The organism is Tropicimonas sediminicola (assembly GCF_900188335.1).
GTDB classification, from domain to species: Bacteria; Pseudomonadota; Alphaproteobacteria; order Rhodobacterales; family Rhodobacteraceae; genus Tropicimonas; species Tropicimonas sediminicola.
Window position 1 is genome coordinate 228,399 of sequence record NZ_FZOY01000001.1, and the last position, 445,430, is coordinate 673,828.

The 445,430-nt window shown below is 67.9% G+C and carries 442 protein-coding genes, 1 tRNA gene, 2 other RNA genes, 1 pseudogene and 1 riboswitch (2 of these 447 cut by a window edge); of the genes and pseudogenes, 242 read left to right on the forward strand and 204 right to left on the reverse strand.

Going from position 1 to position 445,430, the window contains the following annotated elements; genetic code table 11:
- The 3 genes in view from CHB86_RS01015 to CHB86_RS01025 are tightly spaced (at most 5 nt apart) and all read left to right on the forward strand, a layout consistent with a single transcriptional unit that may run on beyond the window.
- Positions 1-712, forward strand: partial view of a glycosyltransferase family 2 protein gene (locus CHB86_RS01015; RefSeq protein WP_217898249.1) — the 3' portion only. 446 nt of this gene lie to the left of the window's left edge; the window shows 712 of its 1,158 coding nt (coding positions 447-1,158); its start codon lies off the left edge, out of view; it ends in the stop codon at positions 710-712.
- A 5-nt stretch (positions 713-717) separates the two neighbouring features.
- Entirely contained in the window at positions 718-1,626 is a 909-nt protein-coding gene (locus CHB86_RS01020; RefSeq protein WP_089230692.1) for a glycosyltransferase family 2 protein, read from the forward strand.
- On the forward strand, positions 1,623-2,732 hold the full coding sequence (locus tag CHB86_RS01025; RefSeq protein WP_089230693.1) for an acyltransferase family protein: 1,110 nt from the start codon (positions 1,623-1,625) through the stop codon (positions 2,730-2,732). The genes CHB86_RS01020 and CHB86_RS01025 overlap by 4 nt, the downstream gene beginning before the upstream one ends.
- A gap of 153 nt (positions 2,733-2,885) precedes the next feature.
- Here the strand turns inward: CHB86_RS01025 and CHB86_RS01030 are convergent.
- From CHB86_RS01030 to CHB86_RS01045, 4 genes are all read right to left on the reverse strand, one after another.
- Positions 2,886-2,962, reverse strand: a tRNA-Pro gene (locus tag CHB86_RS01030).
- A gap of 52 nt (positions 2,963-3,014) precedes the next feature.
- Positions 3,015-3,995 carry a DMT family transporter gene (locus tag CHB86_RS01035; protein WP_089230694.1) on the reverse strand — a complete coding sequence of 327 codons (981 nt, stop codon included), beginning with the start codon at positions 3,993-3,995 and terminating at the stop codon, positions 3,015-3,017.
- Positions 3,996-4,125: 130 nt separating this feature from the next.
- Entirely contained in the window at positions 4,126-5,235 is a 1,110-nt protein-coding gene (gene leuB / locus CHB86_RS01040; protein WP_089230695.1) for a 3-isopropylmalate dehydrogenase, read from the reverse strand.
- A gap of 105 nt (positions 5,236-5,340) precedes the next feature.
- Positions 5,341-6,246, reverse strand: a complete 906-nt coding sequence (locus CHB86_RS01045) for a LysR family transcriptional regulator (protein ID WP_089230696.1) — start codon at positions 6,244-6,246, stop codon at positions 5,341-5,343.
- Between the two features lie 106 nt (positions 6,247-6,352).
- Between CHB86_RS01045 and CHB86_RS01050 the strand changes: the two genes are divergently transcribed.
- On the forward strand, positions 6,353-7,273 hold the full coding sequence (locus tag CHB86_RS01050) for a Rossmann-fold NAD(P)-binding domain-containing protein (protein ID WP_089230697.1): 921 nt from the start codon (positions 6,353-6,355) through the stop codon (positions 7,271-7,273).
- Here CHB86_RS01050 and CHB86_RS01055 read toward each other — a convergent pair.
- From CHB86_RS01055 to CHB86_RS01070, 4 genes are all read right to left on the reverse strand, one after another.
- Positions 7,193-8,266, reverse strand: a complete 1,074-nt coding sequence (locus CHB86_RS01055; RefSeq protein ID WP_425445399.1) for an endonuclease/exonuclease/phosphatase family protein — start codon at positions 8,264-8,266, stop codon at positions 7,193-7,195. The two genes, CHB86_RS01050 and CHB86_RS01055, sit on opposite strands and share 81 nt — an antisense overlap.
- 20 nt (positions 8,267-8,286) lie before the next feature.
- Entirely contained in the window at positions 8,287-9,126 is an 840-nt protein-coding gene (locus tag CHB86_RS01060; protein WP_245837688.1) for a hypothetical protein, read from the reverse strand.
- 259 nt (positions 9,127-9,385) lie between these two features.
- Positions 9,386-9,991 (reverse strand): 3-isopropylmalate dehydratase small subunit, encoded by a 606-nt coding sequence (gene leuD / locus CHB86_RS01065; RefSeq protein WP_089230699.1) that lies wholly within the window; start codon positions 9,989-9,991, stop codon positions 9,386-9,388.
- A gap of 70 nt (positions 9,992-10,061) precedes the next feature.
- Complete coding sequence (locus CHB86_RS01070) at positions 10,062-10,880, reverse strand: DUF4198 domain-containing protein (protein ID WP_089230700.1); 819 nt, start codon at positions 10,878-10,880, stop codon at positions 10,062-10,064.
- On the opposite strand from CHB86_RS01070, the gene CHB86_RS01075 reads away from it, so the two are divergent.
- Positions 10,879-12,024 carry a HupE/UreJ family protein gene (locus CHB86_RS01075; RefSeq protein ID WP_245837689.1) on the forward strand — a complete coding sequence of 382 codons (1,146 nt, stop codon included), beginning with the start codon at positions 10,879-10,881 and terminating at the stop codon, positions 12,022-12,024. The two genes, CHB86_RS01070 and CHB86_RS01075, sit on opposite strands and share 2 nt — an antisense overlap.
- Before the next feature lie 19 nt (positions 12,025-12,043).
- On the opposite strand, the gene CHB86_RS01080 is transcribed toward CHB86_RS01075, so the two are convergent.
- Complete coding sequence (locus CHB86_RS01080) at positions 12,044-12,568, reverse strand: DUF308 domain-containing protein (protein ID WP_089230701.1); 525 nt, start codon at positions 12,566-12,568, stop codon at positions 12,044-12,046.
- Between the two features lie 51 nt (positions 12,569-12,619).
- Entirely contained in the window at positions 12,620-14,026 is a 1,407-nt protein-coding gene (leuC, locus tag CHB86_RS01085; protein ID WP_089230702.1) for a 3-isopropylmalate dehydratase large subunit, read from the reverse strand.
- A 226-nt stretch (positions 14,027-14,252) separates the two neighbouring features.
- Here leuC and CHB86_RS01090 point away from each other — a divergent pair, with 226 nt between their 5' ends.
- The 11 genes from CHB86_RS01090 to CHB86_RS01135 all read left to right on the forward strand — a co-directional run bounded on the left by CHB86_RS01090 (position 14,253) and on the right by CHB86_RS01135 (position 25,933).
- Positions 14,253-15,599: a mechanosensitive ion channel family protein gene (locus CHB86_RS01090; RefSeq protein ID WP_245837690.1), complete on the forward strand. Its 1,347-nt coding sequence runs from the start codon at positions 14,253-14,255 to the stop codon at positions 15,597-15,599.
- A gap of 112 nt (positions 15,600-15,711) precedes the next feature.
- A complete protein-coding gene (locus CHB86_RS24490; protein ID WP_176442732.1) occupies positions 15,712-15,858 on the forward strand; it encodes a hypothetical protein in 147 nt (48 codons plus the stop codon).
- 200 nt (positions 15,859-16,058) lie between these two features.
- Positions 16,059-16,445 (forward strand): ribosome silencing factor, encoded by a 387-nt coding sequence (rsfS, locus tag CHB86_RS01095; RefSeq protein WP_245837691.1) that lies wholly within the window; start codon positions 16,059-16,061, stop codon positions 16,443-16,445.
- Complete coding sequence (rlmH, locus tag CHB86_RS01100; protein ID WP_089231558.1) at positions 16,445-16,915, forward strand: 23S rRNA (pseudouridine(1915)-N(3))-methyltransferase RlmH; 471 nt, start codon at positions 16,445-16,447, stop codon at positions 16,913-16,915. Before rsfS ends, rlmH begins: the two co-directional genes overlap by 1 nt.
- Before the next feature lie 106 nt (positions 16,916-17,021).
- Positions 17,022-17,792 (forward strand): YdcF family protein, encoded by a 771-nt coding sequence (locus CHB86_RS01105; protein WP_176442733.1) that lies wholly within the window; start codon positions 17,022-17,024, stop codon positions 17,790-17,792.
- A gap of 104 nt (positions 17,793-17,896) precedes the next feature.
- Complete coding sequence (gpmI, locus tag CHB86_RS01110) at positions 17,897-19,426, forward strand: 2,3-bisphosphoglycerate-independent phosphoglycerate mutase (RefSeq protein WP_089230706.1); 1,530 nt, start codon at positions 17,897-17,899, stop codon at positions 19,424-19,426.
- The gene (locus tag CHB86_RS01115; RefSeq protein ID WP_089230707.1) at positions 19,423-20,562 is read left to right on the forward strand and encodes a murein hydrolase activator EnvC family protein; all 1,140 of its coding nucleotides are present in this window, start codon (positions 19,423-19,425) and stop codon (positions 20,560-20,562) included. Before gpmI ends, CHB86_RS01115 begins: the two co-directional genes overlap by 4 nt.
- A 7-nt stretch (positions 20,563-20,569) precedes the next feature.
- Positions 20,570-21,913 carry a S41 family peptidase gene (locus tag CHB86_RS01120; protein ID WP_089230708.1) on the forward strand — a complete coding sequence of 448 codons (1,344 nt, stop codon included), beginning with the start codon at positions 20,570-20,572 and terminating at the stop codon, positions 21,911-21,913.
- Positions 21,914-22,014: 101 nt separating this feature from the next.
- The gene (locus CHB86_RS01125) at positions 22,015-22,494 is read left to right on the forward strand and encodes an RNA pyrophosphohydrolase (protein WP_089230709.1); all 480 of its coding nucleotides are present in this window, start codon (positions 22,015-22,017) and stop codon (positions 22,492-22,494) included.
- A 66-nt stretch (positions 22,495-22,560) separates the two neighbouring features.
- Positions 22,561-25,572 carry an error-prone DNA polymerase gene (locus tag CHB86_RS01130; RefSeq protein WP_089230710.1) on the forward strand — a complete coding sequence of 1,004 codons (3,012 nt, stop codon included), beginning with the start codon at positions 22,561-22,563 and terminating at the stop codon, positions 25,570-25,572.
- A 166-nt stretch (positions 25,573-25,738) separates the two neighbouring features.
- On the forward strand, positions 25,739-25,933 hold the full coding sequence (locus tag CHB86_RS01135) for a hypothetical protein (RefSeq protein WP_089230711.1): 195 nt from the start codon (positions 25,739-25,741) through the stop codon (positions 25,931-25,933).
- A 43-nt stretch (positions 25,934-25,976) separates the two neighbouring features.
- Here the strand turns inward: CHB86_RS01135 and CHB86_RS01140 are convergent, their stop codons facing one another.
- A complete protein-coding gene (locus tag CHB86_RS01140) occupies positions 25,977-27,035 on the reverse strand; it encodes an alcohol dehydrogenase family protein (protein WP_089230712.1) in 1,059 nt (352 codons plus the stop codon).
- A gap of 163 nt (positions 27,036-27,198) precedes the next feature.
- Positions 27,199-28,410, reverse strand: a complete 1,212-nt coding sequence (locus tag CHB86_RS01145) for a TsoY family (seleno)protein (protein ID WP_089230713.1) — start codon at positions 28,408-28,410, stop codon at positions 27,199-27,201.
- 311 nt (positions 28,411-28,721) lie between these two features.
- On the opposite strand from CHB86_RS01145, the gene smc reads away from it, so the two are divergent.
- Positions 28,722-32,177, forward strand: a complete 3,456-nt coding sequence (smc, locus tag CHB86_RS01150) for a chromosome segregation protein SMC (RefSeq protein WP_089230714.1) — start codon at positions 28,722-28,724, stop codon at positions 32,175-32,177.
- A 133-nt stretch (positions 32,178-32,310) separates the two neighbouring features.
- Here the strand turns inward: smc and CHB86_RS01155 are convergent, their stop codons facing one another.
- From CHB86_RS01155 to CHB86_RS01170, 4 genes are all read right to left on the reverse strand, one after another.
- Entirely contained in the window at positions 32,311-33,486 is a 1,176-nt protein-coding gene (locus CHB86_RS01155; RefSeq protein WP_089230715.1) for a lytic murein transglycosylase, read from the reverse strand.
- An 87-nt stretch (positions 33,487-33,573) separates the two neighbouring features.
- Positions 33,574-34,173 carry a recombination mediator RecR gene (gene recR / locus CHB86_RS01160; protein WP_089230716.1) on the reverse strand — a complete coding sequence of 200 codons (600 nt, stop codon included), beginning with the start codon at positions 34,171-34,173 and terminating at the stop codon, positions 33,574-33,576.
- Position 34,174: 1 nt separating this feature from the next.
- Positions 34,175-34,522, reverse strand: coding sequence for a YbaB/EbfC family nucleoid-associated protein (locus CHB86_RS01165; protein WP_089230717.1), 348 nt, complete (start codon positions 34,520-34,522; stop codon positions 34,175-34,177).
- Between the two features lie 99 nt (positions 34,523-34,621).
- Positions 34,622-36,388: a DNA polymerase III subunit gamma/tau gene (locus CHB86_RS01170; protein ID WP_089230718.1), complete on the reverse strand. Its 1,767-nt coding sequence runs from the start codon at positions 36,386-36,388 to the stop codon at positions 34,622-34,624.
- Positions 36,389-36,607: 219 nt separating this feature from the next.
- Here CHB86_RS01170 and CHB86_RS01175 point away from each other — a divergent pair, with 219 nt between their 5' ends.
- Positions 36,608-38,122 (forward strand): ankyrin repeat domain-containing protein, encoded by a 1,515-nt coding sequence (locus CHB86_RS01175; protein ID WP_089230719.1) that lies wholly within the window; start codon positions 36,608-36,610, stop codon positions 38,120-38,122.
- Positions 38,123-38,193: 71 nt separating this feature from the next.
- Here CHB86_RS01175 and rsgA read toward each other — a convergent pair whose 3' ends face one another.
- From rsgA to CHB86_RS01190, 3 genes are all read right to left on the reverse strand, one after another.
- Entirely contained in the window at positions 38,194-39,228 is a 1,035-nt protein-coding gene (gene rsgA / locus CHB86_RS01180; protein WP_245837692.1) for a ribosome small subunit-dependent GTPase A, read from the reverse strand.
- A 138-nt stretch (positions 39,229-39,366) separates the two neighbouring features.
- Positions 39,367-39,463, reverse strand: an RNA gene (gene ffs, locus CHB86_RS01185) — signal recognition particle sRNA small type.
- Between the two features lie 245 nt (positions 39,464-39,708).
- Positions 39,709-40,464, reverse strand: a complete 756-nt coding sequence (locus CHB86_RS01190) for a sugar phosphate isomerase/epimerase family protein (protein WP_089230721.1) — start codon at positions 40,462-40,464, stop codon at positions 39,709-39,711.
- A 396-nt stretch (positions 40,465-40,860) separates the two neighbouring features.
- Here CHB86_RS01190 and CHB86_RS01195 point away from each other — a divergent pair, with 396 nt between their 5' ends.
- A complete protein-coding gene (locus CHB86_RS01195; protein WP_089230722.1) occupies positions 40,861-41,526 on the forward strand; it encodes a hypothetical protein in 666 nt (221 codons plus the stop codon).
- A gap of 87 nt (positions 41,527-41,613) precedes the next feature.
- Here CHB86_RS01195 and CHB86_RS01200 read toward each other — a convergent pair whose 3' ends face one another.
- Together CHB86_RS01200 and CHB86_RS24495 are read right to left on the reverse strand one after the other, a co-directional pair.
- Entirely contained in the window at positions 41,614-42,423 is an 810-nt protein-coding gene (locus CHB86_RS01200; RefSeq protein ID WP_089230723.1) for a division plane positioning ATPase MipZ, read from the reverse strand.
- 194 nt (positions 42,424-42,617) lie between these two features.
- Positions 42,618-42,767, reverse strand: coding sequence for a hypothetical protein (locus tag CHB86_RS24495; RefSeq protein WP_176442734.1), 150 nt, complete (start codon positions 42,765-42,767; stop codon positions 42,618-42,620).
- 62 nt (positions 42,768-42,829) lie between these two features.
- On the opposite strand from CHB86_RS24495, the gene CHB86_RS25175 reads away from it, so the two are divergent.
- From CHB86_RS25175 to CHB86_RS01220, 4 genes are all read left to right on the forward strand, one after another.
- Positions 42,830-43,780: a GNAT family N-acetyltransferase gene (locus CHB86_RS25175; protein WP_089230724.1), complete on the forward strand. Its 951-nt coding sequence runs from the start codon at positions 42,830-42,832 to the stop codon at positions 43,778-43,780.
- Positions 43,781-44,026: 246 nt separating this feature from the next.
- The gene (locus CHB86_RS01210) at positions 44,027-45,109 is read left to right on the forward strand and encodes a Hint domain-containing protein (RefSeq protein ID WP_089230725.1); all 1,083 of its coding nucleotides are present in this window, start codon (positions 44,027-44,029) and stop codon (positions 45,107-45,109) included.
- A 173-nt stretch (positions 45,110-45,282) separates the two neighbouring features.
- On the forward strand, positions 45,283-45,903 hold the full coding sequence (gene rpsD, locus CHB86_RS01215; protein ID WP_089230726.1) for a 30S ribosomal protein S4: 621 nt from the start codon (positions 45,283-45,285) through the stop codon (positions 45,901-45,903).
- 151 nt (positions 45,904-46,054) lie between these two features.
- A complete protein-coding gene (locus tag CHB86_RS01220) occupies positions 46,055-47,473 on the forward strand; it encodes a homospermidine synthase (protein WP_245837693.1) in 1,419 nt (472 codons plus the stop codon).
- A gap of 58 nt (positions 47,474-47,531) precedes the next feature.
- On the opposite strand, the gene CHB86_RS01225 is transcribed toward CHB86_RS01220, so the two are convergent.
- Together CHB86_RS01225 and CHB86_RS24095 are read right to left on the reverse strand one after the other, a co-directional pair.
- The gene (locus CHB86_RS01225) at positions 47,532-48,422 is read right to left on the reverse strand and encodes a calcium-binding protein (protein ID WP_089230728.1); all 891 of its coding nucleotides are present in this window, start codon (positions 48,420-48,422) and stop codon (positions 47,532-47,534) included.
- A 154-nt stretch (positions 48,423-48,576) separates the two neighbouring features.
- On the reverse strand, positions 48,577-49,623 hold the full coding sequence (locus tag CHB86_RS24095) for a hypothetical protein (RefSeq protein ID WP_176442735.1): 1,047 nt from the start codon (positions 49,621-49,623) through the stop codon (positions 48,577-48,579).
- A gap of 502 nt (positions 49,624-50,125) precedes the next feature.
- Between CHB86_RS24095 and hisC the strand changes: the two genes are divergently transcribed.
- The 3 genes from hisC to CHB86_RS24980 are packed head-to-tail and all read left to right on the forward strand — an operon-like array spanning position 50,126 to position 53,165.
- Entirely contained in the window at positions 50,126-51,211 is a 1,086-nt protein-coding gene (gene hisC, locus CHB86_RS01235; protein ID WP_089230729.1) for a histidinol-phosphate transaminase, read from the forward strand.
- Entirely contained in the window at positions 51,208-52,140 is a 933-nt protein-coding gene (locus CHB86_RS01240) for a prephenate/arogenate dehydrogenase family protein (protein ID WP_089230730.1), read from the forward strand. The genes hisC and CHB86_RS01240 overlap by 4 nt, the downstream gene beginning before the upstream one ends.
- Positions 52,137-53,165, forward strand: coding sequence for an extensin-like domain-containing protein (locus CHB86_RS24980; RefSeq protein WP_245837694.1), 1,029 nt, complete (start codon positions 52,137-52,139; stop codon positions 53,163-53,165). Before CHB86_RS01240 ends, CHB86_RS24980 begins: the two co-directional genes overlap by 4 nt.
- A gap of 46 nt (positions 53,166-53,211) precedes the next feature.
- Here CHB86_RS24980 and CHB86_RS01250 read toward each other — a convergent pair whose 3' ends face one another.
- Positions 53,212-54,219 carry a DUF2125 domain-containing protein gene (locus tag CHB86_RS01250; protein ID WP_089230731.1) on the reverse strand — a complete coding sequence of 336 codons (1,008 nt, stop codon included), beginning with the start codon at positions 54,217-54,219 and terminating at the stop codon, positions 53,212-53,214.
- Between the two features lie 71 nt (positions 54,220-54,290).
- Here CHB86_RS01250 and CHB86_RS01255 point away from each other — a divergent pair, with 71 nt between their 5' ends.
- From CHB86_RS01255 to CHB86_RS01265, 3 genes are all read left to right on the forward strand, one after another.
- Positions 54,291-54,857 (forward strand): gamma-glutamylcyclotransferase, encoded by a 567-nt coding sequence (locus CHB86_RS01255; RefSeq protein ID WP_089230732.1) that lies wholly within the window; start codon positions 54,291-54,293, stop codon positions 54,855-54,857.
- Between the two features lie 135 nt (positions 54,858-54,992).
- Positions 54,993-56,195, forward strand: coding sequence for a biopolymer transporter ExbB (locus CHB86_RS01260; RefSeq protein WP_245837728.1), 1,203 nt, complete (start codon positions 54,993-54,995; stop codon positions 56,193-56,195).
- 3 nt (positions 56,196-56,198) lie between these two features.
- Entirely contained in the window at positions 56,199-58,424 is a 2,226-nt protein-coding gene (locus tag CHB86_RS01265) for a peptidoglycan -binding protein (protein ID WP_089230734.1), read from the forward strand.
- Here the strand turns inward: CHB86_RS01265 and CHB86_RS01270 are convergent.
- The 3 genes from CHB86_RS01270 to gloB all read right to left on the reverse strand — a co-directional run bounded on the left by CHB86_RS01270 (position 58,421) and on the right by gloB (position 62,814).
- Entirely contained in the window at positions 58,421-59,428 is a 1,008-nt protein-coding gene (locus CHB86_RS01270; protein WP_089230735.1) for a M23 family metallopeptidase, read from the reverse strand. The genes CHB86_RS01265 and CHB86_RS01270 overlap by 4 nt on opposite strands.
- A gap of 5 nt (positions 59,429-59,433) precedes the next feature.
- Positions 59,434-61,770 (reverse strand): ATP-dependent Clp protease ATP-binding subunit ClpA, encoded by a 2,337-nt coding sequence (gene clpA / locus CHB86_RS01275; RefSeq protein ID WP_089230736.1) that lies wholly within the window; start codon positions 61,768-61,770, stop codon positions 59,434-59,436.
- Between the two features lie 282 nt (positions 61,771-62,052).
- Positions 62,053-62,814, reverse strand: a complete 762-nt coding sequence (gloB, locus tag CHB86_RS01280) for a hydroxyacylglutathione hydrolase (RefSeq protein WP_089230737.1) — start codon at positions 62,812-62,814, stop codon at positions 62,053-62,055.
- A gap of 68 nt (positions 62,815-62,882) precedes the next feature.
- On the opposite strand from gloB, the gene CHB86_RS01285 reads away from it, so the two are divergent.
- The 7 genes from CHB86_RS01285 to CHB86_RS01315 all read left to right on the forward strand — a co-directional run bounded on the left by CHB86_RS01285 (position 62,883) and on the right by CHB86_RS01315 (position 69,386).
- Positions 62,883-63,638: a class I SAM-dependent methyltransferase gene (locus CHB86_RS01285; RefSeq protein ID WP_089230738.1), complete on the forward strand. Its 756-nt coding sequence runs from the start codon at positions 62,883-62,885 to the stop codon at positions 63,636-63,638.
- Between the two features lie 430 nt (positions 63,639-64,068).
- Positions 64,069-64,629, forward strand: coding sequence for a F0F1 ATP synthase subunit delta (locus CHB86_RS01290; protein ID WP_089231562.1), 561 nt, complete (start codon positions 64,069-64,071; stop codon positions 64,627-64,629).
- Positions 64,629-66,167, forward strand: coding sequence for a F0F1 ATP synthase subunit alpha (atpA, locus tag CHB86_RS01295; protein ID WP_089230739.1), 1,539 nt, complete (start codon positions 64,629-64,631; stop codon positions 66,165-66,167). The genes CHB86_RS01290 and atpA overlap by 1 nt, the downstream gene beginning before the upstream one ends.
- 17 nt (positions 66,168-66,184) lie before the next feature.
- A complete protein-coding gene (locus CHB86_RS01300; RefSeq protein ID WP_089230740.1) occupies positions 66,185-67,063 on the forward strand; it encodes a F0F1 ATP synthase subunit gamma in 879 nt (292 codons plus the stop codon).
- A 21-nt stretch (positions 67,064-67,084) separates the two neighbouring features.
- Positions 67,085-68,506, forward strand: a complete 1,422-nt coding sequence (gene atpD / locus CHB86_RS01305) for a F0F1 ATP synthase subunit beta (protein ID WP_089230741.1) — start codon at positions 67,085-67,087, stop codon at positions 68,504-68,506.
- Positions 68,507-68,515: 9 nt separating this feature from the next.
- On the forward strand, positions 68,516-68,914 hold the full coding sequence (locus CHB86_RS01310) for a F0F1 ATP synthase subunit epsilon (RefSeq protein ID WP_089230742.1): 399 nt from the start codon (positions 68,516-68,518) through the stop codon (positions 68,912-68,914).
- A 124-nt stretch (positions 68,915-69,038) separates the two neighbouring features.
- Positions 69,039-69,386 (forward strand): H-type lectin domain-containing protein, encoded by a 348-nt coding sequence (locus CHB86_RS01315; protein ID WP_089230743.1) that lies wholly within the window; start codon positions 69,039-69,041, stop codon positions 69,384-69,386.
- 99 nt (positions 69,387-69,485) lie between these two features.
- Here CHB86_RS01315 and CHB86_RS01320 read toward each other — a convergent pair whose 3' ends face one another.
- Positions 69,486-70,496 (reverse strand): ribose-phosphate pyrophosphokinase, encoded by a 1,011-nt coding sequence (locus tag CHB86_RS01320; RefSeq protein WP_089230744.1) that lies wholly within the window; start codon positions 70,494-70,496, stop codon positions 69,486-69,488.
- Between the two features lie 186 nt (positions 70,497-70,682).
- On the opposite strand from CHB86_RS01320, the gene CHB86_RS01325 reads away from it, so the two are divergent.
- Positions 70,683-71,279, forward strand: coding sequence for a 2-hydroxychromene-2-carboxylate isomerase (locus CHB86_RS01325; RefSeq protein WP_089230745.1), 597 nt, complete (start codon positions 70,683-70,685; stop codon positions 71,277-71,279).
- 8 nt (positions 71,280-71,287) lie between these two features.
- Here CHB86_RS01325 and CHB86_RS01330 read toward each other — a convergent pair whose 3' ends face one another.
- The 9 genes from CHB86_RS01330 to CHB86_RS01370 form a co-directional block, all read right to left on the reverse strand.
- Complete coding sequence (locus CHB86_RS01330) at positions 71,288-71,923, reverse strand: class I SAM-dependent methyltransferase (protein WP_089230746.1); 636 nt, start codon at positions 71,921-71,923, stop codon at positions 71,288-71,290.
- A gap of 88 nt (positions 71,924-72,011) precedes the next feature.
- Positions 72,012-73,055 (reverse strand): threonine aldolase family protein, encoded by a 1,044-nt coding sequence (locus CHB86_RS01335; RefSeq protein WP_089230747.1) that lies wholly within the window; start codon positions 73,053-73,055, stop codon positions 72,012-72,014.
- 78 nt (positions 73,056-73,133) lie between these two features.
- Complete coding sequence (locus tag CHB86_RS01340; protein WP_089230748.1) at positions 73,134-75,065, reverse strand: methyl-accepting chemotaxis protein; 1,932 nt, start codon at positions 75,063-75,065, stop codon at positions 73,134-73,136.
- 85 nt (positions 75,066-75,150) lie between these two features.
- Complete coding sequence (locus tag CHB86_RS01345) at positions 75,151-75,555, reverse strand: YcgN family cysteine cluster protein (RefSeq protein ID WP_245837729.1); 405 nt, start codon at positions 75,553-75,555, stop codon at positions 75,151-75,153.
- A 101-nt stretch (positions 75,556-75,656) separates the two neighbouring features.
- Positions 75,657-76,637, reverse strand: coding sequence for a bifunctional riboflavin kinase/FAD synthetase (locus CHB86_RS01350; protein ID WP_089230750.1), 981 nt, complete (start codon positions 76,635-76,637; stop codon positions 75,657-75,659).
- Positions 76,638-76,684: 47 nt separating this feature from the next.
- Positions 76,685-77,128, reverse strand: coding sequence for a MaoC family dehydratase (locus CHB86_RS01355; RefSeq protein ID WP_089231563.1), 444 nt, complete (start codon positions 77,126-77,128; stop codon positions 76,685-76,687).
- 225 nt (positions 77,129-77,353) lie between these two features.
- Positions 77,354-78,223, reverse strand: coding sequence for a TIGR01459 family HAD-type hydrolase (locus CHB86_RS01360; protein ID WP_089230751.1), 870 nt, complete (start codon positions 78,221-78,223; stop codon positions 77,354-77,356).
- 84 nt (positions 78,224-78,307) lie between these two features.
- Positions 78,308-79,735: a coniferyl aldehyde dehydrogenase gene (locus tag CHB86_RS01365; protein WP_089230752.1), complete on the reverse strand. Its 1,428-nt coding sequence runs from the start codon at positions 79,733-79,735 to the stop codon at positions 78,308-78,310.
- A 147-nt stretch (positions 79,736-79,882) separates the two neighbouring features.
- Positions 79,883-80,803, reverse strand: coding sequence for a manganese-dependent inorganic pyrophosphatase (locus tag CHB86_RS01370; protein WP_089230753.1), 921 nt, complete (start codon positions 80,801-80,803; stop codon positions 79,883-79,885).
- Positions 80,804-80,996: 193 nt separating this feature from the next.
- Between CHB86_RS01370 and CHB86_RS01375 the strand changes: the two genes are divergently transcribed.
- A complete protein-coding gene (locus CHB86_RS01375; protein ID WP_089230754.1) occupies positions 80,997-82,259 on the forward strand; it encodes a calcium-binding protein in 1,263 nt (420 codons plus the stop codon).
- A 73-nt stretch (positions 82,260-82,332) separates the two neighbouring features.
- On the opposite strand, the gene CHB86_RS01380 is transcribed toward CHB86_RS01375, so the two are convergent.
- The gene (locus tag CHB86_RS01380) at positions 82,333-82,587 is read right to left on the reverse strand and encodes a hypothetical protein (RefSeq protein ID WP_089230755.1); all 255 of its coding nucleotides are present in this window, start codon (positions 82,585-82,587) and stop codon (positions 82,333-82,335) included.
- 590 nt (positions 82,588-83,177) lie between these two features.
- Here CHB86_RS01380 and groES point away from each other — a divergent pair.
- The 3 genes from groES to CHB86_RS01395 all read left to right on the forward strand — a co-directional run bounded on the left by groES (position 83,178) and on the right by CHB86_RS01395 (position 86,327).
- Complete coding sequence (gene groES / locus CHB86_RS01385) at positions 83,178-83,465, forward strand: co-chaperone GroES (protein WP_089230756.1); 288 nt, start codon at positions 83,178-83,180, stop codon at positions 83,463-83,465.
- A gap of 51 nt (positions 83,466-83,516) precedes the next feature.
- Positions 83,517-85,166, forward strand: a complete 1,650-nt coding sequence (gene groL / locus CHB86_RS01390; RefSeq protein ID WP_089230757.1) for a chaperonin GroEL — start codon at positions 83,517-83,519, stop codon at positions 85,164-85,166.
- Positions 85,167-85,433: 267 nt separating this feature from the next.
- Positions 85,434-86,327: a DMT family transporter gene (locus CHB86_RS01395; RefSeq protein WP_089230758.1), complete on the forward strand. Its 894-nt coding sequence runs from the start codon at positions 85,434-85,436 to the stop codon at positions 86,325-86,327.
- Here CHB86_RS01395 and CHB86_RS01400 read toward each other — a convergent pair.
- Complete coding sequence (locus tag CHB86_RS01400; RefSeq protein ID WP_089230759.1) at positions 86,297-86,752, reverse strand: NUDIX domain-containing protein; 456 nt, start codon at positions 86,750-86,752, stop codon at positions 86,297-86,299. The genes CHB86_RS01395 and CHB86_RS01400 overlap by 31 nt on opposite strands.
- A gap of 84 nt (positions 86,753-86,836) precedes the next feature.
- Here CHB86_RS01400 and CHB86_RS01405 point away from each other — a divergent pair, with 84 nt between their 5' ends.
- Positions 86,837-87,592, forward strand: coding sequence for a lipase family protein (locus CHB86_RS01405; RefSeq protein WP_089231565.1), 756 nt, complete (start codon positions 86,837-86,839; stop codon positions 87,590-87,592).
- On the opposite strand, the gene CHB86_RS01410 is transcribed toward CHB86_RS01405, so the two are convergent.
- Entirely contained in the window at positions 87,573-87,812 is a 240-nt protein-coding gene (locus tag CHB86_RS01410; protein ID WP_089230760.1) for a hypothetical protein, read from the reverse strand. The genes CHB86_RS01405 and CHB86_RS01410 overlap by 20 nt on opposite strands.
- Before the next feature lie 242 nt (positions 87,813-88,054).
- On the opposite strand from CHB86_RS01410, the gene CHB86_RS01420 reads away from it, so the two are divergent.
- The 4 genes from CHB86_RS01420 to CHB86_RS01435 all read left to right on the forward strand — a co-directional run bounded on the left by CHB86_RS01420 (position 88,055) and on the right by CHB86_RS01435 (position 89,400).
- Entirely contained in the window at positions 88,055-88,342 is a 288-nt protein-coding gene (locus tag CHB86_RS01420) for a DUF6455 family protein (protein ID WP_089230762.1), read from the forward strand.
- A 21-nt stretch (positions 88,343-88,363) separates the two neighbouring features.
- Complete coding sequence (locus CHB86_RS01425) at positions 88,364-88,627, forward strand: DUF6455 family protein (RefSeq protein ID WP_089230763.1); 264 nt, start codon at positions 88,364-88,366, stop codon at positions 88,625-88,627.
- Between the two features lie 73 nt (positions 88,628-88,700).
- Positions 88,701-89,051 carry a YigZ family protein gene (locus tag CHB86_RS01430; RefSeq protein ID WP_089230764.1) on the forward strand — a complete coding sequence of 117 codons (351 nt, stop codon included), beginning with the start codon at positions 88,701-88,703 and terminating at the stop codon, positions 89,049-89,051.
- Between the two features lie 58 nt (positions 89,052-89,109).
- Complete coding sequence (locus tag CHB86_RS01435; protein ID WP_089230765.1) at positions 89,110-89,400, forward strand: hypothetical protein; 291 nt, start codon at positions 89,110-89,112, stop codon at positions 89,398-89,400.
- Positions 89,401-89,486: 86 nt separating this feature from the next.
- Here the strand turns inward: CHB86_RS01435 and CHB86_RS01440 are convergent, their stop codons facing one another.
- Genes CHB86_RS01440 through CHB86_RS01455 form a run of 4 tightly spaced genes read right to left on the reverse strand, consistent with a single transcriptional unit; the run spans position 89,487 to position 92,939 of the window.
- Entirely contained in the window at positions 89,487-90,353 is an 867-nt protein-coding gene (locus CHB86_RS01440) for a sulfotransferase family 2 domain-containing protein (RefSeq protein WP_089230766.1), read from the reverse strand.
- Positions 90,350-91,732 (reverse strand): 30S ribosomal protein S12 methylthiotransferase RimO, encoded by a 1,383-nt coding sequence (gene rimO / locus CHB86_RS01445; RefSeq protein WP_089230767.1) that lies wholly within the window; start codon positions 91,730-91,732, stop codon positions 90,350-90,352. The genes CHB86_RS01440 and rimO overlap by 4 nt, the downstream gene beginning before the upstream one ends.
- Positions 91,733-91,780: 48 nt before the next feature.
- A complete protein-coding gene (locus CHB86_RS01450; RefSeq protein ID WP_089231567.1) occupies positions 91,781-92,155 on the reverse strand; it encodes a hypothetical protein in 375 nt (124 codons plus the stop codon).
- A 46-nt stretch (positions 92,156-92,201) separates the two neighbouring features.
- Positions 92,202-92,939 carry a DUF599 domain-containing protein gene (locus CHB86_RS01455; protein ID WP_089230768.1) on the reverse strand — a complete coding sequence of 246 codons (738 nt, stop codon included), beginning with the start codon at positions 92,937-92,939 and terminating at the stop codon, positions 92,202-92,204.
- 86 nt (positions 92,940-93,025) lie between these two features.
- On the opposite strand from CHB86_RS01455, the gene CHB86_RS01460 reads away from it, so the two are divergent.
- The 6 genes from CHB86_RS01460 (at position 93,026) to CHB86_RS01485 (ending at position 99,358) form a co-directional block, all read left to right on the forward strand.
- Positions 93,026-94,459: an FAD-linked oxidase C-terminal domain-containing protein gene (locus tag CHB86_RS01460; RefSeq protein ID WP_089230769.1), complete on the forward strand. Its 1,434-nt coding sequence runs from the start codon at positions 93,026-93,028 to the stop codon at positions 94,457-94,459.
- Positions 94,460-94,547: 88 nt separating this feature from the next.
- Positions 94,548-95,675: an FAD-binding protein gene (locus CHB86_RS01465; RefSeq protein WP_089231568.1), complete on the forward strand. Its 1,128-nt coding sequence runs from the start codon at positions 94,548-94,550 to the stop codon at positions 95,673-95,675.
- Between the two features lie 34 nt (positions 95,676-95,709).
- Positions 95,710-97,005: a glycolate oxidase subunit GlcF gene (glcF, locus tag CHB86_RS01470; protein ID WP_089230770.1), complete on the forward strand. Its 1,296-nt coding sequence runs from the start codon at positions 95,710-95,712 to the stop codon at positions 97,003-97,005.
- Positions 97,006-97,075: 70 nt separating this feature from the next.
- On the forward strand, positions 97,076-97,906 hold the full coding sequence (locus CHB86_RS01475) for a trypsin-like serine peptidase (protein ID WP_089230771.1): 831 nt from the start codon (positions 97,076-97,078) through the stop codon (positions 97,904-97,906).
- A complete protein-coding gene (locus CHB86_RS01480) occupies positions 97,906-98,742 on the forward strand; it encodes a trypsin-like serine peptidase (RefSeq protein WP_089230772.1) in 837 nt (278 codons plus the stop codon). Before CHB86_RS01475 ends, CHB86_RS01480 begins: the two co-directional genes overlap by 1 nt.
- Before the next feature lie 157 nt (positions 98,743-98,899).
- Complete coding sequence (locus tag CHB86_RS01485) at positions 98,900-99,358, forward strand: Hsp20 family protein (RefSeq protein ID WP_089230773.1); 459 nt, start codon at positions 98,900-98,902, stop codon at positions 99,356-99,358.
- Between the two features lie 73 nt (positions 99,359-99,431).
- On the opposite strand, the gene CHB86_RS01490 is transcribed toward CHB86_RS01485, so the two are convergent.
- The 6 genes from CHB86_RS01490 to CHB86_RS01515 all read right to left on the reverse strand — a co-directional run bounded on the left by CHB86_RS01490 (position 99,432) and on the right by CHB86_RS01515 (position 104,280).
- A complete protein-coding gene (locus CHB86_RS01490; RefSeq protein WP_089230774.1) occupies positions 99,432-100,427 on the reverse strand; it encodes an FkbM family methyltransferase in 996 nt (331 codons plus the stop codon).
- Between the two features lie 73 nt (positions 100,428-100,500).
- On the reverse strand, positions 100,501-102,477 hold the full coding sequence (locus tag CHB86_RS01495) for a vWA domain-containing protein (protein WP_089230775.1): 1,977 nt from the start codon (positions 102,475-102,477) through the stop codon (positions 100,501-100,503).
- Complete coding sequence (locus CHB86_RS01500) at positions 102,474-103,010, reverse strand: RNA polymerase sigma factor (protein ID WP_089230776.1); 537 nt, start codon at positions 103,008-103,010, stop codon at positions 102,474-102,476. Before CHB86_RS01500 ends, CHB86_RS01495 begins: the two co-directional genes overlap by 4 nt.
- A gap of 81 nt (positions 103,011-103,091) precedes the next feature.
- Positions 103,092-103,655, reverse strand: coding sequence for a DUF1523 family protein (locus tag CHB86_RS01505; RefSeq protein WP_089230777.1), 564 nt, complete (start codon positions 103,653-103,655; stop codon positions 103,092-103,094).
- Positions 103,656-103,664: 9 nt separating this feature from the next.
- Entirely contained in the window at positions 103,665-103,931 is a 267-nt protein-coding gene (locus CHB86_RS01510) for a hypothetical protein (RefSeq protein WP_089230778.1), read from the reverse strand.
- A 121-nt stretch (positions 103,932-104,052) separates the two neighbouring features.
- A complete protein-coding gene (locus CHB86_RS01515; RefSeq protein ID WP_089230779.1) occupies positions 104,053-104,280 on the reverse strand; it encodes a hypothetical protein in 228 nt (75 codons plus the stop codon).
- Positions 104,281-104,436: 156 nt separating this feature from the next.
- Here CHB86_RS01515 and CHB86_RS01520 point away from each other — a divergent pair, with 156 nt between their 5' ends.
- The 4 genes from CHB86_RS01520 (at position 104,437) to CHB86_RS01535 (ending at position 109,239) form a co-directional block, all read left to right on the forward strand.
- Positions 104,437-105,735 (forward strand): acetylornithine deacetylase/succinyl-diaminopimelate desuccinylase family protein, encoded by a 1,299-nt coding sequence (locus tag CHB86_RS01520; RefSeq protein WP_089230780.1) that lies wholly within the window; start codon positions 104,437-104,439, stop codon positions 105,733-105,735.
- Positions 105,736-105,914: 179 nt separating this feature from the next.
- A complete protein-coding gene (locus CHB86_RS01525; RefSeq protein ID WP_089230781.1) occupies positions 105,915-106,862 on the forward strand; it encodes an ABC transporter permease in 948 nt (315 codons plus the stop codon).
- Positions 106,859-107,680: an ABC transporter permease gene (locus CHB86_RS01530; protein ID WP_425445400.1), complete on the forward strand. Its 822-nt coding sequence runs from the start codon at positions 106,859-106,861 to the stop codon at positions 107,678-107,680. The genes CHB86_RS01525 and CHB86_RS01530 overlap by 4 nt, the downstream gene beginning before the upstream one ends.
- On the forward strand, positions 107,677-109,239 hold the full coding sequence (locus CHB86_RS01535; protein ID WP_089230782.1) for an ABC transporter ATP-binding protein: 1,563 nt from the start codon (positions 107,677-107,679) through the stop codon (positions 109,237-109,239). Before CHB86_RS01530 ends, CHB86_RS01535 begins: the two co-directional genes overlap by 4 nt.
- Before the next feature lie 78 nt (positions 109,240-109,317).
- Here CHB86_RS01535 and hemP read toward each other — a convergent pair whose 3' ends face one another.
- The 7 genes from hemP to CHB86_RS01570 all read right to left on the reverse strand — a co-directional run bounded on the left by hemP (position 109,318) and on the right by CHB86_RS01570 (position 115,250).
- Positions 109,318-109,479 carry a hemin uptake protein HemP gene (gene hemP / locus CHB86_RS01540; RefSeq protein WP_176442764.1) on the reverse strand — a complete coding sequence of 54 codons (162 nt, stop codon included), beginning with the start codon at positions 109,477-109,479 and terminating at the stop codon, positions 109,318-109,320.
- A gap of 305 nt (positions 109,480-109,784) precedes the next feature.
- The gene (locus CHB86_RS01545) at positions 109,785-110,519 is read right to left on the reverse strand and encodes a proteasome-type protease (protein ID WP_089230783.1); all 735 of its coding nucleotides are present in this window, start codon (positions 110,517-110,519) and stop codon (positions 109,785-109,787) included.
- A 33-nt stretch (positions 110,520-110,552) separates the two neighbouring features.
- Entirely contained in the window at positions 110,553-111,356 is an 804-nt protein-coding gene (locus CHB86_RS01550; protein ID WP_089230784.1) for a transglutaminase family protein, read from the reverse strand.
- Positions 111,357-111,359: 3 nt separating this feature from the next.
- Positions 111,360-112,301 carry an alpha-E domain-containing protein gene (locus tag CHB86_RS01555; protein ID WP_089230785.1) on the reverse strand — a complete coding sequence of 314 codons (942 nt, stop codon included), beginning with the start codon at positions 112,299-112,301 and terminating at the stop codon, positions 111,360-111,362.
- A 4-nt stretch (positions 112,302-112,305) separates the two neighbouring features.
- Complete coding sequence (locus CHB86_RS01560; RefSeq protein ID WP_089230786.1) at positions 112,306-113,733, reverse strand: circularly permuted type 2 ATP-grasp protein; 1,428 nt, start codon at positions 113,731-113,733, stop codon at positions 112,306-112,308.
- A 135-nt stretch (positions 113,734-113,868) separates the two neighbouring features.
- The gene (dtd, locus tag CHB86_RS01565; RefSeq protein WP_089230787.1) at positions 113,869-114,321 is read right to left on the reverse strand and encodes a D-aminoacyl-tRNA deacylase; all 453 of its coding nucleotides are present in this window, start codon (positions 114,319-114,321) and stop codon (positions 113,869-113,871) included.
- Positions 114,318-115,250, reverse strand: a complete 933-nt coding sequence (locus tag CHB86_RS01570) for a carbohydrate kinase family protein (RefSeq protein WP_089230788.1) — start codon at positions 115,248-115,250, stop codon at positions 114,318-114,320. The genes dtd and CHB86_RS01570 overlap by 4 nt, the downstream gene beginning before the upstream one ends.
- Positions 115,251-115,405: 155 nt before the next feature.
- Between CHB86_RS01570 and CHB86_RS01575 the strand changes: the two genes are divergently transcribed.
- A complete protein-coding gene (locus tag CHB86_RS01575) occupies positions 115,406-115,822 on the forward strand; it encodes an Hsp20/alpha crystallin family protein (protein WP_089230789.1) in 417 nt (138 codons plus the stop codon).
- A gap of 6 nt (positions 115,823-115,828) precedes the next feature.
- Here the strand turns inward: CHB86_RS01575 and CHB86_RS01580 are convergent, their stop codons facing one another.
- The 9 genes from CHB86_RS01580 to rplS all read right to left on the reverse strand — a co-directional run bounded on the left by CHB86_RS01580 (position 115,829) and on the right by rplS (position 123,564).
- On the reverse strand, positions 115,829-117,004 hold the full coding sequence (locus CHB86_RS01580) for a TFIIB-type zinc finger domain-containing protein (protein ID WP_245837696.1): 1,176 nt from the start codon (positions 117,002-117,004) through the stop codon (positions 115,829-115,831).
- A gap of 13 nt (positions 117,005-117,017) precedes the next feature.
- Positions 117,018-118,166 carry an SPFH domain-containing protein gene (locus CHB86_RS01585; protein WP_089230790.1) on the reverse strand — a complete coding sequence of 383 codons (1,149 nt, stop codon included), beginning with the start codon at positions 118,164-118,166 and terminating at the stop codon, positions 117,018-117,020.
- Positions 118,167-118,193: 27 nt separating this feature from the next.
- Positions 118,194-119,159 carry a DUF2927 domain-containing protein gene (locus CHB86_RS01590; RefSeq protein WP_425445401.1) on the reverse strand — a complete coding sequence of 322 codons (966 nt, stop codon included), beginning with the start codon at positions 119,157-119,159 and terminating at the stop codon, positions 118,194-118,196.
- A 2-nt stretch (positions 119,160-119,161) separates the two neighbouring features.
- Positions 119,162-120,361, reverse strand: a complete 1,200-nt coding sequence (locus tag CHB86_RS01595; RefSeq protein WP_089231577.1) for a toxic anion resistance protein — start codon at positions 120,359-120,361, stop codon at positions 119,162-119,164.
- 25 nt (positions 120,362-120,386) lie between these two features.
- Entirely contained in the window at positions 120,387-121,280 is an 894-nt protein-coding gene (locus CHB86_RS01600) for a 5-bromo-4-chloroindolyl phosphate hydrolysis family protein (RefSeq protein WP_089230791.1), read from the reverse strand.
- A complete protein-coding gene (locus CHB86_RS01605) occupies positions 121,280-121,489 on the reverse strand; it encodes a hypothetical protein (RefSeq protein ID WP_089230792.1) in 210 nt (69 codons plus the stop codon). Before CHB86_RS01605 ends, CHB86_RS01600 begins: the two co-directional genes overlap by 1 nt.
- 199 nt (positions 121,490-121,688) lie before the next feature.
- The gene (locus tag CHB86_RS01610; RefSeq protein ID WP_089230793.1) at positions 121,689-122,732 is read right to left on the reverse strand and encodes a M42 family metallopeptidase; all 1,044 of its coding nucleotides are present in this window, start codon (positions 122,730-122,732) and stop codon (positions 121,689-121,691) included.
- A gap of 227 nt (positions 122,733-122,959) precedes the next feature.
- Positions 122,960-123,181 carry a 50S ribosomal protein L31 gene (gene rpmE, locus CHB86_RS01615; RefSeq protein ID WP_089230794.1) on the reverse strand — a complete coding sequence of 74 codons (222 nt, stop codon included), beginning with the start codon at positions 123,179-123,181 and terminating at the stop codon, positions 122,960-122,962.
- Between the two features lie 11 nt (positions 123,182-123,192).
- Positions 123,193-123,564: a 50S ribosomal protein L19 gene (gene rplS, locus CHB86_RS01620; RefSeq protein ID WP_089230795.1), complete on the reverse strand. Its 372-nt coding sequence runs from the start codon at positions 123,562-123,564 to the stop codon at positions 123,193-123,195.
- Between the two features lie 477 nt (positions 123,565-124,041).
- Between rplS and CHB86_RS01625 the strand changes: the two genes are divergently transcribed.
- Together CHB86_RS01625 and CHB86_RS01630 are read left to right on the forward strand one after the other, a co-directional pair.
- Positions 124,042-124,452 carry a TadE/TadG family type IV pilus assembly protein gene (locus tag CHB86_RS01625; protein ID WP_089230796.1) on the forward strand — a complete coding sequence of 137 codons (411 nt, stop codon included), beginning with the start codon at positions 124,042-124,044 and terminating at the stop codon, positions 124,450-124,452.
- A 36-nt stretch (positions 124,453-124,488) separates the two neighbouring features.
- Positions 124,489-125,979, forward strand: a complete 1,491-nt coding sequence (locus CHB86_RS01630) for a Tad domain-containing protein (protein WP_089230797.1) — start codon at positions 124,489-124,491, stop codon at positions 125,977-125,979.
- A gap of 30 nt (positions 125,980-126,009) precedes the next feature.
- Here CHB86_RS01630 and trmD read toward each other — a convergent pair whose 3' ends face one another.
- The 11 genes from trmD to ffh all read right to left on the reverse strand — a co-directional run bounded on the left by trmD (position 126,010) and on the right by ffh (position 133,530).
- Entirely contained in the window at positions 126,010-126,819 is an 810-nt protein-coding gene (trmD, locus tag CHB86_RS01635; protein WP_089230798.1) for a tRNA (guanosine(37)-N1)-methyltransferase TrmD, read from the reverse strand.
- Positions 126,812-127,744: a hypothetical protein gene (locus tag CHB86_RS01640; protein WP_089230799.1), complete on the reverse strand. Its 933-nt coding sequence runs from the start codon at positions 127,742-127,744 to the stop codon at positions 126,812-126,814. Before CHB86_RS01640 ends, trmD begins: the two co-directional genes overlap by 8 nt.
- On the reverse strand, positions 127,744-128,247 hold the full coding sequence (rimM, locus tag CHB86_RS01645) for a ribosome maturation factor RimM (RefSeq protein ID WP_089230800.1): 504 nt from the start codon (positions 128,245-128,247) through the stop codon (positions 127,744-127,746). The genes CHB86_RS01640 and rimM overlap by 1 nt, the downstream gene beginning before the upstream one ends.
- On the reverse strand, positions 128,240-128,392 hold the full coding sequence (locus tag CHB86_RS24500) for a hypothetical protein (RefSeq protein ID WP_176442737.1): 153 nt from the start codon (positions 128,390-128,392) through the stop codon (positions 128,240-128,242). Before CHB86_RS24500 ends, rimM begins: the two co-directional genes overlap by 8 nt.
- 24 nt (positions 128,393-128,416) lie before the next feature.
- The gene (gene rpsP / locus CHB86_RS01650) at positions 128,417-128,815 is read right to left on the reverse strand and encodes a 30S ribosomal protein S16 (RefSeq protein WP_089230801.1); all 399 of its coding nucleotides are present in this window, start codon (positions 128,813-128,815) and stop codon (positions 128,417-128,419) included.
- A 46-nt stretch (positions 128,816-128,861) separates the two neighbouring features.
- Positions 128,862-129,164, reverse strand: coding sequence for a chorismate mutase (locus CHB86_RS01655; RefSeq protein ID WP_089230802.1), 303 nt, complete (start codon positions 129,162-129,164; stop codon positions 128,862-128,864).
- Positions 129,151-129,756 carry a GNAT family N-acetyltransferase gene (locus CHB86_RS01660; protein WP_089230803.1) on the reverse strand — a complete coding sequence of 202 codons (606 nt, stop codon included), beginning with the start codon at positions 129,754-129,756 and terminating at the stop codon, positions 129,151-129,153. The genes CHB86_RS01655 and CHB86_RS01660 overlap by 14 nt, the downstream gene beginning before the upstream one ends.
- Positions 129,756-130,304, reverse strand: a complete 549-nt coding sequence (locus CHB86_RS01665) for a GNAT family N-acetyltransferase (RefSeq protein ID WP_089230804.1) — start codon at positions 130,302-130,304, stop codon at positions 129,756-129,758. Before CHB86_RS01665 ends, CHB86_RS01660 begins: the two co-directional genes overlap by 1 nt.
- Positions 130,301-131,383: a GNAT family N-acetyltransferase gene (locus CHB86_RS01670; RefSeq protein ID WP_089230805.1), complete on the reverse strand. Its 1,083-nt coding sequence runs from the start codon at positions 131,381-131,383 to the stop codon at positions 130,301-130,303. Before CHB86_RS01670 ends, CHB86_RS01665 begins: the two co-directional genes overlap by 4 nt.
- Positions 131,384-131,483: 100 nt before the next feature.
- Positions 131,484-132,020 (reverse strand): GNAT family N-acetyltransferase, encoded by a 537-nt coding sequence (locus CHB86_RS01675; RefSeq protein ID WP_089230806.1) that lies wholly within the window; start codon positions 132,018-132,020, stop codon positions 131,484-131,486.
- 4 nt (positions 132,021-132,024) lie between these two features.
- The gene (gene ffh / locus CHB86_RS01680) at positions 132,025-133,530 is read right to left on the reverse strand and encodes a signal recognition particle protein (RefSeq protein ID WP_089230807.1); all 1,506 of its coding nucleotides are present in this window, start codon (positions 133,528-133,530) and stop codon (positions 132,025-132,027) included.
- Between the two features lie 285 nt (positions 133,531-133,815).
- Between ffh and CHB86_RS01685 the strand changes: the two genes are divergently transcribed.
- Positions 133,816-134,502 (forward strand): lysozyme inhibitor LprI family protein, encoded by a 687-nt coding sequence (locus CHB86_RS01685; RefSeq protein ID WP_089230808.1) that lies wholly within the window; start codon positions 133,816-133,818, stop codon positions 134,500-134,502.
- A 9-nt stretch (positions 134,503-134,511) separates the two neighbouring features.
- Here CHB86_RS01685 and CHB86_RS01690 read toward each other — a convergent pair whose 3' ends face one another.
- Both CHB86_RS01690 and CHB86_RS01695 read right to left on the reverse strand, forming a co-directional pair.
- Positions 134,512-135,102 (reverse strand): FMN-dependent NADH-azoreductase, encoded by a 591-nt coding sequence (locus CHB86_RS01690; protein ID WP_089230809.1) that lies wholly within the window; start codon positions 135,100-135,102, stop codon positions 134,512-134,514.
- Between the two features lie 185 nt (positions 135,103-135,287).
- On the reverse strand, positions 135,288-136,148 hold the full coding sequence (locus tag CHB86_RS01695) for an EF-hand domain-containing protein (RefSeq protein ID WP_089230810.1): 861 nt from the start codon (positions 136,146-136,148) through the stop codon (positions 135,288-135,290).
- 215 nt (positions 136,149-136,363) lie between these two features.
- On the opposite strand from CHB86_RS01695, the gene CHB86_RS01700 reads away from it, so the two are divergent.
- Complete coding sequence (locus tag CHB86_RS01700) at positions 136,364-137,248, forward strand: LysR family transcriptional regulator (RefSeq protein WP_089230811.1); 885 nt, start codon at positions 136,364-136,366, stop codon at positions 137,246-137,248.
- The gene (locus CHB86_RS01705) at positions 137,233-138,141 is read left to right on the forward strand and encodes a DMT family transporter (protein ID WP_425445402.1); all 909 of its coding nucleotides are present in this window, start codon (positions 137,233-137,235) and stop codon (positions 138,139-138,141) included. Before CHB86_RS01700 ends, CHB86_RS01705 begins: the two co-directional genes overlap by 16 nt.
- A gap of 9 nt (positions 138,142-138,150) precedes the next feature.
- Here the strand turns inward: CHB86_RS01705 and CHB86_RS01710 are convergent, their stop codons facing one another.
- The 3 genes from CHB86_RS01710 to CHB86_RS24505 all read right to left on the reverse strand — a co-directional run bounded on the left by CHB86_RS01710 (position 138,151) and on the right by CHB86_RS24505 (position 139,284).
- The gene (locus tag CHB86_RS01710) at positions 138,151-138,516 is read right to left on the reverse strand and encodes an ArsR/SmtB family transcription factor (RefSeq protein WP_089230813.1); all 366 of its coding nucleotides are present in this window, start codon (positions 138,514-138,516) and stop codon (positions 138,151-138,153) included.
- 81 nt (positions 138,517-138,597) lie between these two features.
- A complete protein-coding gene (locus CHB86_RS01715) occupies positions 138,598-138,795 on the reverse strand; it encodes a hypothetical protein (protein ID WP_089230814.1) in 198 nt (65 codons plus the stop codon).
- A gap of 297 nt (positions 138,796-139,092) precedes the next feature.
- The gene (locus CHB86_RS24505) at positions 139,093-139,284 is read right to left on the reverse strand and encodes an RSP_7527 family protein (RefSeq protein ID WP_176442718.1); all 192 of its coding nucleotides are present in this window, start codon (positions 139,282-139,284) and stop codon (positions 139,093-139,095) included.
- Between the two features lie 247 nt (positions 139,285-139,531).
- Here CHB86_RS24505 and CHB86_RS01720 point away from each other — a divergent pair, with 247 nt between their 5' ends.
- The 7 genes from CHB86_RS01720 (at position 139,532) to CHB86_RS01750 (ending at position 145,319) form a co-directional block, all read left to right on the forward strand.
- Positions 139,532-140,422: a DMT family transporter gene (locus CHB86_RS01720; protein WP_089230815.1), complete on the forward strand. Its 891-nt coding sequence runs from the start codon at positions 139,532-139,534 to the stop codon at positions 140,420-140,422.
- 236 nt (positions 140,423-140,658) lie between these two features.
- On the forward strand, positions 140,659-140,988 hold the full coding sequence (locus CHB86_RS01725; protein ID WP_245837698.1) for an AtpZ/AtpI family protein: 330 nt from the start codon (positions 140,659-140,661) through the stop codon (positions 140,986-140,988).
- Positions 140,989-140,992: 4 nt separating this feature from the next.
- A complete protein-coding gene (locus CHB86_RS01730; protein WP_245837699.1) occupies positions 140,993-141,742 on the forward strand; it encodes a F0F1 ATP synthase subunit A in 750 nt (249 codons plus the stop codon).
- 70 nt (positions 141,743-141,812) lie between these two features.
- Complete coding sequence (locus tag CHB86_RS01735) at positions 141,813-142,049, forward strand: F0F1 ATP synthase subunit C (protein WP_089230816.1); 237 nt, start codon at positions 141,813-141,815, stop codon at positions 142,047-142,049.
- Positions 142,050-142,133: 84 nt separating this feature from the next.
- Positions 142,134-142,718 carry a F0F1 ATP synthase subunit B' gene (locus CHB86_RS01740; protein WP_281251202.1) on the forward strand — a complete coding sequence of 195 codons (585 nt, stop codon included), beginning with the start codon at positions 142,134-142,136 and terminating at the stop codon, positions 142,716-142,718.
- Positions 142,718-143,278 (forward strand): F0F1 ATP synthase subunit B, encoded by a 561-nt coding sequence (locus CHB86_RS01745; protein WP_089230818.1) that lies wholly within the window; start codon positions 142,718-142,720, stop codon positions 143,276-143,278. Before CHB86_RS01740 ends, CHB86_RS01745 begins: the two co-directional genes overlap by 1 nt.
- Positions 143,279-143,624: 346 nt before the next feature.
- Positions 143,625-145,319 carry a GMC oxidoreductase gene (locus tag CHB86_RS01750; protein WP_141134804.1) on the forward strand — a complete coding sequence of 565 codons (1,695 nt, stop codon included), beginning with the start codon at positions 143,625-143,627 and terminating at the stop codon, positions 145,317-145,319.
- A gap of 27 nt (positions 145,320-145,346) precedes the next feature.
- On the opposite strand, the gene CHB86_RS01755 is transcribed toward CHB86_RS01750, so the two are convergent.
- The 4 genes from CHB86_RS01755 to CHB86_RS01770 form a co-directional block, all read right to left on the reverse strand.
- Positions 145,347-145,634 (reverse strand): hypothetical protein, encoded by a 288-nt coding sequence (locus CHB86_RS01755; protein WP_089230820.1) that lies wholly within the window; start codon positions 145,632-145,634, stop codon positions 145,347-145,349.
- A gap of 97 nt (positions 145,635-145,731) precedes the next feature.
- A complete protein-coding gene (locus tag CHB86_RS01760) occupies positions 145,732-146,499 on the reverse strand; it encodes a FadR/GntR family transcriptional regulator (protein WP_089230821.1) in 768 nt (255 codons plus the stop codon).
- A 101-nt stretch (positions 146,500-146,600) separates the two neighbouring features.
- A complete protein-coding gene (locus CHB86_RS01765) occupies positions 146,601-147,254 on the reverse strand; it encodes a YiaD family glycine zipper/OmpA-like lipoprotein (RefSeq protein ID WP_089230822.1) in 654 nt (217 codons plus the stop codon).
- A gap of 126 nt (positions 147,255-147,380) precedes the next feature.
- On the reverse strand, positions 147,381-148,229 hold the full coding sequence (locus CHB86_RS01770; protein ID WP_089230823.1) for a bifunctional helix-turn-helix domain-containing protein/methylated-DNA--[protein]-cysteine S-methyltransferase: 849 nt from the start codon (positions 148,227-148,229) through the stop codon (positions 147,381-147,383).
- 125 nt (positions 148,230-148,354) lie between these two features.
- Between CHB86_RS01770 and nth the strand changes: the two genes are divergently transcribed.
- The 3 genes from nth to CHB86_RS01785 all read left to right on the forward strand — a co-directional run bounded on the left by nth (position 148,355) and on the right by CHB86_RS01785 (position 150,335).
- Positions 148,355-148,996 (forward strand): endonuclease III, encoded by a 642-nt coding sequence (nth, locus tag CHB86_RS01775; RefSeq protein ID WP_089230824.1) that lies wholly within the window; start codon positions 148,355-148,357, stop codon positions 148,994-148,996.
- Positions 148,993-149,985 (forward strand): adenosine kinase, encoded by a 993-nt coding sequence (locus CHB86_RS01780; protein ID WP_089230825.1) that lies wholly within the window; start codon positions 148,993-148,995, stop codon positions 149,983-149,985. Before nth ends, CHB86_RS01780 begins: the two co-directional genes overlap by 4 nt.
- A gap of 110 nt (positions 149,986-150,095) precedes the next feature.
- Positions 150,096-150,335 carry a helix-turn-helix domain-containing protein gene (locus CHB86_RS01785; RefSeq protein WP_089230826.1) on the forward strand — a complete coding sequence of 80 codons (240 nt, stop codon included), beginning with the start codon at positions 150,096-150,098 and terminating at the stop codon, positions 150,333-150,335.
- A 236-nt stretch (positions 150,336-150,571) separates the two neighbouring features.
- Here CHB86_RS01785 and CHB86_RS01790 read toward each other — a convergent pair whose 3' ends face one another.
- Entirely contained in the window at positions 150,572-151,390 is an 819-nt protein-coding gene (locus tag CHB86_RS01790; RefSeq protein ID WP_089230827.1) for a sulfotransferase family protein, read from the reverse strand.
- A gap of 138 nt (positions 151,391-151,528) precedes the next feature.
- On the opposite strand from CHB86_RS01790, the gene CHB86_RS01795 reads away from it, so the two are divergent.
- The gene (locus CHB86_RS01795; protein WP_089230828.1) at positions 151,529-153,106 is read left to right on the forward strand and encodes a DUF5928 domain-containing protein; all 1,578 of its coding nucleotides are present in this window, start codon (positions 151,529-151,531) and stop codon (positions 153,104-153,106) included.
- A gap of 20 nt (positions 153,107-153,126) precedes the next feature.
- Positions 153,127-153,510 (forward strand): HIT domain-containing protein, encoded by a 384-nt coding sequence (locus tag CHB86_RS01800; RefSeq protein ID WP_089230829.1) that lies wholly within the window; start codon positions 153,127-153,129, stop codon positions 153,508-153,510.
- A gap of 91 nt (positions 153,511-153,601) precedes the next feature.
- Here the strand turns inward: CHB86_RS01800 and CHB86_RS01805 are convergent, their stop codons facing one another.
- Positions 153,602-154,642: an ATP-binding protein gene (locus tag CHB86_RS01805; RefSeq protein ID WP_089230830.1), complete on the reverse strand. Its 1,041-nt coding sequence runs from the start codon at positions 154,640-154,642 to the stop codon at positions 153,602-153,604.
- The gene (locus CHB86_RS01810) at positions 154,643-155,587 is read right to left on the reverse strand and encodes an ABC transporter ATP-binding protein (protein ID WP_089230831.1); all 945 of its coding nucleotides are present in this window, start codon (positions 155,585-155,587) and stop codon (positions 154,643-154,645) included.
- Positions 155,588-155,708: 121 nt separating this feature from the next.
- Here CHB86_RS01810 and CHB86_RS01815 point away from each other — a divergent pair, with 121 nt between their 5' ends.
- The gene (locus CHB86_RS01815) at positions 155,709-155,885 is read left to right on the forward strand and encodes a zinc-finger domain-containing protein (RefSeq protein ID WP_176442765.1); all 177 of its coding nucleotides are present in this window, start codon (positions 155,709-155,711) and stop codon (positions 155,883-155,885) included.
- Between the two features lie 9 nt (positions 155,886-155,894).
- Here CHB86_RS01815 and CHB86_RS01820 read toward each other — a convergent pair whose 3' ends face one another.
- The gene (locus tag CHB86_RS01820) at positions 155,895-156,833 is read right to left on the reverse strand and encodes a calcium/sodium antiporter (RefSeq protein WP_089230833.1); all 939 of its coding nucleotides are present in this window, start codon (positions 156,831-156,833) and stop codon (positions 155,895-155,897) included.
- 161 nt (positions 156,834-156,994) lie between these two features.
- Here CHB86_RS01820 and polA point away from each other — a divergent pair, with 161 nt between their 5' ends.
- Positions 156,995-159,790 (forward strand): DNA polymerase I, encoded by a 2,796-nt coding sequence (gene polA / locus CHB86_RS01825; protein WP_089230834.1) that lies wholly within the window; start codon positions 156,995-156,997, stop codon positions 159,788-159,790.
- On the opposite strand, the gene CHB86_RS24845 is transcribed toward polA, so the two are convergent.
- The gene (locus CHB86_RS24845) at positions 159,678-160,163 is read right to left on the reverse strand and encodes a CBU_0592 family membrane protein (protein WP_141134805.1); all 486 of its coding nucleotides are present in this window, start codon (positions 160,161-160,163) and stop codon (positions 159,678-159,680) included. The genes polA and CHB86_RS24845 overlap by 113 nt on opposite strands.
- Before the next feature lie 430 nt (positions 160,164-160,593).
- On the opposite strand from CHB86_RS24845, the gene CHB86_RS01835 reads away from it, so the two are divergent.
- The gene (locus tag CHB86_RS01835) at positions 160,594-161,397 is read left to right on the forward strand and encodes a crotonase/enoyl-CoA hydratase family protein (protein ID WP_089230836.1); all 804 of its coding nucleotides are present in this window, start codon (positions 160,594-160,596) and stop codon (positions 161,395-161,397) included.
- Between the two features lie 111 nt (positions 161,398-161,508).
- On the opposite strand, the gene CHB86_RS01840 is transcribed toward CHB86_RS01835, so the two are convergent.
- Both CHB86_RS01840 and CHB86_RS01845 read right to left on the reverse strand, forming a co-directional pair.
- Positions 161,509-161,748, reverse strand: coding sequence for a DUF2798 domain-containing protein (locus CHB86_RS01840; protein ID WP_089230837.1), 240 nt, complete (start codon positions 161,746-161,748; stop codon positions 161,509-161,511).
- A gap of 112 nt (positions 161,749-161,860) precedes the next feature.
- Entirely contained in the window at positions 161,861-162,463 is a 603-nt protein-coding gene (locus CHB86_RS01845; protein WP_089230838.1) for a DUF1285 domain-containing protein, read from the reverse strand.
- Between the two features lie 59 nt (positions 162,464-162,522).
- Here CHB86_RS01845 and CHB86_RS01850 point away from each other — a divergent pair, with 59 nt between their 5' ends.
- From CHB86_RS01850 to CHB86_RS01875, 6 genes are all read left to right on the forward strand, one after another.
- Entirely contained in the window at positions 162,523-163,530 is a 1,008-nt protein-coding gene (locus tag CHB86_RS01850) for an AAA family ATPase (RefSeq protein WP_089230839.1), read from the forward strand.
- A complete protein-coding gene (locus tag CHB86_RS01855) occupies positions 163,527-164,432 on the forward strand; it encodes a DUF58 domain-containing protein (protein WP_089230840.1) in 906 nt (301 codons plus the stop codon). Before CHB86_RS01850 ends, CHB86_RS01855 begins: the two co-directional genes overlap by 4 nt.
- Positions 164,432-167,200 carry a DUF4159 domain-containing protein gene (locus CHB86_RS01860; protein ID WP_089230841.1) on the forward strand — a complete coding sequence of 923 codons (2,769 nt, stop codon included), beginning with the start codon at positions 164,432-164,434 and terminating at the stop codon, positions 167,198-167,200. The genes CHB86_RS01855 and CHB86_RS01860 overlap by 1 nt, the downstream gene beginning before the upstream one ends.
- Positions 167,197-169,284 (forward strand): hypothetical protein, encoded by a 2,088-nt coding sequence (locus CHB86_RS01865; protein WP_089230842.1) that lies wholly within the window; start codon positions 167,197-167,199, stop codon positions 169,282-169,284. The genes CHB86_RS01860 and CHB86_RS01865 overlap by 4 nt, the downstream gene beginning before the upstream one ends.
- Positions 169,285-169,431: 147 nt before the next feature.
- The gene (locus CHB86_RS01870; protein WP_089230843.1) at positions 169,432-170,373 is read left to right on the forward strand and encodes an ABC transporter ATP-binding protein; all 942 of its coding nucleotides are present in this window, start codon (positions 169,432-169,434) and stop codon (positions 170,371-170,373) included.
- Positions 170,370-171,131, forward strand: coding sequence for an ABC transporter permease (locus CHB86_RS01875; RefSeq protein ID WP_089230844.1), 762 nt, complete (start codon positions 170,370-170,372; stop codon positions 171,129-171,131). Before CHB86_RS01870 ends, CHB86_RS01875 begins: the two co-directional genes overlap by 4 nt.
- Positions 171,132-171,239: 108 nt before the next feature.
- Here CHB86_RS01875 and CHB86_RS01880 read toward each other — a convergent pair whose 3' ends face one another.
- Positions 171,240-171,863, reverse strand: coding sequence for a GcrA family cell cycle regulator (locus CHB86_RS01880; RefSeq protein ID WP_089230845.1), 624 nt, complete (start codon positions 171,861-171,863; stop codon positions 171,240-171,242).
- A 149-nt stretch (positions 171,864-172,012) separates the two neighbouring features.
- On the opposite strand from CHB86_RS01880, the gene CHB86_RS01885 reads away from it, so the two are divergent.
- The 3 genes from CHB86_RS01885 to argF all read left to right on the forward strand — a co-directional run bounded on the left by CHB86_RS01885 (position 172,013) and on the right by argF (position 175,264).
- Positions 172,013-172,816 (forward strand): ABC transporter permease, encoded by an 804-nt coding sequence (locus CHB86_RS01885; protein WP_245837700.1) that lies wholly within the window; start codon positions 172,013-172,015, stop codon positions 172,814-172,816.
- Between the two features lie 230 nt (positions 172,817-173,046).
- A complete protein-coding gene (locus CHB86_RS01890; RefSeq protein ID WP_089230847.1) occupies positions 173,047-174,228 on the forward strand; it encodes an aspartate aminotransferase family protein in 1,182 nt (393 codons plus the stop codon).
- A gap of 109 nt (positions 174,229-174,337) precedes the next feature.
- Positions 174,338-175,264, forward strand: a complete 927-nt coding sequence (gene argF, locus CHB86_RS01895; RefSeq protein WP_089230848.1) for an ornithine carbamoyltransferase — start codon at positions 174,338-174,340, stop codon at positions 175,262-175,264.
- Positions 175,265-175,375: 111 nt separating this feature from the next.
- Here the strand turns inward: argF and hrpB are convergent, their stop codons facing one another.
- Positions 175,376-177,820, reverse strand: coding sequence for an ATP-dependent helicase HrpB (gene hrpB / locus CHB86_RS01900; RefSeq protein WP_089230849.1), 2,445 nt, complete (start codon positions 177,818-177,820; stop codon positions 175,376-175,378).
- Between the two features lie 8 nt (positions 177,821-177,828).
- A complete protein-coding gene (locus CHB86_RS01905) occupies positions 177,829-178,557 on the reverse strand; it encodes a DUF3108 domain-containing protein (protein WP_089230850.1) in 729 nt (242 codons plus the stop codon).
- A gap of 398 nt (positions 178,558-178,955) precedes the next feature.
- Here CHB86_RS01905 and meaB point away from each other — a divergent pair, with 398 nt between their 5' ends.
- From meaB to CHB86_RS01930, 5 genes are all read left to right on the forward strand, one after another.
- Entirely contained in the window at positions 178,956-179,939 is a 984-nt protein-coding gene (meaB, locus tag CHB86_RS01910; RefSeq protein ID WP_089230851.1) for a methylmalonyl Co-A mutase-associated GTPase MeaB, read from the forward strand.
- A 1-nt stretch (position 179,940) separates the two neighbouring features.
- Positions 179,941-180,816 carry a DMT family transporter gene (locus CHB86_RS01915; RefSeq protein ID WP_281251203.1) on the forward strand — a complete coding sequence of 292 codons (876 nt, stop codon included), beginning with the start codon at positions 179,941-179,943 and terminating at the stop codon, positions 180,814-180,816.
- A gap of 168 nt (positions 180,817-180,984) precedes the next feature.
- Positions 180,985-181,272, forward strand: coding sequence for a 50S ribosomal protein L28 (gene rpmB, locus CHB86_RS01920; protein ID WP_089230852.1), 288 nt, complete (start codon positions 180,985-180,987; stop codon positions 181,270-181,272).
- A 97-nt stretch (positions 181,273-181,369) separates the two neighbouring features.
- Positions 181,370-181,708, forward strand: a complete 339-nt coding sequence (locus tag CHB86_RS01925; protein ID WP_089230853.1) for a hypothetical protein — start codon at positions 181,370-181,372, stop codon at positions 181,706-181,708.
- A 71-nt stretch (positions 181,709-181,779) separates the two neighbouring features.
- The gene (locus CHB86_RS01930) at positions 181,780-182,247 is read left to right on the forward strand and encodes a copper chaperone PCu(A)C (protein ID WP_089230854.1); all 468 of its coding nucleotides are present in this window, start codon (positions 181,780-181,782) and stop codon (positions 182,245-182,247) included.
- Between the two features lie 177 nt (positions 182,248-182,424).
- Here CHB86_RS01930 and CHB86_RS01935 read toward each other — a convergent pair whose 3' ends face one another.
- Positions 182,425-183,135, reverse strand: coding sequence for an NAD-dependent deacylase (locus CHB86_RS01935; RefSeq protein ID WP_089230855.1), 711 nt, complete (start codon positions 183,133-183,135; stop codon positions 182,425-182,427).
- A gap of 315 nt (positions 183,136-183,450) precedes the next feature.
- Between CHB86_RS01935 and CHB86_RS01940 the strand changes: the two genes are divergently transcribed.
- A complete protein-coding gene (locus tag CHB86_RS01940) occupies positions 183,451-183,930 on the forward strand; it encodes a low molecular weight protein-tyrosine-phosphatase (protein ID WP_089230856.1) in 480 nt (159 codons plus the stop codon).
- A gap of 67 nt (positions 183,931-183,997) precedes the next feature.
- Here CHB86_RS01940 and CHB86_RS01945 read toward each other — a convergent pair whose 3' ends face one another.
- The 3 genes from CHB86_RS01945 to CHB86_RS01955 all read right to left on the reverse strand — a co-directional run bounded on the left by CHB86_RS01945 (position 183,998) and on the right by CHB86_RS01955 (position 185,340).
- Positions 183,998-184,321 carry a hypothetical protein gene (locus CHB86_RS01945; protein ID WP_089230857.1) on the reverse strand — a complete coding sequence of 108 codons (324 nt, stop codon included), beginning with the start codon at positions 184,319-184,321 and terminating at the stop codon, positions 183,998-184,000.
- 151 nt (positions 184,322-184,472) lie between these two features.
- Positions 184,473-184,745 (reverse strand): acylphosphatase, encoded by a 273-nt coding sequence (locus tag CHB86_RS01950; RefSeq protein ID WP_089230858.1) that lies wholly within the window; start codon positions 184,743-184,745, stop codon positions 184,473-184,475.
- A gap of 4 nt (positions 184,746-184,749) precedes the next feature.
- The gene (locus CHB86_RS01955; protein ID WP_089230859.1) at positions 184,750-185,340 is read right to left on the reverse strand and encodes a VOC family protein; all 591 of its coding nucleotides are present in this window, start codon (positions 185,338-185,340) and stop codon (positions 184,750-184,752) included.
- 189 nt (positions 185,341-185,529) lie between these two features.
- On the opposite strand from CHB86_RS01955, the gene CHB86_RS01960 reads away from it, so the two are divergent.
- The gene (locus CHB86_RS01960) at positions 185,530-186,585 is read left to right on the forward strand and encodes a Hint domain-containing protein (protein WP_089230860.1); all 1,056 of its coding nucleotides are present in this window, start codon (positions 185,530-185,532) and stop codon (positions 186,583-186,585) included.
- Positions 186,586-186,612: 27 nt separating this feature from the next.
- On the opposite strand, the gene CHB86_RS01965 is transcribed toward CHB86_RS01960, so the two are convergent.
- The gene (locus tag CHB86_RS01965) at positions 186,613-187,452 is read right to left on the reverse strand and encodes a calcium-binding protein (RefSeq protein ID WP_089230861.1); all 840 of its coding nucleotides are present in this window, start codon (positions 187,450-187,452) and stop codon (positions 186,613-186,615) included.
- Between the two features lie 199 nt (positions 187,453-187,651).
- Here CHB86_RS01965 and CHB86_RS01970 point away from each other — a divergent pair, with 199 nt between their 5' ends.
- Positions 187,652-189,046, forward strand: a complete 1,395-nt coding sequence (locus CHB86_RS01970) for a calcium-binding protein (RefSeq protein WP_089230862.1) — start codon at positions 187,652-187,654, stop codon at positions 189,044-189,046.
- Positions 189,047-189,112: 66 nt separating this feature from the next.
- Here CHB86_RS01970 and CHB86_RS01975 read toward each other — a convergent pair whose 3' ends face one another.
- Complete coding sequence (locus CHB86_RS01975) at positions 189,113-190,015, reverse strand: calcium-binding protein (RefSeq protein WP_089230863.1); 903 nt, start codon at positions 190,013-190,015, stop codon at positions 189,113-189,115.
- A 209-nt stretch (positions 190,016-190,224) separates the two neighbouring features.
- Between CHB86_RS01975 and lepA the strand changes: the two genes are divergently transcribed.
- Positions 190,225-192,027 carry a translation elongation factor 4 gene (gene lepA / locus CHB86_RS01980; RefSeq protein ID WP_425445406.1) on the forward strand — a complete coding sequence of 601 codons (1,803 nt, stop codon included), beginning with the start codon at positions 190,225-190,227 and terminating at the stop codon, positions 192,025-192,027.
- A gap of 9 nt (positions 192,028-192,036) precedes the next feature.
- Here lepA and CHB86_RS01985 read toward each other — a convergent pair whose 3' ends face one another.
- A complete protein-coding gene (locus tag CHB86_RS01985; protein ID WP_089230865.1) occupies positions 192,037-192,369 on the reverse strand; it encodes a nuclear transport factor 2 family protein in 333 nt (110 codons plus the stop codon).
- Between the two features lie 388 nt (positions 192,370-192,757).
- Here CHB86_RS01985 and CHB86_RS01990 point away from each other — a divergent pair, with 388 nt between their 5' ends.
- On the forward strand, positions 192,758-193,759 hold the full coding sequence (locus CHB86_RS01990) for a hypothetical protein (protein ID WP_089230866.1): 1,002 nt from the start codon (positions 192,758-192,760) through the stop codon (positions 193,757-193,759).
- 181 nt (positions 193,760-193,940) lie between these two features.
- Here the strand turns inward: CHB86_RS01990 and CHB86_RS01995 are convergent, their stop codons facing one another.
- Positions 193,941-194,369 (reverse strand): CBS domain-containing protein, encoded by a 429-nt coding sequence (locus tag CHB86_RS01995; protein ID WP_089230867.1) that lies wholly within the window; start codon positions 194,367-194,369, stop codon positions 193,941-193,943.
- Positions 194,370-194,608: 239 nt separating this feature from the next.
- Here CHB86_RS01995 and CHB86_RS02000 point away from each other — a divergent pair, with 239 nt between their 5' ends.
- The 4 genes from CHB86_RS02000 to CHB86_RS02015 all read left to right on the forward strand — a co-directional run bounded on the left by CHB86_RS02000 (position 194,609) and on the right by CHB86_RS02015 (position 196,530).
- Complete coding sequence (locus tag CHB86_RS02000; RefSeq protein ID WP_089230868.1) at positions 194,609-194,938, forward strand: GYD domain-containing protein; 330 nt, start codon at positions 194,609-194,611, stop codon at positions 194,936-194,938.
- 108 nt (positions 194,939-195,046) lie between these two features.
- The gene (locus tag CHB86_RS02005) at positions 195,047-195,592 is read left to right on the forward strand and encodes a tetratricopeptide repeat protein (protein WP_089230869.1); all 546 of its coding nucleotides are present in this window, start codon (positions 195,047-195,049) and stop codon (positions 195,590-195,592) included.
- A 98-nt stretch (positions 195,593-195,690) separates the two neighbouring features.
- A complete protein-coding gene (locus CHB86_RS02010) occupies positions 195,691-195,948 on the forward strand; it encodes a hypothetical protein (RefSeq protein ID WP_089230870.1) in 258 nt (85 codons plus the stop codon).
- A gap of 177 nt (positions 195,949-196,125) precedes the next feature.
- Entirely contained in the window at positions 196,126-196,530 is a 405-nt protein-coding gene (locus CHB86_RS02015; RefSeq protein ID WP_245837701.1) for a glycine zipper family protein, read from the forward strand.
- Positions 196,531-196,626: 96 nt separating this feature from the next.
- On the opposite strand, the gene CHB86_RS02020 is transcribed toward CHB86_RS02015, so the two are convergent.
- A complete protein-coding gene (locus CHB86_RS02020) occupies positions 196,627-196,830 on the reverse strand; it encodes a hypothetical protein (protein WP_089230872.1) in 204 nt (67 codons plus the stop codon).
- A 196-nt stretch (positions 196,831-197,026) separates the two neighbouring features.
- Between CHB86_RS02020 and CHB86_RS02025 the strand changes: the two genes are divergently transcribed.
- A complete protein-coding gene (locus CHB86_RS02025) occupies positions 197,027-197,203 on the forward strand; it encodes a CTP synthetase (RefSeq protein WP_089230873.1) in 177 nt (58 codons plus the stop codon).
- A gap of 4 nt (positions 197,204-197,207) precedes the next feature.
- Here CHB86_RS02025 and CHB86_RS02030 read toward each other — a convergent pair whose 3' ends face one another.
- From CHB86_RS02030 to CHB86_RS02040, 3 genes are all read right to left on the reverse strand, one after another.
- Positions 197,208-197,342 carry an entericidin A/B family lipoprotein gene (locus CHB86_RS02030; RefSeq protein WP_089230874.1) on the reverse strand — a complete coding sequence of 45 codons (135 nt, stop codon included), beginning with the start codon at positions 197,340-197,342 and terminating at the stop codon, positions 197,208-197,210.
- A gap of 66 nt (positions 197,343-197,408) precedes the next feature.
- Entirely contained in the window at positions 197,409-197,708 is a 300-nt protein-coding gene (locus CHB86_RS02035; RefSeq protein ID WP_089230875.1) for a type II toxin-antitoxin system Phd/YefM family antitoxin, read from the reverse strand.
- A 220-nt stretch (positions 197,709-197,928) separates the two neighbouring features.
- Entirely contained in the window at positions 197,929-198,303 is a 375-nt protein-coding gene (locus tag CHB86_RS02040) for a hypothetical protein (RefSeq protein WP_089230876.1), read from the reverse strand.
- Between the two features lie 82 nt (positions 198,304-198,385).
- On the opposite strand from CHB86_RS02040, the gene CHB86_RS02045 reads away from it, so the two are divergent.
- Together CHB86_RS02045 and CHB86_RS02050 are read left to right on the forward strand one after the other, a co-directional pair.
- The gene (locus CHB86_RS02045) at positions 198,386-199,147 is read left to right on the forward strand and encodes an alpha/beta fold hydrolase (protein ID WP_089230877.1); all 762 of its coding nucleotides are present in this window, start codon (positions 198,386-198,388) and stop codon (positions 199,145-199,147) included.
- A gap of 81 nt (positions 199,148-199,228) precedes the next feature.
- The gene (locus CHB86_RS02050) at positions 199,229-199,504 is read left to right on the forward strand and encodes a hypothetical protein (RefSeq protein WP_089230878.1); all 276 of its coding nucleotides are present in this window, start codon (positions 199,229-199,231) and stop codon (positions 199,502-199,504) included.
- Between the two features lie 44 nt (positions 199,505-199,548).
- Here the strand turns inward: CHB86_RS02050 and CHB86_RS02055 are convergent, their stop codons facing one another.
- The gene (locus CHB86_RS02055) at positions 199,549-199,731 is read right to left on the reverse strand and encodes a hypothetical protein (RefSeq protein WP_089230879.1); all 183 of its coding nucleotides are present in this window, start codon (positions 199,729-199,731) and stop codon (positions 199,549-199,551) included.
- Positions 199,732-199,942: 211 nt separating this feature from the next.
- On the opposite strand from CHB86_RS02055, the gene CHB86_RS02060 reads away from it, so the two are divergent.
- Positions 199,943-200,203, forward strand: a complete 261-nt coding sequence (locus CHB86_RS02060; RefSeq protein WP_089230880.1) for a hypothetical protein — start codon at positions 199,943-199,945, stop codon at positions 200,201-200,203.
- 36 nt (positions 200,204-200,239) lie between these two features.
- Here the strand turns inward: CHB86_RS02060 and CHB86_RS02065 are convergent, their stop codons facing one another.
- Genes CHB86_RS02065 through CHB86_RS02090 form a run of 6 tightly spaced genes read right to left on the reverse strand, consistent with a single transcriptional unit; the run spans position 200,240 to position 205,962 of the window.
- The gene (locus tag CHB86_RS02065) at positions 200,240-201,328 is read right to left on the reverse strand and encodes a Zn-dependent alcohol dehydrogenase (RefSeq protein ID WP_089230881.1); all 1,089 of its coding nucleotides are present in this window, start codon (positions 201,326-201,328) and stop codon (positions 200,240-200,242) included.
- Between the two features lie 31 nt (positions 201,329-201,359).
- A complete protein-coding gene (locus tag CHB86_RS02070; RefSeq protein WP_089230882.1) occupies positions 201,360-202,610 on the reverse strand; it encodes a TCR/Tet family MFS transporter in 1,251 nt (416 codons plus the stop codon).
- A gap of 53 nt (positions 202,611-202,663) precedes the next feature.
- Entirely contained in the window at positions 202,664-203,449 is a 786-nt protein-coding gene (gene pcaD / locus CHB86_RS02075; protein ID WP_089230883.1) for a 3-oxoadipate enol-lactonase, read from the reverse strand.
- 22 nt (positions 203,450-203,471) lie between these two features.
- Positions 203,472-204,443: a threonine ammonia-lyase gene (locus tag CHB86_RS02080; RefSeq protein WP_089230884.1), complete on the reverse strand. Its 972-nt coding sequence runs from the start codon at positions 204,441-204,443 to the stop codon at positions 203,472-203,474.
- Positions 204,440-205,276 (reverse strand): alpha/beta fold hydrolase, encoded by an 837-nt coding sequence (locus CHB86_RS02085; protein WP_089230885.1) that lies wholly within the window; start codon positions 205,274-205,276, stop codon positions 204,440-204,442. Before CHB86_RS02085 ends, CHB86_RS02080 begins: the two co-directional genes overlap by 4 nt.
- Positions 205,273-205,962 (reverse strand): haloacid dehalogenase type II, encoded by a 690-nt coding sequence (locus CHB86_RS02090; RefSeq protein WP_089230886.1) that lies wholly within the window; start codon positions 205,960-205,962, stop codon positions 205,273-205,275. Before CHB86_RS02090 ends, CHB86_RS02085 begins: the two co-directional genes overlap by 4 nt.
- Positions 205,963-206,129: 167 nt before the next feature.
- On the opposite strand from CHB86_RS02090, the gene CHB86_RS02095 reads away from it, so the two are divergent.
- Positions 206,130-206,585: a VOC family protein gene (locus CHB86_RS02095; protein WP_089230887.1), complete on the forward strand. Its 456-nt coding sequence runs from the start codon at positions 206,130-206,132 to the stop codon at positions 206,583-206,585.
- Between the two features lie 39 nt (positions 206,586-206,624).
- On the opposite strand, the gene CHB86_RS02100 is transcribed toward CHB86_RS02095, so the two are convergent.
- Genes CHB86_RS02100 through fabA form a run of 3 tightly spaced genes read right to left on the reverse strand, consistent with a single transcriptional unit; the run spans position 206,625 to position 209,194 of the window.
- Positions 206,625-207,413, reverse strand: coding sequence for an enoyl-ACP reductase FabI (locus tag CHB86_RS02100; protein WP_089230888.1), 789 nt, complete (start codon positions 207,411-207,413; stop codon positions 206,625-206,627).
- A 6-nt stretch (positions 207,414-207,419) separates the two neighbouring features.
- Positions 207,420-208,649, reverse strand: a complete 1,230-nt coding sequence (fabB, locus tag CHB86_RS02105; protein WP_089230889.1) for a beta-ketoacyl-ACP synthase I — start codon at positions 208,647-208,649, stop codon at positions 207,420-207,422.
- A 32-nt stretch (positions 208,650-208,681) separates the two neighbouring features.
- A complete protein-coding gene (gene fabA / locus CHB86_RS02110; protein ID WP_089230890.1) occupies positions 208,682-209,194 on the reverse strand; it encodes a bifunctional 3-hydroxydecanoyl-ACP dehydratase/trans-2-decenoyl-ACP isomerase in 513 nt (170 codons plus the stop codon).
- A 179-nt stretch (positions 209,195-209,373) separates the two neighbouring features.
- Here fabA and irrA point away from each other — a divergent pair, with 179 nt between their 5' ends.
- The gene (gene irrA / locus CHB86_RS02115) at positions 209,374-209,790 is read left to right on the forward strand and encodes an iron response transcriptional regulator IrrA (protein ID WP_089230891.1); all 417 of its coding nucleotides are present in this window, start codon (positions 209,374-209,376) and stop codon (positions 209,788-209,790) included.
- A 179-nt stretch (positions 209,791-209,969) separates the two neighbouring features.
- Positions 209,970-211,388, forward strand: coding sequence for a uracil-xanthine permease family protein (locus tag CHB86_RS02120; protein ID WP_089230892.1), 1,419 nt, complete (start codon positions 209,970-209,972; stop codon positions 211,386-211,388).
- 88 nt (positions 211,389-211,476) lie between these two features.
- On the opposite strand, the gene CHB86_RS02125 is transcribed toward CHB86_RS02120, so the two are convergent.
- Entirely contained in the window at positions 211,477-212,331 is an 855-nt protein-coding gene (locus CHB86_RS02125) for a glycosyltransferase family protein (protein WP_089230893.1), read from the reverse strand.
- 147 nt (positions 212,332-212,478) lie between these two features.
- On the opposite strand from CHB86_RS02125, the gene miaB reads away from it, so the two are divergent.
- Positions 212,479-213,798 (forward strand): tRNA (N6-isopentenyl adenosine(37)-C2)-methylthiotransferase MiaB, encoded by a 1,320-nt coding sequence (gene miaB / locus CHB86_RS02130; RefSeq protein WP_089230894.1) that lies wholly within the window; start codon positions 212,479-212,481, stop codon positions 213,796-213,798.
- A gap of 54 nt (positions 213,799-213,852) precedes the next feature.
- Here the strand turns inward: miaB and CHB86_RS02135 are convergent, their stop codons facing one another.
- Positions 213,853-214,182, reverse strand: a complete 330-nt coding sequence (locus CHB86_RS02135) for a hypothetical protein (protein WP_089230895.1) — start codon at positions 214,180-214,182, stop codon at positions 213,853-213,855.
- Between the two features lie 376 nt (positions 214,183-214,558).
- On the opposite strand from CHB86_RS02135, the gene CHB86_RS02140 reads away from it, so the two are divergent.
- The 6 genes from CHB86_RS02140 (at position 214,559) to trmB (ending at position 220,837) form a co-directional block, all read left to right on the forward strand.
- Complete coding sequence (locus CHB86_RS02140) at positions 214,559-215,575, forward strand: PhoH family protein (RefSeq protein ID WP_425445403.1); 1,017 nt, start codon at positions 214,559-214,561, stop codon at positions 215,573-215,575.
- 13 nt (positions 215,576-215,588) lie between these two features.
- Entirely contained in the window at positions 215,589-216,089 is a 501-nt protein-coding gene (gene ybeY / locus CHB86_RS02145; protein ID WP_089230897.1) for an rRNA maturation RNase YbeY, read from the forward strand.
- Between the two features lie 38 nt (positions 216,090-216,127).
- Positions 216,128-217,057, forward strand: coding sequence for a transporter associated domain-containing protein (locus CHB86_RS02150; protein WP_089230898.1), 930 nt, complete (start codon positions 216,128-216,130; stop codon positions 217,055-217,057).
- Positions 217,058-217,063: 6 nt separating this feature from the next.
- Positions 217,064-218,596, forward strand: coding sequence for an apolipoprotein N-acyltransferase (lnt, locus tag CHB86_RS02155; protein ID WP_089230899.1), 1,533 nt, complete (start codon positions 217,064-217,066; stop codon positions 218,594-218,596).
- Between the two features lie 32 nt (positions 218,597-218,628).
- Positions 218,629-218,677: riboswitch (SAM-SAH riboswitch) on the forward strand.
- A 3-nt stretch (positions 218,678-218,680) separates the two neighbouring features.
- Positions 218,681-219,850: a methionine adenosyltransferase gene (metK, locus tag CHB86_RS02160; protein WP_089230900.1), complete on the forward strand. Its 1,170-nt coding sequence runs from the start codon at positions 218,681-218,683 to the stop codon at positions 219,848-219,850.
- Between the two features lie 273 nt (positions 219,851-220,123).
- The gene (gene trmB, locus CHB86_RS02165; protein WP_089230901.1) at positions 220,124-220,837 is read left to right on the forward strand and encodes a tRNA (guanine(46)-N(7))-methyltransferase TrmB; all 714 of its coding nucleotides are present in this window, start codon (positions 220,124-220,126) and stop codon (positions 220,835-220,837) included.
- A 16-nt stretch (positions 220,838-220,853) separates the two neighbouring features.
- On the opposite strand, the gene CHB86_RS02170 is transcribed toward trmB, so the two are convergent.
- Positions 220,854-221,684 (reverse strand): aldo/keto reductase, encoded by an 831-nt coding sequence (locus tag CHB86_RS02170; protein ID WP_089230902.1) that lies wholly within the window; start codon positions 221,682-221,684, stop codon positions 220,854-220,856.
- Between the two features lie 148 nt (positions 221,685-221,832).
- Between CHB86_RS02170 and aroA the strand changes: the two genes are divergently transcribed.
- From aroA to trpB, 9 genes are all read left to right on the forward strand, one after another.
- Positions 221,833-223,185 (forward strand): 3-phosphoshikimate 1-carboxyvinyltransferase, encoded by a 1,353-nt coding sequence (gene aroA / locus CHB86_RS02175; RefSeq protein ID WP_089230903.1) that lies wholly within the window; start codon positions 221,833-221,835, stop codon positions 223,183-223,185.
- 84 nt (positions 223,186-223,269) lie between these two features.
- The gene (locus tag CHB86_RS02180; RefSeq protein ID WP_089230904.1) at positions 223,270-223,905 is read left to right on the forward strand and encodes a (d)CMP kinase; all 636 of its coding nucleotides are present in this window, start codon (positions 223,270-223,272) and stop codon (positions 223,903-223,905) included.
- A gap of 35 nt (positions 223,906-223,940) precedes the next feature.
- Entirely contained in the window at positions 223,941-224,951 is a 1,011-nt protein-coding gene (locus CHB86_RS02185; RefSeq protein ID WP_089230905.1) for an aldo/keto reductase, read from the forward strand.
- A gap of 269 nt (positions 224,952-225,220) precedes the next feature.
- On the forward strand, positions 225,221-226,900 hold the full coding sequence (gene rpsA / locus CHB86_RS02190) for a 30S ribosomal protein S1 (RefSeq protein WP_176442739.1): 1,680 nt from the start codon (positions 225,221-225,223) through the stop codon (positions 226,898-226,900).
- Positions 226,901-227,242: 342 nt separating this feature from the next.
- Entirely contained in the window at positions 227,243-227,530 is a 288-nt protein-coding gene (ihfB, locus tag CHB86_RS02195) for an integration host factor subunit beta (RefSeq protein ID WP_089230907.1), read from the forward strand.
- Positions 227,531-227,545: 15 nt separating this feature from the next.
- Positions 227,546-227,911 carry a lipopolysaccharide assembly protein LapA domain-containing protein gene (locus CHB86_RS02200; protein ID WP_089230908.1) on the forward strand — a complete coding sequence of 122 codons (366 nt, stop codon included), beginning with the start codon at positions 227,546-227,548 and terminating at the stop codon, positions 227,909-227,911.
- Between the two features lie 7 nt (positions 227,912-227,918).
- Entirely contained in the window at positions 227,919-228,563 is a 645-nt protein-coding gene (locus CHB86_RS02205) for a phosphoribosylanthranilate isomerase (protein ID WP_089230909.1), read from the forward strand.
- Positions 228,560-229,009, forward strand: coding sequence for a GNAT family N-acetyltransferase (locus CHB86_RS02210; protein ID WP_089230910.1), 450 nt, complete (start codon positions 228,560-228,562; stop codon positions 229,007-229,009). The genes CHB86_RS02205 and CHB86_RS02210 overlap by 4 nt, the downstream gene beginning before the upstream one ends.
- Before the next feature lie 165 nt (positions 229,010-229,174).
- On the forward strand, positions 229,175-230,407 hold the full coding sequence (trpB, locus tag CHB86_RS02215) for a tryptophan synthase subunit beta (RefSeq protein WP_089230911.1): 1,233 nt from the start codon (positions 229,175-229,177) through the stop codon (positions 230,405-230,407).
- Between the two features lie 48 nt (positions 230,408-230,455).
- Here the strand turns inward: trpB and CHB86_RS02220 are convergent, their stop codons facing one another.
- Complete coding sequence (locus CHB86_RS02220) at positions 230,456-230,839, reverse strand: DUF2237 family protein (protein WP_089230912.1); 384 nt, start codon at positions 230,837-230,839, stop codon at positions 230,456-230,458.
- Between the two features lie 93 nt (positions 230,840-230,932).
- A complete protein-coding gene (gene pth / locus CHB86_RS02225) occupies positions 230,933-231,616 on the reverse strand; it encodes an aminoacyl-tRNA hydrolase (RefSeq protein WP_089230913.1) in 684 nt (227 codons plus the stop codon).
- 102 nt (positions 231,617-231,718) lie between these two features.
- Here pth and hmuQ point away from each other — a divergent pair, with 102 nt between their 5' ends.
- Entirely contained in the window at positions 231,719-232,039 is a 321-nt protein-coding gene (hmuQ, locus tag CHB86_RS02230; RefSeq protein ID WP_089230914.1) for a heme-degrading protein HmuQ, read from the forward strand.
- Here hmuQ and CHB86_RS02235 read toward each other — a convergent pair.
- The 4 genes from CHB86_RS02235 to CHB86_RS02250 all read right to left on the reverse strand — a co-directional run bounded on the left by CHB86_RS02235 (position 232,036) and on the right by CHB86_RS02250 (position 236,718).
- Positions 232,036-232,752, reverse strand: coding sequence for an LrgB family protein (locus CHB86_RS02235; RefSeq protein WP_089230915.1), 717 nt, complete (start codon positions 232,750-232,752; stop codon positions 232,036-232,038). The genes hmuQ and CHB86_RS02235 overlap by 4 nt on opposite strands.
- The gene (locus CHB86_RS02240) at positions 232,745-233,104 is read right to left on the reverse strand and encodes a CidA/LrgA family protein (RefSeq protein WP_089230916.1); all 360 of its coding nucleotides are present in this window, start codon (positions 233,102-233,104) and stop codon (positions 232,745-232,747) included. Before CHB86_RS02240 ends, CHB86_RS02235 begins: the two co-directional genes overlap by 8 nt.
- Positions 233,105-233,248: 144 nt before the next feature.
- Positions 233,249-233,878, reverse strand: a complete 630-nt coding sequence (locus tag CHB86_RS02245) for a 50S ribosomal protein L25/general stress protein Ctc (protein WP_089230917.1) — start codon at positions 233,876-233,878, stop codon at positions 233,249-233,251.
- Positions 233,879-234,111: 233 nt separating this feature from the next.
- Positions 234,112-236,718 carry a cation-translocating P-type ATPase gene (locus tag CHB86_RS02250; protein WP_217898250.1) on the reverse strand — a complete coding sequence of 869 codons (2,607 nt, stop codon included), beginning with the start codon at positions 236,716-236,718 and terminating at the stop codon, positions 234,112-234,114.
- Positions 236,719-236,908: 190 nt separating this feature from the next.
- Here CHB86_RS02250 and CHB86_RS02255 point away from each other — a divergent pair, with 190 nt between their 5' ends.
- The 8 genes from CHB86_RS02255 to CHB86_RS02290 all read left to right on the forward strand — a co-directional run bounded on the left by CHB86_RS02255 (position 236,909) and on the right by CHB86_RS02290 (position 243,657).
- Entirely contained in the window at positions 236,909-237,214 is a 306-nt protein-coding gene (locus CHB86_RS02255) for a phasin family protein (protein WP_176442740.1), read from the forward strand.
- 941 nt (positions 237,215-238,155) lie between these two features.
- Positions 238,156-239,157: a type I glyceraldehyde-3-phosphate dehydrogenase gene (gene gap / locus CHB86_RS02260; RefSeq protein WP_089230920.1), complete on the forward strand. Its 1,002-nt coding sequence runs from the start codon at positions 238,156-238,158 to the stop codon at positions 239,155-239,157.
- 355 nt (positions 239,158-239,512) lie between these two features.
- Positions 239,513-240,211: a ribulose-phosphate 3-epimerase gene (rpe, locus tag CHB86_RS02265; protein ID WP_089230921.1), complete on the forward strand. Its 699-nt coding sequence runs from the start codon at positions 239,513-239,515 to the stop codon at positions 240,209-240,211.
- Between the two features lie 104 nt (positions 240,212-240,315).
- Positions 240,316-240,651: a hypothetical protein gene (locus CHB86_RS02270; RefSeq protein ID WP_089230922.1), complete on the forward strand. Its 336-nt coding sequence runs from the start codon at positions 240,316-240,318 to the stop codon at positions 240,649-240,651.
- 108 nt (positions 240,652-240,759) lie between these two features.
- A complete protein-coding gene (locus tag CHB86_RS02275; protein WP_089230923.1) occupies positions 240,760-241,683 on the forward strand; it encodes an MBL fold metallo-hydrolase in 924 nt (307 codons plus the stop codon).
- 65 nt (positions 241,684-241,748) lie between these two features.
- A complete protein-coding gene (locus CHB86_RS02280) occupies positions 241,749-242,303 on the forward strand; it encodes a thioredoxin family protein (protein ID WP_089230924.1) in 555 nt (184 codons plus the stop codon).
- Positions 242,300-242,968: a phosphoglycolate phosphatase gene (gene gph / locus CHB86_RS02285; protein WP_089230925.1), complete on the forward strand. Its 669-nt coding sequence runs from the start codon at positions 242,300-242,302 to the stop codon at positions 242,966-242,968. Before CHB86_RS02280 ends, gph begins: the two co-directional genes overlap by 4 nt.
- A complete protein-coding gene (locus tag CHB86_RS02290; protein WP_089230926.1) occupies positions 242,965-243,657 on the forward strand; it encodes an HAD-IA family hydrolase in 693 nt (230 codons plus the stop codon). Before gph ends, CHB86_RS02290 begins: the two co-directional genes overlap by 4 nt.
- A 125-nt stretch (positions 243,658-243,782) precedes the next feature.
- Here the strand turns inward: CHB86_RS02290 and CHB86_RS02295 are convergent, their stop codons facing one another.
- Both CHB86_RS02295 and CHB86_RS02300 read right to left on the reverse strand, forming a co-directional pair.
- On the reverse strand, positions 243,783-244,535 hold the full coding sequence (locus tag CHB86_RS02295) for a YbaY family lipoprotein (protein ID WP_089230927.1): 753 nt from the start codon (positions 244,533-244,535) through the stop codon (positions 243,783-243,785).
- Positions 244,536-244,665: 130 nt separating this feature from the next.
- Positions 244,666-245,106, reverse strand: a complete 441-nt coding sequence (locus CHB86_RS02300) for an Rrf2 family transcriptional regulator (protein ID WP_089231584.1) — start codon at positions 245,104-245,106, stop codon at positions 244,666-244,668.
- A 155-nt stretch (positions 245,107-245,261) separates the two neighbouring features.
- On the opposite strand from CHB86_RS02300, the gene cydD reads away from it, so the two are divergent.
- The 12 genes from cydD to CHB86_RS02360 all read left to right on the forward strand — a co-directional run bounded on the left by cydD (position 245,262) and on the right by CHB86_RS02360 (position 259,634).
- A complete protein-coding gene (cydD, locus tag CHB86_RS02305; RefSeq protein ID WP_245837702.1) occupies positions 245,262-246,917 on the forward strand; it encodes a thiol reductant ABC exporter subunit CydD in 1,656 nt (551 codons plus the stop codon).
- A complete protein-coding gene (gene cydC, locus CHB86_RS02310) occupies positions 246,914-248,575 on the forward strand; it encodes a thiol reductant ABC exporter subunit CydC (RefSeq protein WP_089230929.1) in 1,662 nt (553 codons plus the stop codon). The genes cydD and cydC overlap by 4 nt, the downstream gene beginning before the upstream one ends.
- Positions 248,576-248,688: 113 nt before the next feature.
- Positions 248,689-250,302: a cytochrome ubiquinol oxidase subunit I gene (locus CHB86_RS02315; protein ID WP_089230930.1), complete on the forward strand. Its 1,614-nt coding sequence runs from the start codon at positions 248,689-248,691 to the stop codon at positions 250,300-250,302.
- A gap of 6 nt (positions 250,303-250,308) precedes the next feature.
- Complete coding sequence (gene cydB / locus CHB86_RS02320; RefSeq protein WP_089230931.1) at positions 250,309-251,472, forward strand: cytochrome d ubiquinol oxidase subunit II; 1,164 nt, start codon at positions 250,309-250,311, stop codon at positions 251,470-251,472.
- A 12-nt stretch (positions 251,473-251,484) separates the two neighbouring features.
- Positions 251,485-251,595: a cytochrome bd-I oxidase subunit CydX gene (cydX, locus tag CHB86_RS02325; RefSeq protein ID WP_089230933.1), complete on the forward strand. Its 111-nt coding sequence runs from the start codon at positions 251,485-251,487 to the stop codon at positions 251,593-251,595.
- Between the two features lie 115 nt (positions 251,596-251,710).
- Entirely contained in the window at positions 251,711-252,685 is a 975-nt protein-coding gene (locus CHB86_RS02330) for an SLAC1 anion channel family protein (RefSeq protein WP_089230934.1), read from the forward strand.
- A gap of 64 nt (positions 252,686-252,749) precedes the next feature.
- Positions 252,750-253,643 carry a LysR family transcriptional regulator gene (locus CHB86_RS02335; protein ID WP_089230936.1) on the forward strand — a complete coding sequence of 298 codons (894 nt, stop codon included), beginning with the start codon at positions 252,750-252,752 and terminating at the stop codon, positions 253,641-253,643.
- An 83-nt stretch (positions 253,644-253,726) separates the two neighbouring features.
- Complete coding sequence (locus CHB86_RS02340; protein WP_089230937.1) at positions 253,727-254,206, forward strand: formate dehydrogenase subunit gamma; 480 nt, start codon at positions 253,727-253,729, stop codon at positions 254,204-254,206.
- Entirely contained in the window at positions 254,203-255,735 is a 1,533-nt protein-coding gene (locus CHB86_RS02345; protein WP_089230938.1) for an NADH-ubiquinone oxidoreductase-F iron-sulfur binding region domain-containing protein, read from the forward strand. Before CHB86_RS02340 ends, CHB86_RS02345 begins: the two co-directional genes overlap by 4 nt.
- Positions 255,732-258,620: a formate dehydrogenase subunit alpha gene (fdhF, locus tag CHB86_RS02350; RefSeq protein ID WP_089230940.1), complete on the forward strand. Its 2,889-nt coding sequence runs from the start codon at positions 255,732-255,734 to the stop codon at positions 258,618-258,620. The genes CHB86_RS02345 and fdhF overlap by 4 nt, the downstream gene beginning before the upstream one ends.
- 13 nt (positions 258,621-258,633) lie before the next feature.
- Positions 258,634-259,410, forward strand: a complete 777-nt coding sequence (fdhD, locus tag CHB86_RS02355; protein ID WP_245837703.1) for a formate dehydrogenase accessory sulfurtransferase FdhD — start codon at positions 258,634-258,636, stop codon at positions 259,408-259,410.
- Positions 259,407-259,634 carry a formate dehydrogenase subunit delta gene (locus CHB86_RS02360; RefSeq protein WP_089230943.1) on the forward strand — a complete coding sequence of 76 codons (228 nt, stop codon included), beginning with the start codon at positions 259,407-259,409 and terminating at the stop codon, positions 259,632-259,634. The genes fdhD and CHB86_RS02360 overlap by 4 nt, the downstream gene beginning before the upstream one ends.
- A 65-nt stretch (positions 259,635-259,699) precedes the next feature.
- On the opposite strand, the gene phaZ is transcribed toward CHB86_RS02360, so the two are convergent.
- Complete coding sequence (gene phaZ / locus CHB86_RS02365) at positions 259,700-260,983, reverse strand: polyhydroxyalkanoate depolymerase (protein WP_089230944.1); 1,284 nt, start codon at positions 260,981-260,983, stop codon at positions 259,700-259,702.
- Between the two features lie 105 nt (positions 260,984-261,088).
- Between phaZ and phaC the strand changes: the two genes are divergently transcribed.
- From phaC to CHB86_RS02385, 4 genes are all read left to right on the forward strand, one after another.
- Positions 261,089-262,882, forward strand: a complete 1,794-nt coding sequence (gene phaC, locus CHB86_RS02370; RefSeq protein ID WP_089230945.1) for a class I poly(R)-hydroxyalkanoic acid synthase — start codon at positions 261,089-261,091, stop codon at positions 262,880-262,882.
- Positions 262,883-263,012: 130 nt separating this feature from the next.
- The gene (locus CHB86_RS02375; protein ID WP_089230947.1) at positions 263,013-263,462 is read left to right on the forward strand and encodes a Phasin; all 450 of its coding nucleotides are present in this window, start codon (positions 263,013-263,015) and stop codon (positions 263,460-263,462) included.
- A 144-nt stretch (positions 263,463-263,606) separates the two neighbouring features.
- Positions 263,607-264,158: a polyhydroxyalkanoate synthesis repressor PhaR gene (phaR, locus tag CHB86_RS02380; RefSeq protein WP_089230949.1), complete on the forward strand. Its 552-nt coding sequence runs from the start codon at positions 263,607-263,609 to the stop codon at positions 264,156-264,158.
- Between the two features lie 76 nt (positions 264,159-264,234).
- The gene (locus CHB86_RS02385; RefSeq protein WP_245837704.1) at positions 264,235-265,212 is read left to right on the forward strand and encodes a LysR family transcriptional regulator; all 978 of its coding nucleotides are present in this window, start codon (positions 264,235-264,237) and stop codon (positions 265,210-265,212) included.
- Positions 265,213-265,221: 9 nt separating this feature from the next.
- On the opposite strand, the gene CHB86_RS02390 is transcribed toward CHB86_RS02385, so the two are convergent.
- The 16 genes from CHB86_RS02390 to secG all read right to left on the reverse strand — a co-directional run bounded on the left by CHB86_RS02390 (position 265,222) and on the right by secG (position 279,606).
- On the reverse strand, positions 265,222-266,424 hold the full coding sequence (locus tag CHB86_RS02390) for a DegT/DnrJ/EryC1/StrS family aminotransferase (protein ID WP_089230951.1): 1,203 nt from the start codon (positions 266,422-266,424) through the stop codon (positions 265,222-265,224).
- Between the two features lie 109 nt (positions 266,425-266,533).
- Positions 266,534-267,892, reverse strand: coding sequence for a glutamine synthetase family protein (locus CHB86_RS02395; RefSeq protein WP_089230952.1), 1,359 nt, complete (start codon positions 267,890-267,892; stop codon positions 266,534-266,536).
- 3 nt (positions 267,893-267,895) lie between these two features.
- Entirely contained in the window at positions 267,896-268,576 is a 681-nt protein-coding gene (locus CHB86_RS02400; RefSeq protein WP_089230954.1) for a type 1 glutamine amidotransferase, read from the reverse strand.
- Between the two features lie 45 nt (positions 268,577-268,621).
- Entirely contained in the window at positions 268,622-269,956 is a 1,335-nt protein-coding gene (locus tag CHB86_RS02405) for a glutamine synthetase family protein (RefSeq protein WP_089231587.1), read from the reverse strand.
- Between the two features lie 51 nt (positions 269,957-270,007).
- Positions 270,008-270,847, reverse strand: coding sequence for an ABC transporter permease (locus tag CHB86_RS02410; RefSeq protein WP_089230955.1), 840 nt, complete (start codon positions 270,845-270,847; stop codon positions 270,008-270,010).
- Complete coding sequence (locus CHB86_RS02415; protein WP_089230957.1) at positions 270,844-271,722, reverse strand: ABC transporter permease; 879 nt, start codon at positions 271,720-271,722, stop codon at positions 270,844-270,846. Before CHB86_RS02415 ends, CHB86_RS02410 begins: the two co-directional genes overlap by 4 nt.
- Before the next feature lie 89 nt (positions 271,723-271,811).
- The gene (locus CHB86_RS02420) at positions 271,812-272,528 is read right to left on the reverse strand and encodes a transporter substrate-binding domain-containing protein (RefSeq protein WP_089230959.1); all 717 of its coding nucleotides are present in this window, start codon (positions 272,526-272,528) and stop codon (positions 271,812-271,814) included.
- Between the two features lie 48 nt (positions 272,529-272,576).
- On the reverse strand, positions 272,577-273,356 hold the full coding sequence (locus CHB86_RS02425; RefSeq protein WP_281251204.1) for an ABC transporter ATP-binding protein: 780 nt from the start codon (positions 273,354-273,356) through the stop codon (positions 272,577-272,579).
- A gap of 99 nt (positions 273,357-273,455) precedes the next feature.
- Entirely contained in the window at positions 273,456-274,214 is a 759-nt protein-coding gene (locus CHB86_RS02430) for a phosphate/phosphite/phosphonate ABC transporter substrate-binding protein (RefSeq protein WP_089230962.1), read from the reverse strand.
- Position 274,215: 1 nt separating this feature from the next.
- Positions 274,216-274,656, reverse strand: coding sequence for a tellurite resistance TerB family protein (locus tag CHB86_RS02435; protein WP_089230964.1), 441 nt, complete (start codon positions 274,654-274,656; stop codon positions 274,216-274,218).
- Between the two features lie 54 nt (positions 274,657-274,710).
- Positions 274,711-275,172 (reverse strand): tellurite resistance TerB family protein, encoded by a 462-nt coding sequence (locus tag CHB86_RS02440; RefSeq protein ID WP_089230965.1) that lies wholly within the window; start codon positions 275,170-275,172, stop codon positions 274,711-274,713.
- A gap of 54 nt (positions 275,173-275,226) precedes the next feature.
- The gene (locus tag CHB86_RS02445) at positions 275,227-275,520 is read right to left on the reverse strand and encodes a DUF1330 domain-containing protein (RefSeq protein ID WP_089230967.1); all 294 of its coding nucleotides are present in this window, start codon (positions 275,518-275,520) and stop codon (positions 275,227-275,229) included.
- A 27-nt stretch (positions 275,521-275,547) separates the two neighbouring features.
- Positions 275,548-276,246 (reverse strand): hypothetical protein, encoded by a 699-nt coding sequence (locus CHB86_RS02450; RefSeq protein WP_089230969.1) that lies wholly within the window; start codon positions 276,244-276,246, stop codon positions 275,548-275,550.
- Positions 276,246-277,178, reverse strand: a complete 933-nt coding sequence (locus CHB86_RS02455) for a PhzF family phenazine biosynthesis protein (protein ID WP_089230971.1) — start codon at positions 277,176-277,178, stop codon at positions 276,246-276,248. Before CHB86_RS02455 ends, CHB86_RS02450 begins: the two co-directional genes overlap by 1 nt.
- A 217-nt stretch (positions 277,179-277,395) precedes the next feature.
- Positions 277,396-279,039: a CTP synthase gene (locus CHB86_RS02460; protein WP_089230972.1), complete on the reverse strand. Its 1,644-nt coding sequence runs from the start codon at positions 279,037-279,039 to the stop codon at positions 277,396-277,398.
- A 198-nt stretch (positions 279,040-279,237) separates the two neighbouring features.
- Complete coding sequence (secG, locus tag CHB86_RS02465; protein WP_089230974.1) at positions 279,238-279,606, reverse strand: preprotein translocase subunit SecG; 369 nt, start codon at positions 279,604-279,606, stop codon at positions 279,238-279,240.
- Positions 279,607-279,777: 171 nt separating this feature from the next.
- Between secG and CHB86_RS02470 the strand changes: the two genes are divergently transcribed.
- Positions 279,778-281,070, forward strand: a complete 1,293-nt coding sequence (locus CHB86_RS02470) for an adenylosuccinate synthase (protein WP_089230975.1) — start codon at positions 279,778-279,780, stop codon at positions 281,068-281,070.
- Between the two features lies 1 nt (position 281,071).
- A complete protein-coding gene (locus tag CHB86_RS02475) occupies positions 281,072-281,344 on the forward strand; it encodes a DUF2842 domain-containing protein (protein WP_089230977.1) in 273 nt (90 codons plus the stop codon).
- A gap of 95 nt (positions 281,345-281,439) precedes the next feature.
- Here the strand turns inward: CHB86_RS02475 and CHB86_RS24105 are convergent, their stop codons facing one another.
- The gene (locus tag CHB86_RS24105) at positions 281,440-285,669 is read right to left on the reverse strand and encodes a hypothetical protein (RefSeq protein ID WP_176442741.1); all 4,230 of its coding nucleotides are present in this window, start codon (positions 285,667-285,669) and stop codon (positions 281,440-281,442) included.
- Between the two features lie 142 nt (positions 285,670-285,811).
- Here CHB86_RS24105 and CHB86_RS02485 point away from each other — a divergent pair, with 142 nt between their 5' ends.
- Positions 285,812-286,489 (forward strand): thiamine diphosphokinase, encoded by a 678-nt coding sequence (locus CHB86_RS02485; RefSeq protein ID WP_089230978.1) that lies wholly within the window; start codon positions 285,812-285,814, stop codon positions 286,487-286,489.
- 148 nt (positions 286,490-286,637) lie between these two features.
- Here CHB86_RS02485 and CHB86_RS02490 read toward each other — a convergent pair whose 3' ends face one another.
- Complete coding sequence (locus CHB86_RS02490; protein ID WP_089230980.1) at positions 286,638-288,011, reverse strand: L-serine ammonia-lyase; 1,374 nt, start codon at positions 288,009-288,011, stop codon at positions 286,638-286,640.
- A 209-nt stretch (positions 288,012-288,220) separates the two neighbouring features.
- Between CHB86_RS02490 and rpiA the strand changes: the two genes are divergently transcribed.
- From rpiA to CHB86_RS02520, 6 genes are all read left to right on the forward strand, one after another.
- Positions 288,221-289,009: a ribose-5-phosphate isomerase RpiA gene (gene rpiA, locus CHB86_RS02495; RefSeq protein WP_089230981.1), complete on the forward strand. Its 789-nt coding sequence runs from the start codon at positions 288,221-288,223 to the stop codon at positions 289,007-289,009.
- Positions 289,010-289,041: 32 nt separating this feature from the next.
- On the forward strand, positions 289,042-290,400 hold the full coding sequence (gene gor / locus CHB86_RS02500; RefSeq protein ID WP_089230983.1) for a glutathione-disulfide reductase: 1,359 nt from the start codon (positions 289,042-289,044) through the stop codon (positions 290,398-290,400).
- A gap of 87 nt (positions 290,401-290,487) precedes the next feature.
- Complete coding sequence (gene hflK, locus CHB86_RS02505) at positions 290,488-291,651, forward strand: FtsH protease activity modulator HflK (protein ID WP_089230985.1); 1,164 nt, start codon at positions 290,488-290,490, stop codon at positions 291,649-291,651.
- A gap of 1 nt (position 291,652) precedes the next feature.
- Positions 291,653-292,537 (forward strand): protease modulator HflC, encoded by an 885-nt coding sequence (hflC, locus tag CHB86_RS02510; RefSeq protein ID WP_089230986.1) that lies wholly within the window; start codon positions 291,653-291,655, stop codon positions 292,535-292,537.
- On the forward strand, positions 292,534-292,731 hold the full coding sequence (locus tag CHB86_RS02515) for a DUF2065 family protein (protein ID WP_342747441.1): 198 nt from the start codon (positions 292,534-292,536) through the stop codon (positions 292,729-292,731). Before hflC ends, CHB86_RS02515 begins: the two co-directional genes overlap by 4 nt.
- A gap of 283 nt (positions 292,732-293,014) precedes the next feature.
- Positions 293,015-294,505 carry a Do family serine endopeptidase gene (locus tag CHB86_RS02520; RefSeq protein WP_425445404.1) on the forward strand — a complete coding sequence of 497 codons (1,491 nt, stop codon included), beginning with the start codon at positions 293,015-293,017 and terminating at the stop codon, positions 294,503-294,505.
- A gap of 460 nt (positions 294,506-294,965) precedes the next feature.
- Here CHB86_RS02520 and CHB86_RS02525 read toward each other — a convergent pair whose 3' ends face one another.
- The 3 genes from CHB86_RS02525 to CHB86_RS02535 all read right to left on the reverse strand — a co-directional run bounded on the left by CHB86_RS02525 (position 294,966) and on the right by CHB86_RS02535 (position 296,981).
- Entirely contained in the window at positions 294,966-295,508 is a 543-nt protein-coding gene (locus CHB86_RS02525) for a hypothetical protein (protein WP_089230988.1), read from the reverse strand.
- Positions 295,509-295,887: 379 nt separating this feature from the next.
- Complete coding sequence (locus CHB86_RS02530) at positions 295,888-296,442, reverse strand: peptidoglycan-binding domain-containing protein (protein ID WP_245837705.1); 555 nt, start codon at positions 296,440-296,442, stop codon at positions 295,888-295,890.
- Between the two features lie 137 nt (positions 296,443-296,579).
- Positions 296,580-296,981, reverse strand: coding sequence for an OB-fold nucleic acid binding domain-containing protein (locus tag CHB86_RS02535; RefSeq protein WP_089230990.1), 402 nt, complete (start codon positions 296,979-296,981; stop codon positions 296,580-296,582).
- 121 nt (positions 296,982-297,102) lie between these two features.
- On the opposite strand from CHB86_RS02535, the gene CHB86_RS02540 reads away from it, so the two are divergent.
- Entirely contained in the window at positions 297,103-297,426 is a 324-nt protein-coding gene (locus CHB86_RS02540) for a 2Fe-2S iron-sulfur cluster-binding protein (RefSeq protein WP_089230991.1), read from the forward strand.
- The gene (locus tag CHB86_RS02545; protein ID WP_245837706.1) at positions 297,426-298,205 is read left to right on the forward strand and encodes a VCBS repeat-containing protein; all 780 of its coding nucleotides are present in this window, start codon (positions 297,426-297,428) and stop codon (positions 298,203-298,205) included. The genes CHB86_RS02540 and CHB86_RS02545 overlap by 1 nt, the downstream gene beginning before the upstream one ends.
- Positions 298,206-298,350: 145 nt before the next feature.
- Here the strand turns inward: CHB86_RS02545 and CHB86_RS02550 are convergent, their stop codons facing one another.
- Positions 298,351-299,145 (reverse strand): pseudouridine synthase, encoded by a 795-nt coding sequence (locus CHB86_RS02550; RefSeq protein WP_089230992.1) that lies wholly within the window; start codon positions 299,143-299,145, stop codon positions 298,351-298,353.
- 62 nt (positions 299,146-299,207) lie between these two features.
- Here CHB86_RS02550 and CHB86_RS02555 point away from each other — a divergent pair, with 62 nt between their 5' ends.
- On the forward strand, positions 299,208-299,657 hold the full coding sequence (locus CHB86_RS02555; RefSeq protein ID WP_089230994.1) for a nucleoside deaminase: 450 nt from the start codon (positions 299,208-299,210) through the stop codon (positions 299,655-299,657).
- 11 nt (positions 299,658-299,668) lie between these two features.
- Here the strand turns inward: CHB86_RS02555 and CHB86_RS02560 are convergent, their stop codons facing one another.
- Entirely contained in the window at positions 299,669-300,361 is a 693-nt protein-coding gene (locus tag CHB86_RS02560; protein WP_089230996.1) for a metal-dependent hydrolase, read from the reverse strand.
- 60 nt (positions 300,362-300,421) lie between these two features.
- On the opposite strand from CHB86_RS02560, the gene CHB86_RS02565 reads away from it, so the two are divergent.
- Positions 300,422-301,072 carry a ceramidase domain-containing protein gene (locus CHB86_RS02565; protein WP_089230998.1) on the forward strand — a complete coding sequence of 217 codons (651 nt, stop codon included), beginning with the start codon at positions 300,422-300,424 and terminating at the stop codon, positions 301,070-301,072.
- A gap of 98 nt (positions 301,073-301,170) precedes the next feature.
- Here CHB86_RS02565 and CHB86_RS02570 read toward each other — a convergent pair whose 3' ends face one another.
- Positions 301,171-302,490: an MFS transporter gene (locus CHB86_RS02570; protein WP_089231000.1), complete on the reverse strand. Its 1,320-nt coding sequence runs from the start codon at positions 302,488-302,490 to the stop codon at positions 301,171-301,173.
- Positions 302,491-302,651: 161 nt separating this feature from the next.
- On the opposite strand from CHB86_RS02570, the gene gatC reads away from it, so the two are divergent.
- From gatC to CHB86_RS02610, 8 genes are all read left to right on the forward strand, one after another.
- Positions 302,652-302,939: an Asp-tRNA(Asn)/Glu-tRNA(Gln) amidotransferase subunit GatC gene (gatC, locus tag CHB86_RS02575; protein WP_089231002.1), complete on the forward strand. Its 288-nt coding sequence runs from the start codon at positions 302,652-302,654 to the stop codon at positions 302,937-302,939.
- Entirely contained in the window at positions 302,939-304,426 is a 1,488-nt protein-coding gene (gatA, locus tag CHB86_RS02580; protein ID WP_089231595.1) for an Asp-tRNA(Asn)/Glu-tRNA(Gln) amidotransferase subunit GatA, read from the forward strand. The genes gatC and gatA overlap by 1 nt, the downstream gene beginning before the upstream one ends.
- A gap of 45 nt (positions 304,427-304,471) precedes the next feature.
- Positions 304,472-305,242 (forward strand): hypothetical protein, encoded by a 771-nt coding sequence (locus CHB86_RS02585; protein WP_141134811.1) that lies wholly within the window; start codon positions 304,472-304,474, stop codon positions 305,240-305,242.
- A gap of 74 nt (positions 305,243-305,316) precedes the next feature.
- Positions 305,317-306,000: an N-acetylmuramoyl-L-alanine amidase gene (locus tag CHB86_RS02590; RefSeq protein ID WP_089231596.1), complete on the forward strand. Its 684-nt coding sequence runs from the start codon at positions 305,317-305,319 to the stop codon at positions 305,998-306,000.
- A gap of 11 nt (positions 306,001-306,011) precedes the next feature.
- Positions 306,012-306,392: RNase P RNA component class A (gene rnpB / locus CHB86_RS02595), an RNA gene on the forward strand.
- Between the two features lie 74 nt (positions 306,393-306,466).
- Positions 306,467-307,183, forward strand: a complete 717-nt coding sequence (locus tag CHB86_RS02600) for a DUF533 domain-containing protein (RefSeq protein WP_089231006.1) — start codon at positions 306,467-306,469, stop codon at positions 307,181-307,183.
- A 144-nt stretch (positions 307,184-307,327) separates the two neighbouring features.
- Positions 307,328-307,495, forward strand: a complete 168-nt coding sequence (gene rpmG, locus CHB86_RS02605) for a 50S ribosomal protein L33 (RefSeq protein WP_068113852.1) — start codon at positions 307,328-307,330, stop codon at positions 307,493-307,495.
- Positions 307,496-307,604: 109 nt separating this feature from the next.
- A complete protein-coding gene (locus CHB86_RS02610; protein ID WP_089231008.1) occupies positions 307,605-308,309 on the forward strand; it encodes an NYN domain-containing protein in 705 nt (234 codons plus the stop codon).
- A 74-nt stretch (positions 308,310-308,383) separates the two neighbouring features.
- Here the strand turns inward: CHB86_RS02610 and CHB86_RS02615 are convergent, their stop codons facing one another.
- Positions 308,384-309,145 carry a Bax inhibitor-1/YccA family protein gene (locus tag CHB86_RS02615; protein ID WP_089231009.1) on the reverse strand — a complete coding sequence of 254 codons (762 nt, stop codon included), beginning with the start codon at positions 309,143-309,145 and terminating at the stop codon, positions 308,384-308,386.
- Positions 309,146-309,281: 136 nt separating this feature from the next.
- Complete coding sequence (locus CHB86_RS02620) at positions 309,282-309,497, reverse strand: DUF1127 domain-containing protein (protein WP_089231011.1); 216 nt, start codon at positions 309,495-309,497, stop codon at positions 309,282-309,284.
- 125 nt (positions 309,498-309,622) lie between these two features.
- Between CHB86_RS02620 and CHB86_RS02625 the strand changes: the two genes are divergently transcribed.
- Positions 309,623-310,525, forward strand: a complete 903-nt coding sequence (locus tag CHB86_RS02625) for a LysR family transcriptional regulator (protein WP_089231012.1) — start codon at positions 309,623-309,625, stop codon at positions 310,523-310,525.
- On the opposite strand, the gene CHB86_RS02630 is transcribed toward CHB86_RS02625, so the two are convergent.
- Positions 310,482-311,441: an NADPH:quinone oxidoreductase family protein gene (locus tag CHB86_RS02630; protein WP_089231014.1), complete on the reverse strand. Its 960-nt coding sequence runs from the start codon at positions 311,439-311,441 to the stop codon at positions 310,482-310,484. The genes CHB86_RS02625 and CHB86_RS02630 overlap by 44 nt on opposite strands.
- 374 nt (positions 311,442-311,815) lie before the next feature.
- Between CHB86_RS02630 and CHB86_RS02635 the strand changes: the two genes are divergently transcribed.
- The 3 genes from CHB86_RS02635 to CHB86_RS02645 are packed head-to-tail and all read left to right on the forward strand — an operon-like array spanning position 311,816 to position 314,433.
- Positions 311,816-312,229 (forward strand): helix-turn-helix domain-containing protein, encoded by a 414-nt coding sequence (locus CHB86_RS02635; protein ID WP_089231016.1) that lies wholly within the window; start codon positions 311,816-311,818, stop codon positions 312,227-312,229.
- 19 nt (positions 312,230-312,248) lie between these two features.
- Entirely contained in the window at positions 312,249-313,088 is an 840-nt protein-coding gene (gene hisN, locus CHB86_RS02640; protein WP_089231018.1) for a histidinol-phosphatase, read from the forward strand.
- Position 313,089: 1 nt separating this feature from the next.
- The gene (locus CHB86_RS02645) at positions 313,090-314,433 is read left to right on the forward strand and encodes an 8-oxoguanine deaminase (protein WP_089231020.1); all 1,344 of its coding nucleotides are present in this window, start codon (positions 313,090-313,092) and stop codon (positions 314,431-314,433) included.
- A 4-nt stretch (positions 314,434-314,437) separates the two neighbouring features.
- Here CHB86_RS02645 and CHB86_RS02650 read toward each other — a convergent pair whose 3' ends face one another.
- Together CHB86_RS02650 and CHB86_RS02655 are read right to left on the reverse strand one after the other, a co-directional pair.
- Positions 314,438-315,697: a glycosyltransferase family 4 protein gene (locus CHB86_RS02650; RefSeq protein ID WP_176442742.1), complete on the reverse strand. Its 1,260-nt coding sequence runs from the start codon at positions 315,695-315,697 to the stop codon at positions 314,438-314,440.
- Between the two features lie 141 nt (positions 315,698-315,838).
- A complete protein-coding gene (locus CHB86_RS02655) occupies positions 315,839-316,888 on the reverse strand; it encodes a LacI family DNA-binding transcriptional regulator (protein ID WP_089231023.1) in 1,050 nt (349 codons plus the stop codon).
- Between the two features lie 220 nt (positions 316,889-317,108).
- Here CHB86_RS02655 and CHB86_RS02660 point away from each other — a divergent pair, with 220 nt between their 5' ends.
- The 7 genes from CHB86_RS02660 (at position 317,109) to CHB86_RS02690 (ending at position 325,042) form a co-directional block, all read left to right on the forward strand.
- Positions 317,109-318,902, forward strand: a complete 1,794-nt coding sequence (locus CHB86_RS02660) for an IlvD/Edd family dehydratase (RefSeq protein WP_089231025.1) — start codon at positions 317,109-317,111, stop codon at positions 318,900-318,902.
- A 185-nt stretch (positions 318,903-319,087) separates the two neighbouring features.
- Positions 319,088-319,585, forward strand: coding sequence for a TRAP transporter small permease subunit (locus CHB86_RS02665; protein ID WP_089231027.1), 498 nt, complete (start codon positions 319,088-319,090; stop codon positions 319,583-319,585).
- Positions 319,578-321,197: a TRAP transporter large permease gene (locus CHB86_RS02670; protein ID WP_089231029.1), complete on the forward strand. Its 1,620-nt coding sequence runs from the start codon at positions 319,578-319,580 to the stop codon at positions 321,195-321,197. The genes CHB86_RS02665 and CHB86_RS02670 overlap by 8 nt, the downstream gene beginning before the upstream one ends.
- A 51-nt stretch (positions 321,198-321,248) precedes the next feature.
- Positions 321,249-322,310: a TRAP transporter substrate-binding protein gene (locus CHB86_RS02675; protein ID WP_089231031.1), complete on the forward strand. Its 1,062-nt coding sequence runs from the start codon at positions 321,249-321,251 to the stop codon at positions 322,308-322,310.
- A 125-nt stretch (positions 322,311-322,435) separates the two neighbouring features.
- Positions 322,436-323,776, forward strand: coding sequence for an ABC1 kinase family protein (locus tag CHB86_RS02680; RefSeq protein WP_089231033.1), 1,341 nt, complete (start codon positions 322,436-322,438; stop codon positions 323,774-323,776).
- Between the two features lie 51 nt (positions 323,777-323,827).
- Positions 323,828-324,349, forward strand: coding sequence for a glutathione peroxidase (locus CHB86_RS02685; protein WP_089231035.1), 522 nt, complete (start codon positions 323,828-323,830; stop codon positions 324,347-324,349).
- Between the two features lie 30 nt (positions 324,350-324,379).
- Positions 324,380-325,042, forward strand: a complete 663-nt coding sequence (locus CHB86_RS02690) for an SDR family NAD(P)-dependent oxidoreductase (RefSeq protein WP_089231037.1) — start codon at positions 324,380-324,382, stop codon at positions 325,040-325,042.
- Positions 325,043-325,091: 49 nt separating this feature from the next.
- On the opposite strand, the gene CHB86_RS02695 is transcribed toward CHB86_RS02690, so the two are convergent.
- On the reverse strand, positions 325,092-325,976 hold the full coding sequence (locus CHB86_RS02695) for a DUF533 domain-containing protein (protein WP_245837707.1): 885 nt from the start codon (positions 325,974-325,976) through the stop codon (positions 325,092-325,094).
- Positions 325,977-326,337: 361 nt separating this feature from the next.
- Here CHB86_RS02695 and CHB86_RS02700 point away from each other — a divergent pair, with 361 nt between their 5' ends.
- Positions 326,338-327,597 carry an aminotransferase class V-fold PLP-dependent enzyme gene (locus CHB86_RS02700; protein ID WP_089231038.1) on the forward strand — a complete coding sequence of 420 codons (1,260 nt, stop codon included), beginning with the start codon at positions 326,338-326,340 and terminating at the stop codon, positions 327,595-327,597.
- A gap of 9 nt (positions 327,598-327,606) precedes the next feature.
- Here the strand turns inward: CHB86_RS02700 and CHB86_RS02705 are convergent, their stop codons facing one another.
- From CHB86_RS02705 to CHB86_RS02750, 9 genes and pseudogenes are all read right to left on the reverse strand, one after another.
- Positions 327,607-329,352, reverse strand: a complete 1,746-nt coding sequence (locus tag CHB86_RS02705) for an SLC13 family permease (RefSeq protein WP_089231039.1) — start codon at positions 329,350-329,352, stop codon at positions 327,607-327,609.
- Positions 329,353-329,459: 107 nt separating this feature from the next.
- The gene (locus CHB86_RS02710; protein ID WP_089231040.1) at positions 329,460-330,239 is read right to left on the reverse strand and encodes an SDR family oxidoreductase; all 780 of its coding nucleotides are present in this window, start codon (positions 330,237-330,239) and stop codon (positions 329,460-329,462) included.
- Positions 330,240-330,254: 15 nt separating this feature from the next.
- Positions 330,255-331,835, reverse strand: coding sequence for a dipeptide ABC transporter ATP-binding protein (locus tag CHB86_RS02715; protein ID WP_089231042.1), 1,581 nt, complete (start codon positions 331,833-331,835; stop codon positions 330,255-330,257).
- Positions 331,832-332,710 (reverse strand): ABC transporter permease, encoded by an 879-nt coding sequence (locus CHB86_RS02720; protein WP_089231044.1) that lies wholly within the window; start codon positions 332,708-332,710, stop codon positions 331,832-331,834. Before CHB86_RS02720 ends, CHB86_RS02715 begins: the two co-directional genes overlap by 4 nt.
- Positions 332,707-333,627 carry an ABC transporter permease gene (locus CHB86_RS02725; protein WP_089231045.1) on the reverse strand — a complete coding sequence of 307 codons (921 nt, stop codon included), beginning with the start codon at positions 333,625-333,627 and terminating at the stop codon, positions 332,707-332,709. Before CHB86_RS02725 ends, CHB86_RS02720 begins: the two co-directional genes overlap by 4 nt.
- A 64-nt stretch (positions 333,628-333,691) precedes the next feature.
- The gene (locus tag CHB86_RS02730; protein WP_089231047.1) at positions 333,692-335,206 is read right to left on the reverse strand and encodes an ABC transporter substrate-binding protein; all 1,515 of its coding nucleotides are present in this window, start codon (positions 335,204-335,206) and stop codon (positions 333,692-333,694) included.
- A gap of 47 nt (positions 335,207-335,253) precedes the next feature.
- Positions 335,254-336,753, reverse strand: a complete 1,500-nt coding sequence (locus CHB86_RS02735; RefSeq protein WP_089231048.1) for a M81 family metallopeptidase — start codon at positions 336,751-336,753, stop codon at positions 335,254-335,256.
- Positions 336,750-338,211, reverse strand: a pseudogene (locus CHB86_RS25335) (amidase family protein). The gene CHB86_RS02735 and the pseudogene CHB86_RS25335 overlap by 4 nt, the downstream one beginning before the upstream one ends.
- Positions 338,208-338,978: an alpha/beta fold hydrolase gene (locus CHB86_RS02750; protein ID WP_176442745.1), complete on the reverse strand. Its 771-nt coding sequence runs from the start codon at positions 338,976-338,978 to the stop codon at positions 338,208-338,210. Before CHB86_RS02750 ends, CHB86_RS25335 begins: the two are co-directional and overlap by 4 nt.
- 220 nt (positions 338,979-339,198) lie before the next feature.
- On the opposite strand from CHB86_RS02750, the gene CHB86_RS02755 reads away from it, so the two are divergent.
- The 8 genes from CHB86_RS02755 to CHB86_RS02790 all read left to right on the forward strand — a co-directional run bounded on the left by CHB86_RS02755 (position 339,199) and on the right by CHB86_RS02790 (position 348,258).
- Entirely contained in the window at positions 339,199-340,116 is a 918-nt protein-coding gene (locus CHB86_RS02755; RefSeq protein ID WP_176442746.1) for a LysR substrate-binding domain-containing protein, read from the forward strand.
- Positions 340,117-340,204: 88 nt separating this feature from the next.
- Positions 340,205-341,200 carry a TRAP transporter substrate-binding protein gene (locus tag CHB86_RS02760; protein ID WP_089231056.1) on the forward strand — a complete coding sequence of 332 codons (996 nt, stop codon included), beginning with the start codon at positions 340,205-340,207 and terminating at the stop codon, positions 341,198-341,200.
- A 66-nt stretch (positions 341,201-341,266) separates the two neighbouring features.
- Entirely contained in the window at positions 341,267-341,746 is a 480-nt protein-coding gene (locus tag CHB86_RS02765; protein ID WP_089231058.1) for a TRAP transporter small permease, read from the forward strand.
- A complete protein-coding gene (locus CHB86_RS02770; protein ID WP_089231059.1) occupies positions 341,743-343,032 on the forward strand; it encodes a TRAP transporter large permease in 1,290 nt (429 codons plus the stop codon). Before CHB86_RS02765 ends, CHB86_RS02770 begins: the two co-directional genes overlap by 4 nt.
- Before the next feature lie 15 nt (positions 343,033-343,047).
- Complete coding sequence (locus tag CHB86_RS02775) at positions 343,048-343,986, forward strand: dihydrodipicolinate synthase family protein (protein ID WP_089231061.1); 939 nt, start codon at positions 343,048-343,050, stop codon at positions 343,984-343,986.
- 10 nt (positions 343,987-343,996) lie between these two features.
- Entirely contained in the window at positions 343,997-346,237 is a 2,241-nt protein-coding gene (locus CHB86_RS02780) for a molybdopterin-dependent oxidoreductase (protein ID WP_089231063.1), read from the forward strand.
- On the forward strand, positions 346,237-347,016 hold the full coding sequence (locus CHB86_RS02785; protein WP_089231065.1) for an SDR family oxidoreductase: 780 nt from the start codon (positions 346,237-346,239) through the stop codon (positions 347,014-347,016). The genes CHB86_RS02780 and CHB86_RS02785 overlap by 1 nt, the downstream gene beginning before the upstream one ends.
- A gap of 12 nt (positions 347,017-347,028) precedes the next feature.
- Positions 347,029-348,258 carry a D-amino acid dehydrogenase gene (locus CHB86_RS02790; protein ID WP_089231066.1) on the forward strand — a complete coding sequence of 410 codons (1,230 nt, stop codon included), beginning with the start codon at positions 347,029-347,031 and terminating at the stop codon, positions 348,256-348,258.
- Between the two features lie 9 nt (positions 348,259-348,267).
- Here CHB86_RS02790 and CHB86_RS02795 read toward each other — a convergent pair whose 3' ends face one another.
- The 9 genes from CHB86_RS02795 to CHB86_RS02835 all read right to left on the reverse strand — a co-directional run bounded on the left by CHB86_RS02795 (position 348,268) and on the right by CHB86_RS02835 (position 359,415).
- Complete coding sequence (locus tag CHB86_RS02795; protein ID WP_089231068.1) at positions 348,268-349,779, reverse strand: sulfatase-like hydrolase/transferase; 1,512 nt, start codon at positions 349,777-349,779, stop codon at positions 348,268-348,270.
- A 51-nt stretch (positions 349,780-349,830) separates the two neighbouring features.
- On the reverse strand, positions 349,831-350,616 hold the full coding sequence (gene phnX / locus CHB86_RS02800) for a phosphonoacetaldehyde hydrolase (protein ID WP_089231070.1): 786 nt from the start codon (positions 350,614-350,616) through the stop codon (positions 349,831-349,833).
- Positions 350,617-350,643: 27 nt separating this feature from the next.
- Entirely contained in the window at positions 350,644-351,825 is a 1,182-nt protein-coding gene (locus CHB86_RS02805) for a 2-aminoethylphosphonate--pyruvate transaminase (RefSeq protein ID WP_089231071.1), read from the reverse strand.
- Between the two features lie 17 nt (positions 351,826-351,842).
- Complete coding sequence (locus CHB86_RS02810) at positions 351,843-352,985, reverse strand: ABC transporter ATP-binding protein (RefSeq protein ID WP_089231073.1); 1,143 nt, start codon at positions 352,983-352,985, stop codon at positions 351,843-351,845.
- Positions 352,982-354,145: an ABC transporter ATP-binding protein gene (locus tag CHB86_RS02815; RefSeq protein ID WP_245837708.1), complete on the reverse strand. Its 1,164-nt coding sequence runs from the start codon at positions 354,143-354,145 to the stop codon at positions 352,982-352,984. The genes CHB86_RS02810 and CHB86_RS02815 overlap by 4 nt, the downstream gene beginning before the upstream one ends.
- Positions 354,145-355,296 carry an ABC transporter permease gene (locus tag CHB86_RS02820; RefSeq protein ID WP_089231075.1) on the reverse strand — a complete coding sequence of 384 codons (1,152 nt, stop codon included), beginning with the start codon at positions 355,294-355,296 and terminating at the stop codon, positions 354,145-354,147. The genes CHB86_RS02815 and CHB86_RS02820 overlap by 1 nt, the downstream gene beginning before the upstream one ends.
- Positions 355,297-355,298: 2 nt before the next feature.
- Positions 355,299-356,291: an ABC transporter permease gene (locus CHB86_RS02825; RefSeq protein ID WP_217898251.1), complete on the reverse strand. Its 993-nt coding sequence runs from the start codon at positions 356,289-356,291 to the stop codon at positions 355,299-355,301.
- Between the two features lie 89 nt (positions 356,292-356,380).
- The gene (locus tag CHB86_RS02830) at positions 356,381-358,429 is read right to left on the reverse strand and encodes an ABC transporter substrate-binding protein (protein WP_089231077.1); all 2,049 of its coding nucleotides are present in this window, start codon (positions 358,427-358,429) and stop codon (positions 356,381-356,383) included.
- Between the two features lie 119 nt (positions 358,430-358,548).
- Positions 358,549-359,415 (reverse strand): LysR substrate-binding domain-containing protein, encoded by an 867-nt coding sequence (locus CHB86_RS02835; protein ID WP_089231078.1) that lies wholly within the window; start codon positions 359,413-359,415, stop codon positions 358,549-358,551.
- A 118-nt stretch (positions 359,416-359,533) separates the two neighbouring features.
- On the opposite strand from CHB86_RS02835, the gene pbfA reads away from it, so the two are divergent.
- Positions 359,534-360,892: a (R)-1-hydroxy-2-aminoethylphosphonate ammonia-lyase gene (gene pbfA / locus CHB86_RS02840; RefSeq protein ID WP_089231080.1), complete on the forward strand. Its 1,359-nt coding sequence runs from the start codon at positions 359,534-359,536 to the stop codon at positions 360,890-360,892.
- Positions 360,893-360,953: 61 nt separating this feature from the next.
- Here the strand turns inward: pbfA and CHB86_RS02845 are convergent, their stop codons facing one another.
- From CHB86_RS02845 to CHB86_RS02855, 3 genes are all read right to left on the reverse strand, one after another.
- A complete protein-coding gene (locus tag CHB86_RS02845) occupies positions 360,954-362,498 on the reverse strand; it encodes a tripartite tricarboxylate transporter permease (RefSeq protein WP_089231081.1) in 1,545 nt (514 codons plus the stop codon).
- A gap of 15 nt (positions 362,499-362,513) precedes the next feature.
- Entirely contained in the window at positions 362,514-362,945 is a 432-nt protein-coding gene (locus CHB86_RS02850) for a tripartite tricarboxylate transporter TctB family protein (protein WP_089231082.1), read from the reverse strand.
- 150 nt (positions 362,946-363,095) lie between these two features.
- Positions 363,096-364,025, reverse strand: a complete 930-nt coding sequence (locus CHB86_RS02855) for a Bug family tripartite tricarboxylate transporter substrate binding protein (RefSeq protein ID WP_245837735.1) — start codon at positions 364,023-364,025, stop codon at positions 363,096-363,098.
- A gap of 269 nt (positions 364,026-364,294) precedes the next feature.
- Between CHB86_RS02855 and CHB86_RS02860 the strand changes: the two genes are divergently transcribed.
- From CHB86_RS02860 to CHB86_RS02985, 26 genes are all read left to right on the forward strand, one after another.
- On the forward strand, positions 364,295-364,966 hold the full coding sequence (locus CHB86_RS02860) for a response regulator transcription factor (protein ID WP_089231085.1): 672 nt from the start codon (positions 364,295-364,297) through the stop codon (positions 364,964-364,966).
- A gap of 6 nt (positions 364,967-364,972) precedes the next feature.
- Positions 364,973-366,331, forward strand: a complete 1,359-nt coding sequence (locus CHB86_RS02865) for a sensor histidine kinase (protein ID WP_089231087.1) — start codon at positions 364,973-364,975, stop codon at positions 366,329-366,331.
- Positions 366,328-367,401: an ABC transporter substrate-binding protein gene (locus CHB86_RS02870; protein WP_089231088.1), complete on the forward strand. Its 1,074-nt coding sequence runs from the start codon at positions 366,328-366,330 to the stop codon at positions 367,399-367,401. The genes CHB86_RS02865 and CHB86_RS02870 overlap by 4 nt, the downstream gene beginning before the upstream one ends.
- Before the next feature lie 124 nt (positions 367,402-367,525).
- Positions 367,526-368,872, forward strand: coding sequence for an NAD(P)/FAD-dependent oxidoreductase (locus CHB86_RS02875; protein WP_089231090.1), 1,347 nt, complete (start codon positions 367,526-367,528; stop codon positions 368,870-368,872).
- Complete coding sequence (locus tag CHB86_RS02880; RefSeq protein ID WP_089231092.1) at positions 368,811-369,968, forward strand: SAM-dependent methyltransferase; 1,158 nt, start codon at positions 368,811-368,813, stop codon at positions 369,966-369,968. The genes CHB86_RS02875 and CHB86_RS02880 overlap by 62 nt, the downstream gene beginning before the upstream one ends.
- Positions 369,961-370,455 (forward strand): hypothetical protein, encoded by a 495-nt coding sequence (locus tag CHB86_RS02885; RefSeq protein WP_089231093.1) that lies wholly within the window; start codon positions 369,961-369,963, stop codon positions 370,453-370,455. The genes CHB86_RS02880 and CHB86_RS02885 overlap by 8 nt, the downstream gene beginning before the upstream one ends.
- 8 nt (positions 370,456-370,463) lie before the next feature.
- Positions 370,464-371,717, forward strand: a complete 1,254-nt coding sequence (locus CHB86_RS02890) for an MFS transporter (protein WP_089231095.1) — start codon at positions 370,464-370,466, stop codon at positions 371,715-371,717.
- Complete coding sequence (locus CHB86_RS02895) at positions 371,714-372,298, forward strand: DUF3833 family protein (protein WP_089231097.1); 585 nt, start codon at positions 371,714-371,716, stop codon at positions 372,296-372,298. The genes CHB86_RS02890 and CHB86_RS02895 overlap by 4 nt, the downstream gene beginning before the upstream one ends.
- 15 nt (positions 372,299-372,313) lie before the next feature.
- The gene (locus CHB86_RS02900; protein ID WP_089231098.1) at positions 372,314-372,847 is read left to right on the forward strand and encodes a DUF3833 domain-containing protein; all 534 of its coding nucleotides are present in this window, start codon (positions 372,314-372,316) and stop codon (positions 372,845-372,847) included.
- A 339-nt stretch (positions 372,848-373,186) separates the two neighbouring features.
- Positions 373,187-375,628: a GcvT family protein gene (locus CHB86_RS02905; protein WP_089231100.1), complete on the forward strand. Its 2,442-nt coding sequence runs from the start codon at positions 373,187-373,189 to the stop codon at positions 375,626-375,628.
- 127 nt (positions 375,629-375,755) lie between these two features.
- Entirely contained in the window at positions 375,756-376,529 is a 774-nt protein-coding gene (locus CHB86_RS02910) for a DeoR/GlpR family DNA-binding transcription regulator (RefSeq protein ID WP_089231102.1), read from the forward strand.
- A 141-nt stretch (positions 376,530-376,670) separates the two neighbouring features.
- Positions 376,671-377,255, forward strand: coding sequence for a TRAP transporter small permease (locus CHB86_RS02915; RefSeq protein ID WP_089231104.1), 585 nt, complete (start codon positions 376,671-376,673; stop codon positions 377,253-377,255).
- Positions 377,255-378,751 (forward strand): TRAP transporter large permease, encoded by a 1,497-nt coding sequence (locus tag CHB86_RS02920; protein WP_089231106.1) that lies wholly within the window; start codon positions 377,255-377,257, stop codon positions 378,749-378,751. The genes CHB86_RS02915 and CHB86_RS02920 overlap by 1 nt, the downstream gene beginning before the upstream one ends.
- 29 nt (positions 378,752-378,780) lie before the next feature.
- The gene (locus CHB86_RS02925; RefSeq protein WP_089231603.1) at positions 378,781-379,839 is read left to right on the forward strand and encodes a TRAP transporter substrate-binding protein; all 1,059 of its coding nucleotides are present in this window, start codon (positions 378,781-378,783) and stop codon (positions 379,837-379,839) included.
- 202 nt (positions 379,840-380,041) lie between these two features.
- Positions 380,042-380,926, forward strand: a complete 885-nt coding sequence (locus tag CHB86_RS02930; RefSeq protein ID WP_089231108.1) for a PfkB family carbohydrate kinase — start codon at positions 380,042-380,044, stop codon at positions 380,924-380,926.
- On the forward strand, positions 380,926-381,951 hold the full coding sequence (locus tag CHB86_RS02935) for a tagatose 1,6-diphosphate aldolase (protein ID WP_089231110.1): 1,026 nt from the start codon (positions 380,926-380,928) through the stop codon (positions 381,949-381,951). Before CHB86_RS02930 ends, CHB86_RS02935 begins: the two co-directional genes overlap by 1 nt.
- 10 nt (positions 381,952-381,961) lie before the next feature.
- Positions 381,962-383,344 (forward strand): hypothetical protein, encoded by a 1,383-nt coding sequence (locus CHB86_RS02940; protein WP_089231112.1) that lies wholly within the window; start codon positions 381,962-381,964, stop codon positions 383,342-383,344.
- A gap of 4 nt (positions 383,345-383,348) precedes the next feature.
- Positions 383,349-384,440, forward strand: a complete 1,092-nt coding sequence (locus CHB86_RS02945) for a Gfo/Idh/MocA family protein (protein ID WP_176442747.1) — start codon at positions 383,349-383,351, stop codon at positions 384,438-384,440.
- Positions 384,437-385,447 carry an aldose epimerase family protein gene (locus CHB86_RS02950; RefSeq protein WP_245837710.1) on the forward strand — a complete coding sequence of 337 codons (1,011 nt, stop codon included), beginning with the start codon at positions 384,437-384,439 and terminating at the stop codon, positions 385,445-385,447. The genes CHB86_RS02945 and CHB86_RS02950 overlap by 4 nt, the downstream gene beginning before the upstream one ends.
- The gene (locus tag CHB86_RS02955) at positions 385,444-386,895 is read left to right on the forward strand and encodes an NAD-dependent succinate-semialdehyde dehydrogenase (protein ID WP_089231116.1); all 1,452 of its coding nucleotides are present in this window, start codon (positions 385,444-385,446) and stop codon (positions 386,893-386,895) included. The genes CHB86_RS02950 and CHB86_RS02955 overlap by 4 nt, the downstream gene beginning before the upstream one ends.
- Positions 386,896-386,897: 2 nt before the next feature.
- The gene (locus CHB86_RS02960; RefSeq protein WP_217898252.1) at positions 386,898-387,821 is read left to right on the forward strand and encodes a hydroxyacid dehydrogenase; all 924 of its coding nucleotides are present in this window, start codon (positions 386,898-386,900) and stop codon (positions 387,819-387,821) included.
- A 12-nt stretch (positions 387,822-387,833) separates the two neighbouring features.
- Positions 387,834-388,340 carry a sulfopyruvate decarboxylase subunit alpha gene (gene comD / locus CHB86_RS02965; RefSeq protein ID WP_089231120.1) on the forward strand — a complete coding sequence of 169 codons (507 nt, stop codon included), beginning with the start codon at positions 387,834-387,836 and terminating at the stop codon, positions 388,338-388,340.
- A complete protein-coding gene (comE, locus tag CHB86_RS02970; RefSeq protein WP_089231122.1) occupies positions 388,337-388,891 on the forward strand; it encodes a sulfopyruvate decarboxylase subunit beta in 555 nt (184 codons plus the stop codon). Before comD ends, comE begins: the two co-directional genes overlap by 4 nt.
- Positions 388,892-388,978: 87 nt before the next feature.
- Positions 388,979-391,834, forward strand: a complete 2,856-nt coding sequence (locus CHB86_RS02975) for a molybdopterin oxidoreductase family protein (protein WP_089231124.1) — start codon at positions 388,979-388,981, stop codon at positions 391,832-391,834.
- A complete protein-coding gene (locus tag CHB86_RS02980; protein WP_089231126.1) occupies positions 391,831-392,574 on the forward strand; it encodes a 4Fe-4S dicluster domain-containing protein in 744 nt (247 codons plus the stop codon). The genes CHB86_RS02975 and CHB86_RS02980 overlap by 4 nt, the downstream gene beginning before the upstream one ends.
- A gap of 8 nt (positions 392,575-392,582) precedes the next feature.
- Positions 392,583-393,521, forward strand: coding sequence for a dimethyl sulfoxide reductase anchor subunit family protein (locus tag CHB86_RS02985; protein WP_089231128.1), 939 nt, complete (start codon positions 392,583-392,585; stop codon positions 393,519-393,521).
- Positions 393,522-393,617: 96 nt separating this feature from the next.
- Here the strand turns inward: CHB86_RS02985 and xsc are convergent, their stop codons facing one another.
- From xsc to CHB86_RS03000, 3 genes are all read right to left on the reverse strand, one after another.
- Entirely contained in the window at positions 393,618-395,393 is a 1,776-nt protein-coding gene (gene xsc / locus CHB86_RS02990; protein WP_089231130.1) for a sulfoacetaldehyde acetyltransferase, read from the reverse strand.
- 191 nt (positions 395,394-395,584) lie between these two features.
- Positions 395,585-397,048 carry a MocR-like pyridoxine biosynthesis transcription factor PdxR gene (gene pdxR / locus CHB86_RS02995; RefSeq protein WP_089231132.1) on the reverse strand — a complete coding sequence of 488 codons (1,464 nt, stop codon included), beginning with the start codon at positions 397,046-397,048 and terminating at the stop codon, positions 395,585-395,587.
- A 176-nt stretch (positions 397,049-397,224) separates the two neighbouring features.
- Positions 397,225-398,604: an aminotransferase family protein gene (locus tag CHB86_RS03000; protein WP_089231134.1), complete on the reverse strand. Its 1,380-nt coding sequence runs from the start codon at positions 398,602-398,604 to the stop codon at positions 397,225-397,227.
- A gap of 576 nt (positions 398,605-399,180) precedes the next feature.
- On the opposite strand from CHB86_RS03000, the gene CHB86_RS03005 reads away from it, so the two are divergent.
- From CHB86_RS03005 to CHB86_RS03020, 4 genes are all read left to right on the forward strand, one after another.
- Entirely contained in the window at positions 399,181-400,176 is a 996-nt protein-coding gene (locus CHB86_RS03005) for a taurine ABC transporter substrate-binding protein (RefSeq protein ID WP_089231136.1), read from the forward strand.
- Positions 400,177-400,248: 72 nt separating this feature from the next.
- Positions 400,249-401,055: a taurine ABC transporter ATP-binding protein gene (locus CHB86_RS03010; RefSeq protein ID WP_089231137.1), complete on the forward strand. Its 807-nt coding sequence runs from the start codon at positions 400,249-400,251 to the stop codon at positions 401,053-401,055.
- Complete coding sequence (locus CHB86_RS03015; RefSeq protein WP_089231139.1) at positions 401,052-402,314, forward strand: ABC transporter permease subunit; 1,263 nt, start codon at positions 401,052-401,054, stop codon at positions 402,312-402,314. The genes CHB86_RS03010 and CHB86_RS03015 overlap by 4 nt, the downstream gene beginning before the upstream one ends.
- A gap of 289 nt (positions 402,315-402,603) precedes the next feature.
- Positions 402,604-403,701 carry a Hint domain-containing protein gene (locus CHB86_RS03020; RefSeq protein WP_245837711.1) on the forward strand — a complete coding sequence of 366 codons (1,098 nt, stop codon included), beginning with the start codon at positions 402,604-402,606 and terminating at the stop codon, positions 403,699-403,701.
- Positions 403,702-403,731: 30 nt separating this feature from the next.
- On the opposite strand, the gene CHB86_RS03025 is transcribed toward CHB86_RS03020, so the two are convergent.
- The 3 genes from CHB86_RS03025 to CHB86_RS03035 all read right to left on the reverse strand — a co-directional run bounded on the left by CHB86_RS03025 (position 403,732) and on the right by CHB86_RS03035 (position 406,724).
- On the reverse strand, positions 403,732-404,700 hold the full coding sequence (locus CHB86_RS03025) for a C-terminal binding protein (RefSeq protein WP_089231143.1): 969 nt from the start codon (positions 404,698-404,700) through the stop codon (positions 403,732-403,734).
- A 100-nt stretch (positions 404,701-404,800) separates the two neighbouring features.
- Complete coding sequence (locus CHB86_RS03030) at positions 404,801-405,823, reverse strand: zinc-dependent alcohol dehydrogenase (RefSeq protein WP_089231145.1); 1,023 nt, start codon at positions 405,821-405,823, stop codon at positions 404,801-404,803.
- An 88-nt stretch (positions 405,824-405,911) separates the two neighbouring features.
- Positions 405,912-406,724, reverse strand: a complete 813-nt coding sequence (locus tag CHB86_RS03035) for an IclR family transcriptional regulator (protein ID WP_176442748.1) — start codon at positions 406,722-406,724, stop codon at positions 405,912-405,914.
- Between the two features lie 421 nt (positions 406,725-407,145).
- Between CHB86_RS03035 and CHB86_RS03040 the strand changes: the two genes are divergently transcribed.
- From CHB86_RS03040 to CHB86_RS03070, 7 genes are all read left to right on the forward strand, one after another.
- Positions 407,146-407,562, forward strand: coding sequence for a cupin domain-containing protein (locus CHB86_RS03040; RefSeq protein ID WP_089231149.1), 417 nt, complete (start codon positions 407,146-407,148; stop codon positions 407,560-407,562).
- A 57-nt stretch (positions 407,563-407,619) separates the two neighbouring features.
- Positions 407,620-408,603 (forward strand): TRAP transporter substrate-binding protein, encoded by a 984-nt coding sequence (locus CHB86_RS03045; protein WP_217898253.1) that lies wholly within the window; start codon positions 407,620-407,622, stop codon positions 408,601-408,603.
- Between the two features lie 58 nt (positions 408,604-408,661).
- The gene (locus CHB86_RS03050) at positions 408,662-409,936 is read left to right on the forward strand and encodes a TRAP transporter large permease (protein ID WP_089231151.1); all 1,275 of its coding nucleotides are present in this window, start codon (positions 408,662-408,664) and stop codon (positions 409,934-409,936) included.
- A gap of 3 nt (positions 409,937-409,939) precedes the next feature.
- Positions 409,940-410,458, forward strand: a complete 519-nt coding sequence (locus CHB86_RS03055) for a TRAP transporter small permease (RefSeq protein WP_089231153.1) — start codon at positions 409,940-409,942, stop codon at positions 410,456-410,458.
- 19 nt (positions 410,459-410,477) lie between these two features.
- Positions 410,478-411,203, forward strand: a complete 726-nt coding sequence (locus tag CHB86_RS03060; RefSeq protein WP_089231155.1) for an SDR family NAD(P)-dependent oxidoreductase — start codon at positions 410,478-410,480, stop codon at positions 411,201-411,203.
- Positions 411,204-411,251: 48 nt separating this feature from the next.
- Positions 411,252-411,602 (forward strand): hypothetical protein, encoded by a 351-nt coding sequence (locus CHB86_RS03065; protein ID WP_089231157.1) that lies wholly within the window; start codon positions 411,252-411,254, stop codon positions 411,600-411,602.
- A 105-nt stretch (positions 411,603-411,707) separates the two neighbouring features.
- The gene (locus CHB86_RS03070; RefSeq protein ID WP_089231159.1) at positions 411,708-413,072 is read left to right on the forward strand and encodes an FAD-dependent oxidoreductase; all 1,365 of its coding nucleotides are present in this window, start codon (positions 411,708-411,710) and stop codon (positions 413,070-413,072) included.
- A gap of 7 nt (positions 413,073-413,079) precedes the next feature.
- Here the strand turns inward: CHB86_RS03070 and CHB86_RS03075 are convergent, their stop codons facing one another.
- From CHB86_RS03075 to CHB86_RS03095, 5 genes are all read right to left on the reverse strand, one after another.
- Positions 413,080-414,381: an NAD(P)/FAD-dependent oxidoreductase gene (locus CHB86_RS03075; protein WP_089231160.1), complete on the reverse strand. Its 1,302-nt coding sequence runs from the start codon at positions 414,379-414,381 to the stop codon at positions 413,080-413,082.
- Positions 414,382-414,385: 4 nt separating this feature from the next.
- Positions 414,386-415,246, reverse strand: a complete 861-nt coding sequence (locus CHB86_RS03080) for an ABC transporter permease (protein ID WP_089231161.1) — start codon at positions 415,244-415,246, stop codon at positions 414,386-414,388.
- 10 nt (positions 415,247-415,256) lie between these two features.
- The gene (locus CHB86_RS03085; protein WP_089231163.1) at positions 415,257-416,123 is read right to left on the reverse strand and encodes an ABC transporter permease; all 867 of its coding nucleotides are present in this window, start codon (positions 416,121-416,123) and stop codon (positions 415,257-415,259) included.
- 10 nt (positions 416,124-416,133) lie between these two features.
- Positions 416,134-417,243 (reverse strand): ABC transporter ATP-binding protein, encoded by a 1,110-nt coding sequence (locus CHB86_RS03090; RefSeq protein WP_089231164.1) that lies wholly within the window; start codon positions 417,241-417,243, stop codon positions 416,134-416,136.
- Between the two features lie 77 nt (positions 417,244-417,320).
- A complete protein-coding gene (locus CHB86_RS03095; RefSeq protein ID WP_089231166.1) occupies positions 417,321-418,394 on the reverse strand; it encodes an extracellular solute-binding protein in 1,074 nt (357 codons plus the stop codon).
- A 223-nt stretch (positions 418,395-418,617) separates the two neighbouring features.
- Between CHB86_RS03095 and CHB86_RS03100 the strand changes: the two genes are divergently transcribed.
- Positions 418,618-420,585, forward strand: coding sequence for a sensor histidine kinase (locus tag CHB86_RS03100; RefSeq protein ID WP_089231168.1), 1,968 nt, complete (start codon positions 418,618-418,620; stop codon positions 420,583-420,585).
- A 92-nt stretch (positions 420,586-420,677) separates the two neighbouring features.
- Here the strand turns inward: CHB86_RS03100 and CHB86_RS03105 are convergent, their stop codons facing one another.
- The 4 genes from CHB86_RS03105 to CHB86_RS03120 are packed head-to-tail and all read right to left on the reverse strand — an operon-like array spanning position 420,678 to position 424,363.
- A complete protein-coding gene (locus tag CHB86_RS03105) occupies positions 420,678-422,396 on the reverse strand; it encodes a molybdopterin-binding protein (protein ID WP_245837712.1) in 1,719 nt (572 codons plus the stop codon).
- Positions 422,393-422,887 (reverse strand): molybdopterin-guanine dinucleotide biosynthesis protein B, encoded by a 495-nt coding sequence (gene mobB, locus CHB86_RS03110; protein ID WP_089231169.1) that lies wholly within the window; start codon positions 422,885-422,887, stop codon positions 422,393-422,395. Before mobB ends, CHB86_RS03105 begins: the two co-directional genes overlap by 4 nt.
- A complete protein-coding gene (gene mobA / locus CHB86_RS03115) occupies positions 422,884-423,495 on the reverse strand; it encodes a molybdenum cofactor guanylyltransferase MobA (protein WP_089231171.1) in 612 nt (203 codons plus the stop codon). The genes mobB and mobA overlap by 4 nt, the downstream gene beginning before the upstream one ends.
- Complete coding sequence (locus CHB86_RS03120; RefSeq protein WP_245837713.1) at positions 423,488-424,363, reverse strand: formate dehydrogenase accessory sulfurtransferase FdhD; 876 nt, start codon at positions 424,361-424,363, stop codon at positions 423,488-423,490. Before CHB86_RS03120 ends, mobA begins: the two co-directional genes overlap by 8 nt.
- Positions 424,364-424,613: 250 nt before the next feature.
- Here CHB86_RS03120 and CHB86_RS03125 point away from each other — a divergent pair, with 250 nt between their 5' ends.
- From CHB86_RS03125 to CHB86_RS03135, 3 genes are read left to right on the forward strand one after another with little or no spacing between them, the layout of a single operon-like run.
- A complete protein-coding gene (locus tag CHB86_RS03125) occupies positions 424,614-425,318 on the forward strand; it encodes an ABC transporter permease (RefSeq protein WP_089231173.1) in 705 nt (234 codons plus the stop codon).
- Positions 425,315-426,028, forward strand: coding sequence for an ATP-binding cassette domain-containing protein (locus CHB86_RS03130; protein WP_089231174.1), 714 nt, complete (start codon positions 425,315-425,317; stop codon positions 426,026-426,028). The genes CHB86_RS03125 and CHB86_RS03130 overlap by 4 nt, the downstream gene beginning before the upstream one ends.
- Complete coding sequence (locus CHB86_RS03135; RefSeq protein WP_089231176.1) at positions 426,025-426,834, forward strand: ABC transporter substrate-binding protein; 810 nt, start codon at positions 426,025-426,027, stop codon at positions 426,832-426,834. The genes CHB86_RS03130 and CHB86_RS03135 overlap by 4 nt, the downstream gene beginning before the upstream one ends.
- 33 nt (positions 426,835-426,867) lie before the next feature.
- Here the strand turns inward: CHB86_RS03135 and CHB86_RS03140 are convergent, their stop codons facing one another.
- From CHB86_RS03140 to CHB86_RS03155, 4 genes are read right to left on the reverse strand one after another with little or no spacing between them, the layout of a single operon-like run.
- Complete coding sequence (locus tag CHB86_RS03140; RefSeq protein ID WP_089231177.1) at positions 426,868-427,347, reverse strand: DUF6505 family protein; 480 nt, start codon at positions 427,345-427,347, stop codon at positions 426,868-426,870.
- Positions 427,344-428,054 carry a biotin/lipoate--protein ligase family protein gene (locus CHB86_RS03145; protein WP_089231179.1) on the reverse strand — a complete coding sequence of 237 codons (711 nt, stop codon included), beginning with the start codon at positions 428,052-428,054 and terminating at the stop codon, positions 427,344-427,346. The genes CHB86_RS03140 and CHB86_RS03145 overlap by 4 nt, the downstream gene beginning before the upstream one ends.
- Positions 428,055-428,056: 2 nt before the next feature.
- Positions 428,057-429,124, reverse strand: coding sequence for an Mrp/NBP35 family ATP-binding protein (locus CHB86_RS03150; RefSeq protein ID WP_089231181.1), 1,068 nt, complete (start codon positions 429,122-429,124; stop codon positions 428,057-428,059).
- Between the two features lie 4 nt (positions 429,125-429,128).
- Complete coding sequence (locus CHB86_RS03155; protein WP_089231182.1) at positions 429,129-429,320, reverse strand: DUF6494 family protein; 192 nt, start codon at positions 429,318-429,320, stop codon at positions 429,129-429,131.
- Between the two features lie 56 nt (positions 429,321-429,376).
- Here CHB86_RS03155 and CHB86_RS03160 point away from each other — a divergent pair, with 56 nt between their 5' ends.
- On the forward strand, positions 429,377-430,123 hold the full coding sequence (locus CHB86_RS03160) for a hypothetical protein (RefSeq protein WP_089231184.1): 747 nt from the start codon (positions 429,377-429,379) through the stop codon (positions 430,121-430,123).
- On the opposite strand, the gene CHB86_RS03165 is transcribed toward CHB86_RS03160, so the two are convergent.
- Positions 430,117-432,066 carry a 4Fe-4S binding protein gene (locus CHB86_RS03165; RefSeq protein WP_089231185.1) on the reverse strand — a complete coding sequence of 650 codons (1,950 nt, stop codon included), beginning with the start codon at positions 432,064-432,066 and terminating at the stop codon, positions 430,117-430,119. The genes CHB86_RS03160 and CHB86_RS03165 overlap by 7 nt on opposite strands.
- Before the next feature lie 373 nt (positions 432,067-432,439).
- Here CHB86_RS03165 and CHB86_RS03170 point away from each other — a divergent pair, with 373 nt between their 5' ends.
- From CHB86_RS03170 to CHB86_RS03210, 10 genes are all read left to right on the forward strand, one after another.
- Positions 432,440-432,973 (forward strand): DUF3305 domain-containing protein, encoded by a 534-nt coding sequence (locus CHB86_RS03170; RefSeq protein WP_089231612.1) that lies wholly within the window; start codon positions 432,440-432,442, stop codon positions 432,971-432,973.
- Positions 432,970-433,545 (forward strand): DUF3306 domain-containing protein, encoded by a 576-nt coding sequence (locus CHB86_RS03175; RefSeq protein ID WP_089231187.1) that lies wholly within the window; start codon positions 432,970-432,972, stop codon positions 433,543-433,545. Before CHB86_RS03170 ends, CHB86_RS03175 begins: the two co-directional genes overlap by 4 nt.
- Positions 433,546-433,562: 17 nt before the next feature.
- Complete coding sequence (locus CHB86_RS03180; RefSeq protein ID WP_425445405.1) at positions 433,563-434,177, forward strand: TorD/DmsD family molecular chaperone; 615 nt, start codon at positions 433,563-433,565, stop codon at positions 434,175-434,177.
- A 57-nt stretch (positions 434,178-434,234) separates the two neighbouring features.
- Positions 434,235-434,426 carry a twin-arginine translocation signal domain-containing protein gene (locus CHB86_RS03185; RefSeq protein WP_089231191.1) on the forward strand — a complete coding sequence of 64 codons (192 nt, stop codon included), beginning with the start codon at positions 434,235-434,237 and terminating at the stop codon, positions 434,424-434,426.
- Between the two features lie 146 nt (positions 434,427-434,572).
- Positions 434,573-437,554, forward strand: a complete 2,982-nt coding sequence (locus CHB86_RS03190) for a formate dehydrogenase subunit alpha (RefSeq protein WP_089231193.1) — start codon at positions 434,573-434,575, stop codon at positions 437,552-437,554.
- 11 nt (positions 437,555-437,565) lie between these two features.
- A complete protein-coding gene (fdh3B, locus tag CHB86_RS03195) occupies positions 437,566-438,159 on the forward strand; it encodes a formate dehydrogenase FDH3 subunit beta (RefSeq protein WP_089231194.1) in 594 nt (197 codons plus the stop codon).
- Between the two features lie 135 nt (positions 438,160-438,294).
- Positions 438,295-439,530, forward strand: a complete 1,236-nt coding sequence (locus CHB86_RS03200) for a formate dehydrogenase subunit gamma (RefSeq protein WP_089231196.1) — start codon at positions 438,295-438,297, stop codon at positions 439,528-439,530.
- Positions 439,502-440,809: a c-type cytochrome gene (locus CHB86_RS03205; RefSeq protein ID WP_089231198.1), complete on the forward strand. Its 1,308-nt coding sequence runs from the start codon at positions 439,502-439,504 to the stop codon at positions 440,807-440,809. The genes CHB86_RS03200 and CHB86_RS03205 overlap by 29 nt, the downstream gene beginning before the upstream one ends.
- Before the next feature lie 7 nt (positions 440,810-440,816).
- Positions 440,817-440,942: a hypothetical protein gene (locus tag CHB86_RS25180; RefSeq protein ID WP_281251206.1), complete on the forward strand. Its 126-nt coding sequence runs from the start codon at positions 440,817-440,819 to the stop codon at positions 440,940-440,942.
- Between the two features lie 14 nt (positions 440,943-440,956).
- On the forward strand, positions 440,957-442,318 hold the full coding sequence (locus CHB86_RS03210; protein WP_089231200.1) for a sigma-54-dependent transcriptional regulator: 1,362 nt from the start codon (positions 440,957-440,959) through the stop codon (positions 442,316-442,318).
- Between the two features lie 9 nt (positions 442,319-442,327).
- Here the strand turns inward: CHB86_RS03210 and CHB86_RS03215 are convergent, their stop codons facing one another.
- From CHB86_RS03215 to CHB86_RS03225, 3 genes are all read right to left on the reverse strand, one after another.
- Positions 442,328-443,692, reverse strand: a complete 1,365-nt coding sequence (locus CHB86_RS03215; protein ID WP_176442749.1) for an MATE family efflux transporter — start codon at positions 443,690-443,692, stop codon at positions 442,328-442,330.
- A gap of 267 nt (positions 443,693-443,959) precedes the next feature.
- Entirely contained in the window at positions 443,960-445,243 is a 1,284-nt protein-coding gene (locus tag CHB86_RS03220) for a TRAP transporter large permease (protein WP_089231204.1), read from the reverse strand.
- A gap of 3 nt (positions 445,244-445,246) precedes the next feature.
- Positions 445,247-445,430, reverse strand: the end of a protein-coding gene (locus CHB86_RS03225; RefSeq protein ID WP_089231206.1) for a TRAP transporter small permease. 356 nt of this gene lie beyond the right edge of the window; only the last 184 of its 540 coding nucleotides appear in the window; its start codon lies off the right edge, out of view; it ends in the stop codon at positions 445,247-445,249.

Consider the following 445,430-nt stretch of genomic DNA (forward strand, 5'->3'; position numbering starts at 1 on the left):
CATCCTGCGACATCCCACGGTGATGTTCCGCCGCAGCGCGATCCCGGAAGGCGTGCTGCGCTACGACCCGGCCTATCCCTGCGCCGAGGATTTCGACCTGTTCCGCCGCATCGCCGAGCTTTGCCCGGTCCGCCAGCTCGACACGCCGCTGCTGGCCTACCGGCTGCATGCCGAAAGCGTCAGCGTCACCCGCGCCGCCACCCTGCGCGCAACCCATGTCCGGATTCTCGAGGAGAACTTCCTCCGGCACTACCCGGAGGCTGCCGGCACCGGCTTCACGTCGCTGGTCTCTGAGGTCACCCCGGAGGCGATCGCCGCGGCGGCCGAGCTGGTGCATCGCCTGGACGCGCTCCTGCCGCAGCAGCCGCCGGAAGAGCGCCGCGCTTTTTCCCTCGGGCAGCGCGTAACGCTCTACTTTCTCTATGCGTGGCTGGTGGATCTGCAGGAGTTCGCTGCCGCGCGAGATTTCGTGGAGGCCTCGGGCAAGCAGGCCCTGTTCCGCCGGACGGAACGGGCCGTGCTCGGGCTTGCCGGCAGCCAGCCGACGCTGGCACGTGGACTCTGGGCCGCACTCGTCGCCCGCGGCGAGATCCTTGGCGCGTTTCACAACCGGAAGTTGGCCTCGGTCGTGCCAGACCTCGACGCGATCCAGCGACAGGCCGAAACCCTGACGACAGGCGTGCCACCGGCTGTCACGTCCGAAGGGGCATAGCGGCGATGGACAATCCCGACGTCAGCTTCATCGTCTGCACCCGGTCGCGGCCGCGCCAGTTGCTGCGGGCGATCGGTTCGATCTCGCGGACGATCGAGGCCTGCCCCGAGCTGCGTTCCGAGATCGTGATCGTGGAGAACGGCAGCCAGCCCGACCTTCGGCTCGATGCGGAGGAAGTCCAGTCGGTAAGCCGGCCCGCGGAGTGCCGCCTGCTCTGGCTTGACGGCGGCGGGCTCTCGGTCGCGCGCAACGCGGCCATGGCCGCAGCACGGGGGCAACTCCTTGTCTTCACGGACGACGACTGCACCGTCTCCGTGCCCTACCTGTCCGAACTCTGGAAGCACGTCCAGAGCGAAGGCCGGGACGCGATCTTTGGCGGCAGCGTGATCGTGCCGGACCCCGATGACCAGCATTTCACCATGAAGGACGCTGTGGAGCCGCAGGTGTTCGACCGCTCCTCGCATCCGGGTGGATTCGTGCAGGGCTGCAACTTCGCGATGACCCGCGACGTGAGCCTCAGGATCGGTCCTTTCGACCGGCGGTTCGGGGCCGGCACGTCCATGCGCGCGGGCGAGGACACGGACTACCTGATCAGGGCGCATGGTCTCGGCATCCCGATCCTCTACTTCCCCGACATGCGCGTGAACCACCATCACGGGCGCAAGACCCGGGAGGAGGTTCAGCGCCTCCACCGCGACTATTCCTTTGCCAACGGCGCGCTCTACGCCAAGCACCTGGCCGGCCACCCGTGGCTCATGTGGCACTTCTACTACGCGGCCCGAAACGCGGCGAAGGAACAGCTCGGCGGTGCCTTCTTCGACGGCAACCACGAGCTGTCCTGGGCGTCCGTCCTGAAGCAGAACCTGGCCGGCGCGATGGCCTTCGCCGTCAATCGCGGAAGGAAGCGTCAATGAGCGGTGACGGTCCGGCGGCAAGGTCGCTGCCCTGGTATCCCAGGCTCGACGGGCTGCGCGGCATCGCGGTGCTGCTCGTCTTCGTCGAGCACTTCACCTACAACGAGTTCATCCGGAACTTCAGCCCGGGGATGATCGGGGTCAAGACCTTCTTCGTCCTCTCCGGATTCCTGATCACGTCGATCCTGCTGTCGGAACGCGGCACCGCGCCGGCGGCGTCGCTCGCCCGGCGCTTCTACTGGCGGCGCGCGCTGCGGCTGTTGCCGGCATTCTGGCTGGCCGTCGCGCTCGCGGCGGCAATCGGCATCGCCAACATGCGCTCCGACGCCTGGCTGCATCTGCTGTACCTCTCCAACGTCCAGATCGCGATCGGGGAGTTCTGGTCCGGGGCCGGACATTTCTGGACGCTCTCCGTGGAGGAGCACTTCTACCTGTTCTGGTTCCCGATCGTCATCCTCGCGCCCCGGCGCTGGCTCCTGCCGGCGGTGCTGGCCGCGTTGGTCTCCGCGCCGCTGTTCCGCGCCGCCATCCCCCTGGGCGCCAGCCCATTCATCGACGTGCTCCTGCCCGGCCAGCTCGACAGCCTCGCCGCGGGCGCGCTCCTCGCCTTCACGGTGCGAGAGCCGGCCCTCGCCTGGCTGGATCGGCTGCTGCTTCGGCCGGCGGTGGTGTGGGGATCGCTGCTTCTCATGCTGTCCGTGACCTGGGCGCCCGTCGTCGGCTTGCTGCACAACGAGTTCATCCGATGGGTGCTCGTCCCGATGCTCATCAGCGCCGCCGGCGCTTGCCTCGTGCGCAGCTGCGTTGCAGGCAAGGACCCGGCCCTGGCCTGGTTGGCCAACCCGCGCCTCGTCCATATCGGCCGGATCTCTTATGGCCTCTACGTCTTTCATTACCTCGTGCCGCAGGCCCTGTACCTTGTCCTGCCGCCGGTCCCGGAAGGCGCCCTTGGAATGGTTTTCAAGATCGCCCGGCTCCTGCTCTGGATCGCGGTCACCTTTGCCCTGGCCGAGCTGTCCTGGCGTCTGATCGAACGCCCCGCGCTCAGGCTCAAGAACCGCGCCACGCCACGTCCGGCAAGCCCCGGAACCGGTGTCGCGGGCTGACCGCGGACGCCATCCAACTCAACGGAATTTCAGAATCGCAAGCGTCAGGCGCGGGCGTGGATCGGATCCACGCCATCGAGCGTTCGGCGGCCAGCGCAAAGCGCGACGCCCGGGGAGGCGCTGTGGTGCCGTTTGGCGATGTTCTTGAAATATTGGTCGGAGTGAGAGGATTCGAACCTCCGACCCCTGCCTCCCGAAGACAGTGCTCTACCAGGCTGAGCTACACTCCGACCGTGACGCAGGCGATTACAGAAGCCCGTCGGGAATGGCAAGGGCCTGCGGTCACGATGTGGCCTTTTTCGACGCCGCCGCTTCGGAATCCGCCTGCCGGCGCAGGAGCGCCCCGACCCGCAGGTAGGTGCCGGCGTCGAAACGGCTGCGGGTGCGCAGCACCGGGCGATTTTCCGAAGCGTTCGACCGGCCTTCGCGGAGCACGATGTAGACGCCGCTGGCAATGATCACGGCGGCGCCGAGGGCGGTGTTCAGCGACGGGCGCTCGTCGAAAAAGATCAGCCCGTAGGCCGTTGCCCAGAGGATCTGCGAATATTGCATCGGCGCGACGATCACCGCCTCGCCGGTCTTGTAGGCCGCGATGATCGTGAGCGTGGCGACGAATGCCATGGCGGCGATCATCACCACGGCGCCGAAATCGATCAGCGGCATGGGTTCATAGACAAAGGCCAGGATGATTCCCATCAGCACCACGTTGGCCATCATCGGATAGAGCAGCAGCACCACGCTGCGTTCCTCGTGACCGATCTTGCGCACGATGATGGAGGCAAAGGCGCTGCCGAAGGCGGCCACCAGTGCCGCGGCATGGCCGAGCTCGAGTTGCGTCGATCCGGGCTGCAGGACGATCATCACCCCGCTGAGGCCCACGATGACCGCCAACCAGCGGCGGATACCGACCTGTTCGCCCAGAACCGGGATGGCGAGAATCGTGATCAGCAGGGGCGCGGTGAAGAGGATCGCATAGACCTGCGCCATCGGCAGCACCGAGAAGGCATAGAAGGCGCAGGCTGCCACGATGACGGAGGCGATGGTCCGCAGCGCCGTCCACCAGGGGTGGCGCGGGCGCAGGTTGCCGTCGATCTTGTCGTTCATCAGCATCAGCGTCGCCATCGGGAAGCCGAGCAGGACGCTGAAAAACACGATCTGGAAGGTTGAATAGGAGGCGCCGAGGTATTTCACCAGCACGTCATGGGTGGAGAAGATGCCAAAGGCGACGAGCGCCAGCAGGGCGCCTTTCGAGTTGTTCGTCATGTGGGCAAACCCGGCTTGCTGTCTGCAGGGACAATGCAGGGATACTGCCAATGTTCCGGCGGGGGAAGAAAAAACCGGCCCGGCAGTCGTGGGAGGGCGCCCGCGCTGGAGCGGGCGCCCGCCGTCTGGTTCAGAGCGAGGCGTCGAGCGCCGCGACGATGGCGTCGCCCATCGCCGAAGTGGAGACCGGGCTGCCCCCCTCGGGGCCCATCAGGTCGGCGGTGCGCAGACCGTCGGCCAGGACCTTCTCGACGGCCTTCTCCAGCCGGTCGGCTTCCGCGCCCTGGTCGAAGGAATAGCGCAGCGCCATCGCGAAGCTCAGGATGCAGGCGATCGGGTTGGCCTTGCCCTGGCCGGCAATGTCCGGGGCCGAGCCGTGAACCGGCTCGTAGAGCGCCTTGGGCCGGCCGTTCTCCATCGGTGCGCCGAGGCTGGCGGAGGGCAGCATCCCGAGCGAGCCGGTGAGCATCGCGGCGACATCGGAGAGCAGGTCGCCGAAGAGGTTGTCGGTAACGATCACGTCGAACTGCTTGGGCCAGCGGCAGAGCTGCATGCCGCCCGCGTCGGCGTACATGTGGCTGAGCTCGACATCGGGGTATTCCTCGTCATGCACCTTCTGGACGATCTCGCGCCACAGGATGCCGGATTCCATGACGTTGGCCTTCTCCATCGAGCAGACCTTGTTGCCACGCCGCTTTGCCAGTTCGAAGGCGGAGCGGGCAACGCGGGCGATCTCGCTCTCGGTGTAGCGCTGCGTGTTGACGCCCTCGCGCTCGCCACTGGCATTGACCGAGATGCCGCGCGGCTCGCCGAAGTAGATGCCCGAGGTCAGCTCGCGCACGATCATGATGTCGAGGCCGGCGACCACGTCCTTCTTGAGCGAGGAGAAATCCGCCAGCGCGTCGAAGCACTGGGCCGGGCGCAGGTTGGAATAGAGGTCCATCTCCTTGCGCAGGCGCAGCAGCCCGCGCTCCGGCTTCACAGAGAAATCGAGGTCGTCGTACTTCGGCCCGCCAACGGCGCCGAGCAGCACCGCGTCGACCTCCTGCGCCTTGGCCATGGTCTCGTCGGCGAGCGGCACGCCGTGCACGTCATAGGCCGCCCCGCCCACCAGGTCCTCGCTCACGTCGAAGGCCAGGTCGCGCTTGGCGCCGAACCAGTCGATGATCTTGCGAACCTCGGTCATCACCTCGGGGCCGATGCCGTCACCGGCCAGGATGAGAAGGGAAGGGGTGCTCATGGTCTGTGGATCCTCGCAACATGTGTCCCGGCGGGGTTACCCCTGCGCCGGGGAACGGTCAAGAACCGCCTACCGTGGCGCCACTCCCGGGCCGTGTCGCGCGGACTAATTGCCGTCCGCGAGGTAGCGCCCCAGTCCATCGGCAAGCAGGTCCCAGACCCGGCGGATCCGTGGCGTCCGCCGCATCGCCTCGTGGGCGGTCAGCCAGATCGGCAGGGTGGGGAGCGGCAACTCCGGCAGCAGGCGCTGCACCGTCGCGTCGGCCTCGGCCAGCGGTACCTGGGCAAAGCACAGCCCGCAGCCAGCCCGGACCAGCTGCCACAGCACGTTGTGGTCGTCGCAGCGCAGCGCGAACCAGTGCCGGTCCACCGGCAGGCCAAGCGCCCGCATGCCGCGGATCAGCGTCTCGTCGCTGTCATAGCCGATCAGATCGTGGGAGCGGATGTCATCGAGGCGCTCCGGCCGTCCGCGCCGGTCGAGATAGCTGCGCGCGCCGTAGAGCCCGAGGGGGACGTCGCCCAGATGCCGGGTGACCATGTCGAGCTGGTCCGGCCGGTACATGCGCAGGGCGATATCGGCCTCCCGGAACAGGAGGTTGGCGCTGCGGTCGGAAGGCAGGATCTCGATCTCGATCTCCGGCTCCGCCCGCCGGATTCCGGCAAGGATCTCGGGCAGGACATGGAGCGCCACCACGTCGCTCGCGGCGACCCTCACCGTGCCGGCGATCACGTCCACCCGCCCCGCGGCGGTCAGCGCGAATCCCTGCGCCGCCTCCCGCATCGCGCGCGCCGGCGGTACCAGCGCCTGCCCGGCCTCGGTCAGCGCGAGCCCGCGCGGCTGGCGGGTAAAGAGCGTGACGCCGAGTGCTTCCTCCAGCGTCCGGATCTGGCGCCCGAGCGTCGGCTGGCTCAGGCCCAGCTCGCGCGCGGCACCCGACAGCGACCCGGTATCGGCCACGGCGAGGAAGGACTGGACGCGCGACCAGTCGAGGGAGGAGAGATCCTGAGGCATTCAATTTTGAATATCAGATGTCGGAATTTTCGCAATATTCATAAGCAAACGCATGGCGCAGTCTCGTGGCAGATCCAAGCAAGGTTTCAGCCCGAAAGGAAACGCCATGACGCGCACTGCCCTGATCCTCGGCCCCAGCGGACGCTTCGGGGGCCATACCGCAACCGCCTTTGCTGCCGCCGGATGGGACGTCCGCCGCTTCGACCGCCGCCGAGACCGGCTGGAAGACGCCGCCCGCGGGGTGGAGGTGATCGTCCACGGCTGGCATCCGCCCTACCATCGCTGGGAGGCCGAGGTGCCGGGGCTCACGCGCAAGGTGATCGCGGCCGGGCGGGCCAGCGGCGCACTCGTCATCGTTCCCGGCAACGTCTACCCCTATGGCGACACCGCGCCGGAGCGTCTGACCGCCGACGTGCCCCACGCGGCCCGTAACCGACTCGGCCAGATCCGGGCGGAGATGAACGCGGCCTTCCGGGAGTCCGGTGTGCGCACGCTGATCTTGCGGGCGGGAGACTTCATCGATCCCGCGCCCAGCGGTCTCTGGTTTGACAGGGTGCTCGCCTCCCGGCTGTCGCGCGGGGTGTTCGAGTACCCCGGCCCGATGGAGTGCCGCCATGCCTGGGCCTACCTGCCGGACATGGCGCGGGCGGCGGTCGCGCTGGCGGAGCGCGCCGACAGCCTGGACCGTTTCACCGACCTTCCGTTCCCGGGCTTCGGCGTCACCGGGGCGGAGATGCACGCAGCCTTCGAGCGGGTGCTGGGCCGGCCGCTGCGCGCCCGCAGGATGAACTGGCTGCCCTTCCAGCTTGCTGCGCCGCTCTGGCCGATGGGGCGTGGGCTGCTCGAGATGAGCTATCTTTGGCGCAAGCCGCATTACCTGGACGGGACCGCCTTCCGCGCCGCTCTGCCCGGATTTACAGGCACCCCGTTGGACGCCGCGATCGCCTCAGCCCTCCGGCTCGAGGTCGGCCCAGACGAGGCGGTGGCGCGAGGCGGCAGCGGCCTCCTCCCCGGCCAGGCCGCCTGAGGGCCAGTGAACGCCCGCCGCCAGTACGCGCATGCCGGCGGCGGGGAGTACGTAGTCGACCCGCAGGTTGCCGGGCCCGCCCTCTGCCGGCTCCGGCCAATCCGCGGTGTCGAGTTCTGGCGCGCCGTGGTGCCCGGCCGTGGGGTTCAGCGCGCCGCCCTCGCCGGTGGGCGCGGGGTCCTGCAGCCTTGGGTCGGAGAGCAGCGCGCGCACCGCCGCGTGCCGCCCGTCACCGTCCAGCGGGTCGAGATTGACCTTCCCCAGAATGACGAAGTCGCGCTCGGGCGGCGCGGGCCCGAGCGCCCCATCGAGATAGCGTTGCCAGAGCGCGGTCTCGTCCGCGCTGCGCAGCCCGTTACGGTCTTCGGGGCCGTCGAACACGGGCGGCGTGGCGGCATAGGCGAGAAGGTGCAACCTGCCTCCGCCGGGCAGGGCGACTGGCACGACCCAATGCCCGGTGGACGACAGCCGCTGCAGCGCGAGCGCGGCTTCGGACGGGAAGGGGACGCCCTCCGCCTCGGGCAGGTGTGCGCCGGGCAGATCCTTCCAGAGCAGGGCGGAGAAATCCGTGACCTCGTCCGCGAGGACCGGGAAACGGCTCAGAATGGCCATGCCCCCCTGGCCGGCGAAACGGCCATAGCCCTGAGCATCGCGCGGCTCGCCGGCGCGGCCGTTGCCGTCAAGGTCGAGCCCGGTGGCCATTCCGGCATTGGATCGGAGGCTGAAGCGGTGCGGGTAGGGCGCGCCGGCCTCGGCCATGCGGTCCGCGAGGGCCGAGAGCGCGGCGTTGCCGTGGTCCACGTCGAACCCGGTGAGCAGCAGGATGTCCGGATGGACACGGGCGATCACGCCAACGACGGCGGCGACCTGTTCGTCCTCGCCGCGCAGGATGTCACGCAGCAGCAGCCCGGGCCCCTTGCGCGAGAGCTCCACCGTGTAGGTCGCCACCCGCACTGTCTCCGCCGCCGTGGCAAACGGCAGCGTGACCAGCATCCAGACGAGACAAAGTGTGATCAGGTGACGAGCAGGCCGCCCGGCGTTTCCGCCGCGGAGGTGCGCTTGCGCATCTCCAGGATCATGTCGGCCACGCGCGCCATGGCGATGCCGCGCATGAACAGGCTCAGCGGCAGGAAGGCCCATAGGGATACCATCCAGATCATCGTCTGCGGTTCGTTGACCATGGCGTTGCCGAACAGCTCCGCCGCCGCCTTGCCGATGGCCGGGATCAGGAATGGCAGGAGAAAGCCTAAGGCGAGGTTAACGCGCGCGTCCCGGTTCAGCCGGTCCACCACGTCGCCGCCGGCCGTCGGGTCGAAGGTCGGCAGGTTGATCCAGACGTTGAAGGCGCCGGACCGGTTGGGCCAGTTGTGCAGCTTCAGGATCAGGTAGAAGAAGGTGATCGCCAGCAACCCGATCAGGTAGGCCATGCCGGCCGCCGCGCGCACCTGGGCGACCTCCTGGACGGTTGCGGTGTCGGGCAGGCTCAGGATCACCAGCCGCACGGGCGAATAGGGGAAGTCCAGCGCATGGCCGATCAGCGCGCCGACCGCCTGGATGAACATGGTCAGACCGTTCGGCATCACCTGCCCGCGCGCCAGCACCGACAGGAAGAACACCGTCATGAACAGCGACAGGTAGCGGGTGCGATTGAACGGCGGGGCGTCGCGGAACTCGACGAGGCTGGGGTAGACGGAGGCGTATTCGACAAAAGTGAGCACCGCGCAGGCCAACCCGATCAGCACGACGATCTGGGAGGTATCCCCACTGACGGAGGGCAGCAGAAGCGACGGCGTGGCAACGACGATCGCCACGAGAACGGCACGGACTCCGGCACTTGTCAGCTTCGTCAGCACTACCCGTTTCCTTCGTCTCGACCGGTCACGATTCTTTGCCGCGAGCCTCGCCGGACGTTGTTGTTTCGCCTTTGACAGCGATTTGCCTCAACTTTGCCCAATTTTTGCCTCACTTCGACTCTTCCCGGCAAGTCTCGGTTAAGGTTAACAAATTTAATTGGGCCGTTTTGCGAGGGAACTGGTGCGGCTTTGCATCAAAGATGTGGTAAAAAAAAGGCCGCCTGAAAAGGCGGCCCAATATCTAGTGGTATGAGGGGGATCAGACCCAAGGACGGGAAGTCTGCGCCTGTGCCTCGAAGGCCTCGATCGAGGCCGATTTCTCGAGCGTCAGGCTGATGTCATCCAGGCCGTTCAGCAGGCAGTGCTTCTTGAACGCGTCGACCTCGAAGGAGATCGTGCCGCCGTCCGGGCCGGTGATCGTCTGGCTTTCCAGGTCGACGGTGATGATCGCGTTGGAGCCGCGCTCGGCGTCGTCCATCAGCTTGTCGACCTCTTCCTGCGGCAGGGCGATCGGCAGGATGCCGTTCTTGAAGCAGTTGCTGTAGAAGATGTCGGCGAAGCTGGGTGCGATCACGCAGCGGATGCCGAAATCCTTGATCGCCCAGGGGGCGTGCTCGCGCGAGGAACCGCAGCCGAAGTTGTCGCCCGCGACGAGGATCTCGGCGTTGCGGTAGGCCGGCTTGTTGAGCACGAAATCGGGGTTCTCGTTGCCCTCGGAATCGTAGCGCATCTCGTCGAACAGGTTCACGCCGAGGCCCGACCGCTTGATGGTCTTCAGGAACTGCTTGGGGATGATCATGTCGGTGTCGACGTTGATCAGCGGCAGCGGGGCGGCGATTCCGGTCAGCGTGGTGAACTTGTCCATGGCAAAAGGCTCCTGGGATGGGTTGCCGGGGCTTACCGCAGGCGGGCCTTGGGGGCAAGCGAGGCGTGTGTCAGCGGGGCGCGTCGGGAACGGCGAAGGTCAGCGAGGCCCAGTCGGTATGCCAGACCGGTCCGGCGTCTGCCGCGTCGTTGTCGAGCGTGCGGAGCACGACGCTGTTGGCGAGATACGCGGCGCCCGGCGTGACCGGCACAGTGACCCGCCCCTCCGCATCGGTCCGATGCAGGCTCAACGTGACCGCGCCCTCCGCGTCGCGCTCGAACAGCTCGAGCTGCGCATTGCCGCGGGGCGCGCCGTCGAGGAAGACCCGCATCGGCATGCCGCCTTCCAGCCGGTCGGTGTAGGGGTTCGCTTCCGCCACGATCTCCATGTTCAGCCCGACCCGTCGGTCGGCCCCCGCGCCATCGCCGACTGCCACCAGGGATTTGGCGAAGCGCCGGTAGCTCTCGCCGAAGCCGGCGTCCGGCAATCCGCGCTGCCGGTGGCTCTCCAGCGCCGGCCCGAGATCCTTTTCCTCGACGAAATGGCGAAACTGCTCCCAATCCTTGTAGGTGACCACGCGGTCTTGCGTTTCGTGCACCACGACGACGAGCCCGGGGGCGCCGGCGGCGTGCGTCAGAGCGGGCAGGTCTCCAAGCCGCCCGGACACCGGCGTTGCCGCGCCGTCCCGGATCAGGTCGAACCGCGCGAACTCGTCGGGATTGAAGATCATGGTAGAGCCCGTGAATTCCTGTCCCACGCGGAGGTCGGCGCGGATCACCGCGCGTGCATCGACTTGATATTGCTCGGGCGCGATCCAGAATTCATGGCTGAGCGATGGCGCTGCGGCGAGGCCGAGGCAGCAGGTGAAGAGGAAGGTCAGGGTGCGCATGTCTATTCGATCCTTCGCCGTTATGACACGGAACCTGTTGCTGATCTGCGCCCTGTCAATGGGACTGCTGCATCCGGCACAGGCACACGAGGTGCGGCCTGCGGTGGCGGATGTGGAGGTGGGGGCGGACCGGGTGAACATCGTCATCCGCCTGACCCTTGAGCCGCTGGTCGCGGGCATGAGCCTGGCGGGGCTCGAGGACACCAACGACTCCCCGCTCTCGGGATACCATGACAGGCTGCGCGAAATGCCGCCCGAGGCGCTGGACGCAGCCTTCCGGGAGGCCTGGCCGGCCTTGTCGGAGAGCTTCCTGCTGTCGGCGGGAGAAACGCCGCTGACCCCTGGGCTGATCTCGGTCCGGATCCCGGAGATTGGCGACACCGCCCTGCCGCGCGACTCCACGCTCGAGATCGAGGCGGCTCTGCCCGATGACGGCACGCCTGTCACCGTGGGCTGGGCCGCGGGCAACGGGCCGCTGGTGATCCGGCAGGTCGGCGGCGGCGAGACTGCCTATTCGGCGATCCTGCAAGGCGGCGACGTCAGCGCCCCGTTGCCGCGCGAGGACCTCGTGAACGAGGGTGTCTGGCCGGTGTTCTCCCGCTACGTCGTCTCGGGCTTCGAGCACATCGTGCCGAAGGGGCTCGACCATATCCTCTTCGTGCTCGGGCTGTTCTTCTTCTCGCTGCACCTCCGGCCGCTCCTGTTCCAGGTTTCGGCCTTCACCCTGGCCCATACCACGACGCTGGCGCTCGCCAGCCTCGGGATCGTCTCGGTCCCCGCCTCGGTGGTCGAACCGCTCATTGCGGCGTCCATCGTCTACATCGCTTTGGAAAACATCGTCGGCGGGCGGATCGGCTGGGCCCGGATCGCGGTGGTGTTCGGCTTCGGCCTGCTGCACGGGCTCGGGTTTGCCTCGGTGCTTGGCGACGTGGGCATGGAGGCGGGACGCTTCGTGACCGGGCTGATCGGGTTCAACGTCGGCGTGGAATTCGGCCAGCTGGCGGTGATCCTCGTGGCCTTCCTGCTGGTCGGCCTGCCGTTCGGACAGCAAAGCTGGTACCGCGGCGTGATCGCGATCCCGGCTTCCGCCGCCATCGCCCTCGTGGGCGCCTGGTGGACGTTGCAGCGCGTGCTGGGGCTCTAGGGAGCGGGGCGGCCGGGCGTCAGAGGTTGTCGAGCCGGGTCCGCAGGAACAGCGCCAGCACCACCAGCGCCAGCCCGTTGAACAGCAGTTCGATGCCTAGAAGGATGCCGAGCAGGCGCGCCGAGGCCTGTTCGAAATTGGCGAAGATGAACCCCGCCAGCAGGATCGACAGCGATCCCGACAGCAGCATCATCCAGAAGAACCGCGTCTGGCGCATCTGAAACGCCCAGAACAGCCGCAACACGCCGGCCGCGCCGATGAACAGCGTGATGACCAGCGTGAGGGACATCATGCCCTCGAACGGGTTGCGCACGAAGGACAGGCCCAGAACGGCAACAAGCAGGCCGAGCATAATGGAGATGGCCTTGTTCAGGCCGCCATCGTCCTTGAAGCCGATGCCGACCTGGATGAGCCCGGCGAGGATCAGCAGCGAGCCCGTGACGATGGTGATCCCGAAGGAGACCGCCACCGCATTGGCCAGCGCCAGGGCGCCGAACAGGATCGACAGGCACCCAAGGAGAAGCCACCTCGCCCATTCACTCATGCCGCTTCCCCTTGATATGCCCGGATCAATTCATGCTCGAATGACCCCTTCTTACATCAGGTCACGGACGTCTGTCAGCCTCCCAGTGACCGCGGCTGCCGCGGCCATCGCCGGGCTCATCAGGTGGGTGCGGCCCTTGAAGCCCTGGCGCCCCTCGAAGTTGCGGTTCGAGGTCGAGGCGCAGCGCTCTTCCGGCGCGAGCTGGTCGGGGTTCATGGCCAGGCACATCGAGCAGCCCGCCATGCGCCATTCGAAGCCGGCCTCCTGGAAAATCTCGGCGAGGCCTTCCTCTTCAGCCTGGGCGCGCACGAGGCCGGAGCCCGGCACGACCATGCCACGGACGCCCTCGGCGATCTTCTTGCCCTTCACGATGGCGGCGGCGGCGCGAAGGTCCTCGATCCGGCCGTTGGTGCAGGAACCGATGAACACGGCGTCGATGGCGATCTCCGACAGAGGGGTGCCGGGCTTCAGACCCATGTACTCCAGCGAGCGGCGCGCGGCCTCGACCTTGCCGCCGGCGAAATCCTCGGGGGCGGGGACCTTGTCGGTGATCGGCAGCACGTCCTCGGGGGAGGTGCCCCAGGTCACGACGGGGGCGATGTCCTCGCCGCGGATCGTCACAACCTTGTCGAAATGCGCGCCCTCGTCGGTGAAGAGCGTCTTCCACCATTCGAGCGCCAGTTCCCATTGCCCGCCCTTGGGCGCGTGCGGACGACCCTTGATGTATTCGAAGGTGGTCTCGTCCGGCGCGATCAGGCCGGCGCGGGCACCGCCCTCGATCGCCATGTTGCAGACGGTCATCCGGCCTTCCATCGACAGCGAGCGGATCGCCTCGCCGCAATACTCGATCACGTGGCCGGTGCCGCCGGCGGTGCCGGTCTTGCCGATCACGGCGAGGGTGATGTCCTTGGCGGTGACGCCCGGCCGCAGCTGGCCGGTGATCTCCACCTTCATGTTCTTGGACTTCTTCTGGATCAGCGTCTGGGTGGCCAGCACGTGCTCCACCTCCGAGGTGCCGATCCCGTGCGCCAGCGCGCCAAAGGCGCCGTGGGTCGCGGTGTGGCTGTCGCCGCAGACGACGGTCATGCCAGGCAGCGTCCAGCCCTGCTCGGGGCCGACGATGTGCACGATGCCCTGGCGGATGTCGTTGACCGGGTAATAGTTGATCCCGAAGTCCCGCGCGTTCTTGTCGAGCGCATCGACCTGAATGCGGCTCTCCTCGTTCTTGATGCCCTGCTCGCGGTCCGGCGTGGTCGGCACGTTGTGGTCCGGCACGGCGATGGTCTTGTCCGGCGCGTGCACCTTGCGGCCCGCCATGCGCAGCCCCTCGAAGGCCTGCGGGCTCGTCACCTCGTGCACGAGGTGGCGGTCGATGTAGAGCAGGCAGGTGCCGTCGTCGGCCTCGTGGGCAACGTGGGCGTCCCAGATCTTGTCATAGAGGGTCTTGGGGGCGGTCATTTGGGAATCTCCCGTTCGGGGTATGTGATGAAGACATGGGGATTGCGGCGCCGCAGTCGATGCGGGCGGCAATCATAGGTGCGCGGTGGCGCGGCCTTCGAGGCCGTGGAAACGCCAGGGCAGGCGCGCGTGGTCATCCATGTCGACAGTCTTTGCCATGCGCCTTCCGGTACAATCACTCGCCCTTCGCCGCAAGGGCTTGGGCATTGCGCGGTGCCGATTTCGCATGCAATCCTGCCTCATGGAGCAGGATATCCAGGCATTTCTCCTCGAGGTGCAGGCGCTGGCGCGTCAGTTGGGGCTTTCGGCCCGCCTTATGCTGCTGCCCTCGCGACTCTTCCAGATCGGCCTGATCGTCGTGCTGATCCTGCTCTCGCTGCTGGCCCGATGGCTGTTTGCGGAACGGGTTCGCGAGCGGATTCGCGAGATGGAAGGGCTCAGCAAGGGCCAGTTGCGTTTCCTCGTCATCCTGCAGCGGCGGATCGCGCTCATCACCTTCGTGGCGCTCTGCTGGGCGGCGATCTTCGTGATGCGCGAGATCATGGGCCTCTTCCCCTCCCGAAGCTACATCCTCGTGGTGGTCGGGACCATCTCGCTGGCCTGGCTGCTGATCGGGATCGCGACCCCGTTCATCGGCAATCCGCTGACCCGGCGGATCGTTTCCTGGGCCGCGTGGATCTATGCCACCCTCTATTTCACCGGCCTGCTCGACGACACCTTCTCGCTGCTCGACTCGATCGGGCTCGAGATCCAGTCGTTCCGGCTGTCGCTTCTGAGCATTCTCAAGGCGCTGGTGATCGTGGGCACGCTGGTCTTCCTGGCGCGGCTGCTCTCCAACGCCCTGAGCCGCCGGATCCGCGAAAGCCAGGACATCTCGCCCACGCTCGGCGTGCTGCTGACCAAGATCCTGCAGGCGCTGCTCTATGTCTCGGCGATCTTCCTCGGGCTGCGGGCGGTGGGCTTCGATCCGACGGGGCTTACGGTGCTCTCCGGTGCGATCGGCGTCGGCATCGGCTTCGGGCTCCAGAAGATCGTGTCCAACATCGTGTCGGGCATCATCATCCTGATGGACAAGTCGGTGAAGCCCGGCGACGTGATCTCTCTGGGCGAGACCTTCGGATGGATCCAGTCGCTCGGCGCGCGCTACGTCTCGGTGGTGACCCGGGACGGGCGGGAATACCTGATCCCGAACGAGGATCTGATCACCGGGCAGGTGGTCAACTGGACCCATTCCGACGAGTTCGTCCGGCTCGACATCACTTTCGGCGCCGCCTACGGCAGCAATCCCCGCAAGGTCCGTGCCGCCGCGATCGAGGCGGCGCTCTCGGTCGGGCGCGTCGTCCAGACCCGCAACCCGGTCTGCCACATCACCAATTTCGGCGAGAGCTCCATCGACTACGTGCTGCGATTCTGGATCACCGACCCGACGAAGGGGCTGACCAACGTACGGGGCGACGTCTACCTCGCGCTCTGGGACGCGTTCGAGGCCGAGGGCATCGAAATTCCCTTCCCGCAGCGCGAGGTCCGCCTGCTTGGCCACGCCCCTGTTGCGGATGCGCCACCCTCCGCCTGAGCCGCAGGAACAATTCCGCCGACAGATTGTCGCAGGGCTTGATTCTTTTTGTCGGAGAGCTTTCTTAACGGTTTCGCCGAACAGAACCGCCGTCACATCGAGAGTTACGCCCATGTCCCGGGTCTATATGAACGTTCATATCGCGTTGATCGCAGCGCTTTTCCTGCTCGCCGTCGCCTTCGAGGCCACGGCCGAGGATCGCATGCAGCCTGTATGGATCGACTTCCCGCCCGATATCCAAAGCGGTCTCGCCAACTGATTTCGCCGGTGCGGCAGGCCTGAAGACGGCTGCGGATGCCGGATTTCGGTGTCGGGCGCGCCGTCGTTGAGCCATCGCCGATTGGATGCTATCGTGGCATCACGTCCAGCGCCGGGACGCAGTCGGCGCCATTTACGGAGGGCAATGTCCTGTCTCACCAAGCGGAGGTCGCCACGCAAACGGCGGCAGAAGTGGCACCCATGAGCGTGCCGAACGAGTTCAACCGGACCCTCGCCACGAGCGACGCACTGCTTGAACGCATCCTTTTCTCTCTCGACGAAGACAAGGCCGAGGACGTGGTCGTGATCCACCTGCGCGGCAAGACGGAGATGGCCGATCACATGGTCGTGTGCTCCGGCCGTTCCTCGCGTCAGGTCGCGTCGATCTCGGACAAGCTCGTGGAGCGGCTCAAGGCCGACTTCGGGATCTCGTCGAAGGTCGAGGGCAAGGATGCCGGAGACTGGGTGCTGATCGACGCCGGCGACGTGATCGTCCACGTCTTCCGGCCCGAGGTGCGCGAGTTCTACCAGCTCGAGAAGATGTGGATGCCCGCGGGCACCTCCGGAACGGCGACGCCCACGTCCTGATGCGTCTGTCGATCGTTGCGGTCGGACGCCTCCGACCGGGGCCCGAGCTGTCGCTCGTGTCCGATTACCTCCAGCGTGCCGAACGTAGCGGTCGGCCGCTGGGGATAAGCTCCGCCTCGGTGATCGAGGTCGACGACCGCAAGGGCGGCGGCAAGGCCGGGGAGGCCGCGCTGATCCGCAAGGCGCTGCCCCGGGGCGCGCGTCTGGTCTGCCTCGACGAGCGCGGCAAGGTGATCGGCTCACCCGATTTCGCGCAGCGCATCGCCGACTGGCGCGACACCGGCACGCAGGACATCGCCTTTGTCATTGGCGGCGCTGACGGGATCGACCCGGAGCTGGTCGCCGAGGCCGATTTCACCCTTTCCTTCGGCAAGATGGTCTGGCCGCACATGCTGGTGCGGGTGATGCTCTCGGAGCAGATCTACCGCGCCGTCTCGATCCTGGCCGGCGCCCCCTATCACCGCGCCTAGGGCTGCGTAACGTCACCCGAGGGCGGCGTGGCGCCTGGCGTCGCGACAGTGTTACACGGGGCGGACATTTCTTTGCGCCATCGCGCAGCGTCAGGACGGTTTGCCAGTGGATACGATTTTCTTTATTTTCTCCAAGCTCGTATGGGCGCTTCTCAAGCCGGAGACCTGGATCCTGATCGGTGCCGGGCTGAGCTGCCTCGCGGTCTGGCGGGAGCGGCTTCGCGCCGCCCGGTTCTGGACCGCGGCGACGCTCGGGCTGGTGCTCGCCATCGGCGCCCTGCCGCTCGGTGGCCGGGTGGTCACGTCGCTGGAGAAACGCTACCCGGCGAACCCGTCGCTGGGGCGCGTGGACGGGATCATTGTCCTTGGTGGCGGCGAATGGGCGCCGCGTTTCGGCCAGCCGCAGGTCGGCGATGGCGGCGAGCGCTATATCGAGGCGCTTGCGCTCGCCCTGCGCCATCCAGAGGCGCGGGTGATCTATGTCGGCGGCAGCGGTGCGCTGAAGGACGCGCTCGACGCGCCCGGGGTCCATGCCCGGTCCGCCCGGCTCTTCTTCGAGCGCACCGGGCTCGACATGGAGCGCCTCAGCTTCGAGACCGCCTCGCGCAACACCGCGGAGAACGCCGCCCTGAGCTACGAGATGATCCAGCCTGAGCCGGCGCAGAGCTGGGTGCTGGTCACCTCGGGCTTTCACATGCCGCGGGCGCTGCGCAGTTTCGAGCGCGCCGGCTGGACCGGCGTGGTGCCCTGGCCGGTCGATTTCAGGGGGCGCAAGGATCCGCTTCTGGGATGGAACTTCACCCAGAACCTGGACCTGCTCGGGATCGGCCTGCGCGAATACATCGGCCTTGTCGCCTATGGCGTGACCGGCCGCTGAGCCATGCGCCGCGCGGGTGCGCGGATTGCCCTGCCTGCGGCGCTCTATCGGTTCCATTCCGGCGCTAACAGCACTACCAAAGGCGCAACCAAGGAGACCTCCGCATGAGCATTCCCAAACCTGTCGTTCTGTGCATTCTCGATGGCTGGGGCATCGGTACGCGCCCGCCCGAGGAAGAGGGCAACGCCCCGGTGCTGGGCAAGACGCCCACCTTCGACCGGCTGATGGCGACCTGCCCGAACGCAACGCTGGTGACCTTCGGCAATGCGGTCGGCCTGCCGGAAGGGCAGATGGGCAATTCCGAGGTCGGGCATACCAACATCGGTGCGGGCCGGGTGGTCGCGATGGACCTCGGCCAGATCGACCTGGCGATCGAGGACGGAAGCTTCGCCGCCCGCGAAGCGCTGCAGGGCTTCATCGCCAGGCTCAAGGAAACCGGCGGCACCGCGCATCTGTCGGGGCTGGTCTCGCCCGGCGGCGTACATTCGCACCAGGATCACATACTGGAGGCCGCGCGGGTCATCACCGGCGCCGGCGTTCCGGTGCAGATCCACGCCCTGACCGACGGCCGCGACGTGGCGCCGAAATCGGGCGCGGGGCAGGTCGGCAGCTTCGAGGAGGCGCTGCCCGAGGGCGCGCATGTGGGCTCGCTGATCGGGCGCTACTTTGCCATGGACCGCGACAACCGCTGGGAGCGCGTGCAGCAGGGCTTCGACCTGATCGCCTCCGGCAAGGCCGAGAACGAGGCCGAAAGCGGCCGCGCCGCCTGTGAAGCCGCCTATGCCCGCGGCGAGACCGATGAATTCGTCAAGGCCACCCGGATCAAGGGCTACACCCAGCCCAAGGACGGCGACGGCCTGCTGTTCCTGAATTTCCGCGCCGACCGCGCCCGCGAGATCCTCTCCGCGCTGGCCGATCCCGAGTTCGACGACTTCGACGCCTCCGCCCGGCCCCAGTGGGGCGCGATCTGCGGCATGGTCGAGTATTCCGACCGCCACAACGAGTTCATGGAGGTGATCTTCCCCGCCCAGGACATCGTGAACACCCTTGGCGAGTGGGTCTCCAAGCAGGGCAAGACGCAGTTCCGCCTGGCCGAGACCGAGAAATACCCGCATGTCACATTCTTCCTGAACGGCGGGGTGGAAACGCCCTATCCCGGCGAGGACCGCTTCATGCCCAAGTCGCCCAAGGTGGCGACCTACGACCTGCAGCCGGAGATGTCGGCCCCGGAGGTGACGGAGAAATTCGTCGAGGCCATCGAGAAGGGCTACGACCTGATCGTCACCAACTACGCCAACCCCGACATGGTCGGCCATACCGGCATCCTCGAAGCCGCGGAGAAGGCCGTCGAGGCGGTGGACGAGGGGCTGGGCAAGGTTGTCGCGGCACTGGAGAAGGTGGGCGGCGCGATGATCGTGATCGCCGACCACGGCAATTGCGAGACCATGATCGCCGAGGATGGCGGGCCGCACACCGCCCACACCACCAACCTCGTGCCGGTGATCCTGTTCAACGGTCCCGAGGGTGCCAAGCTGCACGACGGCAAGCTGGCCGACGTTGCGCCCTCGATCCTCGCGCTGATGGGCCTGCCGCAGCCCGAGGAAATGACCGGCGAAAGCCTGATCGACGCATGATCCGGCGCCTGCTGCTGGCCGCATCGCTTGCCTGCCTTGCCGGTGCGGCCACGGCCGAGACCGATCCCGCCGTCATTGCCCGCCAGGCGGCGGAGCAGCTCGAGGCGGCGGCGCGGTCGCTGGAGGCCGCGGGCGGCGCCCGCGACCGGGTGCGCGCCCTGACCCAGACCGTTCAGGCCTACGAGGAGGGGCTGGCCGCCCTGCGCGCGGGTATGCGCCAGGCGGCGCGCCAGGAGCGTCTGCTGACCGAGCAGCTCGATGCCCGCGACGCGGAGATTTCCCAGCTGCTCGGTGCGCTGACCTCCATCGAGCGCTCGCCCGCCCCCTTGCTGCTGCTCCACCCCACCGGTCCGGTCGGCATGGCCCGCTCGGGCATGATGCTGCGCGACCTCACCCCGGAGATCCAGGGCCAGGTCGAGAGCCTGCGCGCCTCGCTGACCGAGATCGCGGTCCTGCAGGCGCTTCGGGAGGAGGCGGAGGAGGCCGTGACGGCCGGGCTGAAGGGCGCGCAGGAGGCCCGCACCGCCCTGTCGCAGGCAATGGCCGACCGCACCGACCTGCCGCGGCGCTTCACCGCCGATCCCGAGCGGATGCGCCGCCTGCTCGCCACGGCCGAGACCATCGACGCCTTCGCCGCCGGGCTCGGCACGCTGGCGCTCGGCCCGTCCGAGAATCCCGACTTCGCCGCGCTCAGGGGCCAGCTTCCCTATCCGGTGCAGGGCGTGGTGCTGCATGGCTTCGGCGCGACCGATGCCGCCGGGGTCACCCGCCCCGGCCTGGTGCTCGCCACCCGCCCCGGCGCGCTGGTCACCGCCCCGGCCGAGGCCACCATCCGTTATGTCGGGCCGCTGCTGGACTACGGAAACGTGATGATCCTTGAGCCGGCCAATGACACTCTTGTGGTGCTTGCCGGCATGGGAACGGTCTATGGTGAGGCAGGCGAGCTCGTGGTCGCCGGTGCCCCCCTGGGCCTGATGGGCGAAGCGCCGCCGAATGTTCCGGCGGTTGCGGAAGAACCGCAGGAGATGCAAGAGAGTGGTGGCGTCGGGCGCAGCGAGACGCTTTATATGGAGCTGAGACTGGGCGAGGCCCCGGTGGACCCGGCTGAGTGGTTCACCCCGACACAAGGACAATGAGGACCGCATGAAGAAGTTCGTGATGGCCGCAGTGGGCGGCATAGTGGCAGGCACGGTCGTGACCACCCAGGTAGCCGGTCCGCTGATCGCCCAGGAAGCCGACAGGAACAGTTCCATCTACGAACAGCTCGACCTGTTCGGCGACATCTTCGAACGGATCCGCGCGCAATATGTCGAGGAGGTCGACGAGCGCGACCTGATCGAGGCGGCGATCAACGGCATGCTGGTCTCGCTCGACCCGCATTCCAGCTACCTCTCCCCCGACGACGCAGACGACATGCGCGTGCAGACCCGCGGCGAATTCGGCGGTCTCGGCATCGAGGTGACCCAGGAAGAGGGCTTCGTGAAGGTCGTCTCCCCGATCGACGACACGCCCGCCGACGAGGCCGGCATCGAGGCCGGCGACTTCATCACCCATGTCGACGGCGAGAGCGTACTCGGCCTGACCCTCGACGAGGCCGTGGACATGATGCGCGGCCCGGTCGGCTCCGAGATCCTCATCACCGTGGTCCGCGAGGGCGTGGACGAGCCCTTCGACGTGACCATCATCCGCGACACGATCAAGCTCACCGCCGTTCGCACCCGCACCCAGGGCGACACCGTGGTCCTTCGGATCACCACCTTCAACGACCAGACCTACCCCAACCTCGAGGAAGGGTTGAAGGAAGCGGTCGAAGAGCTGGGCGGCATGGACAACGTCAACGGTTTCGTGCTCGACCTGCGCAACAACCCGGGCGGCCTGCTCACCCAGGCGATCAAGGTGTCCGACGGCTTCCTCGACAAGGGCGAGATCGTCTCCACCCGCGGCCGCGACCCGCAGGACGGCGACCGCTACAACGCCACCGAGGGCGACCTCGCAGAGGGCAAGCCGGTGGTGGTGCTGATCAACGGCGGCTCCGCCTCCGCCTCCGAGATCGTCGCCGGCGCGCTGCAGGATCACCGCCGCGCCATCGTCGTCGGCACCAAGAGCTTCGGCAAGGGCTCGGTGCAGACGGTCATGCCGCTGAAGGGCGACGGCGCGATGCGGCTCACCACCGCCCGCTACTACACGCCCTCCGGCCGCTCGATCCAGGCGCTCGGCGTCTCGCCGGACATCGTCGTGCAGCAGCCGCCGAACCGCCCGGCCTCCGAAGAGGAGGAGGAGAACGAGGCCGTGAACCGCTTCTCCCGCTCCGAGGCGGACCTGCGCGGCCGTCTGGAAAACGACAGCCTGACCGAGGACGAGCGCCGCCAGATCGAGGAAGAGCGCCAGAAGGTCGAGGACGCCGCCGCCCTGCGCGAGGAGGATTACCAGCTGGCCTACGCCATCGACATCCTCAAGGGCCTCTCGGCCTTCGATCCGTCGGAGTGACGGGGAGACAACCCGGACGAGGGGCGGCTTCGGCCGCCCTTTGCTTTTCCGGCACCTCCGCAGCCCCTTGCGCTCGGCCGCACCGCCCCGGATAAGACGGCATGACCAAGGATCCCGCAAAGCTCCCCTATCGCCCCTGCGTCGGCGTGATGCTCGTCAACGCCGAGGGCCATGTCTTCGTCGGCCAGCGCAAGGACAGCGACGTGCCCGCCTGGCAGATGCCCCAGGGCGGCATCGACAAGGGCGAGAGCCCGCGCGAGGCGGCCCTGCGCGAGCTCTGGGAAGAAACCGGGGTGACCGCCGACCTCGTCGAATGCGTGGCGGAAACCGAGGACTGGGTCCGCTACGACCTGCCCGCCGAACTGGTCGGCAAGGTCTGGAAGGGCAAGTACCGCGGCCAGGAGCAGAAATGGATCCTCTGCCGCTTCCTTGGCAGCGACGACCAGATCCGGATCGAGACAGATCATCCCGAGTTCTCCGAATGGTGCTGGCTCCCCGCCAGCGAGCTGGTCGAGAACATCGTCCCCTTCAAGCGCGCGGTCTACGAGGCCGTGGTCGAGGCCTTCTCCGAGCATATCTGATCCCGCCTGCGTGGCGCGCCGAGATTCCCGCTTCGAAAGAGAACAAAACGGGAATAAAATGATGGGATGCCTGACTCGCCGCCCCATATCTCTGGTTCTGATCCATCTCCGCCCGAGGGCGATCTCGGTGCGGGCTTCGCGGAACTCTCGGCCACCTCCAACTTCACCTTTCTGACCGGCGCCTCGCACCCGGAGGAATACATGGAACGCGCGGCCCTGACCGGGCTGGCGGCGCTGGTGATCGCGGACGAGAACTCGGTGGCCGGGATCGTGCGGGCCCATGCGCAGGCGCGGGAGATCGCGCGCATCGTGGCGGAGCGGCGGGCGGCGGAGGCGGCGGATGGCCCGATCGGGCCGCCACGGCCCGCGCATCTGCCGGCCCCGCCCTCGCTCGCCATCCGCAATGTTCCGCGGCTGATCCCCGGCGCGCGGATCGTGCTGGAGGACGGGGTTTCAGTCACCGCGCTGCCGCGCGACCGGGCGGCCTGGGGGCGGCTTTGCCGGCTGATCTCGCTGGGCCGGCTCCGGGCCGAGAAGGGGGGATGCCTGCTGCGGCTGGAGGACCTGCTGGAATGGGGGGAGGGGATGGAGCTGCTTCTCCACCCCGGGACCTCTCCAGGCGCGCCGCCGGATTCGGGCGGCGCGGGCGCGTGGCTGTCACGGGCGGAGCGTTTGACGCGCCGCTTCGGCGGGTCCGTGCACCTGGTGATGGCGCCGCGCTACGACGGCCAGGATGCCGCGCGGTTCGACTGGCTGGCGCGGCTGGCCGAGCGGCTCGGGGTCGACACAATCGCCTCTGCCGAGCCGCGCATGCACCACGGCCGCCGCCGCCAGATGGCCGATGTGCTCACCGCGATCCGCACCGGCTGCCGGATCGAGCAGCTGGGCCGTGCGGCGCTGGCCAATGGCGAGTGCCGCCTGCGCACGGAGGCCGAGATGCGGCAGATGCTCGGGCCCCACGCGGCGGCGGTGGACCGGACCGGTCAGGTCGCCGCGCGCTGCCGTTTCAGCCTCGACGCGCTGCGCTACGAGTACCCGTCCGAGGTCACGGGCGGCGAGAGCGCGGATGGCCGGCTGGAGCGGCTGTCCCGCGAAGGGCTGCGCTGGCGCTACCCCTCCGGTGCGCCGCCCAAGGTCAAGGCGCAGCTCGAGCACGAACTCGCGCTGATCGCAAAGCTCGGCTTCGCGCCCTATTTCCTGACCGTGCACGACATCGTGGCCTTTGCCCGTTCGCGCAATATCCTCTGCCAGGGGCGGGGGTCGGCCGCCAATTCGGTGGTCTGCTACGCGCTCGGCGTCACCTCCGTCAGCCCGGAGATCGGTACCATGGTCTTCGAGCGCTTCGTCTCCGAGGCCCGCGGCGAGCCGCCCGACATCGACGTCGACTTCGAGCACGAGCGCCGCGAGGAGGTGATCCAGCACATTTACGAGCGCTACGGCCGCCACCGGGCCGGGCTCTGCGCCACCGTGATCCATTACCGGGGCAAGCGGGCCGTGCGGGAGGTGGGGGCGGCGATGGGGCTCAGCCAGGACACCGTCGCCGCGCTCTCCAGCCAGATCTGGGGCTGGGGCAACATGAAGGGGATGGAGGATGCGCGGATGCGCGAGATCGGGCTCGACCCGACCGACCGCCGCCTGCGCCAGACCATGCGCCTGATCGCCGAGATCCAGGGCTTCCCGCGCCACCTCAGCCAGCATGTCGGCGGCTTCATCGTCACCGAGGGCCGGCTGGACGAGCTCTGCCCGGTGGAGAACGCCACGATGGAGGATCGCACGGTCATCCCCTGGGACAAGGACGACATCGACACCCTCGGCATCCTCAAGGTCGATATCCTCGCGCTCGGCATGCTGACCTGCATCCGCAAGGCCTTCGACCTGCTGGAGCAGCATCATGGGCTCGATTACACGCTCGCCACCCTGCCGCCCGAGGACCCGGCGACCTACGACATGCTTTGCAAGGCCGACAGTCTTGGCGTCTTCCAGGTCGAGAGCCGGGCGCAGATGAACTTCCTGCCACGGATGCGGCCGCGCTGCTTCTACGACCTGGTGATCGAGGTGGCGATCATCCGCCCCGGCCCGATCCAGGGCGACATGGTCCATCCCTACATCCGGCGCCGCAACGGCGAGGAGGAGGTGCGCTTCCCCTCCGACGCCCTCGGCGCGGTGCTGGCCAAGACCCTCGGCGTGCCGCTCTTCCAGGAGCAGGCCATGCAGATCGCCATCGTCGGCGCGGGCTTCACGCCGGAAGAGGCGGACCGGCTGCGCCGCTCGCTCGCGACCTTCAAGAAGCACGGCAACGTCAGCGAGTTCCACGACCGCTTCATGGCCGGAATGCGCGCCAACGGCTACGATGAGGACTTCTCCGCCCGCTGTTTCAGCCAGATCGAAGGCTTCGGCTCCTACGGCTTCCCCGAAAGCCACGCCGCGAGCTTTGCCCTGCTGGTCTATGCCTCGGCCTGGCTCAAGCGGCACCATCCCGGCGTCTTTGCCTGCGCCCTGCTGAATTCGCAGCCCATGGGATTCTACGCCCCGGCGCAGATCGTCCGCGATGCGCGCGAGCACGGGGTGACGGTGCTGCCGGTCTCGATCAACGCCTCCTACTGGGACAACGTGTTGGAACCCGACGGGCGCGGCGGGCTGGCGCTCAGGCTCGGGTTCCGGCAGATCAAGGCGATGCGGGAGGAGGAGGCGGGCTGGATCGCCGCCGCCCGCGGCAACGGCTACCTCGCGCTGGAGGAGGTCTGGCGCCGCGCCGGCACCCCGCCCAACCTGCTGGAAGTGCTGGCCGAGGCCGATGCCTTTGCCGATATCGGCCTGAGCCGGCGCGAGGCGCTGTGGGAGGCGCGGGCGCTTCGGGCGGCGCGACCGCTGCCGCTCTTCGCCGGCGGGCTGGAGGGCGAGGGGATCGTGGAGCCCGCGGCCCACCTGCCGGAGATGACGCTCGGCGAGCAGGTGGTGGAGGATTACGTCTCCATGCGGCTCACCCTGCGGGCCCACCCGCTGGCGCTGCTGCGGTCGCGGCTGACCCCCGGCCGCAGGGCGCCGCTGCCGCCTCCGAAATCCGTTCCCGAGCGCTGATCCGCTTGCTATCATTGCCCCGGTCGGTGCGCTGCGCGGCCCGTCCGGGCAAAGCCTTGATCCAGATCATTGGGATGGCCTTCGCGACGCGGCAGCCTGTGAGGCATCGGATCCCGTGCGACACGCAAGACCCGACTCGGATTGTCATGCTGGTGGAGAGGAGGCCATGACGAGCAAGCCAAACAAGGGTGCGAAAAAGGCGAAGAAGGACGCGGACAAGGCTGTGAAGGCCGCCGCGAAGGCGGGAGAGGACCGGCACGAGAAGGTCCCCGAAGCCGCCGAGAACATGGAGCACACGCTGCGCCGCCTCAACGCCGAGAAGGAAAAGAAGCGGGCACAGAACCCCGGCCTGTATCTCTGAGAGCCTTCGCTCGGAACAACGACGTGCGCCGGACGCCTCCGGCTCACGTCTCCTCGTTCACGGCCAGAACGATCTTGCCGATATGCGCCTTGGCCTCGAAGGCCTCCTGCGCCGCACCGATCTCCTCCAGCGGAAAGACCCGCGCCACGAGGGGGGCGATCCGGCCGGCCTCGATGTGGTCCATCAGGTTGGGAAACACATCCGGGTCGAGCACCGTGCAGCCGAACAGGCTGAGATCCTTCAGGTACAGCGTGCGCACGTCCAGCGTCACCATCGGGCCCGCGATCGCGCCCGACACCGCATAGCGCCCGCCCGGGCGCAGCACGTCCAGCATAAGCGCCCAGTCCGGGCCGGCGACGAGGTCGATCACCACGTCCACGCAGTTCTCGCCGAGCGCCTTCAGGCTGTCGGCATCGCGGGCCACCGTCTCGTCGGCGCCGATCTGGCTCAGCGCGGCCGCCTTGCTGGAGCTGGTCGCCGCGATCACATGCGCGCCCCGCGCCTTGGCGAGTTGCACGGCCGCCGACCCCACGCCGCCCGAGGCGCCGGTCACCAGAACCCGGTCGCCTTCGCAGACGCTTGCGCGGGTGAGCATGTTCTCGGCGGTGGAATAGGAGCAGGGAAAGGAGCCGAGCTCGACGCTGCTCAGCGGGCTGCGCACGGCATGGGCATGGCGGGAGGCGACCACGGTGAACTCCGCAAAGCCCCCGTCGACCTCGGAGCCGAAGTACCACGGCTGCTCCAGCATCCGCCCGCCGGCCTCGCGGAGGCTCGGTTCGACGAGAACGCGCTCGCCGATGCGGCTGTGCGGCACGCCGGTGCCGACGGCGACGATCTCGCCGCAGACATCCGCGCCCTGGATGCGCGGGAACTGGAGCGCCTTGCCGGTCCAGCCCGCATCCGCCGCGTCGTTGTCTCGCTTGGAGTACCAGCCGACGCGGGTGTTGATATCGGTGTTGTTGACGCCGGCGGCGTGCACCCGGACCAGGACCTCGCCCCGGACCGGCTTCGGCACCGGAACGTCGGTTCGAAAGGAGAGCGCCTCGGGGCCCCCGTGGCCCGTCAGGCACACGGCTCTCATACGGTCGGGGATCGGTTCCATCGCACGCTCCTCTCGCTGCCGGTCCGACCGAGGCTAGCGGAGGCCGCTGCGGGATGCGACCCCCCAAGGCCCGGAAAATGCAGGATAGAACATCGTAAGGGAGCGGGCAGCAAAACGGGCGACCCGCGGGCCGCCCGTCCTGTCCGTGCCGCGCGTGAGCGGGTTATTCGGCCGGCACCGCCGCGCCCGGGTGGCTCTTGCCGAAATGCTGCCGGTTGAGCCGGACCACTAGGGCGATCATCGCGACCTGCAGGGCCACCGCGATGGCCGAGATGGCGAGATAGGCCAGCGAGTACTTGTCAACGATCCCCGAGGCCACGAGCCCCTTGTTCAGCCAGAAGTGCAGCATGACCGAGAGCGCGACGCCGGGGCAGACCAGCGCGTATGAACCCGGCGAGGTCTTGGAGCCGAAGACGAAGTCGTTCCAGTAGTGCTGGCGGCGCAGCACGAGCAGTCCGAGCGAGAGGAAGATGATCTGGACCGTCATCAGCCGGGTCAGGAAGACCAGCGTCTCGACCGGCGCCGAATGGGCGTCGAAGGTCACATGCATGCCGTGCGATTGGCGCAGGAACATGATCCCCAGCACCGTCATGATCGGCACGACGATCATCAGCGTCGGCCCGGCTTCGCGCGCGGTGCCGTGATGCAGCATCGAGTTGAAGGCGGTGATCGCGGCGACGACGGTATAGATGACCGAGGCGAAGCCGAAGAAGGTCGACCCGATCAGCGCGATCCCGGCGATCACCGTGTTGTGGCTCATCGCGGCCGGCGCGGCAAAGCCCACCGCCACCATCGCCAGCGCGAATGCCGGCAGGAGCTGGGCGAAGGAGTTGTGCGCGGTGACGTCGAAGAGCCCGCCCTTGGCCAACACCCGGCCGAGGAAATCGCCGATATAGCCAAGCGCCTGCAGGCCGATCAGCAGGAACGCGATCATGGCGAAGGGAAAGAGATACTCCACGATGCTCCAGAGCTGGGGCACGAAGGCGAGCCCGGCCACGAACATGCCGTTCACCGCCATCGCCAGCGCCAGGGGCATTGCGAGGATCGAGGTCTCGCCGTTGGAGTTGCGAAGGCGCTCGAAGGCCTCGGTCCGGCGGAAGGCCGAGAAGGCGCGCAGGTTCCAGACCAGGTATTTCAGGTTAAGGAAGACGAAAACCGCGATCCCGATCCAGGCCACGAGGATCGCCGCCTGCTGGATTGCGCCGCCGGTGGTGAGCGCGGCCCAGATGTGCTCGAAGGTCGGCACCGGCACGCCCGGGTGCGGCACCCAGAAGAACAGGTACATGAAGAACGACACGGACAAGCCGCCAGCGCCGAGCGAGGCGAGGAAGTAGAGCGGTGAGTAGTTGTCGGCAGGGCGTGTGGACGAGGACATCGATTCTCTCCATCAAATTCGAGTATGTGAATATGAAATCACGGGAGGGCGTGCATTTCAAGCAAAAATGAACTGATCGGTTCAGTTTGCCCCGGCGCCCGCAAGCGGCACCCCAAGGCGTTGAACTCAGGCGGATTCCGGCGGCCATCGCGGAAACCGACATCGACGGGGCAGGGTAGCAGGCGCCCCGAAATCGGCATATGTTGTGGAAAACTGCCGGCGGTGACCCAGATGCTGGGGCTTCGTCTTGACTTTGTGGTCGCGGATGCAAGACTGTGCTCCACCCCGCGACTCGAACAGGATCCGGCCCCGTGCGCTTCACAAGGCTCCGCCTCAACGGCTTCAAGAGCTTCGTCGACCCGACCGATCTGCTGATCGCGGACGGGCTGACCGGCGTCGTCGGTCCGAACGGCTGCGGCAAGTCCAACCTGCTCGAAGCGCTCCGCTGGGTGATGGGCGAGAACCGCCCCACGGCGATGCGCGGCGGCGGCATGGAAGATGTGATCTTTGCCGGCGCCTCGACCCGGCCGGCGCGCAACTTCGCCGAGGTCTGCCTGACCATCGACAACAGCGAGCGGCTCGCGCCCTCGGGCTTCAACGACCAGGACATGGTGGAGATCGTCCGGCGCATCACCCGCGACGCCGGCTCCGCCTACAAGGTCAACACCAAGGACGTGCGGGCGCGCGACGTCCAGATGCTCTTTGCCGACGCCTCCACCGGCAGCCAGTCGCCGGCGCTGGTCCGTCAGGGCCAGATCAGCGAGCTGATCAATGCCAAGCCCAAGGCGCGGCGGCGCATCCTCGAAGAGGCCGCGGGCATCTCCGGCCTCTACCAGCGCCGCCACGAGGCCGAGCTCAAGCTGAACGCCGCCGAGCAGAACCTGTCGCGCGTCGACGACGTGGTCGAACAGCTCGCCGGCCAACTGGCGCAGCTCGCCCGGCAAGCCAAGCAGGCCGCCCGCTACCGCACCATCGGCTCCGAGCTTCGGCACGCCGAGGGGCTGCTGCTCTACCGGCGCTGGCGCGAGGCGATGGACGCCCTGGAGGCCGCGCGGACCGAATTGCGGGAGCGCACCACCGCCGCCGCCCAGGCCGAGCGCCTGGCGCTGGAAACCGGCCGGATGCGCGAGGCCGCCGACGAGGCGCTGCCGCCGCTGCGCGAGGAGGAGGCCATCGCCGCCGCGGTCCTGCAGCGCCTGCAGGTGGAGCTGGGCGCGATCGGCGAGGAAGAGGCCCGCGCCACCGCCGCTATCGAGACCCTCGAACGCCAGATCGCCCAGATGTCCAAGGACATGGAGCGTGAGAGCGGCCTGAACCGTGACGCCGGAGAGACGATCTCCCGCCTCGAGGCCGAGCAGGCCGAGCTCGAAGGTGCGAACCGGGGCCACGAGGAGAAGCTTGCCGCGGCCGTCGAGGCTGCCCGGATCGCCGCCTCCAACCTGCAGGGACGCGAGAGCGAACTGGCTCAGCAGACCGAGGACGTCGCCCGCCTCGCCGCGCGCCACCAATCCGCCGAGCGGATGGAGAGCGACGCCGACAAGGCCGTGCTGCGGCACGAGGAGGAAGCCCGCAAGGCCGCCGCGACTGCCGATCACGCCCGCGGTGTGCTCGCCGCCTCCGCCGAGGCCGCCGAGACCGCCGAGGCCGAACAGGACGCTGCCGCCGAGGCCGCCGAAGCCGCCGAGGTCGCGCTGGCCGAAGCCGACGCTGCCCGCGCCGATTGCGCCGCCCGCGAGGCCGAGGCCCGCGCCGCGAGTTCCGCTGCCGAAGGCGAGACCCAGGCGCTGCGCGCCGAAGTCGGGGCCCTTGCCCGCCTTGTCGAACGCGATGCCGGGGCCGGCGACCAGGTGCTCGATCACCTGCGTGTCGATACCGGCTACGAAAAGGCGCTCGGCGCCGCGCTCGCCGATGACCTGCGCGCGCCCGAGGTCGGTGCCGACGCCGCGTCCGGCTGGGCGCTGCTGCCGCCCTACGAAACGCCGCAGCCGCTGCCCGAGGGCGTGGAGTCGCTTGCCGGCCGGATGGAGGTTCCCGGCGTGCTGGGCCGCCGCATGGCGCAGGTTGGCGTGGTTGCGGCCGAGGACGGAGCGCGCCTCCAGGCCGCGTTGAAGCCCGGCCAGCGGCTGGTCAGCCTTGAAGGCGATCTCTGGCGGTGGGACGGCTTCCGCGCCGGCGCCGAGGATGCGCCCTCCGCCGCCGCGCTGCGCCTGCAGCAGCTGAACCGGCTGGTGGAACTCAAGCGCGACCTCGAAGAGGCCTCCGCCAAGGCCGAAGGGGCGGCGCAGGCCCACGAGGTGCTGCACCAGCGCCTGAAGGACCTGACCGACGCCGACCGCCGCGCCCGCGAAGCGCGCAAGCAGGCCGACATCGCGGTCGCCAACGCCTCGCGCAACCTGTCGCGCGCCGAGAACGACCGCGCCATGGCCGAGACCCGGCTGGAAGCCGCCGAACTCGCCGTCGCCCGCCACGAGGAAGAGGCCGCCGACGCCCGCATTCGCCTGGAAGAGGCGCGCGCCGCCCGCGAGGAGCTGCCCGACCTTTCGGAGGCCCGGCTCGGCATCGAGCGCGCCAAGACCGAGGTCGAAGGATCGCGGCGCGACATGATGGCCGCCCGCGCCGCGCAGGACGAGTTGCGCCGGGTCGGCGAAGCCCGCGAGCGCCGCATCAAGGAGATCCTGAAGGACATCGGCGGCTGGCGCCAGCGGTTGGAGAACGCCGAGTCCCGCACCCGCGATCTCGAAGCCCGCCGCGATGCCGCCGAGGCCGAGCTGGACGTGGCTCGCGCTGCTCCGGACGACATCATCGCCCGCCGCGAGAAGCTCGCCGAGGGGCTGGAAGCCGCCGAAGCCCGCCGCCGCGCCGCCGCCGACGCGCTGGCGCTGGCCGAGACCGCCTTCCGCGACGCCGAACGCGCCGAGCGCGAGGCCGAGAAGGCCGCCGGCGCCGCCCGCGAGCACCGCGCCGCCGCCCAGGCCCGCGCCGAGGCCGCGCAGGAAACCCGCGACGCCGCCGCGAGCTGGATCCGCGAGGAGCTGGAGACCACGCCCGAGGCGCTGCTGGAAAAGCTGGACACCGACCCCGAGCAGATGCCCTCGACCGAGCAGATCGAGGCCGACATCGCCCGCCTGCGCCGCGCCCGGGACTCGCTCGGCGCGGTCAACCTGCGCGCCGAGGAAGACGCCAAGGAAGTCGCCGGCGAACACGCCACGCTGGTCGAGGAGAAACAGGACCTCGAGGAAGCAATCCGCACCCTGCGCACCGGCATTGCCAACCTCAACCGCGAGGGCCGCGAGCGCCTGCTGACCGCCTTCGAAGAGGTCAATTCCAACTTCGCCATGCTCTTCAAGCACCTCTTCGGCGGTGGCGAGGCCAAGCTGGAACTGGTGGAGAGCGAGGACCCGCTCGACGCCGGCCTGGAGATCATGTGCATGCCCCCGGGCAAGAAGCTCTCGACCCTTTCGCTGCTGTCGGGGGGGGAGCAGACCCTGACCGCGATGGCGCTGATCTTCGCCGTCTTCCTCGCCAACCCGGCGCCGATCTGCGTGCTGGACGAGGTCGACGCGCCGCTCGACGACGCGAACGTCACCCGCTTCTGCGATCTGCTCGACGAGATGGTGCAGCGCGCCGACACCCGGTTCCTCATCATCACCCACCACGCGGTGACCATGAGCCGGATGGACCGCCTGTTTGGCGTGACGATGCAGGAGCAAGGCGTCAGCCAGCTGGTGTCGGTCGACCTCAAGAAGGCAGAAGCGCTGGTCGCCTGACCCGCCTTTGGAGCGGGCGGCGAATTCGGGATTCGGGTATTTTGGCCAAGAAGAAGACAAGGGCGCGCGCCGTCCTTCTTCTTGGTGCAAGTACCCCCGCCGGAGGCAGCGCCCGGAACGGGCGCTTCCGGACTCAGAGCGCGTTCAGAAGCTCGACGGTCGGCCAGGCGTCCGCCGGCAGCCCGAGCCGCAGCTGTTCGGACCGGACGGCCGCACGGGTCTGCGCGCCGAGGATTCCATCGATCCCGCCCACGTCATGGCCGCGGGCCTGAAGCCGGGTCTGCAACGTCTGGATCTGTTCGCCGGAGAGCGCAGGCGCCGGGTTGCCAGCGTCGAACACCGGACCCCCTTCCAGCTGGGTGGCGAAATAGGCGGCGGTCAGGACGTAGGTGAAGCTCTGGTTCCACTCGAAATAGACGTCGAAATTCGGGTAGGCGAGGAAGGCCGGGCCGCCGATTCCCTGCGGCAGCAGCAGAGCCGCCGGCAGATCGCCCCGGGCAAGGTTTCCCGACTTGGCCCGCACCCCGAGCGCCTCCCATTCGGCGACGGTCTTGCGGTGCTCGAGCCCGGTCTCGGCCCAGTTCAGGCCGCCCGGCGCGGTGACTTCCTGCAGCCAGGGCTCGTTCGGCCGCCAGCCAAGTGCCTGCAGCATCGCGCCGCCCGACATCAGCGCGTCTGGCACCGAGGTCTTGAGCGAGACATGCCCGTCGCCGTCTCCGTCCACGCCGTTTTCCAGGATGTCCCTGGGCAGCATCTGCACCATGCCGATCTCGCCGGCCCAGGCGCCCGTGGTCGTCGCCGGGTCGAAATCGCCCTGCTCGAAGAGCGTCAGCGCGGCCATCACCTGTGGTTGGAACAGCTCCGGCCGGCGGCAGTCGTGGCTGAGCGTCATCAGCGCGTTCAGGGTGTTGAAGTCGCCCTGGAAGGCGCCGTAATCCGTCTCCAGCGCCCAGAAGGCGAGGAGGACGCCGGGGCTGACGCCATAGGTCCGCTGCACGCGGTCGAAAGTGTCGCGGTGGCGGGCGAGATTGGTCTGGCCGTTCTCGATGCGATTGTTGCTGATCAGCTTGCGGGCGAACTCGGTGAAGGGGAGTTGGAAGATCCCCTGGCGCTGGTCGGCCCTGAGCACCGCCGGGTCCTGGCGGGCGGCGGCGAAGAAGCGCGCCGCCTGGGCCGGATCGTGACCGGCCGCGACGGCGGCTTCCGTCATCGCCTGGCGGAACGCATCGAAACTGCCCCCGCAGGGCACCTCGGCGCTGGCGGACGTGGCGGCGGTGATCAGTGCGGCGATGGAAAGGGGCAGTCGCATGGGGCCTCCGGGCTGGTTTCCGGGACCCTAGCGGAGCGCGCCGCACGGGCAAGCACCCGGCGATGACGTTCCGGTGAGACGGCCGGGCTAAAGCGCCTTGCGCGCCCGGAGCGCGGCCGAGATCGTTCCGTCGTCGAGATAATCCAGCTCGCCGCCGATCGGCACGCCCTGGGCCAGCGAGGTGACGGCGATGCCCATCGGCTCCAGCTGTTCGGCGATGTAATGGGCGGTGGTCTGGCCGTCGACGGTGGCGTTGAGCGCCAGGATCACCTCGGCGATGCCCTCGTCGCGCACCCGGGTGAGCAGACGCGGGATGCGCAGCTCGTCCGGCCCCACCGCATCGAGCGCCGAGAGCGTGCCGCCGAGCACGTGGTAGCGCCCCTTGAAGACGCCCCCCCGCTCCATCGCCCAGAGGTCGGCCACGTCTTCCACCACGCAGATCTCGCCGGTGGCGCGCTTCTCCGAGGTGCAGATCTCGCAGACCTCCGTGGTGCCCACGTTGCCGCAGACCACGCATTCGCGCGCGGTGGCGGCGACCTGCTGCATGGCGTCGGCCAGCGGCACCAGCAGCAGCGCGCGCTTCTTGATGAGCTGCAGCACCGCGCGACGGGCCGACCGCGGGCCGAGGCCGGGAAGCCGGGCCATCAGCTCGATCAGGTCCTCGATGTCGCGCGGGCCCTGGCTCACCTCACATGCCCGGGATGTTCATGCCGGCGGGCAGGCCGAGCTCGGAGGTGAGCTTCTCCATCTCCTCGCGGGATTTCTCCTGCGCCTTGCTCTGCGCGTCCTTGATCGCGGCGAGGATCAGGTCCTCCACCACTTCCTTCTCGTCGGGGTTGAAGATCGAGGGATCGATGTCCAGCCCGGTCAGCTCGCCCTTGGCGGTGCAGCGGGCCTTGACCAGCCCGGCGCCGCTCTCGCCGATCACCACGGTGTTCTCCAGTTCCGACTGGAGCGCGGCCATCTTGGTCTGCATCTCCTGCGCGGCCTTCATCATCTTGGCCATATCGCCAAGCCCGCCGAGTCCCTTCAGCATGTGAATTCCTTTCCGTCCTGTGTTCCGGTGTCCGACCCGCTGTCGTTCTGGCGGATCATATGGCGTGTCTCGGTCCCGGCGGCAACGCTGCCCGCGGGGCTATTCGTCCTCGAACGGGTCCCATTCGTCCTCGACCTCTGGCAGGGCCTCCATCGCGGCCTCGGCCGCGATCTGGTCCGGGGTGCGGATTTCGGCGATCCGGGCCTTGGGGAAGGCGGCGAGCGCGGCCTGCACCATCGGATGGGCCAGGGCGGCCTCCTCCAGCGCGCGGCGCTCGCTGTCGCGGGCCTCCTCGATGGTCGGACCGCCGCCCTCGCGCACCACCGATACCGCCCAGCGGTTGCCGGTCCAGGACTGCAGCCGCTGCCCGAGCCGCTGGGCCAGGTCCGGCGCCGCGTCCTCGGTGGGCTGGAACTCGATCCTGCCGGGGCTGTAGCGGGCGAGCTTCAGCGTCCGCTCGATCTCGATCAGCAGCGTCACCTCGCGGTTGGCCCGGATCAGCTCGATGACATGGTCGAAGCTGGCGTAGCGCGCCAGCGCCTCCTCGGGGGCCACCTGCAGCGCGGCCACCGGCCCGGCGCCCGGCGGCGTGCCGCGCGGGGCGGAGGGCGGCGGGGCGACATGGCCCACCGGCGCGCCGCCGGGAGCGGGCGCCGGCGCCCGTCCGCCACCGCCGCCCGGCCCGGCAGGCGGCGGCGTTGCATCCTTCAGCTTGCGCACCAGGTCGCCCGGCGTCGGCAGGTCGGCCAAATGGGTCAGCCGGATGATCGCCATCTCGGCCGCCATCATCGCGTTCGGCGCCGCGGAGACCTCTTCCAGCGCCTTCAGCAGCATCTGCCACATCCGTGCAAGGATCGGCATCGACAGCGCCTCGGCCATCGCCCGGCCGCGGTCGCGCTCGTCCGGGGGCACGGTCGGGTCGTCGGCTGCTTCCGGCGTGATCTTGGTGACCGAGACCCAGTGGCAGACCTCCGCCAGGTCGCGCAGGATCGCCACCGGGTCGGCCCCGTCGGCATATTGCGTCGCCAGCTCGGTCAGCGCGCCCGCGGCGTCGCCCTTCAGGATCATGTCGAACAGGTCGAGAATGCGGCCCCGGTCGGCGAGGCCCAGCATCGCGCGGACCGTCTCGGCGTCGGTTTCGCCCACGCCTTGGCTCAGCGCCTGGTCGAGCAGCGAAGTCGCGTCCCGCGCCGAACCTTCGGAGGCCCGCACCAGCAGCGCCAGCGCGTCGTCGGTGATCTGCCCGCCCTCGGCATCCGCGATCCGGCGCAGCATTGCCACCATGTCCTCCGGCTCGATCCGGCGCAGGTCGAACCGCTGGCAGCGGCTCAGCACCGTCACCGGCACCTTGCGGATCTCGGTGGTGGCGAAGATGAACTTCACATGCGCCGGCGGCTCCTCCAGCGTCTTGAGCAGCGCGTTGAAGGCGCTGGTCGAGAGCATGTGGACCTCGTCGATGATATAGACCTTGTAGCGCGCCGAGGTCGGCGCATAGGCCACCGAGTCCAGCACCTGGCTGCGGATGTCGCCGACCCCGGTGTTGGAGGCCGCGTCCATTTCCAGCACGTCCACGTGCCGCCCTTCGGCGATCGCCACGCAATGCTCGCAGGTCCCGCAGGGCTCCGTCGTCGGTCCGCCGCTGCCGTCAGGGCCGACGCAGTTCATCCCCTTGGCGATGATCCGCGCGGTCGAGGTCTTGCCGGTGCCGCGGATGCCCGTCATCACGAAGGCCTGCGCGATCCTGTCCGCGGCGAAGGCGTTTTTCAGCGTCCGCACCATGGCCTGCTGGCCCACCAGGTCGGCAAAGGTGGCGGGGCGGTATTTCCGCGCCAGGACCTGGTAGCCGCTCTCGCCCGTCTCGCTCATCTTGCCTCGCTTCGCTGACCGGCCCAACCTAGTGGCGCTGGCGGCGGAGGTCCACCGTTGCGATGGCCCGGCGCTCTGCTATCCTGTCAGGGCCGTTCGCGAGGCGGCGTCTAGGTCCGCGGAAAGCCGTCATCGGCACCTCGTCCGACGAAGAACCCACACCGGTTTTTCACGTTGCCCGAACCGGCGGACCAACGGGCGTGAACGGGAGAAACCGACATGAAATCCCTGGAACAGCTGCGCCGCGACGCCAAGGCGCTGAAAAAAGCCCACCTCGCCGGCGCGCCCGAGGCGGCGCTGCGGCTTGCCGCCCACCCGTCGCGAAGCGCCGGCGCCCTGCAACACGCCGACTACCTGCACGTGATCGCGCAGGAACAGGGCTTTGCCTCCTGGCCGCGGCTGAAGCTTGCCGCCGAGACGGAGGGGCTCGACCGCGCCGCCCGGATCCAGCGTCTCAAGATCGCGCTGCACAATGGCCAGACCTGGGTCGCCGAACGACTGCTGGAGGAGACGCCGGACCTTGCCGACGGGCTCTTTGCCCTCCAGGTCGTGCTGCTGAACCGCGCCGAGGTCGCGCGGATGCTGGCCGAGGACCCGGCCCGCGCCACGCGGGAGTTCGGCCCGCGCCGCCCGATGCTGCACCTCGCCTTCTCGCGCTGGATCCACGCCCGCCCCGAACGGGCCGACGACATGCTGGCGATCGCGCGGATGCTGGTCGACCACGGCGCCAGCGTGAACGACACGTGCCCGGTCGGCCCGGGCAACCCGCACCGGCTCTCCGCCCTCTACGGGGCCATCGGCCACGCCGACAACATGGTGCTCGCGGCCTGGCTGCTGGAGCAGGGCGCCGACCCGAACGATGGCGAATCTCTCTACCACGCGACCGAGCTCGGCCATCATCAGGGGCTGAAGCTGCTTCTCGCCCACGGGGCGGACCCGAAGGGCACCAATGCCCTTCTGCGGGCGATGGATTTCAACGACCACGCGGCGGTTCGCGTGCTGCTGGACCACGGCGCCCGCGCCGATGATTTCGACGGCACCCATGTCGGTGGCGAGCGCCCCTGGGTGGTGCCCGCCCTGCACCAGGCCGCCCGTCGGATGTGCGATGCCGAGATGGTGGAGCTGCTGCTGCGTGCCGGCGCCGACCCGGCCCGCCGGTTCCTCGGCGCCACGCCCTATGCCTTCGCCCGGGTCTTCGGCAACCGGGCCCTCGCGGGCGCGCTGGAGGCGCTCGGCCCGCAGCCACCCCTCACCCCGGTCGAGACGGCGCTCGCCGCAGCCGCCGATGACCAGCCGGCCAAAGGCCCGGCCGGCGAGATGCCCGAGGCCTATGCCGACATTCTCCGCATGATCCTCCACCTGCCCGGCAAGCTGGAGCATGTCCGCCGCCTCGTTGCCCTCGGGCTGCACCCCGACCGGCCCGATGCCGAGGGCCTCACCCCGGTGCAGGTCGCGGGCTGGGAGGGGCTGCCGGAGGTCATGGCCTTCTTCCTCGCGCAATCGCCCGACCTGACCCATGTGAACGGCTACGGCGGCGGCCTGCTCGACACGATCGTCCACGGTTCCGAGAATTGCCCGGCCCGCGCCGACCGCGACCATGTCCGATGCGCCGAACTGGCGCTCGAGGCCGGCGCGCCCCTGCGCGGCGACACGATCCGCGGTGCCGGCGACGAGGCCATGTCCGCCTCCCTGCAGGACTGGGCCGAGGCGCACGCCGACAGGGTCGCCGGCTGACCCAGGGTCTTCTTGGTGAAAATTCCCTCGGGGGGCGCGGGGGGCAGACGGCCCCCCGCTCCCGGTCGGGCTCAGTCGCCCCGCCAGCGGCGCTTCTCCTCCATTACCGAGCGCACCATCTTCCCGAATCCCCTGGACCGGGCGCGGGCTTCGGCGATGGTCTCGGAGTTGCGGGCGTCTTCCCGCTGCAGCTTGCGCCAGCGCGCCAGCCGCGCCGGATCGAGCCGCCCGGCGTCGATCTCCGCGCGGATCGCGCAGCCAGGCTCGCTGTCATGGCCGCAATCCGAGAACCGGCAGCGCGCGGCGAGCTCGGAGAGGTCGGCGAAGACGCTGTCGATTCCCTCGGCGGCGTCGGTCAGCTGCAGCTCCCGCATCCCCGGCGTATCGATCAACCAGCCCCCCGCCGCCGTGCGCCAGAGCGCCCGGGCGGTGGTGGTGTGCCGGCCCTTCGAATCGTCGGTGCGAATGTCCTGCGTGCCGTCGTGCCGGCCGGTCAAGCCGTTGGAAATTGTGGTCTTTCCGACGCCGGAGGAGCCGAGCAAGGCCAGCGTCTGTCCCCGGTCGCACCAGGGGTGCAGCCGGGCGATCTGCTCCGGGTCGCGGGCATCCAGCGTCACGGCGGCGACCAGCGGCGAGAGCGCCTCGGCGCGGTGGCGGTAGGCGTCGGGATCCTCCGCCTCGTCGGCCTTGGTGATGACGACGAGCGGCAGGCAGCCGGCGGCGGAGGCCAGCGCGAGGTAGCGCTCCAGCCGGGCCACGTTGAAATCGTGGTTGCAGGAGGTCACGATGCCCAGCGTGTCGACGTTGGCGGCGATCAGCTGGTCGCGGGAGGCGGTGCCGGCGGCGCGGCGATGGAGCAGGGTCTTGCGTTCCAACAGGTTGAGAACGCGGTGATTTTCCGGCTCAAAGAGCAGCCAGTCGCCGACGGCGAATTCGCCGGTGCTCTGCTTGCCCGGCAGGGTGAGCGTCACCGGCCCGATCTCGGCGAGCGCCTCGAGCCGGTCACGGGCGACAAGGGAGACACGCGCGGGCAGGCCCGGTTCGCCCGCGGCGCGGGCTGCGTGGAAAGCCGACCATCCGAGGTCGGAAAGCGTAAGAGATGTCAATGGTTTGATCCCTGAACACGTCTGGAGAACGGCCATCAGGCCGCGGGTTCGACGGTCGGGTGTCAGGCCTTGGTCAGGCGGCCCGCACCCGGAGGATGGTCACAAGCTCTGTCATGTGTCCTCCGTTCAGGTTGGTTGGGTGAGAGGCTGGACAACGACCCAAGCGGGGCTCGTTACGGCTGCTTCCTTCCGGACCTGACCGGGTTGGCGAGGCGCCTGCCCGCGCCAACCTCTCGGGGATGCAGGTAGTCGATCCGTGCGGAGGATTCAAGCGGGCGGAGGCGGGAGTTTCGGTCGGAATGCAGGTTTCGGGGCCGAAAACGACCGGAACGGCGACCGAAACCGCGGGACTTGCGGTCGTTTGCCGGGAACCGCCCGCCCGCTGTTGGCGCTGTGAGCGGGATTCCGGTCAAACCGACCGAAACGACCGCCGTGAATGACCGGAACGACCGGTGCGGCCGGAGCGGCGCCGCGCGCCCCTCAGAATCCGGAGGCGGCGGCGATGGAGCGGCGGGCGAAGCGGGCGTCGTCGGCGGGGTTGTCGTGCTCCATGACGAGAAAGCGCGCACCGGCCGCCTCGACCTCGGGCAGGATCCGCCGCCAGTCGAGAATGCCGTCGCCGACATCGGCCCAGCCGTCCTCCCCGGCGTTCTCGCCCTCGGGCGCGATGTCCTTGACGTGGACGGCGACGATCCGGTCGGCGTATTTGCGGAGCCAGTGCACCGGGTCCTGCCCGGCGCGCGCGACCCAGGCGATATCGAGTTCGAGCGCGAGATCGTCGGAGCCGGCGAGGATCAGGTCCAGCGGCGTCTCGGCGCTGTCGGTCTCGGCGAATTCGAAGGCGTGGTTGTGCCAGCCGAAGGCGACGCCCGCCTCCCGCAGCCGCGCGCCGGAGAGCGCCAGCACCCGGCCCAGTTCGGCCCAGCCTTCGGCGGTCTTCTCCTGCTCGTCCTCGGGGAGCGCGGGGACGAACACCGCTTCCATGTCGAGCGCGCGGGCGATCTCGATCACGCGGTCGGGCCGGGCGGAGACCATCTCGAGCGAGACATGAGCGGTGGGCATGGTGAGGCCGGCCGCGGCCAGCGCGTCGCGAAGCTGGCCCGGGTCTTCGAGGCCGGCAAACAGGGCGGGGTCGCCCTCCACCTGTCTGTAGCCGAGCCCCGCGAGCATCCTGAGAGTGTCCGGCAGCGGGCCGAACTTGCGCGAGGAATGAAGCTGATAGGAGAAGTCACGCATCTGCTGGATCCTTTGCTTGAGGGATTGGCCCCGCGGTGGACGATGTGGTCTTGCCGCGCCGCATCGGTGCCGGGGCAGGAGGCCCGATGCGGCGAGCAGCAGCAAGGGCCTGATCCCGGAGGCCCTTGCTGCGCGTCGCGTCGTGTCAGGCCCCGCGCGGCACGGGGGGAGGAGGTTGCCGCGCGAGGCAAAGTGTTAACGCCCCGGTTGCAAAGTTGTTCCCGCGGTTCGGCGACAGTTTCGAGGGAATGCCGGGAGTTGTTTCCAGCCCAATGCTTTATGGCCGAATCCGGCACCGTTGCGGCTTGAACAAGGCTCGAAAGCTCCCGACCTCCGCCACAAACCGGCCCCAGTCCTTCACTAGCGTCAAAGTTGTGTAAAGTATGGAGTAGCGCCGTGACGATCGAGCAGACCAAGGAGAACCAGCCGGATCAGGCTGCACAGCAGTTCACCGCCCCCAGCCGGGCGACGCGTAGCACGAGCCGGATGCTGGCCATCCCGATGCTCGGCCTCGGCGCCGCGAGCTGCGTCGCCGTCGAATTCGTCGAGGCGCTCGCGCCAGACCTCGCCGCCCTGCCGCTGATTGCCGGTCCGGCGCTGGCGCTTGCCGGCCTGCTGCTTCTGCTGCGCAGCCAGGTGAGCGAGGCCCGCGCCGCGAAGGCCCGCCGGATGTCCTGCCAGCGCATTGCCCCCTACCGCCCGGTCATGGCCGATGGCTCGAACGGCGTCGCCGCGCTGAACGCGGTGCTCTCGCCGGCCGGCGAACGGCACAGCGCGCCGCCGCGCCGCGCCAACGTCGCCCGCGCCCGCGCCGTCGCCCGTGCCTCCAACGCCCCGCTCGAAACCCATTATGGCAGCAATGTCCGCCTGTTCCCGCCGGCGCCGCATCGCGCCGAGGCGCAGCCGGAGCCGGCCGCGACCCGCAGCCGGACGCCCTCCGCCTCGCTGGCCAACGCGGTCCACTTCGGCAACAACTGGGCGCAGGACGTGGACCTGTCGCCGCGCGCCAAGGCCCGTCTGGAGGCCGACCCCTTCGTCAAGCGGCTGGCCCGGATCAGCTGATCCGCCGCGCCTTCCCTGCTTTCCGCCATACCTCGGAGCGAATGGCCAGCCCTTGCGGCTGGCCTTTCCTTTTGCCGGGCGGCGGGATCAGAAGCGGACGGTGACGCCGGGCAGGGCGAGGGTCTTGATCAGGTCGCGGACCTCCTGCCGGGCGGCGATGTTCGACAGGTTCAGGCGGTCGCCGCCGATGTCGCGCAGGTCGAGCAGCGTGAGGCCGCGGGGGAACAGCTCGCGGAAGATCACCCGCTCGCTGAAGCCGGGCGCCACGCGGAAGCCGATGCGGCGCGAGAGCTTGCCCAGCGCCTCGCCGACCTTGCGCTTGTTGTGCATCTGCTGTGAGCCGAGGCGGTTGCGGGTGACGATCCAGTCGATCGGCTTCAGCCCGGCCTCGGCCCGGGTCTGCCGCGCCGCCCAGACCATCTCCGAATAGACCGACGGGCCGAGGATCGCGCCGTCCTTGGGGCGGGTGCGGGCGAGCAGGTCGAAATCGACGAAGCTGTCGTTGAGCGGCGTGATCAGCGTGTCGGCCAGCGAATGGGCGAGCTGGCTCAGCCGGGTGTGCGAGCCGGGGCAGTCGATCAGGACGAAGTCGTTGTCCTGGCGCAGCTCCTGAACGGCGAGCGACAGGCGGTGGTCGTTGATGTTGACGCCCTGCGGCACCTGCTCGGGCGGGATGTCCGGCAGGTTCATGTAGGCGGGGATGGCGAGGTCGTGCCCCTCGTTCTCGCAGAAGGCGCGGCGGTTCTCGATGTAGCGCCCAAGGCTCTGCTGGCGCAGGTCGAGGTCCAGCGTGCCGACCCGGTGGCCCATGCGCACCAGCGCGGTTGCCACATGCATCGAGGTGGTCGACTTGCCCGATCCGCCCTTCTCGTTACCGACGACGATGATATGCGCCAAGGTGCGCTCTCCGACTGCAGACTTCTCTGGTGGCCGCGGCTCCCCCAGGAACCGTGCCGCTGGCTCTGCCACGGCGATGTGACAGGGGTGCGGCGGGTGCGACCGGAGCCTGTGCCACTAATGCCGGACGGGCGGGAGGAAAAGGGCAAAACCGCCCCCGGTGCGATTGCGGCCCGCGCCCCGTCGCGGCGCGATCACAGCAGCCAGCGCAAGGCCGCCTCGGCAAGGGCGAGAAGGGCGAACACCGGCAGCGAGAGCGTGCAGGCGAGCCAGAGCGCGCTGCGGAAGGTGGGGCGGGGCGGCGGGGCCTTGATGCCCATCACGGGCGGCGGGGAGCGTTTCATGGCCCCTGTTAACCACGCCTTAGGTTGCGGGGGCGTTAATGGCGGCGCGAAAGGAAGGCCGCTTGGACGCAGATTGGGAAGAGATGGCGGCGATGCGCCTGCCCGGGGGGCTGGCGGCGTTGCCGATGCAGCAGCACGGGCTCTACGGCGCGGCCTGCCGGAGCCTGGGAGCCGGCGTGCGGCGCTTCGTGATGCGGCGCGACGGGCAGGTGGAAGGCGCGGCGCAGGTGCTGGTGCGGCGCTGGCCGTTGCTGGGGACGGCGGCGCTGCTGTCGCGCGGGCCGGTCTGGGCGGGGTCGGTGCCGGAGGCGCGGCGCGTGGCGGGGCTGCGCGGGTTGCTGGAACGGCTGCGGCGGGAGCATCGCTGCGTGGTGGTGACCCCGGAACCCGGCGCGGGCGGGGTGGATCCGATGGCGGGCAGCGGCTGGCTGCCGGCGGTCAGCGCCTGTTCGCTCGCCCGGCTGTCGCTCGAGGGCGGGCCGGAGGCGTTGCGCGGGCGGATGCATGGCAAGTGGCGCAACCGGCTGGTGCGGGCGGAGGCGGCGGGGCTGGTGGTCGCGGCGGGGCCGATGCCGGCGGACCCGGACCACTGGCTGCTGCGCCGGGAGGCCGCGCAGGCGCGGACACGGGGCTACCGTGCGCTGCCGGCGTCCTTCACGGCGGCCTGGGTGGCCGCGGGCGGGCCCGGGTCGGCGCGGCTCTTCACGGCGTCAATGGAGGGCACGCCGGTGGCGGCGATGCTGTTCCTGCTGCACCCGCCGGGGGCGAGTTATCATGTAGGCTGGTCGGGGCCGGAGGGGCGGGCGGTCGGGGCGCACAACCTGTTGCTCTGGGAGGGGATGCTGTGGCTCGCGGGGCAGGGGGTGCGGGGGCTCGACCTGGACCTGCTGGACAGCCACGCGGCGCCGGGGCTGGTGCGGTTCAAGCTCGGCAGCGTGGCCGTTTGCGAGCCGCTGGCACCGACCCGGCTGCACGCGCCGGGGAGCCGGCTGTTCGCCGGGCGCGCGGCCTGAAACGGTCGGGCTCCCGCCCGTCGTCGATGCATCGGGGATGCATCTCCTCCCGTTGGGCCGGGCCGCGCGCAAGCGCGCGGCAGGGGGTGCCGGGGCCGGTCCGTGCGTTCTGCCGGGCTGGAACGGGGAGGGCGACAGGCAGGGCGGAAGGTCGTCACGCCGTCGCGAATCACGGGCTTTGCCAGATGAAGAACCTGTGGTAAACCATCGGGCAAAATAGAGAAAACATCGAGCAGGCAATCAAGGATGACAGACGGGACCGATGCGGCCTTCGTCATCTCCTGGGCACAGACGGTCATCGAGGGGAACGCCTCGCCGTCGCCGGGAGAATTGCGCGTGGGCGCGAGCTGGCGCTGGGCCGGGCAAGCGATGCGGGTGGACGGGCCTTCGGGCGCGGCGCTGCTGGGACAGGCGTTGGGCAGCGCGGAGCTGCACGAGCGGGCGGCGCGGACGGCGCGGCGGATGTGCGCGACGGTGGTGCCGATGGGCGCGCCGGGGCGGATCGACGTGAGCCGCGAGCACCTGCTGGACCAGGGCTTCGTGGTGACCGACGGGCGGCATGGCTATGCCGCGAGCCGGATCGAGCCCGGCGACGGGCGACCGGCGCTGGTCCTCTTCGTGGGCGCGCCGCCGCCGCAGGATCGCGACCTGTGGATCGCGCGGATCGTCACCAACCGGCGCGCCGAGGCGCGGGCGCGGCTGGCGCCGCCGCCGCCGGTCACCGGGCTGGTGGCGGGCAGCCGGGTGGAGACGCCGCAGGGGCCGCGGCCGGTGGACCGGCTGGTGCCGGGCGACCGGGTGCTCACGCGGGGCGGCCACACCAGCGTGGTGCGCTTCGCCGGCAAGCTGCGGCTGACCTCGGCGGACCTGCGCCATGTGCCGGCGCACCGGCCGATCCGGTTCTCGCAGGCGGCCCTCGGCCCGCGCTGGACCGGGCGCGACCTGCATCTCGCGCCGGACCAGACGCTGGAGCTGGGCGGGCCCGCGGGGCGGGCGCTGTTCGGCCGGAGCGCGGTGCTGGTCCGGGCGGGCGACCTGCTGGACCATCCGGGCGTCTGCGTCGATCCGGTGATGCAGGAGGTGACCTATGTCCAGCTCCTGCTCGATCGCCACGGTGTGGTGGTGGCCGACGGCATGGGCTGCGAGAGCTTCCACCCCGATGCCGCGGTCATGCCGCGCAAGGGGCTGGTCGATCCGGACCTGCTCAAGCATCTCGATCCGAAGGTGCTGGCGCAGCCGTCGCGCTACGGGCCGGTGGCGGGGCGCCGGCTGAGCCGGGGCGAGGCGGCGCTGCTGCTGGCCCGCGGCACGCTCCGGGCGGTTGCTTGACAGCCTGCGCCTGACCTTCTAAGGAGCGCCATCCCGGCACCGCGCCCCGCGCGGCGGCCGGGCTATTCATTGGTGTTGGTGGCCCCCGCAAGGGGATGCCTGTCTCCCGGCAGGGAAAGGACAACGCCCTTCATAGGTGCCCCCGGGCGCCGGTTCAAAGAAGGAGATCAGCCGTGACCAAACGCACGTCTGCCAAGTACAAACTCGATCGCCGCATGGGCGAAAACATCTGGGGCCGCCCGAAGTCCCCGGTCAACCGCCGCGAATACGGCCCGGGCCAGCACGGCCAGCGCCGCAAGGGCAAGATGTCCGACTTCGGCCTGCAGCTCCGCGCCAAGCAGAAGCTGAAGGGCTACTACGGCGACCTGACCGAGAAGCAGTTCCGCCGCATCTTCGCCGAGGCCGAGCGGGTCAAGGGCGACACCGGTGAGAACCTGATCGGCCTGCTGGAGAGCCGCCTGGACGCCGTTGTCTACCGCGCCAAGTTCGTGCCGACCATCTTCGCCGCGCGTCAGTTCGTGAACCACGGCCACGTGCTGGTGAACGGCAAGCGGGTGAACATCCCCTCCTACCGCGTCAAGGAAGGCGACGTGGTCGAGGTGCGCGATCGTTCCAAGCAGCTCGCCGTCGTGCTCGAGGCCGTTGGCCTGGCCGAGCGTGACGTGCCCGACTACATCGATGCCGACCATTCCAAGATGACCGCGACCTTCGTGCGCGCGCCCGGCCTCGCCGACGTGCCCTATGCGGTTCAGATGGAACCGAACCTCGTCATCGAATTCTACGCCCAGAACTAAGGTTCGGGCGCCGGGATTTCGGAAGGGCCGCGCCGTTCACGCGCGGCCCTTCTTGCGTTCAGAAGACCGATGCGGCCGGTGGCGGTTTGCGGCGCCGGCCGTCATGGTACCGTCATCCCCCGCTGTCTCTATGCCCGCAAGGAGGCCCAACGTGACCCACTATCCTGTCTATGGCCGCATCGACGGTCCCATCGTCCTGATCGGCTTTGGCTCCATCGGTCGCGGCACGCTGCCGCTCATCGAGCGGCATTTCGATTTCGACCGCGCCCGCCTGACGGTGATCGAGCCCGCACAGGGCCAGGCCGAGGCGATTGCCGCGCGCGGCTATGCCCACGAGGGCACGGCGCTGACGCCGGAGAACTACCGCGAGGTGCTGGGCCGGCTGCTGGAGCCGGGCAAGGGCTTCTGCGTCAACCTGAGCGTCGACACCTCGTCGCTCGACATCATGAAATTCTGCCGCGAGATCGGGGTTCCCTATATCGACACCGTGGTCGAGCCCTGGGCCGGCTATTACTTCGGCACCGAGGACAACGCGGCGCGCACCAATTATGCCCTGCGCCAGGCCGTGCGCGACGAGAAGGCCGCGAACCCGGGCGGGACGACGGCGGTGAGCTGCTGCGGCGCCAACCCGGGCATGGTGAGCTGGTTCGTCAAGGAGGCGTTGCTGACGCTGGCGCGCGACACCGGCCGCGACGCCACCACGCCGGCCGACCGCGCCGGCTGGGCCGCGCTGATGCGGGACCTGGGCGTGAAGGGCGTGCATATCGCCGAGCGCGACACCCAGGTGCGGCTGGAGCCGCGTCCGCTGGGCGCTTTCGTCAACACCTGGTCGGTCGAGGGCTTCATCGCCGAGGGGTTCCAGCCGGCCGAGCTGGGCTGGGGCACCTTCGAGCCGTGGTTCCCCGAGAACGGCCATCGCCACGAGACCGGCTGCCGCGCCGGGATCTGGCTGGAGCAGCCGGGCGCCAATACGCGGGTCAACACCTGGTGCCCGACGCCGGGGCCGCAGTTCGGCTTCCTGGTCACCCATAACGAGGCGATCTCGATCGCCGATTACTACACCGTCGGCGCCCCGGACGCGCCGGACTTCCGGCCGACCTGCCATTACGCCTATCACCCCTGCGACGACGCGGTGCTGAGCCTGCACGAGATGTTCGGCTCCAACGCGATCCAGGAGACCCACCACATTCTCGAGGTGGACGAGATCACCAGCGGGATCGACGAGCTGGGCGTGCTGCTCTACGGCCACGAGAAGAACGCGCTGTGGTTCGGCTCGCGGCTGTCGAACGAGGAGACGAGGGAGCTGGCGCCGGATCAGAACGCGACGGCGCTGCAGGTGTCCTCGGCGGTGCTGGCGGGCATGGTCTGGGCGCTGGAAAACCCCGGCGCGGGGATCGTGGAGACCGACGAGATGGATCACGCCCGGTGTCTCGAGGTGCAGCAGCCCTATCTCGGCCCGGTCGAGGCGCATTACACCGACTGGACGCCGCTGACCGACCGCCAGAGCCAGTTCCCCGAGCAGGTGATCGAGGACGAACCCTGGGCCTTCCGCAACGTGCTGGTCGGCTGACGGGACAGGGGCCGCGCCGGGATGCACCGGCGCGGCCCCTTGCCTGTTTCGGCGGCTGTCAGGCGATTTCGATGTCGTTGCGCAGGGCGTCGAGATCGTCGAAGCCGGCGAGCGTGATCTGCTCCTCGCCGAAGTCGAGCAGGGTCGCGCCGTCGACCACCTCGGCGTAGCGGTTGATCACCTGGATCCGGTAGAGGTCGCCCTCCCAGAGATCGCTGTCGAGCACCAGGGTATCGACGTCGTCGGTGAAGTCCCGGACCACGTCCCGGCCGTCGCCGTCGTTGAAGATGAAGCGGTCGGCATGGCTGCCGCCGATCATCACGTCGTTGCCGCGCCCGCCTTGCAGCACGTCGCGCCCGGCGCGGCCGTAGAGGCTGTCGGCGCCCCTGTTGCCGCTCAGCGTGTCCTTGTGTTCGCCGCCATAGAGCCTGTCGGCCCCGGCGTTGCCGATCAGCAGGTCCGAGCCGGACCCGCCGCGCAGCACGTCGTTCCCGTCGAAGCCGCGCAGCTCGTCGCTGCCGGTGTAGCCGAGCCCGACGTCGTCGCCGTTGCTGAAGAGCATGAGGTCGTCCCCGGCGAGGACTTCACGCATCAGGGCGAGGTCGTCCTCGGTCGAGGAGGTGCCGGCCGCTTCGTAGAGCGCCTGGGCGGGGAATTCCGCGCCCCAGATCTCCCAGAGCGGCACGTAGCGGTCGCCCCAGTACATGAACTCGCAATAGGCGGTGGCGGTCCCGGTGGGGACCGTGTCGTTGATGAGCGTCAGGGACGGCCCGGCGATCACGCTCCAGTAGTAGTCGCCGTCGAGTTCCGAGAAGACCGAGAACCAGTCGCGGATCTCCGGAATGTCAGATACGTCCTGCACGAGCTCGGTGCGATAGGCCTCCCCCCAGATCCTGTTGAGGTTGAGGAGCGTCATGTTTACGGGGATGTAAGCGTTGAGCCTTGTCATTGCCGGCCTCCTTTCCGGAAATGCCGCATCTTCCCAATATGTTACCACTCAGGGCGGTCTCCGGCGATGACCTCGATCAAGCCTGTACGCGGCCCCGGAACGGCGAAACCGGCGGTTGCCCGCCGGTTCCCTTGGTACGAGCCGTGGCATCGCGTCATGCGATGGCCTCCGGCACCTCTGGCGGTGCGATCTCGACGGCCATGAACTCGTGCATGAATTCGATGACCGCGCGGGAATCGTCGGCCGCCTGTGCGAAGTCGTTGACCCCGTCGTTGGCCGCGGATTCGTAGACGAACAGGAAGTCGTCGTACGGATCGAGCGGGTCTTCGTCCGGGTTCGGCGCCAGCGCGAGGTAGACGTCCTCGTTGGCTTCGAGCACGCCGTCGTCATCCTCGACGCCCCATTCCTCGTTGCCGAACACGGCCTCCATCACCGTGGCCTCCTTGTAGACCGGTGCGCCGTCCTCGACCTCGATCCAGCGGATCCAGGTATCGGCATAGCGTTCGGAGCGCACGTAGTCATAGGCTTCCGTGCCGTTCTCGTTGAACGAGAAGTAGTCGATCACCAGCGCGTCTCCGCCCGTCACCACGTTCACACCAAGCGTGGTGTTCTCGTAGAGCATCGCATCGAGCGTGATCTCGCCCTCCTTGCTCCAGGCCGCGCCGAGCAGGGCCGAGGGATCCCAGTTCTCCAGCTCCTGGAAGAACTCGGGCCAGGCCTCTGTCACGGAGGTCCAGGTGTTGTCGGCCCCGGCCGTCATGAGCGCCTGGTAGAGTGCCAGGTTCTCGAGCGGCGCGTCGATGGTCAGGAAGCTCGCGCCGTCGTCGGTGCTGTAAATCAGCCGTCCGGCGGCGTCGGTGTCGACGACGTCAGCGGTCAGCAGCTTTTCGACCGCGGCATCCAGCGCCTTTTCCATGACACTGGACGGAGCCCGCGCGACGTTGGCCCGCTCGAGCTCGACTTCCTGCACATAGGGCTGCAGCACGGACGGGATCTCGTAATCGTCCTCTTCCCCTTCGACCAGTTCGAAAAAGATCGGGAACAGGGTGTCGACCTCGGTCGGATGCAGGTTGGCAGGGTCGAAGCCCACGGCGATCAGCTGCTCGTTCACATCGAGCAACGGCTCACCATCGCCACCGCCGTCCGTCGGATCGAGATCCCGCAGCACGACGATCTGGTCGCCGTAGAGCTCGCCCTTCATGGGCCCGCCCCCCGGCGACCCGCCGCCTCCGCCGCCGCCGCCCGGCGGCCCTCCACCACCGCCACGGCCGCCACCGCCGCCGCTACCTCCGGGGATTCCGCCTCCCGGCCCCTTGACCACTTCGGGTATGACGTCAGTGATCAGTTCAGTGAATTTGTCAGCGTTTTTCATGACCGATCTCCCCCTTGTTTATTCGAGGGCCGCTCATGCCGGCGAAGGCCTCCGGATCGCTCCGGCGACGTGTCGCCTCGGACCTTGCGGCCCGCGAATAGAAATATCCTATATCCGACTTTTCCGGATTTCATTGATTTGTGGCAAATTCAGAGGACTTTCCGGAAATTAATTATGTATATATCAAAAATTGAATAAGTAAGGTATTCGGGGTGCGCGGCGGCGATCCCGGCCTTGCCGGACCTGCTTCCTGCGGCATCTGCGGAGCGTCAACGGGTCTGTTCCACCGGGCGCGATTGTGGTCTAGAAGCGCTCGGAAACGGAGAAGACCATGGCACCCATCACACCCCAGCCCGGCATCATGGAGATCGCGCTCTACCAGGGCGGGCAGAGCCATGTCGAGGGCGTCTCGGACGTTCTGAAACTGTCGTCCAACGAGAACCCGTTCGGCCCGAGCCCGAAGGCGAAGCAGGCCATCGCGGAGGCCGTGGCGGAGGTGCATCGCTACCCGAACACCGACCACGCGCCGCTGCGCGCGGCGATCGGCGAGGTGCACGGGCTGGACCCGGAGCGCATCATCTGCGGCGTCGGCTCCGACGAGGTGCTGCAGTTCCTCTGCCAGGCCTATGCCGGGCCGGGCGACGAGGTGGTGCACACCGAGCACGGCTTCGCCATGTACCCGATCCTGGCCCACGCGGTCGGCGCGACGCCGGTGGTGGCGAGGGAGCGCGAGCGGGTGACCGACGTGGACGCGCTGCTGGCGGCCTGCACGGAACGCACGAAGCTCGTGTTCATCGCCAACCCCAACAACCCGACCGGCACGATGATCGGCGGCAACGAGATCGCCCGGCTGGCCGACGGCCTGCCGGAGGGGGCGATCCTGGTGCTGGACGGCGCCTATGCCGAGTTCGTCGAGGGCTATGACGGCGGCGTGTCGCTGGTCGATGCGCGCGACAACGTCTTCATGACTCGCACCTTCTCCAAGCTCTACGGGCTTGGCGGGCTGCGGATCGGCTGGGGCTATGGCCCGAAGGAGATCATCGACGTGCTGAGCCGGATCCGGCAGCCGTTCAACCTCTCCGAGATCCAGATGGCCGCCGCGATCGCCGCGGTGCGGGACCGCGACTACGCCGAGTTCTGTCGGGCCGAGAACACCCGGATGCGGGCGTGGCTGGCGCGGGAGCTGGCGGCGCTCGGCGTGCCCTCCGACACCAGCCTCGCAAATTTCGTGCTCGCCCGGTTTGCCGACGTGGCCGAGGCCGAGGCGGTGGACATGCATCTGAAGTCGCGCGGCGTGATCGTGCGGCGGGTGGCGAGCTACGGCCTGCCGAACTGCCTGCGCATCACCGTGGGCGACGAGGCCGGCTGCCAGCGCGTGGTCGACGGCATCCGCAGCTTCCAGGAGGCCCGGCGATGAGCCGCGTCTACGACCGCGTCGCCTATATCGGGCTTGGCCTGATCGCCTCGTCGATGATCCACGCCGGGCGCCGCGCCGGGCTGCAGGGCGAGATCGTGGGCACCGCGCGCTCGGCCGAGACCCGCGCCATCGCGGCCGAGGACGGGCTCTGCGACGTGGTCACCGAGACGGCGGCGGAGGCGGTGAAGGACGCCGACCTCGTGGTGCTCTGCGTGCCGGTGGGCGCGATGGGGGCGGTGGCCGAGGAAATCGGCCCGCACCTGAAGCCCGGCTGCACGGTGAGCGACGTGGGCTCGGTCAAGCGCGCGGTGATCGAGGCGGTGAAGCCGCACCTGCCCGAGGGCGTGCATTTCATCCCCGCGCACCCGCTGGCGGGCACCGAGCATTCCGGGCCGCGCTCCGGCTTCGCCGAGCTGTTCGAGAACCGCTACACGCTGATCGTGCCCGAGGGCGACACCGACCCGCAGGCGCTGGCGCGGCTGGAGCGTTTCTGGGCCGGGATGGGCGCGCATGTGGAGCTGATGGAGCCCGAGCACCATGACCTGGTGCTGATGGTGACCTCGCACGCGCCGCACCTGATCGCCTATACGATGGTGGGGGTGGCCGACGACCTGCGCCGGGTGACCGACAGCGAGGTCATCAAGTACTCCGCCGCCGGTTTCCGGGACTTCACCCGGATCGCCGCCTCCGACCCCACGATGTGGCGCGACGTCTTCCTCAACAACCGCGAGGCGACGATGGAAATCCTCGGCCGGTTCATCGAGGAGCTGATGCGGCTGCAGCGGGCGATCCGCAAGGGCGACGGCGACCTGCTCCACGAGTATTTCACTCGAACCCGCGCGATCCGCCGTGGTATTATCCAGGCTGGTCAGGATACATCCGCGCCGGATTTCGGACGCGGTCACGGGCAGGGACAGAGCAAGGGATGAGAACGAAGCTGGGCGCGACTCTGGGGATTTTTCTTTGCGCGACGGCCACATGGGCCAACGCACCCACCGACAGCCAGCGCCCGCATCTGCGGCAGGCAACCGCGGCGATCCAGCCCGTGCAGCGCCCGGCGCCCGCCACGGAAACCGCCGCGCCAGAGGCCGCGATCCTTGCCTCGGCAGCGGTTCCGGCGCCCCGCAAGGCGGCGTCTCGGCAGGAACCCGCCGAGGCCGCCGGCCCCGACATCCGCCCGCAGCCGCGCGACGGGCTGTTTGCCCGCTGGGAGATCCCGGCCGACAGCCTCGTCGAGGTGAGCCGGCAGACGACGCGGATCCATTTCGGCGCCGAGGGCCGTCCGACGCCGCGCCCGGAGCATCCGCTGGCCGGCATCGAGCTGGCCTCGGCGATGCTGCTGGTGCCGCTAACCCCCGACAGCCCCCATCCGGAGGCGCGGCCGGCGGGCTTCGCCAAGCTCTTCAAGCGCAAGGACCGCTATTCCGCCGCCGGCGCCGTCTGCGAGGTCAACGCGATCAAGGGCGTGGCCATTCCCACCGTCGGCCGGCCCTCGAGCGGCTGCGGCATCGAGAACCCGGTGCGCATCACCGAGATGTCCGGGGTCCGGCTCTCCACCCCGATCACCGTGGATTGCACCACGGCGCGGGCGCTCAACACCTGGGTGGCGGATGCGCTCAAGCCCGCCGTCGGGCGCAAGGGCGGCGGCGTCGAGAAGGTGACGGTTGCGGCTTCCTACGCCTGCCGCACCCGAAACAACATCCCCGGCGGCAAGCTCTCAGAACATGCGCGCGGCCATGCCGTGGACGTGTCGGGCTTCGAGCTGGAGAATGGCAGCAAGGTCCCGCTGCTCGGCAACTGGAACAGCCGGGAATGGGGCAAGACCATGAAAAAGCTGCACAAGGCGGCCTGCGGCCCGTTCGGCACGGTGCTCGGCCCCAATGCCGACCGCTACCACCAGGACCATTTCCACTTCGACACCGCCCGCTACCGCAGCGGCAGCTACTGCAAGTAGCCACGCGTCTCCCGCAAGGCCGTTTCGCCGGGCGTTCGCCCGCCGGTCAGGGAATCCGGAGCCGCGGGGCCGCGCCCAGCGGCACCGGCCCCATCCGCATCCGCCCGTCCGACAGGGTGACGGGAATGTCGAGCGTGCTGGAGCTGCCGGCGAGGCCGCTCACCAGCCTCAGCGCCGATTCCACGGTATCGGCGATCCCGTCGGGCAGGGCGCCGCTCTCGCGGGCGACTTCGAGGATCTCTTCCCAGTTGGTCGCCTTTACCAGCAGGTCGCCGCTGGCCAGCCCGTCCGGGCCGACCGTGAGATCGCCCGCCACCCGCAGTTCCAGCTGGCCCCAGCTGGCCGCGACGTTGCGAACCTCGATCTCGCGCGGCTGCGGGCGCGCCTGTTCCAGTGCGCTGCGATCCCAGGGGCGGTCGAAGGTCACCACCAGATCGGCCGAGAGCGTCTCGATGGTGCCCGGCACCAGCCCGCGCTCGGCCATCCGCTGCATCATCGGCGCACGCGGACGCAGGCCGGTGATCTCGAGGCCGATCTGCTGCGCGACGCTCTCGCTCTCCACCGGCCGGGTCGCCAGCCGCGCCTCGGCGACGGCGGAGGTCCAGCCGGCATCGGAGGCGAGCGTGAGGTCGCGGAACACCAGCACCGCCTCGTCGAGCTCCCGCGCCGGGCCGGGCCGGAAGGTCAGGCTGCCGCGCAGTTCCTCGCCGCCGATGGCGATGCGCTCCCGGGGTGTCTGCAGCGTCATGCTGTCGGGCCAGACCAGGATCACGTGGTCCTTTTCGTAGTTCAGCCCGAGGATCTGCACGAAGGGCGCGTTCCAGACCCAGCCGGCCTCGGTGTTGGCCAGCGTGATGTCGGTGATCGTGCGGTCGATCCGGGTCGGGTAGCCGGCGACCGAGACGTCGCCCCATTCCGCCTGCCAGCCATCGGCCCGCCGCGCCTCCATCCAGCCCACCAGGTCGGATTTCGCCCGCCACGCGCCCCAGCCCCACCAGGCGCTCCAGGCCAGGGCCACCAGCAGCGTCAGCCACAGAAGTCGGATCGGTTTCATCGTGCTGCCTCGGCCCCTTTCGCTTCGCTCCGAATTGCGGTTTACACCCTCCGACGTGCGAGGGAACAGCCATGCTTCAGGAAATCGATCTCAGCAAACCGCTCTGGGTCTTCGGCTACGGCAGCCTGATCTGGCACCCGGGCTTCGCTGTGGAGGAGCAGGCGGTGGCGCGGCTCACCGGCTATCACCGGGCGTTCTGCATGTCCTCGATCCACCATCGCGGCACCGAGGCCTCGCCGGGGCTGGTGCTGGCGCTCGACGCCGCCGAGGGCGCGCAATGCGACGGGCTGGCGTTCCGCGTGGTGCCGGGGCAGGAGGCCGAGACGCTGGCCGCGCTGCGCGAGCGGGAGCTGATCTCCTCGGCCTATCTGGAGGAGCTGGTCACCCTGCGGCTGCGCGACGGGCGGGTGGTGACGGCGCTGGCCTATGTGGTCGACCGCGACCACGTCCAGTATTGCGGCGCGCTGGAGCTGGAGGAGCAGGCCCGGATCATCGCCCGCGCCTGCGGTGACCGCGGGCCCAATTGCGACTATCTCTACAACACCGCCGAGCACCTGACCGAGCTGGGCCTTGCCGATCCGGACCTCGACTGGCTGGCCGCGCGGGTGCGTGCCCTCACCGCATCGCCCCGCCGCTGATCGCGTTCGGGTCATTGGCATTCTGCGACTGCACTCCTATCGTGCGGGCGAAGTTGCCACAGTCCCGGAAGACCGACGTTGAGTGATTCCTCCGCGTATACGCATTTCTCGCAGCCCGTCCGCCAGATCGTCCAGATGCTGGTGGTCTGCGGCCTCGTCGGCGCGGGGGGCTGGATCATCTTTCCGAGCGTCAAGCCGGTGTTCCTGGCCAACCCCTGGCTGAACGGCACGATCGGGCTTGTTTTCCTGTTCGGCATCCTCGCCTGCTTCCTGCAGGTGGCCCAGCTCAGCTCCTCTGTCCGCTGGATCGAGGCCTTCGCCCGCGACCACCAGTCCGCAGCGGACAGCCCGGCGCCGCGGCTGCTGGCGCCGCTGGCGGCGCTGCTGCGTTCGCGCGGGGTCAACCGGCAGATCTCCTCGACCTCCGCTTCCTCGATCCTCGAATCGGTGGCGACCCGGATCGACGAGGGGCGGGACATCACCCGCTATATCGTCAACCTGCTGATCTTTCTCGGTCTTCTCGGAACCTTCTACGGCCTTGCCACGACCGTTCCGGCGGTGGTGGAGACCATCCGCTCGCTCGCCCCGCAGGAGGGCGAGACCGGGGTGGAGGTGTTCTCCAAGCTTATGAACGGGCTCGAGGCGCAGCTCGGCGGCATGGGCACGGCCTTCGGCTCCTCGCTGCTGGGCCTGGCCGGCTCGCTGGTCGTGGGGCTGCTGGAGCTCTTTGCCTCGCGCGGCCAGAACCGGTTCTACCGCGAGCTGGAGGAATGGCTCAGCTCGATCACCCGGCTCGGCTTTGCCGGCGCCGAGGGCGACGTGACCGGTGAGGCCGGCGCGCTGATCGCCGTGCTCGACCACATGGCCGAGCAGATGGAGGCGATGCGCGAGATGTTCACCCAGTCTGACGTCAGCCGGGCGATGGTGGACGACAGGCTGTCCGAGGTGGCCGTCGCGGTGACCTCGCTGACCCGCGCCATGCAGCACGGCGACCGCAGCACCGACCTGCTGGAACGCATCGCCGAGGGGCAGGAACGCATGGTCGAGACCCAGCAGCAGGTGCTGCACCGGACCGCCAGCGGCCGCACCCAGGAAGGCGAGATGATCGACAGCGGCTCCGATGCCGAGAGCCGGATGCGGCTGCGCTCGATCGACGTGCAGCTGCTGCGCATCCTCGAGGAGATCGCGGCCGGCCGGCAGGAGACCGTGGCCGACCTGCGCGCCGATATCTCGACGCTGACCCGCGAGGTGCGCAAGCTGCGCAACCTCGTCTATCCGCAGCCGGAACAGGGCTCGTCCCGGGTCATCCAGCGCGAGCCGCGCGAGCCTCGGGAGTAGCGCATGGCCCTCCGAAGCCGCAGGACGGACCGCTTCTCGGCCTCGATCTGGCCCGGGTTCGTCGATGCCATGACGGCGTTGCTGCTGGTGCTGATGTTCGTGCTGTCGATCTTCATGATCGTGCAGTTCATGCTGCGCGAGACGATCACCGGGCAGGAGAGCGAGCTCGATATCCTGACACAGGAGGTGGCGCAGCTCGCCGATGCGCTTGGCTTCGAGCAGGACCGCAGCGCCGACCTGGAGCGGCAGGTGGGGCTGCTGGACGATACGCTGGCGCAGGCGCAGCAGGATGCGGATGCGCAATCGGCGCTGATCGCCTCGCTGACCGCGCAGGTGGGCGAGCAGCAGGACGCGCTGGCCGAGGCGGCGACGCGGATCACCGATTTCGAGGCGCAGGTGGCGCAGCTTCTGATCGAGCGCGACGACGCCCGCGGCGAGGTGGCCGACCTGGAACAGACCCGCAGCTCGCTGGAGACGGCGCTGGCCAGCGCCCGCAGCGAGATCGACGCGAGCGCCGAGGCGGCCCGGCTGGCGGCGGCGCGGCGCGAGGCGCTGGAGGCGATGGTGGCCGACCTGGAGGCCGAGCGCGACAGCCTGAGCGCCGAGCTCGGCGACGAGGAAGCCGCGCGGCTGGCCGAGGCCGCCGCGGCCCAGGCGCTGCGCGAGAAGCTGGCCGGCGCGGAGGACGAGCTGACCGCGATGACACTGGCGCTCGAGGAGCAGCGCCGGCGCGCCGAGGAGACGCTGACCTTGCTGGCGGCGGCGGAATCGGCGGAGGCCGAGCTGAACGAGAAACTGGCGGCGGCGCTTCTGTCGGGGACCGATCTGGAGAGCCAGCTCCTGGCCCGTACCGAGGAGGGCGAGGCCCGGGCCGCCGCGCTGGCCGAGGCGCAGGCGGAAGCCGCGCGTATGCGCGACGCGCTGGCCGCGGCCGAGGCAGAACGCGCCCGGCTGACCGCGGCGCTGGAAGAGGCGCGGGGCGGCCAGGTGTCGAACGCGGAGGCGTTGGCCGCGGCCGAGGCACAGATAGCCGAGCTGGGAACCGAGCTCACCAACCTGCGCTCGCGGGGCGCGGCGCTGGAGGCGCGGCTCTCGACCGCCGAGGCGGACACCGCGGCGCTGGCCGAGGCCGAGGCGGCGCTGGCCGCCCGCACGCAGGAACTGGCAGCCGAGCGCGCGGCGGTGGCGCGGCTGACCGAGGAGCGTGACACGGCGGTGGCCGACGGCGCCGGCAGCGCGCAGGCGCTGGCCGAGGCGCAGCGGACGATCGAGACGCTGTCGGACGACCTTGCCGGGCTGCGCAGCGAACTGGCCCGGCTCGCCGCCGAGAACGAGAGCCTGCGCGACGCCAACGGCAATGCCGAGGACATCCGCAACCGCCTTGCCGCCGCGCTGGCCGCAAAGCTCGCCGCCGAGACCGAGGCGCAGGACGCGCAGAGCTTGGCCGAGCGCCGCGCCGCGCTGCTCGCCGCCGCCCGCACCCAGCTCAGCCAGGAGGAGGCGCAGTCGGAGGAGAGCCAGCGCAAGGTCACGCTGCTCAACCAGCAGGTCGCCGCGCTGCGCCGCGATCTCGGGCAGCTGCAGGGGCTGCTGGACGCCGCCGAGGCCCGCGATGTGGAATCGCAGGCGCAGGTGCAGGATTTCGGCGCCCGGCTGAACCGCGCCATGGCGCAGCTTGCGCTGGAGCAGGATGCGCGGGTGCGGCTGGAAGAGGCGGAACGCAAGCGGCTGGAGGAGGAGAAGCTCCGGCTGGAAGAGGAGAAGAAGGACCTCGCCAATTACCGCTCCGAGTTCTTCGGCGAGCTGCGCCGGATCCTTGGCGGGCGCGAGGGCGTGCGGATCGAGGGCGACCGGTTCGTCTTTTCCTCCGAGGTGCTGTTCGAGCCGGGGTCGGCCGAGATCAGCGCCGCGGGCCGCGAGCAGATCGCCGGCGTCGCCGGCATCCTTTCCGACGTCTCCGGCGACATTCCGCAAGGCATCGACTGGGTGATCCGGGTCGACGGCCACACCGACGACACGCCGGTGCTGGGCGGGCAATACCGCGACAACTGGGAGCTGAGCCAGGCGCGGGCGCTCTCGGTGGTGCGCTACATGACACAGGCGCTCGGCTTCCCGCCGGAACGGCTGGCGGCCAACGGGTTCGGGGAGTTCCAGCCGATCAACCCGGCCGACACGCCGGAGGCGCGGGCGCAGAACCGGCGGATCGAGCTGAAGCTGACCGAACGCTAAGGGGCGGGAAGCTCGAAGCGGATCTCGCGGCGGTCGAGCACCGTCTCGCCGCGCCGGTGCACCACCTCACCGCGATAGGCGCCGGGCGCGAAGCCGCCCTCGGGCGCGCGGATGCCCCAGGCGCGATAGAAGAACGGCTGCCAGCGCGGCAGCGCCTCGCTGTGGCTGCGGGGCGGGGCGTCGCCGGGAGCGTCGAGCGCGATCTCCACCACGTCGCCCTCGAGGCCCGCATAGGCATAGCCCCAGACCACGAGCGCCGCGGGCGCGCCTTCGGGCAGGGCCTGGAGCGGCAGGCCGGCCTTGACCTCCTCGTAGCTCGGCACCCGGTCGAGAATGCCCGCCGCGAGCAGGCCGCCGTCGCGGTAGGGCGGGGCGGCGAGCCAGAGCCCGTCGCCGGCGGCGCCGCAGTCGCGGGTCATGTCCGGGTTGAACGGGTCGATGACGGCGTTGCCCTCGCGGACCGAGAAATGGACATGCGGGAAGGTCGCCTCGCCGCTCATCCCGACGAGGCCGAGCACCTCGCCGCGCGCCACCTGCTGGCCCTGTTTCACGGCCAGGCTGCCATTGCGCAGGTGGCAATACTGGGTCTCCCAGCCGTCGCCGTGGTCGATCGCGACGCCGTTGCCGCATTCGCGGCCCGAGACGTTGGGCGCGGCGGGATCGGTGGTGTCGATGTCGGGCATGCCGTCGCGCACGCCGCGCACCACGCCGGGGGCGGCGGCGATCACCGGCACGCCGGCGGCCATGTCCGCCAGCGTCGGGATGCCGAAATCGGTGCCCTTGTGGCCGTCGTTGGCCAGACCGTTGCACCCGACATCCCGCTGGCCGGGGCCGGGGTCGCGGTCGACATATTGCTGGATGTAGCAGGTCTCGCCGAAGGTGCAGTCGATCGGCAGGCCGAGCGCCGGCGGCTCGGCGCTGGCGGGCAGGGCGGTGGCGGCGCAGGCGAGGGCCGCACGCAGAAAGGGCGCCCGGAGGCGCCCTGTCCGTGTTTGTGCGGTCAAGCCGGTCAATCCGCGGTAAGGAGCGGGGGCTTGCGCGCCGAGAGGCGCAGCTTGCCCGGTTCCTCGACGGTGAGTTCCAGCTCGCCGTCCTTGACGCCGACCTTGACGATGCCGCCCTTGGTCAGCTTGCCGAAGAGCAGTTCCTCGGCCAGCGGCTTCTTGATGTGCTCCTGGATCACCCGGCCGAGCGGGCGGGCGCCCATCTTGTCGTCGTAGCCCTTGTCGGCCAGCCACTCGGCCGCCGGCTTGGTCAGTTCGATGGTGACGTTGCGGTCCATCAGCTGGGCTTCAAGCTGCAGCACGAACTTCTCGACCACCTGCAGGATCACCTCCTTGCCGAGCGGCGCGAAGCTGACCACCGCGTCGAGGCGGTTGCGGAATTCCGGCGTGAAGGTCCGCTCGATGGCGGCGGTGTCCTCGCCCTCGCGCTTGTCGCGGCCGAAGCCGATGGCGGCCTTGGCCATGTCCGAGGCGCCGGCGTTCGAGGTCATGATCAGGATCACGTTGCGGAAGTCCACCGACCGGCCGTTGTGGTCGGTCAGGGTGCCGTGGTCCATGACCTGCAGCAGGATGTTGAACACGTCCGGATGCGCCTTCTCGATCTCGTCGAGCAGGAGCACGCAATGCGGGTGCTGGTCGACGCCGTCGGTCAGCAGGCCGCCCTGGTCGAAGCCGACGTAGCCCGGAGGCGCGCCGATGAGGCGGGAGACCGCGTGCTTCTCCATGTATTCCGACATGTCGAAGCGCAGCAGTTCCACGCCGAGCGTGTCGGCGAGCTGCTTGGCGACCTCGGTCTTGCCGACGCCGGTGGGGCCGGCAAAGAGGTAGTTGCCGATCGGCTTCTCGGGCTCGCGCAGGCCGGCGCGGGCCAGCTTGATCGAGGCCGAGAGCGCCTCGATGGCGTTGTCCTGGCCGAACACCACGCGCTTGAGCGTGCTTTCGAGATCCTTGAGCACCTCGGCATCGTCCTTGGAGACGTTCTTGGGCGGGATGCGGGCGATCCGGGCGACCACGGCCTCGATCTCCTTGGTGCCGATGGTCTTGCGCCGCTTGCTTTCGGGCACGAGGTGCTGCGCCGCGCCGGCCTCGTCGATCACGTCGATCGCCTTGTCGGGCAGCTTGCGGTCGTTCATGTAGCGCGCCGACAGCTCCACCGCCGTCTTGATGGCGTCGGCGGTGTACTTGATGTCGTGGTGCTTCTCGAAATAGGGCTTGAGGCCCTTGAGGATCTTGACGCTGTCCTCGACCGAGGGCTCGTTGACGTCGATCTTCTGGAACCGGCGGGAGAGCGCGCGGTCCTTCTCGAAATGCTGGCGGAACTCCTTGTAGGTGGTCGAGCCCATGCAGCGCAGCTTGCCGCCCTGAAGCGCGGGCTTCAGCAGGTTGGAGGCATCCATCGCACCGCCGGAGGTGGCGCCGGCGCCGATCACGGTGTGGATCTCGTCGATGAAGAGCACGGCGTCGGGGTGGTCCTCCAACTCCGTCACAACGGCCTTGAGCCGCTCCTCGAAATCGCCGCGGTAGCGGGTGCCGGCCAGCAGCGCGCCCATGTCGAGCGAGAAGATGGTGGCGCCGGCGAGCACTTCCGGTGTCTCGCCCGAGACGATCTTGCGGGCGAGGCCCTCGGCGATGGCGGTCTTGCCGACGCCCGGGTCGCCGACCAGCAGCGGGTTGTTCTTGCGGCGGCGGCAGAGCACCTGGATGCAGCGCTCGACCTCGTGGTCGCGGCCGATCAGCGGGTCGACATCGCCCTTCTCGGCCTTGGCGTTGAGGTTCACGCAATACTTGGCGAGCGCCGATTCCTTCTGCTCCGTCTCCCCGGAGCCGCTGTCCTCGGAGCGCGAGCTGTCCTCGTCCATCTCGTTGGCGCCGGTGATCGGGCGGCTTTCGCCGAAGCTCGGGTTCTTGGCGACGCCGTGGGCGATGAAGTTCACCGCGTCGTAGCGCGTCATGTCCTGTTCCTGCAGGAAATAGGCGGCGTTCGACTCGCGTTCGGCGAAGATCGCGACCAGCACGTTGGCGCCGGTCACCTCGGTACGGCCGGAGGACTGGACGTGGATCGCGGCGCGCTGGATCACCCGCTGGAAGGCGGCGGTGGGCACGGCTTCGGAGCCTTCCACCTCGGTGACGAGCGTTGCCAGATCCTCTTCGATATACTCGACCAGTTTCCGGCGCAGCTCCTCCAGGTCGACGTCGCAGGCCTGCATGACCTTGGCGGCGTCGGGCTCGTCGATCAGCGCGAGGAGCAGGTGCTCCAGCGTTGCCAGCTCATGGCGACGGGCATTCGCAAATCCAAGCGCGGCATGGATGGCTTGCTCGAGTGTGTTCGAAAATGACGGCACGGGGCGCGCTCCTTTTCCTGTAGGCCATGCGCGGAGGGAGGACCGCAGTCAGCCTGTGCTCTTGGTATTAAAGTTTGGTTGGTGTTGGCGCGGCTTCAAGTCTTTTTTCTCGGCGAACGCCGCTTCGTGCTGCATATGCACAAAATGTGATCGGTTCTCCGCAGAGTCCGGCGCAGCACTGGAAGGCCGCTGACGCTGAGGCAGGGCGGCGCGGGATGCCAGCATGCCCCGCGCTGCCCGATGAGTCGAGGTCCCGCCGCGGGCCACTCGCCCGGAAGGCGATCAGAACGCGTCCTTGCGGCGTCGGATCTCGGCAAAGACCTCCGCGTCCGGCGCGCCGGCCATCCCCATGCGCGCCTTCATTTGCGGGTCGGTGGCGCGCAGGAACGGGTTGGTGGCCAGCTCCAGCGACAGCTCCGACGGCACGGTCGGGCGGCCGGCGGCGCGGGCGGCGGCGACGTCGGCCACGCGCTTTTTCAACGCCGGGTTGTCCGGGTCGACGGTCACCGCGAAGGCGCCGTTGGCGGCGGTGTACTCGTGGCCGGAATAGACCAGCGTCTCCGGGGGCAGGGCGGCGAGCCTGGAGAGCGAGGCCCACATGGTCCGCGCGTCGCCCTCGAAGAGCCGGCCGCAGCCGAGCGCCATCAGGCTGTCGGCGGTGAAGACCGCGCCGGGGAAGGAAAAGGCGATATGGCCGAGGGTGTGCCCTGAGACGTCGAGCACCTGCGCCTGCTCCGCTCCCACAGCGACGCTGTCGCCTTCCCGCAGGGCGAGGTCGAGCGGCGGCAGGCGGTGGGCATCGGCGGCGGCGCCGACCACGCGGGCGCCGGTCTCGGCCTTCAACTCGGCCACGCCGTCGATGTGGTCGTTGTGGTGGTGGGTGATCAGGATGTCGGTGAGCGACCAGCCGCGCTCCGCGAGGGCGGCGCGGATCGGCGCGGCGTCGGGCACGTCCACCACGGCGGTCGCCCCGGTTCCGGCGTCGTGCAGCAGGTAGGCATAGTTGTCGGCCCGGCAGGGAACGGTGACGATTTCGAGCGGCATGGCGTTTCCTTTTCTTCGGGAGCCGTTATGGTTGCCTCTCAAGATGGAGATGGAGCAGGCCGGGCGCAATGCATCTGGATGTGCTGGACCTGAGGGAATTCTACTACAGGACTCGGCTGGGCCGTGTCGCGCAGCGCGCCGTGCGCGATCAGCTGGAAACCTTCTGGCCGGCCTCCGAGGTGCGCGGGCAGACGGTGGTGGGGTTCGGCTTTGCCGTGCCGCTGCTGCGTCCCTACCTCGCCGTCGCCCGGCGGGTGATCGCGCTGATGCCGGCGCCGCAGGGGGTGATGCCCTGGCCCTCGGGAATGCCCAATGTCTCGGTCCTGAGCGAAGAGACGCTCTGGCCGCTCGAGACCGGCAGCGTCGACCGGCTGGTGCTGATGCACGGGCTGGAGACCTCCGACCGCCCCTCCGACCTGCTGGAGGAGATCCACCGGGTGCTGGGGCCGGGCGGGCGCGTGGTTTTCGTGGTGCCGAACCGCTCCGGGCTCTGGGCGCGCCGCGACGCGACGCCCTTCGGCTACGGGCGGCCCTATTCGCTAGGCCAGCTCGAGACGCAGCTCCTGCGCCACGCCTTCCGCACCGAGCGCCACGCCGCGGCGCTCTATGGCCCGCCCTCGGAGCGGCGTTTCTGGCTGCGCTCCTCGGGGCTTCTGGAGCAATACGGGCGGCGGCTGTCCTCGTCGCTCGCGGGCGGGGTGTTCCTGTTCGAGGCCTCCAAGCAGATGCAGACGCCGGGTGGGGCGGCGGTCAAGGACATGGTGCGCGATCCGCTGCGCGTGCTGGACGCGGTGAACGCGCCGTCCGGGCCGAAACCGGCCTGAGAGCGCCACACCTGCGGTGATTCTCCTTGCCGGCCGCCGATGCGGCCCTAATTGCGCGCCTGACGCCGGTGTTGCGCGGTTCGCGGGCGCCAGCGGCCATGTTAGCGCCGATACGAGGGCAATCTGCCGCAGAGGCACAGAATGGGGTGGTTTTGCCGCGCTGCGGCATTTTCTGTATGCAATCGCACACAATTGATGCGGGATTCTCGGCGCTTCGCAAGTTTCAGCGCCTGAGAGGGCCGATTTGATGCCGGAAATTGCCGGGCGGCGGCTGAAGAAGAGCGGTAAATTGCTTTGGTCAAGAGAGTTGCGAGGCCGAAACGGGTCTGTTACATCGCTCTTCGATTTATGGGGGGAACGATGGTTGCCGCCCGAAACAGGATGCGCCCGGACAGCCGTGTACCGGTGCGCGACAACAAGAGGGGTGGACGTGTCAGAAACGGCTTCGATTTCCTCCAGCATTGCCGCGCGATACGCGCAGGCGCTGTTCGAACTGGCCAAGGACGAGGGCAAGCTTGCCACTCTTGAAGCCGATACCGACTCCCTGTCGGAAGCGCTCGAGACCTCGGACGACCTGAAGGCGATGATCGGTTCCCCGGTCTACAGCCGCGCAGAACAGGCCGCCGCGATCACCGCGGTCGCCGACAAGATGGGCCTCGATGGCGTGACCCGCAACGGCCTCGGCCTGATGGCGTCCAACCGCCGCCTGTTCGCGCTGCCGCTGGTGCTCAAGGCGCTGCGCGCAAAGATCGCCGACGAGAAGGGCGAAGTGACCGCAGAGGTGACCTCCGCCGTCCCGCTCTCCGCCGAACAATCCGGCGCCGTCGCCGAGATGCTGAAGTCCCGCTTCGGCAAGGACATCAAACTGAACACGGCCGTGGATGAAAGCCTCATCGGCGGTCTCATCGTCAAGGTGGGCTCGAAGATGGTCGACACGTCCGTCCGCGCGAAGCTCGCCAATCTCCAGAACGCTATGAAAGAGGTCGGGTAATGGCACTGCAAGCTGCGGAAATTTCCGCAATCCTCAAGGACCAGATCAAGAACTTCGGTCAGGAAGCCGAAGTCGCCGAAGTCGGCCGCGTGCTGTCCGTCGGTGACGGTATTGCCCGCGTTCACGGTCTGGACAACATCCAGGCCGGCGAGATGGTCGAGTTCCCGGGCGGCATCCGGGGCATGGCGCTGAACCTCGAGATCGACAACGTCGGTGTCGTGATCTTCGGCTCCGACCGCGACATCAAGGAAGGCGACGTGGTCAAGCGGACCAACGCCATCGTGGACGTGCCGGTGGGCGACGCCATGCTCGGCCGCGTGGTCGACGGCCTCGGCAACCCGATTGACGGCAAGGGCGCCATCGAGACCTCCGAGCGCCGCGTGGCGGACGTGAAGGCTCCCGGCATCATCCCGCGTAAATCCGTGCACGAGCCGATGGCCACCGGCCTGAAGTCGGTCGACGCCATGATCCCGATCGGCCGCGGCCAGCGCGAGCTGATCATCGGCGACCGTCAGACCGGCAAGACCGCCGTGGCGCTCGACACGATCCTGAACCAGAAGTCCTACAACGACGCCGCCGGCGATGACGAGAGCAAGAAGCTCTACTGCATCTACGTGGCCGTCGGCCAGAAGCGCTCCACCGTTGCCCAGCTCGTGAAGAAGCTCGAGGAAACCGGCGCGATCGAGTACACCACCATCGTTGCCGCCACCGCTTCGGACCCGGCGCCGATGCAGTACCTGGCTCCGTATTCCGCCACCGCGATGGCCGAGTACTACCGCGACAACGGCCGCCACGCCCTGATCATCTACGATGACCTTTCCAAGCAGGCCGTCTCCTACCGTCAGATGTCGCTGCTGCTGCGCCGTCCGCCGGGGCGTGAAGCCTACCCGGGTGACGTTTTCTACCTGCACTCCCGCCTCCTGGAGCGGTCCGCGAAGCTGAACGAGGACCACGGTGCCGGCTCGCTGACCGCGCTGCCGATCATCGAAACCCAGGGCGGCGACGTGTCGGCGTTCATTCCGACCAACGTGATCTCGATCACCGACGGCCAGATATTCCTCGAGACCGAACTGTTCTACCAGGGCATCCGCCCGGCCGTGAACACCGGTCTGTCGGTGTCGCGCGTGGGCTCCTCGGCCCAGACCAACGCGATGAAATCGGTCGCCGGCCCGGTGAAGCTGGAACTCGCGCAGTACCGCGAGATGGCCGCCTTCGCCCAGTTCGGTTCCGACCTCGACGCCGCCACCCAGCAGTTGCTGAACCGCGGCGCGCGCCTGACCGAGCTGATGAAGCAGCCGCAGTACTCGCCGCTGACCAACGCCGAGATCGTCTGCGTGATCTTCGCCGGCGTGAACGGCTACCTCGACAAGATCCCGGTCGGCGACGTCGGCCGCTTCGAGTCGGGCCTGCTGACCTTCATCCGGACCAAGCATGCCGATCTTCTCGACTGGATCACCAAGGAAGATCCGAAGGTGAAGGGCGATGCCGCCGACCGTATCAAGGCCGTGGTGGAAGAGTACGCCAAAGGCTTCGCGTGAGGCTGAGGAACGCATAGATGCCCAGCCTCAAGGATCTCAAGAATCGGATCGATAGCGTCAAGTCGACGCGAAAGATCACGAAGGCCATGCAGATGGTGGCCGCCGCAAAACTGCGGCGGGCCCAGGATGCGGCCGAAAGCGCACGGCCTTATGCCGAGCGGATGCAGGCCGTGATGAGCGGCCTGGCCGCGGCGGTCGGCGCCAGCGAAGGCGCGCCCCGGCTTCTCGCCGGGACGGGCTCCAACCAGGTTCACATGCTGGTCGTGATGACCTCCGAACGCGGCCTCTGCGGCGGCTTCAACTCGACGATCGTGCGGGCCGCGCGCCTCAAGATCGACGCGCTGCTTGCCGAGGGGAAGACGGTCAAGATCATCACCGTCGGCAAGAAGGGCCGCGAACAGCTCAAGCGGGACTACAAGCAGTATTTCGTGGACCACGTCGACATGAGCGGCGTGAAGAAGCTCGGCTACGACGACGCGGCCGGGATCGCGGATGACCTGCTGGCCCGCTACGAGGCCGGAGAGTTCGACGTCTGCACCATCTTCTTCAACAAGTTCCTCTCGGTGATCAGCCAGGAGCCGCAGGTCAAGCAGATCATCCCTGCGACCTTCGAGGCCCCTGAAGAAGGCGCCGAGAGCGGCGCGCTCTACGATTACGAGCCGAGCGAAGAAGGTGTGCTGGCGGACCTGCTGCCGCGGGGGATCTCGACGCAGATCTTCACCGCGCTGCTGGAGAACGGCGCCTCGGAAGAGGGCGCGCGGATGACCGCGATGGACAACGCGACCCGCAACGCCGGCGAGATGATCGAGAAGCTGACGATCGAGTTCAACCGCTCCCGTCAGGCCGTCATCACCAACGAGCTCATCGAAATCATTTCGGGCGCCGAGGCGCTCTGAGAAACCGGAGACACATAACAAATGGCTAGCAACGGCAAAGTGACCCAGGTCATCGGCGCCGTCGTCGACGTTCAGTTCGACGGCGACCTGCCCGAAATCCTCAACGCGCTCGAAACCGAGAACAACGGCAAGCGCCTGGTTCTCGAGGTCGCCCAGCACCTCGGCGAAAGCACCGTGCGGGCGATCGCGATGGACGCGACCGAAGGCCTCGTGCGCGGCGCCCCGGTGAAGGACACCGGCGGCCCGATCACCGTTCCCGTGGGCAACGCGACCCTGGGCCGGATCCTCAACGTCGTCGGTGAGCCGGTGGACGAAGGTGCGCCGGTCACGGCCGACGAGCACCGCGCCATCCACCAGCCGGCGCCGGAGTTCAAGGAGCAGTCCACCGAATCCGAGATCCTCGTCACAGGCATCAAGGTCGTCGACCTGCTCGCTCCCTACGCCAAGGGCGGCAAGATCGGCCTGTTCGGCGGCGCCGGCGTGGGCAAGACGGTTCTCATCATGGAACTGATCAACAACATCGCGAAGGTGCACTCGGGCTTCTCCGTGTTCGCCGGTGTTGGCGAGCGGACCCGTGAGGGCAACGACCTTTACCACGAGATGATCGAATCGGGCGTTATCAACCCCGAGGACCTGTCGAAGTCGCAGGTGGCCCTGGTCTACGGCCAGATGAACGAGCCTCCGGGGGCCCGTGCCCGCGTCGCGCTGACCGGCCTGACGCTCGCCGAGCAGTTCCGCGACCAGTCCGGGACCGACGTTCTGTTCTTCGTCGACAACATCTTCCGGTTCACCCAGGCGGGCTCCGAGGTGTCGGCGCTTCTCGGCCGTATTCCTTCGGCCGTGGGTTACCAGCCGACGCTGGCCACCGACATGGGCGCCCTGCAGGAGCGCATCACCTCGACCAAGGCCGGTTCGATCACCTCGGTGCAGGCGATCTACGTGCCTGCGGACGACCTGACCGACCCCGCGCCGGCCACGTCGTTTGCCCACCTCGACGCCACCACCGTGCTGTCGCGCGCGATCTCCGAGCTGGGCATCTACCCGGCCGTGGACCCGCTCGACTCCACCTCGCGCCTGATGGACCCGGCGGTCCTCGGCGAGGAGCACTACAAGGTGGCCCGTGACGTGCAGGGTATCCTCCAGCGCTACAAGTCGCTGCAGGACATCATCGCCATTCTCGGCATGGACGAGCTCTCGGAAGAGGACAAGCTGGTCGTGGCCCGCGCCCGGAAGATCCAGCGCTTCCTGTCGCAGCCCTTCGACGTGGCCCAGGTCTTCACCGGTTTCCCCGGTGTGCAGGTGCCGCTCGAGAAGACCATCGCGTCCTTCAAGGCCGTGGTCGCCGGCGAGTACGACCACCTGCCCGAAGCCGCCTTCTACATGGTCGGCGATATCGAGGAAGCGGTTGCCAAGGCCGAGAAGATGGCTGCGGACGCCGCATAAGGAGGGCCCATGGCCAACACGATGCAGTTCGATCTGGTAAGCCCGGAAAAGCGGCTGGCGTCGCTTGAGGCCACCCAGGTCCAGATCCCGGGCTCCGAGGGCGACATGACGGTGATGGCGGAGCATGCTCCTGTCATCACCACCCTGCGCCCCGGCCTGGTGAAGGTCACCGGCGCCGACGGCTCCGAGACCAGCTTCGCGGTGACCGGCGGCTTCGCCGAGATCAACGCCGAATCCATGTCGGTCCTGGCCGAGCGAGCCTATGTCGGCGCGGCGGAATCCCGTGCGGCGCTGGAAGGCTTTCTCGAGGACGCGCGCAAGCGCGCCGCCGAGGCCACCGGCGACACGCGGGACGTGGCGGAGAAATTCGTCGCCGACCTCGTGCACCTGATGGAAGCGATGGAGTAATCCCGCGCCATTCGGACATTCCAGGGCCCCGCGTCTCCGGACGCGGGGCCCTTTTCGTCTCCGGGCGCCCACGGCCTCGCAAGGCGTTCCAATTTATGCCGGAATATGCTGCTATCGCGACCTGATGGAACGGATGCGCAATTATCTCATCGGGGTCGATCAGGGACAGAGCGTCCTGTTTTCCGATTTCCAGGATGGCGGCCCGATGTGGGCCGGAACCGGACCGCGCCAGGTGCGCGAGGCGGTGCGGTTTTCCGAGCCCTTCCGCCAGCCGCCGGTGGTGCACGCCGGTCTCGCCATGTGGGACATCGACCGCGATTCCAACCAGCGGGCCGACATCTCGGCCGAGAATGTCACCGAAACCGGCTTCGATCTGGTGTTCCGCACCTGGGGCGACACCCAGGTCGCCCGCGTCCGCGCCACGTGGCTCGCCATAGGCGAGCTGCCGCACGAGGACGACTGGAAGCTCTAGGGCAGGGGCGCGGCCCTGCTTCTTCTGTCCTGAAATACCCCCGCCGGAGGCACCCGCGCGTCAGCGCGGGCCCTCGGGCCCGGGTCCGCTGCGTGGCGGTCAGTAGGTGCCTTCGTAGATCGCCGCCAGCGCCTCGTGGTCGAACAGCGACGACACCGAGGTGCCGTTCCAGATGTTGAGGATCGCCTGGGCGAACATCGGCGCGGTGGGCACGATGCGGATGTTCTCCGCCTTCTGCACCGCTTCTGTGGGCTCGATGGAATCGGTGATGACGAGGGATTTCATCGACGATTTGGTGATCCGGTCCACCGCCGGGCCGCTCAGCACGCCGTGGGTGATGTAGGAATGGACTTCCTTGGCGCCGGCATCCATCAGCACGTCCGCCGCCTTGCAGAGCGTTCCGGCGGTGTCGCAGATGTCGTCGACGATGATGCAGGTCTGGCCCTTCACGTCGCCGATCACGGTCATCTCGGCGACCTCGCCGGCCTTTTCGCGGCGCTTGTCCACGATGGCCAGCGCGCTGCCGGTGCGTTTCGCCAGTTCCCGGGCGCGGGCCACGCCGCCGACGTCGGGGCTGATCACGGTGAGCTTGTCGAGCTTCTTCTTGAACTTGTGGCGGATATCGAGCGCGAAGACCGGCGCGGCGTAGAGGTTGTCCACCGGGATGTCGAAGAAGCCTTGGATCTGGGTTGCGTGCAGGTCCATCGTGAGGACCCGGTCGATCCCGCTCACGTCGATCATGTTGGCCACGAGCTTGGCCGAGATCGGGGTGCGTGCCTTGGTGCGCCGGTCCTGGCGGGCATAGCCGAAATACGGGATCACTGCGGTGATGCGGGCCGCCGAGGAGCGCCGCAGCGCGTCCGACATGATCAGCAGCTCCATCAGGTTGTCGTTGGCCGGGTTCGAGGTCGGCTGGATGATGAACATGTCCTCGCCGCGGACGTTCTCGTAGACCTCGACGAAGATCTCCTGGTCGTTGAACCGCTCGACGCGGGCGTCGACGAGCCCGACGGACATGCCGCGGCTCATCGAGACGCGGCGCGAGATCGCCTGCGCCAATGGCAGGTTGGCATTGCCGGAGATCAGCTTCGGCTGGGTGTGGTTTGGCATGGCAGCAGGCTCCGGAGTGAACGGAATCGTGACAGGGATGTGACGTGATCGCCGTAACGCATGGGGCGCGGCTTGGAAACACCGTGTCGGCCCGACAGGCCCCCGAGTGCGGTTTTCGACACCCGATTAGGGCTTGCCCGCCACATTCCGGAGGCTAGGCTCCGCCACGCACCCCAGGAGGCCCACATGACCCAGATCGACTATTTCTTCTCGACCATCTCGCCCTTCACCTATCTCGCCGGAAACCGGCTCGAGGAAATCGCCGCCAGGCACGGCGCGACCATCGCCTACAAGCCCCTGGACATCATCGCGCTGTTTCCCCGCACCGGCGGCATTCCGGTGAAGGACCGGCATCCCGCGCGGCTCGAATACCGGATGCAGGAGCTGCAACGCGGCGCGAAGAAGGCCGGGATGCCGATGAACTTCAAGCCGGCGCATTTCCCGACCAACGCCGCGCCCTCGTCCTATGCGATCATCGCGGCCCAGAAGTCCGGCGGCGACGTGGGGCCGCTGGCCCAGGCCTTTCTGCGGGCCGTCTGGGCCGAGGAAAAGGACATCGCCGACGACGCGGTGGTGCGCGAGTGCCTCGGGAATTGCGGCTTCGATCCGAGCCTCGCCGATTCCGGTCTCCTGACCGGGGCCGAGACCTATGCCGCCAACCTCGAGGAAGCGGTGAACCGGGGCGTTTTCGGCGCGCCTTTCTACATTACCGGCGAGGATCAGCGGTTCTGGGGCCATGACCGGCTCGAGGATCTCGACGCCCATCTGGCCGGGCGTCTGTAGCGCGCGCCTCAGGGCGCCGGCTTGCGGGCGACGATAAAGACGGCCTTGGCCGGATCGTCGTCCGGTTGCCAGTCTCGCAGGACCTCGAAACCCGCGGCCTCGATACTCCGGTGGAGCTCCGCGCGGCCGAGCTGCGTCATCCGCGGCACCAGCCGGAGCGCCGCGGCGGCAGGCAGCAGGTAGCGGGAGACGGCATTGTCGATATCGGCGATGCAGGTCGTGCTGCTGAAGAACATGCCGCCGGGGCGCAGCATGGCGTGGATCCAGGCCAGGGCCGTGTCCGGGTCGTCGAGCAGGTGCAGGATGCTCATGGCAAGCACCGCGTCGAGGCTGGCGTCGGGCTGGTCGATCTCGTCGAAATCGGCGCAGTCGAAGGCGATGTTTTCGGTCGGGGCCGCGGCGGCCTTCTCGCGGCAGATCTCGATCATCTTCGGCGAGGAATCGACGGCGCGGAAGCGGCGCACATGGGGCGCGTGCTCCAGCGCGGTGGTGCCGGTGCCGCAGCCGATCTCCAGCACGTCCCAGTCCGGCTGCAGGTAGGAGCGCGTGATCGCCAGCTTCTCCCGGTAGCTCTCCTCGTCGCGCACCGGCATCCGGGCGTAGCGCCGCGCGATCAGGTCCCAGAAACGGCTCCGTTTGCCCATGGCGTCCTCGTCGCTTGGCGCGGCGGCCCGCCGGGTTGGGTGGCGCCCCGGCTCCGGTGGGCCTGGCGCCCTGCGGCGCCGGTCGGCCTCAGAGCAAGGACAGGAAGCGGTCGGTCTCCGCGGGGTCGGCCGACCAGTCGGTGACAAAGCGCGCCGCGAGCGGGGCGTCCTCCGGGCCGCCGTCCAGCGTGTCGTCCCAAAGGTGATACTGTGCCCCCGCCTCGAACAGCCGGCGATGGGTGGCGCGGGGCAGGCGGGCAAAGACGATGTTGGCCTCGGGGCGGAACATCAGGTTGGCGCCGGGTGCGTCGCGCAGCCCGTCGGCGAGGCGCTGACAGGCGGTATTCGCGGCCCCGGCCATCTCGAGCCAGAGCCCGCCTTCCAGGTAGCCTTGCATCTGCGCGGCGAGGTAGCGGTGCTTGGAGAACAGATGCGCCCCGCGCTTGCGGCGCAGTTCGAATTCCATCGAGCGGGCCGGGTCGAAGAGGATCGCGGCCTCGACGCCCATCAGGCCGTTCTTGGTGCCGCCGAAGCTCAGCATGTCGATGCCGGCCTTCCAGGTCATTTCGGCGGGGCTGCATCCGAGACCGGCCAGCGCATTGGCGAAACGCGCACCGTCCATGTGGACGGGCAGGCCGTAGCGGTGGGCGACGTCGGACAGCGTCCGGAGTTCTTCCAGGGTGTAGAGCGTGCCCTTCTCGGTGGCCTGGGTGAGCGAGACCGGCCCACGCTGCGGTCCGTGGACGCCGCGGGTCTCCTCGGCCTCGATTGCCGCCGCGAGGCCCTCCGGGGTCATCTTGCCGTCGACCGTCTCCACCAGGGTCAGCTTGGCGCCGCCGGAGAAGAACTCGGGCGCGTTGCACTCGTCCTCGTGGATATGGGCGACGCGGGAGCAGAAGATCGTCTGCCAGGGGGCGGTGCCGGTGGAGAGCAGGAGCGCGTTCGCCGCGGTTCCGGTCGCCATCAGATGCACCGCGGCTTCGGGCGCTTCAAAGATCTCGCGGAGCGTCTGAACGACCTCGGCGGTCAGCGGGTCCGCGCCGTAGGCCGGCGCGTAGCCGGTGTTCGCCCGGGCGAGCGCGTCGAGGATCCTGGGGTGAATCGGGCCGGTGTTGTCGGAGGCGAAATACATGGCCCCGGTCTAGTCCCGCAGCCCGGGCAAGGGAAGGGGCCGCGCACCGGCAGGAGCGGTGCGCGGCGGCTCATGCGGTCAGGAGGCGATCCGGAGGGTGTCGGTCTCCTGCCGGGCGAGGGTGAAGCTGGCGCTGTCCCGTTCGAGGGCGGTGGCCTGGGCCTGCAGGGCGGAGACGGCGGCGTTCGTTTCCTCGAACATGGCGGCGTTCTGCTGCGTCACCTGGTCGAGCTGGTTCATCGCCGAGGAGATCTCGTTCAGCCCGGTGGCCTGCTGGGCGGAGGATTCCGCGATGTCGCTGACCAACTCGTCGAGCTGGGCCACCAGCTTCTCGATTTCCTCGAGCGAGGTGCCGGATTCGTTGACGAGCTGCACGCCGGTCTCCACCTGATGGCCCGAGGTCGCGATCAGCTGGGCGATCTCCCGCGCGGCTTCCGAGGAGCGCTGTGCCAGCGCCCGCACCTCCGAGGCGACGACGGCGAAGCCGCGGCCGGCATCGCCCGCCCGGGCGGCCTCGACGCCCGCGTTGAGCGCGAGAAGGTTGGTCTGGAAGGCGATGTCGTCGATCACGCCGGTGATCTTGGAGATCCGCCCCGAGCTCTCGGAGATCTCGGTCATGGCGTCGATGGTGCGGTGCACGACCTCCTTGCCGGCGCGCGAGCGGTCGCGGGTGCGCGAGACGGTGCCGGCGGCTTCGCGGGCGCCGTGGGTGGAGCTTTCCAGCGAAGAGGTCAATTCGGTCACCGCGGCGGCGGTCTGCTCCAGCGAGGCGGCCTGCGATTCGGTGCGCCGGCCAAGTTCCACCGCGGCGGCATTGAGGCTGCTTGTTTCGGAGTTGATGTGGCCCGCGCCCTCGACGATCGAGCCGACAAGCTCGGAGACCCGTTCCACCGCGTTGTTGAAATCCTTCCGCAGCGCCTCGTAGGCGGGCGGGAAGGTCTGGGTAAGGCGGGTGGACAGGTCGCCCTGGGACATCGCGTTGAGCGATTGTGCGAGGCTGCTGACGACTAGCTCCTGTTCGGCGCGCACGCGCTCCCGCTCCGCCTCTGCCTCGGCACGCTGGGCCTCGCGTTCGGCGGCCTGCCGGGCCTCCTCCTGCTGGCGATGCGTGGCGGCCTCGGCCTCGCGTTTCTGCATCAGGCTCTCCTGCTCCAGCGCGGCTTCGCGCTGCCGGGCGAGTTCCTTGTCCTTGGCGACCTGCTCGGCCTCGAGCCGGGTCCGTTCGACCAGGGCGGTGCGGAACACGTCGATCGAGCGGGCCATGTCGCCGACCTCGCTCTGCGCGTCGATCAGCGGAACCGGCGTTTCGACATCGCCTTCCTTGAGCCCGCGCATCCGGCCGATCAGGGCGGCGAGCGGGCGGGTCACGCTGCGCACGAGCAGGGTCGAGACACCGACCATGGCGACGATGCTGACCGCCATCGCGATCAGGCTGAAGGTCCGCAGGTGGGACAGGGCGCCGTGGATGTCGGAAACGTAGGAGCCGGTGCCGACGATCCAGTTCCAGGCCTCGTAATGGACGACGAAGCCGATCTTTTCCTCCGGCACGGTCGTGTCCGGCTTGATGAAGTGATAGGTCACCGAACCGGCGCCGTCCTTGATCGCCACGTCGCGCAACGCCTCGTAGAGCTTCAGGCCCTTGGCGTCCTCGTAATCGGCCTGGTTGGTGCCGACCCATTCGGGCTTGGCGGGCAGGACGAGGATGTCGACGTCCGGCGTGAAGGCGAAGAAGTACCCGTCCGTGCCATAGGTCGCCTTGCCCAGCGCGTCCCGGGCTTCCGCCTGCGCTTCTTCCAACGTCAGTTCGCCGCGTTCGACGTGATCTGCGTAGTTGTCGAGCAGGCTGGTGGCGGTTTCGACCACGTCGTTCAGGTGCTGCTGCCGCATCTCGAAGGCGCTGTCGACCGCCATCGACAACAGCACTTCGGCGAGAACGAAGATCAGCAGGGCCGCAAGCGCGACGATTCCGTAGATACGGGTGGAAAGGCGGGAGAGTAGGGAGCGTAGCATCGGGAAGTCCAATTCACCTGAAGTCCCGCTCTTCCTAGACGACAGGGAATAACGTCGGCTTAATGGCCGATTTCGCGCCCGCGCGTCAGAGATCGCCGTCGAGCAGGTGGTCTTCCCAGTCTTCCTCGGGCACGTCGAATTCCGACAGGGTCATGCCCTGCATCGAGACGCCGGCGCGGTGCACGCTCTCGCGGTCGCCGGAAATCAGGTAGTGCCAGGAATGGAGCGGCTTGCCCTCGGCCAGCAGCCGGTAGGCGCAGGTGCGGGGCATCCAGTAGGCGTGGCTGCCGATGTTCTGCGGGCTCAGGGTCACGCAATCGGGCACGAACTGGTGGCGGATCTCGTAATGGGTGCAGCGGCAGGTGTCGTCGTCGAGCAGGCGGCAGGCGATGCGGGTGAAGGCGACCTCGCCGGTATCCTCGTCCTCGAGCTTGTTGAGGCAGCACTTGCCGCAGCCGTCGCAGAGCGCCTCCCATTCCGCCGTGTTCATCTTTTCGAGCGGCACACGCTCCCAGAACCGCGGGCGCAGCTGCTCCGTCGAGGTCTTGGCCGTGGCGCCGGGCCGGCGCGGTTTCCTGGGGGCGCGGGCGGTCATTCGGCCTGGATGGCGGCGGTCGGGAAGCCGGTGAGCGGCACCTCGGAGAGGATCTCGCGGGCGCGGGCGCTGTCGGCGTCCATCTGGGCGACGAGGGCATCGACGCCGGGGAACTTCATCTCCGGGCGCAGGTAGGCGACGAGGCCGACCGAGAGGTGGGCGTCGTAGAGGTCGCCCGAGAAGTCGAACAGGTGGGTCTCGATGTTGGGGACGGTTTCGTCGAACATCGGGCGCATGCCGATGGAGGCCACGCCCCGGTAATTGCCCGCGTGCGGCCCCGTCACCACCTCGACCAGCACGGCATAGACACCGTACCGCGGCTGGTGCAGGCCCGAGAGGCTCATGTTGGCGGTATGATAGCCGAGGGTGCGGCCGCGCTTGGCGCCGTGTTCCACGGGGCCTTCGAGACGGTGCCAGTGGCCCAGCATGCTCGCTGCCTTGCGCGGCTCCCCGGCGGAGAGCGCCTCGCGGATGGCGGTGGAGGAGACGCGCTCGCCGGAGCCGTTGCCGAGCAGCTCGGCCACCACCACGTCGAACCCCATGTCGCGTCCGGCGTCGCGCAGCGTGGTTACATTGCCGGCCCGTCCCTTGCCGTAGCAGAAGTCGGCCCCGACGGTGACGCCGGCAAGGCCCAGCCCGTCGGACAGCACCTCCCGGCAGAATGCGTCATGGGTCAGGCCGTGGAGTTGGGCGTCGAAGGGCAGCTCGAAGAGCAGGTCGACCCCGAGCTTGGACAGCCTGTGCGCCCGTGCCTCGGCGTTCATCAGCCGAAAGGGCGGCGCGTCCGGCATGAAGACCTCGCGCGGGTGCGGCTCGAAAGTGAGAACGCCGAGCGGGGCGCCGCTGCGGGCGGCGGCGTCGCGGGTCAGGTCCAGAACGGTCAGATGCCCCCGGTGCACGCCATCGAAATTGCCGATCGCGGCAAACGCGCCGCGGTCGGAGTCCGTGATGTCGGCCAGGGAGGTGATCCGCTTCATGCGCTTCCCCTAGCCGCGAGGACAGGAGAGCGCAAGCGGGGCGACGATCAGTCCAGTTTCTTGGACGGCGCCAGCACGTTCGCCTCGCCGCGCAGCACCACGGTCTTGCCGATGCTGGCCTGCGTCAGCAGCCGGACCCGGCGCTTCTTGTGATCGATCTCGGCCACCTCGACCTCGACATGGACGATGTCGCCGGGGCGCACCGGGGCCATGAACTTGAGTGTCTGGCCGAGGTAGATCGTGCCGTGGCCGGGCAGCTGCTCTCCGATCACGGCGGAGATCAGGCCGGCGGTCAGCATGCCGTGGGCGATGCGGCCCTCGAACACGGTTTCCCTGGCGTATTCCTCGTCGAGGTGGACCGGGTTGTGGTCGGTCGAGACCTCGGCGAACTTCTCGATGTCCGCGTCCGTGATCAGTTTCGTCAGATCACGCTTCATGCCGATTTCCAGATCCTCGAGGAAGATCGTGTGACCGGTATCGTTGTCGAGCATCATGACAATCCTTTGGTTTCTTGCCGGCCTATCTAGCGGAAATCACGTCCTGCTGCAATGCAGAAAGAAACAAAGTGCAAAGCTGCCATGCGATTCTGGCAACTTTGTTTCGTGCCGGATCGGCGGTTCTCGCGCGGTCGCGCAATGCCGCATGGCAGCGTCCTGCGTGCTGCGTTGCGGCGCTAACATCCGGCAAAACGGGCTGAAACGCGCCCTGCGCGGGGATCAGCGGAAGAAGCCCATGGCGTAGGGCGCGGACATGCCGTGCGCCTCGAGGTAGGTGGTGAGCGCGACCTGCTCCGGGTGACGTTTGGTCATCGTCTCCTGCGCGGCGAGGCCGCCGGTGATGAAAACCGAATCGAGCCCCTCGCCGACCGCACCCTTGATGTCGGTGCCGATCCCGTCGCCGATGCAGACGATTCGGTCGTCCTGGACGAAGCCGACCTCCGCGAGGCGCCGCCGGGCGAGGTCGTAGATCGCCGGGTAGGGCTTGCCGAAGTAGAGGCTCTCGCCGCCCATCTCGGTGTAGAGCTGGGCAAGCGCGCCGGCGCACCATTGCCGGGTCTCGCCGAGGTCGACCACGATGTCGGGGTTGGCGCAGAGCAGCTTCATCCCCTTGGTCTTGGCGTAGAGAAAGGCCGGGCGGTTGACCTCCGGGTCGGCATGGGGATCGAACGGGCCGGTGCAGACGATGCCCTCGGCCTCTTCCAGCGGCACCCGGGTGATCTCGACCGGGTCGTCGAGCATCTTGAGCGGCTCGAAGAACGGGTCGTCCTTGGGCTCGCCGATGTGGTAGACCTTGCTGCCCACCGCGCCGGTGAACATCGCCAGCCGGGCGCTGTCGCCGGAGGTGGCGATGGTGTCCCAGGCGTCGTCGGGGATGCCGAGCCGGGCCATCTGCTCGGCCACGGTCGCTCGCGGGCGCGGCGCATTGGTCAGCATGACGATCTTGCCGCCCCTGGCGCGGAACGCCCGGCAGGCCTCGACCGCGTCGGGAAAGGCCGCGATCCCGTTGTGCATGCAGCCCCAGAGATCGACGAAGGCTGCGTCGTACATGTCGGAAATCTCGGCGAAATGCTCGATGATGCGGGTCATGGGGTCTCCGGAGCCTGGGGATGCGCGTCCTCTACGCGGTCCCCCGCGCTATAGCGCAGCGGGGGCGGGCCGAACAGGGGGCGCTCAGCGCAGCAACAGCCGGACGGCGAGGCGGGCGACCCGGTCGTAAGGCGCGCGGATCAGGCGCGATCCGTGCCAGCGGCCAGCGCGGTAGATGCCTTTTGCGTGGCTGAGGCGGCGAAAGCCCTCGACCCCGTGATAGGCGCCGATCCCGCTGTCGCCGACACCGCCGAAGGGCAGCCCCTCGATCGCATAGTGCAGCATCATGCCGTTCACGGTGACATTGCCGCTGGTGGTGCGGTCCAGCACCTCGGCGATGCCGTCGCGGTCCCGCCCATAGACATAGAGCGCCAGCGGCCGCGGGCGGGCGTTGACGAAGCGGATGGCCTCGGCCCGGGTCTCGGCGGCAACGACCGGCAGGTAGGGCCCGAAGATCTCTTCCTGCATGATCGCCATCTCGGGCGTGGCGTTCAGCACCAGCGTCGGAGAGACCGCGCGCGGATGGGCGCTGTTGCCGCCCTCGGTGAGCGCCGGGACGATCTCGGCGCCGCGGGCGCGGGCGTCCTCCAGCAGGCCGAGCAGGCGGGCATGGTGGCGGTCGCTGACGATGGTGGTCAGGTTCGGATCGGCCAGCCCGCCGGGATAGGAGGCGCGGACGGCGGCGGTGAAGCCCTCCCTGAAGGCCGGGATGAGCTTCGCGGGGGCGAGCAGGTAATCCGGCGCAATGCAGGTCTGGCCGGCGTTCGCGGCCTTTCCGAAGGCGATGTCGCCGGCGGCGAGGTCGATATCCGCGTCGTCCTGCAGGATCACCGGGGACTTGCCGCCGAGCTCCAGCGTCACCGGGGTGAGGGTGTCGGCGGCGGCGCGCATCACGTGGCGGCCGACGGCGGTGGAGCCGGTGAAGAACAGGTGGTCGAAGGGCAGGGCGGTGAAGGCGGCAGCAAGCTCCGCGTCCCCGATCACCACGGCGACCTCGGTCGGTTCGAAGATCCCGCCCAGCATCGCCTTGAGCACCTCGGCCGTGGCGGGGGCAAGTTCGGAGGCCTTGACGATTGCCCGGTTGCCCGCGGCGAGCGCGGTGGCCAGCGGCACCAGCGCGAGGCCCGCGGGGTAGTTCCAGGCCGACAGGATCCCCACCACGCCGAGCGGCTGGTAACGCAGCTCCGCCCGGCCGGGCTGCATCAGAAGGCCGACGCGCCGCCGTTCGGGCCGCATCCAGCCGCGCAGGTGGCGCCGCATGTGGTCGATCGCCTGAACGGTGGGGCCGAGATCGATCAGCGCGGTCTCGGTGGCAGGGCGGTTGCCGAAATCGGCCATCGCGGCCTGTTCGAAGGTCTCCCGGCTGGCCACGATCGCGTCGCGCAGGCGCTTGAGCGCATCGCGGCGGTGGGCGAGGTCGGGCGTGCCGTGGGCGAGAAAGGCGTCGCGCTGGCGGGCCAGCAACTCGGCCGCGCCGCCGGTCGGATCGGTGTTGGGAGCGCCGTCGGGCATGGTCCGTTCCTCCGTCTGAACCTGCCCGAGAAGGTGGAGAGCCGCATGGGACCGGTCAACGCCGGTCGCGGTGTGACGTGGGGGCAGAACGCAAAATGCCCGGCGCGGATGGCCGGGCATTTCGACGGTCGGGGTCTTGCGGCCGGATCAGACCTTGAGGTTCGGGATGATCTGCTTCTTGCGGCTCATGATGCCGGGCAGGACGACCGCGTCGCCCGAGACCGAGGCGCCGAAGCTCTTCTCCGCCACGCCCTTGACCACGTCGTTCGGCACCAGCAGCGTCGCCTCTTCCTTGAGGATGTCGACGACGAAGAGCAGCACGTGGTCGACGCCGTCCTCGGCGCAGACGGTCTTCATGGTCTCCATCAGGCTCGCCTTGCGGTCGAGCGGGATCTGCGGCGCGGTGGTCTCGAGCACGGAGACGCGGAATTTCACGCCGTCGACCTCGTTGATCTTGCTGTCCATCCGGATCAGGTCGGCATCCGAGAAGGCCGAGACGTCGGACTTGGCGGCGAAGAGCTCGGCGGCATAGTCGGTGACGTTCAGGCCCAGCTCGGCGGCCAGCTTCTCCGCCAGCGCCTTGTCGGTCTCGGTCGTGGTCGGCGAGCGGTATTCCAGCGTGTCGGACAGGATGCACGACAGCATCGCGCCCTTGATCGCCTCGGGCATCCTCGCCGCGTCGTCTCCCATCAGGTCGTACATGATGGTGGCGGTGCAGGCGAGCGGGCGCATGGTGATGTCGATCGGCGACTTGGTCTCGATGCCACCGGTGAGCTTGTGGTGGTCGATGATCTGGAGCAGGTCGGCCTCGTTGATGTCGGCGGGCAGCTCTTCGGGGTTGTTGGTGTCGACCACGACGCAGGGCGCACCGGCGCCGGCCTCGGTGATGATCTCGGGCTTGTCGAGGTTCCAGCGCTCCAGCACGAAGGCGGCCTCGGTGTTGGGCTCGCCCAGCAGCTTGGCCTCGGCCGGGGTGCCTTTGATCTCCGAGAGGTACCAGGCCCAGATGATCGGCGAGCCGGTGGAATCGGTGTCGGGGGCCTTGTGGCCGAAAACCTTGATGGTCATGGAAGCGGTCCGTCCTTGAGAGTCAGAAAATCGCGGCCCTTATAGGGGGCCTCGGCGGGGCTGTCATGAGGCGATTACGCACGCCTGCAGCTCTGCAACAGAATCCTTGACCTTACGTGAGGCTGGCCGACAAGCTTCCGGAACGGGCGCGCATGGGGGGCGCCCGGGTTTGATTTTCCAGGGAGCGATTTCAATGCCCAAGACAATGACGGTAACAGCGCACAAGGGATACTTTGCGGTCCACAGTTTCTTTGAAACCTGGATCGACGTGGTGAACGACATCCTGCGCGGCGCGGTGAAGGCCACCAGGGACGGGTCGAACTGGACCTACGAGGACATGTGGTCGGAAGCCAAGGTCGAGATCACGGCCGGCGGCGGCAAGGTCTCGAAGCTGACCGTGTCCTCCTGGACCAACATCGACGGCGCGCACAAGTACGCCGACGTTCTGACGGTGGAGTTCAACAGCACGAAGCCGGGGCTGAAGGCGCTCAAGAACGGGTTCGACGCGCATTACCGGACGAGCGGCGAATCCGGCGACGCGACGCGCTCGCTCGACGCCTTCGTGCCGACCTTTGTCGGAAAGGACATGGCCGACTACCCGTGGCCCGACGATGTCGGCTCCTACTTCGCCGGCACCCGCCACGACGACACCTTTGTGCTCAACAAGGGCGGCAGCTGGGTCAAGGGCTCTGCCGGCGATGACGATATCCGCGGCAAGAGCGGGGTCGACTGGGTCCAGTACCAGGAGATCAATGTCGGCCTGACCCTTACCAAGGGCAAGAAGGGCGCGGTGCTGGTCGAGAAAGGCGATCTCGGCACCGACACGCTGAAGAACGTCGATGGTCTCTACGGCACCCAGAAGGCGGACAAGCTGAAGCCGGGCCTGAGCAACGGCGACAGCTTCATCTATGCCGGCGGCGGCAACGACATCGTCGGAGGGCGTGGCGGCAATGACATGCTCGACGGAGGGGACGGCAATGACACAGTCCTTGGCGGCGATGGGCACGACATCCTCATCGGCGGGACCGGCAAGGACAAGGTCGTCGGCGGCGCGGGCAACGACATCCTGTTCGCCGGCACGGCCTACGGATACTCCGGCCAGGTGGCGGATGTGCTGACCGGAGGGGCTGGCAAGGACCTGTTCGCCATCGAGATTCCGCCGGCCTTCGCCTTTCCGACCGGCATGGAGGCGCCCGTGATCATCACCGACTTCAAGAACGGCACCGATTTCATCGGGCTGGTCTCGCCGCTCGATTCGTCCTTCGGGGTGGATGACCTGATCTTCACCAAGCAGGGGAAGAACACGCTGATCTCGACGGCGACGCAGGAAATCGCGGTGGTGCGGAATATCGCGCCGAAGAACCTGAACCGGGACGATTTCGTGGAGGATCTCGACGCCAACGACCTCGGCCCGCTCACCGGCCTGAACTTCGACGATTTCGGCTTCTTCTTCTAGGAAGCAGGCGCTGTCGCAACACGGCCCGGGCAGGGGACTGCCCGGGCCTTGTCTTGCCTGTCACCTGCGCCCGTCACGGCAGCGGCATGGCGCGCAGCCAGCCGAACCAGCGCGGGACCCAGCTCTGCAGCCGCGCGATCAGCGGCCGGGCCGGGGGGCGCGGGGGCGGAGGGTCCGCCGCTATCTCGCGCAGCATCGCCGCGATCTCGGCCCGGACGGCCGGGTTGTCGGGCAGGTTGACGCTGCCGTGCAGCAGGAAGGCGTCCTGCCGGAAACGATCAGCGTGGATGTCGCGCAGGTGGGCGCTGTCGATGAAGGGATGGGGCATTGTGGGCCTCGCATGGAATGGAAATGGGTCTGGGGCCGGCGGTGGCGCCGGTGGAAATGGGAAGAAGCGATGCGCTTCGGAGCGAGAGGCAATTGGCCGTCATGAAAGACTCCTTTCGAAGGGTTTGGTCGGCAGGAAAGGGGCGTTGCCGCGAAGGGAACGCCGGTTGAAATGGATGGGTCTCCGGTGAGCCGGACTCGCGACGGATTTTCAGAAGCAGATGGTCAGGCCGCGCCGAATGGCGGAGGCGGATCACCTATGTTGCGAATGAAAAGGGCGGAGGTCAGCCTGCGACGGGCGCATGGCCGGAGAGCTGGGGCCTGCTCAGCAGGCGCGGGTAAGTTGGCTCATCATACAAGGTCCTCCTCACGTGGGGCACGCGATGGCCGCTCGGTAGCACGGGTCTCACCGAAAAGCCACCCGTTAAATGGCGATCCCGCATCCTTATATGCCAGACGAAGCCCGGTGTGATTTTCCTGCCGCCTGGGCGGTTGACACGACTCGGGCTCTTGCCTATCTCACCTGCCGTTAGCACTCGCCGAGTGTGAGTGATAAAAGTCGAAACACCAAGAACGTAGGAGCGTTCCGAGATGGCATTTACCCCGCTGCATGACCGGGTCCTGGTCGAGCGAGTCGAGAGCGAAGAGAAAACCGCTGGCGGCCTGATCATCCCTGACAGCGCCAAGGAAAAGCCTGCCGAAGGTCTCGTTGTTGCTGTCGGCGCCGGCGCCAAGGACGAAGATGGCGATCGCATCGCGATGGACGTCAAGGAAGGCGACAAGATCCTCTTTGGCAAGTGGTCGGGCACCGAGATCAAGCTCGACGGCAAGGAACTGCTGATCATGAAGGAAAGCGACATCCTGGGCATCATTTCCTGATCGCCCATCGCTTCCCGTTCACGACACACACAAATTCAGGAGTAGCAAGACATGGCTGCTAAGGACGTCAAGTTCAATTCCGATGCCCGCAACAAGATGCTCAAGGGCGTCAACATCCTGGCCGACGCGGTCAAGGTGACCCTCGGCCCGAAAGGCCGCAACGTGGTCATCGAGAAGTCCTTCGGTGCCCCGCGCATCACCAAGGACGGTGTCTCGGTCGCCAAGGAAATCGAACTGGAAGACAAGTTCGAGAACATGGGCGCCCAGATGGTGAAGGAAGTCGCTTCCCGCACCAACGACGAGGCCGGCGACGGCACCACCACCGCCACCGTTCTCGCCCAGGCGATCATCCGCGAAGGCCTCAAGTCGGTTGCCGCCGGCATGAACCCGATGGACCTCAAGCGCGGCATCGACCTCGCCGTTTCCAAGGTCATCGAGTCGATCAAGACCTCCGCCCGTGACGTGACCGACAGCGACGAAGTCGCCCAGGTCGGCACCATCTCCGCCAACGGCGAGGCCGAGATCGGCCGTCAGATCGCCGACGCGATGCAGAAGGTCGGCAACGAGGGTGTCATCACCGTCGAGGAGAACAAGGGCCTGGAGACCGAGACCGAGGTCGTCGAAGGCATGCAGTTCGACCGCGGCTACCTGAGCCCCTACTTCGTCACCAACCCCGACAAGATGATCGCAGATCTCGAAGACTGCATGATCCTGCTGCACGAGAAGAAGCTCTCCTCGCTGCAGCCGATGGTTCCGCTGCTCGAGTCGGTCATCCAGTCGTCCAAGCCGCTCCTCATCATCGCCGAGGACGTGGAAGGCGAAGCGCTGGCCACGCTGGTGGTCAACAAGCTGCGCGGCGGCCTGAAGATCGCCGCCGTCAAGGCTCCGGGCTTCGGCGACCGCCGCAAGGCCATGCTGCAGGACATCGCGATCCTGACCGGCGGCCAGGTGATCTCGGAAGACCTCGGCATGAAGCTCGAGAACGTCACCATCGACATGCTCGGCTCCGCCAAGAAGGTCACCATCACCAAGGACGAGACCACGATCGTCGACGGTCATGGCGAGAAGGCCGAGATCGAGGCCCGCGTCGCCCAGATCCGTCAGCAGATCGAGGAAACCACCTCGGACTACGACCGAGAGAAGCTCCAGGAGCGTGTTGCCAAGCTGGCCGGCGGCGTTGCCGTCATCCGCGTCGGTGGCATGACCGAAGTGGAAGTGAAGGAGCGCAAGGACCGTGTCGACGACGCGCTGAACGCGACCCGCGCTGCGGTTCAGGAAGGTGTCGTCGTCGGTGGCGGTGTCGCCCTGCTGCACGGCGCCAAGTCGCTGGCTGGCCTCGAAGGTGCGAACTCCGATCAGAACGCCGGTATCGCCATCGTCCGCAAGGCGCTGGAAGCCCCGCTCCGTCAGATCGCCGAGAACGCCGGCGTCGACGGTTCGGTCGTGGCTGGCAAGATCCGCGAGAGCGACGACGCCAAGTTCGGCTTCAACGCCCAGACCGAAGAGTATGGCGACATGTTCAAGTTCGGCGTGATCGACCCGGCCAAGGTCGTCCGCACCGCGCTGGAAGACGCTGCTTCGGTTGCCTCGCTGCTGATCACCACCGAGGCCATGGTTGCCGACAAGCCGGAGCCGAAAGGCGCGGCCGGCGGCGGCATGCCCGACATGGGCGGCATGGGCGGCATGGGCGGCATGATGTAATCAGCCGTCTGCCTGCAGACATCGGGAAGGGGTCGCCTCGCGCGGCCCCTTTCTTTTTGCGCGGGTCCGGGGCGCGGGGGGGGGGGGGGGCTCCCGCGCGTGGCGCCGGCATCGAAGATGCCGCCTCCCCGCTTGGGCCGGGCAGCGCGCAGGCGCGCTGCGGGGGCGCCTGTAGCGACGGCGGTGCGCGCCCTCGGGCCTGTCACGCGTGGTTGATGCCTCGCAATTTCCGCTGACGGCCGGCTCGGATCGGGGTAGGCAGGCCCGATGCAGCTGTTTCTTCTCGTCGTCCTGACCATGGTGGCCTTCGCGGCCAATTCGATCCTGAACCGCCTGGCGCTGGCCGACGGGCTGATCGGAGCCTTGCCATTCGCGGCGCTGCGGCTGGCCTCCGGGGCGGCGGTGCTCTGCGCGCTGGTGATGCTCCAGCGCAAGACGGTGCCGTTGCGCTCCCCGGGGCGCTGGATCGGGGTGGCGTCGCTCACGCTCTACATGACCGGCTTCTCGGTGGCCTATGTCGGGATCGAGGCCGGCGTCGGCGCGCTGATCCTGTTCGGCGGCGTGCAGGTGACGATGTTCGGCGGCGCCATACTGGCGGGCAAGACGATCCCCCCGGCGCAGTGGCTGGGCGCGGCGCTCGCCTTTGGCGGACTGTGCTGGCTGCTCTGGCCCTCGGGCGGTGCGGCTCCGTCCACGGTGCACGCGGCGCTGATGCTGGCGGCGGCGCTCGGCTGGGGGATCTATTCGCTGGCGGGGGCAAAGGCCGGCGCGCCGCTGCCCGCGACGGCGGCGAACTTTGCGCTGGCCACACCGATTGCGCTGGCGTTGATGCTGGCGGCCCCTCTCTTCGAAGCGGGGGGCGATCCGGCGGCGGAGCTGACCGCGGCCGGCGTCGGGCTGGCCGTGGTTTCGGGCGTGGTCACCTCGGGGCTGGGCTACGCGCTGTGGTACATGCTGTTGCCGCGCCTCGCCCCCACGGTGGCGGCGCTGGCGCAGCTCTCGGTGCCGGTGATCGCGATGGCGGGCGGCATGCTCTTTCTCGGCGAGACGCTGACGCTGCGCTTCGTTCTGGCGGCAACGCTGGTGCTGGGCGGGATCGCCGTCGGCGTGCTGGTGCCGCGGCGCGCGGCTCAGCGCACCAGCCGTTCGAGCGGATCGTAGGCCGGCCCGCCGCCCCAGGCGATCTCGGCCAGCTTGCCCGGCTTGAGGCGCAAGCCACCGATCTCGTCGCGGGCGACCCAGCGGCGGCGGGTGACGACGCCCTCCGGATCCTGCCAGCCGTCGTCGAGCGCGCCACCGGTGAGCTGACAGCGGAAGAAGATCTCCACCTGGTGAAAGCTGCGGGATGGCTCGTGGAACTCGTTGACGAGGCAGGGCGCGCCGACCTCGATCGCGAGGCCGGTTTCCTCGTGGACCTCGCGGGCCAGGTTGTCGGGCAGCGATTGCCCGATCTCGACCCCTCCGCCCGGTGCGCACCACAGGTCGCTGACCCCGCCGGGCCAGGCGTTGACCAGCAGCAGGCGGTCCTGGTGCAGCAGGACGGCGCGGACGGCGAGGCGCGGGGAGTTGCCGGAACGGAGTGTCATGGGACATTCCTGACCCGCGATGCGGCGCGGCGCAACAGGCGCCTCGCAAGTCGCGCCGGAAATGCCTATCTGTCGGCCATGCGCATGGCATTGCTGACACTTCTGGCCCTGGTCGCGGGCACGGGCGCCGCCGAGGCGCGCTGCGCGGTGCTGTTGCACGGGCTGGCGCGGGGCGAGGCCTCGATGATGCTGATGGGACTGGCGCTGGAACAGGCCGGATACCGGGTGATCAACCGGGGCTACCCTTCGACCGAGGCCCGGATCGAGGCGCTGCTGCCCGAGGTGGACGCCGCGCTGGCGCTCTGCCCCGAGGAGGGGCCGGTCGATTTCGTGACCCATTCGATGGGCGGCATCCTGCTGCGGGCCTGGAGCGAGACCGGCGATCCCGGGCGGATCGGGCGCGCGGTGATGCTCGGGCCGCCGAACGCGGGCAGCGAACTGGTCGACGCGCTGGCGGGGCTCGCTCCGTTCGACTGGGTGAACGGCCCCGCCGGGGCGCAGCTCGGCACCGGGACGGAGAGCGTGCCGCGCGCGCTCGGGCCCGTGGGATTCGAGGCGGGCGTGATCGCCGGCACCGCCTCGCTCAACCCGATCTATTCCTCGATCATCCCGGGCACCGACGACGGCAAGGTCTCGGTCGAGGCGACGGCGCTGCCGGGAATGGCGGACCACCTCGTGGTGACGGCCTCGCACACCTTCATGATGAACAACCCAATGGTCATCGCGCAGACGCTGACGTTCCTGGAGACCGGTGGCTTCGATCACGAGATGCGCTGGTCGGATGCGCTCGCGCAGGCGATCGCGGGCGGCTGGAGCGGCGCTAGCCCTTCCGGGGACTGATCCGGTAGATCCCCTCCGGCAGGTCGAGCGCGGCCGTCAGGTCCATCAGCTGCTGGATCGACAGGGTGATCTTCTGGACCTGGTCGGTGCGGGCGTCGAGCTGCTCGACGGTCACGCAATCCTCGAAGGCATTGATGGTGATGTCCTCGCTGTGCGGGGTCGGGCCCTCGTCAACGAGGGTGATCACGGTCGCGTCGAAGTCATGCTCGATGGTAAACATGGGCCGACCCTAGCTCCTGCCGAAGACGCTGTCAGCCGAAACCCTCGCGGTGGGATCTCGGAATTGCAAGGGCCCTCGACGGGTGCTCGTTCGCCAACTGCACAAAAATGCAGCGCAAGTGCTGCACTTGGGGAAAGGCTGCCCTGCAGCCAAGGCGCCAGCGCTGCGGATTGACCTGAGTCAAGGTCCGGGCGTCGGTGGCGTGCAACCTGACGGCAGGACAACAGAACAGGATCACTGCCATGAAACCTCTCGGCCCGGAACGCGATCACTACTGGATGGCGCTTGGCATGGCCAAGGCCGCGGGCGTGGACCTGCAGGCGGCCATCGAGGCCGGGCACTTCAGCCAGGAGAAATGGGCGAGCACGGTTCAGAAGTGCCGTGGCTGCGACTGGGGCGAGGATTGCCCGAGCTGGTTGCGCGAACATGCGACCGTCGACGAGGCGCCGCAGGCCTGCGTGAACGCGCGCCTGTTCGCCACGCTCAAGGCGGCGCAGGACGAGGATGCACGCCGCGACGGCGCCGAGTGACACCAGCCAGAGGAGGCCGAGATGAGCATTCCAGGCGACACCGACCTTCACTTCTGGCTCACCCGCAGCGTCGGGCGGTGCATCGGGCTCAACTTCAGCGCCGCGATGGACGAGGGGCGCCTCAGCGTCGATGACTACATGGAGCTCGTGCACGCCTGCCGCGGCTGCGACAAGGTGGAGAACTGCCAGATCTGGCTGGGCTGCCAGCGCGGCGCCCCGGCCATGGCCAAGCCGCCGGCCTTCTGCCGCAACGCCCGGAACCTCGAGGCGCTGCGCCCGCATTGATCCGGTCCGGCGAGGGGTGGTGCCTGCTGCCCGGATGTGTTGGGGTGCCGGCCTGTCAGTCGGGAGTGCCGGTTTGGAGGTCTTCGAGGGTATTCTGAGCGACCGCGGGTCGAAATACGCGGTGTCCGGCGGGCCGGTGGCGAGCCGGGAGGAGGCGCAGGCATTTGTCTTGGAGCTCTGCCGCAACCGCAAGTTCGCGAAGGCCACCCACAACAGCTGGGGCGTGCTGCTCGACAGCGGGCCGCTCAAGAACGACGACGGCGAGAGCGGCGCGGGGATGGTGATCCTGCGGATGCTCGAACGCGAGGGGCTGCACGGTCATATCGTGGTGGTGACGCGCTGGTATGGCGGCGTGAAGCTGGGCGGGGACAGGTTCCGGCGGGTGCAGGACGCGGTGCGCTACTACCTGGAACATCGGGGCTGAGCGCAGACAGCGGCGCTTTCCGTGCTAGGCTGGCATCATCAGCCACCCGGAGGACCCCATGCGACCGATTCTGCTGATCGCCCTGAGCCCGCTTCTTCTTGCCTGCACATCCGAAACCGAGCCGGCCACGGTCGAGCTGCCGCTCTTCGGCGATGGATATCGCGCTGACGGCGATCAATGCCGCCGTGTCGGCGAGAGCGCCTACACCAACCAGTTCCTCGATGACGCTGCCGACCTGGTTGCCTGTCCGGAAGACATGGAGAACCTGGGCGTCTTCGCCATCGATACCGGCGGCGTCGAGGTCGACCGGGTGGGGGGCTACGTCCTCTATTCGGTGCCGGTCCGCTAGGGAACCGGTCCTCGTCGCGCAGTTGCTCCAGCGGCACGCGCCGGCGGGGGTGTCCCTGACGTCAGTAGAACACGGCCGCCGCGGGCTTATTCGTAGGGCAGGCGCTCGAAGTCGCGCGCGTAGACGCGTTGCAGGCTGTCCCGGAGCTCGGGCGCGAGAAAATCCTCCGGGCGCGGCGTGGGCTCGCGCCTGGCGCGTAGCTCCAGCAGCGTCACGTTGTCGATGTCCGCGGCCGCCGTTCCGCTCTCGACCCAAGGCGCGCCAGCCGCATAGGGGCTGACGTTCCGCGCCGGCGGCTCCTGCAGGGCGGCGGGAAGTGGGGGATCGAGCGCCGCGATGTCCTCAGCCAGGTGCTCCAGCCGGACCATTTCCACCTCGCCGAAGAAGTCGATGACATAGGTCTGCCGGCGCCAGTGACGATTGACCGTGCTGTTGTCCGTGGTTGCGAGGTAGTGGACGAACTGGCGATACGTGATCGTGCCGTCGTGTCCGGCGGCCGCGGTCACCTCCGCCACCCAGGGGCGGTTGCGGTTGTCGGTGCAGAACTTCTCCAGGAAGGCCGAGACCGACCGGGCGAAGGGATCGCGGACCACCGCGATCTTGCGCCAGTCCGGTCCTCGCGCGGCGTCGAGCAAGGGGCGGGAGATCCGGCGCACGTAGAAGCCGGTGAACTCGCCGACGGCCTGGCCGGCTGCGAGCGATCGGTAGCGCCGCGCGCCTGTCCCGATGTGGAAATCCCATGCGAACCCCGGCGAGAGCCGCCGCGCGAGGGAGAGCGCCTTGAGCGGCGAGACCGGCAGGTCGAGCATCTTGAAGAACCCGTCCTTCAGGCTGGTGCCGCCGCATTTCGCGTTGGTGATCAGGACAAGCTTCCGTTCCGGGTCGATCAGCGGGAGCGGATCGATCTCCGCGGCCGTCACCTGTTTCGGTCCCCGGTCCGGCGTGTCGATCATCGGACCAGACGCCCCCAGAGGTCGTATTCGCTGGCCTCGTCGACCTCGACGGTGACGATGTCGCCCGGAGACAGCGCTGCATGGTCTTCGTCGATGAAGAGGTTGCCGTCGATCTCGGGCGCATCGGCCCTGGTGCGGCAGGTGGCGGCGTCGTCCTCCACGAGGTCGACGATCACCTCCATGCGCTGGCCGACCTTGGCGGCGAGCTTGGCCTCCGAGATCGCCTGCGACTTCTCCATGAAGCGCTCCCACCGCTCCTGCTTGACCTCGTCCGGAACGTGGTCGGGCAGGTCGTTGGAGCGCGCGCCGTCGACATTCTCGTACTGGAAACAGCCGACGCGATCGAGCTGCGCCTCGTCGAGCCAGTCGAGTAGGGTCTCGAATTCGGCCTCCGTCTCGCCCGGGTAGCCCACGATGAAGGTGGAGCGCAGCGTCAGCTCCGGGCAGATCGCGCGCCAGGCGGCGATCTCGTCCAGCGTCCTGGCCGCAGCGGCGGGCCGGGCCATGCGCTTCAGCGTGTCGGGGTGGGCGTGCTGGAACGGGATGTCCAGGTAGGGCAGCACGAGGCCGTCGGCCATCAGCGGGATCAGGTCACGGACATGGGGGTAGGGGTAGACGTAGTGCAGACGCACCCAGGCGCCGAACTGCCCCAGCTCGCGGGCGAGGTCGGTGATGTGGCTGCGCACTTCGCGGCCCTTCCAGGGATGGCTGTCGTGCTTGCGGTCGACGCCGTAGGCGGAGGTGTCCTGGCTGATGACCAGCAGCTCCTTGACCCCGTTCTCCACCAGCTTCTCGGCTTCGCGCAGCACCGCGTGGGCGGGGCGGCTGGCAAGGCGGCCGCGCATGTCGGGGATGATGCAGAACTTGCACTTGTGGTTACAGCCCTCGGAGATCTTGAGGTAGCTGTAATGGCGTGGCGTGAGCTTCACCCCGCTCGCGGGCATCAGGTTCATGAAGGGGTGCGGGTCGGGCGGCACGGCGGCATGCACCGCGTCCAGCACCTGTTCGTACTGATGCGGGCCGGTCACCGCGAGCACCTTGGGATGCACGCCGGTGATGTATTCGGGCTCCGCGCCGAGGCAGCCGGTCACCAGCACCTTGCCGTTTTCCTTCAGCGCCTCGCCGATCGCCTCGAGGCTCTCGGCCTTGGCGCTGTCGAGGAAGCCGCAGGTGTTCACGATCACCGCGTCGGCGCCCGCGTAGTCGGGCGAGATGCCGTAGCCCTCGGCGCGCAGGCGCGTCAGGATGCGCTCGCTGTCGACCAGCGCCTTCGGGCAGCCGAGCGAGACCATGCCGATGGTCGGCTGGCCGGGACGGGCGGTTTGGGTCACCTGGGCGCGTGCCAGGTCGGGGCGGAGGTTGGGCGGGTTGCTGGACATGCTGGCGCATATAGCCGTGGCGTGCCGTCCGGGGAAGGGGCCAGTCGCTCAGTCGGCGAGACTCACCGGAAACAGCGTGCCTTCCCAGCCTCCGGTGAGGGTGCTGGCCTCGATCGCGACCTCGGTGATGCCGTCGGGGATCATGACGTTGGACAGGCTGCGGGTGAAGGGCTGCTCCTCCACATGCGGGTGGACCAGGACGCGGGTGCCGAGGATGCGCCCGTCCGGGGCACGAACCCGCCAGCCGTCGGCATAGTCCTCCCAGCCGGTATCGGCGTGGCTGAGGGTGACCGAAAAGGTCCAGGCGGGGCCGGAGCGGCGGGCCTCGACGGCTTCGATCACGGCCGGGTCGGCCAGGGCGGGGCCGGCGGCAAGGCCGAGGCAGAGCACGGCGGCGCGGGAGAGGGAGATGATGGAAATCATGGGGTCATCCTGCCATGTCGAGAGCGTGCGGCGGGTCACGATCACGTCACTCCGTGAGCTTTGCCCGCGGCTCGGGCGATGCGGGGTCGAGATCATCGCGGCGGATCACGTCCCGGCTGTGCGAGGCGAACTCGCGCCGCCAGATTACGAACAGCACGGCGAGCGTGCCGATGATCAGGCCAAGCGGGCCGGCCAGCCAGCCGACCGCGCTCAGCGAGAAGTAGATGGAGCGCATGCCGCGATTGAAGCTGCGGGAGGCGAGGATGTTGATCTCGGCCGCCTTCTGGGCGCGCGGGTAGGTGCGCGGGTCTTCGGGGTCGTTGGGAACCGAGGCCATCAGCACCGCGCAATAGCCGAACTGCCGGTGCGACCAGACGAATTTGAGGAAGGCGCTGGTGAGGAAGAACAGGATCAGGAGGATCTTGATCTCCCAGACCAGTTCCGGCGCCTGGCCGAGGGTCAGGTCGGTGGCGACGTCGCGCAACGGCTCGGGATTGCCGATCAGTGCCAGCCCGCCGCCGATGGCGATCATCGAGGAGGAGGCAAAGAAGATCGTGCCCTGCCGCAGCGAGTCGAGGATCGCGCTGTCGAAGATCCGCGGCTGGCGCGTCACCATCTCGCGCATCCAGTCCTGGCGGTAGGTGCCCATCATGTTGGAGATCGATTCCCGATCATGCATCGGATGCTCGATCCGCCAACCGATGCCGAACCAGGCGACGAAGAGCAGCGCCAGCGCCGCAGCATCGAGCCAGGAAAAGAGGCTGAGGGTTTCTTGGAGCACCATAGGCGGACCCTAGCGTTCTGATGGGTGCTTGCAATACGGCAAAATTGGTTATAAAAACTGACCAATTGCGCAAGGGAGGACGCGCCATGGAAATGCCTGCGCCGGATCAGAAGATCCTTTCCAGAAAGGATGCCGTGGTGCGCCGCCTGCAGGCGGTCCTGCCGCAGGATGCCGTCATTCACGACCCCGCCGAGACCCGCGCCTACGAGTGCGACGCGCTGACAGCCTATCGCTGCCCGCCGCTGGCCGCGGTACTCCCCGCCTCGACCGAGGAAGTCGCGGCGGTGCTGCGGATCTGTCACGAGGAGGGCGTGCCCGTTGTGCCGCGCGGCGCGGGCACCTCGCTCGCCGGCGGGGCGCTGCCCACCGCCGATTGCGTGATTCTCGGCGTGGCGCGGATGACCGAGGTGCTCGAGACCGACTATGCCAACCGGTTCATCCGGGTGCAGACCGGCCGCACCAACCTGAGCGTGTCGGGCGCGGTCGAGGAGGAGGGCTTCTTCTATGCGCCCGATCCGTCGAGCCAGCTTGCCTGCGCCATCGCCGGCAACGTCGCGATGAACTCGGGCGGGGCGCATTGCCTGAAATACGGAGTCACCACCAACAACCTGCTCGGCGTGACGATGGTGCTGATGGACGGCACGGTGGTCGAACTGGGCGGGGCGCATCTCGACGCGGCGGGCTACGACCTGCTCGGGCTGGTCTGCGGCTCGGAGGGGCAGCTTGGCGTCGTGACCGAGGCCACGCTGCGGATCCTGCGCAAGCCGGAGGGCGCAAGGCCGGTGCTGATCGGGTTCGACAGCAACGAGGTGGCCGGCCATTGCGTCTCGGACATCATCAAGGCCGGGGTGCTGCCGGTGGCGATCGAGTTCATGGACCGGCCCTGCATCCGCGCCACCGAGGCCTTCGCCCATGCGGGCTACCCGGATTGCGAGGCGCTGCTCATCGTCGAGGTCGAGGGATCGGAGGCCGAGATCGACGCGCAGCTCGGGATGATCTCGCAGATCGCGCGCAAGCACGACCCGGTGGAACTGCGCGAGAGCGGCTCGGAGGAGGAATCCGCGCGGATCTGGCTGGGGCGGAAATCGGCCTTTGGCGCGATGGGGCAGATCAACGACTACATGTGCCTCGATGGCACGATCCCGGTCAGCGCGCTGCCGATGGTGCTGCGCCGGATCGGGGAGATGAGCCGCGAATTCGGGCTGGACGTGGGCAACGTGTTCCATGCCGGCGACGGCAACATGCACCCGCTGATCCTCTACGATGCCAACAAGCCCGGCGACCTCGAGCTGTGCGAGCGTTTCGGGGCGGAGATCCTGAAGCTCTGTGTCGAGGTGGGCGGCTGCCTGACCGGCGAGCACGGCGTGGGGATCGAGAAGCGGGACCTGATGGTGCACCAGTACGGGGCGGAGGATCTGGAGATCCAGATGGCGGTGAAGGACGTGTTCGACCCGCACTGGCTGCTGAACCCGGCCAAGGTCTTTCCGCTGCAGGCGTCGCAGGGGCGGCGCGCGGCGTGAGGGCGCCGTTTGCCCCCTCTTTGCCTGACGGCAAATTCACCCCCAAGGATACTTCTGGACAGAAGACGCACGAGGTGCTGCGCGGATGATGACCCCGAAAAGCGAACAGGAACTGGCAGAGGCAATTGCCGGGACCGACGCACCGCTGACGGTGCGTGGCGGCGGCACGCGGCCGATCGGGCGGGCCCTGCCGGGGCAGACCCTGTCGGTGGCGGAGATGTCCGGGATCACGCTTCACGAGCCGGGCGCGCTGACGCTGGTGGCGCAGGCCGGAACGCCGGTGGCCGAGATCGAGGCCGCTCTGGCGGCGGAAGGGCAGCGGCTGGCCTTCGAGCCGATGGATCATCGGGGCCTGCTGGGGACGACGGGAACGCCGACCATCGGCGGTGTCGTGGCGGCGAATGTCTCGGGACCGCGCCGCATTCAGGTCGGCGCTTGCCGGGACAGCCTGCTGGGAGTGCGGTTCGTCGACGGCGCCGGGCGGGTGCTGCGCAACGGCGGACGGGTGATGAAGAACGTGACCGGCTATGACCTCGTGAAGCTGATTGCCGGAAGCTACGGCACGCTCGGCGTGCTGACCGAGGTCAGCTTCAAGGTGCTGCCGGCGGCGGAGGCTGTCGGGACCCTGCGGCTTCACGGTCTGGACGACCGGCGCGCGGTAGCGGCGATGTCGGCGGCACTGGGCTCGCCCTGCGAGGTATCGGGAGCCGCACATCTGCCCAGGGGCGCGGACGGGCGGCCGGTGACGATGCTGCGGCTGGAGGGGTTCGCCGACTCGGTGGCCTACCGGATGGGCCGGATGCAGACCCTGCTGGGGTCGTTCGGGGACGGCGAAATCGACAGGGACGCGGAAAGCGTGGCGGCCGCGTGGCGCGCCATCCGGGATGTGGAAGCCTTTGCCGGGCAGCCCGGCGACGTCTGGCGCGTCTCGGTGAAGCCCTCGGATGGGCCGGCCGTGGCCGAGGCGCTGGACGGGGCCGAGGTGATCTATGACTGGGGCGGCGGGCTGGTCTGGGCGCTGACCCCGGAAGGAACGGACGCGCGGGCGGCACTGGCCGGGATCGGCGGCCATGCCACGCTGGTACGGGCGTCGGAGGACACCCGCGCGCGGTTGGCGGTGTTTCATCCGGAGCCCGCGCCGGTGGCGGCGCTCGCGGCGGGGCTGCGCGCGAAGTTCGATCCGCGCGGGGTGCTCAACCCCGGCTTGATGGGATGACAGCGCGCGGGCGCGACGGGACAGGACAGGCGGAATGCAGACGAATTTCACGGCCGAGCAACTGAGCGATCCCGGCATTGCCCGGGCCAACGAGATCCTGCGCACCTGCGTGCATTGCGGGTTCTGCACGGCGACCTGCCCAAGCTACCAGGTGCTGGGCGACGAGCTCGACTCGCCGCGGGGGCGGATCTACCTGATCAAGGACATGCTGGAGAACGACCGGCCCGCGGATGCGCATACGGTCAAGCATCTCGACCGCTGCCTGAGCTGCCTTGCCTGCATGACCACCTGCCCCTCGGGCGTGCATTACATGCACCTGATCGACCACGCGCGGGAGCATGTCGAAAAGACCTATCGCCGTCCCTTCATGGACCGGATGCTGCGCGCGGTGCTGGCGCGGGTGATCCCCTATCCGGGGCGGTTCCGGCTGGCGCTGCTGGGGGCCAAGATCGGGCGGCCGTTCTCCTTCCTGATGCCGGATGCGCGGCTCAAGGCGATGCTGGCGATGGCGCCGAAGCGCATCCCGCCGGTGAGCCGCAACGACGATCCGCAGGTCTTCCCGGCGAAGGGCGAGCGGCGCAAGCGGGTGGCGCTGATGACGGGCTGTGCGCAGCGGGCGCTCAACACCGACATCAACGACGCCACGATCCGGCTGCTGACGCGGCTGGGCTGCGAGGTCGTGGTGGCGCGCGGGCAGGGCTGCTGCGGGGCGGTGACCCATCACATGGGCAAGGCCGACGCGGCGATGGACGCCGCCGCCAGGAACATCGACGCCTGGATGGCGGAGATCCAGCAGGAGGGGCTCGATGCGATCGTCATCAACACCTCGGGTTGCGGCACGACGGTCAAGGACTACGGCCACATGTTCCGCAACGATCCGATGGCGGAGCCGGCCGCAAGGGTGAGCGCGCTGGCGCGCGACGTATCGGAGCTGCTGGTGGAGCTTGGGGTCGAGGCCGAACCGCCGGCGCCGCTGCGGGTTGCCTATCACGCCGCCTGTTCGCTGCAGCATGGCCAGCAGATCAAGACCCACCCCAAGACGCTGCTGAAGGCGGCGGGCTTCGAGGTGGTGGAGCCCGCGGATTCGCATCTCTGCTGCGGTTCGGCTGGCACCTACAACCTGCTGCAACCGGAGATCTCGGCGGAACTCAAGGCGCGGAAGGTCCGCACGCTGGAGGCAAAGGCGCCGGACGTGATCGCGGCCGGGAACATCGGTTGCATGATGCAGATCGGGTCGGGCACCGGGATTCCGGTGGTGCATACGGTCGAGCTGCTCGACTGGGCAACCGGCGGGCCGCGGCCTCCGGCATTGGCACAGATCGGGGGCTGAAACGCGGACGCGAACCGTGCCATATTCTCGCCAGACCCGATGGGTAGCGTCGCCGCAGGTTACTGGAGAGATGGTTTTGCGTTCGCTGTTTTGCCTCATTGCCCTGACATTCCTGACCCTTGCCGCGCCATTGCAGGCGCAGGACGCCTTTCAGCGCGCGAGTCGGCTGACCGAGCTTTCCACCGCGGATGCGACTCGCGGATGGGAGGCCGTGGGGCGGCTCGACATGGGGCCGGGAACCTTCTGCACCGGGGCGCTGATTTCGCCCGACCTCGTGCTCACCGCCGCGCATTGCCTGTTCGACGCCGACACCGGACGGCGCATTCCCGAGGAGCGCATCGAGTTCCTTGCCGGCTGGCGCAACGGCCGGGCGGAGGCCTATCGCGGGGTGCGGCGGACGGCGGTGCATCCGGACTACGATTTCGGCGAGCCGCGCAACGTGGCGCGGGTGGCGCGGGATCTGGCGCTGGTGCAGCTCGACCGGCCGATCCGCAGCGCGCGCATCAAGCCTTTTGCCACCAGTTTCGAACTGGAGAAGGGCGCGGAGGTCGGCATCGTCTCCTACGCGGAGCATCGCTCCGAGGCGCCGTCGCTGCAGCAGGTCTGCCATGTGCTGGAGCGGTTCGGCGGGGTGGTGATGCTGTCCTGCTCGGTCGATTTCGGCTCCTCCGGCGCGCCGATCTTTGCCGATGTCGACGGCGAGCCGCAGATCGTCTCGGTGGTCTCGTCCAAGGCCGAGGCCAAGGGCGAACCGGTGGCGCTGGCCGGCGAGCTGCGCCCCTCCATCGAGGAATTGCGCGAGGCGCTGCAGGAGTCGCCCGACAACGTGATGAACCGCGGAAATGCGCTGGCTACGGGGCGCGATGACGGGCGGCTCGGCGCGAAGTTCGTCAAACCGTGATGCGGGGCGGGCTCCGCACCCTGCTGGTGGCGGCCGCGCTGGCCGCCGCGGGCGGAGTCGCGGTGGCCGATACCGGGCTGAAGCGCCTCACCCTGCGGCAGGACAGCCTCGGCTGGGAGGCGGTCGGCCGGCTCGACCTCGGCGGCAGCGGCTTCTGCACCGGGGTTCTGATCGAAACCGATCTGGTGCTGACGGCGGCCCATTGCCTTGTCGATGGGGCCACCGGCGCGCGGCGCGATCCGCGGCAGCTGACCTTTCGGGCCGGGTTGCGCGACGGCGAGGCCATTGCCGTGCGGGCCGGGGCCCGCGCGGTGCTGCATCCCGGATACGATCCGCAGGATCGCGACGGGCTGCGGCAGCTCCTTGCCGACGTGGCGCTGCTGGAGCTTGAACGCCCGATCCCGGCCGCCACCGCGGCGCCCTTCGTGACGGGCTCCACGGTCGGCGCGGGCGGTACCGTGAGCCTCGTCTCCTTTGCCACAGGGCGGGAGGAGGCGCTGAGCTGGCAGCGCGCCTGCGCGGTTCTGGGGCGCGGGCAGGGCGCGCTGCTCTTCACCTGCGACGCGAATTTCGGCTCGTCGGGAGCCCCGGTCTTCGAGACCTCCTCGGGACGCGCGCGGATCGTGTCGCTGGTCTCGCGCGGCTCCCGGGAGAACGGAGAGATCCGGGTCTTCGGTCCGGAGATCGCGGCGCCGCTGGCCGAAGTGCGCCGGGCCCTGCGCGAGGGGCGCGGGGTCTGGCCGGAGACGGGTTTCGTGGCGCGCCGGCTCACGGCACCGACCGGCGGGACCCTCCAGCGCAACCACGACACCGGCGCCAGGTTCCTGAAACCGTGAGATAATTCCCGGCGGACCGAGGTCTTGAAATGCTGCGGGAGGGTGCACACATCTGTCTCGTCCGGATGCCGAAGTCGGGTCCGGGCACTCCAATCGGCGTCCGTCCGACAGACCGGAGGGCGCACCACACAGACATCGCTCAAGAGAGGATGACCAGATGCGTACACTTGATTTTGCACCGCTTTACCGTGCCACCGTCGGCTTCGACCGTATCGCCGACATGATGGACCGGGTCATGGAAACCGAGGTTTCCGCTCCCACCTATCCGCCCTACAACATCGAGAAGATCGACGAGAATGCCTATCGCATCTCGGTTGCCGTGGCGGGTTTCGCTGAATCCGAACTCAACGTCGAGGTCAAGGAAGGCGCCCTGATCGTCTCTGCCCGCAAGGCCGAGGACGACAAGGAGCGGACGTTCCTGCATCGCGGCATCGCCACCCGCGCCTTCGAGCGCCGCTTCCAGCTGGCCGACCACGTCCGCGTCTCCGGCGCCAGCCATGTGGACGGCATGCTGCACATCGACCTGGTGCGCGAAGTGCCCGAGGCGCTGAAACCGCGCCGGATCGAGATCACCAACGGCAAGAAGGCCATCGAGGCCGAGACCGTCGAGGTCTGATCCCTCCGCGTCAGACAGACCGACCTTCGGGGCGCGTCGCCAACAGGCGGCGCGCCCTTTCCGTTCGGGCCTGTCAGGCGCTGCGATCGAAGAGCAGCACCTGGCCCATGCCGCAATCGGTGTCGATCACGAAACCTTCGGAGATCAGCCGCCCGAGGATCGCGGTATGGGTGGCCTTGTCGACGAGCGACGGGTGGAACTCGACCAGCAGCCGCTCGATCCCCGCGAGGTCGAGCCGGGCGAGGATGTCGTACTCCGCGCCTTCGATATCCATGATCAGGAAACTCGGCGCATAGGCGGCGATGGCCCGCGCGCCATCGACCCCCGGCACCTCGACGCTGCCGGCGTCGCCCTCGTCGAGCAGTGAGGCGGCCCAGAACCCGTGATGGCTGAGCGCGAGCTGCACCGGCCCGTCTGTCACGCCATAGGCGGCATGTTCGAGATCGAAGGAGACGCCGTTGAGTGCGCGGTTCTGCTCGATCACCGGGATCAGGCGCGGGTTTGCCTCTGCCGAGCGCCACTGGATGCCCTGCTGCCCCGAGAGCGTCGCGCAGGCGACGTAGCCCAGCCCGGCACCGAGCTCCAGCACACGGTCGCCCGGGCGCAGCGCGTGGCGGGCCATGGCGACCTCGTGGGATTCGTAGCTGCCGCCGGCCAGTCCGCGCAGCACCCGCGGTTCGACGGCCGTACGCGGCACGGCGAGGGTCACGCCGTCCATGGCGATCCTGCCGCCTTTCCAGGCTTCCAGGAAACGCCCGATCCAGATCGGCCCGTTCGAGGCGACACCGGCCGCTTCGAGTTGGTCGCAGATGGCGTCGATCCCGGCGGCATCGCCCCGCTCGACCTGCAGGCGCAGCAGCGCCTGGAGGATGCCGGGCTTCGCGGGGCTGTCCTCGAGCTCCTGCTCGAGCCCCGCTATCGCGGCCTCGGCGTCGGTCTCGGCCAGCAGTTCCAAACGCGCGAGCCGCTGCCAGGGCTTGGGGTTCGCCGCCTTGCCGGCCGCCTCGATGCGCTGGCGCCGCAGGCGCGTCGGAAGAGAGTTCTGCTGGAGCAGGGCGGGAATGACCATGGCGGCGAATCCTGTGTCGGCGTCGCTCCTTTAAACGAGCGGGCCGCTCGGGATGCAAGCGGCCCGCTGGGGGCTACCGCGCTGCGTCCAGCGTCTCGGCCAGCCGCATCAGCCGGAGCGCCTCGCTGCGGTAGCCGAACCGGTCCTCGCCGCGGGCGCCCTCGGCCAGGGCGATGGCGTGGCCCCAGGACCACTCGCCGGTATAGAGGCCGTTGCGCAGGAGCTGGCCGAAGCCGGCGATGGCGATTGCGAAACGGGCCTCGGCATCGGCCTCCTGTGCCTCTGCCGCAATCGGGGCCTCGATGAGCTGGCTCGCGGCCTCGCCCGGGGCCTTGTAGCGCAGCCGCAGGAAGCCCAGCTCGCCGTCGGCTGCCTCTACGGGCGTCTCCGGGCCATAGCGCAGCGGCTCGTTGAGCACGGCAGGCGACCCCACGGGTGTGACCTCGTAGAGCGCGGTTACCTGGTGGCCTGCACCGATCTCGCCGGCATCGACGCGGTCGTTGTTGAAATCCTCGCGCCGCAGCGCGCGGGTCTCGTAGCCGATCAGCCGGTATTCGGCGACCTCGGCGGGGTTGAACTCGAGCTGGATCTTGACGTCCTCGGCGATCGGGAAGAGCTGGCCCGTCAGCTGGTCCACCAGCACCTTCTGGGCCTCGGCGATGGTGTCGATATAGGCGGCCTGCCCGTTGCCGTTCTGCGCCAGCGCCTGCATCAGCGCGTCGTTCAGGTTGCCGCGCCCGAACCCGAGGACGGAGAGGTAGATACCGTCCTCGCGCTTGCGCGCCACGTCGGCCTTGAGCGCCTCCGGGTCCGAGGGACCAACGTTGAAATCGCCGTCCGTCGCCAGGATCACCCGCGTCACCTCGCCCGCGCCCGCCATGCCGCGCGCGACCTCGTAGGCCTGGTCGAGCCCAGCCTGCCCGGCGGTCGAGCCGCCGGCCTCGAGCCGGTCCAGCGCGCCTAGGATGGCGGCGCGGTCGCTGGCTGGCGTGGGCGCCAGCACCTCGCCCGCGCTGCCGGCATAGGTCACGATCGCCACCTGGTCCTCGGGGCGGAGCTGGCCCAGCATCAGCCGGAAGGATTGCGCGAGCAGCCCCAGCCGGTCCGGGCCCTGCATCGAGCCGGAGGTGTCGATCAGGAACACCAGGTTCAGCGGCGGCCGGGCCTCGGTCTCGGGCATCACGCCCTGCAGGCCGATCTGCAGGATCCGCGTGTCCGGGTTCCAGGGCGTCGGGCTGAGCGACGTCGAGACCGAGAACGGAGCGTCGCCGGGCGACGGGGCGGGGTAGGCATAGGGGAAGTAGTTCACCATCTCCTCGATCCGCACGGCGTCGGGCGAAGGCAACTGTCCGTTCATCAGCGAGGAGCGGACGATCGACCATGAGGCGGTGTCCACGTCGACGGAGAAGGTCGAGACGGGCTCTTCCGCCGTGACCTTGACCGGGTTCGCCTCGGCATTCGTGAAGGCTTCCGTGTCCGTCGCCGGGGCGAGCCGCACGGCCGCGTCCATATCCGCCGCCATCTTGGCCGCGGCGGGGGCTTCCGCCCGCAAGGCGGTGGTCGCGGCCATCGGCGCGGCGACCTCGGCCATCGGCGCGGGCATGGCCTCGTCCGCGAGCGGGGCGAGCTCCGTCGTGTCCGCGCGCGGTGCGGGAGCAAGGCTGCGACCCGCAGGGGCGTCGCTCTCCGCAAGGGCTTCGCTCTCCTGTTCGGGCTGGCCGAGCTGCACCGGCTGCCTGAGCGTTTCCGGCGGCAGCACGAGGAACAGCGCGAGCCCGGCCGTTACCAGTCCGGTCGTCGCGGCCAGCCCGGCGCGCGTGGTCATTGCATGGAACATCGTCTCACCTCCGTCGATCAGTCGCGCGATCCATCCGCGCTCGGAGGTGGGACGGACGGGGGCGGCGTTTTCTTGGCGGCCGGATTCGGATGCCGTGTCGAATTCCGCGTCGAAACGGGCCATCGCCGCACCGAGATCGGCGGCCTTGCGGGTCGTGTCGGGGGCGGGCGTGGATTTGAGGGCCTTGCGCAGGCGGTCGAGATCGTCAGTCATTCCATATCCTCCGCGGCGCGGGCGCGCAGAGCCTTCTTCACCTCCGACATGCGCCAGGCGACAGTGCCCTCGGAGAGGCCGAGCACGCTGGCGGCCTCGGCCTGGGTCAACTCCTCGGCAAGGATCAGAACGGCGGTGTCGCGCAGGTCGGGTTTCAACGTGGCCATGGCCTCGGCCAGCCAGTCGGTGGCGGCGCGGCTCTCGCTGTCGGCAGCGCGGCGGGCGACTTCCCAGTCGCCCCAGCCGTCGGCGGCGCGGGCGTGGCTTGCGGAGCGTCGGCGGCGGTCGTGGGCGGCGTTCACCGCGACCCGGTAGAGCCAGGTGGTGAACCGAGCCTCGCCCCGAAAGCCCCGCAACTTGGCAGGCAGGGCGAGGCAGATATCCTGGGTCAGGTCCTCGGCCTCGGCCCGCTGTCCGGTGAGGCGCATCGCAAAGGCGAACAGCCGATCGTAGTGCCGCCCGAGCAGGGCGGCAAAGGCATCGCGGTCGCCGCCTGCGGCGGCCCGGGCCAGGGCTTCGTCATCGGTCATCATGCGCATTTCACCGGGTATGACGCGGCCCGGACGCCGATCCTTGGGAGGCCGGCCACGATCTTTCGCCGCCGGCCGGAAGGATCACTCGCCGTCGAGCAGCGGGTCGATCCGGTTGGCCCTGAACTTGCGCCAGCGCGACCAGATCGCGAGCCACAGGCAACCCAGCACGAAGAGGATGGAGATCGACACCCAGGGAATGATCCGGACATCGGGCCCTTCGACCGGCTTCACGCTGATCGCGTTCGGGTAGATCGAGAAATACTGGTTCCGCCAGCCGTATCGCTTGATCGCCACCCACTTCGGGTTCTCCTGCGTCGAACGCATGTCGGTCGCCCTTGTGTGCAGGTTCGACGTGTTGAACTTGAAATAGGGCGGCCAGCCCCAGCCAGTGTCCTCGTTGCGATAGACCATGTCCTTGCCGCTCGACTTCTTGGCATTGATGAAGTGGACATCGCGGCTCGGGATTCCGGTGGCCTCGCCGGTGTTGGAATCCGCCCAGAAGATCGAGTTCTCGCCATAGTCGATCCGGCGTACCTCGGTATCGACGATCCGCACGACGTCATTGCGCGGCAGGGTGTAATGCAGGAACGAGCCGACAATGACGACGATCACCAGCCAGAAGGTCCATTTGATGTAGTACCACATGGGGTAGCCTCATCTGTAATTCGTGAAGTAGATGATGGTGCCGATGAGCAGGATCGGCACGATGTAGACGCCGAGGATGAGCTTGCGGCGCAGCGACGAGTCGTAGGCCTCCAGCCCGTCCCGCACGAAGGCCTCCCGGTCGCCCTCTCCGATCTCCTCGTCCCATTCCCGCTCCAGCTTCTCGCGCCGGACGGACCGCGAGTAGAGCGAGAGGCTGACGTAGACAACGCTCAGCGCCACGAAGAGGATCAGCAGGAGTTTTGCCAGCGCAGCCATACGGTTCTTGTCCCACCTTCCCGTCGTGGTCGATCCGGGGGGCGCATCGGGCCCCGTTTCTTCCCTGATACCGCGCTTGCAGCCGTTGCGCGATACCGGATTTCTCAAAAGGCAGGCTATCTTAGCCTTCGGAGCGCCGTCCGCGGGCGAGCCACCGTCGCAGCGTGAGCAAGAGCCAGCGCAACGCGAGCACCACGGCCACGGCCAGCATCCAGCCCAGGGCCACGTCGACGGCATGGAGCGCCGCGGCGAGGGCCGGGTCGTCCGCGTCGACATGGTGCCCGGCGAGCCAGCGCAGGCCGAATCCCCCGGCCATGAGCCCGCTCAGGGCCTTCTGCTTCCAGTTCATCCGTCCTCGCAGGGGCCAGTTCCGGCCGGAACCATAGCCTCCGTCCCGGGGGACGTCATCGGCGATCTGGGCTGCCGCAGCGGCAGGGGCGTCGAAGGGGCCGCTCTCGGCACATGCCCCATTGTCGACGGCGCGGGCCGGGACTAGCCTCCGCCCATGGCTCAAGACATCGAAACCAGACTGGTCGCTGCAATCGCCGCGCGCAGGGACTCCCTGATCGGCCTCACGCAGGACCTGATCCGCATCCCGACGCTCAACCCGCCGGGGCGCAACTACCGGGAAATCTGCGATTATCTCGACGGGCGGCTGTCAGGCTCGGGGTTCACGGTCGAGCTGATACGGGCCGAGGGCGCGCTGGCCGACAGCGACGCGCATCCGCGCTGGAACATCATCGCGCGTCGCGAGGGCCGGCGGGCGGGCGAGACGGTCCATTTCAACTCCCACCACGACGTGGTGGAGGTGGGCAACGGCTGGTCGGTCGATCCGTTCGGCGGCGACCTGATCGACGGGCGCGTCTATGGCCGCGGGGCCTGCGACATGAAGGGGGGGCTCGCGGCTTCCATCATCGCTGCGGAGGCCTTCATCGCGACCTGCCCGGATTTCGCCGGGGCGGTGGAGATCTCAGCCACCGCCGACGAGGAATCCGGCGGCTACGGCGGCGTCGCCTACCTGGCGGAGAAAGGCTGGTTCCACCCGTCGCGCGTACAGCACGTCATCATCCCCGAGCCGCTCAACAAGGACCGGATCTGCCTCGGCCATCGCGGTGTCTGGTGGGCGGAGATCGAGACCAAGGGGCGGATCGCTCACGGCTCGATGCCGTTCCTCGGCGATTGCGCCGTGCGCCACATGGGGGCAGTCCTCGCCGAGATGGAGGCGACGCTCTTCCCGCTGCTCGCCAGCAAGCGGACGGCGATGCCGGTCGTGCCCGATGGGGCCAAACAATCCACGCTGAACATCAACGCCATCCATGGCGGCGAACCGGAGCAGGACCCGGATTACACGGGCCTGCCGGCGCCCTGTGTTCCCGACCGCTGCCGGATCACCATCGACCGGCGCTTCCTGATCGAGGAGGACATTGCCGAGGTGAAGGCCGAGGTGGCGGCGATGCTGGAACGGGTCAAGGCGGAGCGGCCGAGCTTCGACTACGAGATCCGGGACCTCTTCGAGGTGCAGCCCAGCATGACCGAAGAGGACGCCCCCGTGGTGCGGACGGTGGCGCGCGCGATCGAGAAGGTGCTCGCGACGCGCCCCGATTACGTCGTCAGCCCCGGCACCTACGACCAGAAACACATCGACCGCATCGGCCGGCTCAAGAACTGCATCGCCTATGGCCCGGGAATTCTCGACCTTGCGCACCAGCCTGACGAGTGGGTCGGCGTGCAGGACATGGTGGACAGCGCCACGGTGATGGCGCTGACCCTGGCCGAACTGCTGCTGCCGGACGCGGGCGCATGAGGCGCCAGCGCGGCGCTCGCGCCTGTCCGGGGTGGCTTGCGCGGGCTTGCGGCGCGGGATCCGGGTATCTGATCCAGGAAGAGGCTGCGGCACTATCTTCTTGGCAAAAATACCCAAATCCGACCGTGCCGGCTCACGCGGCGTTTGAATGATGCTCCGAAATCCTTAGGCTCCGCCGCATGGTTCATTATGCCGCCACGCGTCTTGTCTCGCTCGCCCTGTCGCTGATCGCGGCGAGCCTGGTGATCTTTGCGGTGGTGGAAGTCATTCCCGGCGATCCCGCCGCCTACATGCTGGGGCTCAATGCCTCGCCCGAGGCGGTTGAGGCGCTTCGGCGGGATCTTGGGCTGACCGGGGGGCTGGTCGAGCGCTATCTCTCCTGGGCGGGCGGGATGCTGCGCGGCGATTTCGGCACCTCCTACACCTATCGCGTGCCGGTGGCCGAACTGGTGGTGCAGCGGCTCGGCGTCTCGCTGCCGCTGGCGCTCTACGCCCTCGCGCTCTCGACCCTGATCGCCCTGCCGATCGGAATGCTCGCGGCGGCCCGGCGGGGGCGGGCGGTCGATTACGGCATCATGGGGGTGACGCAGCTTGGCATCGCAGTGCCGAACTTCTGGTTCGCGATGCTGCTGGTCGTGCTGCTGGCGATCACGTGGCAGGTCTTTCCCGCCGGTGGCTTTCCCGGCTGGGACGCCGGGGTCGGGCCGGCGCTTCGGGCGCTCACGCTGCCGGCGGTGGCGCTGGCGCTGCCGCAGGCCTCGATCCTCGCCCGCGTGATGCGCTCGGCGCTGATCGACACGCTTGGGCAGGATTATATCCGGACGGCGCGGGCCAAGGGGCTGTCGGAAGGGCAGGCGATCCGCAATCACGGGGTGCGCAACGCGCTGATCCCCGTGCTCACGATCATCGGGCTGCAGTTTTCCTTCCTGCTGGCCGGGGCGATCATCATCGAGAAGGTCTTCTTCCTGCCCGGGCTCGGGCTGCTGATCTTCCAGGGGATCACGCAGCGCGACCTGGTGGTGGTGGAATCGGTGGTGATGCTGCTGGTCTTCGCGGTGATCGTGGTGACCTTCCTCGTCGACCTCGCCTACGCGGCGGTCGACCCGCGGCTGAGGCACGGGCGATGAGGGTGCCGGTGCAACTCGTTCTCGGGGCGGCGCTCTTTGCGCTGTTCCTCGGCGCGGCGCTCCTGTCTCTGGTCTGGACGCCCTTCCCGGTGACCGATCTCGACATCGCGGCCAAGCTGGCGCCTCCGGGGGGCGGGCACCTGCTCGGCACCGATCACCTCGGGCGCGACATGCTCTCGATGCTGATGGCCGGCGCGCGCACCTCGATCGCCGTGGCGCTGGTGGCCGTCGGCATCGGCATCCTGCTCGGCGTGCCGCTTGGGCTGGCGGCGGCGGCGCGGCGCGGTTCGCTGCTCGACGAGGTGATCATGCGCGGCAACGACCTGATCTTCGCTTTTCCCTCGCTGGTGATCGCGATCCTGATCACCGCGGTCTTCGGCCCCTCGGCGCTCAACGCGATCCTGGCGATCGGGATCTTCAACATCCCCGTCTTCGCCCGCGTGGCGCGGGGAGCGGCGCTGACCGTCTGGCCGCGGGAGTTCATCCTGGCGGCAAGGGTGGCGGGCAAGGGCGCGGCGCTGATCTCGGCCGAGCATATCCTGCCCAACATCGCCAATCTGCTGGTGGTGCAGGGAACGATCCAGTTCTCTATGGGTGTTCTGGCCGAGGCCGGGCTCTCCTATGTCGGGCTTGGCGCGCAGCCCCCGACTCCCTCCTGGGGGCGGATGCTGGCTGATGCGCAGACCTTCTTCTACGGCTACCCGCGGCTCGCGATCCTGCCGGGGCTCTGTATCGTGCTGACAGTGCTGGGGCTCAACCTGATGGGGGACGGGCTGCGCGACCTGCTCGACCCGCGGCTTCGGAGGAATGTCCGGTGATCGCGCTGGAGGGGGTCTCTGTCGGGATCGGCGGCGCACCGATCCTGCGCGACGTCTCGCTCGCTCTGGAGGCCGGGCGGATCCTCGGGCTGGTCGGCGAGAGCGGTTCGGGCAAGTCGATGACGGCACTCTCGGTGATCCGGTTGCTGCCGCAGGGAGCCGCGCTCGGGGGCAGGGTGCTGCTCGAAGGGCGCGAGCTGACGGCGCTTTCGGAGCGGCAGATGTGCGCGGTGCGCGGCGCGGAGGTCGGGATGATCTTCCAGGAACCGATGACGGCGCTGAACCCGGTGCAATGCATCGGCGACCAGGTGGCCGAGACTCTGCTGGTGCATGGCGCCGCCGGCCGGTCGGAAGCGGCGTCGATCGCCCGGGAGCGGCTGGGTCGCGTAGGGCTCTCGCCGGACCGGTTCCCGCTCGGGCGCTATCCGCACGAATTGTCCGGCGGGCAGCGTCAGCGGGTCTGCATCGCGCTCGCGGTCGCGCTCCGGCCGAAACTGCTGATCGCCGACGAGCCGACAACCGCGCTCGACGTGACCACGCAGGCGCAGATCCTGTCGCTGATCCGGGAGCTGGTGCGCGAGGAGGGGATGGCCTGCCTGTTCATCACCCATGACCTCGCCGTGGTGGCGGAGATGGCCGACGAGGTGGCGGTGATGAAGGCGGGAGAAGTGGTGGAGCACGGCGCCACCGCAGGCTTGCTGCGCGAGATGCGGCACCCCTACACCCGCGCGCTGTTCGAGGCCTCGCGGCATCGGCCGGAACGCGCGGTGCGCGAGACCGGAACGCCGCTGCTGGAGGTGCGCGAGGCGGTTCGGGATTACCCGCTCAGGCGGAGCCGGCTCTTCGGGCCGAGGCCGTCCTTTCGCGCCGTGGACGGGGTGAGCCTCACCCTGGCGCGGGGCGAGAGCCTTGGGCTGGTGGGCGAATCCGGTTGCGGGAAGTCGACTCTGACCCGCGCAATCCTCGGGCTCGAAGCCCTGCAGGGGGGCGAGATCCGGCTCGACGGGGCCGAGGTCGCTCCGGGGATGCCGGCAGAGCTGCGGCGGCGGATGCAGGTGGTGTTCCAGGACCCCTATGGCAGCTTCAACCCGCGGCACCGGGTCGGGCGGATCCTGTCGGAGCCGTTTCACCTGACCGGGCGGCCGGAGGATGCGGAGGCGCGGATCGCAGAGGTGCTGCGCGACGTCGGGCTGCGTGCGGAAGACGCGGAGAAGTTCCCGCACGAGTTCTCCGGCGGGCAGCGGCAGCGGATCGCGATAGCGCGGGCGCTGATCACCCGGCCGGAGCTGATCGTGCTGGACGAGGCTGTCTCGGCGCTCGACGTCTCGATCCGGGCGCAGATCCTCGATCTTCTGGCCGACCTGCAGGCGCGCTTCGGGCTGAGCTACCTGTTCATCTCGCACGACCTGACGGTTGTGCGGGCGATCACCGACCGGGTTCTGGTGATGCGGGCGGGCAAGATCGTGGAGGCCGGGCCCACCGAGGCGGTGTTTTCCGCGCCGGAGCATGCCTACACGCGGGAATTGCTGGCGGCGGCGCCGGTTCTGCCGGCGGCCTGAAAACCGTGGTCGGCGCCGGGGGGCAGCCCCCCGGAGCCCCCCGGGATATTTTCGGACAGAAGAAGCTGAAGCGGGCGCTTACTTGGTCAGGATGAGCTTGCCGGCCTTGGTGATGCGGAGCGTGTAGACCTTCTCGTCGAGGACGATCTGGGCGAGGCCGTTTTCGCCGGTCATGGCGCGGGCGTCGAAGGTCGGGCGGCCGGGAAGGGCGGCGGAATCGGTGAGGCTGATCGTGTTCATCATGGTCATCGGTGCGACTCGCTCTTGGTCTGGAGGGGGGAGGCATGGAGCTCGAGCCCGTGGCAAAGGCCCGGGGCGTTCGGCGGCAGAACGACCGTCGGGGACCTGTGGGGCATGGAATCTGGCATCGGGCTCTCCTTGAATGCGGATAGCCTACTAAAACACTTTGGATTGTCAATTCCGATTAATTTTATCGGGAATGTATTGCGGGCGGGCTTTCAGGCGCGAACCGCATGGTTTGACAGGCCGGGAGGCTCCGCGCCGGGCACCGGGCGGGAAGCGGCTGTTGCTGTGGAGGGCACGGGTCAGCCCATGTCGTAGGGGGGAAGCTGGCCGAGCGCCTCGCGCAGGGCGCGGCCCCAGCCTTCGGAGATCTCGTTGTAATAGGGGTTGTCCCGGGTGATCCGGTCCTCGTGGCCGATCTCGAAACTGTCGGCGACATAGGTCTGGAGATCGAAGGGCATACCGACCGATAGGTTCGCCTTGAGCGTGGAATCGAAGCTCACCAGCAGCAGCTTGATCGCGTCCGGAAAGGTGAGATCCTCGGAGAAGCCGCGCAGCAGCATCGGCCGGCCGTATTTCGTCTCGCCGATCTGGAAGAAGGGCGTGTCCTCCGAGGCCTCGATGAAATTGCCCTCGGGATAGATCAGGAACAGGCGCGGCGGGCCCGGGTCGATCTGGCCGCCGACGATGATGGTCGCGCCAAAGGCGGAATCGGCCGCCTGGCCCTGGGTCGAACGCTCGGAGATCACCTCGCGCAGGGTCTCGCCGACCAGACGGGCGACCTGGAACATCGAAGGCTGTTCGAGGATCGAGGGGTTGCGCTCGCCCTGCGCCTTGCTGCGCTCCTCCAGCACGCTGATCACCGCCTGGGTGGTCGCGAGATTGCCGGCGGTCATCAGGGTGACGAGACGCTCGCCGGGCACGCACCAGGTGTGCATCTTGCGGAAGGTCGAAATGTTGTCGACGCCCGCGTTGGTACGCGTGTCGGACATGAAGACAAGGCCGCGCTTCATGCGCAGGCCGACGCAATAGGTCATGGGCGTGCTCCGGTTTGCCGCAATGGCAAGAGCCTATTGTTGGACCTGTATGTCAACGCCCAAGGTCTCGCTTCCGGCCTGGCCGGTGTGCAGGCCGGAGATCGGGGCGGCCTCGGAGTAATCCAGCCCGGTGGCGACGCGCACGTAGCGCTCGTCTGGGCAGACCTCGTTCGGCACGTCGAAACCGACCCAGCCGAGGGCGTCGATATGGACTTCGGCCCAGGCGTGGCTCGCTTCCTGCGACACCTGATCGTTCAGGAGCAGGTAGCCGGAGACGTAACGCGCCGGGAATCCGAGTTGCCGGGCGGCGGCGATGAAGACATGGGCGTGATCCTGGCAGACGCCGGAACCGGCATGCAGCACCTCTTCGGCGGTGGTCGTGGTGGTCGTGGTGCCGGTCTCGTACTTGACCGCCTCCAGCACGCGGGCCGACAGCGCATGGCAGCGCGCGATGTCGTCGTCGTAGTCCCCGGACAGACCCTTGACCAGCGAGCGGATCGCCATGCCCTGCTTGGTCAGCGGCGTCTGGCGCTGGAAGTACCACAGCGGAGCGTAGCCGCTGTGCCGGCCAACCACGCCGTTGGTGTCGGAGGTCTCCACCTCGCCCTGGCTGGTGACCACGATCTCGTGCCCCTCGCCACCGAAGGACATGAGCATCACGTCGTTGGCGTTGTGGTCGACGAACTCCAGCTCCTTCTTGCCGCCGGAAACCTGGGTCTGCCAGGTCACGACGTTCTGTCCGATGCCCTGTTTCGGCGTCAGCCGGAGTTGCTGCAGCGCGAAGGGGACGGGCTCGGAATAGGTGTAGGTGGTCCGGTGCTGGATCGTCAGGCGCATGGCTTATCCATAGAAGCGGTAGTCGGATTCGATGGTGGAGCCCAGCCGCGCAAGGTCGGACAGGAATTCCTGGATGAACTCGTGCAGGCCGGCGTCGAAGATCTGCTCGGTCGTGGTCGAGGCGAGACGTCCGACGAGCGCTTCCACCTGTTCGTGGCAGGCGTGGCGCGTGCCGTATTCCTTCTCGAGGTAGGACATGTTGGCCCGCGCCTTGGCGGCGCAGAAGGCCAGCGACCGCGGCATCCGGCTGTCGAGGATCAGGAAGTCCGCGATGCCCATGGCGCTGATGTCCGGCCCGTTCAGCCAGCGATAGGAACTCTGCCCGCCGACGGCGCGCAGGATGTTCTCCCATTGGACGTTGTCGAGCGCGGAGCCGATATGGCTGACCGATGGCAGCAGCACGTAATATTTCACGTCGAGGATGCGCGCGGTGCTGTCGGCGCGCTCCAGGAAGGTGCCGGCGCGGGCGAAGTTGAACACGTCGTTGCGCAGCATTGTGCCGTGGGTGGCGCCGCGGACCTGGGCGTTCTGCTGCCGGATCAGGCTGAGAACGGCCGGCAGATCGCGGTCGCTGACCTGGCGGGACAGGGCGGTCCGGACGTTCATCCAGAACTCGTTGGTCGATTCCCAGACCTCGCGGGAGAGCGCCGTGCGGACCATGCGGGCATTGTTGCGCGCCGCCTCGATCATCGACAGCACGCTCGAGCTGTTCGCGGTGTCGCGCAGCAGGAAGTTGACGACCTTCTGCTGATCGAAGGAGTCGTTGCTCTCTAGGAAGGTCTGGCGGACGCCGGTGGCGTCGAGAATGCTCGACCATTCGTCGGTCGAGCTCGCCGGTCGTGTGAGCGCGTTGCGCAGGCCGGCCTCGATGAGGCGCGACGTGTTTTCGCTGCGTTCGAGATAGCGGTACATCCAGTAGAGACCGCCTGCTGTCTTGCCGAGCATCCCGCTATTCCTCCAGCACCCAGGTGTCCTTGGTGCCGCCGCCCTGGCTCGAGTTCACCACCAGCGATCCCTTCTTCAATGCAACCCGTGTCAGCCCTCCTGGCGTCAGGTCGATTCCCTGCGGCGAGACCAGCGCAAAGGGGCGCAGGTCGACGTGGCGCGGCGCGAGGCCGGCCTTGGTGAGGATCGGGACGGTGGAGAGCGCCAGCGTGGGCTGGGCGATGTAGTTTGCGGGCCGGGCCTCCAGCTTGTCGCGGAAGGCGGCCAGTTCCTTCTTGCTGGCGGCTGGGCCCACCAGCATCCCGTAGCCGCCCGAGCCGTGCACTTCCTTGACCACCAGTTCCTTCAGGTTGTCGAGCACGTAGGCAAGGCTGTCGGGGTCCGAGCAGCGCCAGGTCGGCACGTTCTCAAGAAGCGCCTTCTCGCCGGTGTAGAACTCGACGATGTCCGGCATGTAGGAATAGATCGCCTTGTCGTCGGCGATGCCGGTGCCGGGAGCGTTGGCGATGGTGATGCCGCCCGCCCGGTAGACGTCGAGGATCCCGGGCACCCCCAGCATCGAATCCGGGCGGAAGTTCAGCGGATCGAGGAAATCGTCGTCGACGCGGCGGTAGAGAACATCGATCGCCTTGTAGCCCTCGGTCGTGCGCATGGCGATCCGGCCATCCACGACCCGCAGGTCGGTGCCGTCGACCAGTTCGGCGCCCATGTTGTCGGCCAGGAAGGAATGTTCGAAATAGGCCGAGTTGTGGATGCCGGGCGTGAGCACGGCGAGCACCGGCCGTCCGCTCGTCGCCGGCGGCGCGCAGGCCGAGAGCGAGCGTGACAGGCGCGTCGGGTAATCCTGCACCGGTCGCACGCGGATCTTGCTGAACAGCTCCGGGAACATCTGCAGCATCGTCTCGCGGTTCTCCAGCATGTAGGAGACCCCCGAGGGCGTGCGCGCATTGTCCTCCAGGACGTAGAACTGGTCCTCGCCGGTACGCACCAGGTCGGTGCCGACGATGTGGGTATAGACGTTCCCCGGCGGCGAAACGCCGATCATCTGCGGCAGGAAGGCGTCGTTGTTGGCGATCAACTCGACCGGAATCCGACCCGCGCGGAGGATCTCCTGCCGGTGATAGATGTCATGCAGGAAGGCGTTGATCGCCCGCACCCGCTGGTCGATGCCGCGGGTCAGCTTGTCCCATTCGCGGGCCGACAGGACGCGCGGCACGATGTCGAACGGAATCAGCCGCTCGTCGGCCTCGTCCTGCCCGTAGACGTTGAAAGTGATGCCCGTGCGGCGGAAGAACTGCTCCGCCTCCTGGGACTTCTTGCGAAGCCGAGAGAGATCCTCGCCTTCGAACCATTTGCTGTATTCCTTGTACGGCCGCCGGGGATCTCCCGATGGGCCGTGCAATTCGTTGAAAAACGTACCCGTCTCGCTCATGCGATCACCTTGACTGCGCCCGCTGGCGGCCGCAACTGGCTGTTTTCTTTTGCGGCTTCATGTCCGCACTCTTCTCTCGAAGTGTTCACGAACCGGTGGTGTATTGCGACAGTTTTTTGGACCGTTGCACAATATTCAGGCGGTCGGTGGGGCGACTTCGAGCCAGATGGTGATCGGGCCGTCGTTGACCAGTTCCACGGCCATGTCCGCGGCGAAGCGGCCGCGTTCGACGGGGGTGCCGAGGCTGGCCAGGTGGTCGGCGAAATGCTCGTAGAGACGGCGCCCGGTCTCGGGGTCGGCGGCCTCGGAAAACCCGGGGCGATTGCCGCGGCTGGTATCGGCGGCGAGGGTGAACTGGCTGACCACCAGGGCCGCGCCGCCGATGTCGGGCAGGGAGCGGTTCATCTTGCCGGCGTCGTCCTCGAAAATCCGCAGCTTGGAGAGCTTGGCCGCGAGTTTCTCGGCCTCGGTCTCGCTGTCGCCGCGCATCGCGCAGACCAGCGCCAGGACCCCGGGGCCGATGGAGCCGATCACCTCGCCATCGACCGTCACGGAGGCGCGGGTGACCCGCTGGATCAGCGCCCTCACAGGCCCAGTTCGGCGGCTGTGGGCGGGTTGGCCCCGGCGCGGCTCACGGTGACGGCGGCGGCATCGCCTCCGAGCTTGAGCGCGGCGGCGAGATCGGCCTCGGGGATGTCCTCCAGCCCGGCCTTGCTCAGCCGGCCGGCCCGCTTGAGACCGGCGAGGAAGCCTGCGTTGAACGTATCGCCCGCACCCACCGTGTCGACGACCTCGACCCGGTTGGCAGGCACGCTGTGCTGGCGGCCCTCCATGAAGGCGGTCACGCCCTTGGCCCCCTCGGTGACGCAGATCACCTTGGGCCCCTTGGCGAGCAACTGCCCGGCCAGGTCGGCCAGCGTGCCGTCGCCCGCGAGCCAGTGCAGATCCTCGTCGGAGACCTTCACCACGTCGGCGGCGGCGATCATCCGGTCGATCCGGGCGCGGTAGGCGGCCTCGTCCTTGATGAAGCCGGGGCGGATGTTGGGGTCGAGCATCACCAGGCGCTTGCCGCTCTCGCGCAGCGCAAGCGCCTCGTAGGTTGAGGCGCAGGGCTCCACCACGAGGGAGATGCCGCCAAAGAACAGCGCCTCGACCCCGTCGAGCGCTTCTGGCGCCGGCAGGTCCGCGGGGGTGATCATCCTCCCCGCAGTGTTCTCGTCGTAGAAGGCATATTTCGCGTGGCCCTCGGTCAGTTCGACAAAGGCCAGCGTCGTTGGCCGGTCGGAGCGGGCGCAGAGCGCGTAATCCACATCGCTTGCCTGCAGCGCCGCCTCGAGACGGACGCCGAACAGGTCGGTCGAGAGCCCGGTGAAGAAGCGCGACGGCGCACCGAGGCGACCGAGCGCGATCGCAGTGTTGAAGACCGCCCCGCCCGCAACGGGCGAGAAACAGGGTTCGGATGCGGTGGACACGCGCGGCAGCATGTCGATCAGGGCTTCGCCAGCGCACAGGATCATCGTGTCCCTCCCATCCCGGTTTGCGGTTTTCATCTCCTAGCGCCGTCCTCGGAAAAGGTCCACAGCCGCCGCCGATCCTGCTGCAGGTCAAGGTGGACCGGGGCCGCCGGTGGTATGATCGCGGCGTTGGGGAATCGCAGTCGAAGGAGGAGGAAATGGTCGAGAAATCACACACCAGCGGCTTCTGGCCGAGCCTCTACGAGCCGTTCCGCGGCCTCGGCGAACGGGTGTCCGAATGGGTCGCCCCGGCTGCCGAAGCATCCGGCGCCGAAAACGCCTACCGGATCGCCGTGGAGCTGCCCGGCGTGGAGGAAAAGGACATAGACCTGAGCGTGGAGGAGGGCGTGGTGACGCTGTCCGGCGAGAAACGCACCTCGCGCGAGGAAAAGGGCGAGACCTGGTTCTTCAGCGAGCGCCAGTACGGTTCGTTCAGCCGTTCGTTCCGCCTGCCGCCGGATGCCGACGGCGCAGCGGTGGACGCGCATCTGAAAGACGGCGTGCTGACGATCACGGTGCCCAAGCGGACGCCCTCGGTCGATCCGTCCAAGCGGGTGAAGATCAAGGCCGGGTAGCCTGACCTAGAAACCCTGGGGCAGGGTGGTGCTGAAACCGCCCTGCTCCTGCCCGAGGTAGAGCAGCAGCCCCGCCGCGATGAGCGCGACGAGAACGGCAAGCGCGATTTTCCAGGCGGAGTAGGGCCGTTCGCCCTTCACCTCGCCGGTGCGCGCATTCACCACGAAGCGATAGGACTTGCCGCGGAAGCGATAGGCCGCGAGCCAGACCGGCAGCAGGATGTGCTTGAAGGTCACGTTGCCGTGCCGGGTGCGGGCGTCGGTGATCTGCTGGTGGTCGCCGCCGATGTCGCGCCGGATGTCGGCGGCGATCACCGCGTCCATCTTGCGCTGCGCATAGCCGAAGCCGGGTTCCAGGTCGACGGTGTAGGCCTCGGCGATGTAGCCGGCGAGGTATTCGGGCCGGAAGGGCACCAGCTTGGCCAGGTCCCACGGGTCGAGCGCGTCGACGTATTGCCGGGGCAGGCTGTCGGCGGCCAGCACCAGGACATCGTCGAAATCCCGCGCCACCCGGCCCTGCACCGCGCGCCAGCGGGTCTTGCGCACCCGCACGTTCTGACGCTTGCCGTTCACGACGCGGGTTTCTGTGACGTAGTAATCGTCGCCCCGCCGCCCCCGGTACTCGGTGCGCGTGCGCGAATCGTAGGTCCAGAAGGGGACGTAGATCCCCTTCATCCGCCGTCCCTTGCGCGCGTATTCCTTGAGCCCGCCAGGCGCGAACCAGAGCCGGCCGAGCCAGTCCGACATCGCCTTGCGGGCGGTTTCCTCGGTCAGGGCAAAGGGCAGCACGGCGGTGGGCTTGAGGTGGCGCTGGATGCCGGTATCGGTGACCACGGGAGAGGCGCAGAACGGGCATTCCGTGGCCTGCTCCGCCTCGCCCATCTCGAAACTCGCGCCGCAGCTCTCGCAATGGGCGGTGCGGGCGGAGACGATCTCGCCGGGGGGCAGGTCGCGGCGCAGGCCGCGCTCGTAATCGAGTTCCTGCAGCGCCTCGGCCCATTCGCCGCGTCCGCCCGCGCTCACATGTTCAACATGCCCGCAATGGTCGCAGACCAGGCTGCCACGGTCGGCCGAGAATCGCAGGTCCGCCCCGCAGGCGGGGCAGGGAAAGCGGTGCTGCTCGGCCACGGCTTCGGTGGCCGGGCCGGCCGCGTCGTCGTCTGTCCAGGGCGTGTCGGACACCTTTGCCTCCGGTTCAGGCGCCCGGCGGCGGGGGCGGCGGCAGGATGGTGAAGAGCTGCGCCAGCTCCTGCACGTCTTCGGCCGGTTTCCAGCCGTCCTGGCCGGGCGTCCAGACCAGGCTCTCCCGGGTCAGCTCGCCGGCGCCCGCCATGCGGCCCATGTCGGCCTTGGAGAACGGGCCGGAAGTCTGGCCGGCCTTGGCGATGTGCCAGACATGCTCGACCGGCGGAGGGGGCGGCGGCGGGGCCGGTTGCACCGCGGCCGGAGCGGCATGCGTCTGCGGTGCGGCGCCCCAGGGGCCGGCCGCATAGCCCGGGTTCGCCATCTGCGCGCCCATCGCCATGCCCATCCCGGCGCCGAGCCCGGCGGCCATGCCACCGCCAGCCGGATTGCGCGCCGCGGAGGTCATCGCCTCGGCGGCGGAATACTGGGTGAACTTGCCCAGATCGCCCGCCAGCCCCATCGAGGTGCGCTTGTCGAGCGCCTCTTCCACCGCCGGGGGCAGCGAGATGTTCTCGATGTAGAATTCGGGCATCACCATGCCGTAATCGGCCAGCACTTCCGAGACCTTGGCGGCGATCAGCTTGCCCATGTCGGCGGTGTTGGCGGCCATGTCGAGCACCGGGATGCCGGAACCCGCCATCACCCGGCTGCTTTCCTGCACGATGATGTTGCGGATCTGGAAGGTGATTTCGTCGGTGGTGAACTCGCCGTCGGTGCCGACGATCTCGGTCATGAACTTCGCCGGGTCGGTGACGCGGATGGAATAGGTGCCGAAGGCGCGGATGCGGGTCGGGCCGAATTCCGGGTCGCGCAGCATCACCGGGTTCTTGGTGCCCCACTTCAGGTCCGTGAAGCGGGTGGTGTTGACGAAGTAGATCTCGGACTTGAAGGGCGACTTGAAGCCGTGATCCCAATGCTGAAGCGTCGTCAAGATCGGCATGTTGTTGGTCTCGAGCAGGTAGAGACCGGGGGTGAACACGTCGGCGAGCTGCCCCTCGTGCACGAACACGGCCGCCTGGCCCTCGCGCACCGTCAGCTTGGCGCCATACTTGATCTCGTGCCCCTCGCGCTCGAACCGCCAGACCAGCGTGTCGCGGGTGTCGTCGGTCCAGTGAATGACGTCGATGAACTGGCCGGAAAGGAAATCGAAGATGCCCATCGTGGCGCTCCTCCTAGATGAATTCTGTCAACTCTCGCCGCCAAGAAGCTCGTTCGCGATCTCTGTCACGATCGGGCGGGCGGTGGCGGCGTCCATGCCGGTGCTGAGACGGCGGTCGTACAATATGCGCAGCAGCAGCTCGTCATGCCGGGTCAGCAGGGCGAACTCCTCGTCGTCGTTGAAGATAGAGGGCCTGGCGGCGGGGCTGTCGTTGGCCAGCCCCATGCCCTGCGCCAACTCCTCGTGGATGCAGGAAAGCCGCAGCAGATCGGGATGTTCGGCCCGGATCACGGCGACGGCGCGGGTATAGGCCGGGTTGCTGCCCTGCGAGAAGGCGAAGACGAGGCAGAAGGTGTCCCGCTGCATGTCCTCCACCGTGCGCACCGCGGTCTCGCCAATCCCCGGGACCATAGCCCGCAGTTGCGGGCCGTAATTGCGCCGCTCATCCTCGTGCAGCATCAGCACGTGGAAATTGGCGTTGTTGCCGGAGGTGACGGAAACGGGATGCCCGGACGCGATGGCGAGCCGCCGCGCATAGGATTGCAGCGACGCGCTGTCCTTGCGGCGCTGCTCGGGGGAAACCGTGTCCCCGAACACCATCTGCATCCGCACCGGGGCCTGCCAGCGGCGCAGCTGGCTTTCCGTCTGCTCCGCAACAAGGGTGCCGGCGCGGGAGACGTATTCGTCGTAAAGCGCGATGCGGATGAAGTTCTTGGCCAGCGTATGAGCCGCGAAGGGCGTGTCCGGCCCGCCGCCGTCGGTGCGCAGAAGGCCCTGCGCCAGCAAGTCCGCCTGCACCCGCGCGTAATGCTGTTCGAGCTCGTAGGACGCGCTCGACCGGGTGGGCGCCTGCACGTCGCCAGCGGTCGCCGTCGCCTCGGGACGGGGCGGCGGAGCGGGAACGGGCCCACTCGGCGCTGTCGCCTCGCAAGCTGCAAGCAATGCCAGCGACACCGCCAGCAGGCCGTTCCGTGCTGCCGCTCCGCTCCGCAAGATCAACCTGCCGGGACGGCGGTCGAGGCGGTGTCGCCCAGACCGGTCTTGCGGGCCTTTGCGGAGGCCAGCGTGTCGCGCAGTTCGTGCTCCATCTTGATCAGCTCTTCCTCCGCGGCTGCGCGGCGCGCCTTGCCCTCGTCGGCGATGGCGAGGCTTTCGTTGATGGTGGCGATCAGGTCCGCATTGGCCTGTTTCACCGCCTCGATGTCGAAGACGCCGCGCTCCATCTCCTCGCGCACGACCTTGTTGGTCTCGCGCAGGTTCTTGGCGTTGGCGGTCAGCAGCTCGTTGGTCAGGTCGTTGGCCTCGCGCACCGCGGTCGCGGCTTCGGCAGACCGCTGGATGGTCACGGCCTGCGCCAGTTGCGTCTCCCACAGCGGCACGGTGTTGACCAGCGTGGAATTGATCTTTGTCACCAGCGACTTGTCGTTTTCCTGCACCAGCCGGATCGACGGCAGCGACTGCATCGTCACCTGGCGGGTCAGCTTCAGGTCATGCACCCGGCGCTCGAGATCGTCGCGGGCGGCGCGCAGGTCGCGCAGCTCCTGCGCCTTCATCACCTGATCGGCTTCCGGGGCCGCCGTCACCTCGGCCTCCTTGGCCGGGATCACGGACGTGTCCATCTCCTGCAGCTTGGCCTCGCCCGCGGCGATGTAGAGCGCCAGCTCGTCGTAGAAATTGAGCGTCTTGTCGTAGAGCAGGTCGAGCGACTTGATGTCCTTCAGCAGCTTGTGCTCATGGCCAAGCAGGTTGTCGGTGATCCGGTCGATCTGGCCCTGCACGTCTTCGTAGCGGGCGACGAAATTGGCAAAGGGCGCGGTGCGGCCGAGGAGTTTCTCCCACCAGGTGCGCTCCCGGCGCACGTCCAGCTCCGACACCGAGAAGCCCCGGATCGTGGTGACGATGTCGCGCAGGCTGTCGCCGGCGGGACCGACGTCCTTGTTCTTCACGTCGGCCAGCATCGCCTGCGAGATTTCCTGCAGTTCGGCCTGCGCGGCCGAGCCGAAGGACACGATCGAATTCGTGTCGCTCATGTTGATCTCGTCCATCCGCTTGCGGATCTCGGCCGAGACCGGCGCATCGGCGGCCTCGAGCGGCACGATGTCGGCGGCAGGCGCCGGCTCGGGCAGGATCACGGCTGTCACCTCTTCGACCTGCGTCAGCACTTCGGCGGCTTTCTTCTGCACTTCCTGTGACATGATCATCCTTCCCTGAAGATCCGTTTCAATCCATTCTCACGCCTTCACGCTGCAACCGGTCGCGCAGAACCTCTATCTCGACATCGAGCGCCGTGCGGTCGGACACCATCAGCGTTTCGGTCTTGGCGCTGAAGTTGCGCTCGAGGTCGTCCAGCAGGGCGACGTAGTTGGCCTTGGCCTGCTGGTCGCGGTTGCGGGCGTAGATATCCGCGAACTTGATCGTCGCCTCGGCCGCGCCCTGCAGGTAGACGACCAGGAACTTGCGCGCCGCGGTCAGGTCGCGCGGGTCTTCCTCGACGGTGCGGCACATGTGGCGGGCGGTGGCCTGGAAGCCCTCGACACGGCGCTCCAGCCCACGGTCGCCGGCGCGCTGGATCGCGGCGCCCATGCGGGCGAGCTGTTCCTCGGCCTCGTCGACGACGCGGGCGACGCGGTCCTGCTGGAAGCTGTCCACGCCGTCGACGTTCTTGTTCGCCAGCGGATCGATGCCGAAGGCGGTCAGGTGCAGCACGACGGCGATCGCCCCGTAGAGCAGCGCCTGCCCGAGGTTGCCGCCATCGCCGGCCATCAGCGCCAGCACGAGACCGAAGCCGGTCAGCACGGCGGCGATGATCTTGCGGGGCAGGGCCGGGCGGCGCGCGACCTTGCGGGCGTCATAGGCGGCCTCGGCCTTGAGGCCCTCCGACAGGGTGAAGACGGAGAACACGAGCACCGCCGCGGCCGCGAGGTCCAGCGCCATCCCGGCGGGGCCGTGGCCGAATGCGGAAAAAAGCAGCGGGATCGGCGCGAGATAGAGCAGGTTGACGCGCGCGGCGCCCCGGGCTCTTTGCGCGGTGGTGGGGCGGGACGGCGCGGGCGATGCGCCGTTGCCGGAGGTCCCTGCGTCCGGTGAATACTTGCCGCCGTACCGCTGGGCCATCACATGCCTCCGATCATGCCGAGGGAGACGCCGAAGATCAGCACCCATAGCAGGATGAAGGCGATCCGCGGCACCAGCCCGCTTGCCATGGGGCCCTGGTCAAACGCCTTTCCCGCCGATCCGGCGAGCGCGGCCCCGGCCAGCGCGATCCCGACCACCAATGCGACCATGACGACCAACGCCAGAGCGAGAGACATGAGGATTCGCATGTGGTTGCCCCCTTCGACCCACCTGTTCATGTTTATACGACATGGATGTGAACCGGGCCAGCGTCAAGGAAAGGCACGGCAATTCCGGCCGGGGGGCTCCCGCCCGTCGTCGGCGCATCAAGGATGCGCCTCCTCCCGTTGGGCCGGGCCGCGCGCGTTCCGCGCGCGGCACCCACGACCTGCGCGCCATCCCGCCCGGTCAGGCCTTCGCCTTGGAGAGATAGGCCACGAGGATGTCGCGCGCAGCAGCGAGGTCCCTGCGGTCGATCATCTCGGTCACGGTGTGGATGTAGCGGGTGCCGACCACGATACCGACCGCCCGCGCCCCGGCCGCGGCCTGCTGGGCGGCTGCGCCGTCCTGGCCGCCGGCCCGCAGCATGGTGCGCTGGAAGGGGATGCCTTCGGCTGTCGCGAGGGCGTCGATCTCTGCCACCAGCGCCTTGTCGGCGATGAAGGAACTGTCGCGCACGTGCAGGCCGAACCCCTTGCCCTGCTCGGTCGTCCGGTCCTGCTCCGGCACACCTGGCGTGTCGCAGGCCAGGGTGGTGTCGATCCCGAGGCCGATGTCGGGCTGGACCCGGAAGGCGGCGGTGCGCGCCCCGCGCAGCCCGACCTCCTCCTGGGTGGTGAAAGCCACGTGGATCTCGGCCGCATGCGCCGCATCGCCGAGCCCGCGGATCGCCTCGATGCCCAGCCAGCAAGCGACCCGGTTGTCGAGCGCCTTGGAGACGAACTTCTCTCCCATCTCGAGGAACGGCTCGTCCATCACCACCATGTCGCCGATCTTCACCCGCTCGCGCGCCGCTTCGCCGAGGCCGGTGTCGACGATGAACTCGTGCACCTCCGGCACCTTCTTGCGATCTTCCTGCTTGGTGATGTGCACGCCAGGCCCGGCCGGGTTCATCACCCCCTTGAGGTCGCCATCTTCGGTGCACACCAGCACCCGGCGTGCGAACAGCGTGCGCGGATCGAAGCCGCCAACCGGTTGAAGATGCAGGAAACCCTTCTCGGTCACATGGCTGACCATGAAGCCGATCTCGTCCATGTGGCAGAGCAGCATGACCTTCTGCGGCGTCTCCGCCCCGCCGCGCGCGTCGCGGCGGCACAGCAGCGAGCCCATCGGGTCCACCTCGACGTGGTCGAACAGCCCCTCGATTTCGGACAGGATCAGGTCCCGCACCCGTTCCTCGTGGCCGGGCACGCCCGGGGTCTCGCACAGCCGTTTCAGCAATTCGGTGTTCATGATGATATCCCGCCTCGACAATCCTGTTTGCCCGCGACCCTAGTGCCGGCCGCGCCGGACATTCAACCGCGAAGCGGCGCCGTCTTCACCTGTCCGAAGGTATCCTCGGGGAGGGGCGGACGGCGTCCGGCCGGCGCGGGGGCAGGCAGCCCCCGTCCACCGAGTCCCGCAACGAAAAACGCCGCCCCCGTGGGAGCGGCGTTCTGCACTGTCCGGAAGCCTTTGGCTCAGAAGCCCAGGCCTTCGTATTTCTTCTTGAACTTCGACACGCGCCCGCCGGTGTCCATCAGCTTCTGGGAGCCGCCGGTCCAGGCAGGGTGCGAGGAGGGGTCGATGTCCAGCGAGAGCTGATCGCCTTCCTTGCCCCAGGTCGATTTCATGCTCACCACGGTGCCATCGGTCATCTTGACGTCGATGACGTGGTAGTCGGGATGCAGATCCTTTTTCATCGCGGCGCTCCTCAATCCTTGGGTTTGTAGGTGCTGTCTTCCGCGATCCGGGCAGACTTGCCGCGGCGGGAGCGCAGGTAATACAGCTTCGCCCGGCGGACGCGGCCGCGGCGGACGACGGTGATGCTTTCGATATTGGTCGAGTGCAGCGGGAACACCCGCTCGACGCCCTCGCCGAAGGAGATCTTGCGCACCGTGAACGAGCCGGCGATGCCGGTGCCGTTCTTGCGGGAGATGCAGACGCCTTCGTAGTTCTGCACGCGCGAGCGCGAGCCTTCGGTCACCTTGTAGCCGACGCGAACGGTGTCGCCGGCCTTGAAATCGGGAATCTCGTTCCCGAGGGAGGCGATCTGTTCGGCCTCCAGTTCTGCGATCAGGTCCATCTGAACGCTCCTCTGACTGCTTGCGGTGGACCCGCAAAGTGTTTCTCGCGCCCCGGAGCTCCTGGTCTTCATCGGGTCCGTCCGTGCTTGCAGCACGGCGCCCGCCGGAGGTCAGGTCGTCATTCCTTGAATGGTCGCATTCCGGTCAGCGGCAGGTTGGGGCCGAAGAAGGCCCGCCCGGTGTTCCGATGCCCTATAACGAAACCACCCGAGTCGGTTTCCCGCTCAGGATGGACGGTGTCTAGGGCAAGCGCGACTGCATTGCAACCCGCAGGGCATGCCGCGCGGCGCAAGGCCCGTGCCTGGGAGAAAAAGGTCATTGGGCCGAGACCCTTAGCCTCAATCGCGGCAACTTTGGCGGAATGGTGTCCTTCCCGTGCCCAACTCGGCGTAAATTCCATGCCTGCGCCACGAAACCGCTCTCAAGCGCTGGCATCCATTACGGATATTAAATGGTGAATCTTCGGGAGCAAGAAGATGAAAATTCGCGCGATCTCCACTGCACTCCGCCAATTCCGCCGCCGCGAGGATGGCATGATGGCCATCGAGTTCGTGGTCATGGTCCCGCTTTTCGTGGCAATGGTCTCCGGTGTGGTGGACCTGAGCCGGGTCTACGTGGACCAGGCCAACTATTACAGCGTCGCCCGCGACACCGCCCGGATCGTTTCCCGTCACGGAATGACCGAGGATTCGGCCGAGAGCTACGCCGTCGCCCGCATCGCCGAGCTGAGCAATGCCGAGGCCGAGGTCCAGGTCGAGAAGGGCAATTCCGACGTGTCCGTCACCATCAACGCGCCGATCAGCGCGATGGCGAAGTTCGGCTTCCTGTCCTTCCTGCAGAATTCCCAACTGACCGCGACCGTCGTTTACGAACTCGAGCCGGTCTGATCCGAAAGCCTTTTTGATCCAAAAGGATACCCTGTCGTGAGTGCACGCCAATTGTTTTGGGACGAGGACGGTGCCGCCGGCATCTGGAGCCTGTTCATCTTCGTGACCTGTACCATCGTGGCCGGCCTTGCCGTCGACGGCACCAACGCCATGCGCGCCCGCGAGCACCTTCAGGCGACCGCCGACATCGCCTCCCACGCCGGGCTGATCGAACTGATCCGCGGCGGCAGCGACGACGAGATCCGCTCGGCCGTCGCCGCCAGCGTCGAGACCAACATGCCGCAGACCGTCTTCGGCAACACGATCGGAACGGCGTCGAACACCATCACCATCGGCCATTACCAGAATGGCTCGATCGGCCCGAGCAACTCCGCCGCGGACAATGCCGTCGCGGTGACGCTGCAACAGAACACCACGCTCGGAAACGCGGTGCCGACCTTCCTGCTCAAGCTGATCGGCCTCAGTTCCTGGAACATCGCCACCACCAGCGCCGCCGTCATGGACGAGGCCGGTGAATGCGCCTCGAACGACGGGATCTTTGCCTTCGGCGAGATCAAGATGACTTCGACATCGGAGATCGGTGCGGGCTTCTGCATCTACTCGAAGGACGTCGTCGAGATGTCCAACCACAACAATTTCCTGCCGGGGTCGAATATCGGGATGCCGGATACGGCGAACTGCAGCCATTGCACCGACAGCCACAACCCGGGAGTCCAGGCCGCTCTCTTCGAGGCCAACATGCAGCTCGAGGACGTCGAGACGCATGTCGACACCGTTGTCTACTCGCTGCTCGGCACCGGCTACGACACCAGCCCGACGGACGATTTCCTCGCCAATGTCGGCGCCCTCTCGGACCTCAGCGCGCTGGCGGCGCTCGACTACAACACGGCCAAGATCAAGAAGGGCTCGATCATTTCGATCTCCGGCGGCGATTTCGAATCCATGCCCACGGTTCCGAGCGGCCTGATCTACGCCGTCTACTGCTCTTCCCCGCTCAGCACCTATGGCGCGATCTCGCCGAGCCCGTCGAGCGGCAACGGAAACGGCAAGAATAGCGGCTCTTCCAACGCCAACGTGAAGACCCTCGATTTCGAGACCACCGCCGGGACGAGCATCACCGACGTCGCTATCGTGACCGATTGCAAGATCAAGTTCGGCGACGCGGCCTACATCCAGAACTCGATCATCGCCACAACGTCGACGTCCAACCAGTCGATCAGCGCCAGTTCGAAGGCCCGGATCGGCTCCGGCGAAATGACCTGCCCCTCGACGGAGAAGGTCGTCGTGATGACCAAGGGCGACCTGTCCGTTCCGGCCGCGATGGAGACGAACAACGTCGACTTCTACATCGTGGGCGATGCGCACCTGGCGTCGGGCACCTCGAGCCAGGCCACTAAGCTGGGCACGAGCTTCTATGTCGGCGGCGATATCCATATCTCCGCACAGGGCAACTGGTATGCCTGCGGCGACGACACGGATTCCCTCGCCGCGGAGATCGGCGTCATCCGCCACGTGATCACCAACTGATCCGTCGCGCGCCGCCGCGGGGAGGAGGCTCTACTCCTCGCCGTGGCGCGCGGCCCAGGCTTGCCAGAGGTCGGGCCGGCGCTCCCGCGTCAGCGCCTTGGCCTGCTCCCGCCGCCATTCCGCGATCTTCGCGTGATGCCCGGAGAGCAGCACCTCCGGCACCGCGCGCCCCTGCCAGTCGTTGGGCCGGGTGAACTGCGGATGTTCCAGCAAGCCGTCGGAGAAGCTTTCCTCCTCGGTCGAGGCCTGGTTGCCCAGCACGCCGGGCAGCAGCCGCACGGTGGCGTCGATCATCGCTTGCGCGGCGATCTCGCCGCCGGTCAGGACGAAATCCCCCAGCGAGACCTCCTCGATCCCGTAAGCGTCGATCACCCGCTGGTCGACCCCCTCGAACCGGCCGCAGAGCATCGTCAGCCCCTCCGCCCCGGCCCATTGCCGCGCCTTGGCCTGGCTGAACCGGCGCCCGCGCGGGCTCAGATAGACCAGCGGCCAGCGGGCGCGGTCCGGGTTGGTGCCCTTTGCGGCCTCGTCGAGCGCGCGGGCCACCACATCGGGGCGCAGGACCATGCCAGCGCCGCCGCCGGTTGGCGTGTCGTCCACGTTGCGGTGCCGTCCCTCGCCGAAGAGCCGAAGGTCCAGCGTCTCGAGCGCCCAGAGCCCGTCCTGCAACGCCTTGCCGGTGAGCGACTCGCCCAGCACGCCCGGGAAGGCGTCGGGAAAGAGCGTGACGATCTTCGCGGTCCAGGCGCCCTTGAGCCGCGGCGTGGGCGTCATCAGGTCGCGCGGGATCAGGCTCGCCGAGATCGACAGGCGGCCATGGGATTTCGGTGTGTCAGTCATTGGTGTTCAGATCCCGGTCGATGTCTTCGATCCTGTTGGCGAGATGCACCAGCGCGTCCGACAGCTCGGGATGCCCCGGCTCGATCTGCGCCGCGATGTCGAGCAGGCGGGAAACCTCCGGCAGGTCGTTGCGGGTGGTCGGGAATCCGTCCAGCAACGTGTTGGCCAGGCGCAGGAAATGCGCCAGCGTGACGGTATCGGCCGAGGCGACGATCTGGTCGAAGGCCTGCGCCATGCGGCCCTCGCCCAGCTGCCGCCAGGCCAGCCCGCCGTCGGCCGCCAGCAGCAGCGCCGCGTGGCGGTCCCGCCGCGTGCCGGTGCGCTCGGCGCGGTTGAGAAAGGCCTCCAGCAGGATCGGCGCGCGCACCTCCGCTTCCAGCGGCATGACGACCGCCGACAGCGCCGCCTCTTCCGGGGCGTCGGCGGGCATCGCGTCGATCGCGCCATAGGCCACGGCCAGCGCCGCCGCCTCCGCGCCGGTCGGGTGGCTGAGCGGCAGGTCCGGCTCCCGGTCGAGAATCTCCTCGGCCTCGTCGGCGAATTCGTTGAGTTTCTTGAGGGCGGCCTCGGCGAAGGCTTCCGCCTCCGCTTCCTTCCGCGGTTGCCAGATCACCCGGCCGAGCGCCAGCGCCCCCAGCCCCATCACCAGCCAGGGCAGCAGCCCGGTGGTGGCCTCGATGCCCAGCAAGGCCCGGAGCATGTGGCCGAAGCCGATGCAGAGCGAGGCGAGCGCGAGGTGGACCATAAGCGTCGGCACCAGCATCACGAGACCTTCGCGGAACGGCTCCACCCGCATGATCAGCACCCAGAGCAGGAACAGACCGGCAAAGGGCAGCACGGCGAAATAGGACGCGCCCGTCGCGCCGGCCCCGATCGGTGCCGCATAGAACAGGGCCCCGGAGAGCCCGAGGCCCCAGCGGTTCATCAGAAAAGCCCCTCGGGCGGGTCGGCGACGATACGTCCCGACGCGATATCGACCGTCGGGACGGCCTCCCGCGTGAAGGGCAGCAGGACCGTCGACTTGAGGCCGGGGCCGTGGATCTCGAGCATGTCGCCGGCGCCGTATTCCTGCACCGCGCGCACCGTGCCGAGCAAGGTGCCGCCGGTGTCGCGCACTTCCAGGCCGATCAGGTCGGCATGGTAGAACTCGTCCTCCGGCAGCGCCGGCATCCGGCTGCGGTCGGCAAACAGGCGGATGCCTTTCAGCGCGTCCGCCTGTTCCTTGCTGGCGATTCCCGAAAGGTGCACCGCCAGCCCGTTCTTGACCGGCCGGGTGATCTCGACCGTGAAGGAGCGCGCGCCGTCCTCGGTGAACAGGGCGCCATAGGCGGCGATATCCTCGGGGACGGCGCAGAAGCTCTTGAGCCGCACCTCCCCCTTGACGCCGAAGGCGCCGGCGATGGCGCCGACGCAAACGCGATCAGCCATCGGCTGCCACTCCCTCGCAGAGGCCGAGGGCACCGATCCGGCCGCCGGCATCAAGGCAGCGGTCGTCCATGACGTTCCCGTGCACCTTGATGCCGAACCAGAAGCCAGCCCCGAAGAGCGTGGCCCAGAATATCAGCCGGATCATGCCCGCCGCGCCTCAGGCTGCCGATCACTCGGCAGCGGCTTCCTCGGCGGGCGCCTCGGCTTCGGCGTTCGCAGCTTCCTCGGCGGCAGCGGCCTTGGCGGCTTTCTCTTCGGCGCGCTCGGTCGCCTTCTTGCCCGGCTTGGCCTTGTTCGGGTTGTTGCGCTCGGCCTTCTCCTTGACGCCGGCAGCTTCGAGCATGCGGGCGATCCGGTCGGTCGGCTGTGCGCCCTGGCCGAGCCAGTACTGAACGCGCTCCATGTCCATCTTCACGCGCTCTTCCGAGTCCTTCGGCAGGAGCGGGTTGTAAGTGCCCAGCTTCTCGATGAAGCGGCCGTCGCGCGGCATGCGCGAGTCGGCGGCGACGATGGCGTAGAAGGGACGCTTCTTGGAACCGCCGCGGGCGAGACGAATTTTCATGGCCATTGTGTTTTCTCCTTTAATGGCGTGGTTTCAGCCGGTTGGCCGGCTGTCATTCCTGGTGTTTCTTGTGATGTCGGATGACTTCCTGAATGATGAAATTCAGGAAAGCCTTGGCGAAGTCGGGGTCCAGGCCGGCCCGGTCCGCCAGGTTCTCGAGCCGTTCGATCTGCTGCGCCTCGCGCGCGGGATCGGACGGGGGCAGGTCGTGCGCGGCCTTGAGCCGGCCCACGGCCTGCGTATGGGCAAAACGCTCGGCGAGCGTGTAGACGAGGATCGCGTCCAGCCGGTCGATGCTCTCGCGGTGCTCCTTGAGCACCTCGGCGGCGCGTTCGGTTGCGTCAGTCAATGGCATATCCCTTCGGCTTGAACAGCGGGTCGCAATAGGAGCGGATCTCCATCTCGATGCCGTCGCGCAGCTGCCCGTCCCGCAGGCGGGCGGGCGAGGGGTGGCGATAGACGACGTCGTTGCCGTCGACCGACGGCGCGTCCTTGTCCTTGGTCGCGCCCAGCCGCTCGGCAAGACGGATCGAGTCGAGATCCTTCGGGTCGAGATAGGAGACGGCGGTCTCCCAGCCGGCCTTCTGGTAGAAATAGCGGCGCGCGGCATGCGTGGCCTCCAGCGCGTAGCCGCGGCCGGTGACCTCGGGCCAGATGAACCAGGCGATCTCGCGCTCCGGCCACTTGGGCGGGAACCAGCCGCCGGCCATGCCGAGCGTCGCGTCGGTCTCCCTGGAGTGGATCATCCACATGCCGAAGCCGCGGATCTCCCAATGGCCGATCTCGGCGGCATAGAGCATCCAGGTCTCGTAGGCATTGAGCGGCCCGCCCATGAACCGCGAGCGGTAGGAGGCGAAGGTGGCCTTGAAGTTCGGGTAATCCCCCGGCTCCGGCCCGCGCAGGATCAGCCGTTCCGTCTCCAGCACGGGGATGTCGCGATGTCCCATCAGGCGGCCCCCCTGCGGTGGCGCCAGATCTGCAGCGGCGCGTCGTCGAGCGGTTCGGCCGGGCGCGGCGCGTCCGGGTCGAGCACGGCGCCGAGGCGCTGCGCGACCGCCGCCGAGCGGTGGTTCTCCGGATCGACATAGGAGACGCAGGTGTCCCAGCCCAGCCCGTCGAAGACCCAGGCATGCACAGCGCGCATCGCCTCGGTGACATAGCCGCGGCCCTCGTCCGCCGCCGACCAGATCGACCAGGAAAGCTCCCGTTCCGGCCAGGTGATCGGCTCCCAGGGGCCCACGCTGCCGATGACGTCGCCGGTGTCGCGCCGTTCCATCGCGAAGATCCCGTAGCCGCGCAGCAGCCACATCGAGGTCAGATGCGCGAAGGCGCGCCAGCTCTGCCAGCGGTCCGTCTGCGGGCCGCCGACGAAGCGCGAGCGGTCGGAATGCATGAAGGCCTCGAACACCGGATAATCGGCGACCTTCGGCAGGCGCAGGACCAACCGCTCGGTTTCGAGCGTCGGGATGGTGAGGGTCAGGCCGGCCTGCGTCATGCGTAGGCCTCCGGGCTGCCGTCGCCGTCCGCGGAGGGGTGGCGATAGACCAGGCAGTCGATGCCTTCGGGGCGAATGACGTCGGCATCGGGCGTGCAGCCGAGCCGTTCGGCCACGCCGATCGAGGCCGCGTTATTGGCCTGAAGGAAGCTCACCAGGCTCGCCACGCTGGCGTGGGAGAACACGTGCTCGCGCAGCGCCAGTGCCGCCTCTGCGGCATAGCCCTTGCCCTCGTAGCCGTCGAACAGCGCCCAGCCGAGATCAGGCTCCGCCTGATCGGGGCCGAGCGTCACCGCGACCCGGCCCGCCAGCCGGCCGTCGACCTCGATCATCAGCCCGCCGAAGCCGTGCAGATGCCATTGCGCGATCTCGTTGGTAAACCAGGTCCAGGCCGCGGCGCGGGAATAGGGGCCGTGCAGGCTTGCGGCGCGGGGCGAGGCGAGAAACGCGGCGTAGGCGTCGAAATCCTCGACCTGGTAGGGGCGCAGCACGGTGCGGGGCGTGTGCAGGGTCGGCGCCTGCTGGCTCCGGCGCCGACGGCGGGCGGGCGTGCGCACGAGGCGGGCCGCGCCGGCCGGGGCCGGGTGGCGATAGACGTCGTGCGGGCCGATCGAGGCCGGGCAGACTGCCTCCGGATCGAGCGTCGCGCCCATGCGCAGCGCCAGCCGGATCGCGCTGCGATTCTCCGGGTGGATATATGTGACCGCCGTGGCCCAGCCGAGCGTCTCGAAGGCGTGGCGGCGCGTGGCGATCCCGGCTTCGTAGGCATAGCCGTAGCCGGCCACGTCCGCGCGCCAGAGCTGCCAGGTGATTTCCTGCTCGATGAAGCTGTCGGGGAAATGCGGCCCCACCAGCCCGATGCCGCCGGGCTGGCCCTTGAGCTCGACCACGAAGCGGCCGAAGCCCTTTTGCTGCCAATGGGCGAGGATCGCCTCGAAGCGGCCGCGCGACTGCCGGTCCCGGGCCACCGGGCCATGCGTGGTCCGCCAGTCGGAAGCGTAATAGTCCTGGTAGGCCGCCATGTCGGCCGGCGTCGGCCGGCGCAGGACCAGCCGTTCGGTTTCCAGCCGCTCGATCATGCCGCATCCCCCGGCGCCACGGCACGGCGGAACGGCGCGTCGGTCGTCGACGCGCTGGCCCGGCCATGGGGGCTGGCAAGGAGGATATGCGGTTGCTGTCTCACGCGGCGCGGCGTCCCGTCGCCGGGCGGGCGGGCATGATGCGGACCGGATGCCGGAAGGTAAGCGCCTCGGAGGGGCCGTCGCTGAACGGATCGGCAATGGCGCCAACGCCGCGCAGCAGGGCTGCGGAGCGGCGATCCTCGGGGGCGACGAGGCTCACGACCTCGCGCCAGCCGACCCCGCGCACAGCGAAATCCCGCGCCGCGCGCAGCGCCTCGGGGGCCAGCGTGTCGGCATCGGGCGTGTCCCAGAACAGCCAGCCCAGCTCGGGCTCCGGCCAGCCGGTCGGATGCCACGGCCCGGCGAGCCCGATCGGCTCGTCGCAGCCCTTGGCGACCACGGCAAACAGCCCCAGCCCGCAGAGATCCCAGTGGCAGACGATCGGCACGGTCTGCGCCAGCGCCCGTTCGCCGCTGAGCGGCGCGGTCGCGAGGCGCGGGGCATCCGTGCGCAGGCGCGCCAGCAGGCTGCCGATGTCGGAAGCGCTCGGGCGGCGGAGGAACAGGCGGTCGGTCTCGAGAACGGGGCTGCGCATGGGCTTACTTCTTCTTTCCGAAGCCGGCGAGGCCGGGCGGCAGTTGCATTCCGCCGCCGAGGCCGGGCAGGCCGCCGCCCGCACCGGGCATGCGGCCGAGCGCCTTGGCGGCCTTCTCGACATCGGCGGGGTTCATGTCGGCAAGATCCTTGGGCATGCCGCCGCCCTTGCCGAACATCGAACCCATGGCCTGCTTGAGCAGACCCTTCTTGCCCATCTTCTTCATCATGTCCGACATCTGCCGGTGCATCTTGAGAAGCTTGTTCAGCTCGCTCACCTCGAGGCCAGCGCCCTTGGCGATACGTTTCTTGCGCGAGGCCTGCAGGATCTGCGGCGCGGCGCGCTCCTTCTTGGTCATCGACTGGATCAGCGCGATCTGGCGCTTGAGGATGCTGTCGTCGAACCCGGCCTCGGCGACCTGGTTCTTCATCTTGGCCATCCCGGGCATCATGCCCATGACGCCTTCCATGCCGCCCATCTTGAGCATCTGCTCGAGCTGGGCCTTCAGGTCGTTCATGTTGAACTGACCCTTCTGGAAGCGCTTCATCATGCGCTCGGCCTGCTCGATCTCGAGCGTCTCCTGCGCCTTCTCGACGAGCGAGACGATGTCGCCCATGCCGAGGATCCGGCCGGCGATCCGCTCGGGGTGGAATTCCTCGAGCGCGTCCATCTTCTCGCCGAGACCCACGAACTTGATCGGCTGGCCGGTGACGAAGCGCATCGAAAGCGCCGCGCCGCCGCGGCCGTCGCCGTCCATCCGGGTCAGCACGACGCCGGAGATGCCGATGCGCTGGTCGAAATTCTCCGCCGTGTGCACGGCGTCCTGGCCGGTCAGGCCGTCGACCACCAGCAGCGTCTCCCGCGGGCTGGTCACGTCGCGGACCGCCTCGACCTCGGCCATCAGCTCGTCGTCGATGGAGAGGCGGCCGGCGGTGTCGAGCATGTAGACGTCGTAGCCGCCCAGCGTCGCCTGCTGCTTGGCGCGCTTGGCGATGTCGACCGGCTTCTGACCCTTGATGATCGGCAGCGTGTCCACGCCGACCTGGGTGCCGAGGATCGCCAGCTGCTCCATGGCGGCCGGGCGGTTGACGTCGAGCGAGGCCATCAGCACCCGCTTGCCGTTCTTCTCGGTCAGCCGCTTGGCGAGCTTGGCGGTCGTGGTCGTCTTGCCCGAGCCCTGCAGGCCGACCATCAGGATCGGCGCGGGCGGGTTGTCGACCTTCAGGTCGCCCGGGGTCTCGTTGTCGCCGGCGAGGAAATGGACCAGCTCGTCATGGACGATCTTGACCACCTGCTGACCGGGGGTGACCGACTTGGTCACCGCCTGGCCGGTGGCCTTGCCCTCGACGGCCTTGATGAAGGAGCGCGCCACGGGCAGCGAGACGTCGGCCTCCAGCAGCGCCACGCGGACCTCTCGCAGGGCGGTGCGGACGTCGTCCTCGGAAAGCGCGCCCTGCTTGGTCAGCCGGTCGAAGACTCCGCCGAGGCGTTCTGACAGATTTTCAAACATGCCCCGGCCCTCCTGCGGCCTCTGTTGCTGCACGTGGCTCCGATGTAGGGAGCCGGTTTCCAAACGACAAACGCACCAGTGGGCGCAACGCGCTGACTGGTGGCGATCCCCCGATATGACGGAGGACCGGAAGTTCGCACTTCCGGGTATTGGCCGGGTCTCTAGGCCCGTGACTCCCGTGAGTCAAGCCCGGAAGGGCCTTCGCCGGGTTTGCCCGGCTGCCGGGGGCGTGGTATTTTCGACGGCGAGATCATTTCCAGGAAACCCATTTCACAAGGTGCCGCCATGCGATGGACACGCCTCAGCGCAACACTTGCCGCCCTTTTCCTCGCGGGGCCCGCGTCGGCCCAGCCGAGCTTCGACTGCGCCAGAGCGTCGACGGCGCCGGAAAAGGCGATCTGCGCCTCGCCGGTGCTGTCGCAACTGGATCGGCAATTGGCCGACAGCTACGGGGCCGCACGCAGCGGTGTGTCCTCGGCGCAGGCGGATGCGATACGGCGCGACCAGATCGCCTGGATCGGGGTGCGTGACAGCTGCGGGGCCGACGCGGCCTGCCTCGAGGCGCAGATGCGCAACCGGCTTCTGGTGCTGCAGGCGTCGGGGGTTGCCGTCGCGCCCGCGTCGACGGGCCTGAGCGGCACCTATTGCGCCGGGGACGACATGATGCTGGTGGAGGATCACGGCAACGTCGTGGATTTCGACATGCTCAGTTTCCAGGGCGGGGGGCACAGCTGCGGAACCGGAAAGGTCCGGGCGGCCCGGACCGGAGACGGCTATGCCGCCATCTCCGGCGGGTGTACCTTCCGGCTGGTCCAGCGGGGCGGGACGCTCGTCTTCACCGCCGGGGACGAGGCCGGGTGCCGCAATTTCTGCGGCATGCGCGCCATGTTCGGCACGCATGTCTTTCAGATCTCCGACCGCCGGCCGCTCACGCCCGGATGGACGACGGCCGCGGAGACGGGGGGCTGCTGACAACCCCGGTCAGGCGGCGATGCCGGCGACCTGCTCGCGCGCGCCCGCGATCGTGGCTTCGGCGTCGAAGGCCAGCTTGTCGGCGTGGATCAGCTCCACCTCGGTGATCCCGACAAAGCCCAACACATGGCGCAGGTAGGGTGTGGCGAAGTCGATGGGCGAGCCGGCCTCGGTGCCGCCGGAGGCCATGACGATGATCGCGCGCTTGCCCGTCAGCAGGCCCTCGGGGCCGGCCTCGGTGTAGCGGAAGGTCACCCCGGCACGGGCGATCAGGTCGATCCAGGCCTTGAGGCCGGAAGGCACGCCGAAGTTGTACACCGGAAGCCCGATGACGATCGTGTCGGCGGCTTGCAGTTCGTCGATCAGCGTGTCGGAAAGCGCCAGCATCGCGCGCTGCTTGTCGCTCAGCGTGTCCTGAGCCGAGCCCTTGGTGACGGTGACGAAGCCTTCGTCGATGTGGGGCAGCGGATCGGCGGCGAGGTCGCGGGTCACGACTTCCGCTTCCGGGAAGCGGGCGATCACCGCGTCGGCGAGGTCGCGGCTCACGGAGCCCTGGCGGCGGGCGGAGGTGTCGATGCGGAGGATGGATTTCGTGGCCATGTCGGGTCTTCCTTCGAGCAGGATCAGAGTGATGTTCGTTTCGTCTCGAGGAAGATGTGTCTGTTCGATTGTGCGATCAATCTTCGCCAATAACCGAATTGATGTGCGAAAATGCGCATAAAGCTGAAAGGGCCGCCGCGGTCTCCCGGACGGCCCTCCCGTAGTATCTCCTTGTACGCGGTGTCTTATTCCGGCTGGATCTTCGCCTCGACGCAAACCGGCGTAAATCCGGCCGGTGCGCCGCTGTCGACCGAAGAACGGCAGAACAGGATGTCGCCGGTCCGGGAATCCACGATCCAGAGCCCGCCGTCAGCGGTCGGGAAGGCGCCGTAGGCGGCCGGCCGGTCGGCCTGACGCTGGCCCTTGCCGTCGCGGCCGCCGCGGCCCATGTCGTCGCGCCACTTGCCGTCGCGCTGCATGTCGCCCCGGGCCATCCGCTGCCCGCCTTGGCCCTGCATCATCTCGCGGCCCTGTCCGCTGCCCGGACCGGCGAACTGGCCCATGCCCTGACCCTGACCGCGCCCCTGGCCCATGCCCTGACCGTTGCCGCGCCCCTGGCCTTGACCCTGACCCATGCCCTGACCCATGCCGACCCGCGCCGCGCCACGGCCGAAATCGTCGATGGTCAGCACGCCGTCTCCGTTGCCGTCCATCACCCGGAGCCAGGCCTCGGCGCCCGCGGCGTATTCCTCGGCGGTGATGCTGCCGTCCTGATCCGCGTCGAGCGCCTCGCGACGCAAGGGTTGCTCCCCGCGCCCAAGCAGTTGCCCGCGCTTCTCGGGCCGCTGCATCCCGTCCATCCGGGCGGCGTCCAGGACGTCGAACTCCTCGACGCTCAGCGCGCCGTCCTCGTCCCCGTCGAAACCGGCAAAGATCTCGGCGCGTCGTTCCTGGATCTCCTCCAGCGTGACCTGGCCATCCTCGTCCAGATCCCAGGTGTTCAGAAAGTTCTCGCCCGGGGCCGGCATCTGCTGCGGTGCCTGCTGGGCGAACGCCGGGGCCGTGATCAGGGCGGCGGCGACTGCGGTAAAGGCGGTGCGTTTCATGGCTGTTCCATCCTGGTTATCGAAACCTATGCCTTAGATACGTGGATTGGCGGAGGTTCCGTCGCAGGGGGCACAATTATTTTGCAGCCATGCCGCCAAGCCCCGGTTTCCCCGACGAGAAACCGGCGCTCATGGAAAAATGACTTCCCTGCTCTGGCACAATCTGTTCGGATATGCACATTGGAGCGTCAAATTTACGATACAGGTTCGAGTTCATGACAGTAGAGACCTGGGACGAGATCAGGACATCCTTTCACGTGGCAAAGCTCGGCACCGTCTCGGGGGCGGCCGAGGCGCTTGGCGTGCACCATGCGACCGTGATCCGGCATGTCGACGCGCTGGAGGCGCGGCTCGGGACCAAGCTGTTCCAGCGCCATGCCCGCGGCTACACGCCGACCGAGGCGGGGCTGGATCTCCTTCAGGTCGCCAGCGCGACGGACGACCAGTTCACACAGCTTGTCGGCCGTATTCGCGGGCGCGGCTCGGAGGTGGCGGGCGAGGTGATCGTGACCTCGCTGCCTGTCCTGTCCTCGCGGCTGGCGCCGATGCTGGTGGAGTTCATGGATCTCCACCCCGAGATCCGGGTGCGGTTCCTGACCGATCACCGCCTGTTCAAGCTGGAATACGGGGAGGCGCACCTCGCGATCCGCGCCGGAGCCAAGCCGGACCAGCCCGACAACATCGTCCAGGCCTTCGCCGAGGAACACCACGCGCTCTATGCGTCGCGCGGCTACGTGGAACGGTTCGGCATGCTGACCGACGGGGAATGGGACGGGCATCGTTTCGTCGGACCCGACGAGCCGATGACCCGCGCACCGTTCTTCCGCTGGATGTTCGAGACGATTCCGCCCGACAGGATCCAGTTCCGCACCTCGCAGCACCGGGTGATGCTCGACGGGATCCGCGCTGGCGCCGGCATCGGCTTCATGCCGGTGCTGGAGGCGCGCGACGACGACAGCCTCGTCGAGATGATGCCGCTGCGCGAGGAGTGGGTCAGCCGCATCTGGCTGGTAACCCATGTGGACCTGCACCGGACGGCCAAGGTCCAGACGCTGGTGGACTTCCTCAAGAAGAAGGCCGGGGATTGGGACGTTCGATAAGCGGTGTCCGGGTTCCGGGCGAGGGCCGTCGCGGCCACCTAGCGATGCTCCTGTTCTCGGCGCTGGTTGCCGGGTCCTTCAGCCTGGGAGCGCTTGCGGCCGATGAGATATCGCCGACCGCGCTGAACGCGGCGCGCTTCGCCATCGCCGCGGCGCTGATCGCGGTTGCCGCGCTGGCCACGACCGGCCTGCCGCGCTCCGCCTTCCGGGCGCCATGGCGCTACCTCGTGCTCGGTGGGCTGTTCTCGATCTACTTCGTGACCATGTTCGAGGGGCTCAAGACGGCCCCGCCGGTGTCCTCGGCCGCCGTCTTCACCCTGACCCCACTGATCGCCGCCGGGTTCGGCTGGATGCTGGAGCGCCAGCGGATGACCGGGCGGATAGCCCTGGCGCTGGCAATCGGCGCGGCAGGGGCGCTCTGGGTCATCTTCCGCGCCGATATCGGCGCATTGCTGGCGTTCGAGATCGGCCGCGGCGAGGAGATCTTTTTCTGGGGCTGCGTCGCCCACGCGGCCTACACCCCGATGGTGCCGCGCCTCAACCGGGGCGAGCCGCCGGTGGTCTTTACCTTCGGCACGCTGCTCGCCTCCTGCCTGCTGCTGTTCGTCTATGGCTGGACCGACATCATGGCGACCGACTGGGCGGCGCTCCCCGCGATCGTCTGGATCACCCTGATCTATGTCGCGACCATCGGTGCGGCGGTGACCTTCGTGCTGGTCCAGTATGCCGCGATGCGGCTGCCGGCGTCCAAGGTGATGGCCTACACCTACCTGGTGCCGACATGGGTGATCGGATGGGAGGTCGCGCTCGGGCAGCCGATGCCCCCGCTGCTGGTCATGGCGGGCGTGGGGCTCACCGTGCTGGCGCTGGTGCTGCTCGTCGAAGGGGATTGAGGCCCGGTCTCAGGCGATCCGGTCGGCCGGGGAGCTTTCTTGAAGCTCCCGCTCTTCGCCCAGCTCGATCTCGAGGAAACGCTCGAAGGCGTCGAGGTTCACCGGCTCGAACTGCCCGAACCCCTGCATCCAGACAGAGGCGTCGCGCAGCGCGTCGGGCTCCAGCTTGCACCATTTCACACGGCCGCGCTTTTCCTGGCTGATCAGCCCGGCGCGGGTAAGGATCGTGAGGTGCTTGGAAATCGCCGCCAGCGACATCTCGAACGGATGCGCCACGTCGGTCACGGCCATGTCGTCCTCGAGCAGCATCGACAGGATCTGCCGACGGGTCGGGTCCGACAGCGCGGCGAAGATGGCGTCGAGCGAGGGCTGCATGGGCGCGAGTCTACGCTCTTGCCAGGGGGCAGGGAAGGGGACGCAGGCGCCCGTCGCGCGGTGCCTGCGTCCGTCCTGTCGTCAGGCGACGGAATTGGGGAGCGGGAAATAGCCGCCGGGGTTCAGGACGGCGGCGATGCGGTTGCACAGCTCCCGGCCCAGTTCCCCGAGCACCTTTGCCCGGTATTGAGATGCATGGAGATGCAGCTCGGTGTGGTCCATCTCCCGTGTCGGAGCGGAGAAAGCAGCCCGGGGGCTGCGCTGGTCGAAGCGGTTCATTGCCTGTGCGTCCTGTTGTTCGCGTATGCTCTGTTGCGGGCAGGGAGCTATGTCTCCGGCGGTCGTTGCACCACCCGCAACCTTGGCAAGGCCGTCTTGCCTTGCGTGCATGGCAGATCGGCCGACTCGCACCGGGGCCGCGCGCCGGGTTTCGGTCTCGACAATATCTGGAGAGGGGGGGAGCCGGCCGATGTCGCTGACCAGATGCGTGGCCCGGAGGCCAGGGGGGCGCCGCGCTTCAGGGCGCGGGGCGGAACCGCGGCAGGGCGTCAGGCGCCCCGCCGCCGGTGTCGTAAATCAGAGCGAAGCTTCGCTGGCGCCGGCGCTGCGGCTGAACAGGCGCGCAAAGGAGCGGCCAAAGGAAGAAGCGATTTCGGCAACGGCCTCGGCGCGCAGCTTGTGGGCGCGGCGTTCGATTTCGAGGAAATCCACCGGGTCGGCCGGATCGAGTTGCAGAAGATCAAAGCTGGTCATTTCAGAGCGTTTCATGTTTCAAACCTTTCACTGTTCGCGTCTTTTCCACCTCCGCATTCAAGGTAAGTCGTTATCGCTAACGGCGAAACCGCCTGCGCCATCATTGCCGCATTGCAGCAAACGCATGGCGACAACATGCCGCGCTGCGGGATCGGGCGTTGGCCGCCGGAAACCGCCCGACAATTGCGCAGGAAACGGATAGCGCCCTGCGGCGCGGGATGTCATGGAGGCGGGGCACACGGAAATTCGAAGGAGGTCCGGCATGTCGATCAGGGATTGGCTCATCGTCGTCGTGCTCGGAATCGGGTGGGGCGCGGCGTTCATCTTCAACGCCGTGCTGCTGCGCGAGGTCGGGCCGCTGTCGGTCTCGTTCCTGCGCATCGCGCTCGGCGCGGCGACCTGCTGGGCCTGGGTGCTCGCCACCGGCAAGCGCGTGCCCTGGGGCGCTGTTTTCGCCGGGCAGGCGCTGGTGCTCGGGGTGGTGAACTACGCCATTCCCTTCGCGGTCTACCCGATCGCGCAGAAATACATCACCAGCGGCGTCGCGGGCATCGTCAATGCGATGATGCCGATCATGGTGGTGATCGTCTCGCATTTCTGGCCGGGCGGCGAGCGGGCGACGCCGGCCAAGTCGCTCGGCATCCTCTTCGGCTTTGCCGGGATCGTCGTGCTGACCCTGCCCGCGCTTCGCGGCGGCGCGGAGAACGAGGTCTGGGCGATCCTGTTCACCCTGCTGGCGCCGGTCTGCTACGCGGTCGCGATGAACTACCTGCGCCGTCTCAAGGGGATCGACCCCGCGGTGATCGCGGCGATGGCGCTGACCGGCGGCGCGCTTGCCATTGCCCCGGTGATGCTGGCGGCCGAAGGTGTGCCGCGCATCGCGACGGCCACAGGCTGGCTCTCGGTCATGGGGCTGGGCGTGGTGCTCACCGGGCTGGCTTTCATCGTGCTCTACGCGATCGTGCCGCGGATCGGCGCGACCAACGCGTCCACCGTCACCTTCATCGCGCCGGTCTCCGCCGTCCTGCTCGGCCACCTCGTACTTGGCGACACCATCGCACCCTCGCACCTGCTCGGCATGGCGATGATCTTCCTCGGTCTGCTGGCGATCGATGGCCGCGTCCTGAGGCGTTTCCGGCGGGCTGCCGCGTAGCCGGGCTGGCCCTCCTGGTGCCCGCCCGCGCGGCGGTCCCTGAAGATCGTCAACCGAAAGGTTGAATTTGCCGATCCGGAGAAATCCGGTGCGCGGGGCGGGGCGCGGATTCGCGCTTCCGAAAAATTTATAATACAATCAGTTAGTTGCCCGCCTTTGCAGCCGCAGAATCGCGGATTGACTCAGGGCGCCCGGATTGCCTAGTGTCCGCCGCAACTGTTGGAGGACTGCCCGCATTGGCGAACCACGGCGACAACGAGCGGCTCAGGCAGCTCGACGAGAAGATCGCACGCGCCAAGGGCGGAGACGACAAGAGCGGCTCGATGGCCTCCGACAAGTATTCCCAGGCGAACACCGCCTGGCGGATGGTGACAGAGCTTGTGGCCGGCATCGTGCTCGGCCTTGGCATCGGACTGGGGCTGGACGCGCTGCTTGGCACGAAGCCCATCATGCTGGTGCTGTTCATATTGCTGGGTTTCGTGGCCGGTGTGCGCGTGATGATGCGGACCGCCGCCGATATCCAAAAGAAGCAGGTGGCAGAGGCCGCCAAGGACGAGAGGGACTGAAGACGTGGCAGACGAAGCGCACGGCGGCGGCATCCAGATCCACCCGATGGATCAGTTCGTGGTCAAACCCCTGTTCGGGGGCGACACGGTGCATTGGTACACGCCCACCAACGTCACCCTCTGGATGGCGCTGACCGTTCTGGTCGTGGTGCTGCTGCTCGTCGTGGGGTCCCGCGGCCGGGCGATCATCCCCTCGCGTGGCCAGTCGATCGCCGAGCTCGCCTACGGCTTCGTCTACAAGATGGTCGAGGACGTGGCCGGCAAGGACGCGCTGAAGTTCTTCCCCTATATCATGACGCTGTTCATGTTCATCGTGACGGCCAACATGCTTGGCCTGCTGCCGATGTCCTTCACCACCACGAGCCACGTCGCCGTGACCGCGGTGCTGGCGCTGGCGGTGTTCATCACCGTGACCGTCGTCGGCTTCGTCAAGAACGGCACCAAGTTCCTCGAGCTGTTCTGGGTCAAGTCCGCGCCGCTGCCGCTGCGTCCGGTGCTGGCGATCATCGAGCTGATCTCGTACTTCGTGCGCCCGGTCAGCCACTCCATTCGTCTCGCCGGCAACCTGATGGCCGGTCACGCCGTGATCAAGGTCTTCGCCGGCTTCGCCGCGATCCTCGCCGTGGCGCCCTTCTCGATCCTGGCGATCACCGCCATGTACGGGCTGGAGCTGCTGGTGGCCTTCGTTCAGGCCTACGTCTTCACTATTCTGACCTGCGTCTACCTCAAGGACGCGCTGCACCCGTCTCACTGACGGGTCCGGCGCCGCGCAGGACACACGACACACCCCAAACGTTCACTTCCAATCGCAAGGAGATACGAAAATGGAAGGCGATATCGCAAGCATGGGTCAATTCATCGGTGCCGGCCTCGCAGGCATCGGTTCGGGCGCGGCCGCCATCGGCGTGGGCCACGTTGCCGGCAACTTCCTGGCGGGCGCCCTGCGCAACCCGACCGCCGCTGCCGGTCAGACCGCCACTCTCTTCATCGGTATCGCGTTTGCGGAAGCCCTGGGCATCTTCTCGTTCCTGGTCGCGCTTCTGCTGATGTTCGCCGTCTAAGACCTCTTCCGAGATCCTTGCCGCCAGGGGGGCGGGCCGACCCGCTCGGCCCCCTTGGTGAACTATCAGATCCAGGAGGAACGCATGGCAGGCGAGAGCGAAGCTACCACAGCTATGGAACACGCGACGGACGCCGCGCACGGGGCCGCCGACGCTGCGCACGCAGCGGAAGGCGCCGGCATGCCGCAGCTGGACTTCTCGACGTTCCCGAACCAGATTTTCTGGCTGATCGTGACCATTCTCGCGATCTACTATGTCCTGTCCAAGGTCGCTCTGCCGCGTATCGCGAGCGTGCTGGCCGAACGCCGGGGCACCATCACGAATGACATCGCCGCCGCCGAAGAGCTGAAGCTCAAGGCCGTGGAGGCGGAAAAGGCGTACCAGAAGGCGCTGGCCGAGGCCCGCACCGAGGCGCAGAAGATCGCTGCCGATGCGCGTGCCGCGATCAAGGAAGAACTCGACGTCGCCACCGACAAGGCCGATGCCGAGATCGCCGCCAAGACCGCCGAATCCCAGGCCCGGATCGCCGAGATCCGCGACAGCGCGATGAGCGCCGTCGAGGCCGTCGCCAAGGAAACCGCGGGCGAAATCGTCTCGGCGCTCGGTCGCCCGGTCGATGCCGCGGCCGTCGCCGCCTCGGTGGACGCCCGTCTGAAGGGAGGCGCATGATGCGCAAGATCGCCCTGACCGTCGCTCTCGCCGGCGCTGCCGCGCCGGCCTTCGCGGCCTCCGGCCCCTTCTTCTCGCTGGCCAATACCAACTTCGTGGTGTTGATCGCCTTCCTCGTGTTCATCGGGATCCTTGTCTACTTCAAGGTCCCCGGGATGCTCGGCAAGATGCTCGACAACCGCGCCGAGAGCATCCGCTCGGAGCTGGACGAGGCCCGCGCCCTGCGTGAAGAGGCCCAGACCATCCTGGCCGAGTTCGAGCGCAAGCAGAAGGACGTGGCCGAGCAGGCGGAACTGATCGTCACCCAGGCCAAGGCCGACGCCAACGACGCCGCCAAGCAGGCCAAGATCGATCTCGAGAAGTCGATCGCCCGCCGGCTTCAGGCAGCCGAGGACCAGATCGCCTCGGCCGAGGCAAACGCCGTCAAGGAAGTCCGCGACACCGCGATCAGCGTGGCCGTCGCCGCGGCTGCCGACGTGGTCGCCAAGGGCATGTCCGATGCCGACGCTGCCGCCATGATCGACGAGAGCATCAAGGTCGTCGAGGCCAAGCTGCACTGAGTCGTTTTGCGACGCACCACGAGGTGAGCTTTTCACTTTGTGTTCGGAAAAGAAGCAAAAGGCTCCGGATTTGATCCGGAGCCTTTTTTGTCGTTTTGCGGACCGGAGCGATCCGCAGGTTAGGCTCGTTCCGGATTTTTACGCTATTTTTTAGCGCCTTGAGCGTCGCTGACGCTCCGCTGTCCGCGGTGACAGAGGTGAGTAAATCCGCGGATCGTTGCCCATATCGAAACGCAACTTTGGAAAAATGAAGAAAAATCCCGTAAAATAGACCCGTTGGCAGCGCGGGGATTCATAGCGCTGGCACGTGAAGATTGATTTTGTTTCCAATTGATAGGCTTTGATCATGCTCAAACGGATCGAAGATTTTGCCAAGGACCACGTTTTTGAAACCGACGTCGTGATCGTGGGGGCCGGGGCGTCGGGGTTGACCGTTGCGCAGGAACTGGTCGGCACCGGACGCGACATTCTTGTGCTCGAAAGTGGCCTGTTGGACCAGGACGCCACGCATTCCACGTTGAACACCGTCCGGGCGTCGGGCGTTTCGTGGTCGGATGCCGAGATAGAACGTCGCAACCGCTTCCATGGCATGAGCGGCACGATGTGGAGCCACGACGATCAGCCCTACGGCCTGCGGTGCCGCGGTCTTGGCGGGTCGACGCTGACCTGGGCCGGTAAATGCGGCACCTTTGACGAGGTGGATTTCCGACCGCGATCCTGGGTTCGGAACTCCGGCTGGCCGATCGGGCGCCAAGACCTTCTGCCGCATATCGAACGGGCCACAAGCATCCTCAACCTCGGCGACGACCTGAACGCTGCCGGTACGCGGCAGGTGAACGGCTATGACTTCTCCCGGTCGCCGCTGGCGCCATTCCACTGGCAGTTCGCCATGTCGTCGGTCAATCCCATCGACAGGATCCGGTTTGGCAGCGAACTTGCGTGCGTCGCGGCGTCGAACCTGACCGTGCTTCTGGATGCCACGGTGACCGAGATCCTGACCAACGAGGACGGCCGGGCGGTGCGGGGCGTGCGTTTCTCCGACAGCGCCGGACACCACCGCGAGGTCAAGGCAGGTTGCGTCGTGCTGGCGAGCAGCGCGATCGAGAACCCTCGGCTTCTGCTGGCCTCGCGGTCGGTCAAGCCCGCCGGGCTTGGCAACGATCACGACGCCGTCGGGCGCTATCTGGTCGACCATGTCTCTGCCGTGGCCGGATCCTTCGCACCGGAGGCCGTGCCGGAGGTGCAGCGCCATTTCGGCTATTTCGGGCATCGCAGCCGGGGCCGGTACACGCTCTATCAGCGCGGCTTCGTTCTGACGCCGGAGGTTCAGGAAGAGCACGGGCTGCTTCAGACGGCGGCGCATTTCATGCCCTCGCTTGCGCCGGCAGCCCCCCCGAGTGCGGAGGCAGAGCCCGCGGCCGGCGGGCGCTCGCTGACCGGGACGGCCATCGGGATGGCCAAGCAGGTCGTCACCTCGGACGCCATGCCGGTGGGCGTGAAGAGCCTGGCGGTGCAGTCGATGATCGCGCTGGCTCCCAATTTCGCCGTGCGCCACTCCCGCCGCCGCGATGCCGCGCAATTCGGCACCACGCTCGACGTCGAGCTGATCGGCGAGCAGACGCCCGATCCGACGAACCGGGTGAAACTCTCCGACGAGGTCGACCGCTTCGGCCTGCCGCTGGCCGATGTCTCCTGGCGGGTCGATTCCGCCACCCGCAGGTCGCTCGGCTTTCTCGCCCGGTCGCTGTCGGAAACGCTCGGGAGCGTCGGTCATCCGCAGCCGGACCTCGCCGACTGGGTGGTGGACAACGCGCCGGACGACGCGGCGCTCATCGACATGGGGCATCCGATGGGAACCACCCGCATCTCGGAAACCTCGCGGGACGGGGCGGTCGACCGGAATTGCCAGGTCCATGGCACCGACGGGCTGTTCGTGGCCGGGGCCTCGGTCTTTCCGACCGGGGGGCACTGCAACCCGACCCTGATGATCGTGTCGATGGCGGCGCGGCTCGCCGAGCACCTGCGCGGCAGGCTCGCCTGAGGCCCGCGCCGCCGGGTCAGGGCCGTCTCAGGTCGACCAATCGACGATGACCTCGCAAGAGGTTGCGGCGGGTATCGCTTCCAGGTGCTCGCCGAGCGCGCCCCAGAGCGCCTTCACCTTTTCCTGCACCTCCGGTGTCATTTCCGGCTCGGTGGTCAGCGCCACGACATAGCCGCTGCCGTCTGCCGCCAATACGTTGGTGAACCTCTGCATCCCCGGCAGGGCCATGATCCGCGGCTTCAACTCGTGGACGATCCTGGTCGCGGCTTCGCGCGAGCCGGGCTTCAGCTTGTAGGGCGTGATGCGTGCATACATGTCGGTGTCCTCCCGTTTCGATTGTCGCTCCGATCTGCGCCGGCTTCACTGCCCTTGCGTCAGCCTAGCACAATCGGTCGGGAATTTCCCGCGCGCCTCAGGAGTTGCTGGCGTGCTGCAATCGCTGCCGCGCGACCATCTCGTGGTGGTCGGCCCGCCGCTGGTCCAGCATCGCCTGCTGGACATAGTCCAGATGGGCCTCGACCGCGGTGCGCGCTGCGGCCGGATCACGCTGGCGGATGGCATCGTGAACGGCGCGGTGCTGGTCCAGCAGGGCGACGCGGGTCGTGCGCTGCCGGAACATCGCCTTGCGGTTGAAGAACACGCCCTCCTGCAGCAGCTGGTACATCGCCCGCATCATGTGCAGCGTCACCAGGTTGTGGCCGGCCTCGATGATCGCCATGTGGAACTCGGCGTCGAGCCGCGCCTCCTCGCTGCCGGAGCGGCCCTCGTGGGCGGTCTCCATCTGGCGGAAGATCTCGGCGATCACCGCGAGGTCGGTGTCGGAGCCGAGCCGGGCGGCGCGTTCGGCGGCCAGCCCCTCGATGTCCCGGCGAAAGGCGATGAAGTCGAAGACCGCCTCGTCATGGGCCGAGAACAGCCGGATCAGCGGCTCCGAGAAGGCCGGCCCCAGCACGTCGGCCACGAAGATCCCCGCACTGGCGCGGCGCAGGATCAGGCCGCGCTCCTCGAGCTCCGACAGCGCCTCGCGCAGGGACGGGCGCGAGACTGCGAGCCGTTCGGCGAGGTCGCGCTCCGCCGGCAGACGCTCCCCCGGCCGCAGCACGCCGCGCAGGATCAGCAGCTCGATCTGCCGGACCACCGCCTGGCTGAGTTTCTCGGAATCGACGGGTGTGAAGGGCATGGGGCGGCCTGCGGAAATTGGTCAAGTAAGTTGACCACCTTTCACCGGCAACGGCAAGCGGCCCCGCGCGAAGGCGCGGGGCACGTTCGTCAGGCCGGGTCTCAGGCGCCGGTGGGCCGGATCAGGATGTCCACGCGGCGGTTCTGCGCGCGGCCCTCTTCGGTCAGGTTGGAGGCAACGGGTGCATCCTCGCCGCGGCCGATCGCGCTCACCCGGTAGGCGGGAACGCCATTGGCCATGACGATCCCGGCCACGGCCTGCGCACGGCGCACCGAGAGGTCCTGGTTGTACTGCGCCTCGCCGGTGTTGTCGGTGTGCCCGACGATCTCGGCGGTGGTGTCGGGATACTGGTTGAGGTTCGCGGCCAGCGCGGCCAGGTCGCCGGCCAGCGCCGGACGGACCTCGGTGCTGTCGATGTCGAACAGGATGTCCTGCGGCATGGTCACGACCAGCACGTCGCCCTGGCGGTTGATGATGATGTTCGGGTTCCCGATCGACTGGCGCAGCGCCTCGGCCTGCTTGTCGAGCTGGTTGCCGGCGATCGCACCGGCGCCGGCGCCGATCGCCGCGCCGATCGCCGCGTTCTTCACGCTTGGGCCGCCAACGGCGAGCCCGGTCGCCGCGCCGAGGATGCCCCCGGTGAGCGCGCCCTGCTGGGTGTAGTTGGCATCGGGATTGAGTTGTGCGGGATCGGTACAGGCGGTCAGGGCCAGCGTGCCGCACAGGGCCACGGCAGTCAGACGGAGGGGGATCATGCTCTTTGCCTCGCGTTGGTTTTTTTGTCTGGCCTGATTCTATGCCACGCGACCTGCAATTGCAGCCACTTATCGCCGAAAGAGCGGGGATTCGCGCAACGGCCCGTAGCACGGCGCGCGGTCCGGTCAGCGGGCGTCGGCCCGCGCCGATTCCCAGGCCAGCAGCGCGCGCTTGACCGGCAGGCCCCAGTGATAGCCGCCGAGCGCGCCGGACTTGCGGATCGCCCGGTGGCAGGGGATCAGCCATGAGATCGGGTTGCGCCCCACCGCCGTGCCGACCGCGCGCACCGCCCGCGGGTTTCCGATGGCGCCCGCGATCTCGGAATAGGTGGTCACATGGCCCGTGGGGATCGCCAGCAGCGCCTCCCAGACCTTGATCTGGAACGGCGCGCCGATCAGGAACAGCCGCGCCTCGCCGGTCGTCTCGCCAAAGGCCGCCTGCACCCAGGGGCGGATCGCCATCGGATCCTCGGTGAAGCTGGCCTCGGGCCAGCGCGAGAGCATGTCCTCCATCGCCGCCTCCGCGCCGGTCTCGGCGGCAAAGCCGATGCCGCAGATCCCCTTTTCGGTCGCCATCACCAGCGCCGGGCCGAAGGGGCTCTCGAACCAGCCCCAGAAGATCTCCAGCCCCGCGCCGCCCTTGGCATATTCCCCGGGGGTCATCGCCTCCCACCGCAGGAACATGTCGTGCAGCCGGCTGCTGCCCGACAGCCCCACCGCGTCCGCCGCCTCCAGCGTGGTGAACCGCTCGCGCAGCATCGCCTTGGCCTGGCCGAGCGCGAGGTATTGCTGATACCGCTTCGGAGACACGCCGACCCAGCTGCTGAACAGCCGCTGGAAATGCGCGGGACTCATCTGCATCCGTGCCGCCAGCGCGTCGAGCGACAGCGCCTCGCCGGCCTCCGCCGCCGCGTCGATCTCGTCGAGCGCCCGGCGCATGACCTGGAAATGGTAGTTGTTGCTAGGGACGTTCATCTCGGCTCCTTCCCGCTGGACCGAAACCTAGGCCGCCGCGGCGTCCCGCGCGACCCGTTTCCTGCGCCTTGCGTTGCATCTGCCGCCGATCGGGCTAAACCGGTGCGGTGGCAGCGGAGGCTCAGATGGTCCGGCAACTTCCCTATTCCGCGATGCGGCAGGTCTTCGAACGGTTTCGCGAGAGCGAGCCCGAACCGAAGGGCGAGCTGGAGCACACCAATGCCTACACGCTTCTGGTGGCCGTCGCCCTCTCGGCGCAGGCGACCGACAAGGGCGTGAACCGCGCCACCCGGCCGCTCTTCGAGAAGGTCTCGACCCCGCAGCAGATGCTGGAGCTGGGCGAGGAGGCCCTGATCGAGCACATCAAGACCATCGGGCTGTTCCGCAACAAGGCGAAGAACGTGATGAAGCTCTCCCGCATCCTCGTGGAGGAATTCGGCGGCGAGGTGCCCAATTCCCGCGCCGCGCTGGAAAGCCTGCCCGGGGTGGGCCGCAAGACGGCCAACGTGGTGCTGAACATGTGGTGGGGGATGCCGACCCAGGCGGTCGATACCCACATCTTCCGCGTCGCCAACCGGACCGGGATCGCGCCCGGCAAGGACGTGATCGCCGTGGAGCGCGCCATCGAGGACAACGTCCCGGCCGATTTCGCCCGCCACGCGCATCACTGGTTGATCCTGCACGGCCGCTATGTTTGCAAGGCGCGAAAGCCCAATTGCGCAATCTGCGTGATCGCCGATCTCTGCCCGAAGGAAGGTGTCGAATGAGCCCGAGTTACAAGGTCGCCGGTATCGGCAACGCCATCGTCGACGTGCTGGCGCATTCCGACGACAGCTTCCTCGACATCATGGGTATCGGGAAGGGGATCATGCAGCTCGTGGAGCGCGAGCGGGCCGAGATCCTCTATGCCGCGATGAACGACCGCAAGCAGGCGCCGGGCGGCTCGGTGGCCAACACCCTCGCCGGCCTCGGGCATCTCGGGTTGAAGACCGCCTTCATGGGGCGCGTGCACGACGACGCGCTTGGCCGCTACTACGCGGATGCGCTCGCCGCCGGCGGCACCGATTTCGTCAACGCGCCGGTGCCGGACGGCGAACTGCCGACCTCGCGCTCTATGATCTTCGTCTCGCCCGACGGCGAGCGGTCGATGAACACCTACCTCGGAATCTCCGCCGAGCTGGGTCCCGACGACGTGCCCGACACGGTCGCCTCCGGCGCCGAGATCCTGTTCCTCGAGGGCTACCTCTTCGACAAGGACAAGGGCAAGGACGCCTTCCTCAAGGCGGCGCAGCTCTGCAAGGCCGCGGGCGGGCAGGCGGGCATCGCGCTCTCCGACCCGTTCTGCGTCGACCGCCATCGCGACGACTTCCGCAAGCTGGTGGCCGAGCAGATGGATTACGTCATCGGCAACGTCCACGAATGGGCCTCGCTCTACCAGACCGAGGACCTCGAGACTGCCCTGGCCCACGCCGCGGCCGATTGCGGGCTCGTGGTCTGCACCCGGTCGGGGGACGACGTGATCCTGATCCGCGACGAGGAACGGGTCGAAGTGCCGGTCCACAGGGTGACCCCGGTCGATGCCACGGGCGCGGGCGACCAGTTCGCAGCGGGCTTCCTCTACGGCCTCAGCACCGGGCGCGACCTTGAAACCTGCGGGCGCATGGGCGTGATCTGCGCTGGCGAGGTGATCGGCCACATGGGCCCGCGCCCGGAGACCGATACCTACGACCTGTTCCGCCAGGCTGGCCTCGTCTGACGCGGGCACCCGCCACGACGGGTGGGCGCGAGGAAACATATCCTGTACCTTGCGTAGCGTTATCGGACTTTGCGATTGATTTTCGCACCTTGAGGTGCCATTCGGCCGCAATGAAGATCGGCGAGGTGATATCCCGCGCACGTCGTGCCGCTGGATTGAAGCAGAAGGAACTGGCCGCCGCGGCCGGTGTCCATGTCCAGACCCTCAAGCGCCTCGAAGGGGGCGCCGGGGCAGGGTATTCCACTGTCCGTGCGCTGGAACGCGCCCTTGCCAGGCACGGGGCGACCTGGCGCGAGACCGACGGTGGCTACGAGCTCACTGTCCGCCTCGGCTCCAAGGCCAAGGACTGACCCGCCGGACTCAAGTGGTCCCGCGTCTTCACCCGTCCGGAAAAATCTCCGCCGGAGGCACGATCTTTCGTCCGAAAGATCGCACCGCGCGGAACGCGCGGCTCGGCCCAACGGGAGGAGCGGCATCCCCGATGCCGCGACGAGCGGCGGGAGCCTCCCGCCCCCCGGTCTGCGCGCTGACGCGCTTGCCGGGCGTTGGGGGTGGCGCCGGCCGCTGGCCGGCGCTGGCGCATCGCTCAGTCGCCGAGCTTGGCGTGGACCTCGTCGAGGTCGATCTCGCTGGTCGGCATCTTGTTGTCGGGATTGTCGAAATCGTACCGGAACAGCTCGAAATCCTGCTTGTAGATCTCGTAGACCAGATGCATCGACAGGTCGTCGAAATAGGCGCTCACCGGGTGGGCGCGCTTCGGTCCGTGCCCCTCGCTCTCGTTGAACCTCGGGATTTCGGACAGCACCACCGGGTGCGGTGTTTCCACCGAGTCGAGCACCGACTGCATTCCGTCGTTGAACCGCTCGGTCCAGAAGATCCGGTCGTAGCGGCCGCCGTTGCAGATGAAGGTGGAGATGTGGCCGGACATGGCCGACCAGTGGATGTCGGGATCCATAGGGCGGCGGAAACGGATGGTGTCGCGGGCGAACAGCAGGAACCGGCGGAAGCTGCGCACCTGGTCGAACTCGAAGCCGCTCTCCGGGTCGCCCACCTCGATCCCGTATTTCTGGATCAGCAGCGGCACCAGGTTGCCGCGATACCGGCGGCCGTTGCGCTGGATGCCGCAGATCTTGTCGAAGAACGACGACAGGATCCGCGCATAGGGGTTGCGCACGCAGGTGAAGGCGAGCGAGCGGTGCGCTTGCACGTTGGCCTCGATCGGACCCTGGCTCTCCTCGCGCATCCACTTGTGCAGCCCATCCTGCGCGTCGTGGATGTCGCCCTCGTAAAAGCGCCCGTGGTCGGAGAAATACATGATCTGCCCGATGGTGGAGCAGGCGCATTTCGGCACCACGCGATAGACCATGCTCTCGCTCTCGGTCATCCAGATCCCGGGAAATCCCATTGCGCCCGTCCTTCCCCTCGCGCCGGTCCGCGCTCGACGCGGAAATGCGCACAAAAAAGCAAACAAACCCTGTCAATTCAATCGCCGATCAAGATATCCCCTTGAACCAGCGACAGAACTACAACGAACTAGAGCCCCATGGTCCAGATCGCCTATATCCTGCTCTGTCACAAGGACCCAGACGCGGTCGTCGCGCAGGCGCGGCGGCTCACGGCGGCGGGCGATTGCGTCTCGATCCATTTCGACGCACGGGCGCCGCGCGCGCTGGATGCGGCGATCCGAACGGAGCTCGACGACAATCCGAATGTCACCTTCGCCGCACGGCGCTACAAGTGCGGATGGGGGGAATGGTCTCTGGTGGCCGCGACGCTCGAGGCCGTCCGCGCGGCCGTCGCGGCCTTTCCGCAGGCCAGCCATTTCTACATGCTCTCGGGGGATTGCCTGCCGGTCAAGTCGGCGGAATACACCCATGCCTTCCTGGCCGCCGAGGACGTGGACTACATCGAATCCGTCGACTTTCATGACGGCGGCTGGATCAAGACCGGCTTCCGGGAAGAGCGGCTGATCTATCGCCACCTGTTCAACGAGCGCAAGCGCAAGCGGCTGTTCTATGCCTCTCTGGAAGTGCAGAAGCGGCTGGGGCTGACCCGGGAGGTGCCGCCGGATCTGCAGGTGATGATCGGCTCGCAATGGTGGTGCCTGCGCCGGTCGACCATCGAGGCGGTTCTGGCCTTCTGTACCGAGCGGCCCGACGTGCTGCGCTTCTTCTCCACCACCTGGATCCCGGACGAGACCTTTTTCCAGACCCTCGTGCGCCACCTCGTGCGCCGCGAGGAGATCCGCTCGCGCACCCTGACCTTCCTGATGTTCACCGACTACGGAATGCCGGTGACCTTCTACAACGACCATTACGACCTGCTGCTCCGGCAGGACGCGCTCTTTGCCCGCAAGATCAGCCCGGAGGCCACGGAGCTGCGGCTGCGGCTGGGGCGGCTCTATGCCGAGACCGGCCGGAGCTTCGAGATCTCCGACGAGGGGCGGAACCTCTTCGCTTTCCTCACCGGACGGGGGCGTGAGGGGCGGCGCTTCGCCCCGCGGTTCTGGGAGAGCGAGGGCAGCCTCGGGCGCGACAAGGAACTGCTGCTCGTGGTCTGCAAGAAGTGGCATGTTGCCAAGCGGTTGCTCGGGCTGATCCGGCACCGAACCGGCTTGCCGGGCATCGAGTACCTGTTCAACGAGGAGAGCACGCCGCTGCCGGATCTCGGCGGCATCGAGCGCGGTCTGGAAAAGCGGATGCGGCACCGGCGGGTGCTGGTGAACATGCTGTTCGGCGCGCTCGACACCCGGCGGCTGGTGCTCTGCCTCGATCCGGCGATGCTCGACATGATGCAGGATTTCGACGCCGACCCCTCGACCACCCGGATCCTCGAGATCGACTGCGATTTCGACGACGATTACCTGCTCGGGCACGCCCGCCGGGTCGGGCTGCTGGGCCAGTCGGCGCCGCGGGAGGCGCTGGAGCAGGTGCTGCCGGCGGTGCGCAACTCGATCCGCCACGAGGCCGAGAGGATGCAGGCGGCCGGCTTCTCGCGCCACCTGCGGATACGGCAAAGCGCCTCGGTGGACGAGAACGCGATGCGGCTGGCGCAATTCCTGTCTATACCGATGGAAACGGCACGCGAGATCGCCTCTGCCGAGGACCTTTATGCGGATTGACCAGATCGAAGGGGGCTCCCATGGCCTATGTCTATGACGACCAGAATGTTTTCGCGAAGATCCTGCGCGGGGAGATCCCCAACAGGACGGTGCTGGAGACCGAGCATTCGCTGGCCTTCCACGACATCGCGCCCCAGGCGCCTGTGCATGTGCTGGTGGTCCCGAAGGGGCATTACGTCTGCTACGACCATTTCGCGCTCGAGGCTTCCGACGCGGAGATCCTCGATTTCACCCGCGCGGTCGGCAAGATCTGCAAGATGCTCGGCGTGCAGGCCGACGCGGCGGGCGACGGTTGCCGGCTGATCGCCAATGCCGGCGTCCACGGCGTGCAGGAGGTGCCGCATCTGCATGTGCACATTCTGGGCGGCCGGATGCTCGGCCGGATGCTGGCGCCGGCAGAGTAAGACCCTCCGGGCCGCGGGGGGGAGAGCCGCTCGCCAGATTGCGCGCCTGCGGCGCATTCCTCCTGAGCCCTTCGGGCGGTCGGCGCCCGGCTCAGCCGAGGCGCGACAGGGCGGCGTGGAGCACGTCGCGGGTGCGGGCGAAATGCTCGGGGCCCTCGGCGGCGTAGAAGTCGAGCCCGGGGGAGGCGTTGACCTCGAGGATCACAGCGCCCTCGGTGCCGGTTGCGAGATCCGGGGCGAGGATGTCGACCCCGGCAAAGGTCAGTCCGAGGCTCCGAACGGCAGCGACGGCGAGGGCTTCGGCCGCTTTGGGAAGCTGTCCGCTCAGGTCGCGGAGACGGCCACCCGTGGAGAGGTTGGCGCTGGACAGGAGCGGCAGGCACCGCCCCTCGGCAAGCACGCTCGACCCGTCCAGCCCTTCGGCGGCGAGGCGGCGCAGCAGGCGGGAATCGTCGGCGGCGACCTTGGCGCCGCGGTGGCTCGCGGCGATCCGGGCGAGCGTGTCGGCGATCAGCGCGGAGACGCTGCGCCGCCCATCGCCGGTGATCGACAGCGGCAGCCGTTCGTAGGCGATCGGCACGCGGTCCTCCAGCACCAGCAGGCGGTAATCGCGCCCGCGCACATGCGCCTCGAGGCGCAGCCTGTCGTCCTCGGCCCAGCCGGCGGCGATGTCCTGCTCCAGGTCCGCGGCATCGGCGGCGACCCGGACCCCGCGCCCCTGCGCGCCGTCATTCGGCTTGAGCACCACCGGGAAGCCATGTGCCGCCGCGAAGGTCCGCGCGGCCTCCAGGCCGGGCAGGCGTTCGGCCACCGCGGCGTTCTTGAGCGCCATCCGGTCGCGGAAGGCGGGCGAGAAGACCAGCAGCCCCTCGGGTGCGGGCAGCCCTGCGGCGGCCAGCCAGCGCGCGGTGTAATCCTTGTCGCCGGCCAGCGCGGCGGCGGCATCGGCATTGAGACCGAGGGACCGGCCAAGAATCGGGCGCGGCGGCCGGCCGGGCGGGGTGTAGCGGCCGATGAAGGCGTGCTCCGTCTCCAGCTCGAGCCGCCCGCCAAGCGCCTCGGCGGCTTCGGACAGGGCGCGCAGGTAGGGGACGGCGCCGGCCCGGGCGGCGTCGAGCGGGGCGAGCCGCATTCAGGCCGCCTCGGTCTCGCTGCGGGTCAGCGCGAGGAACACGTCCTCGAGGTTCGGCTCCTCGGTGGCGACGTCCTGGATGCGGATGCCGGCGGCGCGCACCGCGTCGAGCACATCCTCGGCCGAGGTCCGGCCCCGGCGATAGGAGAGCGCGAGCGCGCCGTCGCCGCGGCGCTCCATCTCGACGCCCTCGGGCAGGGCCAGGCCTTCCGGCGCGGCCTCGGCTGGGTGGATCACCAGCGTCTTCGCGTCAAGCCGGCCGATCAGGCGGGAGGTCTGGTCATGGGCGATCTTGCGGCCCTGGTGGATGATGGCGATCTCGTCGCACATCTCCTCCGCCTCTTCGAGGTAATGGGTGGTCAGGATGATCGTCATGCCCTCGGCGTTCAGCCGTCGCACGTTCTGCCACAGCATCTGGCGCAGCTCGATGTCGACGCCCGCCGTCGGCTCGTCAAGCACCAGCACATGCGGCGCGTGCACCAGCGCCTTGCCCAGCAGCAGCCGCCGCCGCATACCGCCCGAGAGCGTGCGCGAATAGGCGTCAGCCTTGTCCGACAGCCCGATCATCGCGAGGATCTCGTCGGTTCGCCGCTGCGCCTTCGGCACGCCGTAAAGCCCGGCCTGCACGTCGAGCGAGGCGCGCGGCGTGAAGAACGGGTCCATGTTCAGCTCCTGCGGCATCACCCCGATGGCGGCGCGGCTCTGGCGCGGGTTCACGTCCTGGTCGAATCCCCAGATCCGCACCGTGCCGGCGGATTTGCGGACCAGCCCGGCGAGGATGTTGATCAGCGTCGACTTGCCCGCGCCGTTCGGCCCCAGCAGGCCGAAGATGCTGCCCTGCGGCACCTTGAGGTCCACCCCGTCGAGCGCCGTCTTGGGGGCCACGCCACGCTGGCCGGCGTAGGTCTTGGTGAGACCCTCGATCTCGATGGCGAACTGGCTCATATGTGGCGCTCCGGCACTTGCCCGCAACCGGGCGTTCCCTATGATGCCGGGAACCTAAGACGCGCCGGCCGGCGCGACAAGCCGGCCGCCCGAAAGTTCCGCAGGAGCCTTGTTCATGAGCGTGATTCCCGAGCCGCCCGAAACCGAAGTGGTCACCACGAACCGCGTCGCCTGCGACGGCGGCGAAGGCGCGCTGGGCCATCCGCGGGTCTGGCTCAGCCTCGGTGAGGACGGCGAGGTCGAGTGCCCCTATTGCGACAAGAAATTCGTGCTGGCCAAGGACGCGAAGGCGCACTGACCCGGCGGGTCAGTGCGTCTGCATCGCCAGCCAGCCGAGATAGGCCGCGTAGAGACCGCAGAGCACCGCGCCCTCGGTGCGCGTGACCTTGCGCCCGGTGAAGGCGACCAGCAGCAGAAGCGCGGTGGCGCCGATCATCACGCCGAGGTCGATCGTGGATTCGGGGCGCAGCCCGCCGATCGGCCGCACCAGCGCCGTCGTGCCGAGAATGCCCAGAAGGTTGAAGATGTTGCTGCCGATCACGTTGCCGAGGGCGACGTCGGCATGGCCGCGCCGCGCTGCGGTGACCGAGGTCACCAGCTCGGGCAGCGAGGTGCCGATGGCGACGATGCTGAGCCCGATGACCGCGTCCGGCACGCCGAGCCCGGCGGCCAGCGACACCGCGCCACGCACCAGCAGGTGCGCGCCGGCCAGCGTCAGCAGCAGGCCGAAGCCGAACTCCAGCGCCGCGCGCGACATCGTCTGCGGCGCAATCTCCATTTCGACCGGATAGGCGGGCTCCGGTTCGGCTCTCGCGCCGCGGAGCGCCAGCAGCAGGTAGGCGCCGAGCCCCGCGAGGAGCAGGGCGCCACCGGCGCGCCCGAGGCTGCCGGGCAGGAGCAGCGCCGCGGCCAGCAGGGTGACGACGGCGAGCGCCGTGCCGTCGCGGCGCAGCGCGTCGGGCGCCACGGCAATCGGCGCCACCAGCGCCGCCGCGCCGAGGATCAGCAGGATGTTGGCGATGTTGGAGCCCACGACGTTGCCGACCGCGATGCCGGGCGAATCCTGCAGGGCGGCCTGCACGCTGGTCACCAGCTCCGGCATCGAGGTGCCGAAGCCGACGATGGTCAGCCCGATCACCAGCGGCGGAAGGCCCGCTCGTCCGGCAAGGGCCACGGCGCCGGCAACCAGCCGGTCGCCGCCGAAGAAGAGCGCGGCGAGGCCGGCCGCGACGAGAAGTAGATCCATCTGTCTGTCCGAGGGCCCGGTTGCTGCGTGCCGCCCGTCGGGCCCCCGGGTGCGGCACCGCTCAGATGGGCGCGCCATCGCCGCTCCGCAAGTGCCTTCCGCTGGACCGTCGCGGAAAGCCGGGGTAGGTCTGTCGGGCATTCACGAAGGAGCGCGCGGCAATGGCATTCGGCAAGGGACACCACCTGCACCTGATCGACGGCTCGGCCTTCATTTTCCGCGCCTATCACGCCCTGCCGCCGCTGACGCGCAAGTCCGACGGTCTGCCGATCGGCGCCGTGGCGGGCTTCTGCAACATGCTGCACCGCTATATCGAGGGCAACACCGGCCCCGACGCGCCGACCCATGCGGCGGTGATCTTCGACTATTCGGGCAAGTCCTTCCGCAACGAGATCTACGACCTCTACAAGGCCAACCGTCCGCCGGCGCCGGAAGACCTGGTGCCGCAGTTCCCGCTGACCCGAGAGGCGACCCGCGCCTTCAACGTGGCCTGCGAGGAGATCGAGGGATTCGAGGCCGACGACATCATCGCCACGCTCGCCTGCCAGGCCCGCGACGCCGGCGGCCGGGTCACCATCATCAGTTCGGACAAGGACCTGATGCAGCTCGTCGGCGACGGGGTGGAGATGCTCGACGCGATGAAGAACCGGCGCATCGGCATCGAGCAGGTCGAGGAAAAGTTCGGCGTCGGCCCCGACCGGGTGGTCGACGTGCAGGCGCTGGCCGGCGATTCGGTCGACAACGTGCCCGGCGCCCCCGGAATCGGCATCAAGACCGCCGCGCAACTCATTCAGGAATATGGAGATCTCGAATCTCTGCTCGACCGCGCCGAGGAGATCAAGCAGCCCAAGCGCCGCCAGACCCTGATCGAGAAACGCGACCAGATCGAGCTGTCGAAGCGGCTGGTTCAGCTCGACTGCAACACGCCGCTCGGCTTCACGCTCGACGATCTCGAGGTCAGGGAACCCGACCCGGAGACGCTGCTGGGCTTCCTCGCCGAGATGGAATTCCGCACTCTCTCCAAGCGCATCGCCGACCAGCTCGGCGTCGAGGCCCCGGCGATCACCGAGACCGCGCCCGCCGCCGAGACCTCCGAGGCGCCGGTGGCCAGGCCCTTCGACCACGACGCCTACGAGATCGTTCGCGATGCCGCCGCGCTGCAGGTCTGGGTCGACCGGATCAACGCCCGCGGCCATGTCGCCGTCGACACCGAGACCACCGGGCTCGACGAGATGACCGCCGGACTGGTGGGGATCTGCCTGAGCGTCGAGGCCGGGCAGGCGGCCTACATCCCGCTGGCCCACAAGGCCGGCGGCGGCGACGGGCTCTTTGCCGACGAGGCGCTGGCCGAAGGGCAGATGCCGATGGACGAGGCGCTGGCGCTGCTCAAGCCGGTGCTCGAGGACCCGGCGGTCCTCAAGATCGGCCAGAACATGAAATACGACGCCAAGATCCTTGCCCGCCACGGCATCGACGTGGCGCCCTTCGACGACACCATGCTGATGTCCTACGCCATGCACGCGGGCCTGCACGGTCACGGCATGGACGCGCTGTCGGAGCGCTACCTCGGCCACGTGCCGATCCCGATCAAGGAACTCATCGGCTCCGGCAAGAGCCAGATCACCTTCGACAAGGTGGAGATCGCCACGGCCGCGAAATACGCCGCCGAGGATGCCGATATCACCCTGCGCCTGTGGGAAACTTTCCGGCCGCAGCTCCACCGGGCCCGGGTCACCACCGTCTACGAGACGCTGGAGCGGCCGCTGGTGCCGGTGCTGGCGCGGATGGAGATGGCCGGCGTCAAGGTCGACCGCGACACGCTGAGCCGCATGTCCAACGCCTTCGCCCAGAAGATGGCGGCGCTGGAATCGGAGATCCACGAGCTTGCCGGCGAGAGCTTCAACGTCGGCTCCCCGAGCCAGGTCGGCGAGATCCTGTTCGAGAAGATGGGCCTCGAAGGCGGCAAGAAGGGCAAGACCGGCAAGTATTCCACCCCCGCCGACGTGCTGGAGGATCTGGCCACCGAGCACGAACTGCCCGCCCGCGTGCTCGACTGGCGGCAGCTCTCGAAGCTCAAGTCGACCTATACCGACGCGCTTCAGGATCATATCAATCCCGATACCGGGCGGGTCCACACCTCCTACATCCAGTCCGGCGCCAACACCGGCCGCCTCGCCTCGACCGATCCGAACCTGCAGAACATCCCCGTCCGCTCCGAGGAGGGCCGGCGCATCCGCGAGGCTTTCGTCGCCGAGCCGGGCCGGGTGCTGGTCAGCCTCGACTACAGCCAGATCGAACTGCGCATCCTCGCCCATGTCGCCGGGATCGACGCGCTGAAACAGGCCTTCCGCGAGGGGCAGGACATCCACGCCATGACCGCGTCGGAGATGTTCGACGTGCCGATGGCGGAGATGACGCCGGACATCCGCCGGCAGGCCAAGGCGATCAACTTCGGGGTGATCTACGGCATCTCCGGCTTCGGCCTCGCGCGCAACCTGCGCATTCCGCGAGCCGAGGCGCAGGGCTTCATCGACCGATACTTCGAGCGTTTCCCGGGCATCCGCGCCTACATGGACGACACCGTCGCCTTCGCCAAGGAACACGGCTACGTCCAGACCCTGTTCGGCCGCAAGATCCACACGCCGGAGATCAACGCCAAGGGCCCCGGTGCGGGCTTCGCCAAGCGCGCCGCGATCAACGCGCCGATCCAGGGAACCGCCGCCGACGTGATCCGTCGGGCGATGATCCGCATGGAAGACGCGATCGCCGGCCTGCCCGCGACGATGCTGCTGCAGGTCCACGACGAACTGATCTTCGAAGTGGACGCGGGCGCGGTGGATCAGGTCATCGAACGGGTTCGGACGGTGATGGAAAGCGCATCCGAGCCGGCGGTGAAGCTCGACGTGCCGCTGGTCGTCGATGCGGGGCAGGGGGCAAACTGGGCCGAAGCCCACTGACGCCAGGCGTGCCCGCCCGGCGCGGCGTCGCGGCCGGCAAGGGCGCGCGCCCCGTTTCGGCCGCCGGCGCGACCGCGTCGCTCTCTGCGGCTGCGATCTCGGCCGTGCCGGGCCGTCGCCGGGTCAGCCCCCAGTACCCGAAGGTGATGAACCCGATCTGGATCAGGAATGAGCCGAGGTTGAACGCGTCGATCAGGCTCAGAAGGACGAGCATCGCGGCAATGATCTTGGAAACGGCATAGCCCGTTCCATTGCCGCAGACATGCTCGCATTGCACCAGGGCGAAGCCGCCAACGTAAATGACGGAACCGATGACGCCGCAGATCTGCAACAGGAGCGGCACATGGGCGGGCAGGGAAAAATGGTCAATCATAATGGTCGTCCGATAATCGATGTCTGGCCTCGCCCGAAACGATGGGTCTGGGCCCGGGAATGAACGCGTGGTCGCAATACCTTTCCGGCGGTCTCGACCGGTGGGTCGGGGCCGTCTCGTCTGTCGGGCCTCCGGAGAGGCCCGGGCTGTGGGCTTCCGATCCTGCCCGCATGAATTTCGGGCGTTGGCCGGTCAGGAGAGTGTCATCTTCGTCAATTCAGATGCTCTAACCTAACGTAAACCTGGCATCGCGGCAGGTATGGAATTCCAGACCTGCGGGGCATTTCTTCCACGTTCCGCGGGCCGGCTCGCAGCCGGTACTGCCGCGCCGCAACGCCAAACCCGGCGCCTCCAGGTCCGCGACCCTCGGTCATGCTTGACGTGCGGGGCAAGCGTGGCGTTTCCTCGGCGGAACCCGGAGGAGAGATCGATGTCCCAACACCATGTTCGTGTTGTCGGCCCGTCAGGGCCGGTGGCCGAGGTCTGGCTGGCCAGACCCGACAAGAAGAACGCCCTGACGCTGGAAATGCTCGACCGGCTGGTCGAGGTCGGCCGCGAGCTGGCCGCGGCGCCCGGGGTGCGGGCGGTGATCCTCGCGGGCGAGGGCGGGGATTTCTCCGCCGGTCTCGACACCGGGGTCCTCGCTGCGATGGCGGGCAAGCTCGATGCCGTGAAGGCCGAGATGCTGGCGCCGCCCGACGGCTCCGCCGCCAACCGGTTCCAGCTTCCGGCGACCATCTGGTCGGAGGTGCCGGCGCCGGTCATCGCAGCGCTGGACGGCGTCTGTTTCGGTGCCGGTCTGCAGATCGCGCTGGGCACCGATTTCCGCATCGCGCGGCCCGACAGCCGGCTGTCGATCATGGAGGGCAAATGGGGCCTGATCCCGGACATGGGCATCTCGCAGAGCCTGCCCCGCCTGGTGCGCGCGGACCGCGCCAAGGAACTGGTGATGACGGCGCGGGTGCTCAAGGGCGCCGAGGCGCAGGGCATGGGGCTGGTGACGCGTCTGTCGGACGATCCGCTGACCGAGGCGCGCGCCTTTGCCGAGGCGCTGGCGGCCCGCTCGCCCGACGCGCTGCGCGCCGCCAAGCGGCTGGTCGACCGGATGTACCAGGGCGACGCCGAGCAGGAGTTGCGGCTGGAGGCCGAGTTGCAGGCCGGCCTGATGGGCTCGCCCAACCAGCTCGAGGCGGTGATGGCCAACCTGCAGAACCGCAGCCCGTCCTACCAGTGAAGATCGCCGGCCTGCCGCGCGCCTGCGCGCGGCCCGGCCCAAGGGGAGGAGCGGCATCTTCGATGCCGTGACGACGCGCGGGAGCCCTCCGCCCCTGCGCGACCTTCGGAGCTATTCCGGGCGCGGCGCCGGTTTCACCATCCGGTGCACGATCCGCCGCGCCAGCGGGGCCACGAAGATCACCACCGGAAAGGCGATCGCCCAAGCGGCGATCCAGCTCGACAGCCAGATCGGCAGGAAGCCCTCGACAAGGCCGATGGCGCGCAGCGTCGACACGCCGGAGACGATCAGCGACATCATCCCCGAAAGGACGAGCGAGAACAGGTAATGTTCGTAACGTGCGGGAATCATTCGGGCCTCGTTTGCTCCGCCCGACCGTTACGCCGAAACCGCGCGTCCGGGAAGCCGCATCCGCGCAGGCCCGCTGTGCACCCTTGCCGGGACCATGCGGGCCCGTGCCGGCTCAGGGCAGTTCGGCCGCGGGAATCATCGGGAAGAACACGCCGCCCGACCACAGGCCGAACCATTCCTCGCCCCTGTGCGGATGGTGCGCGCCGCGCTCGACCAGCCGGTAGAATGTCTTGCGGTCGATCAGCGCCTCGAGATTGACCCGCACCAGCACGTAGGGCGCGGGCTCGCCGGTCTCGGGATCGCGCACGACCCGGATCGGGTGCTCCGGCCCCGCGGTCACACTGTCGCCCACGTTGGTGGTGAAGCTGATCACCTGGCTGTCGCCCTCGCCTGCGACATTGGCGTCGACCGCCACGAAGGGCGCGTCCTCGACACGGATCCCGACCTTCTCGACCGGCGTGACCAGGAAATAGGCGTCGCCGTCCCTGCGCAGGATCGTCGAGAAGAGCCGCACCAGCGGCGCCCTGCCGATCGGGGTGCCGTTGTAGAACCAGGTGCCGTCGCGGCGGATTTCCATATCCAGATCGCCGCAGAACGGCGGATCCCAGAGGTGCACCGGCGGCAGACCGCCGCTTTTCGCGGCCTTTCCCGAAGCGGCTGCAAGGCTTTCCGCCGTGGCTGTGGCCCGACCTGTCCCCGATCCCGTTTTTGTCATTTGTTCCGTCCGGAATATCTGCCTTACTGGTCCCGAGAGAAAAGCCCGAGGTTCCCGTCATGTCCGATCCTAACGAACTCGTCGCCGAAATCGAAGCCCTCGGGCAGAAGCTGGCCGAGGCCCGCGCCTCGATCACCCGGCGGTTCATCGGGCAGGAACGGGTGGTGGACCTGGTGCTGTCGGCGCTGCTCTGCGGCGGGCACGGCCTGCTGATCGGTCTGCCCGGCCTCGGCAAGACCCGGCTGGTCGACACGCTCGGCACGGTTATGGGACTCGGCACCAACCGGATCCAGTTCACGCCCGACCTCATGCCCGCCGACATCCTCGGCTCCGAGGTGCTCGAGACCGGCGAGAGCGGCCGGCGCGACTTCCGCTTCATCGAGGGGCCGATCTTCTGCCAGCTCCTGATGGCCGACGAGATCAACCGCGCCAGCCCCCGGACGCAGTCGGCGCTGCTGCAGGCGATGCAGGAAAAGGAAGTCACCATCGCCGGCGAACATCGTCCGCTCGGCAGCCCGTTCCACGTTCTGGCGACCCAGAACCCGATCGAGCAGGAAGGCACCTATCCGCTGCCCGAGGCCCAGCTCGACCGCTTCCTGGTGCAGATCGACGTGCCTTACCCGGACCGCAAGACCGAGCATGACATCCTGCTCGCCACCACCGGCATCGAGGAGGACAAGGCCCACGCCGTCTTTACCCCCGAGGAGCTTCTGGCCGCGCAGGTCGTGCTGCGGCGGATGCCGGTCGGCGAGAAGGTGGTGGAGCTGATCCTCGACCTCGTGCGCGCCTTCCGCCCCGGCGAGCCGGGCGTGCCCGAGGCCGTCGCGCGGAACGTGAGCTGGGGTCCGGGGCCGCGCGCCGCGCAGGCGCTGATGCTCACGGTGCGCGCCCGCGCCCTGCTCGACGGTCGCCTGGCGCCCTCGACCGAGGACGTGGTGCAGATGGCCGAGCCGGTGCTGCTGCACCGCATGGCGCTGACCTTCGCCGCCCGCGCCCGCGGCGAGAACCTCGGCGACCTGATCCATGAAGTGGCGGCACAGGTGGGCCGGAGCGAGGCCGCGGCGTGAGCCAGCCTCCCGCCGCAACCCAGTCCGCGCAGGCCGGCCCGCAGCTTCGGACCCGGGCCGAGGGGCTCGCCTCCGCGCTGCCGCCGCTGCTGGCGCAGGCCGAACACCTCGCCTCCACGGTGCTGCTCGGCTCGCATGGCCGGCGGCGCTCGGGCATGGGAGACGAGTTCTGGCAATACCGCCCGATCGCCCAAGGCGACGAGGCCCGCGAGATCGACTGGCGCCGCTCGGCCCGGTCGGACGTGCATTTCATCCGCCAGAAGGAATGGCAGGCCGCGCAGAGCGTGGTGATCTGGGTCGACGGCTCGCGCTCCATGGGCTTCTCCGGCGACCGCAACCGCGCCGCCAAGTCCGACCGCGCCCGGCTGCTGGCGCTGGCGCTCTCGGTGCTGCTGGTGCGCGCGGGCGAGCGGGTCGGGCTGGCCAACACCGGCGCGCCGCCGCGCGGCGGACAGCTTCAGCTCGTGCGGCTCGCCGAGGCGCTGACCGGCGAGCTGTCGGAAGAGGATTACGGCACGCCCGAGACGCCGGGCCTTCCGGCCCATGCCCGCGCGGTCTTTCTCTCCGATTTCATGGGTGATATCGCCGGCGTCGAGGCCGCGCTCGCCAAGGCCGCCGACCGCGGCGTGCGCGGCGCGCTCTTCCAGATCCTCGATCCGGTCGAGGAGACGTTCCCGTTTGACGGCCGCACCATCTTCGAGAGCATGGGCGGCACCCTCAGCCACGAAACCCTGAAGGCCGGCGAGCTGAAGGAGCGCTACCTGCAGCGCCTCGCCGAGCGCAAGGACCGGCTGGAACATCTGGCCCGCGTCTCCGGCTGGCTCTACGATTGCCATCACACCGGAGACAGCGCGCAATCGGCGCTGCTCTGGCTCTACGCTGCCCTGGAGCGCTCCCGCTGATGTGGATGCTCGGCCCCATAGGTTTCACCGCGCCCCTGCTGCTGCTGGGGCTGATCGCGCTGCCGATCCTCTGGATCATCCTGCGGGCGGTGCCGCCGGCGCCGATCCGCCGCCGCTTTCCCGGCGTGGCGCTGTTGCTCGGCCTGACCGACGACGAGACCCAGACCGACCGCACGCCCTGGTGGCTGCTGCTGCTCCGGATGCTGGCCGCCGCCGCGGTGATCGTCGGCTTCGCCGGCCCGGTTCTGAACCCGCAGGTCGAGGAGACGGGCAGCGGCCCGCTGCTCGCGGTGGTCGACGCCACCTGGGCCGACGCACCGGACTGGTCGCGCCGGCAGGACCGGCTCGCCGCGCTCATCGAGGAGGCCGGGCGCTCCGGCCGTCCGGTGGCGCTGGTGCAGCTGACCGACCTGCCGCCCGGCCCGCCCGAGTTCCTCTCCGCCGACCGCTGGGTCAGCCGCATCGCCGGCCTCGCGCCGCAGCCCTGGGAGCCCGACCCCGAGGCGCAGGAAGCCTGGCTCGCGGGGCTCGGCGACGCGCGGTTCGACACCGTCTGGCTCTCCGACGGGCTGGCCCGCGCCAGCCGCGCTCCGCTGCTGGAGGCGCTGGAGGCGCGCGGCGACGTCCGGGTGATCGAGGGCGGCCGCCCGGCGCTCGGCCTCGCCCCGGTGCTCTACGAGGACGGCGAGGTGAAGCTCTCGGGCCTGCGCGCGATCACCGCCAGCGAGGCGGAAGTCGCCGTCTCCGCCATCGGCCTCGACCCCGCCGGCACCGAGCGCGCGCTTGCCGCCGCCACGCTGACCTTCGAGGCCGGCGCGGCCGGTGCCGAGACCGCGCTGGCGCTGCCGCACGAACTGCGCAACCGGGTGACCCGGTTCGAAATCGCCGGCCATCGCTCCGCCGCCGCCGTCAGCCTCACCGACGACAGCCTGCGCCGCCGCGAGGTTGCGCTGATCGCCGGACGTGACGACCGCGAGGGGCTGGAGCTGCTCTCGCCGTTGCACTACCTCGAACAGGCGCTGGCCCCCACCGCCGAGCTGCTGCACGGCGGGCTGACCGACATTCTGCCGGCCAATCCCGACGCCATCATTCTCGCCGATGTCGCCCAGCTCGCTCCGGCCGAGCAGGCGGCGCTGACCGAATGGGTCGAGGAGGGCGGCCTGCTGGTGCGCTTCGCCGGCCCGCGGCTCGCATCCTCCGAGGTCAGCCGTACCGAGCTCGACCCGCTGATGCCGGTGCGCCTGCGCGAAGGCGGACGCAGCGTCGGCGGCGCGATGAGCTGGGGCGAGCCACGCGCCCTGCGCCCCTTCGCCGAGGGCTCGCCCTTCTACGGGCTGGAGGTGCCGCAGGAGGTCACCGTGCAATCGCAGGTCATGGCCCAGCCGGACCCGGAACTCGGCGAGCGGGTGATCGCCGCGCTGGCCGACGGCACGCCGCTGGTCACCCGCCGCGGGATCGGAGCGGGGCAGGTGGTGCTGTTCCACGTCACCGCCAATGCCGAGTGGTCGACCCTGCCGCTCTCCGGCCTCTTCGTGCAGATGCTCGAACGTCTCGCCGTCTCCACCCGCCCGGCCAGCCCCTCGGCCGAGGATCTCGCCGGCACTACCTGGACCGCCGACGCGGTGCTCGACGGCTTCGGCGAGCTGCAACCGGCCGAGACGCTGCCCGGCGTGCCCGGCGAACGCCTCGCCTCCCGCGCCTTCGGCCCCGACATGCCGCCCGGCCTCTACACCGGCGGCGACCGCCGCATCGCGCTCAACGTGCTCGCCGCCGACGATGTGCTCGAACCCGCCGCATGGCCGGCCCGCATCCCGGTCGAGGGGCTCGCCATCGCCCGCGAGACCCGCCTTGCCGGCCCGGTCCTGGCGCTGGCGCTGCTCCTGCTCGCGGCCGACCTCGTCGCCTCGCTCTGGCTGTCCGGACGGTTGCGCGGCGGGCAGGGCGGAGCGGTCGCGCTGCTGGCGCTGGCGCTCATGGCCCCCGCGCCCCCGGCCAGCGCGCAGGAGGCCGACGAGGCCCGCGCCCTGCTGGCCACCACCGAGGTCGTGCTCGCCCACGTGGTGACCGGCGACCAAAGTATCGACCGCCTCGCGCAGGCCGGGCTCACCGGGCTCGGAGAGGCGCTCTACACCCGCACCTCGGTCGAGCCCGCGCAGCCGATGGCGGTCAATCTCGAGACCGACGAGCTCGCCTTCTACCCGTTCCTCTACTGGCCGGTGACCGAGGGCCAGCCGATCCCCTCCGCCGAGGCCTATTCCCGGCTCAACCGCTACCTGCGCTCGGGCGGCATGATCCTGTTCGACACCCGCGACGGCGACATCGGCGGCTTCGGCTCGGCCACGCCCACCGGGCGCAAGCTGCAGCAGCTCGCCGGCCCGCTCGACATTCCGCCGCTGGAGCCGCTGCCGCAGGACCACGTGCTCACCCGCACCTTCTACCTGCTGCAGGACTTCCCAGGCCGCTACACCTCCCGCGATGTCTGGGTCGAGGCGGCGCCGGCCGACGCCGAGAAGGTCGAGGGCATGCCCTTCCGCAACCTCAACGACGGCGTGACCCCGGTGGTGATCGGCGGCAACGACTGGGCCTCTGCCTGGGCTGTGGACGCCTCGGGCATGCCGCTCTACCCGGTGGGCCGCGGCTTCGCCGGTGAGCGGCAGCGCGAGCTTGCCCTGCGCTTCGGCGTCAACCTCGTGATGCATGTGCTGACCGGCAACTACAAATCCGACCAGGTCCACGTGCCCGCACTGCTCGACAGGCTCGGCCAATGAACGGCGCATCCGACATCCTCTTCGACCCGCTCCTGCCCTGGCCCGCCGTCTGGGCCGCCTGCGCGTTGTCGCTCGCCTTCGTGGCGCTCGGCCTCTGGCGCGGCCTGCGCGGCTGGTGGCTCCGGGCGCTCGCCGCCGCGGCGCTGCTTGTCGCCATCGCCAACCCGTCCTTCCAGGTCGAGGACCGCGCGCCGCTCACCGACATCGTGCTGCTGGTGGTCGACCGCACCGCCAGCCAGCAGATCGCCGACCGTGCCGAGCAGACCGACGCCGCCGTGGAGCGCATCACCGCCGCCGTCGCGGCCCTGCCCGACACCGAGCTGCGCACCGTCACCCTGCGCGACGGCGCCGACAACGCCGGTTCGCTGGCGATGACCGCGCTCTCCGAGCTGCTGGCCGAGGAGCCACGCGGCCGCATCGCCGGCGCGATCCTGGTGAGCGACGGCCAGGTCCACGACGTCGAGCGCGCACCCGACCTGCCGGCGCCGCTGCACCTGCTGCTGACCGGCCACGACACCGACTGGGACCGCCGGCTGATGGTCCGCAACGCGCCCTCCTTCGCCATCGTCGGCGAACAGCTCACGCTCACCCTGCGGATCGAGGACAGCGGCGCGGTGCCCGAAGAGGTCGCCCAGTCCGGTCTTGCCCAGCTCGCCATCGCCATCGACGGCGGCGAGCCGATGCCCTTCACCGTGCCGGTGGGCCAGGATCTCGAACTGCCGCTGACACTGCCCCACGGCGGCATGAACGTGGTGCAGATCGAGGTCGCCGCCACCGAGGGCGAGCTGACCGAGCGCAACAACGCTGCCGTGGTGCAGATCAACGGCGTGCGCGACCGCCTGCGGGTGCTGCTGGTCTCCGGCGAGCCCCATGCCGGCGAGCGCACCTGGCGCAACCTGCTGAAATCCGACAGCTCGGTCGATCTCGTCCACTTTACCATCCTGCGCCCGCCCGAGAAGCAGGATGGCGTGCCGGTGACCGAGCTCTCGCTCATCGCCTTCCCGACCCGCGAGCTGTTTCTCGAAAAGGTCGACGAGTTCGACCTGATCATCTTCGACCGCTACAAGCGCCGCGGCATCCTGCCGATGATCTACCTCGAGAACGTCGTCTCCTATGTCGAGCGCGGCGGCGCCGTGCTGGTCGCCGCGGGTCCCGATTTCGCCGGGGCGGAGAGCATCTACCGCTCGCCGCTCGCCGAGGCGCTGCCCGCCGCGCCCTCCGCCCGCGTGCTCGAACAGGGCTACCGCCCGCAGATCACCGACACCGGCCACAAGCACCCCGTCACCGAAGGGCTCGAGGCGCTCGCCCCGCCGCCCGAGGACGGCGCCGAAGGCCCCGGCTGGGGCCGCTGGTTCCGGCTTGTCGACCTGCTGCCCGAGAGCGGCCAGACCGTGATGAGCGGCCCCGACGACCGCCCGCTGCTGATCCTCGACCGGGTCGGCGAGGGCCGGGTGGCCCTGCTCGCCTCCGATCACGCCTGGCTCTGGTCGCGCGGCTTCGAGGGGGGCGGCCCGCAGCTCGAACTGCTGCGCCGGCTGGCCCACTGGATGATGAAGGAGCCCGAGCTGGAAGAAGAGGCGCTGACCGCCAGCGCCGAGGGGCTCGACGTCACGCTGACCCGCCGCACGCTGGGCGAGGCGCCCGGCCCGGTCGAGGTCACCGCCCCCGACGGCTCCTCCCGCCTCGTGGAGCTTCGGGAAGCCAGCCCCGGCCTCTTCATGGGCCAGTTCACCGGGCCCGAGACCGGCCTCTACCGGCTGGCGCAGGACGAGCTGAGCGGCGTCGTCGCTCTCGGCCCGGCGGCCCCGCGCGAATTCGAGGAGACCATCGCCTCCGGCGCGCCGCTGGCCGATGCGGTCGACGCCCATCGCGGCGGCACCCTGCGGATCGAGGAGGGCCTGCCCGCCATCCGCCAGGTCCGCGAGGGCCGCAGCGCCGCCGGCCGCGGCTGGATCGGCATCACCCCGCGCGAGGCCTACCGCACCGCCGATGTCACCGTGATCCCGCTGGTCGCACCGCTTCTGTTCCTGCTGATGGCCATCGGCCTGACCCTCGGCGCCTGGCTCCGCGAGGGCCGCCGCTGACGCGGTCGGGCGGCGCGCCGCCCGGAACAACTCGCGCCCGGGGCACATGACCTGTGCGCCGCCGCCCGGCTTCCCGCGCGTCGGGCGGCTTGGCGCGGCCGCCGGACAGGACTACATAGGGGGCTGCGCGACAAGGAGGCAGGGCCCTTGGCTCCCATCATTTCCATCACCGACCTGTCCAAGACCTACGAGGGCGGGTTCGAGGCGCTGAAGGGCGTCAGCCTCGACATCGAGGAGGGCGAGATCCTCGCCCTGCTCGGCCCGAACGGGGCCGGCAAGACCACGCTGATCTCCACGATCTGCGGCCTCGTGAGCCCCACGCGCGGCAGCGTCACCGTCGGCGGCCACGACATCCTGCACGAGTACCGCGCCGCCCGCAGCCTCATCGGCCTGGTGCCGCAGGAGATCGCCCTCGAACCCTTCGAGAAGGTTATCAACACCGTGCGATTCTCGCGTGGCCTCTTCGGCAAGTCCCGCGACGAGGCGCATATCGAGAAGGTGCTGCGCGCGCTGACCCTCTGGGACAAGCGCAACAACCGCAACCAGCAGCTCTCGGGCGGCATGAAGCGCCGGGTGATGATCGCCAAGGCGCTCAGCCACGAACCCCGCGTGCTGTTCCTCGACGAGCCGACCGCCGGCGTCGACGTCACCCTGCGCCGCGAGATGTGGGACCTGGTGCGCGAGCTGCGCGCCAGCGGCGTCACCATCATCCTGACCACCCATTACATCGAGGAGGCCGAGGAAATGGCCGACCGGATCGGGGTGATCGACCGCGGCCGCCTGCTGCTGGTGGAGGAAAAGGCGCGCCTGCTGCACCAGCTCGGCCGCAAGGAACTTCGGCTGGAACTCGGCGAGCCGCTCGACGCCATCCCGGCCGCGCTGGCCGACCACAACCTCACCCTCTCCGAGGACCGGATGCACCTGAGCTACGCCTTCGATTCCCATGCCGAGCGCACCGGCATGACCCGGCTGCTGGGCGACATCGCCTCCGCCGGTCTCAGCCTGCGCGACCTCTCCACCCGGCAGAGCTCGCTGGAGGAGGTCTTCCTGCAACTGGTCCGCGAAGGGCGGGAGGAGGAACGGGCATGAACTGGAACGCCGTCGCTGCCATCTACCGCTACGAGATGAACCGCACCTTCCGGACGATCGCGCAGTCCATCGTCTCGCCGGTTCTGTCCACCGTGCTCTACTTCGTCGTCTTCGGCGCCGCCATCGGCGCGCGGATCGACACCGTTGAAGGGGTCGACTACGGCGCCTTCATCGTGCCGGGGCTGGTGATGCTGACCCTGCTGCAGCAATCGGTCACCAACGCCTCCTTCGGGATCTATTTCCCCAAGTTCATCGGCACCATCTTCGAGCTGCTCTCGGCGCCGCTCTCCTTCATCGAGATCGTCATCGGCTATGTCGGCGCGGCGGCGTCCAAGGCGCTGATGATCGCGGTCATCATCCTGATCACCTCGACCTTCTTCGTCGACCTGCACATCGCGCACCCGGTCTGGATGGTGATCTTCCTTCTGCTCACCGCCGTCAGCTTCGCGCTCATGGGATTCATCATTGGCATCTGGGCCAAGAACTTCGAACAGCTGCAGCTGATCCCGCTCCTGGTGATCACGCCTCTGGTGTTCCTCGGCGGCGCCTTCTACTCGGTCTCGATGCTGCCGCCGGGCTGGCAGACGGTCACCTATTTCAACCCGGTGCTCTACCTGATCTCGGGCTTCCGCTGGACCTTCTTCGGCGTCGCCGACGTGCCGGTGGGCCTCTCGATTGCCGCGATCACCGTGTTCCTCGCCGCCTGCCTGGCGGTGATCTGGACCATCTTCCGCACCGGCTGGCGGATCAAACCCTGATCCCGGCACGCGGGCCGCGCCAGCGGAAGCCCGAAAAAGGCGCCCGGCGCAGAACGAAAAAGGGGCGCCCCAATGGGCGCCCCTCGAATGTCCAGATTCAGGATCGTGTCAGCGGCGCCGGTCGCGGCGCGAGGACATCGGCTGGAACGCCACGCCCACATGCGCCTCGCAATAGGGCTTGCCCGCCTGCACCGGCAGGCCGCAGAACCAGAAATCCTCGGTCGCCGGGTCGCCGATCGGCCATTTGCAGGTCCGCTCGGTCAGCTCCATCAGCGTCAGCCGGCGCGCCTTTTTCTCGACCTCGCGCACCGAGGCCAGCGCCTCGGGGCTGATCTCGTTGGCCGAGGGCTGCGGCGGCAGCGGCTGGCCGGCGGGAATGATCTGGCGGCGGGCCGGGGAAACCGGCGCCTCGACCGGCTCGGGCTCTGCCTCGGCCACCGGCTCGGCCTTCACCTCCTCGACGGGCTCGGCCGCCACCGGCGCCTCGCGCACCGGCTTCGGACGCGGCGCCTCGGCCTTCACGGCGGGTTTCTCGGGCACTTCCACCTCGGCGGGCTTCGCCTTTTCGGCCGTGCCGCCACCGCCGTTGCGGTTCGACAGGCCGAGCCGGTGCACCTTGCCGATCACGGCGTTGCGGGTCACACCGCCAAGCTCCTTGGCGATCTGGCTGGCGCTCTGGCCTTCGCTCCACATCTTCTTGAGGGTCTCGACGCGCTCTTCGGTCCAGGACATCTGCCAGCCATCTCCAATGGAAAAAAGCGCCCCCGCGGAAACTCCACGGCGCCGCCCTTACGTTCATCTCGTCCCTATATTAAGACGCGGGCCGTGGGGTTACAAGCGACCCCCGGCAAGAGGCGGCCAAAGGCAGGAGGACCAGGTCCATGAACGAACCATCGGCAATGGGCATGCGCCGCTTCGGGCGCATCAACTGGCTGGGCATGAAAACGCTCGCGCGGCGCGAGATGCAGCGATTCCTCAGCATCTGGATGCAGACGATCATGGCGCCGCTGGTCACCGCCGGCCTGTTCCTCGCGATCTTCTCGATCGCCATCGGGCCCGGCCGGGGCGAGGTGATGGGCTTCAGCTACCTGCATTTCATCGCGCCGGGCATCCTGACCATGACGGTGATCCAGAACGCCTTCGCCAATACCTCCTCTTCGCTGCTGGTCTCCAAGGTGCAGGGCAACATCGTCGACACGCTGATGCCGCCGCTCTCGGCCGGCGAGATCGTCGCCGGCTACATCGCCGGCGGGGTCGGGCGGGGGCTCTTCGTGGCGCTGCCGATCGGGCTGGTGATGATGCCGGTGCTCGGCATCACCGTGCAATCGCCGCTGCTGGCGCTGCTCTTCATCACGCTCGGCGCGGCGCTGATGGCCGGGCTCGGCCTGCTGGCGGCGATCTTCGCCAACAAGTTCGACCAGGTCGCGGCGATCTCCAATTTCGTCATCACGCCGCTCTCCTTCCTCTCCGGCACCTTCTACTCGGTCGAGGCCGTGCCGCCGGTGATGGCGCACCTGCTGCACTGGAACCCGATCTTCTACCTGATCGACGGCGTGCGCTACGGCGTGCTCGGCATCTCCGACCGCTCGCCGCTGCTCGGCCTCGCGATCCTTTCCACGGTCACGGCGATCATCATCGTCTGGTGCTGGCACTGGGTGCGCCGCGGCTACCGCCTCAAGCCCTGACCGGAAACCTCTGGTGCGGCGGCGCGTTCTGCGCTAGACGCCGCGCATGACACAGACCCGGCCCCTGCTCCGACGCATCCGACGTCGCCGCTGACCCCGCCTCCCGCGGGCCGCCCGCCTGCGCCCGTTCTGCCGTCATTTCCCCGAGAAAAGCCCGCAAGCGCCCTGTCGCATTGACACATCTCGCGCCCGCTGGCACTCCTTCGCACTCCTGACCAAAGGTTCCGTCGATGATCCCGTCCGTCCTGCCGACCTACAACCGTGCACCGCTCAACTTCACCAGGGGTGAAGGCAGCTGGCTGATCGAGCGCGACGGGCGACGCTTTCTCGACCTCGGCGCGGGCATCGCGGTCAACGCGCTCGGCCATGCCCACCCGAGCCTGGTGCAGGCACTGACGGACCAGGCCGGCGCGCTCTGGCACACCTCCAACCTCTACCAGGTGGACCGGCAGCAGGCGCTCGCCGACCGGCTGGTGGAGCTGACCTTCGCCGACACGTGCTTCTTCACCAATTCCGGCACCGAGGCCTGCGAACTGGCGGTCAAGATGGCGCGCAAGTACTGGCACGCCAAGGGCCAGCCGGAACGGGTCAAGATCCTGACCTTCGACGGCGCCTTCCACGGCCGCTCCTCCGCCGCCATCGCCGCCGCGGGGACCGAGAAGATGATCGGCGGCTTCGGCCCGGTCCTGCCTGGCTTCGTCCACCTGCCGTTCGGCGACCTCCCGGCCCTGCGCAAGGCGCTCGAGGACCCGGAAGTCGGCGCGGTGCTGATCGAGCCGATCCAGGGCGAGGGCGGCATCCGCAGCCTTGGCGACAGCGCCCTGCGCGAGGTCCGCGCTGCCTGCGACGCCGCCGGCGCGCTGCTGATCCTCGACGAGGTGCAATGCGGCGTGGCCCGCACCGGCCGCCTCTTCGCCCATGAATGGGCGGGCGTCACGCCCGACATCATGATGGTCGCCAAGGGGATCGGCGGCGGCTTCCCGATCGGCGCGGTGCTGGCCACCGAGGCCGCCGCGGCCGGCATGACCGCCGGCACCCACGGCTCCACCTACGGCGGCAACCCGCTGGGCTGCGCCGTGGCCCTGGCCGTGCTCGCCACCGTGGCAGACCCGTCGTTCCTGGCCGAGGTCAACCGCAAGGCCGCGCTGCTGCGCCAGGGGCTCGAGGGCCTCGTCGCCGCCCATCCCGACGTCTTCGACGAGGTGCGCGGCGAAGGGCTGATGCTCGGCCTCCGCTGCCGCCCCGCCGCCGCCGAGATCGTGCAGGCCGGCTATGCCGAGGAGCTCCTCGTCGTGCCCGCCGCCGAGAACACGATCCGGCTGCTGCCGGCCCTCAACATCTCCGACGAGGAGATCGCCGAGGCGCTGGCACGTCTCGACCGCATGGCGCAGCGCGCTGCCAAGGCAGCCTGAGCCGCTTGCTTCTCCTGTTTCCAAATATCCTCGGGGGGCGCCCCGGGTAAGCCCGGGGCGATCGGGGGGCAGACAGCCCCCCGGCCTCCCGGCCCAGAAAGACCGACCGATGACCCACTTCCTCGACATCCACAAGACCGCCCCCGCCGACCTCCGGGCCATGATCGACAGCGCCCGCGCCATGAAGGAGGCCCGCAACGGCCAGCCCAAGGGCACCCCGGATGCCGACCTGCCGCTTGCCAACCACATGGTGGCGCTGATCTTCGAAAAGCCCTCGACGCGGACGCGCGTGTCCTTCGACGTCGGCGTGCGCCAGCTCGGCGGCCAGACGATGGTGCTCTCGGGCAGCGACATGCAGCTCGGCCATGGCGAGACCATCGAGGACACCGCCCGCGTGCTCTCGCGCTACGTCGACATGATCATGATCCGCACCTTCGAGGAGGCCACCCTGCTGGAGCTGGCCGAGGCCGCGACGGTGCCGGTGATCAACGGGCTCACCAACCGCTCGCATCCCTGCCAGATCATGGCCGACATCCTGACCTTCGAGGAGCACCGCGGCCCGATCGCCGGCCGCAAGGTGGTCTGGTCGGGCGACGGCAACAACGTCTGCGCCTCGTTTCTGCACGCCGCCGGCCAGTTCGGCTTCGACTTCACCTTCACCGGCCCGCCGACGCTGGATCCCGAGCCCGAGTTCGTCGGCTTCGCCCGCGAGCAGGGCGTCTCGGTGCAGATCGAGCGCGACCCGCACAAGGCCGTCGAGGGGGCGGACCTGGTGGTCACCGACACCTGGCTGTCGATGCACGATTCCAAGTCGGCGCAGGAACGCCGCCACAACCAGCTGCGCCCCTACCAGGTGAACGAACGCCTGATGGCCGCCGCCGGCCCGCAGGCGCTCTTCATGCACTGCCTGCCCGCGCACCGCGAGGAAGAGGCGACCTCGGCGGTGATGGACGGGCCGCAATCGGTGATCTTCGACGAGGCCGAGAACCGCCTGCACGCCCAGAAGGCGATCATGCGCTGGTGCCTCGGGGTCTGACCCCGGCGCAGGCGCGGACCGGTTCGGTGGCGGGGGGCTGTCTGCCCCCCGCGCTTCCCGGACAGGTCCGGGAAGCTCCCCCCGAGGGTATTTTCACCAGGAGAGACCGGGTCAGGCGCCCGGTTTGCGGCGTTTTGCGCGGAGGGTCGGGTCGGCCTCCGTCGGGTCCTCCGGCCAGGGGTGCCGAGGGTAGCGCGCGCGCATGTCCTTGCGCACGTCGGCGTAGGAGCTGGCCCAGAAACCCGGCAGGTCCATCGTGGTCTGCACCGGGCGTCCGGCGGGGGAGAGCAGGGTGACCCGCAGCGGCAGGCGGCGGGGTCCGACCGTCGGGTGGATGGTCTGGCCGAACATCTCCTGCACCCGGAGCGCGATCTCCGGCGCCTCGCCCGCGTAGTCGATCGGCACCTTGCGCCCGAGCGGCGTGGTGAAGGCGCCGGGCATCTCCCGGTCCAGCCGCTGCATTGCGTCCCAGCCGATGCGGGCGCGGAGCGGCTCGGTCAGGTCGAGGCCGCGGATCTGGTCGGCACTGCGCGCGGTGCCGAGAAAGGGCAGCAGCCAGTCCTCGGCCTCGTCCAGCAGCGCCTCCTCGGACAGGTCCGCGATCTCGCCGCCCTCGGCGCGGTAGAGCAGGGCGCGCGCCTGCAGCCGCCGCGCGGCATCGCTCCACGGCAGGCCGAGCTGGCGGACCCCCTCCAGTGCCGCCTGCGCCAGCGCCTCGGCGGGGGCATCGCGCCAGATCCGGTCGGCCAGCACCAGCGCGCCGAAGCGCTCCTGCTGCCGCGCCACCACGCGGCGCTCGCGCTTCGACCATTCGGCGACGTCGACCCAGCCGATCTGGTCGCCATATAGCCCGCGCAGCTCGCTCTCGGTGATCGGCAGGGCGAGGCGGACCCGCGCCTCGCGCGCGTCGCCGTCCAGGTCGGTGGCCACGATCAGCCGCTGGCCGGCCAGCGGATCGGCCTCGTTCATCACCGCGCCCTTGCCGCCCGACAGCAGCCAGCGCGGCGCGTCGCCGGGGCGGCGCAGGCCGATCCGGTCGGGATAGGCGAGGGCGGCGGCCTCGGCCGGCGAGACCCCGGCGTCGGTGTCCGGCGCCAGCCGGGAGAGGCGCGCGGCTTCGGTGCGGATGCGCTCCAGCGCGCCGCGGTCCGGCGGCACCGGGGCGCTCCTGGGCTCGCGCAGCGCGGCCAGCCGCAGCGACAGGTCGCAGGGCGCGCCCCGCAGCGGATCGCGCTCCGCCAGCACCGCGGCCAGCGGCGCGGCCGTGCGGCCGGCGCGCAGCAGCATATGCGCGAGCCGCGGGTGCAGCGGCAGGGCGGCCATGGCGCGGCCGTGTTCGGTGATGCGCCCCGCGGCATCCAGCGCGCCGAGGCCCGCGAGCAGCGCTTGCGCCTCGGCCAGCGCGCCCTCCGGCGGCGGGGTCAGGAACGGCAGGGACGTACTGCCCCAGAGCGCCAGTTCGAGCGCCAGCCCCGTCAGGTCGGCAGCCTCGATCTCGGCGGGGGGGAAGGCCGCGAGCCCGCCCTCCTCGCCCTTTGTCCAGAGCCGGTAGCAGGTGCCCGGCGCAAGCCGCCCGGCGCGGCCGGCCCGCTGGGTCGCCTCGGCGCGGGTCACCCGTTCCGTCACCAGGCGCGACATGCCGGAGCCGGGGTCGAACCGCGCCCGCCGGGCCCGGCCGGCGTCCACCACGCAGGTGATCCCCTCGATGGTCAGCGAGGTCTCGGCGATCGAGGTCGCCAGCACCACCTTGCGGCCGTCGCGGGCCGGCGCGACCGCCGCACGCTGGGCCTTGAACGGCATCGCCCCGAAGAGCGGATGCAGCGCCACGCCCTCCGGCAGGCGCGGGGCGAGCTGCGCCTCCGTGCGCCGGATCTCGCCTTCGCCGGGCAGGAAGACCAGCAGGCTGCCCCCGGTCTGGCCGAGCGCCTCCAGCACCTGCTCGGCCACCGCCTGTTCCAGCCGCGCGCGCTTGTCGAGCGGCCGCTCGAGGTGCCGGATCTCGACCGGAAAGGCGCGGCCCTCGGCGGTGACGACGGGCGCGCCGCCCATCAGCTCGGCCACCGGGGCGGCATCGAGCGTGGCCGACATCGGCAGCAGGATCAGATCGTCGCGCAGCGCCTCTCGGATCTCGAGGCAGAGCGCCAGCCCGAGATCGGCGTTCAGCGAGCGTTCGTGGAACTCGTCGAAGAGCACCGCGCCGACCCCGGAGAGCTCAGGATCGGCCTGCAGCATCCGGGTCAGGATGCCCTCGGTCACAACCTCGATACGCGTGCGCGGCCCGACCCGCGTCTCGCCGCGCATGCGGAACCCGACCGTCGCCCCGGGGGCCTCGCCCAGCTGTTCGGCCAGCCGCTCGGCCGCCGCCCGCGCCGCCAGCCGCCGCGGCTCGAGCATCAGGATCCGGCCCTCCGTCAGCCCCGCTTCCAGCAGCGCAAGCGGCACACGCGTCGTCTTGCCGGCCCCCGGCGGCGCCTGCAGAACGGCATGTCCGGCGCGTTTCAGCGCTTCCACCAGCTCTGGCAGGACGGCGTCGATCGGAAGTGGGGCAGGGGGCATGGGCGGGCCTAGCGGCGGGAGAACACCATGCTGCCATAGCTGGTGCGGGCCCGAACCTCCACCACCGGCCAGAGATCGCCGCGCGAGGTGTCGTAGGTGACCTCGAAATTGCGGAAGCTGGTGTCGGCGAGGTCCTTGGGCTTGTAGCCGTCCACCCGGATGTACTGCGCCGGACAGACGAAACGGTCGCCCTCCTGCCGGCCGCCCGAGAGCTTGATCCGGTGCACCTCGCGCCCGTCATAGGTCGAGATGTCGAGGTCGCAGGCCAGCCCGGCGGGCCGGCTCCGCAGCAGCGCGAAGAGCCCGGTCATCGGGTCCACGACACCGGGGTGGTCCTTGCCCTCGGCATGCCAGTCCTTGCGCTTCGTGTCGGGCGGGTCCTGGGTCACGGTGGCGATGCCGCCCGGAAAGCGGATCTGCTTGGTCTTGCTCTCGCCGCGCTCCCGGGTCGCCTCGTCATAGGCGGCGGGGGTGTAGCGGTTGCCCGACACCCGGCCCGACGACCGCGCCTCCGCCCGCAGACGGTAGATGCCGCCGACCAGCCCGCTGCTCTCGGCGACGGCGGCGGCGGTGTACTGCCCGTCGCGCTCGGCGCCGCCGATCGACAGCGTGCCGCCTCGAATGCCGGCGAAACTCACGTCGAACACCGCCTGCTCCTCCTGTGCGGCAAGCGGGCGTAGGGGCAGGATCGCAAGGGCGAGGGCAAGCGCGGGAAGAACGGCAGTCAGGCGGCGCATCGGCGTCTCCGGCTGGGGGCTGAAACGCCGCCAAAGGGCCGCAAAACCCGCGTCAGGTCAACCGGCGGCCCAACACGAGCCGGTGAAGCAGCGCGCTCCCGCCCATGGCCTTCGCCTGTCGGGAGATATCCTCGGGGGGAGCCTCGGCACGGGGCGCGCGGGGGGGCAGACAGCCCCCCGTCCCACCCCTCCGGCAGCGCAACGGCCCGGATCGGCGCACCGCACCCAACCCGGGCGGCTCCCGCCGACGCCCTCCGCCCGCAGGGCGTCGGACGCCCGTTGGGCCGGGCGCGCCTTCGGCGCGCAGGCCCGTGGCGGCGTCTGGACATTTCCGGCCGGGAGGAGGAAGACAGGCGCCGAGGAACCCGCCCCGAGGCAACGCGGAGGATCGCAGGCGCATGGATATCGAAGACCTGGCACGCCGGGTGACAGCCGGCGAACGGCGCGCGCTCGCCCGGGCCATCACCCTGATCGAGAGCAACCGGGCCGACCACCGCGCCCTGGCGCTCCAGCTGGCCGACCGGCTCTCCGGCACCGGCAACCAGGCGCTGCGCCTCGGCCTGTCCGGCACGCCGGGCGTCGGCAAGTCGACCTTCATCGAGAGCTTCGGCAACATGCTGACCGAGCAGGGGCTGCGCGTCGCCGTGCTGGCGGTCGACCCGTCCTCGGCCCGATCGGGCGGCTCGATCCTCGGGGACAAGACCCGCATGGAGACGCTCTCGCGCAACCCCAACGCCTTCATCCGCCCCTCGCCGAGCCAGTCCGAGCTCGGCGGCGTCGCCCGGCGCACCCGCGAGGTGGTCGCGCTCTGCGAGGCGGCAGGCTTCGACGTGGTGCTGATCGAGACCGTGGGCGTCGGCCAGTCCGAAACCATGGTCGCCCAGATGTCCGACATCTTCCTGCTGCTGCTCGCCCCGGCGGGCGGCGACGAGCTGCAGGGGGTCAAGCGCGGCATCATGGAGATCGCCGACATGATCCTCGTCAACAAGGCCGACGGCGCGCTGAAGCCGGTGGCGACCCGCACCTGCGCCGATTACGCCGGCGCCCTGCACCTGCTGCGCAAGCGCCCCGAGGACCCGGAGGGCTTCCCCAAGGCGATGACCGTCTCCGCCGTCGAAGGCGAGGGCCTGAGAACCGCCTGGGAGGAGATGCAGACCCTCGCCGCCTGGCGCCGCGAGACCGGCCACTGGCAGGCCCGCCGCGCCCGCCAGTCCCGCCACTGGTTCGAGGAGGAGGTCCGCCTCGGCCTGCTCGCCCGGCTCTCCGGCTCGCCCGAGATGCGCGCCCGCATGGAGGCGCTCGGCACCCGCGTCGCCGAGGGCGACCTCGCCCCGGCCGCCGCCGCCCACGAGATGCTCGCCCTGCTCGACGCGGCGCCCTGAGGTGACGGCGCTGTCCGACAACCTCCGCGGCGCGCTCTTCATGACCGCCGCCATGGCCGCCTTCGCGCTCGAGGACACCTTCCTCAAGTCCGCCACCGTCACCATGGCGGTGGGGCAGGCGCTGATGCTGCTGGGCCTTTTCGGAACCGCGGGTTTCGTCCTGCTCGGCCTGGTCCGCGGCGAGCCGGTCGCCGACCGCCGCATGATCCATCCGCGGATGTGGCTCCGCGCGGCCTTCGAGGCCTGCGGCCGCATCTTCTATACTCTCGCCATCGCCGTGGCCCCGCTCTCCAACGCCACCGCGATCCTGCAGGCGACCCCCATCGTCGTCGTCGCCGGCGCCGCGATGTTCATGGGCGAACAGGTCGGCTGGCGCCGCTGGCTGGCGATTCTCGCGGGCTTCGCCGGGGTGCTGATGATCCTGCGCCCGGGGCTCTCGGGCTTCGACAGCAGCGCGCTGCTGGCCTTTCTGGGCATGCTGGGCTTCGCGGGCCGCGACCTCGCCACCCGCGCCGCGCCGAAAGGGCTCACCAACGCCCAGATCGGGATCTGCGGCTACTCGATCCTGGTACCCACCGGCGCGCTGCTGCTGGTCCTGACCGGCAACCCGCTCACCTTCGTGGCCTCCGGCATCGGCCATGCGGCCCTCGCCAGCCTGTGCAGCGTCGCGGCCTACACCGGGCTCACCGCCGCGATGCGCATGGGCGAGGTCTCGGCGGTCACGCCGTTCCGCTACACCCGGCTGCTGTTTGGCGTCGGCCTCGGCATGGTGGTCTTCTCCGAACGCCCCGACGCGATGACCCTTGCGGGCAGCGCTGTCATCCTCGCCGCCGGCCTCTATATCATGCTGCGCGAAAGCGGGCTGCGCCGCCGCTGATGGGCGCGCACGAGGCCGGGGCGGCGGACCGGGCAGGCAAAGGGGGGAATCGGCTTGACACCGGCTCCGGCATGCTCTTAAACGCGCGAACGGAATTCGGGGCGCCCCGGCCGGACACCCTGGCCCGGGTTGTGCCCCATTTGTCATACGAACGTCGAGGATCATCCAATGTCGCGTGTCTGCGAACTGACCGGTAAAGGTCCGATGGTTGGCAACAACGTCAGCCACGCCAACAACAAGACCAAGCGCCGCTTTCTGCCGAACCTGCAGGACGTGACGCTCATCTCCGACGCCCTCGGGCGCTCCTTCAAGCTGCGGATCTCGTCCTCCGCCCTGCGGTCGGTCGACCACCGCGGCGGCCTCGACGCGTTCCTCGCCAAGGCCAGCGACGAAGAGCTCTCCGCCAAGGCGCTGAAGATCAAGAAGGATATCGCCAAGGCCCAGGCAGCCGCCTGATCCGGCCTCCGGCTCTTTCTGACGCGGCCCTGCCATCCGGCGGGGCCGCTTTCTTTTGTGCGTTGCGTTTCCCGGATGCCTGTCTAGTGTGCATCCGATGACTGGCCGCCTGCTATCCCTCGTGCTGATCCTGAGCCTCGGACTCTCGTCCCTGGGCTTCGGCATGGCGCTCGGCAGGGCGCCGGCCGTGGGCGAAATGGTCATCTGCACCGGCTACGGCGCGGTCACGATCTCCTTCGACGCGGACGGCAACCCGGTCGAATCGCACGGCCTTTGCCCCGACGCCGCGCTGGCCTTCTGGGCCGAACCGCCGGCGCCGCCGGCGACCAATGCGCCGGCAGATCTCGCCCCGGCCTGGCGCGACCGGCTGCAGGACGTCGCGATCGCCCCCGCCAGGGTGCCGCACGGCCGCGGCGCCCGCGCCCCTCCCGCCTGATCCCGTCCGACCGGCCCCGGCAGCCTGCCGAGGCCCCACCCAGACCAGACACAGATCAGACGGAGACCCAGATGTCCCTGAAACCCCTCTTCGCGGCGGCAGCCGCGCTCGTTCTCGCCACCCCGGCCCTTGCCGATATCGAGATCGTCGACGCCTACGCCCGCGCCGCCATGGCCAATGCCAAGTCCGGTGCGGCCTTCATGGAAATCCACAACACCGGCAGCGAGGACGACCGCCTCGTCGGCGCCGCCTCCGACATCGCCGCCAGGGTCGAGCTGCACACCCACATCGGCGACGCCAACGGCGTGATGCAGATGGTGCAGGTCGAGGAAGGCTTCCCGATCCCCGCCGGCAGCACCCACATGCTCCAGCGCGGCGGCGACCATGTCATGTTCATGGGGCTCACCGGCCCGATGAACGACGGCGAGACGGTCACGGTGACGCTGAGCTTCGAGAAGGCCGGCGACATCACCGTCGAGATCCCGGTCGACCTGCAGCGCCAGCCCGGCCAGCCGATGCAGCACGGCATGAGCAACTGACCGGACCATTCCGGTGGCGCCGACCCGCTCGGGCCGGCGCTGCCGGCCGTCGCGCGCCGGCCGGGGGCCATGCCCCCGAAGCGCCCGGCCTCTTCTGTCGGAAAATATCCTCGTGGGGCGCGCGGCCATGCCGCGCGGGGGGCAGACAGCCCCCCTCCGCCCGCACCGCCGAGGCGCTCAGATCTGCTGACGGAGCCCGCCGGCCAGAAGCCCCTCGACCCAACCCGGCACGACCTCGGTCGCCGGCCCCTCGAAGCGCCGGTCGAACATCCCGCTCAGCTCCGACGGCTCGAGGTTCAGCTCCACCGTCTCCGCCCCGGCCGCGTTCGCGTGCATCACGAAACCGGCCGCGGGAAAGACCTGGCCGGAGGTGCCGATGGCGGCAAACAGGTCGGCGCTGATCACGTGGCGCTCGATCAGGTCCATGTCGTAGGGCATCTCGCCGAACCAGACGATGTCCGGCCGGGTCGCCGCCTCGCCGCATTCGGGGCAGGGATCCTCGGCCCGCATCACCAGCGGCGCGGTCCAGTGGGCGCCGCATTGCGCGCAGAGCGCCCCGGTCAGCTCGCCATGCATGTGGATCACCCGCTGGTGGCCGGCGCGCTCGTGCAGGTCGTCGATGTTCTGGGTCACCAGCACGACCTCGCCCTGCCAGTCCCGCTCCAGCCGCGCCAGCGCCGCATGGGCCGCGTTCGGCTCGGCGGCCAGGGCATTGGCCCGCCGCGCGTTGTAGAAATCGTGGACGAGCGCCGGGTTGCGGGCGAAGCCCTCGGGCGTGGCGACCTCCTCCAGGTCGTATTGCGACCAGATCCCGCCGACATCCCGGAACGTTCCCAGCCCGCTTTCGGCCGAGATCCCCGCGCCGGTCAGAATCACGATCTTGCGCATCTTTCGCTCCTTCAGACCCGGCGCCCCGGTTCGCTGTAAGGCGGGACGGGGGGCATCACTCACCCCCCGTTTCTGGAACAGGCAGCGGCCGGAGGCAACGGTCGAAGGGCCGGGACCGGAAAGCCGCCGGCGACGTCTCGCGATCCGGGATCGCTGGCGCCCGTCCGCGCCGAAATTCCGCGCGGTCCTGCCAACGGCGAGGGCAGAGGCGGCAGCCGCGGGCGCAGGCCGAAGCGGCGAATCGCCGACGCGGCGCGTCCGACCTGTCCGAATGGCAGCCTTGACCCGGCCCCGCCCCGGGCGCACCCATGGACCATGACCGAGCCGACCCACGCCGCCCCGCCCCGTATCCTTTTCGTCTGCCTTGGCAATATCTGTCGCTCTCCCGCCGCCGAAGGCGTGGCGCGGGAGCTGGCCACGCGCGCCGGGCAGGCGGTGGAATTCGACAGCGCCGGCACCGGCAGCTGGCACGTGGGAGAGCCCCCCGACCGGCGGATGCAGGCCACCGCGCGCGGCTCTGGCTACGACCTCTCCGGCCTCCGGGCGCGGCAGTTCGTGCCGGCGGATTTCTCCCGCTTCGACCTGATCGTCGCGATGGACCGCCAGAACCTGGAAGATATCGAGGCGCAACGCCCGCCGGGCAACGAAACGCCCGTCCGGCTGTTCCTGGCCTATGGACCGTCGGAACGCGTCGACGTTCCCGACCCCTATTACGAGGGCGGATTCGATCTCGTTCTGCGGCTCATCGAACATGCCGCGATGGGGCTTCTGGGGGAGTTGCGCCGGCCGCGGTGACGCGGGCCGGCGGGCAGGGGGCGTGGCCCCCGTGCGGACCGGCCGGAGCGCCCGGCCGGCACTGCGATCAGCTGCAGACGTTGCCCGCGGTGGTGCCGAACGCCTTGTAGCGCTTCCAGAATGCCTCGTCCGAGGCCCTGTCCGACTGACGGACTTCCTGCGCACGGTGCGGGTCCTTGAAGAACTTCGCGGCCATCCGCTGGTCCCGGCGGGTCAGCATCTGGTCGGCGACGCGCTGGATGCAATCGCACAGCGGCCGGGAGGCCGCGCGGCGGTTGGAACTCATGCAGGCGCGCTCGATGGTCGAGCCGGCCTCTGCCGAGGGTGCCGAGATCATGCCAAGCGGAAGCGCAAGCGCCGCCGCCAACAGGAGTGTGGTGAGGGTTTTCATGTGCTCTGCCTCGATATTGCCTGGACCGGCCGTCTTGCCGCGGTCGATGGTCCGATCCGCTCTTCGTGCCAGAATTGTCGGGAAATATCAACGTTTGCTGAACGCCGGGCGGAAAATCCGTGCCCGTCTGTCGGGTGCCGGCCACAGGCGTTCATCCGCGCAGCACCCGGAAGCCGTCCGCTCCCGTCGCTCCGCGCGCTTCCCAGTCAATGCTGTCCACCCGGCCCGCCGGAGGGACGCTCCGCATCGCCTCGATCATCGCATCGACCGCCTCTCCGGGGCCCTCGAGCCACGCCGAGACCGAGCCGTCGGCCTCGTTTTGGACCCATCCGGCGAGTCCCCGCGCCGCCGCCTCGCCACGGCACCAGGCGCGGTAGCCCACGCCCTGCACCCGTCCGCGCACCCGCACCGCGACCGCCAGCATCGCCTCAGCGCCCGCGATAGGGGTCGGCCGGCGCCCGGCTCTCCGAGAGCGTCTGCTGGCGCCGCTCCACCAACAGCTCGATCGCATCCGCCAGGTGCACTTCCTGGATGTTGTAATCCCCGCGCGCGACCCGGATCCGGTGCGCCTCGATCATCACGTCGGCATGGGTGCACCCCGCCGGCGGCTCGAACCGGTAGCAGGCCAGCTCGATCAGCAACCCGAGCGGGTCGGTGAAATAGATCGAATCCATGAACCCGCGGTCCTTCGGCCCCGAATGCCGGATGCCGCGCTCGTCCAGCCGCCGCACGGTCTGGCTGAATGTCGCCCGGCTGACGTTGAACGCCAGGTGATGCACGCAGCCCGCGTCGGTCGGCGTGCGCGCCGGGTTGGGGCGCCGGTTCTCGTTGGTGAAAACGGTGATCAGCCGGCCGTCGCCGGGGTCGAAATACAGATGCCCCTCGCTGGGCCGGTCGAGGTTGGGCTGGTCGAAGACAAAGGGCATGCCGAGCACGCCCTCCCAGAAATCGATGGATGTCTTGCGATCGGCACCGGTCAGCGTGATGTGGTGCACGCCCTGTGTCTGCAATTTGCGCATGCCTGTCTCCCCCGGATGACACCCAAACGTTGCAACAGCGTATAGCATTGCGGGCTTCGGTCAAATTCCGCCTTCCGTAGGGAAAGCTGGGCTTCAGGGGTTACTCCGACGCGCGGAATGTCCCATTCTTGCCGCGATTGGTTTCTAAATTGACTCCAATTTGCGAGATACCGAGAGGGTGAGGGCATCGTGAGCACGACATACTGGGCGAGGTTCGACAGCAATTCCGCCAACAACCCGGCGTTGAACCTGACTGGAGACCCGTCCGTCGAGATCACCTTCGTGCCCAGCGGGCCGGACGGGGACATCATTCTCGAAGGCAGCGAGGGCGTGCCCGATCCCGACACCCAGGTCGTGATCGACGGGGTCAGCTACGACTTCAGCTTCGCGGTCCAGGGCACCCTGCCCACAACGAACAACAACGGAGCCAACCAGGTCCCGGTGGAGTTCCGTGGCGCGGACGTGATCGTCATCACGGTCTACGACTACCCCACGCCCGGCGACACCGCGCGCCTGAGCTTCATGCCCGGCGAGGAAGCGACCGAGGCCGACATGGAGAATTTCGGCAACGGCGCGATCGACATCCAGAACGTCGACGAGACCGGGCCGGGAGAGATCTGCTTCGCCGCCGGCACCCTGCTGATGACCCCCAAGGGCCCCGTGCCGGTCGAGGACCTCGCCCCCGGTGACCTGCTGGTCACCCGCGACGGCGGGGCGCTGCCGATCCGCTGGGTCTCGTTCAGCACCCTGCGCTGGCCCGGCGCGCGGGATCTCGACCGCCCCATGCAGATCCGCGCCGACACCTTCGGTCCCGGCGCGCCCGCACGCGACCTCGTGGTCTCGCCCCAGCACCGCGTGCTGCTGGGCGGCACGGCCTGGGACGGGCGCGAGGTGCTGGCCCCGGCCCGCGGCCTGGCCGGCCTGCGCGGCGTCCGCGAGATGAAGGGCTGCCGCCGGGTGACCTATTACCACGTGCTGCTGCCGCGCCACGCCGTGATCCTGTCCGAGGGGCTCGAGACCGAGAGCTTCCTGCCCGGCCCGATGGCCCTGCGGATGCTGACCCCGACGCAGCGCGCCGAGGTGCTGCGGCTCTTCCCGGCGCTTCTGAAGGACCCGAAACGCGGCTACGGCGCGATGGTGCGGCCCTGCGTGACGGTCGGAGAGGCGCGCGACGCGGTCCGCGCCCATCCCGAAGCCTCGGACCATCGGCCCCAGGCTCCGGGCGCGGCGCGCGACGTGGCCTGACGGCCGGCGTCGCCCGCCGTTCGGCGGTCAGAGGATGGTGATGTCGTCGATCAGGTCGCTCTTGTCCTCGACCCCGCGCAGCACAATCACCTCGTCGCCGAAGTCGAAGACCACCTTGCCGGATTTCTCCTCGGCGAACTTGTTGACCACCTTGCGGCGCGTCAGATCGTTGTTCCAGAGGTCGGAATCCAGCACCAGCCGGTCCGTGTCGTCCGCGAAATCCGTGATGATGTCGCGCCCGTCGCCCTCGGCGAACAGGAAGGCGTCGGCGCCCTTGCCCCCGGTCAGCAGGTCCTTGCCCTTGCCGCCCTCGATCGTGTCGGCGCCCTTGCCGCCATTGATCGTGTCGTTGCCACCGGCGCCGAGCAGCGTGTCATTGCCCGCGCGCCCCAGCATCTTGTCGGCCCCGGCATAGCCGATGGCGGCGTCGTCGTAGCGGCTGAGGTCGAAGGTGTCGTTGCCGGCGAACATCGCCTTGAAGATCCGGACATCGTCGCCGGTCCGCTTGGTCTCCATCGCGTCGTTGACGGCCTTGGCCGAGACCTCGAAATCCTGGATCGTCCACAGGTCGATCCAGTCGCTGCCCGACCAGATGCTCAGGTGCAGGCCCTCGACCTTGCCACCGGTCATCGCGTTGTCCGAACTCGCCTCGTCGGAGCTTTCCGCCACGATCCGCTGGCCGGTGAACTGCAGCAGCAGGAAGGAGCCGTTGTCCTCGAAGTCGATCTCGAACGCGTCGCGATAGGTCGTGTCCCAGTAGTCGAAGGGCTTGTTGTTGTAATAATAGAAGAATTCCGCGCCCTTCCACGCGTCGTTCAGGTTGTAGACGAACTGGTTGAAGGAATCGACTGCGTTCACGCTCGCCATTGGGCTCTCCGGTCATCTGCTCTTTCCGCCCACCTTCCATGCCCCCGCGATCCTGTCAAACCGGGCTGGCGGTTCGTTGCCGTTTCCCGCCGGTCCGGGTGACCCCACGTCCCGGATGCGCGCCGTGCCCGCCGCTTGCTAGCCTCCCGCTGGGCCCGGCCCGCTCCAACGTCCCCGCCCCCGCATCATGGAGATCATCTTGCTGCGCTTCTTCCTCTTTTCGGCCTTCGATTCCCTCGACGGTGCCGACGCCGCCGCCCTGTTCGACACCGCGCCGGTCGGCACGACGCTCAATGCAAAGACCGAGCTGAGCCGGGCCTTCCCTGCCGCCACCCTCGTCGTGGTGCCGTTCTCCGAACTGGTCGACACCCTGCGGTCAGGTGAGGTGGACTATGCGGTCCGCGGCTATCTGAGCAGCTTTCAGGAGGATGCCTCCGCGCTGGAGGCGAGCGGTGCGCTCAATTCGACGGTCTTCGCCTACGAGATCACCCCAGAGGGCGAGGTGCGCTCGGTCGATCCCGCCGCGCTTCTGCCGGATGCCCCCTCGCTGGGCCCCGACGTTCTGGTCGGAACCGACGGCGACGACATCCTGCATGCCAGCCACGGGTGGGACACGCTCTACGGCATGGCGGGCGACGATATCCTTTTCGGCGAACAGAACTCGGATGTGCTCTGGGGCGGCGATGGCAACGACAAGCTGCGCGGCGGCGCTCTCGACGACAGGCTGATCGGCGGTCCAGGCAACGATGTCCTCGACGGCGGCATCAAGATCGACGTCGCCGATTACTCCTCGCACGGGTCGGTCACGGTCGACCTCGCCATCACCTCCTACCAGCAGACCGGGGTCGGCTGGGACAAGCTGGTCCGCATCGAGAACGTGATCGGCGGCAGCGAGGCCTCGCGGCTCTTCGGGGACGAGGGCCGCAATGTCCTGACCGGCGGTGCCGGCAACGATGCCCTGTACGGGCGCGGCTGGAGCGACGAGCTCATCGGCGGCGAGGGCGACGACCTGCTCTCCGGCGGGCGCGGTGGCGACTACCTCATCGGCGGCGAGGGCAACGACACCCTCCGCGGCGGCGTCGACAACGACACGCTGATCGACCGCGAGCATCCCTGGATACCTATTACCAGTGACGACCGCCTTTTCGGCAACCGAGGCGACGACTTTCTGGACGCCGGTTACGGCAATGACTGGCTGTCCGGCGGCAAGGGTGACGACGATCTCCGTGGTGACAGGGGCGACGACGTCCTGCGCGGCAACGGCGGCAACGACCGCCTCTATGCCGGTATGGGCGACGACATCCTGATGGGCGGCCGCGGCAACGACAGGCTCTACGGGAACTTTGGCAAGCAGACCATGACCGGGGGCAAAGGCGTCGACGAGTTCCTTTTCTACAGTTCCATCGGCCACAACGTGATCACCGATTTCCGGCCCGGGATCGAGACCATCTGGATCAGCGAGAAGTACCGGGACCTGATCATCGAGGGCGATGTGGATACAATCATCCGCGTCGACAACGACACCGAGTTCTCGATCACCCTTCTGGGGGTCTCGCCGGATGACCTGAGCCGCAGCGACTTCTTCTTTATGTGAACGCGCGCCAGTGGCGGGTGGCCGCGAGGGCAGGGCGCTCCCGCCCCCGGCCGAGACCCGCCGCGTTTACAGCAGGGTCAGATCGTCAGCCAGGTCGAACTTGTCCGCTACGCCCTTCACCAGCAGCATATCGTCGCCGAACGCCAGCACCACGTCGTCGCCCGTGTCGGTGGCAAACCGCTTGAGCACCTGCCGGGCGGTCAGGTCGTTGTTCCACAGCCCGCTGTCGAGCTCGATCCCGTCGATGTCATTCTCGAAATCGGCGATCACGTCGCGGCCGTTTCCGGCGGAGAACACGAAGCTGTCCGCCCCCGCGCCGCCCGTCATCTGATCCGCCCCGCGCCCGCCGTTCAGCCGGTCGTCGCCCGCGCCGCCGTCGAGCCGATCCCGTCCGGCCTCGCCGAACAGCCGGTCGGCCCCGTTGTCGCCATAGAGCCGGTCGGCCCCCCGGCCGCCCTTGATCACGTCCCGGCCGCCGCCGCCGCCCAGCGTGTCGTCGCCGGCCCTGCCGAGCATCCGGTCGCCGCCGTCGAACCCGTTCATCCGGTCGTCGCCCGCTCCGAGCCGGATCACGTCCCGCCCGCTCAGCGCGGCCTCGATCAGCGCCAGGTCGTCGGAGGTGTCTTCGGTCAGGATCGCGGCCAGGAGCTCCGCCGCTTCGAGCGGGGCGTCGACCATGTCGATCCCCCATGAAGAGCCGTCCGACTGCTCATCGACCTCAAGGACCATCTCCACCGTGCCGGCAACGAGCTGCCCCTTGCGGTTGACCTCGAAACCGCTGCCGAGAAACACCGTCAGGTATTCCCGTCCGCCCAGCAGCCAGTTGGTGAAATAGAGATCCTCCAGCGTCCGCGTCCCGGCTTCGATGAAAACGTCGTCCTCCAGGCCGGACTCGCGCAACCCATCGGACAGCCGGTGGAAATCCAGGTTCCGGATGCTGAAATCGCCCGTGGTCTCGAAACGCGCCATGCACTCGTCCTCGCGGCCCGCACCAGGTTCGTCCCAGGACCGCCAGCCGCGCGCCGCCCCGCCGTGTGGGCCCGTGCCGGGCCGCATGCCCACCGCTATGCCATTCCCGCACCTCCGGCAATCCCGATCCGTGCCGATCCCTGTTTCCCTTTTCCCCGCGGCGTTCTATCGTGCTTGACCGCTGCACGGATTCTCCTCATATGCCGCCCATGACCACCGATCTCAGCCACATCCGCAACTTCTCCATCGTCGCCCATATTGACCACGGGAAATCCACCCTGGCCGACCGGCTGATCCAGCTCACCGGCACCGTCGCCGAACGCGACATGAAGGAGCAGCTGCTCGACGCGATGGACATCGAGCGCGAGCGCGGCATCACCATCAAGGCCAACTCCGTGCGGATCGAATACCCCGCCAAGGACGGCCGCACCTACACGCTCAACCTGATCGACACCCCCGGTCACGTCGACTTCGCCTACGAGGTCTCACGCTCCATGCGCGCGGTCGAGGGCTCGCTGCTGGTGGTCGACGCCACGCAGGGGGTCGAGGCGCAGACGCTCGCCAACGTCTACACCGCCATCGACGCCGACCACGAGATCGTCCCGGTCCTCAACAAGATCGACCTGCCCGCCGCCGAGCCCGAGCGCATCGCCGAGCAGATCGAGGACGTCATCGGCATCGACGCCTCGGACGCCTGCCTGATCTCCGCCAAGACCGGCATCGGCATCCCCGACGTGCTTGAAGCCATCGTCAAGCGCCTGCCGGCCCCCACCGGCGACCGCGACGCGCCGCTCAAGGCGATGCTGGTCGACAGCTGGTACGACGCCTACCTCGGCGTCGTCGTCATGATCCGCGTCATGGACGGCGTGATCCGCAAGGGCGACAACATCCTGATGATGCAGACCGGCGCCAGGTACGGCGTCGACAAGCTCGCCGTCCTGCGCCCCAAGATGACCGACATCGCCGAGCTCGGCCCGGGCGAGATCGGCGTGCTCACCGCCTCGATCAAGCAGGTCCGCGACACCCGCGTCGGCGACACCATCACCCACCAGAAGAAGCCCTGCGACAAGCCGCTGCCCGGCTTCAAACCCTCGCAGCCCGTGGTCTTCTGCGGCCTCTTCCCGGTCGACAACGCCGAGTTCGAGGACCTGCGCACCGCCATCGAGAAGCTGGCGCTCAACGACGCCTCCTTCACCTACGAGATGGAAACCTCCGCCGCGCTGGGCTTCGGCTTCCGCTGCGGCTTCCTCGGCCTGCTGCACCTCGAGGTGATCCGCGACCGGATCGAGCGCGAGTACGACATCGAGCTCATCACCACCGCGCCCTCCGTGGTCTACAAGGTCCACATGCGCGACGGCACCGAGATCGAGCTGCACAACCCCGCCGACATGCCGGACCCGGCCACCGTCGATCACATCGACGAACCGCGCATCAAGGCCACCATCATGGTGCCCGACGAATACCTCGGCGACGTGCTCAAGCTCTGCCAGGACCGCCGCGGCATCCAGCTCGACCTCACCTATGCCGGCGCCCGCGCCATGGCCGTCTACGACCTGCCGCTCAACGAGGTCGTGTTCGACTTCTACGACCGGCTGAAATCGGTGACCAAGGGCTACGCCTCCTTTGACTACCAGCTCTACGGCTACCGCACCGACAACCTCGTCAAGATGTCGGTGCTGGTGAACGAGGAGCCCGTCGACGCGCTCTCCATGATGGTCCACCGCGACCGCGCCGAGATGCGCGGCCGGGCGATGTGCGAGAAGCTCAAGGAGCTGATCCCGCGCCACATGTTCAAGATCCCGATCCAGGCCGCCATCGGAGGCCGCGTCATCGCCCGCGAGACCCTCTCCGCCATGCGCAAGGACGTGACCGCCAAATGCTACGGCGGCGACGCCACCCGGAAGAAGAAGCTTCTGGAAAAGCAGAAGGCGGGCAAGAAGAAGATGCGCCAGTTCGGCAAGGTGGACATTCCGCAGGAAGCATTCATCAACGCCCTCAAGATGGACAGCTGACCCCCGGTCTCACGTTTTCAGCGGTGTTGCCCCTGTCTCGACGCGGCTGATCTTGCCGCCGTCGAGCGAGCAGGCCATCAGCACCGCCTCGCGCGTGCCGTCCGGATAGTCGTTGACCGAGTGGATGACGAGAATGTCGTCGTTCTCGTAGATCTTGCGGCGTGGCCCCATGACCATGGCGTCCGAGGCCATCATCTTGCGGATCAGCGCGTCGAACTCCGCCTTGTTCATGGTGGTCCCGCTCTGGTGGCGCACGAAGACCGCATCATCGGCGTATAGCCCGAGGTAGGCGTCGGCGTCATTGTTCTGAACGGCCGCATTCATCACGTCGAAAATCGCCATGTCTCTCTCCCTTTTCTGAAATGATCCTGAACGGATGGGAAAGAATGCGCCCGTCATTGACGTTGCGGCAAGGATTCTTTGCTCGGGCCTCAGTCCCGGCGCTCCCCGGTCATCCGACGCACAAAGGGCCGCGTCCGACCCTGGGTGGGCGCGCCCCAACGCCTGTGGTCTCCCCTTTATCCCAAAGCCCCGACCGCGCTCCGAGCGGCCACCGGTACCGCCAAAGCGCCCTCCCGGGGGGAGGGTCGGGCGCAGCAAGACCGTTTCACATTGCGGCCGCAAAGGCCCGTAGACAAGCTGAAGGATATGGCTATCAATAGGAATTGACGTTTAATCGAGGGATAGAGTTTTTAGTTGTCATATTGGCTTAATGAAGTTGGATTGATTCATGGAAATTAGGAAAGAGGTTCAGCAGAACGCAGTGGCTGGCGAGGTTCCGGCGATCACTGCGGTGGTGCGGCCGATCTTAGGGGCGCTGCTGTATTCATTGAAAAGTGAAGTCGTTAATGACTACGGCGGTTATCAGAACGTCCTTTTGCGGCAGCTGTCTCGGAACAGGGCCAAGCATGATGGCGAATCTGGCGTTTGCTTCGAGTACGCCGTTCACGATGCGATCATTAACAACGACCCGATGGTCCTTGATCGGATAGACACAGCTTTGAAACGCCACTGCAAGATTGCTGGGGGTGACGTGAACTCACTGCTGTTTGGCGTTGAAAAGACCGGGAAGATCAATCTCATCGAAAGCGTTAGGGATAATTTAACTAATGATTCCAGACTTTTGGCGGGAAGCCGTGGCCAGCCGATCAAGCTAAAAAAACGCGTGGACCAGTTGGCTGCAGCCTTCCGTAAGGCATCAGAGCGGAAGAACCTTCCGACATCCATTTCAGGCCTTTGGAAGGCCGATCTCTTTGTTGGGCGGCCAAGCACTGATCAATGGGTAGGCACAACTGTGAAGATCAACCAGCGCCATCTGGAAGCTGCACGTGGATTGCGGCTTGCTATTGTTCCTGCTGACCAAGGAAAATCTGATACCGTTCGTCTAGAAGAAACAAAGAACCTCATTGTCGTCCCCGTACCGTATGACGGGGCATTCATGGAAGTATTTTGGTGTGCTTGGGAGACAGTTTTGCAGGTTTTAGCTGCAGACTGCCGGGTCCCTAAACCTGCTAACCTTCCGCGTCCCGCGCAACGAGAGGTCGCTCGACTACTGGCTGATCGGAGAGAGTTCTCGGTTCTGGAGGTGATCGAAGCATTGGATCCATTGTCGCAACCCTACTTGCTTCAAACTCGACCGGAACAACTAGAACTGGACTTGTTTCGATCTGGTCTGGATACGCAAGTTAATTCGTTGGTGTCGCCTTTCGCACGACGAACAGATGGCGAATAGAGTGCCTTTGCTTTCTCGGACGTGCAATTCTCTAGTTGTTTGATCATCGGGAAAAAGGACACGCTGGATATTGCTTGGATGAAAATCTCACAGGCCCAGCGTACAACGGTCCTATTGTACCGCGCTTCCTCCACTCCCACCCCACCAAAACGACTGACTGGGCCCGGGGCCCGGTCACCCTTCAGCGGCTCACGTATTTGACGAGTTCGTCCAGGTGGAACTTGTGCTCGTCGATCACCGTCTTCATCAGGTCGCCGATGGAGACCATGCCCACGAGCCGCTCGCCCTCCATAACCGGCAGGTGACGGATGTGCTTCTCGCTCATCAGCGCCATGCATTCGTCCACCGTGTCCTGTGGCGTGACGAAGATCACGTCCGGCTCCATCACCTCGCGCACCGGCGTGCTCGGCGCGGCGCGTCCCATCAGGAACACCCGCCGGGCGTATTGCCGCTCGGTGAAGATCCCGGCGACCGTCTCGCCGTCCATCACCATCACCGAGCCGACGTTCGCCTCCGCCATCAGCTTCAGCGCGTCCAGCACCATCGCGTCCGTGCCCACCTGGTGAACCGTGCGCCCCTTTGATTCAAGGATCTGTCCTACCGTCGTCATCGCGTCTCCTCCAAGGTCCTGAAGTGCCGATGACCCGGCCGCCCCTTCGCGCCCGGGCCGGCTCCTGTCTCCAGCAGACCCCATTCCCGCCCGCCCGGTCCATGACATGGGTCAAGCCGCGCCCGGTTTCTTTCCCTAAGGTCAAGTAATTGTGATACCATCCCCCGATGGGGCCGCGGGCGGGAAACGATCCGCGCAACGCGGACGGGTGCCGGCGCCCCGTTCAGGGAGGACAGACGATGCCACGTTTCATCGTAACCGGATGCTACACCCAGGCCGCCATGAAGGGCATGATCGCCAGCCCCAGTGACCGCGAGGCCGCCTCGGGCGCGCTCGTCAAGGCCGCGGGCGGCACGCAGGAGGCGTTCTACGTCACCACCGGCGACACCGACTTCATGCTCATCGTCACCATCGACGACGTCGCCAAGCTGCTCGCCGGGCTGATGGTCGCCGGGGCCTCCGGCGCCGCGTCCAACCTGCGGACCCAGCGGGCCTTCTCCTCCGCCGAGCTGACCGAGATGCAGAAGGAGGCGGGCAAGATCGCCTCCGCCTACGCGCCGCCCGGCTGACCGGCCCCGGCGCCTTTCCGCCCCGCTCACGCGGCCGTGAAGGCGCCGGATGCAGACGGGGCGCATTTCCGGGCTATCCTCCGTCTCGAACCGCGACAGGAGATTCCCATGCGCCCCAGCCTGCCCATCCTCGCCGCCGCCTTCACCCTCGCCCTGCCTTTCGCCGCCTTCGCGGCCGGCAGCGACGACACCTCCGCCCCCAAGCCCACCGAAACCACCCAGAGCTGCGACAAGGGCATGGTCTGGGACGCCAAGTCCGGCAAATGCGTCAACCCGCAGAGCGGCAGCCTCGACGACGAGACGCTGCACGGCGCGGTGCGCGAGTTCGCCTATGCCGGGCAGTACCGCCACGCCCTCGACGCGCTCGACGCCATCGAAGACCAGCAGGACGACCGCGTCGCCACCTACCGCGGCTTCGTCGCCCGTACGATGGGCGACGTGGAGGGCGGCATGGCCTTCTACCGCGCCGCGCTGGACGCCAACCCCGACAACCTGCTTGCCCGGTCCTACATGGGCCAGGCCTTCGTGGAGCAGGGCGACACGGCCGCCGCCCGCGCGCAACTGACCGAGATCCGCGCCCGTGGCGGCGAAGGCAGCTGGGCCGAGGCCTCGCTCTTCTCCGCCATCGTGCGCGGCACCACCTACAGCTACTGACCGGCGGCGCCACGGGGCAGCCCCCCCGTGGCGTATTGCGCCTTTACCGGCCGATCCGGCTGGCGGATACTCCCGCCTGAGCAACAGGGGAGGATGCCATGCTCGATCTTCTCGGAACCATCGCCGCAAACATTCTCAGCCTGCCGGGGATCCTCGGCTTCGCGGCAGGGATGATGACGCGCAACCTCGCCATCGCGGCGGTGGCCGGTGTCCTGATCGGCGCGATCGAGACCCTGGTCTTCGCGGGCTTCTCCATGGCCGCGGTCGAACCCCTGGAACTGGTGATCGGCATCTGCGTCGGCGCGGCCTTCGCCGTGCTGGGCAGCCTCGTCCGGATCCGCGGCGCCACCGTCTGACCGGTCGCCGCGACAGATCTCTTACGTCCAGACACGATCGGCAAAACACCGCCGGTCGCGGCCTGAAAAGGCCGTCCCCAGGGCCGGCGGATGCCGCGATAAGCAGCAAACCGGTTCCGTTCGCCGGATAATTCGCTAGAAATTGAAAGGGGTCTGTCCACGGACGAAACCCGACCAATGCGAACCAAAGTGCCGAAAGGGCTACCCATGCGTCGTCTCAAGAATCTTTCCGCCATTCCGCTCATCTGCATCGTTGCTGCCTGCGCGAATACCGGGTCCAGCTACCAGCCGGTGATTGATGGTCCGATCGGGCCCAACTACGCCAATGATCTGGCGGCCTGCCAGTCGATCGCCGCCCAGCAGGGCGCCTTCGACAACAACACCGCCGCCGCCGCCGCGACCGGCGCCGCGCTGGCCGGTGGCACCACGGCCGTCTTCAACAACCGTGGCACCAACGCCCGCGACGCCGCGCTGATCGGTGCTGCGGCCGGTGTGGCCGGTGGCGCGCTGCAGCAGCAGCAGAACAAGGAAGCGATCATCCGCAACTGCATGCGCGGCCGCGGCTACAACGTCGTCGGCTGACGCCAGCTTCGCGCGGCCGCCTGTCCCCCCGGGGACGGTGGCCGCGCCTCCTTGCCCGCGTTGTGCCGGCAAGGCGCGCGCCCCGCGCGAACGGGCCTAGCGGCCGCCCCGGCGCTTGCCGCCACGTGGCATCCAGGGGAACCAGAACGCCATCCACATCTCCACCGCCTGTTCGGTCCAGGCGTCGGTCATCGCCTTCTGCTGGCGGCTCATCTCGGCTGCGAACAGGCCGCGGCTCGCGCTTGCCGCCTTGTTCGCTTCGCTCAGCCACCAGCTCATGTAGGGGTTCTTGCCGGCCATCGGTGCTCTCCGTCCGTCCGAAACTGGCGCCAGCCTACGCTGCAGCGCGGCGCGGGCAAAGCGCCGAGTGCCGGCAGGGGAGGCATCGGCGTTCCGCCGCCGCACCGCTTGACCTGAATCAAGGACGATAAGGCGTATCACAAATATCGCTTTTACGCAGCACGTCCCCGTTCACAGGCACAGGCCCGGAGGTCCCATGTTTCGTCTTGCCATGCTTCTCTTCGTCGTGATCGGCGCCTCGATGGCCGGCATCTTCATCGTTGCGGCCCTCGTCGCCGGGCTCGACACCCAAACACCGATCCTCGTGGCCGCCGCCGCGGGCTTTTTCGCCGCGGTGCCGGTCAGCTACCTCGTTGCGCGGCAGCTGGTCTGAGGGCCTAGAGCTTCTGCTGGACCGAGCGGGCACTGTCGGAGACGAAATCGCCGGCTTTGGACAGGTCTTGTCCCGCCCCGTCGACGGTGGCGCAGGCCCCGAGCGTCAGAAGCAGCAGCGGCAGGATCAGGCGTTTCATGCGAGGTCTCCGGTCTTGGTCTCGGCGGCGCAATTTATGGCCGCTTGCGAACCAGCGCAACCGTTCTCAAAGGCTCCGCAGCCCCGGCCCGGGCGGACGTTCGCCGGCCTCCTGCGCGGCGGCGAAACGGCAGGCGATGTCGTCCTGTTCCCGCCGAAGGCTGGCCAGCGAATGCCCGTCGAACCGTTCGACCATCTCCAGGTCGCGGATCGAGACGACGGCGCAATAGGGCCGGCCATGCCGGGTCAGCAGCAGCCGCGACGGGATGTTCACCACCTGCGGCAGCAGCATCGCGATGTTGGTCCGGAAGTTGGTGACCGAGATCATCTCGGTCCGGATGTAGGGGGCGGGGATCATGCGGGTCATGGCGCCATTCCACCAGCATCCGGTTAACGCGCCGAAAGCGCGGCGTGCGGTGGGTGTTGCGCCGATTTCCGGTCGTTCGCGGCGGTCGTTTCGGTCGTTTCCCGCGATTTCGTGCCGGGAGGGCAGGGGCCGCAGCGGAAATGACCGGAAGGCGCTGGCAAACGACCGCGGGTTTGGTCGTTTCGCGGCCCGGATTGTGCGTTTCGACCGGTTCCCGGGCTCAGACGCGGCCGGTCCAGACCAGCCAGGTGATGAAGGCCGCGGCGATCAGCAACAGGTTGAAGGCAAGCGGCGCCACCACCCCCAGGATCCACCCGATCCGCCGGTCGCGCGGGTCGATCGCCTCGAGGTGCCGCCGCAGGTTGGCGCTCGCCTCGCTCACCCGCGCGCTGTCGATCTGCCGCCGAAGCTTCGGGTTGTCGTAGAGTTTCTCCATGTCCACCAAGTACTTGGCGTCCTTCCGGAGCGCCCTTGGCAACAGCCCGCCGGCCCGCCGGAGTTTCACCTCCAGCCGGTCCGCGCCCCGCACGCCCAGCTTCTCCCGCATCAGCAGGGCAAGAGCGGCATTGGTTTCCGGCAGCGAGTTCTCCATCATGGCGCTTTCTACCCCGTTGCCCACCCGCCGGAAACAGGGAATCAACAACAGGCCCAACCATCAGGATTCGTTCGGAAAAACCATGCTGACCACCTACCGCCACGGCCCCGAGGAGGGCCTGCCGCTGCTCATCGTCCACGGCCTGTTCGGCTCCGCCCGCAACTGGGGCGTCGTCGCCAAACGGCTCAGCGTCGACCGGCCCGTGCTGACGGTGGACATGCGCAACCACGGCGACAGCTTCCGTGCCGAGGCCAACGGCTATCGCGATATGGCGGATGATCTCGCGCAGGTCATTGAAAAGAATGGAGGAATGGTCGACATCGTCGGGCATTCCATGGGCGGCAAATCGGCGATGATGCTGGCGCTCACCCGCCCGGACCTGCTCCGCCGCCTGGTCGTCGCCGACATCGCCCCCGTTGCCTACAGCCACACCCAGCTCCACCTTGTCGAAGCCATGCAGGAACTCGACCTCGATGGCCTGACCCGCCGCAGCGAGGCCGACCGCGACCTCCAGCGCATCGTCCCCGACAGCCAGACCCGCGCCTTCCTGCTGCAGTCGCTCGACCTCAAGTCCACCCCGCCGCGCTGGAAGCTCAACCTCGACGTGCTTGCCCAGGAGATGGACAAGATCCTCGGCTGGCCCGCTCCCGACGGCCGCTTCGACGGACCCACCCTGTTCCTCTCGGGCGGCGCCTCCGACTACGTTCTTCCGGAATACAGATCTGATATCAAAAGGCTTTTCCCACAGGCACGCTTCGCCAAGATCCCCGGTGCCGGCCACTGGCTACACGCCGAAAAGCCCCGCGAGTTCGAAGCCACGATCGCCGCCTTCCTCGCCGGGTGACCGCTTGATCGGAATCAATGACGCAGCGGAAACTGCGTGCTAGAAAGGTCTCAGGTGGGTCAGCCGAAAGGGGAGGATAGGATGATCACACTCGACGACATCGAGGATATGAACTGCCTGACGCGGGCGGAGATCGCCGCGCTAGCCGAGCATGAGCACATCGGGGAATTCGATGCCGCCATGCTGGCGGAGTACCTCATGCATCTGCCCAAGGGGCCGCAGAAGGTACACCAGATGATCTGCGATGACATGCGTGTCGCCATGCATCGCGACGACGTGAGTCATGCCAAGGAACTTTTCCGCACGCTGCAGCATTTCATCAAGGTTCATCCCGAGGCCGCGCGCGGATCCGCATGACCCACCAGATCAGGTTGTTTTCCAATACCCCGCTCGCGGGCGAGTCATCCCTCGCCCAGTTTCTTCGCAATCAGCCACGCCAAAGGGAAGCCGAGCACAATCCCGGCCAGCACGCAGGCCAGGATCGCCACGCCCGACACAAAGCCCATCACCAGCACCGCCACGATCCCGGTGCCCATGATGACGGTGGAGGTGATCGCGTGAAGCAACAGCGTCAGGCGGAGCATGAGAGGTCCTTTCGCACAGGGGGCGCACGCGGTTCCGGATAGTCGTGGAACCGCTGGCATTCCTTGATACCGATCAAGGCCGGGCAGGTCCTTGGACGTGCCCGGCCTTTTCCATGCGTTTTGCCTCTACGTCAGCCCGGTGTCGCGCTGTCGCACGCTCTTGAGGCGGGCGCGCGGCCATGCCTAGATATCGGGCAAGGAGGAGCGAGCAATGACACTCAACGCGATCGCGCATCAGGCGCTGGAAGAGATCAAGGCGATCGAGGGCACGGGCGTTACCGAAGGCCACGAAGCCGAGATCCTGGCCGCCATCGACAAGGCCATGCACGCGGCCATGGAGGTCTGCTGCAAGGAGAACGCCGCCGTGGTCGAACAGCACCTGACCCATGCCACGGGCGTCGCCGAACAGATCAACGAGGAGACGGATCGGCGCCGGACCCTGCTGGTCGCAAACCTGTCCGCCCTGCGCTGATCTCCCTTTTCGAAGCCTGATCCCGGTCTGCGCCGGTCAGGCCGGGAACAGGATCACGTTGCGGCGGGCGCCGCCGGTGCGGGTGTCGGCGATGGCCTCGTTGATCTGCGCCAGGGACCAGCGGCCGGAGACCAGCTCGTCGAGCTTCAGCCGGCCCTGCTGGTAGAGGTCGATCATCCAGGGGATGTCGCGCGCGAGCACCGTGTCGCCCATCTTGGAGCCGATGATGCCCTGTCCGAGCGCGGCGAGGATCACCGGCTCGTAGGAACTCATCTGCCCCGAATGCGGCATCCCCACGAGCACGGCACGGCCGCGCCGCCCGAGGTGGCGCAGGGCGCTCTCGTAGGCGGCGATGGCCCCGGTGCAGACCAGCACGGCATCGGCGCCGCGATGGGCGATCCGGCGGAGTGCGGCGGCCGCATCGGGATCGCTGGCGAGAATGCCGTCGGTCGCGCCGAAGTCCCGGGCGGCGGCGAGTTTCTCCTCCGACATGTCGATGGCGATGACCCGCGCGGCACCGGCGATCCGCGCACCCTGGATCGCGTTGAGCCCGACCCCGCCGGCCCCGATCACCACGGCCGTCTGGCCCGGACGAAGCCCCGCGGTGTTGATCGCCGCGCCGACGCCGGTGATCACCCCGCAGGCGAGCAGGCAGGCGCTCTCGGCGGGGATCTCGTCGGGGATCGGCACGAGCTGGCTGTGGTGGACAGTGACCGCCTCGGCAAAGGCGCCGCAGTTCATCGCGTTCAACACGTGGCCGTCATCGGCGTCGCGGAGCGGGCCGGCAGCCGGGTCTGTTGCGGTCTCGCAATGGGCCGGGTGGCCGGTGGCGCAGCTCGGGCAATGGTGGCAGGCGCGGATCAGCGTCACCAGCACCCGGTCGCCCACATGCAGCCCGTGCACCTCCGCCCCGATCGCGGTAACGCGCCCGACGCCCTCGTGGCCATAGACCGCCGGCAACTGCCCCTGCCAGCCACCGTCGATGAAGGAGATATCGGAATGGCAGACCGCGACCGCCTCCATGCGCACCTGCGCCTCGGCGGGGCCGGGGGCGGCGAGGGTGAGCGTCTCGATCTCGAGTGGGGTGCCGAAGGCGCGGCAGACGGCAGCTTGGATCCGGGTCATGGGTGGCTCCGCAAGGTGTTTCGCGGCAGCTTCAGCGAGGAACCCGCGCCCGTTCTTGTGCTCCGGCGACATAGATCAGCACACAGACGACCATCAACGCTGCGGCAAGCAGGAAGGCGGCGCCGGGATGGTGGAAGCCGGCGTTCTCACGGGTGGTGAAGTAGAACACCTGCGTCATGAGCAGCGGCGCGAGAAGGGTGGCGAGCGAGATGGTCGAGGTGATCACGCCCTGCAGCTCTCCCTGCGCGTCCTCGCCGACTTCGCGCGACATTCGCCCCTGCAGCGCCGGTACCGCAACCGAGCCGATGGCCGAAACCGGCGTCAGGATCATCGCCACCGTGCCGGAGGTGATGAAGCCGAGCGTGGTCAGCAGCACGACCTCGAAGCTCAGGCCGAACAGGATCGTCCCGTGCTCGCCGAGGGTCTTCAGGATCGGTCGGATCAACCCGGCCTGCACGATGGTGTATCCGATGCCGAAGGCGCCGAGCGAGACGCCGACCAGCGCCGTGTCCCAGCCGAAGCGGACCGGGGTGAAATAGGCCCAGATCGCCGGGTAGACGTAGAGCGCGAACTCGTAGATGGCGAGCACCGCCAGCAGGCGACCGACGCCGGGCAGGCGGCTGATGTGGCCGATCGCGCCGAACGGATTGGCGCGCCTCCAGGTGAAGCGGCGGCGCATGCGGTCGGTCACGGTTTCCGGCAGCACGAAGATCCCGAGCACGAGGTTGAGCAGCGCCAGAGCCGCCGCGGCGAAGAACGGCGCCCTCGGCCCAAAGGTGCCAAGCATCCCGCCGATCAGCGGCCCGAGCACGAAGCCCACGCCATAGGCGGCATGGGTCAGGGCGAAGCGGGCGGATTTCTCGTCCGGGCGGGAGATGTCGGCGACGAAGGCCATGGCGGTGGCATGGGTGGCCGCGAGGATGCCGCCAACGACGCGCGCGGCGAGCAGCACCCAGATCGAATGGGTGAAGGCCATCAGAAGGTAGTCGAGCACCATGACGGCCAGGGAGATCAGCAGCACCGGACGGCGTCCCCAGGCATCGGAAAGCGAGCCGAGCACGGGGCCGAAGAGGAACTGCATGGCGGCAAAGGCGGTGGCGAGGATCCCGCCCCAGACCGCCGCCTGCGCGAGCGAGCCGCCGTTCACCTCGCGGATCAGCTCCGGCATGACCGGCAGGATCAGCCCGATCCCCATGGCGTCGATCACCAGCGTCATCAGGACGAAGGTGAGCGGAAGCCGGTGGCGTCCGGACGCTGGGAGGGGCTCGGCTGTCTCGGTCATCTGGACCTGCTGTTGGCGGCCAGCCTGGCGCGCTGGCCCCGGGAGGGCGCCGGTCAGTGGCCGATGGCGGTGAGGAACTCCGTCAGGCGGCCGGCATATTCGTCCGGCGCCTCGACGCAGGGGATGTGCCCGGCGTTGCGGATCAGCTGGAACTCCGAGCCTTTCACCAGCTCGGCGGTCTCGCGCACCAGATCCGGCGGCGTGGAGCCGTCATGGGAGCAGGCGATGGCGAGCGTCGGCAGGCCGAGCCCGGAGGTCGGGGTGTAGAAATCGGTGCCCGCGATGGCGTGGCAGGTGCCGATATAGCCCTCGAGCGGCGAGCGGGTGACCATGTTACGCCAGCCGGCCAATTCGGCGGTGGCGCGGAAGGCGGGGGTGAACCACTTTTCCATGATGCCGTCGGCGAGGCTCTCGATGCCGCCCGAGCGGACCGCGGCAATGCGGTCGTCCCAGGTCTGCTTGGTGCCGATCTTGGCGGCGGTGTTCGAGAGCACCATCGCCCGCACCTGGTCCAGCCGCTTCACGGCGAGCCCTTGCGCCACCATGCCGCCGACCGAGAGGCCGACGAAGACCGCGTCGCGAACCTCGAGCAGGTCCAGCAGCCGCTCGGCGTCGCGCACAAGCGCGCCCATCGCATAGGGCGCGGGCGGGCAGTCGGACAGGCCATGGCCGCGCATGTCGTAGCGGATGATCCGGTAGGTCTGCGGCAGGCGGGCGACCACCTTGTCCCAGACCCTCAGGTCGGTGCCGAGCGAATTGGCAAAGACGATCGCCGGGCCGTCCGCCGTGCCGTCCTCGCGCCAGTGAAGCTTGATGTCGCCGAGATCTGCGATCTGCATCTGGTGGTCTCCGTTGGGCTGGTCAGGCGTCGCCGTAGCGTTCGAGGGCGGTGCGGAACAGCTCCGCGTCGACATTGCCGCCCGAAGCGGTGCAGATCACCGGGCCGTCGTCGAGGTCGTCGCTCCGGAACAGCGCCGCCGCAAGCGCCACCGCGCCGCCCGGCTCGATCACGATCTTGAGCCGCAGGAAGGCGAGCACCATGGCCCGCAGGCATTCCTCGTCGCTCACCACGAGGCCGGGACCGCAGAGCCGCTTCATGATCGGGAAGGTGAGCCTCCCCGGCGAGGGCGTGACGATCGCGTCGCAGATCGAGCCGGTCATCGCCGGGTTGGTCTCGATCTGGCCCGAGGCGAGCGAGCGGGCGGTGTCGTCGAAGCCCTCGGGCTCGACCGTGCGCACCTTCATCCGCGGCGCCCGGGCTTCCAGCGCCAGCGCGATCCCCGAGGTCAGCCCGCCGCCGCCGCAGCAGGTCAGCACGGTCGCCTTGTCGATCCCCAGGTCAGCCGCCTGGCCGGCGATCTCCAGCCCGCAGGTGCCTTGCCCCGCGATCACGCGCGGGTCGTCGAAGGGGCGGATCAGGGCCAGCCCGCGTTCGGCGGCCAGCGCCTCGCCGAGCGCGTCGCGGTCTTCCGTGGCGCGGTCGTAGGTGACGACCTCGGCGCCGAGCGCGGCGGTGTTCTCGCGTTTCAGGCGGGGCGCGTCGGCAGGCATCACGATCACCGCCGGCAGCCCGCGCAGCCGCGCCGCCATCGCCACGCCCTGGGCATGGTTGCCGGAGGAGAAGGCGAGCACGCCGCTGGTGTCTTCGGGCAGCGTCGAGACCGCCGACCAGGCGCCGCGAAACTTGAAGCTGCCGGTGTGCTGCAGGCATTCCGCCTTCACCAGAACCTGTCTGCCCGCGATCTCGTCGAGGAAGGGCGACCCGAGCAGCGGCGTGCGCCGCGCCCGACCTTCCAGGCGCTGCGCGGCAGCTTCGATTTCACCGATGTTCATGTGGCACGCTCCAGGTAGGTTTCGATCGCCGATACCGCTTCGGGCTCGTCGAGGAAGGGCACGTGGCCGCGGTCCGGGACATCGGCAAAGATCATGTCGGGCTGTCGGCGGACCATCTCGTCCGCGGTCTCGCGCGACAGCAGGTTCGAGTTGGCGCCGCGGATCAACGCGGTGGGCAGGGGTTGCAACGCGTCGAAGAGGGGCCAGAGGTCGGGCATGTCGCCGGTGGCGGAGTGCTCGAGCACCGCCTGGCGCAGCGCCGCATCGTAGCGCAGGTCGAGCCCGTCGGGGGCCTCGGTCCAGACGCGACGGGCAAAGTCCCGCCACTGCGAGCGGGAGGCGTTCCGGAACTGGGTTGCCATGATCTCGGGCAGCTTGTCCGCCGCCTCATCGTAGTCGCGAAAGCCGGGCCGGAAGCCGAGATAGCCCATGATCTGGGACATGCCGTCCGGCTCGATCACCGGGCCGATGTCATTGAGCACCACGCCGGTCAGCCGGTCAGGGTGACCGACCGCCAGCCCCATCGCGATCAGCCCGCCGCGGGAGGTGCCAAGGATGCTCGCCTTGTCGAGGCCGAGGTGATCGAGCAGCGCAACCGCGTCCTGCGCCTCGCGGACGAGGTTGTAATTGGTGAAATCCGGATCGTGGTCCGAGAGGCCGCGGCCGCGGCTGTCGAGCCGGATGATGCGGGCGCGGTCTGCGAAACGCTCCACCACCGGCTCGAAATCCGCCATGTTCCGCGTGAGCCCGGCGAGGCACAGGAGCGGATGGCCGCTGCCTTGGTCGTCATAGGCGAGCCGCAGGCCGTCGTCGGTCTGGAAGTACTCCGTCATGTGCCGGTCGCCAGGTCGGGGATCGGGGTGAGGTCCGCGAGCACGTGCTGCGGCGTCCAGGGCAGGCGCTCCATCGGCAGCCCCATGCGGTTCACCCAGGCCGTGGTGAAGCCGTATCCCGACGCGCCGGCGGCGTCCCAGCCGTTCGAGGAGACGAAGAGCACCTCTGCCCGGTCGCCGGGGAAATGCTTGCCCACGAGGTCATAGACCCGCGCGTCGGGTTTGAAGACCCCGACCTCCTCGACCGAAAGCACCGCGTCCAGGCTGTCACCGATGCCGGCCGAGTTCACCGCGTCGGCCAGCATCCCGGGCGCGCCGTTCGACAGGATCGCCGTCTGCATCCCGGCCTCGCGCAGCCGCGCCAGCATCTCCGGCACCTCGGGATAGGCGTCGAGTTCGCGGTAGAGCGCCAGCAGCCGGTCGCGCAGCGCCGCGTTGCCGAGCAGGCCGGTCGCCTCGAGCGCGTAGTCGAGCGAATCGCAGGTCACCTGCCAGAAATCCGTGTGCGCCCCCGTGATCGCTCGGTGCCAGGTGTATTGCACCTGCTTGTCGCGCCAGATCGCGGCCAGCGACTGCCAGTGCTCCGCGAGTGCGGCGCCCCCGGGCTCGGCCGCGGCGCGGCGGGCGGCGGCTGCAACGTCGAAAAGCGTGCCGTAGGCGTCGAATACAGCGATGCGAATGGTCATGGAGGGCCTCCTACGGCGGCGACACTGGCATAACGACCGGCGGATGGAAATGGCCGATCCGGATGCCGCCCTGCGCCCCGGCGTCCAATGTCCCGACGCGGGCCGACGCGGTATCATGGGGCGCGCGAAGAGGGAGGTTGGAGCGACATTCAGGGAGGAATATCGGCATGAGCCTGAATCATGGAGCGATCTGGTGGAGCGAGTTGATGACCCGCGACCTGCCGGGCTCGGTGAAATACTACGCGGACGTCTGCGGCTGGAGTTTCGAGGAACTGCCGGCGGGCGAGGAGGACTACCGTGTCGCGGTCGCGCATGGGCGTCCGGTGGCCGGGATCCGGGACGTGACCGGGCTCGAGGAGTTCGAAGGCGCCGACCCGCACTGGTTCACCTATATCGCGGTGGATGACGTCGACGCGGCGCTTGAGCGCACGCGCTTTGCCGGCGGGCGTGTGGTTCAAGCGCCGATGGACGTGGCGGGCGTCGGGCGCATCGCGCTGGTGAGCGACGCGGGCGGGGCGCCGCTGGGGCTTCTGACGCCGGTCTTCCCGACCGACGATCTCGTCGCGGAGGACAGGCGCCACGTGACCGAGGCGGAGCTGGACGAGGACAATTTCCCGGTCTGATTTCGGATTGGTGCGACGCGCCGCTCGTGGCGCGTCGGCTCAGATGTTTTCCGGCTGCGGCATGCCGAGGACGTGGTAGCCGCCGTCGACGTGGATGATCTCGCCGGTGGTGCAGGCGCCGGCCTCGGAGGCGAGGTATACGGCAGTGCCGCCGACGGCGTCGAGCGTCGCGTTGGCCCGCAGCGGCGCGTTGGCCTCGGTCAGGCGGAAGGTCTTGCGCGCCCCGCTGATCGCGGCGCCGGCGAGCGTCTTCATCGGGCCCGGCGAGATCGCGTTGACGCGAATGCCGTCGGGGCCGAGATCGTTGGCGAGGTAGCGCACGGTGGATTCCAGCGCCGCCTTGGCCACGCCCATGACGTTGTAATACGGCGTCACGCGGTTGGAGCCCTGGTAGGTCAGCGTCAGGATCGTGCCGCCGCCCTGCATCAGCGGCGCCGCGCGGCGCGCGACGTCGATCAGCGAATAGCAGGAGATGGTCAGCGAGGTGCGGAAGTTCTCCCGCGTGGTGTTGATGAACCGGCCGCCGAGTTCGTTCTTGTCGGAATAGGCGATGGCATGGACCACGAAGTCCAGCTTGCCCCATTGCTCCTTGAGCAGGTTGAAGCCGGCGTCGAGCGACTCGTCGTCGGTCACGTCGATGTCGACAAGGATGTCTGAGCCGAGGCTCTCGGCCAGCGGCTCCACCCGCTTGCCGAAGGCCTCGCCCTGGTAGGAGAAGGCCAGCTCGGCGCCCGCGCCTGCCATTGCCTTGGCGATGCCCCAGGCGATGGAGCGATCGTTCGCCACGCCCATGATCAGGCCGCGCTTGCCGGTCATCAGTTCAGCCATCTGGTGTTACCCGCCGAATTTGGAGAGGAGCATGGAGCCGTTGGTGCCGCCAAAGCCGAAGCTGTTGGTCATCACCGTGTCGAGTCCTGCGTTCTCGACGAGCTTGGTGGCGATCTCATCCGGCTTCAGGGCCGGGTCGAGTTCGGTCACGTTGATGGAGGGCGCGATGAAATCGTCCTTCAGCATCAGCAGGCAGAACACCGATTCCAGAACGCCGGCGGCGCCTTGGGCATGGCCGGTCATCGACTTGGTCGAGGAGACGGGGGGCGTGTTGCCCTCGCCGAAGACGCGGCGCACCGCCTCGATCTCGCCGACGTCGCCGACCGGCGTGGAGGTGCCGTGGGCGTTGATGTAGCTGACCTTGCGACCCTCGGGGATGGTGTCGAGCGCCAGCCGCATGGCCCGCTCGCCGCCCTCGCCGGAAGGCGCCACCATGTCGTGGCCGTCGGAGGTGGCCGCGAAGCCCGTGACCTCGGCATAGATCGTCGCGCCGCGGGCCCTGGCGTGCTCCAGCTCCTCCAGAACCACCATGCCGCCGCCGCCGCCGATGACGAAACCGTCGCGGGTGGCGTCGAAGGCGCGCGAGGCGGTCTCCGGGGTGTCGTTGTACTTGGACGACATCGCGCCCATCGCGTCGAACAGGCAGGAGAGCGTCCAGTCGAGCTCTTCGCCGCCGCCGGCGAACATCACGTCCTGCTTGCCCATGATGATCTGCTCCGCGGCGTTGCCGATGCAGTGCAGCGAGGTCGAGCAGGCCGAGGTGATCGAGTAGTTGATGCCCTTGATCTTGAAGGCCGTCGCGAGGTTGGCCGAGATCGTCGAGGACATGCACTTGGGCACCGCGAAGGGGCCGATGCGCTTGGTGCCGCCGGACTTCAACACCGTCTGGTGCGCAGCGAACATGGCCGAGGTCGACGGCCCGCCGGAGCCGGCGATCAGGCCGGTGCGGGTGTTGACCACGTCGCTCTCCTCGAGCCCGGCATCGGCGATCGCCTGGCTCATGGCGATATGTGCGTACGCCGCGCCGGGGCCCATGAAGCGCAGGGCGCGCTTGTCGATGTGCTCGGCCGGGTCGATCTTCAACTGGCCGGAAATCTGGCTGCGGAAGCCGTGCTCGACCATCGCCTCGTCGCGGGCAATGCCGGAGCGGCCGGCCTTGAGGCTGGCGGTCACTTCCTCAGCGGTGTTGCCGATCGGCGAGACGATGCCAAGACCGGTGACGACGACGCGACGCATGGTGGATCTCCCTTCCTCGATTCCGGGACGGTTCAGGACTTCGCTTCGGCGAGGCCGACCTTGAGGCCGGTGACGTTATAGATCTCCTCGCCATCGGCAAAGACCTTGCCATTGGCCACCCCGAGCTTGAGCTTGCGGTCGATGATGCGGGTGAAGTCGATCCGGTAGCTCACGAGCTTGGTCTCGGGGCGCACCATGCCGGAGAACTTGACCTCGCCGGCGCCGAGCGCGAAGCCCTGGCCCTTCATCCCGCGCCAGCCGAGGTTGAACCCGGTGAGCTGCCACAGGCCGTCGAGACCGAGGCAGCCGGGCATCACCGGGTTGCCGGGGAAGTGGCATTCGAAGAACCAGAGGTCCGGCGTGATGTCGAACTCGGCCTCGAGATGGCCCTTGCCGAACTCGCCGCCGTCTTCCGAGATATCGGTGATCCGGTCCGCCATCAGCATCGGCGGAAGCGGAAGCTGGGCATTGCCGGGGCCGAACATCTCTCCGCGGGCGCACCGCAGAAGATCTTCTTTCTCGAAACGTGTCTGTCTCTCGGCCATAAAGCCTGCCCTCCCGGCGCCTTTTACTCTGTTTGGCGCTCTCTAGCACCGCGTGTCCGACCGGCGCAAGGGCGCGGGGAGACGCGGCCCCGATGCGCGGTTGCGACCTGTTTTAATTTGAAATCCTACAGGAAATGGGCATATAGAGCGAGATCGAACAGGTTACCGGAAACCACCACATGACCAACCAGCATCGTGCACGCGGATCGGACTGGCTCGCCCGGGGCGGGTTGAGGCCCACGCGTCAGCGCGTCGCGCTGGCCGCGCTGCTGGTCGGGGACGGACGCAATCGCCATGTCACGGCCGAGAGCCTGTTCGAGGCGACGCGCGAGGCCGGCGAGCAGGTGTCGCTCGCCACGGTCTACAACACGCTGCGCGCCTTCTGCGATGCCGGGCTGATGCGCGAGATCACGGTGGACGGAACAAAGAGCTACTTCGACACCTGCACCGAGGATCACCCCCATTTCTACTGGGAAGACAGCCAGCGCCTGACCGACGCCCCTTCCGAGGAACTGGAAATCGCGCGCCTGCCGCAAGCCCCCGAGGGCGCGGAGGTGGCGAGCGTCGACGTGGTGATCCGGCTGCGCAAGCGCTGAGGGCGCCGCGGCCATGCGCCAGCGAAAGGCTTCTGCCTAAAATCTGTGCAAGTGCGGCCCGCGTGCCCTGAATCGGTTCACCGATCCGCTGCCGTTCGGCCGCGATCCCTCAAATCGCGGGACTCCGGGCCGGCCATTCTGTCCCCTGACGGAAACAAAGAACCACGGGGACGGACACCATGAACACAGATTCCATCGGAACGCCGGAACAGCTCCGCGATCCGGACTACACGCCGCCGCTGCACAAGGCCGTGCCGCTGGGCATCCAGCACGTGCTGGCGATGTTCGTCTCCAACGTCACGCCCGCGATCATCGTCGCCGGCGCGGCGGGCTTCGGTTTCGGCTCGAACTCGCCCGACTTCCCGGAGCTGCTCTACCTGATCCAGATGTCGATGCTGTTTGCCGGCATCGCGACCTTGTTCCAGACCCTGGGGGTCGGGCCGGTGGGGGCGCGGCTGCCGATCGTGCAGGGCACCAGTTTTGCCTTCATCCCGATCATGATCCCGCTGGTTGCGGGAAAGGGCGTGGATGGGCTCGGCGCGCTGTTCGGCGGCATCCTGATCGGCGGACTCTTTCACGCCGCTCTCGGCACGGTGATCGGCAAGATCCGCTTTGCCCTGCCGCCGCTGGTGACCGGCCTCGTGGTGACGATGATCGGCCTGGCGCTGGTCAAGGTTGGCATCCAGTACGCCGCCGGCGGCGTGCCCAAGATAGGCACCCCGGAATACGGCAGCCTGCACAGCTGGTCCGCGGCGCTGGTGGTGGTGTTTGTCACCCTCGGCTTCAAGTTCTTCGCCAAGGGCATGCTCTCGGTCTCCGCGGTGCTGATCGGCATCCTCGCCGGCTACCTCTTTGCGTTGCTGACCGGCATGCTGAGTTTCGCCTCGATCTCCGGGAGCTGGAACAACGCGGCCGCCTTCGCCCTGCCGCAGCCATTCAAGTACGGCTTTGAGTTCAGCCTCGCCGCGGTGGTCGGATTCTGCCTGATGGCCTTCGTCTCGGCGGTCGAGACGGTGGGAGACGTCTCCGGTATCACCAAGGGCGGCGCGGGGCGCGAGGCCACCGACAAGGAAATCGCAGGCGCCACGTTCGCCGACGGCTTCGGCTCCGCCGTGGCCGGCATCTTCGGCGGCCTGCCCAATACGTCGTTCAGCCAGAACGTCGGCCTGATCGCCATGACCGGCATCATGAGCCGTCACGTGGTGACCATCGGCGCGCTGTTCCTGATCCTCTGCGGGCTGGTGCCCAAGGTCGGCGGGGTGATCCGCACGGTGCCGATCGAAGTGCTGGGCGGCGGCGTGATCGTGATGTTCGGCATGGTCGTCGCGGCCGGTATCTCGATGCTGTCGGATGTCGACTGGAACAAGCGCAACATGGTGATCTTCGCCATTGCACTCTCGGTCGGCCTGGGCTTGCAGCTGGAACCCGGCGCCGTGCAGCACCTGCCTGATACCCTGCGCATCCTGATGACCTCCGGCCTGCTGCCCGCGGCGCTGATCGCCATCGTGCTGAACCTCGTGCTGCCCGAGCCGCTGAGCGATGAAGCCACCGAGGAGATCTCGGGCGGCCTCGCGCATACGGACATGCCGGCCAAGTGACAGGGCCGCGCCCCCGGCGTCTCGTTGGCTGAAATACCCGTGTCGGAACCTCAGCCTGCAGCGCCGCAAAAGGACATGGAGAGCCGGGTCAGAACCACTGGCCCGGCTCCATCAATCCCAGATCCATCAACTGCCGCGACGACCAGTCGAAACGAACCGAGTTGGTCCACCAGAAGCTCGGGATGTCAAAGGTCGAACCCGGGTTCAGCTTCAGCGCCTTGGCGGCGCGGAACGAGCAGACCGCCGCCGTCAGGTTGTGGTGCCAGGGGCAGGCGTAGGTGTTGTATTCCTCGTCGTCGAACGTGTGGTCGGGCCGCAGGTGCAGGCCGCGCCTGGTGCGGAAAAGGGAGATCCGGTCGATCCGGCGCCGTGCCTTCGGCACGTGTTCCTCGAAGCGCCAGCGCAGCCCGCCGTAGAAGTCCAGCTGGCGCTCCTTCGCGCCCTCCCGCGCCAGCGCGAAATAGCCCGTCCGGTCGATATGGGCCCGCGCGCGGCTGACCGCGTTGGGATGGGCGCCGAGATCGTCGGCATAGAGGTCGACCACGAAGGTCAGCATTGCGTCCCGCCGCTCCTCGGCGTGGAAGCTGAGCATTTCGCCCACCGTTCGGTGTTCGCAGAACGGGAAGAACAGGTACTCGCCGTTGTAACAGTAATACATCCAGGTTCCCGGCGGCGCCGCGGCGATCAGGCGGTTCATGTTCGCGGTCAGCGCGTCTTCGGCATGGGGATCGAACCGCGCCGCGCGCACGCTGTCGGGCAGGTCTGCGGGCAGCGTCACGCCCTCGCCGGTCAGCACGACGAGGCTGCGGAAGCCCGCGCCGAGGTGATGTTCGATGGTCGAGTCCAGCTCGACGGCGTCCTCGGCCAGGATCACCGCCACCGGCCCGCGGGAGAGGGCGTCGCTGTCGCCGGCCAGAAGGCTGTCGAGATCGGGATGTACCATGCCGTTCCTGCTCCTGCCGGGCGGGGCGTTTGCCCGTGTCGTCGCGCAAGATAGGAGCAAGGCAGGGGCCCGCGCAACCGCCCCTGCGGCGTTGCGCCGCCGGGCTCGCTGCGCTATGCCGCCCGCCAGCGATCAGGAGGCAAGGCCATGACCGAGGCGCCGAAGAAGCTCTACATCAAGACCTACGGCTGTCAGATGAACGTCTACGACAGCGAGCGCATGGCCGAGGCCATGGGCGGGCAGGGTTATGAGCAGGTCGACAGCCCCGAGGGCGCCGACATGATCCTGCTCAACACCTGCCACATCCGCGAGAAGGCGGCGGAGAAGGTCTATTCCGAACTCGGTCGCTACAAGCCGCTGAAGGTGGCGAACCCGGACCTCAAGATCGGCGTCGCCGGCTGCGTGGCTCAGGCCGAGGGCGAGGAGATCCTGCGCCGCCAGCCGATGGTCGACCTGGTGGTGGGACCGCAGAGCTATCACCGGCTGCCGGAGCTGGAAAGGCAGGCGCGGGCCGGCGGCAAGGCGCTCGACACCGACTTCCCCGAGGAGATGAAGTTCGACCACCTGCCTCAGCGGCCGAAGCCGAAGCGCGGACCGACGGCCTTCCTGACGGTGCAGGAAGGCTGCGACAAGTTCTGCGCCTTCTGCGTGGTGCCCTATACCCGTGGCGCCGAAGTTTCTCGCCCGGTCTCCCGCATCCTGCGCGAGGCCGAGGGGCTGGTGGAGCAGGGGGTGCGCGAGATCACCTTGCTGGGCCAGAACGTCAACGCCTACCACGGTGAGGAGGGCAGCGAGACCTGGGGGCTGGCCCGGCTGATCCGGCGGCTGGCCGAGATCGACGGGCTCGACCGCATCCGCTTCACGACCTCGCACCCCAGGGACATGGACGACGACCTGATCGCGGCCCACGGCGATTGCGACAAGCTGATGCCCTACCTGCACCTGCCCGTGCAATCGGGCTCCGACCGGATCCTGAAGCGCATGAACCGGGGCCACACCGCCGAGGACTACATCCGGCTGGTCGAGCGCATCCGCGCGGCGCGGCCGGACATCCTGATGTCGGGCGATTTCATCGTCGGCTTCCCGGAGGAGACCGAGGAAGACTTCCTGGCGACGATGGCGCTGGTCGAGGAGGTGGGCTACGGCCAGTGCTTCTCGTTCAAGTATTCCTCGCGTCCCGGCACGCCCGCGGCCGAGCGCCCGCTGGTGGACCCGGCCGAAGCCGACGACCGGCTGCAGCGGCTTCAGGCCCTGCTGACCCGTCAGCAACGCGCGGCGCAGGACGCGATGGTCGGCCGCGAGGTCGGTGTGCTGGTGGAAAAGGCAGGGAGGCTGCCCGGCCAGGTGGTGGGCAAGTCCGACCACCTGCACGCGGTACACATGGTCGCCAACCTGGCGCCCGGTTCGCTGGTCCGGGCCAGGATCACCGAAAGCGCGCCCAACTCGCTGGCGGGCACGCTCGTCTGACACGCGCTGGTGCCGGCGGGCGGGCAGGGGACCTGCCCGGCGCCGACCATCCGGTCAGCGCGGCGGGTTTTCCTTGAGGAGCTTCATCAGCGTGGCGATCTTGTGGTCGCCATTGCCGACGCCGTATTCGTCCCGGCAGACGCGCTCGCCGATCGCATGGGCTTCCTGGAAGGAATAGCCAAGCTGCACGAGGTCCTCGATGAACACGGCGTTCGGACGATCCCAGGCCACCGTCTTCAGCGGGCCGCGATAGCAGCTCACGTTGATCTGGTTGGGATTGTCGTCGGCCGGCGACGGAATCGATTTCATCTGGGCCATCGCGGAGGAGGCAAGTCCGAGGGTCAGGCCGGCAGCAAGCGCCACCCTGCAGATAGTCGCGGTCATGGTTTCAGTTCCCTTTCGGCAAGATTACACAACAACACGCCGGTCGGGGTCCCCACCCAGTACCAGCTCGATGCGAAAGACAGGTCGTAAAAGTATATCAGCGCAGGGCGTGGTGTGAAGTCGTGCTCTTGGAAACGATCCATTTCATGCGGCCGGAGGAACCGCGCGGCGGCCTGACGCCTCGCGTATCGCGGGTATGTATGCCGTCGCAGGCTGCGCCATCTGCGGTAGGGAACCTCTATATCTGGCGCAATGGCCGCCCGGGTGTGGCGCTTTTTGTGTCACTCGCGTGAAATTTCCACCCTTTCACTTGCCAAGTGACCGGGTGGGAGGGCAGCATTCACTCAACGCAAACACGAGCAGCGGAGCCGCATTTTTGGGAATCAGTGCCCTGACCACCCCGCCAACTCCCGATGACATTCTCGAAACTCCGATGGAGTTCCCGGACAACCGGCTGCTCGTCGAACTCTGCGGTGAGTTCGACAGGAACCTGTCCCAGATCGAACACCAGCTTGGCCTGCAGATTATTCGGCGGGGCAACCACCTGGCATTGATCGGCGATGGCGAGGCGCGGGCACGCGGTGCGGTGGTGCTGCAGGAGCTTTACGAGCGTCTGGAGGCCGGCCGGCCGCTGGAGCCGGGCGACATCGACGGCGCGATCAGGCTTGGAACGCTCGAGGACGAGGCCGCGCCGCGAGCCGGCGACCAGCTCGAGATGTTCCAGGGCGGCAAGGTCGAGATCAAGACCCGCAAGAAGATCGTCGAGCCCCGCACCGAGGCGCAGAAGGCCTATGTGCGCTCGCTGATGGCCCACGAGCTCGCCTTCGGCATCGGGCCGGCGGGCACGGGCAAGACCTACCTCGCCGTCGCCGTCGCGGTGAACCTCTTCATCGGCGGACACGTGGACCGGATCATCCTTTGCCGCCCGGCCGTGGAGGCCGGCGAGCGGCTGGGCTTCCTGCCCGGCACGCAGGAGGAGAAGGTCGATCCCTACATGCAGCCGCTCTACGACGCGCTGAACGACTTCCTTCCGGCCAAGCAGGTGACCAAGCTCAAGGAAGAGAAGAAGATCGAGGTCGCTCCGCTGGCCTTCATGCGCGGCCGCACGCTCGCGAACGCCGCCGTGGTGCTGGACGAGGCGCAGAACGCCACGACGATGCAGATGAAGATGTTCCTCACCCGTCTGGGCGAAGGCTCCCGGATGGTCGTCACCGGCGACCGCACGCAGGTCGACCTGCCGCGCGGCGTCACGTCCGGGCTGGTGGAGGCCGAGCGACTGCTGAGTGGGGTCGAGGGGATCTCCTTCAACTACTTCTCGGCCAAGGACGTCGTCCGGCATCCGCTCGTCGCGCGGATCATCGAGGCCTACGACACCGAGGCCGCCGTCGGATGAGCCGCGTCCCCGCATGAGCGACACCGTCGACGTGGTCATCGAGGCGCCGGCCTGGGAGGGTATCGGACTCGAAGCGATCGCCGAACGCGCCATGGCCGCCACCTTGCGCCATCTCGGCCTGCCCGAGGATTGCCAATGTGCCATGCTGGCGGCCGACGACGCGCGAATCGCCGTTCTCAACGCCGAGTTCCGGGCCAAGGAAGCGGCGACAAACGTGCTGTCGTGGCCGGCGGAGGACCTGTCCCCCGACACACCGGGCGGGCAGCCGGAGGCTCCGGAGGCGGATTTTCCCGGCGAACCGGCCTTTCTCGGCGATATTGCGCTGGCCTGGGAAACCTGCTGCCGCGAAGCGGAATCGGCGGAAAAGCCACTACAAGCCCACGTGACGCACCTGATTGTTCACGGGATCTTGCATTTGCTGGGGTACGATCACATCTGCGACGAAGATGCCGTCTTGATGGAACGGCTCGAGGTTGAGATACTTGCTGACCTTGGTTTTCCGGACCCGTATTAGGGTCCCGCCGGCGGGACCGGCATGTTTGGAAAGGGACGATGGGCGATACACCCGACGGGGCTTCTAGCGCAGCGCAAAGCGCGCAGGAGACAGACATATCCTCGCAACGTGGCTTTTTTGGCCGGATTGCGGATCTTTTCACCGAAGGCGGGTCGGAGGACGACCCCGCTGACGAACAGGACGGCACGACCCCGAGCACGGGCGTGGCCACGGCCTCCGGCGGACATCGTCGCGGCATGGCGAACCTGCGCCAGATGCGGGTCGAGGATGTTGCGATCCCGCGAGTCGAGATCACCTCCGTCCCGGTCGACATCGCACTCGGCGAGCTGATCGAGGTGTTCCGCGAGAGCGGCAACACGCGCCTGCCGGTCTATGACGGCACGCTCGACAAGCCGCTCGGCCTCGTCCACCTCAAGGACATCGCGCTGCGCTACGGGTTCAACGGCAATGGCGAAGAGGGGTTCGACCTGCGCCAGATGCTGCGCCCCCTGATCTTCGCACCGCCCTCCATGCCGATCGGCGTCCTGCTCCAGAAGATGCAGACGGACCGGCGTCACATGGCGCTGGTCATCGACGAATACGGCGGGGTCGACGGGCTGGTGACGATCGAGGACCTGATCGAGCAGGTCATCGGCGAGATCGAGGACGAGCACGACGTCGAGGAAGAGGATTACTGGGTCGAGGAAAAGCCCGGCTGCTACCTCGCCTCCGCCCGTGCACCGCTCGAGGAGTTCGAATCCGAGATCGGCATGAAGCTGGTCGAGGAGGAGGACGAGGAAGAGGTCGACACCCTGGGCGGGCTGGTCTTCATGGAGACCGGCCGGGTTCCTGCGCGCGGCGAGGTGATCCCGCACGCGTCCGGCGCCCAGTTCGAGGTCGTCGATGCCGACCCGAGGCGCATCAAGCGCCTGCGTGTCCGGCTTCCCGGCGTGGCATTGAGCACCACATCCACCGCCGCAGCCGAGTAGGCTCCGATGGCGGCCGCAATCACACGGGCGGTGGAGAACCGCCGCTCGGGGATCGCGCTGTGCCTTGGCCTTGGGGCGTTGGCGGCCGTGGGGCAGGCCCCTCTCGGATGGGCCTGGGTCTCGCTCGCCGCCTTCGCCGTGTCGCTCTGGCTCCTGTCCGTCCCGTCCCGGTGGCGGGTGGCTGCGTGGCGTGGCTGGGCGCTCGGCACCGGGTATTTCGCGGCCTCCCTGTTCTGGATCGTCGAACCATTCCTCGTGGATGTCGCGCGCCACGGCTGGATGGCGCCCTTCGCGCTGTTCTTCATGGCAGGGGGGCTGGCGCTGTTCTGGGCGCTGGCCTTCGGTCTCGCGGCGCGGCTGGGCGCGGGGCAGCGCGGGCGGGCGGCCTGGGCCGTTCTCGCTTTGACCGCGGCGGAGTTCCTTCGCTCGGTGATCTTCACCGGCTTTCCCTGGGCGCTCGTCGGGCACATCTGGATCGGCTGGCCGCAGATGCAGTTCGCCGCGATCGCAGGCGCCCACGGTCTGACCCTTCTGACGCTCGTCGCGGCTGCGATGCCGGTGCTGTTCGGCGCACGGCGGGCGCTGGTCGGAGCGCTGGCCGGTCTCGCGCTCGTCGCGCTGCCTGGCGTCTATGGCAAGCTGCGGGTGCCGACCGGGCCGGCCGAACTGCGCGAGCCGGCGGCAACGGTTCGGCTGGTGCAGCCGAACGCCGCACAGCACCTGAAATGGTCTCCGGAGATGGTGCCCGTCTTCTTCGAGCGCCTGATCGCCCTGACCGAGGCGGAGCCGCTTGACGGCGCGCCGCGGCCCGACGTCGTGATCTGGCCGGAAACCGCGCTCCCCTACCTGCTGCACAACGCGCAATCCGCCTTCGACCGCACGGCGACCGCCGCAGCGGGCGCCATGACGATCATGGGCGTTCAACGGCAGGACCAGCTGGGCCGCTGGTTCAACTCGCTCGCCGTGGTGGGGGCGGATGGTCAGATGCAGGCGCTCTACGACAAGCACCACCTGGTGCCTTTCGGCGAATACGTGCCCTTCTCCGACCTGCTCGGGCGGCTGGGGATCTACGGGCTCGCGGCCAACATCGGCGGTTATGCCAGCGGCCCCGGACCCCAGATCCTCGACCTTGGCCCGATGGGGCAGGTTCTGCCGCTGATCTGCTACGAGGCGATCTTTCCAAACGACATCGCCCGCGCGCCGGGCCGGGCGGACTGGATCGTCCAGATCACCAACGACGCCTGGTTCGGCCGTGTCTCCGGCCCCTACCAGCACCTCGCGCTGGCGCGGCTGCGGGCGGTGGAGCAGGGGGTGCTGCTGGTCCGGTCCGCCAACACCGGGGTCTCGGCCGCCTTCGATCCCTACGGCCGCACGATCGCGCGGCTCCCGCTGGAGACCTCCGGATTCGTCGATCTGCCGCTGCCGGCGCCGCTCGCGCCGACGCCCTATGCGCGCTTCGGGGATCTGCCGGTATTCGCGGTGTTGCTGGTTCTGGCCATCGTCACGGCTGCCGTCGGGCGGCGTCGCGGCATGAGTTGACCGCGACTCGCGGCGGGCATAAGGAATACGTCAGTCCGTCACAACGGCTTCCTGGCGTGGCGGCGTAACCTCAATGGAGCACCCATGTCCCGACAGAATTATACCTTTACCTCGGAATCGGTTTCCGAGGGGCACCCCGACAAGGTCTGCGACCGGATCTCGGATGCCGTTCTCGATGCATTCCTGACCGAGGAACCCAACGCCCGCGTCGCCTGCGAGACCTTTGCCACCAGCGGCATGGTCGTGATCGGCGGCGAGGTCGGCCTGTCGGACGAGGAACGTCTCAAGACGTTCATGGGCAGCATCGGCCAGATCGCCCGCGACTGCATCAAGGACATCGGCTACGAGCAGGACCAGTTCCACTGGAACACCTGCCGGGTGCTCAACTTCCTGCACGAGCAATCGGCCCATATCGCCCAGGGCGTGGACCGCGACGGCGCCGGCGACCAGGGGATCATGTTCGGCTATGCCGTCAACGAGACGCCCGAGCTGATGCCAGCGCCGATCCAGTACGCCCACGCGATCCTTCGCCGCCTCGCCGAGGCCCGCAAGAGCGGCGCCGAGCCGCTGCTGCGCCCGGATGCGAAATCGCAGCTCTCGATCCGCTATGAAGGCGGCAAGCCGGTCGAGGTCACGTCGATCGTGCTGTCGACCCAGCACGCGGACGAAAGCCAGTCCTCGGCCGACATCCGGGCCATCGTGGAGCCCTACATCCGCGAGATTCTCCCGCCCGAATGGATCTCCGACAAGACCGAGTGGTGGGTGAACCCGACCGGCACCTTCGTCATCGGCGGCCCGGACGGCGATGCCGGCCTGACCGGACGCAAGATCATCGTCGACACCTACGGCGGCGCGGCCCCGCACGGCGGCGGTGCCTTTTCTGGCAAGGACCCGACCAAGGTCGACCGCTCGGCCGCCTACGCGGCGCGCTACCTCGCCAAGAACGTCGTGGCCGCGGGACTTGCCCGGCGTTGCTGCATCCAGCTGAGCTATGCCATCGGCGTCGCCAAGCCGCTGTCGATCTATGTCGATACCTACGACACCGGCCTCGTCGACGAGACCGCGATCGAGCGTGCGGTCGCGCAGGTGATGGACCTGACGCCGCTGGGCATTCGAACCCACCTCGACCTCAACAAGCCGATCTACCAGCGCACCTCGGCCTACGGCCATTTTGGTCGCGCCCCCGATGCCGACGGCGGTTTCAGCTGGGAACGCACCGATCTCGTGGATGCCCTGAAGAAAGCGATTGCCTGAAGTTGAAGGCGGCGCCGGCTTCGCCTGTCCTGAAATATCCTCGGGGGAGCCTTCCGGACCTGTCCGGGAGGCGCGGGGGCAGACAGCCCCCGGCCGCCCCCTCCAGGATGCGCTACGGCCGACACCGGGGTTCTCCCGCCCGTCTTCGCCCCCTGCCGGGGGCTCATCCGGTTGGGCCGGGCCGCGCGCTTTCGCGCGCGGCGGTCGCGCTCCGCTCCGCTACGTCGCCTCGCCGCTTGACCGCGGCCACCGCCTTTGACAAAGGCAGCGCCCATGACCCCGAAGAACAGCCCCACCGCCGCCCCCTGGCGCAATTTCTATGGCCGGCGCCATGGCAAGACCCTGCGCCCGAGCCAGCAGACCTATCTCGAGGAAGACCTGGCGGAGTTGTCGCCCGGCCCCGTCGACTGGGAGTCCAACCCCGAGCGCCGGCCGCTTGACCTCGCCGGCCTGTTCGGTGAGCGCGAGGTCTGGCTGGAGATCGGCTTCGGCGGCGGCGAGCACATGGTCCACCAGGCCGTGACCCATCCCGAGGCGGGTATCATTGGCTGCGAGCCCTTTATCAACGGTGTTGCGATGCTGCTCGGCAAGATCCGGGCCGCGGGGGCGGAGAACATCGCCGTCCACCCCGGCGACGCCCGCGATATGTTCGACGTGCTGCCCGAGGCGTCGATCTCGCGCGCCTTCCTGCTCTATCCCGACCCCTGGCCGAAGAAGCGGCACCACCGGCGCCGTTTCGTCACGCCCGAGCACCTGTCGCCGCTGGCCCGGGTGCTGAAGCCCGGCGCCCAGCTGCGGGTGGCCACCGACATCCCCGACTACGTGCGCCAGACGCTGGAGCAGGTGCCGCGCCACGGGTTCCGGTGGACGGCGGAGGGCCCGGCCGACTGGCGCGAGCCCTGGGATGATTGGATCTCCACCCGTTACGAGCAGAAGGCGCTGCGCGAGGGCCGGGTGCCGCATTACCTGACCTTCCTGCGGGACTGACCCGCAGGCGGGCCGCTCAGAGCAGGCGGAAGACCGACGGGTCCGGCCCGCAGCGCAGGCCGATGTCGAGCCCGGCGATCGCCTCCATCTCGGCCGGGGTCAGCTCGAAATCGAAGACGTCGAGGTTCTCGGCCTGGCGCGCGGGCTTTTCGGAGCGCGGGATCACGGCGTTGCCGAGCTGGATGTGCCAGCGCAGGACGACCTGGGCCGGGCTCTTCCCGGTGCGTGCGGCGGCCTCGGCAATGGGCGCGTCCTCGAAGGAGCGGGCGTTGCCGAGCGGTGTCCAGGCCTGGGTCACGATGCCGTGCTTTGCGTTCACCGCCCGCAGCTCGGGCTGCTGCAGTTTCGGGTTCACCTCGATCTGGTTCAGCGCGGGCACGACGCCGGTTTCGGCGATGATGCGCTCCAGATGTTCGGCATTGAAGTTCGACACGCCGATGGACCGCATAAGCCCCTCGTCGCGCATCTCGATCAGCGCCTGCCACGTCTCGACATAGAGATCGCGGCTCGGCACCGGCCAGTGGATCAGCACGAGATCGAGCTGCTCCACCCCGATCGAGGCGAGGCTGCGTTCCACCGAGGCGCGGGCCGCCGCCCGGCCCTGGTCGCGGTTCCAGACCTTGGTGGTGATGAAGACCTCGTCGCGCGGGACGCCGGAGCTGCGCAGCCCCTCGCCGAGTTCGGCCTCGTTTCCATAGATATAGGCGCCGTCGATCAGCCGGTATCCGACCTCCAGCGCGCTGCGGATGGTGCCGGTGGCGGTGCCGGCCGGCACCTGCCAGATGCCGAAGCCGAGCTGCGGGATCGAATGGCCGTCGTTGAGGGGGAGGGTGGGAACATCGGTCATGGGGGGCTCCTCGATGCATGACGCGGATCTTGGCACTGGCTAGCGCGATCCCGGCCGGGATGCAAAACCCCCGGCGGTCGCTGGACGCTGGCGGCGCGCTGCGGTAACCGGCTTCCGGACAAAGGCCCGACAGAGGAGGAAGCCGCGCATGTCGTCACACGGACCCGCCCAGAAGATGACAGCCCGCGCCGGCGGCCCGCTGAAGGGCATCGCGCATGTGCCGGGCGACAAGTCCATCTCGCACCGCTCGCTCATTCTCGGCGCGCTCGCGGTGGGCGAGACGCGGGTGAGCGGGCTGCTCGAAGGGCAGGACGTACTCGACACCGCCAAGGCGATGGCCGCCTTCGGCGCCGAGGTGACCCGGCATGGCGAGGGAGACTGGTCGATACACGGTGTCGGCGTCGGCGGCTTTGCCGAGCCGGAGGACGTGATCGATTGCGGCAATTCCGGCACCGGCGTGCGGCTGGTCATGGGGGCCATGGCCACCATGCCGATCACCGCGACCTTCACCGGCGATGCCAGCCTGCGTTCCCGCCCGATGGGGCGTGTCACCGATCCGCTGGCGCTGTTCGGGGCGCGTGCAGTTGGGCGCGACGGCGGCAAGCTTCCGATGACGATCGTCGGCGCGGCGGACCCGGTCCCGGTCGATTACGTGACGCCGATGGCCTCCGCGCAGGTCAAGTCGGCGGTGCTGCTGGCCGGGCTTAACGCGCCGGGAAAGACGGTGGTGACCGAGCGCTCCGCCACCCGCGACCACACCGAGCGGATGCTGCGCGGCTTCGGCGCCGAGGTGGTGACCGAGCAGACCGGCGAGGGCTACCGGATCACCCTGACCGGCCGGCCGGAGCTGAAGCCCCAGACCATCGCGGTGCCGCGCGACCCGTCCTCGGCGGCCTTCCCCGTCTGCGCCGCGCTGATCGTGCCCGGCTCGGACGTGCTGGTGCCCAACATCGGGCTCAACCCGACCCGCGCGGGGCTGTTCACCACGCTGCGCGAGATGGGGGCCGACCTGAGCTACGAGAACGAGCGCGAGGAGGGCGGCGAGCCGGTGGCCGATCTGCGGGCCCGCTTCTCGCCCGACATGAAGGGCATCGAGGTTCCGGCCGAGCGCGCGCCCTCGATGATCGACGAATACCCGATCCTGTCGGTCGTCGCCTCTTTCGCCGAGGGCAGCACCTACATGCCCGGCGTCCACGAGTTGCGGGTGAAGGAGAGCGACCGGATCGACGCGATGGCCGTGGGGCTGCGCGCCTGCGGTGTCGAGGTCGACGAGACCGAGGACAGTTTCACCGTCCACGGCCTTGGTGCGGGGGGCGTGCCCGGCGGGGCAACGGCGGCGGCGCGGCTCGACCACCGGATCGCGATGTCTTTCCTGATCTGCGGGATGGCCGCGAAACAGCCCGTGAGCGTGGACGACGCAGGGCCCATCGCCACCTCCTTTCCGATCTTCGAGGCCCTGATGCGGGAGCTCGGCGCAACGCTTTTGCGCCCGAACGCCTGAGCCACCGGCGGCACAGCCGCCTTCACCCGCAGCGGTTCCTGCGTTAAGACCGCTGGACGGAATCCGGACAGGAGGGAGGGCGCAATGAGTCTGACCATTGCCATCGACGGGCCCGCGGCATCCGGCAAGGGCACCATCGCCCGGGCGCTCGCGGAGCGGCTGGGCTACCGGTATCTCGACACCGGGCTGCTCTATCGCGCGGTCGGTCGGCGGACGCTTCAGGGCATGGCGCCGCTCGACGCCGCCGAGGCGCTGACCGCGGCCGAAGTCGCCGATGCCGACGCCCTGCGTGCGCCCGATGTGGCGCAGGCCGCGAGCCGTGTCGCCGCGATGCCCGAGGTGCGCGCGGCGCTGGTGGATTTCCAGCGCGCCTTCGCCCGCCGCATGGGCGGCGCGGTGCTCGACGGGCGCGACATCGGCACCGTGATCTGCCCCGACGCCGACGTGAAACTCTTCGTGACGGCCTCTGACGCGGTGCGGGCAGAGCGGCGTTTCAAGGAGCTGTCCGGCAAGGGGCATAGCGTGACGCTCGCCGAGGTCGCCGCCGACCTGGCCGAGCGAGACCGCCGCGACGCGGCCCGCGCCACCGCCCCGCTCACCGCGGCGCCGGATGCCGTGCGGATGGATACCAGCACCATGAGCATCGAAACCGCCGTCGAAACGGCGCTTGCCGTGGTCGGCGACGCGCTTCGAAGGACCGGCCAGAGCGCGGTGTCCTGACCCGGCGCGGGCGACATACCAGACAGGAGACGAGAATGCAGCTTCGCAGGATGGGCCCGGACGGGCCGCAGGTGTCCGCGCTCGGGGTCGGCGCCATGTCCTTCTCGGATTTCTACGGGCCGACCGACGAGGCCGCCTCCCACGCCATTCTCGACGCCGCGATGGCGCAGGGTGTCACCCATATCGATACGGCGAATGTCTATGGCGGCGGCGCGTCGGAAGCCGCCATCGGCAGTTTCCTGAAGGCTCGGGGCGCCGCCGCGCGCGAGTATTTCCACATCGCGACCAAGGCCGGCATCCTGCGCAGCGGCCCGCTCGGCGCCGGTGCGAACCGCTTCGACAATTCGGCCGGCTACCTCGCCGCGGAGCTGGACGCCAGCCTGGCCCGGCTCGGCACCGATCACGTCGATCTGTTCTACGTCCACCGTCGGGACCCCGAGACTCCGATCGAGGAGGTGACCGAGACGCTCGCCGGGCTGGTCAAGGCCGGCAAGACCCGCGCCTTCGGCTTCTCCGAGATTGCCCCCAGCTCGCTCCGGCGGGCGGCAGCGGTGCATCCGGTGGCCGCGGTGCAATCGGAATACTCGCTCTCCACGCGGGCGCCGGACCTTGGTCTCGTCCAGGCCTGCGCCGAGCTGGGCACCGCGCTGGTGGCCTTCTGCCCGGTCGGTCGCGGCCTGCTGACCGATACCCCGCCCACCGCGGAGCGCGTGTCGGCATTGCCGTTCCTCTCTGGAAACCCGCGGTTCATGGCGCCCAACCTGGCCGCGAACCTGACAGCGACCGAGCCCTTCCGTGCGCTTGCAGCAGAGATGGGCCAGCCAGCGGCATCGGTCGCCATCGCCTGGGTGCTGTCCCGCGGAGAGCATGTGATCGCCATCCCCGGCACGCGCTCGGTGGCGCATTTCGAGGAATTGCTGCGCGGCGCCCGCCTGACGCTCTCGCCCGAGGACCTCGCCCGGATCGAGGCGGTGCTGCCGGTCGGCTGGTGCCACGGCGATCGCTACAACGCCGCCCAGTGGCAGGGCCCGGAACGCTACTGCTAGGTTCCGGTCGGCTTACCCATGGTAACACGCCCGCCGGTGGCATCGTCCGAGATATGCGCGACGCTCTTGTTTCGCGGGCCGGATGCGCGTATAGAGCCCGCTGTCACACAAAAGGCGGTCAACGTCGGGATACGGGCAGGGTCGGGGATACCTCCGGCCCTGATTGTCTTTCCCGGCCCTTTCAGGAGGGGCGCCTTTCCGACCAATCCAAAGACCGGCGGAGACAACCGCTCGGCCAGTAAAAGCGAAACGTAAGGAAAACCGACTGAATGTCCGCTAATGCATCCATGGAGGAATTCGAAGCCCTCCTTCAAGAAAGCTTCGAGATCGACACGCCGTCCGAGGGCAGCGTTGTCAAGGGCCGCGTGATCGCGGTCGAGGCCGGTCAGGCCATCATCGACGTCGGCTACAAGATGGAAGGCCGCGTCGATCTCAAGGAATTCGCCAACCCCGGCGAGGCCCCGGAAATCGCCGTCGGCGACGAGGTCGAGGTGTTCCTCGATCGCGTGGAGAACGCCCGTGGCGAAGCCGTCATCTCCCGTGACAAGGCACGCCGCGAGGAAGCCTGGGACCGCCTGGAGAAGGCCTATGCCGACGAAGCCCGCGTCGAAGGCGCGATCTTCGGCCGCGTCAAGGGTGGCTTCACCGTCGATCTCGGCGGCGCCGTGGCCTTCCTGCCCGGCTCTCAGGTCGATGTGCGCCCCGTGCGCGACGCCGGCCCGCTGATGGGCCTCAAGCAGCCGTTTCAGATCCTCAAGATGGACCGTCGCCGTGGCAACATCGTTGTCTCGCGCCGCGCGATCCTCGAGGAATCCCGCGCCGAGCAGCGCGCCGAGGTCATCGGCAAGCTGACCGAAGGCGATGCGGTCGACGGCGTGGTCAAGAACATCACCGAATACGGTGCGTTCGTCGACCTCGGCGGCGTTGACGGCCTGCTGCACGTCACCGACATGGCCTGGCGCCGTGTGAACCACCCCTCCGAGATCCTGTCGATCGGCGAGACCATCAAGGTCCAGGTCATCAAGATCAACAAGGAAACCCACCGCATCAGCCTCGGCATGAAGCAGCTGCAGGCCGACCCGTGGGATTCCGTCGAAGCCAAGTTCCCGCTCGAGTCGGTGCACACCGGCCGCGTCACGAACATCACCGACTACGGTGCGTTCGTCGAGCTGGAGCCGGGCGTCGAGGGCCTGGTGCACGTCTCCGAGATGTCCTGGACCAAGAAGAACGTCCACCCTGGCAAGATCGTCTCCACCTCCCAGGAAGTGGAAGTCATGGTGCTCGAGATCGACACCGCGAAGCGTCGCGTATCGCTCGGCCTCAAGCAGACGATGCGCAACCCGTGGGATGTTTTCGCCGAGACCCACCCGGAAGGGACCGTGGTCGAGGGCGAGGTCAAGAACATCACCGAATTCGGTCTGTTCATCGGCCTTCCGGGCGACATCGACGGCATGGTGCACCTCTCCGACCTCAGCTGGGATCAGCGCGGCGAAGAGGCCATCCAGCAGTACCGCAAGGGTGACGTGGTTCAGGCCGTGGTCACCGAGGTCGACGTCGAGAAGGAGCGCATCTCGCTCTCCATCAAGGCCCTGGGCGGCGACAAGTTCGCGGAAGCCGTTGGCGGCGTGAAGCGCGGCTCGGTCATCACCGTGACCGTCACCGCGATCGAGGACGGCGGCATCGAGGTGGAATACGAGGGCATGAAGTCCTTCATCCGCCGCTCCGACCTCAGCCGCGACCGTGGCGAGCAGCGCCCCGAGCGCTTCCAGGTCGGTGATCACGTCGACGTGCGCGTCACCAACATCGACAGCAAGACCCGTCGTCTGGGCCTGTCGATCAAGGCACGCGAGATCGCCGAAGAGCGCGAAGCGGTCGAGCAGTTCGGCTCCTCCGATTCGGGTGCATCGCTGGGCGACATCCTCGGCGCCGCGCTGAAGGGCGACGACTGACGTCCTGCGCGAGACCTTCGCAGAAACCACAGAGCCCCCCGCGCCCGGCGCGGGGGGCTTTCCTTTTCCGGGGCCGGGCGGCCAGGCGCGAGGGCGCGAGAACAGTGTTCAACCTTGCGAATCGAGCCTCCTGCGGATGATCGGTGGCGCGCCCGGAAACGCGCGAAGTGCCAGAGCGCCGTTCGGTCACGAGATTTCTCGCCTGATTTCCAAGCTTTAGTCGGCAGATTCTGGCACTTCACCCTGCCTTTTCCGTTCCGCGCTCCGGAAAATGCCCGTATAGTCCGAGGAGCGGGACGGCTGGCGGGGCCGCCGCTTGTTCGTCGAGAGAGGGGGAGGAACATGATCCGATCGGAACTCATACAGATCCTCGCAGAGGAGAACCCCCACCTCTATCAACGGGATGTCGAGCGGATCGTGAACACGGTCTTCGAGGAGATCATCGGCGCGATGGCCCGGGGCGACCGGGTCGAGCTGCGCGGTTTCGGCGCCTTTTCCGTGAAGAAAAGGGATGCGAGGACGGGACGAAACCCGCGCACCGGCGAAGCGGTCGATGTGGACGAGAAGCACGTCCCCTTCTTCAAGACCGGGAAGCTGCTGCGCGACCGGTTGAATGGACTGGAGACCTGAGAGGTTCGACCCGCGATGCGTTATATCCGTTACCTGTTCGTTGCCCTGATTCTCGTCGCGCTCGTGATCGGCGCGATGGCCAATCGCCAGCTTGTCACGCTGACCGTGCTGCCGACCGGCCTTGCCGATCTGGCCGCCTGGAACTACTCGATCGATCTGCCGCTCTTCGTGGTGGTACTCGGCGGCGTGGCCGTGGGGCTGCTGCTCGGCTACGTGCTGGAGTGGATCCGCGAGAGCAAGCACCGGGCCGAGGTCGCCAAGCGTCAGAAGCAGGTCAAGTCGCTCAACCGGGAGGTTTCGCGCCTGAAGGTCGAGACCAACCAGGGCAAGGACGAGGTCCTCGCCATCCTGGACGACGCCGCAACCCGCAAGGCCAGCTGATCGCGCCATGCCGTCCGACATCAGGGTCAAGATCTGCGGCCTGACACGGCCGCAGGACGTGCATGCCGTCGCCAAGGCCGGGGCGGCCTATGCCGGCTTCGTCTTCTTTGCGAAATCCCCCCGCCATCTGGACATCGAGACGGCCCGCGCCTTGGCGCTCGAGGCGCCGGTGGGGCTGGCCAAGGTCGCGTTGACCGTCAATGCCAGCGACGCGGAACTGGACGCGATCGTCGAGACGGTGCCGCTCGACATGCTGCAGCTTCACGGAGCGGAAAGCCCCGAGCGGGTGGCCGACCTGCGCGCCCGCTACGGCTTGCCGGTGATGAAGGCGATCGGCGTCGCAACCGAGGCGGACCTGCCGGCGCTGGTGGAATACGGCCGGGTGGCCGATCAGCTTCTGGTCGATGCCAAGCCGCCCAAGGGCGCGGAATTGCCCGGCGGCAACGGGCTGGCCTTCGACTGGCGCCTGATCGCCGGCCGCCGCTGGCCGGTGCCCTGGATGCTCGCCGGCGGGCTGACGCCGGAGACCGTGGCCGAGGCGATCCGCCTGACCGGTGCGCGGCAGGTCGATGTGTCCTCCGGCGTCGAAAGCGCACCCGGGATCAAGGACGCGGCCAGGATCGGGGCCTTCATCGACGCGGCGCAGGCATGAGCCTCGTGTGGCGCGAGGCGCGGCGCGAGGACGTGCCGGCGATCGTCGCCATGCTGGCGGATGACGCGCTTGGACAGGGGCGGGAGAGCGGCGATCTGGCGCCCTATGTCGCGGCGTTCGAGGCGATGCAGGCCGAGGGCGGCAACCGGCTCATCGTCGGCGAACGCGCGGGGGAAGTGGTTGCCACCTACCAGCTGACCTTCATCACCGGCCTGTCTCTCAAGGCGACGCGGCGCGCCCAGATCGAGAGCGTCCGGGTGGCGTCGCAGGCACGGGGCCAGGGGATCGGCGCGGAGATGTTCGCCGATGCGGAGCGCCGGGCGCGGGACGCAAGATGCGGATTGATGCAGCTCACCACGAACAGTGCCCGAACGCGGGCGCATGCGTTCTACGAGGGGCTCGGCTACGTCGCTTCGCATGTCGGTTTCAAGAAGAGCCTGGACTGAGGCGAAACGGAATGTGTCGGGGCCGGCGATTTTTCGTACGAAAAATCGTGCCTCCGGCGGGGATATTTTCGGACAGAAGAAGCGGGGGTGGTTTTCGCCGCTTCGGTGCCGGTATAGGATCGCCGGGCTGTCCGGCTGGGCGGCGCGCAAGCAATGAGGATGGCGATGCCCGAGGATCTGATCAATTCGTTCATGAACGTGCCTGACGAGAAGGGGCGCTTCGGCATGTTTGGCGGCCGTTTCGTGTCGGAGACGCTGATGCCGCTGATCCTCGACCTGGAAGCGCAGTACGAGCACGCCAAGACCGACGAGAGCTTCTGGGCGGAGATGGACGACCTGTGGAAGCACTACGTCGGCCGGCCGTCGCCGCTCTACTTTGCCGATCGCCTGACCGAGCATCTGGGCGGCGCAAAGATCTACATGAAGCGGGACGAGCTCAACCACACCGGGGCGCACAAGATCAACAACGTGCTCGGCCAGCTGCTGCTGGCGCGGCGCATGGGCAAGACGCGGATCATCGCCGAGACCGGGGCCGGCCAGCACGGCGTGGCCACCGCCACCGTCTGCGCCAAGTTCGGCCTGAAATGTGTGGTCTACATGGGCGCGACCGACGTGAAGCGGCAGGCGCCGAACGTCTTCCGCATGCGGCTGCTGGGCGCCGAGGTCGTTCCGGTGACGAGCGGCCGGGGCACGCTGAAGGACGCGATGAACGACGCGCTGCGTGATTGGGTGACCAATGTGCGCGACACCTTCTACTGCATCGGCACCGTGGCCGGGCCGCACCCCTATCCGGCGATGGTGCGCGACTTCCAGTCGATCATCGGCAAGGAAGCCAAGGCGCAGATGCTGGAGCGCGAAGGGCGCCTGCCCGACACGATCATCGCCTGCATCGGCGGCGGCTCCAACGCGATGGGGCTGTTCCACCCGTTCCTCGACGACAAGGACGTGAAGATCATCGGCGTCGAGGCGGGCGGCAAGGGCGTGAACGAGAAGATGGAGCATTGCGCCTCGCTCACCGGCGGGCGGCCCGGCGTGCTGCATGGCAACCGGACCTACCTGCTGCAGGACGAGGACGGGCAGATCCTCGAGGGTCACTCGATCTCGGCCGGGCTCGACTATCCCGGGATCGGACCGGAGCATTCCTGGCTGCATGACACGGGCCGGGCGGAATATGTCTCGATCACCGATGACGAGGCGCTGGCCGCCTTCCAGCTCTGCTGCCAGCAGGAGGGGATCATCCCCGCGCTGGAGCCGTCCCACGCGCTGGCCCATGTAATGAAGATCGCGCCAAAGCTGCCGAAGGATCACGTAATCTGCATGAACATGTGCGGGCGGGGCGACAAGGACATCTTTACCGTCGCGCGCGCGCTCGGGTTCGACATGAGTGATTCCGACTAGGCGGCATCCCTTCCACCGGGCCTGACGCGACCGCGCCGGGCCCGGGGCTTACTCTTCCGTTTCCGGCACCGCGTGTTCGTAAAGGATCTCCAGCGGAACGGTTTCAAGCGCGCGACGGTGGGTGGCGGCGAGGTTCACCCTCGGGGCGCAGCCCTCGTCGTGCGCCTGCAGGAAACGCCCCGCGCAGAGGCACCAGCGATCCCCGGGCTTCAGGCCGGGGAAGCGGAACTCGGGCCGCGGTGTGGAGAGGTCATTTCCGACGTATTTCGAATAGGCCAGGAACTCAGCCGTCATGATCGCGCAGACCGTGTGGCTGCCGCGATCCTCGGCGCAGCTGTTGCATGCCCCATCACGAAAGAAACCGGTCAGCGGATCGGTCGAGCAGGGCTGCAGGGCGCTGCCAAGGACGTTGATGGACGGATCTTTCTTCATGCGGGCCTCGCGACTGGCTCCCCTTGAAGGATAGACGGGTGTCGCGCCCTGTCGAGGGGATTGCGGCGAATGGTCCGCCAGCGGCGGCGTGTTTCAGCGAAACTTGTCCACGAGGCGTTGCAGGGGGCTGCGAGGTGCCTCTTCCTGCGTCGCTTCGGGTGCGGACGCCAGCGCGTCGGCCGCCTTGGGCTTGGTGGTGGAGGAGCGGGGCGGGTTTACGCGCAGGGCGATGGCGTTGAGGAACTTCGCTGAATCGTCGTCGGCCAGCGCGGGCGCGCCGTCTCCGATGCCGCGCAGCAGGTCGTCGAGCCAGCCCGCTTCGGCCTTGGCGAAGTCGCGCAGCACGTAGCCGGCCACCGCGTCCTTGTGGCCCGGATGGCCGATGCCGAGCCGCACACGGCGATACTCCGGCCCGATCGTGCCATGGATCGAGCGCAGCCCGTTGTGCCCGGCATGGCCGCCCCCCTGCTTGACCCGCACCTTGCCGGGGGCAAGATCGAGCTCGTCGTGAAAGACGGTCACGTCGCCCGGCTCGAGCTTGAAGAAGCGCATCGCCTCGCCGACGGACTGGCCGGAACGGTTCATGAAGGTTTCGGGCTTGAGCAGCAGGACCCTGTCGGACCCCAGCCTGCCCTCCGACAGCTGGCCCTGGAACTTGCTGCGCCAGGGGCCGAAGCCGTGATCTTCGGCGATCCGGTCCACCGCCATGAATCCGATGTTGTGGCGGTTCTGGGCGTATTTCGCGCCCGGGTTGCCGAGTCCGACGAAGAGTTGCAAGGCGAGCGTCCTGTTGCGATCCGGTTGACGTTGCCCTTGTCATGCCGTGAACTGCCGCGGATTGCCAGCCCGTGGTCCCGGCGGCGACAGCAGGAGAGTGCCATGTACCTGACGATGAACCGGTTCAAGGTGAAGCCGGGCTGCGAGGAGGAGTTCGAGCAGGTCTGGAAGGGCCGCGAGAGCCAGTTGCCGGAGGTGCCCGGGTTCGTGGCCTTCCACCTGATGAAGGGGCCGGAACGGGAGGGCTACCGGCTCTATGCCTCGCACACGATGTGGGAGAGCGAGCGGGCCTTTGCCGACTGGACGAAGTCCGAAGCCTTCCGCAAGGCCCATGCCGGGGCAGGGGGCACGCGCGACATCTACTTCGGGCCGCCGGAGCTGGAGATCTTCGAATCCGTTCAGGCGATCGGCGAGGGGCTCTAGGAAAAGAGCCCCCAGAGGATCGGCAGCAGCAGCGCGGTGGCCAGGGCGTTGAGCCCCATCGCGAGGCCGGAGAAGGCGCCGGCCGTCTCGTTGACCTGCAGCGCCCGGGCGGTGCCGATGCCATGGCTCGCCGTGCCCATCGCCAGCCCGCGAGCACCCCAGTTGCGCACCCGCAGGAGCGTCAGCAACAACGGGCCAAACATGGCACCGAAGATGCCGGTGACGATCACAAGCACGGCGGTCAGGGAGGGCAGGCCGCCGAGTTCCTCGGCGATGGCCATGGCGACCGGCGCGGTGACGGATTTCGGGGCGAGCGAGGCCAGAACCTCCGGCGTGCCGCCGAGCGCCCAGGCGATCCCGATGGCCGAGGCGATGGCGGTCAGCGAGCCGCAGAGCAGGCTTGCCGTGATCGCCAGCGCAGAGGCCCGGACCCGGTGCCACTGCCGGTAGAGCGGGACGGCGAGCGAGACCGTCGCCGGGCCAAGCAGGAAGTGCACGAACTGCGCGCCCTCGAAATAGGTCGCGTAGTCGGTCCCGGTGGCCTTGAGAACGACGACCACGAGGATCACCGCGCCGAGCACCGGGTTGAGCAGCGGATTGCGCCCCCCCTTGTGGAAGAGCCATGACGCGGCCTGGAAGGCGACCAGGGTGAGCGTCAGGTGAAAGAGGGGAGAGGCGCTGAGATAGACCCAGGTTTCCTGAAGGTTAGTCATCGCTTGCCTCCGTCTCGTCGTTCCGCCCGAGCCACTGCATCAGCAGGCCGGTGACCGCGATCGTTAGCAGCGTGCTGACCACCAGCGCGGCGCCCAGCGGGGCGAGGGCCGCGCCGAGCAGTTCGACATGCAGGATCACTCCGGCACCGGCGGGGACGAACAACAGCGACATCGCGCCCTGCAGACCGCCGGCCACCTCGCCGAGGGGCTCCGGCACCCGGCCCCGCACCATCAGGAACAGGAACAGCAGGACCATGCCCAGCACCGGCCCGGGGATCGGCAGGCCGAGCAGCCCGACACCGATTTCGCCAAGCAGCTGGCAGAGAAAGATCAGCGTCAGGTAGTTGAGCATGTCGGGGCCTCTTCTGCGGTCTCGTTCATATGGCCGGTGCGGCCGGCCGGAAAGGAAAGGGGCCCCGCCGGCCTGTTGCCTGCGGAGCCCCGATCCGTTCGATTGCCCTGGGATCTGCGACGGGCGCGATCCCGGAGGCGCCGATCAAGCTTCGGCGTCTTCCTCGGCCTCTTCCGTCTCTTCGTCGCCGCCGCTCGCGCTCAGGCCCGAGGGGGCCGAGATCGAGGCGATGTTGAAGTCGCGGTCGATGGTCGGCTTGGCGCCTTCCGGCAGTTTCACCATCGAGATCGAGACGTGGTCGTTGATGTCGAGACCTTCAAGCGAGATCTCCACCTTCTCGGGGATGTCGCCGGCGGTCACCACCAGTTCGATCTCCGGACGCACCACGGTCAGCACGCCGCCGCGCTTGAGGCCGGGGCTCTTGGCTTCGTCGGTGAACTCGACGGGGATGAACAGGTTGACCTTCGAGGTGCGGCGCAGACGCATGAAGTCGACATGGGTCGGCAGGTCCTTCACCACGTCGCGCTGAACGCCGCGGCAGATCACGCGGACATCTTCCTGGCCTTCCACCTTCATGTTGAACAGCGTCGACAGGAAGCGGCCTGCCTTGAGGTACTGCATCAGCTTGTTGAAGGGGATGTTGATGGCAACCGGCTCTTCGCCGCCGCCATAGATGATTCCGGGCACGAGGCCCTCACGACGAGCTTGACGAGCGGCCCCCTTGCCTGTCCCCGTACGTACCTCGGCGTGAAGATCGGGAATCTCACCAGCCATTGGTATTCTCCTGAGTTGCGGGCATCCTCCAAGGGTGTATGCCCAGGTGTATGGAAGCGTGCCGTATAGGCGCGATTCGCCTTGATGGGAAGGGGGAATCGGCCCTCGCCCGCGGGCTGCGGCGTTTGCGGGCGCCCTGATCGTGGATCACCCGTCAGCCGGCGCCGCGCAATCCGTCCGAACCGTGACGCCTGCCGCCGCCCTGGCGCGCTGCCGCTGGGAATGCAGCCGGGTCAGGCGGCCCGTCTCCGCAGGGCGATGGTCGCGACCAGTTCCGGCACGATGATCAGCGGCAGGGTGAGCGCGCCGATCATCTGCCAATGCGCGAGCGAGAGCGCCTCGGTGCGCAGCAGCGTCTGCAGCGGCGGCCAGTAGATCGCCGCCAGTTGCAGGCCCACCATCGACACGATGGCAACGAGCAGGAGCGGGTTGGAGAACCAGCCGATCCGCCAGCAGGGATCCCGGAGCGACCGGAAGGCGAAGACGCTGCTCTTCTCGAACAGGACCATCGCGGTGAAGGCGGCGGTGCGGGCCAGCACCTCTCCCTGCGGCAGCAGCGTGTAGAAGATCCAGAGGCTCGCCCCGCCGGTGTAGAGGCCGAACAGCACCAGCAGGATCAGCCCCGCCCGGTCGAGGATCGGCTCGCCCTTGTCGCGGGGCGGGCGCTTCATCTGGCCAGGTTCGGCCTTTTCCAACCCGAGCGCGATGGCGGTGACGCCGTCGGTGATAAGGTTCATCCAGAGGATCTGCGTCGCGAGGAAAATCAGCGGCCCCCCGATCAGCAGGTTGGCGAGGATCGCGATCACCTCGCCCGCGTTGGACGCCAGCAGGTAGCGGACGAACTTCTTCACGTTGTCGAACTGGCGCCGTCCCTCGCGGATCGCCCGGACGATGGTGGCGAAATTGTCGTCGAGCAGCACCAGGTCCGAGGCGCCCTTGGCAACGTCGGTGCCGCGCTGGCCCATCGAGATGCCGATATCGGCCTGTTCCAGCGCCGGGGCGTCGTTCACCCCGTCGCCTGTCATCGCCACGACCTGGTTGCGGGCCTGCAGGGTGCGGACGATCCGCATCTTGTTGGCGGGCGCGGTGCGGGCAAAGATCACCTCGCCCTGCAGCGCGGTGTCGAGCGCTTCGTCGCTCATCTTCTCCAGTTCCGCGCCGGTGATGGCGTGGCTGGCCGGCAGGTCGAGCTCGCGGGCGATGGCGGTTGCGGTCAGAGGGCTGTCGCCGGTGATCATGATCACACGGATCCCGGCGCCGCGCGCGCCGGCGATGGCGCCGCGCACTTCCGGGCGGGGCGGGTCGATCAGGCCCACGAGGCCGAGGAACGTCAGCTCCCGTTCCTCGGCATGGACAGCGCCCGGTTCGGTGCCGGCGCGGGCAAGCGCGATGACTCTCAGCCCTTCGGCGGCCATGGTCTCGTAGGCGTTGCGGATCAGGCGGCGGCTCGCCAACCCCAGTGGTTGCAGCCCCTCCGCTGCGACGAGGCTCGTGCAGACCTCGAGCACCTGTTCCGGCGCGCCCTTCACATGCAGCACCCCGCCATGCGACCCCTCGGCGATCACCGACATGCGCTTGCGCTCGCTGTCGAACGGGATTTCGCCGCGGATGGTGGCGGGGTCGGGAGGCGCGATCCAACCCTTCATCGCAAGCGTGACAAGTGCGCCCTCGGTTGGATCGCCGGTCATTTCCCAGCCGTCGCCGGTGTGGTCGACATGGGCGTGGTTGCAGGTGATGGCGGTTTCGAGAAGTGCGCCGAGCAGCGGATCGTCGTCGCCGCGGACCGGGCCGTCCGGGCTTTCGATGCGGCCTGCGGGGTCATAGCCCGTGCCGGTGACCTCGTAGCTGCCCGCCGGGGTCCAGACCCGGGTGGCGGTCATCTTGTTCTCGGTCAGGGTGCCGGTCTTGTCGGTGCAGATCACCGAGGCGGCGCCGAGCGTCTCCACCGCCTGGAGCCGCCGCGCCAGCGCCTTCTGCCGCACCATCGCGGAGGCCCCGAGCGCCAGTGTGATGGTCACCACTGCCGGCAGTCCCTCAGGCACCATCGCCACGGCCAGCGAGAGCCCCGTCAGGACCATCTCTATCGGCGCCCGCCCGGTCAGCACACCGACCACGGCGACGGCGGCGGCGATCCCGACCGCGGCCACGCCGAGCTGGCGCGCGAGCCGTCCGATGCCGATCTGGAGCGTCGTCGGCAGTTGCTCCGCCTCGCCGGTCAGGCCGGCGATCCGACCGAACTCGGTGGCGCCGCCGATGGCCGTCACCAGCCCCTCGGCGCGACCCGCGGCCACGGAGGTGCCCATGAAGGCGCGGGTGGCCGTGTCGTCCGCGGGGGCCGCGGCCTTTCGACCTGCGCGTTTCTCGATCGGTACGGATTCGCCCGTCAGGACGCTCTCGTCGATCCTCAGGTTCAGTGCCGTGACGAGGCCAAGGTCGGCGGGGACGTTGTCGCCCGCGTCGAGTACAACGAGGTCGCCCGGCACCAGGGTCCGGGCCTCGACCGGCTGTTCGCGCCCGTTGCGCACCACGCGGGTCATCGGCGAGAGCATGGAGCGCAGCGCCTGGATCGCCGTCTCTGCGCGCCATTCCTGCACGAAGCCGAGTACGCCGTTCAGCGCCACCACCAGCCCGATCGCGATGGCGTCCACAGTCTCTCCGAGAAACAGCGCGATGCCGGCGGCGACGATCAGGATCAGCACGAGGACGGAGGTGAACTGGCGCGCGAGTACCGCCCAGGGCGAGGTCGGTTTCTGCTCGGGCAGGGTGTTCCAGCCGTGTTCGGCGCGACGCCGCTCCACCTCGTCCGAGGTCAGCCCCGTCGGGCGGTCGGTGGCGTGCATGGCTTGACCCCCTCCTGCCGGTGCGCCCGACCGGCAAAGCATGGCCTGTTTACCGGGACATTGACCTCAATCAAGGACATTGTTCTGACCCCGCGTCAGTTTCCGAGGTGTCTACGGACGAATCGCGCTTGGGGAGGGGCGGGATATGAACGAAGCTCCAGGGGTCGCACCCATGGCCAATGCAGAGCGCATGGCCGAACTGCTTTCGGACTGGCAGCGGGCCGGTATGGGGGCGCTCGCCTGGATGAACCCGGTATGGGTTCGCAGCATGACGGAGATGGGCAACGAAATGATGCAATTCAGCTCCGACCGGATCCGGGAGGGGATCCGGTTCCAGGGCGAGATCCTGCAATGCTGCGACCCGGTCGCATTTCGCGAGATCCAGGGGCGGTATCTGAAGACGGCCTTTGAACAGTACAGTGCCGAGACGGGCAAACTGGTTCGTATGAACCGGGCGGCGCTGGACGAGGTGACAGGTCGTTCGAGCGGCAGCTGATCGCTGCCTTCGGCGCGTGTGTCGGGGAGGGCCCGAAAGGGGCGGCACGCGCTTCTCGCCGAAATGAACCGCACTCCTGGCCGCCGCCCTGCCTTCGATGGCGGGGCGGCGTTTCCCTTGCCCGGGGCACGTCCGAAGGCCGGTCTGCCGGTCCCGCTGCGGACAGGCCGGTTTTTCGCAATCAGTCGCGCTGACGAAGTCGCCACCCGGTTGGGTGGCAATTTGCCCCATGGCGCGCGGCTTGCGGCGCGCTTGGCGCTGGATCGTCGGAAGGCGAGGTTTTCAGATTTGTAGGGTCTGCCAGTCACCTGGCTCATGCCTCGTTGAGGTGCCGGGCGTGTCGCCGGCGGCCCGACTCACTTCACGATCCGGCCGGCCGCCGCGCCCGACGCCATTGGGAGGCCGCTCAAGGGCCGTTTGGGGCGCCAGATCGGGGCTCGGGAGGCGTGGCACATTGCCGCCAGTGCGAGCGCTAACCCGGCTGGTTTCGGCCTCTCAGAGGCGAAAAACGGCCGCGTTCGGGCGCTTCCGGAGCCTGAAAACCGGATCGCCGGCGGGTGCTGGAAGGGGCCGGGTAGTCGGGTTTTGCGGCCCTTGGCGCAACCGCGAAAACGGCGGGAAATCGTTGTGGCATTGGGGGCTGCGGAGTTGCTGCAGGTGCGAAGCAGGTGGCTTGAGTCCGGTCCGCTTCCGTCACGCCGCTGCCGTCAGAAGGCCGGGCTTTGCCGGGCCGCAGGCGGCCGGTCTGGCGATGACGGACCTGGGGGCGGCCATGCACAATCGTCAGGGGTGGGGGGATTTGCCGGGTGACAACAGTGCCTATGTGGGTATGACCACGTTCGGGGCTTCGTCCCCGGCAAGGACCATTACCGCATTTCGGCAATACGGCCGAGTCCGTAGGCGATGCCGCAATGTCCCTACTCTGAAATGAGGAACTGACCATGACAGTGAAAGTAGCCATCAACGGTTTCGGACGGATCGGCCGCAACGTGCTTCGCGCGATCGTCGAGAACGGCCGTGACGATATCGAAGTTGTGGCGATCAACGATCTGGGACCGGTCGAGACCAACGCACACCTCATCCGCTTCGACTCCGTGCACGGCCGCTTCCCCGGCACCGTGACCACGACCGAGGACACCATCGACGTCGGCCGCGGCCCGATCAAGGTCACCGCCATCCGCGATCCGAAGGAACTGCCCTGGGACGGCGTCGACATCGCGATGGAATGCACCGGCATCTTCACCGCCCGCGACAAGGCCGCCCTGCACCTCGAGAACGGCTCCAAGCGCGTTCTGATCTCCGCTCCCGGCGCCGGCGCCGACAAGACGGTCGTGTTCGGCGTCAACGATGACGTGCTGACCTCCGAGGACCTCGTCGTCTCCAACGCCTCCTGCACCACCAACTGCCTCTCCCCGTTTGCCAAGGCGATCAACGACGCCATCGGCATCGAGAAGGGCATGATGACGACGATCCACTCCTACACCGGCGACCAGCCGACGCTGGACACGCTGCACAAGGACCTCTACCGCGCCCGTGCCGCCGCGATGTCGATGATCCCGACCTCAACCGGCGCCGCCAAGGCCGTTGGCCTCGTGCTGCCGGATCTGAACGGCAAGCTGGACGGTTTCGCCATGCGGGTTCCGACGCCGAACGTCTCGGTTGTCGACCTGAAGTTCATCGCCAAGCGTGAGACCACGGTGGAAGAGATCAACGCCGCCGTGAAGGCCGCGGCCGATGGCCCGATGAAGGGCGTTCTGGGCTACACCACGCTGCCGAACGTCTCCATCGACTTCAACCACGACCCGCATTCCTCGATCTTCCACATGGATCAGACCAAGGTCATGGACGGCACGCTCTGCTCGGTCCTGTCCTGGTATGACAACGAATGGGGCTTCTCCAACCGCATGGCCGACACCGCCGTCGCGATGGGGAAACTGATCTGAGGATCTGAACGGAGGGCGCCTTCCGCTCCCTGACCTGGTCGCGGCGTTTCACGACCTGCGCGGCTTGGAACGGGAGGAGGCGCCACCCTTGCTGAACGACATGCGGCGCTCCCGGTTTTCCCGGGGGCGCCGTTCCTGTTCCGGTTCGGGCGTCGTGGGCGACACGGTTTCGGGCCGGCGGGCCGGCGGGCGATCTGACGTCGCGATTTTCGCCAATGCGGGGCTTCCGTTCCCGAAGCGCAGGGCCTATCGAGTTTTCCGACCATGCCGGCAGGGGGCCTCGGCCCTTGTGCAGGGGAGGCGAGGCAGGCAGCGCCCCCTTTGGGGGCCGTTCGAGACAACAGGGAGACCAGCAATGACCTTCGACCGTTCCATCAAGATCGCGCCGTCGATCCTGTCGGCCGATTTCGCGAATTTCGGGCAGGAGATCCGGGCCATCGAGGCGCAGGGATGCGACTGGGTCCATGTGGACGTGATGGACGGCCATTTCGTGCCGAACCTGACCTTTGGCCCGCCGCTGGTGAAGGCGATCCGCCCGCATGTGAAAACGGTGATGGACGTGCACCTGATGATCGCGCCGGTCGATCCCTATATCGACGCCTTCGCCGAGGCCGGCAGCGACGTGATCACCGCCCATCTCGAGGCGGGACCGCATATCCATCGCACGCTGCAGGCGATCCGGGCTGCGGGCTGCAAGGCCGGGCTGGCGCTGAACCCGGGGACCGGCATCGAGGACGTGGAATACCTGCTGGACATGGTCGACCTGGTCTGCGTGATGACGGTGAACCCGGGGTTTGGCGGTCAGAAGTTCATCCATTCCCAGGTGGAGAAGGTGCGCCGCCTGCGGGAGATGATCGGCGACCGTCCGATCCATATCGAGATCGACGGCGGCATCACGCCCGAGACCGCGCCGCTGATGGCGGAGGCCGGGGCGGACGTTCTGGTGGCCGGGTCGGCGGTGTTCAAGGGCGGGTCCGTCGATAACCCGGCGCCCTACGGCGAGAACATCAGGGCGATCCGGTCAGCCGCCGAGGCGGCGCAGCCCGGCGCCTGACCCGGGGCGCGGTCAAGGTCGGGGAGGGCGAATCGTGCTATCCTTCGACCGGACCGCCGCGAACGGCGGCGATCCCTCGATGTGCGAACGTGAGGGAGGCAAACATGAAACCTGTGGTTCTTCTTGTCGGGCGTCTGCCGGACGTGGTGAACACCGTCGCGCGGGAGTTGGAGGATCTGCCAATCCAGTGGCTCGGCGCTCATAGCCGCGAGGAGGTGATCGCGCAGCTGGAGGCGGAGCCGAACATTCGGAGCGTGGTTGTCGGCGCGGGGCTGGACGATGCCGTGCGGGGCGACCTCGTCGGAGTGATCGCCTCCCGGCGGCCCGATCTGTGCATCCATTTCAAGGACAGGCTGTCCGGGCCGGCTGGCATGGCGCCCTTCGCGCGCCGGGTGGTCGAGACGGAAATGCTGCATTGGAAGGTGATCGATACAGCATGATGGCCCGCCGGGATCCTGGCGGATCTGCGGGTATCGGGTCTTCCGCATATTGTCATTCATAAAATTGAATGCGAGCATGGATTCCTCGGAGACAGGGGAGGACATCCGATGGAACTGACTCGACGCGGGATGATGCAGGGTGCCTTGGCGGGCGCGACCGCCGGTGCCCTTGGCTTGCGGGCAGGATGGGCGCGGGCGGCGCTCGAGCTTAGCGGTGCAACGGTGGAGGTGCTGAGCGATGGCCACCTGATGTTGCCGGCTGAATTCATCTTTGGCCCGATGCCCGGGGAGGAACTGGCCGGCGTGCTGCAGCCCTTCGGGATGGAGCCCGCCGCGGCGCTGACGCCGGAGTGCAACGTGACGCTGCTGCGCAAGGACGACATGGTGGTACTGTTCGATGCGGGCGCCGGCGCGACCTTCCAGGACAGCGCGGGCCGGCTGGGCGAGGCGCTCGACGCGGCGGGAGTGGCGCCGGAGGAGATCACCCATGTCGTCTTTACCCACGGCCATCCCGACCACCTCTGGGGTGTGCTGGACGATTTCGACGAGCCGTTCTTCTCCGGGGCGCAGCATCTGATCGGCAAGGCGGAATGGGACTACTGGATCGATCCGAAGACGGTGGAGAGCATCGACGCCGGCCGCACCGCCTTTGCCGTGGGCGCGCAGCGGCGGCTGGCGCTGATGGAGGATTCGATGACCTTCTTCGGGGACGGGGAGGAGATCCTGCCGGGGGTGGCCGCGCACATGACCCCCGGCCACACGCCGGGCCACATGTCCTTCGAGATCCGCGCCGGCAACGAGAGCGTCATGGTGATCGGCGACGCGATCGGCAACCATCACGTGGCCTTTGCCCGGCCGGACTGGCTGTCGGGTTCCGATCAGGACCAGCCCATGGCGGCAGCAACCCGCAGCGCCCTGATGGATCGTTTGGCATCGGAGCAGATGCGTTTCGTGGGCTTTCACCTGCCCGGCGGGCTCGGGCGTGCGGAGCGCGACGGATCGTCATATCGTTTCGTGGGCGAGAACGCATAAACCCGAAGGTGCACGCGGGCGGGCCCTGATGCCCTTCGCCACCGCATCGACAGGAGGTGCAGAACATGCCTGCCATTCCCCCGGTCTGCGATTTCGGCTGGAAAGCTCCGGATTTCACCCTCCCCGGCACCGACGGGCGCGATCACGCCCTGTCGGAGATCGCGGGGCCGCGGGGCACGCTGATCATGTTCATCTGCAACCACTGCCCCTACGTGCTGGCGGTCATCGACCGGATCGTGCGGGACGGCCGGGAGTTGCAGGGGCTCGGCATCGGCGTGGCCGCGATCTGTTCGAACGACGCGATCAGTTATCCGGCCGACAGCTTCGGGCAGATGAAGGTCAAGGCGCGGGAATGGGACCTGCCGTTTCCCTATCTGCACGACGAGAGCCAGCGTGTGGCGAGGGCCTATGATGCGGCCTGCACGCCCGATTTCTTCGGTCTGAACGCCGATCGCGAATTGCAGTATCGCGGGCGGCTCGATGCCTCGCGCAACAGGGCAGGGCCTGCGGACGCACGGCGCGACCTTTTCGAGGCGATGAAGCTGATCGCCGAGACCGGACGCGGCCCGCAGGAGCAGGTGGCCTCCATGGGCTGTTCGATCAAATGGAAAGCGGCATGAACATCGTATTCGACCTCGACGGAACCCTGATCGACAGCGCGCCGGATATCCAGGCGGTGTCGGAGATCATTCTCGGGCAGTTGGGCAAGGAGCCGCTGACCATCGCGGAGACCCGCAGCTTCGTCGGCGAGGGCGCCAAGGTCCTCGTGAGCCGCATGATGGCCGCGCGGGGGATCGAGGAGACGCCGGAGAGCCACGCGCGGATCTACGGCGATTTCGTCGCGCAGTACGAATACGCGGTGGAGAAGGCCGTGTTCTACCCCGGTGTCGTCGATGCGCTTGCGGTGTTGAAGGCGGCGGGGCATCGGCTGGGGCTCTGTACCAACAAGCCGGAACTGCCGGCACGGGCGGTCATCCGGCACATGGGGCTGGAGCCGACCTTCGATGCCGTGGTCGCCGCCGGGATGATCGACAGCCGCAAGCCCGAGCCGGACATGCTGTTGAAGACGGTCGAGGACATGGGCGGCGGCGCGACGCTCTACGTGGGCGACAGCGAGATCGACGCCGAAACCGCCCGCCGCGCCGAGATCCCCTTCGCGCTCTACACCGAGGGGTATCGCAAGTCCCCGATTGCGGCCATGCCGCACGACTGGAGCTTCGACCATTTCGACCGGCTGCAGGAGATCGTGATCGAGGCCGTAGCGCGGCAGACCGCGGCCGAATGAAGGCGCTGATTTTCGACGTCGACGGGACCCTCGCGGAAACCGAGGACCTCCACCGGCAGGCCTTCAACGCGGCCTTCGCGGAGGCGGGCCTGGACTGGCACTGGGACGATGCACTCAACCGCGAATTGCTGGCGGTCTCGGGCGGGATCGAGCGGATGGGGTTTTTCCAGGAAAGCCTGCCGGAAGCGGCGCGGCTCGGCGCGACCGCGCTCGGACGGGTCTACGAAGGCAAGCGCGGGCATTATGCAAGGATGCTGGCAGGCGGGGCGCTCGGCCTGCGGCCCGGCGTGGCCGACCTGATCAGGGCGGCCCGCGACGCGGGGATCGGGCGGGCGGTGGTGACGGCTGCGAGCGCGGAGAGCTTCAACGCGCTGGCGCAGGGGTGCCTGCCCGGCCCGGTTTCAGGGCTGTTCGATCTTGTGATTACCGGCAGCGACGTGTCGGCCAAGAAGCCGGACCCGGAGGGCTATCGCCTGGCGCTGGCCGGGCTGGGGATCGCGGCGGAAGAGGCGCTGGTCTTCGAGGACAGCCCGGTCGGGTATGCCGCGGCCGTTGCGGCGGGAATCCCTGTCGTCGTCACGCCTTCGGCGCATTCACCACAAGGTATGGCCTATCCTGCGGCGGTCGCGGTCCTGCCATCGCTCGAACGGGACCACTGGCCGAGCTTTGGATTTCCTCCGGCCGATTGACCGGCGAGGCGGGGCTCCCGCCGGTCGTCGGCGCATCGAAGATGCGCTCCTCCCGTTGGGCGTGGCCGCGCGCAAGCGCGCGGCGCCTCTGGCGGGGATATTGGAGGACAGGTGAAGCGGGCGGGTCAGAAATCGACCGCCCGGAAGGTTGCGAGGGTCTCGCCTTCGGGTCCGACAAGCTCCATCTGCTCGCCGCTCACGCGGTGCTCCGACGCGGCCTCGAGCATTTCGCCGAGCGAGCGTTCCAGCGCGTCGAGGGGCGGCGGGCATGCCATCATCGTCGCAGCCCCGGGCAGGAAGCGGACGGATGGACCGTTCAGCTCGTAGCCGCCGCGGATCATGTTGCAGCCGACGGTCGCGTTGTAGCTGCCATCCGTGCGCAGGATGACATGGGGCTCGCGCGCGTTGTCCTGCACCTCGATCGGGGTGTCGCCGAGGGTCAGGATCTTCCAGTATGTGTTGACGAAATCCACGTCGGGCTTCGGCGGCGGGGTGTCGTTTGCCATCTTGAGGATCATCTCCACGTCGGTACCGCCGCCCCGCGTCAGCACGGGATAGGCCGTGTCCGTGATCATGAGAAGCCTGTCCCCCTCGATGACGCGGGCCATCACGGTATAGCTGTGCGCGGGATCGATGCGGGCGGGGTCGTAGGCAAAGGCGAAGCGGTACGGCGGCGCGCCCGGCTCGGGGATCCGGTATGTCGCGAGAACCTCGGCCGGCGCATCGGCGCGGGAGACGTCCTGAAACGAGATCACGACCTCGGCCGAGGGCGGCAACATGATGCGTTGCAGGTAGGTCACCGTTCCGGTCAGCGTCTCGGCGATGCCGGGGGCAGGCGCTCCGATCAGGGCCATGAGAGCGAGAAGAAATGAACGCATGAAAAACTCCCTCGGGTGCGGCCTCGCTGCAGATCCTCGGCAGTCCGGGATTGGCCGGTCGCGGCAAAGACTAGCAGCGCCTTCCGGGCGAGGCGACCAGAAAGCAGGATGGATCGTGAGCCGCCTGTTCTCAGGCCTTCTCGATCTGCAGCAGGGAGTGCAGGCCGGCGTTGTCCTTGACCAGGTCGGCCAGCGTCACGTCGTCGAGCGCGTGGTAGAAGGCTTCGAGCGCGACCGAGAGGTGCCCCCGCAGCCGGCAGCTTGCGGTGAGCGGGCAATGGTTGTCGGATCCCGCGAAACACTCGGCGAAGGGAACGTTCGCCTCGAACACGCGAAAGACCTGCCCGACGCTGAGCGATTCCGGCGCCACCTTGAGACGAACGCCACCGTTGCGCCCGCGCGCCGTCTCGATGAACCCGGTCTGGCCAAGCATGTTGATCACGACGCCGAGGTGGTTTTCCGAGGAGTTGCAGGCTTCGGCGATCTCGGATTTCCGCACCGTCCTGTCCGTGTTGATCGCACAGAACATGAGTGCGCGCATCGCCAGGTTGGTGCGAACGGTCAAACGCATGTCGAGCACATCCTTTCCAATGCAGGGCCGCTCGGGCATCAGGGCCGGCCCTGTCTTGATACAGGTCACGTACCTTACACCGATACCTGTATAAATGCATCGAGAATGAATCTATGGGAAGTCCATTGAGCGGAAAAGACGCGAGTCCGGCCGGCTTGAGGCTATTGGACGCGGTGACGCCGGAGAAGGCGCGGCTCGACCGGGCCGGCTGGGTTTCGGTCGTCGCGGCCCTGCTGTGGTTGCCGCAGGCCGGCGCGGTTGCGTGGCTGTTGTCCGAACTGGTGCACGGTCGGGCGACGATCAGCGCCAGCTTGACGGGGACGGTAGGGTTTGCCGCTCTGGGCATCCTGCGCGCGTGGCTGCAGGCGCTGTCGGACAGGCTCTCGGTCGAGGCGGCGGACGGGGTGCTCGCGGTCGAAAGATCTGCCCTGATCCGAAGGGAAGGGCGGCGTTCACCCATGGCCGGCGGCCCCGGGTCCGCGGCGGTCGCGGCGCTGGCCTCCGAGAAGCTGGCGGCGCTTGCACCGTATCTCACCCGGTACAGGCCGGCCTGGCTGCGCGCGGCGGTAGTGCCGCTGGTGATCCTCGCGGTCTCGGCCTGGTGCTCCTGGGCGGTCGCTTTGGTTCTGCTGGTCGCGGGGCCGTTGATCCCGGTCTTCATGGCTCTGGTGGGGATGGCGGCCCGCGATGCCAGCGCGCGCCAGATGGAGGAGATCGGGAGCCTAAACACCCGGTTGCTGGAACGGTTGCAGGCGCTGGTTGACATTCGACTGCTCGACGGGCGGACGCAGGTTCTGGGAGGGTTTGCGGAGCGCGCGGAGGCGCTGCGCGCGCGCACGATGGAGGTGCTTCGAATCGCCTTCCTGTCGTCGGCCGTGCTGGAGCTGTTCTCGGCGCTCGGGGTGGCGATGGTCGCGGTCTATGTCGGGTTCTCGCTGCTCGGCACGATCTCCTTCGGAGCGTGGGCCACGCCGCTGACCATGGGGCAGGGCATCTTCCTGTTGTTGCTGGCACCGGAGTTCTTCCAGCCTTTGCGGGACGTGGCCGCGGCCTGGCACGACAAGGCGGCGGCGACGGCCGTTGCGGCGGAACTGGCGGAAGCGGAGGCGGAGGTTTCTGTCGCTCTGGTCGGCGCGGGCGTAACTGCCGTGCCTTTGCCCGGGGCGCCGTCGCTGCAGACGGTGGGCTTGGAGGTGCTTGCGGCGCCGGGGCTTCGATTGCGCTTTCCGGATTTCACGGTGCCGGCCGGAGGAAGCTGCGCTCTTGTCGGGGCGAGCGGGCAGGGGAAATCCACGCTACTGGCCGCGCTCGCGGGGCTCGTGCCGGTTTCCGGGGGCGAGATCCGGGTTGCCGGGCATCGGCTGGGGGACGCGGCCGCCGATGCCTGGCGGATGCGCATTGGCTGGGTGCCGCAAGCGCCGCATTTCTTCGCGGCCTCGCTCGGGGCCAACCTGCGTCTTGGCGAGCCGGGAGCCAGCGCGGAGGAGGTTCGGATGGCGCTGGACGTCGCGCGGGCGCGGGATGTTCTGGAGCGGATGCCGCGCGGGCTTCTGAGCCGGCTGGGCGAGACCGGGGCCGGGGTGTCGGGTGGCGAGGCGCGGCGCCTGATGCTGGCCCGCGCAGCACTCGGCGCGGCCGATGTGATCCTCGCGGACGAGCCCACGTCGAACCTCGATGCCGAGACGGCCGCGGCGGTGACGGACAGCCTGCTGGCGCTCGCTCGCGGCGGCGCGACGCTGGTGGTGGCCACCCACGATCCGGCTCTCGCCGCGCGCATGGATCAACAGATCACGCTGGAGACGACCGTATGACCCGGCACCTGCTCTCCGTCTTCGCGATGATCCTGCGGTCGGAAAGCTGGGCGCTGGCGCGCGGCATCGCGCTGTCGGTCGTGGTGCTGTCGATGGGGGCGACGCTGCTCGGACTGTCCGGCTGGTTCATCGTCGCGGCAGGGGCTGCGGGACTGGCCGGCACCGGCGCGGTGTTCGACGTGTTTCGCCCCAGTGCCGCCGTCCGTTTCCTGGCGCTTGGCCGGACCGCGGCGCGTTATGGCGAGCGGTTGCTCACCCACGATGCCACGCTCAGGGCGCTGGCGCTGCTGCGCGTGCGCCTGCTGGCGCGGATCTCCGCCGCGCCGTTTGAGGTGATGAGCCGGTTTCGAGGTGCGCAGGTGCTGGGCCGGCTGACCGCCGATGTCGACGCGCTGGACGGCGTCGCGCTGCGGCTGGTGATCCCGCTGCTCGCCGGCGGCGTGACGCTGGCCGGGGCCTGGGCCGTGCTGGCCTGGCTTGTCGATCCGAGGGTCGCGTCCTGGTCGGTGCTCGGTCTGGCGGCCGGATCGGCGCTGGCCCTGGGCTGGGCCATGCGGGCGAGTGCCCGGCCCTCGCGGTTGGCGGCGGCGGCGGATCAGGCGTTCCGCGTGCGGGTGATCGACCACCTGCGCGGGCGGGCGATGCTGGCCTTTGCCGGGCAGCTCGACAGCTCGCTTGCCTCCGTTCTGGATGCTGATGCGAGAGCCCGACGTGCGGGGCTTCAGGTCGCGCGGGTGGAGCGGCGGGCCGGGGTGCTTGTCTCGGTGGCCGTGACCCTTGCGGCGGCCGGAGCGCTCCTGCTCGGGGCGGAACTCGCCCGCGGCGGGGTGATCACGGCGCCAAAGGTGGCGCTCGCGGTGCTGGCGGTCCTGGCGCTGGCCGAGACGGTCGCGCCGTTGCGGCGGGGCGTGGCGGAGATCGGAGCGATGCGGGATGCTGCCCGGCGGGTGAACCGGATGCTGCAGACCACGCCCGACCCGCGGCCGATGCCCGCCGGACCCCAACCAGACATTGCGCCGGGGCTGCAGCTCGACACCGTGACGCTCGCTGCTCCGGGGGCCCGGCAGCCGCTGTTTGCCGGGGTGAACCTCACCGTGGCTCCGGGAGAGACGGTGGCGTTGACCGGGCCGAGCGGGATCGGGAAGTCCACGCTTCTGAACGCGGTTGCCGGCCTAACTGCCGTGCAGGGCGGGCGTATTCTGATCGGTGAAAGGCCGGTCGGCGACTGGACGGAGCCGGACCTGCGGGCCGTGCTGGGCTATCTCCCACAGCGATCCGCCCTGATCAGCGGCACGATCGCGGAGAACCTGAGGCTTGGCGCGCCCGATGCCGGGGACGCGGCGTTGCACGCGGTGCTCGCCGACGTGGCGCTTGACGGCGTGGTGCGCCGGATGGGCGGGCTCGACGCGCGGCTCGGGGAGGGTGGCAAGGGCCTCTCGGGGGGCGAAGCGCGACGACTGGTACTGGCCCGCGTCCTGCTCCGGCGGCCGCGGATCCTGCTGCTCGACGAACCGACCGAGGGGCTGGACCGGGAGACCGCAGCCCGGGTTCTGCAAGGGGTTCGGCGCGCCTGTCCGGACGCCGCGATCCTTCTCTCGGCCCATCGCAAAGTTGAACGCGGCTGGGCCAATCGCGCCTTGCCTCTCATACGTCTGTGATGGAAGTCCGGTCTTATTGATGTGTATCAAGGTGCATTCAGGAAACCGAATGCAAAAGCCGGTTGATAAAGATATGTGAGAGATGCTCATTTAAACACTGACGGAGGCCCTTCATGGAACTCGACGTACTGGAGTTGTCGCGCCTGCAATTCGCGATGACGGCCATGTATCACTTCCTCTTCGTGCCGCTCACGCTCGGTCTGTCGATCATCGTGGCGATCATGGAGACGGTCTATGTGATGACCAACCGTCCGATCTGGCGCCAGATGACGAAGTTCTGGGGTACGCTTTTCGGCATCAACTTCGTGCTCGGCGTGGCCACGGGCATCACGATGGAGTTCCAGTTCGGCATGAACTGGGCCTATTACAGCCATTACGTGGGAGACATCTTCGGCGCGCCGCTGGCGATCGAGGGGCTGATGGCCTTCTTCATGGAGGCGACCTTCGTCGGGTTGTTCTTCTTCGGATGGGACAAGCTCAGCAAGCGTGCGCACCTGGTCGTTGCGTGGCTGGTCGCCATCGGCTCCAACTTCTCGGCCCTCTGGATCCTGATCGCCAACGGCTGGATGCAGAACCCGGTGGGCGCGGAGTTCAACCCGGTCTCCATGCGAATGGAGATGACGAGCTTTTTCGAGGTCGTGTTCAACGAGGTCGCGCAGGCCAAGTTCGTGCATACGGTATCGGCCGGATACGTCACGGCCTCGGTCTTCGTGCTGGGGGTTTCCTCCTGGTACCTGCTGAAGGGGCGGCACATCGACCTGGCCCGCAGGTCGATCGCGGTGGCGGCCTCCTTCGGGCTGGCCTCGGCGCTCTCGGTCGTGGTGCTCGGCGACGAGTCCGGCTACGAGGCGACGCTGAACCAGAAGATGAAGCTCGCCGCGATCGAGGGCATGTGGCACACCGAGCCCGCGCCGGCCTCCTTCACCCTGGTCGGTTTCCCGGACAGCGAGGCGCGCGAGACGCATTACGCGATCCACATTCCCTGGATGATGGGTCTGATCGGCACCCGGTCCCTGACCGAGGAGATCCCGGGCATCACCGAGCTTGTCGAGGCTGCCGAGGGGCGGATCCGGTCCGGCATCCTGGCCTATGACGCCCTGGTGCAGATCCGCGAGCTGAAGGAGTCGGCGCCGGCCAACCTCACCGCGCAGTTCGAGGCGCATAGCGACGACCTGGGCTATGCCTTCCTGCTCAAGCGCTATGTCGACGATCCCCGCGAGGCCACCGAAGAGCAGATCGTCATGGCCGCGAACGACACGGTGCCGACCGTCTGGCCGCTGTTCTGGGCGTTCCGGATCATGGTCGGGCTCGGCTTCGCCTTCATCGGTCTCATGGTCTATTTCTTCTACCGCGCCAACTGGAAGGGCATGACCTTCCCGCGGCCGGCGCTGCATCTCGCCGTCTGGATGATCCCGGCGCCCTGGATCGCCGCGGAACTCGGGTGGTTCGTGGCCGAATACGGGCGTCAGCCCTGGACGGTGGACGGGGTCCTGCCGACGGCGATGTCGGTCAGTCACCTGACCATTTCCGACCTGCTCATTACGCTGGCCGGCTTCATCACCTTCTACACGATCCTCTTCGTGGTCGAGATCGGCCTGATGCTGAAATACATCCGCAAGGGCCCCTACATGGACGTCGCCGAAACCGATGCCTGGATGGAAAAACACGAGCATCGCCTGCGCACCCATGACGGCCGCGTTCCCGGCATCTCCACCCCGGCGGAGTGAACGACAATGATCCTCTACGAACTTATCGACTTCGAAATCCTGCGGGTGATCTGGTGGCTTCTGCTGGGCGTGCTGCTGATCGGCTTCGCCCTGACCGACGGGTTCGACATGGGCGTGGGCGCGCTGCTGCCCTTCGTTGCCCGGACGGACCTTGAGCGCCGGCAGGCGATCAACACCGTCGGCCCGGTCTGGGAGGGCAACCAGGTGTGGTTCATCCTCGGCGGCGGCGCGATTTTTGCCGCCTGGCCACCGCTCTACGCGGTGAGCTTCTCCGGCTTCTACCTCGCCATGTTCACGGTGCTCGCGGCGCTGATCCTGCGCCCCGTGGGCTTCAAGTACCGCTCCAAGCGCGAGAGCACAGCATGGCGGTCGGCCTGGGACTGGGCGCTGTTTGTCGGCGGCGCGGTGCCGGCGCTGATCTTTGGCGTGGCGGTGGGCAACATCCTCGTGGGCGTGCCGTTCCACCTGACGCCGGAACTTATCCCGATGTATGACGGCCCGTTCTACGCCAAGTTCTTCGGCCTGCTGAACCCGTTCTCGCTGCTGGCCGGTCTGGTCTCCCTCGCGATGCTGCTCCAGCACGGCGCGGCGTGGCTTGCGCTCAAGACAGACGGCATGGTCGAGACCCGCGCCCGGCGCTTCGGCCCGTTCTTCGGCTATCTCGCGGCGGTCGGGTTCGCACTGGCCGGTGTGTGGCTGGCCGTCGGGATCGACGGGTTCGCCTTTGCCGGCGAGGTCGTGACGGACGGCCCGTCCAACCCGCTGCTCTCCGAGGTCATCCGCGGCGGCAGCTGGCTCGACGCCTACGGCGACCGCCCCTGGATCGCCATTGCCCCGCTGATGGGCTTCGTCGGCATCCTGATGGCCGCCCGCTCCTTCGGTGGCCACGGCGACCTCTCCCCGCTGCTTTGGTCCAAGCTCGGCATCTTCGGGGTGATCTCGACGGTCGGGCTGACGATGTTCCCCTTCATCCTGCCCTCCAGCGTCGATCCCAATGCCTCGCTGACCGTCTGGGACAGCTCTTCCTCGCACATGACGCTCTTTGTCATGCTGGTCTGCACGGTGATCTTCATGCCGCTGATCCTCGCCTACACGGCCTGGGTCTACAGCGTGCTCTGGGGCAAGGTCACCGTGGAGGATATCGAGGACAATTCGGAAACCGTTTACTAAGGAGCACGAGACATGTGGTATTTTGCCTGGCTTCTCGGATTGCCGCTGGCCGCCCTGCTGGCCGTCCTCAACGCCATGTGGGTCGAGATGCAGGAGGACCGGGCGCTCGCCGAGGAGGATTGACGTGCGCCGGGCTGCGCGACGTCGCTTGACGTTGGCGCGCCGATGCTGATCGGATTGGCGGGAGGAAATGGCCCGCCGATCCTCGACGGTCCCTTGATGCCGGAAAGCGAGAGCCATGAGCGAGACAGCAACCGCCCCCGAACCAAGACTGGCGCATTTCCCGGTGACCTTCTTCGCCGCCGTGATGGGGCTGGCGGGGCTGACGCTCGCCACCCATGTCGTCGAAAGCGCCTGGGGCCTGCCGGCGTTGTTCTCCTGGCTCTTCCTCGCGGCAACGATCCTGGCCTTCGGAGCGATCTCGGCGGTGATGATCGCGAAGTATCGGCGCTACAAGGCGCATTTCATCGCCGAGTGGATGCACCCGGTGAAGAAGGCCTTCTTCCCGGCGATCTCGATCTCGCTGCTGCTCATTGCGACCGCGCTGGCGCCGGCCGCGCCCGGGCTGGCGCGGCTCGTCTGGGGGATCGGCGCGGCGCTTCAGGCGGTGCTGATGCTGGCGGTGGTCTCGGGCTGGATCGGGCACCGACCGTTCCAGCCGATGCACATCTCGCCCGCATGGTTCATCCCCGCCGTTGGCAACGTCGTGGCGCCGGTGGCCGGGGTCGGGCTCGGGTTCGTGGAGCTGTCATGGCTGTTCTTCTCCGCCGGCATCCTGTTCTGGGTGGTGCTGCTGACGCTGGTGATGAACCGGCTGATCTTTCACGATCTGCTGCCGGGCAAGCTGCTGCCGACGCTCACCATCCTGATCGCGCCGCCGGCGGTCTCTTTCCTTGCCTGGATCCAGCTCAACGGCGGGCAGGTGGACGCGCTGGCGCGGATCCTGGTCAACCTTGGCTACGTCTTTGCCGCCATCGTGGTCGTGCAATCCTGGAAATTCCGGGTGATACCCTTCGCGATGAGCTGGTGGGCGCTGAGCTTTCCCACCGCCGCCCTGACCATCGCCACCTTCCGCTATGCGGCCCTGACCGGGTCAGGTTTCCACGCGGTCCTGGGTGGGCTGCTCTACCTCGTGCTGCTGATGATCATGGCCGCGCTGATCGCGCGCACGCTGCTGGCGATTCGGCGCAACGAGATCTGCTTGCCGGAATAGGTGTCGCCTCCCGGCGGAGGGATGCCTAAAGTCCGGCGGGCCGGGCAGAGAGGGGGCGGCGCGCATGATCGACAAGCTGGAGATGTTCATCGCGCTGGCCAACGAGCAGCATTTCGGCCGCGCCGCGGAGGCTTGCGGCGTTACCCAGCCGACGCTCTCGGCGGCGATCCGGCAGCTGGAGGACCAGCTCGGCGTGCAACTCGTGCGGCGCGGCTCCCGGTACCAGGGGCTGACGCCGGAGGGCGTGCGGGCGCTCGAATGGGCGCACCGGATCGCGGGCGACGCCCGGATCATGCGGGCCGAGATGCGGATGGCGAAGGAGGGGCTGTCGGGCAAGCTGCGCCTGGCGGTGGTGCCGACCGCGCTGGCGATGGTTGCCACCCTGACCCGCCCGCTGATGGAGCGGCACCCGAACCTCTCCGTGGTGATCCATTCCCGCAATTCCGGCGCGGTGCGATCGATGGTCGAAGGGCTCGAGGCCGACGCCGGCATCACCTATCTCGACGGCGATCCGCTGGGGCGGCTGATGACCGTGCCGCTCTACCGCGAACGCTATCTCATGGTGGTCTCCGATGGCTCCCCGCTGGCCGGGCGGGCGTCGGTCACTTGGGCAGAGGTGGCGGAGCGGCCGCTTTGCCTGCTGACCGAAGACATGCAGAACCGGCGCATCATCAACCAGCACATGGCGGAGGCCGGCGCGCGCCCGGCGCCGCGGCTGGCGTCGGATTCGGTGCTGGCGCTGATCGCCCATGTCCGAGCGGGCGGCTGGGAGACAGTGCTGCCGCAATCCACCGCGGCGCTTTTCGGCAGCGGGTCCGGGCTCGCCGCGATCCCGGTGGAGGCGGACAGCGCCGGGCATCGGATCGGCCTCATCGCCGAGCCGCGCGAGCCGCACAGCCCGGTCCTGCGGGCGCTGATCGACGCAGCCGTCAACACGGCGAGCGAGCTTGATAGATAACCTCTATCGAATGACGAAAATTCAATATTGATTCTGGGTCAACTTTTTTGCTCCCATGGCTGGACCCATGGGAGGAGGCCGCGATGGCGCTGGATGTCGCCGAGTCCGAGACGATTGCCCGGGTGCGCGAGATCGCGACCCGTCTGAAGCCGCTGGAAGGGCCGCTTCTGCCGATCCTGCACGAGGTGCAGGAGACCTTTGGCCATGTGCCCGCCTCGGCGCTGCCGGCGATTGCCGATGTGCTGAACCTGACGGCGGCTGAAGTGCATGGGACGATGTCCTTCTACCCCGATTTTCGCACCGCGCCGGCCGGGCGAACGGTGGTGAAGATCTGCCGTGCCGAGGCCTGCAAGGCGATGGGCGGCGATGCGCTCGCGGCCGAGGTGCAGGAGCGGATGGGGCTCGGCTGGCACGAGACCAGCGCTGACGAACGCGCCACGCTCGAGCCGGTCTACTGCCTCGGACTGTGCGCCTGTGCACCGGCGGCAATGGTAGGCGACACGCTGATTGGCCGGGCCGATGCGGCGGCGGTGTTGCGTGCGGCCGGGGAGGACACGGCATGAGGACGATTTTCGTTCCCCGGGATGCCGCGGCGCTGGCGCTTGGCGCCGACGCGGTGGCGCAGGCGATCTCGCGCGAGGCGGAGGCCCGTGGCGAGGCGGTGGAGATCGTGCGCAACGGCAGCCGCGGCATGATCTGGCTGGAGCCGCTGGTCGAGGTGCTCGACGGCGAGACCCGCATGGGCTTCGGCCCGATGACGCCCGACGACGTGCCCGCGCTGTTCGACGGCGGGTTCCGCAGTCACGCCAAGGCGCTCGGCCCGGTGGAGGAGATCCCCTTCTTCGCCGCCCAGACCCGGCTCACCTTCGCGCGCTGCGGCCTGATCGACCCGCTCTCGATCGCCGATTGCGAGGTGAACGGCGGCCTGTGCGGCCTGCGGCGTGCGCTGACCATGTCGCCCGAGGAGATCACCGCCGAGGTCACCGAGTCCGGCCTGCGGGGACGGGGCGGGGCGGGATTTCCGACCGGCATCAAGTGGGAAACGGTGCGCAAGGCGCCGGGGGACCGCAAGTACATCGTCTGCAACGCCGACGAGGGCGACAGCGGCACCTTCGCCGACCGGATGCTGATGGAGGGCGATCCCTTCTGCCTGATCGAGGGCATGGTGATCGCGGGCCTCGGTACCGGGGCGGACAAGGGCTACGTCTACCTGCGCTCCGAGTATCCGCATGCCATCGCCACGATGCGAGAGGCGGTCGGGCTGGCTCGACGTGCCGGGCTGCTCGGGCCTTCGGTGCTCGACAGCGGCCGGGCGTTCGAGATCGAGATCCGCGTCGGCGCAGGTGCCTATGTCTGCGGCGAGGAGACGAGCCTGCTCAACTCGCTCGAAGGCAAGCGCGGCGTGGTTCGCGCCAAGCCACCGCTGCCCGCGCTCGAGGGCTTCCTTGGCAGGCCCACGGTGGTCAACAACGTGATCTCGCTCGCCACGGTGCCGGTGATCCTCGACAAGGGCGCGAAGGGTTTCCGCCAACTCGGGCACAACCGCTCCCATGGCACGATCCCGATCCAGGTCGCCGGTAACGTGAAGCACGGCGGGCTGTTCGAGACCGCCTTCGGCATGTCGCTGGGGGACCTGGTCGAGAAGGTCGCGCGCGGCACCGCCACCGGACGTCCGGTGAAGGCGGTACAGGTCGGCGGGCCGCTCGGCGCCTATTTCCGCCCCGACCAGTTCGACACGCCCTTCTGCTACGAGGCCTTCGACGGCGAGGGCGGGCTGGTGGGCCACGCCGGGATCGTCGTCTTCGACGATACCGTCGACATGCTGGAACAGGCGCGTTTCGCGATGGAGTTTTGCGCAATCGAAAGCTGTGGCAAGTGCACGCCCTGCCGGATTGGCGCAGTGCGCGGCGTCGAGACGCTGGACAAGATCCGCGCCGGCGAGCCCGGCCAGGTCGAACTGCTGGAAGACCTCTGCGAGACCATGCGCGGTGGGTCGCTTTGCGCGCTCGGGGGCTTCACGCCATACCCGGTGCTCTCCGCGCTCACCCGTTTCCCCGATGACTTCGCGACCACGACGGAGGCCGCCGAATGAAGGACTTCATCATCCCCTGGCAGGACGACCGCGACATGGGCACGCCGGCGAAGGACGGCGCCCCGGTCACGCTCACCATCGACGGATTCGAGGTGACGGTGCCGGAGGGCACGTCGGTCATGCGGGCCGCCGCCGAGGCGGGGCTCTCGATTCCCAAGCTCTGCGCCACCGACAGCGTCGAGGCCTTTGGTTCCTGCAGGCTCTGCCTCGTGGAAATCGAGGGCCGCAAGGGCACGCCGGCCTCCTGCACGACGCCGGTTGCGCCGGGCATGGTGGTGCACACTCAGACCGAAACGGTGAAGAAGCTGCGGCGCGGGGTGATGGAGCTCTATATCTCCGACCACCCGCTCGATTGCCTGACCTGCGCCGCCAACGGCGATTGCGAGTTGCAGGACATGGCGGGCGCCGTCGGCCTGCGCGACGTGCGCTACGGCCACGAGGGCGAGAGCCACGTCAGCGCCCGTCAGAACGGCGAGGCCAACCCGCGCTACCTGCCGAAGGACGAGAGCAACCCCTACTTCACCTACGATCCCTCCAAGTGCATCGTCTGCTCCCGCTGCGTGCGCGCCTGCGAGGAGGTGCAGGGCACCTTCGCGCTGACCATCCAGGGGCGCGGCTTCGACAGCCGGGTCTCGGCGGGCACGAACGAGGACAGTTTCCTGACCTCCGACTGCGTCTCCTGCGGTGCCTGTGTGCAGGCCTGCCCGACGGCCACGCTGCAAGAGAAATCGGTGTTCGAGATCGGCACGCCGACCCGCTCGGTCGTCACCACCTGCGCCTATTGCGGCGTCGGCTGCTCCTTCAAGGCCGAGATGCGGGGCGACGAATTGGTCCGCATGGTGCCCTTCAAGAACGGCGAGGCCAACCGCGGGCATTCCTGCGTCAAGGGCCGCTTCGCCTGGGGATACGCCAACCACGCCGAGCGCATCCTGAACCCGATGATCCGTGACCGTATCGACGAACCGTGGCGCGAAGTCAGCTGGGACGAGGCCTTCGCCTTTGCCGCGCTCAAGCTGCGGAACATCCAGGCGCGCCACGGCGTCGGTGCGATCGGCGGCATCACCTCCTCGCGCTGCACCAACGAGGAGACCTACCTCGTCCAGAAGCTGATCCGACAGGTCTTCGGCAACAACAACGTCGACACCTGCGCCCGGGTCTGCCACTCGCCCACCGGCTACGGCCTCAAGACGACCTTCGGCACCTCGGCCGGCACCCAGAACTTCGACTCGGTCGAGCAGACCGACGTGGTGATCGTGATGGGCGCCAACCCGACCGACGGCCACCCGGTGTTCGGCTCGCGGCTGAAGAAGCGGCTGCGGCAGGGTGCCAAGCTGATCGTCATCGACCCGCGCCGCATCGACCTCGTGCGCACGCCGCATATCGAGGCCGCGCATCACCTGGCCCTGACCCCCGGAACCAATGTCGCGGTGATGACGGCGCTCGCCCATGTGATCGTGACCGAAGGGCTGGTGGACGAGGATTTCGTCCGCGAGCGCTGCGATCTCGACGCCTTCGAGGACTGGGCCGCCTTCGTCTCCGAGGAAAGCCGCAGCCCCGAGGCGACGGAAGCCGTCACCGGAGTGCCGGCCGCCGAGCTGCGCGCCGCCGCGCGGCTCTTCGCGACCGGCGGCAACGGGGCGATCTATTACGGGCTTGGCGTGACCGAGCACAGCCAGGGCTCCACCACCGTCATGGCCATCGCCAACCTCGCCATGGCGACCGGCAACATCGGCCGGCCCGGCGTTGGGGTGAACCCGCTCAGGGGCCAGAACAACGTGCAGGGCTCCTGCGACATGGGCTCCTTTCCGCACGAATTGCCGGGCTACCGGCATGTCCACGATGCGGACACCCGGGCGATCTTCGAACGCGCCTGGGGCGTGAAGATCCAGGACGAGCCCGGCCTGCGCATTCCCAACATGCTCGACGCCGCGGTCGATGGCACCTTCCGGGGTATCTACATCCAGGGCGAGGACATCCTGCAATCGGACCCCAACACCAAGCACGTGGCCGCCGGCCTCGCCGCGATGGACTGCGTGATCGTCCACGACCTGTTCCTGAACGAGACGGCGAACTACGCCCATGTCTTCCTGCCCGGCTCGACTTTCCTCGAGAAGGACGGGACCTTCACCAACGCCGAGCGGCGGATCAACCGCGTCCGCAAGGTCATGGCACCGAAGAACGGGCTGGCGGACTGGGAGGTGACACAACGGCTCGCCCATGCGCTCGGGGCCGACTGGGGCTACATCCACCCCTCGCAGGTGATGGACGAGATCGCGGCCACCACCCCGGGCTTCGCCAATGTCTCCTACGACATGCTGGAGCAGCGCGGCTCGGTCCAGTGGCCCTGCAACGACGCGGCGCCCGAGGGGTCGCCGATCATGCACACGGACGGTTTCGTGCGGGGCAAGGGGCTCTTCGTGCTGACCGATTACGTCGCCACCGACGAGCGCACCGGCCCGCGCTTCCCGCTCCTGCTGACGACCGGGCGTATCCTCAGCCAGTACAACGTCGGCGCCCAGACCCGGCGTACCCGCAACGTGGTCTGGCACGAGGGCGATGTGCTGGAGATCCACCCGCACGACGCCGAGCAGCGCGGCGTGACCGAGGGCGCCTGGGTCCGGCTGGCCAGCCGTTCCGGCGAGACCACCCTGCGCGCCACGCTCACCGAAAGGGTGGCGCCCGGCGTGGTCTATACCACGTTCCATCACCCGGACACGCAGGCCAACGTGATCACCACCGACTATTCCGACTGGGCCACCAATTGCCCGGAATACAAGGTGACAGCCGTGCAGGTGGGCCTCTCCAACGGGCCGACCGACTGGCAGACCGACTACGCCGCGCAGGCCGCGCAGTCGCGCCGCATCCTGCCGCCGGTGGCCGAGTGAGATGGGCCGGCACATGCCCATCCCGGTGACAGGCCAGGCCGGCCGCCTCCTTGTAGAGGAGGTGCCGGTGGCGCTGGTCTACAACGGCTCCACCCATGCGGTGATGATGGCCACCCCCGCCGATCTGGAGGATTTCGCGGCCGGCTTCTCGATCTCCGAAGGGATCGTGGAGCGCGTCGGTGACCTTGGCGAGATCGAGATCGTGCCGCAAGGGGAAGGCGTGGAGTTGCGGATGTGGCTCGAGGAGCCCTTCGCCGCGCGCCTTGCCAATCACCGACGCGCCATGGCCGGCCCGGTCGGCTGTGGCCTCTGCGGGATCGACTCGATCGAGGCGGCGCTGCGTCCGCCCGCGCCGGTCTTGACCCGCGGCCTCGAACTCACCTCGGCCGACCTGCGCGAAGCCCCCGCCGCGCTGCGCCGCGCCCAGCCCTTGCACGACGCGACGGGCGCCGCCCATGCCGCCGGGCTCTGGCGTCCTGGCCAGGGCCTTGTCCGCCTGCGCGAGGATGTCGGCCGGCACAATGCGCTCGACAAGCTCCTCGGCGCCACGCTCAAGGCGGGCGAGACCGGGGCAGGGGCGGCGGTGGTGCTGACCTCGCGCGTCTCGGTGGAGATGGTGCAGAAGGCCGCGGCCCTCGGCGCCGAGGCGATCCTCGCCGTCTCCGCCCCCACGACGCTGGCGGTCCGCATGGCGCAGGACGCAGGGCTGACGCTGATCACCAATCTCAAGGGTGGGGAAGGCCGCGTCCTTGCCCACCCGACGCGCCTGAAGGAGCTGTCGTCCCGATGAGCCAAGAAAAAATCGCCTACATGGCCAACCAGATCGCCACCGCCTTCGCCACACGGCCCGAGCCGGAGGCGGTGGAGGCCGTGGCCGCCCATATCAACCAGTTCTGGGAACCGCGGATGCGCCGGCAATTGCTCGACCTGCTCGCGAGCGAGGACGTCGTTCTCTCGGATCTCGTCCGCAAGGCCGGCCCAGAAATCCGCAGGCCCGCCGCTTCTTCTGTCTGAAAATATCCTCGGGGGGAGCGGCCCGCTTCGGGCCGCGAGGGGGTCAGGCAGCCCCCGTCCCGAACTTATCGTGCGTGCAGCGACTTGATGTTGGCGAACTTCATCTTGCGCCGGTCGTGGGTCATGTTCTCGTCGATGAACTCCAGCACCAGCGGGCGGATGTTGTTGCGCCAGGACTTGCCGGCAAAGATCCCGTAGTGACCCGCACCGGGCTCGAGATGGCTGGCCTTCTTGCTGTCGTCCAGGCCGGTCAGCAGGTTCAGCGCGGCAACGCATTGGCCGGGCGCCGAGATGTCGTCGTTCGCGCCTTCGACCGTCATCACCGCGACATCGGTGATCGCGCCGATATGGACCCGCTTGCCCTCGACCTCGAAGATGTCCCGCGCGATCTCGCGGTTCTTGAAGTTCCGCTCGACGGTCGAGAGGTAGAATTCCGCCGTCATGTCCATGACTGCAAGGTATTCGTCGTAGAACCGGTTGTGCCGGTCGAACTCGCCGGCCTGCCCGCGGGCCACGCGCACGATCTGGTCGAAGAAGGCGGTGGCATGGGTTTCGGAGTTCATCGCCATGAAGGAGGCGAGCTGCTGCAGGCCGGGATAGACCATCCGCCCGGCGCCTGCGTACTTGAAGCCGACGCGCTGCACGACGTGTTGTTCGAGCTGGCCCATGGTCACGGTACGTCCGAAATCCGTCACCTCGGTCGGGGCCGCGCCGGGGTCGATCGGACCGCCGATCAGCGTCAGCGAGTTGGGCTGGGCCGCCGGGTCCTCTTCGGCGAGATAGGCCGTGGCGGCCAGCGCCAGCGGTGCCGGCTGGCAGACCGCGATCACGTGGGTGTCCGGTCCGAGGTATTTCATGAACTCGACGAGGTAGAGGACGTAATCCTCGATGTCGAACTTGCCGGCGGAGACCGGGATGTCCCGGGCGTTGTGCCAGTCTGTCGTGTAGACCTCGCAATCGGGCAGCAGCGAGACCACGGTCGAGCGCAGCAGGGTCGCGTAGTGACCGGACATCGGAGCCACAAGCAGCACCTTGCGCGGCATCTGCGCCCGGCCCTGGACCTCGAAGTGGATCAGGTCGCCGAAGGGTTTCTTGATGCTTGTGATCACGTCCACGAGGTGGTCGCGGCCATCCTCGCCGACGACGGAATGGATGTTCCAGTCCGGCTTGGCGATCATCCGCTGGAAGCTGCGTTCGGTCACCTCGCCCCATGCGGCGCCCATCTGGATCATCGGGTTCATCGACAACCCGAAGATCGGATAGGAGCACACGGCCTTGGCGGTCGAGCCGAGCCACTCGTTGGTGACGCGCATGCTCTCCATGAGGTCGTAAGTGGCCATGTACTTCATCGCGGACTTTCTCCGTTTGGGGGGCGCCCGGAACAAATGGTCGCTTTGCCCGTCCCGAACTGTGAATATATTCACCGGAACGAAGCTACTGGAAAAGGGCCTTCCATGACAACAGATCATGAGACCGATGCGAACCAGGACGTGCTTACGTCGAATCTCGCCAAGATAGAGGCACTTTCGCAACGCCTCGTCGCGGCCCTTTCCAAGCAGAGGCAGATCGACCCGTCGCTTCAGGGGCCGAGCCACGAACTCTACATGAAGGCGGCCTCCGCCTACATGACCGAGTTCATGCGCAATCCCTCGAAGGTGTTCGAGCACCAGGTGAACTACTGGGGCAAGACGCTGAAGCACTATATCGACGCCCAGCATGTCCTGACGTCCGGCCAGCTCCGCGCACCGGAGGACGCCACGCCCAGAGACCGCCGCTTCGCCGGGGAGCTCTGGCAGACCCATCCCTATTTCAACTACATCAAGCAGCAGTACCTGCTGACCAGCGAGGCCATCAACAGCGCGGTGGCCGATCTCGATCACCTCGATCCGCGCGACAAGAAGCGGCTGGAGTACTTCACCCGCCAGATCGTCGACATGATGAGCCCGGCCAATTATCTCGCGACCAACCCAGAGGCGCTGCAGAAGGCGGTGGACACCGAGGGCCAGTCGCTGGTGGACGGGCTGGAGAACCTGGTGCGCGACCTGGAGGCCAATGGCGGCGACCTCGTCGTCACCCTGGCCGACAAGGACGCCTTCCGCGTCGGCGAAAACCTCGCCACCACGCCCGGCAAGGTCGTCTTTCGCAACCGGCTGTTCGAGTTGATCCAGTATGCGCCGACCACCGAGACGGTGGCCCGCACGCCGCTGCTGATCTTCCCGCCCTGGATCAACAAGTTCTACATCCTCGACCTGAAGGCGAGGAACTCGCTCATCAAGTGGATCGTCGACCAGGGCTACACGCTCTTCGTCGTTTCGTGGGTCAATCCCGATCCCTCCTATGCGGATGTGGGCATGGATGAGTATGTCGAGGAGGGCTACCTGACGGCCATCGAGCAGGTGAAGGAGATCACCGGCGAGCCGAAGATCAACGCGATCGGCTATTGCATCGCCGGAACCACGCTCAGCCTGACCCTGGCGCTGATGAAGAAGCGTGGCGACAAGTCGATCCGCTCGGCGACCTTCTTCACCACGCTCACCGATTTTTCCGATCAGGGCGAGGTGGGCGTGTTCCTCGAGGACGATTTCGTCGACGGGATCGAGGAGGAGGTGAACCGCAACGGCGTGCTCGACAGCTTCTTCATGTCGCGCACCTTCTCCTTCCTGCGCAGCAACGACCTGATCTACGCACCGGCGATCCGCAGCTACATGATGGGCGAGGCGCCGCCCGCCTTCGACCTGCTCTACTGGAACGGCGACGGCACCAATCTGCCGGCCCGGATGGCTGTGGAATACCTGCGCGGGCTGTGCCAGCGCGACGAGTTCGCGGGCGGTGCCGGCTTCGAGATATGCGGCGAGACGGTCTCCATCGCCGATGTGGACGTGCCGCTCTGCGCCATCGCCTGCGAGACGGACCATATCGCCGCCTGGAAGTCCTCCTACCGAGGTGTGCGGAAGATGGGCGCGCGCCAGAAGATGTTCATCCTATCGGAATCCGGCCACATCGCCGGGATCGTGAATCCACCGTCCAAGATGAAATACGGCCATTACACCAACGAGGACCTGTCGCTGGAGCCGGAGGCCTGGCTGGACGGTGCGGACTACACCGAGGGCTCCTGGTGGCCGCGGTGGGAAGCCTGGCTGAAGCGGCGTTCGGGCGCCCGGATTCCGGCGCGCGAGCCGGGAGATTCGAAGCACCCGCCGCTCGCCGATGCGCCCGGAACTTACGTAAAGGCAGAAAAGAGCCTGTAAGGTATTCTGAATGCCTCATTTTTCTGCACTGCAGCAAAAAACTTGAAATGCTGCGCTGCAGCATGTATATCTCGGTCATGGAAATTCAGGGCGCCCGGCGGGTCCGGTCGCACCAATAAGGAGCAAGACCATGACCAAGACCGACGATATCACCAAGATGATGCAAGACATGCTGGCCGCCTTCCCGGTTGACGCCACTGCCATGCAGGACGCCTTCAAGACCCAGGCCGCTCTGGGCGAGAAGCTCTCCAAAGTCGCCATCGAAGCCGCCGAGAAATCCACCGAGATCTCCTCGAAGTGGACCAAGGACACCCTGGCCAAGCTGACCGAAGTCACCAAGCTCAAGGACGAGCCGGCCGACTACCAGAAGGCCATGACCGACTACGCCTCCGCCCAGGCCGAGATGGTCGCCGAGACCATGGCTGCCTTCGCCGAGGTCGCCAAGAAAGTGCAGATGGAAACCGTCGAGCTGATGCTGGCTGCGGGCAAGGACATCTCCGAAGATGCCACCGCCGCCGTGAAGAAGGCCACCGCAGACGTGACCACCGCTGCGAAGAAGGCCACGACCGCCGCCAAGTAATCGCGGTCGAAAAGCTTCCGTGCCACTGTCCTCCTCCCTGAGTGGCGTGGAGCTTCGGGCGGGCTTGCCACCGGCAAGCCCGCTCTTTCTTTTTGTTTCACGGTGGTCTACGCTTTGCTGCACCGCAAAAGGGGAGGGTTCTGCGTGGCCGAAGATTCACCGCTTCTGATCAAGCGCTATGCGAGCCGTCGGCTCTACAATACCGAGACAAGCGACTACGTGACGCTTGAGGATATTGCCGGGTTCATCCGGGACGGCCGCGAGGTGCAGATCGTCGATCTGAAATCCGGTGACGACCTGACCCGCCAGTATCTGCTGCAGATCATCGCAGAACACGAGAGCAAGGGCGAAAGCGTCCTGCCGATCAACGTTCTGACCGATCTCGTGCGCAGCTATTCGACCTCCGCCACATCGGTCGTGCCCCAGTTCCTCGCCATGTCCTTCGAGATGCTCCGCGACGGGCAGTCGAAGATGATGGAGAACATGGAAAAGATGAATCCGATGTCCACCATGCCGGGGTTCGAGGCGATGAAGGCGCAGCAGGCGGCCTTCATGAAGGCGATGACGGGCGGCATGGGCAACTGGCCGCCGCGGGCCTCCGAAGGCGAGGGTCGCGAAGGCGGTGGCGAGGATCTCGACGAGATCAAGAACCAGCTTGCCGATCTGCAGGCCAAGCTGGCACGGATGAACAAGTAATCCGGTCGCGGCCGGGCCGGCCCTGCCGCCGTCCCGCGACCACCCGAGGGATCGCCTTGCCACGGAAAGACCGCGGATGACCGGACGGATGACCGATGCCACCGGCCGGGTGACCCTCTGGGGAATTGAGGTCTTTCTGGCGGTGGCCGAAGACGGCTCCGTGTCCGCAGCGGCCCGCAGGCTGGGCGCCAGCCCCTCAGGTGTCAGCCAGCAACTCAGCAACCTGGAAACCGCACTCGGCCGACAGCTCATCGACCGCGCCCGCAGGCCGGCACGGCTGACTGCTGCCGGGAACATCTTTCGCAGGCGGGCCCAGCGGATCTGGAACGAGGCGATGCAGGCGCGCGCGGAACTGCTGTCGGGCGATCTGCGCAACCTGACGGCCCTGCGCCTCGGCATGATCGAGGATTTCGACGCCGACGTGACGCCCCGGCTCCTGTCGGACATGGCGGACGAGCTGACGGAGTGCAAGTTCCTGCTCGAGACCGGGCCGAGCCATCGCCTGCTGGACCAGCTCGAGAGCAACGCGCTCGACGTCGTCGTGACGGCCGAGCTGGAAGGGGCGCGGGCGGAGTGGATGGAACTGCACCCGTTGATGGAGGAACCTTTCGTGGCAGCGGTCCCGCGCGGTTTCGATCCGGGGCAGGACGTGCTGGCCGGCCTGCGCGCCTTGCCGTTGATCCAGTACACCGAACGTCACCTGATGGGACGGCAGATCGTGGCTCACCTGACGCGGCACCGGGTCGAACTGGACCATCGGTTCGAGCTCGATTCCTACCACGCGATCATGGCCATGGTGGCCTCCGGTGCGGGCTGGACGATCCTGACGCCGCTCGGATACCTCCATGCCCGCCGGTTCCGCGACGAGGCCGAGCTGCTGCCGCTGCCGATCGAGCCTCTGAAGCGGCGCATTCTACTGTCGGCGCGCAGCGAAGCCCTGCAGGACATGCCGAGCCGGCTGAGCGAGCGGCTCAAGCCGTTGCTGCAGGAGATGATCGTGGAGCCCGCGATCGCGCGGACCCCGTGGCTCGAAGGGGCGCTTCGGGTTCTGTAGGCGGCGCCGTCAGGTACCGTAGGCCAGCTCGGCTTCCATTGCCCGGTCCGCGGCGGCGACAAGGGCGTCAGCGATGAAATCCAGCTCCGCGCGGGTCAGTCGGGCCGGCAGCCGCACGTCGCAGGCGCGCATCAGCATCGCTCGCGTCTCGGGCAGTTCCGGGACGCCACCTTCGATGAACTGCCAGTTCCAGAAGGCGCGGGCGTTGTCGGTGCTCATGCCGAAGACCTGCACCTTCACGCCGCCGGCGTAGGCGGCCTCGACAAAGCCGGCAACCTGCGCGTCGGACATGCCGACGAGGTTGAACTGGATCGAATCCGGGGCCCGCAACTCCAGTGCGAGCGGCGGCGGTACGTCGAGCCAGGGCGAAACGTTGAGGCGCTCGGCCACGTAATCGTGGTTGGCACGCCCGTCCGCCACGCGCCGCGGGACCTCGGCAAGCTGCGGACGGATGATCGCGGCGGAGAGGTTCTGCAGGCGCAGGTTGTAGAGGGGCAGGCGGTTCTGCCAGCGAGCGACGGCCTCGGCCAGCACATCGTGCTTCTTCCAGTTGTGCTCGTAGGCGCCGGACATGATGATCGCCCGCGCGATCAGGTCGGCGTCGTCCGAGATCATGATCCCGCCCTCGCCGGCATTGACCAGCTTGTAGGACTGGAACGAGAAGCAGCCGATCTTGCCGATAGTGCCGATCTTGCGGCCGGACCAAACGGTGCCGAGCGAATGGGCCGCATCTTCGATCACCGGGATGCCGCGCGCATCGGCCAGCGCCATGATCGCGTCCATGTCGGAGGTGTGCCCGCGCATGTGGCTGATGAGGACCGCGCCGATCTCGTCGGTCAGCTTGGCCTCGAAATCGGCCATGTCGACGCGGTAGTTCGCGCCCACTTCCACGAGCACCGGCTGGCAATCGGCATGGATCACCGCGGAGGGCACGGCGGCGAAGGTGAAGGCGGGGATCAGCACCTTGGCGCCGCGCGGCAGGTCGAGCGCCTTGAGCGACAGGAAGAGTGCCGCCGAACAGGATGACACCGCCAGTGCGTAGGTGCTGCCCATCATCTCCGCGAATTCGCGCTCGAGCAGGGTGACGGGCGCATCCTGCGGGGCGGTGTAGCGAAACAGGTCCCCCGATTGCAGAAGCCGGTCGATCTCGGCCCGGGCGGCCTCGGGGATGGGTTCTGCGTCATAGACGTTGGGGGCGAGCGCCTGGGTCATGGGGTGGCCTTCTTTCGCTGCTTATTCGTGAAAGCTGTAGAATACTTTCAGGAAGCGTGAAAGAAAAATCCGGGCATGCCGACGCGACGGCGTGATCTCGCCGCCGCGCTCAGACGTTGAGCAGAAGGTGTTCGCGTTCCCAGGGGCTGATGACCTGAAGGAATTCGGTGTACTCGGCTTCCTTGACCGCCGCGTAGACCTTGCAGAACTCCTCGCCCAGCACGTCGCGGACAGCCGTTGCCTCGGCAAAGAGCGGCAGCGCCTCGCCGAACGTGCGCGGGATGCCCTCGTCACTGTCGTAGGCGTCGCCGTCGAAGGCCGGGGCGGGAGGGAGCTTCTCCTGCATCCCCAGCCAGCCACAGGCCAGCGAGCCGGCGATGGCGAGATAGGGGTTGCAGTCCATGCCGGCGATCCGGTTCTCGACCCGTCGTGAATGCGGGCTGGAAACCGGCACCCGGAGGCCGGTGGTGCGGTTGTCCCGGCCCCATTCGAGGTTGATCGGGGCGGCGAAGTCACGGACGTAGCGGCGATAGGAATTCACGTAGGGCGCCAGCAGCGCCACGACGGAGGGAAGGTGCCGCTGCATCCCGCCGATGAAATGCAGGAAGGCTTCCGAGTCCTCCCCCTGCTCGTCGGTGAAGATGTTGCGTCCGCCCTTGGTCTCGACCACCGAGTGGTGGATGTGCATGGCGCTGCCGGGCTCGTTCTGGATCGGCTTGGCCATGAAGGTGGCGTAGCAATTGTGCCGGAGCGCCGCCTCGCGGATCAGGCGCTTGAAATAGAAGATCTCGTCGGCCAGCCGCACGGGGTCGCCGTGGCGCATGTTGAGCTCGATCTGACCGGCGCCGCCCTCCTGCATGATGCCGTCGATCTCGATGCCCTGTGCCTCGGCGAAATCGTAGATGTCGTCGATCACGGGGCCGTATTCGTCCACGGCGGACATGGAATAGGCCTGCTTGGCGGCGGCCTTGCGGCCGGAGCGCCCCATCGGCGGTTCGACCTCCTTGGCGGGGTCGGTGTTGGGCGAGACGAGGTAGAATTCCATCTCCGGCGCCACGATCGGCGTCAGCCCCTGTTCCTCGAACAGCCCGACGACCCGCTTGAGCACGTTGCGCGGCGCCGTGGGCACCGGGTTGCCGTTCTGGTCGTGGATCTCGTGGATCACCTGCAGGGTCCAGTCGGCCGTCCACGGTGCGGCAGTGGCGGTGCTGAGATCGGGGGTCAGCACCATGTCCGGCTCGGTGTAGGGCATGTCCGGAATGTCGGTCCAATCGCCCGTGATGGTCTGCAGGAACACGGAGTTCGGCAGGTAGAAATGTGTTTGCTTGGCGAACTTGGGTCCCGGCATCGCCTTGCCGCGCGCCACGCCGGCAAGGTCGGCGATCACGCATTCAACCTCGTCGATCTTGCCTTTCTCAAGGTAGGCCTGGGCGGCTTCGGGCAGCTTGTCGAGGAGGTCGTGGACCATCGGTCACTCCTTTCGGGCGTTCAGGAAGAATTGCGCGATCCGGTGGCCGAAGGCGGCGTTGCTGTCGGGCTGCCCCAGGGCTGCGGCCGCGCCCTGCTTGATCTCGTCGGGCAGGTTCGCGCCGCGAGTGCGGATCAGCCCCTCGATCTCGCGTGACGAGAACTCGGGATGCGGCTGGATCGTGTAGATGCTGTCGCCGTAGAGCAGGGCCGCGTTCTCGCAGAATTCGGAGGATCCGACGAGCTTTGCCTCGGCCGGGCGGCGGGTGACCTGGTCCTGGTGCCAGGCGTTGAGCAACACCTCCTCACCATCGAAATCGTAGGGCTGCCGGCCGACGGACCAGCCGCCGCCGAACTTCTCCACCGTGCCACCGAGCGCCTTGGCGATCACCTGGTGGCCGAAGCAGATGCCCACGAGTGGCCGGCCGCTGGCCTTGATGTCGCGGACGAAGGCTTCCAGCTTCGGAATCCACGGCAGGTCCTCGTAGGCGCCATGCCGGGAGCCGGAGATCAGCCAGCCATCGGCCTCCTCCGGGCTGTCGGGAAAGACGCCGTCGACCACCGACCACGTGGTGAAGTCGAAGCCATGCCCGTCCAGCATGCGGGCGTAGAGGTCGGAATAGGTGCCGCTCTCGGGGACCAGTTCGTCCGGGAAATGGCCTGCCTGAAGGATACCGATGCGCATGTCTGACGCTGTCCTGTTCGGGGGGATGCCTGACGCGGGGCCGCGTCAGACGGTGTCGATATAGAGCTCGATCTGCTCGGCCTTGGAGGTTTCCTGCATGTAATGCAACTCCTGCCGCTTCGTCATCACGTAGTTCTGGATCAGTTCCGGCGCAAAGATGCGGGCGGTTTCCTCGCAGGATTCGAACCGGTCGATCGCATCCTTCCAGTTGGTCGGGATGCTCGGCAGGTCGAGCTTGTAGGCATTGCCGGTGATCGGCTCGGGCGGCATCTTGCCGTCCTCGATCCCGTTCATCGCGGCGCCGAGCACGGCGGCGATGGTGAGGTAGGGGTTCACGTCCCCGCCCGACAGCCGATGCTCGATCCGCCGCGCGCGGTGGTCGCCGCTCGGCACCCGGACGGCGGTGGTGCGGTTCTCGTAGGCCCAGCAGATGCCCGTCGGCGCATGGGCGCCGGGCACCATCCGGTCGTAGCTGTTGGCATGCGGGGCGTAGATCAGCGTGCTGCCCGGCATGGCATTGAGACAGCCGTTGACCGCGTGCAGCAGCAGGTTGCTGCCGGTGTCCGTGCCGTCGTCGAAGATGTTGTTGCCGTTCTTGTCGAGCACCGAGAAGTGCATGTGCAGCCCGGAGCCGGCGTAATCCTCATAGGGTTTGGCCATGAAGCTCGCGGCAAAGCCGTGGCGCCGCGCGAGGCCCTTGACCAGCATCTTGAACAGCCAGGCGTCATCGGCGGCGCGCAGGGCATCTTCCTGGTGCATCAGGTTGATCTCGAACTGTCCGGTGCCAGCCTCAGAGATCGCGGTGTCGGCGGGAATGTCCATCGCCTCGCAGGCGTCGTAGAGCTCGGTGAAGAACTTGTCGAACACGTCGAGCGCGCGCAGCGACAGGATCTCGCCCATCATCCGGCGCTTGCCGGTCCGCGGCGAGGGCGGGACGCGCAGCTTCTGGCCGCTGTCGTCGATCAGGAAGAATTCCAGTTCCACCGCGACGACGGGCGTCAGCCCGCGGTCGGTGTAGCGGGCCACCACGTTGGCCAGCGCGTGCCGGGGGTCGCCCTCGAAGGGGCGGCCGTCCTCGTGGAACATCCAGATCGGCAGCAGGCCGGTGGGCGTGTCGAGCCAGGGCATCGGCAGGAATCCCCGCTCGGTCGGCAGCAGGACCCCGTCCCGGTCACCGGTGGCGAGCACCAGCGGGCTGTCGTCGATATCCTCGCCCCAGATGTCGAGGTTGAGCACGGACATCGGGAAGCGGGTGCCGCCCTCGATCACCTTGTCGGCGAAACGTACCGGCACGCGCTTGCCGCGCGGTTGCCCGTTGAGGTCGGCCGCAGCCACCCGGATTGCCTGGACATGCGGGTTCTTCCGCAGCCAGTTCTTCATCAGCAATTGATCGCGTATCACGGTTGTCTCCGAAATATGATCAAATTGCTACTACCGGATGAGGTTCAGGCGCAAGGCGATTTTGCGGCGCTTCGTCTGGGGCAGGTGCCGGTTGAGGCGCTTGTTGATCAACCCGAAGATGGTGATGATCACCAGGGTCATCGCCACGAAATAGCCCGCCACGATCGGGTAGGGGATGAAGGGGTTGAAGGTCTTGTCGGCGAAATAGCTGGCGTAGTAGAGCGCGTCGCCCATCTGCTTCCAGGCCGGGAAACCGGAGAAGAAAACCAGCGTCGTGGCGTGAAACAGGAAAATCGCCTCGTTGGTATAGGAGGGCCAGGCCAGCCGCAGCATGGTCGGCCAGGTGATGCGGCGGAACCTGTTCCAGCCGGTCAGGCCATAGGCGTCCGCAGCCTCGAGGTCGCCCTTGGGCACCGAGCGCAGCGCGCCGTAGAAGATCTCGCCGGAATAGGCGGCGGTGTTCAGGAACAGCACAATCACCGCGCCGAGCCATGCACGGGTCAGCCAGCCGGTCGTGGCGCTGAACTCCACTCCGAGGAAGGTGAACTCGATGCCGATCTTGGGCAGCAGCACGAAGGCCTCGTAGGCCAGGAAGAACTGGATGAAGAGCGGCGAGCCCCGGAACACGAAGATGAACCATTCGGCCGGCTTTCGGATCCAGCGGTTCGGCGTGTTCTTGGCCACGGCCAGCCCGGTTGCGAGAAAAAAGCCGAGGATCAGGGCGATGGCGGCAAAATAGATGTTCCAGATCAGCCCCGAGCCGATCAGCACCACCTGGTCGCAGAGCGTGATGTCGGCCTTGGGCAGCAGCCGTTCGCCGTAGCCCAGCGAGCGCAGCCCGTAGGCCTGGAAGGTCTCCCAGCAGGTCATGCCTCGCGCCTCATGGCTTCGCCGGCCGCAGTGGCCTGGCCGTGGGAGAGGCGGCGGGTCAGCCGCTCGATGACGATCTCGGAGACCCGGGTGAAGGCCAGGTAGAAGACCAGCAGGAACAGGAAATAGTAAAGCCGCCAGTCAGGGTGCGGGTAGTCGTAGATCGCGGTCTTGGAGCCGCCGAGTTCGCGGGCCCAGTAGACGATGTCGCGCACGCCGAGCAGGAACAGCAGCGGGGTCGCCTTGATAAGGATCATCCACAGGTTGCCGAGCCCGGGCAGGGCATAGATCCACATCTGCGGCACCAGGATGCGCCAGAAGGTCTGCCGATTCGACATGCCATAGGCATGGGCCGTTTCGAGCTGCGCCTTGGGCACGGCATTCATCGCGCCATACAGCACGTTGGCGGCAAAGGCGCCGAAGACGATGGCGAAGGTGAACACCGCGATGGAGAAGTTGTAGGTCTCGTGCACCCACTGGGGCGCGGTCGAGAGTGGCATCTTGGCCTCGGGGCACACGAGGAAGTCGTTGCCCTGGCGGATCGGATCGGTCCAGTCGGGGCAGAGCGCCTGGTGGCGCAGCCACTCGATGCCCTGGTCGAGCGCGATCACGAAGAACAGGAAGAAGACGATGTCGGGCACGCCCCGCACGATCGAGGTGTAGAGCTTGCCGAGCCAGGACAGCGGCAGGAAATGCGAGCGCGAGGCCACGGCGCCGCCAAAGCCGAAGGCCAGCGAAACAGGGGCGGTGATCGCCAGCAGCAGCAGCACCGTCCCGAAGGACTGGTAGAACAGCATGTGCTTCCCGCTGGTCAGGTAGCAGGACAGCCAGGCGATGCCTTCGAGCGTCGATGGATCGGAGCAATAGGAGAAGATGGCGCTCTACCTCCGGGTCGGGCCGGGACGGCCCGCCTTGTTGGACGAATGTGCCGGGGCAGGGAGCAGACCCGCCCCGGCAAGCGGCATTACCACTGGGAGCTGACTTCCCACTTGGCAATCAGCTCGTTCAGGGTGCCGTCGTCCTTCATGGACTGGATGGCCGCGTCGAACTTGGCCTTCAGCTCGCCATCGGATTCGCGCAGGCCCATGCCCACACCGCCGCCGAGCGGAACCGGGTCGCCGATGATCATCATCTCGGCTTCGGCATCGGCGATCGGCTGCAGGAAGGAGGCGTCGGCCAGGACCGCGTCGGCCTCGCCGTTGCGCACCGCGGCGACGGTCTCGTCCGGCGTGGCGAACTCGACCAGCGTGGCGCCGCTCTCGGCGACATGCGCGGCCTGGATGGTGCCGGTCTGGGCGGCCACGACGGCGCCGGTCAGGTCGATGCTGTCGTCCATGCCGACGTAGAGCGACGGATCCGGCGGCGTGTAGGCCTGGGTGAAGTCGATGACCGCATCGCGCTCGTCGGTGATCGACATGCCGGCGATGATCGTGTCGTAGTTGCCCGAGGTCAGGTTCGGGATGATCGAATCCCAGTCATTGGTGACCCACTCGCAGGTCAGCTCGGCGCGCTTGCACAGCTCGTCGCCCAACTCGCGCTCGAAGCCGTCCACTGCGCCGGAATCGTTGATGAAGTTCCACGGAGGGTAGGCGCCCTCGGTGCCCATGCGCACCACGTCCTGAGCCATGGCGAAGCTGGCGGACAGTGCCAGCACCGCGGTGGAAAGGATCACTTTCTTCATTGGTCTTGGTCTCCCGGTTGGTGATCTGTTGTTGGTCTGCTGTGCGGATCAGAGCTCGATGCTGTGCGACAGGAACTGCATCAGGCGATCCGTCTTGGGGCTGCGGAACAATGTCTCGGGCGGGCCTTCCTCCTCGATCTTTCCCTTGTGGAGAAAGACCACGTGGTCGGACACGTCCGCGGCGAGCCGCATGTCGTGGGTGACGAGCAACATGGTGCGCCCTTCCTGGGCGAGCTGCTTGATGACCTTTACCACTTCCTGCTCGAGCTCGGGGTCGAGCGCGGAGGTGGGTTCGTCGAACAGCAGCGCCTTGGGCTCCATCGCCAGCGCCCGCGCGATCGCCGCGCGCTGCTGCTGGCCGCCAGAGAGCTGCGCGGGGTAGACGTCGCACTTGTCACCGATGCCGACCTTGGCCAGCAGTTCGCGGCCGAGCGCCTCGACCTGGGCCTTGTCGCGCTTGAGCACGGTGACCGGCGCTTCCATCACGTTCTCGAGGATCGTCATGTGCGCCCACAGGTTGAACTGCTGGAACACCATCGACAGGTTGGTGCGGATGCGGATCAGCTGCTTGTGGTCGCCGGGACGGCGGTTCATGCCGGTCCCGCTCCACTTCACGGGTTCGCCCTCGAAGCGGATATCCCCCTGGTGGCTGTCTTCCAGCAGGTTGGCGCAGCGCAGGAGGGTTGACTTGCCGGAGCCCGAGGAACCGATCAGCGAGACCACCTCGCCCTTGCGCGCCACCATGTCCACACCCTTGAGCACTTCCAGCGCCCCATAGGTCTTGTGAAGGTCGCGGATCTCGATAACGGGCGGTGGGCTTGCGGTCACTGGTGGGCGGCTCTTGGTTATTTCAGTCGCAGAGTAGGGCGCAAATAACGGGCGATTGCAACGCGGAAAGGCAGTGTGACCCTGCGTGATCAGGCGTGATCACGCATATTCAAGGGCATATGCCTCAGGATCGGGCGGAATCGGGACCGCCATATAGTCGCTCAGCGGGATCTCGACGAAGCCGCGCGCCCCGAGAGCCGTGCGATGCTGCTCGGCCAGGTCCGCGATTCCCCCCGCGATGGCCCGCAGCAGGGCGCCGGCAAGTTGCGGCTGTGCCGTGACCAGCGCCTGACCGGGCGTGGCCGCGCTGCGCCCGACGATCTTCATGCCGCGGGCCAGGTCGGTATGGGCCTGGATCAGCCGCCAGCTGATGGCGTCGATGGCGGCGATCTCGGCCTCGCCGTCGCCGAGCGCGCGCACGCTGTCGCGGTGGCTGCCGGTTTCCCGACAGATCCGGAACCGGACCGGTGCAAAGGCGGCGACAGCCCAGCCGGAATGCGACACGGCCTCGTTGTAGACGAGGCTCGCACCCTCGAACTCGGCAAGCTGCGAGCGCGGATCGCTGTCCCGCACCACGAAGAGCGAATGATAATGGCCGGCGGGCGTGTCTTCGAGGCCGTAGTCGATCGCCCCGAGCAGGGTGACACTGGCGTGGAACTCGGTCCGCACAGGCAGGCCGCAAATCTGACCCAGCAGCAGGTCCGGGCTGCGCCAGAGAGCGAAGAGGTCGTCGCTGCGGGAAAGTTCGTCCGGCGCCACGATACCTTCGGCGCGCAGCCGGTCCCGGATCGCGGCCCAGAGCGCATCCGTCGCCTCCCGGACCCCGGGGTGGTCGTACATCGGCAGGGTGGCGATCATGTCAGCGGGGCGTTTCCACCCGCTGGCGGGCGAGCGCGCTGTCCCGGTCGTTGACGCCAAGCAGGTTGGCGACCAGACGGATCAGGGCATCTTCCTCGTCATCCCGCACGCCGTCCGCAAGAACCACCGCCCAGAGCGCCTCGACGACGCCGCTGCGGTCCTCGTAGGGGACGGCCTCCTTGATGGCGCGGGTGAAGCGCACGGTGTCGGGCGCCTGCCGCTCAAGCTCTTCCGCCTGGCTACGCAGGCTGGTCGCCTCGAACGGGGACAGGCCATAGCGCCGGGCCACGATCCGGTCGATCCTGTCGATCTCCGCCTCGGCATAATCGCCGTCCGAGCGGGCGACCCGCACCAGCAGCGCGGTCAGCGCCAGCCGCGCGTCCGGGTCCGGAAGCGTGGTCGGCGTGGAATCGGTCAGGATGCGGATCAGGTCAGCGAACATGAAATCGATATAGGGGCTTTGCCGGGCAGGGCCAATGGCGGAGTGCGAGGCAGGTCAGGCCGGGGGCGGGTCCAGCGGGTCGGCGGCGAGCGCCGCGGCATGGGCACGGCTCGCGGCGTCCGCATCGAGGCCGAGGCGCTCCGCGGCGCGGGCAAGATAGGCGCCCTCGACCTCCTTTTCCTCGCCATCGGACAGCGCGACACGCCACATCGCGATCAGCACGGCCTCCCGGTGCTCGTCGTCCAGCCGCTCGCGAACGGCGGCGGCGAACCGGCCGTCTTCCGGCGCCAGGTGCTCGAGCTTCTCGCTTTCCGCCCGCAACCGGGCGGCCTGCACGGGGTTGAGGTCGTACGTCGCAGCCAGGATCCTGTCGATCCGGCGGATCTCCTCCACGGCATAGCGCCCGTCGCTCTTGGCGGTGCGCACCAGAAGGCCGGCCATCGCATGGCGGCCGTCGAGTTCCGGCAGAGGGGCCGGGGAAGGAGAGAACAGGCGATTCAGCAGATCGGTGAACATGATCCAGATATGCCGCGTTGCAGCGCCTGCATCAAGCGTCGGGGTGCGGTGGCGTCAACCGTCATAGCCCTCGACGATCACAAGGTCGCCATCCGCAATCGGGTCGCGGATCGCCTTGGCCGCAAGGTGGTCGGGATCGTCGTAGCAGGCCATCGCATCGGCAAAGGTCGGGAATTCGATGACCACTGTGCGCGGGCGCAGCTCGCCCTCGCGCACGTCATACTGCCCGGCCCGGACAAGGAACCGGGCGCCATATCGCGCGAAAGGCTTGGCGGCGGCCTGCTTGTATTCCTCGAAGGCCTGCTGGTCCTTCACGTCCACATGGGCCACCCAATATCCCTTGAGCATCGTCAGTCTCCTCCGCTCCTTACAGGCTTATCCAAGCGGTCGCGGCTTGGCAAAGAGGATGTCGTCGATGGCGATTCCGCCCGGGTCGGTGTTGAGGATCAGCATCCCGGCGATGCCGGGGCCCGCCCCCTGCAGGCGATAGCCGAGTTCGGTGATTCCGGTGCCGGGGTGGTGGCTGAAATGGCCGAGGCGCTGGCCGTCGCGGGCCAGAAGCGTGACCTCGACGCTCCCCTGCGCCGCCGGGCCCGTGCCGAGCGGGGCGGCGTAGTCGGTATGGACGCGGAAGCCGGTCGCGGGCTGATCGGTGTCGAAGAGGATCGCCACCGCCCCCTCCCCGCGTGCCTCGAGCGCCGGGAAGCCGGCAGGGCCGAGCGGAAACAGGGCGTTGGAGCCGAAGCCGCGGTGCGACGCGACGCTCAGGTTCTGCCTCGGCGCGCCGCCCGCAATGCGGAGCCAGGGACCGTCCGGAGCGCCGGTGATCGTGTCGTGTCCGGTGCTGTTGGAGGAAACCTGTTGCCCGACGAAGCGCTCGCCGATCCATGCGCCGGAGGAATAGACCGGGCGGTCGAGGTTGAAGCCGGGCTCCGCCCGGGGCGGCAGCCGCTCGAAGTCAATCCGCCCGTCGAGGTCGTCACGCAAGACGCGGTAGTCCGCGATCTCGACATCGCCGGCCGTCGCTGCGGTGCCGAGGAGGAGCCCTAGCAGCCAGCCGAACCGTCGCATCATCAGCCCTCGCTTGCGCGCGGCGGCCTGATGCGGCCCTCGCCGATCCGGACCGCGCTGCCGCCGATCCGGACCCGGGTCAGCCGCCCGGTCTCGACCGTCGTCTCCAGCTCGATCCGGCTGGGCCGGCCCATCTCGGCGCCTTGCAGCAGACGGAACCGGGTGACGCCCTCGCAAGGAACGCCGGCCTGCATCAGCGGCGCAGCGAGTATGGCGCTGGCCGACCCGGTCGCGGGATCTTCGGGGATGCCGGCGGTCGGTGAGAACATGCGGGCCCGAAAATCGACGGCGTCCGCATCCTCGTTACCGCCGCGTGTATAGAGATAGGCGGAATCGACCTGCGCGGCGGCCATGAGTTCGGACCAATGCGGTTCGATCGGGCGGGCGGCGGCGAGTGCCGATCTGTCGGCCAGCGGGACGAACAGGAAGGCCGGCCCGCCCTGAAAGGCGCCGGGCAGATGGGCGTCGAACCCGATGCTCTCCTGCGGGAGGCCGAGCGCCGAGGCGATCAGACCGCTGGGCGCGCGGCCCGGATGCGGCACCGGCAGGACCGGGGCCTCGAACCGTCCGGAGGTCAGCCCTGCGCGCCGTTGCAGCGTGACCGGAACCAGCCCGGCCTCTTCCTCGAGGACCAGCTCGGCGTCGAAATCGCCCGTCCCGTGCTGAAGTTCGGCGAGCAGCGCCGCGCAGCCGAGCGTCGGATGGCCGGCGAAGGGGATCTCGGCGGTCGGAAAGAAGATCCGGACGTGCGCCGCGTGGCGTGCATCGCGCGGCGCCATCACGAAGATCGTCTCCGAGAGGTTGAACTCCCGCGCGATGGTCTGCATCTGCGCGGTCTCCAGCCCGTCGGCCCCGAGCACCACGGCGAGCGGGTTGCCGGCAAACGGCGTGTCGGTGAAGACATCGAGCGTGTGAAAGGGGAGTGTGTCGGTCAAGCGGACCTCCCGGACGGTGGTGGAACGGTCGGAGGGTGATCCATCCTTCCCGCGCTGTAAACCGGCGGCGGCGGAAGGCTCCCGCCGGGACAGGCCGCATCGTGGATGCGACCTCTCCCGTTGGGCGTAGCCGCGCGCGAGGCGCGCGCGGGCGATCTTTCGGACGAAAGATCGTGCCTCCGGCGGGGGTATTTCCGCCAAGAAGACAGGCGTTGGGTCAGACCAGCCGGCTGTTGTCCTTGGCCGCGCGGATGAAGTCGCGGAACAGGGGGTGGGGGTCGAAGGGCTTGGACTTCAGCTCGGGGTGGAACTGAACGCCGATGAACCAGGGGTGGTCCGCTACCTCGACGATCTCCGGCAGGCGACCGTCCGGCGACATGCCGGAGAACTTGAGCCCGTGCTCCTCGAGCTTGTCCTTGTAGCGGATGTCGACCTCGTACCGGTGGCGGTGGCGCTCGTCGATCGCGGTCCGGCCATAGATCTCGGCCACGCGGCTGCCGGGGGTGAGCACGGCGTCGTAGGAGCCGAGGCGCATGGTGCCGCCCTTGTCGTCATCGACCTTGCGCTCGACCCGTGCGTTGCCCTGCACCCATTCCTTGAGGTGATAGACCACCGGCGTGAAGCGTTTCTTGCCCGCCTCGTGGTCGAATTCCTCGGAGCCGGCGTCTGCCATGTCGGTGAGGTGGCGCGCGGCCTCGATCACTGCCATCTGCATGCCGAGGCAGATGCCCAGGTAGGGTACCTTGCGGGTGCGGGCGAACTCGGCGGCCTTGATCTTGCCTTCCGTGCCGCGTTCGCCAAAGCCGCCGGGCACGATGATCGCGTGGTAGGGCTCGAGATGCGGGACGCAGTCTTCCTTCTCGAAGATCTCGGCGTCGATCCACTCCGCATTGACCTTGACCCGGTTGGCCATGCCGCCGTGGGTCAGCGCCTCGGCGATCGATTTGTAGGCGTCTTCGAGTTGCGTGTACTTGCCGACGATGGCCACCCGAACCTCGCCGTCGGAATTGTGGATGCGGTCGGAGACGTCTTCCCAGCGTTCCAGATTCGGCTTCGGTGCGGGAGAGATGTCGAAGGCGTCGAGGACCGCCTGGTCCAGCCCCTCGCGGTGATAGGCCAGCGGCGCATCGTAGATCGACTTGAGATCCTGGGCGGCGATCACAGCCTCCGGGCGCACGTTGCAGAACAGCGCGAGCTTGTCGCGTTCCTTCTGGGGAATCGGCATCTCGGAGCGGCAGACCAGCAGGTCGGGCGCGAGGCCGATGGAGCGCAGTTCCTTGACCGAGTGTTGCGTCGGCTTGGTCTTGAGTTCGCCGGAGGCCTTGATGAAGGGCAGCAGCGTCAGGTGCATGAAGATCGACTGGCCGCGGCCCTTGTCCTGGGCGAACTGGCGGATCGCCTCGAAGAACGGCAGGCCCTCGATGTCGCCGACGGTGCCGCCGATCTCGCAGAGCATGAAGTCGACCTCGTCCTCGCCGATGGCGATCCATTCCTTGATCTCGTTGGTGACGTGCGGGATCACCTGGATCGTCTTGCCGAGGTAATCGCCGCGGCGCTCCTTTTCCAGCACGTTGGAATAGATCCGCCCGGAGGAGACCGAGTCCGTCCGCCGCGCCGCCACGCCGGTGAAGCGCTCGTAGTGGCCGAGGTCGAGGTCGGTCTCGGCGCCGTCGTCTGTGACGAAGACCTCGCCGTGCTCGAAGGGGCTCATCGTGCCCGGGTCGACGTTCAGGTAGGGGTCGAGCTTGCGCAGCCTTACACTGAATCCGCGCGCCTGCAGCAGCGCGCCGAGGGCGGCGGATGCCAGCCCCTTGCCGAGGGACGAAACGACGCCGCCTGTAATGAAGATGAAGCGTGCCATAGGTGGCCGACCCCCGTGATCTGGGCGCGGTTCCTGGCCTTGGAGCGCGCCGGTTTCAGCAGCAAGAATGCGTTCCGAGAAACGCACCATCACGGGACTCGGATTTTAGAGGATTCGCCGTGACAGGGCAACAGCACCTCTAGATGCTGTTGTCGAATTCTGGATGTATGCAAAGCCTAGTGGCTTGTTGGTGACGCCTTACTCCGCAGCCTGCGGCACCAGCGGCGTGTTGCCGGACGGTGCGGGCGGCAGCAGATCGCTGGCCGACGGTGTGTCGGTGACCGGGGCCTGAACCGGCGCGGGCGCGTCGGTGATCCGGTCGACGACCGATGCGGTATCGGAATTCGCGGCGGCGAGAATCGTCAGCGTGATCGAGGTGATGATGAAGGCGATGGCAAAGAGCCAGGTCATCTTGCCGAGCGCGGTCGCCGCGGCGCGACCAGACATGACACCACCGCCACCGCCACCGCCCATGCCCAGGCCGCCGCCCTCGGAACGTTGCAGCAGCACGATGCCGATCAGGCACAGGGCCAGGATCAGGTGGACGATCAGGATGACGTTTTCCATGCACGGAGCCTCGAATTCGGATGCGGGGTATCTAATGGGAAGCCCACCTGCCCGCAACCCCTTGGGGCCGGCGTTTCGTCCAAGCTGGGCCAATGCGTCAGAATGGAGGTTTCCGCCCCGCTCCGCTACCGCTATACCGGCGCGGGTTTTCTGCCAGCCAAGGAGATGGATATGGCCAATGTCGTCGTGGTCGGCGCCCAGTGGGGCGACGAGGGGAAGGGCAAGATCGTTGACTGGCTGTCGGAACGTGCCGACGTGATCGCCCGTTTCCAGGGCGGGCATAACGCCGGCCACACGCTGGTGATCGACGGCGAGGTGTTCAAGCTGTCGCTGTTGCCGTCGGGGATTGTGCGCAAGGGCAAGATCAGCGTGATCGGCAACGGTGTCGTGCTGGATCCCTGGGCGCTGGTCTCCGAGGTCGAGAAGCTGGCCGCGCAGGGTGTCGAGATCACGCCCGACAACCTGATGATCGCCGAGAACACGCCGCTGATTCTGCCGCTGCACGGCGAGCTGGATCGTGGCCGCGAGGCGCAGAACTCGGTGGCCAAGATCGGCACAACCGGACGCGGTATCGGCCCTGCCTACGAGGACAAGGTCGGCCGGCGGGTGATCCGCGTCGCCGACCTCGCCGACGAGGCGACGCTGCAGACGCGTATCGGGCGGCTGCTCGTGCACCATGACGCGCTGCGCAAGGGGCTGGGCCTGCCGCCGGTCGATTCGGACAAGCTGCTGGCCGACCTGCGCGAGATCGCGCCCAAGGTGCTGCCCTACGCGAAGCCGGTCTGGCGCGAGATGAACATCGCCCGCAAGGCCGGCAAGCGGATCCTTTTCGAGGGAGCGCAGGGTAGCCTGCTCGACGTCGATTTCGGCACCTATCCCTACGTGACCTCCTCCACCACGCTCTCGGGCAGCGCCGCCGCAGGCACCGGCATGGGGCCGGGCTCGATCGACTTCGTGCTCGGGATCGTCAAGGCCTACACCACCCGCGTCGGCGAAGGCCCGTTCCCCTGCGAGCTCTTCGACAAGGTGGGCGAGCACCTGGCGACCGTGGGCCGCGAGAAGGGCACCGTGACGGGCCGTTCCCGTCGCTGCGGCTGGTTCGATGCGGTCCTCGTGCGGCAGACCTGTGCGCTCTCCGGCGTGAACGGTATCGCGCTGACCAAGATGGACGTGCTCGACGGGCTCGAGGAGCTGAAGATCTGCACCGGCTACGAACTCGACGGTGAGCGGCTGGACTACCTGCCGACCGCGGCCGACCAGCAGGCGCGCGTGACCCCGATCTACGAGACGATGGAAGGCTGGAGCGAGAGCACGGCTGGCGCGCGCAGCTGGGCCGACCTGCCCGGCGCGGCGGTGAAGTATGTCCGCCGGATCGAGGAGTTGATCGAGTGCCCGGTCGCGCTACTTTCCACCTCGCCCGAGCGTGACGACACGATCCTCGTCACCGATCCTTTCGCGGACTGACATGACCCTGAGCTACAAGGCGCGGCGGCGCTGGTCCCTCTTCATTCTGCTGGTCGGCATGCCCGCCTACGTGGTGGGCGCCGTTACCGTGGTGAACGCGCTGGAGCGGCCGTCGATCCTTGTTGAGTTCCTGGTCTACGTGGTGCTCGGGGTGGCCTGGGTCCTGCCGTTCCGCTTCGTCTTTCGCGGGATCGGCAAGCCCGATCCCGACGCGGATGCCGGGGCGGGCGAGGCGTCGCCTCCTTCCGCTTCGGACGCCCCCGAGGACAGATAGACGGCGCCGGAGCGCCGCTCCCTGAAAAGTAAAAGGACGAGGGCGCTCCTTGGCGGCCTCGTCCGATACTCGTTACACCCGGTGGTGCGGAGCGGTCAGAGAACCGCCCGGCGTTCCTCCGGGGTATAGCGAGAGCTTTGAGAAAGGGTGAACTGGCCCCGGTCGAGCTTGCGGATCTTGCCTTGGCGCAGCAGCTGCCCGAAGGTCCGCAGGCTGTCTTCCCGCCGCAGCGCTTCCTGGCCGTCGAGCTGGCGCACGACGTTCATGATCTGCGGGTGCGAGAAGTGCGGCCGTCCCTCGACATAGGACGTATAGGCCGCGGCGCATTCCAGGAGTTCTTCCAGGCCACTGGCGCCCATGCGCTCGGCATATTCGTCGAAGGTCGTGCTGTCGGCGAGGATGCCGGCGGCGTCCTCGGTGCGGCTGGCCATCGGCGATTCGGCGTCGGCGTCGTCGAACATCTCGGAGCGGGCCACGGAGACGCGGCGCGGACGCACCGGCGCGACCGGGCGATCCTCTTCGGGGCGGCGCGCGGCGGGCGCGTCGACCCGCTGCTCGGAGACCAGCATCAGCGGTGCGACCCGCGGACGTTCGCGGCTTTCGCCTTCGCTGCGCTCGCCGGAGCTGGAAACCGGGCGGCGCGGGCGCACCGGCGCGGTCCGCTCGGCCGACGCGACGTCTTCGCGCGGCGCGTCCGTCGCGTCCTGCATGGGCTGGGAGGCAAGGGTCTCATCAGCGATCGGCGCCCGCTCGGAAGGCTTCTCCGCGGCGTCATCGGCTTCGTAGGCGGCGAGCGGGATGCTGTGCGGGCGAACCACCTTGGCCAGGTCCTTGCGGTAGGGCTCCGATTCGGTCTCGCTGGTGTCGCGCTTGGCGGTCCCTTCGGCCTTGGTCGCGGCCACCGCGGCCTTCAGGTGCTCGATGGCCGAGCGGCGGCGGCGGAGTTCGGGGCCGGCGAGCTTGGTGTTGGTCTCGTCGAGCAGACGGCTCAGCTTGTCATCCTCGCCATCGGTCTGCGACAGGGCGCGGGCGCGGCGTTCGGCGACCGCCTCGGCACGATTGGCCTCCTCGGTCTCCTGCGCAAGCTGGGCGATCGTGCTCTCGATGGCCTGGCCGAGCGTGTCGTCTTCCTCTTCGTCCGTGATCGCATCGGAGGCCCGCAGGATCAGCGCTTCCAGCGCGGGAGCTTCCTCCTCGGCCTCGTCACGCGCGGCGACCTCGTCTGCCTCGGCGACATCCTCGTCGTCGAACGCTTCATCGCGGGCCTCGATCTCCTGCGCGTCCTCTTCCAGTTCCGAGGGATATTCGGCGAGTTCGCCCTCTTCCACGGTGTCGAAATCCGCAGCGGGTTCGTCTTCCCGCATCTCGAAGTCCGAGGCATGGATCGTATCCGTCGGAGTGGCGTGGGCGGCGAAATCGACCTGGGAGAGCGCAGCGAGGATGTCGCTGTCGTCTTCCTGCTCGGCAGTCGCCGGCGCAGCCTCGCCGTCATCGGCGGGCGTGCCCATCGCCTCGTCCGCATCAGCGGATTCCAGAGCGGCAACCTCGGCCATGTCCTCGGCCATCTCGCGCTCGACCTCTTCGAGTTCACGAAGCAGTTCGGCCTCGTCCTCGTCCGACATCAGGGCGGCGTCGGTTTCCGCCTCATCGGCTTCCGCGACCTCTGCCTTCGGCAGGTCGGCGGCCTCGGGCATCGTGGTCTCGGTTTCGACCTCGACCTCGGCCACAGCCTCGGCGACTTCCGCGATCTCTTCTTCGGGGGCGTCCAGCGTCTCCGGCTCGACGGTCTCAGTCGGCTCGGGCGCCTTTTCGGCCTTGCGGCCAGCGCCAGTCAGGGCGGCCTTGATCGACGCCATCAGAGAGGTCTTGCGGATCCGGACCACGCGGCCTTCCGGCTGCTCGGCGGGCTCTTCAGAGGTCGTCTCGGAAGCTTCTTCCACGGTCTCTTCTGCGACGGTTTCCTCGACGGTCTCGGCGTCCTCGGCGACGGCGTCGGCCAGTTCGACCTCGGTCTCCTCGGCCACGAACTCCGCTGTGAACTCGGCATCATCCGATTCGGCTGCGAATTCGGTCGCGTCATCCTGTTCCGCCTCGACGGTCTCGTCATCGCGAAGGGTCGATTCCCCGTCAAGGGCGTCGAGCACGTCGTGCATCGTCGGAACGTTGCTCTCGTCCGTGGCGAAGGGCGCCTGGGTGACTTCTTCGGTGAGGGCTTCGAACGGCGCTTCGGCGGTCTCTTCAGCGAGAACTTCGGTGGCAGCGAACTCGTCTTCCGCCACCACTTCCTCAGCCTCAGCCTCAGCCTCAGCCTCAGCCTCAGCCTCAGCCTCAGCCTCAGCCTCGACGAACTCCTGCGTGAAAGCGATGTCGCTCTCGTCAGCGGTCCCGACCTCGGGGGCTTCGAAAACGAAGGGCGCGTCCTCGGCGACGGGCTGCGACGTGTCTTCATCGGCCATCACGTCGGTCTCGCCGGACGCTTCGACTGCGTCGTCCTGCATTTCCTCGGAGACGGTCCAGTCGGACAGCACGGCGGCAGCTTCGCCCTCGTCGATCGCGACCGGATCCCCGGCAAGCTCGACGGTCTCTTCAATCTCCTCAATGGCCTCGACCGGCGCGGGCGTATCCCATGCGGAAGTCTCGGTGTAGGTTTCCTCGGCGGCGGGTTCGAAGACGCTTTCCTCTTCCACAACCGCTTCGGTCTCGGTCAGGGGCGCGTCCTCGGCGACGTCCGCGAAGGAGGCCGGCTGTTCCTGCACGTCGTTCTCGGGCTGCTCCCAGGTCGCCGGCGCAGGGGCGTCAAAGGCCTGCATCTCCTGCGGGGCTTCGAAGGGCGCGAATTCGCCGGTCGGCTCCGTCGAGGTTTCGAAGGAGGCGGTGTCCTGCTCGGTTTCGAGCACGGCGTCGGCAATCGGCTCGTCCTGCGCGACGACCTCGTCTTCAGCGTAGGATTCGCCGTGCTCTTCGGTCGGCTGGTCCTCCACCGGGGCAAAGGACTGTGCGTCCTCCGCCTGGGGGAAGCCTTCATCGGACGCGGCTGCGGGCTCTTGCCAGCCCATGTCGTTCTGCGCCATCGGCTCGATCGTCCAGGCGCCCTCGGTCTGGGAGACCTCGGCTTCCGCGTTGCTCCAGGCGGCTTCCTCGGCGGCGAGGGTGTCGAACTCGACGGCTTCGGGCGTTTCTTCGCTCACCGGCATTTCGTCGGTGACGATGACCGTCTCCGGCTCGGCTTCGGGAGCGAGTTCGTAGGCGGGCGCCTCGAAGGAGGTTTCCTCGACGGGGATCCCGGCCTCAACCTGGATCTCGGGCGCGATCTCCTCCTCCGCCATCTCCGGCTCAGCGAAGGCGTCCGTAACCGCCTCCCCAAGTGTCTCCGGCTCCGGCGCGTTCATGGCGGCGACCGCGATGTCGGCCGGCGCGGCCTCCTCATCGGCGTCCATCAGGGTGCCGGGCATCTCGCCGTAGACCGGCACGTCGAAGCTGAGCGCCGCCTCCGGCTCGTCCGCCATCGCCATCATGTCGGCCGGGAAGGCCATCTCTTCGGACGGGGCGAGGTCGGAGGCGAAATCCTCGGTTTCCGGCTCGTAGGTCGGAGCTTCCTCGGGCTCGGACGAGGCGGCGAAGTCCGGCTCGACAAAGCTGTCGTCCTGAGTCGCCATCGGCTCGACGGCTTCTTCGGGCTGCGGGGCCTCGACTTCGGCGAGTTCGGCCAGTTCCTGAGATGCTTCGGGAAGCACGTCCTGCGACATGCCCTCGGCGTCTTCCTCCGCTGCGATGGGTGCAGCGACTGCGGTGGCAGCGGCTGCCGTGGCTGCGGTTGTTGCGGTCTCCGCGGCAATGTTCTGCGAAACAACGGCACGGATGCGGGCGAGCTTGGTGGCGATGCTCTCGTTCGGAGCGATGGCCGGCTTGGCCGGTTCGGGCTGCGGCGCGGGCTCGGGCTCGGGCTCGACCGCCGGCGTTTCGGCGACGGCGGGCTGCGCGGGAGCAGGCTGCGCAGGCGCTTCGGCAGGCGCCGGCTCTGCGGCGGTTGCTGCGGGGGCGAGGGGCTGCGGTTGCGCGGGTGCCACTTCGTCACCGGCGCGCAGGGTGATTCCGTTCTCGCCGACCCGCGCCTCGACACGGCGGCGGATTTCCTTTTCGACGATGCGTTGCAGCATCTCGGCGTCGGGCGTCGGCGGCTCGGCGCCGAAGTAGCGGTCCTCTGCGGCGAGGTCGCGGAAGTATTCCGCGATCGCTTTCATCGTGCCGAAGGAATCCTCGAACCCTTCGAGGGTGCAAGAGAAGGTGCCGTAGGATACGGTCAGAATCTTGTTGGAGCCTACCATCGTCTTCGCGCTCTCTCTCTTTCTATTCCTGCCACACGGTTAATTGCGCACGGATGCTCGTATGCGCTCGACCTCACCAAATTTAAGGTATCAATTCCGGGCGAGAATATGGTCTTCGTGTGGAAAACTGGACAATCTTAGCATGGAACAGCCAATTGTCCGCTCTTCGGCCGGCATAACACTGGTCGGCGGCGGAGCGGCGCGGCCGGAGGATCTCGACGAATCGCTGGCTCATGCGCCGTGTCTCGTCGCGGCGGATGGTGGCGCCGGTTTCGTCCTGTCGACGGGCCGGATGCCGGAGGCAGTGATCGGCGACATGGATTCGCTGCGCCCGGAGGTGAGGGAGCGACTGCCGCGGGAGCGGTTGCACCCGATCACCGAGCAGGACAGCACGGATTTCGACAAGGCGCTGCGGTCGGTCCGCGCGCCGCTCGTGCTTGGCGTCGGCTTTCTCGGCCGTCGGGTCGACCACCAACTCGCCAATTTCAACGTGCTGGTACGGCGCGCAGCCCAGCCCTGCGTGCTGGTCGGCAAGCGGGATGTCGTGCTGGCGGCGCCGCGCCGGATATCGCTGGAGCTGGCCCCCGGAAGCCGGGTCTCGCTGTTTCCGATGGCAAGCTGCGCGGGGCGGTCTGTTGGTCTGCATTGGCCGATCGACGGGTTGGAGATGACGCCTGCGGGCGTGATTGGCACATCCAATCGTGTAGCGCAGGGGCATGAGGGGCTGGTAGAGCTGTCTTTCGAGGGGAGCGGGATGCTGCTGATCCTGCCGCGAAAGGCGCTGCCGGCAGTGATCGACGCGCTGTTGCCACGAGCGTGATCCGCGCGCGTCAGCGCGCGCCCGGCCCAACGGGGCAAGTCGCGTCAGCGATGCGCCCCGGCGGGAGCCCTCCCGCCCGGCAGCGCCGCATCACAGATGCGTCCCCGCCCGTTGGGCCGGGCCGCGCCTTCGGCGCGGTGGCTCCGGATCAGCAGTTCGGCACGTTGACGGCGAGTCCGCCCAGAGACGTTTCCTTGTAGCGGTCCGACATGTCGGCGCCGGTCTGGCGCATGGTTTCGATACAGGCGTCGAGCGGCACGAGGTGGTGGCCATCGCCCCGCAGGGCGAGAGAGGCGGCGCTGACCGCCTTGATCGCGCCGAGCCCGTTGCGTTCGATGCACGGCACCTGGACCAGCCCGCGCACCGGATCGCAGGTCATGCCGAGGTGATGCTCGAGGGCGATCTCGGCGGCGTTCTCGATCTGCTCCGGCGTCCCGCCCATGACGGCCGCGAGCCCGGCCGCCGCCATCGCCGAAGCGCTGCCGACTTCCGCCTGGCAGCCGGCTTCCGCGCCCGAGATCGAAGCGTTTGTCTTGATCAGCCCGCCGATCGCGGCGGCGGTGAGCAGGAAATCGGGCAGGCGGGCGGAACTGGCCGAGGGGACATGCCCGAGCCAGTAGCGGATCACCGCCGGCAGCACTCCGGCCGCGCCGTTGGTGGGCGCGGTGACCACCTGTCCGCCGGCGGCATTCTCCTCGTTGACCGCCATGGCATAGGTGCTGATCCAGTCGTTGACCGTATGCGGGGCGCCGAGGTTCAGCCCGCGCTCGTCCTGCAGGGCGGCGTGGAGCGCCGGGGCGCGGCGTCGGACCTGAAGCCCGCCGGGCAGGATGCCGCCGGTTTCCAGTCCGCGGTCGATGCTGTCGGACATCACCTGCCAGATCCGGCGGATGCCGGTGTCGAGCGCCTCGGGCGGGTGGTGCACGGCTTCGTTGGCGCGCTTCATCGCCGCGATGCTCTTGCCCGAGTCGCGGGCCATCTCCAGCATCTGGGCCGCGGTGGCGAACGGGTAGGGCACCGGGCGCGCGGCGGTGGTGACGGGCGGCGCGCCGAGCTCCTCCTCGGTGACGACGAAGCCGCCGCCGATGGAATAGTAGGTCTCCTGCAGCAGCACGTCGCCTTGGGCGTCGAGCGCCATCAGGATCAGGCCGTTGGCATGACCCGGCAGCGGTGGGCCGTAGTCGAAGACGAGATCCGTCTCCGGGGCGAACGCCAGGGTGCCCAGCACTGCTGCCTCTATCCGCCCGGTCTGCCGGATCGACTCCAGCGCTTGCTCCGCCGCCGCCGCGTCGTAACTCTCGGGGCGAAAACCGGCGAGGCCGAGGATCACCGCCCGATCGGTGGCGTGGCCGACGCCGGTGAAGGCGAGCGAGCCGTGCAGGCTGGCCCGCAGCCCGTGGGCATGGAACGGCGACGCGCGCAGCTGGTCGAGGAACCGGCCTGCGGCCACCATCGGCCCCATCGTGTGCGATGACGAGGGGCCGATGCCGACCTTGAAGATGTCGAAGACGCTCAGAAACATCGGATCCCCACTTGCTCTCCTCTCTCCGATAGCCACTGTCGGGTCGTCCCGATAGCCCGGTTGCGACCCATCGGCGCCAAAACCCGCGCGCACCGTGGGCGCGGAACGGCTGGCCCGGGCCGCGAACTCGTCGGCACAATCTGGCAGAAAACCGCTCGCAGCCGGTCTGTCCATGGCCTATAACCGGGCGGAACCTGGGAGTTTGCCGCATGACCAACGATCTTTCGCCCATCGACCGTGCCAAATACATCGCCGCCCGCCGGTCCTGCGACTACGTCCAGAGCGGCATGCGGGTCGGGCTTGGAACCGGGTCGACGGCGGCCTGGATGGTGCGGTGCCTCGGCGAGATGGTCCGCGAGGAGGGGCTCGACATCGTCGGCGTTCCGACCTCGACGCGCACCGCCGACCTGGCGCGCCAGGTGGGCGTGCCGGTGGTCTCGCTCGACGAGGCGAAATGGCTCGACGTGACGATCGACGGCGCCGACGAGTTCGACGAGAACCTCAACCTGATCAAGGGCGGCGGCGGTGCGCTGCTGCAGGAGAAGATCGTCGCCACGGCTTCCGACCGGATGGTGGTGATCGCCGATGCCGCCAAGGAGGTCCGCGCGCTCGGCGCCTTCCCGCTGCCGGTGGAGACGGTGCCCTTCGGCTGGCAGACCACCAAGGCGCTGGTCGAGGAAACGCTGGTCAACATGGACGTGCTGGGCCGCGAGTCGACGCTGCGGATGAATGATGACGTTCCCTTCGTCACCGACGAGGGCAATTACATAATCGACCTGCACCTGCACCGGATCGGCAACCCGCGGCAGCTCGCGCTGGTGCTCAACCAGATCCCGGGCGTGGTCGAGAACGGCCTGTTCATCGACATCTGCGACGCGGTGGTCATCGGCCACAGCGACGGGCGGGTCGAGGTGCGCGACCTCAACGCCGGGGTGGCGGCCGATGAGCAGCTCGACGTGCTCGACAGCGACAACATCTTCGCCGACGGTCCCGACTGAGCCGGGCCGGGGCACGCAGCGAGAGGCATTCCATGGATTTCGATTTCGACCTTTTCGTCATCGGTGGCGGATCGGGCGGCGTTCGCGCCGCACGGGTTGCGGCTGGAGAAACCGGGGCGAAGGTGGGGCTCGCGGAGGAAAGCCGCATGGGGGGCACCTGCGTGATCCGTGGCTGCGTTCCCAAGAAGCTGATGGTCTTTGCCTCGGAATATGCCGAAGGGATGCACGAGGCGGTCGATTACGGCTGGGACGTGAAGATCGGCGGGTTCGACTGGACAAAGTTCCGCACCCGGCTCGAGGGCGAGCTTGACCGTCTGGAAGGTGTCTACAACCGGCTGCTCGAGGGCTCTGGCGTGACGGTCTTTCCGCAGCGCGCCACGGTTGCGGACGCACACACGGTGCGCCTGGCCGATGGCACCACGAAGACCGCCAAGCACATCCTGATCGCGACCGGTGGCTGGCCCTCGATCCCCGAGGTCGAGAACGGCGAACTCGGCATTTCCTCGAACGAGGTCTTCCACCTCGAAGAGCTGCCCAAGCGGCTGCTGGTGGTCGGCGGCGGGTATATCGCCTGCGAGATGGCCTGCATCTTCAACGGGCTCGGAACGGAGGTGACGCAGTTCTACCGAGGTGCGCAGATCCTGCGTGGCTTCGACGGCGAGGCGCGCGGCCATATCGCCGAACACATGCAGCGCCACGGCATCGACATCCACTGCGGCACCAACATCCTGTCGATGGAGAAGGTCGATGGCGGTATCGAGGTCCGCTCGACCACCGGCGACACCTTCACGTTCGAGGAGGTGCTCTTTGCCATCGGGCGGACGCCGAACAGCGCCGGGCTTGGGCTCGAAGAGGTCGGCGTCGAGATCGGGCGGCGCGGCGAGGTCGTGGTGGACCAGTACAGCCAGACCTCGGTGCCCTCGATCTATGCCATCGGCGACGTGACCAACCGGGTGCAGCTCACGCCCGTGGCGATCCGCGAGGGGATGGCCTTTGTCGATACGGTGTTCAAGGGCAACCCCACGGCGCCGGATCACGACCTGATCCCGTCGGCCGTCTTTACCCAGCCCGAATACGGCACCGTCGGGCTGAGCGAGGAAGATGCGCGCGAGAAAGGGCCGATCGAGGTCTATTCGACGGCCTTCCGGCCGATGCACAAGAGCTTCATCGGGCGCGATGATCGCGTGCTTATGAAGCTGATCGTCTGCGCCGACACGCGCAGGGTGCTGGGCGTCCATATCGTGTCCGACCACGCTGGCGAGATGATCCAGCTTGCCGGCGTCGCGGTAAAGATGGGCGCCACAAAGGAAGATTTCGACCGAACCGTTGCCGTTCACCCGACCATGTCGGAGGAACTGGTGACCCTGAAGACGCCGGTCCGGACCGCCTGATACGGAAGCCGGGGCGCTTGAAATGCGCGCCGCGGCGACCATTTGGCAAAGGGACCGACCGACGAGAACCGAGAGGGAAGAGTATTCATGGCAGGAAACAGCGGCGGACCCTGGGGCGGTGGCTCCGGTGGCGGCGGCCAGCAGGGTGGCGGAAATCGTGGTAGCGGTGGCGGCGGACGCCGTCCCGGAGGCGACAGCCAGATCCCCGAGATCGACGAGATCGTGAAAAAGGGCCAGGAGCAGCTCCGGGTCCTGATGGGGGGGCGCGGCGGTGGCCCGCGCGAGCCCGGCCGGCCCGGCGGGGGCGGCGAAGGGCCTAAGCTGACCCGGGGCACCGCGCTGCTTGGCCTCGGTGCCGTGGTCGTGCTCTGGGGCCTTGCCTCGTTCTACACCGTGAAGCCCGAAGAGCAGTCGGTCGAACTGTTCCTCGGCGAGTTCTACGCCACCGGCAACCCGGGCCTCAACTTCGCGCCCTGGCCGCTGGTGACCGCTGAGGTCGTCAACGTCACCTCCGAACGCACCGAGGACATCGGCGAGGATTTCGCCTCTCGCGGCAGCGATACCGGCCTGATGCTGACCACCGACGCCAACATCGTCGACATCGATTTCCAGGTCGTCTGGAACATCAACAGCGCAGACAAGTTCCTGTTCAACCTGCGTGACGGGCGTGACACCGTGCGCGCCGTGTCGGAAGCCGCCATGCGCGAGATCATCGCCGCATCCAGCCTGGCGCCGATCCTGAACCGCGACCGTGGCATCATCGCCGAGAACGTGAAGTCCAGCATCCAGGCGACGCTCGACAGCTACGACAGCGGAATCAACATCGTCCGGGTCAACCTCGACAAGGCCGACCCGCCGACCGAGGTGATCGACGCCTTCCGCGAAGTTCAGGCCGCCGAACAGGAGCGCGACCGGCTCGAACGCCAGGCCGACGCCTATGCCAACCGCGTCCTCGCCGGCGCGCGCGGTGAGGCCGCCCAGGTGCTCGAAGAGGCGGAAGCCTACCGCGCCCAGGTGGTCAACGAGGCCGAGGGTGAGGCGAGCCGCTTCACCGCCGTTCTCACGGAGTACGAGAAGGCACCCGAGGTGACCCGCAAGCGGCTCTATCTCGAGACGATGGAAAAGGTGCTCGGCGATGTCGACAAGGTGATCCTCGGCGAAACCGGCGCCGGCGGCCAGGGCGTGGTGCCCTACCTGCCGCTGAACGAGTTGCGCCGCAACACGACCCCCACCGAGCAGGGAGGCAACTGAGATGAAGCGCGCAACCTATTTTCTGCCGATCGCCGTCATCCTGGTGGCCGGCCTGCTGGCCTCGATCTTCATCGTGGACGAACGCGAGAAGGCGCTCGTGCTGCAGTTCGGCCAGATCAAGCGGGTCAAGGAAGACCCGGGCCTCGCGTTCAAGATCCCGCTGATCCAGGAAGTCGTCTTCTACGACGACCGGATCCTGGCGCTCGACACCGACACGATCGAAGTCACGCCGTCGGATGACCGCCGCCTCGTCGTCGACGCCTTCGCACGTTACCGGATCGCCGACGTGGTCCGGTTCCGCCAGGCCGTCGGCGTTGGCGGGCTGCCCGCCGCCGAGAGCCGCCTGAGCTCGATCCTGAACGCGCAGATCCGGGAGGTGCTCGGTGCCGACCAGGTGACCTCCGACACCATCCTGTCGGAAGACCGCCGGATCCTGATGAACCGCATCCGCGACCAGGCCCGCGCCCAGGCGCTCTCGCTCGGTCTCGACGTGGTCGACGTGCGGCTCAAGCAGACCAACCTGCCCGAGCAGAACCTGAACGCCACCTTCGAGCGGATGCGCGCCGAGCGGGAACGGGAAGCCGCCGATGAGATCGCCCGCGGTAACGAGGCCGCCCAGCGTGTTCGCGCGCAGGCCGACCGGACAGTGGTGGAGCTCGTCTCCGAGGCCAACAAGGAAGCGGAGATCGTCCGCGGTGAGGCCGACGCCGAACGCACCACGATCTACGCCGAAGCCTTTGGCGCAGACCGGGAGTTCTTCGAGTTCTTCCGCTCGCTCTCGGCCTACGAAGAAGCGCTCAAGGGTGAGAACTCCTCACTGGTCATCACGCCCGACAGCGAGTTCTTCAACTACTTCGGTGGCTCGACGGGAGTTCCGGTCGAGTGATCGCGATACTGATCCTGGCCTTCGGGCTGGTCTTGGTTCTGGAGGGGCTGGTGCTTGCACTGGCCCCTTCCCGTATGGAGGAGGTCCTGCGGATGCTGGTCGAGATGCCGGTGGAAACGCGCCGGCTGATCGGTCTGCTGGCGATGACGCTGGGCGGCATCCTGCTCTGGCTGGCGGCCTGGGTTTCGGGCTAGCGCGTCGACGCAACCGGGCGGCGCGCCGCCGGCTGCGGCCCGGGGGCCAAGGCTATGACTTGCGAGAATCCTCCCGGCCTGAAACACTTCGTTCCGGAGCATGAACGGGGAGGCCGGGCGCGGGTATCACCGCAGGAACACAGGGTCGTGACGCGGCGCGACGGCACTTTGAATTGCTGTTTTGGCGCCGATCATCAACGTTTGCTGACACAAGGAAACGCCTTTGAGCCGTTCCCCAAATTGCCCGCTTCCACGGCGGGCTGACAGGAAAAAGGATAATCGAGTGACGTCTCTTGCAATTTCCACCACCAGAGAGCCCGGCCGTGCGGCCATCGCCCGGATCTCGGGCGGCGTGCTTCTGGCCCTGACACTTCTGGTCGCGCAGGCTGTCGGCGCCCACGCGCGCGGCGCGCCGGAGAGTTTCGCGGACCTGGCCCAGAAGGTCAGCCCCGCGGTCGTGAACATCACCACCGCGACGACGGTCGCAACCATCGGCAGCCCGCATGGCGATACCCCGGTCGTGCCCGAGGGATCTCCCTTCGAGGATTTCTTCCGTGACTTCATGGAGCGCAACGGCCCTGGCGACGCGCCGAGCCGCCCGCGCCGCTCCTCGGCCCTCGGCTCCGGCTTCGTGATCTCCGAAGACGGGTTCATCGTGACCAACAACCACGTCATCGAGAAGGCCGACGAGATCACCATCGAGTTCTATTCCGGCGAAGAGCTGCCGGCCGAGGTGATCGGTACCGACCCGAACACCGACCTCGCGCTCCTCAAGGTCGAGACCGACGAGCCGCTGCCCTTCGTCTCCTGGGGCAATTCGGATGAATCCCGCGTGGGCGACTGGGTGATGGCCATGGGCAACCCGCTCGGCCAGGGGTTCTCGGTCTCCGCCGGGATCGTCTCGGCCCGCGGCCGTGCCCTGTCCGGCAGCTATGACGACTTCATCCAGACCGACGCCGCGATCAACCGCGGCAACTCCGGCGGCCCGCTGTTCAACATGAACGGCGACGTGATCGGTGTGAACACCGCGATCCTGTCGCCCAACGGCGGCTCCATCGGCATCGGTTTCGCCATGTCGAGCCGGGTGGCGCAGAACGTCATTGCGCAACTCGAGCAGTATGGCGAGACCCGCCGTGGCTGGCTCGGCGTGCGCATCCAGGACGTGACCGACGACGTCGCCGAGGCCATGGGGCTCGAGGAAGCCCGCGGCGCGCTGGTGACGGACGTGCCCGAGGGGCCGGCAGCGGAAGCGGGCGTCCTGTCCGGTGACGTGATCCTCAGCTTCGACGGCGTCGACGTCGAGGACACCCGCGGGCTGGTGCGTCAGGTCGGCAATTCCGAGATCGGCAAGTCGGTCCGGATGATGGTCTATCGTGACGGCAAGACCGAGACCCTGCTGGTGACGCTTGGCCGCCGCGAGACTGCCGAGGGGGCCGTTCCCGCCATCGCCGAGGCGCCCGATGCGGAGCCGCAGGACGCGGAGATCCTTGGCCTGACGATCACGGCAGTTACCGACGAGCTTGCCGCCGAAATGGACCTCGGCAGCGACGCTTCCGGCCTGCTGGTCAAGGAAGTCGACGAGATGAGCGAGGCCTATGAAAAGGGCCTTCGCGCCGGCGACATCATCACCCAGGCCGGCCAGATAGAAGTCGCGTCGATCCAGGACATGGAGGACCGCCTTCAGGAGGCCCGCGACGCCGGGCGCCGGTCGATCCTCCTGCTGGTGCGCCGCGCCGGCGAGCCGCGGTTCGTCGCGCTCAACGTCGAGCAGTAATTCCGCCACTTTTTCTTAGCGCTGAACACAAGGGCGCCGGCAGCAAATGCCGGCGCCCTTTCCTTTTCCCAGCCGCCTCGCGCCCTCGTCTGGTATTCTCGGTGACCTGGTTCTCCGAGGCACCGCGGCCGGACGTCCTTGCTTGCCTCGTTCATGTATCGAGGGCGGGCGAGGGAGCGGAACTGGAGGGTTGGGAATTGTAGAGTGCCCCGGTGTTTGCCCGTGCCGCATTACAGGTCGGGGGGCGGAGGATCCCGTGGGGCATCCAGATGAATGGAGCGCGCCTTCGGCGTGAGGGTGTTCAGATTCGCCACCCATGGCTTGTTGCGGACGGGGGATCGACGCCAGCCTTTCAGATCATCGCCTGGCAGAAGCGCGAAGGCAGCCGCATAAAGAAAGAGCGCCGGCAATCATTGCCGGCGCCCTGTGTCGAGAGGAGGTCGTGTGTGCTGCCGAGGAATTACCCGGCATTCTGCAGGATGTAGCGCACTTCGGCCTGGTCACCTTCTTCCTTGGCGTTCTTGAGCTGGACCAGCTCGGCGGTGGTGAAGTCGGCGGGGTTCACGTCGAGCGACTCGGCCAGCTGCAGGTGGCCCGCGGAGAACGAGCTGTTGCGGGTCGAGAAGGTCGCGCCGTCGAAGTTGGCGTCAGAACCATTGTCCTTCAGGTAGTCGACGCGGGTCTGATCCTGCTCCTCGATGGATTTGCGAAGTTCGACCAGCTCGTTCGTCGAGTAGGCGGCCGGGTTCACACCCAGCGACTCGGCGAGTTGCACGTGGCCGGCAGCGGTCCGGTCGTCGGCGGAAGTGTCGGTGAGGTTGCCGGCGAGGATGGAGTCGACGACTTTCCATTCACCGTTTTCCTGGGCGGCGATCAGCGTGACGAGTTCGTTGGTCGTGTAGACGCCGGGCTCGACGCCGGCGGCGGCGGCCAGTTGGTCGGAAGCCAGAACCGGGGAGGCAACGGCGAGGGCGATGGCGGTGGTCAGTGCAAAGCGTTTCATTGTTTTCCCTTCCTTGGGGTCGTCTGAGTTTCTCGTTTCAGTTTCGCCGGCGGTGTCGTCGCTGGCTGTGAACCCGAGATGGGGGACGCCCTGGAAATTCGGAAGTCTGAGAAATTTGAGAGACTTCTGTGCATGGGGGCACATCACGGACGCTCGATTGCCCTTGTCAGAGTCGTCGCGCTCACAGTGTCCATGTTTCGGGGCATTTCGCCGGGGTAGGCTTTGGAAAAGAAGGGGTTTTCCCCGGTGCTTCAGCAAGGTTCCCGCACGGCACCTCAAGAAAAAGAGAGTGCAGTTGCCCGAATTTTTTTCGTTCGGGGGTCTTGTAGGGCCGGATTTCCGCTTCTGAGCGCTTGCTTCCGCGGTTTTTGCACAGGCCTCAGCCGGCGGTTTCGTCGGCCTCGGGCGCATCTATGGTGACGAGGCCGAGGCGACGGGCCGCGGCGAGCGAGAGGACCGAGCTGTCCAGGCCGAGCGGTTGCTGAAAACGTCGGATGGCGTCGCGCGTCTCCGCGTCGAGCGAGCCCGTGATTTGCCCACCGAAGAGGCCGCGCGCGGCAAGAGCCCGCTGAAGCGTCGCCACGTTGTCCGGGGTCAGCGAGGCGGGACAGGGCGTCTCGAACCACAGTTCGCGGCGTGGTTCGGCGATCTCCTGTCGGCTCCGCGTCGCGGTGACGGCAGGGACAAGGATCTCGTCGCCGGCTCCAGGCTCTGCCGGGGTGAGGACGACCTCTTCGGTGATCGTCTCCAGCGTGGCCGGGATCTCCTCGAGGCCCCAACAGGTGCCGGGGGCGGCGTTCTCCGGACCTTCGGCACCGAAGGAGGCGATCTGTGGCGATCCGTCCAGCGGGTCGATCACGGGCTGCCGGCCGGTCGGCGCGCAGGCCGCCATCAGGAGTGCGCCCACTATATAGAAGCGGAAGGGCTGGAACATGGGGCGCGGCGCGTGGCTCCCGGCGGCGGCATCTGGACGGAGCGGCAGGCTAGCGGCTTGGCGTCCGGGAGCAAGCCGATTGCGCGCCTGTTTCCGGGCAATGCCGAGAAAACGTGTCGGGTACGGCGCAGACCTGCTCAGGGTGTGCCGGCAGGCGCATCGGGATCGAAGCCCGGGGTCAGCAGGAGGTCGAGCATCGGCGAGATGTCCTCGATCTGCTCGGCGACCACGTGAACGACCGTCTGCTCCCGCTGCAGCCGCCCGGTGACCCGCAACAGCCGCCCGGCGATCACGGCGCGGCGATAACGCTCGTAGAGCTTGGCCCAGACCACCACGTTGCAGGTGCCGGTCTCGTCCTCGAGCGTGAGGAAGATCACTCCCTTGGCGGTTCCGGGCCGCTGCCGCACCAGTACCAGTCCCGCGACCGTGACCCGCGCGCCGTCCGGCGGGCGGTCGAGTTCGGCCGCCGGAATGCAGGCGGGCGGTCGGGGCCAGCTGTCCGGGTGCGGTGGGGGAGGGTGCGGCAGGCGGTCGGGCATGAGAACAAGTATCGAACATTCGTGCCGCTTGTCCAGCCGGCGTCCCGACTGGCATTGCCGGTGCGGATGGCCTATGTCAGCGGCGTAAGCCAACCGACCGGCAGCTAGAAGGACCAGTTTCGTGCCCAAGATCACTTACATCGAGCATTCCGGGAAGGAGCATGTCGTGGAGGTCGCAAGCGGCCTGACCGTGATGGAGGGTGCGCGCGACAATGGCGTTCCCGGGATCGACGCCGATTGCGGCGGCGCCTGTGCCTGCTCCACCTGCCACGCCTATATCCCGGCCGAATGGAGCGAGCGCCTTCCGGCGGTCGAGGCGATGGAAGAGGACATGCTGGATTTCGCCTACGAAACCAAGCCGGGCCTGTCGCGCCTGACCTGCCAGATCAAGGTGACCGACGACATGGACGGGCTGGTCGTCCAGCTGCCCGAAAAGCAGATCTGATGCGGGCCGGCCGGATCGGCTTCTGCCTTTCCGCTGCCCTTGCGGGGCTCGTTCTTGCCGGCCCCTCGGTGGCCGCTGTGGGGTGTGCCGAGGGCGATGGCGCCTGGGTGACCCGCGCCTGTTACGACGTTACCCAGCCTGGACGACCCGCCTACGGACATGACGTTTTGGGCGGCACGCCCGAGTGGGACACGCTGCGGGTCGAGCTTGGACCGCGGGGGCGTGCCGCGCTCGGCGAGACCGCGATCTCGATGGTCGTTCCCGAGAGCCAGATTATCGAGGACATCGCGCCGCGGGTCGCGCAGGTAGACGGCGCCGGGGCACCGGAGGTCGTCATGGTGATCTCCGACCGCAGTCTGGGTGCGCGGCTCGCTGTGCTGGAGCTGTCGAGCCGAAGGCTGATCGCCACGCCGCCGATCGGGACGCGCAACCGCTGGCTGGCGCCGGTCGGCGTCGCCGATCTCGATGGCGACGGCGCGGTGGAACTGGCCTATGTGGACCGTCCGCACCTTGCGAGGGTGCTGCGTGTCTGGCGGTATCAGGATGGCGGGCTGGCGCAGGTCGCCGCGGTCGAAGGCGTGACCAACCACCGGATCGGCGAGAACAGCATCTCCGGCGGCCTGCGGGACTGCGGCAGCGGGCCGGAGATGCTGGTGGCTTCGGCGGATTGGTCACGGGTGGTGACGGCCACTCTTGCCGGCGGGCAACTGGTGCTTCGGGATCTCGGTCTTCCGGCAACCGGTGCGGGCTTCGCCGCGGCGATGGAGTGCGGGGGCTAGGGGCTCCCGCCCGTCGTCGACGCATCGCGGATGCGTCTCCTCCCGTTGGGCCGGGCCGCGCGCAAAGCGCGCGGGACGATCTTTCGGATGAAAGATCGTGCCTCCGGCGGGGAAATCTTCAGACAGAAGGCGCTTCCGGGAACGTTCAGGTCCGGCGACGTTGCGGTTTCTTCTTCGGAGCGGCGGCGGGCTTGAACTCCTTGTCGAGGCCGAGCTGGTCGCGCAGGACCCGGCCCTTGATCTCCTCGACCTCGCCGGGCTTGAGGTCGCCCAGCCGGAAGGGGCCGTAGCTGATGCGGATCAGCCGGTTGACCACCATGCCGACGGCTTCCATGGCGCGGCGGATTTCGCGGTTGCGCCCCTCGCGGAGGGAGACGGTGACCCAGGCGTTGGCGCCCTGCTGGCGGTCCAGCGTGACGCCCATTGGCTGGAAGCGTTCGCCTTCGATCACCAGCCCCTTGCGCAGCGGCTCGAAGGTCGCGTCCTCGGGTGCGCCCTTCATCCGGACCCGGTACTTGCGGACCCAGCCGGTCGACGGCAGTTCCAGCCGGCGTTTGATCGCACCGTCGTTGGTGAGCAGCAGCAGGCCCTCTGAATTGAGGTCGAGCCGGCCCACCGACATCACCCGAGGCATCCCCTCGGGGAGGGCGTCGAAGACGGTCTGGCGCCCCTTCTCGTCCTTGGCAGTGGTCACCAGGCCTGCGGGCTTGTGGTAGAGCCACAGGCGCGGCGGTTCGGCCTCGGCGAGGGCCTGGCCGTCGACCGTGATCCGGTCGGCGGCGGTGACATTGAGCGCGGGGCTCGAGATGGTGGCGCCGTTCACGGCCACGCGTCCGGCTGCGATCAACGCTTCGGCCTCGCGCCGCGAGGCACGGCCGGAGCGGGCGATCACCTTGGCGATGCGCTCGCCGTCCTTCGGGGGCTGGGGTGTGTCGGTCATGGCTCCGGATACGCTGGCGCGGCGGGCTGGACAAGGGCGCACGCACAGGGCAGGGGAGGTCCATGAGCTTTACCAGCCACATGGAGACAGCCCTGCAGGAGGCCCGCGCTGCCGGAGAGCGCGGCGAGGTTCCCGTGGGCGCGGTGGTGGTCGATCCGTCGGGCCGGGTGGTGGCGCGGGCCGGCAACCGAATGCGGGAACTGCACGACCCGTCTGCCCATGCCGAGGTGCTGGCGATCCGGGCGGCCTGTGCCGCGGCGGGATCGGAGCGGTTGCCGGGCCATGCGCTCTACGTGACGCTGGAGCCTTGCCCGGCCTGTGCGGCGATCATCTCGGCGGCCCGGATCGCACGACTCTATTACGGAGCGTCCGATCCGAAATCGGGTGGCGTGGCGCAGGGGCCGCGGATCTTTACCCATACGCAGGCCCACCACGTGCCCGAGATCTATGACGGGATCGCGGCGGAGGAGTCCGAGCGGCTGCTGAAGGCGTTCTTTGCCGCCCGGCGCTGAGCCCGGCCGGATCAGAAGTCCAGCGTCTCCATCACCTCGGGCGTCTTGACGTCGACGCCGGGCAGGGCGTCCACCAGCGGCTGGGCGGATTGGGCCAGCAGCGGGAAGGTGCGGTAGTGGCACGGGATGACGGTCTTGAAGTCGAAGAACTTCTTCGCCGCATAGGCGGCGCGCGCCATGTCCATCGTGTAGTGGCCGCCGCAGCAGAGGATGCCGATGTCGGGCGCGTGCAGGTCCGCCATCACCGCCATGTCCGCCATCACGTCGGTGTCGCCGGTCACGTAGATCGTGTGGCCCTCGCCGGAGATCATGAAGCCGGCTTCCGAGCCGGCGGGCAGGAGGCCCTTGCCGGTGAAGTCGATCGAGGCCGAATGGACCGCGTTGACCATCGTCACCTGGACATCGCCGAGCGAGATCGTGCCGCCCTTGCCGAAGCCGATGGCTTCGACCCCCTCGGCGCCGAGCCAGCTTGCCAGTTCGTGGATGGCGCAGACCGGGATGCCGAGTTCGGTGGCAAGGCCCTGCGCGTCGCCGGCGTGGTCGCCGTGGCCGTGGGTGAGCAGGATGTGGGTCGCGCCGGCGATGGCCTCGGCCCGCCGGTCGGCGGGAAACACCGGGTTGCCGGTGAACCAGGGATCGACCAGGAGCACCTGGTCCCCGATCTGGATGCGAAAGCCGGAATGGCCGAGCCAGGTGATCTTCATTTGATTCCTCCCGCGATGGACGCCATGTGCCTGGGGCAAGGGTACTCGGGAGCGGGATGAATGGAAGACTTGTTGCGCCAGGTGGACGGCTATTGCGAGCGCACCGATTTCACCTACTGGTCGGAGCCGGTGAATGCGGTCACGAACGCGGCGTTCCTGCTGGCGGCCTGGATCATGTGGCGGCGGCTGCGGGGCGAGGAGGCGCCGCTTGCCCGGGCGCTGGTTCTGGTGCTGGCGGCGATCGGGATCGGGTCCTACCTGTTTCATACCCATGCGACGGTCTGGGGCGCGATTGCCGACACCACCCCCATCGGGATATTCATCCTCCTCTACATATATGCGGCGAACCGGGTGTTCTGGGGCTTGCCTGTGGCCTGGTCCCTGCTGGGCATGGCTGCGTTTGTTCCGTTCGCGGCTCTGACCGTGCCGCTCTTCCAGTCCTTGCCGTTCTTCGAGGTGTCCGCCGCCTACTGGCCGGTGCCGCTGCTGATCGCCGCCTATGCCGTGGCCTTGCGGTCGCGCGCTCCGGCGACGGCGCGGGGGCTGGCGATCGGGTCCGGTGTGCTGGCGGTATCGCTCGCGTTCCGTTCGGTCGACGAGGCGATCTGCGCCGGCTTCCCGCTGGGGACGCATTTCCTGTGGCACCTGCTCAACGCAATGATGCTCGGCTGGATGATCGAAGTGCTGCGGCGGCACGGCGCGCGCGGCTGAGGCGGCCGGGGGGCTCCCGCCAGGGCGCGACGCTGGTGCGTCTTGCCCTGTTGGGCGTGGCGCGCGCTGACGCGCGCGGGGCGGTTTTCCCAGGTTCGTCAGCCGGGCTGGGGCCAGTGGCGGTGGTGATCGTCGATCACGTAGGTGTGGCGGTGCGGTCCTTCGCCCTGCAGATGCGGATGATCGGGAGGAAGGTCGTCGTGGCTATGCGCGATGTCGCGCGGGGCATGCGGTCGCCAGATCCGGCTGGCGACCACCAGCCCTGTGGCGGCGAGGGTGGCGAGCACAAGGAGGGCGGTCACTGCCCCGAACCGGGTTATCAGCCAGCCGGCCAGCGGGTAGGTGACGAGCCAGCAGGCGTGGGAGAGTGCGAACTGGGCGGCGAAAACGGCCGGGCGGTCCTCGGGGTGGGAGGAGCGGCGCAGCAGCCGGCCGGAGGGCGTCAGCACGGCCGAGTAGCCGAGGCCGATGGCCAGCCACCCCAGAAGAAGCATGGGCCAGGACAGGCCCCGCGCCGCCACCGCCAGTGCCAGTAGGAAAAGGGTGGCGGTCGTCAACCCGGCGCCCGCCCGCATCACGCCGCGGTCGGGAAGGCGGTCCAGCAGGCGCGGCAGGGCCAGCGCGGCGACCATCGAGCCTGCACCGAAGGCGGCGAGCGCCAGGGCCACTGCCCCCTCTCCGCGTCCGAGCGGGCCACGGACGAGAACGACGGTGTTGACCAGGATCATCGCGCCGGCCGCCGCGGCGGAGAGGTTGAGCGCCAGCAGTCCGCGCAGGCGGGGCGTGTTGAGGTAAATTCTCAAGCCGCGGGTCGTGGTGTCGTAGAGGCCGCGGCGCCGGGTCGGGGCCGGCGCGGGCAGGATGACGGAGAGGACAAGCAGGGCGGAGGCGGCGAATCCGGCGCCCGTGCCAACAAAGAGCGTGTCGAAGCTCACCAGCGTCAGCAGGGCGGCCGCGAGCAGGGGCGAGAGCAGGGATTCCAGGTCGTAGGCGAGGCGCGAGAGCGACAGGGCGCGGGTGTAATCGGCCTCGTCCGGCAGCACGTCGGGGATCGTCGCCTGGAAGCTCGGGGTGAAGGCCGCGGAGGCGGCTTGCAGCACCAGGACGAGAAGGTAGATCTGCCAGATCTCGGAGACGAAGGGCAGCGCCAGCGCAACGGCAGCGCGGAGGAGGTCGAGCGACACCAGCAGCCCTCGGCGCGGCCAGCGGGCGGCGAGAGCGCCGGCGACCGGGGCGACCGTCACATAGGCGATCATCTTGATGGTGAGAGCGGTGCCCAGCACCATGCCCGCCTCCGGCCCGGCCAGGTCATAGGCCAGAAGGCCGAGCGCGACCGTGGCCAGCCCGGTTCCGAGCAGCGCGACGACCTGGGCCGCGAAGAGATGGCGGTAGGTGCGGTTTGCGAGGATGGCAAGCATGTCGGGTCTCGGTGCGATACCTGCCGCCAAGGCTAGCGCTGCCGGGCGCTCCGGGGCAAGCCGGCGCGGTGAAAGCGCCCGGGCTCGCGCGTCTGCGGCTTGCGGCCCGCGCGGGCCGGGGATAAACCCGTCGCGATCATCCGCCCGACCCCGGAGGCCCCATGTCGATCGACACCGAAACCGCGCGCCGCGTGGCCAAGCTCGCCCGTATCAAGGTCGAGGAAGACGCGCTGCCCGCGCTCGCCGGCGAGTTCAACGCCATTCTCGGCTTCATCGAGCAACTGAACGAAGTGGACGTGGACGGCGTGGAGCCGATGACCTCGGTCACGCCAATGCGGCTGAAGCGCCGTGTCGACGAGGTGACCGACGGCGGATACCAGGAGAAGGTGCTCGCCAACGCGCCCGACGCCCGCGAGGGCTTCTTTGCCGTGCCGAAGGTGGTTGAATGATGTCCGAACTGACCAAGCTGACGATTGCCGAGGCCCGCGACAGGCTGCGCGCCGGTGACGTGACCGCGACCGAGCTGACCGAGGCCTGCCTCGCCGAGATCGAGAAGGCCGATGCGCTCGGCGCCTTCGTGCACAAGACCCCGGAACTGGCCCTGCAACAGGCCGCTGCCGCCGATGCCCGCATCCAGGGCGGGGCGGAGAACCCGATGTGCGGCATTCCGCTGGGCATCAAGGACCTGTTCTGCACCCAGGGTGTGCCGAGCCAGGCCGCGTCGAACATCCTCGAGGGTTTCAAGCCCGAGTACGAGTCGACCGTCACCACGCAGCTCTGGCAGGCCGGCGCGATCATGCTGGGCAAGCTCAACATGGACGAGTTCGCCATGGGCTCGTCCAACGAGACCTCCTGCTATGGCAACGCGGTGAACCCCTGGCGGCGCGGCAACGAAGAGACCGCGCTGACCCCGGGCGGCTCGTCCGGCGGTTCGGCCTCGGCCGTTGCGGCCGATCTGTGCCTTGCGGCGACCGGTACCGATACCGGCGGTTCGATCCGCCAGCCTGCCGCCTTCACCGGCATCACCGGGCTGAAGCCGACCTATGGGCGCTGCTCCCGCTGGGGCATTGTCGCCTTCGCCTCGTCGCTGGACCAGGCAGGCCCGATGACCAAGTCGGTCCGCGACGCGGCGATCATGCTGCGCGCCATGGCCGGGCACGACCCGAAGGACAGCACCTCGGCCGACATCCCGGTGCCGGATTTCGAGGCCGCGATCACCGGCGACATCCGTGGCAAGACCATCGGCATTCCCAAGGAATACCGGATGGAGGGCATGCCGGCCGAGATCGAGAAGCTCTGGGCCGACGGTGCCGACATGCTGCGCGACGCCGGCGCGAAGATCGTCGATATCTCGCTGCCGCACACCAAGTACGCGCTGCCGACCTACTACGTCATCGCGCCGGCCGAGGCGTCGTCTAACCTGGCCCGCTACGACGGGGTCCGCTTCGGCCACCGGGCCAAGCTGGCGCAGGGCGACGGCATCACCGAGATGTACGAGAAAACCCGCGCCGAGGGCTTCGGCGCCGAGGTGCAGCGCCGCGTGATGGTCGGCACCTACGTGCTTTCCGCCGGCTTCTACGATGCCTATTACAACCGCGCCCGAAAGGTGCGCGCACTCATCAAGCGCGACTTCGACGAGGCCTTCGCGGGTGGGGTCGATGCGATCCTGACGCCGGCCACGCCGTCGGCGGCCTTCGGGCTGGGCGAGATGGCGGATGCCGATCCGGTTCAGATGTATCTCAACGACGTCTTCACGGTGACGGTGAACCTTGCCGGGCTGCCCGGCATCTCGGTGCCGACCGGCGTGGATTCGTCCGGCCTGCCGCTGGGGCTGCAGCTGATCGGCCAGCCGTGGGAAGAGGGGGCGCTGCTCAATGTTGCGCAGACCCTCGAGGATGCGGCCGGTTTTGTGGCCAAACCGGCACGCTGGTGGTAGCCTGCCTCGAAAGGCAATGACGGGCGGTATGAAAAGATGAGGCGAATGGCCTTTCCGGTCGTGGCGATCCTCTCGCTTGCGGCATGTGAACCCCAGGTTCCCGACAGCGGGGCGGGGGTCGGTTTCGGAAGTTACTCCGAGTATCAATACCAGATGGCCCAGGAGCGGGCCGCGCGGAACGCGCAGTTGTCGGGCACGACCACCGTGCGCGCCCCGGAAGCCACCGGCGCGCCCTCTCCGACCGCGGTGCCCTCGACCGGCGTGACCTCCGCCGATCTCGCTGCGGCCGGGATCGGTTCGGCGCAGGCAGCTCCCGGCAGCACCGCCATTACACCGGCCCCGGCAGGCAGCGCGGTCATCACCCCTGCGCCGGGCGCGCCCCTGGCCGCAACGGCCGCCGGCGCGGCCTATGTGGGCGGAAGCAACCCCGGGATCTCGGACGAGCAGGACTTTAGCGCCGTCGCCGCCCGCGAGAGCATCCAGAGCGATGCGGATCGGATCGCCCAGCAGCGGGCACAGCGCGAGGTGGTCGCGCCGGCAGCCGTGCCGAGCCGGCCCGGCGATACCGGGCCCGACATCGTCGCCTATGCCCTGCAGACGACCAACCCGGTGGGGCGTCAGGCCTACATGCGGACGCTTCCGAGCCAGAGCAAGGCCACGCGCAACTGTGCCAAGTACCCGTCGCCCGACGTCGCCCAGCGTGCCTTCCTCGCCGCCGGAGGACCGGAGCGCGACCGCTACGGCATCGACCCGGACGGCGACGGATTTGCCTGCGGCTGGAACCCGGAGCCGTTCCGCCGCGCCGTCGGCCGCTGAGCGCGGCTGTGGAGCGCTGCCTGCAGGCGCCGTCGCCCAACGTCGGCCCGCGCCGGGGCGGCGTTCTGCCGGACATGGTCGTTCTCCATTACACCGCGATGGCGAGCGCCGAGGCGGCGCTGGAGCGGCTTTGTGACCCGGAGGCGGAGGTCTCCTGTCATTACCTGATCGGGCGGGACGGGCGCTGCTGGCACCTGGTAGACGAGGCCGAACGTGCCTGGCACGCCGGTGCCGGAAGCTGGGGCGGCAGGGGGGACGTCAACAGCCATTCCATCGGGATCGAGCTCGACAATCCTGGCGATGCGCCGTTCTCGGAACCGTTGATGGCCGCGCTCGAGCGCCTGCTGGCGGAGGTTCTCCAGCAATGGGGGATCGCGCCGCACCGGGTCATCGCCCATTCTGACATGGCGCCGGGGCGCAAGCTCGATCCCGGCCCGCGGTTCGACTGGCGACGGCTTGCGATCGGTGGGCTGGCCTGCTGGCCGAAGGCCGGCGCGGCCGGCGAGGGGGCCGGTGCCCCCGAGGCGGCCGCTCCCCCCGCCGTCGACGCAGGCGCCGCGGCGCCGCAGGAGGCGGCCTTCCGCGCGGCGCTGGTGGCCTTCGGCTACCCGGATGAGGTCGAGACGGCCCCGCTGCTCGCAGCCTTCCGAAGCCGCTTCCGTCCCTGGGCCACAGGATCGTTCCAAGCGGCGGATCTGGCGCTGGCCATGGACCTCGCCCGCCGCTTTCCCATTGACCACGCCCCGGCGACTGCCTAGGTGAGCCGGGCGCGGATGGCTGGATGGCCGCGGTGCCGGTGCAAGCCGGGGCCGAGGAAAGTCCGGACTCCCTGAAGCAACGGTGCCGGGTAACGCCCGGGCGGGGAAACCCGACGGAAAGCGCCACAGAGAACAGACCGCCGCGCTTGCGCGGCAAGGGTGAAACGGTGGGGTAAGAGCCCACCGCGGGGCTGGCAACAGCACCGGCACGGCAAGCCCCACCGGGAGCAATGCCACATAGGACCTCCGCGGGGCATGTCCCCGGGGCCGCTTCAGCCCCAGGCAGGTCGGGTAGGCAGCTTGAGCCCGTCGGCAACGGCGGGCCGAGAGGAATGGTCATCCAGGGGGGCTCGCCCCCCGGACAGAATCCGGCTTACAGGCCGTCCGCGCGCATCTCTCAGCTTGTTGTTCTCCTGTCACGGATCCGGTGCTAGGTTTTCAGCACATAGATCAGGGAGAGCCAGAAATGAGTTTCATCAAGACGCTTGCCGCCGTCGCCGTCGGTGTCGCCGCCACGAAGGGGTACCAGAAGTACCAGAAGTCCGGTGGCATGGCCGGGATGCAGGACATGCTGAAGGGCGCAGGCGACAGCCCGGCCGCCGAACAGCTCGGCAAGATGGCGGAGCAATTCGGCATTCCGGGAGGTTCCGCGCGGGTCAAGGAGATGCTGGGTCAGATGGGCACGGCCACCGCCCAGGCCACCGAGGCGACCACCGCCGGGCTGGGCAGCCTGATGAACACCATGCGCGGCGCCGCCGAGGCCGGGTCCAAGCAATCGGCGGAGATGATGGAGGCGATCTTCGGCAACACGCCCGCCGGCCCGATGATGGAAGAGCAGGCCAAGCTGATGCTCAAGGCGATGATCATGGCCGCCAAGGCAGACGGTCAGATCACCCCCGACGAACAGGCCGCGATCATGGAGCATCTCAAGGACGCCTCCGAGGACGAACGTGCTTTCGTGCTGGAGGAGCTGAAGAAGCCCCTCGACATCACCGGCCTCGCCGCTGCGACGACGGACTCCGCCCGCGAGGCCGTCTATTCGACCTCACTCTCGGCGATCAGCGTCGATACGGAGGCCGAGCGCGCCTACCTGCGCAACCTCGCGGCCGCGCTTCAGTTGAGCGACGAGACGCGGGACGCGATCCATGCCAAGCTCGGGATCGCCCCGCTGAAGAGCGCCTGACCCGGCATCCCGGGCGGGCGGCTCGATATCGCCACCCGCCCGGACGCGCTCTGCCTTGATTCGGCTTGACAGACGCCCGGTAAGGCTTAGAAAGCCAGCTTCAGATTTCACGGGCGGGACCGTCCGTTACAGGAGACCGAAGCGATGGCTAAGCCCACCACGATCAAGATCCGGCTGAACTCGACCGCCGGCACCGGCCACTTCTACGTGACCAAGAAGAACGCCCGCACGATGACCGAGAAAATGGTCGTTCGTAAGTACGACCCGGTCGCGCGCAAGCACGTCGACTACAAGGAAGGCAAGATCAAGTAAGATCTGCTCTTTCGAGACCGTTTGGAGCCGCGCGGGCAACAGGGCGGCTTCTTGCGTTTTTCCACCGCTTTTCCACACTTCCGCCGCCTTGGGCCGGCAGGCTCCGCGCATGGTGTCCGTCTCATCCCATTCCGGCCCTGTCGCCCTGCTGATCGACGGCGACAACATCTCCGCCGACCATGCGCCGGAGATCCTCCGTCTTGCGCGAAAGGCGGGAGAGCTGCGCATCCTTCGCGTCTACGGGGATGCCTGCAAACTTCCGAAATGGGATGCCGTCCCCGGTCTGCGCATGGTGCACTCCGGCCGGGGCAAGAACGCCACCGACATGCTGCTCGCGATCGAGGCGATGGAGATCGCCTTTGCCGGGGCCTGCGGCACGGTGGTCCTGGTGAGTTCGGATGGGGATTTCACCCATCTCGCGCAGCATCTCCGCGAGCGCGGCGTTGCCGTTCTCGGGATCGGCGAGGCCAAGGCGCCCGAGAGCTTCCGTCGTTCCTGCGCGGACTTTCACGGGATTCCCGCCCAGCCTGCGAAAGTCGTGGAGCCTGTGGGGGCAAGTGCCAGAAGCGCTGAGCGTCCGTCGGACCTCGACCGGCAGCTCCGGACCCTGATTGCCCAACACAGCAATGGCGGAGCGGGAATCGAGCTCAAGATCCTCGGTTCACTCATGTCGCGTGAAGGCGTGAAGATCGGTGAAACGCCTGAACGCACATGGCGCAGGTACTTTATCCAGCGCGCCGCGCTCTACGCGCTTGATCCGCCCGGACCAAATTCGAAAGTGCGATTCCTGCCGGCAGGCTTCAACGGCGATTAGTTTCTGCGCTTTGTCCCAATGAAAAAGGCCGGGCTGATGCCCGGCCTTCGCCATTTTCGGAAACGGGGATGCCGTTACTCGCGGTTGCCGAACAAGGTCAGCAGCATCATGAACATGTTGATGAAGTCCAGGTAGAGGCTCAGGGCGCCCATGATGGCGGCCTTGCCGAGCCACTCCTGATCGCCATGCACGGCCATCTGGATGTAGGTGTTCTTGATGTTCTGGGTGTCGTAGGCGGTCAGACCCGCGAAGATCAGAACGCCGAGCACCGAAATGGCGAACATCATCGCCGAGGAGGCGAGGAAGATGTTCACGATCGACGCAACGATCAGGCCGATCACGCCCATGATCAGGAAGCTGCCCCAGCCGGAGATGTCCTTCTTGGTGGTGTAGCCCCAGAGCGACAGGCCGGCGAAGGCGATGGCCGTGATCAGGAAGACCTGCGCAATCGACATCGACGTGTAGACGAGAAAGATCGAGCTCAGCGACAGGCCCATCACGGCGGCGAAGGCATAGAACACCACCTGCGCCACACCGGCCGACATACGGTTGATGCCGGCGGAGAAGCCGAACACGAACAGCAGCGGCGCAAACATGATCAGCCACTTGAGCGGCGAGGCGTAGATCGCATAGCCGAACTCGGTGAGCGCCATGTTGCCGGATGCGTCGGTCGTCGTCGCCAGGCCGGAAACCGACCAAGCCGCCAGGGCTGTGATGATCATGCCCACGGACATCGTGCCGTAGACCTTGTTCATGTGGGCGCGAAGACCCTCGTCGATCTGGGCCGCGCGTGCGCCTGCGACGCCCGCAGTCCGGATCGTGTCGAATTGAGCCATTGGTACCTCCGTTTATGTCCCGAAAAGCGCCCGACGGGCAGACGAGCGCTCTTTAGACGGAAATATCGTCGCGCGGTGACCGCATTTCAAGTCTTTCTCCGACCGGAATGGTCGGAGATCGCCCGATTTTGCAGGTTCAGCCCACCCAGTGCTGCGGCACGTCCCAGGCCGGGCGCGCGGCTTCGATCTGGGCTTCGTACCGGCTGATGCCGATATCCTTCAGCGCGTGGTCGTCCAGCATCGCAAGGTCGCGGCGCTGGCGGTGCAGGGCGAACATGTTCATCATCTGCCGAAACAGGCCTTCGGGGCGGATGGTGCCGAGGAACGGCGTGTTCGTGCTGTGCGTGCTCATCGCAGTCTCCTTAACATTTTGTGAACCCGACCTTTCGGGCTATCAATTCTCTTGATCCATATGGCAGTCTGTGGTGCATAAGTGAAATGAATGTTTTTGAGCCAATGCATCAAGGAGCGTGATCAATGCCTCGCAACCTGGACCTGACCTCCCTGCGCTCCTTCGTGGCCGTGGCCGACAAGGGCGGTGTGACGCGCGCCGCGGGGGCGCTGAACCTGACGCAATCGGCCGTGTCGATGCAGTTGAAGCGTCTGGAGGAGGCGCTGGACGTGTCGCTGCTGGACCGCTCGGGCCGGGGCGTCTCCCTGACCTCCTCCGGCGAGCAGCTGCTGTCCTACGCGCGGCGGATGCTGGCGATCAATGACGAGGCGGTGGACCGGCTCACGGCGCATGATTATGGCGGCGAGATCATGCTGGGCGTGCCGCACGACATCGTCTACCCGCATGTTCCCGAGATCCTGCGACGCTTCAACGCCGCTTTCCCGCGGGTCCGGGTCAACCTCGTCTCCTCCTATTCGCGGCATCTGCTGGACCAGTTCGGTCAGGGCAAGTTCGCGCTGATCCTGACCACCGAGCGTGGCCATGGCGAGGGGGCAGAGGTGCTTTCCGAGAAGCCGCTCACCTGGATCGGGGCGCGGGGCGGGAGTTGCTGGCGCCAGCGTCCGCTGCGGTTCGGCTCGGGGCGGCAATGCATGTTCCGCGCGGCCGGGATCCGCGCCATGGAGCGCTGCGCGATCTCTTGGGAGATGGCCGTCGAATCGGAATCGGACCGCACCATCGAGGCCACGGTCCGCGCGGACCTCGCGGTCTCGGTGATGCTGGAAGGCACCGAGCCGCCGTTCCTGGAGCGGATCGAACACAATGGGGGGCTCCCGGACCTGCCGAGTTATTCGATCAACCTCTATGTTTCCGAACTCGCACGCGGGCGGGCCGAAGATGCGCTGGTCGATCTGGTGCGGCAGGCCTATCGCAGCGACGGGTTTGTCACATCGTCACAACGACCTTCCCTGTCGACTTCCGCTGCCTGAGCAGGTCGAGCGCCTCGCCGGCCTGCTCCAGCGGCAATTGGTGGCTGATCTGCGGGTGCAGCCGCCCCTCGGCATGCCACTCGAACAGCCGGGCCAGCGAGCCGGTCAGTACCTCGGGGCGGAAGGCGAGGTAGCCGCCCCAGTAGAGGCCCATGACGCTGAGGTTTTTGACCAGCAGGTGATTGGCCGGGATCTGTGGCACGTCTCCGCTGGCGAAGCCGATAGCAAGGATGCGGCCATCGGGGTTTGTGGCGCGGAAGCACTGGGTGAAGAGATCGCCGCCGACGGCCTCGTAAACGACGTCGGCGCCGCCGAGCGCCTTGATCTGCTCCCGGATCTCCGGGCTTTCGGAGTCGATCAGGTGGTGCGCTCCGGCCTTGTGCGCGATGTCGAGCTTTTCGGCGCCGCGGGCGATGGCGATGACTTCCGCCCCCATCAGCGCGCCGATCTCCACCGCCGTCAGGCCGACGCCGCCGGCGGCGCCGGTCACCACCAGCCGTTCGCCGGGTTGCAGCCGGGCCTTGTGGTCGAGCGCGACATGCGAGGTTCCATAGGCCACCTGGAAGGCCGCGGCGTGGCTGGCGCTCATCATCTCCGGCAGGCGCACGCAGCGCTCCGCCGGGACGTTCGCGGCCTCGGCGAGCCCGCCCTGTCCGTTATACACAGCCACCCGGTCGCCCACCGACAGGCTCGCGACGCCGGGACCGAGCGCCTCGACCCGGCCGGCCATTTCCATGCCGAGCGTCACGGGCGGTTCGGGCCGTTCCTGGTAACGTCCCCGCGCCAGCAGCAGATCGGCGAAGTTCAGGCCGCAGGCCTCAATCGCCAGGCGAACCTCTCCCGTCGCAGGCGGCGGCAGGTCGAAGTCCACCAATTCTGGCGGCGTGTCGTAGCTGGCGATCTGGTAGGCGCGCATCCGGGGCTCCCTGGCGAGTTACCCGGCACACTAGGCGGCGACAGCCCCCTGCGGAACCGCCGGAGTTCGGGACGCGGCGTCCGGTCGCTGCTGCCATTTTGATCAATCGGTCAAGGTGCCGGAGCTTTGCAACCGTTTGCAAAGGCAGGTTGCATTGCAGAATGCGAAAATCAGCCCAAGGTAGACTGGTGAATGGCAAGGATCCGCCAATCGGTTTCGCCACTCCCGTGAAAGTTGTGGTTCAATGAAAAAAGAATATGTTCATTCAAAGCGGGTTGGGACGAAAAGTTCGTCCTGGTTGCTGCGACGCGCGATCCCGGGGGGGGAGCGCTGACGCGAGCAGGTCGCCAGTTCAGATGGTTAGGGGAGGAGCCATGACTCATCCAGTCGATATCCATGTTGGCAAACGCATCCGACACCGCCGCTGGCTGACCGGGATGACGCAGCAGCAGCTGGCCGAAAAGGTCGGCATCAAGTTCCAGCAGATCCAGAAGTACGAGACCGGCGCGAACCGTGTCAGCGCCTCGCGCCTTTGGGATATCGCGGTGGCGCTGTCTGTCCCGGTGTCTTTCTTCTTCGAAGGGATGGATGGGGCCGGCGATGAGGCGCTTTCCGGGGCGGATGTGATGTCCGACCGGGAGGCGCTGGAACTGCTGCGCTCTTATTACGCGATCCCCGAGAACCAGCGACGCCGGCTGTTCGAGCTCGCGCGGGTCCTGAGCGCGCCGCTTGACCGTCCGGCCACGGACGGCTACCGCGCCTCTGCCGGAGGTCACACCGGCGTCTGACACCAGTTCGGGAGCCAGCATGACCCAGCCCAATCACCCGCAAGCCGCCGGCAGGACAACCCTGGGCGACGCGGCGCTCGATGCCGAGATCAGGGACACGGCCGCCGCGCTGGCCGATGCCGCCCGCGATGCTACGCTGCCTTTCTTTCGCTCCGCCGGACTTGCCGCCGACAACAAGGACGATGCTGGCTTCGATCCGGTGACCCAGGCCGACCGCGCCGCCGAGGAAACGATGCGGGCTGTGCTCGCGGAACGGCGTCCGGAGGACGGAATCCTTGGCGAGGAATTCGCCGACAGGCCTGGCACCAGCGGCCTGACCTGGGTGCTCGACCCGATCGACGGAACCCGCGCCTTTCTCTCCGGTACGCCGACCTGGGGCGTGCTGATCGCGCTCAGCGATTCCGACGGCCCGGTCTATGGCGTGATCGACCAGCCCTACACCGGTGAACGCTGGGAAGGCGGTCTCGGCCGGGCGCAGCTGACAGGGCCACGGTCCACGCAGGCGTTGCGCGCGCGGGGGGCGCGGCCGCTGGATCAGGCGACGCTTTTCACCACCTTTCCCGAGGTCGGCACGCTCGAGGAACGCGCCGCTTTCGAGCGGGTCTCGAAACAGGCACGGCTGACTCGTTACGGGCTGGACTGCTATGCCTACGGCCTCGTGGCGCTCGGCCAGATCGACCTCGTGATCGAGGCGGGGCTGCACCCCTACGACATCTGCGCGCCGATTGCCGTGATCGAGGCGTCGGGCGGGGTGGTCACCGACTGGGAGGGCGGTCCGGCCCACGGCGGCGGGCGCGTGCTCGCGGCGGCCAACCCCGAGATCCACGCCTCGGCGCTGTCGGTCCTGAACGGAGGCTGATGTGACCCACACCCTGATCCGCAACGCCGACCACCTGGTGACGATGGATGCCGGGCGGCGGGAGTTGCGGGGCGCGGACCTGCGGCTTCGGGACGGGGTGGTGGCGGAGATCGGCGCCGGGCTCCCCCTCGACGGGGCGGAGACGCTGGATGCGTCGGGCTGTCTCGTCACGCCGGGGCTGGTCAACACCCATCACCACCTGTTCCAAACGCTGACCCGCGCGGTGCCCGCCGCGCAGGATGCGCTGCTGTTCGGCTGGCTGCGCGCACTTTACCCGATCTGGGCCCGGATGGGGCCGGAGCACATGCGCGCCTCGGCGCGGCTCGGCCTTGCAGAGCTTGCGCTCTCCGGCTGCACGATGAGTTCCGACCATCTCTACCTCTTCCCCAACGGCGCGCGGCTCGAGGACACGATCGAGGCGGCGTCGGAGATCGGGTTGCGGTTTCACCCGACCCGGGGCGCAATGTCGATTGGCGAGAGCGCCGGCGGCCTGCCGCCGGACAGCCTTGTGGAGCGAGAGGCGGCGATCCTCGCCGATTGCGAACGGGTGGTCGATGCCTTCCACGACCCGTCTGACGGCGCGATGGTGCGCGTCGGCCTTGCGCCCTGTTCGCCCTTTTCGGTCAGTCGGGAGCTGATGCGCGACGCGGCGATCCTCGCCCGGGAGAAGGGCGTGCGCCTGCACACTCATCTGGCGGAAAACGACGAGGACGTGGCCTATTCCCTCGCGCAATTCGGCTGTCGGCCCGGGCAATATGCCGAGGAGCTCGGCTGGACCGGCGACGACGTCTGGCATGCCCATTGCGTGAAGCTGGACGGGAAGGAGATCGATCTGTTCGCCCGGACCCGCACCGGTGTCGCGCACTGCCCCTGCTCCAACTGCCGGCTCGGCTCCGGCATCGCCCCGGTGCGGGCCATGCGGGACGCGGGCGTGCCTGTGGGCCTCGGGGTCGACGGTTCGGCGAGCAACGATGCGGGCGACCTCGTGGGCGAGGCGCGGACGGCGATGCTGCTGCAGCGGGTGGCGCGCGGCGCGGATGCGATGTCGGCGCGGGAGGCGCTGGAGGTCGCGACGCTTGGCGGGGCCGGCGTGCTCGGCCGCGCGGATTGCGGCGCGCTCGAGGTCGGCCGTCGGGCCGATGTCGCGGTCTGGGATCTCTCCGGGCTCGACGCGGCGGGCTCCTGGGATCCGGTCGCGCTGCTACTGGCGGGGCCGCGCCGGGTGCGCGACTTGCTGGTCGAGGGGCGCCGCGTTGTGGCCGACGGTCAACTGGCAACCGCCGACGCGCGCGAAGTGGCGGCCGAGGCGAACAGGCTGGCCCGGGGGCTTGCGAACGGGGAATGACCCGTCACCGGGGCTGCGGCGAGAGGTCCAGGGCCTCGGGCAGGACGCCACCTTCCGTTGTCTGGGGGACGAGCCGGTCGAAGACGGATTGGCATCGCCGAGCGGCCGCTTCCCAGGTCATCCTGCCCAGCACGTCCGCGCGCGCATTGGCGCCGAGGCGCTCGGCCAGTTCGGGCTGCTTCGAAAGGGTGACAATGGCGTCGGCAAAGGCGTCCACGTCGCCATTCTGCACGACCATGCCGGTCCGGCCGTCGCCCAGCACCTTGGCCGAGCCCTGGAACGCGACGATAGGCATGCCCGCGGCCATGTAGTTGAGCAGCTTCTGGGGGATGCCGTCGCAATGCGAGCGCGGCAGCGCAGCCAGCGCGCCCCGGGCCAGGTGGCCGGGCAGGGCGGTGAAATCGTCCCGCTCCACATCCACCGCATCGGCGACCCCGAGGGACTCGGCGAGCCGGCCGTGGGAGGTGAAGCTGGCATTCGAATAGACCTTGAGCCGCAGATCCGGGAGGCTGGAGCGGGCGATCCGAAAGGCCCGCAGCAGATCCTCGAACCCCTGATAATTCGACAGCGTCCCGGTGTAGACCACGGTGTCAGGTTCCACCGCATCGCGCCGGATCGCGGAAAAGACATCCGCCTCGACCCCGTTCATCGCGACGGTGATCCGGGAGGGATCGAACCCGTGTTCCTCGACCAGCCGGGAGCGGATGTCCACCGTCACGGTGACGATATGGTCGGCGCGGGCGGGGATGGCGCGGTCGAGATAGCGGCCGACGCGTCGAGAGGCGGATTTGAGCGGGGCGAAATGGTATGTCGGCAGCTCGCTGGCCAGCATCGTGTGGGCGTCGTAGACGATCGGGATCGGGCGTTTGCCGCGAGCCGCCGCGGCAACCAGCACGCCCTCGAAATGATGCGCATAGAGAACGTCGGGCGGCCGTTCCGCGATCCTGCGTCGAAGGAGCCTGACCAGCGATGGATCGTACCACAGCAGCTTCTGCGGTTTCGGGCCGGGAGACAGCGTACCGGTCGCGTGGCCGCCGAGAATGCGGTGGACGGGAAACGGCTGCGCCCGATCCGTTTCGCCGATGTGGTAGGTCACCAGTTCGACGTCATGCCCGAGCGTGACGAAGGCCTCGGTCAGCCGTTCCACGCGGATCGGCGTGCCGCGACGGGCAGGGAAGGGGCAGGCGGCCACGACGGTCACGCGAAGCGAGCGGCCGGCCTGCGGCGCCGGGCGGGCCGGCGGATTTCCCTCTTCGATGGCCATTGAACACACTCCATCGGGCGAACTCCACACGACGAGACCCTGTCGGACCCCCATGGAGCAAGCCTGCGGAAGCCTGCCCAAGGTCTTTTGGGCGAGTTCGTGCGCATCGGGCAACGTTGGCCCGTTGCGATGCGGGCGGGATCAGGTCGCGGTCGGGCCTGTCCAGCCGGGCTGGCTGGAGGCGCGAACGACGAGCTTGGCTTCAAGGCGCAGGTGGCGCTCGGCCTCCTCCACCCCGGGGCCAAGGGCGGCCGCGACGAGGCGCACAGCTTCCTGCCCGGTCCGGTAGCGCGGGGTGGCGACAGTGGTGAGGGGCGGGTTCACGTAGGCGCTGATCTCGAGGTCGTTGAAGCCGCAGACGCCAAGCGCCTCCGGCACGCGGATGTTGCGCCGGGCGGCCTCGAACAGCACGCCGAGCGCGAGGTCGTCGTTATTGCAGAACACGCAATCGGCGTCGGGGGCGCGGGCCATCAGGTCGGCGAAGAGCTGGCATCCCGTGCCGACCGAGGAGCGGCCCTGCGTGGTCACGACCCGGCGGGGATCGAAGATTCCGAGCCGCTCCGCCTCGCGGCGGAACCCGGAGACGCGCACCTGGGAGCGCGGGTCCATCCGGGCCGAGAGGATCGCCGGGCGCCGGTAGCCCTGTTCCATGAAGTGCCGGACGACGCTGGCGGCCGAGTCGAAATGGGAGAAACCGACGAGCATGTCGATCGGATTGTCGGTCACGTCCATGATCTGCACGACCGGGCAGTCGGCGGCCTCCAGCAGCGCCCGTCCGGTCGGGGTCTGGTCCACGCCGGACACGATCAGCCCGGCGGGGCGTTGGGCGAGGAAGGTCCGGATCAGCGTCTCCTCCTCGCTGGGGCTGTAGCGCGAATTGGCGATCTGCACCGATAGGCCGGTCGCCTCGATCGCGTCGTAGACGCCGAGCAGCACGTCGGAGAAGACGGAGTTGGTCACCGATGGCACGATCAGCCCGAGCACGTTGGTCCGCCGCGACGCCAGCGCCGAGGCCGCCATGTGCGGCACATAACCCAGCCTGTCGATCGCCGCCTGGATCCGCAGCCGGGAGGGCGCGGCGACCTTTTCGGGCGCACGGATGCAGCGGGAAACCGTGATTGCGCTAACACCGGCTTCCCGGGCGACATCATCGAGCGTAACCCGATTGGAATGCTTGGTTTTCGCAGGCATGGGAACGGTCTAGCACCAAATTCGGAGCCGGGGAAGCTTGACTAATGACAGCGCTGTCATTACTCCGGAGCCCATCAGCGGAAGGGTGGGGATCCCCGCCCGACATGGGGAGGGTCCCGCGCTCGAACTCGCCAGAGGCGCCGTCGGTTCGGCCGAGACAGCGCTGGCGATGTCCGGGTGGCCTTTCCCGGCATTTCCCAGATCCCCGGAGGATCCCGACGTGACCGAGAAGAAAAAAGACCTGCGCTCCCGCAAGTGGTTCAACAATCCCGACGATCTCGAGATGACGGCGCTCTATCTTGAGCGGTATCTCAACTACGGGCTGACCGAAGAGGAGCTGCGCTCCGACAAGCCGATCATCGCGATCGCGCAGACCGGCAGCGACCTGAGCCCCTGCAACCGGCATCACCTCGAACTGGCGAAGCGGACCCGCGACGGGATCATCGCCGCCGGCGGCGTGCCGCTCGAGGTGCCGGTTCACCCGATCCAGGAAACGGGCAAGCGGCCGACGGCCATGCTCGACCGCAACCTCGCCTACCTGAGCCTCGTGGAATCGCTCTTCGGCTACCCGATCGACGGCGTTGTTCTGACCATCGGCTGCGACAAGACCACGCCGGCGCTGTTGATGGCGGCGGCGACCGTGGGCATTCCGGCCATCGCCTTCTCGGTCGGCCCGATGCTGAACGGCTGGTACAAGGGCAAGCGGGTCGGGTCGGGCAGCGTCATCTGGTACGCGCGGCAAGAACTGGCGGCTGGCCGGATCGACGGGGACGAGTTCCTCAGCATCGCGGCCTCCTCGGCGCCCAGCAACGGCTATTGCAACACCATGGGCACCGCCAGCACGATGAACTCCCTGGCCGAGGCGCTCGGAATGCAGCTGCCCGGCGCCGCCACCATCCCCGCGCCCTATCGCGAGCGCGGCCAGATGGCCTACGAGACCGGGCGGCGGATCGTCGACATGGTCCACGAGGAACTGAACCCCGACCAGGTGATGAGCCGCAAGTCCTTCGAGAACGCCATCGTCATCTGTTCGGCCCTCGGCGGCTCGACCAACGCGCCGATCCACCTCAACGCGATCGCCCGACATCTCGGAATGAAGCTGACGAATGCCGATTGGGAGAAATTCGGCTACGAGGTGCCGCTGCTGGTGAACATGCAGCCGGTGGGTGAATACCTCGGAGAAGATTTCCACCATGCCGGCGGCGTGCCGGCGGTGATCGGGGAACTGCTGCGCAACGACATGCTGCCGCATCCGGACGCGCTGACCGTCTCCGGCAAGACCATTGGCGAGATCTACCGCGACTTTGCGATCACCAACCCCGACGTAATCCGGACACCGGCCAACCCGCTGCTGCAGCGCGCCGGCTTCCTCAACCTGTCGGGGAACCTCTTCGACAGCGCGATCATGAAGACCTCCGCCATCGGCGAGGAGTTCCGGACCCGCTACCTCGAGAACCCGGAAGACCCGATGGCTTTCGAGGGGCCGGTCGCCGTGTTCGACGGGCCGGAGGATTTCCACCACCGGATCGACGACCCGAGCCTCGGGCTCACCGACCGGACCATCCTGGTGATGCGCGGGGCGGGGCCGATCGGCTACCCTGGCGGCGCCGAGGTCGTGAACATGCGCCCGCCCTCCTACCTGATCAAGCAGGGCATCACCGCCTTGCCCTGCATCGGGGACGGCCGTCAGTCCGGCACCTCCGGCTCGGCCTCGATCCTGAACGCCTCGCCCGAAGCGGCGGCGGGCGGTGGTCTGGCGCTGCTGAAGGATGGCGATACCATCCGGGTGGACCTCAACGCGCGCACCGTGAACGCGCTGGTCGACGCGGCCGAATGGGAGGCGCGGCGCGCCGAGATCGAGACCATCATGGGTGCCATCACGCCGGAGAGCCAGAGCCCCTGGCAGGCGCTTTTCCGCGAGAAGGTGCGGCCCTTCGCCGAAGGCATGGTGCTCGACGGCGCACCGGAATACCGCGCCATCGCCCGCACCAAGGCGCTGCGCAACAACCACTGATGTTGCCGGGCCGGGCAGGACCCGGCCCACGCAATCCGCCGCTTCCTCCACCGGTTTCGGGGGCTTCCTGCCCCCGCGCCCCGAACCGCCGGAGCCGGGCCCTTCACACAGCCGAGATTCCCTCCGCTCCGGCCTTGCGGTCCGGGGCGGTTTTCGGCAAGTGACGGCCAGCCAAGGGGAATTGCATGAACCTACTGATCCAGAGCGCCGCGACCCTGCACGAGGTGACACGCCGTGTCTGCCAGCTGCTGCTCGGCATGATCTTCATCGGCCAGCTCGCCGTGGTGATCCTGCGCTATGTCTTCGGCATCGGGTTCATCGAGCTCCAGGACGCTGTCGCCTACAGTTTCGCCACGCTCGTCGTACTCGGCCTTCCGGTGGCGCAGGCGCTCGACTCCCACGTCCGGGTCGACGTGTTCCGGTCCGGGCAGTCGCCCCGCGGTCAACTCTGGTTCGACCGGTTCGGCATCGTGGTCTTCCTGATCCCCGTCTTTGCGCTCACCATCTGGTGGGTCTGGCCCGACGTGGCCTACAGCTGGTCGATCCGCGAGGCCTCGGCCGAGACGGGCGGGCTGCCGGGGCTCTACCTCGTCAAGTCGATGCTGCCGCTGGCCTGCGCACTGATGATCCTTCAGGGCCTGGCGGAGCTGGCCCGGTCCCTCGGGAGCCACGCCCATGATTGAACATTTCTGGCTGATCATGCTCGGCCTCAGCCTGCTGGCCGGCATTCTCTCCGGGATTCCGGTGATGCTGGTGCTCGCCGGCGTTCCGGTGGTGCTGGCCTACATCGCCTCCGGCTTCGGCGCCTTCGATCTGAGCTTTCTCCGGGCCTATCCGCAGCGTGCCTATGGCGTGATGACCAATTCGCTGCTCGTCGCGGTGCCGCTCTTTGTCCTCATGGGCGTGATGCTGGAACGTTCGCGGGTGGCCGAGCGGATGCTGGTGCAGGTCGGGCGCGTTCTGGGCGGCACGCCCCGGGCGCTGGCGCTGGCCGTGCTGCTGATCTCGACGCTGATCGCGGCCTCCACGGGCATCATCGGCGCGACCATCGTGATGCTGACACTTATCAGCCTCCCCGCGATGCGCCGCGTCGGCGTGCCTGACGCAACGGCGAGCGGGCTGATCTGTGCCTCGGGCACGCTGGGCCAGATCATTCCGCCCTCCATCGTGCTGATCTTGCTCGGAGATCAGGTGTCCAACGCCTATCTCGACGCGCAGCAACGCGCGGGCAACTTCGCGCCCGACGCGGTGACGGTGGGCGATCTTTTCGCGGGTGCGCTGGTGCCCGGCCTGCTGCTGGTGCTGCTTTACGGCATCTATGTCTCATTCCGGCTCTCCGGCATCAAGAGCGCCCCGGTGGTCGAGACCGAGCCAGACGTCTCGGCCTGGGAAGTGGTGCGCGAGGTGCTGCCGCCGGTGCTGCTGATCCTCGCGGTGCTTGGCTCGATCCTCGCCGGCGTGGCGACGCCCACCGAAGCCGCGGCCATCGGCGTTGCGGGCACGCTCCTGATCACGGCCGCGCGCGTGAGCGCCACCGGCGGGCCGGACGTCAATCCCGACGCGCCGCCACAACTTGAACCGTCCACGCCCCCGGCGCCGCGCTGGCTGCGCCACGTCATGTCCGCCACCGCGGCGGTGGGCTTCGCGCTGGTGGCCCTGCGGCTGACCGGGGTGGGGCGGGTCGATCTGTCGGCGGCCCAGGTGAGCCTCGGCGCCGGCTCGCTCCTTGCGCTGCTGCTCACCGTGCTGCTGGTGGCCGGACTGCTGTTGGCGGTGGTGATCCTGGTGCGTGCGGGCGTCTTCGGCGCGGCGCTGTCCCAAGCGGTGACGACCTCGGCCATGATCTTCGGCATCATTCTCGCAGCCTCCATGCTCTCGCTCGTGTTCCGGGGCTTCGAGGGCGACGAATGGGTGCACGACCTTCTGACCGGCCTGCCGGGCGATCACACCAGCATGCTGATATTCACCCTGCTGGTGATCTTCGCCATGGGGTTCGTGCTGGAGTTCGTCGAGATCGTCTTCATCGTGGTGCCGCTGGTCGGGCCGATCCTGCTGCAGGACGTCGACCCGGTCTGGTTCGCGGTGCTGGTGGCGCTCAACCTCCAGACCTCCTTCCTGACGCCGCCCTTCGGCTTCGCGCTGTTCTATTATCGCTCCGCCGCGCCGGCCGATATCGCGACCTCGACCATATACAAGGCGATCGTCCCCTTCGTCCTGATCCAGATTCTCACGCTCGGCATCGTTTTCCTGTGGCCGACGCTTGCGACCTGGCTGCCGAATGTGCTGTTTGGCTGACAAGCACATCCGGGGCGCGCGCTTCCGACACACTTAGCTGGAGACCTAACCATGAAACGTCGTGCATTCCTCAAGGCCGGGGCTGCCGCTCCTGCCGCCGCGCTTGCGGCACCCGCGATCGCACAGGGCATCATCGAATGGAAATGCCCGACCTCCTTTCCGGCGCAGGCGCCCGGTGTCGGCACCAACGGCGTTACCTTCGTTGAGCGGGTGAACGCCATGGCCGAGGGCCGGCTGCAGCTCAAGCTCTACTCGGGCGGCGAGCTGGTCCCGCCCTTCGCGGTCGAGGATGCGGTGCAGCAGGGCACAGCCGAGATCGGCCACACCACGCCCTACTACAGCGCCGGCAAGAACTCCGCGCTTCACATCTTCACCAACATCCCCTTCGGCTTCACCGCCGCTGAGCTCTCCGGCTGGCTGCGCTACGGGGGCGGGCAGGAACTCTACGACGAGATCTACGCCCAGCGGAACCTGGTCCCGATCTACTCGGGCAACTCCACGGTTCAGGCCGCGGGCTGGTTCAAAAACGAGATCACCAGCGTCGCCGACCTCTCCGGACTGAACATGCGGATCGCCGGCCTCGGCGGCGAGGCCATGCGCAAGCTCGGCGTGAACGCGGTGCTGATGCCGCCGACCGAGATCTTCCCGGCCTTCCAGTCCGGCGCCATCGACGCCGCCGAATGGGTCGGCCCGATGCTCGACCAGGCATTCGGCCTCAACAAGGTTGCGCCCTATTGCTACGCGCCGGCCTTCCACGAGCCGGGCGCAGGCCTCCACGTGGTGGTCAACAAGGACGCCTGGGACAGCCTGACACCGGATCTGCAGGCGATCCTGCGCAACGCCGCCGGCGCCGCGGAATCCGAGACCGTCAGCCAGTTCGAGTATTTCAACGCCATGGCGTTCAAGTCGCTTCAGGAATCCGGGGTGGAGTTCAAGACCTTCCCCGACGACGTGATGGAGGCCCTGAAGGGCGCCGTCGCCGAGGTCATGGTCGAGCAATCGGAGGCCAACCCGGACTTCGCGCGCTGCATGGAAAGCGTCAACGCCTACCTCGAGCCGGCACGCGCCTACGCGGCGGCCTTTACCGCGCCGATGCTGACGCAGCGCGTCTGATCGCGGTGGCGCGACGCGCCTGGTAAACGGGCGGGCCGGGCTGTCCGGCCCGGCCGTGCGCCCTATCTGGGAGTGGAGGCCGCGGGCGCGTGACGCCCCGGCCCGACCCAGACCCGGAGCGCCCGATGCAATCTCGCCGTCCATTTCTGCCCAACCCGGTACCCGCCGGCCGCGCCGCGCGCCTGCATCGGCTGGGCATGATGGCCACGGGGATCGCCGGGAACATGGCGGCGGCCGGTGCCCGCAGCGTGACCCGGGGCGAGCGGCCGGACCTGCGGCAACTCCTGCTCACCCCGGCCAACGCAACGCGCATCGCCGATGACCTCGCCCGGATGCGGGGCGCGGCGATGAAGGTCGGCCAGCTGCTCTCGATGGAAGCCGGGGACGTGCTTTCGCCGGAGCTGGCCACGATCCTCTCCCGGCTGCGCGCCGCCGCGGACCCGATGCCGCCGCAGCAGCTCAAGACGGTTCTCCGGGACGCGTGGGGCAGCGACTGGCGGCGCAGTTTCCGGCAGTTCGACACTCGGCCCATCGCGGCCGCCTCCATCGGCCAGGTGCATCGCGCAAAGCTGCGCGACGGCACCCAGCTGGCGATCAAGGTCCAGTATCCCGGCGTCGCGCGCAGCATCGACAGCGACATCGACAATCTCGGCACGCTGATCCGGGTTTCGGGCCTGCTGCCGGCCGGCTTCGAGATCGCGCCCTACCTGGCAGAGGCGAAACGGCAACTGCACCTGGAGGCGGACTACCGGTTCGAGGCGGAGCAGCTCACCGCCTATGCACGCCTCCTTGGCGAGACCACGCGGTTCGAGATCCCGACCGTAGCCAAGCAATGGTCGACCGGCTCGGTGCTGGCGATGAGCTACCACCCGAGCCGCAGCATCGACTGGCTGGCCGAGGCGTCGCAGGGGGATCGCGACCGGGTGGCGCGGGACCTGATCGCCCTGCTGCTCGACGAGATCTTCCGCTTCGGCGTGATCCAGAGCGACCCGAATTTCGCCAACTACCGCTACAATCCCGAGAGCGGGCGGGTCGTGCTGCTCGACTTCGGCGCCACCCGCCGGCTCGCACCGGAGATCGTCGACCGGTGCCGGGAAATCCTTGTCGCGGTGCTGGCGGGTGACACCGACGGGATCGAAACCGCCTTTGTCGCGCTCGGGGCGCTTCCCGACGAGATGCCGCGGCAGCACCGGGCGCGCATCCTGGCCATGATCCGTATGGTCTTTGACGAATTGCGCCGCGACGAGCTGGATTTCGGCGACAGCGACCTGCTCACCCGCCTCCGGGCCGAGGGACAGGCGTTGGCCGAGGACCGCGTGTCGCCACCGGAGGTTCCGATGGATCTGCTCTACCTGCAGCGCAAGATCGGTGGCATCTTCCTGCTCGCGACACGGCTGCGCGCGCGGGTGGCGGTGGGACCGCTCCTTGATCCGTTCGCCAAGGCGCGCGACGCCGGGCCCGAGTGATCCGGTGCCGCCTTGCGCACGTAAACATGTGCAGACACGCAGGAGAAACACATGGGACGGATCCTTCTCTTGGCCTTTTTCATTTCCCTCGGAAAAATCGCCTCCGCCGGGACGGTGGGCGGCACCTTTTCATCCATCGATGGCGGGCAGATTTCGCTCGAGCAGTGGCGCGGCCAGCCGGTGCTTGTGGTCAATACGGCCTCGCGCTGCGGCTTCACCGGCCAATATGACGGGTTGCAGGCCCTGTATGACCGATACCGCGAGCGCGGTCTGGTGGTGCTGGCCGTGCCGTCCAACGATTTCCGCCAGGAGCTGGCGACCTCCGAGGAGGTGAAGGATTTCTGCGAGATGACCTTTGGCCTCGACATCCCGATGTCCGAGATCACCCACGTTCGCGGCCCCGACGCGCATCCCTTCTACCAGTCGGTCCGTGCGGAGACGGGATTTGTCCCGAAGTGGAATTTCAACAAGATCCTGGTCGGTCCGGACGGGTCGGTGGTGGAGACCTGGGGCTCCGTGACAAAGCCCGAATCGCGCAAGATCACCCGTCAGATCGAGTCGCTGCTGAACTGATCGGGCAGCGGTCGAAAGCGGAGGTGTAAGGTGGAACGCGCACTGATCATCGGGGCATCGGGCGGCATCGGCGCCGCCCTGGCGTCCGCCCTCGTGACGCGCGGTGTCTCGGTGACGGGCCTGTCGCGCAGGGAGCATGGGCTCGACGTGACGGATCAGGCCTCGGTGGATGCGGTGCTGGCGCGGCAGGAGGGACCCTTCGACCTGGTCTTCGTCGCCTCCGGGATCCTCGCGCCGGACAATGGGCAACCGGAGAAGGCGCTGGACCAGATCGACGCGGGGGCAATGAGAGAGGTCATGGCCGTGAATGCCATCGGCCCGGCCCTTGTACTACGTCACGCGCCGCGCCTGCTGCCGCGGGATGGGCGATGCGTCGTCGCGGTGCTGACCGCGCGGGTCGGCTCCATCGGGGACAATGGCATGGGGGGCTGGTACGCCTATCGTGCCTCGAAGGCGGCGGCGAACCAGATCGTGCACACGGCCGCGATCGAGATCGGCCGCAAGCGCAAGGAGGCCGTGGTGGTCGCCCTTCACCCGGGTACTGTCGCCACGCCCTTCACCCAGGCCTATCCCGGGCATCGCAAGGTCGCGCCCGAGGCCGCGGCAGAGAACCTGCTTCGGGTCATCGACGGCCTGACGCCCGCCGACACCGGCGGCTTCTACGACTGGGCCGGGGAGGTCGTTCCCTGGTGAGCGGCGGGAAGGCCCGGGCAGGGAAATGCCCGGTGCCGATTGCCCTGTTCTACCGGTAGAGTTGCGGCTGGCCGAGCTTGTCGTGGATCGCATTGGCGACCTGCCCGCTCAGCCCCATCCCTTGCGCCAGCTCATGCAGGAACCGCGCCTCGCTGTTGTGGTCGAGGTCGATCGCCATCGCCGCCAGCATGTAGACCTGTTGCTCGGCGCCCCGCGGGACGGACCGGGCGAGCGCGGTCGCATCGACCGGACGCTGCAGCTCGGCCTGCACGAAATCGGCCTCCTCCTGGCTGACCTGTCCGAGCCGTTCCAACAGCCGCTGCTTTTCCGTCTCGTCGAGCGTGCCGTCGGACTTGGCCGCCTGGATCATTGCCCGGAGCATGACCGCGGCGAGGTCCTCTTCCTCCGCCGTCGGGGGCTCGTCGGGCTCGCCGAAGTTCTGAAGCGACTGGTTCAGCTTGTCGCCGAAGCCGCCGCCGGCGCTTCCGCCGCCGGGCCGGGACAGCTCGCTCAACTCGTTCAGCGCCCCGCCAAGGCCGCCACGCCCGGCGGCCGCGCCCGCGCCGCCGCCAAGGATCGCGCCCATCATGTCCTGAAGGCTCCCGCCGGAGGCGCCGCCACGCGAGGCCCCGCCGCCGAGGACCTGGCCCAGCATGTCCTGGATACTCCCGCCGGGTGCGGCGCCCCGGCTGCCGGTCCCGCCGCCCAGAACCTGCCCGAGCATATCCTGCAGCCCGCCGGCCGAGGCGCCGCCCGGTGCGCTGCCGCCACCGAGGATCTGGCCGAGCATGTCCTCGATCCCGCCCCCAGCGGAGGCCCGTCCGGCACCGGACGGCTGCGCCGTCCTGCCGGCGCCGCCCGAGACCATGCCCTTGACGCCCTTCGCGATGACGACGCCGGCGGCGACCTTTGCCAATGTGCTGACCAGACTCATGTTCTTCTCTCCCTGAAAATGCGTCGTGAACCGGGCCACGGCCCGCTGCCTTGATGGTCCGGGCGCGCGGTCCGGCTCCCGGAATTGCGTTTCAAATTGCCCGGACCGGTCGGTCCGAAGGCGGAGTGTTCAATGGTGCCCCGATGCGGGCCCGGCCTGCGCCGGCCGGATCCGTGCTCAAATCCCTTGCAACTATTGCCCAGCCCGCCACGCGGCGCAATCGGCGGTATTACCTGTGGCGTCCCGACCCTCACGGCCTCGGTTGACGTGGCGAGACACGGTGCGATAACGCCGACAAAGGCCCATCACACTCAGCCCGGCGTATGCCGGAAAAGGTTGGGCGCATCTGACGGGAGCTTGCATGTTCGATACCATCCCCGGTCTTCTGGACCAGATCCGCAGCCGTTTCGCCCATGTCGACAGCGACCCCTTCCAGGGCGAGCGGGTGTTCTTCGAGAATGCCGGCGGCGCACTGACGCTGAAGTCGGTGGTGCAGACCTCGGCGGATTATGCCGCGATCCCCGACAACCAGGGACGTGAGAACGTCGCGTCGCACGCGCTGGTTGCCGCCATCGCCCGGTCGCGTGCGGACATGCAGAGCTTCTTCAACCCCGAAGGCGGCCAGTTCTTCGTCGGCGAGAGCGGGACCGAGCTGCTGTTCCGCCTGATCCGCACGGCTTGCCTCGGCACCCCGGAGGGCGGGCGCGTCCTCGGCTCGACGCTGGAGCACCCGGCCTCCCGCAGCGCCTGCGCCCGCTATGCGCCGGTCGGCGGCAAGGCGCATGTGCTGGTGGAGCATGACGTGGCGCGGGGGAGCGTGGATCTGGCCGCCTACCGGCCGGAGATCACGCCCGACACGCGGGTTGCGACCATCCTGCACACCTCGCCCGTGACCGGCATGGGCGTCGACGTCGCCGAGATCGCGGCCGGCATCCGGGCGGTGGCGCCCGAGTGCTTCATCATCGTCGACGGTATCCAGCACGCCGCGCACGGGCGGCTCGATCTCGCCGCCTATGGCGTCGACGGCTACGTGATCTCGCCCTACAAGGCGTTCTCGCGACACGGCTATGGCGTCGCCTGGGTGTCGGACCGGCTTGCAGGGCTGCCGCGCGACGCGCTGCTCGATGCGCCGGGCACGTCCTGGGAGATGGGCACGCGTGACACCGGCGCTTATGCGACCTTCTCGGATGTCGTCGCCTATCTGGACTGGCTGGGCAGCCATTTCACCGAGAGCGACGCCCCCCGTGAACGGATCGTCGCCGCTGGCGAAGCGATCCACGCTCATGAAAAACAGCTCACCGACGCCATGTTGCACGGTACCGGCAACCTGCCCGGGCTGGCGCAGATCCCGGGTGTGACCATTGTCGGCGGCGTCGAGAACCCGCTGCGTGAGGGGCTCGTCTCCTTTGCCGTCGACGGGCTGAAGGCGCCGGAGATCGTCGAGGCGCTGAACCAGGCCGGTGTCCGGACCCACACCCGCAAGGCCGACCACTACTCGGCCAACATTCTCGCGCCGATGGGGTTGGAGGCCTGCGTGCGGGTCTCGGTCTGCCATTACAACTCGCTGGAGGAGGTCGAGCACCTGCTCGAGGCGATGCGCGACATCACCCGCAGGGGCTGACGGCCGTTTTCAGAGCGGCCAGATCCGCGGCACGAGCCCGACGACGATCAGAACGGAGAGAGCCGTCAGCGGCAGGCCAGCGCGCACGAAGTCGAGCAGCCTGTAGCGGCTCTGGCCGTAGACCAGCAGCAGGGCGGGTTCCAGCGGCGCGATGAAGGAGAGTGAGGCGGAGAGCGTCACCACCACGGCGAGCGGCCGCGGGTCCACCCCCAGCGTTGGCGCCAGCGCCAGCGCGATGGGCAGGATCGTCAGTGCCGCCGCCGCGTTCGACATCGGCTGGGTCAGCACGACGGTCAGCAGCGACAGCGACAGCAGCACTGCGGTCATCCCGAACGGGGCGACCCAGTCGAGGATCAGGTGCGCCAGCCATTCCGCGGTTCCGGTTTCCAGCATCGCGGCGCCGAAGCTCGACATGCCCCCGATCAGGATCAGCACACGCCAGGAGATCATTCCGAAGACGTCCTGCGTCGAGAAGCGGTCGGTCAGCACCAGCCCGAGCACCGCAGCGAGAAGCGCGATGCCGAGCGGCAGAACCCCGGTAGCGCCGAGCAGGATCGCTGACAGCATCGCCCCGAGCGTGAACCATCCCTCCCGGCGGGTGGGCCGGGGCGGCGCGTCGGGGCTGAGCAGGTGGATGTCGATATCCGCGCGGATGCGTTCGACCGCCTGCGCGGTGCCGGCCATCAGCAGGATGTCCCCGACCCGCAGGCGCATGCGGCCGATCCGGGCGACCTGCTCGGTGCCGAGACGGCGCAGCCCCACGACGGTGATGTCGTCGCCGATCTCCTGACGCATCCGTGCGACGGAGACGCCGATCCAGTGGGAGCCGGGCAGCAGCACCGCCTGGGCGAACTGGCGCCCGGGCGGCGCGTCGCCTATCCCGAACAGGCTGAGCCGTCCGCCGCCGGTGAGATGCGCCAGCGCCTCGGCATCGGCATGGACGATCACCCGGTCGCCGGCGTGCAGCTTGCGCCGGGGATGCACGGCGACCCGCCCCTTGCTGGTGTCGATGGCGAGCGGCGTCACCCCGAGATCCGCAAGGCCCAGTTCCGACAGCGGCTTGCCGCCGCCGGCCGCGGCCTCGTCGATCGCGATGGTGGCCATGAAGAGCGGCTCCGGCGGCGCGTCGGCGGCGTCTCCGGGCTCGGCCGCGATCAACCTGTCGCCGACCAGCGCCATCAGCGTCACCCCGGCGAGGGTCACCGCGAGCCCCACCCAGAAGAACTCGAACAGGCCGAAGGGCTCGAGGCCCAGCCGGGTCACCACGCTGCTTGCAGCCAGGTTGGTCGAGGTGCCGATCAGCGTCGCCGAACCGCCGAGGATGGAGGCGAAGGCCATCGGCATCAGGAACAATCCCGGCCGGCAGTTCGCCCGCCGCGCCGCGTCCTGCGCCAGCGGCATCATCACCGCTGTCGTGCTGGTGTTGCTGACAACGGTCGAGAGCCCGGCGGAGGCCAGCATCAGCCGGACCATGATGCTCCTCGGGGCGCGCTCGCTGCGGCCCGCCAGACGGGCGGTCAGGCGGTTCATGATCCCGGAATCGGAGAGCCTGCGCGACAGAACCATGATGCAGGCAAGGATCAGGATCGCCTCGCTGGCGAGTCCCTGAAGCGCCGAGGCCACGTCCATGATCCCGGAGGCGACCAGCAGCACCAGCAGCAGGAGCGCGACCGCGTCGGGCGGAATACGTTCGGTCGCCAGCAGGATTGCGGCGGCAACGAAGAGAACGAGGACAAAGGCGATTTCCGGAGTCATGCAGGAACCGATTCAGACGGCGGACCGCCGTCATGCTCCACCCGCGGGGCGCGCTTGTCCTTGAACCAGATCAGCCCGGCGCCAGAAATGTCCGGCGCCGGAACGGGTCAGAGCAGGCCCGGGTAGTCGCCGCCGTCCATCAGGATCGACTGCCCCGTCATCAGCCCGGCATGATCCGAGGCGAGAAAGGCGAAGAGCGCCGCGATCTCCTCCGGCCGGCCGAAGCGCTTGGCGGGGCTGGAGGCCGCGCGGCTCTCCCAGATCTCGTCGAAGCTGCGACCCGTGGTCTCCGCCAGCCGGGCGACGTGCTGGCGCTGGCCGTCGCTCTCGACGATGCCGGGCAGGATGGTGTTGATCGTCACGTTGCGGGCGATTCCCTCGCGCGCCAGCCCGGCGCAGAAGCCCACGAGCCCCGTGCGTGCGCCGTTCGACTGGCCAAGCTCGACCTGCGGGATCTTCACGCCGCGCGCGGCGATGTTGACGATCCGCCCGTAGCCGCGCGCCACCATGCCGTCGAAGGTGAGCCGGATCATCTCGATCGGCGCCAGCATCATCATGTCGAGCGCCGAGATCCAGTCCTCGCGCCGCCAGTCGCGGAAATCCCCGGGCGGCTTGCCGCCGCCATTGTTGAGCAGGATGTCCGGCTCCGGGCAGGCGGCCAACGCCGCGGCGCGGCCGGCTTCCGTCGTGATGTCGGCCGTCACGGTGGCGACCTCCGCGCCGGTCTCGTCCCGGATCTCGGCGGCGGTCCGTTCCAGCGCCTCGGCGCCCCGCGCCACCAGCGTCACCGCCACGCCCTCGCGGGCCAGCCGTTCCGCGCAGGCGCGGCCCATGCCCTTGCTGGCTCCGGTCAGCAGCGCGTGCCGGCCGGCAATCCCCATGTCCATCTGGTCTCTCCCGTCTCAGGTTGTGCCGGTGTCCGGCAATTCCAGCACTGCGTCCTTGAGTGCCTGTGTCCGCGCGTGCCGGGGCGCCGCGAAAAGGCGGTCGGTCGCGCTTTCCTCGACGATCCGGCCCAAGTCCATCACGATGACCCGGTCGCAGATCGCCTGCACCACCGCGAGGTCGTGGCTGATAAAGACCATCGACAGGTCGCGCTCCCGGATCAGGCCGCGCAGAAGCTCAAGCACCTGCGCCTGCACTGACACGTCGAGCGCCGAGGTGGGTTCGTCGCAAATCAGGATCTGCGGTTCCGCTGCGAGCGCGCGGGCAATCGCGACCCGCTGGCGTTGCCCGCCGGAAAGCGCGCGGGGTGTGGCCTCGGCGGCCCGTTCCGGCAATCCCACGTCCTTGAGCAGCTCCAGCACCCGCGCCTTGCGGGCGGAGGTGTCCAGCTGGGTGTGCAGTCGCAGCGGCAGGTCGAGGATGCGCCGGATCGTCCAGCTCGGGTTGAGCGAGCCGAACGGGTCCTGGAACACCGGCTGGATCCGCCGGGCGCGCAGCTTTTGCGGCAAATTCCGCATGTCCTCGCCGCCAAGCTCCACCCGGCCCTCGGTCGGGCGGTCGAGGCCGATCAGGATGCGGGCGAGCGTGCTCTTGCCGCAGCCGCTTTCCCCGACAATGCCCAGAACCTCGCCCTTCGAGAGGCTCAGCGACGCGTCCGTGAGCGCTCGGAAAGGCGTGCCGCCGAACATGCCGCGGGGAGGATAGACCCGGCCCAGCCCATGCGCCGACAGGACCGGCGCCGCGCCGTCATGCGCCGTGGGCGGAACCGGCTGCGGCAGGCTGTCGATCAGGCTCCGGGTATAGGAATGTTCGGGCGCGGTCAGGACGCGGGCGCAGGGGCCGGTCTCGACGATCTCGCCATGTTTCATCACCGCGACGTCGTCGGCGATGCGAGCGACGACGCCGAGATCGTGGGTGATGAACAGCATCCCCAGCCCGAACTCGTCCCGCAGGCCGGCCAGCAGGTCCAGCAGCTTCACCTGTGTTGTGACGTCAAGCGCCGTGGTGGGCTCGTCCGCGATCAGGAAATCGGGCTCGCACATCAGCGCCATGGCGATCAGCACGCGTTGCCTCTGTCCGCCGGACATCATGTGCGGGTACTGGCCGAGCCGGGTTCGGGCCGAGGGGACGCCGACACGGTCCAGAAGCTCCACCGCGCGTTCCCGCGCCGCGCGCATCGACCCGCCGCGGTGCCGCCGATAGACGGCGCAAAGCTGGTCTCCGATGGTGAAGACGGGATTGAGCGCCGTCATCGGCTCCTGGAAGATCATGGCGATCCGGTCGCCGCGGGCGTTCTGCGGCGTCGTGCCGTCGTCCAGCGCCAGCCGTTCGGCTGTCACCCGCGCGCCCGGCGGGTTCAGCCCCATGAGCGCGAGCGCAGTCATGGACTTGCCGGACCCGCTCTCGCCCACCAGCGCGAGCGTCCGGCCGGCGGACAGCGTGAAGTCGATGCCGCGCACGGCATGGACCTCGCCGATTCGCACATGCAGGTCTCGCACGGTGATCGCGCCTGCGGCGGCGGTGGTGTCCAGGGTCATCGGCGGGCTCCCAGGATGTCGCGCAGCCCGTCGCCCAACAGGTTGATCGAGAGCGTCAGGAAGAACAGGCATAGCCCCGGCAGGGTGATGACCCAAGGGCTGAAGAACATGAAATTCTTGCCCTCCGACAGCATCAGCCCCCAGGACGGCAGCGGCGCCTGCACGCCAAGGCCGAGGAAAGACAGCGCCGCCTCGATCAGCACCGCGTTCGCCATCTCGACGGTGGCGACCACGATCAAGGGTGCGGAGATATTGGGCAGGAGTTCGGCGGTCAGGATGTGGAAGCGCGAGGCGCCCATCGCCTGGGCCGAGGCAACATATTCGGCATTGCGCAGCTTCATCGTCGCGGTTCGGGCGACCACCGCGAACTGGTCCCATAGCAGCAGGCCGATGACCAGCAGCACCACCGTCAGCGAGCCGCCGACGATGGAGACAATGGCGAGCGCCACCAGCACGACAGGCAGCGAAAGCCGCGTGGTGATGAGGGCGGAGATCGCGGTATCGACCCAGCCGCCGAAATAGCCCGCGACCATGCCGAGCGTGATGCCGATCAGCCCGGAGATCAGGATCGCGCCGAAGCTGAGCGCGACGGAGATCCGCGCGCCATAGATCATGCGGCTGAGATAGTCGCGCCCCAGGGCGTCGGTGCCGAGCAGGTAGCCCGGCTCGGCGCCATCATGCCAGAACGGCGGCTTGAGACGCAGCGCCAGCTCCTGCGCATAGGGGTCGTGCGGGGCGATCAGCGGGGCGAAAACGGCGACGAGGACGATCGCGCCGAGGATTCCGGCGCCGATCATGAAACCGAGGTGTTTGCGGACCGAGAGGCGGCGGATCGCCGGAGCGCCGGCGGTGGTGTCGGGAGAGGTATCGGTCATGCCTTGCTCCGGATGCGCGGGTCGAGGGCTGCGTTGGCGAGGTCGGCGAAGAGCGTCAGCAGGATGTAGATCATCGAGATCAGCAGCACGATGGCCTGGATCACCGGCATGTCGGAGCGGCTCATCGATTGCCAGGCGAGATAACCCACGCCCTGCACCGCGAAGATCGACTCGACGACGATGGAGCCGCCCAGCATGAAGCCGAACTGCACCGCCGTGAGCGAGATCACCGGCAGCACGGCGTTGCGCAGCGCGTATTTGAACAGGATCTGTCCTTCGCCCAGTCCCATGGCGCGAGCGGTGCGGATGTAGTCGGCCTCCAGCACCTCGATCATCCCGGCCCGCACCAGCCGCATCAGCGCGGGCATGGCAAAGGAGCCGAGGGTGATCGCCGGCAGGATGAAATGGGCGAGGCTGTCGCTGCCGGAGATCGGCAGCCAGCCGAGCTTGATCCCGAACAGCAGGATCAGCAGCAGCCCGGCCCAGAAGTTCGGCACCGCCTGACCGACGACGGCGAGGGTCAGCGCCATACGGTCGAGCCAGGAATTCGCATGCAGTGCGGCCAGCACGCCGAGCGGGATGGCGATGCCGAGCGCGAAGAGCAGGGACAGGCAGGCAAGCAGTGCCGTCGCGGGCACGCGTTCGGCAATGATCTGCCCGACCGGCTCGCCGGAAAGGTAGGAGCGCCCCAGGTCGCCGCGGGCGAGATCGGCGAGGTAGCCGGCGTATTGCGTCATCAGCGGCTGGTCGAAGCCGTATTGCACGCGGATCGCGGCCAGGTCGGCGTCGGTGGCGCTGTCGCCCGCGATGCCGGTCGCGGGATCGACGGCGACATGGCTCAGCACGAAGGTGATCACCGAGATCGCGAAGACCACGAACAGCGCGAGCAGGCTGCGGCGGAAGAGGAAACCGAGCATCGAAGGGTCCTTGAAACGTGGCGCCGGGCGGGGTGGGCCGCCCGGCGCGATATCCCTGCCGGAGTTAGTTCCAGGAAGCGAGGAAGAAGCGCGGCAGTTCGTCGACGTTCGGGGTGAAGTTCAGCCCGTCGGCATAGCCATAGCCCATGACGATGGTGTGCATCGGCACCCAGTAGGCCCGCTCGGTGATCTTGCCGATCACGTCGGAATAGAGCGCCTCGCGCTCCGCCTCGTCGACCGTCGTGGCCGCCTGCTGAACGAGGCCGATGATTTCCTCGTCGCGGGCGCCGTCGTTGGTCGAGCCGTCGAAGAAGTTGCCGGTGGAGGCGGAGGCGTCGCCGATGGAGAAGCTGCCCCAGTCACCGTACCAGATGTCCACGTTGCCTTCGCGCCAGGCGGAGAAGGAGGCGCGGGCCTGAAGCATCTCTAGGTCGGCCTCGATCCCGACGGCGGCGAGGTAGCTCTGCACGGCCTCGGCGCGAGCGCGGTCACGGTAGGAGTTCATCCGGACCTTGAACCCCTCGCCATATCCCGCCTCGGCCAGAAGCGCCTTGGCCTTCTCGGGGTCGTATTCGTAGGTGGTCGCAGCCTCGGTCACGCAGCCGAACTGCGCGGGGTAGCAGGGCACGTCGATCACCTCGCCGTCTCCGCCCACAAGGTTGGCGACGATGGTGTCGCGGTCGATGGCGTGGTTTACGGCGCGGCGCACGCGTTCGTCCTTGAAGGGCGAGTCGGGGTTGGCGCGCCCGGCGGCGTCCATGCCGATCATCGCGATCCGCATCGTCGAGCCGAGCTCGGCCCGGAGGTGGGGCAGGGTGCCGAGCTGGGCGACCTGGTCGGCCGGCACGTTCCAGATCCATTCCACGCCGCCGCCGATGAGTTCGGCGATCCGGGTGGCGGTGTCGGGGATGATGCGGAAGGTCAGCGTGCCGATGGCCGGCGTGCCCTTGCCGCCGCCTTCGTAATAGCCCTCGTAGGCCGTCAGCGTGTAGCTGTTGCTGTCGCCCGGCGTGAACTTGTAGGGGCCGGTGCCGATCGGGGCCTGACCGAATTCCTGCAGGCCGACGCTCTCGACGTAGTCCGAGGGATAGATCGGCAGCGATCCGGAGACGAATTCCAGCGCCGCGGGGAACGGCTCCTTGGAGACGATGCGCACGGTCATTGGGTCGACGGCCTCGACCTTGTCGATCCAGCTCACCGACGCCTGCGAGCGCGCCCCGGATTCCGGGTCGGCGTAGTGGTTGAGGGTCCAGACGACGTCGTCGGCGTTGAACTCCGAGCCGTCGTGGAAGGTCACGCCCTCGCGCAGCTTGAACTCCCAGGTCAGGTCATCCACCCGGCTCCATTCGGTGGCCAGCAGCGGTTCGAACTCGAAGGTTTCCGGGTTGCGGTAGATCAGCATGTCGAACAGGTGCCGGGTCATGACCACGCCGTCGCGCGAAGTCGAGATGTAGCCGTCGAAGCTCGGGAGCTCCTCGCCCATGCCGATGGTCAGGCCGTTGTCGGCTGCACCGGCCAGCACCGGGCCAGCAAGCAGGCCGATGCCGGCGGCAAGCGGGCAGAGTTTGCGGAAATTCATGTGGTCGTCTCCTGTTGAACTGAAAAAGGGCCTTCCTGCGCCGTTTATTATGATTTTTCCGTGTCTTGCCCGGAGTTCCTCCGGGTGCCGGCGGGCGGACGCAGCGCCCTCCGGTACGGCAATCTGGTCAGGTCCATGGTCACGCGGCCGGGCGCGTCGACATGGAGGATCTCGCGGGCCATCTCCTGGTAGGCGCCGCGGAAATGGACGGAACTTTTCACCGCGAGGAACGGCAGTTCTGCCGGTTCGATCCCAAGGTGGCGGATCAGCGCGGGCTCGGAAGCCTGCATCCGCCCGGCTGCGACGATGACCTGAACGCCGTTGCGCTCGAGCAGCACCACCCGTCCCATGTCGATCGCGTTGCCGGAATACATCGGCCCCTGTCCGGTGAAGCGCCCGTCTCCGAGGCGGCACACACGCCAGGGCCCAGGCACCGGTGCGCCGGTCTCCGGATCGGATCTGCCGCCGAGGTCGACGTCGATCTCCGCTCCCGGCCCGGCCGCCCTGGCGGCGGCGACGGCCTCCGCATCGGCGATGTGGACGAGGAGCGCGCCGTCGAGGCCTGCGTCGACCATCGCCTGCAGCAGGCCGGTCGTGTCGTTCGTGCCGCCGCCGCCGGGGTTGTCCTGCACATCGGCGAGCACGACGGGGCCGGGACCGGGAGGCACGGCGCGGGCCGCGGCGATGGCCTCTGCCGGGGGCAGGATCGGTGCGGCGAACTCCGCCTCGGCGGCGGTCCAGAGCGCGAGTTGCGCCTCGGCAAGAGCCTCGGCCGTGGCCGCATCGGGCGCGTAGGCGGCGATGGCCGGGCCGGCGCTGGCGATATCGGCCAGCGGAAAGCCGAGCGTCAGCGTTACGTCCCGCCCGTCGCCTCCGGCTTCCTGCGCCGCTCGGTAGAGGCGGCAGACTGGCTCCGCCCCGGTCGCCTGCGCCGTCAGCGGGAGCAGGAACGGCACTTCGCGGAACGCGGCGGCGGGACGGGGCGCCCCGTTGACGAAGCTGATCAGGCGGCGCATCGCCCGGGCGCCCGTCTCCGACATGTCCACATGCGGATAGGTGCGGTAGGCGTCGAGGAAATCCGCGCAGGAGACCATGCGCTGCGTCAGGTTGGTGTGCAGGTCGAGTGACACCACGATCGGCAGATCGGGACCCACGAGGTCCCTGACGGCCGCGATGATCGCCCCCTCCGCATCCTCCTCCTCGGTCGTGGCCATCGCGCCGTGGAGTTCCAGGAACACGCCGTCGAGCGGCAGCGCGGCGCGGAGTCCGTCGAGGATCTCGTCGCGATAGCCTTCGAAGGCCGCGTGGTCCACGGGGGCGGAGGGCAGGGCGATGGCCCAGAAGATCGGGACCGGCGTGCCGCCTGCGGCCTGCAGAGCAGCCAGCGCTCCGGCCGAGGGCACAGCGGTGCCAGGCAGGCGCTCCAGCAGTTCCTCGCCCCGGCTCAGGCGTGGCCAGCCGAACGGGGTTCCGAAGGCTTCGGCCGTGGTAACTCCGGGCGAAAAGCTGTTGGTTTCGTGTTGAAATCCGACGATTGCGATCCTCATTCCGCCGCCATCGCGTCCGACCGGAAGGGGAAGCTGGGACGTTTCCATTCGCGGCTGGCCTCAAAGGCACGGGCGGCGCGCAGGACGAGGTCGTCACTGAACGGTGCGGCCACGATCTGCAGCCCGAGCGGCAGGCCACCGGGCAGGCCGCTTGCCGGGTCCGGCCGCGTGAGTCCGCAGGGGATGCTGGCCGCCGGCTGGTGGGTCATGTTGAAAACGAAGGTGTAGGGCGACCAGATATCGCCGTCGATCTGGTACCAATGCGCGTCCTTCGGCTCCGGCCCGGCGCCGATCGGCAGCGGCGGCACCGCCATGGTCGGGCAGATCAGCAGGTCGTAGGTCTCGTGGAAGGCCCGCATCCGGGCCGCGAGCGCCTCGCGGGTGCCGAGCGCGGCGATGTAGGCATCGGTGTCATAGGCCTCGGCCTGATCGAGCACGCGCGCGACCAGCTCGTCCATCTCGTCGCGCGCCTGGCTGGCGCCGTTCGCGCGATATGTCGCGGCGCGATTGCAGATCCGCAGGCAGTCGTAGGCCGGGAACAGCCCGGAGAGATCGGGATCGGCCTCTTCCACCGTGGCGCCGAGGGCCGCGAAGGTGGCCGCGGCCGCGTCGCAGGCTTCCCGTACCTGGATATCCGGGGAGCGGATGCCGAGGCCGGGGCTGTAGGCGATCCGCAGCCCGGCGACGCCGTCTTCGGGCCCCGCTGCCAGCATCGCTTCGAGCCGCGGCAGCGAATAGGGATCGCGCGGGTCCGGCCATGGCGGCGAGCAGCATCGCCCCCTCGCTCACACCCCAGCTCATCGGGCCGGTATGGCCGAGGATGCCCGCCGCGCTGGGCGGCCAGTTGGCGACCACGCCGAAGCTGGGCTTCAGCCCGAAACAGCCGCCGAAGCTCGCCGGCATGCGGATAGAGCCCGCCGCGTCGTTGCCGACGGCCAGCGTGCCGACGCCCGCGGCCAGATGCGCCGCCGCGCCCATGGAAGAACCGGAACAGCCATAGCCGAGGTGCCAGGGCGAGCGGGTGTCGCCGGTCAGCGGGCTGCGGGAATAGGGGCTGCCGCCGAACTCGGTGGTCGTGCTTTTGCCATAGAGCACTGCCCCCTGTGCGCGGAGCCGTGCCACGGAGGGCGCGTCGGTGTCCTGCGGCGCGTCCGGATCGGTTGTGCGGGAGCCCTTGCGCGTGGGCATGCCCTTGGTGAGCAGCATGTCCTTGATCGACACCGGCACGCCATCGAGAGGGCCTAGCGGCTCGCCCATGGTGAAGCGGTCCTCCGCGGCCCGGGCCTGCGCCAGCGCGCCGTCGCGGTCGACATGGACGAAGGCGTTGATCGAGGGCTCCACCGCGTCGAACGCGGCGAGCACGGCCTCGGTCACCTCCACGGGGCTCAGCCGCCGGGCGCGATAGGCCTCGGCCAGCAGGTCGGCGGGGATCGTGGCGAGGTCTGTCGTGTCGGTCATGGGGCTTTCCCGGAAAGGTCGGTCGTGGAGGCGCCGGAGGCGTGGCGCGCGAGGAAGTCGTCGATCAGCCGGATGCAGGCCTCCGGGGCCTCCAGCTGCGGCATGTGCCCGATGCCGTCCAGCAGGGTCAGGCGGGCGTCGGGCAGCGCCTCGGCGATGGCCCGGGATTCGGAGGGCGGGCAGACGCTGTCATGCGTGCCGGTTACGAGGGCCACGGGCATCGTCAGCGCGGGCAGGTCGCCGCGGCGATCCCAGCCGATGGAGCCGTTCAGCGCAGAGAGGTAGCCATCGCGGCGAAGCGCCTGGAAGTCGGCCGAAAGCGCAGTGCGGGCGGCCTCCGGGGCATCCGGGGCGAGCACGCTGTCGGCAACGCGCGCCGCGATCTCGGGGGTGACGGTCTCGCCGTCGAACATGGCGCGTCGCCGGCCGAGATAGATCTCCCGCTCCGCCTCCGTCATATGCGCCAGGTGCGCGGCCTGCGCCCCCGAAAGCACCAGCCCGGCAAAGCGCTCCGGCGCGCGGCAGGCGGCCTCGATCAGGATGCGGCCGCCCATGGAATGGCCGACGGCGATCACTCGCTCGAGATCCAGTAGATCCAGAAGTGCCAGCAGATCGTCGGCGAAATCGGCCATGCCCGCGACGGTCGGCCCATGGCTGCCGCCATAGTTCCGCGCATCCCAGCAGAGGGTGGTCGCGCGGGTGGTCAGCCCGTCGGCGATAGGGGACCATTGGCCGGAATGACCGCCGATCCCGTGCAGGAACAGCACCGCAGGTCCCGCGCCGGCCGTCCGGCACCGCAGCTCCGTGCCCGAGGGCAGTCGAAAGGTTCGCTGTTCTGAAACTGGGAAATCCTGCACCGGGTCGCCTTGTTCGTACCGGGCGCATGTTGTGGGCCGGACTCCATGCTGTCAAATTCCAAAATATGGTAATGTCATGCGTAAATGTTATGGTCTGGTGGGAAGTGCAAGCTGGAAAGGCGCGGCAGGGATGAATCAGAAGCAGGTCAACGCCTTTCGGATGGTCATGCGCCACGGTTCGGTCACCGCCGCAGCGCAGGCGCTCAATGTCTCGCAGCCCGCGGTCAGCCGGCTCGTGGCCGACCTGGAAGCCTCTCTCGGCTTTCCGCTCCTGCTGCGGACCGGCGGGCGGGTGCAACCGACGGCGGAGGCCTATGAATTCTTTCCCGAGGTCGAGCGCATGTTCTACGGGCTCGACCGGCTCGCGCAGGTGGCCGACGAGATCCGGACGCTGCAACGGGCGACCTTTCGCGTCGCCTCCATGCCGATGGTCAGTTTCGAGATCATCCCCCTGGCCGTTTCCCGCTTCACAGCCGACCACACCGGGATCGGAATCACCCATGACGTGCACACATCGCCCCGCATCCTCGACCTGCTTGCGGCGCGGCAGATCGACCTCGGGCTCGCGCAGACGCTGCCGGGGCGGACCGACGTGGACGTGCTCGCGGCCTTCAACAGCGACTGCGTCTGCGTGATGTCGCCCGATCACCCGCTGGCCGGCCGTGCCCGGATCACGCCGAAGGATCTCGACGGACAGCCGCTGGTGGCGCTGAACTACCGCACGCTCACCTACAGCTACATGATGCAGTGTTTTGCCGAGGCCGACGTCCTGCCCAATATCGTGGCCGAGACCCAGCCTTCCTATTCCGCCTGCGGGCTGGCGTCGCTCGGGGTGGGGATCGCGATTGTCGATCCGATCACCCCCAGGATCTTTGGGCGCAGCCTTGTCAGCGTGCCCTTCGCGCCGCGCATTCCCTTCGAGTTCCAGATCATGAAATCCCGCGATGTGCCGCTGTCCCGCGCGGGGCTCGCTTTCCTGGAGGTGCTTAACGAAGTGCTTTCCGATCACGCCGACATCGTCACCGAAGGTCATAACAAAAATGCATGATCCAATCCGGCATTAATATTTGATCTTATCCTGTCGCTAGGGAAGACTTTCCATATACGACAACGGATAAATCAAACAGGGACCGCCAATGAGACTTTCCAGACGTGCCTCACTGGGGCTGAGCGCAGCCGCCCTCGCCCTCCTGTCGTCCGGCGCCGCCATGGCGGCCGACTACACGCTGCGGGTCCACACTCTGGTAAAGTCGCCGCACCCGTACAACGACATGGCCGCGGCCTTCAAGGAGCAGGTCGAGGCCGAGAGCGGCGGCGCGATCGAGGTAGAGATCTTCGATTCCGGCCAGCTCGGGCAGGACCCCGCGGTGATCGGCGAGATCGGCTTCGGCACCATCGACATGATGATCTCGACCACCTCCAACGCGGCCCAGCAGATCCCGGAATATTCCATTTTCACCATGCCCTACCTGTTCCAGGATATGGACCAGGCGCTCGAGAAGGTCGGCCCCGGCTCCGCCGTCGAGGCGCATTTCCAGCAGGTCTACGAGGAGCGCAGCGTCGGCATGAAGCTGCTCGCGCTCGGCGCGTCGGGCACGCGCAACATGTCCACCGTCTCGGTGCCGGTCGAAGGGCCGGGCGATATCGACGGGCTCAAGATGCGCACCCCGCCGTCGCCGATGGACAGCAAGACCTGGGCGGCCTTCGGCATGCTGCCGGTGACCGTCGCCTGGGGCGAGCTCTATGCCGCCATGCAGACCGGCGTGGCCGACGCGATGGAAAGTTCGCTGCCGGGCTATACCGGCTCCAAGCTCTACGAGGTGGCGCCCAATCTTGCGCTGACGGCGCATACGATCCAGGTCAACCACACATCGATCTCGCAGCGGACCTGGGACAAGCTTCCCGAGGACATGCAGGCCGTCGTCCTGGCGGCCGCGCAGGCGGCGAACAGCTTCGGCGTCGAAAAGGCCAAGGGCTACGACGACGCCCTCGTAGAGACGCTGAAGACCGAACACGGTGTCAGCGTCACCATCCCCGACAAGGCGCCCTTCATCGAGGTCGTCTCCCCCATGCAGGTGCAACTCGCCGAGGAACTCGACCTGGTCGAGGAATACGAACTCCTCACCGAGTGACCTGTGCCTCGCCCGCCCCGCCGCCCCTCCCCGGGGCGGGCGATTTCTCTTGATCCGGACACCGCCATGCTGACCCGTCTTTGCGATCTGGTTACCCGGGTCGTCAGAGTTCTGATGTGGATCGCCTTTGCCGCGCTGATCGCCACGGTCGCGTTGCAGGTTCTGGCGCGCAACGTGCTGATGAGCCCGCTGATCTGGACATCCGACGTGGCGCAACTGCTCTTCGCCTGGCTGATTTTCTTCGGTGCGGCTGTGGGCCTCCGGACGGGCGCGCATTACCGCGTGGACATGCTCCCCGAAGGCAACAGGCCGCTCAACCTGCTGGCCGATGCCGTGGCGCTGTTGGCCGGCTTCGCAGTGGCCTGGCTGCTTCTGTATTACGGCTGGGAACTGGCAATGGTGCGCAAGACGGCGACGGTCCAGTCGCTCGACATCTCGCGCTTCTGGATGTTCCTGCCGCTGCCGGTTTCCGGGGGGCTGATGATGCTTTACCTCGTGGAGGCCTCGATGCGCCTTGTCGCCGAGCGCGGGGAGGCGGTGCGATGAACCCCCTGGTCACACTGATCCTGTCGTTCTTCGTGCTGGTCGCGCTGCGGGTGAATATCGGCTTTTCGCTGATCCTTTCCTCGGCGCTGGTGATCCTGCTCGAAGACCTGCCCCTGATCTCCGTCGTCAACCAGATGTACGCCGGGATCGACAGCTTCACGCTGCTGGCGGTGCCCTTCTTCATGCTGCTCGGCCGGATCCTGAACGCAGGTTCGATCACCGAGCGGCTGCTCAACGTGGCCGATGCCACCGTGGGTCACGTTCGGGGCGGGCTGGGGCATGTCAACGTCTTCGTCTCGATGGTCTTTGCCTCCCTCTCCGGATCGGCGGCGGCCGACACGGCTTCGGTCGGCTCGATCCTGATCCCGGCGATGAAGAAGGCCGGCTACCCGCCCGCCTTCGCCGCGGCCCTCACCGCGGCCTCCTCGACGCTCGGCGTCATCATCCCGCCCTCGATCATCCTGATCGTCTACGGCGCCTTCGGAAATGTCTCGATCGGCGCGCTGTTCGTCGGTGGCGTGGTGCCGGGGCTGCTCGCGGGCCTCTTCATGATGGCCTACACCTACGTGCTCGCGGTCCGCTACGGCTATCCGGCCAATCCCTTTCCGGGCGTGAAGAAGGCCGCCAAGGTGGTCTGGCGCGGGCTGCCGCCGCTGATGATCCCGGTGATCGTGCTTGGCGGCATTGTCGGCGGTTTCTTCACCCCGACCGAGGGCGCCATCGCGGCCGTGCTCTGGGCGTTGTTCCTGTCGCTGGTGGTCTATCGCGACATCCCGCTCGCCGCCCTGCCCAGGATCCTCGCCGATGGCTGCATCGACTTCGCCATCCCGATGTTCACCGTCGCCGGGGCCGGCATCTTCGGCTGGCTGATCGCCTATCTCGGCGCGTCGAAGATCGTGGTGGACTTCATCCTCGGCGTGACCTCGAACGGCTATCTCATCATGCTGATGCTGATCGGCTTCCTGCTGCTCGTCGGCATGGTGCTGAACCCGATCTCCGCCACGCTGATCTTTCTGCCGATCATCCAGGCGCTCAGCGAAACCGCCGGCGTGCACCCGGTCCACATGGGGGTGCTCTCGACGGTGATCCTGTCGGTCGGGCTCGTCACACCGCCCTACGGCATCTGTCTGCTCATCGCCTCGCAGATAGCAGGCGCCTCGCTCGGCCGCGCCATGCTGGCCGCTGCACCGATCTGCCTGCTCACCATTTCCGTCGGGATCCTCTCTCTGTGGTTCCCAAACATCATTCTCGGATTGCCCAAACTGCTGGTTCCCGAACTCTTCTGACCCGGAGGTTTACCCGTGCCCCACATCAAACCCAAAGGCTCCTTCGTCGCCCTTGTCACGCCCATGAACGAGGACGGCTCCATCGACTTCGAAGGCTTCCGCACGCTGCTCAACTGGCATGCGGAGAACGGCACCGAGGCGGTGCTCATCATGGGCTCGACCGGCGAGGTCTCGATGCTCTCGCCCGAGGAGCGCAAGGCGATCATCACCGAGACGGTGAAGATGAAGCCCGGCAACATGCTGATGTACTACGGCATCACCGGCAACAACACCTCGACCACCATCGACTATGCCCGCTATGCCAAGGCCGAGGGCGCCGACGGGGCGATCCTTGCCGCGCCGGCCTATATCTGCGCCGACAACGACGCGATCACCGATTTCACGATGGAGGTGCTCGACAGCACCGACCTCGCCATGGGTTTCTACAACAACCCGCCGCGGGTGAAGACCGACCTGCACTGGGACAACCTGCTGAAGCTGGCGAAGCACGACAACATGGTGGTGCTGAAGGAATCGACCACCCGTGTCGGACAGGTGGCGCAGGTCTGTGCGGCGAAGCCGGACATGTCGATCATGTGCTGCTGCTCGCCCAACCTCGGCCTGGTGATCCCGACCATGGCGCTCGGCGGGCACGGCACGGCGAACATGACCGGCAACATCATCCCGCAGGAAATGGCGGTGATCTCGAAGCCCTGGGAGACCGGCGAAGACGCGTTTGCCTGCCGCGCCGCCTGGCTCGACAACCTCTCCATGCTTCACTACGCCTATTCGACCATCAACCCGGTCTCGATCAAGACCCTGATGCGCGTCATCGGCCTGCCGTCCGGCCCGCTGCGCAAACCGCTGCAGCCGGCGCGACCGGAGATCCTGCAGAAAGGGCTCGACGCGGTGCGCGACCTCGGACTCGTCGAGAAATACGGCTTCGTCCCCAAGCCCGGCCTCGCCGCCGAATAGGCGCCGGGCGATGACCGTCACCACGGGCATCAGCCTCTGCCACTGGGGCGCGTTCGAGGCCGACGTCTCGAACGGGCGCCTGGTGGCGGCGCGCCCGCTGCCGGGAAGCGGCGCCGATCCCGACATGATCGGCGCCCTGCCGGACTGGGTGCACTCGCCGCTCCGCATCGACCGGCCGCATGTGCGGCGCGGCTGGCTCGCGCAGGGCCCGGAAGCCGGTGGCGCGGGGCGCGGGCGGGAGGAGATGGTGCCGGTGGACTGGCCCACCGCGCTCGACCTCGTCGCGGCCGAGCTTTCCCGCGTTCACGCAATGCACGGGCCGACGGCGATCTTCGGCGGCTCCTACGGCTGGTCCTCCGCCGGGCGGCTGCACCACGCGCGCAGCCAGGTCCGCCGCTTTCTCGCCGCCGCCGGCGGCTTCACCGACCAGATCTCGAACTATTCCTGGGGCGCGGCCCATGCGATCCTGCCCCATGTGCTGGGCACGGCCGACGCGGTCTCCGGCGCCGCGACCTGCTGGCGGAGCATCGCCGAAGATGGCGATGTGGTCGTGGCCTTCGGCGGGCTCAATCCCAAGAACTGGCGGGTGAGTTCCGGCGGGGCAGGGGAATTCCACATCCCCAAGGCCGTGGCCCGTGCGCAGGCGCGCGGCGTCAAGTTCTTCATCCTGTCGCCGCAACCCGAGGATGTCCCGCCCGGCCTCGACGCGGTGCTGATCCGCCCGCGCCCGGGCTCCGACACCGCGATCATGCTGGCACTCGCCCAAGAGGCGCTGGCGACGGGGCGGGCCGATATGGAGTTCCTCGAGCGCTACACGACCGGCGCTGCGCCCTTCATCGACTACCTGCGCGGCGCAATCGACGGCCAGCCCAAGACGCTCGACTGGGCCGCGGCTCTCGCCGACGTACCGGTCGCCGAACTGCGGAACCTGTGGGAGGCGATCGCCAGCGGCCGCGTGATGCTGACTGCGGCCTGGGCGCTGCAACGGGCCGATCACGGCGAACAACCCTTCTGGGCCCTGATCGCACTGGCCGCCATGCTGGGCCAGATCGGTCTGCCGGGAGGCGGTTTCTCCTTTGGCTACGGATCGATGAACGCTGTCGGCGGCGAGGCCCGCAAGGGCTTCGTGCCGTCGCTCCCGGGCCTGCCCAACAAGGGCATCGCGATCCCGGTCGCCCGCTTCGCCGATGCATTCCTGAACCCCGGCGAGACCATCGCGTTCAACGGGCGGCAAGTCACCTACCCGGATGTGCGGCTGGTCTACTGGGCCGGCGGCAACCCGTTCCACCACGCGCAGGATCTCGGCCGGCTGGAGCGCGCCTGGGCGCGGCCCGAAACGGTGATCGTGCAGGATCCGTGGTGGACGGCGACGGCTCGCCGTGCCGACATCGTCCTGCCCGCCACGACGACGCTGGAACGCGACGATATCGGCGGCACTTCCCGCGATCCGCATGTCTTCTTCATGCCTCGGCTGATCCCGCCGGTGCATCACTCCCGCAACGATATCGACATCTTCCGCGCCCTGGCCGACCGCTTGGGGTGCCGCGAATCCTACGACGAAGGACTGGACGACGATGGCTGGCTCGAACGGATGTGGGCCGGCAGCCTGGCGAAGGCCGCGAAGGAGGGGGTGGATCTGCCCGATCTCGCCGGTCTTCGCGACCGGGGGTGCGTCCGCATCCCGCTGCCCGAGCGGCCGGAGGTGCTGCTGGAGGACTTCCGCGCCGATCCCGAAGTCCATGCCCTGCCTACGCCCTCGGGCCGGATCGAGCTGACCTCCGCCACGGTCGCGGGCTTCGGCTATGACGATTGCCCCGGTCACCCGAGCTGGCTGCCGCCGCACGAATGGCTGGGCGCGGCCGAGGCGGGACAGTTCCATCTCGTCACCAATCAGCCACCGAAACAGCTGCACAGCCAGCTCTGGCAGGTGAAGGAGCAGAAGCCGGCCACCTGTCGGATCGCCCCCGAGGATGCCGCACGCCTCGGCGTTGCCGATGGCGCGCCGATGGAGCTGTTCAATGCGCGCGGGCGCTGTCGCGCGACCGCACGGATCGCTCCCGGCCAGCGCCCGGGCGTGCTGGTGATGCCGACCGGCGCCTGGTACGCGCCCGACGCGGAGACGGGGCGAGAGCACAACGGCAACCCCAACGTGCTGACCGGGGATCGCGGCACCTCGCGGCTCGGTCAGGCCTGCGCCGCCCTGAGCGCCCTGGTCGAGGCGCGCGCCCTTACCGAAGACGAGGATACCTGATGGATCTTGGAATTGCCGGCAAACGGGCCCTGCTGACCGGCGCGAGCCGCGGGATGGGGCGGGCCTGCGCCGAGGCGTTGGCGCGGGAGGGCTGCGAGATCACCATCTGCGCCCGTTCCGCAGGCCCCCTGGAAGAAACCGCCGAGGCGATCCGCCGGGCGACCGGGGCCACCGTCCATACCGTCGCGGCAGACGTGACCACGGAGGAAGGGCGCGCGTCGATCATCGCGGCCTGTCCGGACCCCGACATCCTGCTGAACAACGCGGGCGGCAAGGCGCCGGGCGATTTTCGCGACTGGGACCGCGACGAATGGATCTCGGCGGTGGAGCTGATGATGATCCCGCCGATCCTGATGATGCGCGCCACCGTGGACGGGATGATGGAGCGCGGCTGGGGGCGGATCGTCAACATCGTCTCGCGCTCGGTCAAGATCCCGCAGCTCGAGCTGGGCCTGTCGAACGGTGCCCGTTCCGGGCTCGTCGGATTCACTGCGGGACTTGCGCGCCAGACCATCGCGCGGGGCGTGACCGTCAACAACCTGCTGCCCGGGATCGTCGACAGCGATGCGCAGCGCGAGCATATCGAGGGGATGCTGACCGGCGACGGACCGAGTTTCGACGAGGTCTGGAGCGCGCGCGCCAAGGCCAACCCGGCGGGCCGCTACGGTCGTCCGGAGGAGATCGGGGCCTGGTTCGCCTTTATCTGCAGCCAGCATTCGGGCTTTGTGACCGGGCAGAACCTGCTGATCGACGGCGGCTCCTACCCCGGCACCTACTGAGGGGGCCGGCGCATGCGGATCCTCGTTCTCGGCGCGGGCGTGGTGGGCGTGACCAGCGCCTGGTACCTGGCGAAGGACGGCCACGAGGTCACCGTGCTGGAGCGGCTGGAGGGGCCGGGGCTTGCCACGAGCTACGGCAATGCCGGCGGCGTCTGCCCCGGCTTCGCAGGCCCCTGGGCAACGCCCGCCATGCCGCTCAAGGCGCTGCGGTGGATGGCGGCCGAGCAGGCGCCGCTCAAGATCCGCCCGCGTTTCGATGCGCAGCAATGGCTCTGGCTTGGCGAGTTCCTGCGCAACTGCACCACCGCCCGCTTCAAGCAGAACAAGGCCCGGATGCAGCGGGTGGCGCATTATTCGATGGCCTGTCTGCGCGCGCTGCGCGAGGAAACCGGGATCGCCTACGACAACGCCTCCGACGGGATCCTGCAGCTCTTCTCCACGCCGGAGGAGGCGGAGGGCGGCCGGCGTTCGGCCGGTGTTCTGGAGAGCCTCGGGATCGCCCACCGGCTGGTGGCGCCCGAGGATCTGGGTGGGATCGAGCCGGCGCTTGCCAACTCGTCCCTGACCTTCACCGGCGGTCTGCACCTGACGACGGACGAGACCGGCGATTGCCACCTGTTCTGCCGCGCGCTGGCGGACCTGGCGGCGGCGCGGGGCGTTCTGTTCAACTACGGTGTGACGGTCGAGCGGCTGCGGGCATCGGGCGGGAAGGTGACCGGGGCGGACACAGATGCCGGCTCCTTCGAGGCCGAGGCCGTGGTCGTCGCGATCGGCCCCTGGGCGCGCGATCTGCTGGCGCCGCTCGGCGTACGGGTGCCCGTCTACCCGGTGAAGGGCTATTCCCTGACCTGCGAGGTTGAAGACAGGGCGCGCGCCCCGCGCTCCTCGATCATGGACGAGCATTCCAAGGTGATGGTTTCGCGGCTCGGCAATCGCATCCGCGCGGCCGGTGTGGCCGAGCTGGCCGGGTTCGACGCCTCGATGCCGGCTCCGGTCCTTGCCGCGCTCCGCGCCCGCGTGGAGGCGCTGTTCCCCGGTGCAGGAAACTATGCCGAGGCCGAGACGTGGCACGGCTTTCGACCGATGACACCCGGCGGCCCCTCCATCGTCGAGCCGCGCGGTCCACGGGGGCTCTGGCTCAACCTCGGGCATGGTTCCAACGGCTGGACCCAGGCCTGCGGCACCGGGCAGCTGCTGGCAAACCGTGTTGCCGGGCGGCCGACGCCCGAGGTCGAGGGCTGAGCCGGGCGCTCAGGCCGAGGCAGGGTGATCCCAGACAAGGTGCTGCGCCAGCGTGCGGTCCGCCAGCCGTGCGCGCTCGCCCAGCAGGGCCTCGGCGCAGCGCAGGCGCGTTGCCAGCGCCTCGGGCCGCTCGCCCACATTGCTCAGGCATCCCGGGTCCGACGCGAGGTCGAACAGGAGCGGGGGCCGCCTCGGGGCGTGGACATAGAGCGTCTCCGCGTCCCGGCGGCACACGAGCACGCAATCCTCCGGGGTGAGTCCGTCCGCGATCTGGCTCGGCCGGTCCGCCAGGTGGCGAAAGTCGTATTCCCAGAGTGCGGCGTCTCGCCATGCCTCGGGCTGCCCGCCCTTGCAGAAGGGCAGCAGCGTCTCGCCGTCGGGCGCGTGGCCCGGGTGCACGCCCATCGCCTCGCAGAGGGTCGGATAGATGTCGACGGCGGATGTGAAGGCCTCGACCTGCTGCCCGCCCTTGCCGCCGGGCACCTTCAGGACGAGCGGGATGTGGTAGCTCTGCTCGTGAAAGCCGCCCTTTCCCATCATCCAGTGATCGCCCAGCATCTCGCCGTGATCGGAGGTGAAGACGATCAGCGTGTCCTCGAAGGCCTTTGCGGCTTTCAGGCCTGCGACGAGCCGCCCGATCTGTGCGTCGACCTCGGCGATCATGCCGAGGTAGATCCCGCGCAGCCGAAGCAGGTCACGCGGGGAGAGATCGCGGACGAGGCCCTCCGCGCCCGGCACGAAGCCCGAGAGCTTCTGGGCGTATTGCACCGCCGTTAGGCAGGGGGCGATGCCGGGCTCCGCTTCCGGGCTCCCGGCGCGCACCGGGTCCGGCAGCGCGTCCACGTCGCAGAGGCGATTGTAGGGCGCGGGCACCGCAAAGGGCGGATGCGGGCGCAGGAAGGAGACATGCGCGAACCAGGGCGCGCCGCGCTCCTGCTCGCCCATCCAGCGCAGGAACGCATCGGTCAGAAACGCGGTCTGCGTTTCGTCGGCGTCATAGCGCGGTGGCTGCATCGAGATCCGCTCGCCGGGTTCGGGCGGGACGCGGTGGATGGTTTCGGGGTCGGAGACGTCCCGGCCGCGGGCGGCTAGCCACGAGATCCACGGCCTGTCGTCTTCCGGAAGCGGCTGGCGCAGCTCGAACCCCGGCAACAGCCCCTCGTAGGTCTGCCGCGCGGGGTCGCGGGGGGCGAGATGACGCGGGTCTGGGGCGGTGTCGGTATATCCGAAGAGCGTGGGACGGTAGCCTGCTCGTCGGGCGGCGCGGGCGATATTGTCGAACCGGTCGTCGAGCGGCGCGCCGTTCCAGATCACCCGGTGGTTCATCTGGTAAAGCCCGGTGTAGAGAGACGCGCGCGCCGGCGAGCAGGGGGCGCAGGGCGCGTAGTGCCGGGCGAAGAGCGTGCCGTCTCCGGCCAGCGCATCGACGTTGGGCGTCAGCACGGCCGGGTGGCCGGCCGCGCCGAGGCAATCGCCGCGCCACTGGTCCGCGGTGATGAGAAGGATGTTGGGGCGGGGCATGGACTTGGCTCCGGATGCGCGGGCGGCGGGGGCGCCGCCCGTCCGCTGCGGTCAGGGCTGCGCTTCGAGCTGGTCGAGCAGCGCCGGCAGGTCGGCCACGGTGTCGATCACGTGATCGGCCCCGGCTGCCGTCAGCATCTCGGTCGCCGCGCGGCGCAGCTCCTCGACCCGTTCGGGCGGCAAGGCGGCAAGTTCCTCCGGCGTCAGGCCGACAGCATTTCCCGAGAGCGCCACGCCGACGGCGAGGCAGCCGGCCGCCTTGCCTTCGCGGATGCCCGGCTCGGTGTCGTCCACCTTGACCACGGCCTCCGGCGGATAGACCACGAGGTCGATGAAGCATTTGTACATGCCGAGCGGGCCGGGGCGCCCTTCGGGCAGGTCGTCCGAACAGACGAGGTTGTCGGGCGTGTAGCCCTGCTCGGCGGCGCGGGGCAGGACGCGCTCCATGATGGATCGTGTGTAGCCGGTGGTGGAACCGATTTTCATGCCGCGGGCACGGAGGGCCTTGACCATCTCCAGCGTCCCGGGAACCAGCGTGGCGTAGTCGGCCACCACTTCCTCGTTCATCGGCACGAAGACCTTGTAGACGCGGTCGACGTCGGAATCGTCGGGCAGGTTGCCGTGGCGGTGTTCCCACTGCGCGGCGATCGACGGCATGTCCATCATGGCGCGGATATGGTCCCACTTGGGGGCGCCCATCGGGGCGCGGGCCTGCTCGATCGTCGCCTCGATCCCGAACTCGGCAAAGGCCTTCACGAAGACGCCCATCGGCGCGAAGGATCCGAAATCGATAGTAGTGCCCGCCCAGTCGAAAACGGCGGCCTTGAACTTGGTCATTCTGCTTTCCTCACGTTGTCCTGCGGCTCAGGCGGCCCCGAGCCGTGCGCGTTCTTCGAGTGCGGTGTCGGAGGGCGCGGCGCTGCCGACCCCCATTTCGTCGAGGCAGGCGCGGGCTGCGCGCACCACCTCGTGCATCACGGCCTCGTCCATCTGCCCGATGCAGCCGATCCGGAAGCTTTCGACCACGGTGAGCTTGCCGGGATAGATGATGAACCCGCGCGCCTTCATCAGGTCGTAGAAGCGATCGAAGGAGAAGGCCGGATCGGCGGGTGAGAAGAAGGTCACGATGATCGGCGACAGCCAGCGTTCGTTCAGCAGGGTTTCGAAGCCCAGTCCCCGCATCCCCGTGACCAGAAGATCGCGGTTGCGCGCGTAGCGCGCGCCGCGGGCCGCGACCCCGCCTTCCTCCCGGTGTTCGGTCAGCGCCTGCAGGAAGGCCGAGACCACGTGGGTCGGCGGGGTGAAACGCCACTGGCCGGTCTCGTTCATGTGGCGCCACTGGGCGTGCAGATCGAGCGAAAGCGAGTGGCTGTTGCCGGAGGCCTCCTCCAGCTCTGACCTGCGGACCAGCGCAAAGCCGAAGCCCGGCACGCCCTCGATGCACTTGTTGGCCGAGGAGACAAGGGCCTCGAACCGGATCTTCGCGGGCTCGACCGGGATCGCGCCGAAGGCCGACATGGAGTCGATCAGCAGTTTCCGCCCGAAGGCGTAGGTCGCCTCCGAGATCTCGGCGAGCGGGTTGAGGATGCCCGACGAGGTCTCGCAATGGATCGCGACCACGTGGGTGATCTTGTCGTCGGCGGCCAGCGCCTCGGCGACCTCCACCCCGCGCGGCGGCAGGTAATCGCCCTTGTCGAGCAGGACATATTTCCGACCGAGGCAGGCCAGCGTATGCGCGGCGCGCTTGCCGTAGGCGCCGTTGGCGAGCACCAGGACCTTGCCGTTGCGCGGCACCAGGCTGCCCAGCATTGCCTCGACGATGAAGGTGCCCGAGCCCTGCAGCGGGACGCAATCATAGGCCTCCCCGCCGTCGCCCAGCATCGCGACGAGCCGCGCGCGCAGCTCCGCGGTCATCTGTCGGAAATCGGCGTCCCAGCTTCCCCAGTCTCGCAGCATGGCCTGCTTGACCTTGAAGGAGGTTGTGAGCGGGCCCGGCGTCAGCAGGTAGGGCTCGCCCAGTCGGGGCGGTTCGACACGTTTGTTCATCCTGGCCTCCCTGCCAATCAACCTTGCGCCTTGACGGGCGTCTCCGCACGGCTCGCGGTCCCGGCCGGGCGCGAGAAATCCAGCTCATCCGCCCGGTGGCAGGAGACGAAGTGATCCGCCGCGATCTCGCGCCATTCGGGTGTCTCTCGCCGGCAGGCTTCGACCGCGAATGGGCAGCGTGTGTGGAACCGGCATCCGCTCGGCACGTCGAGCGGGTTCGGAATCTCGCCGACCAGCCGGATCGGATCGAACGCAGCGTCCGGGTCGGCATGCGGCACCGCCGACAGCAGGGCGTGGGTATAGGGGTGGCGCGGGTGGAAGAAGAGCGATGCCGTCGGTGCGTATTCGACGAACTTGCCCACGTACATCACCGCCACCCGGTGGCTCATCTGCGCCACGACAGACAGGTCGTGGGCGATGAACAGGAAGGCCACGCCCATCTCGTCCTGCAGGTCCTTCAGTAGGTTCACGATCTCGGCCTGGATCGAGACGTCGAGGGCCGAGACGCTCTCGTCGCAGACCACGAAATCCGGGCGCGTCACGAGCGCCCGCGCGATGCAGATCCGCTGCCGCTGGCCGCCCGAGAAGGCATGGGGGAAGCGGCGCAGGTGCTCGAGGTTGAGCTTGCAGCGCGCCGCTATCTCGCGCACCCGCTCGTCGATCTTCGCGCGGCTTTTCATCATGCCGGAGGCGATGAGCGGCTCGGCGATAATGTCGCGCACCGTCATCCGCGGGTTCAGCGAGGAATAGGGGTCCTGGAACACCAGGTTCATCCGCGGGCGGAAGGCGCGCAGCATGTCCGAGGTCATGGTGGCGAGGCTGTGGGAGCCTTCGGAGAAAACCATGTTCATGTTCTTGCGGAACTCGCGCAGGCTCTCGCCCTCCAGCTCGGCAAGGTCCACGTCGCGGTCGCAGCAGTGAAAGGTCACCTCGCCGGCCGTCGGGTCGATGGCGCGCAGGATCGCGCGGCCCACCGTCGTCTTTCCGGACCCGCTTTCGCCCACCAGCCCGACGGTTTCGCCGCGGCGGATGTCGAAGCTCACGCCATCGACGGCGCGGAGCTCCTGCAGTTCGGTGCGGAACAGCTTCTTCAAACGGATGGGGAACCGGACCTCGAGGTTCTTCACTTCGATCAGCAGGTCGTTGGCGACGTCGCTCATGCCACGCTCCTTCCGTTGCCGTCATGCAGCCAGCAGCGCACGCCGTGCCCGCGGGAGGGAAAAACCTCCTCTGGGGGCTTGCGGTCGCAGGTTCCCACCAGCGCCTGGGCGCAGCGGGTGTGGAACGGGCAGCCCTTTGGCCGCTCCGTTGGGCTGGGGATGTCGCCGGGCACCGGGGTAAGGCGGTCCTGAAGGTGGTCGAGCGAGGGGATCGCCCGGAGCAGGCCCTGGGTATAGGGGTGCTTCGGGTCGCGGATCACCTCGCGGGTCGGGCCGCGCTCGACGATTGTGCCAAGGTACATCACCGCGATCTCGTCGGCGATCTGGGCGATCACGCCGAGGTCGTGGGTGATGAAGATCATCCCCATTCCGAGGTCGCGCTGCAATTCGCGCATCAGTTCCAGAACCTGCGCCTGGATGGTCACGTCGAGCGCCGTGGTGGGTTCGTCGGCGATCAGCAGGCGCGGGCCGGCGGAGAGCGCCAGCGCGATCATGGCGCGCTGTCGCATGCCGCCCGAGAGGTCGTGCGGGTACTGGTCGATCCGGCCCGAGGGATTGGAGATGCCGACCCTGTCGAGCATCTCGATGGCGATCGCGCGCGCGTCCTTCCTGCCCACGGCCTTGTGCAGGCGGATGGCCTCCATCATCTGGTTGCCGATGGTGTAGACCGGCGAGAAGGAGGCCATAGGCTCCTGGAAGATCATGCCGATCTCGCCGCCGCGCAATTGCCGGGCGGCCCGCGAACCGGGCTTGAGGGTATCGATCCGCACCTCTGCGCCGGCCTTGGTCGTGTAGTGCATCCTGGTCTCGGGCGCGATCGCCGCGTTGCCGGGCAGCAGCTTCATCAGAGCCTTGGTCGTGACCGACTTGCCGGAACCGGACTCGCCCACCAGCCCGAGCGTCCGGCCCGCCTGGACCTCGAAACCCACGCCTTGCACCGGGGTGATGAGGCCCTCGTCGGTGCGGAAGGAGATCGAAAGGTTCTCGACCTTCAGCATGGTCTCGGCCGGCGCGCGCCGGGTGTCGGGGCGCGTCGCTCGCGCGGGTGCGGTCGCTGTGGGGGGCTTGGCCACCGCCGTGACGGCCGTGTTCGGTGCGGGCTCCATCAGCAACCGCAATGCGGCGCCGTATGGGCTGGGGCCGGGTCTCTGGTCGGGCATCACCGCGTCTCCGAATAGGGGTCGGCCGCATCCCGCAGCCCGTCGCCGATGACCGTGAAGGCGAGCACCGCGACCACCACGAAGGCCGCCGGGATGAAGAGCCAGGGCGTCTGCTCGATCACACGCACCGATTGCGCCTGTTGCAGCAGCACGCCCCAGGAAACCGTGGGCGGCCTCAGCCCGAGGCCGACGAAGGACAGCGCGGTCTCGGAGAGAATCATGTAGGGGAAGGAGATCACCAGATCGACGATGATGAAGCTGGTGAAGGACGGCAGCATGTGCTGGGCGATGATCCGGCGCGGGCGGGCGCCTGCGAGCCGCGCGGCGATCACGTAATCCTCGCCCCGGATCGACAGGAGCTGCGAGCGGATGCGGCGCGCCAGCGTTGGCCAGCCGAAGAGGCCGAGGATGATGGTCATCGCGAAATAGACCTGGGTGGTCGACCATTCCTTCGGCATGGCGGCGGCGAGGCCCATGTAGAGCGGGATAATCGGAACCACCCGGATGACCTCGGTCACCCGCTGGATGACGTTGTCGACCAGGCCGCCGGCATAGCCGGCCACGCCGCCGATCACGAGCGCCATCACGAAGGAGATCATCACCCCGATCACGCCGATCGAAAGCGATACCCGCGTGGCGTAGAGCGTCCGCGAAAAGACATCGCGGCCGAGCTCGTCGGTGCCCCAGATGTGGAGCCGCGCGTCCGGATCTTCGAGGCCGAAAAGGTGCCGGTCCGTCGGGATGAAGCCCAGCACCTTCACCGGCTCGCCCCTCGCGAGAAAGGTCACGTGCACGCGGGTGCCGGGATCCGGCACCTGTTTCGCGCGCAGGGTCACCGGGTCGCGTTCCGTCTTCACACCGTGGACGAACGGGCGCAGCGAACAGCCGTTCTCGTCGCAGAACTTCGGCATCTGCGGCGCACCGGCGAGGTAGTTCGCATCGCGCGTGGTCACGCCGTAGGGCGCGACGAATTCCGCGAAGATGCCGAGCAACGCCATAAGCCCGAGCACCATGGCCGCAATCATCGCGGCGCGGTGGCGGCGGAACCGCCACCAGATCAGCGTCCATTGCGAGGCCGAGTAGTATTTCAGCCGCTGCTGGCGGTCCCGTTCCTCTTCGGGCGACAGTGCGCCGGGGGTGATGTCGGTCATTGTCAGGCCCCCAGTTTGATCCGCGGGTCGAGCCACGCGAGCAGGATGTCGGAGACGAAGTTCATGAAGACGACGACCGCGGTCAGCAGCAGCAGGATCGCGCCGGCAACGTACATGTCGAGGTCAAGATAGGCTTGCAGCAGCAGTTCACCGAGTTCGGTCAGCCCCAGCACCACCGCGACGATCGGCAGTTCGGAAAAGATCCGGTTCACGTCGAAGCCGATGGTGGAGACGACCGGGTTGATCGCGAGCCGGGCGGGATACTTGAGCAGCAGGCGCGTCTCCGGCACGCCGCGTGCGCGGGCGGCTGTGACGGAAAGCTTGTTGATCTCGTCCGACATGGTCGCCCGGACGGTCTGGATCTGGTAGGCGACGGCCGACCAGGCGAGCACCAGCGCGGGTAGCCAGAGGTGCTTCACCAGGTCCCAGGCCTTTCCTAGGGACCACGGCGCATCGGCATATTCCGCCGAGAAGAGCCCGCCGATATCCGCGCCGAACCACTTGTTGGCGAAGTAGAGCAGGATCAGCGCCAGCAGGAAGTTCGGCAGCGCCAGCCCGAGATAGGAAATCACGGTGAGGCCGTAGTCGGCGGCGGAGCCGCGACGGACGGCGGCGAGGATGCCGATGGGGATCGAGACAAGATAGGTGACGAGCAGGGTCGAGAGCAGGATCGCGAGCGTAAGCCAGACCTTGTCGCCGATTACCTTCACGACCGAGGTCTCGAAGGCGAAGGCCTGCCCGAAATCGCCCCGCAGGACGATCCCGCCGATCCAGTCGAGATACCGCAGCATCATGGGCTTATCGAGCCCGAGCTCGACCCGGATCGCCTCGATGTCGGAGGCCGTGACCGAGACGCCGGTGCCGGAGTACTTCCGGAAGGCGTAGCGGTCTGCGTAGTCGCCGGGCGGAAGCTCCATGATGATGAAGACCATCAGCGACACCAGCAGCATCGTGACGATCATTCCGACGAGACGTTCGGCGGTGAACCGCAGCATGGCTCAGTCCCCTTGCGACGAGGCGGGTGTTGTGGAGAGGTCCGGGCGCCGCGAAGGGCGCCCGGGATCGTTTGCGGATGTGCCGCCGGTTACTGTTCCAGCCACCACTGCTGGGGGCGGTAGGGGTAGGTCCAGTAGTAGTCGTAGGCCTTGGCGGTGAACTCCGGCACGTTCTTCAGCGCGTTGCTGTAGACGATCGGCTCCGGGATATCGGCGACGACGCCGATCTTGATCATGTTGTCGAGGTGGATCTTCATGATCTCGGCGCCAAGCGCGTTGCTCTCGTCGGAGCCCAGCGGGTGCTGGGTGAACTCGGTCGCGGCCGCGAAGAGGCGCTGGATGTCTGCCGGCGGCTCGGTGCCCTGGGCGCCGTCGGTCTCGATCCAGGTCGCCCAGTCGGCATGGCCCTTGGGGTTGAACGGATCACCCGGGAACAGCGCGTCGGTGACGTCCTGGCTGATGTTCGGGCCGGAGACGCCATCGTTCTTCCAGGTCATCACATCGACCTCGTTGGCATTGGCCGCCGCGCGGTACTCGTCCGATGTGACCTCGCGGATGTCGACCTGGATGCCGAGGTCGGACCAGTAGCCGCTCACCAGTTCCTGGAGCTGCGACGCGGTGCCCTGGCTGGCGAAGACGATGCGGATCGCCAGCGGCTTGCCGTCGGGTCGCATCCGCACGCCGTCGCTGCCGCGGGCGAGGCCCATCTCGTCGAGCAGGGCATTGGCGCGCTCTGGGTCGAACTGGGTGAACTCCATCAGCTCTTCGGCTTCAAGGAACGGCACCGTCTTGTACTCGGTCGCGGCGGTCTGCATCGGGCGGCCCTGGCCGAGGAAGACGATCTCGTTGATCTCGTTGCGGTCCATGCCGAGCGACATCGCCTGGCTGAAACGGACGTCCGAGAAGATCTCTGCCAGCACCGGGTCCTTGTGGGTCCGGTTGAAGCTGTAGAACGGCGTCTGGCCCAGCGTCGGGGCGAGAACGACGGTGTAGTCCCCCTTGGCCTCGTTCTCCTTGAGCAGCGGGAAGTCGTTGAGCTGCATCGCCTGCTGCTTCCAGGTGACTTCGCCGTTCATGATCCGGAGGTTCACGACCTCGCTCTCGGGCACGTATTCCTCGCGGATCTCGTTGATGTAGGGAAGCTGGTTGCCGGCGGTGTCCACCATGAAGAAGTAGGGGTTGGCGACCAGCCGGCGGCCCTCGGTATTCTCGTCGATGACGATGTGCGACTCGAGCGTCGGCTTGACGCCAGTGCCGATCGCGGCCGCCTTGTCGGCGTCCTTCATCAGCGGCGAGGGAACGTCCATCCAGTCCGAGCTGCCGTAGTAGAAGTTCACCGCCTCGCTCTCGTTGGCGAAGCCGTGCTGTTCGCGCAGGGCGGCGGCGTCGGGATTGTACTTGTCGAGGAACCGGCCGAGGAAATGCTTGGGCAGGAACGTCTGGCCGTAGTCGATGGCCCAGCGGTTCAGCAGGTTGGGCTGCGCGATCGGGAAGGTGAACTTGACCGTCGTTTCGTCCAGCGCCTCGACCGTGGCGGGTTCACCATTGAACACCCAGCGGCCCGGAGCCTTTTCGATGACAGCCGGGTTCATCAGCACGTCGTTGTACCAGAACACCACGTCATCGGCGGTGAAGGGCGCGCCGTCCGACCACTTGTGGCCGGCCCGCAGGGAGAAGGTCAGCTCGGTGAAGTCGTCGTTCCATTCCCATGACTTGGCGACGTTGGGAACGATGGTCTGCAGGTCGTCGGAATAGCGCACGAGGTTGACGTGGCGGATCGACAGGAGGTCCGAGGTGCCGGATTCGGTGCCGCGCGACAGCCCGGTCAGGACACCGCCATAGGCGCCGACCTGCTCGTAGGGCACCACGACCAGCGGCTCGGCGGGCAGGCGCTCGGCCAGCGGCGGCAACTCCGGGTTGCCGAGAATGCGGGCGTTCATCTCGCCAGCGGCGGGGTTCTCGGAAAAGCCGAGATCGCAGGCAGCCTGTTCCTCGAACTGGGCGAGCTCGAACTGTTGCGGGTAGTCCGGGCTCAGACCGCCCATGTCGGCGACGGTGATGGCCGGGCAGTCGGCAAAGGCGGGCAGGCTCAGCGCGATCAGCGCGGCGCCCGAAAGGTAAGCGGATTTGATGGACATGTCTCAGCATCCCTCGCTGGTGGCATTGCGAGGATCCGGCTAACTCGTCTATGCGACAATTTTGTAAAGCTATCCGTTCTATAGCTTTTGGTTATCAAGTGGCCGACGTCACCAAAGTGTCATGGACGGCCGGGGATCAGGTCCAGAAAGCGGCTGACCGCGCGGACGGATTGCATCTGTGGCAGGCAGACCGCGTATTGCCTTGCGCGCAGCCCGCTGCCGGCGATCTCGACGCCGACGAGCTCGTCGCTGGGGAGGATCTCCACATCCATCGCGACGCCCAGTCCGAGCCCGAGTTTCACCATGGTAACGATCGAGCCCCAGGATCCGACGCCGAGAATCGTGTTGGGCTCCACGCGGGCGAGCCGCGCCGAGGCTTCGAAGATGCGCCGCGTTCCGGAGCTTTTCTCGCGCTGCACCAGCGGATAGGCGACGGCCTCGTCCCAGGTGATGGAGGCACGCCCGGAATAGGGATGATCGCGCGGCACCGCGAGCACGATCCGCGCCTCGCAGATCTCGTGACCGACGAGGTGCGACGGGATCTCTCGCGCGGTGATGAAGCAGACGTCAAGCTGGCCGGATTCCAGCTCGGGCAGCAGGTCGTGGCTGGCCATCGCCCGTGCCTCCACCCGGATGTCCGGGTAGGTCTTCATGTAGCGGGAGATGTAGGGCACCGCGATCTGGTAGGTCGAATAGCCGATGGCAAGCTGGCCGACGTTCAGCGCGTGCTGGTCGTCGAGCAGCGTCTCGATATCCTCGGTGACCGCGAGCACGGAGCGGATCGAGGGCAGGATCTCCTTCAGCAACGGCGTGGCTTCCACCTCGTGACCGTTCCGGTGAAACAGCCGCACGCCATATTGGCTCTCCAGCGCCTGGACGCGGGTCGAGACCGACGGCTGGGAGACGCCGATGTCGCGCGCGGCAAGGGAGAAATTGCCGAGCCGGTCGACGGCTCTGAGCTGGCTGAGAGAAAGCCGCTTCGGCATTGGGCCCCCGTCGTTCCGGCCGGTTTCGCGATGGCCGAACGCTAGCGCCCGGCACCGGATTCGGCAAACTGTCACAGAACGCGGCTATCAGGTCGGGTCTGACCGGGCGGAGTTCCAGATGACCACGATCCATACCGAAGGCGAGTCCAACACCTCCGAGGCGCGGCGGCGCTGGGAGGTGGCACATACCGGCGCGATGAGCGGCGCGCTCCTGCAGCGCGATTCCGACGCCTTTCTGCACCAGAGCCTGTCGACCCCTTGTGTCGGCACGATCCGCCGGGCGGAGGGGATCTGGATCGAGGATCTCGACGGGCGCCGCTACATGGATTTCCACGGTAATTCGGTGCACCACGTCGGCTGGGGCCATCCGAGGGTCGTGCAGGCGATCAAGGACCAGATGGACGTGCTGCCCTTCTCGCCCCGGCGCTTCACCAACGAAACCGCGGTCGACCTCGCCGAGAAACTCGGCGCGCTGGCGCCAGGCGATCTGTCAAAGGTGCTGTTCACAACCGGCGGGTCCGACGCCAACGAGGTTGCGCTCCGGATTGCGCGCGCCGCGACCGGCCGGTTCAAGACGCTGTCGTTCTGGGATGCCTTTCACGGCGCGGGCTTCGGGGCGTCCTCGGTCGGGGGCGAGGCGACGTTCCGGAGCCATATCGCCGGTCCGTTGCTCCCCGGGGCCGAGCATGTCGCGCCCTTCGCCTGCTATCGCTGCCCCTATGGCCATGCGGGGCCGGAGAGCTGCAATCTCGCCTGCGCCGGCATGATCGACTTCGTGCTCGGGCGGGAGGGCGACATCGCGGCCGTCATCGCCGAGCCGATGCGCGCCGTGCCATACGTGCCGCCTGCGGGCTTCTGGCAAGCGGTGCGGGAGGCCTGCGACCGGCATGGCGCATTGCTCATCATGGACGAGATTCCGACCGGTCTGGGCAAGACCGGCGCGTTCTTCGCCTTCGAGCATGATGGAATCGTGCCCGACATCGTGACCCTCGGAAAGGCGCTCGGCGGGGGCATCCTGCCCATCGCCGCCTGCATCGCCCGGCGCGATCTCGATATCTGCGGCGACTTCGCGATCGGCCACTACACCCACGAGAAGAACCCGGTAACCGCGGCCGCGGCGCTGGCGACGATCGCGGTGATCGAGGAGGAGGGGCTGGTGGAGCGCTCGGCCCGGCTGGGTGCGGGGGCCATGGATCGGCTGGCGGCCTTCGCCGAGACTTGCCCGATCGTCGGAGACGTGCGGGGCAGGGGCCTGATGTTCGGGGTCGAGATCGTCGAGGACCGGGCGAGCAAGGCGCCGGGGAACGCGGCGGCGGAGCGAATCTACTACCGGTGCATGGCAGCGGGGCTGAGCTTCAAGATAAGCCAGGGTTCGGTGCTGACCCTCTCGCCGCCCCTGACCATTGCGGAGGACGACCTCGACCGGGCCTTGGGGATCGTGGAGGCCGCGATCTCCGAGGAGCTTGCGTCCCGCTGAAACGGAAACCGGCGCGCCATGGTTCGGCGCGCCGGTGTGTCGTGGTTCCCGAAGGTGAGGGTCAGTCGACCAGTTCGCCCTCGTCTTCCTTGCTGGCGGCCAGCTTCATGCGTCGCTTGAGCGCTGCGCCGAAGATGATCGGCAGGATGAACCCGACGAAAGCGATGACCCAGAGGCCGATCGCCAGCGGCGAGCCGACCAGCACCGACCAGTCACCGTCGGAGATCGAGATCGCGCGGCGCAGGTTCGCCTCCATCGCGTTGCCCAGCAGGATGCCGAGGATGATCGGCACCAGCGGCACGTCGAGCTTGCGCAGCAGCCAGCCGAGCACGCCGAAGAGCACCATCACCAGCAGGTCGAAGCTGGAGCCCGAAATGCCGTAGATGCCGACGAAGGAGACCATCGCGACGACGGGCATCAGGATCCGCGGCGGGACCAGCAGCACGCGGGTGAACATGCCGACCATCGGGATGTTCATTGCCAGCAGCATGAAGTTGCCGATGAAGAGGGCGGCGATAAGGCCCCAGACGACGTCCGGGTTCTGGGTGAAAAGCAACGGGCCGGGCGTGATGTTGAGCGCCAGAAGCACCGCCAGCAGCACCGCCGTTGTGCCCGAACCGGGCACGCCGAGCGCCAGCATCGGCACCAGCGCACCGCCGGCCGCCGCGTTGTTGCCCGCCTCCGGCGCAGCCACGCCGCGCGGGTCGCCGGTGCCGAAAGTGCCCTCGCGGTCGACCAGGCGCTTTTCCATCGAGTAGGAGATGAAGGAGCCCAGCGAGGCCCCCGCACCCGGCAGCACACCGGCCACGAAGCCCAGCACGGAGGTCCGCAGCATGGTCGGCGTGCAGTATTTCAGCATCGAGAGCGACGGGGTGATCCGCCCGATCTCGACCTTCTTGGCCGAGGCCTCGCTCTCTCCGTGGCGATGCTCGAGGAAGATCAGCACCTCGGACAGGGCGAAGAGGCCGACCAGCGCGACGAGGAAGTCGATGCCGTCATAGAGATGCACCTCGCCGAAGGTGAAGCGCGGCACGCCGGTTTGGCCGTCGACGCCGATCATCGCGATGCCGAGGCCAAGAGCCGCGGCGAAGGCGGCCTTGGCCTGGTTGGTCGAGGAGATACCGCCGAGGGTGGCAAAGGCCAGCGTGAACAGGGCGAAGTATTCCGCCGGACCGAACAGCAGCGCGACCTTGACGAGCTGCGGCGCGATGAAGACGAGCCCCCAGGTCGCCAGGAAGGCGCCCACGAAGGAGGCCACGCCAGAGAGCGCCAGCGCCTCGCCGGCGCGGCCCTTCTGGGCCATCGGGTAGCCGTCGAGGCAGGTCATCAGCGCCGGCTCGTCGCCGGGAATGTTGAGCAGGATCGAGGAGATCCGTCCGCCGTACATGGCGCCGTAGTAGACGCTGGTCAGCAGGATCAGCGCCGCGGTGGGCGGCAGGCCGAGGGTGAAGGCGAGCGGGATCAGGATCGCCACGCCGTTCGACGGCCCGAGGCCGGGCAGGGCGCCCATGATGGTCCCGAGAAAGCAGCCGAGCGCCGCGAGCATCAGGTTTTGGAGGGTGAAGGCGACGGAGAAGCCGTCCCCGAGGGATGCCAGGACTTCCATTGAATTCTTCTCCTGTCAGAAACCGAACGGACCGCGGGCGAGCGAGAGCCCGAGGATCACCCGGAACACCAGGTAGATGCCGCCGGAGGTCAGGACGCCCACGAGAACGGATTGCAGCGGCCGGGTGCCCAGCCTCCAGGTGAGGTAGGACGAGGCCAGCGCGGTCGCGATGATGAAGCCCAGGACCGGCAGAAGCTCGGCGTAGAGCACCATGACGGCCACCGCCATGACGATCTCGAAAAGCCGGGCGGGTGCGGGCCATTCCGGGCCGACGTCGGGCTTGACCAGGAAGTAGAGCGAGCTCAGGCCGAGCACGACGCCGATGATGATCGGGAAGGCACTGGGGCCGACGACGTCCGAGAACGGGCTGATCTCGATGAGCGTCGCCTGCCAGATGAAGAACAGGGACAGGACGATGCCTGTCCCGCCAAGAATTCGGTCACTCATGGTGGTCCTCCCAGCTGAGCGTATGAACGGGTGCTGTGGCCGGGATGCGCCGGCGCGTGGCGGCGTGTCCGGTCCGGGCCGTGGCCGGCGTCTGCCGGGTCTGGCAAAGGTCCGGGGCAGCGGGTGCCGCCCCGGAGGTTGCGGGATCGCTTACTGCGTGATCGCCGCGGTCAGGTCCTTGATGGTCGCCACGGACTCGGCCACGAAGGCTTCGAAGTCGGCGCCCTGCAGATCGAGCGGCTCGAGGCCGTTCGCTGCCATGACCTCTTTCCATTCCGGCGAGTCGTAGAGTGCCTTGATCTGGCCGACCCAGTGGTCGTAGGCCTCGTCCGACATGCCCTTGGGCGCATAGAAGCCGCGCCAGTTGGCGCCAAGCGCCTCGATGCCCTGCTCGGTCGCGGTCGGGAACTTGGAGAAGTCGCCCGACAGACGCTCCGGCGCGAGCACGGCGATCACCTTGATGTCGCCGGAATCCACGAAGCCCTTGGCCTCCGAGATGTCGCCCGAGAAGGCCTGCACCGACCCCGCCAGAAGCTGGGTCACGGCCTCGCCGCCGCCATCGAAGGCGATGTATTTCACGGAGCGGAAGTCGTCGATGCCGCCGGCCTTGGCCGCGATCAGCACCTTGAGATGGTCCCAGCCGCCCACGGCGGAGCCGCCGGCGACCGCGATCGAGGCCGGGTCTGCCTTGATCTGGTCGAGCAGCGCGGGGAGCGTCTCGATCTCGGAATCGGCGGCCACGGCGATCACGCCGTAGTCGGCGCCGATGGTGGCAAGCCAGCGGACCTGGTCCATCGTGTTGCCGGGGTAGGCGCCGGTGGCCAGGCGCGTTGCGGTCGCCGTGGAGGCCGCGACGATCAGGTCATTGTCGTCGCCGCGCTTGTTCACGACCTCGGCAAAGGCCACGCCGCCGCCGCCGCCGGCGAGGTTGACGACCTGCATGGTCGAGCCGATCAGGCCCAGGTCCTGCATGGTCTTGCCGACCTGCCGGCAGGTGAAGTCCCAGCCGCCGCCCGGGTTGGCCGGGGCGATGCATTCGGGCTGCTCGGGCTCGAAAGCCGAGGCCGGCGCCAGGGCCATGCCGGTTGCGACGACCGCGCCGGCCAGCGCGAAACGCAGCGAGTGTTGAAACCGCATTGTGTCTCCTCCTATGAATGTCCTCCGCACGCAGCCCGGACGGGCTCGCGCGCTGGTCCACCCCTCTAGCGGACCAATCTGTCGTGAAACTGTCTTGTTTGGTTGCCGGTGATCTGGCGCAGAGTTGTCACGCGTCTCCGGTAGCGGCTAGAGTAGCAAAAAAAGGTGTTTTGGTGAAGGGAACTTCGCCGGAAGACGGGGAGGAACAGGGGATGCGCGTGCTGCTTCTCGAGGACGCGCCGGACGTGGCCGAAGCCATCATCGAGCGATTCCGGCAACGCGGCGACGTGGTGGATCACGTCGCCACCCTGAGAAGCGCCTATGACTTCATATCCGTGCAGGAGTACGACGTGGCGATCCTCGACATCGGGCTTCCGGATGGCGAGGGGACGGAGGTACTCAAGTCGCTGCGCGCCAGGCAGGTGCCGACCCCGGTGCTGATGTTGACCGCGCGGACGCAAGTCGACGACCGGGTCTCCGCGCTAGACAGCGGCGCCGACGACTACCTCGGGAAACCCTTCGATCTTCGCGAGCTGGAAGCCCGCGTCCGGGCGCTGCACCGGCGCGGCATGGGCGAGCTGACGGGCGTGCTGGAATTCGAGAACCTGACACTCGACACCGCCGGCGGCGTGGCACGGATTGGCGGCGAGCCGGTGACGCTGACCCGGCGCGAGATATCGCTGCTGGAGATCCTGATGAACAACCGGGGCAGGGTGGTGCCGAAGGACAAGATCTACGACCGGATGTTCGCCTTTGGCGACGAACCCTCCAGCCTGAACGCGGTCGAGATCCAGATCGGCCGGCTGCGCAAGAAGCTCGATGGCAGCGGCACGGCGATCAAGACCCTGCGGGGCCTCGGCTACCAGCTCGTGGCGGCAGGCTAGGGCGGGATGCCGCGTCGCCGCTACTCCCTGACCACGCGGCTCGTGCTGTCCATTGCGGCTGTCTTCGCGATCGGCGGCGGCGCGGTCTCCTATGCCGCCTTCGCCTATGGCCAGAGGGCGGCGCAAGCGTCTTTCGACCAGCTCCTGATCGGCGCGGCCCGGCAGATCTCGCGCTCGGTGACGCCGAGCAACGGGATCCTCGTCACCGACCTGCCGGTCTCCGCCTTCGAGCTGCTGTCGCTCGCGCCGGAGGACCGGATCGTCTACGGCGTTTTCGACAGTGACCGGGGGTTCGTGACCGGCTATCCGGACGTGGTGCCGAGCGAGGGAGACACGACCTTCGAAACCCGGGAGATCGAAGGCGAGCCGTTCCGGATCGCCCAGGTCGTCCGCCCTTTTGCCGAGCGCGACTATGGCGGTTCCGCGGTGGTTCTGGTGGGTCAGACGCTGCGTGCCCGGCAGAAGATGGCGGCCGAGATCACCCGCAACGCCATGATCGCGGCCGGCAGCTTCGGAATTTTGCTGTCAGTGCTGGCCGCCCTTGCCGTGCGCGCCGCCTTCGCGCCGCTGCGCAAGATCGAACGCCAGATCCAGGGCCGGTCGGCGAAGGACCTCAACCCGCTCGATCTCGACGTGCCGCGCGAGGTCGAAAGCCTCGTCGCCGCGCTCGACCGCTTCATTCTGCGGCTGCGCCGCCAGATCGACGTGATGCAGGGGTTCATCGCGGACGCCTCGCACCAGATCCGCACCCCCATCGCGGCCCTGCGGGCGCAGGCCGATCTGGCCGCCGAGGAGACCGACCCGGCCGCGCTGCGGCGGATCGCGGAGCGGATCTCCACCCGGTCGGTCAACCTCAGCCGCCTGACCGACCAGCTCCTGACCCATGCGCTGATCATCCACCGCGCCGACGCCTTCGATCTCGCCGCGCTCGACCTGCGCCAGGTGGCGGTGCAGGTGGCGGAGGAGTTCGACCACGATCAGCTCGCCGATGCCTCCCACCTGGAGCTCGATCTTCCCGAGGATGCCGTGCCCTGCCAGGGCGACATGCTCTCGCTGGTCGAGGCCTGCAAGAACCTCGTCGCCAACGCCCTGCGCCATGGCGAGCCGCCGATCACCCTGCGCGTCGGTATGGAGGGAGGGCGCCCCTTCATCGCGGTGCGCGACCTGGGAGACGGCATCCCGGAGGCGGACTGGGCAGGGGCCGCGAAACGATATTCTCGCAGCTCCGGCGTCTCGCCGGAAAGCGCGGGGCTTGGGCTGGCCATCGTGGCATCGGTTGCCCGGGCGCACCGGGGGCGCTTGCTGTTCGCCCGCCCGGACGGCGGCGGATTCGAGGTCCGCATGGAATTTCAGGGGGGCGCATGACCGGGATCGGGAAATGGGTCAGGCCGATCGCGCTCTGGGCCGCGACTGCTGCCGCCGCGAGCGCCGAGCCCGAGGCGGTGAAGATCTATGGCTCGGAAGCGGTGCGGGACGAGATCGTGGTTCGGAGCACAACCGACATCGAACTGCTGGAGCCGCTCCTGCGGGCCTTTGCCGCCAGCGCGCCGCAAAGCCTGGTTCGCTATGAGCAGTGGAACTCCAACCCCCTCTATGCCGACGCGGCCCGGGCCTGCCGGACCGGCGCGAACGCGGCCGACCTGGTGATCAGCTCGGCGGTGGACCAGCAGGTGAAGCTGGTCAACGACGGCTGCGCCCAGCCGCACTGGCCCGTGGCCGACGAGCCGGGAACCGGACCCGTGGCGAACTGGCGTAACGAGGTCTTCGGCATCACGGTCGAGCCCGCCGTCATCGTCTACAATTCCGATTTCGTGACCTTCGACGAAGCCCCCATGTCGCGCTTCGACATCATCGACCTGCTGCGCCCCACGGAGAGCCGATTTGCCGGGCGGGTCGCGACCTATGACATTCAGGCCTCCGGGCTCGGGTATCTCTTCGCCTTCCTGGACAGCCAGCAGGCTACCACCTTCGGCAGCATGATCGAGGCCTTCGCCAGGGCGGGCGCGGTCGCGACCTGCTGCTCGGCCGAGATCATCGACGGCGTCGCGGACGGCCGCTACCTGATCGCCTATAACGTGCTTGGCTCCTATGCGCTGAACCGGGCGGAGACCGCCGACAACCTGGTCGTCGTGGCGCCCTCCGACTACACCCTGATCCTGCGCCGCGCGGCCCTGATCCCGAAGGATGCGGGCAACCCGGCGGGCGCGGCGCAACTTCTGGACTTCATCCTTTCCGCAGAGGGCAGGCGGCTCCTGGCGGAGAAGCATCTCTTCGTCGATGTGGGCAATGCGGAAGAAGGCGGCGTCGACGTACCGCTGGCCACCGGCGCGGCAGTGCGGGAGATCCCGTTGTCGCCGGTGCTCCTCGTGGGGCTCGACCGGCAGAAGCGAGCGGCCTTCATCGACCTCTGGCGCTCCACGTTCCGCCGCGACTGACCGGGCCGCACCGGATTGTAACGAATATCAAAACCAGAAAATGCCAGCGGCTTGGGCGCGGCTTTTCCTGATCCAGACAGGCCGGCGGAACGTAACCCCTCCAAAAGATGATGCGAGGGCACCCATGTTCGATTGCAAGCCGGAAACCGGAAGAAAGCGGATCGCCGTCGTCGGCGCGGGCATTTCCGGCCTCTCCGCCGCCTACTACCTCGGCGAGACCCATGACGTGACGGTGTTCGAGGCCGCGGGGCGCCTTGGCGGGCACGCGCGAACGGTGGTGGCCGGGCGCAATGGCGATCAGCCGGTAGACACGGGATTTATCGTGTTCAACTACGCAACCTATCCGCACCTGACCCGGCTCTTTCGCGACCTGGACGTGCCGGTGACCCGCAGCGACATGACCTTTGGCGCCAGCATCGACAACGGCCGGATCGAATATGGTCTGGGCAGCCTCGGCGCGCTGGCCGCACAGCGGCGCAACCTGCTGCGTCCGCAGTTTCACGGCATGGTCGCGGACATCCTGCGATTTGGGAAAAACGCCGAAGCGGCGGCGGAGGACGACAGCCGCACCATTGGCGAGCTGGTCGACGCGCTCGGCCTCGGCGCCTGGTTCCGCAACTACTACCTCATGCCGATGTGCGGCGCGATCTGGTCGACCCCGGTGGAGGAGGTGGACCGCTTCCCCGCGCGGTCGCTGGTCCGGTTCTTCCGCAACCACGCCCTGCTGGCTGGAAGCGGCAAGCACCAATGGTGGACCGTGAAGGGCGGGAGCGTGGAATACCTGCGCCGGCTCGAGGCCGCGTTGCTGGCGCGGGGCGTCACGATACGTCTCAATGCGCCGGCCGTGGGCCTGACCCGCAGCGCATCGGGCGCCACGCTTCGCACCGCGGGCGGGCACGAGGATACCTTCGACGAGGTGATCCTTGCCTGTCATTCCGACCAGGCGCTCGCGATCCTCGGGAATGGCGCAACGGCGCAGGAGCGCGAGAACCTCGGCGCGATCCGCTACCAGTCCAACCGCGCCGTGCTGCATTGCGACCCCGGCCAGATGCCGAGGCGGCGCGCCTGCTGGTCGAGCTGGGCCTATCGCTCGCAGGACGGCGCGATCGGCGTGACCTACTGGATGAACCGCCTGCAGGCGATCGACGAGGGCGACCCGCTCTTCGTCACGCTCAACCCCACCTCCGAGATCCCCGAGCACCTGGTTTACGACGTCAAGGACTTCGCCCACCCGGTCTTTGACGGGGCGGCGCTGCGCGCGCAGCGCGGCCTCAGGGCGATCCAGGGTCAGAACCGGACCTGGTTTGCCGGCGCCTACAACCGCCACGGCTTTCACGAGGACGGCATCGCCAGCGCGCTTCGCGTCGTGCGCGCCATAACCCAGACGACGCAGATGGAAGGACCCCGCCATGACACTGACCGGCAAAGCCATGAAGACCGAACTGCTCTCGGCCTGCGAGCGCCTGCGTGAGGGCCAGCTGACGCTGCGCACCCCCGAGGGCGACGTGCATCGCTTCGGCGACACCGGGCCGGAAGCCGAAATGGTGATCCGCGACTGGGCGGCCATCACCGCTCTGGCCGCGCACGGGCAGGTCGGGCTGGGCGAGGCCTATGTCCAGGGCCTGTGGGACACGCCATCGGTCGAGGGGCTGGTGACCCTCGCGATGCGCAACCGCGAGGAGTTCGGCGCCTTCGATCACGCGAGCGGCGTGAACCGGCTGAAATTCCGGCTGGTGGACAGCGTATTGCGCGCCAATTCCCGCCGCGGGGCGCGCAAGAACATCCGCGCCCATTACGACGTCGGCAACGAGTTCTACCAGCTCTGGCTCGACGAGGGGATGACATACTCCTCGGCGCTGTTCGACGGCGCGTCGGACGACCTGGCGCAGGGGCAGATCCGCAAGAACGCGCGCGCCCTGTCGCGGCTGACCGACGGCGAACAGATCCTCGAGATCGGCTGCGGCTGGGGTGGGTTCGCCGAGCAGGCGGCCGAGGACGGGCGCCGCGTCTCCGGTGTCACCATCTCGCGCAACCAGCACAGCTATGCAGAGGCCCGTCTCGACGGGCGCGCCGACATCCAGCTTTGCGACTACCGCGACATCTCCGGTCGCTATGACAACATCGTCTCCATCGAGATGATCGAGGCGGTCGGGGAACGCTACTGGCCCAGCTATTTCGGCGTCATCAAGCGCAACCTCGCCGAGGGCGGAAAGGCGCTTATCCAGGCGATCACCGTGCCGGACAGTTTCTTCGAGACCTACCGGGCCTCCTCGGATTTCATCCGCCAGTACGTGTTCCCCGGCGGGATGCTGCTCTCGGATCGGGTGATCGCGGACCAGGCGCGCGCGGCCGGCCTCGCGGTGCAGGGCAACTTCGTCTTCGGGCAGGACTACGCGCGGACCTGCCGGATCTGGGCCGAGCGGCTGGTTCAGCAGAAACGCCGGGTGGACGAGCTGGGCCATGGAGACGGGTTCTTCCGCACCTGGCAGTACTACCTCGAGATCTGCGCGGCCTCCTTCGCGGTCGGCCATACCAATGTCGTCCAGGTGGAGCTTGCCCATGCCTAGGCCGCTCCTCCTCGCCCTTCTTCTGGCCGCATCGCAACTTGCTCATGTGCCGGTGGCCGAGGCGGCCTTTGCCGGCGCGCGCGAGCGCGGCTCGGCCGTTTACCGGTATTTCGGGCTGCCGCTCTACGAGGCGCGGCTCTTTACGCCGGGCGGGGCGCCGCTGGACTGGAACGCGCCCTTCGGGCTGGAGCTGCGCTACATGCGCAACCTCACGCAATACGATCTCGTCGAGGGCACCATGCGGGAGCTGGAGCGCACAGGCGGCGCACTGCCCGTCCGCGGCAAGCTGGAAACGTGCTTTGATGCCGTGAGCAAGGGCGACCGCTACCTGGCGGTGACCCAGGGGCCGGATCGGATCGCCTTCTTCCGCAACGGGCAGCAGACCTGCACGCTCGCGCACCCGCAGATCACCTCGCGGTTCATGGGCATCTTCCTTGGCGAGAACACGCGCTCCAGCGCCTTCACCCGGAAGCTGCGCGGCCAATGAGTGCAGGGATGCGATCACGGGAGGCGGGGTCGGTGAGCCTCTATCCGCGGGTGAGCCTTTACGCGCTCATGCTCGCGGCGGCGGGCATCCCGCTCTATATCCACCTGCCGCGATTTGCGTCGGTCCAGCTCGACATCGGGCTCGCGACCATCGGATCGCTCCTGCTGGCGATCCGTCTTGTGGACCTGGTGCAGGACCCGGCCATCGGCTGGGCGATAGACCGCTGGCCGCGGGCGCAGGCCGCCTTTGCCATGACCGCCGCCGCCGGGCTGGCGATCGGCTTCCCGCTGCTTTTCGCCCTCGAGCCCGGCCCGGGGCTGGCCTGGCAGCTCCCGGCGACACTGGTCCTTCTGTTCTCCGCCTACAGCCTCGGCATGATCCTGCTTTACGGCCGCAGCGCGACGCTGGCCGCGCGCCCGGAGCCGCGGGAGCTTATGACGCTCGCGGCATGGCGCGAGGCGGGGATGCTGGCCGGCGTGGTGCTCGCCGCACTCGCGCCCACGCTGCTTGCGGGGCAGGGCGGAGAGGCCGAAGGGTATCGCTCTTTCGGTCTGCTGCTCGGAGCCGTCGCCTGCCTCGTCGCGGCCCTGAGCCTGCCGATGTGGCGACGCCCGGTGCGCCCCGGATCGGCGCTGTCCCTGGCGGGGTTGCGCAAGGCGGGCGCCACGCGCCTTCTCGTGCTGGCGCTGGTCAACAGCCTGCCCGTCGCGATCACCTCCACACTGTTCCTGTTCTTCGTGGAGGACAGGCTGCAGCTTCCGGGTATGGCCGGGCCATTCCTGATCTTGTTCTTCCTCTGCGCGGGGCTGAGCGTGCCAGGCTGGGCGCGGCTGAGCAACCGGATCGGGGCGCGGTCCGTGCTGCTCCTCGCCATGCCCCTGGCCATTCTCGGCTTCGTCGGCGCGGGCTTCATCGGCCCGGGGAATGCAGTCGCCTTTGCCGCGATCTGCATTGCATCCGGCGCGGCTCTCGGGGCCGACATGGTGGTGCTGCCTGCCATGTTCTCTGTCGCGCTGACCCGAGCGGGGCTCAACGCCTCCGCCGCCTTCGGCATCTGGTCCTTTGCCGGAAAGCTCGGCCTTGCGCTCGCCGCGTTCCTCGTGCTGCCCGCGCTGGACCTCAGCGGCTTCGCCCCCGGGCAAGAAAACGCGCAGGGCGCCATCCGGGCGCTCACCATCGCCTATGCCTTCGTTCCTTGCGTCCTGAAACTCTTCGCCATGGCTCTTGTCCTGGCGCTGCCAAGAGAGGAGCCGACCCCATGACGACAAATGCCATCCTGATAGTCCTGCTGCTGATCCTCCTGGTGGTGGCGATCCGGGCAAAGCTGCTCAGCTTTCGCGCCCAGAAACCCGAGGATTACGCCTCCACCGCGCCACGGTTCGACCTGAGCGAGGTGCTGAATGGCACGATCGCTTCCGAAGGAGTGATCTACGGGCCGACGGGCCGCATGACCAACAGCTTCGTTGCCCGGATGGAGGGCGAATGGACGGGCCGCAAGGGCACGCTCACCGAGGACTTCACCTATTCCAACGGCAACCGGATGCAGCGCAAGTGGTTCCTGGAGCTGCGGGACGACACCCATTTCGTTGCCACCGCCGAGGATATCGAGGGCGAGGGGCAGGGCGTGATCTCGGGCGCCACGGTCATGCTGCGCTACCGCATCCGGCTGCCCGAGGAGGCCGGCGGATATGTGCTCGACACCACCGACTGGATGTACCTGATGGAGGATGGCGCGATCATGAACCGCTCCGAGATGCGCAAGTTCGGCATCAAGGTCGCGGAGCTGGTCGCGACGATGCGCCCCGCGGATGCCAAGGCGCGCGACGCGCTCGCCGCCGAATAGGCAAGGGAGGCGACGATGAAGACGATCCCGGCCCTTCTGGCCGCAGGCATGGTGATGACGCTGGCCGCCTGTTCCGGCACCCCCGGTCCGAACGATGCGCTCCTTTCTGACAGGGAGCTGAACCTGGAGGAGTTCTTCGCGGGCCGCACCGTGGCCTACGGGCAGTTCCAGGACCGCTTCGGCACGGTGCAGCGGCGCTTCGCGGTGGAGATCGACGGTACCTGGGACGGCAGCACGCTGCGCCTGGTGGAGGATTTCACCTACGACGACGGCGAGACGGAGCAGCGTATCTGGACGCTGCGCAAGACCGGGGCGCAGACATGGGAAGGCTCCGCGCCCGGTGTGATCGGCATCGCGAAGGGCGAGGAGCGCGGGGACACGTTCAACTGGCGCTACCGCATCGACCTGCCGGTCCGAAGCGGCACCATGCGCGTCGATTTCGACGACTGGATGTGGCTTCAAACCGACGACCGTCTGCTCAACCGGGCCTACGTCTCCCGGTTCGGTATCCGTCTCGGCGAGGCGATCATCCAGTTCGAGAAGGAATGACAGGCCGCCCTGCGTGCAAGGCTGCTCGAACGGTCTGTCGACCTTTGGCGCTGGTGCGGTCGGGGCATTTCCTCTGCAGAAGTCCGATGTCGCCGGCGCATTCGGTCGGGTCTTTGCGGATGGTCGCGAGATTGATGTTGACAGAGCGCGGATCGGCGGGTGAAAAATTTGTGGAAAATTTCACGAAGCCAGTCGCCATGACCGGCCTTTCGGGCGCTCCGCCGTTACCTCTCCCAGCCCGCCGAGGCCACTGACGGGGGGCGTTCCCGGCGCCGCGGACAGGCAGGAACCTCATGGCGCACCGGGACCTCTCCGCCCGGTCAGACCAGGGAACCGCGCATGAGCCTGCCTTCTACTGCACGTGTCGTCATCATCGGGGGCGGGGTCGTCGGTGTCTCGACGCTCTATCACCTCGCCCGGGCGGGCTGGACCGACTGCCTTCTGCTCGAAAAGAACGAGCTCACCGCGGGTTCGACCTGGCACGCGGCGGGCAATTGCCCGAATTTCTCGGCCTCCTGGGCGGTGATGAACATGCAGCGCTATTCGCTGCAGCTCTACCGGGGCCTCGCAGAACTGGTCGACTACCCGATCAACTACCACGTCACCGGCGCCGTCCGGCTGGCCCATTCCGACGCCCGTATGCGCGAGTTCGAGCGCGTCGCCAGCATGGGGCGCCACCAGGGGCTGGAGATGAAGATCTGCACGCCCGAGGAGCTGCAGGCCTACCACCCGTTCATGGAGACCCACGACCTTGCCGGTGGTCTGTGGGACCCGCTGGACGGCGACATCGACCCCGCCCAGGTGACACAGGCGATGGCGAAAGGCGCGCGCGATCTCGGCGCGCGGATCGCACGGTTCACGCCGGTCACCGGGGTGCGCCGCGAGGGAGGCGAATGGATCGTCGAGACCGATCAGGGCGAGGTCCGTTGCGAGATCGTGGTCAATGCGGCGGGCTACTACGCGCGGCGCGTGAGCGAGTGGTTCCTTCCCTACGGCGGGCGTCTGGCGCCGGCGGCGGTGATGTCCCACCAGTACTTCCTGACCGACGAGATCCCTGAGCTGGCAGCCTGGACGAAGGAAGCCGGCCGCAAGCTGCCGATCCTGCGCGACGTCGATACCTCCTACTACCTGCGGCAGGACAAGAACGGGCTTAACCTTGGCCCCTACGAGCCCAACTGCAAGGCGCACTGGATCACCGAGGACGATCCCTTCCCAGAGGATTTCTCCTTCCAGCTCTATCCCGACGATCTCGACAGGCTGGAATGGCATATCGAGGACGCGATGGCGCGGGTGCCGATCCTTGGCACTCAGGGCGTGGCGCGCAACATCAACGGCCCCATCCCCTATGCGCCCGACGGCCATCCGATGATCGGGCCGATGCCGGGTGTGCCGAACGCCTTCGAGGCGCATTCCTTCACGTTCGGTATTGCCCAGGGCGGGGGCGCCGGCAAGGTCGCGGCGGAATGGATCACCGAAGGCGCGACCGAGTGGGATATGTGGGCCTGCGACCCGCGCCGCTTCACCGATTACACCGACCGGGAGTTCTGCATCGACAAGGCCATGGAGGTCTATGGCCACGAATACGCGATGCATTTCCCCCGGCACAGCTGGCCGGCCGCACGCGACCGCAAGATGTCGCCGGTCGACGCGAGGGTGCGTTCCCTCGGTGGCCAGATGGGGAGCTACAACGGCTGGGAGCGTGCGAACTGGTTTGCGCAGCCGGGCGACGACACGTCGGAGGAAGCGACACAAAGCTGGCTCCGGGCCGGCCCTTGGGAGCCGCGCATCCGCGAGGAATGCGAGGCGGTGCGCGACGGCGTCGGGGTGCTCGACCTGCCCGGTTTCTCGCGCTTCTCGCTCGAAGGCACGGGCGCCGCGGACTGGCTGCGTAGTCGGATCGCCGGCGCACTTTGTCGTGTGGGCCGGATGACGCTGGCCTATTTCCCGGACGAGCGCGGCCGCATCCTGACCGAGATGTCGGTGCTGCGGCATGGTGAGGATGCCTTCACGCTGATCACCGCCGCCTCGGCCCAGTGGCACGATTTCGAACTCCTGAAGAAGCACCTGCCCGAAGGGCTGTCGCTGGTCGACCGGACGCGGGAGCTCTCCACGCTCATCGTCGCCGGCCCCAAATCCCGCGACCTGCTCGAGGGTATCTCGACCGCGGACCTGAGCCTCGGCTGGCTGACCCACCAGCAGGCGGAGGTCGCGGGAAAGCCGGTGCTGATGGTGCGGGTGTCCTATGCCGGTGAACTCGGCTGGGAGGTCCACGCGTCCTTCGACGACATGCCGGCGATCTATGACGCCGTACTCGCCGGAGGGGCGAAACCTTTCGGGATGTTTGCGCTGGACGCGCTGCGGCTCGAAAAGGGCTACCGGACCTGGAAGGGCGATCTCTCCAGCGACTATTCCCTGCTCGAGGCCGGGCTCGACCGCTTCGTGAAGCTCGACAAGCCCGAGGACTTCCCGGGCAAGGCCGCGCTTCTCGCGGAAAGCCGGCGCGGCGTCGCCAAGCGGTTCGCCACGCTGGTCGTGGATGCCGGCGATTGCGACGCGCCCTACATGTCGTCGGTCTGGAGCGGCGACGAGATCGTCGGCGAGACGACCTCGGGCGGCTGGGGCTACCGTGTCAACGCCTCGATCGCGCTGGCGATGGTGCGGGCCGACAGGGCGGCGCCGGGAGCCGAGCTGGAGGTGGAGATCTTCGGCGAGCGGCGCAAGGCGGTTGTGCAGCCCGAAGGGCCGCTCTGGGATCCGGAGAACCTGCGCCTGCGGGCCTGACGGCGGCAGCGGCGAGACGGTCTCCGACCTCCGTCGCGGTGCCTGTCGCGTCGGGCGTGAAGAACACCATTTCCCTTGGCTTTCGTTTTGTGCTCAATTCGAAAGTGTTTCGGCGCAGGGGGAAGGGATGAAGGCCGTTCGCGCATCGACAAAGCGTCAGCAGGCGATCCTGCGCCATTTGCGCCAGAATGGGCGGGCGATGGTGGAGGAGCTTGCGGCCCTGTTTGACACCACCCCGCAGACCATCCGGAAGGATCTCAACACGCTGGCCGATACCGGCCGGGTGATGCGGTTTCACGGCGGCGCGGCGCTTCTCGCGGGGACGGAATACACCGATTACGAGCTGCGCAAGCAGATCGCCCGCGAGCAGAAGGAACGAATCGGGCGCGCCACCGCCGCACTGGTGCCCAACAACACCGCGGTCATCATCAATTCCGGCACCACCACGGCCGAGGCCGCGATGCGGCTGGGGCAGCACGTCGGCCTGAGGGTCGTGACCGACAACGTTGCATTGGCCAACGAAATAAGGCGCTTTCCCGGCATCGAGGTTATGGTTCCCGGAGGGGTGATCCGTGGCTCCGACGGCACCGTGCTCGGCGAGACAGCGGTGGAATTCATCCGCCAGTTCCGGGCCGACATCGCCATCGTGGGCTGTGCGGCCATCGCCCCGGACGGCGCGTTGCTCGATTACGACCTGCGCGAGGCGGCAGTGGCGCGGGCTATCCTGGCGGCGTCGAGGCACGCGATACTTGCGGCCGATTCCTCCAAGTTTCGACGCATGGCGCCGGTCTGCATCGGGCACCTTCGCCAGATGCGCACGCTGGTGACCGACGCGGGCTGTCCGCAGGAGTTGCGCGCGCTCTGCCGCGAAAACGGCGTGGGCTTGACGCTGGCCGGGTGATCGGGCCCAAAAGCGCCATGCCGGCCTGTCGACGACGCTTGACAGGATGGTTCGTATGGCGCAGCGTTCGATCCATTCGAAAGTGGAAACGCGCCTCCATGTGGGCGCCGCCACTGCCGAATGCCGGGGAGGAGGAACCCGATGCTGGCAATTCTGGGCCCGCTGAGCTGGGTCAATACGCACGTGCTGCGACTCGGGCGCAGTCTCGGTTGGATCGCGCTCGCCATCATGGTCGTGGTGATCCTGCTGCAGGTCTTCTTCCGCTACGTTCTCAACAACGCGCTGGCCTGGCCGGACGAGGCGGCACGCTTCCTGATGCTCTGGATGACCGGGCTGATGGCGCCTTCGGCCTACCGCTGGGGCGGCTTCGTGGCCATCGACATGCTGCCGCTGGCGCTGCCGCGGGCGGCCGGGCAGATGCTCATGCTGGTGATCCTCGTGCTCTCGCTTCTGGTGCTGCTGGTCGGCGTGAAGCACGGCTACCAGCACACCTTCGGCTTCGGCGGCCGGTTCGACAGCTCCTCGCTGCGGATCCCGCTGGACTGGGCCGGGCTGGAGACGGTGAAGCTCAAGCTGAAGTACATGTATGCTTCGCTCTTCGTCTGCATGATCCTGCTGATCTCGGTGAACATCGAGCTGATCCTGCGCAGCGTGGTCCTGCTCTTCGATCCCGATGCCGAGCTGCCGCACGATGATGCGCCGGCCATCCTGCAGGCGGCCGACTGATGCTGGCGTGGTTCCTCCCCGTTTTCCTGGTCTTCCTGATGATCGGGATGCCCGTGTTCTTCGCGCTGCTGCTGGCGCCGGGGCTGCTCTTGCAGATCAACGGGCAGGAGCGCGACATCGCGCTGCTCTACCGCAACCTCTACAACGGGATGGACAGCTTCCCGCTGATGGCGCTGCCGTTCTTCGTGCTCGCAGGCGAGCTGATGAACAAGGGCGGCATCACCACCCGGCTCGTCGAGTTCAGCCAGGCCCTGATGGGCCACCTGCGCGGCGGGCTCGCGCATGTGAACATCCTCAGTTCCATCCTCTTCGCCGGCCTTTCCGGCTCGGCCGTCGCGGATACTTCCGCGCTCGGCTCCACGCTGATCCCGGCGATGGAGCGGAACGGCTATTCGCGCAGGTTCGCAGCCGCCGTCACCGCGGCGTCCTCGGTCATCGGGCCGATCATCCCGCCCTCGGGCATCATGATCATCTATGCCTATGTCATGGGCGAGAGCGTTGCCGCGCTGTTTCTTGCGGGCATCGTGCCCGGCGTCCTCGTCGGGATCGGCCTGATGCTGGTGGTGCGCCTGATGGCGGACAAGTACGACCTCCCCAAGGCGGAGCGCATCGTGACGCCGGGCCAGGAGATCTCCCGGCTGGAAAGCGGCGTCGCCTTCGTGCTGCTGCGGCTGAACCTGGCGGGGCTTCTTGCCGGGATCTTCGCGCTGATCGCGACCTCGCTCGCGACGGTGGGCATCCCGGTGTCGGTCAACGGCTGGCTGGTCTTCCTCGTCTTCCTCCCGATCGCCCACCTGCTGCTGATGCGCCTGCGCCGGAACGTGTCGCAGGATTTCCGGATCATCTGCAAGAAGGCGGTGGCGCCGCTGCAGACGCCGATCATCATCCTCGGCGGAATCCTGATCGGCATCTTCACCCCGACCGAGGCCTCGGCCATCGCAGTCGCCTATGCGCTGATCATCGCTTTCTTCGTGCTGCGCAGCATGACGCTCCGCGATCTGCCGGCGACGATCACCAAGGCGGCGCTGTCCTCCGCGACGGTGCTGCTCATCGTCGGTGCCGCGGTGTCGTTCAAGACGGTGGTCTCGCTCAGCCACGCGCCCGAGCACATGGCCAGCTTCATCCTGGGCCTGTCCGAGAACCCGTTGATCCTGCTGTTCCTGATCAACATTCTGCTGTTCATCGTCGGCATGTTCCTCGACGCGGGGCCGGCCATCATCATCCTCGGTCCGATCCTCGGCCCGATCTTCACCGAGCTCGGCGTGCACCCGGTGCATTTCGCCATCATCATGTCGGTGAACCTGACCGTGGGCCTCGCGACGCCGCCGATGGGGCTGGTGCTCTTCGTGGCCTCGGCCGTCTCGGGCGAGAAGGTCGAGAGCATCGCGAAGGCGATCCTGCCATTCCTGGCGGTCGAAGTGATCGTGATCTTCCTGATCACCTATTTCCCCGCCATTTCCATGACGATCCCCCGGCTGACGGGATTCGTGCAATGATCGAAGAAGTGCTTGAAAGGGAGGAAAGCATGTTCCGAACATCCATAAGGACCCTCGCGGCCGCGGCCATCCTGGCCGGGTCGACCGTCGCGGCGACCGCGGCGGACTACACGCTGCGGGCGACCGCGAACTCGAACGAGAACGACGAGGATTACGACGGCCTCGTGGTCTTCAAGAACTACGTCGAAAGCGCCTCCAACGGGGCCATCGAGGTCGAGCTGTTCATCGGCACCCAGCTCTGCGGCAACGGTGCGGAGTGCCTGCAGGGCGTGGCCGACGGCTCGATCGACATCTACATCTCGACCTCGGGCGGCGCTGCCGGGATCTTCCCCTACGTTCAGGTGCTCGACCTTCCCTACCTGATGACCTCGGACCGGATCGCCGAGGCCGTGTTGCAGGGCGATTTCACCCGCAAGATGCGCGAGATGGCATTGGCCGACAGCGACAACACGATCCGGCTCATGACCATCGGCAACACCGGCGGCTGGCGCAACTTCGCCAATACCCAGCGGCGGGTGCAGGGCCCCGATGACCTCGCCGGGCTCAAGATCCGCACCGTGGTCGCCGACCTGCCGCAGGAGCTTGTGCGCGCGCTCGGCGCGTCGCCGACGCCGATCCCGTGGCCGGAGCTCTTCACCTCGCTGCAGACCGGGGTGGTGGAAGGCTCCAAGAACGGCATCACCGACATTATGGGCATGAAGTTCCCCGATGCCGGCCTGCAGTACATGACCCTCGATGGCCACGCCTACATGGGCGCGCTCTGGTGGATGAACAACGCCAAGTTCATGGAGATGCCCGACGAGCTCAAGATGGTCGTGAACGACGGCTTCTACGCGCTCCAGCAGGCCACCTTCGCCTCGCCCAAGCGCAAGTCGATCCAGGCCTACGAGGATTTCGTGGCCGGGGGCGGCGATCTCTACGTGCCGACGCCCGAGGAGAAGGCCGCGTTCAAGGAGGCCGCCGCGCCGGTCTACGACTGGTTCAAGGCCAATGTCGACGGCGGCGAGGAGATCTTCACCGCGCTCACCGAGGCCGTGGCCGAGGTCGAGGCGGAGATCGCCGAAGCCAATGCGATGGACCTGAAGTAACACGCCACGGTCCCGGAGCCCCGCCGTGGGGCTCCGGGCATAGCCGGCCCTTCCCTCGGCGGGACAGGCCAGAACCGACCCTCATCGAGCAGGACCAAGGCATGTCCTATCCCCTTGCGCGCCAACGTCTCCGGGCAGCGCCCCGGTTGCGGCCGGGCATCGTGTTGCCACGGACGGGCGGCCACGGCCGGAAGGCGGCGGCATGACCGAGGTTCTCGTGCTCGGGATGGCGGTGGTGGATTTCGTGCTCTCGATGGAGCGCTTTCCGACCGCGGCCGCCAAGTACCGCGCGGACTCGGCCGAGATCGTGGGCGGGGGCGTGGCGGCCAATGCCGCGGTGGCGATCGCCCGGCTCGGCGGCCAGGCGACGCTGGCGACGCGGGTCGGGGACGATCCGCTGGCCGACCTGGTGCTGGGAGAGCTGGCCGGGGAGGGCGTTTGCATCGACCACGTGCATCGCGCGGCGGGCGGTCGCTCCTCCTTCTCCTCGATCTATATCGACGCCGCAGGCGAGCGGCAGATCATGAATTTCCGTGGTTCCGGGCTGACCGAAACGACCGACTGGATCGCGGCCGCGCCTCGGGCGCAGGCGGTGCTGGTGGACACGCGATGGACGGCCGGCGCGGCGGCGGCACTGGCCTCCGCCCGTGCATGGCGCGTGCCGGGCATCGTCGACGGCGAGGCGCCGATCGATCTCGCGCTGCTGGAGGCTGCGAGCCACGTTGCGCTGTCCCGGCCGGGACTGGCCTCGCTCGAACCCGGCGAGGATGCGGCCACGGCGCTGGCCCGTCTGGCCGCGCGAATCCCGGGCTGGGCCTGCGTGACGGACGGCGAGAACGGTGTCTGGTGGACCGAGGGCGCGGAAATCCGGCATCTCCCGGCGTTCCGTGTGGCGGTGAAGGACACGCTCGGCGCGGGCGATGTCTGGCACGGCGCCTTCGCCCTGGCGCTCGCCGAGGGGCAGGGGGAGCCGGAGGCGATCCGTTTCGCCAGCGCGGCCGCCGCCCTCAAATGCATGACCTTTGGTGGCCGCTCGGGATCGCCCGACCGCGCTGCCGTGATGACCTTCCTCAAGGAGACGGGATGATGGAACTGACACCGGGCAAGCTCTGGGGCCTGCGTCGCATGGCCGATGCGAACGGCATCTTCAAGATGACCGCGGTGGACCAGCGCCCGCCGATCAAGGGTCCGATCGCCGCGCATCTCGGGCTCGAGCAGGCGCCGTGGGAGGAGGTCGCCCGCTTCAAGGGCCTGTTGATCGAGACCCTGCAGGCGCAGTCCACCGCCATGCTGCTCGACCCGCATTACGCGATTCCGTACGGCATCGGGGCGCTCTCGCCCACCAAGGGGCTGGTCGTGACGCTGGAGGACTCGGTCTTTGCCGAGACGCCGGGCGGGCGGCTCTCGTCGGATATCGACGACTGGTCGGTGGCCAAGATCAAGCGCATGAGCGGCGACGCGGTGAAGGTGCTGGCGTGGTATCGCCCGGATGCCGACGCCGAGGTCGTGCAGAAGCAGAACGACTACGTGAAGCGCATCGGCGAGGAATGCGCGCGCTACGACATTCCCTTCCTGCTGGAGATGCTGGTCTATCCGCTGGCGGCCGATGCGCACCAGACGAAGGACTACGTCGAAATGAAGGGCAAGAAGGCCGATGACGTGCTGGCGACCGTCGAGGAATTCGCCAAGCCCGACTATGGCGTCGACGTCTTCAAGCTGGAAAGCCCGGTGAATGCCGCCGACGCCGACGGTTCGGCCGAGGTGCAGGCGGTCTTCGACGAGATGGGCCGGCTGGCCGGCCGCCCGTGGGTGATGCTCTCCGCCGGGGCTGGCAAGGCCGAGTTCCGCAAGGTGCTGGAGCATGCCTTCGCGGCGGGGGCGAGCGGGTTCCTCGCCGGACGCGCGATCTGGCTCGATGCCTTCCGGGCCTACCCGGACTGGGCCGCCATCGAGGCGGGGCTTCGCGGGGGTGCCGTCGATTACATGTCCGACATCTCCGCGCTGGCCGACGCGCATGCCGCCGACTGGTCGAAACATGCCTGCTACGGCGCGGGCGGCGCGCGGTTCTCCCCGGCGGATGCCAGTTTCCGCCATGGCTACGCATCCATTTGAGGGCACGGGCTTGAAAATCGGACTCCTTCCGCTCGGTCGCCCCACCTTCGACGTGCCTTTCGCCGAGGAGAAACTGTCGGCCATGCTCGCGGCGCTCGACGCGACCGGCCACGAGATCGTGGGCCCGCGCGAGCTGCTCTTCGACGAGGCGGCGACGCGCGCCGCGATGGCCGGGCTTGCCGGGGCGAGGATCGACCAGCTTCTGATCCTGCAGGTCACCTTCACCGACGCCTCGATGGCGGTGGCGGCCGCCGCAGGTTTCGACCAGCCGTTGTCGATCTGGGCCGTGCCCGAGCCGCGCCTTGGCGGGCGTTTGCGGCTGAACGCGTTCTGCGGTCTGAACCTCGCCTCTCACGCGCTCGGGCTGAACGGGCGGGCTTTCTCCTGGCTCTACGCCGACCCGGAGGGCGACATTGCAGGAGAGCTCACGGCTCTTCTGGCGGGTGAACGGCAGGCCGGGCGGCTCGACGCGCTACCTGTCGAGGCGCGTTCGCCCGATGGCGCGCGCGTGGCCGATGCGCTTCGGGGGCAGAAGATCGCGCGGATCGGCGAGCATCCGGTGGGCTTCGACACCTGCGCCTACACGCCGGAGGCGGTGCAGGCGCTTGCCGGTGTGTCGGTGGATGCGCTGGCGCTCGATGATCTTTTCGACACCGCACGGACCGTGCCCGCCGAGGCGGCAGCCGAGGTGCGCCGGGCGGCAGAGGCCGACGTGATCGGGCTCGACGCGGTCAACCAGGAAGAGCTCGACCGGTCGCTTCGGCTGAAGGTCGCCCTCGAGACGATCCGGGCCTCCGGCAGCTATAACGCCTTCGCTATCCGCTGCTGGCCCGAGACCTTCACCCAGTACGGTGGCGCGGTCTGCGGCCCGGCGGCGATGCTGGGCGAGGGACAGGTACCTTGCGCCTGCGAGGCCGATGTCTATGGCGCGCTCACCCAGCTCGTGCTGCTCGAGGCGGCGCAGGCGCCGGTGTTCCTGACCGACCTGGTCGATATGGACGCCGCCGATAACACCGGTGTCGTCTGGCATTGCGGCCAGGCGCCGATCTCCATGCGCGACGACACGGCCGAGGCCACCGCGACGGTCCACACCAACCGAAAGCAGCCGCTGCTCTACCAGTTCCCTCTGAAGCCGGGGCCGGTGACCTTCCTGCGCATCAGCCAGGCCTTTGGCGCGCCGAAGATGATCGTCTCCTTCGGAGAGATGCTGCGTCGGCCGATGGCCTTCACCGGCACCTCCGGCGTCGTCCGCTTCGAGCGACCGGCGGGCGCTGTGCTGGCCGATATCATTGCCTGCGGGCTCGAACACCACATGGCGCTGGCCTATGGCGACCACCGCGTGACGCTGCGCGCCGTGGCCGCCGAGCTTGGCCTGCCACTCCTGGAGATCTGACGCGATGACATTGCGATACGGGCTGATCGGATCGGGCATGATGGGGCAGGAGCATATCCGGAACCTCAACATCCTCGGCGGTTGCGAGGTGACGGCCATCGCCGACCCGGACGAGGGGATGCGGGTGCTCTCGGTCGAGACCTCGGGCGGAACGGCACGGGCCTTCAACGACTACAGGGAGATGCTCTCGGCCGACATCTGCGACGTGCTGATGATCATCTCGCCCAACGACACCCACCACCGGATCATGCTGGACGTCATGGACACCGGCAAGCCGATCCTCTGCGAGAAGCCGCTCTGCACCACATCCGACCATTGCCGGGAACTGGTGTCCAAGGCGCAGGGCCGAGCGGCGCCGATCTGGGTGGCGATGGAATACCGCTACATGCCGCCCATGCAGCGGCTTCTGGCCGACCTCGCCGAAGGTCGGATCGGGCGGCCGCAGATGATGTCGATTCGCGAGCACCGCTTCCCCTTCCTGCCCAAGGTTGGCGACTGGAACCGGTTCAACGAGCGCACCGGGGGCACGCTGGTCGAGAAATGCTGCCACTTCTGGGATCTGATGCGCTTCACCCTGCAGAGTGATCCGGTGCGCGTCTACGCAAGCGGGGCGATGGATGTGAACCACCGCGACGAGACCTATGACGGGCGCACACCTGACATCATCGACAACGCCTTTGTCACCATCGACTTCGCCAACGGCACGCGGGGCATGCTGGATCTCTGCATGTTCTCCGAAGGCGCCTACTGGCAGGAGAAGATCTGCGTCACCGGCGACCAGGCGCGGATCGAGGCCAAGGTGCCCGGTCCCTCGCGCTTCTCGCCGGACGGCAAGGAGCGGGACGCCGAGGTCGTGATCTCGGAGCGGGCCACGCGGAAGGTCACGCGCGATGTCGTCCACGTTCCCAACGAGGTGCTGCAGGCCGGCGACCACCACGGTTCCACCTACTTCCAGCACGAACGCTTCCGCGATCTGGTGCTCGCGGGGCGGGGCGAGCCGGAGGTCACGCTGACCGACGGGCTATGGTCGGTGATCGTGGGCGAGGCGGCGGAGCACTCGGCCCGCACCGGCCAGGCCATCGAGGTGTCGCTGTGAGCGCCGAGGTCTTCGGCCTGATGCCCGACGGCACCCCCGTCCGGCGCTACACGCTCCGGGGCGGGGGGCTGACGGCGCAGTACCTGACCTATGGCGCCGTGCTCCAGGATCTGCGGCTGGAGGGGCATGAGGGCCCGCTGGTGCTCGGCTTCGAGGCCTTCGACGATTACCTTGCCCATTCGCGCTATTTCGGCGCGACGGCGGGCCGCTACGCCAACCGCATCCGCGGCGGTCACCTGGAACTGGACGGCGCGACCTTCCAGCTCGATACCAATTACCTCGGCCGGCACACGCTGCACGGGGGCGCCGCCGGCATCGGCAAGCGGGTTTGGGAGCTGAAGGACCTGACGGCCGACAGCATCACCCTCGGTATCCGCGCGGCGGACGGCGAGATGGGCTTTCCCGGCAATCTCGAGATCCTCCAGACGGTCCGTCTCGCCGGTGGCGGGGTGCTGGATATCACCCTGCAGGCCCGGACCGACGCGCCGACGCTCTGCAACCTCGCGCATCACAGCTACTTCAACCTCGGCACGTCTGAGACGATCGACGGGCATCTTCTCGAGGTTGCGGCAGAGGCCTACCTGCCGGTCGATGCGGAGATGATTCCGACGGGCGAGCGCGCGTCCGTTGCGGGCACGCGGTTCGATTTTCGCGCGCCGGCCGCCCTCGGTCCGGCCTGCGCGCAGGGGCTCATCGACCATAATTTCTGCCTCTCCGACGGTCGCGCGGCGCTCCGCCGGGTGGCGGCGTTGCGTTGCCCCGACAGCGGGCTGTCAATGGAAGTGCGCAGCACCGAACCGGGCCTGCAGGTCTATGACGGATCGGCGCTCGACGTGCCGGTGCCGGGGCTCGGCGGCCGTCGCATGGGGCCACGTTCCGGGGTTGCGCTCGAGCCGCAAGTCTGGCCGGATGCGCCACACCATCCGGACTTCCCCCAGGCTGTGCTGCGTCCGGGCGAGACATACAGCCAACACACCCAGTTCATCTTCCGGAAGGACAGCCGATGACCGATTTCACCTCCTATCTGCAGCAGTCCAACCTGATCGGCGGCGCATGGGTCGGGGCCGACAGCGGCAAGACGATCGACGTGACGAACCCCGCCACGGGCGAAGTGATCGGCACCGTTCCGAACTGCGGTGCGGACGAGACCAACCGCGCCATTGCCGCCGCGAGCGACGCCTTCCGGAGCTGGTCCAAAACCGATCTGCTCTATCGCGTGAAGTTGCTGCAGGGCCTGCATGACGCGTTGATGGACAACCAGGAGGCGCTGGTGCTGCTGCTGACGACCGAGCAGGGCAAGCCGCTGTTCGAGGCCCGAGGCGAGATCGCCATAGGCGCGGCCTATGTCCGCTGGTTCGCCGAGGAGATCCGCCGCGCCAAGGGCGAGATCGTGCCCTCTCCCTCGCAGGATCGCCGCCTGCTCGTGACCCGCCACCCGGTGGGGGTCGTGGGGGCGATCACGCCGTGGAACTTCCCCTCGTCGATGCTGGCGCGCAAGCTCGGCCCGGCGCTGGCCGCCGGCTGCACCGTGGTGGCCAAGCCCGCGACGGCCACGCCCTATTCCGGCCTGGCCTGGGGCAAGCTTTGCGAGGAGGTCGGCTTCCCGGCCGGGGTGGTCAATATCGTCACCGGATCGGCCCGCGCCATCGGCGGCGCGATCATGGAGAGCCCCGAGGTGCGCAAGGTCACCTTCACCGGCTCGACCGAGATCGGCAAGCAGCTCATCCGCCAGTCCGCCGACACGGTAAAGAAGGTGTCGATGGAACTGGGCGGCAACGCGCCCTTCATCGTGTTCGACGACGCCGATCTCGATGCGGCGGTCGAAGGGGCGATGATCGCGAAGTTCCGCAACATGGGGCAGACCTGCGTCTGCACCAACCGGTTCTACGTGCAGTCCGGCATCCACGACGCCTTCGTTGCGAAGCTGAAGGAGGCGACGGCCGCCCTCGTGGTCGGCAACGGGGTCGAGGAGGGTGTGCAGCAGGGGCCGATGATCGACATGGCCGCCGTCGAGAAGGTCGAGGAGTTCATCTCCGACGCCGTCGGGAAGGGCGCGACCATCGTCGAAGGGGGCAAGCGTCACGGCAACGGCGGCACCTTCTTCGAGCCGACGGTGGTGACCGGTGCGACCGCCGACATGGCTTTCGCGACCGAGGAGATCTTTGGCCCGCTCGCGGCGGTCTTCAAGTTCGAGGAAGAGGACGAGGCCATCGCCGCCGCCAACGCCACGGACTTCGGCCTCGCGGCCTATGCCTACACCCGGGACGTCGGCCGGGTGTTCCGGCTTAACGACGGGCTGGAATACGGGCTCATCGGCATCAATGCCGGGCTGATCACGACGGTCGAGGCGCCTTTTGGCGGGCTCAAGGAATCCGGCATGGGCAAGGAAGGCGGCAGCCAGGGTTTGGACGATTACCTCGAAACCAAGTATGTCTGCGTGGCGGGAGTGCTCTGACGATGATCCTGATCACCGAGTTCATGGACGAAGACGCCGTTGCGTCCCTCAAGTCCGCCGTGCCTGCGGAATACCAGCCCGACCTGGCGGACCGGCAGGGCGATATCCCGGGCATGATGGCAGGCATTCGGGCGCTGATCGTCCGCAACCGGACGCAGGTCACCGAGGATCTGCTCGCCGCCGCGCCGGACCTGAAGGTCGTCGGCCGGCTTGGCGTGGGGCTCGACAACATCGACCTCGCGGCCTGCAAGGCGAAGGGCGTCGAGGTCATTCCCGCGACCGGCGCCAACAACCTGAGCGTCGCGGAATACGTGATCAGCAATGCCCTCGTGCTGCTGCGCGGCGCCTATCAGGCCAATGCGCGGATGTTGGCGGGCGAGTGGCCGCGCATGGATTGCGCGGGCCGCGAGGTGCATGGCAAGACGCTCGGCCTGATCGGCTTCGGCGCGATCGCCCAGGAGACGGCAAAGCTGGCGCAGGGCCTCGGCATGCAGATCTGCGCCACCGATCCCTACGTGCTCGCCGACAGCCCGGCCTGGACCGGCGTGATGCGGACCGATCTTTCCGGCGTGCTCCGGGCCGCGGACGTGATCAGCCTGCACGTGCCGCTCGTCGACGCCACCCGGCACATGGTCAATGCGCAGACGCTGGCAGCGATGAAACCCGGCGCCGTCCTGATCAACGCCGCCCGTGGCGGGGTGGTGGACGAGGACGCGCTGGTCGCGGCGCTGCGGGAGGGGAAGATCGCCGGCGCGGCGCTCGACGTCTTCGAGACCGAGCCGCTGACCGCGGAAGCGGCCGCGAAATTCGAGGGTCTGGGCAACCTGATCCTGACGCCGCACATTGCCGGCGTCACGGAGGAATCCAACGTCCGCGTCAGCACCATGATTGCCGAAATGGTGCTCGACCGGCTGAACAAGTCCTGAGGAGGAGGCGACATGGCCAGGGAGATCGACAGGCAGATCATCGGGGATCTGCGCGACAACGGGATTGACTTCGTCACCAGCGTGCCGTGCAAGCAGCTCGCCGGGGTGATCGAACTGGTCGACCAGACCGACGGCATCCTGCACGTCCCATGCAACAAGGAGGACGAGGGCATGGGCCTGTGCGCCGGTGCCTACATGGGCGGGATGCGGCCGCTGATCATGATGCAGAACACTGCGCTCGGCGTGACGCTCAATTCGCTGGCGACGCTGATCCAGTTCTACCAGATCCCGCTGCCGATGCTGATCTCCTATCGCGGCGAGGTGGGCGAGCCGGTGGCCTGCCAGGTCGAGATGGCGCTGCACACCAAGGCGCTGCTCGCCCAGTTCCACATCCCAACCTATCACTTCCACAAGGCCGAGGACGTCGCCGAACTGCCCGGCATCCTGCAGCACACCCAGATGTGCTCCAAGCCCACCGCCATCCTGACCGACGCCAGCTTCTGGGGGAGCGCGAAATGATCCGTTACGAGCTTCTGGACCTGCTGAAACCGACCCTCACCGAGGAACTCGTGGTCTGCAACATCGGCTCGCCAAGCCAGGAACTGCATGCGCTCGACGACCAGCCGTCGAACTTCTACATGCTGGGCACGATGGGGCTGGCCTCGTCCATCGGTCTCGGCCTCGCGATGGCGACCGACAAGAAGGTAATCGCCATCGACGGCGACGGCTCGGTGCTGACCAACCTCGGCACCCTCGCCACCATCGGCAACAATCCTTGCGACAACTTCATCCTGCTGATCGTGGACAACGGCAGTTACGGTTCCACCGGAGACCAGCCGACCTATACCGGCGGCCGGACCTCGCTGGCCAAGGTCGCGGAGGCCTGCGGGTGCGAGAACGTGGTGGAGTGCTCTGCCGAGGAGACGCCGGAGGCGCTGCGTGCCGCTCTGGATGCCAACCGGATGACCGTGATCGTCTCGAAATGCGAGAGCGGCAACGTGAAATGCCCGGTCATCACGATGAACCCGATCACGATCCGCGAGCGTTTCATGCGCGAGGTCGCGCGCTAGCGCCGTGGTGCCGCCAGCGGGCGGGCGCACTGGCTTGGGATTGGCGAACAGGACAGCAGCAGGCTGCGGCCGCTCGGGGGGCAGGACATGACGCGTGAGCCGACAATCGAACTCAACCAGCCGGTCGGCGACCGGGTCGCCAAGACGACGTGCTACATGTGCGCCTGCCGTTGCGGGATCGACGTGCACATCCGGGACGGCAAGGTCCGCTACATCGAGGGCAACCGCGACCATCCGGTGAACAGGGGGGTGATCTGCGGCAAGGGCGCCTCGGGCATCATGCAGCACTATTCCCCGGCGCGGCTGCGGGCGCCGATGAAGCGCGTCGGGCCGCGCGGCTCCGGCCTGTTCGAGGAAATCACCTGGGGCGAGGCGCTGGAGACGGCCACGAAATGGCTGAAGGACGTCCGCCGCACCGACCCGCGCAAGCTCGCCTTTTTCACCGGCCGGGACCAGAGCCAGTCGCTGACCGGCTTCTGGGCCATGCAGTACGGCACGCCGAACTTCGCTGCGCACGGCGGGTTCTGCTCGGTCAACATGGCGGCGGGCGGGCTTTATACCTTTGGCGGCGCTTTCTGGGAGTTCGGCGACCCGGACTGGGAGCATACCAAGTACCTGATGCTGTTCGGCGTCGCGGAGGATCACGCCAGCAATCCGATCAAGGCCGGGATCGGCCAGCTCAAGAAACGGCAGGCCAAGGTGCTGTCGGTGAACCCGGTGCGGACGGGCTATTCGGCCGTGGCCGACGAATGGGTGGGGATCCGCCCCGGAACCGACGGTCTGTTCGTCGGCGCGCTGATCCACGAGCTGTTCCGGACGCAACAGGTCGATCTGGATTACCTACTGCGCTACACCAACGCTGCCTGGCTGGTGATCGACGCTCCCGGCGAGGCCGACGACGGGCTCTTCGCGCGCAACGCGGAGGGGCGGGCGCTGGTGTTCGACACCGCGGGCAATGCATTGGCCAGCAGCATGGACGTGGCGGCGAAGCCCGCGTTGACCGGGCGCCGGGAGCTGCCGGACGGGCGCTCCGCGCGGCCGGTGTTCGAACTGATGGCCGAACGCTTCCTGTCGGACGACTACACCCCCGACGCCGTGGCCGGGCAGACCGGCGTTCCCGCCGACCAGATCCGCCGGATCGCCGCGGAGCTGGCCGAGGTGGCGTTTCGCGAGGAGATCGTGATCGAGCGGGAATGGACGGACTGGGCCGGCCGCAAGCACGACAGGATGATCGGCCGGCCGGTGTCGATGCACGCGATGCGCGGGATCTCGGCCCATTCCAACGGCTTCCAGACCTGCCGGATGATCCATGTCCTGCAGATCCTGCTGGGCACGATCGATTGCCCCGGCGGGTTCCGCTACAAGCCGCCCTATCCCAAGCAGACCCCGCCGAACCTTCTGCCGCACGGCGCCACGGGCGACATCCGGCCCGAAATGCCGCTCGGCGGCCCGCACCTTGGCTTCCCGCACGGGCCTGCGCATCTGCTGCTCGACGCGGAGGGCAACCCGAGCCGGCTCGACAAGGCGTTCTCCTGGGATGCCCCGATGTCGGCGCACGGGCTGATGCACATGGTGATCAACAACGCGGCCAAGCGCGATCCCTACGGCATCGACGTGCTGTTCCTATACATGGCGAACATGGCCTGGAACTCGTCGATGAACGTGCCGGGCACGCTCGACGCGCTGACCGCGACCGACGAGAACGGCGACTACGTGATCCCGAAGATCATCTACTCCGATGCCTATTACTCGGAGACCGTCCCCTTCGCGGACCTGATCCTGCCGGACACGACCTACCTGGAGCGGCACGACTGCATCTCGATGCTGGACCGCCCGATTTCCGATCCGGATTTCATCGCCGACTCGATCCGCCACCCGGTGGTTCAGCCCGACCGCGACGTCCGCGGCTTCCAGGACGTGCTGATCGATCTCGGCGCGCGGATCGGCCTGCCGGCCTTCACCAACGAGGACGGCTCGCCCAAGTACCCCGGCGGCTATCCCGACTACATGGTCCACCACCAGCGCAAGCCGGGGATCGGGCCGCTCGCCGGCTGGCGGGGAGAGGACGGCAGCGAATTCGGCGTCGGCACACCCAACGACGACCAGATCCAGCGCTACAAGGAGAACGGCGCGTTCTTCGAGCATCGTGTGGCGCCGGAACATGCCTATTTCAAGCACGCGAACCGGGGCTACCTCGACTGGGGGATCGAGAAGGGCATCCGCCTGTCTCCGGAGCCGACGATCTTCCAGCTCTACAGCGAGCCGTTGCAACGCTTCCGCCTCGCCGCGCGCGGGCATGGCGAGCGGCAGCCGCCCGAGCGGGCGCGCGACCGGGTGGAACGCTATTTCGATCCGCTGCCGTTCTGGTATCCGCCCTTCGAAGGCAGCCAGGTGGACGAGGCGTCCTTTCCGCTCCATGCGATCACCCAGCGGCCGATGCACATGTATCATTCCTGGGGGAGCCAGAACGCCTGGCTGCGCCAGATCACGGCGGCGAACCGTCTCTATATTCACCGGAGCGTCGGCGAGGCCATTGGCGCTGCTGACGACGACTGGGTCTGGCTCGCCTCGCATCTCAGCCGCATCAAGTGCCAGGTGCGCCTGATGGACGGGGTGAACCCTCACACCGTCTGGACCTGGAACGCCATCGGCAAGCGCCGCGGCGCCTGGGGCCTGTCGGAGGACGCGCCCGAGAGCCGGGACGGATTCCTGCTCAATCACCTGATCGGTGAGCTGCTGCCGGAGCGGGAAGGGGGCTACCGGTTCTCCAACTCCGACCCGATCACCGGGCAGGCCGCGTGGTTCGACCTGCGGGTCAGGATCGAGAAGGCCGAGGCGTGCGACCATGTGGAGCCCTATTTCGAGCCATTGGGAACGGGCACGCAGCCGGCGTCGCCCGGCAAGCTCGCTTTCGGTGCCGAGTTCAGGGGGAAAGCCCGATGACCACGTTGCCCCCTGCCACAGACAAGAAGCTCGGGCTGGTGATCGACCTCGACATCTGCGTCGGCTGCCAGGCCTGCGCCACGAGTTGCAAGGAGTGGAACACCGGCGGCTATTCGGCGCCGCTGTCCGACCACGACCCTTACGGCGCGGACCCGAGCGGCGCCTGGCTCAACCGGATCCATTCCTACGAGTTCGGCGAAGGCGCGGCGGCGAAGACGGTCCATTTCCCGCGCTCCTGCCTGCATTGCGAGACGCCGGATTGCGTGACGGTCTGCCCGACGGGGGCCTCCTACAAGCGCGTCGAAGACGGCATCGTCCTGGTCAACCCGGACACCTGTATCGGCTGCAAGCTGTGCTCCTGGGCCTGTCCCTACGGGGCGCGCGAATATGATCACGACGATGGCGTGATGAAGAAATGCACGCTCTGCGTGGACCGGATCTACAACGAGACGCTGGCCGAGGAGGACCGTATCCCGGCCTGCGTCAGGGCCTGTCCGACAGGGGCGCGGGCCTTTGGCGACCTTGGCGACCCCGACAGCGATGTGTCGCGCTCCGTCGCCGCGCGGGACGGATTCAACCTGCTCGACGAGTTCGGCTACCGGCCCGTCAACAAGTACCTGCCGCCGCGCAAGACCTCGGTGCCGCTGGACCTGTCCGAGACGCCGCCGCCGGAAACGGCCACCGGGACCACGGCCATCGAGAAACTCTTCGCGTGGGTCGACCGCACGCTGTCATCCTGAGGGAAAAGATGCATCCAGCCTATTCCGTCATCTTCTTCACCGTGGCCTCCGGCGCAGGCTATGGGCTGCTGTTCTGGCTCTCCCTCGCCGCGCTGGTCGGCGCAATGCCCGGAGGCCGCTGGCTGATGGTCGCGGGGATGCTGCTGGCGCTGGCGCTGGTGACCTTTGGCTTGCTGTCCTCCGCCAGGCACCTCGGGCACCCGGAGCGGGCGCTCGGCGCCTTCTCGCAATGGCGGAGTTCCTGGCTCTCGCGCGAGGCGGTCGCGGCGGCGGCGACCTATGTGCCGGCGGGCCTGCTGCTGCTCCTCGCCGCCTTCGGGGGCGCCTCCGCCGTAGCGTCGTTCGCCGCGCTGCTCACCGCCCTGGGCGCCGCCGCGACGGTCTATTGTACGGCGCGGATCTATGCCTCTCTTCGCACGATCCGGCACTGGAACCGGAAGGACGTGGTCTGGATCTACCTGGCGCTGGCACTGGCATCCGGCGGATTGCTCTTCTGCCTCCTGCTGGCGCTCGGCGGCCACGCGCTCGGGATCGCCGGGCCGCTGTCGCTGGCCGCGCTCCTTGCCGCGGCCTGGCTCAAGGCTCGCTATTGGGCGGCGGTGGATGCCGACCCCGGCGCCTATACCGTGGAGATGGCGCTTGGCATGCCCGACCTCGGCACGCCGCGCCCGCTGGACCCTCCGCACACGATGCCGAACTTCGTGATGCGCGAGATGGGCTATTCGGTCGGCCGCAAGCATGCGGTGAAACTTCGGCGTGGGGTGCTGCTGGCGCTCTTCGCCGTGCCCGCCGTCCTGCTGGCCCTGAGCCTGATCACCGGCCTGTCGGCGCCGCTCCTCGTGCTGGGCGTGCTCTCTGCCGCTGGCGGCCTGCTCGTGGAGCGCTGGCTTTTCTTCGCAGAGGCCGAACATGTCTCGCAGCTCTACTACGGGCTGCAACGGGCCTGAGACCCACGAAAAAGCCCCCGGGCGGTTGCTCCGGGGGCTCAGGGTCAAGGCCCCTCCCTCTGGCGGGGAGGTGGCAAGTGATCCGCTGCTGCGCGGTCAGGCGCCCTTCTGGGGCCGCATGTCGGCCGGGTCGATGCCGGCGACTTCCACCGGCTTCTTCATGGCGTCGCGCCGGAACGGCTCGCCAAGCTCCTGGTTGATCATCGCCTCGATCAGCGTCGTCTTTCCGGCGGCCTGATCCTTGAGCGCCTGGTTCAGCGCGTCCGTCAACTCGTCCATGGTGCGGGCCACGACACCTTGCAGGCCACAGGCCTTGGCGATGCCGGCATAGCTCACCTGTTCGTCCAGTTCGGTGCCGACGAAATTGTCGTCGAACCACAGCGTCGAGTTCCGTTTCTCGGCGCCCCACTGATAGTTGCGGAAGACGATCTGGGTGATCGCCGGCCATTCGCCGCGGCCGATGGCCGTGAGCTCGGTCACAGCGATGCCGAAGGCGCCGTCGCCTGAGAAGCCCACGACGGGCGTGTCGGGGCAGGCGATCTTGGCGCCGACGACCGAGGGCAGGCCGTATCCGCAGGGGCCGAAGAGGCCGGGGGCGAGGTATTTCCGGCCCTGCTCGAATGTCGGGTAGGCGTTGCCGATGGCACAGTTGTTGCCGATGTCGGAGGAGATGATCGCCTCCTTCGGCAGCGCCGCCTGGATCGCGCGCCAGGCCATGCGGGGGCTCATCCACTCCGGCTTGGCAGCGCGGGCACGCTCGTTCCAGGTGGTGCCGGGATCGTCCTCCTCGTGGTCCATCGAGGAGAGCTGCTGTGCCCAGGCGGACTTGGTCTGCGCGATGGTGGCCTTGCGCGCCTCGCGCCCCTCGTCGCCGGCGGTGCCGGACAATTGCTCGAGGATCGCCTCGGCCACCTTCTTCGAATCCCCGACGATGCCCACGCTGACCGGCTTGGTCAGGCCGATGCGGTCCGGGTTGATGTCGACCTGGATGATCCTGGCGTTCTTCGGCCAGTAGTCGATCCCGTAGCCGGGCAGGGTCGAGAACGGGTTCAGCCGGGTGCCGAGCGCCAGCACCACGTCGGCCTGCGCGATCAGCTCCATGCCCGCCTTGCTGCCGTTGTAGCCGAGCGGACCGGCAAACAGCGGGTGGGAGCCGGGGAAGGCGTCGTTGTGCTGGTAGCCGCAGCAGACCGGCGCGGTGAGCCGTTCAGCCAGCGCCATCGACGCGGGGATCGCGCCGCCGAGCACCACGCCCGCGCCGTTCAGGATGACGGGGAACTTCGCCTCGGACAGCAGCCTGGCGGCCTCGGCGATGGCGTCTGCGCCGCCGGAGGGGCGTTCGAACTCGACCACCGCCGGCAGGTCGATGTCGATGACCTGGGTGAAGTAGTCGCGCGGCACGTTGATCTGGGCCGGGGCGGAGGCGCGGTGCGCGTTCAGGATGACCCGGTTGAGCACCTCGGCCATCCGGGACGGATCCCGCACCTCCTCCTGGTAGGCGACCATGTCCTTGAAGAGCGCCATCTGCTCGACTTCCTGGAAGCCACCCTGGCCCAGCGTCTTGTTGGCGGCCTGCGGAGTGACCAGCAGGAGCGGCGTGTGGTTCCAGTAGGCCGTCTTCACCGCCGTCACGAAGTTGGTGATGCCGGGGCCGTTCTGCGCGATCATCATCGACATCTTGCCCGACGCACGGGTGTAGCCGTCGGCCATCATGCCGCCGGAGCCCTCGTGAGCGCAGTCCCAGAAGGTGATCCCGGCGCGCGGGAACAGGTCGGAAATCGGCATGAAGGCGGAACCGATGATGCCGAACGCATGCTCGATCCCGTGCATCTGGAGAACTTTGACGAAGGCTTCTTCGGTCGTCATTTTCATGGGGAAGCTCCTGCAGGCAGATGCCCCGGGAGGGGCAGGATTGAAGGCCGTTTTACCCTTGGCGCCAGCGTTGGCGTTAGGTCCAGATGCGTCGGCGCGATAGGGCCAATTTTCGGCGCGCCTCTCCAGCGGTGCGCACGACTGCCTTCAGCGTTCAGGGGACGTGCGGCCCGCGGCTCCGGCCCCTCGCCTCAGCCGGCCTCGATGGCGCGCGCCAGCCGCGCGATCCCTTCGGGAATGCGGTCGGCGGCAATCGAGGAATAGGCCAGCCGGTAGTAGCGGTCACTGGCCCGTCCCGGCCCGAAAAACGCCCGTCCGGGCTCGATCAGCACGCCGTCGGCGCGCAGGCGTTCGGCCAGTTGCGTGGTGTTCACGCCTTCGGGCGCCCGCATCCAGTAGGAGGAGCCGCCGGAGGTCTCGCGAACGGCGAGCGTCAGTCCGTTTTCCCGCAGGCACCGTTCCATCACCGCCCGTCGCTGCCGGTAGGCGCGGCCCATGCGCCCGATCTGGGCCTCGTAATGCCCGAGAGACAGGAAATAGGCGGCTGTGCGCTGGATATGCCCGGGCGGGTGACGCAGCACCAGCGCCCGCAGCGCTCGCGCTTCGACGATGACCGGCGCCGGGGCGACGAGGTAGCCGAGCCGGAGCCCGGGAAAGAGCGACTTGGAGAAGGAGCCCGTGTAGATCACGGAGCCGGATCGATCGAGCGATTTCAGCGCGGGCGAGGGGGATTTCGCGAAGGCGATCTCGAACTCGTAATCGTCCTCGACGATCACGAAACCTTCCTCGACGGCGCGCTCCAGCAGGGCCTTGCGCCGGTCGAGCGGCATGGTCGCGTTGGTCGGGCAATGGTGGCTTGGGGTGGTGAAGACCACGTCAATGCCACCGGGCAGCGCCTCGGGGGGCAGCCCGCCCGCGTCGACGTCGATCGAGACGGTGTTGCAGCGCGTCTGGGCCAGGATCTCGCGCAGCCCCGGGTAGCAGGGGTTCTCATGCGCGGCCGTCCGACGCTGGGTCAGCAGGATCTGCGCGGCCGTCCAGAGCGCGTTCTGCGAGCCCATGGTGATCAGGATCTCCTCCGGGCGGGCGGCGATGCCCCGCCGCGGCAGGATGTGGCGCAGGATGTATTCGACGAGCCGCGGGTCGTCCTGTTCGTAGTAATCCGAGGTGAGCGCCTCGAAATCCTTCTGCCCGAGCGCCTGCAGGGCGCACAGACGCCAGTTCTGGTGGTCGAAGAGCCGCGAATCCGCCTGGCCGTAGATGAACGGGTAGGCGTAGGAGCGCCAGTCCGGCGGGCGGATCAGAGGCGCGTAGCCGGAGAAGCGGCGCCCGATGGCGCGGGACCAGTCCACCGGGCCGGCGGCCTCGACCTTGTTCTCGGGAAAGGCCGGCGGCAGCGGCGCGTTCTCCGAGATGAAATAGCCTGAGCGGCCGCGCGAGACGAGGTAATCGTTCGCGACCAGCTCGGTGTAGGCGATGGTGACGGTGATCCGGGCGATGCCGAGATGCTCGGCCAGCCGGCGCGTCGAGGGCATCCGCTCTCCCGGGCTGAACCGCCCCGACAGGATCGCCTCGGTGACGCATTGCTGGATCTGCTGCTGCAGGGTCCGGTCGCTGTCCGGATCGAGGAAGAAGGTATCTGCCGGTATTGCCATGCGGGGCCGCTCTGCGGAGGTTCGGCCAGCAGGCTAGCGTGTCGGGAGCGGGAGCGCCACGGGGCGAACACGGCCGACCCACCGCGCCGAAGGCGCGGCCCGGCCCAACGGGTTTCGGGGCATCCCCGATGCCCCGAAAGTCGGCGGGAGGACCGCCGGAGCGGTCCTTGGTCAGATCAGCCGAATACGCGGGTGAGCGCGCCGTCGATGGCGTCGGTGATCCGGTCGATATCGTCCGGCGTCGCGATCAGGGCGGGCGACAGGCAGAGCGTGTTGTTGAACCCGGGCAGGGAGCGGTTGGTGACGCCGATGATGACGCCCTGCGCCATGCAGTCCGCGGCGACCGCCTGGGCCTGCTTCTCGTCCACCGGCTCCTTGCTGGCGCGATCCGCAACCAGTTCGGCGCCGCAGAACAGGCCCTTGCCGCGCACGTCGCCGATCACGGCGTGCTTCTCCTTGAGAGTCTCGAGGTTGGCGATCAGCCGTGCGCCCATCGCATTGGTGTTGTCGAGCAGCCCCTCGTCCTCGATGATCCGCATGTTCTCCAGCGCCGCCGCCGGCCCTGCGGTGCAGCCGCCGAAGGTGGAGATGTCGCGGAAATAGTTCATCGGATCGCTCGGGTCGTCCTTGAACATTTCGAACACCGCCTCGGTGGTGACCGTGCAGGCGATAGCGGCGTAGCCGGAGGCCACGCCCTTGGCCATGGTCACGAAATCGGGCTTCACGCCGTAATGCTGGTAACCGAACCAGGTGCCGGTGCGCCCGACGCCGCAGACGACCTCGTCGATATGCAACAGGACCTCGTATTTCGCGCAGATCTCCTGCACCCGCTCCCAGTAACCCTGCGGCGGGGTGATGACGCCGCCGCCGGCGGTGATCGGCTCGAGGCAGAGCGCGCCGACGGTGTCCGGCCCTTCGCGCAGGATCACCTCCTCGATGGCGTCGGCCGCCCGCTCGCCGTAGTTCTCGACATCCCATTGGGCGCGGTACTCGAGGCAATGCGGCACCTCCACGAAGCCCGGCGTGTAGGGCCCGTATTGCGCGCTCCGCTGCGGCTGGCCGCAGGCCGAGAGCGCGGTGATCGAGGTGCCGTGGTAGTCGCGCTCGCGAAACAGGATCTTGTGCTTGCGCCCGCCGTGCCGCTTCTCGGCGATCTGGCGCACCATCTTGAAGACCTTCTCGTTCGCCTCGGTGCCGGAGTTGTTGTAATAGACCCGGCTCATCCCCGGCATCTTGCTGATCAGCTTCTCGGCAAACAGCGAGCCCGGGATCGAGCCGGCGGATTGCGCGAAGTAGTTCAGCTTGACCAGTTGCTCCCGAACCGCGTCGGCAATGCTCTCGCGCCCGTAGCCGACATTGACGGTCCAGACCCCCCCGGAGACCGCATCGAGATATTCCCGCCCGGTGGCGTCCCAGACGTTGATCCCCTTGCCCTCCACGATGATCCGGGGATCGGTGGTCTCGAGCGGCTTGTGCTGGAGCAGGTGGTGCCAGACATGGGCGCGGTCGGCCTCGATGATATGGCTGAGATCGTTGGACGGGGTGTCGAGCGTCATGGCGCGGTTCCTTAGGAGGGTCGAGAGGGGGCGTGCCGGGAACTCCGTCAACCGGCCAACCTGTTTTACATCTGCACGAAGTTCAAGCAGGTGATAGGGCCAAATCGGGAGATCGCATAAGTCCAGATGGCGGGCGTTGTTGCCAGACCTATGCGGGTCTCTAAGCTCGATTTGCAAGAAGCGCATGGCACGCCGGCGAAAGCGGATCGCGGAGCAGGGGTGACATGCAGGCAAGGCGAACAGGGGCGTTTCTGGATGGTTCAAGTCACCGGGTGGCTTCTTGCGGCGGTGCGGCCGCCCCTGTCGGGTGCTGCCCCGGGGCGGGTGATGTCGCGGCGCAGGGCGGCGGTATCGGTGGATCCGGTCCCCCATTTCGCCGCCGCCTGGCGCCATCCGCAGCGTTCTGCGGCGGCGGCCGTTGAACCGGACGCCTTCGAGCCGAAGGTTTGCAGGTTGCCTGCGCTGTGCAATGCTTCGCAGGCAGGCGGTTCCGGGAACCGGGACCGAAGGGGCGCGACGCCCCATAACCAACGCACGCAAGGCCGTGCATCACTCCACCAACAGGGAGCACTACAGATGAAGATGTCACTCAAGGCCCTCCTCGCCGGCAGCGCCATGGCGCTGTCCGCCAACGCCGCCGCGGCGATGGACGAGATCACCGTGGGCTACTTCCTCGAATGGCCGATGCCGTTCCAGTATGCGAAGTCCATGGGTCTCTATGACGAGGCGATGGGCGTGACGGTCAACTGGGTCTCCTTCGATGCCGGGACCGCGATGTCGGCCGCCATGGCCTCCGGCGACGTCCAGATATCCGTCAGCCAGGGCGTGCCGCCCTTCGTCGTGGCCACCTCGGCCGGGCAGGATTTGCAGATCGTCGACGTCGCCGTCAGCTATTCGGAGAACGACAACTGCGTCGTCGCCGAAGCGCTGGAGATCGACAAGGACAGCGCCAAGGAACTCGAGGGCAAGAAGGTCGGTGTTCCGATCGGCACCGCCGCCCATTACGGCTTCCTCAAGCAGATGAACCACTTCGGCGTCGACATCACGACGATGGAGATCGTCGACATGGCGCCGCCGGATGGCGCGGCGGCCTTTGCCCAGGGCAACCTGGACATGGTCTGCGGCTGGGGCGGTGCGCTGCGGCGCATGAAAGAGCACGGCAACGTCCTTCTCACCGGCGCCGAGAAGGAGGAACTGGGCATTCTGGTGTTCGACGTGACCTCGGTGCCTGCCAGCTTCGCGGCCGAGAACGCCGAGCTTCTGTCCTCGTTCCTGCAGGTCACCGCGGATGCGAACGCCATGTGGAACTCGGGCGAGAAGACCGACGAGATGCTCGAGGTCATCGCCAAGGACGCCGGCATGGACCTCGAGGCGACCCGGGAGACGATCGACACCTTCGTCTTCCCGTCGGTCGAGGAACAGCTGAGCGAGAAATGGCTCGGCGGCGGCGCCCAGGAGTTCATGCTGGGCGTGGCGAGCGTGTTCAAGGAAGCCGGCAGCATCGACGCCGCGCTGGACACCTATTCCGACGCCGTGAACACCGGACCGCTGACCGCCGCCAGCGGCATGTGAGCCACACGGGGCGGCGCTTGCCGGTGCCGCCCCCCACTTTCCACCCGCGAACCGAAAGGAGAGCGCCGCACGATGGACGGCCTTCATATCGAGAACATCTCCATGCGCTTCGATCTGCCCGACAAGACGCATGTCCAGGCGTTGAAGGACGTCTCGCTGGAAATCAAGACGGGCGAGATCGTGTCGGTTCTCGGCCCATCGGGCTGCGGAAAGACCACCCTGCTCAACATCCTCGCGGGCTTCCTCGCCCCGACGAGCGGCCGGGTGCGGATGAATGGCCACGTGGTGAAGGGGCCGGATGCGGAACGCGGCATGGTGTTCCAGAAGGGCGCGCTGTTCGAATGGATGAGCGTGCGCAAGAACGTGAGTTTCGGCCTGCGGATGAAGGGTATGCCGCAACCGGAGCGGCGCGTGATCGTGGACCACCTGCTGGAGACGGTTGGCCTGCGGGATTTCAAGGAAAAGGCCGTCTATGAACTCTCCGGCGGGATGCAGCAGCGGGTGGCGCTGGCGCGTTGCCTCGCCAACGATCCCGACGTGATCCTGATGGACGAGCCGCTCGGTGCGCTCGACGCGCTGACCCGCGAGAAGATGCAGGGGCTGGTCCTGAAGCTCTGGAAGGAGACCGGCAAGACGGTGATCCTCATCACCCACTCGGTCGAGGAGGCGCTGCTGCTTGGTGAGCGGCTGATCGTGATGGCGCCGCGGCCGGGACGGATCTATCGCGAATACAACCTTCCCTTCGCCGACAGGGGCGTCGATGCGGACCTGCGCGAGGTCAAGAAGAGCGAGGGCTTTTCCGAGACCCGTGACGAGATCCTGTCGATGATCTGGGAGATGGAAGAGGAAATCATGGGACGTTCGGAGACGGCGAAATGACCGGCTGGATCATCCTCATCCTGTATATCGCGCTCTTCGCCGGCTCCTACATGGTGGTGCACTTCGTGCGCGGCCTGATGCAGTCGGAGCACGATTACAACTCGCTCAAGACCGTGACCTTCGGGGACGAGAGCGCGATCCGCCCGGACCGCGCCGGCTCGATCATCTCGGTGCTGGTCATCTTTCTGATCTGGGGCGCGTTCACCGGCTCCAAGTGGGTCCCGATCCACATGCCGGGCCCGTTCATCGGCGACACCAGCTTCAGCTACACGGCCACGGACGCGTCGGGCGCCACGGACGATGCGGTCGTCCAAGTGATCGTCCACGAGGTCGGCGATAAGGTCGACGTGCCGGAGATCGCTCCCGGCGACGGCTTCGCGGCCGACGACATCGTTGCGGTCGGCGCCTGGCGTTCGACGCTCATCCGGGCCACCGGCAACGATGGCGAGGGGGCTTCTGTCACGGCGATCGACGGCACCCCGATCGCTCCGGGCGAGACGGTGCGTGTGGAGAACGGAAAGGTCACGATGACCGCCAAGGGGTCGCTCAACTTCGAGCCGGCCAAGGGGCTGCAGATGGAGCCGATCTGGATGCCTTCGCCCGAGGCTGTGGTCGCCCGCTTCGTCGAGATCGCCTCCGAAGGCTATCAGAACTTCACCCTCTGGGAGCATCTCGGCTGGTCGCTTCTGCGGGTCATCGCCGGCTTCATTCTCGGCTCGCTCGTCGGGATTCCGCTCGGCTATGCGATGGGCCTCTCCGGCTGGTTCCGCGGCTGGTTCGACCCGATCGTGGAGTTCATGCGTCCGGTTCCGCCGCTGGCGCTGATCCCGCTGGTGATCATCTGGTTCGGCATCTGGGAAACCGGCAAGATCGTGCTCCTCTTCCTCGCCGCGCTCTGGATCATGACCATCGCGGCAAGGGCAGGCGTCTCGGGCGTCAACATCAGCAAGGTGCACGCGGCCTATTCGCTCGGCGCGAACAAGCGGCAGGTGCTGACGCATATCATCGTGCCGAATTCCCTGCCCGAGATCTTCACCGGCGCGCGTGTCGCGATGGGCGTCTGCTGGGGCACGGTGGTCGCGGCCGAACTGGTCGCCGCCCAGAAAGGCGCGGGGATGATGATCATCGCGGCCTCGAAGTTCCAGCTTACCGATATCGTGATCATGGGCATCATCCTGATCGGCATCATCGGTTACGGGATCGATATCCTGATGCGGATGGCCGAGCGCGTTCTGGTGCCCTGGAAAGGGAAGTCCTGAGCTGACCGCTTGCCGGGGCCCGCCGTTTTCCGGCGGGCCGCGGTGCATGCCTCAAGTCATTATCCTTCCGTTGCCTCGTGCTGCCCCGCGGTCGGGGCATGTGCGCGTCATGGCCCGGCTCTCTGGCATGGACGCTGCTTCCCCGGTGTCGCCCTGTCGCGCCTGCCCGGCTTCGGCAATCCCTCCCTCTCGAAGCGCACGGGTTCCACCCCGCTTTCGCCATCGGCATTAGCTTTTTCCTCACTCCGTACCGGTACAGCTGGGATCGAGTGCAAAGGAGACGCGCGCGGTGGCGATAGAGTTGATCGTGAACGGAAGCTTCGATGACAAGGCCAGCGGCTGGTCTGGAACCGACATCGAGGCGCATCACACCGAGAACACCTACCAGCGGAACGGGTCGACCGACCGGGTCGCGGAAATGAACGGCGGCCGAACCGAGATCACCGTCATGCAGCAGACCTTCTCGGTCAGCGATCCGGTGACAACCGATCTGGTCTTCGATGCCGCGCTGCGGGCGACCGGTCCGGTGGAGGCCGGGACGGACGGTTTCACGGTGGAGCTGCTCGATTCGGACGGAAACGCCATTCTCAGCGAGACGATCCTTCCAACGACGACGGATTTCGTGACCTACAGCTTCGAGATCACCTTTCCCGCGGCCGGAGACTACACGCTCCGGCTGACGCAGATCGGGCCGAACGACAGCTATGGGGCGTTGGTCGATGACATCTCGATCATGGTCTGCCTGGCCGATGGCACCCGGATCGAGACGCCGTCGGGGAGCCGCCTGATCGAGGATCTCGCGCCCGGCGACGTTGTCTCCACCAGCAAGGGGCCGTTGCCGATCCGCTGGATCGGGTCGCGGCGGGTGACGGCGGAAGAGATGGCGCAGAACCCCAAGCTGCGTCCGATCCGTATCCGGGCGGGCGCGCTCGGCCACGGCCTGCCCGATGCTGACCTCCGGACCTCGCGCCAACATCGCATGCTGGTGAGCTCGAAGATCGCACAGCGGATGTTTCATGCGCACGGCGTGCTGGTCAGCGCGATCCGCCTGACGGCCCTTCCGGGGATCGAGATCGAGCCGGAGATGAAAGGTGTCCGGTACTTCCACATGCTCTTCGACGAGCACGTGGTGGTAACAGCCAACGGCGCGCCGACGGAGGCGCTCCTCGCCGGCCCGGTCGCGCTCAAGGCGCTGTCGCCCGCCGCCCGCGAGGAGATCCTCACGCTCTTTCCCGAGATGGCCGACGCGGCCTGGTGCCCGGAGCCCGCGGCAACGATCCCCAGCCGGAAACGGCAGATCCGACTGGTGGAACGCCATGCGAAGAACCTGCGCACCGCACTGATCGCACGCCCGCCGGGCGGGGCCGGCATTCCTTCGTTGGCATAGCGGGTACCGGAAGGGCGTGCCGAAGTGTTTTCAGGCCTCTGGCGCGAGCTGGTTCACCGGGTAGGCGGGCGGCTCGCCACGCGCGAAGCGGACGGCTTCCTCGGCGACCTTGCGCTTGAGTTCCTGCGCGGATTGCTCGGAATACCAGCCCATGTGGGGCGTCACGATGCAGTTCTCGAAGGAGAGCAGGGGCGAGGAAGCCGCCAGAGGCTCGGACTCCACCGTGTCGATCCCGGCCCCGCCCAGCTTGCCGGAGGCAAGACCCTCGGCCAGCGCGTCCTCGTCGACGATGCCGCCGCGCGCGGTGTTGAGGATGATCGCACCGGGCTTCATGCGCGCGATCTCGGCCGCGCCGATGATGCCGCGGGTTTCCTCCGACAGGGGGCAATGGATCGAGACCACGTCGGCGATCGCGATCATCTCGTCAAAGGTCAGCTGCTCGGCGCCGGGCAGAAGCTCGCACAGCCCTGGCTTGTAGGGGTCGCAGAGAACCACCCGGCTGCCAAGGGCCGCGACCTTCTCGGCAAAGAGCCGGCCGATCCGGCCGACGCCCAGAACGCCCACCGTCATGTCCTTGATCCGTCGAACCGGAATCGCCATCCGGTAATCCCACTCGCCCCGGCGCGTGGCGGCCGCGATCATCGGGATCTTGCGCACCAGCGCCATCATCAGCCCGAGCGCATGGTCCGACACCTCGTACATGCCGTAATCGGGCACGTTGCAGATCTGAACGCCGTGTCGCGTCGCCGCGTCGAGATCAACGGTGTCGACGCCGACCCCGTAGCGCACGACCAGCCCGAGATCGGGCCGGAGCGCGGCGAGGACCCGGTCGGTGAAGGGGCCGTACTGTGTGAGAATGACATTCGCCCCCGCGCATTGCGTGATCAGGTCTTCTTCGGTGCGGCAGGCGAAATGCGTGTAATCGAGCCCCGCCTCGGCGAGAATCTTCTTTTCGATCTCCATCGACTCGTGGTCGCAATCGGCGACGACAATCTTCATCGGGTCTTCCTTCGTTGTCCGGACTCTGGGGCGGCGGCCAATGGGGGCGCCGGCCATGGGAGCGGCGGGAATGCGATGCCGGAGCGGCCGGGCACCCGCGTCACGCCTCGCAATCGACGAGCACCTTCACAGCGTTCACCGCAGGGTCGGCAATCATGTCGAACACCGTCGCGGCCCCGCTCAGCGGCACGGTCTGGGTGACGACCTTGGCGAGGTCCTCGGCCAGCGTCTCCGCATAGGCCACGGACATCTCGAACTCGCGCTTCGTATAGACGCGCGATCCGATCAGGATCTGCTCCTTGAAATTGATGTCGCGCAGGTCGACGGAGCGCGGCGCCTTGTGGATGCCGGTCATGCAGATCGTGCCGCCGACGCGGGCGAGGCGGGTCATCTCGGCCGCGGCGCTCTCCACGCCGGAGCATTCGAAGACGATGTCGACGCCTTCGCCGTCGGTCGTGGCATCGATATGCTCGACGAGGTTGTCCTTTGCGACGTTCACCGTCTCGAAACCAAAGCTCCTGCAGAGGTCGAGCCGGGCCTGGTCGACGTCGGAGATCACGATGCGCGAGGCGCCGGAGTGCTTGAGCACGATCGCGGTCAGCACGCCGATCGGTCCGGCGCCGGTGACGACGGTGGTGTCGAGCAGGTTGAAACGGGCCTGGTGGAGCGAGCGGACGATCACGGCAAGGGGTTCCACCAGCGCGGCGATCTCGTCGCTCAGGGTGTCCGGCACCTTGAAGAGCACGTTTTCGTCGATCCAGGCGTAACCGGCCATGCCGCCGTCCCGGTCGATGCCGATGAGCTTGAGGGTCTTGCAGACATGGGGGTGCCCGGTGCGGCAGGGCTGGCATTCGCCACAGGAGATCAGCGGATAGGCGACCACCCGGTCGCCGGGCGCAAACTTTCCGGAGCCGTCCCGCACCTCCTCGATGGTGCCGACGAACTCGTGCCCGAGGACCAGCGGCGCCTTGGCGCGCGGGTGCTTGCCGGCGAAGATGCCGATATCCGTTCCGCAGACACCGCAATAGCGCATCCGCACCTTCGCCTGCCCGCTGCGCCCCTCGGGGACGGGGATATCCTGCACCTCGACCCGGTTCGGGCCTGTGTAGACCAGCGCTTTCATGTAGCCACTCCTTCCTGGAACCGGCGTCCGGGCGGCCTGCTCCGACGCCGCTAGTTCTTGCTGCCGTCCGCGATTGCCTCGCGGGCGGTCACGTCTCGGACGGCGTGTCGGGGAGCCTTCCCCCGATCGCCGCCATGAGGTTTGCCGCCGACCGGGCGACCGCGTTGCGCGAATCCTCGAAACTCACGACCTGGTGGTGCAGGCTGTCCGAGTTGAGCGTCAGGAACGGCATGGTCAGAACCGCCTCGACCTCGCTCTGCGAGTTGAACACCGGGTAGCTGATGTTGGTGATGCCGCTCACCTGCGGGCTCGCACCGAAGAAGAAGCCCTGGCGGCGGATCGTGTCCATCTGCGACAGCGCGCTCTGGGCCTGTTCCGGTGTCGCGGTGGTCGCCGCGAGGATCGCGCGGCGCTGCTCCGGGGTCTTGAAGGCCAGCATGGCGAGGCCGGAGCCCGATCCGTGGACGTCGATGCGGGCAGCCTGCCGGATCGAGAAGCCCATCTTGTAGGGGCTGTCCTGCTTGGCGACGATCAGCATCGCCCCGTCGTGATAGACGGCGATGTGGCACGATTGCTGGGTCAATTCGGCAAGCTCCGCCAGTTCGGGCCTTCCGGCGCTGAGAAGCCGTTCGATCGGCGGGTGCTTGTTGGAAAGTTCGAACATCTTGAGGGTCAGCCGGTACTTGCCGGTGCCCTTCTCGAGCGCGATGTAGTTGCGGCGCTCCAGCACGACCAGCATCCGGAACAGTTCGTTCACCGACCGACCCAGGGCGTCGGCGATCTCCTTCTTGGACATGGGCTCGTCGCGGATGCTCAGCAACTCCACGACATCCAGCCCGCGTTCCAGGGCGGGGGCCCGGTACTTGTCGGTTTGATCCGTCGCGGCGCTCTGTTCTGTCATGGCATGTTTCCCGGCCGGTTCCATGGTCTCTCAAGCCAGTACTGCGCGGCATGTCTCGCGGCAAGGTCGACCGGACATGGAGCCGTGTGTCTGGCCAAGTGGTGGTCATCTTCGCCCTCAAAGTATCAAGATTTTATATGCAGGCAATGGAGCTTGTATATGAAATTGGTGCTTGGCGCGGTGCGAGAGGGGCGTTCTAGCGCAACTGTCTGAAAACATGTCTGAAAGTCCCTGATGTGGCATCTGGAAGCGGAGGGCGTGGTCGCTGCCTGACCGCTTTTATCTGGAGTTTATCTGGAGTCATGAGACGCGTCGTCGCGTCGAAATCGATAATTCATACTTGACGCATGGCATTCATTTATGAATTGTGACGCCAAGCGGGCCCGATCCCCGACGGCCGGCGAGACAGGGAGACACGCCCATGGGCAGCGAGAGAAAGCAGTACGTTTACACCATCAAGGATTTGCCGCTGACGCCGATCGTCGAGGACCAGGGGATCAGCACCCGGTTCCTGCTTGGCGACAACATCATGGTGAGCTTCATCGAGAACCCGCCGGGGGCGACCTTCCCGATCCATCACCACGAGTGCGAGCAGATCATGATCATGACCGAGGGCACCGAGGATCACATCATCGATGGCCAGCTCATGCCGATGAAGGCCGGCGACGTGGCGGTGCACCCGTCGAACGTCCCGCATGGCGGCAAGACCGAAACCGGGATGAAGGCGATCGACATTTTCGCGCCGCACCGGCCGGAGCACCTGGCGAAGATGGCGCAGTACGGCACGATGCCGAACCCCGACGGGACCTATCCCGCCAAGAACAACATCGAGGACTGACCGCCCTGACCTGACACCCCACAGACACCACGTATCGGCACTTCAAGGGAGGAAACCATGGGAATGCTGTCGACGATGATGAAGGCCACGGCCTACGGCGCCGCTCTGAGCGTGATCGCTCTGGGCGCCGCACAGGCCGAGGTGACGCTCAAGCTCGGCCACTACGCCGAGATCGACCACCCCGCCAATGTCGCAGCCCAGCAGATGGCCGACCGCGTGGCCGAGCGGACCAACGGCGAGGTCAAGATCACGATCTTCCCCGCCAACCAGCTCGGCTCGCCCGACGAGGTGCTGGAGCAGAACGTGCTCGGCGCGATCGACATGTCGCTGCCGACGCAGGGGCACCTCGACAAGTACTCCAAGAAGTTCGCGACCGTCATGACGCCCTTCGCGTTCCGCGACCGTGAGCACGTCTATGAGGTGCTCGACGGGCCCTTCATCGAATGGGCCGGGCCGGACCTGGAGGCGCAGGGGCTTGTCTACCTGTCCAACTGGGACTGGGGCTTCCGGAACCTGACCAACGGCGTGCGTCCCGTGAACGTGCCCGAGGATGTCGAGGGGCTCAAGCTGCGCACACCGCCTGAACTCCAGCTTCAGGCCGCCATGTCCGCGCTCGGCGGCAACGTCACGCAGCTGGCCTTCAACGAGCTGTACCTGGCCCTGCGGCAGGGCGTGGTCGACGGGCAGGAGAACCCGCTCTCCGTGATCTTCCACAACAAGATCTACGAAGTGCAGGACAACCTGGCGATCACCCAGCACGTCTACAACTCGATGGTGAGTGTCGTCTCCAAGAGCAGCTGGGACAAGCTGACGCCCGAGCAGCAGGCGATCCTGAAGGAAGAAAGCGCCGCGGCCGGCAACCTGATGCGCGAGCTGATGACCGAAGAGGACGAGAAGCTGATCTCGGAGCTGGAAGCGCAGGGGATGAAGGTCACCTATCCCGACCGCGAACTCTTCAAGGCGAAGATGGACCCGGCCTACGAGGCCATCGGCAAGTACGCCGGCGAGGACAACCTGAAAGCCTTCCTCGACATGCTCTGACACCACCGCCTGGCGGCCCGTCCGGGCCGTCAGGTTTCCCGCAATTCAGGAGGGTCAGATGTCGCCGACGCTCATCTTCGTGGGCCTTGTCTTCCTTATCATGATGGGCGTTCCGGTCGCGATCGCGCTTGGCGCCATCTCTCTGGTCGCGATGCAGGACAACCTGCCGGCCCTCGGGCTCATGGCCCAGCGGATGTATTCCTCCACGACCGGATTCACCCTGCTCGCCATTCCCTTCTTCATCCTGGCCGGCAACCTGATGAACACCGGCGGGATTACCGAAAAAATCTTCCGCTTCGCCAAGGCCGCGGTCGGCCACTACTGGGGCGGGCTGGGGCAGGTGAATATCTTCGCCTCGCTGATCTTTTCCGGCATGTCCGGCGCGGCCGTCGCCGATGCCGCCGGGCTCGGCAAGATCGAGGTCAAGGCAATGGTCGATGACGGCTACGATCCGGAATTCGCCGCCGCCGTGACGGCTGCCAGTTCCACGATCGGGCCGGTCATCCCGCCGAGCATTCCCTTCGTCATCTACGGATCGATGACCGGTGTCTCGGTCGGCAAGCTCTTCGTCGCCGGGATCGTTCCCGGCCTGCTGATGGGCATCGCGATGGCGGTCGCCGTCTATTTCATCTCCAGGAAACGCAACTACCCGCGCCGCCCGAAACTGCCCGGAAGCGAGCTGCGGCAGAGTTTCAGCGAGGCGTTCCTGGCGCTGCTGACGCCCATCATCATCGTGGGCGGCATCCTCGGCGGCTGGTTCACGCCCACCGAAGCCGCGGTGATCGCCTGCATCTACGCCCTCGCTCTCAGCGGCCTCGTCTACCGCGAACTCACCTGGGCCAAGCTCTGGCACATCCTCGAGGACACGCTGCTCCACACGGTGCGTGTGATGTTCATCATGGCGACCGCCGGTTTCTTCGCCTGGGTGCTCACCATGAACCAGGTGCCGCAGGCGATGGTCTCTGGCCTCACCACGGTCACGCAATCCCCGGCGCTCCTGCTGCTCATCATCATCGGGGCGCTGCTGGTGCTCGGCATGTTCCTCGAAGGGATCGCGGTGATCCTGATCTGCGTGCCGATCTTCATGCCGGTGATCGACCTGATCGGAATGGACACGGTGCAGTTCGGCGTGGTGATGATCCTCGCCTCGATGATCGGGCTCCTGAGCCCGCCGGTCGGCATGTGCCTCTACGCGGTCGCCTCGATCAGCAACGTCAAGATCACCGCCCTCAGCCGCGAAGTGGCGCCCTACATCCTCGGGATCTTCGTCGTGCTGCTGCTGGTGGCGTTTGTTCCGGCGGTGTCCCTGTCCACAGTCTGGTTGATGGAGTAGGCGATGCTGGATTTCATCCTCAAGATCGACAGCCTCCTGATCCGGGTCCTGCGCGTGATGGCCGTCTCGCTGCTCTGTCTGCTCTTCGTGCTGCTGTCGCTGAACGTGATCCTGCGGTTCTTTCCCGTCTTCTCGATGGGGTGGTTCGACGAGATCGTCGAGCTGAGCTTCGCCTGGATCGTCTTTGCCACCGCCGCCGTGCTGTGGCGCAACCAGCATCACCCCAAGATCGACCTCGTGGAGGCGCTGCTGGAGGGCACGCGCGCGAAATACGTGCTGCTCAGCGTGATCGAGTGCATCAACATCTTCTTCCTGTCGGCCTTCACCTGGTTCGCCTGGTCGCTGGTGGTCAAGGCCAGCGCGGCGTCGCCGGTCTTCCAGATCCCGAGAAAGCTGTTCTACGTCGTGATGCCGGCAGCCGGGCTCTACATGACCGTCGTCTCGGTGTTCTTCCTGGTGATGTACCTGACGAAACTCTTCGGAACGCCGGACGGCAGGCACTTGCCGGACAGCGGAACTTGATAACGGAAAGGACCAGGCAATGTCGAAACTTCTGATCACTGGCGCGAGCACAGGCATCGGCGCGGCGACCGCGCGACTGCTGGCCCCGGGCAACGAGCTGTTTCTCGTCTACAACCGCTCGGTGGAGCAGGCCGAGGCGCTGAAGGCGGAGCTGTCGGACGTTGCCAAGGTGCACCTCCTTCAGTGCGACATCACCAGCGAGATCGCCTGCATCGACCTGTTCCGCCAGATCGCCAAGCTGACCAACACGCTCGACGTCCTGATCAACAACGCCGGCGGCCTGATCCGGCGGCAGCCGGTCGACGGGCTGGAGTGGCGCCTGATGGAGGAGATCTACGCGCTGAACGTGTTCTCGCTGATGAAGATCACCTCGCTGTCGATTCCGCTGCTGCGGCGGGGCACAAACCCCTGCATCGTCAACCTCACCTCCGTTGCCTCGCGCCACGGCGCGCCAGGCGCGACGATCTATGGCAGTGCCAAGGGCGCGGTGGATTCGCTGACCCGCGGCTGGTGCAAGGAGCTGGCGCCCGACATCCGCGTCAACTCGATCTCGCCCGGCGTGATCGACACTCCTTTCCACGAAAAGGCCGCCACGCCCGAGATGATGGCCGCCTGGGCCGAGGCCAACCCGCTCAAGCGCAATGGCGTGGCCGAGCACATCGCCGACGCGATCCGGTTCGTCATCCAGAACGACTTCGTGAACGGCGAGAGCATCGACGTGAACGGCGGCCTGCACATGCGCTAGGGGGCAAGCTGCCGAGCCCGCCACACCGACCCGACCAAAGGAGAAACGATGAGCAGTGCCACCTCCGCCCGCGACCTGATCTACAACAACATCGACAGGATCATGGCCAATGCCCAACGCCTGCGGGCGGAGGAGACGGTGTCGCTCGTGCAATTGCTGACGCCTGACTTCATGACGGCCTTTACGTCCTTGCCGTCGGTCGCCGCGATGTTCGCGCTGGCCGGGGAGGCGCGGGTGGACGAGGCGGCACTGGCGCGCATCCCGGATGCGGAGTGGGAGAGGATCGTGCGCGAGACCACGGCCTTCTCGAGCTGGGCCGAGATGTTCGAGGCCGCATCGCAGGCCTGGGTGCGGGGGCGCCTGCTGGACGGCTGCGAGGGGGCAGAGGCGCGTCCTTGAGGGACTGCGCGCGGCGCGTTCAACGGCAGTTGCCAAGCCGTGATCCGGCCACCTAACGTGGGCGCGCCGGTGGCCCGGATTCGCGCCGGCCACACAGGAGCCCCCATGCGCCAGATCACCGAACCCGCCCGCAGCGTGGATGTCATCCACGAAACCGATGTCATCGTGGTCGGCTCCGGCCCCGGCGGGCTGGCTGCCGCGCTTGCGGCCGCGCGGGCCGGCGTCGAGGTGGCGCTGGTGGAGCGCTTCGGCTGTTTCGGCGGCAACATCACCGCGGTCGGGGTCGAGGGCTTTGCCTGGTATCGCCACGAAGCCACCATCGAGGCCGGCGGCATCGGGCGCGAGTTCGAGGACCGCGCAAGGGACATGGGCGCCGCGGTGCCCGAGAGCCAGTCGCTGAGCTACGAGCTGGACAGCGAGGGCTTCAAGATCGTCGCCGACCGTCTGGTCGAGGAGGCCGGCATCCGGCCGATGATGCACCGCCAGTTCGTCGCGCCGGTGATGGACGGCGACCGCGTGATCGGGATCATCACCGAGTCCAAGGCAGGGCGCGAGGCGATCCTCGGCAAGCTGGTGATCGACGCCACCGGCGACGCCGACGTCGCCCACCGGGCCGGCGCTCCGACCCTGATGACGCCCCCGGAGAAGATGATGGCGGCTTCCGTGATGTTCCACCTCGCGGGCGTCGACAAGCGGGCCTTCATGGAGGGGATCAAGGCCGATCCGCAGACCTACAAGGATTGGGGCGGCGGTGGCGAATGGACCATCGAGACCTCCGGCAAGGAGGACGACATGTTTTCGCCCTTCATCAAGAAGCCCTTCGACCGGGCCATCGAGGAAGGGCTGATCCCGCCGCATCTGAACACCATCGCCGGCACCTGGGGCGCGATGCACGACACGGGCGAGCTGACCTACATGAACCTGATCCACCTAGACGAGGTGGATGGCACCGATCCCGACAGCCTCACCCGCGGCGAGATCGAGGGGCGGCGGCAGGCGATGCTGGCGGTCGAGGCGCTCCGGCGCTTCATGCCGGGCTGCGAGGGCGCACGACTGAGGAATTTCGGCATGACCATCGGCATTCGCGACACGCGCAAGATCGACGCCGCCTACAACATGACCGAGACCGACGTGCGCGAGCAGGGGCGGTTCGAGGATTCGATCGGGATCTATCCAGAGTTCATCGACGGCTACGGCATCCTGATCCTGCCCACGACCGGGCGCTACATGCAGCTGCCCTATCGCTCGATGCTGCCGCAACGGGTCAAGGGCCTGCTGGTGGCAGGCCGGTCGACCGGGGGCGACCGGATCGCCCATGCGGCCACGCGCAACATGTCCTGCTGCGCGGTCGTGGGGCAGGGGGCGGGCGTCGCCGCTGCGCTGGCGGTGAAGTCCGGACGCGATTTCGCGGAGGTCGATCTGGGCGCGGTTCAGGCGGAATTGCAGCGCCAGGGCGTGCGCATCCACTGACCGCCGGCTACCAGCCGAAACGATCCCGGATGCGGTAGACCAGCACCGAGGGCGCGAGAAACCACGGCGATCCGGAGTAGAACGGCCGGGTCGGGTGCGGGATGCGGTCGAAGGCCGTCTCGCCCCCGTCCAGCCCGGCCGCCTGCCGGCCGATCTTCATGCCGAGGTAGCCGGCCATCCCGACGCCGGAGCCGCAATAGCCCATGGCGTGAAACAGCCCGGCATCCTCGCCGCAATGCATCAGCGTGTCGAAGCTGTAGGCGACCGTGCCGGCCCATGAATGGCCGATGCGGGTGCCTTCGAGTTGGGGAAAGAGCCGGATCAGCTCGGCGAGCAGGATCGGTCCGCTCCTGTCCGGATCGGATTCCGCCAGCGACACCCGCCCACCGAACAGCACCCGCGTCCTGTCAGGCGAGGGGCGGTAATAATAGACCAGCTTGCGGGTGTCCGATAGCACACGGTCGGTCGGGAACAGGCGGTCCATCAGGACCGGGGCGACGGGCTCGGTGGCGATGACATAGGAGCCGATGGGAATGACCCGCCGCAGGTGCCAGGGCGACAGCGGTCCGCTGTAGCCGTTGGTGGCGAGCACGACCTTCCCGGCCCTGATCGCGCCCTGTTCGGTGCGCAGCCGGAAACCCGCGTCCAGCCGCTCCAGCTCGGTGGCCCGGCAGGTCGGCACGATCCGCACCCCCGCCGCCCGGCAGAGCGCGAGCAGCCCGGCGTGGTACTTCCCCGGATCGAGGCTCGCGTGCTTTGGAAAGACCGCCCCGCCGTGGTAGGCCTCCGTCCCCAGCTCCGCCGACATCTCGGCGCGCGGCACCATGTAGGCTCCGGTCTCGAAGGCCGGGTTCGGGGCGGCGATGCTGCGGGCGAGCTGGTCGTAGCTGCTCGCGAGATGTGCCCCGTGGAAGCGCCCGACGCTCCGGAAATCGGCGTCGATCCCTTCCTCGGCGATGAACGCCTGCGTGAAGTCCAGCGAGGCCTGCCCGTCCCGCAGGATCGCTTCGGCAACCTCCGCGCCGAAACGCGCCGAGAGCGCCGCGAAGGAGGGTTTCACGCTGGTGGAGACCTGCCCGCCGTTGCGCGTGCTGCACCCCCAGCCCGGCGTTTCGGCCTCCAGAACCACCGTGCCGAGCCCGGCGCGGGCCGTCTGAAGCGCGGCGTGCAGCCCGGTGTAGCCGGAGCCCACGACGACCACATCGGCCTCTGCCGGAAGGGAAACGCCCGTGGCGGTGTCCGGTGGGCTCGCTTCCCACCAATAGGGGGCCGCCTTGTAGTCCGGGGCAAAGGCGGAGGTGCGAGGCATGGGCCTAGTCGGATCGCGGCGGGCGCTGCACCGCGACCGAGATCAGCGCCAGCATCCCCGAGCCGACCATCAGGAAGAAGGAGACAGCATTCAGAACCGGCGTCGAGCCGACCTTGGCCATGCGGTCGTACATGGTGATCGTGAGCGGGCTTTCAGACCCCACGAGGAACAGCGTGGTGTTGAAGTTCTCGAAGGAGACGAGAAAGGCGACGATCCCCGCCGCGATCATCGCCGGCCGCAGGAACGGCAGGGTGATCGTGCGCAGCACCCGCGCGTGGCCCGCGCCGAGGTTCAGGGCGGCTTCCTCGAGCGACTGGTCGAACTTGCGCAGGCGGGCCGTGATGACCAGCGAGGTGATCGTCGTGATGAAGGAGAACTGCCCCATCACGACGAGGAAGAGCCCCGGCCGCAGGAATTCGAGCTCCAGCTCGAACCGGTTCTCCATCGAATTGGCGATGTTGCTCGCCAGCACGAGGATGGAGATGCCGAGGATCACGCCGGGGATCACCAGGGGCACGATCATCATGATGTAGAAGACGTTCTTGAACGGGAAATCACGGCGCACGAAGAGGAAGGCATTGGTGGTGCCGACCGCGACCGAGAGCGCGGAGACCATCAGCGCGATCACGAAGGAATAGTAGAGACCGCGCAGCAGCCGCCGGTCGTGGAACATGCCGAGCTTGGGTTCGGTGTCGTTGAAGAACCAGTCCAGCGTGAAGCCTTGCCAGGGCAGGGCGGGGAAGAGCGAGTCGTTGAAGGCGAAGCTGCCCGCCGCGACCAGCGGAGCGGCGAGAAAGATGAAGAAGGCCACCACATAGGACCTGTAGCCGAACATCAGCGCGCGATTTGTGTTTGCCTTTGCCATGCGCCGCTCCTCAGGTCTTCGCCACGGTGTTGGCGAGCGACTGGCCGCTGAGGCGCAGGCCGAGCCAGACAACGAAGGAGGTGAACGCCAGCAGCAGGATCCCGAAGGCCGCACCGGACTCCCAGTTGAAACGGGTGATGAACTGGTCGTAGATCTGCTCGGTGAACCAGCTCGAATTCTTGCCGCCGAGCAGGATCGGCGTCAGGTAGCTGCCGGCCGTCAGCATGAAGACCACGATACAGCCGGCGACGATGCCGGGCATGGCGTAGGGGATGATGATCCGCCTGAGCACGGTCAGGGTGTTGCCGCCGAGGTTGTAGCCGGCCTCGATCATGTCGTCGCCCATACCGTCGAGGGTCGACACCAGCGGCACGATCATGAACAGGATCACCGTGTAGACGAGCCCGACGACCACCGTCACGTCGTTGTAGAGGAACTCGATGCCCTCGGTGGTCATGCCGCTCCAGATCAGCACGCTGGAGACCACGCCGGTTTCGCGCAGCAGCAGGATCCAGCCGAAGGCCCGGATAAGGTCGCTCACCCAGAGCGGGATCAGGCACATCAGGAACAGCGCGCCACGCGACCGCTTCCCGGCGATCTTGGCGATGTAATAGGCGACCGGGAAGCCGATCAGCAGCGCCAGCACGGTCACGAGCAGCGACATCGAGCCCGTGCGCAGCAGCGTGTTCCAGTAGATCGGCTCGTTGATGAAGTCGATGTAGTTGCCGAAGCCGAACTCGTAGACCCGCGGCGCCACCTTCTCGCGCAGCGACAGGGCGACCATCCCGATATGCGGCAGGATGATCAGCAGCGAGATCCACAGAGCGAAGGGTGCGAAGAGCAGGATCAGCGACAGGCGTTTGGCATCGGCGGACATGACCTGCTCCTCAACTGGCGAAACACATGGTCTGGGCGCTTGCCCAGTCGAGCCGCACCGCGTCGCCCTCCCGCAGGTCCTGTGGGCCGCCGGTGACGACGACATCGGCCTCGATCAGGTCGCCCGCAGGGCCGCGGACCAGGACGCGGCTGTTGGCGCCGTTGAAGAGCACGCCGTCGACCTTGCCGCGCACCGTGTTCTCGGCGGCAGGCTGCGGGGGCGCGGCATCCAGCGGACTCGCGGTGACGAACTCCGGGCGGATGAACACCTCGACGGCCGCGCCGGGGGTGATCTCACGCGCGCCGCGCGGGGTGCCGACTACCGTCAGGCCGGCCTCGGTCTCGACCTTGACCTCGCCGCCCTGCACATCGACGGCACGCCCCTGCCAGCGGTTCGAGTCCCCCACGAACCCGGCCACGAAGGCAGTTTCCGGCGCGTGGTAGAGTTCTTCCGGCCGTCCGACCTGCTCGAAGCGGCCGGCATTCATGACGGCGACGTAATCGGACATGACCAGCGCCTCGGACTGGTCATGGGTGATGTAGACGAAGGTGGTGTCGAACTGGTTCTGCAAAAGCTTGAGTTCGATCTTCATCGCCTCGCGCAGCTTGAGGTCGAGCGCGCCCAGCGGCTCGTCGAGCAGCAGCACGTCGGGATTCAGCGCCATGCAGCGGGCGATCGCGATGCGCTGCTTCTGTCCGCCCGAGAGCTGGTGGATCTCCCGCCGGGCGAGGTCGGGCAGGGCGACGCGCTCCAGCACGTCGGCCACCTTGCGCGCGATCTCGTCCTTGGAGGCCCCGGCGCAGCGCAGCCCGTAGGCAATGTTCTCGTAGACATTCATCATCGGGAACAGCGCGAGGTGCTGGAACACCATCTTCACGTTGCGCTTGTTCGGCGGCACCGACAGCACGGACTTTCCCTTGATGCTGATCTCGCCCGCAGACGGATCCTCGAAACCCGCGATCATCCGCATCAGCGTGGTCTTGCCGCAGCCCGACGGCCCCAGAATGGAAAAGAAGGTGCCGCTCGGAATCCGGAAGGAGACATCGTCGACGGCGCGAAAGTCTCCGAAATCCTTGCTCACCCCCGTGCATTCGAGGTCATAGGCGTCCGCTGCGGTCATGGCGTCCCGTGTCTTGTCTTGAATTTTCGGGGAAGGGGTCGGAGCGGCGCAAAGGGCGCCGCTCCGGTCGTGTCAGGTCAGCCTCCGGTGGCGGCCTTGATCTTCTCCAGCGTCTTGCCTTCCATGTCCTCGACACCCGGCGGAATGTTGGCGAAGAACTTCAGGTTGTCGATGTCCGCTTGCGTGAAGGCCGCGTTCACCGCCGCCTTCTTGTCCTCGGGCAGCAGGTCCGCGCCGCCGTTGACCGCCGCGATGGCGCCGGTGCTGGCCGACATGATCGTGATGTTCTCCGGCTCGAGCACGAAGTTGATCCACTTGTAGGCGGCGTCGTCGGCCTTGCCCTTGGCGGGGATCGCGAAGGTGTCGATCCAGGTCAGCGCGCCGGTCTCTGGCGGGATGAACACGATGTTCTGGTTCTGGTCGTAGAGCTTGTAGGCGGTCGAATCCCAGGTTTCAGCCGCGACGATCTCGCCCGAGAGCATCATCGCCGACAGGTCGTCGCCACCCTGCCAATAGGCCTTGATGTTCTCCTTGCAGGCGATCAGCTCGTCCGCGACCTTGTCCAGCAGTTCCTGGTACTTGTCGAGGTCGGAGTACAGCGCGAAGGGGTCTTCGCCCATCGAGAAGGCCGTGGCGAGCAGGATCGTCCGCTTCAGCCGCATCGAGGTCTTGCCCTGGTAGGCCGGATCGCAGAGATCCTCCCAGCCGTTCACGTCGGGCGCCTGGGTGACATCTGCCATCAGGCCGGTGGTGCCCCACTGGTGCGGCACGCCATAGACGTTGCCGTCAATCGTGGTGTTGGCCTTCACCGCCTCGAGGTGCACCGGCGACATCATGTCGGTGTTGATCTGGGACAGGTCGAGCGGCTTGTAGATGTCGTATTCAAGCTGCGCGGCGTAGATGCGGTCGTGGCTGGGCTGGGCCAGGTCGAATCCGGCGCCGCCGGTCGCGCGGAGCTTGGCGATCATCTCCTCGTTGTTGGAGAAGGTGACCTCGACGGTGATGTCGGGGTATTTCTCCTCGAATTTCTGGATCAGCTCCTCGGGCGCGTAGGAGCCCCAAGTCAACAGGCGAAGGGTTTCGGCGCTGGCGGTCGACGCCATCAGGGCCGTGGCGGCCACAAGGCCGGGCAACACTATGCTAGATCTCATCGTAAACTCCCTGTGAAATTGCTGTGGAGCCTCTCGGTGGGCTCCTGTCGGGACTGTAGGACAGAAATCCGGCTTTGTCTCCGGCTTCGTTTTCGCCGCGATTTCAGAGCCCTCCGATACACTTCTGCTACATCCCGCGGGCGCGCCCGCGTGGGTCTGCTGCTTGCCCGCCGCCGGTTCCGGCCTGTAGTCTGACCCGCATGCTGACTCAGGGAATGCCCACATGAGCTCCGTCCGGTTGCGCCTGCTCGTGCTGGCGCTGGCGCCGCTTGTCGTGTTGATGCCGGCGCTCCTGCTGATCGGGATGACCCGCTGGACAGCCGATTACGACAAGGTTCTGATCGCCAACGTGGAAAGCGACCTCAGGATCGCGGAGCAATACCTGTCCCGGATCATGGCCGGCACGGGCGACGAGCTTCGCGGCGTGGCCGAATCCGCGGAGTTCGCCCGGGTGCTCGACGGCGGCGGTGACGAGACAGCCGCCTTCTTCGAACGCCGAAAGGCGGAGATGGGTCTGGATTTCCTCTATTACCTCTCCGCCGATGAGGCCGCGGGTGTGGCGGATGACTGGCCGGTGATCGCCTCCGGGCTGGCCGGACGGGCGGACACGCGGATCGACATCTTCGGCGCTTCGGATCTCGCGGGCTTGTCCCCCGAACTTGCGGCGCGCGCCCGGATCCCGCTGATCGAGACGGAGGCCGCCGTGCCGACCACGCGGCTCGCCGAGGACCGTGGCATGGTCGTCCATGCAGCCAGCCCGGTGCGGCTTGGCGGCCGGACGGGCGTTCTGGTGGGCGGCATCCTGCTGAACCGGAACCTCGACTTCATCGATTCGATCAACGCGCTGGTCTACCTGAACGCGGTGACCGGCGGCGAGCGGCAGGGCACGGCGACGCTCTTTCTCGACGACGTGCGCATTTCGACAAACGTGCGGCTCTTCGAGGACGTGCGCGCGCTCGGTACGCGGGTTTCCGCAGCGGTGCGCGGGGAGGTGCTGGGGGAGGGCCACACCTGGCTCGACCGCGCCTTCGTGGTCAACGACTGGTACATCTCCGGCTACCTGCCGCTGACCGACAGCTTCGGCGAGCGGGTCGGCATGCTTTATGTGGGGTTTCTGGAAGCGCCGTTCGACGCCGCCAAAAAGGCCGCATATCTGTGGATGATGGTGGCCTTCGCGGCGGTGCTGGCGCTCTCGGTGCCGGTGTTTCTGTGGATGGCCAAGGGGATCTTCGCGCCGCTGGAGCGCATGAACGACACGATGCGGCGGGTCGGGCAGGGTGACTTGTCGGCCCGCAACAACCACCGCGGCAGCCGGGACGAGATCGGCCTCGTCGCGGCCCATCTCGACGACCTGCTGGACCAGGTGCAGGACCGCGACCGCAGGCTGCGCGAATGGGCCGACGTGCTGCACGAGAGGGTGGAGCAGCGGACCTCAGAGCTGCGGGAGGCCAACGTGAAGCTGGAGGAGACCTTCCAGCAACTCGTGATGAGCGAGAAGCTCGCCTCAATCGGCGAGATCACCGCCGGCGTGGCACACGAGATCAACAACCCCGTCGCCGTGATTCAGGGCAATGTGGACGTGATCCACGAGATCCTCGGGCCGGAAGCGGAGACGGTGGCGACCGAGCTCGACCTGATCGACCGGCAGGTGGCCCGAATCCAGACCATCGTCGGCAAGCTGCTGCAGTTCGCGCGACCCGGCGATTTCGCCGGCAGCGGCCAGACGGTGGACCTCGGTGCGGCGGTCGAGGATTGCCTGGTCTTCGTCGAGCACGAGATCTCGAGTCGCGGGATCGAGGTGCGAAAGGCCCTCGACCCGTCGCCGCCGGTGCGGATCGATCTGGGCGAGTTGCAGCAGGTCGTGGTGAACCTGATCGTCAACGCGGCGCAGGCGATGGAGCAGGGCGGCCGGATCGATCTGTCGCTGCGGCCGGAGGTCCGGGACGGGCACGCAGGCGTAGGCCTGAGCGTCGCGGACACCGGGCCGGGCATCCCCGAAGGCCGGCTTGGCGCGGTGTTCGATCCGTTCTTCACGACCAAGCAGGCGGAAGGGACGGGCCTGGGGCTCTCGATTTCGCAGACGCTCGTGCAGCGGGCCGGTGGACTGATCACGGCCCGCAACCGTTCCGAGGGCGGAGCGGAGTTCCGCATCTGGCTGCCTGCCGTCGATCCCTCAGCCGGCGATGTATGATTCAGGCAATGCTAAGCGAGGCAAAAATTCGCCCCAATCTCAACGAGCTGCCGGACTTTCTTTAGTCTCCACGCGAAGCCGCGCCTGCGGGGTCAGATGCCGAAGCCCGCATAGGGGAGAAACCGCACCGGCGTGCCCGGCTCGACCGTGATCGGCCCGTCCGACAGCTCTACGAGCCCGGTCGCCCAGCTGAGCCCGCTGATCCGGCCCGAGCCCTCGGAGGCAAAGACCTCCGCCGCTCCCGAGGCATTCAGACGGGCGCGGAGGTACTCGCGGCGGCCAGGCTTCTTCGACTTGGAGAACGCGGCGGGCACGTCGAACCCCATCGGCTCGACCCAGCTCGCGCCGGCCATGAGCGACAGCGCGGGACGGGCGAAAATCAATGCGCAGACCAGCGCGGCGACCGGGTTGCCGGGTAGCCCGAAGACGGGCGCGCCCTGCCAGGTGGCCAGCGCCAGCGGCCGACCGGGTTTGAGCGCGATCCGCCAGCTCGACAGAGTGCCGCGCGAGGACAGCAGCGCCGAGACGTGGTCCTCGTCGCCCGCCGATGCCCCTCCGGAAGTGAGGATCACGTCGGCCAGCTCCGCGCCGTCATTCAGCCGGCGTTCGATCTCCCTCGGGTCGTCCCCGACGTGTCCGAGGTCCACCGGCGCGTAACCCCAGCCCTCGGCAAGGCGCAGCAGCATCGGCCGGTTGGCGTCCCAGATCTGGTGCGGCTGGGCGGGCAGATCGGGCGAGGGGACGATCTCGTCTCCGGTCGACAGCACGCCGACCCGCAAGCGCCGATGCACCGCGACCTCCGCGATGCCGAGGGCGGACAGCAGCGCCAGGTCGGGCGCCCGGAGGCGCTGCCCCGCTTGCAGCGCCATGTCGCCCTCGGCCACGTCCTCGCCCGCCTTGCGGGTGTTCGCGCGTGGCTTCACAGGTCCGTCGAAGACGACCGAAGCGCCATCGCTCGCCGTGTCCTCCTCCAGTACGACCGTATCCACGCCCTCGGGCAGGATCGCCCCCGTGAGGATGCGGATCGCGGCGCCCTCGGGCACGGGCTGGCCATAGGGTTGGCCGGCTGCGGCGCGGCCATCGACCAGCGGCAGGCGCTGCGGCCCGGCACCGGTGGCGGCATGTGCGAAGCCGTAGCCGTCGACCGCGGAGTTGGGCGAAGGCGGGTTGGAGCGCCGGGCCCGGCACGGCTCGGCCAGGATCCTTCCGCCCGCGTCCGCCGTGGCGCAGGTCTCGATCCCGGCAACGGGGATCAGAGCCTGCCGCAGCCGCGACAGCGCCTCGTCCACCGGCACCCAGTCCACGCCCTGCGGCATGGCGAAACAATCGTCCCGCAGCCGCGGCGGCTCCAGCGTCGCGGGCAGGGCGCGGCGCAGGTCCAGCGCGTGGTCGGCGCCAAGAACCGGTGCGGACGTGGCGGCGAGGAGGTCGGGCAGGGCGCCTTCCTCGGACAGCGCGAGCAGCGCCATGGCCATCTGCCGGGCATGTGCTTCGGCCGGGGTGGTTCCGGGATGCGCTTCGGAGAAAGCATGTGCTTCGGCCGCCAGCAGGGCCGGATCGATGCGGGCGACGAGCAGGGGGGCGGAGGTTGCGCCGGGCCAGGTGGCGGCCTCAGGGCCGCATGGCTCACGCCAGGCCTCGGGCGCGTCGTCCACGCCGAGCAGGGTCGCGCCGGCTGGTGCCTCGGAGAGGATCCGGACGGCTTCGGTGGGGTCAGTGCAGCGATGGGCCGTAACGCTCCCAGACGTGGCGATGGCCAGCCAGAGGCCATCCTCCGCCCGGGTCACGATGGCGACGCGGTCGCAGTTCACAGGCCGACCTCCTTCAGGATGAAGCCGGCGATGGCGGCTGTGTCGTCGAGGTCGAAGACCGGGAGCGTTGCATCCGGCAAAGGGCAATCGGAAGCGATCGCCCGGATCGTGTCGTTGCCGTCCGAGAGCGGCAGCTTGCCGGTTTCCTGGCGGTAGGCCTCGACTTTCGGATGCGGCGCGCGCTTGTAGCCCTCGATCAGGACCAGGTCGACCGGGGACATGCGGGCCAGCAACTCGTCAAGCGCCGGCTCCGCTGCGCCGCGCAGCTCGTGCATAAGCGCCCAGCGGTTGGGCGAGGCCAGCAGCACCTCGCGCGCCCCGGCCTCCCGGTGGCGGAAGCTGTCCCGTCCGGGCTGGTCCACATCGGTGTCGTGGTGGGCGTGCTTGACGGTCGACACGCTGTGCCCCCGCGCGGCGATCTCGGCGACCAGCCGCTCCATCAGCCCGGTCTTGCCGGCGTTCTTCCAGCCGCTCACCCCGTAGAGCCTCATTGCGCCTCCAGCAGGCGCTCGGCGGCGCGGATGTCCTCGGGGGTGTTTACGTTGAAGAAAGGGTCGCGGGCCGTGGCGTCGAACTCGGCGAGCCCGGCCTCGTGACGGTCGGTCCAGAGCACGACCTTGCGCAGCCCGTCCTCCAGCGCGGCCCGCAGATCGTGCCGAAGCGACACCGGCCAGAGCCCGAAGGTGGGTTGGCGCCAGAGCTTGCCGTCGCTGTCGCGGGACCCGGCCAGCGCCAGGCCCTTGGGGCCGGCGGCGGCGGAAAGCCGGGCGACGAGGTCCTCCGGGAAGAAGGGCGTGTCGGCCGCGGCGGTCACGATGGCAGGGATGCCCGCGCCGGCGGCCCAGTCCAGGCCGGCAAGCACGCCCGCAAGCGGACCGGGGTGGCCAGCGATCGGGTCCGGCAGGATCGGCAGGCCGAACTCGGCCAGCCGCGCCGGGTCGCCATTGGCATTGAGCGCCATCGCCCCGACCTGCGGCGCCAGCCGGGCGATCACGTGGTCGATCAGCCTGCGGTCACCCAGCGGCCGCAGTCCCTTGTCGCCACCGCCCATGCGCGTCGCGCGGCCGCCGGCGAGGATCACCCCTGCGATATCAGCCATCGTAGGCCGCCTTGCGCCGGTGCTTCGACGCCTCTTCCGAGACGGCGGACGGGTCCGCGTCGCGCAGCAGCCGTTCTTCCCCGGACAGGCAGACGAAGCGCTGCCCGCGCATCCGGCCCACCAGCGTCAGCCCGACCTGACGGGCAATTTCGACGCCCCAGGCGGTGAAGCCCGAGCGGGACACCAGCGCCGGAATGCCCATCTGGGCGGTCTTGATCACCATTTCGGAGGTCAGCCGCCCGGTCGTGTAGAGGATCTTGTCCTCCGCCGGCACGCCGTGACGGAACATGAAGCCCGCGATCTTGTCGACCGCGTTGTGCCGGCCGACATCCTCCATGTAGACCAATGGCCTGTCCCGCTGGCAAAGCACGGTGCCATGGATCGCCCCGGCTTCGAGGTAGAGCGAAGGGGTGGTGTTGATCTCCTTCGCCAGCGCGTAGAGCCAGCTCGTACGGATCTCGGCCGACGGCAAAGCGAGGCCCTCGAGCCCCTCCATCATGTTGCCGAAGACCGTGCCGACCGCACAGCCGCTGGTGCGGATCTTCTTCTGCATCTTCTCCTCGTAGGAGGTCTCGCGCGCGGTGCGGACCACGACGGTCTCGATCTCCTCGTCGAAATCGACCCCGGTGACCTCGTCGTCGTCCAGCAGCATGCCCTGGTTCCGCAGGAACCCGAGCGCCAGGTATTCGGGGTAGTCGCCGATTGTCATGGCGGTGACGATTTCCTGCCGGTTGAGGAAGATCGTGAGCGGGCGTTCCTCGACCACCGAGATCTCTGTCTCGGCGCCAGTGTGATCGGTGCCGGAGATCCGACGCGTCAGGCGGGGATCGGTCGGGGAGGGAAGGATGGGGTAATCCGGAGGCGTCACGCGGGGTGTCCTGTCGGGGTGTGGTGTCGTGTTCGCCGGCCATCCTGTCGGTTGCCCGTGCAAGTTGCAAGGCGGCAGCCGGTAGCAGGCAGATGCCCCGGGCGGCGGCATGGACAGATTGTCCCGCCGAAGCTCCGTTCCTTCCGCCGCCAGGGACATTCTGCTTTTTTGTCGCCCTGACAGCCATTTGTGCTGGAAGTGCCGGGAGCGGCCTGACAGGTTCGCGCCAAACAGGGAGGGTGGTCGACGGATGGTCGATCTTTGGAGCGGGCTGGTCCAGGCATTCTGGCTGGTCGTGACGTTCAATTCGGAACTCGTCGAGATCGCGCTCCGCTCGCTGCGGGTGTCTTTCACGGCGTTGCTCGTCGCCTCGCTGATCGCCATGCCCCTCGCCGCGATCCTCGCTGTTAAGCGGTTCCGCTGGCGGCGGGTGGTGATCGCGGTGCTCAACGCGCTTATGGGCCTGCCGCCGGTCGTCGTGGGGCTTGTCGTCTACGTGCTGCTCTCGCGCTCCGGGCCGCTCGGGGTCCTGGGGCTGCTCTTCACCCCGACAGCGATGGTGATCGCGCAGGTCATCATCATCGTGCCGCTGATCGCCAGCATCGCCCACCAGTCGCTGCGCGATCTCTGGCAGGAATACCACGACCTGCTGATCTCGATGAACGTCACGCAGATGCAAAAGGTCACCACGCTGCTGTGGGACGCCCGCCGGGCCCTTCTGACGGCGGCGCTCGCGGGATTCGGACGGGCGATCGGCGAGGTCGGGGCGATCATGATCGTCGGTGGCAATATCGACCACGCCACCCGGGTTCTGACCACGGCGATCGCGCTCGAGACGGGCAAGGGCGATTTCGCGCTGGCGCTGGCGCTTGGCTTCGTACTGATCGCGCTGGCGATTTCGGTGAGCCTCGCGATCCACTGGCTGAGCCGGACCGAGCGGGAGGGAAGCTGGTGAGCGCGCTGTTTCCGGTCGTCCTTGATAGTGCCGAGACGGCGCGGCGCGGGCAGGTGCTGGCCGGTCCGGTGAACCTGACGCTCGACGGGCAGGGGATCTGCGTCGTGCTCGGCCCCAACGGCGCCGGCAAGACGTCTCTCCTGCGGCTGATGCACGGGGCGGCACGGCTGACCGCTGGCTCGATCCGCTGGTCCTGCCCGACACCGCAGGCACGCAGGGCGCAGGCCTTCGTGTTCCAGCGGCCGGTGATGCTGCGCCGCACGGTGCTGGAGAACCTCGCCTATCCGCTGCGGATCCGCGGTGTTCGTCGGAGGGAGGCGATGCAGCGCGCCGCGGATTGGGCGGGGCGCGTGGGCCTCGGCGGCATGCTCGACCGGCAGGCGCCCGTCCTGTCCGGTGGCGAGCAGCAGAAGCTCGCGCTTGCCCGTGCGCTGATCGCCGAGCCAGCGCTTCTGTTCCTCGACGAGCCCTGCGCCTCGCTCGACGGGCGCGCGATGCGCGAGATCGAGGAAATCCTCCTCGCCGCCCGCGCCGCCGGCACCAGCCTGATCCTGTCGACGCACGACATGGGACAGGCGCGACGGCTGGCCGACGAGGTCGTCTTCATGCTGCACGGCAAGGTGCACGAAGCCGGCCCGGCCCACGATTTTTTCAACCAAACCGCAACGCCCGAAGCACGGGCATTTCTTCATGGAGATATTGTCGAATGATCAGAAAGCTTTCGGTCGCGCTCTGCGCCCTTGCCATCGGCACCGCCGCGCAGGCGGCAGACGTGATGAAGATGGCGGTCACCACGTCGTTTCATAACTCGGGTCTGGCCGAGGTCCTGCTGCCCGAGATCCTGACCGATCTGGATCTCGAGGTGCAACTTCTGGTCGTCGGCACCGGCCAGGCCCTGAAGCTGGGCGAGGCCGGCGACGTGGACGCGATCCTCGTTCACTCCCGCGCGGCCGAGGAGGCCTTTGTCGAACAGGGCTTCGGCACCCACCGCCGCGAGATCATGTACAACGATTTCGTCTTCATCGGCCCGGAGGCCGATCCGGCCGGCGTGAAAGCGGCGGAAAGCGCCGTCGACAGCCTGCAGAAGATCGCCACCGCCGAGGCGAATTTCGTCAGCCGGGGCGATGACAGCGGCACCCACAAGATGGAGCTGAGCCTGTGGAGCAAGGCCGGGCTCGACGCTGGCACCTTCGGGGATTGGTACAACGCCGTCGGCGCCGGCATGGGCGCGGCCCTGAACACCGCCGCGGGGCTCGACGCCTACATCCTTTCGGACCGCGCGAGCTGGCTGAACTTCGGCAACAAGGCCGATCTGGGGCTGCTTTATTCGGGCGATCCGGTGCTGTTCAACCAATATGCATTCCTGCCGGTGAACCCGGAGAAACATGGCCACGTGCGCAATGACCTCGCAATGAAGCTGGAAGACTGGCTGACCTCCGACAAGGCGAAGGGGCTGATCGACGGCTACACGATCGGCGGCGAGACGCTGTTCGTCTTCAACGCCGAGCCGATGTGAGCGTCATGCGCCGGCCGGGGGGCCGGTCGGCGCCTATTCGTCGAGCGAGCCGTGAATGGCGAACTGGTCCAGCCCCGCGTCCTCGGGGCTGATCAGCCGATAGGCCTCCCGAACGCCCGCGGAGGTCAGTTCGCGCGAGACGGTGAGCAAGGTGTTCGGCGCGTGATCGTCACATAGTTCCCGCATCTGGGCGATCTCCTCCGCCGCCACCGGACGGGCCGCCTCGACCGAGGGGGCGCCGTAGTAGGTGACGAAATGCTGCGCCAGCAGGTCCGTCAGCGTCTCCATCTCGGCCGGCTCGATCTGCGTTACCGCGACGAAGGTCACGCGCCCGCTGGTCTCCAGCCCGAACCAGCCATTCGCGAAGGCCTGCCGCGCCTTTCCGCTCAGGTCGCTCTCGGTCCAGTCGGAGAACTCGAAGCCGCCGGAGATGCACCATTCCCCGGTGCGGGCCGGCACGGCATAGACCCGCTGGTCGCTCTCGTCGAAATGGATGGCGCGGGCGAGGTTCATGGGGTGGTCTCCAGGATCGTCGTCAGGGGGATCAGGTGAGTGGTCTGTGCGTCGCGCAGGAGCATGCCGAAATCCTCGTCGACACCGAGAAAGGTGCCGGTGATGTCGCCGGAGGTGGTTTCCTCGCCGATCCCCTGCGCCAGCCCGCGCCACTCCGCGTGGAGCGCGCGCGCGCCATCGTCCTCCCAACTGGCGATCCAGTTGAGCGTGTGCCGCGCCCAGGCTTCCAGCAGCCGCGGCGGCGAAACATCGGCGCAGCCCTCGATGTAGAGCGCCGTGCGGTCGGGCGTGTCGCCGGGACGGTCGGTCTCCGGGATAAGCGGCAGGGTCAGGCCGACGACCATCCATCCGGGGATGGCCTCCGGGTCGCGCGTGTCGGCCAGAATACGCAGGCCGCCGCAATGCGCGCCGTTGACGAGGATCCTGCCGTCCCAGCCCAGGTGGACCGCCACTTCCGGCGGGGCGAGTGCGCCGAGCGCGTTCTGGAAGCTGACTCCGCAGAGCGGCAGCATCGCCATCGCCTTGCCCAGTGGCACGTCGGGCGCGAACACCAGCGCCGCCTGCAGCCGCGAGGCGCCGAGGTTGTAGGCCACCAACCCCGCGTCACACCCCAGCGTCGCGCGCATCACGGCATGCTCGACCGCGTTGTCGCCAGTTTCCTCGCCCCACATCAGCGGCGGGAAGGTCAGTTCTTCGGCCTCGGTCATTGTCATGCCACGCCCGCCTCGACGAGGGACCGCGCGACCTGTTCGAAGGCCTTCGCCTGCGCGCTGTCGGGCTGGCTCACCGCGATCGGCGCGCCGCCATCGGCGGCCAGTCGGATCTGCAGATCGAGCGGCACTTCGGCAAGCAGCGGCACCCCGAGCTTGGCGGCCTCCGCCGCGACCCCGCCATGTCCGAACACATGCTCCTCGTGGCCGCATTGCGAACAGATATGCGTGCTCATGTTCTCGATCATGCCGACGATCGGCACGTTGAGCTGGCGGAACATGTCGATCCCCTTGCGGGCGTCGAGCAGCGCCACGTCCTGCGGGGTGGAGACGATGACCGCACCGTCCACCTGCGCCTTCTGGCTGAGGGTCATCTGGACGTCGCCGGTGCCGGGCGGCAGGTCCACCAGCAGCACGTCGAGTGCGCCCCACTGGACCTGGGTCAGCATCTGCTGCAGCGCCCCCATCAGCATCGGCCCGCGCCAGACGACGGCCTGATCCTCGTTGGTCATCAGGCCGATGGACATCATGGTCACGCCGTGGTTGCGCAGCGGCAGGATGGTTTTGCCATCCGGGCTCGCCGGGCGGCCGGAGACGCCGAGCATCCGTGGCTGCGAGGGGCCATAGACATCGGCATCCAGCAGCCCCACGCGGCGTCCCATCTGCGCGAGTGCACAGGCGAGGTTGGCGGCCACGGTGGACTTGCCGACGCCGCCCTTGCCGCTGGCAATCGCCACGATATGCGCGATCCCGGGGATCTTCTGCGGCCCCTTCGGCTCCGCGGGGCGTTGCGGGCGCAGGTTCGGCGGGGCCGTTTCGGTGTGGCCGGTCATCACGACGGACACCGAGCTCACGCCTTCGAGCGCGCCGAGCGCGGCCTCGGCCGCATCCTTGGCGGCGCCATAGGCGGCAGCATGCTGCGGCGGGATTTCCAGCACGAAACGGACCGCCCCCTCATCGGAGACATTCAGCGCCCGGACCACTCCGCTGCCCACGATGTCGGTGCCGGCGACCGGATCGGAGATCGTCTTGAGCGCCGCCAGGACGGCTTCCCTGTCGATGGCCAAGGGGTTACTCCCGACCGGAGATCTTGCCGGTGACCTCGTGGGTCATGCCGAGTTCTTCGATGGTAACGACCGCCTTGATGGCATAGCTTTTGCCCTCGGTCTCGGCACCTCGCAGCGCTTCCTCGATGGCCTGCTGCGAGGTCACGCCGACCTGCTTCAGGAACTTTCGCATCGACATGTTGAAATCGTCGCTCATGGCCTGTTTCCTTTCACTCGATTGACGGACCGAAGCCTACCTGCCTAGGTTTGTCCATGGGAATGCGCGTTCTGCTCTTCTGTTCCGTGCTTCTCCTGCCCCCGGCAGCGGGGCGGGCGGACGAGAAGCTGGTGCGTCTCTACGTGCCGCCGGAGCTGGTGGAAACCGGGCTCATGCAGCACATCTTGCCGCGCTTCTCTCTCAAGACGCAGATCCGGGTCGAACTGGTCGACAGCGCCGAGGAAGCCGAGCTGCTGCTGGGCGGCGATGGGACGGCGCTTTTCGAAGGAGCGGGCCAGGTCTGGCATCTGGGGCGGCAGGGCGCGGGCGGCGCGGCGGCCGAGCGGTTCGCGGAGTGGCTCGGCTCCGATGTCGGCCGCAACACGGTGACGGGCTTCGCCCCCGACGGCGTGGCGCTCTTCGCTCTGCCCGGCCCGACCGAGACGGAGACCGTGGCAATCGCGCCCGATGGAGACGCGGCCCTCGGCTGGACGGTGTCGCGCGAGAAATGCACCCGCTGCCACGCGGTGGACGACGAAAGCCGGATGGCCGGAATCGGCTCCACCCCGAGCTTCAGCGTCCTGCGCAGCCTGGGCGACTGGGAATACCGGTTCTCCACCTTCTACGCGCTCAACCCGCACCCGTCCTTCACCATCATCGAAGACGTGACGCCGCCGTTTCCGGAAAACCGGCCGCCTCCCATCTCGCCGATCCAGCTGACGCTGGAGGAGGTCGAGGCCGTGCTGGCCTTTGTCGCGGCGATGGAGGCCGCGGATCTCGGGGCGCCGCTGCATCATCAGTGATCGCGACGCTTCTTGAGGTAATCCTCCGTCGTGCGCGGCCTCGGGCGCTCGCCGGCGGCGAAGGGGTTGTCCTGGGAATGGAACTGCGCGTTGACCCGGCAATTGTCGCACATCTGGATCATCCGCAGCTTGTCGGGCCCGGCAAACATCGAGTGGCTTTCAAGCTTGGCCGTGATCTTCTCGATGGTCGACTTCACGCCGAAGAGCGCGCCGCATTCGATGCAGGCAAAGGGCTCTTCCTCGTTCAGGATTTCCTGCTGCAGGGCACTGTCCGAGAGGTTCAGCCGCGGCTCGTAGGCGATGGCATCCTCGGGGCAGATATGGGCGCAGAGCCCGCATTGCAGGCAGGCATCCTCCTGAAACCGCAGCTGCGGCAGATCCGGGTTGTCGCCGAGCGCGCCGGAGGGGCAGAGCGACACGCAGGACAGGCAGAGCGTACAGGCGTCCTTGTCCACCAGGACAGCGCCGTAGGGAGCGCCCTCGGGCAGCGGCAGGGCGTCGGTGCCGGGATGCAGTGCCTTCGCGGCCTGCCGGGTGATCTGGCGGCGGGTGCCCATCGGGCGGATCGGCGCGGCGATTGGGGCAGGGGCCGCTTCTGTGTAGAGCGCGTCCGACATGGCGTCGGGATCGGTCAGGTCGAGGATACGTACCTTTTCCTCACCGGCAATCGCCCGCGCGAGCGCGACCTGCGCTTCCATCGCGTCGCGATCCGCGCCACGGCGCGGCAGCAGGCTGACCGATGCGAAGCCCGCCGCGAGCGCCGCGACGGCCTCTGCGTGGCCGAAGGCGCCGATCGCCGGCAGGTCCATCGGGATGACGTCGGCCGGCAGACCCGCACCATAGCGGGCGGAGAGCGCGATCATCTCGGCGCCGTCGGCATCGTGCACCAGCAGACGCGGCGCGGTGCCGTCGGCCTCGAGATAGGCGCGGGCCAATGTCTGAATCCGCCGGAAGATCAGCTCCACCGTCGGCGCGTCGTAGGAAATCGCGCCGGAGGGGCAGGCGGCGGAACAGGCGCCGCAGCCGGCGCAGATCTCCGGGTCGACCGTCACATGGTCGCCGTCCGGCGTGATGGCGCCGGTCGGGCAGAGATCGAGGCACCTGGTGCAGCCGGTCTGCTCCGCCCGGGAATGGGCACAGAGCAGCGGCTCGGTGCGGACGTAAAGCGGCTTCTCGAAGGTACCGACCAGGTGCGAGGCTGCAAGGGTCGCCGCGGCCACTGCCGGCGGATGGCCGGGATCTGCCCGCAGGTAGCCTTCGCGCTTCTCGTGCGCAGGGAACAGCGGAGACTCCCCGCGCAGGTCGAGGATGATGTCGCACTGGGAGCGGCCGCCATCGCGTGGCTCGGTGAGGGTGAACGCGCCGCGTCCGCCGGGCTCGACCTGCTGCAGGGCGTCGATCACCACGTCGAACCGCCCGAGAGCGCCGCTCGCCCGGCGCAGCCGTCCGACGACGACGTCGTAGGCGCGGTTCTCCGGCATCTCGTCGGCGCTTTCCAGCAGCACGGTCACGCCAAGATGGTCCTGAAGCTGCTCGGCAGCCGCAAGCGCGACCTTGGGCGCGCCGAGGATCAGGCACAGCCCTTCGGAAACGATGTCGAGCGTCTTTTGCGGCGATGCGGGGAGCATGGCCTCGGCCGCCAGCGCGGACATTTTGGGCAGTTTTGGCGCCTCGTCGGCACTCCAGCCCGCGCGGTCCCGCAGGTCGAGAACAGGGGCCGGATCGACCCCGATCTCGGCCGCAAGAGCCTGGAATGTGCGTGCCTCCTGGGTACAGCAAATAATCGCGTCGCCCGCCGCGAGGGCCGCCGCGGCGCGGTCGATCTGGCTGGTGCAGAGCGCGGTGCAGGGGCTTTTGACATCGAGCCCGGTGGTCTTGCGCAGCCCGTCGACATCGACATGCTGACTGCCCAAGCAATCACATGTTATCAAAGACTTGGGCATGGTTCCTCCCTTGGCCGGACGGTGCGTTGCAGGGGCATCCGAGCGGTTGTGCGCAGGCAGCCTAGCCGCGATTCGCGGCCGGGGACAACCGATTTCACCGCCGCTCCGAGGCCGCTGTGGGCGGTTGGTTTCGGCGGGAAGGCGGGGAATTGATTCGACCGTTCGGCGCGGGTCTAATCCGAACAAAAACACTCAGGTTGGACAATTCGTCCTTGCCCCCCGAAAGCGGTCACCCGGGCAGGGCAAATTGTCCTTGGCGATCACATGTCGACGATGGTGCACAAAAAACCCTTTCGCAGATGCAGGTTGCTGCCCCATGCTGGGTGCCGGAGGAGTAACGCGCGTGTTTCACAATCCCAGCCAGTACTGGACGCTGCCCATTGGGGTGGTCATCCGCCGCTCGCCCGGCGTCACCCGCTGGGCGCAGTGGAGCTGGAAGGCCACAGCCGTGTTGCCCGGCGCCGCAGAGGCGACGTGGCGAGAGCTGCGCCGCGACGGCGAACGCGTCGAGTTCCACGCGGCGACCGTTCCACTCGAGCTGCACGGAGCCGAGACGGAGGCGTACCTTCACGGGCTGACTGCCGAGGTTCCCTGCATCTACGTGATCCTGCGATCCATCACCGGCGAGTGGCCGCTTGAGGTGGTTCTCGCCACGGCCTCGCCCTACGAGGCGCAGGACTACGCCGACAGCGGCGAGGAGATCGTGGAGAAGGTGCCGATGACCGCCGGGCTCGAGGCCTGGGTCTGGGAGTTCGTCGAGGCTTTCCACAAGGAAGAGGTCTTCGTGAAGCGCCGTCGCGACAAGAAGCGGATCGACATCGTCGAGGACGGTATCGGCGATCCGCGGGTCGACAAGCCGGCGGATGTCTATGCGTCGCCCGCGCTCAAGCGGAGGCGGCTGCAATGAGGGGCGGCGATTTCTGGAGCCGTCGCAAGGCGGCGGTAGAGGCCGAGGCCCGGACCGAGGCGGCAGCCGTCGAGGCGGCCCGCGAGGCCGAGGCAGAGGCCGCGCTGGCGGAACGCGACGATGCCGAGATCCTGGCCGAGCTGGGCCTGCCCGAGCCGGAGACGCTGGAGACCTCGGAGCAGGTGCGCGCCTTCCTTGCCTCCGCGGTGCCACAGCGCCTGAAGACCCGCGCCCTGCGCCGGCTCTGGACGACGAACCCGGTGCTCGCCAACCTCGATGGTCTGAACGACTACGACACCGATTTCACAGATGCCGCGACCTGCGTGGAAAACATCCAGACGCTCTACAAGGTTGGCCGAGGGATGGTCGACCGGGCGCTCGAAGTGCCGGCGGACCCCGCCCCCGAGCAGGATGCGCCGGACGAGACAGAGGCGCCCGAAGAACTGATCGCGGCAAACGAGCCGCCGTCGGCGGAGGAGCCCGCCGAAACCGATGCGCCACAGGAAATCGCGACAGCGCAGGAGGCCGCGCCGACGGTCGGCCGGATGCGCTTTCGCTTCGAGACAGGTTGATGACGGAAGAGACGAAGATGACCGCAGCTGACGCAGCCCTGGACAGGACCATCGCCGAGGAGGATCGCTTCCGGGCCGACCTCTACAATTTCCTCGGGCTGCTCCTTGCCGCGCCGCCCGACGAGGGATTGCTCGCGCAGACGGCGTCCCTCAGCGGCGGCGACAGCGAGCTGGGCCGCGCCATCGACACGCTTGCGCGCGTCGCCAAGGTCTCCCGCCCCAAGAAGGTCGAAGGCGAGTTCGGCCGGCTGTTCATCGGTCTTGGCCGGGGCGAGCTCTTGCCCTACGCGAGCTATTACCTGACCGGGTTTCTCAACGAGAAGCCGCTGGCCGCCCTGCGCCGGGACATGGTCGCGCGCGGCATGGTGCGGGCCGAGGACAAGTTCGAGCCCGAAGACGGGATCGCGAGCCTGATGGAGATGATGGGGGCGATGATCGTGGGCCGCTTCGGAAAGCCGGCCGACCTCGCGACCCAGAAGGACTTCTTCAACAAGCACATCCGGCCGTGGGCCGGTCACTTTTTCACGGATCTCGAAGGGGCGAAGAACTCGGTTTTCTACGCGCCGGTCGGCACTGTCGGCCGCGTGTTCATGGAGATCGAGGCGGAAGCCTTTCGGATGAGCGCGGGCTGACGAGGCCCGCACCAACGGCGGCATGCCGCCACCCACAGGAGAGAGGAGGCACCTTTCATGACCAAGAAGCCAGAGGACGCGACGAGCCGTCGCGACTTCCTGAAGCTGGCGGGAACGGCCGCGCCGGTGGCCGCGCTGGCGGTGACCGCGGGGGCCTCGGGGGCCGAAGCCGCCGAACCCGATCCGAGCGTCGAGACGATGCAGGATACCGCGCACACCCGCGCCTACTACAGCAGCGCGCGGTTCTGATCGCACGATGCACGCTGCGCGCAGTTGCGATTGCGCGAGGCACCCCCGGCCCTGGGCAACTGGTTGCGTGACGCCCGACCGCCCGAGCCAACATCGAAAAACCACGCGAGCGCGGCGTCAGTCCGTGCAAGCCAGGGAGTGAAACCATGTTGAGGAAGAAGACCAACGGGGTTGCGAGACGCCCCCAGCGGAACACCCTCCTGACCGAGGCCGCGAGCGCCTCTGTCGATCGCCGCGCCTTCCTGCGCGGATCCGGCCTCGTGATCGGGGGTCTGTCGGCCATCGCGGCGACAGGCGGCACCGTCACCCAGGCCACCGCCCAGACCGTTGCACCGAAGCCGGTGGAACTGAAGAAATCCGTGTGCACCCATTGTTCCGTCGGTTGCACCGTGATCGCGGAAGTCTCCGACGGTGTCTGGATCGGGCAGGAGCCCGGCTGGGACAGCCCGTTCAACCTCGGTGCGCATTGCGCCAAGGGGGCGTCGGTCCGCGAGCACGCTCACGGCGAGCGCCGCCTCAAGTACCCGATGAAGAAAGAGGGTGGCGAGTGGAAGCGCATCTCCTGGGAGCAGGCGATCGACGAGATCGGCGACCAGATGCTGGCGATCCGCGAGGAAAGCGGCCCTGACAGCGTCTACTGGCTCGGCTCGGCCAAGCACAGCAACGAGCAGGCCTACCTGTTCCGCAAGTTCGCCGCCTACTGGGGCACGAACAACGTGGACCACCAGGCCCGTATCTGCCACTCCACCACGGTTGCCGGGGTTGCGAACACATGGGGCTACGGCGCCATGACCAACTCCTACAACGACATCCACAATTCCAAGGCGATCCTGATCATCGGCGGCAACCCGGCCGAGGCGCACCCCGTCTCGCTGCTGCACGTGCTGCGCGCCAAGGAGCAGAACAACGCGCCGCTGATCGTCTGCGACCCGCGTTTCACCCGCACCGCGGCCCATGCCGACGAGTATGTCCGGTTCCGTCCGGGCTCGGACGTGGCGCTGGTCTGGGGCATCCTGTGGCACATCTTCGAGAACGGCTGGGAGGACAAGGAGTTCATCCGCACCCGTGTCTGGGGGATGGACCAGATCCGCGAGGAGGTCGCCCGCTGGACGCCCGACGAGGTGGAGCGCGTGACCGGCGCACCCGAATCCCAGCTTCGCCGCGTGGCGATGCAGCTGGCCAACAACCGTCCCGGCACCCTGATCTGGTGCATGGGCGGCACCCAGCACACCAACGGCAACAACAACACGCGCGCCTACTGCATCCTGCAGCTCGCGCTCGGCAACATGGGCGTTGCCGGTGGCGGAACCAACATCTTCCGCGGCCATGACAACGTGCAGGGGGCGACCGACCTCGGCGTGCTCGCCGACACGCTGCCGGGCTACTACGGCCTCTCGGCCGGCGCCTGGGGCCACTGGGCCCGGGTGTGGGAAGAGGATCCCGAATGGCTCAAGGGCCGTTTCGCCACGATGAAAGGCGCCGACGGCAAGGACAAGCAGATGATGAACCTCACCGGTATCCCGGTGAGCCGCTGGATCGACGGGGTCCTTGAAGCCAAGGAGAACCTGGAGCAGCCGGACAACACCCGGGCCATGGTGCTCTGGGGGCATGCGCCGAACTCCCAGACCCGGATGACCGAGATGAAGACGGCGATGGAGAAGCTCGACCTGCTGGTCGTGGTGGACCCGTACCCGACGGTCTCGGCGATCCTGCACGACCGCACCGACGGCTGCTACCTGCTGCCGGCCGCGACCCAGTTCGAGACCCGCGGCTCGGTGACCGCCTCGAACCGCTCGCTCCAGTGGCGTGAGCAGGTTGTGGATCCGCTGTTCGAGTCCAAGCCGGATCACGTGATCCTTGCGATGTTCTCGAAGAAATTCGGGTTCGACGACCGGATCTTCCGCAACATCTCGATGGACGGTGAACTGGAGCCGAATGTCGAGGACCTGACGCGCGAGTTCAACCGCGGCATGTGGACGATCGGCTACACCGCCCAGAGCCCGGAGCGGCTGAAACTCCACATGGAGAACCAGCACACCTTCGATCGCACGACGCTGCAGGCGGTCGGTGGTCCGGCCGACGGGGATTACTACGGTATGCCCTGGCCCGCGTGGGGAACGCCGGAGATGAACCACCCCGGCACGCCCAACCTCTACGACATGTCGAAGCCTGTCGCAGAGGGCGGCTTGACCTTCCGCGCGCGTTTCGGCGTCGAGCGGGATGGCCAGAACCTGCTGGCCGACGGTGTCTACTCGGCAGGCTCGGAGATCCAGGACGGCTATCCCGAGTTCACCATGCAGATGCTGATCGACCTCGGCTGGGACAAGGATCTGACTGCCTATGAACGGCGGATGATCGAGTATGTCGCCGGTTTCATCAAAGAGCGTCCCGAGATGGGTGCGGAGGTCGGCGAGCAGTCGCAGACCGGCCCGTATCCGTCGGACTTCGCCGATGCGATCGGGGGCGTGAACTGGAAGACCGACCTTTCGGGCGGCATCCAGCGCGTTGCGATCGCGCATGGCTGTGCCCCCTTCGGCAACGCCAAGGCGCGCGCCGTGGTCTGGACCTTCCCCGACCCGGTGCCGATCCATCGCGAGCCGCTCTACACCAACCGGCGCGATCTCGTGGCGGATTACCCGACCTATGCCGACAAGCTGTTCTGGCGGGTGCCGACGATGTACGAGTCGATCCAGAAGAACGACTTCTCGAAGGATTACCCGATCATCCTCACCTCCGGGCGACTGGTGGAATACGAGGGCGGCGGGGACGAGACGCGTTCGAACCCCTGGCTCGCCGAACTCCAGCAGGACATGTTCGTCGAGATCAACCCGCGCGACGCCAACAACCTCGGCGTGCGGGACGGCTCGCAGGTCTGGGTCGAGGGGCCCGAGGGCGGCAAGGTCAAGGTCATGGCGATGGTGACCGAGCGGGTGGGCGAGGGCGTGGCCTTCATGCCCTTCCACTTCGGCGGCCATTACCAGGGCGAGGATCTCAGGTCCAAGTACCCCGATGGAGCGGATCCCTACGTTCTGGGGGAAAGCGCCAACGTCGCGCAGACCTATGGCTACGACTCGGTCACCCAGATGCAGGAGACCAAGGCCACCCTCTGCAAGATCATGCCAGCGTAAGGAGATAGAGAATGGCTAGAGCGAAATTTCTCTGCGACGCCGAGCGCTGCATCGAGTGCAACGCCTGCGTCACTGCGTGCAAGAACGAGCACGAGGTGCCCTGGGGCATCAACCGCCGCCGTGTTGTGACCATCCAGGATGGCAAGCCCGGTGAACGGTCGATCTCCGTCGCCTGCATGCATTGTTCGGATGCGCCCTGCATGGCGGTCTGCCCTGTGGACTGCTTCTACCAGAACGAGGAGGGGGTGGTTCTCCACTCCAAGGACCTCTGCATCGGCTGCGGCTACTGCTTCTACGCGTGCCCCTTCGGCGCGCCGCAGTATCCGCAGGCGGGCAACTTCGGCTCCCGCGGCAAGATGGACAAGTGTACCTTCTGTGCCGGCGGCCCGGAGGAGACCCACTCCAATGCGGAGTTCTCCAAGTACGGCCGCAACCGGATCGCGGAAGGCAAGCTGCCGATCTGCGCCGAGATGTGCTCCACCAAGGCACTGCTCGCAGGCGACGGCGACGTCGTCTCCGCGATCTATCGCGAGCGGGTCGTGGCCCGAGGCTTCGGCTCCGGCGCTTGGGGCTGGGGCACCGCCTACGACCAGAAGGGCGGCTGACCGAGGGAATGGCGGCCGGACACGCACCGGCCGCCGCACCCACTTGTCCAGAATGCGCGGCTCGCCCGGGATCTTCGGATCCGGGGCGGGTCTGCGTTCTACGGCAATTTCCAAGCTAGGATCGAGTGAGACAACATGAGCAATCGAAACTCCGGCTTCGGCGCATTCCTTGCCCTGACCGTGGTGGTCGTGGTCGCTGCGCTGGTGGCATCTCTGGCCGCGCCCGACGCGAATGGCGTGGACGAGGCGGCCCTTGCGGCGGCCCGCGAGGCGACGGGCGGGGCGCAGACCCGCGAGGACATCATGGCCCGCCAGCGGGGTCTCTCCATCGACGACACCTTCCGCAGCTCCGCAATCGGCGATCCCGCCGCGGGGGCGGCCCCAAACCAGCAGCTCGGCACGCTTGGCGGGGTCTCCGACCCTGAGCTGTGGCGGGCGCTCCGCTACAACTCGGCCGATATCAACGCCTCGGCCCGTGGTCCCGCGACCAACGTCCTGATCCAGGATGGCGGCATGACCTGGCTCAACTTTCGCGAGAACATCATCGCCAAGTGGGGCGGATGGCTCTTGCTCGGCATGATCGGCCTCCTGGGCTTCTTCTACCTGACCCGCGGGCGGGTGCCGATCGCCGGCGAGAAGACCGGCCGGCTGGTACTTCGCTTCGGAAGCCTCGACCGCTTCTGCCACTGGCTGACCGCCAGCTCGTTCCTGCTGCTCGGCATCACCGGGCTGATCTCGATGTACGGTCGGCCCTGGCTCATCTCGATCATGGGCAAGGAGGCCCATGCCGACCTCGCCCACTGGTCCAAGCTGATCCATAACAGCGTCAGCTTCGCCTTCATCCTCGGCGTGATCCTGATCTTCCTGAAGTGGATCCGCTTCAACATTCCCAACATGAACGACCTGCGCTGGCTCCGCGTCATGGGCGGGCTCTTCGACGATTCCATCCACCCGCCGGCGGGCAAGTTCAACGCCGGGCAAAAGATCATCTTCTGGTCCGTCATGCTGATGTCGGCCGGCGTGGTTGCGACGGGTATCAGCCTGCTGCTGCCGTTCCGCTTCGCGGTCATGGGGGACATTTTCGCCTGGGTGAACGGGATCGGGGTGCTGTCCTGGTTCGGGTTCGGCGAGCTGCCGGTACACCTCTCGCCACAGGAGGAGATGCAATACACCCAGATCGTTCACGCCGTCTTTGCGTTCCTGTTCATGGCGATGATCATCGGCCACATCTACATCGGAACGCTCGGCATGGAGGGCGCCTTCGACGCCATGGGCACGGGCTATGTCGAGGAGCAATGGGCGCGCGAGCACCATTCGATCTGGCTCGAAGAGGTGAAGGCGGATGAGCGTGCGGCGCAGCCGGCGGAATAGGCCGCTGGGCTGCCTGCTGGGCCTGTGGCTGGCGGCACCCGCCGGGATGCTGGCCGCGCAGGAATTCCAGACCCTCAAGGGCCACGGCGGGCCGATCATGGGCATCGCCGTGTCGCCCGACGGGGTGGTCGCGACCGCGAGTTTCGACAATTCGGTGGGGCGCTGGAACGGCGGCCCGCCGGAATGGCTGGAAGGCCACGACGCGGCGGTGACGGCCATCGCCTACGGGCCCGAGGGGCTGCTGGTGAGCGGAGGGGACGATTTCGCCGTACGAACCTGGGGCGAGAGACCGCAACTCCTCGGGAAGCACCAGGGAAAGGTGGCCTGCGTCGCCGTCGCGCCTTCGGGGGACAGGATCGCAAGCGGCAGTTGGGACGGCTCGATCCGCCTCTGGCCGCTTGATGGCGGAGCGGAAGAAAGCCTTCAAGACCCCGGTGCGGGCGTCAACGATGTGGCGTTCTCGGCCGATGGCCGGTTTCTCTTTGCCGCCACCAATGGCGGCGATCTGCTCCGTTACGATCTCGCAAACGGCGGCGCCCCGATGCCGCTGGCCCGGCACGGGTTCGGGATCAACCGGCTCGTCCTCGGCGAGGGCTGGGTCGCCTATGGCGCGGTCGACGGCCAGACACGGGTGATCGATGCAGAGACAGGCGACGAGATCGCCGATTTCACCCTCGAGCGGCGTCCGATCCTCGCGATGGCGCGGCACGCCGAGACCAACCAGATCGCCGTTGGCGACGGGCAGGGCTACATCATGATGCTGGACACCGCCGACTGGCGGATCGCCCGCGACTTCCGCGCGACGCGGGAAGGGCCGGTCTGGGCGCTGGCCTTCTCGCCGGACGGCACGGTCATTCACGCCGGCGGACTGGACGACGTGGTCTATGCCTGGCCTGTGTCGGCGCTCGGCGAGTTCGATCCCGCAATGGGGCAGGAGCGCAGCTTCCTGCGCGATGCCGAGACCATGCCCAACGGCGAGCGGCAGTTCATGCGCAAGTGCTCGATCTGTCACGATGTGAGCCCGGGCCCCTCGCGCAAGGCCGGCCCGACGTTGCACGGCCTGTTCGGGCGCCGCGCCGGCACGGTGCCCGGCTACCCCTATTCGCCGACCCTCGACGGGTCGGATATCGTCTGGACCGCGGAGACGGTGAACGCCCTGTTCGACGAGGGACCGGACCATTATATTCCCGGCTCGAAGATGCCGATGCAGGTCATCGCTGCCGCCAGCGACAGGGACGACCTGATCCGCTATCTCGAGACGGCCACAACGGGAGAATGAGCCAGACATGAAAGCCATGCTTGCAGGGTTTGCGGCCTCGGTCGTCATCGCCATCGGCGCCTGGTACGGCGCAAACCATCTCGGGTTCTCCTCCGAGGAGGTCTATACCGGCACCAACGTGCGGCTGGAGTAGGCGGCAACAGCGCAATGAACGCTCCAAGGCAGCGCGCGGCCGACAGCGCGGCGGATGACTACGGCAGAAAACTGTCGGGAGCCTCGGTGCTGGTCATCGACGACGAGCCGGGCATGCGGAACTTCCTGACCAAGGTGCTCGAGCCGCGTGTGAAGCGCGTGGAGCAGGCTGCGAGTCCGCGCGAGGCAACCCAGAAGCTCGACGGCGCGCATTTCGACCTGCTGATCCTCGACAACCTGATGCCGGGGATGAAGGGGCTCGACTGGATGGACGAGCAGCGCCGCAAGGGGTTCTTCGGCGACACGATCCTGATCACCGCCTATGCCGACCTGGAAACGGCGATCAGCGCGCTGCGGGCCGGCGTGAGCGATTTCGTCCTCAAACCCTTCCGGGCCAACCAGATCCTCGGCGCCATCGAGCGAACGCTGGACCGCAAGCACCTGCGCCGGGAGAACGCGCTGCTGCGCCGGGAACTCTATGCCAACAACCTGCGCGGCGAGATGATCGGCAAGTCCGAGGCGCTGTCGGCCGTGCATTCCATGCTCAAGAAACTCGCGCCGCTGCCGACGCCGGTGCTGTTTCTCGGCGAGAGCGGGACAGGCAAGGAGCTCGCGGCCGGCCATCTGCACGAGATGTCGGACCGGGCGGAGGCGCCTTTCGTGGCGGTGAACTGCGCCGCCATCGATCCTGACAGGATCGTCGCCGAATTGTTCGGCGTGGTCGACGACAGCGGGCGGCTGAAGCAGGGCCTCTTCCAGCTCGCCGATGGCGGCACGCTGTTTCTCGACGAGGTGGCCCAGATGCCCGTGCAGCTGCAGGCGGCTCTGCTGCGGGTACTGGAGGACAAGAAGGTGCGCCCCCTCGGCGCCGAACGCGAGATCCCGCTGGATTTGCGCTTCCTGTTCGCGACCAACGCCGATCTTCACAAGGCGGTGGAGGAGGGGCGGTTCCGCATGGACCTCTACCACCGGATCAACGTCGTCACGATCGAGATCCCGCCTTTGCGGGATCGCTCGGAGGATATCGTGGAACTGGCGGCCCGGTTCATGGAGCAGTTCGCCAATACGCTCGGGATGCCGGCGCTGGACCTGGACGAGCAGACCTTGCTCAAGATGCGGCGCTACGACTGGCCCGGGAACGTGCGGGAGTTGCGGAACCTGATCGAACGCTCGGTCATCCTCGGTGACTTCCCTGAGGAATTCGCCGGGAGCGGCGCGGTCAAGGGGCCGGAGGCCAAGGAAAACCTCGACATGGTGGTCCAGCGGCACATCCTGCACGTGCTCGACCTCTGCGGTGGGAACCGGGCCGAGGCCGCCCGCAGGCTCGGGGTTTCACGCAAGACCATCGACCGCAAGCTCGCGGCCTGGGAGCTTTGAGCCAGACGCTCAGTCGTCCGCCAGTCCGCGCTTCCATTCGCCCTTGAGCAGACGCAGGTGGAAGGAAGGGAACTTGACCAGTTCCTCGGCAAGGAACAGCGCGAACACCCAGGTGACCGACAGGTCTAGGTAAAGAATGAACAGCGCGGTCAGCGGCACGCGGAACAGCCACTGGGCGGCGAGAAAGATGTTCATCACGTAGAGCGTATCGCCGCCCGCCCGGAGCGTGTGGCCGCACATCGCGTTCGAGCCCTTCGGGAAGGGCAGGATAAGCAGAAACGGCAGGAAGCTCAGCAGCGCCGCGCGGGTTCCGGCCTCGAGATTGCCGTAGAGCGTGCCGGAGGCGAGGATGATCCCGAAAAAGGCGAGCGCAACGATGCCGGCGGCGATCAGCGCGCCGCGCCAGGCCCGGCGTAGAAAGGTATCGAGCTCCGGCCCCCGGCAGTCCCGTCCCAGCAGTTGCGCCACGGCGATCCCCGTGGCCATCGCCCAGGAGATGCTGAAAGTGCCCGCCACCATCACCCAGGGCTGGATCAGCGTCATCGCGGCGAAGTCGTTCACCGTCATCTTCACGAAGAGCAGGGTGGAGACGTAGTTGGCGACGGTGTTGCTGACGAAGGTGCCGGCAATCGGCAACGAGAAGGCGAGGTGACGCCGGATCGAGGCCTGAAGGGTGGTGTTGCGCCAACCCGCGACATTCCGAAAGCCCCCCGTCATCCCGAGAAAGCCCACGGCGAGGAACAGGACGCGGGCAAGGGCGCCGACAGCGCTCCCGACCGCGGCGCCGGTAACGCCCATCTCCGGCAGGCCGAAGTGGCCGTGGATCAGTGCGTAGCTGATGCCGACGTTAATCGGGATGGCGACGAGGTAGCTCAGGAACGGCGCTTTGGTCTTGCCGCAGCCGTTGAAATAGCTGCCCATGCACTGGCCGACCGCCTCCAGCGTGACCACCCAGAGAAACACCGAGAGGTAGCTCCTCGCCTCGCCCGCAATCCAGGGTGTGTGGGCGAAATGGTCGATGAAGGTGCCCGCCAGCGCCCAGACGATCACGAGGCCGATGAGCGCGACGACGAGGCTGATGATCATCCCGGCCACGAATGCCGTCTTGAGGTTCACCGGGTCCCCGGTGCCGAAGGCCTGCGCCACGCGGATCTGCGTCGCGTTGGCAAAGGCGGCGAGCACGCCCAGCAGCAGGGCGCCGAAGGAGGCGGCGAGGCCCATCGCGGCCAGCGCCGGTTCGCCGAGCGCCGAGACCAGCCAGGCGTCGATCACGACGATGCCGTGCAGCATCATCGCCTTGAGCGTCAGCGGCCAGGCCAGGTTGAGGATGGCCCTGTTGGTCGGGATCGTCGGGGATGCCAGGGAAACGGACATCGGCACTCCAGCTAACATGGGGTGACACCCCCTGCCGGTCGTCGCGGTGTCCTCCGCGTGGGCCAATGGGCGTCGCGGCGAGGAGGGGCGGGATTTCCGGCGAGGATCTCTTGCAGGTGCCTGCGGGGCAGGCGGTGTGGCCGTCTTCCGTTCATCGGGCGCCCTGTCGGGCGAGGCCAGCTCCCCGCGGGGCGGGGGAGAGGCCGGCGCCCCACCCGGGAAGGGATGGGGCGCCGGTCGGTGTCGCGCTAGGGGCGTTAGCCCTGCCTACTGGCCCAGCATCGCCGGCAGCGTCAGCGAGACCGCCGGGAAGTAGGTCACCAGGATCAGCGCGGCCAGGATCGCGATGTAGAACGGGAAGATCGACTTCACCGCGTCCTCGATCCGGATCCGGCCCACGGCACAGCCGGTAAACAGGCAGGTGCCGACCGGCGGGGTGCAGAGGCCGAGGCCGAGGTTGACCAGCATCATGATGCCGAACTGGATCGAGTCCATCCCGAGGTCCTTGGCGATCGGCAGGAAGATCGGCGTGCAGATCAGGATCAGCGCCGCCATGTCCATGATCATGCCGAGCATCAGGAGCATGATGTTGATCATCAGCAGGATCATGATCTTGCTCTCGGAGATGCTGAGCAGCAGTGCGGAGAGCTTGTCCGGAACCTGGAAGATCACCAGCAGGTAGGCGAAGGCGCCGGCAAAGCCGATCAGGATCATGACCATCGCGGTGGTGCGCACGGCGGATGTCAGCGCGGTGGTGAAGCCTTTCCAGCCGAGCGACCGGTAGACGAAGGCGGTCAGCAGCACTGCGTAGATCGCACCGAAGGCACCCGACTCGGTCACCGTGAAGATGCCCGAGAGCACGCCGCCGACGATGATCACGGCGGTGATCAGGCCGGGCACGGCGATGGCGCCGGTGCGCGCGACCTCACCCCAGCCAGGGAAGGGTTCGGCCGGATACTTGTGCTTGATCGCGATGACGTAGGCCGCAACCGCCAGGCAGAGGCACATCAGCACCCCGGGAATGACGCCGGCGAGGAACAGCTTGGACACCGAGATGCCGCCGCCCGCCGCCACGGCGTAGATGATCATGTTGTGGCTCGGCGGGATCACGATCCCGGCGATGGACGAGGTCACGGTGACGTTCACCGCGTAATCCGCCCGGTATCCGCGCTCCTTCATGACCGGGATCAGGATCGAGCCGAGCGCCGAGATGTCGGCGATGGCCGACCCCGAAATGCCGCCGAAGAGCATCGAGGACAGGATGTTCACCGTCGCCAGACCGCCGCGGATATGGCCCACGAGGGTGGAGGCGAAGCGCACCAGCCGGATGGCGATCCCGCCATGCAGCATGATTTCGCCGGCAAAGACGAAGAAGGGAATCGCCAGCAGTGCAAAGACGTTGATGCCGGCCATGGTCCGCTGGAAGGTCAGCAGCAGCGGGAAGCCCTCGAACCACATGGCCGAGGCCGCCGCGATGCCCATGGCGAAGGCCACGGGGACACCGATGATCACGCTTCCGAAGAAGACGCCAAGGAGAATGCCAAGACCCATTGCTCAGTTCTCCTCGTGATGGACGGGGTCGGGATAGGTTTCGCCATTCCGCCAGTAGACAACGCGGAAGACTGCGCGGCAGCCGGCGAACAGGAAGATCAGGCCACCGCTCGTCACCATGGCGAGGGTGCGGAAGCTCTCGGGAATGTTCAGCATCGGCAGAAGCGTGTCCCAGCCGAAGTTGAAC

Excerpts from the sequence above, each read along its gene's own strand:
- CHB86_RS03200 (WP_089231196.1), top strand. The coding sequence starts at position 438,295 with ATGAGCAATCGAAACTCCGGCTTCGGCGCATTCCTTGCCCTGACCGTG.
- CHB86_RS01665 (WP_089230804.1), bottom strand. The coding sequence starts at position 130,304 with ATGACGCAGGCCGGCCTGACCCTCACCATCCCGACGCTCGAAACCGAG.
- CHB86_RS01735 (WP_089230816.1), top strand. The coding sequence starts at position 141,813 with ATGGAAGGCGATATCGCAAGCATGGGTCAATTCATCGGTGCCGGCCTC.
- CHB86_RS01955 (WP_089230859.1), bottom strand. The coding sequence starts at position 185,340 with ATGCGCAAATTGCAGACACAGGGCGTGCACCACATCACGCTGACCGGT.
- CHB86_RS02275 (WP_089230923.1), top strand. The coding sequence starts at position 240,760 with ATGGAACTGACTCGACGCGGGATGATGCAGGGTGCCTTGGCGGGCGCG.
- pdxR (WP_089231132.1), bottom strand. The coding sequence starts at position 397,048 with ATGGCAATACCGGCAGATACCTTCTTCCTCGATCCGGACAGCGACCGG.
- aroA (WP_089230903.1), top strand. The coding sequence starts at position 221,833 with ATGTCGTCACACGGACCCGCCCAGAAGATGACAGCCCGCGCCGGCGGC.
- CHB86_RS02830 (WP_089231077.1), bottom strand. The coding sequence starts at position 358,429 with ATGTCCATCAAATCCGCTTACCTTTCGGGCGCCGCGCTGATCGCGCTG.
- CHB86_RS01045 (WP_089230696.1), bottom strand. The coding sequence starts at position 6,246 with ATGCCTCAGGATCTCTCCTCCCTCGACTGGTCGCGCGTCCAGTCCTTC.
- CHB86_RS02330 (WP_089230934.1), top strand. The coding sequence starts at position 251,711 with ATGAGCGAGACAGCAACCGCCCCCGAACCAAGACTGGCGCATTTCCCG.
- CHB86_RS03190 (WP_089231193.1), top strand. The coding sequence starts at position 434,573 with ATGTTGAGGAAGAAGACCAACGGGGTTGCGAGACGCCCCCAGCGGAAC.
- CHB86_RS02550 (WP_089230992.1), bottom strand. The coding sequence starts at position 299,145 with ATGACCGACACACCCCAGCCCCCGAAGGACGGCGAGCGCATCGCCAAG.
- CHB86_RS01885 (WP_245837700.1), top strand. The coding sequence starts at position 172,013 with ATGAACGAACCATCGGCAATGGGCATGCGCCGCTTCGGGCGCATCAAC.
- CHB86_RS03180 (WP_425445405.1), top strand. The coding sequence starts at position 433,563 with ATGACCGCAGCTGACGCAGCCCTGGACAGGACCATCGCCGAGGAGGAT.
- CHB86_RS02570 (WP_089231000.1), bottom strand. The coding sequence starts at position 302,490 with ATGCTTGCCATCCTCGCAAACCGCACCTACCGCCATCTCTTCGCGGCC.
- CHB86_RS24500 (WP_176442737.1), bottom strand. The coding sequence starts at position 128,392 with ATGATCCGGCTGATATTCTGGGCCACGCTCTTCGGGGCTGGCTTCTGG.
- CHB86_RS01250 (WP_089230731.1), bottom strand. The coding sequence starts at position 54,219 with ATGAAACCGATCCGACTTCTGTGGCTGACGCTGCTGGTGGCCCTGGCC.
- CHB86_RS01845 (WP_089230838.1), bottom strand. The coding sequence starts at position 162,463 with ATGACAAAAACGGGATCGGGGACAGGTCGGGCCACAGCCACGGCGGAA.
- CHB86_RS02695 (WP_245837707.1), bottom strand. The coding sequence starts at position 325,976 with ATGAGTCTGGTCAGCACATTGGCAAAGGTCGCCGCCGGCGTCGTCATC.
- CHB86_RS01285 (WP_089230738.1), top strand. The coding sequence starts at position 62,883 with ATGCATCTGGATGTGCTGGACCTGAGGGAATTCTACTACAGGACTCGG.
- CHB86_RS03165 (WP_089231185.1), bottom strand. The coding sequence starts at position 432,066 with ATGCCCAAGTCTTTGATAACATGTGATTGCTTGGGCAGTCAGCATGTC.
- CHB86_RS01175 (WP_089230719.1), top strand. The coding sequence starts at position 36,608 with ATGAAATCCCTGGAACAGCTGCGCCGCGACGCCAAGGCGCTGAAAAAA.
- CHB86_RS02945 (WP_176442747.1), top strand. The coding sequence starts at position 383,349 with ATGACATTGCGATACGGGCTGATCGGATCGGGCATGATGGGGCAGGAG.
- CHB86_RS02535 (WP_089230990.1), bottom strand. The coding sequence starts at position 296,981 with ATGCCCGACCGCCTGCCGCACCCTCCCCCACCGCACCCGGACAGCTGG.
- CHB86_RS02345 (WP_089230938.1), top strand. The coding sequence starts at position 254,203 with ATGAGGACGATTTTCGTTCCCCGGGATGCCGCGGCGCTGGCGCTTGGC.
- CHB86_RS02790 (WP_089231066.1), top strand. The coding sequence starts at position 347,029 with ATGCGGATCCTCGTTCTCGGCGCGGGCGTGGTGGGCGTGACCAGCGCC.
- CHB86_RS02700 (WP_089231038.1), top strand. The coding sequence starts at position 326,338 with ATGTTCGATACCATCCCCGGTCTTCTGGACCAGATCCGCAGCCGTTTC.
- CHB86_RS01905 (WP_089230850.1), bottom strand. The coding sequence starts at position 178,557 with ATGCGCCGCCTGACTGCCGTTCTTCCCGCGCTTGCCCTCGCCCTTGCG.
- CHB86_RS02485 (WP_089230978.1), top strand. The coding sequence starts at position 285,812 with ATGGAACAGCCAATTGTCCGCTCTTCGGCCGGCATAACACTGGTCGGC.
- CHB86_RS01350 (WP_089230750.1), bottom strand. The coding sequence starts at position 76,637 with ATGAAGCGGATCACCTCCCTGGCCGACATCACGGACTCCGACCGCGGC.
- CHB86_RS03040 (WP_089231149.1), top strand. The coding sequence starts at position 407,146 with ATGGGCAGCGAGAGAAAGCAGTACGTTTACACCATCAAGGATTTGCCG.
- CHB86_RS01375 (WP_089230754.1), top strand. The coding sequence starts at position 80,997 with ATGCCCAAGACAATGACGGTAACAGCGCACAAGGGATACTTTGCGGTC.
- rpmE (WP_089230794.1), bottom strand. The coding sequence starts at position 123,181 with ATGAAAAAGGATCTGCATCCCGACTACCACGTCATCGACGTCAAGATG.
- CHB86_RS01505 (WP_089230777.1), bottom strand. The coding sequence starts at position 103,655 with ATGTGGTACTACATCAAATGGACCTTCTGGCTGGTGATCGTCGTCATT.
- CHB86_RS03085 (WP_089231163.1), bottom strand. The coding sequence starts at position 416,123 with ATGTCCGCCGATGCCAAACGCCTGTCGCTGATCCTGCTCTTCGCACCC.
- CHB86_RS01165 (WP_089230717.1), bottom strand. The coding sequence starts at position 34,522 with ATGCTGAAGGGACTCGGCGGGCTTGGCGATATGGCCAAGATGATGAAG.
- CHB86_RS02205 (WP_089230909.1), top strand. The coding sequence starts at position 227,919 with ATGCCGTCCGACATCAGGGTCAAGATCTGCGGCCTGACACGGCCGCAG.
- cydX (WP_089230933.1), top strand. The coding sequence starts at position 251,485 with ATGTGGTATTTTGCCTGGCTTCTCGGATTGCCGCTGGCCGCCCTGCTG.
- CHB86_RS02710 (WP_089231040.1), bottom strand. The coding sequence starts at position 330,239 with ATGGACATGGGGATTGCCGGCCGGCACGCGCTGCTGACCGGAGCCAGC.
- CHB86_RS01750 (WP_141134804.1), top strand. The coding sequence starts at position 143,625 with ATGCTCAAACGGATCGAAGATTTTGCCAAGGACCACGTTTTTGAAACC.
- CHB86_RS02760 (WP_089231056.1), top strand. The coding sequence starts at position 340,205 with ATGAGACTTTCCAGACGTGCCTCACTGGGGCTGAGCGCAGCCGCCCTC.
- glcF (WP_089230770.1), top strand. The coding sequence starts at position 95,710 with ATGCAGACGAATTTCACGGCCGAGCAACTGAGCGATCCCGGCATTGCC.
- CHB86_RS02050 (WP_089230878.1), top strand. The coding sequence starts at position 199,229 with ATGATCACACTCGACGACATCGAGGATATGAACTGCCTGACGCGGGCG.
- CHB86_RS02375 (WP_089230947.1), top strand. The coding sequence starts at position 263,013 with ATGACCAAGACCGACGATATCACCAAGATGATGCAAGACATGCTGGCC.
- CHB86_RS01595 (WP_089231577.1), bottom strand. The coding sequence starts at position 120,361 with ATGTCACAGGAAGTGCAGAAGAAAGCCGCCGAAGTGCTGACGCAGGTC.
- CHB86_RS02715 (WP_089231042.1), bottom strand. The coding sequence starts at position 331,835 with ATGACCCTGGACACCACCGCCGCCGCAGGCGCGATCACCGTGCGAGAC.
- CHB86_RS01320 (WP_089230744.1), bottom strand. The coding sequence starts at position 70,496 with ATGCCAAACCACACCCAGCCGAAGCTGATCTCCGGCAATGCCAACCTG.
- CHB86_RS02390 (WP_089230951.1), bottom strand. The coding sequence starts at position 266,424 with ATGACCCAGGCGCTCGCCCCCAACGTCTATGACGCAGAACCCATCCCC.
- CHB86_RS02935 (WP_089231110.1), top strand. The coding sequence starts at position 380,926 with ATGGAACTGACACCGGGCAAGCTCTGGGGCCTGCGTCGCATGGCCGAT.
- hflK (WP_089230985.1), top strand. The coding sequence starts at position 290,488 with ATGGCAGGAAACAGCGGCGGACCCTGGGGCGGTGGCTCCGGTGGCGGC.
- CHB86_RS03100 (WP_089231168.1), top strand. The coding sequence starts at position 418,618 with ATGAGCTCCGTCCGGTTGCGCCTGCTCGTGCTGGCGCTGGCGCCGCTT.
- CHB86_RS02795 (WP_089231068.1), bottom strand. The coding sequence starts at position 349,779 with ATGCCCCGCCCCAACATCCTTCTCATCACCGCGGACCAGTGGCGCGGC.
- CHB86_RS01740 (WP_281251202.1), top strand. The coding sequence starts at position 142,134 with ATGGCAGGCGAGAGCGAAGCTACCACAGCTATGGAACACGCGACGGAC.
- groL (WP_089230757.1), top strand. The coding sequence starts at position 83,517 with ATGGCTGCTAAGGACGTCAAGTTCAATTCCGATGCCCGCAACAAGATG.
- CHB86_RS01070 (WP_089230700.1), bottom strand. The coding sequence starts at position 10,880 with ATGCGCACCCTGACCTTCCTCTTCACCTGCTGCCTCGGCCTCGCCGCA.
- CHB86_RS01715 (WP_089230814.1), bottom strand. The coding sequence starts at position 138,795 with ATGAACCGCTTCGACCAGCGCAGCCCCCGGGCTGCTTTCTCCGCTCCG.
- CHB86_RS24845 (WP_141134805.1), bottom strand. The coding sequence starts at position 160,163 with ATGATTGACCATTTTTCCCTGCCCGCCCATGTGCCGCTCCTGTTGCAG.
- leuC (WP_089230702.1), bottom strand. The coding sequence starts at position 14,026 with ATGACCGCCCCCAAGACCCTCTATGACAAGATCTGGGACGCCCACGTT.
- fabB (WP_089230889.1), bottom strand. The coding sequence starts at position 208,649 with ATGCGTCGCGTCGTCGTCACCGGTCTTGGCATCGTCTCGCCGATCGGC.
- CHB86_RS02560 (WP_089230996.1), bottom strand. The coding sequence starts at position 300,361 with ATGAAGATCACCTGGCTCGGCCATTCCGGCTTTCGCATCCAGATCGGG.
- CHB86_RS01930 (WP_089230854.1), top strand. The coding sequence starts at position 181,780 with ATGTCCCTGAAACCCCTCTTCGCGGCGGCAGCCGCGCTCGTTCTCGCC.
- CHB86_RS01170 (WP_089230718.1), bottom strand. The coding sequence starts at position 36,388 with ATGAGCGAGACGGGCGAGAGCGGCTACCAGGTCCTGGCGCGGAAATAC.
- CHB86_RS03035 (WP_176442748.1), bottom strand. The coding sequence starts at position 406,724 with ATGACAGAACAGAGCGCCGCGACGGATCAAACCGACAAGTACCGGGCC.
- secG (WP_089230974.1), bottom strand. The coding sequence starts at position 279,606 with ATGGAAAACGTCATCCTGATCGTCCACCTGATCCTGGCCCTGTGCCTG.
- CHB86_RS02620 (WP_089231011.1), bottom strand. The coding sequence starts at position 309,497 with ATGAGCACGCACAGCACGAACACGCCGTTCCTCGGCACCATCCGCCCC.
- leuD (WP_089230699.1), bottom strand. The coding sequence starts at position 9,991 with ATGGACAAGTTCACCACGCTGACCGGAATCGCCGCCCCGCTGCCGCTG.
- CHB86_RS02650 (WP_176442742.1), bottom strand. The coding sequence starts at position 315,697 with ATGGCCATCGAAGAGGGAAATCCGCCGGCCCGCCCGGCGCCGCAGGCC.
- CHB86_RS02615 (WP_089231009.1), bottom strand. The coding sequence starts at position 309,145 with ATGGCTCAATTCGACACGATCCGGACTGCGGGCGTCGCAGGCGCACGC.
- CHB86_RS02905 (WP_089231100.1), top strand. The coding sequence starts at position 373,187 with ATGAGCCTGCCTTCTACTGCACGTGTCGTCATCATCGGGGGCGGGGTC.
- CHB86_RS01365 (WP_089230752.1), bottom strand. The coding sequence starts at position 79,735 with ATGCCCGACGGCGCTCCCAACACCGATCCGACCGGCGGCGCGGCCGAG.
- CHB86_RS02220 (WP_089230912.1), bottom strand. The coding sequence starts at position 230,839 with ATGAAGAAAGATCCGTCCATCAACGTCCTTGGCAGCGCCCTGCAGCCC.
- CHB86_RS01605 (WP_089230792.1), bottom strand. The coding sequence starts at position 121,489 with ATGCGAATCCTCATGTCTCTCGCTCTGGCGTTGGTCGTCATGGTCGCA.
- CHB86_RS02030 (WP_089230874.1), bottom strand. The coding sequence starts at position 197,342 with ATGAAACGCCTGATCCTGCCGCTGCTGCTTCTGACGCTCGGGGCCTGC.
- CHB86_RS02435 (WP_089230964.1), bottom strand. The coding sequence starts at position 274,656 with ATGTTCGCTGACCTGATCCGCATCCTGACCGATTCCACGCCGACCACG.
- CHB86_RS02270 (WP_089230922.1), top strand. The coding sequence starts at position 240,316 with ATGAAACCTGTGGTTCTTCTTGTCGGGCGTCTGCCGGACGTGGTGAAC.
- CHB86_RS01795 (WP_089230828.1), top strand. The coding sequence starts at position 151,529 with ATGGTCCAGATCGCCTATATCCTGCTCTGTCACAAGGACCCAGACGCG.
- CHB86_RS01380 (WP_089230755.1), bottom strand. The coding sequence starts at position 82,587 with ATGCCCCATCCCTTCATCGACAGCGCCCACCTGCGCGACATCCACGCT.
- CHB86_RS01125 (WP_089230709.1), top strand. The coding sequence starts at position 22,015 with ATGACCAAGGATCCCGCAAAGCTCCCCTATCGCCCCTGCGTCGGCGTG.
- CHB86_RS01820 (WP_089230833.1), bottom strand. The coding sequence starts at position 156,833 with ATGGATCTACTTCTCGTCGCGGCCGGCCTCGCCGCGCTCTTCTTCGGC.
- CHB86_RS03095 (WP_089231166.1), bottom strand. The coding sequence starts at position 418,394 with ATGAGATCTAGCATAGTGTTGCCCGGCCTTGTGGCCGCCACGGCCCTG.
- atpD (WP_089230741.1), top strand. The coding sequence starts at position 67,085 with ATGGCTAGCAACGGCAAAGTGACCCAGGTCATCGGCGCCGTCGTCGAC.
- CHB86_RS02065 (WP_089230881.1), bottom strand. The coding sequence starts at position 201,328 with ATGACCCGGATCCAAGCTGCCGTCTGCCGCGCCTTCGGCACCCCACTC.
- CHB86_RS02475 (WP_089230977.1), top strand. The coding sequence starts at position 281,072 with ATGACCCTGAGCTACAAGGCGCGGCGGCGCTGGTCCCTCTTCATTCTG.
- CHB86_RS03140 (WP_089231177.1), bottom strand. The coding sequence starts at position 427,347 with ATGAACCTCGCCCGCGCCATCCATTTCGACGAGAGCGACCAGCGGGTC.
- gatC (WP_089231002.1), top strand. The coding sequence starts at position 302,652 with ATGTCGATCGACACCGAAACCGCGCGCCGCGTGGCCAAGCTCGCCCGT.
- CHB86_RS01755 (WP_089230820.1), bottom strand. The coding sequence starts at position 145,634 with ATGTATGCACGCATCACGCCCTACAAGCTGAAGCCCGGCTCGCGCGAA.
- CHB86_RS02445 (WP_089230967.1), bottom strand. The coding sequence starts at position 275,520 with ATGCTCAAGGGATATTGGGTGGCCCATGTGGACGTGAAGGACCAGCAG.
- CHB86_RS01465 (WP_089231568.1), top strand. The coding sequence starts at position 94,548 with ATGACCCCGAAAAGCGAACAGGAACTGGCAGAGGCAATTGCCGGGACC.
- CHB86_RS03145 (WP_089231179.1), bottom strand. The coding sequence starts at position 428,054 with ATGACCGAGGCCGAAGAACTGACCTTCCCGCCGCTGATGTGGGGCGAG.
- CHB86_RS03050 (WP_089231151.1), top strand. The coding sequence starts at position 408,662 with ATGTCGCCGACGCTCATCTTCGTGGGCCTTGTCTTCCTTATCATGATG.
- CHB86_RS03075 (WP_089231160.1), bottom strand. The coding sequence starts at position 414,381 with ATGCCTCGCACCTCCGCCTTTGCCCCGGACTACAAGGCGGCCCCCTAT.
- CHB86_RS01370 (WP_089230753.1), bottom strand. The coding sequence starts at position 80,803 with ATGACCATCAAGGTTTTCGGCCACAAGGCCCCCGACACCGATTCCACC.
- CHB86_RS01340 (WP_089230748.1), bottom strand. The coding sequence starts at position 75,065 with ATGCTACGCTCCCTACTCTCCCGCCTTTCCACCCGTATCTACGGAATC.
- CHB86_RS01890 (WP_089230847.1), top strand. The coding sequence starts at position 173,047 with ATGATCCCGTCCGTCCTGCCGACCTACAACCGTGCACCGCTCAACTTC.
- CHB86_RS01475 (WP_089230771.1), top strand. The coding sequence starts at position 97,076 with ATGGTTTTGCGTTCGCTGTTTTGCCTCATTGCCCTGACATTCCTGACC.
- CHB86_RS02845 (WP_089231081.1), bottom strand. The coding sequence starts at position 362,498 with ATGGAAGTCCTGGCATCCCTCGGGGACGGCTTCTCCGTCGCCTTCACC.
- CHB86_RS01130 (WP_089230710.1), top strand. The coding sequence starts at position 22,561 with ATGCCTGACTCGCCGCCCCATATCTCTGGTTCTGATCCATCTCCGCCC.
- CHB86_RS02335 (WP_089230936.1), top strand. The coding sequence starts at position 252,750 with ATGATCGACAAGCTGGAGATGTTCATCGCGCTGGCCAACGAGCAGCAT.
- CHB86_RS03135 (WP_089231176.1), top strand. The coding sequence starts at position 426,025 with ATGATCAGAAAGCTTTCGGTCGCGCTCTGCGCCCTTGCCATCGGCACC.
- CHB86_RS02680 (WP_089231033.1), top strand. The coding sequence starts at position 322,436 with ATGCAATCTCGCCGTCCATTTCTGCCCAACCCGGTACCCGCCGGCCGC.
- pbfA (WP_089231080.1), top strand. The coding sequence starts at position 359,534 with ATGACCACGATCCATACCGAAGGCGAGTCCAACACCTCCGAGGCGCGG.
- CHB86_RS01575 (WP_089230789.1), top strand. The coding sequence starts at position 115,406 with ATGGTCGAGAAATCACACACCAGCGGCTTCTGGCCGAGCCTCTACGAG.
- CHB86_RS01745 (WP_089230818.1), top strand. The coding sequence starts at position 142,718 with ATGCGCAAGATCGCCCTGACCGTCGCTCTCGCCGGCGCTGCCGCGCCG.
- CHB86_RS02925 (WP_089231603.1), top strand. The coding sequence starts at position 378,781 with ATGTTCCGAACATCCATAAGGACCCTCGCGGCCGCGGCCATCCTGGCC.
- CHB86_RS01115 (WP_089230707.1), top strand. The coding sequence starts at position 19,423 with ATGATCCGGCGCCTGCTGCTGGCCGCATCGCTTGCCTGCCTTGCCGGT.
- CHB86_RS24105 (WP_176442741.1), bottom strand. The coding sequence starts at position 285,669 with ATGGTAGGCTCCAACAAGATTCTGACCGTATCCTACGGCACCTTCTCT.
- CHB86_RS01255 (WP_089230732.1), top strand. The coding sequence starts at position 54,291 with ATGCTTCAGGAAATCGATCTCAGCAAACCGCTCTGGGTCTTCGGCTAC.
- CHB86_RS02820 (WP_089231075.1), bottom strand. The coding sequence starts at position 355,296 with ATGACCGACATCACCCCCGGCGCACTGTCGCCCGAAGAGGAACGGGAC.
- CHB86_RS01555 (WP_089230785.1), bottom strand. The coding sequence starts at position 112,301 with ATGCTCGGCAAGACAGCAGGCGGTCTCTACTGGATGTACCGCTATCTC.
- CHB86_RS02085 (WP_089230885.1), bottom strand. The coding sequence starts at position 205,276 with ATGACGGAGTACTTCCAGACCGACGACGGCCTGCGGCTCGCCTATGAC.
- CHB86_RS02235 (WP_089230915.1), bottom strand. The coding sequence starts at position 232,752 with ATGACTAACCTTCAGGAAACCTGGGTCTATCTCAGCGCCTCTCCCCTC.
- CHB86_RS02295 (WP_089230927.1), bottom strand. The coding sequence starts at position 244,535 with ATGCGTTCATTTCTTCTCGCTCTCATGGCCCTGATCGGAGCGCCTGCC.
- metK (WP_089230900.1), top strand. The coding sequence starts at position 218,681 with ATGTCCCGACAGAATTATACCTTTACCTCGGAATCGGTTTCCGAGGGG.
- CHB86_RS02900 (WP_089231098.1), top strand. The coding sequence starts at position 372,314 with ATGAAGACGATCCCGGCCCTTCTGGCCGCAGGCATGGTGATGACGCTG.
- CHB86_RS02090 (WP_089230886.1), bottom strand. The coding sequence starts at position 205,962 with ATGACCATTCGCATCGCTGTATTCGACGCCTACGGCACGCTTTTCGAC.
- CHB86_RS02730 (WP_089231047.1), bottom strand. The coding sequence starts at position 335,206 with ATGAATTTCCGCAAACTCTGCCCGCTTGCCGCCGGCATCGGCCTGCTT.
- CHB86_RS02440 (WP_089230965.1), bottom strand. The coding sequence starts at position 275,172 with ATGTTCACCGATCTGCTGAATCGCCTGTTCTCTCCTTCCCCGGCCCCT.
- CHB86_RS24980 (WP_245837694.1), top strand. The coding sequence starts at position 52,137 with ATGAGAACGAAGCTGGGCGCGACTCTGGGGATTTTTCTTTGCGCGACG.
- CHB86_RS01310 (WP_089230742.1), top strand. The coding sequence starts at position 68,516 with ATGGCCAACACGATGCAGTTCGATCTGGTAAGCCCGGAAAAGCGGCTG.
- CHB86_RS02825 (WP_217898251.1), bottom strand. The coding sequence starts at position 356,291 with ATGCTGCGGTTCACCGCCGAACGTCTCGTCGGAATGATCGTCACGATG.
- CHB86_RS01985 (WP_089230865.1), bottom strand. The coding sequence starts at position 192,369 with ATGGCGATTTTCGACGTGATGAATGCGGCCGTTCAGAACAATGACGCC.
- fabA (WP_089230890.1), bottom strand. The coding sequence starts at position 209,194 with ATGGCCGAGAGACAGACACGTTTCGAGAAAGAAGATCTTCTGCGGTGC.
- CHB86_RS01545 (WP_089230783.1), bottom strand. The coding sequence starts at position 110,519 with ATGACCTATTGCGTCGGCCTGCGCATGAAGCGCGGCCTTGTCTTCATG.
- rpe (WP_089230921.1), top strand. The coding sequence starts at position 239,513 with ATGACCTTCGACCGTTCCATCAAGATCGCGCCGTCGATCCTGTCGGCC.
- CHB86_RS24505 (WP_176442718.1), bottom strand. The coding sequence starts at position 139,284 with ATGAAACGCTCTGAAATGACCAGCTTTGATCTTCTGCAACTCGATCCG.
- CHB86_RS02430 (WP_089230962.1), bottom strand. The coding sequence starts at position 274,214 with ATGATCGCCACCCTGCCGATGTACGACCACCCCGGGGTCCGGGAGGCG.
- CHB86_RS02180 (WP_089230904.1), top strand. The coding sequence starts at position 223,270 with ATGAGTCTGACCATTGCCATCGACGGGCCCGCGGCATCCGGCAAGGGC.
- CHB86_RS02070 (WP_089230882.1), bottom strand. The coding sequence starts at position 202,610 with ATGACCGAGACAGCCGAGCCCCTCCCAGCGTCCGGACGCCACCGGCTT.
- CHB86_RS02015 (WP_245837701.1), top strand. The coding sequence starts at position 196,126 with ATGCGAACCAAAGTGCCGAAAGGGCTACCCATGCGTCGTCTCAAGAAT.
- CHB86_RS01145 (WP_089230713.1), bottom strand. The coding sequence starts at position 28,410 with ATGTCCTCGTCCACACGCCCTGCCGACAACTACTCACCGCTCTACTTC.
- CHB86_RS01515 (WP_089230779.1), bottom strand. The coding sequence starts at position 104,280 with ATGAACTGGAAGCAGAAGGCCCTGAGCGGGCTCATGGCCGGGGGATTC.
- CHB86_RS02655 (WP_089231023.1), bottom strand. The coding sequence starts at position 316,888 with ATGCCTGCGAAAACCAAGCATTCCAATCGGGTTACGCTCGATGATGTC.
- CHB86_RS02585 (WP_141134811.1), top strand. The coding sequence starts at position 304,472 with ATGGCCTTTCCGGTCGTGGCGATCCTCTCGCTTGCGGCATGTGAACCC.
- gap (WP_089230920.1), top strand. The coding sequence starts at position 238,156 with ATGACAGTGAAAGTAGCCATCAACGGTTTCGGACGGATCGGCCGCAAC.
- CHB86_RS24490 (WP_176442732.1), top strand. The coding sequence starts at position 15,712 with ATGTCCCGGGTCTATATGAACGTTCATATCGCGTTGATCGCAGCGCTT.
- hemP (WP_176442764.1), bottom strand. The coding sequence starts at position 109,479 with ATGAACACGATCAGCCTCACCGATTCCGCCGCCCTTCCCGGCCGCCCG.
- CHB86_RS01785 (WP_089230826.1), top strand. The coding sequence starts at position 150,096 with ATGAAGATCGGCGAGGTGATATCCCGCGCACGTCGTGCCGCTGGATTG.
- CHB86_RS01585 (WP_089230790.1), bottom strand. The coding sequence starts at position 118,166 with ATGGGCATCTTCGATTTCCTTTCCGGCCAGTTCATCGACGTCATTCAC.
- CHB86_RS01050 (WP_089230697.1), top strand. The coding sequence starts at position 6,353 with ATGACGCGCACTGCCCTGATCCTCGGCCCCAGCGGACGCTTCGGGGGC.
- CHB86_RS02080 (WP_089230884.1), bottom strand. The coding sequence starts at position 204,443 with ATGAACATCGGTGAAATCGAAGCTGCCGCGCAGCGCCTGGAAGGTCGG.
- CHB86_RS02120 (WP_089230892.1), top strand. The coding sequence starts at position 209,970 with ATGAACACAGATTCCATCGGAACGCCGGAACAGCTCCGCGATCCGGAC.
- CHB86_RS02410 (WP_089230955.1), bottom strand. The coding sequence starts at position 270,847 with ATGACCTGCTGGGAGACCTTCCAGGCCTACGGGCTGCGCTCGCTGGGC.
- CHB86_RS02870 (WP_089231088.1), top strand. The coding sequence starts at position 366,328 with ATGACCGGGATCGGGAAATGGGTCAGGCCGATCGCGCTCTGGGCCGCG.
- CHB86_RS02885 (WP_089231093.1), top strand. The coding sequence starts at position 369,961 with ATGCCTAGGCCGCTCCTCCTCGCCCTTCTTCTGGCCGCATCGCAACTT.
- CHB86_RS01625 (WP_089230796.1), top strand. The coding sequence starts at position 124,042 with ATGAAAATTCGCGCGATCTCCACTGCACTCCGCCAATTCCGCCGCCGC.
- CHB86_RS01990 (WP_089230866.1), top strand. The coding sequence starts at position 192,758 with ATGGAAATTAGGAAAGAGGTTCAGCAGAACGCAGTGGCTGGCGAGGTT.
- CHB86_RS02250 (WP_217898250.1), bottom strand. The coding sequence starts at position 236,718 with ATGCACGCCACCGACCGCCCGACGGGGCTGACCTCGGACGAGGTGGAG.
- rpsP (WP_089230801.1), bottom strand. The coding sequence starts at position 128,815 with ATGGCCATGAAAATTCGTCTCGCCCGCGGCGGTTCCAAGAAGCGTCCC.
- CHB86_RS02600 (WP_089231006.1), top strand. The coding sequence starts at position 306,467 with ATGAGTTTCATCAAGACGCTTGCCGCCGTCGCCGTCGGTGTCGCCGCC.
- CHB86_RS02555 (WP_089230994.1), top strand. The coding sequence starts at position 299,208 with ATGAGCTTTACCAGCCACATGGAGACAGCCCTGCAGGAGGCCCGCGCT.
- rpmB (WP_089230852.1), top strand. The coding sequence starts at position 180,985 with ATGTCGCGTGTCTGCGAACTGACCGGTAAAGGTCCGATGGTTGGCAAC.
- CHB86_RS02890 (WP_089231095.1), top strand. The coding sequence starts at position 370,464 with ATGCGATCACGGGAGGCGGGGTCGGTGAGCCTCTATCCGCGGGTGAGC.
- CHB86_RS02960 (WP_217898252.1), top strand. The coding sequence starts at position 386,898 with ATGATCCTGATCACCGAGTTCATGGACGAAGACGCCGTTGCGTCCCTC.
- CHB86_RS01410 (WP_089230760.1), bottom strand. The coding sequence starts at position 87,812 with ATGTTTACCATCGAGCATGACTTCGACGCGACCGTGATCACCCTCGTT.
- CHB86_RS01670 (WP_089230805.1), bottom strand. The coding sequence starts at position 131,383 with ATGATCGAGCGGCTGGAAACCGAACGGCTGGTCCTGCGCCGGCCGACG.
- CHB86_RS01660 (WP_089230803.1), bottom strand. The coding sequence starts at position 129,756 with ATGGGACATCGCGACATCCCCGTGCTGGAGACGGAACGGCTGATCCTG.
- ihfB (WP_089230907.1), top strand. The coding sequence starts at position 227,243 with ATGATCCGATCGGAACTCATACAGATCCTCGCAGAGGAGAACCCCCAC.
- gpmI (WP_089230706.1), top strand. The coding sequence starts at position 17,897 with ATGAGCATTCCCAAACCTGTCGTTCTGTGCATTCTCGATGGCTGGGGC.
- CHB86_RS01700 (WP_089230811.1), top strand. The coding sequence starts at position 136,364 with ATGACAGTAGAGACCTGGGACGAGATCAGGACATCCTTTCACGTGGCA.
- CHB86_RS02000 (WP_089230868.1), top strand. The coding sequence starts at position 194,609 with ATGCCACGTTTCATCGTAACCGGATGCTACACCCAGGCCGCCATGAAG.
- CHB86_RS01685 (WP_089230808.1), top strand. The coding sequence starts at position 133,816 with ATGCGATGGACACGCCTCAGCGCAACACTTGCCGCCCTTTTCCTCGCG.
- CHB86_RS01835 (WP_089230836.1), top strand. The coding sequence starts at position 160,594 with ATGTCCCAACACCATGTTCGTGTTGTCGGCCCGTCAGGGCCGGTGGCC.
- rsfS (WP_245837691.1), top strand. The coding sequence starts at position 16,059 with ATGAGCGTGCCGAACGAGTTCAACCGGACCCTCGCCACGAGCGACGCA.
- CHB86_RS02060 (WP_089230880.1), top strand. The coding sequence starts at position 199,943 with ATGACACTCAACGCGATCGCGCATCAGGCGCTGGAAGAGATCAAGGCG.
- CHB86_RS01075 (WP_245837689.1), top strand. The coding sequence starts at position 10,879 with ATGTCTATTCGATCCTTCGCCGTTATGACACGGAACCTGTTGCTGATC.
- phaC (WP_089230945.1), top strand. The coding sequence starts at position 261,089 with ATGACAACAGATCATGAGACCGATGCGAACCAGGACGTGCTTACGTCG.
- CHB86_RS02255 (WP_176442740.1), top strand. The coding sequence starts at position 236,909 with ATGGCCGAACTGCTTTCGGACTGGCAGCGGGCCGGTATGGGGGCGCTC.
- CHB86_RS01460 (WP_089230769.1), top strand. The coding sequence starts at position 93,026 with ATGGAAATGCCTGCGCCGGATCAGAAGATCCTTTCCAGAAAGGATGCC.
- CHB86_RS24095 (WP_176442735.1), bottom strand. The coding sequence starts at position 49,623 with ATGAAGGGCGAGCTCTACGGCGACCAGATCGTCGTGCTGCGGGATCTC.
- CHB86_RS02910 (WP_089231102.1), top strand. The coding sequence starts at position 375,756 with ATGAAGGCCGTTCGCGCATCGACAAAGCGTCAGCAGGCGATCCTGCGC.
- gatA (WP_089231595.1), top strand. The coding sequence starts at position 302,939 with ATGTCCGAACTGACCAAGCTGACGATTGCCGAGGCCCGCGACAGGCTG.
- CHB86_RS02625 (WP_089231012.1), top strand. The coding sequence starts at position 309,623 with ATGCCTCGCAACCTGGACCTGACCTCCCTGCGCTCCTTCGTGGCCGTG.
- CHB86_RS03005 (WP_089231136.1), top strand. The coding sequence starts at position 399,181 with ATGAAGATGTCACTCAAGGCCCTCCTCGCCGGCAGCGCCATGGCGCTG.
- CHB86_RS01025 (WP_089230693.1), top strand. The coding sequence starts at position 1,623 with ATGAGCGGTGACGGTCCGGCGGCAAGGTCGCTGCCCTGGTATCCCAGG.
- CHB86_RS01480 (WP_089230772.1), top strand. The coding sequence starts at position 97,906 with ATGCGGGGCGGGCTCCGCACCCTGCTGGTGGCGGCCGCGCTGGCCGCC.
- polA (WP_089230834.1), top strand. The coding sequence starts at position 156,995 with ATGGCATTCGGCAAGGGACACCACCTGCACCTGATCGACGGCTCGGCC.
- fdh3B (WP_089231194.1), top strand. The coding sequence starts at position 437,566 with ATGGCTAGAGCGAAATTTCTCTGCGACGCCGAGCGCTGCATCGAGTGC.
- CHB86_RS03055 (WP_089231153.1), top strand. The coding sequence starts at position 409,940 with ATGCTGGATTTCATCCTCAAGATCGACAGCCTCCTGATCCGGGTCCTG.
- phnX (WP_089231070.1), bottom strand. The coding sequence starts at position 350,616 with ATGACCAAGTTCAAGGCCGCCGTTTTCGACTGGGCGGGCACTACTATC.
- CHB86_RS01675 (WP_089230806.1), bottom strand. The coding sequence starts at position 132,020 with ATGCGCAGCCCCGTTCTCGAGACCGACCGCCTGTTCCTCCGCCGCCCG.
- CHB86_RS02920 (WP_089231106.1), top strand. The coding sequence starts at position 377,255 with ATGCTGGCGTGGTTCCTCCCCGTTTTCCTGGTCTTCCTGATGATCGGG.
- CHB86_RS02875 (WP_089231090.1), top strand. The coding sequence starts at position 367,526 with ATGTTCGATTGCAAGCCGGAAACCGGAAGAAAGCGGATCGCCGTCGTC.
- CHB86_RS02780 (WP_089231063.1), top strand. The coding sequence starts at position 343,997 with ATGACCGTCACCACGGGCATCAGCCTCTGCCACTGGGGCGCGTTCGAG.
- CHB86_RS02850 (WP_089231082.1), bottom strand. The coding sequence starts at position 362,945 with ATGAGTGACCGAATTCTTGGCGGGACAGGCATCGTCCTGTCCCTGTTC.
- CHB86_RS01780 (WP_089230825.1), top strand. The coding sequence starts at position 148,993 with ATGAGCCCGAGTTACAAGGTCGCCGGTATCGGCAACGCCATCGTCGAC.
- CHB86_RS01945 (WP_089230857.1), bottom strand. The coding sequence starts at position 184,321 with ATGAAAACCCTCACCACACTCCTGTTGGCGGCGGCGCTTGCGCTTCCG.
- atpA (WP_089230739.1), top strand. The coding sequence starts at position 64,629 with ATGGCACTGCAAGCTGCGGAAATTTCCGCAATCCTCAAGGACCAGATC.
- CHB86_RS02025 (WP_089230873.1), top strand. The coding sequence starts at position 197,027 with ATGTTTCGTCTTGCCATGCTTCTCTTCGTCGTGATCGGCGCCTCGATG.
- gor (WP_089230983.1), top strand. The coding sequence starts at position 289,042 with ATGGATTTCGATTTCGACCTTTTCGTCATCGGTGGCGGATCGGGCGGC.
- CHB86_RS01525 (WP_089230781.1), top strand. The coding sequence starts at position 105,915 with ATGGTTCATTATGCCGCCACGCGTCTTGTCTCGCTCGCCCTGTCGCTG.
- CHB86_RS02185 (WP_089230905.1), top strand. The coding sequence starts at position 223,941 with ATGCAGCTTCGCAGGATGGGCCCGGACGGGCCGCAGGTGTCCGCGCTC.
- trpB (WP_089230911.1), top strand. The coding sequence starts at position 229,175 with ATGCCCGAGGATCTGATCAATTCGTTCATGAACGTGCCTGACGAGAAG.
- CHB86_RS01135 (WP_089230711.1), top strand. The coding sequence starts at position 25,739 with ATGACGAGCAAGCCAAACAAGGGTGCGAAAAAGGCGAAGAAGGACGCG.
- CHB86_RS02770 (WP_089231059.1), top strand. The coding sequence starts at position 341,743 with ATGAACCCCCTGGTCACACTGATCCTGTCGTTCTTCGTGCTGGTCGCG.
- cydB (WP_089230931.1), top strand. The coding sequence starts at position 250,309 with ATGATCCTCTACGAACTTATCGACTTCGAAATCCTGCGGGTGATCTGG.
- CHB86_RS01155 (WP_089230715.1), bottom strand. The coding sequence starts at position 33,486 with ATGCGACTGCCCCTTTCCATCGCCGCACTGATCACCGCCGCCACGTCC.
- CHB86_RS01925 (WP_089230853.1), top strand. The coding sequence starts at position 181,370 with ATGACTGGCCGCCTGCTATCCCTCGTGCTGATCCTGAGCCTCGGACTC.
- CHB86_RS02170 (WP_089230902.1), bottom strand. The coding sequence starts at position 221,684 with ATGACCGATGTTCCCACCCTCCCCCTCAACGACGGCCATTCGATCCCG.
- rimM (WP_089230800.1), bottom strand. The coding sequence starts at position 128,247 with ATGGCTGATCGCGTTTGCGTCGGCGCCATCGCCGGCGCCTTCGGCGTC.
- CHB86_RS01395 (WP_089230758.1), top strand. The coding sequence starts at position 85,434 with ATGCAGCTGTTTCTTCTCGTCGTCCTGACCATGGTGGCCTTCGCGGCC.
- CHB86_RS02210 (WP_089230910.1), top strand. The coding sequence starts at position 228,560 with ATGAGCCTCGTGTGGCGCGAGGCGCGGCGCGAGGACGTGCCGGCGATC.
- CHB86_RS01225 (WP_089230728.1), bottom strand. The coding sequence starts at position 48,422 with ATGACAAGGCTCAACGCTTACATCCCCGTAAACATGACGCTCCTCAAC.
- CHB86_RS02835 (WP_089231078.1), bottom strand. The coding sequence starts at position 359,415 with ATGCCGAAGCGGCTTTCTCTCAGCCAGCTCAGAGCCGTCGACCGGCTC.
- lepA (WP_425445406.1), top strand. The coding sequence starts at position 190,225 with ATGACCACCGATCTCAGCCACATCCGCAACTTCTCCATCGTCGCCCAT.
- CHB86_RS02095 (WP_089230887.1), top strand. The coding sequence starts at position 206,130 with ATGAGCCTGAATCATGGAGCGATCTGGTGGAGCGAGTTGATGACCCGC.
- CHB86_RS01550 (WP_089230784.1), bottom strand. The coding sequence starts at position 111,356 with ATGCGCCTGACGATCCAGCACCGGACCACCTACACCTATTCCGAGCCC.
- meaB (WP_089230851.1), top strand. The coding sequence starts at position 178,956 with ATGGATATCGAAGACCTGGCACGCCGGGTGACAGCCGGCGAACGGCGC.
- CHB86_RS01765 (WP_089230822.1), bottom strand. The coding sequence starts at position 147,254 with ATGATCCCCCTCCGTCTGACTGCCGTGGCCCTGTGCGGCACGCTGGCC.
- CHB86_RS02765 (WP_089231058.1), top strand. The coding sequence starts at position 341,267 with ATGCTGACCCGTCTTTGCGATCTGGTTACCCGGGTCGTCAGAGTTCTG.
- CHB86_RS01940 (WP_089230856.1), top strand. The coding sequence starts at position 183,451 with ATGACCGAGCCGACCCACGCCGCCCCGCCCCGTATCCTTTTCGTCTGC.
- CHB86_RS01435 (WP_089230765.1), top strand. The coding sequence starts at position 89,110 with ATGCGACCGATTCTGCTGATCGCCCTGAGCCCGCTTCTTCTTGCCTGC.
- CHB86_RS01315 (WP_089230743.1), top strand. The coding sequence starts at position 69,039 with ATGGAACGGATGCGCAATTATCTCATCGGGGTCGATCAGGGACAGAGC.
- CHB86_RS01570 (WP_089230788.1), bottom strand. The coding sequence starts at position 115,250 with ATGATCCTGTGCGCTGGCGAAGCCCTGATCGACATGCTGCCGCGCGTG.
- CHB86_RS02100 (WP_089230888.1), bottom strand. The coding sequence starts at position 207,413 with ATGGCTGAACTGATGACCGGCAAGCGCGGCCTGATCATGGGCGTGGCG.
- CHB86_RS02855 (WP_245837735.1), bottom strand. The coding sequence starts at position 364,025 with ATGGCCCTGGCGCCGGCCTCGGCTTTCGAGCCCGAGCAGCCCGAATGC.
- CHB86_RS01455 (WP_089230768.1), bottom strand. The coding sequence starts at position 92,939 with ATGGTGCTCCAAGAAACCCTCAGCCTCTTTTCCTGGCTCGATGCTGCG.
- CHB86_RS01840 (WP_089230837.1), bottom strand. The coding sequence starts at position 161,748 with ATGATTCCCGCACGTTACGAACATTACCTGTTCTCGCTCGTCCTTTCG.
- CHB86_RS01770 (WP_089230823.1), bottom strand. The coding sequence starts at position 148,229 with ATGAACGTCCCTAGCAACAACTACCATTTCCAGGTCATGCGCCGGGCG.
- CHB86_RS01995 (WP_089230867.1), bottom strand. The coding sequence starts at position 194,369 with ATGACGACGGTAGGACAGATCCTTGAATCAAAGGGGCGCACGGTTCAC.
- CHB86_RS01880 (WP_089230845.1), bottom strand. The coding sequence starts at position 171,863 with ATGTCCTGGACCGAAGAGCGCGTCGAGACCCTCAAGAAGATGTGGAGC.
- CHB86_RS24495 (WP_176442734.1), bottom strand. The coding sequence starts at position 42,767 with ATGAAACGCTCCCCGCCGCCCGTGATGGGCATCAAGGCCCCGCCGCCC.
- CHB86_RS03045 (WP_217898253.1), top strand. The coding sequence starts at position 407,620 with ATGGGAATGCTGTCGACGATGATGAAGGCCACGGCCTACGGCGCCGCT.
- CHB86_RS02705 (WP_089231039.1), bottom strand. The coding sequence starts at position 329,352 with ATGACTCCGGAAATCGCCTTTGTCCTCGTTCTCTTCGTTGCCGCCGCA.
- CHB86_RS01450 (WP_089231567.1), bottom strand. The coding sequence starts at position 92,155 with ATGATTTCCATCATCTCCCTCTCCCGCGCCGCCGTGCTCTGCCTCGGC.
- trmD (WP_089230798.1), bottom strand. The coding sequence starts at position 126,819 with ATGACTGACACACCGAAATCCCATGGCCGCCTGTCGATCTCGGCGAGC.
- CHB86_RS03185 (WP_089231191.1), top strand. The coding sequence starts at position 434,235 with ATGACCAAGAAGCCAGAGGACGCGACGAGCCGTCGCGACTTCCTGAAG.
- hmuQ (WP_089230914.1), top strand. The coding sequence starts at position 231,719 with ATGTACCTGACGATGAACCGGTTCAAGGTGAAGCCGGGCTGCGAGGAG.
- CHB86_RS02975 (WP_089231124.1), top strand. The coding sequence starts at position 388,979 with ATGACGCGTGAGCCGACAATCGAACTCAACCAGCCGGTCGGCGACCGG.
- CHB86_RS01240 (WP_089230730.1), top strand. The coding sequence starts at position 51,208 with ATGAGCCGCGTCTACGACCGCGTCGCCTATATCGGGCTTGGCCTGATC.
- CHB86_RS01560 (WP_089230786.1), bottom strand. The coding sequence starts at position 113,733 with ATGAGCGAGACGGGTACGTTTTTCAACGAATTGCACGGCCCATCGGGA.
- CHB86_RS02045 (WP_089230877.1), top strand. The coding sequence starts at position 198,386 with ATGCTGACCACCTACCGCCACGGCCCCGAGGAGGGCCTGCCGCTGCTC.
- CHB86_RS02240 (WP_089230916.1), bottom strand. The coding sequence starts at position 233,104 with ATGCTCAACTACCTGACGCTGATCTTTCTCTGCCAGCTGCTTGGCGAA.
- CHB86_RS02985 (WP_089231128.1), top strand. The coding sequence starts at position 392,583 with ATGCATCCAGCCTATTCCGTCATCTTCTTCACCGTGGCCTCCGGCGCA.
- CHB86_RS03125 (WP_089231173.1), top strand. The coding sequence starts at position 424,614 with ATGGTCGATCTTTGGAGCGGGCTGGTCCAGGCATTCTGGCTGGTCGTG.
- CHB86_RS01860 (WP_089230841.1), top strand. The coding sequence starts at position 164,432 with ATGTGGATGCTCGGCCCCATAGGTTTCACCGCGCCCCTGCTGCTGCTG.
- hisN (WP_089231018.1), top strand. The coding sequence starts at position 312,249 with ATGACCCAGCCCAATCACCCGCAAGCCGCCGGCAGGACAACCCTGGGC.
- CHB86_RS01210 (WP_089230725.1), top strand. The coding sequence starts at position 44,027 with ATGACAGACGGGACCGATGCGGCCTTCGTCATCTCCTGGGCACAGACG.
- CHB86_RS02360 (WP_089230943.1), top strand. The coding sequence starts at position 259,407 with ATGAGCCAAGAAAAAATCGCCTACATGGCCAACCAGATCGCCACCGCC.
- CHB86_RS02530 (WP_245837705.1), bottom strand. The coding sequence starts at position 296,442 with ATGTTCCAGCCCTTCCGCTTCTATATAGTGGGCGCACTCCTGATGGCG.
- pcaD (WP_089230883.1), bottom strand. The coding sequence starts at position 203,449 with ATGCAGATCGCAGATCTCGGCGACATCAAGCTTCACTGGCGCGAGGAC.
- CHB86_RS01810 (WP_089230831.1), bottom strand. The coding sequence starts at position 155,587 with ATGAGCCAGTTCGCCATCGAGATCGAGGGTCTCACCAAGACCTACGCC.
- CHB86_RS01080 (WP_089230701.1), bottom strand. The coding sequence starts at position 12,568 with ATGAGTGAATGGGCGAGGTGGCTTCTCCTTGGGTGCCTGTCGATCCTG.
- CHB86_RS01335 (WP_089230747.1), bottom strand. The coding sequence starts at position 73,055 with ATGTATTTCGCCTCCGACAACACCGGCCCGATTCACCCCAGGATCCTC.
- CHB86_RS02490 (WP_089230980.1), bottom strand. The coding sequence starts at position 288,011 with ATGTTTCTGAGCGTCTTCGACATCTTCAAGGTCGGCATCGGCCCCTCG.
- gloB (WP_089230737.1), bottom strand. The coding sequence starts at position 62,814 with ATGCCGCTCGAAATCGTCACCGTTCCCTGCCGGGCCGACAACTATGCC.
- ybeY (WP_089230897.1), top strand. The coding sequence starts at position 215,589 with ATGAGCGACACCGTCGACGTGGTCATCGAGGCGCCGGCCTGGGAGGGT.
- CHB86_RS01440 (WP_089230766.1), bottom strand. The coding sequence starts at position 90,353 with ATGATCGACACGCCGGACCGGGGACCGAAACAGGTGACGGCCGCGGAG.
- CHB86_RS03205 (WP_089231198.1), top strand. The coding sequence starts at position 439,502 with ATGAGCGTGCGGCGCAGCCGGCGGAATAGGCCGCTGGGCTGCCTGCTG.
- CHB86_RS02810 (WP_089231073.1), bottom strand. The coding sequence starts at position 352,985 with ATGAGCGACGTCGCCAACGACCTGCTGATCGAAGTGAAGAACCTCGAG.
- CHB86_RS02785 (WP_089231065.1), top strand. The coding sequence starts at position 346,237 with ATGGATCTTGGAATTGCCGGCAAACGGGCCCTGCTGACCGGCGCGAGC.
- CHB86_RS01120 (WP_089230708.1), top strand. The coding sequence starts at position 20,570 with ATGAAGAAGTTCGTGATGGCCGCAGTGGGCGGCATAGTGGCAGGCACG.
- CHB86_RS02880 (WP_089231092.1), top strand. The coding sequence starts at position 368,811 with ATGACACTGACCGGCAAAGCCATGAAGACCGAACTGCTCTCGGCCTGC.
- CHB86_RS02930 (WP_089231108.1), top strand. The coding sequence starts at position 380,042 with ATGACCGAGGTTCTCGTGCTCGGGATGGCGGTGGTGGATTTCGTGCTC.
- CHB86_RS03015 (WP_089231139.1), top strand. The coding sequence starts at position 401,052 with ATGACCGGCTGGATCATCCTCATCCTGTATATCGCGCTCTTCGCCGGC.
- CHB86_RS03060 (WP_089231155.1), top strand. The coding sequence starts at position 410,478 with ATGTCGAAACTTCTGATCACTGGCGCGAGCACAGGCATCGGCGCGGCG.
- CHB86_RS02545 (WP_245837706.1), top strand. The coding sequence starts at position 297,426 with ATGCGGGCCGGCCGGATCGGCTTCTGCCTTTCCGCTGCCCTTGCGGGG.
- CHB86_RS02735 (WP_089231048.1), bottom strand. The coding sequence starts at position 336,753 with ATGAGGATCGCAATCGTCGGATTTCAACACGAAACCAACAGCTTTTCG.
- CHB86_RS02610 (WP_089231008.1), top strand. The coding sequence starts at position 307,605 with ATGGTGTCCGTCTCATCCCATTCCGGCCCTGTCGCCCTGCTGATCGAC.
- CHB86_RS03210 (WP_089231200.1), top strand. The coding sequence starts at position 440,957 with ATGAACGCTCCAAGGCAGCGCGCGGCCGACAGCGCGGCGGATGACTAC.
- CHB86_RS03155 (WP_089231182.1), bottom strand. The coding sequence starts at position 429,320 with ATGAGCGACGATTTCAACATGTCGATGCGAAAGTTCCTGAAGCAGGTC.
- CHB86_RS02020 (WP_089230872.1), bottom strand. The coding sequence starts at position 196,830 with ATGGCCGGCAAGAACCCCTACATGAGCTGGTGGCTGAGCGAAGCGAAC.
- rpsA (WP_176442739.1), top strand. The coding sequence starts at position 225,221 with ATGTCCGCTAATGCATCCATGGAGGAATTCGAAGCCCTCCTTCAAGAA.
- xsc (WP_089231130.1), bottom strand. The coding sequence starts at position 395,393 with ATGAAAATGACGACCGAAGAAGCCTTCGTCAAAGTTCTCCAGATGCAC.
- CHB86_RS01485 (WP_089230773.1), top strand. The coding sequence starts at position 98,900 with ATGCGTACACTTGATTTTGCACCGCTTTACCGTGCCACCGTCGGCTTC.
- CHB86_RS01355 (WP_089231563.1), bottom strand. The coding sequence starts at position 77,128 with ATGCTCGACAACGATACCGGTCACACGATCTTCCTCGAGGATCTGGAA.
- CHB86_RS01965 (WP_089230861.1), bottom strand. The coding sequence starts at position 187,452 with ATGGCGAGCGTGAACGCAGTCGATTCCTTCAACCAGTTCGTCTACAAC.
- groES (WP_089230756.1), top strand. The coding sequence starts at position 83,178 with ATGGCATTTACCCCGCTGCATGACCGGGTCCTGGTCGAGCGAGTCGAG.
- irrA (WP_089230891.1), top strand. The coding sequence starts at position 209,374 with ATGACCAACCAGCATCGTGCACGCGGATCGGACTGGCTCGCCCGGGGC.
- CHB86_RS01260 (WP_245837728.1), top strand. The coding sequence starts at position 54,993 with ATGCTGGTGGTCTGCGGCCTCGTCGGCGCGGGGGGCTGGATCATCTTT.
- CHB86_RS02315 (WP_089230930.1), top strand. The coding sequence starts at position 248,689 with ATGGAACTCGACGTACTGGAGTTGTCGCGCCTGCAATTCGCGATGACG.
- CHB86_RS01690 (WP_089230809.1), bottom strand. The coding sequence starts at position 135,102 with ATGGCCACGAAATCCATCCTCCGCATCGACACCTCCGCCCGCCGCCAG.
- argF (WP_089230848.1), top strand. The coding sequence starts at position 174,338 with ATGACCCACTTCCTCGACATCCACAAGACCGCCCCCGCCGACCTCCGG.
- CHB86_RS02815 (WP_245837708.1), bottom strand. The coding sequence starts at position 354,145 with ATGCCCGACCAGAGACCCGGCCCCAGCCCATACGGCGCCGCATTGCGG.
- CHB86_RS01265 (WP_089230734.1), top strand. The coding sequence starts at position 56,199 with ATGGCCCTCCGAAGCCGCAGGACGGACCGCTTCTCGGCCTCGATCTGG.
- CHB86_RS01020 (WP_089230692.1), top strand. The coding sequence starts at position 718 with ATGGACAATCCCGACGTCAGCTTCATCGTCTGCACCCGGTCGCGGCCG.
- CHB86_RS02150 (WP_089230898.1), top strand. The coding sequence starts at position 216,128 with ATGGGCGATACACCCGACGGGGCTTCTAGCGCAGCGCAAAGCGCGCAG.
- CHB86_RS03215 (WP_176442749.1), bottom strand. The coding sequence starts at position 443,692 with ATGTCCGTTTCCCTGGCATCCCCGACGATCCCGACCAACAGGGCCATC.
- CHB86_RS02245 (WP_089230917.1), bottom strand. The coding sequence starts at position 233,878 with ATGGCTGGTGAGATTCCCGATCTTCACGCCGAGGTACGTACGGGGACA.
- CHB86_RS01055 (WP_425445399.1), bottom strand. The coding sequence starts at position 8,266 with ATGCTGGTCACGCTGCCGTTTGCCACGGCGGCGGAGACAGTGCGGGTG.
- gph (WP_089230925.1), top strand. The coding sequence starts at position 242,300 with ATGAACATCGTATTCGACCTCGACGGAACCCTGATCGACAGCGCGCCG.
- miaB (WP_089230894.1), top strand. The coding sequence starts at position 212,479 with ATGACCGAGGCGCCGAAGAAGCTCTACATCAAGACCTACGGCTGTCAG.
- CHB86_RS01865 (WP_089230842.1), top strand. The coding sequence starts at position 167,197 with ATGAACGGCGCATCCGACATCCTCTTCGACCCGCTCCTGCCCTGGCCC.
- CHB86_RS01710 (WP_089230813.1), bottom strand. The coding sequence starts at position 138,516 with ATGCAGCCCTCGCTCGACGCCATCTTCGCCGCGCTGTCGGACCCGACC.
- CHB86_RS02895 (WP_089231097.1), top strand. The coding sequence starts at position 371,714 with ATGACGACAAATGCCATCCTGATAGTCCTGCTGCTGATCCTCCTGGTG.
- CHB86_RS01950 (WP_089230858.1), bottom strand. The coding sequence starts at position 184,745 with ATGCTGGCGGTCGCGGTGCGGGTGCGCGGACGGGTGCAGGGCGTGGGC.
- CHB86_RS01400 (WP_089230759.1), bottom strand. The coding sequence starts at position 86,752 with ATGACACTCCGTTCCGGCAACTCCCCGCGCCTCGCCGTCCGCGCCGTC.
- CHB86_RS02860 (WP_089231085.1), top strand. The coding sequence starts at position 364,295 with ATGCGCGTGCTGCTTCTCGAGGACGCGCCGGACGTGGCCGAAGCCATC.
- rlmH (WP_089231558.1), top strand. The coding sequence starts at position 16,445 with ATGCGTCTGTCGATCGTTGCGGTCGGACGCCTCCGACCGGGGCCCGAG.
- fdhD (WP_245837703.1), top strand. The coding sequence starts at position 258,634 with ATGCCCATCCCGGTGACAGGCCAGGCCGGCCGCCTCCTTGTAGAGGAG.
- trmB (WP_089230901.1), top strand. The coding sequence starts at position 220,124 with ATGACCCCGAAGAACAGCCCCACCGCCGCCCCCTGGCGCAATTTCTAT.
- CHB86_RS01640 (WP_089230799.1), bottom strand. The coding sequence starts at position 127,744 with ATGAACCGCTGGGGCCTCGGGCTCTCCGGGGCCCTGTTCTATGCGGCA.
- CHB86_RS02980 (WP_089231126.1), top strand. The coding sequence starts at position 391,831 with ATGACCACGTTGCCCCCTGCCACAGACAAGAAGCTCGGGCTGGTGATC.
- CHB86_RS01935 (WP_089230855.1), bottom strand. The coding sequence starts at position 183,135 with ATGCGCAAGATCGTGATTCTGACCGGCGCGGGGATCTCGGCCGAAAGC.
- rplS (WP_089230795.1), bottom strand. The coding sequence starts at position 123,564 with ATGGACCTGATCGCAGAACTGGAGGCCGAACAGATCGCCTCCCTCGGG.
- CHB86_RS02565 (WP_089230998.1), top strand. The coding sequence starts at position 300,422 with ATGGAAGACTTGTTGCGCCAGGTGGACGGCTATTGCGAGCGCACCGAT.
- CHB86_RS03160 (WP_089231184.1), top strand. The coding sequence starts at position 429,377 with ATGGGAATGCGCGTTCTGCTCTTCTGTTCCGTGCTTCTCCTGCCCCCG.
- rpiA (WP_089230981.1), top strand. The coding sequence starts at position 288,221 with ATGACCAACGATCTTTCGCCCATCGACCGTGCCAAATACATCGCCGCC.
- CHB86_RS02010 (WP_089230870.1), top strand. The coding sequence starts at position 195,691 with ATGCTCGATCTTCTCGGAACCATCGCCGCAAACATTCTCAGCCTGCCG.
- rpmG (WP_068113852.1), top strand. The coding sequence starts at position 307,328 with ATGGCTAAGCCCACCACGATCAAGATCCGGCTGAACTCGACCGCCGGC.
- CHB86_RS01425 (WP_089230763.1), top strand. The coding sequence starts at position 88,364 with ATGAGCATTCCAGGCGACACCGACCTTCACTTCTGGCTCACCCGCAGC.
- cydC (WP_089230929.1), top strand. The coding sequence starts at position 246,914 with ATGACCCGGCACCTGCTCTCCGTCTTCGCGATGATCCTGCGGTCGGAA.
- leuB (WP_089230695.1), bottom strand. The coding sequence starts at position 5,235 with ATGAGCACCCCTTCCCTTCTCATCCTGGCCGGTGACGGCATCGGCCCC.
- hrpB (WP_089230849.1), bottom strand. The coding sequence starts at position 177,820 with ATGCCCCCTGCCCCACTTCCGATCGACGCCGTCCTGCCAGAGCTGGTG.
- CHB86_RS01520 (WP_089230780.1), top strand. The coding sequence starts at position 104,437 with ATGGCTCAAGACATCGAAACCAGACTGGTCGCTGCAATCGCCGCGCGC.
- CHB86_RS01800 (WP_089230829.1), top strand. The coding sequence starts at position 153,127 with ATGGCCTATGTCTATGACGACCAGAATGTTTTCGCGAAGATCCTGCGC.
- CHB86_RS01610 (WP_089230793.1), bottom strand. The coding sequence starts at position 122,732 with ATGAACACCGAATTGCTGAAACGGCTGTGCGAGACCCCGGGCGTGCCC.
- CHB86_RS01790 (WP_089230827.1), bottom strand. The coding sequence starts at position 151,390 with ATGGGATTTCCCGGGATCTGGATGACCGAGAGCGAGAGCATGGTCTAT.
- CHB86_RS02525 (WP_089230988.1), bottom strand. The coding sequence starts at position 295,508 with ATGAAACGCTTTGCACTGACCACCGCCATCGCCCTCGCCGTTGCCTCC.
- CHB86_RS03025 (WP_089231143.1), bottom strand. The coding sequence starts at position 404,700 with ATGAAGATTGTCGTCGCCGATTGCGACCACGAGTCGATGGAGATCGAA.
- CHB86_RS25180 (WP_281251206.1), top strand. The coding sequence starts at position 440,817 with ATGAAAGCCATGCTTGCAGGGTTTGCGGCCTCGGTCGTCATCGCCATC.
- CHB86_RS01875 (WP_089230844.1), top strand. The coding sequence starts at position 170,370 with ATGAACTGGAACGCCGTCGCTGCCATCTACCGCTACGAGATGAACCGC.
- nth (WP_089230824.1), top strand. The coding sequence starts at position 148,355 with ATGGTCCGGCAACTTCCCTATTCCGCGATGCGGCAGGTCTTCGAACGG.
- mobB (WP_089231169.1), bottom strand. The coding sequence starts at position 422,887 with ATGAGGCTCTACGGGGTGAGCGGCTGGAAGAACGCCGGCAAGACCGGG.
- CHB86_RS02420 (WP_089230959.1), bottom strand. The coding sequence starts at position 272,528 with ATGAAGAAAGTGATCCTTTCCACCGCGGTGCTGGCACTGTCCGCCAGC.
- fdhF (WP_089230940.1), top strand. The coding sequence starts at position 255,732 with ATGAAGGACTTCATCATCCCCTGGCAGGACGACCGCGACATGGGCACG.
- hflC (WP_089230986.1), top strand. The coding sequence starts at position 291,653 with ATGAAGCGCGCAACCTATTTTCTGCCGATCGCCGTCATCCTGGTGGCC.
- CHB86_RS02635 (WP_089231016.1), top strand. The coding sequence starts at position 311,816 with ATGACTCATCCAGTCGATATCCATGTTGGCAAACGCATCCGACACCGC.
- lnt (WP_089230899.1), top strand. The coding sequence starts at position 217,064 with ATGGCGGCCGCAATCACACGGGCGGTGGAGAACCGCCGCTCGGGGATC.
- CHB86_RS01655 (WP_089230802.1), bottom strand. The coding sequence starts at position 129,164 with ATGCCATTGACTGACGCAACCGAACGCGCCGCCGAGGTGCTCAAGGAG.
- CHB86_RS02725 (WP_089231045.1), bottom strand. The coding sequence starts at position 333,627 with ATGCTCGGTTTCCTCTTCCGCCGCAGCCTGCTCGCGCTGTTCGTGGTC.
- CHB86_RS02590 (WP_089231596.1), top strand. The coding sequence starts at position 305,317 with ATGGTCGTTCTCCATTACACCGCGATGGCGAGCGCCGAGGCGGCGCTG.
- phaZ (WP_089230944.1), bottom strand. The coding sequence starts at position 260,983 with ATGAAGTACATGGCCACTTACGACCTCATGGAGAGCATGCGCGTCACC.
- CHB86_RS01760 (WP_089230821.1), bottom strand. The coding sequence starts at position 146,499 with ATGCCCTTCACACCCGTCGATTCCGAGAAACTCAGCCAGGCGGTGGTC.
- CHB86_RS01850 (WP_089230839.1), top strand. The coding sequence starts at position 162,523 with ATGTCCGATCCTAACGAACTCGTCGCCGAAATCGAAGCCCTCGGGCAG.
- CHB86_RS02125 (WP_089230893.1), bottom strand. The coding sequence starts at position 212,331 with ATGGTACATCCCGATCTCGACAGCCTTCTGGCCGGCGACAGCGACGCC.
- CHB86_RS02005 (WP_089230869.1), top strand. The coding sequence starts at position 195,047 with ATGCGCCCCAGCCTGCCCATCCTCGCCGCCGCCTTCACCCTCGCCCTG.
- CHB86_RS01490 (WP_089230774.1), bottom strand. The coding sequence starts at position 100,427 with ATGGTCATTCCCGCCCTGCTCCAGCAGAACTCTCTTCCGACGCGCCTG.
- CHB86_RS01500 (WP_089230776.1), bottom strand. The coding sequence starts at position 103,010 with ATGATGACCGATGACGAAGCCCTGGCCCGGGCCGCCGCAGGCGGCGAC.
- CHB86_RS02290 (WP_089230926.1), top strand. The coding sequence starts at position 242,965 with ATGAAGGCGCTGATTTTCGACGTCGACGGGACCCTCGCGGAAACCGAG.
- CHB86_RS02035 (WP_089230875.1), bottom strand. The coding sequence starts at position 197,708 with ATGACCCGCATGATCCCCGCCCCCTACATCCGGACCGAGATGATCTCG.
- CHB86_RS01975 (WP_089230863.1), bottom strand. The coding sequence starts at position 190,015 with ATGGCGCGTTTCGAGACCACGGGCGATTTCAGCATCCGGAACCTGGAT.
- CHB86_RS02400 (WP_089230954.1), bottom strand. The coding sequence starts at position 268,576 with ATGCGCATCGGTATCCTTCAGGCAGGCCATTTCCCGGACGAACTGGTC.
- comE (WP_089231122.1), top strand. The coding sequence starts at position 388,337 with ATGATCCGTTACGAGCTTCTGGACCTGCTGAAACCGACCCTCACCGAG.
- CHB86_RS01140 (WP_089230712.1), bottom strand. The coding sequence starts at position 27,035 with ATGGAACCGATCCCCGACCGTATGAGAGCCGTGTGCCTGACGGGCCAC.
- CHB86_RS02300 (WP_089231584.1), bottom strand. The coding sequence starts at position 245,106 with ATGCGTTTGACCGTTCGCACCAACCTGGCGATGCGCGCACTCATGTTC.
- CHB86_RS02385 (WP_245837704.1), top strand. The coding sequence starts at position 264,235 with ATGACCGGACGGATGACCGATGCCACCGGCCGGGTGACCCTCTGGGGA.
- CHB86_RS03065 (WP_089231157.1), top strand. The coding sequence starts at position 411,252 with ATGAGCAGTGCCACCTCCGCCCGCGACCTGATCTACAACAACATCGAC.
- CHB86_RS03090 (WP_089231164.1), bottom strand. The coding sequence starts at position 417,243 with ATGACCGCAGCGGACGCCTATGACCTCGAATGCACGGGGGTGAGCAAG.
- rimO (WP_089230767.1), bottom strand. The coding sequence starts at position 91,732 with ATGTCCAGCAACCCGCCCAACCTCCGCCCCGACCTGGCACGCGCCCAG.
- CHB86_RS01420 (WP_089230762.1), top strand. The coding sequence starts at position 88,055 with ATGAAACCTCTCGGCCCGGAACGCGATCACTACTGGATGGCGCTTGGC.
- CHB86_RS02755 (WP_176442746.1), top strand. The coding sequence starts at position 339,199 with ATGAATCAGAAGCAGGTCAACGCCTTTCGGATGGTCATGCGCCACGGT.
- CHB86_RS02675 (WP_089231031.1), top strand. The coding sequence starts at position 321,249 with ATGAAACGTCGTGCATTCCTCAAGGCCGGGGCTGCCGCTCCTGCCGCC.
- CHB86_RS01090 (WP_245837690.1), top strand. The coding sequence starts at position 14,253 with ATGCAATCCTGCCTCATGGAGCAGGATATCCAGGCATTTCTCCTCGAG.
- CHB86_RS01330 (WP_089230746.1), bottom strand. The coding sequence starts at position 71,923 with ATGGGCAAACGGAGCCGTTTCTGGGACCTGATCGCGCGGCGCTACGCC.
- CHB86_RS02685 (WP_089231035.1), top strand. The coding sequence starts at position 323,828 with ATGGGACGGATCCTTCTCTTGGCCTTTTTCATTTCCCTCGGAAAAATC.
- CHB86_RS01345 (WP_245837729.1), bottom strand. The coding sequence starts at position 75,555 with ATGAACACGGCGGAATGGGAGGCGCTCTGCGACGGCTGCGGCAAGTGC.
- CHB86_RS01325 (WP_089230745.1), top strand. The coding sequence starts at position 70,683 with ATGACCCAGATCGACTATTTCTTCTCGACCATCTCGCCCTTCACCTAT.
- CHB86_RS02865 (WP_089231087.1), top strand. The coding sequence starts at position 364,973 with ATGCCGCGTCGCCGCTACTCCCTGACCACGCGGCTCGTGCTGTCCATT.
- CHB86_RS03010 (WP_089231137.1), top strand. The coding sequence starts at position 400,249 with ATGGACGGCCTTCATATCGAGAACATCTCCATGCGCTTCGATCTGCCC.
- CHB86_RS01720 (WP_089230815.1), top strand. The coding sequence starts at position 139,532 with ATGTCGATCAGGGATTGGCTCATCGTCGTCGTGCTCGGAATCGGGTGG.
- CHB86_RS02340 (WP_089230937.1), top strand. The coding sequence starts at position 253,727 with ATGGCGCTGGATGTCGCCGAGTCCGAGACGATTGCCCGGGTGCGCGAG.
- CHB86_RS02630 (WP_089231014.1), bottom strand. The coding sequence starts at position 311,441 with ATGCGCGCCTACCAGATCGCCAGCTACGACACGCCGCCAGAATTGGTG.
- CHB86_RS02670 (WP_089231029.1), top strand. The coding sequence starts at position 319,578 with ATGATTGAACATTTCTGGCTGATCATGCTCGGCCTCAGCCTGCTGGCC.
- mobA (WP_089231171.1), bottom strand. The coding sequence starts at position 423,495 with ATGGCTGATATCGCAGGGGTGATCCTCGCCGGCGGCCGCGCGACGCGC.
- CHB86_RS02395 (WP_089230952.1), bottom strand. The coding sequence starts at position 267,892 with ATGGTCCACGACCTCCTCGACAAGCTGCCCGAAGCCGCCCAGGCCTAC.
- CHB86_RS02055 (WP_089230879.1), bottom strand. The coding sequence starts at position 199,731 with ATGCTCCGCCTGACGCTGTTGCTTCACGCGATCACCTCCACCGTCATC.
- CHB86_RS02450 (WP_089230969.1), bottom strand. The coding sequence starts at position 276,246 with ATGATGCGACGGTTCGGCTGGCTGCTAGGGCTCCTCCTCGGCACCGCA.
- CHB86_RS02915 (WP_089231104.1), top strand. The coding sequence starts at position 376,671 with ATGCTGGCAATTCTGGGCCCGCTGAGCTGGGTCAATACGCACGTGCTG.
- CHB86_RS03220 (WP_089231204.1), bottom strand. The coding sequence starts at position 445,243 with ATGGGTCTTGGCATTCTCCTTGGCGTCTTCTTCGGAAGCGTGATCATC.
- CHB86_RS03030 (WP_089231145.1), bottom strand. The coding sequence starts at position 405,823 with ATGAAAGCGCTGGTCTACACAGGCCCGAACCGGGTCGAGGTGCAGGAT.
- CHB86_RS02280 (WP_089230924.1), top strand. The coding sequence starts at position 241,749 with ATGCCTGCCATTCCCCCGGTCTGCGATTTCGGCTGGAAAGCTCCGGAT.
- CHB86_RS01530 (WP_425445400.1), top strand. The coding sequence starts at position 106,859 with ATGAGGGTGCCGGTGCAACTCGTTCTCGGGGCGGCGCTCTTTGCGCTG.
- CHB86_RS03080 (WP_089231161.1), bottom strand. The coding sequence starts at position 415,246 with ATGGCAAAGGCAAACACAAATCGCGCGCTGATGTTCGGCTACAGGTCC.
- CHB86_RS02135 (WP_089230895.1), bottom strand. The coding sequence starts at position 214,182 with ATGACCGCGACTATCTGCAGGGTGGCGCTTGCTGCCGGCCTGACCCTC.
- CHB86_RS02405 (WP_089231587.1), bottom strand. The coding sequence starts at position 269,956 with ATGAAGAACTGGCTGCGGAAGAACCCGCATGTCCAGGCAATCCGGGTG.
- CHB86_RS01035 (WP_089230694.1), bottom strand. The coding sequence starts at position 3,995 with ATGACGAACAACTCGAAAGGCGCCCTGCTGGCGCTCGTCGCCTTTGGC.
- CHB86_RS01360 (WP_089230751.1), bottom strand. The coding sequence starts at position 78,223 with ATGACCCGCATCATCGAGCATTTCGCCGAGATTTCCGACATGTACGAC.
- CHB86_RS03000 (WP_089231134.1), bottom strand. The coding sequence starts at position 398,604 with ATGACGCTCGACACCCCGTCCAACGATCTCAGCCATATCATCGAGGCC.
- CHB86_RS02040 (WP_089230876.1), bottom strand. The coding sequence starts at position 198,303 with ATGATGGAGAACTCGCTGCCGGAAACCAATGCCGCTCTTGCCCTGCTG.
- CHB86_RS03175 (WP_089231187.1), top strand. The coding sequence starts at position 432,970 with ATGAGGGGCGGCGATTTCTGGAGCCGTCGCAAGGCGGCGGTAGAGGCC.
- CHB86_RS01300 (WP_089230740.1), top strand. The coding sequence starts at position 66,185 with ATGCCCAGCCTCAAGGATCTCAAGAATCGGATCGATAGCGTCAAGTCG.
- CHB86_RS02460 (WP_089230972.1), bottom strand. The coding sequence starts at position 279,039 with ATGGCACGCTTCATCTTCATTACAGGCGGCGTCGTTTCGTCCCTCGGC.
- CHB86_RS02955 (WP_089231116.1), top strand. The coding sequence starts at position 385,444 with ATGACCGATTTCACCTCCTATCTGCAGCAGTCCAACCTGATCGGCGGC.
- CHB86_RS01190 (WP_089230721.1), bottom strand. The coding sequence starts at position 40,464 with ATGCGTGACTTCTCCTATCAGCTTCATTCCTCGCGCAAGTTCGGCCCG.
- CHB86_RS01600 (WP_089230791.1), bottom strand. The coding sequence starts at position 121,280 with ATGGCCCAGCGGTACGGCGGCAAGTATTCACCGGACGCAGGGACCTCC.
- hisC (WP_089230729.1), top strand. The coding sequence starts at position 50,126 with ATGGCACCCATCACACCCCAGCCCGGCATCATGGAGATCGCGCTCTAC.
- CHB86_RS01510 (WP_089230778.1), bottom strand. The coding sequence starts at position 103,931 with ATGGCTGCGCTGGCAAAACTCCTGCTGATCCTCTTCGTGGCGCTGAGC.
- ffh (WP_089230807.1), bottom strand. The coding sequence starts at position 133,530 with ATGTTTGAAAATCTGTCAGAACGCCTCGGCGGAGTCTTCGACCGGCTG.
- CHB86_RS02720 (WP_089231044.1), bottom strand. The coding sequence starts at position 332,710 with ATGACCGATACCTCTCCCGACACCACCGCCGGCGCTCCGGCGATCCGC.
- CHB86_RS01695 (WP_089230810.1), bottom strand. The coding sequence starts at position 136,148 with ATGAAACGCACCGCCTTTACCGCAGTCGCCGCCGCCCTGATCACGGCC.
- CHB86_RS02665 (WP_089231027.1), top strand. The coding sequence starts at position 319,088 with ATGAACCTACTGATCCAGAGCGCCGCGACCCTGCACGAGGTGACACGC.
- CHB86_RS02805 (WP_089231071.1), bottom strand. The coding sequence starts at position 351,825 with ATGAACAAACGTGTCGAACCGCCCCGACTGGGCGAGCCCTACCTGCTG.
- CHB86_RS02470 (WP_089230975.1), top strand. The coding sequence starts at position 279,778 with ATGGCCAATGTCGTCGTGGTCGGCGCCCAGTGGGGCGACGAGGGGAAG.
- CHB86_RS02200 (WP_089230908.1), top strand. The coding sequence starts at position 227,546 with ATGCGTTATATCCGTTACCTGTTCGTTGCCCTGATTCTCGTCGCGCTC.
- CHB86_RS01495 (WP_089230775.1), bottom strand. The coding sequence starts at position 102,477 with ATGACTGACGATCTCGACCGCCTGCGCAAGGCCCTCAAATCCACGCCC.
- CHB86_RS03070 (WP_089231159.1), top strand. The coding sequence starts at position 411,708 with ATGCGCCAGATCACCGAACCCGCCCGCAGCGTGGATGTCATCCACGAA.
- CHB86_RS01805 (WP_089230830.1), bottom strand. The coding sequence starts at position 154,642 with ATGCGGCTCGCCCCGCTCGACGCCGCCCGGGCCGGCGCCGTCCCCTAC.
- CHB86_RS01405 (WP_089231565.1), top strand. The coding sequence starts at position 86,837 with ATGGCATTGCTGACACTTCTGGCCCTGGTCGCGGGCACGGGCGCCGCC.
- comD (WP_089231120.1), top strand. The coding sequence starts at position 387,834 with ATGGCCAGGGAGATCGACAGGCAGATCATCGGGGATCTGCGCGACAAC.